Genomic DNA, 449098 nt, shown 5'->3' with positions numbered 1-449098 from the left:
CGCCGAGCCCGTGCCGGAAGTCGGTCTCGGCGGCGGCGACCCGGTGCTCGAAGCTGAGGACCTCGCCCAGCAGGTGGGTGGCCCGGATCTTGTGGTGGGTCGCGGGACGCATCCGGCCGTGCCGGGTGTCGTCGACGCGGGTCCACATCAGCCGGACCGGGCGGCGGCAGGCCTTGGAGACGCGGGCGGCCTCCAGGGCCGCGTCGAAGAAGAGCCGCCGGCCGAAGGAGCCGCCGGCCTGGACCACGTGCACCTTCACCTTGTCCAGGGGCAGGCCGAGGTCGGCGGCGATGGTCTCGCGGGCCACGATCGGGGACTTGAGCCCGGACCAGATCTCGGCGCGGTCGTCGCGGACGTCGGCGATGGCGGAGTTGGTCTCCATCGGGGCGTGGCTGACGAAGGCGAAGTCGAACTCGGCGTCCACGTACGGGGTCAGCAGCGGCGGCACCAGCAGCGGCGGGGTGGCGGCGCGCAGCTTGGCGCGGATCTGGGTGTCGGACAGCTGGTCGGCGAGGCCGGGCCCCCAGGTGACCTGGAGGGCGGACTTGGCGGTGATGGCCTGCCCGAAGGTCTCGGCGACGACGGCGACCCCCGTCGGGACGGTCACCACGTGCAGGACGCCGGGCATGGCCCGGACGGCGGCGAGGTTGGTGACGGTGCGGACGGTGCCGCCGAGGGTGGGCGGGCGGCGCACCACGCAGGGCTTGGCGCCGGGCACGTCGAGGTCGAGGGTGTACCGCTGGGCGCCGGTGACCATGGCGCGGGCGTCGACCCGGCTGGTGGGCCTGCCCACGAGCGTGTGCTTCGCCGTCTTCTTGGGGGTGGCGCCCAGCACGATCAGGCCGGGGTCGGCGGCGGCCGCGGCGAGGGAGCCGTAGTCGGCGGTGCGGCCGTCGGTGGCACGGACGGCGCCGTTCGCGGTGGTCAGTGACCCCGCGGAGAGGCCCCAGCGGCGGGCGGCGGCCGCGACGAGGCGGGCCCGGGCGGTGGCCGCGCACTGGCGGACCGGCCCGTAGAGGGAGCGGATCGAGTTGGAGGATCCGGTGAGCTGGTTGAAGAGCAGCTCGGGCCGCGCGTCGTCCAGCTCCACGCGTACGTCGGCGAGGGGCGCGTCGAGTTCCTCCGCGACCAGCATCGCCACCGCGGTGGTGAGGCCCTGGCCGACCTCCTCGCGCGGCAGCCGGAAGCGGATGGTTCCGTCCGCCTCCACGGCGAGCGCCAGCAGGGCGGAGGTGGGCGCCCCGGCCAGGATGAACAGGTCGCCGAGGTCGATCAGGTCGGCGATGGCGGGCAGGGACGGCACCACGGCGTGGGCGGGATGCGGGGCGAGCGCGTCGGCGCCGGCGCGGGTGACGAGGGCGAGGGTCGGCGCGGCCACGAGGTAGGTGAGGAAGGAACGGCGGCTCTGTCCGGCGGGGCGGCCCTGCCCGGCGGCGCCGTCCCGAGGCGTGACGTGGTCCTGGACCCGGGCGTCGTCCTGAGCCCCGGCGTTGTCCTGAGCCCCGGCGTCGTCCTGAGCCCCGGCCCGAACCGTGTCGTGCTCCCGCCCGGCGGCGTGGCTGTGCCGGCTCATGTTCGTTGTGTCCCCACGCTGCGCGGGCCCGCCCGCACGGACCTCCCCCGGTTCATTACCGGCACGTAGGGTAGCGACCCGGGGGTGCGCTGGGAAGCCCGGGCTCCGCATCGACTCGCGGCAGGGGGTCCTCCGTTCGGGGGTATCGCGTGGGCCGCGTTGATCCGGGACCGGTACGAGTGCCACCGCGGGCCGAAGTCGTACACCTCGGCCGTACGATCGAGCGGCGGCGGGCGGAGCGAAGGTTTCCGGCCGCCGCCACCACCGCCTTCCGGCTCCGACCGGCTGGTGCCGGTCCCGCCCAGCCGAAGGCCGTTGACCGGATTCGTTCGCACACGAAATGGGGCCCGGAAGGCCTGCGGCATATACCACAAGCAAGAACGTCGCGGATGTTGCCAAACGCCTTACACGCCGTCGCGCCCTGTGCAACAGTCGTTACCGGTCCTTCCTTCAGACTTGGCCGTGCCGCGCCTGTATCGGAGTTCTCATGCCGTCCCACCTGTTCGCGGACCGTTCCGCGCAGCCGCCAGAGCCGGGGTCGGTGGACGCGCTGATCTCCCAGACCCGGCGGCTGCGGGGAGAAGTTGACGCGGTCCGCCGCGACACCGTCGTGGACGACGACGACGCCCAGGGCCGCTGGCAGCGCGCACTGTGCGATCTCGCCGTCCACCACCTCGACGACCTCGGCGAGCACCTCGGCCAGCTCAAAGAGGGCCTGCCGTCGGTGCCCGAGACCGTCGAGCTCCCGCAGGCGGCCCCCGAGGCCGGGCCCGAGGCCCACACCCGCGTCGGCAGCGCCGAGTGGAACCTGCTGACGGACGAAGTCAGCTGGTCCGACGAGCTGTTCCAGATCTTCGGGCGCTCGCCCGAAGCGGGCGCGCTCCCCCTCGACGAACTGGGCTCCACCCTGTTCTCCGAGGACCAGCCGCTGCTCACCGCGTGGGTCACCGCCTGCCTGGTGGACGGCAAACCGATCGACGGCGAGTTCCGCATCGTCCGGGCCGACGGCCGCGTCCGGACGCTGCACATGAGGGGCGAGCCGGTACTCGACTCCGACGGCTGTACGGCCTCCATGTGGGCCGTGCTGCGCGATGTGAGTGAACTGCGCCGGAGCCAGCGTGCGGTGCGCGAGTCCCGTGACTCGCTGCAGCGCCAGCGGGAGATCGCGCAGACCGAGCACCGGCTGGCGGTCGAGCTGCAGGAAGCCGTGCTCCCCCCGTGGCGCGGCTCCCTGCGGTTCCCGCACAGCAACGCGGGCACGCTGGACGTGGCCGCCCACTATCTGCCGTCCGCGACCAGCGCGCTGATCGGCGGCGACTGGTACGACGCGCTCGAACTCCCCGACGGACGCTCGATGCTGACGGTCGGTGACCTGACCGGGCACGGGGTGACCGCCACCTCCGGGATGGCGATGATGCTGGGCGCCCTGCGCGGGATGGCCATGGCGGGGATCGAGCCCGGCCCGCTGATGGGCTGGCTCAACCAGCTTCTGGAAACCTCCGTGCAGCCGGCGCTCGGCTCTGCCGTGTGCTGCCGCTACGATCCCGCGCGCCGGGTGCTGTCCTGGGCGCAGGCGGGCCACCCGGCCCCGCTGCTGTTCCGCCGCGGGTCGGGCCGGGGCCTCCTGCCGCCGGAGGGCGTCCTGCTGGGCGCGACGTCCGGAGCCTCGTACGGGCAGGCCGAGGAACGGCTCGAAGTGGGCGACCTGCTGGTGCTGCACACGGACGGACTGACCCCGCGCAGCATCGAGTTCAGCCGGGCCGACGGGACCGAGCGGCTCCTGGCGCTCGCGCCGCGCTTCGCGGCGGCGCGGTCGGCGCAGGACTGCGTGCGGATCGTGATCGAGGAGTTCGGCGAGAGCGAGCGGGAGGACGACGCCTGCGTGCTCGTGGCCCGGGTGGGCGGATAGCGGGCACGCCGCCCGAACGGGTCTCACGGCCGTACGGGTTCCGGGCCGCACAGCTCCAGGACAGTACGGGTTCAGGGCCGCGCCGGAAGGCGCGGCCTTTCTCGTCTCCGTACAAGGATGCTGCGGCCATGCGGGGCGGACGGGCTGCGGGGGCCGGCGTACGACTACACCCCCGTGGCGCGCGGCGCCGGGCTGTCCGGGAGGGCCAGCTCGATCTCCTGCCGCAGGTCCTCGATGCGCGGGTAGCCCGAGTACTGGGCGGTGAGCCGGTACATCTCGCGCAGCCGGTCCCAGGTCCGGTGCGAGGAGGTCTCGTTCATCGAGACCAGGGCCAGGCGTGCGTAGCGGTCGGCCTGTTCGGGCTCGTCGGCGATGAAGCAGGCCGAGGCCATGGAGATGTAGTCGAAGATCTGCGAGCGCTGGTAGCCCTCGCCGCGCAGCCGCAGGGCCTCCCTGGCGTGGCGCGCGGCGATCGGCGCCGCCGCTGCGTCGTGGTCGGCGAGGGTGCGGTAGGCGAGGGCCTGCATGCCGTGCAGGTCGGCCTCGTCGAAGTGCTGCATCCAGCTCGGCGGCGGCACGTCGCCCTTGTCGGAGACGAACAGTTCCTCCGCCTCGCCCAGGGTGCGGCGCATGGCCTGGCCCTTGCCCATGGCGGCCTGCGCCCAGGCTTCGATGGTGTGGAGCATGGCGCGGGTGCGCGGCAGGGTCTGCTCGCCCGAGCCCGACTGGGCGAGCTTCATCAGGTCCAGGGCCTCGTTCGGCTTGCCCAGGTGGACCATCTGGCGGGCGGCGCGGGACAGCGCCTCGCCGGCGCGCGGCCGGTCGCCGCCCTCGCGGGCCGCGTGCGCGGCGATGACGAAGTACTTCTGCGCCGTGGGCTCCAGGCCCACGTCGTGGGACATCCAGCCCGCGAGCACGGCCAGGTTGGCAGCCACCCCCCAGAGCCGCCGCTGGAGGTGGTCGGGGTGGTGGTAGGCGAGCATCCCGCCCACCTCGTTGAGCTGCCCGACGACGGCCTTCCGCTGGAGACCGCCCCCTCTGGAGGCGTCCCAGGCACGGAACACCTCGACGGAGCGCTCCAGGGCCTCGATCTCCTGGGAGCCGATGGGGGCCGCCTCGTAGCGGTCGTATCCCGCGGGATCGGCCTGGAAGGCCCCCCCGAAGTGCCGCGCCTCCTTCGCGAGGGCGGGGTCGGTGTGCAGCCAGTCGTACATGGCGTTGCTGAGGGCGGAGCCGGCGGTGAGCACGGCGCCCGCGCCCATCAGACCGCGACGGTTGAGCATGAGGTCCATTCCCGTGAATTCGGTGAGGACCGCGGCTGTGCGTTCGGGCGCCCACGGCATCCCGTCGGGGTTCTCACGAGCCCCTTCCGGCTGCCGTCTGGAGGTGCGCCGCTGCCGTACGAACCCGAGGTCCTCGATGGTCACGACACGACCGAGCCGCTCGGTGAACAGTGCTGCCAGTACCGTGGGCACCGGTTCGCGCGGGGTCTCCCCCATGTCGATCCAGCGCCGCACCCGCGAGGTGTCGGTGGCCAGCTGGGGGTGGCCCATGGCCGCCGCCTGCCGATTGACCATCCTCGCGAGTTCGCCCTTCGACCAGCCGGCCAGGCCGAACAGGTCGTTCAAGCGGGTGTTTGGACCTTTGCTCACGTCAAGCCCCCAGGTTCTCGGCTGAGTTGACAGTAGCCCCCCGTCAGATGCCCAGCGACTATTCGCCAGGCTTCGCCAGGGCACGCCCGATGGTTCGCCACCTTGCGCCGGGTGTCAGGTAGGAATGCGCCTCCCCGACCCGGTCACCGGCGGAACTCCCCAGGGCGAAGCAGGGGATCCGGCGGGGCGGCGTACGCAACTCGTCGGCGCACGAAGGGATCCGTATCACCATGTACGCAGCAACGTCCTCCGTGTCCGCACCGGTCCGGCCGCACCGCACGCTCCCCGCGGGCGGCGGCCCCTACCTCGAACCCGGCCGCCCGTCGGCTGCGGTGCAGGGCACCGTCCGGGCGCGGCGCATGCCGGGCACCGGGTCCCAGCCCGTCAGTGGAAGAATCGACCTCTCGGGGCCGCAGGGGGCGCAACTGCGCACCGCTCTCGCCTCGGTGCAGCGGATCTGTCCGGAGTTCGCGCCGGTCCAGGTGCTGCGGCGCAGCGGACGGTCCGTCCTCCTGGTCGGGACCACCGGGCGGATGACCGCCGTCGCGAAGGTTTTACTGGACCACTCGCCGGAGTGGCGCGAGCGCTACCGGCACGAAATAGCGGCGTACCGGACGTTCGTCCGGCACCGCCCGCCGGTCCGGGTGCCGCGGCTGATCGCCGCCGACCCCGAGAACTGCACGCTGGTGGTGGAGCGGATGGCGGGCCGGGTCGCGGCCCTGCAGCGGCACCCGGTGGAGCCGCCGCCGCGGGTGGACCTGCGGGCGGCCCTCGGCGCGGTGTGCCGGGTCAACCAGTGGCGGCCGCCGGCCGAGCTGTTCGGAACCCCGATGAACTACGCGCGGCGGATCGCCCGCGACTACGAGTTGGGGCTGCTGACCGACCGGGACCTCGGCGACCTGCAGAAGCTGCTGCACAGTGTGAAGCTGTCGGGCACGGCGCTGCAGTTCAACCACGGTGACGCGCTGCTGTCGAACCTGCTGCTGTCCCCGGCCGGTCCGGTGCTGCTCGACTGGGAGCACGCCGGCTGGTACCTGCCGGGCTACGACCTGGCCACGCTGTGGGCGGTGCTGGGCGACGCCCCGGCCGCCCGTGCCCAGATCAGCCGGCTCGCCCAGTCGGCCGGTCCGGCCGCGCGGGACGCCTTCCTGGTCAATCTCATGCTGGTGCTGACCCGGGAGATCCGGATGTCCGAGACGGCGGTGCAGCGCTCGATGCTGGCGACCGCCCCGACCCAGCCGCTGCCGGCGGGCTCCCTGTCCTCCGGGGAGGAGCAGCGGCTGCTGCTCCGCCGCCTGCACGACGACGCCGGAATGGCGCGCAGGGCGGTCCGCGCGGCGGTCGGCACGCGCTGACCGCTCCCGCGCCCCATGTACGCGAAGTCCCGTGGCCCCCACCGCCACGGGACTTCGCTCGTTCGCGGGTGCGCAGGCACCGGGGGCGGGGCGCGGGCGCTGCGCCGCCCGCGCGGCGCGGTCTTGCCCCGAATGTCCCGACGGGCTCGGTTAGCGTGGGGAGACGATCGACGGGAGGCGCTGATGAAGTCCGGAGTGCGCAAGTGGGAGGCGGTGCGGGAGTTCGCCCTCGGCCTTCCGGAGGCCGTGGAGGATCATCCGTGGGGCCCCGAGGACCGCGTGATGAAGGTGAACAAGAAGATCTTCGTCTTCCTGGGGAACACCGACGGGCCGGGGCAGCCCGGCCTGTCCGTCAAGCTCAAGGACGAGGCGCTGCACGGGCACGCCATGGCCTCGCCCGGAGCGGAGCCCACCGGATACGGTCTGGGCCGCTCCGGCTGGGTGTCCGTCCCGCTGGCGGAGAAAGGGGCGCCCTCGGTGCAGGTGCTGTGCGAGTGGGTGGAGGAGAGCTACCGCACCGTGGCTCTCAAGCGGCACGTGAGGGAACTGGACGCCCGGATCCAGGCGGAGGGCTGAGGTCTCGGTCTTGTCCCCGGGCGCCGGATGCCTTGACATCACATGATCCCCCGAAGACCTTTTCTGACTCAGCATCAGACGTGCTGGAGCCGATCCCCGCCCTCCCCACACCGCTGGAGCCTGCCCATGTCCGCAAGCGCTTCACGCACCTCCCCCGGAACCCGCCCGTCGAGACGTACGGTCCTCGCCGGTACGGGCGCCGGGGTGCTCGCCGCCACCGTGCTCCCCTCCGCCCCGGCCCGGGCCGCCGGCGCCCAGGACGGCCCCCCGCTCGGCGAGTTCGACGTCGTCGTGGTCGGTTCCGGGGCTGCCGGGATGACCGCCGCGCTCACTGCCGCCAAGCGGGGGCTGAGCGTGCTGGTCGTCGAGAAGGCCCCCACCTTCGGCGGATCGGCCGCCCGTTCCGGGGCTGGCATATGGCTGCCGAACAATTCGGTGATCCTGGGCGCGGGAGTGCCGGACACCCCGCAGAAGGCGGCGACGTACCTCGCGGCCGTGGTCGGACCGGAGGTGCCGGCCGACCGCCAGGCCGCCTTCCTCGCCAACGGTCCGCGGATGCTGGACTTCGTGATGGCCAACAGCCCGCTCAAGTTCCGTTTCATGGAGGGGTACAGCGACTACTACCCCGATCTGCCGGGCGGGCTGCCGAACGGCCGGTCCATCGAGCCGGACCAGATCGACGGCAACGTCCTCGGCGCCGAACTGGCCCGCCTGAACCCGGCGTACATGCCCGTCCCCGCCGGGATGGTGGTCTTCAGCCAGGACTACAAGTGGCTGAACCTCGCGGCGGTGAGCGCCAGGGGGCTCGCGGTGTCCACCGAGTGCCTGGCGCGCGGCACGAAGGCGGCGCTGTGCGGGGAGAAGCCGCTGACGATGGGCCAGGCCCTGGCGGCCGGGCTGCGCGCCGGACTGCAGCGGGCGGGGGTGCCGGTGTGGCTGAACAGCCCGCTGGTCGACCTGGTCCAGGAGGGCGGTGCGGTCACCGGTGTGGTGGTGGAGAAGGAGGGCGTACGGGGGACCGTACGGGCCCGGCGCGGGGTGGTCGTCGGCTCGGGCGGCTTCGAGCACGACGCGGCGATGCGGGCGCAGTACCAGCAGCAGCCGATCGGCACCCAGTGGTCGGTGGGCGCGAAGGAGAACACCGGGGACGGGATCCGGGCGGGGCAGCGGGCGGGGGCCGCGCTGGCCCTGATGGACGACGCCTGGTGGGGGCCGTCGATCCCGCTGCCCGGGGAGCCGTACTTCTGCCTCGCCGAACGGACCCTGCCGGGCGGGCTGATCGTGAACGCGAACGGCGCGCGATTCGTCAACGAGGCGGCGCCGTACAGCGATGTCGTGCACGTGATGTACGAGAAGGACCGGGGCGCCACCGGTTCGCACATCCCGGCGTGGCTGATCGTGGATCAGAACTACCGCAACAAGTACCTGTTCAAGGACATCCTGCCGACGCTCGTCTTCCCCGATGCCTGGTACCAGGCGGGCGCGGCGAAGAAGGCGTGGACGTGGGACGCGCTGGCGGGCCAGATCGGGGTTCCGGCGGGCGCGCTGCGGGCGACGCTCAACCGGTTCAACGCACAGGCGTGGAGCGGGACCGACTCCGACTTCCACCGGGGCGACACGGCCTACGACCACTACTACACGGACCCGAACGTGCATCCGAACTCGTGCCTGGCTCCGATCTGGGCCCCGCCGTTCTACGCGTTCAAGATCGTGCCGGGGGACCTCGGGACGAAGGGCGGCATCGTGACGGACGCCCGGGCCCGCGCCCTGCGGGCGGACGGCTCGGTGATCCGGGGCCTGTACGCGGCGGGCAACGCGAGTGCGGCGGTGATGGGCCACAGCTACGCGGGGGCCGGGTCGACGATCGGGCCCGCGATGACGTTCGGCTACGTGGCGGCGAACGACATCGCGGACGTGTGACGGCCCGCGGAAGGGGTGAGCGCTAAGGAGACGGTCTAGCCCTGCTGGAAGAGCTCGGCGGGGAGCGGCTTCAGGAGCGCGTAGAGGTCATCGGTGATCGGGCGGTCCCAGCTGGCGATGGTCACCAGCACGTTGTCACTGCGGTCGAACTGGACGCAGGAGATGCGGGACTCCGACAGCTTGATCTTCCGGACGATGAGGAGGTTGTCGCCCTGCATGACGGGGCAGTCCTCGACGCCGGTGACCTCGACGTCCTCGTCGTTCTCCAGGGCGTCGAGGAGCTGGGCCACCTCGAAGGGGACCTCACCGTCGGAGAGGTCCCGGGCCGGGGAACCCTCGGGGAGGTTACCGATGATCATCGCGGGGCCGCGTCCGCCGAACAGGTCGTAGCGGAGGAAGACACCCTGGCAGCTGCCGTCGGGCGCGGGCAGCAGCCCGGCCCCGAGATTGCCCGGCCAGTCCCCCGGGTCCATGGCGAGGACGTCGAAGTCCGGGCCGGCGGGTGTGGCGGCGCGGTGGCGGCGGAGGAAGGACATGCCGCCATGGTACGTGGCCGCACGGGTTTTCCGGCCCGGGGGCCCGCATCCCGGCGCCGCCCGGGCCGGGCGCGCCGGACCGGCCGGTCAGACCGGGGGAACCAGGGTGAACCAGTGCGGGAGCAGGGTGGCGTCGCCACCGGTGACGCGCAGGGCGGTGGCGGGCAGCCGTCCCCAGAGGAAGAGGGCGAGGTCCGAGGCCGTCCCGGCGGTCTCGACGTCCGCCGGGGCGGTGGGGCCGGGCTCCGGGGCGGGGCCGCACTCCAGCAGGACCTCGTCCGCCGCGAAGACGACCGTCCAGGTTTCCGGTCCGTCGGTACTCCGGAAGCGGTACCGCTCGCCCGTACCGGACGGCGCCGCCTTCCACGAACGGCGTGCCGGGGCCATCACCTCGAAGGTCTGGGTGACGGCGTCCGCCGCGACGCCCGGGACGAGGGGGCCCGGGGCGCCCGTCGCGGATTGCGCGTCCCAGCGGTGGACGGCCAGCTCGATCAGCTGCATCCGCAGCCAGAAGCCCGAGGTCTGCTCGGCCGACCAGGTCCACACCGGGGTGTCCGGTCCCAGCTCGTCGAACAGCTGCGCCAGCTCCCTGGGAGCCGGCGGGTACGAGCCAATGCCATGGAAATCGGACGGCCATGTAATCTGATCATGACTATCTGAACAGGTTCAACAACACTGGGGGGCCGGTGTACCGTCACCGTGTCATGATCTCCGCCGCCGTCGTCGCGGCAGCCGTCGGTCTCGTCGTACCGAGCGCGGCCCATGCGGCCGAGCCGGCCGCGAACCACACGCAGGACGCGGGCGAGAAGCTCGCGACAGCCGTGGAGGAGGCGACGAAGACCGCCACCTTCAGCAGCCCGCCCGAGCGGTCCGTCCGTACGACCCCTGCCACTGCGTCGGCCGCCGAGGGCACGCCGGCCGCGGCCTCGGACCACTATGTCGGTCTGGTCACCACCGGATCGGGTGCGCGCACCATGGCCCTCTCCACCTGGGTCGCGAGCGAGAAGCTCGATGCGTTCACGGTGACCGTCGACTGGGGCGACGGTCACACGGCGAGTCCCGGGATCTCCCTCACGGACGAGTTCCTGCGCTTCAAGCACACGTACGCCAAGGTCGGTACCCACAAGATCACGGTGACGGCGACCGACACGCTGACCAAGACGACCGTCACCAACAGCGTGGACATCGTCGTGGCCGGCTCCGACTTCACCCCGCACGCGCCCACCCGGCTGCTGGACACCCGGGACGGCACCGGGACCTCGTCGTCCCAGCCCGTCGCCCCGTACGGAACGACCCGGGTGAAGGTCGGGGGCACCAGCGGCATCCCCGAGGGGGTGACCGCCGTGGCCCTCAACATCACCGCGACCGGCGCCGCCGCCGACGGGCATATCGCCGCTTACGCGTCCGGCACCGAGCAGCCGACGACGTCGAACGTCAACTTCACCGCAGGGCGGTCCGTTCCGAACCTGGCGATCGTGCCGGTCGGCGCGGACGGTTACGTCGAACTGGTCAACCGCAGCCCTGGCTCGGTGAACCTGATCGCGGACGTCACGGGCTACTTCGCCCGTTCCGCCTCCAGCGGCTACACCCCCATGGACCCGTTCCGTCTCGTCGACACCCGGGACGGCAAGGGCACCGCCAAGGGCCAGGTCGCCGGGCAGGGCTCCTTCGGCGTCCAGGTCGCGGGCCAGGGCGAGCTGCCGGCCGCGGGCATCACGGCCGTCGCCCTCAACGTCACGATCACCGCCCCCAAGGACTCCGGCCACCTGACCGTCTTCCCGAGCGGGCAGCAGGCTCCGATCACGTCGAACGTGAACTTCACCGCCGGCCAGACGGTCGCCAACTCGGTGATCGTGCCGGTGGGCCCGGACGGCAAGATCAACATACGCAACGGCTCCTGGAGCCCGACCGACGTGATCGTGGACGTGACCGGCTACTACAGCGCCGACGGCAAGGCCGCCTACCTGCCGCTCGCGCCGGAGCGCCTGCACGACTCCCGGAAGTTCTTCTGGCCTGTCGACGGCCAGGACTACCGGTACCAGACGCTGTTCGAGCCCAACGTCACGCTCGCGGGCGCGGTGATGAACGCCACCGTCACCAACACGGAGGGCAGCGGCCACCTCACGGTCGCCCCGGACCCGAACACCCGGGAGCAGTACGGCCAGAGCAAGGCCATCACGCCGACCCCGCCGAACTCCTCCAACCTGAACTGGACGAAGGGCGAGACCGTCTCGAACCTGGTCCAGGCGAGCGCCGGCAAGAACGACATCGTCGACTTCTGGAACCGTGGCTGGGAGCGCACCGACCTGATCATCGACCTGTTCGGCGTGTACGCCAAGAACTGACGGGCATCCCCTGAAGGCCTACGGTGCGTAGGCCTTCAGGGCGGCCGGCAGGCCCGGGACGTCGGTGCCGAGCTTGCGGCAGGCCGCGGACAGGGCCCAATCCGGGTCCTGTCCGGGGCGGCCGGAGCCGTCCGGGGCGGGCCTGCCCGCCGCCCGCCGCGCCGCCCGGAGCTCCTCCTCCGTGAGCCCGTCCTGCGTGGGCCCGTCTTCCTCGTCCTTCCCGTCCGGACCGCACGGCAGGGTGCCGCCCAGCCCGAGCAGGGTGTCGGTCGCCCGGGCCACCAGTCCGTCGGCCCCGCAAGCCCGGGCCGTCACCACGGCACGCGCCAGCAGGTCCACGTCCCGCAGTTCGGTGCCGAGCGCGGCCAGGGCGCGGGCCAGTTCGTAGCCCGCCGGTGACTCCGCGAGCAGCGCGACCGCCTCCTCCAGCAGCCCGGCCCGGTCCTCCGGTGCCGCGACCTCGGCCGCCACCCGCAGGGCCTGGCCGATGCCCGAAGGGGCGCCGAAAGCCCGGGCCCGCCGCACGGCGTCGCCGGCCAGGGCGCGCGCCCGGTGCGGATCGTCCGCCGCGACGGCCCGGGCCAGGTGCAGCTGCCACGGGCACCACGCCGGATTCTGTATGCCGCGCGGGGTCAGCCGCCGGTCGACCTCCTCCAGTGCGGCGACCGCCGCCCGTACCTGGCCGCGGGCGAGCAGCAGTTCGGCGTAGACGGTCTGGGAGTCGGGGAAGACCACGGCCGCCGGGAAGGGCCTGCCGTACTCGTGCTCCCGCCCCAGCTCCCAGGCCTCGTCGACCCGGCCCGCGCGAGCAGCGTCGTGAGGAGGATGGCTATGGCGTACCAGTGCACGGGGGTGCGCCGGCCCACGCGTTCGGCCAGCCGCAGCCCGGCCCGCGCCAGGTCCTCGGCCTCGGCGAGCCGCCCGCGCCGGTGGAGGACGTAGGCGCGCAGGCTGTACGCGAAGGAGAGGTGCGCCCCGCGCCAGCCCTGCCGTTCGAACTCGGCGGTGCCCGCTTCGAACAGCTGCTCCGCCCGTCCCGGCCGGTCGGCGTACATGTGGGCCATCGCGACCAGGACCGGGACCTCGAAGCCGCGGTCCTCGTGGGCCCAGCTGAAGGACCGCTCAAGCACCCGTCCCGCGTGGTGCAGCACCACGTCCACCGGCTCTCCCCGCAGGCAGGCGTCCCAGGCGCGCAGCCCGATGACGTACCGCTCGGTGAGGTCGCGGCCGGTCAGCCGGTCGGCGAGCCGGGCGAGGCGCCGCGAGCGGGCCGGGGAGTCGGTCTCCGCGGCGTTGAAGGCGTCCCACATGAACTGCTCGGACTGCAGGCGCAGCCGGGCGCGGACGTCCTGGGTGTACGGGATCTCCCGGGCGAGGGATTCCGAGGCCTCGGCGAGGCGGTCGCTGTGCGAGAGCACCTGGGCGAGCCGGATGACGATGCCCTGGCGCAGGGCCGGGTCGTCGAAGGGCTCGGCGAGGGCGGCCCGCAGGTGGTTGACGGTGTTGGCGGGCTCGGTGAGCAGGGAGGCGCAGCCGAGTTCGTACAGGACGGCCGCGCGCTCGTCGAAGTCCGGTGGTTCGCGCAGCGCGCGGGCGAGCTGGCGGCGGGCGGCCTCGGGTGCGCCGGCGCGGAGGTTCTCGCCGGCGGCCTCGCGGAGGATGCGCACCACCCAGGGGTCGTTCTCGGGGTGGGTCTCCAGCAGGTGCCGGGCGGCTGCGGAGGGTCCGAGTCCGGCGTCGACGACGGCTGCGGCGGCCTTGCCGTGGAGGGCGACGCGGAGTGCGTCGGGGATGGCGCGGTAGATGCCGGTGGCGATGAGCGGGTGGACGAACTCCAGCCCCGTGTCGGGCTCTTCCGTGGCGGCGGACAGGATGCGCGCGTCGCGCAGCCGCCCGGTGGCGTCCACGGCCTCCTCGTGGCCGAGGGCGGCGACCCGGGCGGCGAGGTCCTGCGGGATCGCGGTGCCGAGGACGGCGCAGGCCCAGGCGAAGCGGACGGTGGAGGGGCCGAGGCGTTCGAGGCGGGCGACGAGGCCGCTGCCGCGCTGGGCGGCGGCGAGGTCGCGCAGCAGCGGGGCGTTCGTCTCGACCGGGGACAGGCCCTTGTCGCGGACCTTGGCGGCGAGTTCGACGGCCTCGAAGGGGTTGCCGGTGGTGACGGCCCATGCCTCCTGGCAGAAGCCGTCGTCGGCGTGGTCGCCGAGCCATTCGCGGACCAGGGCGGCCACGGCGGCCGGGGTGAGCGGCGCGAGGGGCAGCGGGCGCTGTCCCGCCCGGCCCGGCAGCGTACGGAAGGCATCGGCTTCCGCGGGCAGTTCGTCGGGGCGGTAGGCGACGACGAGGAGCAGCGGGAGGTGTTCGGCGCGCGGGGCGAAGGCGGCGAGCCAGCCGAGGGACTCGGGGTCGGCCCAGTGGGCGTCGTCGAGGACGAGCGTGACGGGGGCGCGTTTGACGACGAGGTGGGTGAGGACCCAGTCGAGTCCGTCGCGCAGGCCCTGGGGGTCGGGCGGGGCGCCCTGTTCGGGGGCGCACAGTCCGAGGGCCGGTCCGACGATGGAGTACCAGCTCCCGAGGGCCGCGCGCAGTTCCTGCTCGGAGGTGCCGGCCAGCTGGGGCTGGATCAGCTGGCGGGCGACGTGGAAGGGCTGGCTCTGCTCCTGTTCCCCGCCGCGGGCGGCGAGGACGGTGCAGGAGCGGGCGTGGGCGCGGCGGCGCAGTTCGGCGAGCAGGGTGGTCTTGCCGAGGCCGGCCGGGCCGGAGAAGGCGAGCAGCGCGCCGCCGGCGTCGGGTCCGGGACCGGTGAGCTGGTCCAGGGCCTCGTCGACGGTGGCGAGTTCGGCCTCGCGTTCGACCATCGTGCGCCGCATGCGGGTCCGGCGGTCCGCCATGGCTGGTACCCCCCAGGCCTGTTCGGAGCATCAGCGTACGCCCGCGCACAGGGCGAGGGATCCCACAGTGAGGAAAGAATCCGATCTTCTTTTCCGGCGGCCTTTCAGGGGGCCCTTCGGGGGTCGTTCGGGGGTCGTTCCGGGCCGTGTCAGTCCCGTGCGGAACGTGCCGCGAGGTCCTCCAGGACGGCCACGGCCTCGGCGGCCCGGTCGGCGGCCACGAACAGGTGGTCGTGGTGGTAGCCGGCGATGACGTTGCAGCTCAGGCCGTGCCGGCCGAGTTCGGTGGCGAAGGCCGCGGTGAGGCCGACGGCCTCGAGCGCGGAGTGGATCCGCAGGGTGATCCAGCCGGCGGTGTAGTCGTAGGCGAGCCCGGCGGCGTCGGCGTCCTCCTGTCGCAGGACCAGGGTGAGCCCCTCCCGCTCCAGAACGGTGGCGACGGGCGCGGTCCCGGCGGGCACGGTGCCCCCGGGGACGGTACAGAAGACGTACCGCCCCTCGTTCAACTCGGGCCGCATACCGCTCAGGAGCTTGCGCAGATCGTTCTCTCCACTCATGCCACCACCCTACTCATCATCCCGTTATGACCGATTCGGGCACCGGTCCACCGGTCGGCGGGAGGCAGGATCGGATGGGCAGCCGCTTCCGCCGGGGGGCCGGGAGTGTGCAGGGGCGCTCCCCGCAGGGCGCCGAACGCCATGTGCCCCGGCCCTCCGACCCCCGCCACGTTCGGCGCCCGAGGAGACGCCCCGGAGCGCGCCCGGATCGGCCCGGCCGACCCGGCCCGGGCCCAGTGGGCGGCGGCAGCAGCGGGTGACGGCGGCTCCTCGGGCGGGAGCTGCCGCGCCCGGGCGGTCGTTTCGGTGCGCCGGGCCGTCTACGAGGCGTCACCCTTTCGGCGATGATCGCGGGTGACAGGGGCCGCGGGCGGCCAGGGCCCCGGGGGGGGCGAGGGCTGCGGGTGCCCGGGCCGGGGCGGCAAGGGCCGCGGGCGGCCACCGGGCCGGCGGCTCCGCGCCCGGTGGTGCCGCGCCCGGTGGTGCCGCGCGTACGGTCTCGGTCTACGTCAGGTCGAACTCCCCGCCCCGGGCGTTCAGTACGAACTTGTGCCACTCGTCCGGCGTGAAGATCAGCGAAGGGCTCTCGGGGCGCTCGCTGTTGCGCATCGCAATGAAGCCCTCCACGAAGGCGATCTGGACATCACCCGCTCCCCGGCTGCTCGACTGCCAGTCCGCCTCGGTGAGATCGAGGTCCGGCTTGCCCCAGCCAGCGAGGGGCTGCGAAGTCATGCTCTCGGCCACGTGCGTGCTCCTCCCGGTACGTCGTCCGGGGGCCACATTAACCACCGCAGCGCGTGGCGCACAGGCCACGGTGAGTCACCCTGGCCTGTCCCGTACCCCGGCCGGCCCCTCCGTCGCCGGCCGGGGCCGCCGTCAGGACGTGGGCTCCTCGGCCCCCACCAGCCACATCGCGAAGAACTGCGCGCCGCCGCCGTACGCGTGGCCGAGGGCCCTCCGGGCTCCCGGAACCTGGTGTTCCCCTGCCTGGCCGCGGACTTGGAGGGCCGCCTCCGCGAAGCGGATCATCCCGGAGGCGCCGATCGGGTTGGTGGACAGGACCCCGCCGGAAGGATTGACCGGAAGGTCCCCGTCGAGTTCCGTGACCCCCGCCTCGGTGAGCTTCCAGCCCTCGCCCTCCGCCGCGAACCCGAGGTTCTCCAGCCACATCGGCTCGTACCAGGAGAACGGCACGTACATCTCCACCGCGTCGATCTCCCGGCGCGGATCGGTGATCCCCGCCTGGCGGTAGACGTCGGCCGCGCAGTCCTTGCCGGCCTGCGGCGAGACGAAGTCCTTGCCCGCGAAGAGGGTGGGCTCGCTGCGCATCGCCCCGCCGTGCACCCAGGCGGGCTGTTTCGGCGCACGGGCCGCGCCCGCCCGGTCGGTGAGGATCATCGCGCAGGCGCCGTCCGAGGAGGGGCAGGTCTCGGAGTACCGGATCGGATCCCACAGCATCGGCGAGGCCTGGACCTTCTCCAGGGTGATGTCGTGCTCGTGGAGGTGCGCGTACGGGTTCTTCAGGGCGTTGCGCCGGTCCTTGTAGGCGACCAGCGAGCCCACCGTGTCGGGCGCGCCGGTGCGCCGCATGTACGCGCGCACGTGCGGGGCGAAGAACCCGCCCGCGCCCGCCAGCAGCGGCTGCTGGAAGGGGACGGGGAGGGAGAGCCCCCACATGGCGTTCGACTCGGACTGCTTCTCGAAGGCGAGGGTGAGGACGGTCCGGTGGACGCGCGCGGCGACGAGGTTGGAGGCGACCAGTGCGGTGGACCCGCCGACCGAACCGGCCGTGTGCACGCGCAGCATCGGCTTGCCGACCGCTCCGAGCGCGTCCGCCAGGTACAGCTCCGGCATCATCACCCCCTCGAAGAAGTCGGGGGCCTTGCCGATGACGACGGCGTCGATGTCCGCCCAGGTCAGCTCGGCGTCGGCGAGTGCGCGCGCCGCCGCCTCGCGGACCAGTCCGGCGATGGACACGTCGTGGCGGGCGGCCACGTGCTTGGTCTGGCCGATGCCGACGACGGCGACCGGCTCCTTGCCGGACCTGCCGGTTGTGCTCATGCTCGGTCCCCTTCCAGGACGGCGACCAGGTTCTGCTGGAGGCAGGGGCCGGAGGTGGCGTGGGCGACGGCCCGGTCGGACTCGCCGCGGTGGATGCGGGCGGCCGCCTCGCCGATGCGGATCAGGCCGGCGGCCATCATCGGGTTGGCGGCGAGCGCCCCGCCGGAGGGGTTGACGGCCACGCCGTCCCCGAGCCCGAGTGCCTTGCGGAGCACCACCTCCTGGGAGGAGAACGGCGCGTGCAGTTCCGCCGTGTCCACCGGCGCCTCGAAGACACCCGCGTGTTCGGCGGCGATCCGGGTGGACGGGGAATCGGTGAGGTCGCGCAGGCCGAGGCCGTGCGCCTCGATGCGGTGGTCGAGGCCGGTGATCCAGGCCGGGCGTGCGCACAGCTGCCGGGCCAGGTCGCCGGCCGCCAGGATCACGGCGGCCACGCCGTCTCCGACGGGAGGGCAGTCCCCGGTGCGCAGCGGCCGGACCTGGTAGTCGCCCTGGGGCACCGAACCGCTCAGCTGGGCGTGCGGGTTGGCCTCGGCGGCGGCCCGGCTGCGCGCTCCGATGGCGGCCAGGGCGGGCTCGTCGGTCTCGCCCGCGTCGATGAGGGCCTGGGCCTGGAGGGCGGCCAGGGCCACCGAGTCGGGCCAGAGGGGTGCCACGTAGTACGGGTCGAGCTGCCGGGTCAGGACGTCCCGTACCGAGCCGGGCGAGGACTTTCCGTACGAGTAGACGAGCGCGGTGTCGGCCTCGCCGGTCTGGATCTTGACCCAGGCTTCGTAGAGGGCCCAGGCACCGTCCATCTCCACGTGCGACTCGGAGATCGGCGGCCAGGCGCCGACCCCGTCGAGGGTCATGGTGAACGAGAAGGCACGGCCGGCCAGGTAGTCGCTGGAGCCGGAGCAGGTGAAGCCGATCTCCCCGGCCTTCAGGCCGGTCGCGGCCAGCACCTGGTGCAGGACCGGCATGACCATCTCGACTTCGCTGAGCTCGTCGGTGCGGCGCAGGTGGTCGCTCTGCGCGAAGGCGACCACCGCGACCTCACGGGCGTATCGGGCCATCAGATGAGCTCCTTGTACGCGTCGTAGTCCGCGTCCGGCTCGCCGGTGGGGCGGTAGTGGTCGGGGTGGCGGCCGCCCTCGGTCCACACGGGCTCGACCCGCAGGCCCATGCGCACCTGGTCGTACGGGATGCCGCCGATCCGGCCGTGGAGGGCGAGGCCGGCGCCGTCGAGGGCGATGTGGGCGTAGACGTACGGGACCTCGATGTCGAGGTTCTTGGCCTTGATGTTGACGATGCAGTACGTGGTGACCGTGCCCGCGGGGCCGACCTCCACCTGGTCGGTGGTGGCCACGCCGCAGGTGGGGCAGGCGCCGCGCGGAGGGACGTACACCTTGTGGCAGGAGGGGCACCGCTCGCCGACCGTCTTCTGCTCGGAGAGGGCGTTGATGTACGCGGTCTGGGCGCGGCCGGGGCTGTAGACGTAGTCGAGGCGGGCCTGCGCGACGATGCCGGTGACGGCGCCGGCGAAGTGCCCGTCGTGCGGGGCGGCCTCGCCGCCCGCCGGGCCCTCGTACGGTTCGAAGCAGGCGATGTCGGTGATGGCGCCGGTCCGCTCGGCGGCCCAGCGGACGCGCACCCGCATGCCGGTGTGCACGGCCTCGGGGCCGGGCGCGTCGAGGGCGTGCAGGAGGGCGGTGTCCGCGCCGTCGAGCTTGACCAGCACCCAGGCGAAGGGGGTGTCCAGGGGCTGGTGGGGGCGGGGCCGGCCGTTCCACGCCCAGGTGGTGACGGTGCCGGTGGCGGCGACCTCGACGAGCTCGCGGATCTCCTCGGCGGTGACGGGGTCGTACTCGACGGGCGGGACCATCACCTTCCCGTCGGCGGTCTTCACCCCGAGGACGACGCCTTCGCGCAGGCCGGTGAGGAAGGCGCTCTGGACGGGCCCGAGGGACCGGGTGAACGGAAACTCGACGACGAGGGGCGCGCGGAGCAGCTCCGGTGGGGAGGCAGCTGTCATGGTGGCTCTCCGATGTGTTGATTCCGAGTGTGGGTCTTCAGCCGGGCCGATCCCGCATCGCCGTCACGAACCCGGCCCCGCCGACGTTTGAGGCGCGGGGTGCGGGGCGGTGCCCCGGCTGCGGTGCCCGGCTACTCGCGCCGGTACAGCGCGGGCCGTTTCTCCGCGAAGGCCCGCGCCCCCTCCTTCGCGTCCGCCGTGTCGAAGATGGGCCACCCCCGCAGCAACTCCGAGGCCAGCCCCTCCGTCTCCGTCATCCCGGCCGTCTCGTAGACCGACGCCTTCACCGCCTCCACCGCCAGCGGCCCGCACGCGTTGATCCGCTCCGCGGTCTCCAGCGCCGCCTCCAGCGCCGTGCCGTCCGGCACCACACGCCCGACGAGCCCGATCCGCGCCGCCTCCTCCGCGGAGTACGGGCGCCCGGTCAGCAGCATCTCCAGGGCGTGCGTGCGCGGGATCTGACGCGGCAGCCGCACCGTGGAGCCGCCGATCGGGAACAGCCCCCGCTTGACCTCGAAGAGCCCGAAGGTGGCCCCTTCGCCCGCCACCCGGATGTCCGTGCCCTGCAGGATCTCCGTCCCGCCGGCCACGCAGTAGCCCTCCACCGCCGCGATCACCGGCTTGCGCGGCCGGTGGTGACGGAGCATCGCCTTCCAGTGCAGGTCGGGGTCGGCCTTGAGGCGGTCCCGGTACTGGTCGCCCGCCATCCCCTTCCCGGCCAGCGCCTTGAGGTCCATGCCGGCGCAGAAGTCCCCGCCGGCGCCGGTCAGGACCACGGAGCGGATCGTGTCGTCGGCGTCCGCCTCCAGCCAGCCGTCGTACAGCCCCACCAGCAGCGGCAGCGAGAGCGCGTTCTTCGCCTCGGGCCTGTTCATGGTGAGCACCAGCGTGGCGCCGTGCCGTTCCACGGTCAGGTGTTCTGTCCCACCCATTGCCGTCCTCCCGTCTCAAGACCTAGAACAGGTTGCAGTAGGGGCGGGTGCAGTTCAATAGTTTTCTGACACTCAGTCAGATTTCTTGGGCGGTGCCCTTCCCAGTTGCCGGCTCCGGCGCTCTAATGACCGCCGAGCAGACCAGCCACGGGGCCAGTCGTCGGGAACAATCGGGGTCAGGAGGAACGGTGGAGTACAACCTTGCCGACCTGTTCGAGTCGGTCGTGGACGTGGTCCCGGACCGTGAGGCCCTCGTCTACGTGGACCACCCCGGGACCGGCGCCGAGCGCCGCCTCACGTACGCGGAACTGGACGCGGCGGCGAACCGGATCGCGCACCACCTGCTGGACAGCGGCCTGAAGCCCGGCGAGCACCTGGGGCTGCACCTCTACAACGGGATCGAGTACCTGCAGACCGTGCTGGCCTGCCTGAAGGCCCGGCTGGTCCCGGTGAACGTCAACTACCGGTACGTGGAGGAGGAGCTGGTCTACCTCTACAACGACGCCGATCTCGCCGCGCTCGTCTTCGAGGGCGAGTTCACCGAGCGGGTCGCCGCCGCGCTGCCGCAGACGACGAAGCTCCGCCACCTGATCCGGGTCGGAGAGGTCCCCGTGGGAGCCCCGGAGCCCTCGGTCGCGCCGGTGGCGTACGCGGACGCCGAGGCGGCCGGCTCGCCCGGGCGGGGTTTCCCGTCGCGCAGCCCCGACGACCTGTTCATCATCTACACCGGCGGTACGACGGGCATGCCCAAGGGCGTCATGTGGCGGGCGGAGGACCTCTTCTTCGCCGGGCTCTTCGGCGGGGAGCCGTCGGGCGAGCCGGTGAAGCGGCCGGAGGAGCTGGCCGAACGGGTCGCGTCGAAGGGGGCCGGGCTCACCTTCTTCCCCGCTCCCCCGCTGATGCACGGCACGTCGACCCTGACCTCGTTCATCGCCTTCAACTACGGCCAGCGGGTGGTCATCCACCGCAAGTACGCGCCCGAAGAGGTGCTCCGTACGATCGAGAAGGAGAAGGTCTCCAGCGTGTCGCTGGTCGGGGACGCGATGCTCAGGCCGCTCATCGACGCCTTGAAGGGCCCGCTCCAGGGCACGGACCTGTCCTCGCTGTTCAGCGTGTCCTCGTCCGGGGCGATCATGTCGGAGACGGTGCGCGCCGAGTTCCAGCGGCTGGTGCCGAACGTGCTGCTCCTGAACAACTTCGGGTCGTCCGAGTCCGGCTCCAACGGCCGGGCTGCGGACGACTCCGGGCCGGAGAAGGGCTTCCGCCTGGTGGTCAACGACCGTACGCAGGTGGTGGACCCGGTGACGCACGAGCCGGTCGCGGTCGGCGTGCCGGGGCGGCTCGCGCAGCGCGGGCACGTACCGCTCGGCTACTACAACGACCCGGCCAAGACCGCCGAGACCTTCTTCCAGAAGGGCGCGGAGCGCTGGGTGCTGCTCGGCGACATGGCGACGGTCGACGAGCAGGGCATCGTCACGGTGCTCGGGCGGGGCTCGCAGTGCATCAACACGGGCGGCGAGAAGGTGTATCCGGAGGAGGTGGAACAGGCGCTGAAGTCCCACCCCGACGTGTACGACGCCCTGGTCGCCGGTGTCCCGGACCCGACGTGGGGCAGCCACGTGGCCGCGGTGGTCCAGGTCCGCGCCGGTTCCCCGGTGCCGACCCTGGACGAGATCCAGAGCCACTGCCGCACCCGCCTGGCGGGTTACAAGATCCCCCGCCAACTGGTCGTCGCACCCGCCATCCAGCGCTCCCCGAGCGGCAAGGCCGACTACCGCTGGGCGAAGGCGGTGGCGACGGAGGCGCACACGGCGAACTAGGGGTGCCGAGGCGGACCGGGTCCGGAGACCCCCGGCCCGCCTCACCCTCCCCCGCCGGCACGCAACCAGCCCCGCCGGCGTCTGAGACGGGGCGGCGCCGGTCAGGCACCCACGGACAGGAAGTGCTCCACCCGGGCCGCGAACCAGCCGCCGTCGTCCATCCACGGGAAGTGCCCGGCCCCGGACTGGACGTCGAGCGATCCCGCGGGGAACAACGCGGCGAGCCGGGCCGCCAGCGCCGGACGGGGGTTGCCGTCCAGTTCCCCGGCCAGCACCAGCACCTCGCCCGTGACCTGCCGCAGGCCTTCCCGGGTGGCGGGCGGGTCGAAGGCGCCGGGGCCCGCGTAGGCGTCGGCGGCCTTCTCGTTCTGCTGCCGTCCGTTCGCCGCCCAGTGCGCCCGGGCCCTCTCGTCCCAGCGCCCGTAGAAGAGCGGCGCGGCCAGGTCCCAGTCCGCCTCACCACGGCCGTCGCCCGCGAGGATGCGCTCGTAGGCCTCGATGGCCGTGTCGTACGGCTCGGTTCCGGCGCGCAGCCGTGCCCCCTCCAGCCGCTGCTCCGGGGTGACCGGGAGGTCCACAGCCCACGCGGTGGGGGTGACCAGGACGGTCCGGCGCAGCCGCTGCGGGTGCGCGGCCGCGTAGAGCTGGGCGAGGTTGCCGCCGGCCGAGTGCGCGAGGAGGTCCATGCGCTCCAGGCCGAGGTGGATCCGGAGCGCCTCGACGTCGGCGACCTGGTGGTCGACGCGGTACGTCGACTCGTCCGCCGGTATCGCGGAGTCGCCCGTACCGCGCAGGTCGAGCAGGATGAGACGGCGGCCGGCGGCCAGTCCGCCGAGGTCGCCCAGGTACTCGGAGGCCCGCATGGCGCCGCCCGGGAGGCAGATCAGCGGTTCGCCCTCGCCTTGCAGGTGATAGGCGAGTTCGGTTCCGTCGTAGGTGGTGAAGGTAGGCATGGGAGCCATCACAACAGACGATCACTCGTTCGAGTCATTGATTTAGCCTGCCCGGTCCTGGCAATCTACCGAATGATCGTTCGGTTCATTCAGGATGAGGTGACGACATGGCGGTGCAGGCGGATCTCCACGACGAAGGCGAGCGGCTGAGCCGCGACGAGCTGGCCGCCCTCCAGCTGACGCGGCTGCGCGCGACCCTGCACCGTGCGTACGAAGACGTGCCGTTCTACCGGCAGGCCTTCGACAAGGCGGGCGTCCATCCGGACGACTGCCGCTCGCTCGCCGATCTCGCCCTGTTCCCCTTCACCGCCAAGGCCGATCTGCGCGACCAATACCCCTTCGGTATGTTCGCCGTGCCCCGCTCCGAGGTGCGCCGCATCCACGCCTCCAGCGGCACCACCGGGCGCCCCACGGTCGTGGGGTACACCGACGGGGACCTCTCCACCTGGGCGGATGTCGTGGCCCGGTCCATACGTGCGGCGGGCGGCGGGCCCGGCCAGATCGTCCACATCGCCTATGGCTACGGGCTGTTCACCGGCGGCCTCGGCGCGCACTACGGTGCGGAGCGCCTCGGCTGTACGGTCGTGCCCGCCTCGGGCGGGATGACGGACCGTCAGGTACAGCTGATCGAGGACTTCCGGCCGGAGGTCATCATGGTGACCCCGTCCTACATGCTGACCCTGCTCGACGAGATGGAGCGCCAGGGCATCGATCCCCGTGCCACCTCGCTCCGCACCGGCATTTTCGGCGCGGAGCCGTGGACCGAGGAGATGCGCCGGGAGATCGAGGAGCGGCTCGGCATAGACGCGGTGGACATATACGGCCTGTCCGAGGTCATGGGCCCGGGTGTGGCGCAGGAGTTCGCCTCGCACAAGGACGGCCTGCACATCTGGGAGGACCACTTCTACCCGGAAGTGGTCGATCCACTGACGGGCGCGGTCCTGCCGGAGGGAGAGCAAGGCGAGCTGGTGTTCACCTCGCTCACCAAGGAGGCCATGCCCGTCATCCGTTATCGCACCCGGGATCTGACGCGGCTGCTGCCCGGCACGGCCCGGCCCGCGTTCCGCCGGATGGAGAAGATCACCGGCCGCAGCGACGACATGATCATCCTGCGTGGGGTGAACCTGTACCCGACCCAGATCGAGGAGATACTCCTGCGGACGGCCGGCCTGGCTCCGCACTTCCAGCTGCGGCTGACCCGGGAGGGACGCATGGACGCCCTGACGGTACGGGTGGAGGCGCGCCGGGAGACGGACGCGGCGGGGCGGGGGGCCGCGGCCGCCCAGGTGGTCCGGGCCGTCAAGGAGGGGATCGGGGTCTCCGTCCGGGTCGAGGTGGTCGACCCGGAGACCCTGGAGCGTTCGGTGGGGAAGATCAAGCGGCTGGTGGACCTCCGCAGTGCGGGGGAGGTCGCGGACACGCGTCCGGGCGGCTGAAACCACCCCTTCGGGCCCTATTCCGGGCGGCTCCCGGGAGCGGGATCGCTCTCGCGGGTAGTGCATGACCTGTGACCTCGATCTTCCGGCAGCTCTACGACCGGCTCCAGGGCTCCCACATCGGGCTGGCCTGGAGCCGGGGCCGGGAGATGGAGCTGATGCACCGGGCGATGGGCTTCGCGGCCCTCGGGTTCCTCACGCTGGTGCCGCTGCTGGTGGTCGTGGCGGCCGCCGCACCGGGCAGCGGTTCCGGGTTCGGCCGGTGGCTCGGCCAGGCCCTCGGGGTGGCGTCGTCCTCGCGGGCCCGGGTCGAGATGCTGTTCAGTGCCGCGGACCTGGCGCTGGAGCGGACCACCGCCTTCGGTCTGGCCGCGCTCGCCGTGTTCGGCCTGACCTTCGGTTCGGCCGTGCAGACCGGGTACGAGAAGGTCTGGGACCTGCCGACCGCCCGCTGGCACACCATGTGGCGGCACGTCGTCTGGCTCGCTCTGCTGGTCTGCTACCTCGCCCTGCTCGTCGAGATCCCCGCGCCCTCGAACGACGCCATCGGCACGATCCTCGGCACGGGGGGCGACCTCCTCGGCACCTGCCTGTTCTTCGTCGCCTCCCAGCGTCTGCTGCTCGGCGGCCGGGTCCGCTGGCGGGCCCTGGTGCCGGGAGCGGTGGCGACCAGCCTCGGCCTGCTGGGGCTGCGGCTCTTCTCGCAGTTGGTGTTCTCCCCGCTCATCGCGTCCAACGCGGTGACCTACGGCCCCTTCGGCACCCTGCTGGTCGTCCAGTCCTGGCTGGTCGGCGTCGGCTTCGTGGTCTACGGCGGCGCACTCGTCGGCCGCCTCGTCCACGAACACCTCACCCTCCGGCGCCTCCGCCACAGCGGACTCCTGCCCCCCGAGGCCTTCCCGCCCCACGCCCCGCACCCCCACTGGCCGCGCCCGCCCCACTGACCACGCCGGACGCACTGACCGCGCAGGCCGGGTCCCCGCTGACCCGCAGGGCCAGCCCTAGGAGGCGGAGGTGTCTCCGAAGCGGTCACGGAGTTCCCGCTTGAGGATCTTGCCGCTGGCGTTGCGCGGGAGGGCGTCCACGAAGAGCACCCGCTTCGGGGCCTTGAAGTGGGCCAGCCTCTCCCGTGCGTACGTCATCAGCTCCGCCTCGGTCACTTCCCCGCGCGGCACCACGACCGCCGTGACCGCCTCGATCCACCGCCCGTCCGGCAGCCCGACCACCGCCGCCTCCGCCACCCCCGGGTGGGCGTGGAACACGTCCTCCACCTGGCGGGAGGCGACCAGCACCCCGCCCGAGTTGATGACGTCCTTCACCCGGTCCACGACCGTGAAGTACCCCTGCGCATCGCGCACCGCGAGGTCGCCCGAGCGGAACCAGCCGTCCCGGAAGGCCTTCTCCGTGGCCACCGGGTCGTTCCAGTAGCCGAGGCACAGCTGCGGCGAGCGGTAGACCACCTCGCCCGCCGTTCCGTCCGGCACGTCCTTGCCGTCCTCGTCGACGACCTTCGCCTCGACGTGGCGTACCGGCCGCCCGCAGGAGTCCATCCGCCCCTCGTGCTCGTCCGGCCCGAGCACGGTGGCCAGCGGTCCGATCTCACTCTGGCCGAAGCAGTTGTAGAAGCCGAGCCCGGGCAGCCGCTCGCGCAGCCGTTCCAGGACCGGAACCGGCATGATCGAGGCCCCGTAATACGCCTTCCTCAGCGCGCCCAGCTCACGCGACGCGAACTCCGGGTGGTTGGCCAGGCCGATCCACACGGTGGGCGGGGCGAAGAGGCTGTCCGCCTCCCCCGCCTCCACCAGGTCGAAGACCTGCTCCGCGACCGGCGCGTCCAGGATGGTGTTGCGCGCCCCCACCGCGAGGTACGGCAGCAGGAAGACGTGCATCTGCGCCGAGTGGTACAGCGGGAGCGAGTGCACCGGCCGGTCCTCCTCGGCCAGGTCCAGCGCCTCGGGATGTTGACAGATCATCGGACCGCCTGCATGGGTGTGGGGGCACGGACGCACCGCCTGTCCCGCGGGCAACCACGCCCATCCGCAGGCTACTTGGGAGGCACCTTGCACTCGGCACCCGTCCGATACTCCGCCGCGTCGCCCTCACCGGCGCCCCGCTGCTCGCCGCGACGGCCGCGATGCCGCAGGCCTCGGCGGCGACCGGTAACCGGATACCGGCCGGCGGCGGTCTGTCCGCCGTCATCCGGTACACCGAGAACGGCATCCCCCACATCCCCGCCCGCGACTACGCCCAGCTCGGCTTCGGCACCGGCTGGGCTCAGGCGGCCGACCAGGTCTGTGTCCTCGCCGACGGGTTCGTTCCGGTGGTGCGCAGCAGCGCCTCAGTCGTCCTCCGGTTCCGCAGACCTCTCCTGCACTCACACGCGAGACCCGCACGGCGGCGCTCGGCGTTGGCGTGAGGCCAGCGCTACTCCCGCCGCCCCTACCCTGGCCACCCGGAGCACCGACCCGGCGTACCCAAGCCTCGGGGCGGTACTGCGGGCAGTTGGCTCAGCGCCACCGCTGGGTGGCGGAGCCGTTGCAGTCCCACTGGTTGGCGCGGGCGCCGTTGGCGGTGGAGTCCCCCCGGATCTCCAGGCACTTACCCGAGTTCCCGTTCATGAGAGTGCCCGAGGGGGTCCAGTTCCACTGCTGGGTGGCGGAGCCGTTGCAGTCCCACTGGTTGGCGGCAGCGCCGTTGGCGGTGGAGTCGCCCCGGATCTCCAGGCACTTACCCGAGTTCGCATTGCGGAGAGTGCCCCAGCCGTTCAGGTTGGAGCTGTACCACTTCTGGGTGGAACCTCCGTAGCAATCCCACTGGTTGGCGTCGGCGCCGTTGGCGGTGGAGTACGACCAGATCTCCAGGCACTTGCCCGAGTTCGCGTTCACCCACGTGAACGGCCCCGAATCCATCGCCGAGGCGCTGGCCGACGGTGCGGTCACACCGCCTACGAGCAGGACGATTCCGGCGGCCAGCACCATGGCTCCCTTGCGGACGTGAAAGTTCACGAATCTCCCTCAGTTGGTGGCGTACCGGAACCGCGCAGCCGGGCGGGCCGGTGGCCTATCGGGTGTCAGTACCTGACAAGTCTGTTCGCCGATCGGTGCGTCCGTCATTGGCATCCAGCGCAGAAAGACTTGTTCCTATGCGCACGGGCCAGGAGCAACCGGGGCCGATGTCAGCCGGCGTCCGGCGACACGCTCCTCCCGACGTGCGCGGCAGCGCCGTCCGGCGGTACTCGCCGGGCGGGATGCCGTAGGCGGCGCGGAACGAACGGCTGAACCGGTCCGGACCCGACAGGCCCCACCGCGCGCCGATGGCGTGTACGGGGACAGCCAACAGACTGGGGTCGGCGAGGTCCGCGTAGCAGCGCTCCAGGCGGCGCCGGCGAATCGCCGCCGACACTGTCTCGCCCCGGCTGCGAAAGAGCTGGTGCAGAAGCCGGACGGAGATGTGGTGGTGGGCCGCGATGGCAGCGGGGCAGAGCTGGGGGTCGGCCAAGTGGTCCTGGATGAAGAGGTCGATGCGGACGAGCAGCATTTGGTGCCGCGACTCCGGAGGGAGCCGGTCCTGTGCGCCGGTCCTGGCAGCGAGCATTCCCACGGCCAGGTCCAGGGTCACCATACCCAGCCGCTCGGCGTCCAGGGCATCCAATCCGGGCGCCTCCCGGGCCACCGAGGTCAGATGGTCGGCCAGGATCCGGCCCATCCCGGTTCCCCCCGGCACGGCACAGGCCAGCAGTCGGTTCATCCTGTCCTCGGGCACGGGGACCAGGGCCCGAGGCAGATGCAGGATGATCGCCCGTGGCCCACCGGTCCCCGGCTCGCTCACCGCCCGACCGCCATAGGGCCTTGAAGACGTCCAGAAGGCAAAGTCACCAGCGGACAGCCGGGCTTCGTTCCGAAGCTGCGACACCTCCATGGCCCCGCTCAGCACCAGAGTGAGCTCGTAGGTCTCCGGGTCCCCGCGGCGGACGAGCTCCGCAGTACGTTTCGACCGCAGCCCAGGGAAGGTTATCGTCGACAGCTGGAGCCGTCCCATGCCGAGGGAGCCGAAGCTCCCGGCAAAGTCCGAGGCCTCATCACTGGTGATCCGGGTCGGCGCCACACCCCGACCGACCACCTCGCACCACCAGGCGAAGCGCTGCTCCCGGGGCAGCTCCGCCGTGTCGAACTCCGTGAACGCCATCGGACCCCCCTCTGGAAGCGCACGGTTGCCTGCCCACCCTCGCCAGCTGGCTCCTGCGACACAACTCGCGACCGGCGAAATGGCCGGGCTGTCGCCGGAGATGGCTGAACTACCTGCCGCCATCCCTCTCCGTCCAGAGCCGCTGCCTCCTGGGGACATGTCCTGCCCGAGAGCGGTACTGCCGGATCGCGGTACGCACTCCGGACGTGACGCCTGCTCCCCACATCCGTTGAACAGGCCTCCAGCACACCGTTGCTCGGCTCCTCGCTCGCTCCTGCCGCGCCCAGACCGGCGGACCCCGCTTTGACCATCACGACCCAGGCTGTACGGCTCGGCACCCGCCCCAGCCCGATGGCGATGGCGATGGCGATGGCGATGGCGATGGCGATGGAACAGACCCACCGAGTCGCCCACGCGTTCCGTGCCCGACAATGGGGATTCGCCCTCGACATCCGCAAGATCACCTCCGAGGGAGACGCCCACCGCGGGCCCCTGTCTCGCGGTTCTTGCGGCCGGCTTTGGCGGCCCAGGGCTTTGTGGCCGCCGTGAAGTCGCGGTCCAGCAGATGCGGGGCCCGTGCGTCGCCCGGGTTGGGGATCGTGGTTCTCGGTCTTCGCCCGCGGACCACGCCGTTGAGACCGAGTGAGCGCATGGCGCGGTCGACGGCGCCGAAGCCGCCCTCGGGCAGGAGGGTGCGGCGGATGAGAGCCAGCATTTTGCGCCGGCCATAAGCCCTTTGGGAGCCAGCACACGCTCACCGGCCGTGTTGGTGGTCAACTCCAACGACAGCGCCTGGCCGGCCCATGCGGAGCGGCCGCTAACCGGCTACGAGCGGGTCTGGGGCAACCTCGCCACCCCGCGTTCCCTGCGCACGCGCGGCGCGCTCGAGGACGTCTCGGCGATGGCCGCGAAGGGCCGGCTGACCGTGTCCGACCTGCAGAAGCAGCAGTTCGCCAACCGGGTCCCGGCCGGTGACCTGGCGGCCGCGGACGCGGCGAAGGCCTGCGCCGCGCTGCCCGGCGGCACGGCCGCGGGCAGCGACGGGAGCGCGGTGGACGTCTCGGCTGCCTGCCCGGTCCTGGCGGGCTGGGACCGTACGACCGACAGCGCCAGCCGCGGCGCGCTCCTCTTCGACCGGTTCCGGCGCAGGCTGACGGCTTCGACCGCGGCCAGGACCTGTGGCTGGTGCCGTTCTCGGCGGCCGATCCCGTCCGCACCCCCCCCGTACGCTCAACCAGGCGGCGCCCGGCCTCGGGCGGGCGCTCGCGGACGCGGTGGCCGAGCTGAGGGCCGCCGGGATCGCACCGGACGCCCCGCTGGGCGAGCACCAGTTCGTGGTGCGGGGCGGGCAGAAGCTGCCGGTGGGCGGCGGTACGGAGGCCCTCGGCGTCTGGAACAAGATCGAGGCGCCGTGGAACGCGGCGGCCGGCGGCTACCCGGAGGTCACGCACGGCTCCAGCCGCATCCAGGCGGTCGGCTGGGACCGCGGCCACTGCCCGGTGGCGCGCACCCTGCTGACGTACGGCCAGTCCTCGAACCCCGGCTCGCCGTACTCCGCGGACCAGACCCGGCTGTTCTCCCAGGAGCGCTGGGTCACGGCGCGGTTCTGCGAGCGGGACATCCTCTCCTCGCCGCAGCTGAAGGTGGTCTGGGCGCGCGAGCGGCGGTGACCGTGGCCTCCTCCTGGCCGCCGGCCCTCAGGGGCTGACGGCCAGGAAGAGGTACGCGGCCAGCAGCACGATGTGCACACCGCCCTGGAGCAGGGTGGCGCGGCCGGGGGCGATGGTGAGGGCGCTGACCACGACGGTCAGGGCGAGCAGCACCATGTGGACCGGACCGAGGCCCAGCAAGAGCGGGCCGGAGAGCCAGATCGAGGCCAGGGCGATGGCCGGGATGGTCAGGCCGATGCTGGCGATGGCGGAACCGTAGGCCAGGTTGAGGCTGGTCTGGACGCGGCCGCGGCGGGCGGCGCGGACGGCGGCCAGGGTCTCGGGCAGCAGGACGAGCAGGGCGATGATCACGCCGACGACGGCGTTGGGCAGGCCGGCGTCGGCGACGCCCTTCTCGATGGTCGGGGAGACGGCCTTGGCGTCGCCGACCACCGCGACGAGCGCGACCAGCAGCAGGCCGAGGCTGATCAGTGCGGCGCGGGCGGTGGGCGGGGCGGCGTGGTCCTCGTTCCCGCCTTGGCCGCTCTGGCCGCCGGGCTCGCCGGCCGACCGCCCGGTCTCCACGGGCAGGAAGTAGTCGCGGTGGCGGACGGTCTGGACGGCGACGAACAGGCCGTACAGGGCCAGCGAGGCGACGGCGGCGAAGGTCAGCTGCGCGGTCGAGAACTCCGGGCCGGGCGTGCTCGTGGTGAACGTCGGCAGCACCAGGGTGAGGACGGCGAGGGTCGCGACGGTGGCGAGGGCCGCGCCGGAGCCCTCGGGATTGAAGACCGCGACCCGGTTGCGCAGGGCCCTGACGAAGAGGGACAGGCCGACGATGCCGTTGCAGGTGATCATGACGGCGGCGAAGACCGTGTCCCGGGCGAGCGAGGAGGTCTTGGCCCCGCCGTCGGCCATCAGAGTGACGATGAGGGCCACTTCGATGACGGTGACCGCGACGGCGAGCACGAGGGAGCCGAAGGGTTCCCCGACCCTGTGGGCGACGACCTCGGCGTGGTGGACGGCCGCCAGCACCGCGCCCGCGAGGCAGAGCGCGACCAGCACCACCCCGAGCGCGGGCAGGTCGCGTCCCCAGCTGAGGACGAGCGCGACGAGCGCCACCAGGGGGACCACGAGGGTCCAGTCGGTCAGGGCGGATCTGCGGGTAGCCGTACTCATATATGCAAACTTGCCAGAAATGCCCCTCAAGTGCGGTGTCGTCCGTGTCACGCGTGGCGCAAGTGTCGGACGTGGCGGGGCGTCAGGCGTGACGGGCGTCTGGTGCGGTGTCCCCAGACGCACCCCTCGCCCTGGACCGGGGAGGACCTGAACCGGCTGACCGCGTCGCGGTCCGGGCGGGCTGGTGCAGCCGCCGGAACGCCCGGACACCACCCGCGTGGTCCTGTGGGACGGCCGCGACCTGGACGGTTCGGTCGCCTACGACCTCCCCCTGGTCGAGGACTCCTCCGACTGCGACGTCCCGTGGAGCGTCATCGCCGCGGTGCTGCGGCAGCTGGCCGCCACCGGACCGGACCCGGCCGCCGCCACGTCCGTGGACGGCCTGGGCATCCCCGTCGTCGACGCCCGCCCCGCGACCCGGCGGTTCCTGGAGGAGCCCGCGTACGACCTCACCGACGCGCTCCGCGGCACCGTCTCCGTGATCGGGCACTACGGCAGCGATCCGGACCCCGAGCCCGGGCTGCTGCTCGCCGGTTTCCTGCTGGTCGGCCCCGCCGCGGTAGGGCTGTACGTCGACCGGACGGCCGGCGCCGCCCCGGCGGCCGGGCCGGCCGCGCGGATCGGCGACTGCGCGGCGATCTACGACTTCACCCACTGGTGACGCGGGATCAGCGGGACGGGCGGGACGGGCGGGACCGGCGGATCAGCCCGATCAGCCCAATCGGCCGGAACCCGCGCGATCACATGGCCCGGTCGTGGCCCTCCCAGTACGGGTCGCGCAGCCGCCGCTTGTAGAGCTTGCCGTTCGGATCGCGCGGCATCGTCTCGATGAAGTCGACGGTCTTGGGGCGCTTGTAGCCGGCGAGCTGGCGTTCGCAGTGGTGCAGGATCTCCGCGGCGAGCGTGTCGCCCGCGACGAAGCCCTCGGCCGGTTCGATGACCGCCTTGACCTCCTCGCCCCAGTCGGCGTGCGGGATGCCGAAGGCGGCGGCGTCCGCGACGGCCGGGTGGGTGAGCAGGGCCGACTCGATCTCGGCCGGGTAGATGTTCACCCCGCCGGAGATGATCATGTCGATCTTGCGGTCGCGGAGGAAGAGGTACCCCTCCTCGTCCATCAGGCCGAGGTCGCCGACGGTGAAGAAGTCGCCGATGCGGTTCTTCTTCGTCTTGCCCTCGTCCTTGTGGTAGCTGAAGCCGCCGGTGTTCATCTTGATGTAGACGGTGCCCAGTTCCCCGGCGGGCAGCCGGTTTCCGTCGTCGTCGAAGACGGCAAGCTCGCTGATCGGCCAGGCCTTGCCCACGGTTCCCGGCTTCTTGAGCCAGTCCTCGGCGGTCGCGAAGGCGCCGCCGCCCTCGCTCGCCGCGTAGTACTCCTCCACGCAGCCGCCCCACCAGTCGATCATCGCCCGTTTGACGTGGTCGGGGCAGGGCGCGGCGCCGTGGATGGCGTGCCGCATCGAGGAGACGTCGTACGCGTCCTTCGTCTCTTGCGGGAGCGCGAGCAGCCGGTGGAACTGCGTGGGGACCATGTGGGTGTGCGTGCAGGCGTGCCGGTCGATCAGGCGCAGCATGTCCTGCGGGGTCCACTTGTCCATCAGGACCAGCGGGTGCCCGATGTGCAGGGCGGCGCCCGCGAACTGGAGGACGGCCGTGTGGTAGAGCGGCGAACAGACCAGGTGGACGTTGCCGTCGAAGGGGCGGATGCCGAAGATGCCGAGGAAGCCCCCGAGGTACGTCTCCTCCGGCAGCTTGCCGGGCAGCGGGCGGCGGATCCCGCGCGGGCGGCCGGTGGTGCCGGAGGTGTAGTTCATGACCCAGCCGAGGGTGCGCTCCTCGGGGACCGTCCCGGGCTGCCCGGCGAGGAGGTCCCCGTACGGGCGGAAGCCCGCGACCGGTCCGACGGCGTAGCGGTGGCCCGCGGGGAGGGCGGCCTCGTCGGCCGCGGCGGTGGCGGCGTCGGCGAAGCGTTCGTGGGCTATGAGCACCTTGGCCCCGGAGTCGGAGACGATCCAGGCGATCTCGGGGCCGACGAGGTGGTGGTTGACGGGGACGAGGTAGAAGCCGGCCTGGGAGGCGGCGAGGTAGGCGGTGAGGAACTCGACGCCGTTGGGGAGGACGACGGCGAAGACGTCACCCTTCCGCAGGCCGGCCGCGCGCAGGCCGTGGACGAGGCGGTTGACGTCGGCGTGCAGCCGGCCGGCGGTCCACTCCTCGCCTTCGGGGGTGACGAGGACGGTGCGCTCGGGGTCGGCGGCCGCCTGGGCCCAGAAGCCGTTGGGGGGCTGGTCACTCATGCTGATCACACCTCTCAGGCCCGGCCGGCGATGCGGTTGATGCGGTCGATGGCGCGCTCGAAGCCGCTGGTGAGGTCGTCGAAGACGGCCTGGACACTGCGTTCGCTGTTCATCCGGCCGACGATCTGGCCGACGGGGGTGCCGAGCAGCGGCTGGACCTCGTACTTCTGGATCCGGGAGACGGCCTCGGCGACGAGCAGGCCCTGGAGGGGCATGGGGAGCGCGCCCGGACCCTCCGGGTCGTCCCAGGCGTCGGTCCACTCGGTGCGCAGCTGACGGGCGGGCTTGCCGGTGAGGGCGCGGGAGCGGACGGTGTCGCCGGAGCCCGCGGCGAGCAGCTTCTCGGTGAGGGCGCGCGAGTGGAGGTCGGCCTCGGTGGTGGTGAGCCAGAGCGAACCGAGCCAGGCGCCCTGGGCGCCGAGGGCGAGTCCGGCGGCGATCTGCTCGCCGCTGCCGATGCCGCCGGCGGCGAGGACCGGGAGCGGGGCGACGGCTTCGGCGATCTCGGGGACCAGGACCATGGTGGCGATGTCGCCGGTGTGGCCGCCGGCCTCGTAGCCCTGGGCGACGACGATGTCGATGCCGGCTTCCGCGTGGCGGCGGGCGTGCTTGGCGCTGCCGGCGAGGGCGGCGACGAGGACGCCGTGGCCGTGGGCGCGGGCGATGACGTCGGCGGGCGGGGAACCGAGGGCGTTCGCCAGGAGTTTGATGGGGTAGTCGAAGGCGACGTCGAGCTGGTTGCGGGCGACCTGCTCCATCCAGCCGGTGATCCGCCAGCCGGAGGCCTCGCCTTCGGCCAGCTCGGGCACGTGGTGCTTGGCGAGGGTGTCGCGGACGAAGGCGCGGTGCCCGGCCGGGATCATCGCCTCGATGTCGGCTTCACTGATGCCGTCGACGGCCTTCTTGGCGGGCATGACGACGTCGAGGCCGTAGGGCTTGTCGTCGGTGTGCGCCTGCATCCAGTCGAGGTCGCGTTTGAGGTCGTCGGGAGCGGTGTAGCGGACCGCACCGAGTACGCCGAAGCCACCCGCGCGGGTGATGGCCGCGGCGACCGCCGGGAAGGGCGTGAAGCCGAAGATGGCGTGCTCGACTCCCAGTTTCTTGCTCAGCTCCGTCTCCATGGGCGGCAGGATGCCGCAGCCCGGCATGCGAGGGAAGAGATTTTCTGATGCAGTGTCAGATTCTTTACGGGCCGGTCCGTGCGGAGGGTGCCCGACGGGCGGGCAGATACCCACTAGCGTGCGGATCGCCTGCGGCGCGCACAGCAGATCCGGGAGGCCCGGAGACCGTTCGCCTGCGGCACACTCGGCGGCTGCCGGATCCCGGCGGCCCGGTGGCACGGGGCGGGCACCGGGAGCGGCGGCCCGGCCGATGCGGGCGGGGGACGACGCGCAGTCGGCAGCGGACAGCGGGTGCGGGATGCGGATGAGGAGGGCCGGACATGGCAGCGGACACGGGGGCCGAAGCGGTGGCGGAGGCCGACAAGGAGCGGACGGGCGGCACGGAGCAGGGCGGCACGGGCGGCACCGGCCGCGGGCAACCGCACGAGCACGGGCCTGCGCACGGGCAGGGGCGCGACGGCGGGGACGCTGCGGAGGTTCCGCGCCGACAGGGCTGCGGCCGGGAGCGCGAGGGCGGGGGCGAGTCCGGGCGGGGGCTGACGCGGCGACGGCTCGGGGCGCGGCTGCTCGCGCTCGGCGGGGTGCTCGTCCTGCACGCCGCGCTACCCGGCGCCGCCGCGGGAGCCTCGGGCAACCCGGCTGAGCGACGCGCGCTCCAGGGCCTGCGGCTGCGGTACGGCTCCGCACGCCAGGCCGGCCTGCTGGAGAAACACCTCGAAGGGGTCGCGGACGAGGCCCGGCGCTTCCTCGGCCCCTCCCCCGAACACCCCTACTACGCCGGTGCGGTGGTCCTCGCGGGCCGGGGCCGCACCATCGCCCTGCACCGGGCCATGGGCGAGGCCGTGCGCTACGCGGACTACGACGGGCGGACCGACCGGGTCCGGGAGTTCCCGGCGGCCGAACGGATCGCGATGGCCGAGGACACCGTCTTCGATCTGGCCTCGCTGACCAAGCTGTTCACCTCCGTCCTGGCCGTGCAGCAGATGGAACGGGGGCACTTGGAGCTGGAGGCTCCGGTGCGCCGGTACCTGCCGGAGTTCACCGGGGGCGGCAAAGAGGTGATCACGGTCCGTCAACTGCTCACGCACACCTCAGGGCTGCGCTCCTGGGCACCGTTCTACAAGGAGTCCACGCGGGAGGGTCGCCTGAGGCTGCTGTGGTCGGTGAGGCCGCAGGAGACTCCCGGTACGGTCTACCGGTACTCCGACCTGAACCTGATCACCCTCCAGCTGCTCTTGGAACAGATCACCGGTCGCACTCTGGATGTCCTGCTCCGCGACGAGATCACTGCTCCGCTCGGGATGCACCGCACTCGTTACAACCCACCGCTCTCCTGGCGCCGGGTCACCGCCGCCACCGAGGTGCAGCGCCCGCCCTGGTCAGGCCTGGACCGCGGGCTGGTGTGGGGCGAGGTCCACGACGAGAACGCGTACGCGCTCGGCGGCGTCGCGGGCCACGCCGGCGTCTTCGGCACCGCCTGGGACCTGGCCGTCCTCGCCCGCACCCTCCTCGACGGCGGCGTCTACGCGGGCAGGCGGATCCTGCGCCCGTCCTCCGTCGAGCTGCTCTTCACGGACTACAACACCGCCTTCCCCGGCGACGACCACGGCCTCGGCTTCGAGCTCTACCAGCACTGGTACATGGGCGCCATGGCCACCCCGCACTCCGCCGGCCACACCGGCTTCACCGGCACCTCCCTGGTCCTCGACCCCTCCACCGACTCCTTCCTGATCCTGCTCGGCAACTCCGTCCACCCCGTACGCACCTGGCGGGCCGGCAGCGCGCCCCGCGTCGCCGCCGGCAACCGCTTCGCCCGTGCCGTCCCGGTCCGCCCCCGGCACGGCGGCGCGGCCTGGTTCTCCGGGATCGAGCCGGGCGCCTCCGGCACGCTCACCCTGCCGCCGCTCACCCCGGCCACGGCGGCCGCCCGGCTGCGCTGCGCCCTGTGGTGGGACACCGTGCCCGGCGAGGGCGCCCTGCACCTGGAGGCCTCCTCCGACGGGGAGCGCTGGGAACCGCTGCCCTTCAGCACCCTCCGGTCCACCGGCGGCGCGCCCGAGGAATGGCGCCGCGGCTCGGTGAGCGGCTGGTCCGGCCGCATCTGGCACCGCCTCGAAGCCCCCCTCACCGCCGCCGGGCCGGGCCGGGAGGTACGCCTGCGCTTCCGCCACACCGCGACCGGCCGCTATGTCGGCCGCGGGATCTACGTGGACGCCATCCGCGTGTCGGAACCGGCCCGCCTCCTCTTCTCGGAAGACCGCCCCGCCGACGCCGCCCGCCTCGAAGCCGCCGGCTGGACCCGCTCCTCGGACTAGACGATCAAGTCCAAGGGATCCCCGCGGACACGAGGGGGGAGTCCGTGGTCGGTGTGTGAAGAGCCGATCCCGACTCCCCCGCCGCCGCTGCGCACGTGAAGTTGCCGCTCAGGGAGCGACGGGCTTGTAGAGGAAGCCGGTCAGCGGTGCGAGGACCTTCCAGTCGAGCGTTTCGTAGAGCGGAGGCCAAGGCGCTGGTTAGCCTCCTCGGTGACGATCTGGTCGAAGACGCAGGGGGTACCTGTCAGACCGATGTGACCGCCCGCGGCGAGCTCCCCGTCGGCGGCCGGGATGTGCACGCTCATGACGTCGTCGGCGGTCTCGGCGGTGGCCGTGTAACCGTCAGGCGCGCGCACGACGGACGGCCGCAGGCCGACGGCCGCAGGAAGCCGGGATCGGTCGGCTCCCACTCGGGGGTCCACCGGACTCAGCGGCTCACAGCGGTTTCCCGGTCCATGCGGGTCAGCTTCTCGGGGTTGCGCACGGTGTAGATGCCGGTGATGACCCCGTCGTCGATCCGCATGGCCACGACCAGGTCGATCTCCCCGTCGATCCGTACGATCAGAGCCGGATGGCCGTTGATCAGCGCCGGCTCCAGCGTCGACACGGGTCCCCACGCCGCCACGCCGGCGGCCAGCAGCCGGGCGACCTTCTCGGCTCCCACCGTGGGCCGCGGCATGGCCTGCTTGATGCCTCCGCCGTCGCTCAGCGCGACGACGTCCGGGGCGAGGAGTTCGACCAGGCTCTGCAGGTCTCCCGTCTCGACCGCCCGCTGGAAGGCCCCGAGCGCGGCCCGGGTCTCGGCCGTGGAGACGACACCGCGCTGACGGCGCGCGGCCACGTGCGCCCGCGCCCGGTGGGCGATCTGGCGGACCGCGGCCGGGCTCTTGCCGACGGCCTCCGCGATCTCCTCGTACCCGAGGTCGAAGACGTCGCGCAGTACGAACACCACCCGCTCGGTCGGTGCGAGCGTCTCGAGGACCAGCATCATCGCCATCGAGATGCTGTCGGCCAGTTCGACGTCCTCGGCCACGTCCGGCGCGGTGAGCAGCGGCTCGGGCAGCCAGGGTCCGACGTACGACTCCTTGCGCCGGCCGAGCGTGCGCAGCCGGCCGAGAGCCTGCCGGGTGGTGATCCGGACCAGGTAGGCACGCTGCTCGCGCACCGTGTCGAGATCGACGGCCGCCCAGCGCAACCAGGTCTCCTGGAGGACGTCCTCCGCGTCCACCGCCGACCCGAGCATCTCGTAGGCGACGGTGAACAGCAGGTTGCGGTGGGTGACGAACGCCTCGGTGGCGGGATCGGGACGGCGATCGTCCTCACTCATGCCGTGTCTCCTGTTCCTTCGGTTTGTGCTTCTTCTGCTTCTTCTGCTTCTTGATGCTCTTTCTGTCTCTCGGCTCTCGACCGTGTCACCCACAAGACACCGGATCCCGCCGTCCTGTGACACCGCGCCGTCCGTGACGCGCGACACGCCGCAGGGGTGTCACAGGACCCGGCCCGCCGGCATCTCATGTCCGACCAGTCACCGAGGCAGGAGGCCGACATGAAGGTGGTAGTGGTGGGCGCCGGTTACGCGGGCATGCTCGCGGCGAACCGGATCGCCAGGAAGGTGAAGAGCGCCGAGATCACGGTGATCAACCCGCGCCCCGACTTCGTGGAGCGCGTACGGCTGCACCAGCAGATCGCGGGAACCGCCGCCGTCGCGACGCCCCTCGCGTCGATGCTGCGCGACGGGATCGCTTCGCGGGTCGGCACGGTCGACAAGATCGCAGACGGCGGCGTCGTCCTCGACGACGGCGCGAGCGTCGATTTCGACTACGCGTTCCTCGCCGTGGGCAGCACGGCGCGGCCGATGCCGGGCACCGTCCCGGTGGGCACGTGGGAGGGCGCCGAGCGGGCCCGCGTGGCACTCGCCGCCCTCCCTTCGGGGAGCACGGTCACGGTGATCGGGGGCGGCGCGACGGGCGTGGAGACGGCGGCGGAGGTGGCCGAGGCGAGGCCGGACCTCCAGGTGCGGATCGTCGGGCCGTCGGTCGGCCGGGACTTCTCCCACCGGGCGTTCCAGCGGGTCCGGTCCGGACTGGAACGGCTGAAGGTCGCCGTCGTGGACGACGGCGTCACGGGGGTCGACGACGGCGTGGTGCGCCTTCGGTGGGGAGGGGCTTTCGCCTCGGACCTGACCCTGTGGGCGATCGTGTCGGGCGTCCCCGACCTCGCGGCACGCAGCGGTCTCCAGGTCGATGCGGAGGGCCGTGCGCTCGTGGACGCGTACCTGCGCAGCGTCGACGACGAACGGATCTTCGCCGTGGGCGACTGCGCGGCCGTACCCGGAGCCCGTTTCGCCTGCGCCCTCGCCACGCCGCAGGCGGCTCACGCGGCCAACACGCTGGCGCGCCTGAGCGAGGGCCGCACGCCCGAGCCGTACTCCCTGCGTTACGTCGCGCGGGCCGTCACCCTCGGACGCAAGGACGCGGTCGGCCAGTTCACCCGCCCCGACGACTCCCTCCGGCAGGCCTACATCACCGGACGCACCGCCGCCGTGGTCAAGGAGATGGCCTCCCGCGGCGGGAAGTACGGCGCCCGCACGGGCACCGGCGCCTAGGGAGTCGTCACTTGCCCTGCTGCCGGGCCACCATCTCGGTGATCCAGGCCGGCGCGAACGGAGAGGTGCAGCCCGGGGAGGTCGGGTAGTCCTTGAGTACTTCCAGGCGCTCACCGATGGCGATGGCGCGGGCGCGGTACTCGGGGTGCTCGATCCCGATCTGGGCCAGGCAGTGGTTCATCGCCCACTGCAGGCGCTCCGGGGCGTCCTTCATCTGCGTCTCGATGACGTCGAGCAGTCCGGCGAGGTCGAGTCCCTCGGGCTTCTTCGCCACGCGTTCGGTGGTCAGCGCCCAGCCGGCGCCGGCGACCACCGGATCCGGATCGGCGGACCAGGCCACACGCAGCTCTTCGTGGTGCGGGTTCTTCTTCACCACGTAGTTCACGAGCCAGTCGTGCACCTTGGGTGTGCGGGCCCCGCGCAGCATCGCGTCCAGCTCGTCCCGCCCGAACGCCTTCGGGCGGCAGATCAGGATCGCCAGCAGTCTCGCCGCGGTGTCGTCCGTCTCCCAGAGCCGGCCCGCGAGTTCCTGCTGTGTCTTCAGCCGCTTCGCGAGCGCGCGCAGCTTGCCGAGGTTCACACCGTGGTCGTCACCGTGTTTCTCGTTCACGGCGCGCGCCTTCGGGTCCTCGAGCGCGGCCAGCTCGGCCATCACCTCGGCCACCGCCGTCCCGGTCTCCACCGTCCCGGCCATCTCAGCCTCCCGTCCGTCCCGTGCGGGATGCAGCCTACGACGGAAGACGGCCCCGGTCGTACACGCGCCGGCGCCGTGGCCGAGCGGACGACGCGGGGCGCGCGGTGGGCCGGGGCGAGCGGTCATCCGTACGCAGTCGGACGGGTCCGCTCGCCCCGGTGCGTCAGACGGCCTGGGTGCCGACCGGAGGCTGCGGTTCGCGGCGCATCGCCCACAGGGTCGGGCCGCCTCCGGGCAGCCGGACTTCCTCGCGCACGGTGAAGCCGAAGTGCTCGTAGAAGGGAAGGTTGTCCGCCTTGGAGGACTCCAGGTAGGCGGGCAGGCCCGCGGCATCGGCCTTGGCCAGGCCGGAGCGCAGCAGGGCGGCGCCCTGGCCCGTGCCCTGTGCGGCGGGGTCGGCGCCGATCACCGCGAGGTACCAGTGCGGTTCCTGCGGCGTGTGCTGGGCGGCCGCCTCGACGGCTGCCCCGAACAGCTCGGCCCGGTCGCCGAGGATGTGCCGCAGCTGCTGGATGGTTTCCGCGTCGGGAACGGCCTTGGCCTGCGCCTGCGGCGGCACCCAGAAGGCCGCCGCGGCCTCGGTGAACTCGCACACCGCGTTGGAGACGTACTGCCGGGTGAAGAGCGTCGTGAAGTAACTGTCCAGCGACGCCTCGCGCGAGGAGTCGTGGGGGAAGAACCAGCGCATCATCGGGTCGTCGTCGAAGGCCCGGGCCAGGGAGCGGCTGATCAGCGCTGCATCGTCGATCGCTGCCGTCTTCGGCGTGTTCGGTATCAGCATACGGACATTCTGCATCTGATGATCTTGAACGGTGCGGGCGGGGTCCGACGTGTCGGACACCCGGCACCCGGACACCCGAACACCCGGCACCCGGCACCCGCTAGTGACGGACCAGGCAGAAGGGATGGCCCGCCGGGTCCGCGAAGATCCGCCAGCCGCCGCCCCCGCCCGCACCCCCGTCGAGCAGCGTCGCTCCGGCCTCCAGCACCTGCTCCTGCGCGCGATCGAGGTCGGGGACGCCGAAGTCCAGGTGGAACTGCTGCGGCCGGGTGGGGTCCGGCCAGCGCGGGGGCTGGTGGTCCGCCGCGCGCTGGAATGCGAGGACCTGACCCGACGGCGCGTGGAGGGTCGCCCAGTCCTCGCCGACCGCCCAGCGCCGGTCCGGCTGGTTGACGTTTCCGCCCAGCAAGGTTCGGTAGAACTCGGCCAGCGCCTGCGGATCGGGACAGTCCAGGACCACGCACTGCAGTTCAGCGATCATGACCGGATCTTATCCACGGTGCGCGAGGGCCGCGTCGATCATCCGGCGGGCGACGGAGGCGAGTTCGGCCGGGTCCGGGGCCACACGGGAGCGGGCGAGGGCGCCGGCCAGCCGGTCGTAGAGGAGCCCGTCCGTCCAGGCGACGAGCAGCTCGGCGTCCTCCTCGGGCCGGTCGGCGCCGAGTGCGGCGAGGATGCCCGCGACCCGGGCCCGGGGCCCCTGCCCCGCCCGGAGGAAGTCCGCCTCCAGTGCCGGATTGCGGGCCGCCTCCAGGCTGAGTTCGAAGCGGGCCAGCTGGCGCTCGCGCCCCACCGTCAGCCAGTGGTGCAGCAGTCCGGCCAGCGCGGCGGCCGCGGCCTCCCGGTCCGGCACCGGGGGCGCGGACGGACTCTCGCCGTGGTTGCCGAGGTCCAGGTCGCCGAGGTCCAGGTCGGCCAGCCGCTGGTAGCAGGCGCCGATCAGGGCCGTCCTCGTACGGAAGTAGTACGAGGTGCTGCCCGCCGGCAGCCCTGCCGCGCCGTCGACAGCGCGGTGGGTCAGTCCGCGGAGGCCGGTGGCGGCCACGAGACCGATCGCGGTGTCGGCGATCAGCGTCCTGCGGTCCGTGAGGGGTGCGCTCTGACGGGGGGTGGCCATTCCTCCACTCTACAGCTGTAGAGTGATGGGACTGGACTCTACAGCTGTAGAGGACGGGGAAGAGCAAAGAGGAGGACTCGTCATGTCGGCACTTCAGCGCCACGCGGTCGTGGCAGGCGCGGGGATCGGCGGACTCACCGCGGCCGTGGCCCTGCACCGACGGGGCTGGCGGGTCACGGTGTGCGAGCGGGCGCCCGGGCCGACCGCCGCGGGCGCCGGGATCGTCCTCGCGCCCAACGCCCTGCGCGCCTTCGACACCATCGGCTTCGACATCACCCGCACGGTGGGCCGTGCCGTACCCGCCGCGATGGGCCTGCGCCGCGCGGGCGGCCGCTGGCTGAGCCGCGCCGACACCGGCGCGCTGGCCGCCCGTTACGGCGGACCGCCGCTCGCCGTGCACCGCTCGGCCCTCGCCGACGCCCTGGCCGGCGCGCTCCCCGAAGGCTCGGTCCGGTACGGCGTCACGGTCGGCCGGGTGGACGACCCGGACGGCTCCCCCGTGGTCCGCACCTCGGCCGGTGACCTCGCGGGCGCCGACCTCGTCCTGGCCGCCGACGGCATCAACAGCCCGCTGCGGCGCCAGTACTTCCCGGACCACCCGGGCCTCCGCTACAGCGGGGAGACCGCTTGGCGCACCGTCCTGCCCGCCACCGCGGGCCGCGCGGAGACGGCCACCGCCGAGACCTGGGGCCGCGGCGAGCGGTTCGGCGTCGTCCCGCTCGCCGACGGCCGGATCTACCTCTACGCCACCGCCGTCGTCCCCGAGGGACACCGCCCCGCGGACGTCCGCACCGAGCTCCTGCGCCGCTACGGCACCTGGCACGACCCGATCCCGGCCCTGCTGGAGCGGGTCGACCCGGCGGCCGTGCTCCAGCACGACCTGTACGACCTCGCGGCTCCGCTCCCCCGATTCCACCACGGGCGCCTCGCCTGGCTCGGAGACGCCGCCCACGCCATGACCCCCAACCTGGGCCAGGGCGGCTGCCAGGCCATCGAGGACGCCGTGGTGCTCGCCCATCTCCTTGACGGGGCCGGCGCCGTGGACGTTCCGGCCGCTCTCACCGCCTACAGCGCAGCCCGTTGCGCACGCACCGACGCCATCCGCGTCCGCGCCCGCCGTGCGGGCCGGATCGCCGCCCTCACCCACCCGCTCGCCGTGGCCGCCCGCGATCTCGCCGTCCGCGCCACCCCGGCCCGCGCCACGCACCGGGCGATGGATGCGCTGTTCGACGGATTCGCGCTCCCGGACGCAATGCGCACCGTGCCCGCGGGCGCTGGCACTCGTTGGTGAGGTTCGTTGACCGTTCAACACGAAGGCAGGCGGATCCTATGCCCACCGACATCGACTGGGACCACCCGACCGACCCCAGGCCGGGGAGCTGGCAGCTGGACCACCTCAGGGAGTACGTGGCTTCCGACGGCGCTGTGGGTCAGCGCTGGAAGGGCACCCAGACCCTCCTGCTCACCACCGTGGGCCGGGTCTCCGGCAACCCCGTGCGCACCCCGCTGATCTACGGCGAAGCAGATGGCCGCTACCTGCTCGTCGCCTCCAAGGGCGGCGACGAGCAGCACCCGCTCTGGTACCGGAACCTGACCGCACACCCCGAGGTCCGCATCCAGGTCGGCCCGAAGGTCATGCAGGGCACGGCCCGTACCGCCACTCCCGAGGAGCGCGCCGCGTACTGGCCGGTGATGGTCAAGAACTGGCCCGCGTACGACGAGTACCAGGCCAAGACGGACCGCGAGATCCCGATCGTGGTCATCGAGCCGCTCGCATAGAACCCGTGGGCGGGGCCCGTCGGACCACGCCCGTCCCCGGGCAGGGCCCTTCCCCGCCCGGGGCTCCGTCACCTCAGCCGCACGTCCGTGCCACCTTCTCCAGCTCGTCCCCCCACACGGCCACGTCCCGCGGGCCGATGTGCGGCGCGGCCAGCGACCGTACGCGGAAGGGGTTGTGCGGTGTCACCTCGTCCGCTTCGCGGATCATCAGGTCCTGCAGCGCCGGCGGGATGGAGCGGTCCTCGGTGAAGCGCAGGAACGTCCGCGGCACCCGCCCCCACTTCTCCGGCAGCCCCCGGGCGTCGGCTGCTCCGATCGCGGCGGACTCGTCCGGTTCCAGGGTGTTGAGCAGCGCGCGCACCTCGGCGTCCGGCAGGTCACTGCCCAGCGCCTCCTTCGCCGCGGAGAAGAAGGCGGGGTCGCCCGAGCGCCAGTTGACCCGGTTGACGCCGAGTTCCGGCGGGGTCTGGACGGCGGTGAGCCGGAACAGGGCGCTGGTGGCCGCCTCAGGGGCCGTCATCAGCTGCGTCACCGAGGCGTGCCGGGTCGGGCAGAAGGCGGACGCGTACACCAGGTGGGAGATCAGCTCGGGCACTTGGTTGGCGACCGCGTTCACCGTCACCCCGCCGAGGCTCTGGCCGACCAGGATCACGGGGCCGTTGCGGTGCACGGCGCGTACGACGCCGACGACGTGCGCCGCGAAGTCCGCCAGTGTCACCGCGGAGATCGGCGAGGGCTCGGTGCGCAGCCGTTCCGGGTCCTGGGGGGTCTGGTAGGAGAGCGGGAAGTACGCGCCCGTCCCGTGTCCGGGCAGGTCCACCGCGACCGCCCGGTGCCCGCGCATGCCGAGCTCGCGCAGGACGGGCGACCATCCGTAGGAGTTGCTCCCGGCGCCGTGGACGAGGACGAAGGTGGGCGCGCCGCGCCGTGGTGCGCCGGCGCCCAAGTCGTCTCTCATAGCGTTGCTGCCACTTAAGTTACTCATGAGTAGGATCTTAGGCGTGGGCGCTCCCGGGACCGGCTGATTTCGGCCATCCGCCCCGCCGGGCTCCGCAGCGGCGTCCGGCTAGTGCCCGAGCACCGCCATCGCCGCGTTGTGTCCGGGGACCCCGCTGACCCCGCCGCCCCGGACCGCCCCCGCGCCGCACAGCAGGACGTTGCGGTGGGCGGTCTCCACGCCCCACCGCCCGGCCCCGCCCGAGTCGGCGAAGGGCCAGGACAGGTCGCGGTGGAAGATGTGCCCGCCCGGCAGGCCCAGTTCGCGTTCCAGGTCCAGCGGGGTCTTCGCCTCGATGCACGGGCGGCCGTCCGCGTCGAAGGCGAGGCAGTCGGTCAGCGGCTCGGCCAGGTGCGTGTCGAGCTGCGCGAGGGTGGCGGTCAGCAGCACCTCGCGGGCCTGGTGGTTGTCGTGTCCGAACAGCCGGGCCGGGGTGTGCAGGCCGAAGAGGGTGAGCGTCTGGTAGCCCTGCTCCACCAGCTCCGGGCCGAGGATCGTCGGGTCGGTCAGGGAGTGGCAGTAGATCTCCGAGGGCGGTACGGACGGCAGTTCGCCGGAGGCGGCCTCCGCGTGGGCCCGCGCGAGCTCGGCGTACCCCTCGGCGATGTGGAAGGTGCCGCCGAAGGCCTCGCGCGGGTCCACGGCGGTGTCCCGCAGCCGGGGCAGCCGGCGCAGCAGCATGTTGACCTTGAGCTGGGCGCCCTCGGGCGCCTCCTGCGGCGGTGCCTCCCCGAGGAGTTCGGCCAGGGCCCGCGGCGAGGCGTTCACCAGCACCGTGCGGCCGACGACCCGGCCCTCCCCCCTGGCGGTACGGAACACCACCTCGGCCGGAGCGGTCCCGTCCGTGTCGATGCGCAGCACCTCGTGGCCGGTGGCGATCTCCGCCCCGGCGGCCCGCGCGGCGGCCGCGAGGGCGTCCGTCAGGGCGCCCATGCCGCCGACCGGGACGTCCCAGTCCCCGGTCCCGCCGCCGATGACGTGGTAGAGGAAGCAGCGGTTCTGCGCGAGCGAGGGATCGTGCGCGTCCGCGAAGGTGCCGATCAGCCCGTCCGTGAGGACCACCCCGCGGACCAGGTCGTCCGTGAAGTGCCGCTCCACCGCCTGCCCGAGCGGCTCCTCGAACAGCATCCGCCACGCGGCCTCGTCGTCGATCCGGGCCCGCAGCTCGGCCCGGGTGGGCAACGGCTCGGTCAGGGTGGGGAACACCTTCCGGGCGACCCGCCCGGTGGTGCCGTAGAAGGCGCGCCAGCTCTCGTACTCGCGGTCCGAGCCGGTCAGCCGGGCGAAGGAGCCCCGGGTGCGCTCCTCGCCGCCGCCGACGAGCAGTCCGCCGGGCCGGCCGTCGCGTTCGACGGGCGTGTACGAGGAGATCGTCCGCCGGCGCACCGCGAACCGCAGGTCCAGGTCGCGCACGATCTTCGCCGGGAGCAGCGAGACGAGGTACGAGTACCGCGAGAGGCGGGCGTCGACGCCCGCGAAGGGGCGGCTGGAGATCGCGGCCCCGCCCGTGTTCCCGAGCCGTTCCAGGACGAGGACCGATCGGCCCGCCCGTGCCAGGTACGCGGCGGCCACGAGGCCGTTGTGCCCGCCGCCCACGATCACGTCGTCGTACACGTCCCGCCCGAAGGTCGTCATGGCTCTTGGTAACACACCTGGCCGAGCCGCTCCAGACAGTGGGCTTCGTCGGCGTGGGCCAGCGCCGTGTCGGGATGCTCGTCGCCCAGGGACCGCTCGCGGATGCCGGAGAGTTCCCGGTAGATGGGCAGGGCTTCCTCCCAGCGGCCCAGCCGGCCGAGCCCGACGGCGAGTTCCCGGCGGCTGACCAGGGTGTCCGGGTGCTCGACGCCGAGCACCTCGGCCCGTACGGCGCCCACCTGCCGGGCCTCGGCCACCGCCTCCTCCCAGCGTTCCAGCCGGCCCAGGTTGACCCCGAGGACGTGCCGGGCGCGCAGGGTCTCGGGGTCGGTGGCCCCGTAGGCGCGGGTGCGGTCGCGGACCAGGGCCCGGAACAGGTCGAGGGCCTGCGCGCTGCTCCCGGTGCGGCCGAGCGCGATGCCGACCTCGTAGCGGGCGGCCAGGGTGTCGGGGTGGTCGCGGCCGAGCACCCGTTCCCGTACGGCGGCGACCTCGCGGAAGCCGGCCAGGGCCTCCTGCCAGCGCTCCAGGCGGCCGAGCGCGTACGCCGCCTCGTACCGGGTCAGCAGGGTGTCGGCGTGCTCGGGGCCCAGGACGGCGGCCCGGTCGGCGGCGACCGCGGCGGCCGTGGCGTGGGCGTCCGCGAACCGGCCCAGCGCACCCAAGGCGCAGGCCAGGTTGTGGCGGCAGCGCAGGGTGTCGGGGTGGAGCTGGCCCGTGGCCCGCTCGCGGGCGACGAGCACCGCGCGGTAGGTGTCGTGCGCCTCCTGGTGGCGTCCGAGGCGGCCCAGCTCGTACGCCGTCTCCTGGCGCGCGGCGAGGGTGTCGGCGTGGTCCGGGCCGAGCTCCCGCGCCCGCCCGTCGGCCACGGCCGCGTACACGGCGAGCGCCTCCTCGGGGCGGCCCGCGCGGCTGAGGGCGTAGGCGCGCGCGTGGCCCGCGGCGAGCGCCTCGGGGCCGGTCTCCCGGGGGCCGGGGCCGCGCGGGAGGCCGTACGCCGCGGTGAGCCGCGGGTCCTCGGCGGGCTCGGGGCGGACGATGGGCGCGACGGGGCCCACGGCGGGCCGCCAGCCGCTCGGACGGACGACGGGCTGCGCGCCGCTCGCGCGGGCGACGGGCTGTTCGCCGCCGGGGCGGACGGCCGTCCAGGAGCCGGTGAGCACGGCCCATTCGCCGCTCGCGGGGCGGGCGTCGATCCCGGCCTTGCGCCCGGCGGTCATCCCGCGGGCCCACGCCGGGAGCGGGGCCTGGGCGCCGGGCAGCCCGCCCGGTCCCAGCCGGGCCTCGACGAGCCGGCGGTGCACGTGGCGGGCGTCCCCGGGCGGTCCTCGGGGCGCTTGGCGAGCAGGTCCAGAACCACCCGCTCGAAGGAGACGGGCAGTTCGGGGCGGTGCTCGCGCAGCGGCACGGGCGGGGTGTCGCGGTGGCCGACCAGCACCGACCAGGAGTCGCCGAGGTCGAAGGGCGGGGCTCCGGTGGCGATCTCGTAGAGGACGCAGCCGAGGGAGTAGAGGTCGCTGCGGTGGTCGACCTCGCCGCCGGCGATCTGTTCGGGCGACATGTAGTGCGGGGTGCCCATGGCCATGCCGCCGCCGGTCAGCTTGGCGGTGAAGCCGATGTCGTGGGCGAGGCGGGCGATGCCGAAGTCGCAGATCTTCACGGTGCCGTCGGTGAGCCGCATGATGTTGGCCGGCTTCAGGTCGCGGTGCACGACGCCCTGGTCGTGGGTGTAGCCGAGGGCGGCGGCCATCTGCTCGGCGATGTCGACGACCACGTCCACGGGGAGCGGGCGGGTCTCGTTGTCCTCCAGGAGCTGGCTGAGGTTGCGGCCTTCGAGGAGCTCCATGACCAGGTAGAGGGGACCGCCCGCGGCGCTGTCGTCGCCGAAGTCGTGGACGACCGTGACACCGCGGTGCTGGAGGGAGGCGGCCACGCGCGCCTCGCGCCGGAACCGCTCGCGCAGCACCTGGGTGAAGTGGGCGTCCTGCTCGGCGCCGATCGGCTTGAGGCACTTCACCGCGACCTGCCGGCCCAGCGATTCGTCGCGGGCGCGCCACACCTCGCCCATGCCGCCGCGCCCGATCAGATCGAGCGACCGGTACCGGCCCTGGATCAGTCTGGACTCCGCCATGTCTTAAAGCCGCCCCCGTTGTCGTGCTACGCCCTCCCCGGCCGGTCCAGTATGGCCGCTGATGTACGCAGTGTGTACGGCGAGGGGCGGCTCCCGGGGCCCATGCGACGCATCGCTTTCAAGATGTGACCTGGAGGCAGCTTCCAGCGCAGACCTGCGGGAATGCTGCGCAACACGCGTCCGGTGAGGCGCAGGCGACGGGTGATGCTGCGCGGCGCCGGTGCGGGTCGCCCGTACAGCTGGTGGGCCCAGCCGGGGAGGGAACCGTACGCGAGGCCTGCGAGCGGGCGCCACAGCAGGTTTCGGCCAGGCACGAGGAGGGCAGGGACGGGCGGGCCGCGCAGGAAGTCGTCCACGGAGCGGGCGTCGGGGCCGGCGGCGAGCTCCGGGCGGATCCGCTCGAAGTAGGCGGCGAGCCCGGCGGTGTCGGCGGGGACGCCGGCCGGGTCGAGGCCGACGAGGCGGGCGTTGACGCGGTTCTCGTCGACGTAGCGGTCGGCCTGGGCGGCGGTGAGGCGGACCCCGGAACGGCGCAGGACGTGCAGGAAGCTGTCTATCTGCGCGCAGTGGATCCACAGGAGCAGCTCGGGGTCGTCGACGGGGAAGCGTTCGCCGGTGTCCGGATCGGTGGCGGAGAGTTTGCGGTGGATCGCGCGGACCCGGCCTCCGGCGCGCTCGGCGGCCTCGCTGGTGCCGTAGGTGAGGGTGCCGACGAAATCGGCGGTGCGCAGCAGCCGGCCCCAGGCGTCCCTGCGGAAGTCGGAATTCTCCATGACTCCGCGGACGGCGCGCGGGTGGAGCGCCTGGAGGTAGAGCGCCCGGACGCCGGCGATCCACATCATCGGGTCCCCGTGGCACTGCCAGGTGACGGACGCGGGGCCGTACAGCCCCGGATCGGCACCGGAGCCGGGTCCGGGCGCTGGTCCTGGCCCGTCCCCGGGTCCTGCCGCGGGTCCTGGTTCCGGTTCTGGTGCGGTCGCGGTGTTCCCCATCCCGTACCTCCCCGTCGCAGGCCCCGGCGGTCCCAGCCTACCGATCCGGGGCTGCCGTCAGCGATGCCTATGAACCGGGCCGACTGCCGTCAAGGTCCTGTCAGGAGGTGGCGCGCGGGACCCGGCGGCGGACACGGCTTCGGCGTCACCGCCGATCGGTCTCCGATCGGCGACCGCGGCCCCGCCGGGAGGACCCATGTGCCTCTTCCAGTACGCCGACGACCCCGAGCCCGGGGAACAGGGCCCGGCCGGCCCCCTCTACGTCCGTCCGGCCGGGAAAGGCGGAGGTGGTGCTCCGGATGATCCGCACCCCGCCGGGTGGACCCCGCCGCCGGATTCACCCGTCCGGACCTGCTGGCCGCGACGCGCGGCGCCAGCCGGCCGGCCGGCCGTGGATCCGGCTCTCCGAGTCCGCGGTCCGTCCCCTGTGACGAGGAGGCCTTCGTCACCACCTCCGTCTGCCGCACGGCGGACTGGCGTGCCTCCCCGCCTCGTGGGCCGCCCGCCGGTCGCGCCCACCGGGAGCGGTCGGCGCCACCGGGTGCGTACGGCCCCAGGGCGGAGGCGGCGGGGGCTCAGCGGCCGAAGACGCGGGTGGTGGCCCTGTCGGTGTTGTTCCTCCCGTTCCGGTCCGGGGTACGGGAGGTGACGGCGGCCTTCGCGGTGATCGCGGGCCGCCGGTCGGCCCGTACCGTGACGTGGAAGACGCGCTGCTGTCCGGCGCCCAGGGCCTCGACGCGCCAGGTCAGCGGGGTGGGAGTACGACGGTCGGCGCCGGGGGGCGCGTCCGTGACCGGCACCCCGCGCGGCAGGGTCAGGGTGACGGCCAGGTCCGCGGCGGCGAAGGGCCCCTTGTTGGTCACCGTGACGGCATAGGTGTACTCGGCGCCGCCGCGCACGGAGGCCGGAGCGCTCAGGCGGACCGCCAGGTCGGCCCGGGGCGGACCGGCCTCGAGCTCCAGCCGTCCGACGCGGTCGCCGCCGATCTCGGTGAACCACATGTTGGCGTCCGGGCCCGCGGTGATGCGGACGGGGAGGCTGCCGGGGGTGGGCAGCGGGTAGCGCGCGAAGTCCCCGTCGGGGGTGATCCGCCCGATCCCGTCGGTGAGCTGCTCGGTGAACCACAGGTTCCCGTCGGGACCGGCGGCGATCCCGTCCGGGCCGCTGTCCGCGGTCGGCAGGGGGTACTCGGTGATGACCCCCGCCGTGCTGATCTTCCCGATCCGGTTGCCGAAGAGCTCCGTGAACCACAGGTTCCCGTCGGGCCCGGCGGTGATGACGTCCGGGCCGCTGTCGGCGTTGGGCAGGGGGGACTCGGTGATCTCGCCCTTGGGGGTGATCTTCCCGATCCGGTTCCCGGTGATCTCGGTGAACCAGAGGTTCCCGTCCGGCCCGGTCACGATGGACTCCGGGCCGCTGCCGGAGTTGGGCAGGGGGTACTCGGTGATCTTCCCGCTGGGGGTGATCTTCCCGATCCGGTCACCGGGGTCCTCGGTGAACCAGAGGTTCCCGTCGGGCCCCGTGGCGATGGCGAAGGGTGTGCCGCTGCCGGCGGGCAGGTCGTACTCGGTGATGAGACCCGCCGTGGTGATGTTCCCGATCCGCCGGCTGCTGTCGGTGAACCACAGCTTGCCGTCGGGCCCGGCGGTGATCCCGATGGGGCTGTTGTTGTCGCCGGGCAGCTGGTACTCGGTCAGGTCCCCGGTGGGGGTGACCCGGGCGATCTTCCTGATGCCCTGCTCGGTGAACCAGAGGTTGCCGTCGGATCCCGTGGTGATGTCGGCGGGAAAGCTGCCGACCGTGGGGAGGGGGTACTCGGTGATGTCACCGACGTCGGCGCGGGCGGGGGCGGCCGAGGCCACGGGCAGGCTGATCAGACTGAGGAGCAGGACGGCGGCCAGCTGGAACGCCCAGCTCGGGCGGCGGCGTCGGGGCGTCCGGGGCGGGGACCCGCACGGGGTGCGTGGGGACAGCGACATCGGGAGGCAGACCTTTCGGCCGGAGGTCGGGGGCAGGCCCGCCATCGGGGCGAGACCTCGCCGGCGGGTCTGGGCACTGTCGGGCGGCGCTCGAGGTCGCGACAGCGGTGCGCTGCTGGATGCCCGGGGGCATGCGCACTGCGCAGCGTAGGACCCCGGGTGACGGCCTGTCAGGCGCCGGTGGGCCAACAGGCTGACGGCCGGACGAGTTGGACGAGGCGGCCGCGAGCCGGCCCGCGACGCAGGGCCCCGCACGGGGACCGTGCCGCCCGGGCCGGATGCCGTGGCCGACCTGGCCGGATGCATTGGCCGCCCCGGCCCGACGCCTCGGCCGACCTGGCCGGATGCCTTGAGCGGGCGGTCGCGGCCGTCCTCTAGAGTGCTTCCGTCCCCCATCCACGCGCCCGTGGCCCCGGCCCTGCGGCGCGCCCCCGAACCCGCCCACGGGCCCGACCGAGGAGCAACCGTGACCGACCTGGCGTCCACACCCCTGCAGCAGGAGATCGCCCGGGATCTCCAGGTGAGCGCGTGCTTCGACGCACAGCAGGAGATCGAACGCCGGGTGGCCTTCCTCGCCGGCCAGCTGACCTCCACGGGCCTGCGCTCCTTGGTGCTGGGCATCAGCGGCGGCGTGGACTCCACCACCGCCGGCCGGCTGTGCCAGCTCGCGGTCGAGCGCGTCCGTGCCACGGGGCAGGACGCAACGTTCTTCGCGATGCGGCTGCCGTACGGCACCCAGGCCGACGAGGCGGACGCGCAGCTGGCGCTTGAGTTCATCCGGCCCGACCGGGTCCTGACCGTCGACATCAAGTCCGCCAGCGACGCGGCGCTGGAGGCGGTGCTGGCCGGCGGCACGGTCTTCCGCGACGCGCACCACCAGGACTTCGTGCACGGCAACATCAAGGCCCGGCAGCGCATGATCGCCCAGTACGCGGTGGCGGGCGCGCACGAGGGTCTGGTGGTCGGCACCGACCACGCCGCCGAGGCGGTCTCCGGCTTCTTCACCAAGTTCGGCGACGGCGCGGCCGACGTGGTGCCGCTCACCGGCCTCACCAAGCGGCGCGTACGGGCCCTGTCCCAGGCCCTGGGCGCGCCCGCCGGCCTGACCGTGAAGACCCCGACGGCGGACCTGGAGACGCTGAAGCCGGGCCGGCCCGACGAGGAGGCGCTCGGTGTCACCTACGACGACATCGACGACCTCCTGGAGGGCAAGCCCGTCGGCGAGGCCGCCTTCGCGGCCATCACCCACCGCTACCGCCTGACCGAGCACAAGCGACAGCTCCCGATCGCCCCCTGAGCCGGCGCCGGGCCCCGGGGGTGGAGTGCCCCCGGGGCCACCGGCGTTCAGCTGTCGGAGCCGGCGAGGCCGCCGTCGAAGTCGCCGTCGCCTTCGCCTTCGCCGTTCAGGTCACTGTCGGGGATCCAGGAGCCGTGGATGCCGCCGGTGACCCGGCGCGGCAGGTGGACCGTGGCGATCCGCTCGAGGGCGGAGGCGTCCAGGACCAGGAGCTCGGAGGCGTTCTGCTTGAGGTCGGAGACGACGGTGAGCAGGTAGCCGTCATCCTCCCGGGTGGCCCCGGCGGCGGGGACGAACACGGCCTCGCTGGGCAGGCGGGCGTCGCCGGCCTCGTGGATGTGACGGGCGCCGGTGCTGCGGTCGTACTTGACGATGCCGTAACCGCCCCGGCCCTCCTGGTCGGGGAAGGAGACCGCGTACTGGTAGCGGTGCTCGGCGCCGAGGAACTCCTCGTTGAGCGTGGGGAATTCGATGGCGAGGTCGTCGATGATCTGCTCGTCCACGCGACCGGCGGCCAGGTCGACGACCCATCGGCGGCTGTAGGAGCGGGTGTTGGGCTCCGTGCCGCGGCCGGGAGCACCGACCCACCAGTTCCAGGAGAGTTCGAACCCCTCCCGGTCCACGGTCGGGCCCTCCAGCACGATCCGGCCCCGGGCGTCCTCGTAGGCGTTGGCGGCGTGCAGCATGCTGCCCGGCTCGATGGGGAACCAGCGGATCTGCGCCGCGCCTTGCGGGCCACGGGGCATGACGCCGATCCGCGCCGGCTGCGCGTCGTTCCAGCCGTACGGGATGCCGGAGTGCTCGGCGGGGTCGAAGGTGACGGTGCCCTCGTGGAAGACCACGTAGTGGCGGGTAACGGCGAAGTCGTGCTTGAGGGCGGCAGTCGCCCCCGGCACCTCGACGCTGTGGCTGATCTGTCCCTTGGCGTCGGCGACGTAGTACATGAGGTGGGGCGGGAACGGCGAGGAGCCGAAGAAGTGCAGTTCGCCGGTGACCGGGTCGGTCTTCGGGTGCGCGGTCATCGCGCTGCGCAGCTTGCCGCCGAAGTCGTGGGCGCCGACCGTGTCGAGGTCCCGGGTGAGTTCGAAGGGGAGGTTCGCCTCGCACAGGGCGAGGAGGCGTCCGGCGTGCTCGATGACGTGGGTGCCGGCGGTACTGGCCGTCAGGTCCGGGCCGCGGTCGGTCATGTAGGGCGCGCCGTCCAGGGCGGGGGTGTGCACCCAGCGGTTGCGGTACCACTCGGCGCGGCCTTCGCGCAGCCGGATGCCGTGGACCATGCCGCTGCCCTTGAACCAGTGGGTGGGGGTGACACCGGGCTTGGGGTTGTGGCTGTTGCGGATCAGCCGGCCGGTCAGCTCCGGGGGAAGGGATCCCTCGACGGTCAGCTCGGTGGCGGTGATCTCGTCGACGGCCGGGGTGTAGTGGCCGGTCAGGTAGGGCTTGTCGGCGGTCATGGCAGGAACCTCGCTTTGCGTGACGGTGTGGGTGCGGGTCTGGCTGCAGGTGCGGGTGTGTATACGTGTACGTGTGCGTGTCGGACGTGACGGGGCGAAGAGCGATGACCGGGGGTCAGTCGGCCTGCTCGGCACGGTTCTTGAGGGCGGCGAGCCAGGCGGTCAGGGAGTCGCGCAGGGCCTGGCCGAGCTCGGCGGGGGCGGCGTCGACGGGAGCGCCGCTCCAGGACTCCTCGGTGCGGACGGTCACCTGGCCGCCGGTCTGCTCGAAGGTCCACACGTGGATGCCCTCGATGCCGTTGGCCGGCCCGCCCCAGACGAGCCGCTCACCGGGGACGATCTCGCGGATGGTGGAGGTGATGTCCAGCCCGTGCGTCTTCCAGCTGAAGGAGTGGCCGGGCAGCAGCGGGCCGTCGAGCTCGGCCTGGTCGACGTGGGCGTTCCAGCTCGGCCAGGCGTCGATGTCGGCGTGCAGGGCCCAGACCCGCTCCAGCGGAGCGTCGATCACGGTGGACAGGCGGACGATGGCGGGAGCGGTCTCGTCGATGGTGAACATGGCTGCTCTTCCTCTCGGTTGATGAACCGGCGGTGACGCGTTCGGTCGGGTGGAACGGTTGGAACGGTTGGAACGGTTGGGTTCGGCGGGTCGGCCGGGTCCGTCGCCCCGGCTGGTCAGCGACGGCCGTCGGCGGCGGGCTGAGGGGCCGGGTTCGGGCTTGCTTCGGAGGGGCCGCTCTCCCTGCGCCGGGTGAGGAGCGGGGCGAGGGCGGCGGTGGCCAGGAGGACGGCGGCGGAGACGCCGAAGGCGATGCGGTAGCCGGCGGTGAGCGCCTCCAGCTGCGGTTGGTGCGCGGCAGCCTCGGCGGTGGCGGTACCCGCGAGAGTTGCCAGGACGGCCAGGCCGATCGCTCCGCCGACCTGCCGGGAGGTGTTCACCAATCCGCCGGCCAGCCCGGCGTCCTGGCGGGCTACGCCCTCCACGGACAGGGCGGTGAGCTGGACGAAGGCGATGCTCAGGCCCAGACCGATGAGGATGCCCGGGCCGAGGAGGTCGGCGACGTAACTGCCGTGGGCGCTGATCCGGGACAGCCAGAGCAGTCCAGCGGCCTCGGTCAGCAGGGCGGCCGTCACCGTCGCGGTGGGGCCGATGCGGCGGGAGATCCGCGGGGCGAGGGTGGAGCCGAGCATGTTGGCGGCGGCGAGCGGGAGTTGACCGAGGCCGGTGACCAGCGGGCTGGAGCCGAGGACCTGTTGCTGGTAGAGCGGCAGGAAGAAGAACAGAGCGATCCACACCGAGCCCAGCAGCGCCATGAGCGCGTTGCCGACGGTGACGCGACCGGCGCGGAACAGACGCGGCGGCAGCAGTGGATTCGGGTGGCGTCGCTCGACGAGGACGAACGCGGTCAGCAGCACGGCGGTGACGGCGAAGGCCCCGAGGACGGTGGTGTCCGTCCAGCCCGAGCGGCGGGCGGTGGTCAGGCCCCACACCAGGGCGGTCAGCGCGAGGGTGACGGCGGTGGTGCCGGGCAGATCAAACCGGCCGCTGCCGGTGACCGGGGCCGGCGGCACGCTGACCACGGCGCCCGCCAGGACCGGCAACGTGCCGATGGCGACGGCGAAGAAGATCCACTGCCAGCCCCAGGCCTGGGTGAGGGCGCCACCGAGCAGGACTCCGGCCGCGCCTCCCGCGCCGGATACCGCGCCCCACACACCGAGCGCCCTCCCCCGCCCGGGGCCGGGCGGGAACAGGTCCATCACCAGGGCCAGGGCCGCCGGGGCGATCGCCGCCGCGCCCAGGCCCTGCAGTGCGCGGGCGGCGATCAGGACCGGGGACGAGGTGGCCAGCCCGGCCGCCAGCGAGGCGGCCCCGAACACCGCGAGCCCCGCGAGCAGTACCCGGCGTCGGCCGAGGAGGTCGGCCGCCCTTCCGCCGGCGAGCAGCAGCGCGCCGAAGGCCAGGCCGTAGGCGTTGACCACCCAGGTCGTGCCGCCGTCCGACAGGCCGACGCCGTCGCGGATCTGCGGGAGGGCCACGTTCACGATCGAGGTGGCGAGCATGACGGTGAACTGCGCCCCCGCCAGAACTGCGAGCGCCGCTCCCGGGCTCCGGGTGGTGGCGGTGATCCTCACGAGATCCTCCTCGAGTCTCTTTGAGTGGTTAACCACTCACATTTGACGCCTGAGAAAAGGCGGGGGCATGTGCCCCGCCGACAGCCCCAGCCCGGCTCCGCGATGACGCCGGACTCAGTAGTGCGTGATGCCCGCGGACAGGGTCCGCATCCAGGGAGCATCCACGCCACCGGCCCCCATGGAGACGATGAGGTGGCACAGCATCCCGCGCGCGAAGAACTCCTGGACCTGCACCTCGGCGCCGCCGGAGGCGCCGCGGACGTACTCCACCAGGCGGGCGTAGCCCTGCTGGACCACCTCGCGCACGGCCGGCTCGGAGACGGCCGCGGCCTGGGCGTGCAGCTGGATCAGCATCAGGTCGTTGTCGCTGATCAGCAATGCGTACGCATCCCCCATGGCCTCCAGCACCACCTCGGCGGAGCTGCCCTTCGCCTCGGCCGCCGCCCGCTCCAGAGCGGCCCGGACCTGCACGAAGCAGTGCTCGACCACTGCGGTGAACAGCAGTTCCTTGCTGGGGAACAACCGGTAGACGTACGCCTGCGAGATGCCGGCCGCCTTCGCCACCTCGGTCGTGGTGGTGCCCCAGTAGCCGCGCGCCGCGAAGGCGCCGATGGCGGTGCGCAGCACCGTCTCGCGACGCTCTTCGGCGGTGGACAGCTTTCGGGGTCGTTCGCTCTTCATGTGAGTACTCAACCACTCACACTCTTGCGTGTCAACGACGGATCCGCCGGCTCCGGCGCCTTGCCGGGCCGAACGGTGGTCACTGCGGGCCAGCTGCGGCTGTAGACGAGGACCTTGGTGAGCGCCCACCAGGCCGAAGATCATGCCGACGCTGATCAGATGCGCCAGCAGGAACCTGAGCCAGGACGTCCAGGCGTCCACGACGACCGCGCGGCCGTAGAGCACAGGGATCGGCGCAACGACGGCTCCGCCGAAGCGGGGGGGCGAATTTCGCGTCGACCCAACGGATGGTGCTGCGGCCGTAGACGGCGGTCGAACCGAGGCAGACCGCCGGCGCTGCCCCCCGTTCACGATTCGATGATCGTTACCCTGGGCAATCCGCTGCCGCCGACGTCGAGGTCGCCGGATTCGCCTGTCACGTGCGAGGCCTGCATCCCGTTGACCGCCTTCTTCGAGACCTCGATGCGGTTGGAAACGGAGGCCCCCTTGCAGGGCCTCGCTGTCAAGATCACCTGGACCGTGGTTCGCATCGCGGCGGGGGTCGCGTGTGCGGCTCTCCTGGTGCACGAGCTGGTGACGTGGCGTGCTCAGCGAAACGAGTCCGGAGCGGGCGTGGAAGTTGACGTGCCGACGAACCGACTCTGACGCGCTCGCGCGGACGGAGGGCCGGGCCGGGCGTGGGGCGGCGCCGGGGCGCATCTTCGTCTGGTCAGCGAGATGATCCGAAGGAAACGGCCTGAGTCACTGTGCCCAAGACGCATGGTCGTCTGCCTGTCGCTGACCGCGTCGGAGGAAGTCCTGTTGGCACTTCCGTACACGCCTCGCGCGTGAGCTGGCCCGATGAGAGCTCGACGCGAAGACCGGGCCGGAGCACGGGACCGCGGAGGGCGTACACCCGACGCCAGCCGGACACGCACCGGCGGCGGCGCCTGGGGGTGCGCCTGCTCGCGTGACCGAGGCCTCGCCAGCGTCCGCGACACCCGCCCCCCGGGCGGGCCGCAGGTCCGCCGCCTGCGGCGCGGCCCGCGGGCGATACCGGCGGCGGCACGTCGAGGAGCGGTCCTTGAACTCACCACACGCCGGTCGGCCGGGACGTAGACGAGCCGGCGTCCCATGCCCCAGCCGTCAGATACGAGGACCGGCCCCAAGGCTGCGCCGGATGACGACAGATCCGGGCTCCGTACGCGGGACGGGCTGCTGAAGCGTCTCCTCGGCAGCCCGCTCCGCGGCTGTACGGCCACGGGCGGTACGTACGTCCCGGTCGTCGTCGAGGGGGTTCGGTCCGTGCCCGAGAGGGCGGCGCATGGTACTCACCTCCAAAGTCTCGCAGCCTGTCTGACGGCTTGTCGGGCGGGGGCGGCACCTTCTGCGCGTCCCCCGGACGGCTCCAAGGCCCCCTCCGACGCGTCGTGGCTGAGCCGGGATCCGGCTGGTCCGCGTCAGCTCCCGCCAGCACCGACACGTCGGAGCCGACGTGCGGTGACCGCGCCCTCGGGCCCAGGCGGACCGCTCCCGGCCCCCACGAATCGACCGCGCCGGATCAGCCCTCTAGCGGGGCCTCGGAGATCGGGTGCACTTCGACCGGGTCATTGCCGGGCGTCCCGCCCGGGCCGGGGCAAGCCGACGCCCGTGCGGCGATCTCCAGGGCCCGGTCCTCACTCTTGACGTCGACCACCCAGTACCCGGCCAGGACGTTCTGATCCGCCCGGGCCGGTCCGTCGGTCACCTGCGGGCGCCCATCGCTTCCGGCTCTCACCGTCTTGGCCAGTGAGGGGCCGCCGAGACCCTGACCGTCGACCCATTCACCAGCGGCATTGATGTCATCGTTGAGGGCGTTCATGTGGGCGAACATGGCCTCCATGTCGTCCTTGGAGTACGACGACATGATGGCGTCCCACTGGGCCGCAGGCACGTTCATCTGGATCATGTACTTCATGTTCCTCGCCTTCCCGGGCTGGCTGTGAATCCTTCAGGCTTACGAAAGGTAGACCGCCCGACAGCGCGAAACTCATCGCCGCACCCGGATCCGCGAACGGAGCGGTTGGTGGCGTTGGACGAGTCCACGGACGTCCACTGAACTCACGGGGTTCCATCGCAGGTCAACTCGGCTCGTCGGCCCTCCCGGCAGGGGCCCTTGCTTGGGTTGACCGCCACGCCCCGCGGGCTCGAGGCCCCCGCAATGAAGCTTTGATCGACGCCCTGCCCATTGATGTCTGCCCGGCCGATCGTGTTGGAGCCGGCGTTGGCCCAATAGATGTTGTGGGCGTCGACCGCAACGTTGGCGGGCCCGGAGGCGCCGACAATGAAGTTCTGGTTGATGTCTTGTCCGTCGAGCCCTGCCCGGCCGATCGTGTTGGTGGCGCTGTTGGCCCAGTAGATGTGGTGCGCGTCAACCGCCACGCCCCGCGGGCCCGAGACCCCCGCAATGAAGCTTTGATCGACGCCCTGCCCATTGATGTCTGCCCGGCCGATCGTGTTGGAGCCGGCGTTGGCCCAATAGATGTTGTGGGCATCGACCGCAACCCCAAAGGGGCCAACGGTCCCGACAATGAAGCTGTGATTGACGCCTTGTCCCTCGAGGCCTGCCCGGCCGATCGTGTTGGAGCCGCCGCTGGTCCAGTAGATGTAGCGCGCGTCAACCGCCACGCCCCTCGGGCCCGAGACCCCCGTGATGAAGCTTTGATCGACATCCCGCCCGTTGAGGCCTGCTCGCCCGATCGAGTTGGCGCCGTTGTTGGTCCAGTAGATCGAGGAAGGACCGGCTGCCATGCCAGCGGGATTCGAGGCACCCGTGACCAAATTTTGAGTGGCGTTCAGTCCGTTCACATCAGCGCGACCGATCGTTCCCGTCGTGAAATTGCTCCAATAGATGTGCCCTTTCACTCGCCCGAATCCGGTAAGCGCAAGGGTCTTGCGTACGGCAGGCTTTCCACTCCTGGCGGTAAGCACGGCTCGGTCGCCGACGACGCTGGTGGCGCTCGGTGTGTAGTCGACTCTGACGCTGCACGACCTCCCAGGGAGGAGGCTGGCTCGTGTGCAGGTATCAGCGGTCTTACTAAAGGCGGCCGAACCCGTCAGCGTCACGGTTGTCGGCGCAGTTGCCACGCCTCCGGTGTTGGTGAGGGTGAAGGTCTGGGACGTTCTCCGGCCGGGGGCGGTGTTTTCGAAGTCGTGGGAGCCTGTGCTCGTTGCCGGTGACCAGAGGAGCGACGGCAGGGGCTGCGCCGAGACGCTCTGCCCCGTTGCGGTCAACAGCATTGTCACGGATGCTGCAGCTGATGAGACGAGCACCGGAATTGACCGCTGCATAGCGTTGTTCTCCTCTCGTGGCGGCTCGCGGATCACAGAACTGATCCCCTCTTCCTCCGTTCCTCAGTTGCGCCCACCACCGCAATGACCCGAATGGAGGGTCCGCGCGATGCGTGAGGACGTCGCGACTTGATGCTGTTTCGGCCGGTGGCGCCGCCGACGGAACTGAAGCGTCCGCAGAGAGGGAGCCAGCGTCAGACAACTGACCGCGCCCCTGGCAGCGATCGCCTTCGTGGCTACCTCGGGCCGCGCCTGGCCACACCTCTCAGCCGCGTCTGCTCCCCGGGTGCGAGGGGGTCAACCTTGACCTCTGCGACGGCCAGGCCTTCCCCGAGCTTGCGCATCTGCCGGGCATCGGGCTGGGGGGCCGGGCGGAAGGAGGTCGGGGCGGCTGCAGGCGTCGGCGGCCTGGTGGAGGCGGTCCGTGCACGCGGCCGACAGCGGGGCGTCGCCGCGCGGCTGCCGGTCGATCGGCTTCAGCCTCGACGCACAGCACCAGGAGGTGGAGCCGCCGCGCATCCTGTGGACCACGAGCCATCCGTGCCCGGCGGGCCGCGAGGGGTCGGGGCATCCGGGAACCGTGTGCTGGTCCTGGCGGCCGGAGGACTCCCGGAGCGTGGCGCGGGGGGCGGTGCTGTCGTTCCTCTCTGTCGCGGCTGGATCGTTCCTCAGACGTGGTGAACCCCGGGTTCCGGGCGCCTCGCGCGGCCCCGGCGGCCCCTGCCGCCTTGGGTCATGGTCGCTTCATTCTGCTGCCCAGATGGAACGGGGCCGGTCTCGCCGGCCGCCTGCGAAAAGCCTCACCCTGCTTGGTCACGAGGAGGAGGACACCAATCACCGTCTGCGGCTTCAAGTAGGGCGAGGGGGCTTGCTTCCTCGTCCGCGAGTGGAACGGCACCGGCTTCCCCTCCGACCTCGCGCAGGCCGCCGAAGCGCGCCCGCCGATGAGCATCGCGTACGGACCGACCACGCTCACGTACACGGTCGTCATCGACGAGAGGGAGCGGCAAGCGCGGCTACGGCTGACGGCGACGGAGTCCGGGCTGAAGGTCACGGAGATGATCGTGGGCGCCTCCGAAGTCTCCGGCCGCAACCGCCTCGTACTGACCATGAGCTCCCGGACAGACCTGACCCCCCGCCGACACCGAAGCCCCACAGCCGGCCCTCACCGCGACATCCGCCGCCCCGCCCTCCTCGCGCCCAAGACCACCCCCTCCTGGGCATGGCCTGAACCACGGTATCGAGGAGAGCGCGGGCTTCGAGAGGGTCGCCACAGCAGTACCAGTGCACCCGGTTCGGGTGGCCCCGGACGACATCACTTCACGCCTGGCCCCCGGGTAACCGGACACCCAACTACCCATCGAGACCGGGCAGGTCGCACCTCCCGTGCGATGGATAGCATCACGTGGCACTGCCCTCCCCCCTCCCCCCATGTCTACGGAGTCCCCCCATGAACGGTGCCCCTGGCTTCCCCCTCTCCCGCCGCGGCCTCATACGCACCGGTATCGGCGCCTCGCTGGCCGCACTCGGGCTTGGCACCGGCGCGCAGACCGCTTCGGCTGATGTGACCGCGACCAAGCGGTTCGATCTCACGGAGCCGTCGTACGACCTGTTCCGGTCGAAGGACACGCACGGTGCGCGGGTCCAGCAGAGCTTCGCCTTCGACTGGGTGAACAAGTTCCTGTTCGTGGCGACCAAGCGGAGTGGAAGCGACGAGTCCGCCGGTGACCTGTGCATCAACAAGATGGACTTCGACGGGAACTACATCTCGTACATGCACCTCAACGGCTTCGGCCACGGCGTCGCCTTCGCCGCACTGCCGAGCGGTTCCGGCACCGAGTTGTGGATCGAGTGCGACGCGAACACCAGCGGGTACGGCACCGCGCTCGCCCCCATCCGTTACACCGCCAACACCACCCTGGACTCGCCGGCTGCCGCAGCCGCCTACCGGCCGATCTCAGGGGCCACGGAGTACACCTGCTCCGTCGACCCGGTCTACCGGCGCATGATCGTGCGCTACCACACCAGCGCCGGCAAGCGCATCGCCGTGTACCCCCTCTCCGCCTTCGAAACGCGCAGCTTCGGCTCGCCGCTGGTCGACTTCAAGCAGCCGGCGATCTCCGGCACTCCGCAGGGCTACACCCTCTACGGCTCTTACATGTACTACCTGACGGGAGACGCGTACCCCGGCAACGGCACCCCCACCGGCGACGGCAACTCCTACGTCACCAGCATCGACATCAACACGGGCACCGTGAAGCAGGGCCCCGTCCTTACCAAGGCCGGCTCCACCCTCCACCACCGCGAGCCCGAGGGCCTGGCGATCTACCGCACCGACGCCGGCGAGGCGCGCCTCTTCATCGGCTTCGCCACCGGCCTGGAGGGCGACCGGCGCTCCAGCATCTTCTACAAGAACGCGCTGGTCTGAACCAGCCCGCCCGGCGGCCGGTCATCGGCCGCCGGGCGCCGGGCGCCGGGCCCCAAACCCCGCTCCCCAGGGTCTGCTTGAACAGCCGGAAGGTGTGCTCCAGGTCGATCGCGGACGCCCAGCATCCACCCCTGACAACTCCTCACGAAATGATCTTCAAGGTGGTTGGATCACTTCGAGACTGACGGCCCGCCCCGAACCGTGTGCTCGGAGCCGGTGGAAGTAAATGCGTCGACAGAGCCCCTCGGTACCCGGCAAAGTGGCCGCCCGTGACGAGCAGTGAGCTGTGGACCCGTGCGACCGCCGACCGCTACGACGCCGAGGAGACCGAGACGTCCTCGGCAGCCGCCCTCGGACCGACTCTCGCCTTCCTCGCCGAGCTCGCCGGAGACGGCCGGGCACTGGAGTTCGCCATCGGGACGGGACGAGTGGGCGTCCCGCTCCGGGAACGCGGCGTGCCGGTAGTGGGCATCGAACTGTCCGAGCACATGGCGGCGGTGCTGCGGCGCAAGATCGACGAGGACACGCTCCCGGTAGCCATCGGGGACATGGCCACCACCGTCGTTCCCGGCGAGTTCACCCTGGTCTATCTCGTCTACAACACCATCACGAACCTGCTCACGCAGGAAGAGCAGGTCGAGTGCTTCCGCAACGCCGCACGTCATCTGGAGCCCGGCGGCCGATTCGTCATCGAGCTGGGCGTGCCGCCGCTGCGGTTCCTGCCGCCCGGCCAGGTCGCGGTGCCGTTCGACGTCTCTGAGCAGCATCTCGGCTTCGACACCTTCGACCTCGTCGAGCAGATTCTCGTCTCGCACCACTTCACCCGCGACGGCGACGACGGCCGCTACCGCCGCGACAACTCCCGGCACCGCTACGCCTGGCCGGCAGAGCTCGACCTGATGGCACGGATCGCTGGGCTCGAGTTGGAACGTCGCGTCGCGGACTGGGACGGGGCGCCGTTCACCCAGGACTCCGCGAAGCACATCTCCGTGTGGCGCAAGCCAACCTGAGGTCGGCCACCGGACGACTAACAGATCAGCCAGCTCCGGGCGCCATCGCCGCCCGCACGGAGGCGGTTCATACCGGGGGGGAGCCCCGACCTGGCCCTGTTCGGCCAGATCACGTTGGGCCTGAACCGCAGCGAACGCTGGAACGAGGCGCTTTCCTCGGCGCTGCTCGGCAACTGGGCCGCCCCGCTGTGCGACGGCACCGGCCTCGCCGGCCCGCGCTGGACCGCCTGCGCTCGGAGGCCCGGACGCTCCACACCCAGCTGGTGCCGTTGTGGAAGCGGCGCCCCGGCAGGTACAGGGTCCTCCCACTGGAGACGCCCGTCCGCAACGGCGCGACGCTGCGAGACCTGCTCGCCGACCGGCCCCTGCCCGACGACCCGGTGCTCGACCAGGTCCCCGGCGACCGCCGCCTGGCCGCCATCATGGCCGCATTGAACCCGGCCGACGGGGCTGTCGTTCTCGCCCGCGGCCACAGCGGCGTGGCAACCTGGGCCGACGCCGCCGCGCTGACCGGCAGTGAGCGTCCCCGAGAGGACGGCGAACGGGTGCGCCGCACGGTCCGCCGCGCCGTCGACGAACTCCGCCGCCGGGACGGACAGCGCACGGACGGACCCACCGGCACGTGGACCCCGGCCCAGGACGGCGGATTCCAGTGACAGAGTTTTCCGATCTCAGCCAGCGTCGAATGTCTCGGCGCCTTGGCCGCCACCGGGCTGATCACGCTCGGCGCACGGGCAGTCAGGGTGATCAGAGGACCGCGAGTTCCGCTGCCCACCCCTCTGGTGTGCTCAGCGGCGAACCCGGGGCATGCCCAGGCCGATCCAGGAGATGATCTCGCGCTGGATCTCGTTGTTGCCGCCGCCGAAGGTGAAGATGACGGCGCTGCGGTAGCCGCGTTCGAGTTCGCCGTGGAGGACCGCGCCGGCTGAGCCGTCCTTGAGGGAGCCGGCCGCGCCGACGATCTCCATGAGCCAGGCGTACGCGTCCCGGCGGGCTTCGGAGCCGTACACCTTGACCGCCGAGGCGTCCTGGGGGGTGAGGGTGCCGGCCTGGACGGCGTTCACCATCTGCCAGTTGAGCAGCTTCATCGCGTCGAGCCGGGCGTGGGTGCGTGCGAGGCGGCCGCGTACCCAGCCGAGGTCGATGACGCGGCGGCCGTCGGCGAGTTTGGTCGCGGCGGCCCAGCGCTGGACGTCGTGGAGGGCCCGGATGGCCATGGTGCCGTGCGCGGCCAGGGTCACGCGCTCGTGGTTGAGCTGGTTGGTGATCAGGCGCCAGCCCTTGTTCTCCGCGCCGACCCGGCGGCTCGCGGGGACGCGGATGTTCTCGTAGTAGCTGGCGGTGGTGTCGTGCGAGGCGAGGGTGTTGATCAGGGTGCAGGAGTAGCCGGGGTCCGAGGTCGGCACGAGGAGCATGGTGATGCCCTTGTGCGCGGGGGCGTCCGGGTCGGTGCGCACGGCGAGCCAGACCCAGTCGGCGGTGTCGCCGTTGGTGGTCCAGATCTTCTGGCCGTTGACGACGTACGTGCCGTTCTCCTCGTCGCCCTCGCGGACGGCCTTGCACTTGAGCGCCGCGAGGTCGGTGCCGGCGTCGGGCTCGCTGTAGCCGATGGCGAAGTCGATCTCCCCCGCGAGGATCTTCGGCAGGAAGTACGCCTTCTGCTCGTCGGTGCCGAACTGCATGATGGTCGGCCCGACGGTGTTGAGGGCCATCAGGGGCAGCGGTACGACGGCCTGCGCAGCCTCGTCGAAGAAGATGAACTGGTCCATCGGGGACATCCCGCGGCCGCCGTACTCATTCGGCCACCCGACCCCGAGCCAGCCGTCCGCCCCGAGGCGGCGGATCGTCTCTCGGTAGTACCGCTTCTGGGCGGCCGGGTCCTCGTAGCGGGCGTAGACGTCGTCGGGGACGAGCTCGGCGAAGTAGGCGCGCAGCTCGGTGCGCAACTGCTGTTGCTCAGGCGTGTATTCGAGGTGCACGGCCCCTCCGGGAGTCTCGCGGTCCAGCCGGTTCGCTGTGGCGGCGGTCAGAGTAGAACCAGTTTCAGAAATTCGGAAGGGCCGGGGACAGGTGCCAATCGTTCCAGGACCCGTGTGCCGGCGGGTTCGCGGCGCCGTTCATACTCTCGGCTATGACGATCCCACGGAGCAGAGCGGAATTCTTCGTCGAGCCCGAGCGGGACGGCCGTTTCAGCGGCCCCGCGACCGGCGACGAACGGCCCATGCTGGTCGCCTTCCTGGCAGACCACCGCGCGACCCTGGAACTGAAGTGCACAGGCCTGGCCGAGGAGTTGGCGCGGCGGTCCGTGGAACCGTCCACGCTCTCCCTGCTGGGGCTGGTCCGGCACCTCGCCGACGTGGAGCGCCGCTGGTTCAGGAAGGTCCTGGCCGGGCAGGACGCGCCGCCGCTGTACTCCTCCGCGACCGCACCGGACGGGGACTTCGACGGCGCCGAGGCCGACCCCGCGGCCGTCGAGGCGGCCTGGGAGGCCTGGCGCCACGAGGTGGCCTTCGCCGAACGCTTCGTCGCCGAGGCGCCCGACCTCGACGTCGAGGCCGTGGACGCGTGGCGCGGGAAGGTGTCCCTGCGCTGGGTCCTCATCCACATGGTCGAGGAGTACGCCCGGCACAACGGGCACGCCGACCTGCTCCGCGAGCGGATCGACGGAGCCATCGGCATCTGAGCCGCCGGCACCTCACCCCGGTCCGGCCTCGCCGGTGACCAGCGCGGCCGGGTCGATCCGCCCGTCGGCGAGCCGCGCCAGCGTGGCGCCGAACTCCGCCGGCGGGTAGGTGAGGCACATCCGGATGGTCACGTCCTTGTAGACGCCGACCACGGGGCGGATCACGTCCTCGGTCATCACCCCACCGATCTGCAGGATCTCGGCGCCGCGGGGGACGGTGTGCAGGAGCCGGTTCAGCATGCCGGGGACGCCCACGCAGTTGACCACCACCATGTGCCGCGCACGCGTCCCGGCCAGCTCCGTGCAGCGGGCCACCGGATCTTCCTCGGCCGGGTCGACCACCGCGTGCCCTTCCGCGGTCCACCGTTCGACGGCTCCGGCGGCCGTGCCGCACCCGTCCAGCCGGGTCCCGCCGAGCGTCTCGATGTACGCCACCAGGTCAGTCGTGCCGAACTCGGCTTCCTGCAAAGCCTGTTCACGCATCTCGGCGAGGTGTACCGGGGTGACCAGCCGCCACCCGGACCGGTCCGCGGCGGCCGGCGACAGCACCCCCGCACCGTGCCGGCCTGCCAGCACGGCTCCGGTGGGTGAGACCGCCGAGGCGACGGCCACGTCCGACTCCCGTCCCCGGTACGGGCCGAGCTGGAGCCGGGCCTCCTCCAGGGCGAACCAGTCGGTGGCGGCCGTGACGGTCTCCCCGCGCAACAGCCGCAACGGCACGGCACGTCTGCCGTACGACGGAACACGGTGCGCGGCGCACCTTCAACAGCCCCGCCGACGTGCTCCCACTCAGTGGGACGTCCGCCGCCGGCCGTCAGGTGTAGAGGTAGACGAGGTCGAAGCGGACGAGATCCCGGGCCTCGTCGATGTGGTACTCGCCCGAGGGGAGGGCGTCCGACTGCGGGCGGTTCACGTACGCGTCGAACTGCGGGCTGTGCTGCCAGACGGCGCCGGCGGGCAGGTACTTCTCCAGCGGGGCGGGCAGTGCGGACGCGGGTACGGCGGGCGCGAAGGCGTACTCGGCGTTGCGCACGATCGCGGCCGCGCCGCCGGCCGCGAGGCGGGCGACACCGACCAGGCGGATCCGGGAGTCCGGGCTCGGGATGGTCCGGTCCCCGGGGCTCTCGTCGATGTCGTAGCCCAGCCAGTGCGCCTCGGCCAGTTCGCCCACGTACGTCCCGAAGCGGGACTCCAGCGGCTTGAGGTCGGTGCGGACCCGGACCCGGGACGGGTCCGGCTGCGGCCACGCGGCGTACGCCGTGAGGCCGCCCGCGGCCAGCAGCGGGAGGCCGGCGATCAGCAGGAACCTGCGCCGATTCGTACGTCCCGGCTGCGCTTCCACGGCCGCCCCCGCCCCCGTTGCCCGTCAGTTCAGGGCGCTGATCATAGCCGTCGCCGTCGCCGTCATCGCCGTACGGGCGGCCGTCAGGTACGGCCGGGGGTCCGCCGGGGTGAGATGGGTGCGGATGGCCTCGGTCATGGCCACGTTCAGCGCGGTGCCGATGTTGACCTTGCGGATGCCGCCGGCGACGGCCGCCGCGAGCTCGGCGTCCGGCAGCCCGGAGGATCCGTGCAGGACGAGCGGCACGTCCACCGTCTTGGCGAGCCGGGCCAGCAGCACGTGGTCCAGGGCCGCGGTCCGGCTGGTCATCGCGTGGCTGCTGCCGATGGCGACGGCCAGCGCGTCGACCCCGGAGTCGGCGACGAACCGCCGTGCCTCGTCGGGGTCGGTACGGGCGCCGGGCGCGTGCGGATCCAGCGGGGCGGCGCCGTTCTTGCCGCCGACCTCGCCCAGCTCGGCCTCGATCCACAGCCCGTTGGCGTGCGCCCAGTCTGCGGCGGAGCCCGTCGCCTCCACGTTCTCCCCGTACGGGAGGTGCGCGGCGTCGTACATCACCGAGCTGTACCCGGCGTCGCAGGCCTGCCGGAGCAGTTCCGCGCTCTTGACGTGGTCCAGGTGCAGGCCGACGGGGACCCCGGCCGCCTCCGCACAGGCGACGGCCGCGCGGGAGATGGGCAGCAGCCGCCCGCCGCGGAACTTCACGGCGTTCTCGCTCAGTTGCAGGATGACCGGCAGCCCGGTGGCCTCGGCCCCGGCCACGACGGCTTCGGCGTGTTCCAGGGTGATGATGTTGAAGGCGGCGACGGCGCGGCCCGCGCGGGCCGCCTCCAGAACGAGGGGGCCCGCGGGTACGAGGCTCATCGGACCGCCTCCTCGCCGGTGGTGAGGATCACCGAGCGGGTGAGATGGCGCGGCGCGTCCGGATCCAGCTGCTGGTGGGCGGCGACGGCGAGGGCGAGGCGGTGCACGCGGACCAGCTCGGCGAGCGGGTCGAGCCGTCCGGCCACCCACTGGGCGCCGGTGGCCCGTACCTGCGCGGCGAGCCCGTCGGGGGCCTCGTCGAGCGACCAGGTGGCGGTGCCGGGTCCCGAGACGCTGATCGGCCCGTGCCGGTACTCCATCGCCGGGTAGGACTCCGCCCAGGACAGCGAGGCCTCCCGCATCTTCAGCGCGGCTTCGTTCGCCAGCCCGACGCTCCAGCCGCGGCCGAGGAAGGTGAACTGCCCCCGGCTCGCCAGCTCGGCGGGCAGCGGCTCGGTGAGGGCGGTACGGGCGTCGGCGACCACGGCAGGGGTGTGCAGCCCGGCGTGGGCGCGCAGCAGGGTGAGGGCGGTGGTCGCGAAGCGGGTCTGCACGACGGACTGTTCGTCGGCGAAGTCGAGGACGACGAGCTCATCCGCGAGGGTCATCACCGGGGTGGCGGGATCTCCGATGACCGCGGTCGTGGGCACGCCGGCGTCGCGGAGCGCCCCCAGCAGGTCCAGTACCTCGGTGGTGGTCCCGGACCGGGTCAGGGCGACGACCCGGTCGTAGCGGCGGTGGCGGGGGAACTCCGAGGCGGGGAAGGCGTCGGTCTCGCCCTGTCCGGCCTCCTCGCGCAGCACGGCGGCCGCCTGGGCCATGAAGTACGAGGTCCCGCACCCGACGATCGCGGTACGCTCCCCCGGCTGCGGCAGCACCGTCCGCTGGGCCGGGGCCAGTTCGGCGGCCCGTTCCCAGCATGCGGGCTGCGTGCCCAACTCGTACGCGACGTGACTCATACAGGCTCCCTCGTGCGACAGGCGGGTCTGAATGCGTGTTCCTGCAAGGTATCGGGCAGTTTCACGCAACTTCAAGCATCCACGGGGTGATCGACTGAGTTAGTGTCGCCGGGTGGGCCGGACGAGGCCGAGGGAACTCACCGGCGAGCACCGTGGAACGAATGTCGCAGAACACCGAAGGGGGCGGACGATGACGCGCAAGGAGCGCTGGCAGACACTGCTGGACCTGCTCGTGGAGCGGGGTGAGCTGGAGGTGGAACCGGCGGCGGAGGCCCTCGGCGTGTCGGCCGCGACCATTCGCCGCGACCTCGACCAGCTCGCCGAACAGCAGCTGCTGGTCCGCACCCGCGGCGGGGCGGTCCTGCACGGGGTCTCGTACGAACTCCCGCTGCGCTACCGGACCTCGCGCCGCGCCGCCGAGAAGCGCCGGATCAGCGAGGCGGTGGCGGCCCTGGTCGCCCCGGGCGAGGTGATCGGCCTGACGGGCGGCACCACGACCACCGAGGTGGCGCGGGCCCTGGCCGCCCGCCCGGACCTGGCCCAGGGCTCGCCGGCGCTCACCGTGGTGACGAACGCCCTCAACATCGCGGGCGAGCTCGTGATCCGGCCGCAGTTCAAGATCGTGCTGACGGGGGGCGTCGCCCGCCCCCAGTCGTACGAGCTCACGGGGCCCCTCGCCGAGCAGGTGCTGGGCCAACTCGCCGTGGACACCGCGGTGCTCGGCGTGGACGGCTTCGACCCGGCGGACGGCGCCGCGACCCGGCACGAGGACGAGGCCTCGGTCAACCGCCTGCTGTGCGAGCGGGCCCGCCGGGTGGTCGTCGCGGCCGACTCCAGCAAGCTGGGCGTGCGCGCCTTCGCCCGGATCTGTGCCACCTCCTCGGTGGACGTGCTGGTGACGGACACCGGCCTGGCGGCGGGGGTGGCCCGGGAGTTCGAGACGGCGGGCGTGCAGGTGCTACGGGTGTGAGCCGCGGCCACGAGCGTCCGGCGCGGCCGTCAGGCCCGGGCGGATCTCCGTCGGGTCCGGCTGGATCACCGCCCGCCCGGGTGGATCACCGTCCGGCCCGCCGCCTCCCTAGACTCCCCGGATGAACAGCCATCCCCTGAGCCTCACCGTCCTCGGCAGCGCCACTCCGTATCCGGGCCCGGACAACCCCTGTTCCGGCTATCTGGTGTCCGGCGGCGGTACGCGCGTCTGGATGGACGCCGGCACGGGAACGCTCGGACCGCTCCAGCGGTACGTCGGGCTGGGCGAGCTGGACGCGGTCTGGATCTCGCACCTGCACGCCGACCACAGCGCGGACCTCCTCACCGCGTACTACGGCCTGCTCTTCGCCGACGTCGAACGGGCTGCGCCGCTGCCGCTGTTCGGCCCGCCGGGCATCGCGGACCGGCTGGCCGGCTTCCTCACCAACGGCGCGGCGCGCAGCCCCGTGGAATCCGCCTTCGCCGTCCACGAACTGCACGACGGACACCGCACGCGGATCGGGGCGCTCACCCTCACGAGCAGCGCCGTCGCGCACGGGATGCCCGCCTTCGCGGTCCGCGTCGAGGCCGCCGGCCGCTCGCTGGTCTACTCCGGGGACACCGCGCCGTGCACCGCTCTGACGGCCCTCGCCGAGGGGTGCGACCTGCTGCTGTGCGAGGCGGAGAGCGCCCGCCGGCCGTCGCCCGACGAGGGCGAACACCTCCACCACACGCCCGAGGAGGCCGGTACGACGGCGGCCGCCGCACGCGCCGGCCGACTGGTCGTCACGCACGTCGGCCGCGGCCTCACCCCGGACGAGGCGGTGTCCCGCGCCTCGGCGCACTACGCCGGGCCGGTCGACCACGCGGCGCCGGGGACCGTCTTCACGCTGGCCTGAACCGGCCTGAACCGGCCTGAACCGGCCTGAGCCGCCTGACCCGCCTGAGTCGCCTGAGTCGCCTGCATCCGGCGTACGGCGTACCTCGCTCAGTGCGCCGGGAGGCGCTCCGACTCCCGGACCAGGGCGGCCAGCACGGGGGCGATCAGCGGATGGGTCTCGCCTCCCCGGCGGGTGGCGGCGAAGACACGGCGGGTTGCGGCCGGGCCGGTGACCGGGCGGACCTGGACCTCCTTGAGGTCCATGCCCCGCAGCGCCGAGCGCGGTACGAGGGCCACCCCGGCCCCGGCGCCGACCAGCGCCGTCACGGCGCGGAAGTCGTCGGAGGAGTGGACGAACCGGGGCTGGAAGCCCGCCAGTTCGCAGGCGAGCAGCGTCACGTCGTGGCACGGGTTGCCGGGGTACTGACCCACCCAGTCCGAGTCGGACAGGTCGGCCAGCGACACGGCGGGCGCGTCGGCCAGCGGGTGCCCCGAGGGCAGCACCGCGTCGAAGGGCTCCGCGTACAGCGGGAGGACCGACAGCCGGGCGTCGTCCGCTCCGGGCCCGCCCCGGTACTCGACCGCGAGGGCCACGTCCGCCTCGCCGTCCAGGAGCAGCGGCAGGCTCTGGTCGCCCTCCGCGTCCCGGACCCGCAGCCGGATGCCCGGCTGCTCCAGTGCGAGCCGGGCGATCGCCGGGGCCAGGACCTCCGCGATCCCCGTCGCGAAGGCGGCCACGGTGACCTCGCCCGCCGAGCCGCCCGCGTACGCGGCGAGTTCGGCCTCCGCACGCTCCAACTGCGCCAGCACCTCGTGGGCGTGGCCGAGGAGGATCTCACCGGCCGCGGTGAGCCGTACGCCCCGACCGCTGCGGGTGAGCAGCGCGTGGCCCGTCTCCTGTTCCAGCGCCGCGAGCTGCTGGGAGACGGCCGAGGGGGTGAGGTACAGGGCTGCGGCCGCGGCGGTCACCGTACGGTGGTCCGCCACGGCCCGCAGGATGCGCAGCCGGCGGGGGTCGATCACCCCTCCATTGTCGCAGGCCACGCGGGTCCCTCCGGCCGCTGAGGCCGCTCTCGCCGCCCCCACCGCCCTTGCCGCTCGGACCGCTCCGCCCCCTCAGGCCACTCAAGCCACTCAAAGACTCGGGCCCAGGCCAGTCGGTCAGGCCTTCTCGGCCGCCAGCGCCGCACGGGCGTCGATGAAGGCGGCCACCGCGCGCTCCACGTCGGCCGTCGAGTGGGCCGCCGAGAGCTGCACACGGATGCGCGCCGCGCCCATCGGCACCACCGGGTAGGAGAAGCCGATCACGTAGACCCCGCGCTCCAGGAGCAGCTCCGCCATCCGGGCCGCCTCCGCCGCGTCGCCGATCATCACGGGGGCGATGGCGTGGTCGCCGGGGAGGATCTCGAAGCCCGCCTCGGTCATCTTCGTGCGGAAGAGCGCGGTGTTGGCGGCGAGCTGCCCGCGCAGGTCGCCGGCCGACTCCAGCAGGTCGAGGACCTTGAGGGAGGCCGCGGCGATGACCGGGGCGAGGGAGTTGGAGAAGAGGTACGGGCGCGAGCGCTGGCGCAGCAGCTCCACGATCTCGGCGCGCGCCGCGACGTAACCGCCGGAGGCGCCGCCGAGGGCCTTGCCGAGGGTGCCGGTGATGATGTCGACGCGGTCCATGACCCCGTGCAGTTCCGGGGTGCCGCGGCCGCCGGGGCCGACGAAGCCGACGGCGTGCGAGTCGTCGACCATGACCATGGCGTCGTAGCGCTCCGCGAGGTCGCAGATCTCGGCGAGCGGGGCGACGTAGCCGTCCATGGAGAAGACGCCGTCGGTGACGATCAGCTTGCGCCGGGCGCCGCCCTCGGTGGCTTCCTTCAGGCGGGCTTCGAGCTCGGCCATGTCGCGGTTGGCGTAGCGGAAGCGCTTGGCCTTGCTCAGCCGGATGCCGTCGATGATCGAGGCGTGGTTGAGGGCGTCGGAGATGACCGCGTCCTCGGCGCCGAGGAGGGTCTCGAAGACTCCGCCGTTGGCGTCGAAGCAGGAGGAGTAGAGGATCGTGTCCTCCTGGCCGAGGAAGGCCGACAGCCGCGCCTCCAGCTCCTTGTGCACCTCCTGGGTGCCGCAGATGAAGCGGACGGAGGCCATGCCGTAGCCCCAGCGGTCCAGTGCGTCCTTCGCGGCGGCGACGACCTCGGGGTGGTCGGCCAGCCCCAGGTAGTTGTTGGCGCAGAAGTTGAGGACCTCTCCCGCCGTGCCGCCCGCGGTGACGGCGACGGCCGCGCTCTGCGGGGTGCCGATGACGCGCTCGGGCTTGTGCAGGCCGGCGGCGCGGATCTCGTCGAGGGTGGTGCGCAGGTCCTCGCGGACGGACTCGAACATGGGTGCGTTCTCCTTGTGCGGCGGAGTCGGACGAAGAGGAGGGGGGCCGGGCCCCGCGGAGGGGGGAGGGCGTGCGGGGCCCGGCCGGAGGGAGATGGTTCAGCGGGTCCGGTCCGGCGCTTACGCCGTCCAGTCCAGGATGATCTTGCCGCTGCGGGCGGTCGACGCCTCGTCGAAGGCGGCCTCGAAGTCGCGGTGCGAGTAGCGGCCGGTGATCACGGGGCTGAGGTCGAGCCCGCCCTCCAGCAGCACGGTCATCGCGTACCAGGTCTCGAACATCTCGCGGCCGTAGATGCCCTTGATGGTGATCATCGAGGTGACGACCTTCGCCCAGTCCACCGGGAACTCCTGCGCGGGCAGGCCCAGCATGGCGATCTTGCCGCCGTGCGTCATGTTGTCGATCATGTCGCGCATGGCCTCGGCGCGGCCGGACATCTCCAGGCCGACGTCGAAGCCCTCGCGCAGGCCGAGCTGCGTCTGCGCCTCGGCGATCGAGGACTCGGCGACGTTCACCGCGAGCGTGGCGCCCGCCTTGCGGGCGATCTCCAGCCGCTCGGGGCTGACGTCGGTGATGACGACGCTGCGGGCGCCGGCGTGCTTGGCCACGGCCGCCGCCATGATCCCGATCGGGCCGGCGCCGGTGATCAGCACGTCCTCGCCGACCAGCGGGAAGGACAGGGCCGTGTGCACGGCGTTGCCGAAGGGGTCGAAGATCGCGGCGACGTCCAGGTTCACGGTGGTGCGGTGCACCCAGACGTTCTGCGCGGGCAGGACCACGTACTCGGCGAAGGCGCCGTCCCGGCCGACGCCGAGCCCGATCGTGCTGCGGCACAGGTGACGACGGCCGGCCAGGCAGTTGCGGCACTTGCCGCACACCAGGTGGCCCTCGCCGCTGACCAGCGCGCCGATCTCGATGTCGCGGACGTCCGCGCCGAGCGCCGCGACCTCGCCGACGAACTCGTGGCCGAGGACGAGCGGGGTCTTGACCGCGCCCTGCGCCCAGCCGTCCCAGGCCCGGATGTGGAGGTCGGTTCCGCAGATGCCGGTGCGCAGCACCTTGATCAGCACATCGCCGGGGCCGTACTCGGGCTCGGGGACGTCCATGAGCCACAGCCCGGGCTCGGCCTTGTGCTTGACGAGTGCCTTCATGGGGTGGCTCCAGGCATGCGGAAGGGGGCGCCGCGGGCGTGCGGGCCCGGACGGCGTCGGTGACGGGCACCAATCTGCCGATCGGCGCGGTGATCAGTCCATCGAGACTTTCTTAAGCGGGTCGACAGCGCAGCTTCACGCCTATGCTCCTCCCTTGACGGGGCAGGGGCCCGCGCCGGTGGAGGGCACGGGGAAAAGGGGAGGTGAGGGGCGTGCCGAGTCTGCGCAGCAGGGCGCTGTCGGCGGCGCTGATCGCGGCGGGACGGCGAAGACGGTTCGCGAGCGCCGAGGCGGTACGGACCCGGGTGGCGGAGTCCGCCCGCCGGCCCGCCTCCCATCTGCCGCCGCGTTCGCTGGGCCGGGTCGCGGACATCTCGCGGACCTTCGTCGGAGCCTGGCCCGTGTACGACGTCTCCCCGCTCGGGAGGGAGCCCGCGGCGCAGGTGCTGTACGTGCACGGAGGCGGGTACATCAACGAACTGGTCCGCCCGCACTGGGCGCTGATCCGGACCCTGGTCACGCAGGCGCGGGCACGGGTCGTCGTACCGGCGTACATCCTCGCTCCGCGCGGTACCGCCGACCGGAACGTCCCGGTCGCCGCGGATCTGCTGAGCGGCCTGATCGCGGGCGGCGGTGGCGGCGGGACGGTGCTCATCGGGGACTCGGCGGGGGCCGGGCTGGCGCTGGCAGCGGCGCAGCGGCTGCGCGACCGCACCGGGGCGCAGCCCTCCAGGATCGTGCTGATCTCGCCCTGGCTGGACGTGACCATGAGCCATCCGGACCAGGCGGCCATCGAGGCGGCCGATCCGATGCTGGCCCGTCCGGGGCTGCGGGAGGCCGGCCGGCTGTACGCGGGGACCCTGGCCGCCGACGATCCCCGGGTGAGCCCGCTGCACGGGAGTTTCGCGGGGCTGGCGCCGCTGACGGTGTTCACCGGGACCCGGGACGTGCTGATCACGGACAGCAGGGAGCTGCTGCGCCGGGCCCGCGCGGACGGGGTCGAGGTGGAGTTCCACGAGGCGGCGGGGCTGCCGCACGCGTACCCGCTGCTGCCGGTGCCGGAGGGGCGGGCGGCGCGCGACCGGATCGTCGAGCTGATCAGGGCGACGGCGGAGCTGTGACCCGACGGCGGAGCCGTGGCCTGCCCACCCGTGACCGGGGAACAAGGGCGCGCTACGCCGTGCAGGTCATCAGGGAGCTGATCGGCCACGCCCGGTATCCCGTCCAGTACGCCTCGTCGCGTACGGCGTCGGCGGGCGGGGTCCGGTTCGGCTGCCAGCCGACGGTGGCGAAGCCCGCTTCGACGGCCGCTTCGGCGAGGTCGGCGTGGGCCCACTCGCGGAACTCGAAGGGCACCGGCGGCTCGGTCAGGAAGTGCGCCTTCAGCAGAGGTGCGTCGCCGTCCGGAATCCGGTCGAGGATGCGGACCCCGTACGGCGACCAGTCCACGCGAGGGAACGCCCCCGCGTTGGGCACGATGGCCAGCAGCCGCCCGCCGGCGCGCAGGTTGGCGCGGACGGACCGGAACATCGCGTGCAGGGACCTGCGGTCGGGCGCGTAGCTGAAGACGTACGCGGCGGTGGCGAGGTCGAAGGGGCCGAGGCGGGGAAGGCCTGCGGCGTCGGCGACGTGGTACTCGACGTCCGGCCGGTCCTTCGTGGCCTCGTGCTCGCGGGCCAGCCGGATCATCTCCTCCGAGACGTCCACGCCGACGGTCCGGCGGGCCCCGCCGCGGGCCAGCAGCCGGGTGTTGTAGCCGTATCCGCAGGCCAGGTCGAGGGCGTCGAGCCCGCGCACCCCGCCGAGCGCGTCGAGGGCTCCGTGCAGCGTGTAGGTGTCGGCCGCCGAGAAGGCCGCCGTGGTCTTGGACTCCGCGTAACGCTCGCCGATGGTGTCGTACTGGAACCGCATGCTCTGCCTTCCGGGGGCCTGCCGGGGGGTGGGACGCGTGCGTATCGTGCCCCGCGGCGCGACCGGGGGCAGCCCGTACACCCGTACGTCCCCCGGACGGGGGAGGCGGTCGGCCTATCGCGGGCGCTCTGGTCCCTCCTGGCCGGTCGGGATCAGCTCGCGGGCGCAGGCGCGCAGCCAGGCGTGCGCCGGGTCGGCGTCGTGGCGCGGGTGCCAGGCCATGCCGAAGGGCAGGGGCGGCAGGGCGAGCGGTATCTCGAAGGTCTCCAGCCCCAGCGCGGCGGCGAGCGGCTCGGCCTGGGTGGTCAGCAGTCCGACGAGGTCGCTCTCGCGCAGGACGAACAGGGAGGCGGGGAAGGTGCCCACGCTGCCCACCACGCGCCGGGACAGTCCCTGTTCGGCGAGGGCGGCGTCCACCGGGCCTTCGAGGCGGCCTCGCCGGGAGGCGGTCATGTGCTCGGCCGCGGCGAACCGGCGCACCGTGAGGCGGCCGCGGAGCAGCGGGTGCCCGCGGCGTACGACGCCCAGCATGCGCTCCTCGGACAGGTGCTCGACGCGCACTTCGGGGGAACGGGTGTCGACGACGCCGAGTTCCAGGTCGGCGACGCCTTCGCGCAGCGCGGGGACGTCCACGTGGCTCTCCGGGAGGAAGCGCAGCCGCACCCCCGGCGCCTCGCGGGCCACCCGGGTGAAGAGCGTGGCTCCGTAGACGGCGGTGAAGGCGTCGTTGGCCAGCACGGTGAAGGTGCGGGTGAGGGTGGGCAGGTCCACTTCCGCGCCGGTGAGGAAGAGGGCGCGGGCCCGTTCCACGACCGCGCGGACCTCGCCCTGCACGGCGAGCGCGTGCGGGGTGGGCACCATGACCCGGCCGGCCCGGACCAGGACGGGGTCTCCAAGGGCCTTGCGGATCCGGCCGAGGGTCCGGCTCATGGCGGGCTCGGACAGGTGCATGCGGGCCGCCGCCCGGGACACGCTCGCCTCCTCCAGGAGAACGTCCAGAGCGACGAGGAGATTCAGATCCAGCCCGGATTGCGTCACACGCATGGATGCCTTGCATAAGTTGCACTGGAAAGCAGGTCATCCCAACTCTACGGTGATCCGAGGGTGATGGCCGCTGCCGGCCCTCCTTTCCCCTCCTTCCTTTCCTTCCTTCCGCCGTACCGCCACCGACTCCGAGGAGGAGCCGTGCTCCGCCATGCCGTCGCGCAGGGTCCCGCCGTCCCCGTGCCCTCCCTCACCCGGCCCGCCCTGCTCGCCCTGTGCGCCTGCGTGCTGGTCGCCCAGGGGATGGTCGCCGCCGTCAACCTGCTGATCCCCCAGCTCGCCGCGTCCGACCTGCATCCGGATCCCGGCGAGCTGCTGTGGTCGGTGGACGCGTACGTCATCGTCTTCGCCGCGCTGCTGATCCCCGCCGGGGCGCTCGGCGACCGGTACGGCCGCAAGGGCGCCCTGCTCGCCGGACTCGGCCTGTTCGCCGCGGGCGGGGCGGCCAGCGCGCTCGCCCAGGCCCCGGCCGTGCTGATCGCCGGGCGCGGTGTGTGCGGGGCGGGCGCGGCCCTGATCATGCCCGCCACCATGTCCGTCCTGGTCCACCTGAGTCCGCCCGAGCGCCGCGGCCGCGCCCTGGCCACCTGGACGCTGTCCGCGGGCCTCGGGGGCCTGGCGGGCAATGTCGGCGGCGGCCTGGCCGGGGAGTACCTGACCTGGCGGGCCCTGTTCTGGGCCGTCGTGCCGCTCGCAGCGCTGCTCGCGCTCGCCGTCGCCCGTGCGGTCCCCCGTACTCCGTCGCAGCCCGCCGCCGCCGTCGACCCCTTCGGGGCGGCGCTGCTCGCGGGTGCGCTGCTCGCGGTGGTCTACGGGATCATCGAGGGGCCCGCGTACGGCTGGGCCTCGGTGCAGGTGCTGACCGCCTTCGGCGCGGGTGCGGGGCTGCTCGCCGCGTTCACCGGCCATGCGCTGCGCGCCGCCCGGCCCCTGCTCGACCCGCGCATCTTCGCCTCGCGCAAGTTGCGTGCCGGGACGCTCGGCATCGGGACCGGCTTCTTCGGACTCTTCGCGCTTTTCTTCGTCAACGCCCAGTACCTCCAGTACGCGAAGGGCTTCTCCCCCGCCGAGACGGGGTTCGCGATCGTCCCGCTGACCATCGGCATGGCCCTGGTGCCCAGGTTCGGCGCCCGGCTCCAGGAGCGCACCGGGCCGCGGCTGCCGGTCGGCGCCGGGCTCGGCCTGATCGGGGCGGGGCTGCTGCTGGTCTCCACCGCGGACGCGGGCACCCCGTACCCCGTGTACGCGCTCTACCTGCTGGTGCTGTCCGTGGGTACGGGCCTGTCCGCGCCCTCGCTGACGCTGACGGTGGTCGCCGAGCTGCCCTCCCACCAGGCCGGGCTCGGCTCCGGGCTGAACACCGCGGCCCGGGAGATCGGCGCCGCCCTCGGAGTGGCGGTGGTCGGCACCGTGCTGGCCTCGCGCTTCCACGGGAACCCGCAGGATCCGGCCCAGGTCGCCGCCTTCACGGACGCGATGGGGGCCGCGCTGCGCACGGTGGCCGTGGCGCTGCTGTGCGCGTCGGCCGCGGTGGTGGCCGGGTACCGGGCCGCGGGGCGGCGCGGGCGCGGCCGGGATGCAGGGGCCGCCGCCGAGGGCGCATCCTGACTGTGTGATCGCGAGAGCGGACAGCGGCGGCGCCGCGGCCCCTGATGCCATGACTCGGGCGCTCGCCCGGGCGACCGTGAGCGCCGTGGAGGCCGTGGGTGGATACGCGGGCGGGGTGTACATGCGCTCGCCCACCGCCGGCCTCCTGCTGCTGGCGGTGTTCATGGGACTGCCGATCCCGCTGTTCCGCCCGTGGTGGCGGATCCAGGTGAACCGCCCGTACCCGCCCGCCGAGGCCTATCGCACCGGGCAGGCCGTGCACCTGGCCGACGCGGAGTCGGCCGTGGGCCGCTTCCCGCAGCTCGTGGCCAGCCTGCCGTTCCCCTTCGCCTCGCTGTACGAACCGGTGACCGCCGGGACGCAGCGGTTCGGCGTGCTGCTGGTGCTGCGCCCGGCGACCCCCGGCATCCCGGTCGGGGCCGTCGACCGGGAACGGTTGCGGAAGGCCGCGGACCGGCTGGCCCAGGACCTCGCGGAGCTTGCGGCGGCCGGGGCGCCCGTGGCGTGGGAGGGCGATCCGGTCGCGGTGCCGACGCCGCCGCCCGACACCGGCTCCGCGGGTGCCCGCGCGGCCCTCGACCGGCTCGCGCTGGCGGTGCTCTCCCTGGACCGGCAGGGCAGGATCGGTTTCGTCAACAGGGCGGCCGAGGAACTGCTCGGCCTCGCCGGCCCGCAGCTGTACGGAAAGGTGCTGTGGGAGGCTCTGCCGTGGTTGGGGCACCACGCCTACGACGACCACTTCCGGGCCGTCTTCATGTCCGGCGAGCCGGCGCGCTTCCCGGCCCGTCGCGGCCGCCACCCGCCCGGGGAGTGGCTGTCGGTGGACCTGCACCCCGCCCCCGACGGCGTGACCCTGACGATCGGCAGCACCGAGAAGCCCGCCTACGCACCCGCGTCGGTGGTCCAGCCGGATGCGGGCCCGGCTTCGCCCGTCGACCAGGCCTCCGCGCTGTACCGGCCGGTGGCCCTCGCCATCGCGCTGTCGGAGGCGGTCACGGCCCGGCAGGTGTCTGCGGTGGTCACCGAGGAGCTGCTGCCGGCCTTCGGCGGCCGCCAGCTGGCGATCTACCTGCTCGACGAGCGGCACCTGTACCTCGCCTGGGAGACCGGTTTCCCGCGGGGGTTCCTCAACCGGTTCGACGGGGTCTCGCTCGATGTGCGGCTGCCGGGCGTGGAGACGCTGACCACGGGCCGGCCGATGTTCTTCGAGTCGATGGAGCATCTCGCCGCCGCCTATCCGGGCATTCCGCTGGACGCCCACGTCGGTGCCCGCGCCTTCCTGCCGCTGATCGCCTCCGGCCGGCCGGTCGGCTCGTGCATCCTGGGCTTCGACTCGCCCCGCGGCTTCAGCTCGGAGGAGCGTACGGTGCTCACGGCGCTGGCCGGCCTGATCGCACAGGCCCTGGCGCGGGCCCGGCGCTACGACAGCGAGGCGGCCCTCGCGCGCGGGCTCCAGTCGGCCCTGCTGCCGCACCGGCTGCCGGTGCGTGAGAACGTGGACACGGTCGGCCGTTATCTCGCGGGCACCGCAGGCATGGACGTCGGCGGCGACTGGTACGACGTCATCGAGACCGGTCGCGGCCTGCTGGCCCTCGTCATCGGGGACGTCCAGGGCCACGGGGTGGCGGCCGCGGCGACCATGGGTCAACTCCGCAGTGCTGTACGGGCCTTCGCGCTCAGCGGCAGTACGCCGGAGCAGGTGATGAGGGGCACCAACCAGCTGCTCATCGACCTGGATCCGGGCCAGTTCGCCAGCTGCTGCTACGTGTTGCTCGACCCGGCGTCCGGCGCCGTCCGGGCCGTCCGGGCCGGTCACCCCCAGCCGCTGCTGCGCCACCCCGACGGCCGGACCGAGGTGCTGGACCTGGCGGGCGGGGTGGTGCTCGGCATCGACCCGGAGGCCTCGTACCCGGTCACGGAACTGCGGCTGGAGACGGGCGCGGTGCTCGCCCTCTACACGGACGGGCTGGTGGAGACGCCGGGCATCGACATCGACGAGGGGGTCGAACGGCTGCGGGTGGCTCTGGCGGCGGCCCGGCCGTCCCCGCTGACCGAGACCGCCGACCGGCTGGTCGGCGAGGCGGACGGTTCGGCCGACCGGCCGGACGACATCGCCCTGTTGCTGGCGTCCCGCAGGGGCGAGGACGCGTAGGACCCTCAGCCGGCGTTCGTGGACGGGCCCGTGTACCGGCCCGTGCCGTCCGCCAGGATCAGCGCGGTGTTCACCAGGCCGACGTGGCTGAACGCCTGGGGGAAGTTGCCGAGTTGGCGTCCGGCGAGGGGGTCGTACTCCTCCGCGAGCAGTCCCACGTCGTTGCGTACGGCCAGCAGCCGCTCGAAGAGGTCGCGGGCCTCCTTCTCCCGCCCCGTCAGGTACAGGGCGTCGGCCAGCCAGAACGAGCAGGCCAGGAAGGCTCCTTCGTCGCCCGGCATTCCGTCGACGCAGGCGCCTTCGGTGGTGTAGCGGCGGACCAGTCCGCTGCGGCCGAGCTCCTCCCGGACCGCGTCGACCGTCCCGACGACGCGGGGGTCGTCGGGCGGCAGGAAGCCGACCCGCGGGATGAGCAGGGTGGACGCGTCGAGCTCGCTGGAGCCGTAGTACTGGGTGAAGGTGCCCCGCTCGGGGTCGTATCCGTGCTCGCACACGTCGCGGTGCACCTCGTCGCGCATGGTCCGCCAGCGCTCCACGTCGCCGGGCATCGAGGAGTCGCTCTCCAGGGCGCGCACGGCCCGGTCGGCGGCGACCCACGCCATCACCTTGGAGTGCACGAAGTGCCGGCGCGGTCCGCGGACCTCCCACAGGCCCTCGTCGGGCCGGCGCCAGTTGCGCTCCAGGAAGTCGAGGAGGGCGAGCTGGATCCGCCAGGCGTGCCGTTCGGAGGGGAGCCCGGAGGACCGGGCCAGGTACAGGGAGTCGATGACCTCGCCGTACACGTCGAGCTGGAGCTGGTCGACGGCGGCGTTGCCGACCCGGACCGGGGCGGAGGAGGCGTAGCCGCGCAGCCACGGCAGTTCGCTCTCGGGGATCCGGCGCTCGCCGGCGATCCCGTACATGATCTGGAGGTCGGCGGGGTCGCCCGCGACCGCGCGCAGCAGCCACTCCCGCCAGGCGCGGGCCTCGTCGAGGAAGCCGGTGGACAGGAGCGAGCCGAGGGTGAGGGTGGAGTCCCGGAGCCAGCAGTAGCGGTAGTCCCAGTTGCGGACGCCGCCGAGTTCCTCGGGGAGGGAGGTGGTGGAGGCGGCGACGATGCCGCCGGTCGGGGCGTAGGTGAGGGCCTTGAGGGTGATCAGGGAGCGGGTCACGGCCTCCTCGTAGGGGCCCTCGTAGCGGCACTGCGCGCTCCACTCGCGCCAGTCGGCAAGGCTCTGCTCCAGCGCCTCGAAGGGGTCGCAGGGCTCGGGGCGCGGCTCGTGGGAGGGGTGCCAGGTGAGGACGAAGGCGACGCGCCGGCCGGCGGTGACCGGGAACTGGGAGCGGGTGCTGTTGGCCTCGCCCCAGGTGCGGACCGGGGGGACGCTGCGGAACCAGGCGGAGTCGGGCCCGGCGACGGCGACCCGGTCGTCCTCGACCCGGCGCACCCAGGGGACGACGTTGCCGTAGTCGAAGCGCAGGCGCAGGGTGCTGTGCATCCGCACGGTGCCGCTGACGCCCTCGACGATGCGGACCACGTCGGGGGCCCCGTCGCGCTGCGGCATGAAGTCGATGACCTTGGCGGTGCCGGTGTCGGTCACCCAGTACGACTCCAGGACGAGCGAGCCGTCCACGTAGGCGCGGCGGGTGCACGGCTCTCCGTCGGCGGCGTCGACGGGGGCGATGCGCCAGTGGCCGTTCTCCTCGTCGCCGAGGAGTTTGGCGAAGCAGGCGGCCGAGTCGAAGCGGGGCAGGCACAGCCAGTCGATGGACCCGTCACGGCCGACCAGTCCGCTCGTCATGAGGTCGCCGATGAGTGCGTAGTCTTCGATGGGTTGTGTCATTTGTGCGCTCTTCCCGCGAATGCCCGGGGCCAATCAGCTCGGGCCCCGGACACACCCCCGTGCGCGCTACGTCAGGCTCTGGGGAGCGTTCTAGTCGCGTACGAGGAGCAGCACCGCGGCGAGGACCACGCCGAGGGCGACGGCGAGGGCGCCGTGCGCCAGGCGGTGGCCGCGCAGGACGGGCAGGAAGCGGTCGACGGCGTACCGGCCGGGGCCGGTGAGGGCGAGGGCCGCGGCGCCCGCGGTCAGCAGCAGTTCGTACTCGATGCCCTTGGGGGCGAAGAAGGCGCCGGTGCCGTGGACGGCGATCGCGTTGACGAGGGTGCCGACGATCGCGGCGCCGGCGATCGGGGTGAGCAGTCCGAGGGCGAGGCCGAGGCCGCCCAGGGTCTCGGTCAGCCCGGCGAGGACGGCCATGGCGTCACCGGCGGGGTAGCCGCTGGCGGTGAAGAACTGGCCGGTGCCGCTGATGCCGCCGCCTTCGAACCAGCCGAACAGCTTCTGGGTGCCGTGGGCGGCCATGGTGAGGCCGAGGACGAGGCGCAGGAGGAGCAGGCCGGTGTCATGACCCGGGGTGGAGAGGGCGGTGGGCTCGGGGCGTACGGCCGGCGCGGCGGCCTGCGGCTTCGTCGTGGTGACGGAGGGGCTGGTCATGGGGGGGTCCTTCCGGTCGGGCGGCCCGGTGGAGGTGGCAGGAAGTTGTTCAAATTCGAACCGCTGATCGTCGACCCTAACCATTGATTCAAATTGGAACAACCCGTGTAGGGTGGAGCCATGTCTGAACCGAGATGGCTGGACGACCGCGAAATGCGGGCCTGGAGCGGTTTCCTGGCCGCATCGGCCCTGGTGAACCGCCGTCTCGACCAACAGCTCAAGGACGAGGCCGGGCTCTCGCACCCCCAGTACGAGATCCTCGTACGGCTCGCCGCGGCGCCCGGGCGCGAGCTGCGGATGACCGAGCTCGCCAACGGCCTGATCAACTCCAAGAGCGGGCTCACCTACCAGGTCACCCAGATGGAGAAGGCCGGACTGGTCCGCCGCCGCAGCTGCCCCTCCGACGTCCGCGGCGTCTTCGCCGTCCTCACCGACGCCGGGAGCGCCAAGCTGGAAGAGGCGGCACCGGGGCACGTGGCGACGGTCAGGGAGATCCTCGTCGACGTCCTGACTCCCGGACAGCTCGACGCGCTCGCGGACGGACTGGGCGAGGTCGGCCGCAGGCTGCGCGAGCAGGGCGCCTGAGGGGATCCGGCCGCCGGCCGGATAGCGGGTGCAGGTTTCGGGGTATAGGGGCGGCATGGACGGAAAGGTCTGGCTCACCTTGCTCACGGTCGTCGCAGTGGGGCTCGCGATCGCCGCGGCCGTACTGCTCGTACGGGTCTTCAAGGCACGGCGGCTGCTGCTCGACGCGGGGATCCCGCTGCGCGACAAGGCTTTGTTCTGGGTCGCCGTGATCTACACCGTCTCGCCGGTGGACCTGATTCCGGACCCGGTGTACCTGGACGACATCGGCGTGCTGCTGCTGGCGCTGCGCTCGCTGCACGCGGCGGCCGGGGCCGCCCGCACGGCGAAGGAGCCGGACCCCGCCGTATGAGGCCGGGGCGGTACGGGTCGGCGCCGTACGGGCTCAGCGGTGCTGGTCGAAGAGGACCGGATTGCCGTCCGGGTCGAGGACGAGGAAGCTGCCCGGACCGGAGCCGGACCCGTCGGCCTCCGTCACGAACTCCACGTCGGCCGCCTTCAGCTCCCGCTGCAGTTCGCGGACGTCGGTGAACGCATCGAGCGGCTGCGCGTTCGCGTCCCAGCCCGGGTTGAAGGTCAGCATGTTCTTCTCGAACATGCCCTGGAAGAGCCCGATCACGTGGTCGCCGTTCTTGAGGATCAGCCAGTTCTGCGCGGGGTCCCCGCCGAAGGCGGTGAAGCCGAGCTTCTCGTAGAACGCCCTGGAGGCCTGGACGTCGCGCACGGCCAGACTCACGGAGAACGCACCCAGATCCATGCCCATCAGCCTGGACGGGCCCGGGTGGGGCCGGAACTCCGAGGGCGGGGCCCGGAGCCGGAGGTCAGCGGACGCCGCGGGTCCGGAACTGCACGCTGATGCGGGGCCCGACCGCCCGCACCGACTTGGGCACCGCGTGCTCCATGGTGCGCTGGCAGGAGCCGCCCATGACGACGAGGTCGCCGTGGCCCAGGGGCAGTCGCAGCAGGGTGGCTCCGCCGTCGCGGGGACGGAAGGCGAGGTCGCGCGGATCGCCGACGGAGACGATGGCGACCATGGTGTCCTCGGTCGAGGAGCGGCCGGTCCGGTCCCCGTGCCAGGCGACGCTGTCCCGTCCGTCGCGGTAGAGGCACAGACCGGCGGTGGTGAAGGGTTCTCCGAGCTCGTCGGCGTAGTGGCGGGTCAGCGCCTCGCGGGCCTCGGTGAGCGAGGGGTCCGGCAGGACCTCTCCCTCCCCGTAGAAGGCGAGCAGCCTGGGCACCTCCACCTCGCGCTCGTACATCTGCCGCCGCTCGGCGTGCCAGGGCACGTCGGCGGCCAGCCGCTCGAAGAGCGCGTCGGCGCCGCTCAGCCAGCCGGGCAGGTGGTCGACCCAGGCCCCGGCGCCGAGCCGGGTACGCCGCATGCCGTCCAGGGGGCCGAGCCGGATCTCGTCACCCTGGTCGAAGAGGGAGCCCTGAAGGCCCTGGACTGCGTGCATGACCCCAGCCTAACCCCACGAACCGAACGCATGCACGAATACAGGGGCGGGTCCGACCCCGGACGCGACCGCGCGGCTCATCGGCCGGCCGGGGGCTGGTGCAGGCCGAAGGGAGTGCCCTGGTCGTCGTGGCAGAGCTGGAAGCGGCCGAACCGGGCGACCGACTCCTCGCCGCTCCCCGGGTCGGTGTCGTCGACGGAGCCCCCGAGCGCGCGGACCCTTTCGAGCGCCGTCTCCATGTCGTCGACCGCGAAGAAGAGGTACGGCCTGGCGCCCGGGTCGTTGCCGTGCAGTCCGCCGGGGACGTTGGGCGTCCGGATCGCGAACCCGCCGCCCTCGGTCGGACCCGGCTCGAAGGTCCAGCCGAAGAGTCCGCCGAAGAAGGTACGGGCCTGCTCGCTGTCGCCCGCGCCCAGCTCGAAGAAGGAAAGCTCACCGGCCATCGCCGACTCCCGTCACCCGAGTCCGTCACGCATCACTCGTCACATGCGAGCTGTGCCCGGACCGTCCTCCCACCGTAGGTCCGGCCCCGCACCGCCGCACCCGCCCGTCCCGGCACGGGCGGACCGCAGCTCCGGCGCGCCCGCTCAACTGCCACCCGCGCGGACGACGTAGGGCCGGGAGAGGACGGTGACGGCGACGGAGACGGCGGCGACGAGGGCGATCGCCGCGCCGGGGGCGAGGAACTGGGCCAGGCCGCCGGCGAGCGCCGCGCCGAGGCCCTGCCAGGTCATCCGGCCGGCCGACTCGACTCCCTGGACCTGCCCGCGGACCCGGTCGGGGGTCAGGTCCAGCAGCTGCTCCTGGAGGGGCAGGGTCGCCGCGAACCCCGCACTGGCGAGGAACACCGCGGCCGCCACGACCGGGAGGGGCGGGTGCAAGGCGAACAGCAGGAAGGGGACGGCGAGCAGCAGCCGCAGGGCGAAGGCGTGGCGGCGGCGCCGGTGGGCGCTCAGCAGCCGGCCGACCGCCAGGTCCCCGAGGAGCATGCCGGCCGATCCGGCGGCCAGGAGGGTGCCGGCGTGGCCGGGGTCGTAGGAGATGAACAGCGCCTCGCAGCCGACGATCAGGCCGTTGGGGACCCACAGGTTCAGCAGCAGCGCCCGCCGGCCCGGGTGGGAGAACAGCTCGGCGTTCGTCGTCCAGGTCCGGCGCAGTCCGGGGCGACGGGTGAGCCGGATCGAGCGTTCCCGGACGGTGGCCGCCACCACGGCGAGTCCGAGGGCGGTCAGGGCGGCGGCCACGAGGAAGACCCCATGCGGGCTCAGGTACGACAGCAGGACGGCGCCGGCGGCGTAGCCGAGGATCGCCGTACCGCCCGAGGTGATGTTCATCAGCGAACGCGCGGGCGCGTAGGCGGTGTTCGGCACGATCTCGGCGAGCAGCCCCAGCCGGGTGCCGGTCCCCAGGGACTGGAAGAAGCCCAGCATCAGCAGCAGCCCGAAGCGGGCGGCCAGCGGCAGCCCCGGAACGGCCTGGGCGCAGACACCGGCCAGCGAGGCGAACTGGAGCGCGACGATGGTCCGGCGCGGCCGGTTGCCGTCCGCGACCGACATCAGCGTCAGCGCGCCGAGCACCGTCGCGAACGTGGCGCCGTACATGCTCACGGCCGTCAGGAAGGGGGAACGGGTCTGCTGGTCGACGAGGGTGGCGAGGGCGAAGCCCGACAGGGTGCTCGCGGCGACGGTCAGGGTGAAGCCGGCGTAGAGGCCGGCGAACTCCCGGTTGCGGAGCAGATCTCGGTAGCCGGTGGCGGGCGCGGGGGCCGGCTTGGAGGAAGGAGAGGAAGCAGGGGGCGGAGAGGAAGGAAGGGAAGAAGGCATGAAAAAAGCCTCCGGACACGTGCACGGGGCACGCACGCCGAAGGCCAACACGGGGATTCTAGCAGTCTTTTCCGTACCACTTCTTGGACGCTCCCGGCCCCCGACCAGGGCCCGGGGCGCAATCTTCCCCGCAGTCGCGTGTGATCAGAGACTCACGCACTTGGCCGCAGGCCCGCCGCACGGTAGCGTCACCGCGACATTTGCACATAGCGACGACGGCGAGACGGAAGCCCGGTGTGAATCCGGCATGGTCGCGCCACTGTGTGCTGCGGTGACATCCCTCCGGGGGAGGCGCCGTGGCGAGTCAGACCCGAGGACCGTCGTCCTGCACCACCGTATGGGACGCGTGTTCCCCGAGGAGGTTCCATCATGGCCGAGGCTGTCGCTTCCGCTGCCGTATCCACCCCCGCCGGCTCCCTGTCGGCTCCGCTGCCCGTGCGCGCGGTCCTGCCCTGGGCGCTCTTCGTCGGTCTCCTGATGCTCGTCGCCCTGTACTTCGTCGGTGCCGAGCAGGGCGCCACGGCCGTGTTCGCCGGCGAGGGCGTGCACGAGTGGGTCCACGACGGTCGTCATCTGCTCGGCTTCCCCTGCCACTGAGAGGCCACGCACATGTACGCCTCGACTGTCAGAGGTCTGTTGGTCCGCGGCATGCTCGCGGGCCTGATCGCCGGGCTGTTCGCCTTCGCCGTCGCCTACGTGGTGGGTGAGCCCCCGGTACGGGGTTCCATCGCCGTGGAAGAGGCCCAGGCCGCCCAGGGCGCGGCGGGCGCCCCGAGCGCTCACGCCGGGCACGGCGGCGACGCCGCACCGGCCGAAGCCGCCGAAGAGGAGGAACTGGTCAGCCGGCCGGTGCAGTCCACCTTCGGTCTGGCCACCGGCGTCCTGGTCTACGGGGTCGCGCTGGGCGGCATCGCCTCGCTCGCGTTCTCGTTCGCCCTCGGCCGCGTCGGCGGGTTCAGCCCGCGGGCCACGGCGGCGCTCACCGCCGCCGGTGCCTTCGCCACCGTCTACCTGGTGCCGTTCCTCAAGTACCCGGCCACCCCGCCGGCGGTGGGCAATCCGGACACCATCGGACAGCGCACCACGCTGTTCTTCCTGATGATCCTGCTGAGCGTGCTGCTCGGCGTCGGCGCGATCGTCCTCGGACGGCGGCTGGCACCGCGTCTGGGCAACTGGAACGCGACGCTGGCCGCGGGCGGTGCCTTCGTCGTCGCCGCCGCCCTGGCGTTCGTGTTCCTGCCGGACAACAGCGACGCGGTCCAGCCCGGTTTCCCCGCCGCCCTGCTGTGGGAGTTCCGGGTCGCCTCGCTGGCCGTGCAGTTGGTGCTGTGGGCGGTGTTCGCCATCGTCTTCGGCGTCCTGGCCCAGCGGCTCCTGGCCTCGCGCGCGGACGGCACGGAGGCCACGGCCCAGCAGACGGCGCCCGCCCTCGGCTGATCCCACCCGCCCTGCCTGCACCACGGGCCCCGTCACCCCCGGCCGGGGGTGACGGGGCCCGTGGCATCGCACCGCGGCCGTCCTACGATGTGCGCATGAGCGCAGGCACGGATCTGGCAGGTGCACAGGTTTCGCAGGAGCGGGGTGACCGGCTGGAGGTCGCCGCGTCCGTGCTGGCCCTGCTCGCGGACCGCACCCGCCTGGCGCTGATGGAGCGGCTCGCCCGCGGCGAGGCCGATGTCACCACCCTCACCGAGGCGTGCGGGGCGGCCCGGCCCTCGGTCAGCCAGCACCTCGCCAAGCTCCGCCTCGCCGGGCTGGTCACCACCCGCAAGGACGGCCGCCGGGTCGTCTACGCCGTACGCCACGGGCACCTGAGGCGACTGGTGGACGAGGCCCTGAACGCGGCCGACCACCAGCTCGGTTCCCTGCCCCCGCACGACTGAGCCGGCGACCGGCCGGACCGCCCCACGTTCGCCGGTTCAATACGTGCACAGGTGCGCACACGTTGGCTACGCTGACGTGGAGTCATCGACGCCGACCGGACGGGGCCGCCCGTGCTGTCCGTACTGCGCAACGGCACCTACCGCCGCCTCTTCACCGCCCAGGTCGTCGCCCTGGCCGGAACCGGTCTCGCCACCGTCGCACTGAGCCTGCTCGCCTACGACCTCGCGGGCGCCGACGCCTCGGCGGTCCTCGGCACCGCGCTCGCGATCAAGATGATCGCCTACGTCGGCATCGCCCCGCTGATCGGAGCGGTCGCCGGCCGGATCCCCCGCCGCACCCTCATGGCGGCGATGGACCTCACCCGCGCCGGTGTCGCCTCGGCCCTTCCGTTCGTCACCGAGGTCTGGCAGATCCACCTCCTGATCTTCCTGCTCCAGGCGGCGTCGGCCGCCTTCACACCGACGTTCCAGGCCACCGTCCCCGAGGTCCTTCCCGCCGAACGCGACTACACCCGGGCCCTGTCGATGACCCGGCTCGCCTACGACCTGGAGAGCCTCTTCAGCCCGGTCCTGGCCACGGCCCTGCTGACGCTGGTCTCCTACGACTGGCTGTTCGCCGGCACGGCCCTCGGCTTCCTCGCCTCCGCCACGCTCGTCGTCGCCACCGTGCTGCCCCGGCCCGCCCCCGCCGAACCGGCCGGCGGCCTCCGCACCCGGGCCTCCTTCGGCATCCGCCTCCTCCTGGCCACTCCCCGACTGCGCGCGCTGCTCGCCCTCGAACTCGCCGTCGCCGCCGCCGGCGCCCTCGTCTTCGTCGGCACCGTGGCCCTGGTCCGCGGCCACTTCGGCCGCCCGGCCGGGGCCGTCCCGCTCGCCCTCGGCGCGTACGGCGCCGGCTCCATGCTGGCCGCGCTGGTCCTGCCCCGGCTCCTGCAGCGCGCCGCCGACCGTACGGTGATGCTCCGCGCCGCTTTCGCCCTCCCGGCACTCCTGGCCGCCGCGGCGGCCGTCACCTCGACCACCCCGGGCTCCTGGTCCTGGCCCGCGCTCCTCGCGGTCTGGGCCGCGCTCGGCGCCGCCTGCTCCGCCGTCCTGACTCCGGGGGGCCGCCTCATCCGCCGCTCCACCGCGGACGCGGACCTGCCCGCCGCCTTCGCCGCCCGGTTCTCCCTCTCCCACGGCTGCTGGCTGCTCACCTACCCGCTGGCCGGGTGGCTCGGCGCGGGGGCGGGCCTGTCCCCGACCGCCCTGGTCCTGGCGGCCGTCGCCCTCGCCTCCACCACGGCCGCGGCCGTGATCTGGCCCGCCCGTGACCCGTACCGGCTGGAACACGTCCACCCGGACCTGCCCCCTGGCCACCCCCACCTCGCCGACGCCCGGCCGTCCGGCGGCGGCTGGCGCCACGACCACCACTACGTCATCGACCGGCACCACCACCGCTGGCCCTGACGGATCCGCGGGCGCGCCGAAAACCGCTGGTCGGTCGTCGCCGAGGGGGTTACGATCACCGCGATGACCACTCATTCCGCTCACAGATCGGGGGTCCCGTCCGCGCAAGGTGAGTGCTGATGCTCACTCAGACCGCGTATGGGGATTCCCGCCTTTCCCTCTGGCTGCGCGTACGCGAGTACGCCGTGCCGCCGTCCATGATCGAGACCGCGACCGCCCGTCGTTCCGTGGGGGACTGGGCCGGGGCCTGCGCCGCCGCAGGTGTCGATGTCGATCTCAATCTGCGTTCCGTGGCACGCTCGCACGGCCACGACCTCACGGCCCGGATCCGGGCCGATCTCCGCCATCTGGCGCCCGACCTGCTGCGCTGGCACATGCCGCGCATCGCTCCCGACGGACTGCTGCGCCCGGACCTGACCCTCTCTCTGGCCCGGTACGAGGTCGCGGAGCGGGACGGGCCGCGGTCGGGGCCACGTGCGGTCCACCTCGTCGCCCGGACCGCTCCGGCATGGGCGGACGCCGGTCAGCGGATCAGCCTCGCGCTGTGGGACGGATCCGGCGCCTGCGGTGATCCGCGCCCCCGCGCCCGTCCCGAACGGCGGTTCCGCCTCGACCTGCACCGCCACTTGTGGGACGCGCGCAGGACCGACGAGCTGAGGACCCGGTCCGGGGCCGAACGGCCGCCCGCCGACGGGTGCCCGGAGGACCCGGAGCTGCGGGGCCTGCTCCCACCGGGGCACCACTGCGCCGTGGACCGGTGGACCGACGAGGCGCTGATCCTGCTCCGCGCCGAGGGGCGGCCCCCCGGGGCCGTCACCGTACGGTTCGGAGCCCGGCGGCGACTGGTCCTGGACCTGGTCGCGGGCGGGAACGGGGGCCGGGACGGTGACCGCGACGGTGACCGCGGCGGTGACCGCGGCGGTGACCGGCACGACGGGCCCCTTGCCCTGCGGGCCTGGGCGGCGCCCGCCGACGGCAGCGCCTGCGCGCTGCCGGTCCTGCCCGACGCGGCGGTCCGGGTGCTGCCCGACCTGGACCTGCTCCGCGCCGGTGCGCTCGATGCCGAGCGGCTGCACCCCCTGGTCGCCGCCGCGCTCGTACCGGGTCATGCGCCGGCCGGTCCGTCCCGGATCCCGGACCGGGCGGGGCAACCGCGCCTCGTCGAGTGCCGGGGAGCCCGGCACCGGATCGGTCTGGTCGACGGGGTGCTGGCCCCGCTGGACCACGACCCGGCGGAGATCCGCCGGGAGGAACTGCTGGCCGCGCTGACCGGTACTCCGCTCCCCTGCCTGCAGGCCATCGACGCGGCGCACCGTCATCCGGACTGCCTGACGGGCGTGCGCGAACGCCTGGACCACGGTGACACCGCCGGTGCGCTGGCCGTCGTCGAGGGTCTGCTGGGCCCCGGCGCACTGCTGCGCGCCGGCGCCCTGCGGGACGCCCTGGAGGCGGCCGCCCTGCGGCGGATCACCTACGGGCTGTTCCGGGCCGGCTTGGCCGGCCCCGGACCCGGCCGCATCGACCGGGGGGCCCGCCGCCCCCGGCGGTACCGCCCGCACCCGCGCCAAGCCCTGCGCTGACCGGGGGACTTCCCTCCCCCGTGCCCGTTCCGCCTCACGAACCCACAAGGTGATCGAACATGCCCGCACCCACCCCGTTCACCGCGACCGGCTTCGCCGACGCCCTTTCCTCCCAGGCCCCTTCACCCGCCGACCCGGCCGGCGCCTCCCAGCTCGACATCGCCGGTGAGCTGCTGTCGCTGCTCCGCGACACCACCACCGAACCGCGCCCCGACTCACAACTGGAGGCGCTGACCCTGGCCGTGGCCGCCGACCTGCCCGTACTCCTGTGGGGCGAGCCGGGGATCGGGAAGACGGCGGCCCTGACCCAGCTCGCGGAGTCGCTGGACCTTCCGCTGACCACGGTCATCGCCAGCGTCCACGAACCGTCCGACTTCTCCGGGCTGCCCGTCCTGGGCGACGACCCCGCGGAACAGGGCGTCCCGATGGCCCCGCCGGACTGGGCCGTCCGGCTCGTACGGGCCGGACGGGGGCTGCTGTTCCTGGACGAGCTGTCCACCGCGCCTCCGGCCGTCCAGGCCGCCCTGCTGCGCCTCGTACTCGAACGGCGGATCGGCGCCCTGCAACTGCCGCCCGGGGTCCGGATCGTGGCGGCCGCCAACCCGCGGTCCTCGGCCGCCGACGGCTGGGAGCTGAGTCCGCCCCTGGCCAACCGGTTCGTCCATCTCCAGTGGACCCACGACCACGAGGTCGTGGTGCGCGGGCTGGGCGGGACGTGGCCCCGGGCGAGCCTGCCGCGCCTCGACGCGCAGGCGCTGCCGGCGGCCGTGGACCACGCCCGCCGCGCGGTGTGCGGGTTCCTCTCCGCCCGCCCCACGCTCGTACACCGGCTGCCCAGCAGCGAGACGCGGCGGGGCGGGCCCTGGCCGTCCCCGCGCAGCTGGGACATGACACTGAGTCTGATCGCCTTCGCGACCGCCGCCGGCTCCTCCAGGGAGGTGCTCTCCCTGCTGGTCCGGGGCACCGTGGGGGACGGTCCGGCGCTGGAGCTGCTGGCGGGTCTGGACCGGATGGACCTCCCCGACCCCGAGGATCTGCTCGCCGATCCGGCGGGTGCCGTCCTGCCCGAGCGGGGAGATCTGCGCCAGGCCGTGCTCGACGCGGTGGTGGCGGCCGTCCGCAAGCGCCCGGAGAAGTCCCGCTGGGACGCCGCGTGGGCGCTGCTGGTCCGGGCGCTGGAGACCGGAGCCCCGGACCTGCTGGTCGTCCCCGCGACCACGCTCGCCACGCTGCGTCAGGAGGACTGGGACGTTCCGGCATCGATCGAGCGGCTCGCCGGAGTGGTGACCCTGTCCCGACGGGCGGACCGGGCGGCGGACCGGGCCGCGGCGCGCACCGCAGTCCCCGTGCAGGCCGGCCGGTGAGCCCGGACGCACCGGGGGCGGCGGAGGCATCGGGGACACCGGGCCTCGCCCCCGCCCCCGCTCCCGGCCTCGCCCCCGTCCCCGGCCTCGCCCTCGACTTCGACAAGCTCTTCGCCGCCCGGCTGCAGGCCGCCCGGGTCCGGCCGTACCTGGCGACGGCCCTGTTCGCGCTGCACGCCGTGGAGTCGCGCCGGGTGCCGACGATGGCCGTCGACCGGCACTGGCGGTGCTACGTCTCTCCCTCCTTCGTGGACCGGACGCCGGTGGAGGAGCTCGCCGGGGTCTGGGTGCACGAGGTGTCGCACCTCCTGCGCGACCATCACGGGCGCGGTGACCGGTACGCACGGGCACACGGGCTGACCGGCCCGGGAGAGCGGCTGCGGATGAACATCGCCGCGGACTGCGAGATCAACGACGACGCCTTCGGAGACGGTCTGGTCGGGCTCGAGGACGCCGTGACGCCGCAGGCCCTGGGGCTGCCCGCCGGTCAGCTGATGGAGGACTACCTGCGCCAGTTCCGGCTGTCGGCGCATACGCAGGGCCTGGCCTGGCTGGACTGCGGCAGTGGCGCCGACGGCCTGGAGCGGGAGTGGGACCTGGGCCCGGACGGCGCTCACGGGCTCAGCGCGCAGGAGCGGGACGCGGTCCGGTTCCGGGTGGCCCAGGGCATCAACGGCCGTCCGGGGAGCGCCCCGAAGGGGTGGCAGCGGTGGGCGGACGAGGCGTTCCATCCGCCGCAGCCGTGGCGCGACCTGCTGGGGGCGGCCATCCGGTCGGCGACCTCCGGCTCGGGCGCGGGCGAGGACTACAGCTACGGCCGCCCCTCCCGGCGTTCGGCCGGGCTGCCCGGGGCCGTTCTGCCGAGCCTGCGGCGCAGGCCGCCCCGGGTCACGGTGGTCATCGACACCTCGGGGTCGGTCAGCGACGCCGAACTGGGCAGTGCGCTCCTGGAGGTCGCCGCGATCTCCCGCGCCGTGGGCGGCCGGCGCGACCTGGTCACCGTGGTGCCGTGCGACGCGGCGGCCCGGATCGTGCACCCGCTCTGCCGCGGCGAGGGCATTCCGCTGCTGGGCGGCGGGGGGACGAACCTGCGCGAGGGGTTCGCGAAGGCGCTCCGGACGGGTCCGCGGCCGGACGTGATCGTGGTCCTGACCGACGGCCAGACCCCCTGGCCGGCCACCCGGCCGCCGTGCCGGACGGTGGTGGGGCTCTTCCCCCGCGGGCGGTCGGCCCGGTGGGACGAGGAGGATCCCGACTACGTGCCGGACTCGCCGCCCGAGTGGGCCCGCGTGGTGACCATCGGGTCGTGAGGGCGGGCCGGTCCCCGTCGGTCCAGGAACGCCGTCGTGGTCGCCACGAACCGGTCGGCGTCGTCGAGCCACGGGTAGTGGCCCGCTCCGGGCTGTACGACGAGTGTGGCGTCGGGGAACAGCTCCGCGAACCGGGTCACCGTCCGGGGAGGGCTGTTCAGGTCGAACTCCCCGACGACGAGCAGTACGGGCGCCTCGAGGGCGGCGAGCGCCGCACGGGTGGTCTCCGGGTCGAAGGCGCCTTCGGCCGCGAAGAGGGCGACGGCCTCGCCGTTGGCCGGCCGGCCGGCCGCGTGGTGCCGCTGCGCCGCGGCGTCCCACCGGCCGCAGAAGAAGGGCGCGACGGCCTCCCGGTCGCTTCCGGTGCCGGCGCCTTCGGTGAGCGCCTCCAGGGCGGCGAAGGCCACCGGGAACCACGGCTCGTTCTTCCTGAGCAGCGCGAGTTCGCGTCGCGTCTCGGCGGTGACGGTGATGCCGACGGCCCGGACGCCGGGGCCGATCAGGGCGAGCCTGCGGATCTTCTCCGGGTACCGGGCCGCGTACTGCGCCGCGAGGTTCGCGCCGCCCGAGTGGGCCAGCAGGTCGATCCGGGAGAGTCCGAGGTGTGCGCGCAGGGCCTCGACGTCGTCGACCAGGCGGTCGCAGCGGTAGGAGGCGGTCTCCTCGGGAACCGCGGACCGGCCGGTGCCGCGAAGGTCCAGGGCGATGAGCCGGCGGTGCGCGGACAGGCCGCCGAGGTCGCCGAGGTAACGGGAGTCCGACGGGCCCCCGGGAAGACAGACGAGCGGCTCGCCGTCCCCGGTCACGCGGTAGGCGAGCCGGGTTCCGTCGGGCGCGGAGAAGGTGGGCATGACGCGGATGCTGCCAGCGATAACCGAGTTGTACAACCGGGTTATGACCACGGCGTGCGGGGGTATATAACCGAGTCATGACAGGGGAAGAGGAGACGCGCGGCAGCCCCGGAGCATTGACCGAGGACCAGGCCGGGCGGATGTTCGCCGGCATGAACGAGGTCATCCGCGCCGGCGAGGAGATGCGGAAGCTGCGCACCGAAATGATCCAGGTGCTGGCCGGGCTGGGCTGGACCCAGGACCGGATCGCCCGGCTCGCCGACATGAGCCAGCCCGCCGTGTCCAAGCAGGCGGCGAAGCACCGGACGGACGGGCCGCCCGCGCCGATGGCGCTCTCGCTCGACCAGCACGACGCGCCCTGGCTCGAAGGATGCCTGTGGGGCCTCGCCGAGGAGATCTCCGAGACCCTCGGCGACAGCGCCCGATGCTCCCGTCACGTCGACGCCGTCGCCCGGGGAAGGAAGCGCTTCACGCCCCGGAACGTCGACGAGCTGCGGCGCCTGGTCGAAGAGGACCTGATGCTGCACCGGGACGCGATGCCCGCCGGCTACCAGGAGGCGTACGACCGGATCAGCCGCGGCCTCGACGTCCCGCCGAAGGCCGCCGCCTCCTCCTCCACCGGCACGGCCACCGCGTCGGCCTCGGTGCGGCGCGCCCTCGCCCACCGGATCCAGCGCGACCACCTCGGCGCCGGCTCGAACGCGGCCTAGACCGGCTTGAGGGAGGCGGCGCCGAAGGAGACGTCGAAGCGGTCGCACCAGATGGCGAGGCTGCTGTAGTCGGCCAGGTTCACCTCGGCCGGAACGGCGTAGTTCTGGTCGCCCTTGTTCCCCTTGAGAGCACCGAGGCTGACGTGCTTGCCGTCGTCGAAGACCCGCCAGCCGGCGACGCCCTCGACGACCGGGGCGTCGGTCAGCCAGACCTTCAGGTCGGGGCCGTTGCTCGTGTCCAGGTCCTCCACGCGGAGGACGTGCGAGCCGTCGGCGAGGCGGAGGAGTTTGACGGTGCCGGTGGTGGCGTGCTCGTGGCTGATCAGGGTGCCCTGGGCCACCGTCCGCGGCGCGGCGGGCGGGCTCGCCGACGCGCTGGCGTTCGGGGCGGCCGAGACGGAGGGGAGGGCCTCGTCGACCGTGTCCTCCACCCACAGCTTCCAGGGCTCGAACCAGTACAGGCCGACGGCCAGCGCGGCCGCCGCGACCCCCGCGCCGCCGATCAACAGGGGCCTGCGCCGCCGCCCACGCTCAAGTACCACGCCCGGTCCTCCGTCATGCCGCTGTGCGGCGCCGCCCGTTGTGGTGGCGGCGCGCCGGCGGATGCGCCCGCCCGGTCCGATCATCAAACCATGCCCCGCCGGGCGGGCGGCGCCGGTCAGAGTTCCCAGGACCTCGGGCGTGCCTGAGCCTCCCACTCCGCACGGAGCAGGGAGAGGACGGCGACGTCGAGGCGGCGTCCCCGGTGCAGGCAGGCCGAGCGCCGCACTCCCTCCTGGACGAACCCCGCCTTGGCGAGGACGGTGAGCGCGGCCGTGTTGCCGGTGTGGGTGACGGCCTGGACGCGCTGCATGGGCAGTTCGCCGAAGGCGAGGTCGGTCAGCGCGTCCAGGGCATCGGAGCCGTGGCTCCGGCGCCGGTACCGCGGATCCATCATCAGGTGGACTTCCGCCGTGCCGTCGACCATGTCCTGGTCGACCAGGGCGATGTGGCCGATCGGCGTGCCGTCCGGGAGCAGCACGAGGAAGTCGTCCCGGTCGTGGTCGTCCCGGTCCCGCTCCAGGCGCTCACGGAGCGAGGTGAGGGAACGCGGCCAGAAGCCGATCTCGTAGGCGGCCACGGGGTCGGACCGCCAGGCGTGCATCAGCTCGGCGTCCTCGGCGTCGAGCGGCGCGAGAGCGACCGCCCTGCCGCGCCAGCACGGCACTCGTTCGGTCACCACGGGCGCGTCGTCCATCTCGTTCTCGGTCACGGGCGGATGCTACGGGCGGCCGGAAGGGGACGACGAGCGATTTACGCCGTCACCCACCCCGCCACCCACCCCGTCTCACCGTCCGGCAGGTCCCGCCTTCCACGGGCGGCACCAGGCCGGCATCCTGCATCCCCGTCAGGCGCACGTCCGGCTGGCCGCCTTCGACTTCGGGGCGCGGACCGACCGCGGCCGGGCCGCCGCCCTGCTGCTGCGCTGGAGCACCGCCGCCGAACGGCTGCCCCGGGGCGAGCCGGTGGGCGAGGAGCTCTCACCGCCCGGTTCCCGCGCCGCCGACACGGGCGCCGCGCTCGGCGCGGGGCCCGCCTCCCTCACCCTCGCCTTCGGCCTGGGCGCGGGCTTCTTCGACCGGGCCGCCATGGCCTCGGCACGCCCCGAGGCCCTCGCTCCCCTGCCTGCCTTCCCGACGACCAGCTCGACCCGGCCCGCAGCGGCGGCGACCTGTTCGCGCAATCGCCGCGGACGACCCGCTCGTCACCGTGCACGCCCTGCGGACGCTCCAGCGCCTCGCCCACGGCGAGGCCGTGGACCGCTGGACGATGGCCGGCTTCACCTCCGCCCCCGAGGGCGCCTCGGCCGGCGGCGCCCACCGCAACCTCGTGGGCCACCTCGACGGAACCGCCAACCCCGACCCGGCCGACCCGGCCCGGCTCGCGCGGATCGTCGTCTCGGACGGCGTCCCGGACGCCGGAATGCTCTTCCTCGCCTGGCAGTCGGACCCCCGCACGGGCTTCATCCCGGTCCGGTACCGCCTGGCCCGCGGTGACGCCCTCGCCCGCTCCGTCGTCCACGAGGCGTCATCCCTCTTCGCGGTCCCCGGTGGCGCCGCCCCGGGCACGTACGTCGGTCAGGCACTGCTGGAGGGCTGACGCACGCTTCCCCGGGCCACGAGAACTACGGGCGGGTGGCCGTCACCAGGTAGTAGTCCAGGATCTGCTGCTCCCAGGCGGCCAGGAAGTTCCGGGGCCAGGTGCCCGGCCTCCAGAGGCGGGCGAGCCAGCGGTCCCAGCCGGGCCAGACCTGCGGGCCGATCGAGGCGACCCGGACACCGGCGAATCCGGCCTCGTCGAGGGCGTCGGCGAGCCGGGAGACGGGCCGGGCGATGTCCAGGCCGCTGGCGAACGAGTCGAGGAGCCCGGCGAGCCGCTCCGCGTGCGAGGGCGCGCCGTCGACGGTGAAGAAGCTGGCGACCGCCAGCCGCCCGCCGGGGCGCAGGACCCGCGCCGCCTCCCGGGCGAACGCGGACAGGTCCGGGAAGTGCTGCGCCGCCTCGACGCTGAACAGGGAGTCGAACTCCGCGTCGCCGAGCGGCAGGCTCTCCGCCGCCCCGAGGACGAAGCGCAGCCGGTGCGGCTGCGCTTGGAGGCGCGCGGAGTTCGCCTCGCGGGCCCGCTGGAGCTGCTGGGGATGGATGTCCACCCCCGTCATCACCGAGGGCCCGTACTCCTCGAGGGCGAGGGCGCACCCGAGGCCGAGGCCACAGCCGATCTCCACGGCCCGGCGGCCCTCGGGGGCGGCCGCGTCGAGTACGTGCCGGTAGAGGTCCTGTTCGCTCCGGATCCGGTCGCCCTGCGACAGCGGCCGTTCGAGATCGACGGCCTGCCACAAGCCGAAGTTGATGAAGCCGCCGGCGAACACCGGCACTGCGCTGAGATCGGCCGGGCCGTACGTCTCCCACACCGCGGGGCGCACGACCGGAGCGGGCTGCTCCGCAGACTCACCCGACAACTCCCCACCACCCTCCTCGCATCGGGGCTTCCTGCCCCGAGGTCATCAGTGTGGCCCGGGAACCACCGTCACGACAGAGGACCCGCGCCCGGGTGGACCGTTCGCTGTTTGCCGAAATCATGGGGCATTCTGGATGGATGAACACCTCGCATGCCGGGACGCCGGCGCCGGCGGACCAGCCGGCGCCCGCGGCCCGTCTCGCCGCTTTCGCCGCGGCCCTGGCCGACGAAACCCGGGCCGCCATCTGCATGACGCTGCTGGAGGGGCGCGCCTGGACCGCGGGCGAGCTGGCCCGGATCACCGCGGTGGCGCCGTCCACCGTGAGCGGCCACCTGTCCCGACTGCTCGACGCCGGCATCTGCGTGACCGAACGCCAGGGCCGCCACAGCTACGTGCGCATCGCGGACGCCGCGACCGCCCGCCTCGTCGACGAGCTCGCCTCGTACGCGATTCCCGACCGGGACGCGGCGCACGCGGTCCCCGTGGTCGCCGCACCGGACCCGCTGGCGCGCGCCCGGACCTGCTACGACCACTTCGCCGGACGGTTCGGCATGGCGGTGACCGACGCGATGGAGCAGCGCGGGCTGCTGCGTACGGAGGGCGTCTTCGAGCTGACGGACGACGGCCGGGCCTGGTGCGCCGGGGCCGGCATCGGCCTCGCCCACGAAGGGCGCAGGCCGCTGGCGAGTTCCTGCCTGGACTGGACCGAGCGGCGCCGCCACCTGGGCGGCGTCACCGGCTCGCGGCTGTGCGCGCACGCGTTGCGCGAGGAATGGGTGGTACGCCCGCCCGGCGGCGGGCGGGCCCTGGACGTGACCCGGACCGGGGAACAGGCCTTCGGCGACCTGCTGGGAATCACGCCGCAGGCGTGGATCTGAGCCCTGAGGGCCGCCGTACCCCACCAGGATCCCCCATCAATATTTCGGTCGACAGCGAAATGTTGCGGTCGTAGGGTGGGTGCATGACGTTCCGCACGGGTCGCATCCCTCCCCACGTGCTCACGATCGGCGCCGTCTCCTTCACGGTGTTCGCCTGGGCCTCCGCCTTCGTCTCCATCCGCAGCGCGGGCGCCGCCTACTCCCCCGGGGCCCTGGCCCTCGGCAGGCTGCTCGCCGCCTCGCTCGTGCTCGGCGTCCTGCTCCTGGTCCGCCGCCAGGGGCTGCCGCCCCGCGAGGCCTGGCGCGGGATCCTGGTGTCCGGTCTGGTGTGGTTCGGCGGCTACACGGTCGCGCTGAACTGGGGTGAGCGTCTGGTCGACGCGGGGACGGCGTCCCTGCTGGTGAACACCGGGCCCATCCTCATGGCCCTCCTCGCGGCCCGCCTCCTCGGTGAGGCGCTGCCGCCGCGGCTGCTGGCGGGCATGGGCGTCTCCTTCGCCGGAGCGGTGGTCGTGGGTCTGTCCATGTCGTCCGGCGAGGGCGGGTCCACCTCGGTGCTCGGCGTCGTGCTCTGCCTGCTCGCGGCGGTGGCCTACGCGACCGGGGTCGTCGCGCAGAAGCCCGCCCTCTCCTACGGAACACCCCTGCAGATCACCGCCTTCAGCTGCCTGACGGGAACCGTGGCCTGCCTGCCCTTCGCGGGGCAACTGGCCGCGGAACTGCCGAACGCTCCGGTGTCGGCGACCCTGAACATGGTCTACCTGGGCGTCGTGCCCACCGCCCTGGCCTTCACCACCTGGACCTACGCCCTGGCGCGCATGCCCGCCGGCAAGCTGGGCGCGACGACCTACGCCGTCCCGGCCATCGTCGTCCTGCTGAGCTGGGCCCTCCTGGGCGAGGTCCCCGCATGGCTGACCCTGCTCGGCGGCGTGCTCTGCCTCGCCGGGGTCGCGGTGTCCCGGTACGGACCGCGCGCCCCGCGGACTCCCGGCCAGGACGGCCGGCTTCCCGCAGGCAGGCCGGAGCTGACCGGATCCCACGAAAGGAACTCCGCATGAGGATCCTCACGGTCGGTGCCGGCGCCGTCGGCGGCTTCTTCGGCGCCCGGCTCGCCGCGGCGGGCCAGGACGTCTCGTTCCTGGTCCGCCCGGCCCGGGCGAAGGCCCTCGCGGCACGCGGACTGCGCGTCGAAGGCCAGGGGGAGCGGCTCCGCCTGACGCCGAAGCTGGTGACGGCCGGGGCCCCGGGCGGCCCGTACGACGTGGTCCTGCTTTCCGTGAAGGCGACCGCCCTGCACGCTGCCCTGGCGGACGTCGAGCCCGCCGTGGGCCCGGACACCGCCGTCGTCCCCCTCCTCAACGGGGTCGCCCACCTCGACGCGCTCGTCGCGCGCCTCGGGGCCGCAGCCGCGCTCGGCGGGGTCGCGAAGGTGGTCACCACCCTGAGCGGGGACGGCGACATCCTCCGCATGGCTCCGCCCGCGGTCATCCTGACCGGTGAGATCGACGCCCGCCCCTCGGCCCGTGTGGACACGATCCGGAGCGTCCTGGCCGAGGCGGGCATCGACTCGCCGGAGACCGGGGACATCCTCGCCGCCATGTGGCACAAGTGGGTCTTCATCTCCACCCTGGTGGCCCTGACCTGCCTGATGCGCGGCACGGTCGGTGAGGTCAACGCCGTCCCGGGCGGCTCGGCCCTGGGCCGGTCCCTGCTCGCCGAGGCGGCGGCGGTGGCCGGGGCCGCCGGCCACCCTGTGCCGGAGGCCGAACTCGCCTTCACCACCTCGACCGTCACGGCCGCCGGCTCCCCCCTCACCCCGTCCCTTTACCGCGACCTCGTGGCCGGAGCGCCCACGGAGGCCGACCACGTCCTGACCGACCTCACCGTCCGCGCCCGCGCGTTGGGGGTGGCCACTCCGCTGCTGGACCTCGCCACCCTCCACCTGCGCGTCCACGAGCACCGCCTCGCCGCGGAACGCTCCTGAGGGCCAAGGGCGCCCTACCGGCCGGGGCGGGGTTCGGGCAGGATGACCCGGCGCACCGGAGGCCGCCCGCGGCGGTGGCCTCCGCCCGGCCCGACCGTGACCGGAGGTCCCCGTGACGTCGTACGACGCCCAGGCGCGGCGTGACGAGCTGTACCGCGACCCGTACCCGCTCTACGACCGCGCCCGCCGGGCCGAGGGGCTGACGTACGTGCCCGAGTTCGACGCCTGGCTGGTGGCGCGCGACCGGGACGTACGGGAGGTGCTGCTGCGCGCGGAGGACTTCTCCTCGGCCAACTCCCTGCTGCCGGACGTCGCGCTGTCGGAGGCGGCGCTCGGTGTCCTGCCCCGGGGGTTCGGCCCCCGGCCGACCGTCGTGTCCTCGGACGGAGCGGCCCACCGGCGGCACCGCGCGCCGCTGAACCGGGGGCTGTCCACCGGCCGGGTGGCGGCGCTGGTGCCGTACGCGCGCGCCTGTGCGCAGGAGCTGGTGGACGGCTTCGCGGCGGACGGGTCGGCGGAGCTGATGGAGGCGTACGCCCGGCGGCTGCCCGGGATGGTGGTCGGGCGGCTGATCGGGCTGGACCCGGCCAATGTGCCCGCGGCCGTGCACGGCGGATACCGGGCCGAGGAACTGCTGTTCCGGCCGCTGCCCCCGGAGGAGCAGGTGGCTGCCGCCGAGGACGTGGTGGCGCTGCAGCACCTGCTGGACGGGTACGTCCGCGACCGGCGCGCACGGCCCCGGGACGACATGTGCTCGGCCATGGTGGCCGCCCTCGCCCCCGGTGACGCCGAGCTCACCCTCGAACAGCGCCACGAACTGGTGACCAGCCTGCAGAACCTGCTGATCGCCGGATTCCTCACCACCAGCGCCCTCATCGGCACCACCCTGCTGCACCTGCTCGGTGACCGGCGGCAGTGGCGGATGCTCCGCGCCGATCCGTCGCTCGTCCCGGCGGCGGTGGAGGAGGCCGCCCGCCACGACACCGCCATTCAGGCCTTCCGGCGGACCACCACCGGGCCGGTGACCCTCGCCGGGACGAAACTTCCGGCGGGGGCCACCGTGCTGGTGGCCTTCGGTGCGGCCAACCGCGACGGAGAACGGTACGAGCGGCCCGACGTATTCGACGTCACACGGCCCGGGAACCGGCAGCACCTCGCCTTCGGGCACGGGCCGCACGGCTGCCCCGGTTCCCAGCTGGCGCGCGAGCAGCTGTGCCTGACGCTCGAACTCTTCACGCGCCGCCTGCCGGAGCTGCGGCTCGACGAGGACCGTCCGCGTCCGCGGATGCGGCCCACGCTGATCCACCGCTCGCCGCAGGACCTGTACGTCACCTGGTGACCGGGTGGCGCGGCGCCACGGCGCCATGGCGGACTCAGTCGTGCAGCAGCTCCGCGCGCAGGGCGCCCAGCGTGCGGGACAGCAGCCGGGAGACCTGCATCTGGGAGAGGCCGAGCTCCGCACCGATCTCCGCCTGCGTCAGCTCCTGGCCGAAGCGCAGCTGCAGGATGCGGGTGGAGCGTTCGTCCAGGTCGGCGAGCAGGGGCGCCAGGGCGTGCCGGTCCTCGACCGCCTCCAGGGCGGGGTCGGTGTCGCCCAGGGTCTCGGCGAGGCTGCGCGCGGCCAGTCCGGCCGCGGGCGCCTGCCCGCTGCCGGCGGTGGGCTGCTGGGGCGCGTCGAGGGACTGGGTGGAGTAACCGTTGGCCGCGACCAGGCCCTGGCGGACCTCGTCCTCGGTCAGGCCGAGGTGTGCGGCGAGTTCCGCCGGGGTGGGCGCGTGCTCCGACTCGGAGGTCAGCGCCTCCGTGGCCTTCGCCAGCTCCACGCGCAGCTCCTGCAGCCGGCGCGGCACCCGCACGGACCACGTGGTGTCCCGGAAGTGGCGCTTGATCTCGCCGGTGATGTACGGCATGGCGAGCGTGGCGAACTGCGTGTTGCGGTCGGGGTCGTAGCGGTCGATGGCCTTGATCAGGCCGATGATGCCGACCTGCACGACGTCCTCGTTCTCGGGGCCGCCCGGGCGGTCCCGGAAGGGGCGGGCGGCGAAGTGCACCAGTGAGATGTTCATCTCGATCAGCGTGTTGCGCACGTACTGGTACGCGCGGGTCCCCTCTTCGAGGCTCCGCAGCCGTTCGAAGAACACCCGGGTCAGCTGCCGGGCGTCGCCGGTCGGCAGGTCCCGCGGGCTGGGCACGTACGGCAGCCCGCTGAGGGCGGGGACGGACGCGACCCCGCCGGTGGAGGCAGGGGCCGTCGTCGGGGGCGTGGCCGGGGTCGTGGCCTCGGCTGTGGCCGTGGGGGTCATCGTCGTCGCTCCTTGGGCACAGGTGCTTGCGGCGCGTTGCGCGACTGCTCGGGTCATGCGGAAGTCCGCTTCCGCTCACCTGCACCCTGCCGGGGCCACGGACACACGTCAAGTTATACCGGAAAAACATTTCTGGATTTGATTTTCGCGAGTCGCCATTCCAAGATGTCCGCGTGGAGAACGAGCACGCCGGGTCCCGTCGGAACCACTGGACCTTCCTGACGAACCACGCCCGGGTCCTGATCGCGATCGCGCGCGACCCGGGCATCCGGCTGCGCGACCTCGCGGCGATCTGCGATCTCACCGAGCGCACCGTGCAGACGATCGTCACGGACCTGGAGGCGGACGGGTACCTCACCCGGACGCGGGACGGCCGGCGCAACCGCTACGCCATCGCCCCCGGCGCGCGTTTCCGCCACCCGGCCGAGGCCGGCCGGGAGATCGCCGGCCTGCTGGCCTACCTCGCCGGCCCGCTGAGCGCTCCGACGGCGCCTCCCGGTCAGGACAGAGCAGCGGGTGGGGCCTAGCGTGGCTGGTGGGGGGCAGTCACCCCGGGCACACGCCCACGGCAGGAGGGTCCGCCATGAGCACAGGCCACGAAACCGAAACCCCGCACGAGGACCGGGAGGCGGAAGCCTACGAGGTGGTCTTCGCGACCACGGACCAGCCCGGGGAGGACGTGGTCCGGATGACCCGCACCGACGCGGCGGGTCCCGGCGGCCACCCCGTCTACGAGGACGCCTCCGGCATCCTCCGGGCGGAGATCAGCAGCGGGGGCGAGGTCCGCGTACTGGCGACCGGAGGCGGCCAGGAGCCGGCCCGCGTACTGCGGGCCCGGGCGGTGGCCTGACACCCGCGCCGTGACGGACGGGGGCCCGGGCCGTCTAGCCGACCTGGATGCCGATCACGCACGTGTCGTCGTCGGTGTCGGACCGGCTCTCGACGAGGAGCCGGTCCAGCCGCCCGTCCAGATCCCCGGCGCCGGCGGCCGCCGCGGTCACCAGATGGCCGAGCGAGTCCTGGACCGAGGAGTCCCGCCGTTCCACCAGCCCGTCCGTGAACATCAGCAAGGTGTCGTCCGGTTCGAGCCGCACCTCCCGCTCGACGTACGTGACGTCGGGCAGCGCCCCCAGGAGCAGGCCCTCGATGAGCGGGAAGGCCTCGGCCTCACCCCCACGGACGAGTACGGGCGGCAGGTGCCCCGCGCGCGCCCAGCGCATCACCCTGGTGCTCGGGTCGAAGAGGCCGCAGACGGCGGTGGCCGTCACGTGCTTGGCCAGGTGGTGGGTGACCGTGTTGAGCCAGGACAGCAGCTGGGCGGGGCCCGCGCCCGTGACGGCGAGGCCGCGCAGGGCGTTGCGCAGCACGACCATGCCGGTGGCGGCCTCGATGCCGTGACCGGCGACGTCACCCACGGACAGCATGATCAGCCCGGAGGGCAGGACCACCGTGTCGTACCAGTCTCCGCCGACGAGCGACTCGGTCTCCGCCGGCCGGTAGCGGACGGCGACCCGCAGGCCCGGGGCCTCGATGGCGGGTGGCGTGGGGGGCATGATGGCGTGCTGGAGCTGGAGGGCCAGCCGGTTGCGTTCGGCGGACTCGGCCTCGGTGTGGGCGAGCTGGTCCCTGGTCGCGGCCAGCGCGACCTCGGTCCAGTGCTGGGCGGAGATGTCCTGGTAGGCGCCGCGCACGGCGTGCAGCCGCTGGTCCGCGTCGAGTACGGGCTCGGCGACGACCCGGATGTGGCGGGTGATCCCGTCGGACCTCTGGAGGCGGAAGTCGACGGAGGCGGGCCGGCGGTGGCGGAGCACCGCCCGCAGGAAGCGGTCGAGGGCGGCCGAGTCGTCCGGATGGGCGTGTCCGGGCAGTTCCCGCAGCCGTACGGGGGGTGCGGTGGCCGGGAGTCCGTGCAGGGCGTAGAGCTGCGCGTTCCAGGTGGTCTCCCCGGTGGCGAAGTTCTCCTCGAAACCGCCGATGCGGCCCAGGCGCTGGGCGTGCTGGAGGAGGTTGGCGAGCCGGGCCCTCTCGTCCTCGATCCGCCAGATCAGCAGGACGGCGGAGCCGTGACGGCTGACGCTGATGTCCGCGACCGTGGTCAGCGGGATCTGGTCGACGAGCGCGGTCAGGCTCATGCGTTCGGCCCTGAACGGCTCGCCCGTCGCGTGCACGCGCTCGATGATGTCGAACAGCCCGCTCTCGCCGGCGGCCATCGGATAGGCCTCCAGCAGCAGCGCACCGTTGACATCGCCGCGCGGCCGGCCCACCGGGTCGACGAACCGGCTGCCGGCGTGCCGGATCCGGAAGTCGCCGAGCCGGCCCTCGGCGTCGAGGACCGGAGTGAGCACCACGGCGGGGTCCTGCAGTCCCTCGGCGAGGTCGATGAGCTCCGCGACGTCCGGAAGCACCCCCTCGGTGGTCGTGACGTCGCGCGGGGGCGAGGCGTCCATGGTGCGGGCGCACAGCTCGGCGAGCGCCTCGACCTGGCGCTCGATCTGCGGCGGCTGCGGAGCCAGGGGCTGCGGCCAGCAGATTTCGAGGACGCCGTGGATCCGTCCGCCCGTCCCCGTCGGTACGGCCATCCGGCCGCCGTCGGGCCACTCGAGGTGCCCGATCGAGGGCAGTCCCTCGCGTTTGAGGCGCGGGAGGGTGACCAGTCGGCGCTCGCGCAGCGCGAGACGGGCGACGGTGGAGACGCCCGGCGGTACGTGACGCCAGCGGGCGGCCTCCCTGGGCGGGAAACCGGCGTGGCCGGCGAGGGCCAGCGACCCGTCGGGCACCGCGGTCCACACCGCGACGGCGACCGCTCCGAGAGGGCCCAGGGCGTTCGTCAGGAGCGACTCGGCCACCGCCTGGGTGTCGGCGTCGGCGGCCAGCATGCCGCTCTCGGCGGTACGCAGCCGGACCGACACCGTGGAGTGCCGCCCGGCCGGGTCGCCGGCCGTGCCGGTGCGCTCGACGAACGCGGCGGCGATCTCGCTGACGTGGTCGCGGGAGGCCTGGTTGACGATGTCGGCGGCGAGTTCGAGCGGGGACGTCCCGCTCTCGCGGCACAGCACGTCGAGCTGGCGTGCGGCCGCGGCCGGCGTGCAGTGGAACTGCCCGATCAGGATGCCCTTGGCCAGTTCTACCAGGGCCCGGCCGTCCGCGGCCGCCTGTGCCTCCAGGACCTCGCGGCGCAGGCGTTCGACGGTGGCGACGAGGCGTCCCATCGTGGTCGGTGCCTGGTGCGGGACGGTGCTCGCGGCCCGGTCGGCGACCGGCGCCGGCTGCGGGCGCGCGTCCTCGCGCCGCTGCGTGTCCCCGGTCATCGCGTGAGCCAGTACCGGACGCGGGCGATGAGGTCGTCGGCGTCCACCGGTTTGGTCACGTAGTCGCTGGCGCCCGCGGCGAGGCTCTTCTCCCGGTCGCCGGGCATCGCCTTGGCGGTGACCGCGATGATGGGCAGGCCCGCGTACGCCGGCATCCGGCGGATCTCGGCGGTGGCGGCGTAGCCGTCCAATTCGGGCATCATCACGTCCATCAGGATGAGGTCGACACCCGTGTGGTGCGTAAGGGCGTCGATGCCCTTGCGGCCGTCCTCGGCGTGGAGCACGCGCATGCCGTGCAGTTCCAGGACCCCGCTGAGGGCGAAGAGGTTGCGCGCGTCGTCGTCGACGACGAGGACGGTGCGTCCGGCCAGGTCGCCGTCGAGCACGTGGGCGGCCTGCCGGCGCTGCGTGTCGCCCTGGACGAGGGGGAGCACGTCCCCCGGCTGCTCGGCGGACAGGTGGAGGGCGATGCGCTCGCGCAACTCGTCCAGGCTGGACAGCAGTTCCACGTGGCGTGCCGCGGGCCGCTCCCGCACGGCCTCCTCCAGACCGGTCCTGACCCGGGGGTTGTTGTGGGCGAGCACGGGGAGCGAGGAGAGGGCCGGGTCTCCGTCGAGCGCGTCGAGGAAGCGCAGCGCTTCGCCGTCGGGCATGTCCAGTTCCAGGACGACGCAGTGGAAGGAGTCGGTCGCCAGGGCGGCGGCGGCCTCGCGCGAGCTGGTGGCGTTGACCACGTGGATGCCGCCGTGCTCCCCCGGCGTCTGATGGCCGGGGGTGAAGTCCCGGCCGGCGCTCTCGGCGACGAGGGAGAGCAGGCCGCCCGGCCGTTCCTCGATCACGAGCAGGCGGCGGGCCCGCCGCTGCGCCGGGAGCACGGGCGCGCCGCGACGGCCCGGAGCCGCCTGCCCGGACGCCTGCGCGGACGACGGCTCCGCGGGGGCGTCGGGACCGGGTGCGTCCTCGTAGTCCGCGCGGCTGACCGGCAGGTAGAGGGTGAAGGTGCTGCCCTGGCCGGGTGTGCTCTCCGCGGTGACGGCCCCGCCGAGGAGCTGGGCGATCTCACGGCTGATGGAGAGCCCGAGGCCGGTGCCTCCGTACTTGCGGCTGGTGGTGCCGTCGGCCTGCTGGAAGGCTCCGAAGACGGACTCCAGCTGCTGCGCGGGGATGCCGATGCCCGTGTCCCGTACCCGGAAGGCCAGCATGGGGCCGCGCCGGGGAAGCCCGGCGGGGACCTCGGAGGCCGTCGCCGGTTCGATCCGGAGCTCGACGCCGCCGCGCTCGGTGAACTTGACGGCGTTGGACAGCAGGTTGCGCAGGATCTGGCGCAGCCGCGAGTCGTCGGTGAGCAGGTCGTCGGGGGCGTCCGGGGCGGTGGTGACGGTGAAGTCGAGGCTCTTCTGCGTGGTCATCGGCCGGAAGGTGGCGTCGACGTACTCGAGCAGCTGGGGCAGGTCGACCCGCTCGGGGTTGATGTCCATCTTGCCGGCCTCGACCTTGGACAGGTCGAGGATGTCGTTGATCAGCTGGAGCAGGTCCGAGCCGGCCGAGTGGATGATGCCCGCGTACTCGACCTGCTTGGGGGTGAGGTTGCGGGCGGGGTTCTGGGCGAGCAACTGGGCGAGGATGAGCAGGCTGTTGAGCGGCGTGCGCAGCTCGTGGCTCATGTTGGCCAGGAAGTCGGACTTGTAGGTGGAGGCCAGCGACAACTGCTGTGCGCGGGTCTCCAGTTCCTGCCGGGCCTGCTCGATCTCCAGGTTCTTGGCCTCGATGTCGCTGTTCTGGCTGGCGAGGAGGGCGGCCTTCTCCTCCAGCTCGGCGTTGGAGCGCTGGAGTTCCTCCTGCTGGACCTGGAGTTCCTCCGAGCGGGCCTGGAGTTCGCCGGCCAGCCGCTGGGACTCGCCGAGGAGCTCGTCGGTCCGGGCGTTGGCGACGATCGTGTTGACGTTGGCGCCGATGGTCTCCATCAGCTGGGCCAGGAAGTCGCGGTGGACGGGGGTGAAGGCGCCGAAGGAGGCGAGTTCGATCACTCCGAGGACCTGGTCGTCCACCACGATCGGCAGGATGATCAGGCTGCCCGGAGCGGTGTGGCCGAGCCCGGAGGCGATGACGTAGCCACCGGGGACCTGGTCGGTGGCGATGATCCGGCGGCTGCGGGCCGCCTGGCCGACGAGGGACTCGCCGAGGGCGAACGCGACGCCCTCCTCGGCGGCCGCGGAACGGCCGTAGGAGCCGACGAGGGTGAGCACGGTGCCGCCGGCGCGGTCCTCGGCGAGGTAGAAGGCGCCGTACTGGGCGGCGACGAGGGGCGTCAGTTCGTCCATGACGAGTTCGGCGACGGCGGCGAGTCCCCGGTGGCCCTGCATCAGGCCGGAGATGCGGGCCAGGTTGGACTTGAGCCAGTCCTGCTCCTGGTTGGCCCGGGTGCTCTCGCGCAGCGAGCCGACCATGGAGTTGATGTTGTCCTTGAGTTCGGCGACCTCACCCGAGGCGTCGACCGTGATCGAGCGGGTCAGGTCGCCCTCGGCGACCGCGCTGGCGACCTCGGCGATGGCCCGGACCTGGCGGGTCAGGTTGCCGGCCAGTTCGTTGACGTTCTCCGTCAGGCGCTTCCAGGTCCCGGAGACGCCCTCGACCTCGGCCTGGCCGCCGAGCCGGCCCTCGCTGCCGACCTCGCGGGCGACCCGGGTGACCTCGGCGGCGAAGGCGGAGAGCTGGTCGACCATCGTGTTGATGGTCGTCTTCAGCTCCAGGATCTCCCCGCGGGCGTCCACGTCGATCTTCTTGGACAGATCGCCGTTGGCGACGGCCGTCGTGACGAGGGCGATGTTGCGGACCTGGCCGGTGAGGTTGTTCGCCATGGAGTTGACGTTGTCGGTGAGGTCCTTCCAGGTGCCCGCCACATGGGGAACGTGCGCCTGACCGCCGAGCCGGCCCTCGGTGCCCACCTCGCGGGCCACCCGCGTCACCTCGGCGGCGAACGCGGACAGGGTGTCGACCATCGTGTTGATGACCCCGGCCAGCGCGGCGACCTCGCCCTTCGCCTCGACCACGATCTTCTGCGAGAGGTCGCCGCGGGCGACGGCGGTGGCCACCTGGGCGATGGAGCGCACCTGACCGGTGAGGTTGGACGCCATGACGTTGACGTTGTCGGTCAGGTCCTTCCAGGTGCCGGAGACCCCCCGGACCGTGGCCTGGCCGCCCAGGTTGCCCTCGGTCCCGACGTCGCGGGCCACTCGCGTCACCTCGTCGGCGAACGCGGACAGCTGATCGACCATCGTGTTGATGGTCTCCTTCAGCTCCAGGATCTCCCCGCGCGCGTCCACCCGGATCTTCTGCGTCAGATCGCCCTGGGCCACGGCGGTGGTGACCTCGGCGATCGAGCGCACCTGGGCGGTCAGGTTGTCGGCCATGACGTTGACCGATTCCGTCAGGTCCTTCCACGTGCCGGAGACGCCCATGACGTCCGCCTGGCCGCCGAGCCGGCCCTCGGTGCCCACCTCGCGGGCCACCCGGGTGACCTCCCCGGCGAACCCGGAGAGCTGGTCGACCATCGTGTTGATGGTCTCCTTCAGCTCCAGGATCTCCCCGCGCGCCGTGACGTTGATCTTCTGCGAGAGGTCGCCCTTGGCCACGGCGGTCGCGACCTGGGCGATCGAGCGTACCTGCGCGGTGAGGTTTCCGGCCATGAAGTTGACCGAATCCGTGAGGTCCAGCCAGGCTCCCCCGACTCCCGGTACGTCGGCCTGGCCGCCCAGTGTCCCCTCGGTGCCCACCTCGCGGGCCACCCGTGTCACCTCGGAGGTGAACAGCGACAGCTGGTCGGCCATCCCGTTGAAGACGGTGGCGATCTCCCCGAGCAGCCCGTCCGCCGTATCGGGCAGCCGGGTGCGGAAGTCCCCGTCGCGTACGGCGGTCAGCCCGGCCAGCAGCTGGCGCAGCTCCGACTCGCCGATCCCGCCCTCGCCCGGAAGCGGTGGGACCCCGCTCAGTGAATCCGTGCCCGCCCGCTCGCCCATCCGTCAACCTCACTCTCGATAACAACCGCACCGGCACCCGGGACAGGACAGGCCCCTGGCATCGGGGCGCGCCGGAACGCCCGGCTCCGCCGGGATCCCCTACGCGCCCTGGCACCGGGTCGGGTGAAGGCTAACGCCACCGGAGGGACGGCGAGCCCCAGTCGATCACACCGGAGGCAGCACATCCGGCTCCGGGGCGCGCCGTCGGCGGCCGGCCCGTGCGGCCGCCGGCCCGCCGGCGCGGGTTCACGTCCCCAGGGCGTCCTCGACGCTCTCGTGCAGGGAGAGCACGGTATCGGCGCCGGTCACGGCGAACAGCCGTCGCAACTGCTCGCCGGGGGCGGCGATGCGCAGGGCCGTGAGGTGGTGCAGGCGCAGGAGCAGGTTCAGGAAGGAGGAGTCCCCGAAGGTGATGGCCCCGGCGTCCAGCACCACCAGCGGGTACCCGTCGGCGGCGGAGAGGAGAGCCTCCTCCAGAGGGGTCAGCGTGTCCTGGTCCAGCTCCCCGTGGGCCGTCACCACCCACCCGGCTGCTGCCGGGTAGCCGTCCCCGACCACACCATGCTGGTACGCGTCCCCTGTTCCGGTCATGTCCGCCTCCCCGGATCGCCACCTGTACGTCCTGCTCAAGGGAGTATGCCTGCTCGCTCGGCCGGCGTGGCCGCCCCCCGTCCACAGCGGCCCCCCTTCGGCCGCACGGCGCGACCCGCAGAAGAAAGCCATGCACCGAAGTGTGTAGAACCGCAAAGCCGGGGCAGAAGGGCCCCCGGCAGCCGTCAGTCAATCGGGAGGGAGCGGCCACCATGTCTCGCTCGTCCACCGCCATAGGCCCCATTCGTGCAACAGACGCGCAAGTCCCTGCTTGTGACCCTGGCACCGCGGGAGCGCCAACGCAGGACGAGGACCTGTTCCATGTGGAGAACGCCCGTGAGATGGCACCCGCCGACGCACGGGAACTGTCGCGGCTCTTCTTCGGGAGGCTGCGCACCCTGGAGGAGGGAACGCGCGAGTACCAGTACACGCGCAACACCCTGATCGAGATGAATCTCTCCCTCGTCCAGTTCGCCGCACGACGGTTCCGCTCCCGCGCGACCGGCGGCGGCATCGACATGGACGACATCATCCAGGTGGGGATCATCGGCCTCATCAAGGCCATCGACCGCTACGACCTGGAGCGCGAGGTCGAGTTCTCCACCCTCGCCCTCCCCTACATCACCGGTGAGATCAAGCGCTACTTCCGCGACACCACCTGGGCCGTGCACGTCCCCCGGCGCCTGCAGGAACTGCGCATGGAACTCGCCAAGGCCCAGGAGAACCTGACCGACGTCCTGGGCAGGGCGCCGACGGTCAAGGAGGTCGCCCAGCACCTGAAGCTGTCCGAGGACGAGGTCATCGACGGGCTGGTGGCCGCGAACGGCTACACCAGTGGTTCCCTCGACACCGCCGGCGCGGACGGCGACGCGCAGTCCACGACGGGCCCGGCGACCCGGCCGCTGGCGGAACGCCTCGGCGAGGTCGACCCCGCCATGGAGCTCTTCGAGGAGTTCCACACCCTCGCGCCGCTGCTGGAGCAACTGGACGAACGCGACCGGCGCATCCTGCAGATGCGCTTCGGCGATGAGAAGACCCAGGCCGAGATCGGCGCCGAGCTGGGCGTCTCGCAGATGCAGGTCTCCCGCATCCTGTCCCGGACCCTGGCCCGCCTGCGCGCCGGCATGCTCACGGGGTAGGCCCGGGCCATGACCTCCCTGCCGACGGGTGCGGGCGCGGGAACGGGCGCGACCACGCCGCTGACGGCCCTGCCCATGCAGGACCGTCCCGGCGCGCGCCTGAGCGGCAGCTGCGACCTCGACACCCGGCACGCCCTGTCGGCGGCGCTCGGCGTCGTGACCGGGATACCCGGCGCCGTCGTCCATCTCGATCTCTCCGCCGTGGCCTTTCTCGACACGGCCGCGGTCGCCGCCCTCGTGCAGGCGTCGGCCGCCCTCAAGGGGGAGGGGCGGCGCCTGCTGCTCCACGACCCGCCATACTCGCTGCGCAAGGTAGTGGAGATGTTCCCGGACGAATGCGCCGCGCTGGAGGTCGCAGCATGATCACTGTTCCTGCGCCCGCCGAGTCCGGGGCCTTCGTCCACCCCGCCCTCTTCTACCGGGACCTCGGCGAGTACCTCGCCGGGGTGGGCGGTTTCGTACGGGCCGCCCTGTCGGCCGACGAACCGGTCCTGGTCGCCGTGCCGGGCCCGCACCTGGACGCCCTGCGCGAGAGCCTCGGCACGAGCGGGACCGGCATCACCTGGACCGACATGACGGAGCTGGGCCGCAATCCCGGCCGCATCCTGGCCTCCCTGCAGGACTTCGCCGACCGGCACGCGGGGCGGGCGGCCCGGATCGTCGGCGAGCCGATCTGGCCCGGCCGCTCCCCCGCCGAGGTGCTGGAGGCCACCCGCCACGAGGCCCTCATCAACACGGCCTTCGCCGGCCGGCCGGCCACCATCCTGTGCCCGTACGACGTGCGGGGGCTGGCGCCCGCGGTGGTGACCGATGCCCGGCGCACGCACCCCACGCTGATCGAGGGGGGCCGGGACCTGGCGAGCCCGGCCTACACCGACGCCGCCGGGGTCTCCGCGGACTGTGATCTCCCCCTTCCCGAGCACGACGGCGAGGTGTCCCGGCTCGCGTACTCCCACGGCGGGCTGGCCGAGGTGCGCGAGCACGCCGAGAACTGGGCACGCGCCACGGCCCTGTCGCCGGCGCGGCGGGGCGACCTCGTCCTGGCCATCAGCGAGGCGGCGGCCAACTCCCTCTCCCACGGTGGCGGGAAGGGCACCCTCCGGCTGTGGGCCACCGCCGGCCCCGGAGCGGGAGTCGTCGCCGAGATCCACGACGGCGGCCGCCTCGCCGACCCGCTGGCCGGGCGCCGCCGCCCTTCCCTGGCGTCGGCCCGGGGAGGCCGCGGACTGTGGATGATCCACCAGCTCTGCGATCTGGTCGAGGTCCGCGCCACGGAGAGAGGTCTCACGCTGCGCCTCCACATGGCAACGCCCTGAGAGCGGCGGTCCCCTAGACTGTCCGGGCAGGTGCCGAGAGCAAAGACCAGCGTCGACGTGGGGGTGAAAGACCACAGTGGAGACCATCGGTCCGGAAACGGGCGATCCGGTGAGTGCCGCCACTCCCGTCGGGGGGCAGCGACGTCGGCTCGCCCTGACGGGCGTCCGCGGCTCCGTGGCCAAGGGCCGCGACTTCACGCGCCAGGCCCTGCGGGACTGGGGCTGGGACGGGACCGAGACCGCCGAGGACACCCTCCTCGTCGTGTCCGAGCTGCTGACCAACGCGTCGCTGCACGCGGGCGGCTGTCACGAGCTCGTGCTCAGGGGCGGGGAGGCCCTGCGCATCGAGGTGTACGACGGCACGACCACGCTGCCCTACCCCCACCCGGCCCCACAGCGCGGTCTCCCGGGGGGCCACGGTCTGCACATCGTGGAGCGTCTGTCCGATCGCTGGGGCGCGCGCACGCACGATCACGGGAAGGCCGTCTGGGCCGAGATCGAGGCCGCCCGGCTGGTGTCCGGCAGGCCCACGGGGCGCTGACCGCCGGTCGCACCCGACCGGACCGATCGCGCGCCTTCGCGCCCTGTGCCCGGGGCGTCGACCGGGCCGCCGCGGGCAAACGCGCGGCATGACCTCATCTCAGCTCACCACCCTGTCCCTGACCCCGGCACCCGGGCCCGCCTGGGTGCACCTGCTCGTCATCGCCTTCGCACTGATCGTCCTCGTCCACACCCTCGCCCGGCACCGGTAGCAGGTGCGGCACCGGTGGTTCCGGCGCCGGATACGCGGATCCGTGCTGGAGCCGCGTCCACGGGGTATCCGCGGAGCATGGAAACCTCTTCGGCTCGGCCGGGCGGCTCGCGGCGCCCGTGGTGGGGGCGGATCGCCGTCGGCCTGGCGGTGGTCGTGGTGCTGACCGTGCTCGTGGGGCGCTTCAGCCTGGTTCCGGGGTTCGGCGGCCTCTTCGGCGAGGACACACGGGACCGCTCCGGTCCCGCGCTCCTCAAGTCGATGCAGGACATGCACCGTTACGAGGCGGCCGTCGGCAACTTCCAGGTGGTCGTGGACCTGGAGAAGGACGCGGCACTGCTGCCCGACGCGATCCGTGGGACCCGCACCCTGTACGTGGGCGCCGGCACCGTCAGCGGCTACGTCGACCTGGGCGCGCTGGGCGAGCGGAACGTCACCGTGAACGGCGACCGCACGAAGGCCTCGATCCGGCTGCCGCACGCGGTGCTCGGCACGGCGGCCCTCGACCCGGAGCGTTCGTACGCGGTGTCGAAACAGCGGGGCCTGCTGGACCGGATCGGAGATCTGTTCTCCGACAACCCGGCCGGCGAACAGGCCGTGCAGAAGCTCGCCGCGCAGCACATCAACGAAGCGGCCCGCGACAGCGGCCTCGTCGAGCGCGCCGAGCAGAACACCACGTCGATGCTGGAGGGGTTGCTGCGTTCCCTGGGCTTCCGCGAGGTGACCGTCGCGTACGGCTGAATCGTGGGCCGGCCGCGGCGTGTTCCGCTCCGGGCCGGGTAGCCGCGCCCCAAGACGTCCTGACGGACGACCCGCACCACGAGGTGCGGGCTGCCGACGACACGGAGAGGGGTGCACATGTCGCACGTCGAGGAGTACGTCGAGGTCAACGTCCCCGTACGCACGGCCTACAACCAGTGGACGCAGTTCGAGGAGTTCCCCGCCTTCATGGAGGGGGTCGAACGCGTCGACCAGCGCACGGACACGCTCACCCACTGGGTGACGAACGTGAACGGTGTGCAGCGCGAGTTCGACGCACAGATCACCGAGCAGCTCCCGGACCGGCGCGTCGCGTGGATGACGGTCGACGGGGAGGCCCGCCAGGCCGGGCTGGTCGTCTTCCAGCCGATCGACGCGACCACCACCAAGATCGTCCTGCACATGAACTGGGTGCCCGACGGTCTGGCCGAGACGGCCGCCGACAAGCTCGGCTTCGTCAAGCGTCAGGTGATGGGCGATCTGAAGCGGTTCAAGCTGTTCATCGAGTCGCGCGGGGTCGCGACGGGCGCGTGGCGCGGCGAGGTCTGATCCCGGTCGGCGGGGCGGGCAGGGGCGCGGGCGGGGCGGTACGCGCCCGGTCTTCAAGGGGGTTACCCGCCTAAGGCGAACAAAATCCCCTGGCATCTCGGCCAAGTTGTCCGTACGCCCCTGAACGCCCCCCGCAGTGACGTTCCATCACCCCTGTACGGGGGCACCCGTGGTGCCGTTGGTTCGTCTACCGAGGAGAGCACAGATGACGAAGGTCCTCGTCCTGCACAGCGTCAGCCTGGTCAGGTCGGCACTGGCCGCCCTGCTGAGATCGGAAGGGCGCTTCGAGGTCACGTCGGCGGGCTGGCGGACCGCGGTGCGCCAGGCCGAGTCCTTACGACCAGACGTGACGGTCGTCGACCTCGACTGTCCGGGGACCACGGCCGTCCTGGCCGACGGGGGACGCGCGGACCGCCAGGTCCTCGCGTCCCCGTCCTCGGTCCTGGTCCTCGCGTCGACGGGCGCGCCCGGTTCGCTGCACCGGGCCTTCCGGGCCGAGGCCCTCGGCTACGTCGACAAGGACGGCTCGCCGGGACGGCTCGTACGGGCCGTCCGGAAGGTCGCCGCGGGGGAACGGTTCATAGACGCCTCGCTGGCCTCCGCCTTCATGGAGGCCGACCCCGTGCCCCTGAGCCCGCGGGAACTCAGCGTGCTGGCGCGGGCCGCGGAGGGCGATTCCATCGCCGAGATCGCCCGCACGCTGCATCTGGCGAGCGGGACGGTACGCAACTACCTGGCCGCGGCGACCCGCAAGACCGGCGCGCGCAATCTCATCGACGCGATCCGGATCTCCCGGCGGGCCGGCTGGGTCTGATCCACGGCCGCCGGGGACGGGCGCGGCAGGGCAGGGCGGCCCGGCGGCGGCAGCCGCGTCACCCGTCCGTCCCGTTCCACTTCCCCACCAGATCGCGGTACAGGGGCGACCTGTCCGGGAGTTCCGCGTGCGTTCCGCACACGGCTTGGGTCCCGTCGAGGACGAGGACCCGGTCGGCGCGGGCCGCGGACGAGACCCGGTGGGCCACGACGACGAGGGTGCCGGGACGGTCCGCGAGGGCCCGTTCGGCACGCTCCTCGGTACGCGGGTCCAGGTGGCAGGTGGCCTCGTCGAGCAGCAGCAGCGGGGCCGGCGAAAGGTAGGCGGCGGCGAGCGCGAGGTGCTGGCACTCCCCCCGGGACAGCCGCCGGGGGGACACCTCGGCGTCCAGCCCGCCCAGCCGCTCCACCAGCCCTTCCAGCCCCAGGACGTGGACGGCGCGCCGCACCCGGGCGTCCCCGGGCCCGGGGACGCCCGGGTGCGGGGACAGGTGGGTCAGGTTCTCCCGCACGGTGCCGGTGAACACGTAGGCCTGCTGTGGCAGCAGGGTCCGCCGCGGGTCCGGTCCCGTGGCGGCCGGATCCCGGCGGGCGGCCGCGCCGGCGACGAGGACCGCCCCGGCGTCGGGTGACAGCATCCCGGCGAGCAGTGCGGTGAGCGTCGACTTGCCGATGCCGCTCGGCCCGACCACGGCGAGGTGCTCCCCCGGCCGCACCACCAGGTCGAGGTCGTCGAGTACGGGAGCCGCGCCGGGGCCGTACGCGAAGGTGGCGCCCCGGAGCTCGGCCGCAGCCGCGGTGGCGGTGGCGGTCCGCCGGCCGACGGGCTCCTGCGGGTCCGCCGCGCGGTGGCCGCCCTGGCCCCCCGGCGGCGGATCGCAGAACCGTTCGAGGACCACCACCAGGCGGGTACCGGCGGAACCCAGCGCCGTCATCAGCGAGTTGAGGGCGGGCAGCAGCGCCTGCACGACGTACGTGAGGCCGCCGGCCAGCGTCCCGGCGGTGATCCCGTACCCGAGCAGCCAGGGGGTCGCGGCGAGCAGGGCGATCACCGGCAGCCGGCCGGCCGTGGCCAGGGCCAGGGTGCGCACGGCCGCCCAGCGCGCGAGCGTCCGCGCCAGCCGCTCCTGAGCGGCGATCAGCGGCTCCACCCGGGCCCGCGCCGCCTCCTGCCCGCCGCAGGCGACGATGTCCCGCAGGCCCTCTCCCAGGGCCCCCACCCGGTCCGCCAGCGCCTCGTCGGTGTCCAGGGACCGGCGTTGCGCGGCCGCCATGGGACGGAGCGTGGCCAGGAAGGCGGCCACGCCCAGCAGCAGCGGGGGCAGCACGACCAGCAGCAGCACCGGAGCCAGGGCCGCCATGCCCGCGAGGACGCCCACGGCGGTGAACACGAACGAACGCACCGTCAGGACCAGTCCCGCGAAGGAGTCCCGGGCCATTTCCGTCTGCTGGGTGAGCCGGGACACCGCGCCCGTGTCGGGAGCGCGCACGGGGTCGGCGACGGCCCGGTCCAGGGCCTGCCGCACCGCACGGCGCACCAGGCCGTCCCGCAGCGGCTCCACCAGGTCCGCGAGTCCGGCGAACACACCGCGCAGCGCGAACCCGCCGAGCAGGGCTCCGGCTCCGGCCGCGGCCAGCCAGGCGAGACCTGTGCCGGTGCGGCCGGCGAGGAAGCCGTCGTCGAGGGCGCGGGCCACGCCGTAGCCGCCGAGGAACGTGTGCGCGGACTCGACGAGCGACCATGCCGCGAGCCGTCCCACGGCGCGCTTGCGGCCGCGCAGGAACCGCCGGCCCTCGGGCGCCACCCGGCTCCAGGCCTCACCCTCGGTCACCGCGCCGCCTCCGTCGCGGCCTCTGTCGCCGTTTCCGTCGCCGTTTCCCCTTCCGCGCCGGCCGTCCCGTCGGCGGCGAACACCGCCCGGTAGGCGGGTTCGTGCCGCCACAGCTCGCCGTGGGTGCCCACCGCCCGCGTCCGCCCGTCCTCCAGCCACACGACGAGGTCGGCGCGGACGGCGGACGAGAGGCGGTGCGCGACCACGATCCGGGTGCCGGGCCGGATCCGGTGGGCGAGGGCCCGCTCGACCTCACGGGCCGTGACGGTGTCGAGGCTGGAGGTGGCGTCGTCCAGCACGAGGAGCCGGCCCGCGTGGCAGAACGCCCTGGCCAGCCCCAGGCGTTGGACCTCACCGCCGGACATCGGGGCGTCGGCGAGGCGCGTGCCGTACCCGTGGGGCAGGCGCCGTACGAACGGGTCGGCGCCCGCGGCGCGGGCCGCGACGCGGAGCGCTTCCGGGCCCGGGGCCGGACCGGCGCCGAACCCGATCGCGTCGCCGACCGTGTCCCCGAAGAGCACGGGCCGGTCGAAGGCGTGCCCGACCTCGCGGCGCAGCGCCCCCGCGGTCACCTCCCGCAGGGGAACCCCGTCGAGGAGCACCTCGCCCGCGTCGGGGTCGGTGAGCCGGCCGGCCACGGCCGCGAACAGCGTCTTGCCGGCGCCGGACCTGCCCACCACCGCGACCGTGGAGCCTCCGGGGACCACCAGGCTGATGTCGTGCAGGACCGTCGAACCTCCGCGCACGACCCGGACCCCGCGCAGTTCCAGGGTGCCGGGGCCGTCCGCCGGCAGTTCCGCCCGGCCGTGGTCGAGTGCGGGCAGCTCCAGGAGTGCGGCCGTGCGCCGGGCGGCGGCCCGGCCGCGGACCACCGCCGCCAGCCCGCCGGTCACGGCGCCGACACCGGCCGCGAGGCCGGCGTACCGCAGGGCGGCGAGGAGGTCCCCGACCCCGATGGCCCCGGCCGACAGGCGGATGCCGCCGACGGCGAGGACCGCGTACAGGAGCATCGGCATGAGGGCCGCGGAGCGGGCCGTCGTGCCGCCGAAGACCTGCCACATGCGCCTGCCCTCGCTGCCGAGTTCGGGCAACCGCGCGAGGATCCGCGCGCGTTCGCGGTCCGCGGTACCGGCTGCGGCGATCGTGCGCGCCCCCGCCAGTGCCTCGACGAGCCGGCCGGCGGTCGCGAGCTGGACCTGCTGGTAGCGGGCGATGCTGGTACGGGTGTCGCGGGTGAAGGCCCGCAGCAGGAGCACCAGCAGCGGAACGCCCGTGAGGAAGGCGAGCGCCGTCCACACGTCGATGAGGAGGAGTGCGACCACCGCGCCGACCGGCGGCAGCAGTGCCGCGAGGGCGTGTGCGACGGCGGCCGGGACCTTCCCGGCCTCGGTGGCGTGTGCGGTCAGCCGCGCTGCGGTCTCGCCGGGCGCGTGGCGGGCCGCGTGGTGCGGGGCCGTCCGCAGGAGCCCGGCGAGCCCGAGCCTGCGCAGCCGGGCGGTGGAACGGCCGTCCACCTCGCCGGTCAGCCGTGCGGCGACGGCATCCAGGGCCACTTCGGCCGCGATGACCGCGGCGCACCACAGCGTCCAGACGGGGCCCGACGGGTCTCGGCGGAGCAGCAGGTCGAGGGTGTGGCCGAGGACGGCGGGTTCGGCGAGTGCCGCCACGGCGGCCGCCACCGCGCATCCGAGGACGGCGGCGGTGCGCCCGCCACTGTGCCGGGCCGCTGCCACGAGCGCCCGGTCGGCGCTGCGGCCCACGGCCGGCTCCTGCGCCGTGTCGAGCGCCTCGTCAGGGGGGCTCATCGGCGAATGCCTCCAGGAATGGGGTGCGGGCCCGGGCGGCGAACCGCCCGGGCCCGAGGTGACCTGGGTCAGTTACAGGTCGTGAGGCTCAGGCTGCTGTCGCCGCAGAGGAGCAGGCTGGCCCGGCTGCCGCCACCGCCGCCGTGCATCGCCTCGGTGGTCTCTTCCTTCGGGGTCTCCATCGACTGCAGGTCAAGAAGCGTCATGTCAGGTTCCTCTTCTTCTCTGAGGTGGTGCGATGGGTCACGGCCCCGGGTGGGACCGGCTTGGGGGCCGCCGCGCGCTCGCGCAGCGGCGGGAGGAACGGCAGGTGCGCGCGCCCGCCGGGCGCGGCGCTGCCGAGGGCGAGGAGAGTGCCGGCCGTGCCCGTGGCGAGGTCCATGGACAGCCGCATCATCTGCTCGCCGGGGAAGGCCAGATGCCCCTGGTACGGCACGGCGTGCCGGGCCAGTGCGTCGATCTGGCGGGCGATGGCTCCGGCCCCGGTGCCCGGGCCCGGTGTGGTGGTCCGGGCCAGGTGGAGGATCATCCCGGCGGCGCCGCGCAGCAGCCCGGGCTGGGCGTAGAAGGTCGCCTGCGCCGCCCGTACGATCTCGCGCCGGGCCTGTTCGAACCGCTCGTCCGGGCCGTGCTCCAGCCAGTCGTCGAGCACCATGCCGATGCCGACACTGCCCTCGCCGAGGTACGGCATCGTCCGCCAGCCCTCGTTCACCTGGAGGGTGCCGAACGCGCTGGTGACGCAGCGGTCGAGGTCGCGGTGGAGCGCTTCGGCGGCCTGGATCAGCAGTTCCTTGTCGCCGGTGCGCTCGTAGAGCCGTACGAGGAGCAGGGCTGCGCCGGAGTGGCCGTACAGCAGTCCCGCTCGTCGGGGCCGCCGCTCGGGCCGGACGATCAGTTCGGCGCAGCGCAGGGCCGCGGTGTGCAGTTCGCTCTCGCCGCTCGCGGTGCCGAGCGCGTCCAGGGCGAGGCCGATGCCGGCCAGTCCGCTGTGCAGGTCGGGGCCCGCACTCTCCCACGGCTGGTGCAGCAGCAGGTCGACGAGGGCGAGGGCGCGGTCGTGGTGTCCGAGCCGGTGCAGCGTCCAGGCCGTGCCGGCCAGGCCGTCGTAGAAGCCGAGCGGTGTGCCGGAGACGGGTTCCTCGGTCCGGTCGAGCAGCCATTCCTCGGCCTCCGGCCAGGGTCCGGCGCCGGTCTCGGCGAGGGCGTGGAGCACGCCCGCGACCCCGTAGCCGAAGCCGACGCCTCCCCCGGCGGCCGCGAACTGGGCGATGTCGCCCGGGAGGAGCCGGTCCTCGCGCTCCGGGGTGGCGCTCGCGCGCAGCGCCGCGGTCATCGACGTACGGGCGGCCGGCCATGCGCCTGGCTCGACGGGCAGGTACGGCCCGGCCGGTGCGGGCGGGCGGCCGCCCGGTGCGTCCTGCGGGACGCCGGACAGGATCTCCTCGACGGCCTCGTCGAGGAACCGTCGCGGTACGGGGAACTGCTCGGCGGCGACGGCGGCCAGATGCACGGCCTTGGCCCGGTCCAGGACGAGCAGGCTGGTCAACGGGAGGAAAAGGGCGAGCCGCAGGCAGGCCAGGGCGTAGCGGTCGACGGAGAACCCGCGCCGCCCGGCCGGGGCGACGAAGGCGGGGTTGGCCACGGTCTGCCGCAGTCCCTCGTCGACGTGCGCTGCGGCTTCGAAGTCCAGGAGTGCGACGGTGGGTTCGCCGCTCTCGTCCTCCGCCACCATGATGTTGAAGAGGTGGAGGTCGTTGAAGACCACGCCGCGGGCGTGCACGGCGTCGACGGCCTCCGTGACCCGCCGGTGGATCGTGAGCGCCCACTCGGTGTACGAGGCGAGCTCCGCCGGGTCGGGATCCGCCTCGATCAGGGGGTGACGGCGGGCGAAGTAGGTGTTGAGCGGTTTGCCGGGGAGGTGTTGCAGCACGAGGAAGTGGTGGTCGCCGACCGTGAAGGTGCCACGGACCGCCGGGACGCAGTCCAGGCCCGCCAGCCGTTCCAGTGCGGCCTGTTCGCGGTGCAGCCGGGTCACGGCGTCGGCGCCGTCGGCGGCGAGGCCGGCGTACGGCCGGGCCTCCTTGAGGACCACGCTCTCGCCGGTGCGGCTGTCCTTGCCGACGTAGACGCCGCCGCCGTTGGAGAAGTGCAGTGCCCGCTCCACTGTGAAGGGGATGCCGGTCAAGGTGACCGCGGAACGCGCTTCGAGGTGCGGCTTCAGGAAGTCGGGCAGTTCGAGCCACTCGGGCGGCTGGAAGGCCGGCCCGCGCGGGTCCGGTACGAGCCGCCCGTCGGGGGCCTCGATCGCCGGGACCAGTTCGCCCTGCTCCGTGTAGCAGTGCCGCAGGGTGAAGCTGCCGTAGCGCAGGTGGACGGGTCCGGCGCCCCAGCGCAGATCGCTGAGGATGTACGGGCCTGCCGCCCCCGCCAGCGCGGCGTCGAGGTCCTCCGCGATCCGGCGGCACTGCTGCTCGTCGGACGGGTACACGGTGATGAACTTCCCGCTCGCCGCGCGGTCGGCGTACTTGGCGTTGCGCAGGTGCAGCAGGTACCGGCTCGGTATGAACTTGAAGGCGATGCGCCGGGCGGTGCAGTACTCGTACACCGTCGTCAGCAGCGACTCGGCGTTGTCGAGCGTGGCCGATACGTGGATCTTCCAGCCCTGCGAGGGCAGTTCGGCGTCGGCGGGACGCAGCGCGAGCCAGTCGCCGCTGCGGTGCGAGCGCCACCCCGCCGGGACGGGGGCGTCGGCCGCCGGGTAGTTCTGACCGCCCCGCCGGTACGGCGCGTCGTAGAACCAGCGGTCCGTGTCGCAGAAGGCTGCGTACCCCTTGTTCACACCTGCTCCCTCGGTCGGCGGCAGACCGAAGGTGTCACGCCCGGCGGATGCGGCGACAGTCACCGCTGTCACCGATGGGGTGTGCAGTACTCACGAGTCACGAGGAACGGGACACACGTCCTGGGTCACGGGTCACGGGTCACGGGTCACGGGTCACGGATCACGAGGCTTCCGGACTCTTGGGACGCCCGGGCCGACGGGGGCGGGTCCAGCGGTGCCACCAGTGCGTGCGGCGCGGGTGCACGGCCCGCCCCAGCCGCCGGCCGATCAGCAGGTACCCGAGGAGCGCTCCGGCCGTGTTGAGGATGACGTCGTCGATGTCGAAGACGCGTCCCGTGACGAGGGCGCCCTGAGTGAGCTCGACCAGTGTCATCAGGCAGACCGTCACGGCGGCGACCCGCAGCAGGCCCCGGGCCGGGGGCAGCAGGACGGGCAGGAGCACACCGAACGGCAGGCCCAGCAGCAGGTTCCCGCCCAGCTGGCGCACCGCCTCGATCGTCGAGGTCCCGTCCAGGTAGGCGCTGATCGAACGGCCGGGGCGGACGTTGCTGTGCACGAGGGCCGCCGAGGCGGCGGAGGGTTCCAGCGTCAGCCGGGCCAGGACCACGCTGAACAGGACGGTGCCGGCGAAGGCGGCCACCATGGCCAGCGCCCGGACTGCCGGGTGTGCCGGACCGCGCCTCCTCCCGGTCGCCGGGACGGCCGCTTCCTCCGACTGCTCACCGCGTCGCGCGTCACTCCGTGTCATACGAGCGCGTCTGCCCGGTGAACGGCCCGGTACGCGTGGACTGTTGACGGCCCGCCGGGGCCGGCCGGGGTTCCGTGGTCAGCCGGGCGGACTCGATCTCCGCCCAGACGACCTTGCCGGTGTCATGGGGGTAGGAGCCCCACCGGTCGGAGAGCCGCTGCACGATGTGCAGGCCGTGGCCGCCGGGGACGCCCGGCCGGGCCACGGCCCGCGGGCGTGGCAGCGCCCTCGCTCCGTCGAGCACGTCGATGCGCAGGGTCTCGCCGGCGGTCAGTACGAGCTCGTGGCAGCCGCTCGCGTGCAGGGCCGCGTTGGCGACCAGCTCGGACACGACGAGCACGGCGTCCTCGGCGCTCTCGCGGCGGTCCCACCCCCAGTCCCGCAGGGTCCGGCGGGTGAAGTCGCGGCCTTTGCCGACCGCGCCCCGGACGCTGCGGAGGGCGAGACGGCGGCACTGGCCCGGCACCGGCACCCCCGCACGCCGAGGATCGCCGGTGGCTGCTCCCGTCGTGTTCACTGTCGCCTCACCCCGACCGTTGACGTGCTCAGTTGCTGTGTTGGACGGAGCCCGGCGGCTCCGTCCGCGGACTGCCCCCGCCGGCCGCTTCCCGCGGCCGGCGCGGGGCCGGCGGGCTACCAGTAGTGGCGCCGGCCGCCGACCGCGTGCCCGACCGAACCCAGGATCCACAGCACCGCCCCCACCACGAGCAGGATGATCCCGATGGTCCACAGGATGGAAATTCCGGTCAGGAATCCCACGATCAGGAGAATAAGTCCGACGAGAATCATGATGCCCCTCGTTCTCACGTTGGGAATTCGGCGGAACGATCGGACCGCCGTGGCCTCTCGGATCGCGCCTACCCTCGAACCTCGTGTACGAACTGGACGGCGGGCATGAAAATGGGCCCGAACTCGTCGAGTTCGGGCCCATTCCGGCGCCGGGTCAGACGGGGCGGCGACCGAGGGGGCCACCGGCGGAGTAGTAGTACGTACCGAGTGCCTCGCGGTAGTCGACGTCACCGAGGTGCTTGTCCCGGTGGAATTCCGGAGCGTTCTTGATCTGCTCCTTGGTGCCGTTGACGTAGACCTTCTTCTCGGCCTCATCGATCCGGATCACGGTGCTCGCCGGGAGCAGGACCTCCTTGCCGAAGATCCACACACCGGTGTCGACGACGAGGTAGGCGTCGCCGACCTCGTACGAGTGCTTGTCGACCTTGCCGATGTCGCCGTCGATCGCCTCGACCTTGTACCCGGTCAGATCGGTACCGGCCAGGTGACCCGCGGTCGACCGGTAATTCCACACATGCTCGGTCACGCGAAAACAACTCCTCCGGCGGGCAGGGGACGGCGAGGATTTCCCTGCCGCTCCTCCCTCTTCGATGTCGTACGCAGCGGCAGTGTTGCCCCGCGCGGACTCGATTGCCCCGCTTTCGGCGCTTCATTCATCGGGCCGGGAGGCGAGGTCAGGACCTGCCCGTGCCCTTCTTCATCTTCTCCGAGGCCTTCGCCGTCATTTCCTCGGCCTTGCCGCTCATCCGATCGGCACTGCCCTCCGCCTGCATGCCCTTGTCGTCCACGGCACTGCCGGCGCTCTCCTTGATCTTGCCCTTGACCTGCTTGGCCTTGCCCTTTGCCTTGCTCATGACGGGGTTTTCCTTCCTTGGAGGGGGTGCTGCCCACCTTGCTTCGGCGGCAGCCACTCCGCAATTCGGGCCGGAATTCCTTGGTTCCTGCCGAGCCCGGCACTCCCGGCGCCTTCCCCGTCGAACGGTCCTCAAGCACGGGCGGCGGCGACCGCGTCGTCGCTCCCGCGCCGGGGCCGCCGCGAGGGGCCGCCCCACCTGGGCGCACGCGGTGTACGGCCGTGGGATGCTCAAGGAATGAAGGGCGATGCCGCGCCTGAGGGCGAGGGCGCCGGACCCGAGGTGCTGGCGCTCGCCAAGGTGGTGGCCAGGCTGCGATCGGAGGTCGCGAACCTGGAAGGCGTCGCCGCGACCACGGCTGTCGTGGAGCGGGCCAGGGGCGTCCTGATGGCCCAGGCGGGTGTATCCGCCGACACGGCCCACGCCATGCTGCTCGGCCGTGCCGCCGAGGGGGGCCGCACCCTGCTGGAGGAGTGCTGGATCGTCCTGGGGCGGATCCGCTCGCACCCACCGCCCGGAACCGCACCCTCCGACCCGCCCGCCGTCCCCGCCGCCCCCACCGCCGACGCGGGGGCGGAACCGGCCGCCTCGGCGTTCGGCTCCGGGCACCGTCTCGTCGGCGGCGCCGGTGAGGCCGCCCTGCGCCCGCCCCTGGCCCGGCTCGCCGACGGCCTGGCGGTGGCGCACGGCGGTGACGACGTCGCGGAGCTGCTGAGGACCGTGCTCGGCGCCGAAGCAGGCGTGGACGCGGTGATGATCTACACCCTGACCTCCGCCGGCAGCCTGGAGCTGACCGGTCGCGCCGGCATCGACGACGTGCTGGCCGAGCGGTGGCGCCGTATCCCCCCGCTCGCCGGGGTGGCCGCCCACGAGGCGGTCGCCGGGCACCGGGCCCTGTGGCTGGAGAATCCCGCGCAGGACGCCCGCCACTACCTGCTGGTCGCGGACGCGACGGACCGCTGGCGCTCCCGCGCCTGGATCCCCGTACCCGCCGACGGCTCCCCGGACACGGCCATCGGCTTCCTGCGGACGCGGCCGGGCCCCTTCGCTGCCGACATCCGGGCGCTGCTGCGGCGGGCGGCCCAGCTGTGCGCCGGTCCGCTGCGCGTGCCGGAGCGGCCCCGCGACGCCGCTGCCGAGCCGGCGGACGTCGACGTGGCCTCCGCGCAGCGGGTGCTGGACGCGCTGGCCGGACCGGCCATCCTGCTCACCCCCCTGCGCTCGGAGGCGGGCGAGGTGGAGGACTACCGCATCGACGCGGCGGCGCCCGAGTCGGTGGACGTCGCCGGCCGTCGTGGCAAGGAGCTGGTCGGCCGCCGGGTCCTGGAGACGTACCCGACGGTGGTGGGCACCGCGCTGTGGGACGGGTACCTGGAGACGCTCACGACGGGAACGACGTACGAGGGCGAGCCCTTCACCTACGAGGAGGTGGTCGCCGGCGTCCCGCAGCAGTCCGTCTACTCGGTCCGGGCCTCCAGGCTGGGCGACCGGCTGGTCGTGTCGTGGATCCGCCACGACACGAGCGAACGCGAGGCACGGCGGCTGGCCGACATGCAGCGGCTGGGCAACCTGGGCTGGGCCGGATGGAACCTGACGACGGACACCATCACCTGGTCCGATCAGGTCTACGCCATATTCGACCGCGACCCCCGCCACGGGCCGATGGCGCTGGAGGAGCTGCCGCGGCGTGTCCTCCCCGACGACCTGCCCAAGCTGGGCACCGCCGTCCGGCGGCTGCTGAGCAGGGGGGAGTCCGTCGACCAGCCGTTCCGGATCACGACCGCCGACGGCGTGCGTCACCTGCGGATCGTCGCCGAGGCCCAGACGGACGCGGACGGCACACCGGTGGAGGTGCACGGCTTCTTCCAGGACCTCAGCGCGCAGCGCGGCGCCGAGCTCGCACTGCGCGAGAGCGAGCGGGCCGTCCTCGTCCAGCGCGGCATGCTCCAGGCCGAACGGGCGCTCGCCGCGAGTCTCCAGGACGCCCTGCTGCCGATCCCCGACCAGTCCCTGGAACTGGCCGGCCTGTGCATCGACGTCGCCTACGTTCCCGCCGACCGGGGGGTCAACGTCGGCGGTGACTGGTACAGCGCCATCGAACTCCCCGACGGCAGTGCCCTGTTCGTCGTCGGGGACGTGGCCGGCCACGGTCTGGCCGCCGTCGGCACCATGGCACAGCTGCGGTTCACCACGAAGGGCATGACCGTCACCGGCTCGCCCCTGCCCGATGTGCTGCGCCGGCTCAACACCCTCCTGCTCCATACCGCTTCGGACCCGTCCACCACCGCCACCGCCACCATGGTCATGGGCCGCTACCAGCCCTGGGACCGGCGCCTGACCTGGGTACGGGCGGGCCACCTGCCGCCCTTGCTGGTCCGCGGCGACCGGGCGGGCCTCCTCGACCAGCCGCCGGGCAACCTCCTCGGCGCCAGCTTCGACTCCTCGTACGGGCAGGCCGTGATCGAGCTGATGCCCGGTGACCGCCTGCTGTTCTACACCGACGGACTCGTGGAGGAACCCGGCGAGGACATCGGCGTCGGACTCGACCGGCTCGCCGCGTCCACCCTGCGGCTGCTCCGGGAGGGCCGCGGCGAAACCCTCGCCCGGACGCTCGCCGCGCTGTGCCCGGGCAACCGCGACGACATCTGCGTGCTGGACATCCACGTCCCGGACGACCCGTGATCCGGCACACCGGGCGCGGCCGCGCCACGACACCGACCGCCGCTGCCCGCCCCCCGGTCTCAGGCTTGGACGGCAGCCGACGGGGTAGGCGCGACGTACCCCGAAAATTCCGGATGGGAGGAGCCATGGCAGCCTCAGCGGTTCATCCGACCGGGCGCGGAGAGGGAGTGTGTGGCTGATGGCCACGGCGAACGGAGAACGTTTCACCGTCGAGGCGCGGTCCCTCCAAGGGGCCACGGTCCTGGCCATGGCGGGGGAACTCGACCACGACACCGCCGAGCCCCTGCGGCAGGCCCTGGACACCACGTGGCCGGACGGCAGGCGACTGCTCGTCGACCTGACCCGTCTGGACTTCTGCGACTCGACGGGCTTGAACGTGCTGTTGCGCGGCCGGCTCGCGATCCAGGAGTCCGGGGGCACCCTCGAGCTGGTCGGCCTGCACCCACCGGTCGCCCGCATGTTCCACATCACGGGCGCGGACCGGCTCTTCCGGGTCCACACGGATCTGGAAGCCGCGCTCGCGACGTCCCAGCGCCCGTAGGGGAGGAGCACCCATGGACGAGGGGCGGTCACCGGAGCTGACCCGGCTCCTCGTGCTGCACGGGGCCGCGAACGCGGTCACCCGGTGCCGCGAGTTCGCACGTCAGGCCCTCTCGGAGTGGCGCTGGCCGCCGGGCGGCGTGGAAGAGGGCACCCCCGGCGCGGAGGCCACCGACGACGCCCTGCTCCTGGTCTCCGAAGTCGTGGCCAACGCATGCCTGCACGCGGGCGGGCCCACGTCCCTGGTCCTGCGCTGTACGAGCGAGCGGCTGCGGATCGAGGTGACGGACGGGAGCCCCGCCGCACCACGGGCCACGCGCCGGTCCGACCCTTCCCGGCCCGGAGGCCACGGGCTCCTCATCCTGGAACGGCTGGGCCGGAACTGGGGCTGGCATCCGCTGGACGGCGACGGCGACGGCAAGTGCGTGTGGGTGGAGATCGGCTCCCCGACGGGCGGGGTCACAGACCGAGGTCGAGGAGGGCCTTCTCTACGAGCTCGGTGGGCGCCGGGTGGATCCAGTACGGGGACCTGACGAGGGTGGACGCGTCGATGCCCAGGGTCATCGCCAGGACGAGGGGCTGGATGAGGGCGGGGGCCTGCGGGCCCATGAGGTGGGCGCCGAGCAGGCGGCCGGTCCCGCGTTCGGCGAGCACCTTGCAGAAGCCGGTGATGTCCTCCATCGCCCAGCCGTAGGCGACGTCCGCGTACCGGGCCTCGCCCACCAGGGGGTCCAGCCCCCGGTCGCGGCAGTCCTGCTCGGTGGCGCCGACCGAGGCGATCTGCGGCCGGGTGAAGACCGCCGCGGGGATCAGCTCGTGGTCGGCCGCGATCAGATCGTGGGGGTGGCGGAGGTTGTGGCCGACGACCTGCGCCTCGCGGTTGGCGACGTGCTTGAGCGGTACCGGAGTGCACACGTCGCCCAGCGCGAAGACGCCTTCCGCGGTGGTGCGCTGGTACGCGTCGACGACGATGCGGCCGTCGTCGTGGGTGGCGACACCGGCGGCGTCGAGGTTCAGCCGGTCGCCGTTGGGGACGCGGCCCACCGCGACCAGCAGCATGTCCGCCTCGACCGCCGAACCGTCGTCGAGGGTCAGCCGCAGGGCGCCCGGACGGCCGCCGACGGCGGTGAGCTCCCGGCCGAGCCTGAGGTCGTAGCGCGAACGGGCCAGTTCGGTGAACCGTGCCGCGACCGTCTCGTCCTGGGGGCCGAGGAGGCGTTCCTCCTTCTCGACGATGACCACGGAGCTGCCCGCCGCGGCGAACACCTCCGCCAGCTCCGCCGCGATGTAGCCCCCGCCGAGGACGGCCAGCCGGCGGGGCGGCGCGTCGATCCGCATGATCGTGTCGGAGGTCTCGTACGGAAGCGCGGAGCCGGCGACGGGCGGGGGCACGAGCGGGCGGCCGCCGGCCGCGATGACGATCTGCCGGGCACCGATATCGACGGGTCCGTCCGCGAGCTCGATGCGCAGCTCCCGGGGGCCGGTGAAGCGCGCCGTGCCCTCGTACACCGTGACGGAGTCCGCCTCACGGCGGCCCCGGCGGCCCTCCTCACGCTCGGCGTCCAGGCGCCCGAAGACCCGGTCGCGCATCTCCCGCCAGTGCACGCCGGACAGCTCCGCGTCCACGTCGTACGTGCCGGCTTCGCCGACGGTCCGGGCCACTTGGGCGGTGTGGGCGTACATCTTGCTCGGGATGCAGCCCGCGTTCAGACAGGTGCCGCCGAACCACCTCTCCTCGACGATGGCCACGTCCAGACCGGCGAACGATGCGTCGATGACGGCGTTGCCGGAGCCCGCACCGATGACGACAAGATCGTGCTGACGCATCACGCCAGGCTACGAGGCCGGTACCGGACCGGCGCGTGGGACGCGCCACCCGCCCGGCGCGTGTCGCCCGTCCGCCTGCCTGAGGGCAGGCGGGCCGGTTCACCAGGTCCAGCGGAAGCCCGCCGCGGCATTCTCCGGGGACGGCAGAAAACGGTGTACGGCGGAGGCGTCCTCGAAGCCGACCTGTTCCTCGAACAGCACCCGGCCACCGCTGTGGTCGTCCCCTACGGCCCACCAGAGCTTGCTCGGCGGCCGGCCGGGACACGTACCGGACCTACGCCGCCAGCTGCACCTGACGCGACGGCCGTGACACACGTCGTCTCCGCATGCCCGTCCAAGGTCGTCGCAGGTGTGGTCCCGCAGCACCTCACCTGCGACGGCCTGCAGGGCTTCGGGGGCCAACTGGGCCAACACGTGCAAAGCTCCTGTCCCGCCTGTCCGCGGCCCTGCGAAGGACGCGCGGCGCTGCGCCTCGGGCTTCCGCCGATCAGCGCCGGCGATCACCGCGCACCGAAGCAGCAGGGGTGTACCGAGGCTGCCCGTTGCAAGATCGGGTAGGCGGTCCCCAAGGGTTTCGTACGGGAAGGGTGATCGGGCTTGCTGGGTTTGACGGGGATCGACGTGGTGTACGCCTGCGCGGGGCTGGGGGCTTTGTGCGCGGCGGTGCTTCCGACCGCCCTGGCGAAGCGGCCCCTGTCCTTGCCCATGGTGTTCCTGGCGGCGGGTTTCCTGGTGTTCCTGCTGCCGCTCGACGCGCTCCCGGCACTCGATCCCGTCCGGCACCGGAGCTTGGTGGAGCACCTCACGGAGGTCTGTGTCGTGGTCGCGTTGATGGGCGCGGGACTGGCCATCAACAGGCCGCCGGGCCGGCGTGCCTGGTCGACGACGTGGCGGCTGCTGGGCTTGGCCATGCCCCTGACGATCCTGCTCACCGCGGCCGTGGCCGGGTGGCTGGTGGGCTGGCCGCCGGCCGTCGCGCTCATGGTGGCGGCTGCCCTCGCTCCTACGGACCCGGTACTGGCCGCAGAGGTACGCGTGGGCGAGCCGACCGACGATGAAGACGACGAGGACGAAGTCCGCTTCGCGCTGACCAGCGAGGCGGGGCTCAACGACGGTCTGGCCTTCCCGTTCGTCCTGGCGGCCATCGCGCTGACCACGGCCTCGGCTACGGGCTGGTCCACGGACGGGCTCTGGCACTGGGTGTGGAGCGACATCCTGGTGCGCAGCGTGGTGGGACTGGCGGTGGGGTTCGGCGTCGGGCGCCTCCTCGGCTGGATGTTCTTCCAGGCCTCCTGGAAGGCGCTGCGGCTCTCCGAACACCGCGAGGGCTTCGTCGCGCTCGCCGCGACCTTCACTGCCTACGGCCTGACCGAACTCCTCCACGGCTACGGTTTCCTCGCCGTGTTCGTCGCGGCCTGCACCATCCGGAACGCCGAACGCGCCCATCGGTACCACCGCGTCATGCACGCCTTCACCGATCAGGTCGAAAGGCTTCTCACCGCCGTCATCCTGTTCCTCGTCGGCGGTTTCATCGCCGACGGTGGTCTCGCTGCACTGACCTGGCGCGGAGCCGTCCTGGGACTGGTGCTGTTCCTGCTGATCCGCCCGGCCGTCGGCTGGGCCGTCCAGATGCGGGGCACTGCCAGGGGGAAAGAGCGAATGGCCATCGCGGTGTTCGGCATCCGGGGCATCGGCTCGTTCTTCTATCTTGCCTACGCATTGGGCGAAGCCGACTTCGCCGCGCCCGCGCGGGAGCTGTGGGCCGTGGTGACTTTCACCGTGTTGCTCTCGGTGCTCCTGCACGGCGTCGCGGCGACGCCCGTCACGGCCCGGCTCGACCGCTCGGCCCCGGATGGATGAAGAGAGCCGAGCAGTCGTTGATCGGGCGGGGATTCCGGGCCCTCGGGTGGCGCGGTGTCGGAGCCGGGCCGTCCTTGGTGGCACGGCCGGCAGCTTGTTGATGTGACCGATGAGGGCGTCCGTGCCCCTGCTGAGCGGCCTCGGGTCGGGAAGGGGCCGCACGTCCAAGGGCTCCGGCCCACCCGGCCGCAGCTGTCAGCTCTGGGCGCGGCCTGGGTCCGAGCGCGGGTAGAGCGGGGCGATGCTCGCCCAGTACCGGTCGAGGTGCGCGTCGGCTGTCTTCAGCGTTTGATCGCCTGTCAGGTCGAGGAAGGCGGCGTGCAGGCTGACCACACGCTCGTGACCCGCGCCGGCCCCGGCCGGGGCGGGTGCTGTCCGACGCCATGGGGCGCGGGCGGCGCTGGCGCCGTGTCCGCTGTTGCGCCGTGCACGGGTGAACCACCACCGCCCCGTGAGGGCGCCGGCGGTGACGGCTGCGGCGGCCAGGACGTGCAGACCGTGTTGCACGGCCATGGCTTCCTCCACGAAAGGAGCGTTGTCGGTAAGGGGTTTGCCGGGGGGCGGTGCCGGCCGGCTCGGGGAAGGTGGCCGGCACCGCGGCTGGTCAGCCCGGCCAGGTGCCCGTCAGGCGCCGTACGGCTACAGCCCCTGACCGGTCGACCGAGGCCTTGACCACGGCGAAGATCGCACCCTGGATGGCCGCGGCGAGCAGGATCTGCTTCCAGGTCCGGTCCTCGTCGGTGGCGTCGGGAGCATCGCCCTCGCCCTCAAGGGTCTTCCACGCCTGCTTGAAGGCGGCGCCTGCGATCACACCGCTGAGGGCGCCCAGGGCCAGCCCGACGGGCTTGTAGGCGATCTTGGATGCCTTCATCGGCGACGTCCCCGGCTGCGGCGGACCAGCAGGAGGACGACTACGGCGGCTCCGACCACCAGGAGCGGGGTGCGGTTGGCGCGTGCAGCCGTTGCTGCCTGACCGGCCTTCTCCAGGAGCGGGTCGGGCGTCCTGTCCGCCGCGTACTGGCCCGCCTTGGCCGCACTCTCGCGTACCTGCGCTGCGGCCTGCGCGGTCTTCTCCAGGAGCGGGTCGGGGGTCTTGTCCTTCAGCAGCCGGGCAGCCTCCCCCGCCTTCTCCCGGATCTGGTCGGAGACCAGGGCTGCCTTCTCGGCGGCCTGGTCCTTGACGGCGGCCGTCTTCTCCTTGGCCTGGGCCTTGATGTCGGCCTTCGCGGCGAGGGCCTCGACGGTCTGGCCGAGCTCATCGCGGGTGCGCTCGACCTGATCGCGCAGTTCGGCGGAGCCGGGGCTGGCAGGGGTGGGGGCGGGGGTGCCGATGTTGGTCCGGGCGTCGTCGTTCATCGGTGTGCCTTCTCCTTGATCTCGGCCAGGTCGGCCTTGACGCTGTCGATGGTCTGCTCGGGAGCCGGGGTACCGGCGTGGGCGATCTGCTTCTTTCCGGCCAGCGCAGTCCCGCCCGCCACCATCCCCAGGACCGCGGTGATGATCAGGGCGGACACCCACACCGGCAGAACCAGCGCGAGAGCGGCGATACAGGTCGCCGTCAGAGCCTGGAGTGAGAGGAGGCCGATGATTCCCGTGGCGCCGAAGAGGCCGCCGCCCTTCCCGTAGCGCTTGCCCTTCTGGGCCATCTCCGCCCGGGCCAGCTGCATCTCCTCGCGCACCAGCTCGGAAATCTGCTGCGAAGCGCGGGAAACCAGGACGCCCACCGAGTCGTCGGCGGCGTGGGGCTGCCGCTCTACCGTGCTCATGATGGGGACACCTTGCCTTTCTTCGATCTGCTGGAACGGGCGACACGTCGGTCAGGTGCTCTGCTCGGCGCTGCCCGTGGTGTCCTGGACGGGGCGTCGGCGTTGCGCTTGACCGGGTCGATGCCGTTCGCCGTTCAGGCACGAGCGGGGTCGCGTCGTGCTGACTGGTGGCGATCACAGGGCCGTTCGTACCTCAGAGCGAGCCGCTCTGGCGGGGCCTCCTCGTTGAGTTGTTCATGACGTCGTCACTGCGCGCCTACCCTGCAACCGCCCCGTCACCCGCGCGGCAACCAGCGTTGTACGAAGGCCGTGCCGTGTTGGACCGTGCCCCCGGTCGGCGGCCGCAAGCGAGGCCCGAGCGGCCATGCCGTGCGGGTCTCGCGGCGAGCGCTGTTCGCGCAGGGGTCAGTGCTCCATGCGGCGGCGGTCGCCGTCGCTCCGGGCACGGGTGTCGCGGGGCTCGACGTAGGGTTCCTCGTCCTCGGGCAGTCCGCCGGCGATCGCGCGCTGCCGGGCCGCGGCCCTTCGCGTTCGGCGCGGCCCAGTAGAGGATCGCGATCATGATCGTGACGAGGAGGACCAGCACCGGCCACTTCGCGATCGGCCACACGGTCGGGGCGGTGCCCCCGAGCCGCAGGGCGGTGCCCGTCTGCCGGGCGAGAGAGCCGGAGAAGACGACGATGAGCGCGCTGGCGCAGCCCAGGACGGCGTCGGTGATCACGTCCCGCGCCGAGCCGGGGCCAGTTTCTGCAGGTTGTCCAGGACCTGCGTGGTGGCGGACTCCCCCGCAATGCCCAGAGGGACACCGACGAGCTCGCCGACCCGGCCGCAGTCCTGACCGTCCTTGAACTCCTTCACGGTGCCGCGCAGCACGGCCTTCCCCTCGTGTCCGCGAGGGCACGCGAGATCCCGGGCCTTGCCGACAGGGGGGCCTGGCTACAGCCAGCCGTTGCGGCGGAAGGCACGGTAGAGGGCGCCCGCCGCGAGCACCATGAGACCGACGGCGAGCGGGTAGCCGTAGGTCCAGCCGAGTTCCGGCATGTGCTCGAAGTTCATGCCGTAGACGCCGGCGACCATCGTGGGGATCGCGAAGATCGCCGCCCACGCGGAGATGCGTCGCATGTCGTCGTTCTGCCAGGTGCCCACGCGGGCCTGCTGCGCGCCGAGGACGGAGTCCAGCAGTTCGTCCAGGGTCCGCACCTCGATGTCCGTGCGGTGCAGATGATCGGCGACGTCACGGACGTACGGGGCGATCTTCGGCTGGCGGTCCGCCTCACCCGGGCCGCCCAGGAGGCCTTGGACCACCGGAACGAGCGGCTGCACGGCATCACGGAACTCGCGTACTTCCCGCTTGAGGGAGTAGATGCTCTCGGTGTGGTCGACGCGGGAAGTCGAGAACACCTCGTCTTCGAGCCGGTTGAGCGTGGCGCGCACCCTTCGGGCGGCATCGCTGTACGCGTCGACGGCGACGTCCAGCACGGCGTGCAGCACGGCCCAGGGGCCATGGCACAGCATGTCCGGATCGACGTCCAGCCGACGGGCAGCCTCGGTGCAGGGATCGATCGTGCCGTGACTCACGGTGAGAACGCTGCGAGGTCCTACGAAGATCATGATGTCGCCGGTCTCCACCGCCGTTTCTTCTTCCACGTACCGGAGGGTCTTCAGCGCTACGGCCAGAACGTCGCTGAAGCGCTCGCGCTTCGGACGCTGCCGTCCATGGAGCGCGTCCTCGACGGCCAGCGGGTGCAGGCCCAGTTCCTCGGCCAGCTGGACCAGTTCGCCTTCCGAGGGGGCTGCCAGTCGGACCCAGGCGAACTCGCCCTCGCCCAAGCCCCGCAGCCGCTTGAGGGCGGACTGACAGGCGTCGTCCGGCAGCTCGCACTCCACGTGTTCCGACCGGCCCGAGCCCTGGTCGTATATGACACATTCCATCTCCCGCGCATGCTTCACCAGCCCGGTTTCATGCGCCCGCAGCCGGCTCTCGTCCTGCGTCCGCCGTGTGGCGGGAGACACCGGAGCAGGCTCGTGTGCCCGCGCAGACGCGGGTAAGGAGCAACCCCATGAAGGCGTCGAGTGAACTGGTGTCCGAGTCCGGAGTGCGGGAGCTGATCGGATGGCTGGTGCACGTCATCGAGGCGGGCGGCGCACTGATCATCTTCGCGGGCGCCGTCTGGGCCTTCGCCCGGTTCGCCACGACCGGCCTGCGCAGGCGCTCCCTCATCGGCGAGTTCAACAAGATCCGCCTCAGCCTGGGCCGCTTCCTCGTCCTGGGACTGGAATTCCAGCTGGCGGGCGACGTCCTGCGCACGGCCGTCGCCCCCAGCTTCACCGAGATCGGCCAGCTGGCGGCCATCGCCGCCATCCGCACCATCCTGAACTTCTTCCTCACCCGCGAGATCGCACAGGAGCGCGCCGAGATCGAAGCGGACCAGAAGGAGCCCGTGCAGCGGACCGTGGCCTCCTGACCATTCGGCTCCGCGCCACCGGTGTTTGATGCCGGTCGGCGGGGAACACGGGCTTGCGAGGTGATCGACTGTGCCCAGACGGGGCGAGCCTTCTGGCCGAACTCCGCTCGGGCCGCCAAGCCCTCACCCCGAAATCCTGACCGAAGACACGGGTTGGTCTGCTGCACGGCCTGGCCCCGGGGGCCAGCGGGCCGGACCCGCGCAGCGACAGCCGACCCGGCAAGTGCGTAGAACCGCAAAGCCTGGGCAGAAGGGGCGAACAGCCGTCAGTCAACTGGGAGGGAACGGTCGTCATGTCTCGCTCGGCCACCATGATGGGCCCCGTTCGGGCAGAGGAAGCGCACGTCACAGGTACCCCGGGAACGCCGACGGAGGAGCTGGAACAGGCCCGAGTGGACAACGCCCGTGAGATGGCGCCCAGGGACGCACGCGAGCTGTCGCGTGTCTTCTTCCGGAGACTGCGCACGCTGGAGGAGGGCACGCGCGAGTACCAGTACACGCGCAACACCCTGATCGAGATGAACCTCTCCCTCGTGCAGTTCGCCGCACGGCGCTTCCGCGCCCGCGTGCTCGGCGGGGGTCTGGACATGGACGACATCATCCAGGTGGGAACCATCGGCCTCATCAAGGCCATCGACCGCTACGAGCCCGAACGCGAGGTCGAGTTCTCCACCCTCGCCCTCCCGTACATCATCGGCGAGATAAAGCGCCACTTCCGCGACACCACCTGGGCCGTGCACGTCCCCCGCCGTCTCCAGGAACTGCGGAGCGAGCTCGCCAAAGCCCAGGAGGCCCTGACCGACGTCCTGGGCCGGGCCCCGACCGTCAAGGAGGTCGCCGGGCACCTCGAACTGACCGAGGAACAGGTCATAGACGGGCTCATCGCAGCGAACGGCTACACGAGCGGCTCCCTCGACACCACCGCCGGGGAGAGCGACGTACAGTCCTCGCCCAGCCGGACCACCCGACCGCTGGCGGAGCTCGTCGGCGATGTCGACCCCGCCATGGAGCTGTTCGAGGACTTCCACACCCTCGCGCCGCTGCTGCAACAGCTCGACGCCCGCGACCGGCTGATCTTGCAGATGCGCTTCGGCCAGGAGAAGACCCAGGCCGAGATCGGCGCCGAACTGGGCATCTCCCAGATGCAGGTCTCCCGCCTCCTGTCCCGAACTCTCGCCCGGCTTCGCGCCGGCATGCTCGCCGGGTAGGGGCGACCGATGACGTCCCTACGGGGGAACGCGGTGCCGCGGTCTGAGGCCGACCCACCGTTTCTGCGATCTGGTCGAGTTGCGCACCACCGGCAGCAGCTTCACGCTGCGGCTTCCCAGGGCAACACCCCGAGGCGGGGGGTCCCCTACACTGTCACGACCATGCTGAGGCTTCCCGCACCACCCACGGGCATCCGACCGACCCATGACGCCGGCAGCGACCGTGGCACGGGCGGGGGGCCGGGAGCAGAGGCCAGGGTGGAACGCGGGGGTGGGACCACAGTGCAGACCAAGGAACCGGAGGCGGGCGGTCCGATGAGCGTTGGCCTTCCCTCCGGGAGCCAGCGCCGTCGGCTCGCCCTCGCGGGCGTGCCGGGGCCCATTGCCAAGGGCCGCGCCTTCACGCGCCAAGCACTTCGGGACTGGGGCTGGGACCAGACCGAGACCTCCGAGGACACCCTCCTCCTCGTGTCCGAACTGCTGACCAACGCGGCACTTCATGCGGACGGCTGCCGCGAACTCGTCCTGACCGCCGACGAGACGGCCTTGCACATCGAGGTCCACGACGGCACGACGACCCTTCCCGTCCGCCACCCGGCACCGCAACGCGGCACCCCGGGCGGCCGCGGTCTGTACATAGTGGAGCGCCTGTCCGATCGCTGGGGCGCCCACACGTACGGGACCGGGAAGGCCGTGTGGGCCGAGATCGAGGCTTCCCGGCTGGAATACGGCATGACAGCGGGACGCTGACCACTCCGGTCCCGCGCTGGGCGAGTCGGTCCACACGCCGTGCCGTCCAGCGCGCCCTCGGCGACTTACGGGTCGCTGTGGACCCGTGTGGGATGCGACGCTTCTGGCTTGCGCCCGCTCCGAGCGCCGAACCCGCCGTACCGTCCCGTGCGTGAACGCGTGCCGGGGGGAATCGGAGGACCGCGAACCGGCGTTGTCGTAGACGTGGGTAACGCATCTGGGTACGGCCATGACGAGCACGGCCCGGCCGCTTTCGAGGCCGCCCGCGCACGCATTGCAGCCGACCGCGCCGGCACCCTCGCGCGGGCGGCCGCGCTGGGCCGCGACTTCGACGGGATCGTCGCGGCGAACGCCCTGGTCGCCGTTGACGACGAGCACGACCCCGAGGGGGCCAGCACCGCCTTCGAGCGGGCCCACGTGGCCGCCCTGATGGCGCGGGCGCGCGAGCACCTGGAAGAACTGGACCGGGCGCTGGAACGGCTCGAACGGCACGAGTACGGGCAGTGCGAAGGCTGCGGCAAGACGATTCCGCCCGAGCGCCTGGAGATCCGTCCGGCGGCGACCACCTGTATCCGCTGCGCCCGGTCCGACCCTCACCGGCTGCCGGGCCCCGCCTGACGCCGGGCCGTGTCAGCCGTGCCGGCCCGCCCCCTGCCCGGGTATGGAAGTGGGCCAGTGCACCCGTCCCGCCACCGCAAGTGCCAGATCGGGACGCCACCGCCGCCGGGGGGCGGGGCGGGGCTGCCGACTCCCTGGGGGGCATGGGCTGCGGCGACCCCTGAGGCTCGTCGCAGCCAAGCGTCGTCAGGGGCGAGCGTCAGCGGCCCCAGCGCAGCGCTGCCGTCTGCACCGGCGCGTCCCACAGCCGCAGCATTTCCTCGTCGGCCCGGCACAGCGTGACCGAGCACCCCGCCATGTCCAACGAGGTGACGTAGTTCCCCACAAGGGTCCGGGCCACCGGGACGCCCCGAGCCGCCAGCACCCGGGCCACCTCCGCGTGGAAGCCGTACAGCTCCAGCAGCGGCGTTGCGCCCATCCCGTTCACCAGGGCCAGTACCGGCCCGTCGGCCGCCGAGGTCGCGTTCGCCATGTCGTCCAGCACGGAGCCCACTGCGGCCTCCGCGATCTCCCCCGCCGACATCATCGGGCGCCGCTCCCGGCCCGGCTCGCCGTGGATCCCGATGCCCAGCTCCAGCTCGCCGTCCGGCAGGTCGAAGGTGGGGCTGCCCTTGGCGGGGGTGGTGCAGGCGCTCAGCGCCACGCCGAAGCTGCCCGAGGCCTCATTGACCCGCCGGGCGATGGCGGCGACCTGCTCCAGGGGAGCGCCCTCCTCCGCCGCCGCCCCGGCGATCTTCTCCACGAACAGCGTGGCCCCCGTCCCCCGGCGCCCGGCGGTGTAGAGGCTGTCGGTCACGGCGACGTCGTCGTTGACCAGCACCCGCTCGACCCGGATGCCGTCCTCCTCGGCGAGCTCGGCGGCCATGTCGAAGTTGAGTACGTCCCCGGTGTAATTCTTGACGACGAACAGCACCCCCTGGCCGGAGTCCACGGCCTTCGCCGCCCGCACCATCTGGTCGGGCACGGGGGAAGTGAACACCTCGCCCGGACAGGCGGCGGACAGCATTCCGTATCCGACGAAGCCGGCGTGCAAGGGCTCGTGTCCGGAGCCGCCGCCGGAGACGAGACCGACTCGCCCGCCCTGCCGAGCGTCCCGCCGTACGACGACCCGGGCCTCGACGTCCACGTCCAGGTCGGGGTGGGCCGCGGCCAGCCCTCGCAGGGCGTCCGCGACCACGGTCTGCGGACTGTTGATCAACATCTTCATCGTGTGCCTCCCGGTCGGAGCCGGCGATCCATACGAACAGTGTGCTGCCATGCCGCGGACATCCGCGAGAACTCGGGCGACCGCCTCGGGGAAGGATCGAGGAATCCGAAGCGGGAACCGGCCTCCGCGGGACGGGACCGTTCTCGCCTTTCCGGTACGGGCGAGCCGTCTTACGCTGAACCGGGGGGCTCGGGGCAGTCGAATGCCGGTCTTCGGGCCGGCGGGAAGCGGGCACCCATGAAGGAGCGCCTCAAAGCACATGGGCTGGTCGGCGAGCTGTCGGCCGAATTCGCCGGCACCATGATCCTCATCCTCTTCGGCTGTGGTGTCGTGGCCCAGGTGGTCGCAGGCGGAGCCCTGACGGACCCCGCGGGCGGCCTCGGAAACCACGACAGCATCGCCTGGGCCTGGGGTCTCGGCGTGACCCTGGGCGTCTACGTCGCGGCGAGGCTGAGCGGTGCTCACCTCAATCCCGCGGTGACCCTCGCCCTTGCCGCCTTCAAGGGCTTCCCGTGGAAGATGGTCGCCCCCTACGCGCTGGCCCAGCTGGCCGGAGCCTTCGTGGCGGCCCTGATCGTCCGCTGGAACTACACCGAGGCGCTGGCCAAGGCCGACCCCGGTCACACCATCAAGACGCAGGGCGTCTTCTCCACGCTCCCGGCCAACGGAAACACCAACCTGCCGGTGACCGAGTGGGGCGCACTGCGCGACCAGATCATCGGCACCGCCCTCCTGCTCATGCTGATCTTCGCCGTCACGGACCTGCTGGGCACGCCCCCGGGCGCCAACCTGGCCCCGTTCATCGTCGGCCTGATCGTCGTGGCGATCGGCATGGCCTGGGGCACCAACGCCGGGTACGCGATCAACCCGGCCCGTGACCTCGGCCCCCGTCTGGCCAGCTTCCTCACCGGGTACGGAGGGGCCTGGAGAGATCAGTACGGGCACCTCTACTTCTGGGTGCCGATCATCGGCCCGTTCATCGGCGGTGTGCTGGGTGCGGGTATCTACAAGCTCCTCATCGGCCGGTTCCTGCCGACCGCCGAACCCGAGCCTCCCGGACGCGTACCGGCCCCGGACGAGAGCTGACCGGATCTGCGGCGGGCGGGACACGGCACGGCCCTTTCCCGTCCGTCCCCGGACGACGGCCCCACACACGGCATCCCTAGAGGAGGCGGCACCCATGGCTGACTTCGTCGGCGCAGTGGACCAGGGGACCACGAGCACCCGTTTCATGATCTTCGATCACGCCGGCAACGAGGTGGCGCGGCACCAGCTGGAGCACTCGCAGATCCTCCCGCGCTCGGGGTGGGTCGAACACGACCCGGTGGAGATCTGGGAACGCACCAATTCGGTGATCCAGAACGCCCTCCGGCACGGCAACCTCGACGCCTCCGACCTGGCGGCCGTCGGCATCACCAACCAGCGGGAGACGACCGTCGTCTGGGACCCCCGCACCGGCCGCCCGTACTACAACGCCATCGTCTGGCAGGACACCCGTACCGACTCCATCGCCGCGGCACTGGAGCGCGGCGGCCAGGGCGACGTCATCCGCCGTAAAGCGGGGCTGCCACCGGCCACCTACTTCTCCGGCGGCAAGATCCAATGGATCCTGGAGAACGTCGACGGCGTACGCGAGGCCGCCGAGCAGGGTCACGCGCTGTTCGGCAACACCGACTGCTGGGTGCTGTGGAACCTCACCGGCGGACCCGACGGCGGCATCCACGCCACCGACGTCACCAACGCCAGCCGCACCATGCTCATGGACCTGGAGACCCTCGACTGGGACGACGAACTCCTCGGCTTCTTCGGCGTACCCCGGGCCATGCTGCCCACCATCAACCCGTCCTCCCACGCGGAGGCGTACGGACAGACCCGCACCTCCCGGCCGCTGCGCGAGGCCATCCCCATCACCGGTGTCCTCGGCGACCAGCAGGCGGCCACCGTCGGGCAGGTCTGCTACCAGCCCGGCGAGGCGAAGAACACGTACGGAACCGGCAACTTCCTGGTGCTCAACACCGGGACGGAGCTGGTCCGCTCGCAGCACGGCCTGCTGACCACCGTGGCGTATCAGTTCGGCGACAACCCCGCGATCTACGCCCTCGAAGGATCCATCGCGGTCACCGGTTCCGCGGTGCAATGGCTGCGTGACCAGCTGAAGATCATCGGTAACGCCGCCGAGAGCGAGCGCCTGGCCCGCACCGTCGAGGACAGCGGCGGCATCTACTTCGTGCCCGCCTTCTCCGGCCTGTTCGCCCCGTACTGGCGCTCCGACGCCCGCGGCGCGATCGTCGGTCTGGCCCGCTACCACGACAACGGACACCTGGCGCGGGCCACTCTGGAGGCCATCTGCTACCAGACCCGTGACGTGGTGGAAGCCATGGAGCAGGACTCCGGCGTCCACCTCGACGTGCTCAAGGTCGACGGCGGGGTCACGGCCAACGACCTGTGCATGCAGACCCAGGCCGACGTCCTCGGCGTACCGGTCAGCCGTCCCGTCGTCGCCGAGACGACCGCACTCGGCGCCGCCTACGCGGCCGGGCTCGCCACCGGCTTCTGGCGCGACACGGACGAACTGCGCACCCACTGGCAGGAGTCCAAGCGCTGGAACCCCGAGTGGTCGGAGGAACGGCGCACGGAAGGGTACGAGGGCTGGAAGCGGGCGGTGGAGCGCACGCTCGACTGGGCCAAGGTCGAATAGGTCCCGGCCGATCCGGCCACGCGTGCCCGCAGCACCGAGGAGGAGACATGGTCGATCCGGTGGCCCTCTCACCCCAAGCCCGGACGCAGTCCCTCGCCGACATGGGACGGGGCGAACTCGACGTCCTGGTCGTCGGAGGCGGCGTCGTCGGCAGCGGGGCCGCCCTGGACGCCGCCACCCGGGGCCTGAGCGTCGGGCTCGTCGAAGCCCGCGACTGGGCCTCGGGCACGTCCAGCCGCTCCAGCAAACTCATCCACGGCGGCCTGCGCTACCTGGAGATGCTCGACTTCCGCCTCGTCGCCGAAGCCCTCAAGGAACGGGGCCTCCTGCTCCGGTACCTCGCCCCCCACCTGGTGCGTCCGGTGCCGTTCCTCTACCCCCTGCAACACCGCGTCACAGAGCGCCCGTACGTCGGCAGCGGCGTACTGCTGTACGACGCGATGGCCCGGGCCTCCGGCACCTCCGGAGGCCTGCCCCACCACCGCCACCTGAGCAGGCGCCGGGCCCTGCTCGAGGCGCCCGCCCTGCGCTCCGACGCCCTGGTGGGCGCCATCCAGTACTGGGACGCCCAGGTCGACGACGCCCGGCACACGCTGTTCCTCGCCCGTACGGCCGCCTCGTACGGGGCACTGACCGCCAACCGCACCCGCGTCAGTCGCTTCCTGCGACAGGGCGAGCGGGTGGTCGGCGCCGTCGTCACGGACCTGGAGAGCGGCAACGAGACGGAGGTGCGGGCCAAGCAGGTCATCAACGCGACCGGGGTGTGGACGGACGACACCCAGGCCCTGGCCGGCACCCGCGGCCAGTTCCACGTCCGCGCCTCGAAGGGCGTCCACCTGCTCGTCCCCCGTGACCGCATCAACTCCCGCACCGGACTGATCCTGCGCACCGAGAAGAGCGTGCTGTTCGTCATCCCCTGGGGCCGCCACTGGATCATCGGGACCACCGACACCGACTGGACGCTCGACAAGGCCCACCCCGCCCTCAGCTCCAAGGACGTCACCTACCTGCTGGAACACGTCAACAGCGTCCTGTCCACGCCCCTGGTCCCCGAGGACGTCGAGGGCGTCTACGCCGGCCTGCGCCCCCTGCTGTCCGGCGAGGCCGCGGAGACCAGCAAGCTGTCGCGGGAGCACCTGGTCGCCCATCCGGTGCCCGGACTCGTCGTGGTGGCGGGCGGCAAGTACACCACGTACCGGGTGATGGCCAAGGACGCGGTCGACGAGGCGGTCCGGGGCCTGGACGAGAAGGTTCCCGACTGCGTCACGCACCGCGTCCCGCTGCTCGGCGCCGACGGCTACCCGGCGCTGTGGAACTCCCGGCGCCGACTCGCCGAGCACTCCGGACTCCATGTCGCCCGCATCGAGCACCTCCTGAACCGCTACGGCTCCCTGGCGCCCGAACTGCTCGCCCTGGTAGCCGCCGACCCCGCGCTCGGCGAGGCACTGCCGAGCTCCGACGACTACCTGAGGGTCGAAGCCGTGTACGCGGTAACCCACGAGGGAGCCCGCCACTTGGAGGATGTCCTCGCCCGGCGCACCCGGATCTCCATCGAGTCCTGGGACCGCGGGGTGGACGCGGCGCCGACCGTGGCCCAGCTGATGGCGCCCCACCTGGGATGGGACCGGGCACACCAGGACCGCGAGGTCGACCACTACCTCAAGCGCGTGGCCGCCGAGCGCGAGGCCCAGCAGCAGCCGGACGACCGGACCGCCGACGCGGTGCGGCTCGGCGCCCCCGACATCATCCCGGTGAACTGAACGGTCGCACGCGGGGCCCCGTCGTACGCCGCCGGCCCGTGGGCGGCGGCGCCTGGCGGGATGCTCGGTCACGGGGTGAAGAGGACCTTGACGGCGCCGTCCCACTTCTTCTGGAACATCTCGTACGCATCTGGTGCCTGCTCCAGGGACAGCCGGTGCGTGGCGAAGCCGTCGACGCCGAGGGGGTCCTCGTCGGTCAGCAGGGGCAGGAGGTCGCCGACCCAGCGGTGGGTGTGAGTGCAGGCCCTGGCCGCACATGAAGCAGGTGCCGCACGACACGTTGAAGGGGATGACCACCCGGTCTCCCGGCTTCACGGCGGTCACGTCCGGGCCGACCTCTTCGACGATACCCATCGGTTCGTGCCCCAGGATGTCGCCGGCGTCGAGGAAGGCGCCGAGGACCTCGTAAAGGTGGAGGTCAGAGCCGCACAGGCCGGTGGTGGTCACCTTGATGATGGCGTCATCCCGGTCTTGGATCTTCGGATCGGGCACGGTGTCGACGCGTACGTCGCGCTTGCCGTGCCAGGTGAGTGCCCTCATGAAGTCTCCTTGCCGGTACGTCGACCCGGGCGTCGCACACTGCGCTGCGTGCCCCGCACAGGGCGGCTGCCCTCAGGGGCGGGGGCGAACCTTCCCGAGGCACGGCAGCTGGGCCCTCTTCCCCGTGGAGAGGGGACGCCCGCACGGCCTGCCTCGACCTCTCCGGTCCGAGCCCCTGCCGCGCAGCAGGCTCATCGAGCCACGACGAACCCCCGGACTGTCCGGCCGGGGGTTCGTGGGCGCGACGCGCATCCCGCGGATCAGCCGCGGCGGGTCTTGCGCCAGCCGAAGGGACCGGGCAGGTCCACCGAGGTGGTACGGCGTCCGGTGCTACTGTGGGTGCGGCGAGGGCCGTGCTTGCCGCCGCCGGTGGTGATCGACCATGACTTGCGGTTGATGTTGAGCCGGACACCGGGCAGGATCCTGAAGCTCTTGCGGAAAGTCAGCGGCATGACGTCTCACTTCCTCGGTACGCGTAGGGACGGGCGGCCCGATCGTCGCTGTGCTCAGGCCAGTTGGCATACGTGTATCCGACGCCGCCCGTTCCATGCGCCCGCGGCCGACTCAGCTGCGCAGCGCGGAGTCCGCTCCAGCCGGTCGAAGACGCTCTCGCAGCCGGAGGACCGGTGCACCCCGGGCAGAGACGGTGACAGGGCGAGCGGGTCGGGCCGCCGTACGGCGAGCCGCCTGCATCCGGGGTGTGGCCGCTGGCATGGTGGCCGTGTGTTTCGCAGCAGCCCGAGGCGCGGGCCGGCTGAGCGCAGCCCCGGGTCCTCCTGCCCGGGGCTGCGCGGTGCCGGGCGCCGGTGGGGGCTGTGCCGGGTAGGCGGGGAGGCCCGTGCTCGTGGCCGGGGCCGGGCGGGCCTGTGGGCTCGGGGTGTGGTGCAGCCGTCGGCGAGGGCGCAGGCCGGGTGATGCGGGAAGAAGAGCACGCCGCCGTTCCCGACTCGCTAGGGCGCACTTGAGCGCGTCTACGAGCCCGGGGCGGCGGTCGGCTGCTCCGCCGAGGCGCCGTGCTCAGGAGCTTTGCGCCAGCGGGCTTCGCAGAACGAGTAGAGGCCGAACAACAGGAGGCCCACCGCCGCGGCGATCAGCAGTACGGGCCCGGCGGGTGTGGCGGCGAACGACCGCAGGGTCTCGTCCATGCCCTTGGCCCGGCCGGGATCGAACTGCACCGCGGCCAGCAGGACGAACAGCCCGGCCACCGCCGCGACCACGCCGGTCGCCACGCCGCCGACGATGCCGAGGCCCGCGACGACCCGCCGCGTCGTCGGGCTCATCTCGCCCGTCCGGAGATTCTCCTCGAACTTCCGCATCAGGCTCCGGACCACGATCACCACGCCCACGATGACCAGGACGGCTCCGACCACGCCGACCAAGACCCGCCCGCCCGGCCAGTTCAGCACCCTGGCGGTGTAATCCTTCGACGTCTCGTCACCGGGCCGGCCTCCGGCGGATCCCCCGACCAGCGCGGTCTGCACCACGCCGATGCAGATCACGGTGTAGAACAGCGCCAGCCCCAGAGAGCCCAGGCGCCGGGTCCACTTGTCTCCGCCCGTCACCGCCTGCCCGAACGCCGCCTCGGACAGCCGCCACAGCGCCATCGCCGCCAACCCCACCACCAGCGCCCACAGCAGCACCCGGCCGAACGGCTGCTCACCGATGGTCCGCACCGCACCGGACCGGTCGGCCTCCTTGCCACTGTCGCCGCCGAAACCCATCTGCACCGCCAGCAGCCCCACCAGCACGTAGATCACACCCCGGGCGCAGAGCCCGACCCTGGACAGGACCTCCATTGCGCGACTGTTGGACATGCGCCGCCCCTGGGACCTGGCCTGGGAGACACTGCCCTTTCTGATGGCCATACGTGGCACCTCCCGGGCCCCGCCCTTCCCGCCCTGCCGTGAGGTCGGCGGGGCGGCACGGGGCTGGTGGTCTATCCGGCGCTGCGGGTACCGGGCGGATCCTGGGGGTCGACGCCGGTGGAAGCGGAGGCGTCCTTCGTGCCGCTGGGGCGCTGGAAGCGCCCCCGGGGGCCGAGGTCGTGCATTCCCTTGCTGCCGGAGCCCTTGTCCTGGTCCTCACCGCGGCTGCCCATGCTCTTGGAGGGGGCGCCGTGGGGGTGACCTGCTGTCCTGTATACGGAGGACAGACCGCTCGAACACGCTCGCCCTACCGCTGGTGACAGCATTGTCTCACCACCGCAAGCGGAGTTCGCGACTTCTTCACGTTTCAGCCGGGCGACGACGCTCCCGGATCGGGGCGCCGGCGTCGTGAAGACTGGCGAGGGTCTGCCGGTAGGAGCCGATCAGGCTGGTCTCCAGGTAGCTGACACCCAGTTCCTGGCAGTGGCTGCGGACGATGGCCTGGGCCCGGCGCAGGTGCGGGCTCGGCATGCTCGGAAAGAGGTGGTGCTCGATCTGGTAGTTCAGGCCGCCGAGAGCGACGTCGATGAAGCGGCCGCCCCGCACGTCGCGGGAGGTCAGCACCTGGCGGCGCAGGAAGTCCGGGCGGTCGGTGCCCCGCAGGACCGGCATGCCTTTGTGGTTCGGGGCGAAGATCGAGCCGAGGTAGACGCCGAAGAGGCATTGGTGGACGACGAGAAACGCGATCGCCTTGCCGGGCGGCAACACCAGGAACAGCGCACCGAGGTAGGCCGTGAAGTGCGTGAAGAGAAGGACACCTTCCCACGCACGGTTCCTGAGGGAACGGTCGGCCAGCGACCGCACGCCGGACACGTGCAGATTGAAGCCCTCGAGCGTGAGCAGCGGGAAGAACAGGAGCGCTTGGTGACGGCCCAGGAGCTGCGGCAGTCCCGTGGCCGCACGGGCCTGGTCCTGGGTCCAGACGAGGATGTCCGGATCGAGGTCGGGGTCGAGGTCCTCGTGGTTGGGGTTGGCGTGGTGCCGAGTGTGCTTGTCCTGCCACCAGCCGTATCCCATGCCGATGCCGAGGTTTCCGGCGATGCGCCCGCTCAGTTCACTGGGCTTGCGGAGCCGGAAGACCTGACGGTGCGCGACGTCGTGCGCCAGAAGGGCCACCTGCCCGAACACGAGGGCGAGGAATCCGGCGGCCAGGAGCGTCCACCAGCTGTCTCCGATCAGGGCGAAAGCCGCCCAGCCGACGACGTAGAGGCCTGTGACGACGGCTATGCGGAGCGTGTAGTAGCCGGGGCGCCGGCCCATGAGGCCTGCCGACTGGATCTTCTTCGAGAGCCGGGCGAAGTCGCTTCCCAGCTCCGCACGCACGGGCGGGGGCCGCACCGTCTGCAAGGAGTTCATGATCAGAAGTCACTTTCCGTACGTTAGGGGCGGCGGCACATGCCTGTGGAGCTGTGTCTGCGCCGGAGTTGCCTATGTCGCGCCTACCCGGAATTGCGTATTGAAACGGCCGCTTCACCCAGGTTTCCCGCGGGCCCGCCGGGCGGGGATGCAGAGGCATGATCGCCGTGCTGAGCCGACGGCTGACGCGGTGGCGCACGACGGGCAACGCGTGCGAACGTCGGTTCAAACGGTGCGGGTGACGGTGACCAGGACGGTGACGGGTTTGGCTGCACCGTGCTGCGTCACGTAGGCGGTGACTGCGGTCCGCACGTCCTCGCGGACCTGTCGGGCGATGTCGACGACGTGACGGTCAGCGTGCAGGATGCATCGCACTTCCACGTGCCATCCGCCTTCCGGGGTGTGTTCGCAGCGGATGCCGGCCGCCTCGTGGTGCGAGGTGGTTCTTGCCGTCATGGCGCGGGAGGCTGCGAGAGCCAGCCGGTCGGCGAGCGCGGGCTGGAGTGCGGCGACACCGGGAGCGGCGAGGGCTGCCGCGGCTGCCGCCTGCTGGATGGCCTCACGTTGGGGGGCGGTCATCGATCGCTCAGCTCGAACCGCTCGCCACCCGGCACACGGGGCAGTTCCAGCACGGCATTGATTTCCAGGTCGACGGCTGTGACGGCGAGACCGAGGGTGTGCTCAGCTGCGGAGAGGACGGCTTGTCTCACCTTTTCGGCCCGTTCCCGCAGCGGCTTGTCGAGCGCGGCTGCCACCGTGATGGCGACGGAGTGGCCGCCCGGTACGGGGGTCAGGCGGCAGCTGGACGCGCGGGCGCCGAGGACGGTGTCGGCGGCCCGGCGCAAAACCTTCGCGGCGGCGCTCTCGGCGATGCGCAGATCGTGATCGGGATCGTCCAGCCAGAGCATGGTCCCCAGTCGTGCCTCGGCCCGGACCGCGTTGATGACCCGGTTGGCGAGGCTGAGGCTGTCGGGTTGCTCCTCGGCGCGCAGAGCACGGGTGGCCCGGTCCAGGGCTGTCAGCCCTTCGACAGCCTCTTCGCAGTAGGGGCAGCTGCTCCTGTGCGGGTCTGCCGCACCGGCGGCAGGGTCCCGGGCCTGTTCCCAGGCTCGGCCGAGGGGGCGTCCACAGGGCAGCAGCTCCGCCCCGGCCAGCAGCTCGGCGTCAGGGATCAGTGATGCCTCGGCCCTCGGGGCGGCCACGTTCTCGGGCCCGTCGTGGGAGGTGAGGTGCGGGTCGTCTAGCGCCATGGGCGCATCGCCTCCATCAGAGCGCGCCGTGCGCGAAAGAGTCTGCCGCGCACCGTTTGTTCGCTGGCGCCCACCACATGGGCGATCTCTTCGTAGTGCAGGCCGTGCAGCTCCCGCAGGACCCAGCACACGCGCAGCTCGGGGCGCAGTTCCATGAGCGCTCGCACCAGGGCGGCTGTCGCCGCGTCCGCCTCAGCCACTTGGGGCGGTGAGCTGTGCGCGTCCACGGCAGCGGGTTCGGGGACGACGTCCAGGGGCAGAGGGCGGGGCTTGTGACGCAGAGTGTTGAGGCAGCGGTTCGTGACGATGCGGTACATCCAGGTGCCGAACGAGGCGCCGTGGCGGAATTCCGGCAGCCGCCTCCAGGCGCTGAGGAAGGAGTCCTGGACGGCGTCCTCGGCGTCTGCCCGGTTGCCGAGCAGATGCTGGGCGAGGGCGAGCAGGCGGCTACCGTGCCGACGGACCAGCACGGCGAAGGCTTCTTCATCCCCTTCGGAAGCCCGTACCGCCAGGACACTGTCGTCCAGGTCGCCGGGAGTGTCCCGGTTTGCGGCGACGTCGGCGATCGGCTGCGGCGCCGGCCGCAGCGAGAGGTCGCCGTACGGGGGCGGGGGTTTCGTCCGATTGCGCATCCGCCGCTCGCTTTCTGCCGGAGACGGTCGTCGCGGCCTGCGTACGCACTCCTCGATGGTATGCGGTGTGTGTCACGCCAGCCGGGTGAGGAATGCCCCTGCGGCGTGTCTAAAGGATGAGGGCACCGCACCGGCGCCCGGACGGACACCCTGGGGAGGTCCTCATGTCGGACACCATCAACCCCACCGCGGGCGGGAGCGAGTCGCGCCCTGCCGGCAAGGCGCTCACGGGCCACACCGGCGCCGGGACGGCTCCCGAGACGCGGGGCCGGACGACCATCGCCGACAGCGTCGTCGAAAAGATCGTAGGAATGGCCACCCGCGAGGTGCCGGGCATCCACAGCCTCGGCTCCGGCATGGCCCGCACGCTCGGGGCCGTGACGGACAAGGTCCCCGGGGGACGTCCCAGCGTGTCCCGCGGCGTGAAGGTCGAGGTAGGCGAACGGCAGGCCGCCGTCGATCTCGCCGTGGTCGTGGAGTACGGCGTCGCCATCGTGGACATCGCCGCCGACGCCCGCACCAGCGTCATCACGGCTGTGGAACGCATGACCGGCCTGGAGGTCGTCGAGGTGAACATCACCGTCGCCGACGTCCACCTGCCCGACGAGGAGGACGACGAGGAGGGCGAGGGCCGCGTGCAGTGACCCCTCGCAGCCCACGGCATCCCCGCCGCCGGGCGAAGAAGCGATCGACGGAAATTCAGGTGAGTGAGATGAGCGCAGCAACCACGGGCCTGCTGGCCGGCATGGCCCTGGGCTTCGCCGCATTCTTCGGCGGCTTCTGGGCGTTCCTGCTCGTGGCGTTCCTGGGCCTGGTGGGCCTGGTGATCGGCCGCATGCTGCAGGGTGACCTGGAGCTCTCCGACTTCACACGCTCCCGGGACCGGCAGTGACCTCGCAGCCTGCCACTGATTCGCCCGGCGGAGCAGCCGCAGCCCGGCCGGTCCTGCCGGCTGCCGAACGTGGCGCCACGGTGATCCCGGAAAAGGTGGTGGCCCGTATTGCGGCCCGCGCCGCGCGGGAGGCCCTGGCCACGCACACGGACACGTCAGCCGCGCGGGCGAAGCTGGCCGCTCCGCACGCCTCGGTCACCGTCGGGAGCGGCACGGCCCGGCTGGGACTGACCTTGGACCTGCCCTACCCGATCGACCTCGCCCGTGCCTCCCGCCACGTGCAGCAGTACGTCAGCGAGCGGGTCGCCCATCTGACCGGGATGCGCGTCACCGAAGTCACCCTCGCCATCGAGCGCCTGGTTCCCTCCAACGGCCTGGAAGACCGACGCGTGCAGTGAACCGGTCCGCAGGCGCACCGGGAAGGAGAGCCGGTATGAAACGGGACCAAGCCCCCCCGGCCGAGACGGAGCGGCCCACCGCAACCGACGAGGTCACGTCCCTCACGGTGGGGCAGCTGGCAAAGCAGTCCTCGGCCGGCCCACGGCCGACCGTCAGGCGCCCGTGGTCCGCACGCCGGATACCCGCGGCGCTGACCGCCCTGCTCATCGGGGCTGCGGCCGGGACCCTCTTGTTCGACATCATCAGGGTCCATGCGGGCCGGACCGCCGCGGCCTGGCGCACGCGCCTGGCCGACGAACTGGCCACGCGCCCGCTGGATGACCCCTGGATACGGATCAGCGCGGTCGTCATCGGCCTCCTCGGCCTCTGGCTGATCGTCCTGGCACTCACCCCCGGCCTGCGTGACCAGTTGCCCCTCAGAACCCCCGACGCGCAGACCCACGCCGTGCTGGACCGTGACGCCGCGGCACTCCTTCTGCGGGATGCCGCCATGCACGTCCCCGGGGTCAGTGCTGCCAGGATCCGGATCTCCCGGAACCGCGTCGGGGCCCGGGCGGACGTGCGTTTCCGTGCCCCGGCCGACGTCAAGGCCGATCTCTTGGTCGCTCTGCGGGAGGAACTCACCCGGCTTGCCCTCGCCCGCCCTCCTCGGCTCGCCGTTCGGGTACGCCCACGCCGGAAGTGACTCGCCCCTGAAGGACCACGGCCGAGCGAGAGACAGGAAACGGTCCCATGAAGAGGAAGTCCGCGATCAACCGAGTCCTGCTGGCCCTGACAGGCATCGTCCTGCTCGGCTCCGGCATCCTGATTCTGGCGGGTGGCTTCGACCTGTACCGGCGCTGGCGGCTGACACCACCCGACGGCTGGCCCTTGACCACTCCCGACGGCGTCCTCCTCGACGCCGCCGATCGCACCCGCTGGACGGACGAAGGATGGTGGTGGCCCGTGGTCATTGCCGTCTTGACCATCGTCGTTCTGCTCGCCGTGTGGTGGCTGCTGGCGCAACTGCGCCGCACGCACCCCGGCCACATCCCCCTGGGCGGACTGCCCGCCGTGGACGGTGTGGAACTGCGCGAGCGCGCCCTCAGCAACGCCCTGGCCGCCGACGCCCGACAACAGCCCGGCGTCCAGAAGGCCCGGGCGAGGATGGACGGCTCGGCCAAGCATCCGGAAGCCCACCTCGACCTCACCCTTGCCTCCGACAGCGCACCCGGCCCCGTCCTCCGGGCGCTGGGCGACGGTCCGCTGGAACGCGCCCGCCAATCCACCGGCCAGACCCACCTCCCCGCGAAGGTGCAGCTGCGGGTGACTCCGCACAAAGCCCACCGCGCCGACTGAGTCTCCTGCGCCCGCGTACGAGCACCCGACCGGCGTAGCTCTGGAAAACGAGTGCCGGGCCCGGGAAACGGCTCCGCCCTCAAGCTGGAGGGGGAGCCGTTTCGGGTGGTGGGCTGATCAACGCGCCGTGTCAGGCACGGCGGTGCCTGTTGCGAGTGAGGAGGCGGTAGAGGGCGAGGAGGATGAGGGAGCCGACGATGGCGGCGATCCAGGTGGAGAGTTCGAAGAAGCCGTCGATGGAGTCGACGCCGAAGATGACCTTGCCGAGCCAGCCGCCGAGCAGGCCGCCCGCGATGCCGATGAGCATGGTGATGATGAGGCCGCCCGGGTCCTTGCCCGGCATGAGCGCCTTGGCAATGAGGCCCGCGAGCAGCCCGATGAGGATCCAAGCAATGATGCCCATGATGCCTTCCTACCTCGTCTTGTAAAGCCGGTGTCAGTTCAGCTTCTGCACTGTCCGAGCACTTTCAAACGTCCGAACGTGATCTTCCCGCCGAAACTGATTGGGGTGAGCGCGACGCTCCGATGACGATCGCCAAGGACCTCGCTGGAAGGCTGAATGGCGATAAGGAGTAGAGGTGGTACACCTGACCGCTCGCGCCCGGGTCACCGGCGGTCACTCAGGAATCAGGACGCCGCGGCCAGGAACACGAGGGCCGCCGCGACGTTCGACGGCAGGTCGATCACGCTGTCCAGCACCAACCGGTCATCCGACCACGGTACGAACTCCTCCCGTCGCCGCTCCACCGCCTCCCACGCCGGCTCATGGAAGCCCTCGATCCCCCGGGACCGGCCCTCAAGCCGCCTGCGATGCACGGCCGCATCCGAACACACCACCTCGATGAACACCACCGGCACGCCACATCGCCGCCTCGATCGGATCCGCCGACACGACCGGAGCGGCCAACTCCCGCCCCAGCGCCTCGGCGACCGAGCTCTTCCCCGCGCCGGGCAGCCCCGCCATCGCGATCAACATGAACGCACCCTCGCATGCCCAACCGCCCCTTCTCAGTGAGAGCCCGGTGGCCGGAAGGGCGAGGGGCGTCCCTCCTCCGGAAACCGCTCAACGACTCGGCCGCGGATACCTCGGGCGACAACCTCAACGCGGGGGTGCAGAACGGTGTCATCGACGCCCGCATCAGAGCGCAAGGGCCCTGGGCTCGCTGTGATGCATCCATTGGGGCGATCAGCCGACCGGTTCTGTCTGAGCCGCTCGCCTGGCGGGGGACTAATGGCTCGCGCGTTCCGAGCGCATCCGTCCGCCCGGTGAACGCCGAACAGGTGGCAGGCACCACTTCACGACACGGAGGACTGAAATGCACGCGGAGCCGGTTGCTGATCATCTCCTCAAGACCCCCCAGCGGAAAACCGCGCATACCTCCCCGCACCCAGCCGCTGCGGCAGTCGACGCCGACGTGACCGCTGCCGTGAACCGCGAACTCGACCTCGCTTGCGCCGAGTTCGTCGAGTGCGGCCGGTCACTGGACGTCATCTTCGCCACCGACATCGCGGAGCGGCTGGCCGCCTTCATCCTCGGCAGCGGCTCGCGCATCCGGCCTCGGTTCCTCTGGTGGGCCATGCGGGCCTGCGGCGGGGCGGACCCCCACGTGCCTGGGGCTCTCCGCGTCGCCGCCGCGCTCGAACTCATCCAGACCTGCGCCCTCATCCACGACGACGTCATGGACCAGTCGGCCGTGCGCCGCGGCAGGCTCTCCTTCCACGCGCAGATAGCGCTTCAGTACCCGGCGGCCACGCCCCCGCAGGCACCCGGACCGTCGCCGTTCGCACAGTCGGCCGCGGTCCTCGCCGGAGACCTGGCGCTCTGCTGGGCGGACGACCTGGTCGCCGGAGTCGACCTCGACCCACCCGTGCGTACGGACATCCTGCGGATCTGGCGGGCCATGCGGACGGAAATGGTTGCCGGACAGTACCTCGACCTGCACGGCCAGACGACCTCCTCCCGTTCGGCAGTCCAGGCCATCCGCACCATCTGTCTGAAGACGGCGCGCTACACCGTGGAACGGCCCCTGGCTCTGGGCGCGGCCCTGGCGGGTGCCGACGGCGCCACCATCCGCGCCCTGACCGCCGCCGGCCGCTGCGCCGGCATCGCCTTCCAACTGCGCGACGACCTCCTCGGTGTCTTCGGCGACCCCGAGGTGACCGGCAAGCCCTCGGGGGACGACATCCGCTCCGGCAAGGCGACGTACCTGCTGGCCCTGACCCATTCCCGAGCCCGTGCCACCGGCGCCACCACCGTCATCGACCTCCTCCAGGACTGCAGGGGGAGCGCCGACCTCTCCGCGCCCACCCTGTCCTCCGTCCGCGAAGCCCTGCAGTCCACCGGAGCTCCGGCGCAGGTCGAACGGCGCATCGAACGCCTGGTCCGCGCATCCGAGCACCACCTCGCCGCGGCGCGCATGCACGGCCCCGCCGCCCACCGCCTCGCCGAACTGCTCAGACAGATCGCGTCACCACCGCAGCAGGCCGCCACCACCACCGCCGCAACCGGCGACCCCGACGGAGGCGCCCGATGAGGACGATCACCGGGCCCACCGACCACGTGGTGGTCGTCGGCGCCGGACTCGCGGGTCTCGCCGCCACCCTCCACCTCCTCGGCGCGAACCGCCGCGTCACCCTCGTCGAACGCGACCCCCTCCCAGGCGGCCGGGCCGGCCTCATCGAGCGCGGCGGCCACCGCTTCGACACCGGCCCCACCGTGCTCACCATGCCGCACCTGCTGGAGGAGGCCTTCGACGCGGTCGGCCAGAGGATGTCCAACCGGCTGACCCTGCACCCCCTCCACCCCGCCTACCACGCCCGGTTCGCGGACGGCAGCAGCCTCGACGTCCACACGGGCGCCCAGGCCATGGAGGCGGAAATCGAACGCTTCGCCGGCGGCCGGGAAGCGGCCGGGTACCAGCATCTGCGCCGGTGGCTGCACGACCTCTACCAAGCGCAGATGGGCCGTTTCATCGAGGCCAACTTCGACTCGCCCCTCTCACTGCTGCACCCCGACCTGGCCCGGCTCGCCGCACTGGGCGGCTTCGGCCGCCTCCAGCCGAAGATCGGCCGATTCATCACGGACGAGCGGCTACAGCGGGTCTTCTCCTTCCAGGCCCTCTACGCGGGCGTCCCGCCGGCCCGCGCACTCGCCGCGTACGCCGTCATCGCCTACATGGACACCGTCGCCGGCGTCTACTTCCCCGAAGGCGGCATGCATGCCGTACCCGCCGCACTGTCCGCTGCCGCCGCCGACGCGGGCGCCACCCTCCTCCACGGGCAGACCGTCACCCGCCTGGAGCGCACCGGTGAGCGGATCACCGCCGTCGTCACCGACCGGCAGCGCATCCCCTGCGACGCGGTCGTCCTGACCCCGGACCTGCCCCTCGCGTACCGGCTGCTCGGCGGCCGCCCGCGCCGCCCGCTCGCCCTGCGCCACTCCCCGTCGGCCGTCGTCCTGCACACCGGCACCGACCGCACGTGGCCCGAACTGGCCCACCACACGATCTCCTTCGGCGCCGCCTGGAAGCAGACCTTCCGCGAGCTCACCCGCACCGGCCGCCTGATGAGCGATCCCTCGCTGCTCATCACCCGGCCCACCGCCACCGACCCGAGCCTCGCCCCGCCCGGTAAGCACACCCACTACGTGCTCGCACCCTGCCCCAACACCACGGTCGGCCCCTCGGCCGCCTCCTGGAAGGACCTGGGACCCCGCTACCGAGACAGCCTGGTGCGCGAGCTGGAGCGCCGCGGCCTGACCGGCTTCGAGGACGCCGTCGAGACCGAAATCCTCGTCACCCCCGCGGACTGGGCAGCCCAGGGCCACGCGGCCGGCACCCCCTTCTCCGTCGCCCACACCTTCCCCCAGACCGGCCCCTTCCGCCCCCGCAACCTCGTACGCGGCACCGCCAACGCCGTACTCGCCGGCTGCGGCACCACCCCGGGCGTCGGCGTCCCCACCGTCCTGATCTCCGGCCGCCTCGCCGCAGCCCGCATCACCGGTCTGCCCGGCGTCCGCCACCGGACCGCTGCACCCCCTCCCGCGGCGACGAAAGGCGACCCCGCATGACGCGACGCGAACTCGACGCCGCCGCCATCACCGACCCCGCCCTGCGTGCGGCCTTCGCACGCTGCCGCCGTCTCAACGCCCAACACGGCAAGACGTACTTCCTCGCCACCCGGCTGCTGCCCGCATCCCGCCGCCCCGCTGTGCACGCCCTCTACGGCTTCGCCCGGCTCGCCGACGACATCGTCGACGACCTGACCGCCCCCACCGCCCCCGGCGACCGTTCCAGGCGGCTCCAGGCCCTCTCGCACGACCTCCGCATCGCGATGGAGGGCAGCCCCGGTCGCCACCCCGTCGTCACCGCCGTGGCCCACACCGCGCGCCGCTACCGCATCCCCCACCGCCACTTCGACGACTTCCTCACCTCCATGCGCAGCGATCTCACCGTCACCGGCTACGGCACTCTGGACGCGCTGCGTGCCTACATGCACGGCTCCGCGGCCGTCATCGGCCTCCAGATGCTTCCCGTGCTGGGCCACACCACGACCCGGGACGAGGCGGCTCCGCACGCCGCCGCGCTGGGCGAGGCGTTCCAGCTCACCAACTTCATCCGCGATGTCGGCGAGGACCTCGACCGCGACCGCGTCTACCTGCCCGCCGATCTCCTCGCCTCCGAGGGCGTGGACCGAGGCCTGCTGCGCTGGAGCAGACGCACCGGTCGTCGCGACCCCCGCATCACCAGCGCCCTGCGCTCCGCCGCCGCCCTCACCCGGCGGTTCTACGCGGCGGCGGAACCGGGTCTGGACATGCTCGAACCCGTTTCCCGACCGTGCGTCCGGACCGCCTTCGTCCTGTACGGGGAGATCCTCGACGCCGTGGCCCGCGACGGGTACGCGAGCGTCCAGCGCCGCTCCTCGGTCTCCCCCGCCCGGCGGGCGGCCGTCGCGGCGGCCGGCCTGGCAAAGATCGCGGCAGTGCGCCTGACGGCCCGCGCCGCCCCCGTAGTCGAGGAGCCGTTGCGATGAGCCCGAGAGCCCCCCGCCGCCGTCGCCTCCCGATCAGCCTGCGGCGCGGCCCGGTGGCCTGGCACCGGCAGGAACCGACCTGGCGGGACGCATCACCCCGGCTCATCGACGCCGCCCTCAAACGGGCGGGAGCCCGGCCCACCGGCAACTGGTACGTCCTGGGCCCGAGCGCCGCCGTCCGCCCGGACGCCGGCTACGGGTGCACTGTCGAAGGCACGGAGATCGTGGCCTGGCGAGGCACCGGCGGCGCCCTCGTGGCCGGCCCTGGCGCCTGCCCGCACCTGGGCGCCCCGCTGGCCCAGGCCCCGGTCCGCTGCGGCGCCCTGGTCTGCCCCTGGCACGGACTCGCCCTCAACGGTGCCCCCTTCGCCGGGTGGACTCCGTACCCCGCCCACGACGACGGCGTCCTCGCCTGGGTACGTCTGGACGAACACGGGGGCGAGGAGCCCCTCGGCACCCCTGCCGTGCCACCCCGTCCGTCCGCTGCCGGCTCCTTGACCGCCGTCTACACCGGTACCGGCGTCTGCGAGCCCGAGGACATCGTCGCCAACCGCCTCGACCCCTGGCACGGCGCGTGGTTCCACCCGTACTCCTTCGTGGACCTCACCGTCCTCGACGATGGCGCCGAGAGCGACGTCCTCACCGTGAGCGTCTCCTTCAGGGTGGCTGGGCGTGTGGTCGTGCCGGTGACCGCGGCGTTCACCGCCCCCGGACCCCGAACCGTCGTCATGCGCATCACCGAGGGTGAAGGCGCGGGCTCCGTCGTCGAGACCCACGCCACCCCGTTGGGGACCGGCCGCGACGGCCGCCCCCGCACCCTGGTCACCGAAGCGGTCATCGCCTTCTCCCCCCGAACCGGCTTCGCGCTCGCCCGCACCGCGGCCCCCCTGCTGCGCCCCCTGATGCGGCGCGCGGCGGGCCGCCTGTGGCAGGACGACCTCGCCTACGCGGAGCGCCGCTGGGATCTGCGCAGCACCGGCCGCTTCCCCGGCTGAGGCGATCGGTACTCTGCCCCTGCCCTGCCCCTGCGCGTGCCGTGCCGGCCGTGCCGACCGGTCATCGCGCGGGGACCGGCGACCGTCCGAGACCCGCCAGCATCCGGCCCGCGGCGGAACGGCCGCGTTCCGGGACCGTCCACAGCGTCTCGCCCCGTACACCCCACCGCTCCAGCAGGGCGTTCGCCGCCAGGAACCCGCTGGTCGCTGCCCGTTCCATCAGCGCGACCGGCAGCCCCGTACGCACCAGGTCGCCGGCGACCACGACACGGGCGTCGCCCGTGCGCACACCGGGCCGCTCCCGGTAGCCGCCGACCGTGAACAGGGGGCAGTCCTCGCGCCACTCGTGCCGGAAGTCAACGATCTCGGCGCGCGCCGTCTCCGGGTACACCTCACGCAGCCGGCGCGCCAGCCGCTCCTCCACCTCCGGGCGCCCCTCCGCCGGATCGACGGCATAGGCGTGCAGTTCCACCACCGAACCGCCGGTCCGCAACGCCCAGCGGTGCGCCTCCCCCTCCCAGCGGTCCAGGACGCTCACGTTGTCGAGGCCGCCGAAGCCGCTGGTGCCGAGGAAGCCGTGCCGGTCGCCCGCCACCGCGCGCGACAGCCACAGCCGCGACACGAGGAACGCCGGCGCCGTCCGCAGCCCGGCGATCCGGGCCCGCCACGCCGGGTCCACCAACTCCGGTGAGGCGCCCACCACCCCCCGCAGCCCTCCGGTGTCCAGGGCCAGCACCACCCCGTCGTACCGTTCGCCCGTCGCTCCCGCGACCACCTCCACCCGCTCCTCGCCGACGGGTCCCACCTCCCGCACCGCCGTGCCCGTACGGATGTCCACGCCGAGGCCGCCCAGATACCTGGCCAGCGGGTCCCACAGGGCCTGCGGGAACGGTTCGCGCGGCACGTCGAAGAGCAGTCCCTCGCTGGAGCCGAGGAAGTAGATGTGGAACATCAGCACCAGTTCTGCCGCCGACAAAGTCGCCGGATCGGCGAAGAAGCTCCGCGAGAACACCTCGAACGCCAAGTGGTGCGCCGCCTCCGGGAAGCGGATCCCGGCCAGGAACTCTGTGGCGCTCACCCCGTCCAGCGACTCGTACACCTCAGGTACGCCGACGTCCAGAAGGGGCAGGGCGGCCCGCGGATTCATCCGCCCCAGATCCCGCCAGCCGAAGGACGGGCTCTGCGCGACGAAACCGAGGGCGCTGAGCGGTGGCGTGCGCGGCACGCGGGCGAAGCTGTCCTGCCCGCCGCTGCGATGCCGCAGCGGATAGTCCGCCAGCCCCGTCAGACCGTGCAGCCCCGGATCGGTACGGCGCAGCAGCGCCCGCAGGTTGTAGTACTGACGGAAGAACGCGTGGAAGCCCCGGCTCATCGTCACCTCCGAGCCGTCCGCCAGCCGCGTCCCCCACCCCGCCAGCCGGCCACCGAGCTGCGCGTCCCGCTCGTACAGGGTGACCCGCACACCACGCTCGGCGAGCACGGTCGCCGCCGACAGACCGGCGATGCCCCCGCCCACCACGGCCACCCGCGGACCGTCCCCCTCGACCCGATCCCGCCCGACCCGGCCGTCGACGCGCCGGGCCCGCCGGTCCCGGCCTGGGTACGCCGCGCTCACGCGCCGGCCCGCCCGACGAAGGTGTGGGTGATCCCCGTCTGCCACCCCGGCAGCGGCAGTACCCGTACGTCCGTGAAACCGGCACCGCGCATCCGCGCGGCGAACTCCGCCGCCGTGTCGAAGCAGAGCACGCTGCGCCACAGGTGCTCGTACAGCCCCGAATCCCCGCCCGCCCGACCGAGTGGCATGATCACCGCCCGGCACACCGCCGTCCACAGGGCCCGGTGCAACGGATTCCCGCTGAGCGCGTACTCGTGTACGGCGATCCGCGCGCCCGGAGCCATCGCGGCGCGCACGGCAGCCAGCGTGAGATCGGGATCGGGCACGTTGCGGAAGAGGTAGGCGGCGAAGACGGCGTCGAACGGCCCCTCGACACCGGCCTCGCCCAGCCGGTCGGCCGACGCCTCGACGAAACGGACCCCGGCGGGCCACTTCTTGACCGCGGCCCGCTCCAACATGCCCGCCGAGGCGTCCACCCCGGTGATGTCGGCCCGTCCCGCGGCCGAAAGCAGCGCGGCCGTCGAGGCGCCGGTACCGCAGCCCAGGTCCAGGACTCGGGCGCCGCGGCCCTCGTCCGGCAGACCCAGCCGACGGGCGGAGCGGCGCAGATGCCCGTGGTAGCCGGGACTCGCCGCGACCATCAGGTCGTAGCGGGCCGCGGCATGGTCGAAGGCAACCGACAGGGCGTCGTCGCGCAGCAGTGACATGACAGCCTTTCAGCGGTGGCCCGGCCCTGTGGCCGGGACGGATCGGGGAAGCAACGGCAGTTCCAGCAGCGACCGCACCATGGGAACGACGGGGGTGCGCAGACCGATGCCGAGGTCTTCCCAGGGGGACGTCGCACCATCCAGGAACCGCAGGACCTTCTCGGCAGGCACGGAGGAGAAGAGGTGGGCGAAGAAGGGCCCGCCGGCGACCCGCCCGGTGTCCAGCGCACGCAGCAGCACCGCATCCATCGCCCGGGCCCGGCGCCCGTGCACGGCCGGCACCCGGGCCGGGGAGCGCCCCGCCCGCACTGCCCCGGCGAGGTGACGGCTCTGGCGCTGGATCGCTGCGAAGGTGTAGCCCGTCGACGGCCGGGTTGCCCCGCCGGCGGCTCCGATGAAGAAGACCCGGCGCCCCGCGCGGCGGGGGAAGAGGCCGTCGCTCATCGGGATCACCCCCTGCTCACGTCCCTGCACCGTGTAGTCGCCGAGAGCGAGAACCGACCCGCAGTAATGGCGCAGGGCACGCTCATAGGCCGCCTCGCACAGGGCGGCGCGGGAGAACTCCGTGTACTCGACCAGTGCTTCGTACCGGCTGAGTGGGAGGACGTAACCGAAGGCGAGCCCACGGGACGGCTGGGGGAGACGGAAGTCCATCAGGGTCGCCGCGCCTGGATCGAAGGCCGGCTCGGCCGTGCGCACGAACCACCCCAGGAAGTGCTGGAGCAGCGTGGTCCGGGCGGCGGGTAGCTGCCGCGGAGGCCTTGAGTCGAACACCAATCCCGACCGGATCACAGACGGTGCCCCCGACGCGTCACGGCCGCGGACCAATGCCGCTCCGCCGGCGTCCTGCGCCGACTCCACCGTCGCCCGCCGCACGTCGACCCCGTACGCGTCGAGCCGCTCGACCATGGCCGCCTCGAACCGGTCAGACCTCAGCATCTTGTACCGCAGAGGACCCAGCGGTCGATCGATCACCGCGCCGTCCGGGGCGTAGACGCGCAGCTGGTTCCAACTCGCCGCCAGCAGCCCGTCGTACGGTCCCGCGTCCGCCTCCCAGTAGCACCAGGTCCGGGCCGGCGGACGCGGCGGCCCCGGCGGGGCCTCGACCACGACCACGCGCGGTGCCGGCCCGTTCCCGGGGAGCGGCTTCGCGAGCTCGACCGCCAGGGACAGCCCGGCGGCCCCCGCACCTACCACGGTCACATCAGCGTCCCAGCTCAACCCCGGCCTCCCGCCCTGCGCGCCAACCGTCTCGCTTCCGCTCCGGACAGCCCGACGGATGCAGTAAACCGCCAGTCGAGGCTCGGCTCCGAGCGACGCGGCGGCCACCCATGCAATGTGACGGATGCTGGTCTCACCACCGGCCCGCTCAGTGAGCGCTTCTCATGGCCTGGCCTGCTGTCCGTCTTGGGAAAGACGCGCGCATCGGTGCCGGCGCGTCTACCGTTGGCCGGCTCGACGAGCCAGGTCAGGCGGCAGCTGTCGTGCGCGCCAGTTCGCTCACCACGTCGGTCAGGCGCCCCCTGCGCAGATGCGCGGCGCGCTGCCGGGCGGCTCCGCCGCCGGAGCGGCGCACCCGGTCGAACAGCTCCTCCGCGAGGTCCAGGTCTCCGGTCGCAGCCAGCCCGGGCGCCGCGCGTTCCAGCAGCCGCTCCGCCAGCACCAGGGCCGGTACGTGCTCGCCCCGGGCGGGATCGAGGCCCTCGCCGGTCAGCCCGCGACGGGCTGCAAGAGCGTGGGCAGCGTGGAGGCGCGGGTCGCGAAGGTCCGGGGGTGGCTGTCCGTTGCCGATGTCCGGCAGCAGTGAGGTGGCCAGGCCTCGTACCAGGGCGGTGAGCAGCACGACCACGTCGAGGTCTGCGTTCACGTCGCAGACCCGGATCTCCAGTGTCGGTACGTGCTCGGAGGGTCGGGCGTGCCAGTAGATCATCCGGCGGTCCAGCAGGGTGCCGGTGTGGACCAGGTGGTCGGCGAGGCGTTCGTAGCCGGCTTCGTCGAGCACGGGTGCGGGACCGACGCCCGGCCACCGTGCGTACTCGACCGACCGGCGACTCGCCCAGCCGCTGTCCCCGCCCAGAGAGAAGGGCGAGTTGGCGGCGATCGCCTGGAGCGTCGGCAGCCAAGGCCGCATGTGGTTGGCCAGTGCGAGGGCCTGGGCGCGTCCGGTCACTCCGACGTGGATGTGGCAGCCACACACCATCCCGTCGTACCCACCCAGCAGAGCGGGCCACCGGGCGGCCATTCGCTCGTAACGCTCGCCCGGGGTCACGGTCAGCGGACGCCCCGGCGGGACGGCGGGAGTACCGGTGGCGACGAGCAGGCACCCCTCGCCGGCCGCCGCCTCCCCCATCACCTTCCGCAGCAGCGCAAGTTCAGCCCTCAGCGCGGCCAGACTCGGCGTGGGACGGGTGCACACCTCGACCTGTGCGCCGAAGAACTCCGCCTGCGCCTGCTCGCCGAGGACCGGGAGTGCGGCTTTCAGGACATGAGGGCCCCGCGCCACGGGAATGCCCGTACGCCGGTCCACGAGCAGGAATTCCTCTTCGACGCCCACCGTCATCGGGCGCTTCCCCCGCGGCAGGCCGAGCCGTGCTGGGTCGACGCCGCACACCGGGACGATCACCATGGGAGACATACGGAAGCCCCTTCGTCGAACGGGCCGGAGTAGGCCGCAGTCGGCTCACCCGCACTGCCTCGCGCCTACCCCTTCGACCGGCCGCCAGTCGGTCCAGCAGAGCCGAGAATCCGAAGCGGACCCCCCAGCAGCACCCTTGTATCACGGGTGCTCAGCGGCCATTGGCCTTCGTTTCACTGGTCGAGGAGGACCGGCAGATCCTGCCCGGACCGGTCGGCCTGCCGGAGCCCTGGGCGGGGAGCCGGGCGCTGCCGCCGTCGCGGCCTCCGGGCAGCCCCTCGTCGTTCCGGACGTTCGTGCCGACGACCGGCTCCTTCTGGCCGCCGGCCATGCCGCGGACGCGGATCCCCGATCTCGCTGGCGGCGCCAGCGGATTCGGCTGCGAGAAGGGCGGGGACCGCATGCCGGCGGCTGCCGACCTGCCCCGTGCCGGCAGCGGAACGGCTCCGCCCTCGGCGAGGGGGGAGCCGCTCCGTCTCGGGTGGGACTGGGTCGCTCAAGCGTGGCTGTGGTGGCGCTTGTTGCCGGTGACCAGTCGGTAAACGGCGAGGAGGATGACGGAGCCGATGATCGCGGCGATCCAGGTGGAGAGTTCGAAGAAGCCGTCGATGGAGTCGACGCCGAAGATGACCTTGCCGAGCCAGCCGCCGAGCAGGCCGCCCGCGATGCCGATGAGCATGGTGATGATGAGGCCGCCCGGGTCCTTGCCCGGCATCAGCGCCTTCGCGATGAAGCCCGCAAGCAGTCCGATCAAGATCCAAGCAATGATGCCCATGCGCTTCTCCTACCTCGGTGAATAGAGCCGGTGTGAACACTCGCCTTCACCGCGCCTGGGTTTCCAAACGTCCGGATCTTATGATCGCTTAGCGGCAGCGGGCTTTGACGGCTGGGCCGCGGTGTCGCGTTCGGACATGACGGGATCCTGGAGAGAACGCGGCGCGTGCCGGCGAAGGTGCGGGCGAAGGTGGCTCCGGTGTCGCCACACGTTCGGGCACGTTCCCTACGGCACCGACCGCGTGGGGACAGAACGGGTTTCTTGACCGTAGAGGGGGCAGGCGCTGTGCAGGTCCACCAGCGGAAGGAGGCTCAATGACCACACCGGTCCTCGATCAGCCCGTGCCGCGCAGCGGTCAGCCCAACACAGCCGCACGCGACGCCACCCGCGCCTTCCTCCACCGCGCCGCCCACGTCAGACCCCCTGCCCACCCCTCGAACGCTGACGGCGTCCTCCTGGTCGTCGCCGAGCTCGTCACCAACGCCCTCCGCCACACCGAGGGCCCCTGCGCCCTCCACCTGGAACTGCACGGAGATCACCTCGAGATCTGTGTCACCGACACCAGCCCCTGCCCGCCCCAGCCCCGGCCGCCCCACACGGACGGTAGCGGGGGCTGGGGATGGCTGCTGATCAACCGCCTCACCACCCACGTCCACATCGAACCCACCCCCGAGGGCGGCAAGACCATCTGCGCCCACTCCCCCTGGTAGACCCGGGGAGATCGCCCAAAGGCCGCGGGCCGCCGGTCACCATTGGGCCGACCGGTCAGTCCACGGCACGCGGGCGCCGAACACGAGCAGCGGAACCAGGTCGAGCAGGGCAGATCCCGCGGTCAGCGCTTGGCACTCGGGACGGCAAGGGGCTCGCCCGGAGCCCTCTTCTTGGCCTTCTCCATCTGTTCGCCGAGTTCGGTGAGGCGGTTGCGGCCCATGGCCTTGCGGACGTCGGGGAACCACTCCTTCTCTTCTTCCTCGACGTGGTGGCGGACGTTCTCCATCAGGACGCTCATCTTGGCGTCGAACCGCTCGTCGGCCGCGTCAAGGTCCTTGAGTTCGGAGAGCATCCACAGCACGACGTGATGTTCCTCGATGCTCTCCAGGACGTGGTCCTTGGTGTCGGGTGCCGCCTCCCGGGCGGCCGGGTAGAAGATCTTCTCCTCGATCCAGGTGTGCGTGGTCAGCTCGTCGATCACCTGGTCGGCGATCTTCCGCTTCTCCGCGTGAGCGTCGTCGCCGGCCTTCTCGAACTGCTTGAACAGCTTTTCGACCGTCTTGTGGTCTTCCTTGAGCAGCACGATCCCGTCCACCAGGTTCTCCTCAGCATCGACGTACCGGGCGGCGCTCTCAGCCGCCCTGACGGCGTGTACCCGGTGCGGCATCGCGCGGCTCGCCCCAGAGGTGGGTTTGATCCGGAAAGGCGACCCGCCTACGCCGTACGCGCCGGTCGGTGTCCGCACACCACCGGTGCCGGTGCCTATTGGGGCAGGCCGTCCGGGCACCCCTTCGGAGAGCGGTCGCCATTCGGCGGGTCCTGGTCCACGGGGAAGAGTGGCAGGGCTCCGGTCATCTCCAGGAGGCGCTGGAGCTGGTGGTTGGGGGCTGCCAGGCGGATGACGGTGCCGGTCTCCTGTGCCGCGCGTCGCGCGGTGAGGAGTGCGTTGAGCGCCGCGGAGTCGCAGAAGGTGATGTGACTGCAGTCGACCGCCACGGGCTTGGCCGGTGAGGCGTGGACGAGGGCTTCGGCCAGGGCGAACCGCAGGGAAGGGGCCGTCTCGATGTCGATCTCGCCCGAGGGCCTGACGGCGACGACGTGATGCAGGACTTCCACGGCGATGCCGTTGCCGCCGGCCTCCGGGGAAGGGCGTTCGGCCATGGTGGGTCACTCCTCGTTCATATGGGCGTGGCCCCCGAAACCCGTGGTCCGGTCGGTGGGTCGGGGCCAGGGGATCACATGCTGCGCTGGTCGTGGGAGTCCTGGCGGAGCTGGTCGGTGTGCCGGGTCAGAGCGTCGATGTGTCCGGCGAGTTCGGCGTCCTCCGACCGCAGATGGGCCCGGGTATCGATCAGGGGGCGGACGAGGCGGGCGGCGTCGTTGTCGGCGAGGGCCAGGTTCAGGTCGCCGACGGCGCCCTCGGCGCTGGCGGGAAGACCGGTCAGGGCGGTGACCTGGCCGGCGAGCCGGCGGAGGTCGGCCGCGTTGTCACGGGCCCAGGCGGTCACGGTGCGGTCGGCGGCGCGCGTGTCACGGGTGGCCTGGACCCGCTGCTCGCCGGTGCTTCCGGCGGTGCCGGGGCGCAGGCGCAGGTAGCGGCGTTCGGCGGCCTGGCGGCTTGCGACCCCGAGGGGCCCGGCAAGGTCGGCCCAGCTCGCGCCCTGCCCGCGGGCCGTCTCGATCAGCCCGCTCTCCCAGCCGGCGAGCTGCTCACGCACCTCGCGCAGCATCAGCAGAGCGGCCAGAGCCGGGTCCGGGCCCGGGCCCGAGTCCGAGTCCGGCGCGGGCGCCGCTTCGGCCGTCGGCGCTCCCGCGGGGCGTTGCTGCGCGTCCCTTACCGCTTGGTCGATGGTCTCCAGTGCCGCTGCGGCGGCGAGGAAGGAAACCTGGCCGGATGTGGGGGCGGCCTCATGCATGACACTCTCCGTCAGTCCGTCATCCTCCCGATGACTGCTTGCTTGTCATCGCTTCGATGACATGTTACAACGGGAGCACGTTGAAGCGCATGGGCAGTTTCTGCCTGAACCAACTGGAGGTGTTTCGCGATGTTGATGCGCACTGACCCGTTCCGCGAGATGGACCGGATCGTCCAGCAGCTGTCGGGTACGTCGGGCACGTGGTCGAAGCCGTCCGTGATGCCGATGGACGCCTACCGTCAGGGCGACGTGTACGTGATCGCCTTCGACCTCCCCGGAGTGAGCACCGAGGCGATCGACATCGACGTCGAGCGGAACATGCTGACGGTGAAGGCCGAGCGCCGGCCCACGGGGAAGTCCGACGGCGTGCAGATGGAGCTCTCCGAGCGGCCCCTCGGTGTCTTCTCCCGCCAGATCATGCTGGCCGACACCCTCGACACCGAGCGCATCGAAGCCGACTACGACGCGGGTGTCCTGACCCTGCGCATCCCGATCGCCGAGCGCGCCAAGCCCCGCAAGATCAGCATCGGCGGCGAGTCCGGCCGCAAGCAGATCTCCGGCTGACCAGCCCCGCACCAGCTGCGGAGGACGGGGAAACGCCCCCTCCGGCACCCCGCCCTCCGCCCCCCTCCCCGTCCCTTCACCCTCCCCGGAGGTGACGTGATGTCGATACGCAGGGAGGCGTTCCTGGCCCACGTCCAGGAACGCGGCGAGTACACGACCCTGCCGGAAGCCGAACGGGCGGCCCGCGTCGTCCTGGCCCTGCTCGGCGCGCACCTGGTCGGCACCGTGCGGGCCGAACTCGCCGCCCGGCTCCCCGAGACGTACGCCCTGATCCTCCTCAATCCCCTGCAGGCCGCCGAACCGCTCTCACCCGAACGCTTCGTCCGCGCGACCGCGGCCTGGATCGAAGGCGCCACCGAGAAGACCGCCCTGTGGGACATCGGCGCGGTCCTCTCCACCGTGGCCGCCGCCGCAGGTGACGTACTCGTGCGCGAGGTCCTGCTCCAGCTCCCGCCCGGCTACGACCTCCTCTTCGGCCACCCCCAGCCCACCTGACCAGCTCCGACGGCCGGAACTCGAACCTTCGAAGAGAAAGGCACCGCAGCACCATGTACGACCAGCCTCGACCGGACCGGCCCACCCCCGCCGTGACGTTCGACCAGATGCTGGAACGCGTCCGCTACGAGGGCGCCTACCCCACCCGCGAACGCGCGGAAGAAGCCGTCCACGACGTCCTCGCCGCGCTCGGCCGGCAGGTCACCCGCGACGAACGCGTCGACCTCGCCCAGTGCCTGCCCGTCGAAGCAGCCCTCACCCTGACCGCCCAGATCCCCGATATCGAGCAGCTCACCGGCTGGGGCTTCGTCAAGGACCTGGCCGCCCGAACCGGCGGCACCCCCGCCACCGCGCGCTGGGACACCTGCGCCGTACTCGCCACCGTCACCGCGCTCGCCGGACCCGACCTCCTCGCCCGCATCCTGGACCGCCTCCCGGGAGGCTACGCACTCCTCTTCGGCCAGGCAGAACTGCGGCAGCCCCAGGCCGCCGCCTGATTTCCGGAGATGGACTGGCGTTCGAAGACAGCGCGTCCCTCCCGGGAGCGAGGCGGCCAGCCGGATACGGGTCGCGTTCGAGGCCGATTAGCTCCGCATCGAACGCGCGAAAATCTATGGCGGCCACAGTAGACATTCACCTCTGTCGTGGTTATGGTTTCTCTCGTAGACGAGATCGAGCAAGGCCCGGAGAGACGAACCTGCCGGGCAGCAGTACACGCAGTTCGCAGGGCGGTGCGGTGGTGGAGTTCCGAAGCCAGGGTTGTTGTAGGACGGCGACGGAACTGACGACCGGACCGGGCGGCCCGCAGTGATCAGGGGCCGCCACCAGCAGTACCCAGCAGTGCAGTCAGAGAGCGGTACCTCGGTAAAGGCGTCGACTGCGGGCGCGCGTACCGGGAGGTTCGGCAGCGGGGTTCTAAGCCAGAGCAGACGCAGGATGGGCAACGGGGCTGGCTGCCGAAGAGTGGCGCTGGAGCAGGCCACGGAGTAGTTCGCATCACCAGCAGTGCGCAGTAGAGAAGTACCAGCAGTAAGCAGTCCCCGCTTGGCAAGTGATTGGTTCCATCAGAGGGAAGAACGGAGGAGTTGACCGCCATCAGGATCGCCCGGGCGGAAGTCTGAGCCCGGGTACCGCAGGACATCGATAGTGAGGTGGTCTCCGGTCAAGCAACCGCGATCCCCGCGCCCCCGGCCGAGTGCAGGTCAGGTCCGCGGAAACAGAAGGCCGGCGCAGTACGAGGGTCGGCAGATGGTGTAGCAGTTCCTTCGGGGCCCTGGTGCCGTACGGCACCAGGGCCCCTCCACGCGTTCCACAGACAGAGGTGCAAATGACAGCACACGACTCGTTCGACGACCGCCTCGACGACGACGATTACCCCGCCTACACCATGGGCCGGGCCGCCGCCATGCTCGGCACCACCCAGAGCTTCCTCCGCGCCATCGGCGAAGCACGCCTGATCACCCCGCTCCGCTCGGAGGGCGGACATCGCCGCTACTCCCGCTACCAACTGCGCATCGCCGCCCGCGCACGGGAGCTCGTCGACCAGGGAACCCCCATCGAGGCCGCTTGTCGCATCGTCATCCTCGAAGACCAGCTCGCGGAAGCCCAGCGCATCAACGCCGAGTACCGCCGCGTCAGCGAAACACCCCCTCCACCAGCCGCAGTGTGACGGCTACGCCTGCGAGGCAAGGGTGCGCGCAGACCTTCTCAGAGGTGTCGCGACCCTCTCGCGGCGCGGCTGGTCACCCCACGCCCGTGTAACCGGCGCACGATCGCGTTGCTCGTCCGAAACGATGGATCGGCCCGGATGGGCGACGCGCCTACGTCGTCCGCCGGCGGCGCCGAAGGAGCGTGCTCACCAGCCGATATAAACCCGTTCGGCGTCTGGTATGTCCGCGGATCGCGGGTAGGGGCCGCATATGACTGCTATCGAGACACTCGCGGCCGAAGGCCAGGCCTCACTCTTCCTCATGTTTGTCGGAGTGGTCCTGGTCGTCCTTCTGATCGGCGCATTCTGGTACGGAAGCCGACGCAGGCGCCGGGAGGCACCACCGGCCGAGCAGAACCCCGTCGCACAGCGCCGCGAGGACTCCTGGCAGACCCCGGAAGAGCATGCGCGCGACCAGAAGGACCAGAAGTATCCGCGCCCGTGAGCCCGACGGAGACCGGCTGATCCGACGACGCCGAACGGACGGCAAGAAGGTAGGGCACATCACCTATCGTGCGCCGACCGAGTTCCTGAGCGGCGAGCCGGTCCGGCGGGAGAGCGTTGAGGCCCCAGCGCGCCGCTCCATCCCCTCTGAGGAGCCCCGCTCGGCCAGCTGAGTTCCGGTGGGCCTCACCCGCCCCCCGCCGAGCCGGGCCTTCTTTCAAGAGGGGGGCGTTGCGGTGTGGTCAGGATGGTGGGGAGTGCGGCGAATCGTTTTGAGGCGGGCCTCCAGGAGGTGACCCCGCCCGCCGGCCACCTCGTCGACGATGTCGCGTTCCACCGCGGCGAAGGGCTGGTAGTAGGTGAAGTTGTAGGCCTCGATGATCTGGAACGTCCAGTGGCCCGGGATGACGTTGCGGCCCACGATCTCGCGCTCGACCCGGGCGGCCTGCTCCTCGTGCCCCGCCTCGCGCAGGAGCCGCGCCGCGTCGCCGAGCTCGAAGTCCGCGGTCCCGGTCAGCTGGTGGAACCCGTAGAGGTGACCACGGGCCCGCTCCGTGGTTTCCAGCGCCTTCGAAAGCGCACCCAGAGCGCGCACCGTCTTCTCGTCGACTCCGTCCGGCACCTGATGCGCCGGATCCATCTCGTGATTGCTGTCCATGGAAGATGTTCTGCCCGAAGGACGCTTCACCGGTTGGCGATTGGGCCAAGCAGCGTAAGAAGAATCTCCCCCGATGCATCGGCCCCGACACGGCTCCGTCGAAGCGCCGTCGCGGAATGCAGGCAAGATCTTCTGCCCAGCCACCAGGATAAGAAACAAATAAGGATCGCATGCATGTCCTGGGTACGGTCGGGCACACGGCACTTCGGAGGTTGATAACTATGGTTCCCCTGCTTCTCGTTCTTCTGCTGGCCCTGATCCTCTTCGGCGCGGGTTTCGCGGTGAAGATTCTTTGGTGGGTGGCTATCGCAGTCCTGATCCTGTGGCTGATCGGTTTCGTCGCCCGACCCAAGGGCGGCAGTGGCCGCTGGTATCGCTGGTAGCCGTACGACAAAGCGCAGTTCTGACACTGCATGGCGGTGGCCGGTCCCCCTTCCTGGGGGGGGACCGGCCACCGCCATGCCGTTGTCGACATGCCCTCGCGAACACGGAACGGATAAAGGTGGATATCAGGGGCATCCGGAGGGCAGCCGGGACGGTCGCCGTGACGCAGCAGGGAACCTGCTCACCTCCAATGATCGACGGCCGCCCCGGTCCCGCATTTCGATCCGGGTGCGTGAAGTCGTAAAGGCAGGGCAGGTGAAGTCCAGGCGGAACGCAGCACAACCGCCGAGCACGACGTACGGAACAAGGAGGATCGGCGGGAGATTCCATTCTCCCGCCGTCCCCCGTTGACCGGAGGAGTTGTTTTCGCGTGACTGAACATGTGTGGAGTTACAAGTCGACGTCGGGCCACCTGGCCGGTACCGATCTGACCGGCTACAAGGTCGAGGCGACCGACGGCAGCATCGGCAAGGTCGACAAGCACTCCGACGAGGTCGGTGACGCCTACCTGGTGGTCGACACCGGCGTATGGATCTTCGGCAAGGAGGTCCTGCTGCCGGCGAGCACCGTGGTCCGGGTCGACCCGGAGGACAAGAAGATCTTCGTCGACCGCACCAAGGAACAGATCAAGAACGCCCCCGAGTTCCACCGGGACAAGCACCTCGGCGACACCGGATACCGAGAAGAGCTGGGCACCTACTACGGCACCGGCGCCCCCTTCGGCGGCCGCCCCGCCTGATCCCGTTCCCGCACGACGACGCCGGTCCCGGCACCCTCTCCTGGGTGCCGGGACCGGCGTCGTCGTGGGAGTCAGCCGCCCTCGAATTCGAGGACCTCGGCCAATGCGGCTTGCTGCTCCTCCACATCGCCAGCGCTCCTGGCAATCACCGCGTACCGCCAGGAACGGCCGTCGGGCGGCACGTCCACGTAGAGGACCACGCCCTCGCCGCGATCCGGGTCGAACGCGAGGCGGGATGCGCGCAGCCGGGCAAGCGCCTCGTCGAACTCCATGGGAGTCCGTGTCCAGCCCTTCGCCACCGACCACGCCGGGTGTGCGTTGGCCGATCCCTCAGTCAGCCGGGTGACCATGGTGTGCGGTGTGGTGGTGGCCGTACGGCGGATGTTGCTCTCACTCGCGTACGCGACGCCGTCCGCGTCGACCAGCGCGTCGAGCCCGAACCCGGCGTAGCCGTGGTCGGCCAGGTCGCGGCCCAGGGCCGTCCCCCACGCCTCCAGCTCGCCGGCCACGTGCGCGCAGGACGGCGGCAGCGGAGAGGCGTATCCCGTGAAGGAGCCCTGAACCGTGCGCATCGCACCGCTGAAGAGCGCGCGTGTCCCGGAAGCGGTCACCTCCAGCTGGATACTGACCGACTCGGCCACGTCGAGGCACTCCTCCACCACCCACATGCCGTCGGGCCCACCAACCGTATCGAGCGCCAGGCTCGCGCCACCCCTCAGGTCGTCGCGGGACACGAAGCGCATCCCGTGCCCACCCGCCGAACGGTCGGGCTTCACCACGACACGCTCGTGGTCCCGCAGCAGCTCGCGCGCCACACCCTCGGCCTCCGGGCGCCGGCACATCCGCCCCACCGGCAGTCGCATGCCCAGTCGTCCGGCCGTCTCGCGGAACCCGGTCTTCGTGTTGAGCAGCATGGTCATCTCAAGAGCGGCCTCGGCGGCCTCGACCGTGGGGTACGGATGGACCGCGATGCCGATGTCCCGGGCGAACGCGATCGCCGACGCGTCCAGCGCCGTCGGCAGCAGCGCAGCACCCCGGTCAGCGGCGAGAGCCCGGAGGTGCCCGACGAGGCCGGCCTCGCGCACCGCCCGAGCCAGCGGAACGGCTCCGGCGGGGGGTACTTCGATGACCGCCACCGATTCCGGGGGCACTCCCGTCAAGTCGTACACGTACCGCAAGAACTCCCGGCTCAGCGGCACGGGAGTGACCAGTACGTCCCCCGGCCGAAGCAGCCACGCCTTCCGCGGCGCCTGCTGGGCCCACTGCGTCAGGATCTGCCCCTCGTTGAGATCCACCGCCAAGTCCGAGAGGAAGTTCGCGAACACAACGATCGGTCCCGTCTCAGTCACCGCTGCTCCTCTGCTCCTCTGCTCGCCTGCCGCACGGCCGTACGGGGAACCGCGTCCCCGCGGCACGTCCGGTCAGGACTCGCTGATGCTTCGCACCCCGCCCTACCGCACCGTGCGACTCGAGACGGTCCTCCTGCCGGCGAGTGGCGAGCGCACCGAGCGGGCCGAGCGGGCCGGTCCTCCACGAGGCTTCGCCACCTGGGACGTGGAGGCACGTCAGGGGAACGGTACCCACGCCTCGGGGCCGGCGCCCCTCCACTCCACGAACGGCTTTCCCGGCCTCGGTCACCCAGGTGTCGCAGGCGGCGTGAGGGAAGGCCGTTTCCGCCAGCGCAGAAGGGCCAAGCGCCAGTGCCACGCGGGACTACCGCAGGACCGGGCAGTTGGCGGCCTCGTACTCATCCGCGATGGTGAAGACGCTGGCGCATCTCGGACACTCCGCCTTGCCGAAAAGGTGGGAGATTCCCTCGGCGAGCCCGACTTCCCCATCCCGGATGGCCACCTCGTGCATCCACCGGCCGACACCCGAAAGCTCCTCGTCGGGCGCCGGCCGGAGGTCGCGCCGGTCCACGTCGCCCAGGTTCCAGTCGCGGATCGCCGAGTAGCGCCCGTAGTCGCCGATGGCAATCGTCACCTGCGTCGCGCAGTGAGGGCACGGCAGGTCGTAGAAGTCGTCCGTGAAGTCCCCCAGGACGTTGGCCCAGTGGTATTGCTCCCGGACCGCGAGCAGTGCGCGGAAAGTCACCACGTAGTCGGCCGGCCGGGCCTGCAGGTGCAGGTCCAGCAGGATGCCGAACTCGGCGATCGCATCGGCGCTGTCAGCCAGGAGCTCGTCACCGCCGTGGCGTCCTGCCGCGCGCTCCATGATTTCTCCGGCCAGGTGCCGTGCCTTCGTGCTCCCCGGTGCGAGACGCACCAGACGGGGCAGGGCGGCGATGCCGGCGGGCGACACCAGGTCGCGTTCCAGGATCAACCGGTGTCCCAACTCCGTCCATGCCTCGTCATCGTCCCCGTGCTCCAAACGATCCAGAAGCTCGGGAACTCGGTCCACGTCGGAATGCCAGTCGTACATCTGTGCCCAGTTCACCACCCGGGCATTGAACCGTCCTGCGAGCTCCGAGTCGAGCTGCGCTCACCCTCGCCGCCCCGCCCCTGCCGGCCGTCGCTCACGCCTCCCAAGCGGCGACCGACCATCACCCGGCCGCCGCCTCCGCACACGCCTTCACCCCCGCAGCGCTCGCCGTCGCCGAGGGGAACGGCGGGGAGTGCGGCGCGGTCCTCGGACGGCTCGCGCCACTGTACGTACGCCGCGACCTGGGTGGGCTGCGGTTCTGGACAGCGACGAGGGTCGCACGCGGGCTGGTGACCTCGATGAGGGCAGAGTCCGCACCGGCGTGCGCGGCGCACATGCGGTTCGTCATCATCCGGGCGGAGCCCACTGCTTCTGCACGCCCCCGCTCCGGGCTGTCGGGAAACGGCCGACACCAGTTACACGCCCATCCGCTGGCCGGCGGTGCCTTCCAGCGCCATGCCCTGGAAGCCGAGGGTGATCTTCCCGATCTGGGGGTGGTGGAAGGTCTTGGTGGCGTACTTGCGGCCGGTGACTTCGTAGCGCTCCCACAGCCCTGCGAAGTCGGGGCTCTTCAGGAGGAGCTCGCCGACGAGCTGGGTGAGGTCGGGCGCGTCGGGGTCCGTGCCGGCCAGAGCGCGCGGGCGGGCGACGCAGCCGCGGATCTGGTTGTCCCAGTCGGCGAAGACGTCGCGTGCGGCAGGGTGGAGGAAGAGGTAGCGGGCGAGGTTGCGCCGGCCGGCGGGCCAGTCCTCGATGCCCGCGTACAGGGCGAGGCCGCCAGGGTTCGACGCGAGGACGTCCATGCTGCGGCTGACGATGTAGGCGGGGTTCGGGCGCACGGTTTCCAGCAGCAGTTTCAGGTGCGGACGCACCGTACGGGTGGGGGCCGGGGCGGGCTGGGGTGCGTAGCGGGCGGTGCGGATGGCGAGGTCGCGCAGGTGCTGGTGTTCGGCGTCGTCGAGCTGGAGGGCGCGGGCGAGGGCGTCGGTCACGGCGGGGCCGGGACGGGTTCCTTGCCGCGTTCCATGCGGGTGTAGTAGTCGATGCTGACTCCGGCGAGGGTGGCCAGCTCCTCGCGGCGCAGGCCGGGGGTACGGCGGACGCCGGGGCCGGGGGTGAGGCCGGCGGACTGGGGGCTGGTCTGGGTGCGGCGGGCGCGCAGGAAGCGTGCCAGTTCGTCGCCGCTGCTGTGCTGCTCGGGTGCCATGGCGCGAGTGTCTCTCCGCCGCCGGTTCGGCATTCACGACGAGGGGGGCCCTGTCACACCCCCGCTGGCTACCCCCTGGCAAAGCTCGGCCTGCCTGGAGCAGGCGTGACGGGGCACGGTTGAACGTGTCGCTCCTGTTCGAGAGCGAAGCGCCCGGCCGTCCCCGCACCCGGCTGAGCGCGCCCCGTCTTTCAGCTGGCGGGCCCCATGGAGGCGGGCAACGGTGAAGGTGACGGACGGCGACACGGCCGGGCACGGGCCCGGCTCTCAGCCCTGCAGACCGGAAGGGAAAGACGATGGCGGACTGGAACGGCACGGATCTGGACAAGGTCGCCGCAGCTGAGGAGCTGGATCTCGCATCCGAACGGGCCAACGGCACCCTGCGCGATCCGGTGACGATGTGGGTGGTCCGCTCCGGCGGCCGGCTGTACGTCCGGTCGGTCAAAGGCCCCGACGGCCCCTGGTTCCGGGGGACGCAGTCGCTGCACCGGGGCCGTATCGAAGCCGGAGGAGTCCGGCAGGACGTCACCTTCCACCGGGCCGACCCCGGCGAGTACGCGGGGGTGGACGCCGCCTACCGGAAGAAGTACGGGCGCTACACGAGCATCGTCGAGCACGTTCTGACCGACCCGGCCCGCGCCTCCACCCTGCGCCTCGAACCGCGCTGACGCCGTCGGCCGCCCGAGGCACCGCGCCGGCCCTCTTGGCAGCTCACGGAGCTTCTGCACCAACGAAAGGCAAGATCTTCCATGCGTGCCACCTTCATGTACGGTCCCGGCGACGTCCGGATCGAGAACGTGCCGGACCCGGCCATCGTCGAGCCCAGGGACGCGATCGTCCGGATCACCCTGGCCAGTGTCTGCGGCTCCGACCTGCACCCCTACCACTCCATGGACAAGACCGACGAGGGCGTGCCCATGGGGCACGAGTTCCTGGGCGTCGTCGAGGAGACCGGCTCCGACGTCCGGGGGCTGAAGCGGGGCGACTTCGTGATCTCCCCGTTCGCATTCTCCGACAACACCTGTCCGATCTGCCGGGACGGCTTCCACACCGCCTGCCCGCACGGCGGCTGGTACGGCGCCGGCGGTGTCGGAGGAGCGCAGGCCGAGGCCATCCGGGTCCCGCAGGCCGACGGCATGTTCACCCACCCCGTCCTCAGCGAGATCGGCAAGGCACACGACAAGTCCGCGGCCCAGGTCGTACTCCGCTGGCTGATCCAGCGGAGCATCGTCACGATCCCCAAGTCGGTCAGCCCCGACCGCATGGCGCAGAACTTCGACGTCTTCGATTTCGAACTCACCGACGAGCAGATGGCGGAGATCGCCCATCTCGACACCGGCACGACGCTGTTCTTCGACCACCACGACCCCCAAATGGTCGCCGGGCTCAGCAAGCGCCGCCTGGACAGCTGAACGCCGCCCCGGAAGCCGTCCACCGTGATCGCACCCCACCACGCCGATCTGCCAAGCCGGCGCACCGTCCCGCGCGGGGCACTGCTGACAGGAGCCGCCGCCGTGACCGGACGCTTCAGCGGCGCCGTCTACCTCAACCTCATCGAAGCCCCCGCCGAGCCGGCACGCCGGGCCGGCCGAGTCCATATGAGCGATCCGACGGCTTCATCGCTGACGGGGACGGCCGGTGTGGGAGATGACGGCGCCGGGTAGCACGGGATCATGCCCGACATCCCCCTGGCCGAAGAGGCACTGCGAAGGGTGCTGAGCGTCGTCGACCAGACGGCGGAGCTGGCGACAGAGCTGGCCACCACCCTTCGGATCCGCCCGGATGACGCCGCGATCCGCACGGCGGCGACGCCGCTCGGCGTCGATGTACTGGCCTTCGGGCCTGCGGAGTTCGAAGCGGTGGCCCGTCATCTGGAACCGCTGGACCAGCTGATCGCGGCCGTCCCTCCGGACGCCGACGGCATGCGGTGGCGCTACCTGGACGAAGCGGTTCTGTTCCGTTGCGAGGCGGAAGTGAGCACGCCGTTCGACGAGTTCACCGCGCGCGTCGACATCAGCCGGGTGATCGGTCTGGGCAGCGGCTACCTTGCCGGCTGTACGGAGGTCCGGGCGCGCGACAAGACACGGAAGTCCTGCGCGAACAGGTGGCCGAAGTTGCATTCCGCGCTCCCGTACGGCGGCCCGTAGTTGTTCGCCAGATCGAAGTGCGTGACACCTCGGTCAAAGGCCCGGCGCAGCACCGCCCGCTGCGCCTCCAACGCTTGGCCGTCACCGAAGTTGTGCCACAGGCCCAGCGAGACGACAGGCAATTGCACACCGCTGTGTCCGGCCCGGCGGTAGGTCATGGAGGCGTAGCGGTCTTGCGCGGCATGGTAGTTCATGTCGCACATCCTGCCCGATTTCCATCAGAATCAGAACTGAATCAACGTATCTCAACATTGCGCGGCCCCGGGGCCTGAGTTCCCGGCGGTGATGGCAAGGCACCGCGGGGCCGGTGGCCCCGCAGCCGCTGCCGCTGCCGGTCGAGGCCGCACAGCACGGCCTCGACCGGCTCCTGGCCACCGCTGCGCTACTTGGTGACGGTGAATCCTTGCTCCGTGCCGTACTTGGCGCTTGTGGCCTGCCAGGCCTCCAGTCCCCGGGTCAGGGTCGTCGAGGAGACGTACGCCTTGCCGACGGTGTCGTTGAAGACGGAGTTCGCGTACACCTGGTACGGCAGGTACGACCAGCCCGCGGCGACGTCACGGGCCGCGTCGGCCAGGATCCGGTTGGCCTGCTGCCCCCCGAAGTAGGGGAACGGTGTGTCCAGGAAGGCCTGCGATTCCAGGTCGGCACGCGTGGCGGGGAAGGCGCCCTCGGAGGCGCGGGCCGTGGCCCCGGCTCCCGTGGTCGCGTACTCGATGAAGGCGTAGGCCAGCGCCTTGTTCTTCGACGCCTTCGGCACGGCGAGGGAGCTGCCCCCGTTCTCCGCACCCGTCTTGGCACCCCTGGTCCACTGCGGGAGGGGCGCCACGCGCCAGTCCCCCGACGCGGCGGGTGCACCCGAGACGAAGTTGGCGGGCATCCAGGCGCCTATGGACAGGGTGGCGATGCTGCCGTCCGACAGACCCTTGTACCACTCGTCGCTCCAGGAGGTGACCGGCGCGAGCAGTCGCTCGTCGATGAGCTTCTGCCAGGTACCCGCGTACTGAGCCGTTCCGGGGTCACCGAAGTCGATGCCGATCTCGGTGCCCTCCACCTTGTACGGGCGTCCGCCCGCCTGCCAGATCAGGCTGGTCGTGGCGCCGGCGTCCCCGGTGTCGTTCGTGATGTAGAGCTTCGGGTCCGCCTTGTGCAGGGCGCGCGCCGCTTCGACGCACTCGTCCCAGGTGGTGGGGACGGCGATGCCGTGCCGGTCGAATACCTTCTTGTTGTAGAACAGCGCCATGGGTCCGGAGTCCATGGGGAGGGCGTAGATCCCCTGGCCGTACTTGACCCCGTTCCAGGGACCGGTGGTGAAGGCCTGGTCGTGGGCGGATGCGCCGTAGCGGGAGAGCTCCTCCAGGGATTTGCCGATGGCGAACTGGCCGACGGCGTAGTACTCGACCTGAGCCACGTCCGGGGCTCCCGAGCCGGCGGCGATGGCGTTCTGCAGCGCGGTGTACTGCTTGTCGCCCGTGCCCGCGTTGACGAGCTCGATGTCCACCTTCGGATACTTCTTCTCGAAGTCGGCGGCCACCTTCTTCAGCGTGGGCTCCCATGCCCACACCGTCACCTTGCCTCCGGCTTCGAGTGCTGACGCCACGTCCTTCGCGGAACTGTCGGCCCCCGGGTCCGGCGAACCGCAGGCGGTGGCGCCGAGGGTCAGGGGGCACGTCGCGGCGACGGCGGCGAAGATCCGGCGGCGGCTGTTCGTTCTCATCGGTGGTGCTCCTGATTCGGTGTGCGGATGAAGTGGGTCGGGAGGGACCGGGCACGAAGCCGGGCGCGTCACTCCTTGACGCTGCCGGCGGCCAGGCCTGACTGCCAGTAGCGCTGGAGCAGGAGGAAGACGACGACGATCGGCACGATGGTGAGCAGGGATCCGGTGATGATGAGGTCGAACACGGGCTCGCCGCCCGCGGTCCTGGCCTGGGCACTCCACGCGTTGAGACCGAGGGTGAGCGGGTACCAGTCCGGATCCTTGATCATGATCAGCGGCAGGAAGTAGTTGTTCCATGTCGCGACCATGGAGAAGAGCAGCACCGTCACGGTTCCCGGCATCAGCAGCGGCAGGGCGATCCTGAAGAAGATGCGCAGCTCACCGGCACCGTCGATGCGGGCGGCTTCGAGCAGTTCGGAAGGTACCGCTTGCGCGGTGAACACCCACATCAGGTAGAGCCCGAAGGGCGAGACCAGGGAGGGGATGATCACTGCCCAGGGAGTGTTGGCCAGGCCCATGCCGCTGAACATCAGGAACGTGGGGACGGCGAGGGCCGTGCCGGGGACGGCCACCGCCCCGATGACGACGGCGAACACGGCTCGGCGGCCCGGGAACTCGTACACGGCCAGCGCGTATCCGCCGAGCACGGCGAGCAGCGTCGCACCGCCCGCACCGGCGGCGACGTACAGCAGTGTGTTCAGTGTCCAGCGGACGAAGGCGCCGTCGTCATAGGTCAGCGTGCGGGAGATGTTGTCCCAGAGCTGGAAGTCCTTGCCGAGCCACAGACCGAAGGAGTCGAGGAGGTCCTCCTGGTCCTTGGTCGCGTTGACGACCAGCCACACGAGAGGCAGGAGGGTGTACACGAGGACCAGTCCGGCCCCCAGGGTCAGCGGGATGCTGGGCTTGGGATCGAGCGGGGTGTGGGGCCGTCGGCGACGACGCGGCGGCGACGGACGGGGCGGTTCGGTGGCCGGGGGCCTCGGTGATCGGGCGGCGGCGCCGCTCGAGTCCGCGCCGGAGCGGACGGTGCGCTCCCTCGTGTCCGAGGAAACACCGGTGGGATCCGTGATCATGTGCTCAGCCCTTCCGCATACCGCGGAGCTGGACCGCGTAGGCGATGACCGCGGTGAAGACGCCCATCACGATGGCAATGGTCGCCGCGTAGTTGTGCTGCTGCCCGGAGAAGGCCAGCGAGTACGTGTAGAGGTTCGGGGTGTAGTCGGTCGTGATCGCGTTGGGAGCGAGGTTCTGCATGATGTTCGGCTCGTTGAACAGCTGGAAGCTGCCGTTGATCGAGAAGATCGTCGCGATGACCACCGCACTGCGGATGGCCGGCAGTTTGATCGCGGTGACGATGCGCCACTCCCCGGCGCCGTCGATGGCCGCCGCCTCGTAGAAGGAGCGCGGAACCACCTTCAGGGCGGCATAGAAGATCAAGGTGTTGTATCCGACGAACTCCCAGGTCACGAAGTTGCCTATGGAGGCGAGCACCAGTGAGGGCGAGAGCGGATCCGGCAGGGCCAGGCCGAACGCGTCGTTCAGGTTGCCCACCAGGCCGAACCTGGTGCCGTAGATGAACCCCCACATCAGGCTGGCCACCACGGCCGGTACGGCGTAGGGCAGGAACACGGCCACCCTGAAGAAGGCCTTGCCGTACAGCCGGCCGCTGTCGATGGCGAGCGCGACGAGCAGCGCGATCCCCAGCATGACCGGCACCTGGACGAGCAGAAACAGCCCGACCCGGGCCGACCCCTCCCAGAACCGCGCATCGGTCAGCGCTTGGAGGTAGCTGTCCGCGCCGACGAAGGAGGTGCCGCCGATGAGCCGGTCGCGCATCAGGCTGAGGTAGAACGCGTACCCGATGGGAGCCAGGAAGACGAGGGCGAACACCGCTGCGAACGGTCCGGCGAACCCCCAGCCGACGAGGGCGTTCCGACGTGCGCGCGAACGGGAACGGGGCGGGGGGACTGCTTTTGCCGGTGACGGCAGGAGCGTCATGGTGGGTCCTTGTGTCAGTGACCTACAGGTCCGCGACGGAGGGAAGCGATGACGGCCTCCGGGCCGGAATCGGCCTCATGGGGCAGGACCTGATGAGAAATGTTTACGTAACCATCGGTACGCGATGGTGGCACTCCCACCTGGGAGCGTCCAGCACCTTGCGCCCGCTGGCCGAAAAATGAGCCACCGGGCGGCAGTGTCCGCCCTGGCGTGGCGTTCTCACGAGCAGTCGGCCGCGGACCACCCCATCCAACCCGGGGCGTCACACGTGAGGTTGGGCGGAGGAGCGCCACCCGGGCCGGTTGTGACGATTCACGTCCGACTGCTTGACAGGCCCCGGCATGGCTCCCAGACTCGCAGCCAGCCCGCGCAATGTTTACGTAAACATAACGCGTGTGGAACATCGCCTGCACCGGGGCCGGCGCCGCCGTCGGTTCCGGAGCCGTGGGCGCACCGCCCGTCCACGGCTCTCCACCCGCCAGCCGTCACGAGGTACTCATGCGACGTCACCCCCCTTACCTGACAGCCCTGTTCGCCGTCGTGGCCGCGCTCTTCGCGAGCCTCCTCGGCGGTCTCGGCACCGCCGCAGCCTCCCCCTCCCCCGTCACCGTCATCAACGCCACGCAGTTCACCGATCCCGCCGGCCGGCCCGTCCACGCCCATGGCGGAGGGGCCATCAAGGTGGACGAGTACTACTACTGGTTCGGAGAGGACCGGAACCCCGACAACAGCTTCCGGTACGTCTCCGCCTACCGCTCCACCGACCTCAAGACGTGGGAGCTCCGCGGCCACGTCCTGTCCCAGGCCACCGACCCGGAGCTGGCCACCGCCAACATCGAGCGCCCCAAGGTGATGTACAACCGCGCCACCGGGCAGTTCGTCATGTGGATGCACAAGGAGGGCAGCGCCACCGACTACAGCGAGGCCCGTGCCGCGGTGGCCGTCTCCTCCACGGTCGACGGCGACTACTCCTGGCGCGGGAGCTTCCGGCCGCTGGGACACATGTCCCGGGACATCACCACCTTCGTGGACACCGACGGCACCGGCTACATGATCTCCGCCGCCAACGAGAACGCGGACCTGCACATCTACCGGCTCACCGCGGACTACACCGGCATCGAGACCCAGGTGCAGAAGTTGTGGGCCGGCCAGTCGCGCGAGGCTGCGGCCCTGTTCAAACGCGACGGCGTCTACTTCCTGGTGACGTCCGGCGCGACCGGCTGGTCCCCCAACCAGCAGAAGTACGGCACGGCAGCCAGCGTCACCGGCACCTGGAGCTCTCTGCGGGACCTGGGCGACGGCAGGACCTACGGCTCCCAGACGGCCTTCGTGCTGCCCGTGGAGGGCGCCGGTGCCACCACCTACCTGTACATGGGCGACCGCTGGGGCAACTCCATGGGCGGCACGGTCAACGATTCGCAGTACATCTGGCTCCCGTTGAAGTTCCCGAGCAGGACCACCCTCTCCATGGACTACTACCCCCAGATCATCATCTCCACGGAAGCCGGCACCGTGCGGGGCACCGGGGACTGCAACATCCTGACCCCCGCGCACAGCGGCAAGTGCGCGGATGCCGCCGACTGGTCGGTGGCCGAAGGCGCCGCGCTGATCCAGTGGGCCTGCACGGCGGGCAGCGTCAACCAGCAGGTGTGGTTCCGGGGCGTGGGAGACGGCACGGTGCGGATCATGCTCCGCCACAGCGGGAAGTGTCTCGCGGTCCGGGACGCGTCCTCCGATGACGGCGCCGCCGTCGTACAGGTCACCTGCGGCGACGCGCCCGGACAGAAGTGGAAGACGGCCCAGGCAGGCCCGACCGGCATGCGGCTCGTCGCCCAGCACAGCGGCAAGTGCCTCGACGTCGCGAACCACTCCTGGGCCGACGGCGCGCGGCTCGTCCAGTGGACGTGCAACGGCGGCGACAACCAGAAGTGGAGGCGCTCGGCCGTCTGACCTGCCCCGCCTCGCCCCCGGCACCGGTGCGGCCGTGTGAATCCACGGCGTGGGACACGGCCCCACACGGTCGCCGGGGCGGTCAGTCCTCGACCGGGCCGAGGTCGGGTGCGTCCCGGAAGGCCACCCTTCGTTCCCGGCCGGGTGCGTGCAGTTCGAGTACGACGACTTCGTTCGCACCCGCACGCAGCACCGGGCCGGGCACGTACAGCGAGCGCTGGGGGCCGCGAGACCAATACCGGCCGAGGGCGAAGCCGTTGACCCAGACACTGCCCTTCGTCCAGCCGTCGAGGTGGAGGAAGGCGGCGGTCCGGTCCGCGTCGAAGGTGCCACGGTAGAAGGCCGGCCCGGTCGGCGTGGACGACCCGGCGCCGAACGGAAGGTCCTCGAGCGAGGTGAGCGGCAGCGGACGGCTGGTCCATCCCTCGAGCGGGGACCCGTTCAGCAGAACGCCGCCGAGCAGCCCCTTGCGGTCGTGGATGCCCTGGCCATAGTTCACGCGCCCCTGGTTCTCGACGAGGACGGTCAGGACCGTGCCCGGCCGCGGGACCGTGAAGGTGAGGGAGTGCTCGTGGCCCTCCCGCTCCAGCACCCCCACGGGCTGGCCGTCGAGGAAGACCTGGGCGCGGTCGCGCACCTGCTCCAGTTCGAGCAGGGCGGGCCCGGCGTCCGGCAGGTCCGCCTCGTACAGCACGAAGCCGTAGTCCTGTCCGAGTTCCTCCATCGTCAGCGGACGGCGCGAGGCCACGGCGTCCCCGAGGGCCGGCGCGGCGTCCAGCAGACCGATGCTCTCGGTCAGCGCCACCGCCTCCAGGCTGAACTTCGCCGCGCGCGCGGGCGGGAACTCCGCCGGGACCGGAGCGTACTTGGCGATGACCTTGCGGAAGGCGGCGAACTTCTCGGTCGGGTCGCCGGCCTCGTCGAGGGGGGCGTCGTAGTCGTAGGAGGTGACGGTCGGCCGGTAGGTGTGCTTGTCGTTGGCGCCGTTCATGAAGCCGAAGTTCGTGCCGCCGTGGAACATGTAGAAGTTCACGGAGGCCCCCGTCGAGAGCAGCTCGTCGAGCTCCTGGGACGCCTGCTCCGCGCCGCGGACGACGTGGTTGCCGCCCCATCGGTCGAACCAGCCGATCCAGAACTCCGTGCAGAGCAGCGGTCCGGACGGCCGGGCGGCGCGCAGGGTGGCGAGGTGTGCCGCCGACCGGCTGCCGAAGTTGGCGGTGGCGAGCACTCCGGGCAGGGCCCCTCGTTCCAGGTCGGCCGGCTGGTCACAGGTGAAGAGCGGGACGTCGACGCCGTGGCGGTGCAGGGAGTCGGCGAGGTGTTCCAGGTAGGCGGTGTCCTCTCCGTACGCCCCGTACTCGTTCTCCACCTGTACGGCGAGCACCGGCCCGCCCCTGGTGGCAAGCCGGTCGTGCAGCGGGGGCAGGAGCCGGCTGAAGTAGCCGTCGACCGCGGCGAGGAACTGCGGGTCGCGGCTGCGCAACCGCATGGCGGGATCGGCCAGGAGCCACGAGGGCAGGCCGCCCCCTTCCCATTCGGCGCAGATGTAGGGGCCGGGCCGCAGGAGTACGTGCAGCCCCTCGGCGGCGGCGAGATCGAGGAACCGGGGCAGGTCGAGGCCGCCGTCCATGCGGAACTCGTCGGGCCGCGGCTGGTGGAGGTTCCACGGTACGTACGTCTCCACCGTGTTGAGCCCCATGAGACGGGCCTTGTGCAGCCGGTCGCGCCAGAGGTGGGGATGGACGCGGAAATAGTGCAGTCCGCCGGAGAGGATGCGGAAGGGATCGCCGTCGAGCCGGAATCCGTCGTCTTCGATCTGGAGAAGGGGCATGCGCGTGCTCCTCAACTGAGCAGGGATGCGCGGATCGCGCCGTGGGGCTGTCGCCCCTCTGAATGTTTACGTAAACATTCACGACATGGCAAGTCCCTCCGTCTGTCACGCTCGTGAATGTTCCCGCGGGCAGCAGCGGGGCCGGGCTGGGGCCGACGGGCGTGTGCCGGCCGGGATCAGGGCTGGGTGGCGCCCAGGAGCAGCTGTCCCACCGAATCCCTCAGGACGGAGCACGCCTCGGGGTCGAGGCCGTCGTCGGAGACGAAGTAGTCGATCTCCGAGAGCGCGATGAACCGGCTGAGACCCACGACGCCCCATTTGGTGTGGTCCGCGACCACGGCAACCTGAGTGGCGCAGTCGATCAGCGCGCGGTTGGTCTGGGCTTCCGCGAGGTTCGGAGTCGTCGCGCCGGCACGTTCGGACACGCCGTGGGCGCCGATGATGAGCAGGTCCACCTGGAGGGAGCGGATCGCCTGGTCCGCGAGAGGTCCGACGAGAGAGGCGGACTTGGTGGGAGTGCCGCCGGTCAGGAGCAGCGTGGGACCCGCGGAGCCGGGCTCGGCCCCCGTGGGCCGCAGCAGCTGGGCGACCGGCAGGGAGTTGGTCACCACCGTCAGACCCGGGACGTCCCGGAGCCGGGCGGCCACCGCGTAGGACGTCGTCCCGCCGGAGATGGCGACGACACTCCCCGGTTTCACGAGGGCGGAGGCCGCCTCGGCCACCGCCGACTTGGCCCGCGACTCCAGACCGGCTTTCGTTTCGAAGGGTGGTTCGTCTCCGGTGGTGACGGAGGCACTGATGGCGCCCCCGTGCACCTTGGACAGGGAACCGGTACGGGCGAGCACGTCGAGGTCGCGGCGAATGGTCATGTCCGAGACGCCCAGCCGTTCCACGAGATCGGCCACCCGCACGGCTCCGTCGCGGCGCACGATGTCGAGGATGAGAGCTCTCCGCTGGGGTGCGAGGCGTGCTGACTCGGTCACGATCTCGTCCCCGTTCCTCTGCGCGCCGTCCGTGTTGGCCGTCGTACTCACACGGCATTCCTCACAAACGAACAGTCTACGTCGCCGGGCTTCGACCTCACCGCGTTCTCATGCGATGCGCCGGGCGCCGGCGGCCGGGGAGACCGGGAACAGGTGCGGAGCCTGGTACCCGGCCGAGCCGAACGCAGTGGTGACAGCGTCGCCGATCGTCTCCACCCGGCCCTCCTCGGCCAGCACGATGACGGACCCGCCGAAACCGCCGCCTGTCATGCGCGCCCCGAGCGCTCCGTGCGCCAGGGCCGTGTCCACCACGAGGTCGCTCTCCGCACAGGAAATCCGGAAGTCGTCGCGCAGCGACGCGTGGCCGTCCGTGAGGATCGGACCCAACGCCGCCAGGTGACCGGCCCGAAGGTGCGAGACGGCCTCGGTGACCCGTGCGTTCTCCGTCACCACGTGCCGGACCAGGGGCATCAGGTGGGCGGGGAGGGCTCCGGCCGCCCGGGGCAGGTCCGCGGGAGTGAGGTCGCGCAGTGCCGCCAGCCCGAGCAGACGGGCGGCCTGCTCGCACCCGGCCCGCAAGGCCGCGTACGCGCCGTCCCCGAGGTCGTGCTTCACACGGGTGTCGACGACCAGCAGGCTCATCCCCTGTGCCTCCGGGGCGAACGGGACCTGCTCGTGGGTGCCGGTGCGGATGTCCAGGTGCAGGGCCGCACCCGCGGTGCAACAGGCGGAAGCCAACTGGTCCATGGCCCCGCACGGCACGCCGGCGAAGCCGTTCTCCGCACGCTGGCCGATCAGAGCGAGGGCGGGTGCGCTCAGATTCAACCCGTAGAGGTCGTTGTAGGCGAAGGCGACCGCGCACTCGAGCGCGGCGGAGGACGAAAGGCCCGCGCCGACGGGCACCGCGCTGTCGATGTGGAGGTCGGCGCCCCCGAACTGGTGCCCGGCCTCGCGCAGCGCCCAGACCACCCCCGCCGGATAGGCCCCCCACGTGGTGACGGCTCCGGGGGTGAGTTGGGCGACGAGGAGGTCGATGACCGGGCCGTCCCCCTGGGCGCTGTGCAGCCGCAACCGGCCGTCCTGTCGCCGCCGCGCCGCGACCAGGGTGTGCTGGGGGATGGCGATGGGCAGCGCGAAGCCGTCGTTGTAGTCGGTGTGCTCGCCGATCAGGTTGACCCGGCCGGGCGCTGCCCAGACCCCCTCCGGATGGGCGCCGTAGATGCGCCGGAAGGTCTGCTTCATACGGTCACCTCGCGTGCGAAGGCCCAGGCGTCAGCCACGATGGAATCCAGGTCGGTTCGGCGGGGCCGCCAGCCGAGGCGCTCGCGTGCGCGGGCCGCGGACGCGACCAGTACCGCGGGGTCGCCGGGACGGCGGGGGCGGACGATCTCCGGAATCGTACGGCCCGTGACCCGTCGTACGGAGTCGATCACCTCGCGGACCGTGAACCCTTCGCCGTTGCCCACATTACAGATCAGGTGCTCGCCGGGGCGGGCGGCATCCAGGGCCAGCAGGTGGGCCTCCGCGAGGTCGGCGACGTGGATGTAGTCGCGTACGCAGGTGCCGTCGCGCGTGGGGTAGTCGTCGCCGTGAACGTCGATGTGGGGGCGTTGCCCCAGGGCCACCTGGAGGATGAGCGGGATGAGGTGCGACTCGGGTTCGTGGCGCTCGCCGTGGCCCGCATGGGCTCCCGCGACGTTGAAGTACCGCAAGGACACGGCGGCCAGCCCGTGGGCGGCGGCCTCGCCGGTGATCAGGTGGTCGACGGCGAGTTTGGTCGCGCCGTAGGGGCTGGTGGGTGCGGTCCGGGTGTCCTCCGCGATGGGCACCTGCTCGGGGTCCCCGTACACGGCCGCGGTGGAGGAGAACACCAGGGTGCCCACGCCGGCCCGGCGCATGGCGGTGATCAGCTCCAAGGAGCCCGCCACGTTGTTGCGCCAGTACTTCTCCGGGTCGCGCACGGACTCGGCCACCTGTGAGGAGGCGGCGAAGTGCAGCACCCCGGCGTATTCGGCGTCCAGCAGCACGTCGGCCTGCAGCACCCCGCCCAAGACGAAGTCGGCGCCTTCCGGGACGGCTTCCACCACGCCGGTGGTCAGATCGTCCAGCACGGTGACCTCGTGTCCGGCCGCGAGGAGCCGGGCCGTGACCACGCTGCCGATGTAGCCTGCCCCACCGGTGACCAAATACCTGCTCATGACGCGGCCTCGCGGAGCCGCCGGGCCGCGTCTTCCGGGGCGATGTCGTTGACGAAGGAGTCCATGCCGGATTCGACCCCGGCGAGGAACTTGAGCTTGCCCGCCGACCGGCGGACCGTGAACAGCTCCAGGTGCAGCGCCAGTTCCTGCCCACCGGTCTTCGGTGCCTGGTGCCACGCGGAGATGTAGGGGGTCGGGGCGGTTTGCGCGGCCTCCCCTTCTTGACGGAACAGCCGGTCGAACCTGCGCAACAGGTCCAGGTACATCCCGGGGAACTCGGCGCGTTCGGCCTCCGTGAGGTGGGTGAGGTCGGGGACGCGGCGATGGGGATAGAGGTGCACCTCGTACGGCCAGCGGGCGGCATAGGGGACGAACGCCGTCCAGTGCTCCCCCGCCAGGACCACGCGCGACGTGGCGGCCCGGGCCTCGGCCAGCAGGTCTTCGAAGAGGTTCCCGCCGGTGACGGACCGGTGCTTGTCGGCGACGGCGATCATCTTGGCGGTCCGCGGTGGTACGAAGGGAAAGGCGTAGACCTGTCCGTGCGGGTGGGCGAGGGTGACGCCGATCTCCGCACCGCGGTTCTCGAAGCAGTACACCTGCTCGACTCCGGGAAGGGACGACAGCCGCTCGGTGCGGTCCGTCCAGGCGTCGAGTACGAGCCGGGCACGGTCCTCGGTCAGATCGGCGAAGCTCGCTCCGTGCTCGGGCGTGAAGCACACGACTTCGCAGCGTCCGACGCGCCCTGCCAGGGAGGGGAAGCGGTTCTCGAACACGGCCACGTCGTAGTCCGCCGCCGGGATCTCGCTGTGGCGCCCGTTCCCGGAGGGGCACAGGGGACACTCGTCGGTCGGCGGATGGTGGACGCGTCCCTGCCGGTGCGAGGCGATCGTGACCCAGTCGCCGGTCGCCAGGTCCAGGCGCAGCTCCGGGTGACTGTCGACGGGCTCCGGCGCACGCCGGTCGACCGTGTCGCGCTCGGCGCTCTCGTCGAGGTCGTAGTAGATCAGCTCGCGGCCGTCTGCGAGCTTCGTCGTGGTTCTCTTCACGGAAACGTGCCCGTCTCTCGGAGTGCGGTACGGCGCTATGGCGAGCCATACGTCGACAAGAGTAAACAGAAAACAACCAAAGTCAACGTGTGCTCCTGTCAGGTGTGCGACCGACGGCGGGCCCTTCGGGGCGAGCCCGTCGCGTTGCGTCGCCGCAGCAGGACGAATGCACCGCCGGCCAGGGCCGCGGCGGCGCCGACGGCGCCCCCTGCGACGCCGATCCGACCGGCGCTCCCGTGCGCGGTCGCGTCGGTCCGCACCTCGTGCGCCGTCGCTCCGGGAGCGGTGTCATCACCGGCAGGCGCTTCGCCGGTCCGGGCGGACGAGGAGGTGGAGGGCGAGCCCGTGGGGGCGGGGCTGGGCGACAGCGCCGGGGACTCCGAAGGGGAGGCGGCACCACCGGGTGCGGTCGGATGGACGTCCGGTCGGGAACCGGCGGCCGTGCTGGTGATGGCGATGTCGTCGAGGAAGAGGACCGCTTCGGATGCTCCGACCCGCTTCGACGGCCCCTTCTCGGGGCGCCAGTTGGGGCGGTAGGCGCCGATCCTGAAGTGCGGCGGATCGCCGCGGTGGTAGTTGTTGGCGCCCTGGTGCGAACCGACGGTGACGCCGTCCCGCGCGACGGCGATCGAACCGGGCCTGCCGGCGGAGGACCACGTGACGTCGAAGGTCCACCGGTTCCAATGACCCAGACGCGCAGCACCGAGCGGGATGACGGTCTCCTGTATCTCACCGCTGCTCATCCAGTGGACCTTCAGCTGCCAGTTGGCACCGTGGATCGAGAGTGCGACGACGGGTTTGATGCCCTCGCCGTCGTCCTGGGTGCTGAACCACTGGGCGACGATGGTGTCGAGATCCCGCTCCTGCCAGTCGCCGGGGAGGTAGTTGGCGAAGCTGAAGCGATGACTGCCCGCGTCAAGGCCCTTGATGACCAGCTCGGACTTGAACGAACGTCCGTCGTTGGGGATGTTCACGCGCGCGGCCTGTCCCGCCTCCCTCCGGGCGCGGGCCCGATGAGGACACGGCCGAAGCCGTTGATCGCCATGAACGGCAACTTCTGGGAGGGGGACTCGAAGTCGTACGACACGGAATCGGCGGCGGCCGCCGGGGAGCCGGCGGTGGGACCGACGACCAGCAGGACGGTGGTGCAGGCGATGAGGAGGCGGGCCGGTCGGCCGGCGGGTGACAGCGGTACGGCGCGGGGCACGGGCATGCGTCCTTGCGCGAAAAGGGATGGAGACTTCAGCCGGCGATACGGCGGCAGGCACGGAACGGAACGGAATGGGACGGGACGGAGAAGCCGATGAGGCCTCCGACGGAGACCGCCAGATCACAGCGGGGAATGGGCGACCGGGCCCGATACGGCAGGACAGACCACAGGCCCTTCACACGCACAGTCGGTGCGCGAAGACCGGCCTTCCGGTACTGCGCTCTCAGGCGCGCGCCGATGGCTCAAGCTGCCGCGACCCTACTGGGCAGGGAGGGGGGAGAACCAGGGGAGAACCCCGCCCGTTCGATAACGAACCCGCAACTACGGTGGCGCGAAGCTCAGTTGTTGGCTCAGGTCGGCGGCCTTAGCCCCTCTACGACCCTGTCGAAGACCGGCCTGCGCCGGTCTGCGCCGATCCCACACCGCGTCCGGCGCCGAGAAGTAGCCGACGTACTGCGTGCCGGCGCTGTCGCCGTTTCCCCCTCTCCTGTTGCTCGACCGTCACGGCGGACATAACGCAACGCCGTATATGCGGCCAAGATGTCTCGGAGCGAATGCATTGCACCGCTGCCGGCGCTCAAGAGGCGTGCAGCGTAATGCATTTCGGGGCAGTTCCTCGACCGCGACGATTGCTTGACACCCGTCTGATAGATGGCCGAAATTACGCCACTCCCTCAGATGAGCGCAGAAATGCCGCTTTGGTTCTGAACGATTTCGGGGCGCCGGCGCGCGTGGTTCCGGATACGGGCGAAGGCGGACGATGGACGGGGCCACGACGATGCCCACCGCCGCTCCCGGCGGCACACCAGGCGTGCGCGGGCGGGCGGGGCCGGCCGATGACCTCCGTACTGCTGGTCGAGGCCGACGCGCTGTCGCGCGGGGCCACATTGCTCGCCCTCCGGCGCTACTGGGTCTTGAGGCAGGCGCCGACGACTACGTCACGAAACCCTTGGACATACCGGTCCTCGTGGCACGGATACGGTGCGCGCTGCCGCGCCGCCGGTTGCCCGACGGGCGCGACATCGCCCTGACGTCGGCGACGGAATTCGGAGACCTGCGGATCGACCCGCAGGCCTGACGGTCCGGCGGTCCGGCCGCCCGCTCGACCTCACTCCCACCGAGCCCTGACGGGCGGTTTCAGCGGCAACGGCGCGCCGCTCGTCCCTCACGCCCCCTGGGTGTCCGCCAGGATCAGCCGGCCGACCTGCTCGCCGAGGACGGTGCGTGCCTGCTCGGCGAGTCCGTCGTCGGACACGAAGTAGTCGATCTCGGACAGGCCGGCGAACCGGCTCAGCCCGACAACGCCCCACTTGCTGTGATCGGCCACAACGGCCAGCCGGGTCGCGGCGGAGATCAGGGTGCGGTTGGTCTCCGCCTCCGCGAGGTTCGGAGTGGTCACCCCGGCTCGCTCGGAAACGCCGTGCGCGCCGACGATGACGAGGTCGACCTGCAGGGAGCGGATCGCCTGGTCCGCCAACGGCCCGACCAGAGAGGCGGACTTGGTGGGGGCCCCGCCCGTGACCAGCAGGGTCGGGGCCGCGGAACCGTCCTCCGTCCCGAACGACCGCAGCAGCTCCGCGACGGGCAGGGAATTGGTCACCACGGTCAGGCCGGCGATGTCGCGCAGACGGTGGGCGACGGCGTACGTCGTCGTCCCGCCCGAGATCGCCACGACGCTTCCGGGCTGCACCAGTTGGGCGGCCGCTTCGGCGACCGCGGCCTTGGCCGCCGACTTGAGGGTGGACTTGGTCTCGAACCCGGGCTCGTCGCCCGTGGTGCCGGAGGTACTCACCGCTCCGCCGTGCACCTTCTCGACCGCCCCGGCCCTCGCGAGCACGTCCAGGTCGCGGCGGATGGTCATGTCGGACACCCCGAGCTGTTCCACGAGCGCGGCAACGCGCACCGCTCCCTTGCGGCGCACAGTATCGAGGATCACTTCTCGCCGCTGGGCCGCCAGCGGTGCCGACTCCGTCACAGTCCCACCCAATGATCTCTAGCGAATTCCAGACAGAGATCAATTGTACACTGCATCCAATAAGGGCGGGCAAGGGGTACGCAGGACCTCATCCGCCGAACGTTCGTACCGAAGGACGGATTTGCCGGGTTGCGTATCCGACCGACCAGCCCTGGTGACCGCCCCCACTCTTTTGTCCGCGCAAGCATTTATGGCGAATAACGGCGGTGGGTGCCGAAAGGCTTCTCCCCGGTCCCCCTCGCCCTCCGTGTGATTGATCGCGTTTCAGGCCGGAGGGCCGTTTCGCCCGACGAGGCCCGCCCCTCACGGGGCGGGCCTCGTCGTACCGAGCGCACTACCGTCGTGCGCGCCGTGTCAGTGGGGCAGTCCGACGGCCCGTTCACCGCTGCGGCGCTGCTGGATGACGACGGCGCCGACGAGAAGGGCGCCCTGGGCGACGTTCTGCCAGAAGGTGTTGATGCCCTCGACGGTCAGTCCGTTCTCCAGCGCGCCGAGCAGCGCCACGGCCAGGAGCGTGCCGCCGATGCCGCCCTTGCCGCCCTTGAGCGCACAGCCACCGAGCGCCGCCGCCGTGATGGCCTTGAGTTCGAGGCCCTCACTTCCCGAGACGGGCTGCCCCGAGCCGGTCCGCGCGGTCAGCAGGATGCCGGCCACCGCCGCCACCACACCGATGAGCGCGTAGACGGCCACCAGGTACTTGTTGATGTTGATACCCGCCAGGCGCGCCGCGGTGTCGTTGCCGCCGATCGCGTAGATGTTGCGGCCGATGTCCGTGTACTTCAGCATGACGTGCACCGCCAGCGCCACGACCACCAGGATCCAGATCATCACCGGTACCCCGGCGATCTTCCCCCGGCCGAGGAACACGAAGAGGGGATCGTTGAGTACGTAGCCCTGCGCGCGGCCGTCGGAGACGAGCTGGGCCACGCCCTTGTAGGCGGCCAGGCCCGCGAGCGTCGCGATGGTGGGGTTGACCCGGCCGTAGACGATGGCGACGCCGTTGACCACGCCGACGAGGATGCCGATGCCGATCGCGGCGGCCATCCCGAGGTAGGGGTTGGATCCGCCGGACGTGAAGACCATGGCGCTCACGACGGACGCCAGACCGGCCTGGGAGCCGACGGATATGTCGAGGCCGCCGCAGATGATCACGACCGTCTGGACGATGGCGAGCAGTCCCGTGATCGTCACCGCCTCGCCGATGACCTGGATGTTGGCGAGGCTGAGGTAGTTGTCGTTGAGGAACCCGAACAGGGCCAGGACGAGGACGAGGGCGCCGATCAGGCTGAGGTTCTGCCCGCCGACCGAGGAGAGCAGGGCCCCTCCGGTCTTCCGCGCCGGAGCGGGGAGGTTCTCGGTGGTGGCCGGCGTCTGGGTGGTGGTCATCGAGCGTCTCCATCGGCGGAGTCGGTGTGCGGTCGGTCGGATGCGACGGGGGCGAGGTCGTCTGCCATGGCGAGGTTGAGGATGGCTTCCTCGGTGGCTTCCGACCGGTTGAGTTCGCCGGTGATGCGGCCGTTCTGCATCACGACGATCCGGTCGGCGAGGCCCAGGACCTCGGGTAGTTCGGAGGAGATCACCAGCAGGGCGACCCCCTCCCGCGCGAGGTCGGCGATGATGCGGTAGATCTCGGCCTTGGCGCCGATGTCGATGCCGCGCGTCGGCTCGTCGAGGATCAGGACCTTGGGCTTGCGCAGCAGCCAGCGGGCGAGCACGACCTTCTGCTGGTTGCCGCCGGACAGTTTGCGCACTTCGTGCTCGATCGAGGGGGTGCGCACCCGGAGCCTGTCGGAGAAGTCCTGCGCCACCGCCTTCTCCTGGCGGCTCTGGACGAAGCGCCAGCGGCGCAGCCGGTCCAGGCTCACCAGGGAGGTGTTGTCCCGGATGGAGCGGTGGAGGAACAGCGCCTGGGCCTTGCGTTCCTCGGGGGCGAGTCCGATGCTCGCGCGGATCGCGTCCCTGGGGCTGCGCAGACGCAGGGGGCGGCCGTTGACGGAGACGCGACCCGATCGGACGGGCCGGTCGCCGGCGAGGGCGAGGGCCAGCTCGGACCGTCCGGCCCCCATGAGTCCGGCCAGGGCGACCACCTCTCCGGCACGGACCTGGAGGTCGATGTCGCTGACGTCGTCCGTGGTGACACCTTCCAGCTGCAGGACCACCTCGTCGCGGGCGACGTCCTGCCGCACGAACAGGGAGGACGGGTCACGGCCCACCATCAGGCGGACGACCTCCCCCTCGTTGGTGTCGCGGGCTTCCAGCACGCCGGCGACCGCGCCGTCGCGCAGGACGGCGATGCGGTCGGCGAGGCGGAAGATCTCCTTCATGCGGCTCGGCGAGCCGCTGCTGAGGCAGACCCGCGAGGTCATCGCGGCGCACGCGCTGCCGGCGACGCTCCAGGCGCTCACCTTCCAGCGGAGCACCGTGCCGGACAACCCGGTGAGCCTCGGAGCCGCCACCTTCGCCCTCGAGGGCTTCCTCGACGACCGCGAGACCTTCGGCACCGTGGCGGCGGGGCGCCGCGCCGCCAGGGCGGCGAAAGCCCGGACGTCCTGAGGGCGGCCCGGCGTCCGGCCCCTCAGCCGGCCGGGGGCGCCGTACTCCCGCGCACCACCAGGACGGGCGCCACCGACGCCTGGCGCGGGTTGCCCGTCTCGCCGCCGATCTGCTCGAGGAGCAGTCTGACGCAGTGGCGGCCCACGGCGTCGAAGTCCTGCCGGACCGTGGTGAGGGGGGCGGGGAAGAACGCGGCCTCGGGAACGTCGTCGAATCCGGTCACGCTCACGTCCTGCGGCACGCGCCGCCCCGCCTCCTGCAGGGCGCGCATGACGCCGAGGGCCATCTGGTCGTTGGCGGCGAAGACCGCCGTCACCTCCGGGCGGCCGGCCAGTTCACGTCCGGCGCGGTAGCCCGAGGCCGCGGACCAGTCACCGTAGAGGAGCGGTGGTACGACGGTGCCCGCATCCTTGAGCGAGCGGTGCCAGGCCTCGGCCCGGCGGCGCGCCGCGTAGGAGTCGCGGGGCCCCGCGACGTGCCAGACCGTACGGTGGCCGAGGCCCAGCAGGTGCGCCACGACGCTGCGGGTGCCCTCGGCCTGGTCGATGTCGACGTTGGCGTAGCGGTGGCCGGTGTCCCCGTCGGCGAAGACCACGGGGACGGTGGACGGCAGCCGGAGTTCGGGGGTGTCCAGGATCTGCGACTCGATGAGGATGATCCCGTCCACCGACTGGACCATCAGCTGCTGGAACGCCTGGCGCACGGCGGCTCCGGTCTGGGCCCGGGCCCCCATGAAGTTCACGAACAGGTCCGCTTCGCGGGCGGCCTCGGAGATGGCGGCGAAGGTCCTGGCGTTGCCGTAGGCGCTGATGTCGAAGCTGATGACGCCCAGCGTGCCGAAGCGTCCGGTCACCAGCGCCCGGGCAGCCGTGTTGGGCCGGTACCCGAGCATCTTCATCGCGGCCAGCACCCGGTCGCGGGTGGCCGCGTCGACGTTGTCCCGGTTGTTGGCCACGCGGGAGACCGTCTGCGACGAGACCCCCGCCATCGCGGCGACATCGGCCATGGAGGGTGACTGGCGCAGCGGACGGGACCTCTGTGATCGTGCTCCGACCTCGCGCGGCATGTGAACCGGACCTCCGAACCCCTCTGCTCCGACCGAGTGCGTGGTGCACTCCGTACGGATGTTAGCGCTGCGCACCGACAGGGCGGGCGCGCACGCTACTCGCCGGTTCTCTCGACATGTCCACCCACCGCTTCGACACTCTCCCCACCCTCGTATGTTTACGTAAACATTCCGCTGCGCCCGGCGGATCCCGCTCGCGCGCCCGCATCGCCATCCGACAGGAGACCAACTGTGCTCGGTACCAGAAGAAGGCTCCCGGGCGTCGCCCGGCGCCGCATGCGCACCGCCCTCGCGACCTCGCTCGCGGCCGTCGCTGCACTGCTCGTCGGGGGTGCGGCGTCACCTCCGGCCGCAGCCGGCCCCGTCCCGCCGGCCGCGGTCCCCGTCCGCCTCGATCCCGGTTACCAGCAGGCACCGTTCGAGGGGTGGGGCACCGCACTCGCCTGGTTCGCCAACGTCACGGACGGCTGGCCCGACGCCCAGCGCAACCGGCTCGCCGACGCCCTCTACGGCGCCGAAGGACTCGGCCTCACCATCGCCCGCTACAACATCGGCGGCGGTGACAGCCCGGAGACCGAGCCCTACATGCGCCCCGGGGCAGCCGTACCCGGCCACTGGAACCGGCCCGGCCCCGAGACGCCCGACGGGTGGGACCCGGACGACCCCGATCACTGGGACCCGTACGCCGACGGCAACCAGCGCTGGTGGCTCAAGGCGGCCAAAGCCCGGGGCGCCGACACCTTCGAGGCGTTCTCGAACTCCCCGCCGTACTTCATGACCCACAGCGGACTCGTCTCAGGTGCGGTCGACCCCACGCACGACAACCTCCGCCCGGACCAGTACGAGCGCTTCGCCGCCTACCTGGCCGGGGCCCTGCAGCGCGTGCAGAACAGCACGGGCGTCACCTTGGCCTCCGTGTCGCCCGTCAACGAACCGGGCACCGCCTACTGGCGTGCGGGCGGACGCCAGGAAGGCTCCCACTGGGCCCCCGGTTCCCAGGCCCGCATGATCACGGCACTGCGCGCCGAGCTGGACCGCAGCGGGCTGCGCACGCCGATCGCGGCGATGGACGAGACGGACCCGGACATGTTCCGTGCCAACTGGGACGGTTACGGCAGCACGGTCCGCTCCGCCATCGGACGGCTCAACACCCACACCTACGGGACGAACGGGCGCAGCGGGGCACGGGACATCGCCAAAGGCGCGCACACGCCCCTGTGGATGTCGGAGGTGGACCTCGGCGGCACGGCCCCGCAGAGCTTCACCGACATGGGCCCGGCCCTCGACCTCTCCGAGCGCATCACCGACGACCTCACGCAGCTCGAACCGCGGGCCTGGGTGCTGTGGCAGGCCGTCGAGGACTACGAGAACATGACCCCGGCCCACGAGAACTCCAACTGGGGTCTGATCCAGACCGACTTCACCCCGGCCCACGCCGGGACGGAGCCGCTGCGCAAGAACAAGAAGTACTGGGCGATGGCCCAGTACAGCCGGTTCATCCGGCCCGGCTCCCGCGTCATCGGCACGGACGACGACCACACCCTGGCCGCGGTGCGTCCCGGTGGGCAGGGTGCGGTCGTGGTGCACACCAACCCCACGGGTTCGGCCCGGACGATCACCCTGGACCTCACCGGCTTCCGGAGCGTCTCCCCCGCACCGGTGCAGCGCTACACCACGGACGCGACCCGCAACGTCCACCGGGAAGCCGACGTCTCCACCACCGGCAAACGCCTTACCGTGACCCTCGCCCCGCACTCGGTCACGACCCTCGTCGTACCGGGCGCGTCCGGCGTCGACCCCGAGAAGGCGGCCCCCGCGGCCGGTCCCCGGCTCCTGGTCAACGACCACAGCGGTCTTGCCCTCACCGCCGCCTCGGCAGGAGAAGGCAGCGCACTCGTCCAGCACCCCCCGAACCGGCCCGACAGCACACAGCAGTGGACCCTCACCAGGTCGGCGCCCGGTGACTGGAGCAGCACGGCCTCGTACCGAGTGACGAACGCGGGCAACGGCCAGGCCCTCGCTGTCGCCGACGGCGAACTCACCCTGCTCCCCCCGGAACCGTCCGCACAGCAGCAGTGGATGCTGTCCGCCTCCGGAGACGGGCACCACACCTTGGTCAACAGCGCGACCGGCACTCTCCTCGACGTCACCGGCGCCTCCACCGCCGACGGTGCCCCGGTCGGCACCTACCGGCCCAACACGGGGCGCAACCAGTCCTGGACCTTACGCGCGGACCCGGCGGGCGGGTAGTCCCGACGGCGTGAGACGCGCTGCCGGTGGCGGACCCTGCGGCGGTCCGTCACCGGCAGCGCAAGGGGGGCCGCGGGCATGCGGCGTATCGACCTCGTGATGCCACCACGTCGGGAGAAGTGTTGCCCGGCATTCACGCGTCGGCCGCATTGATTGCGTAAACATGTGGCGTCTCGCCCAAGGGCGGTTCGCTCGCGCCCCCACCAGTGGAAGGACCACACACCCATGAAACGCAGGTCTCTGATCGCCGCGACGGCCGGCGCCGTCGCCCTCGGCTCCGCGACCTCGTCGCCGGCCGCGGCACAGCCGGACGTTCGCGGCGCCTGCCTTCGGGGGCTCGGCGACGGGCTGCGCCGCCACCGCCGTGCCGGCAGCGGCAACGGAGGGAAGGCCTGTAGCGGCCGCCCTGGCGATCAGGACCGCGGTCGCGGAGCTCCGCGCGCCCCGGGAGCGGACGAAGGCCGCGCAGCGCGTCGTCGCCCGTGGGCGGGGCGACGTCGCTCCCTTTGCTCAGGTACTCCAGCTCGCCCGTCGCAGGGTCTCGGCGATCTCCGAGGGGTCGGGGGCGGCGTCCGCGGGGTCGTCGGGCCACTGCTGGACGACGGCCGTGGCCCACTCGGCCCAGGTGGCGACGAGTCGGTAGTAGTCGGTGAGGAAGCGGCCGACGAGTACCGTCTGGGCGGCCCGTTCCTGGAACGGGCCCTGGCCGGCCAGATAGGCATGGGCGGCAGCCACGTTGCCCCGGTTCCGCTCCTCGGCCCAGGCCCGGGCGGCGTGGAGGGTGGCCAGGGTGTCGGCGCTGGTGCCGGAGTCGGCGAAGAACACCTTCAGCAGCTGTTCGGACTCCAGCACCAGCCCGGCGCTCGGTCGGGGCAGCCAGTCGGCCAGCGCGCACCGGCCCTCGGCCGTGATGGTGTAGACGGTCCGGGGCCGCCGCCCGACCGCCTCCTTCGTCGCCTCGGCCAGGCCGTGGCGGACCAGCTTCTTCGGCTCCTCGTAGAGCTTGCTCTGGGCTCGGGGCCATATGCGGCCCAGACTGCGGTCCATCTGCTGTGCGAGCTCGTAGGTGCTCCAGGGGCGGACCGAGAGCAGGCCGAGGATCGCGTAGGAGGTGGTGGTGAGCGCCGGGTCCATTGACATCGCCACCCTCGGGGTGTAATCCGGTAAATAGTCCCTTTGGGACTATTTTGGAAGTATAGGTGGTGGTGGCGATGGTCAGCACTCTTCAGGTCGCTCCGTCCAACGCCGAGCAGGCTCGCGCCTGGGACGGACAGGAAGGGGCGTACTGGGCGGAGCACGCCGACCGGTTCGACCGCGCGCTGCGCCCCTATCGCACAGGTCTCCTCGCCGCGGCCGACGTAGCCGCCGCCGACCATGTGCTGGACATCGGCTGCGGCACCGGCGAGACCACCCGCGACGTCGCGCGGCAGGCGAGCAGCGGCCTTGCACTGGGCACGGACCTGTCGGCCGCGATGCTGCGGGTCGCCCGGCAGCGAGCGGCGGACGAGGGGCTGCACAACGCCGACTTCGTGCAGGCGGACGCCCAGGTCCATGCCTTCTCCCCCACATCGTTCGACGTGGCCGTCAGCCGAACCGGGACGATGTTCTTCGCCGGCCCGGTCGCCGCGTTCCGCAACATCGGCGGAGCGCTGCGTCCAGGCGGACGCCTCGTGCAGCTGGTCTGGCAACCGCCGGCGGGCAACGAGTGGCTCCGCTCCTTCACCCGGGCCCTGGCCGCCGGACGATCGTTGCCCACGCCCCCGCCCGACGCGCCCGGGCCGTTCTCGCTGGCCGACCCCGCGCGCGTACGGACCGTTCTCGGCGCCGCCGGCTTCACGGACGTCCAGCTGGAGCCGCACAGCGAGGCGATGTGGTTCGGCCAGGACGCGGCCGACGCGGAGCGCTTCGTGCTCGGCCTGCACGGCTGGATGCTCGACGGTCTCGATGACGAAGGCCGGCATCGTGCTGTCGACGACCTGAGAACCACCCTCACCGCCCACGAGACCGACGACGGCGTTCTCTACGCCTCGGCAGCCTGGATCATCCGGGCGACCCGCCCGTGACGAACCCGGCGGGCCGGAACAAGGGGCGACCACGGGCCTGTTCGCCGGGCCGCTCGCCGGCCGCGAGCACGACACCGCATCCTGCTGCGGTCGACTGCACAGGAAGGGCCCTCGCCGTTGGCGAGCTGACATCGGAATCGAGACCGCTCGCCCCGGGGGGAGGTAGAGCGGCAGTGGCCCCCGACGGGTGAAGTCGTCCGCGGCAGCAGGCTCGTCGGCGAGATCGAGGGCACCTTCCCCGAGCTCACGCTCGAGGTGGGACGACGGCTGCGCCCCGACGACGACATCGTCGTCGTGGAATGGACCTGCGACTACGGAGACGACCACCTCTACCGCAACGTCACCATGGGCGAGCTCCGCGAAGGCCGGGCTGTCCGGGTCACCGGCCACGGGGGCGAACCCGCCGCCACTCCCCCGTGGCGCCGGCCGCTCACCGCCCGCCTCGGCATGCCGGGCGACGGGATCCGGAAGGACCACGACCACCTCGGTCACCCTTGACGCCCCGTCGGCGTCCCCGCCGCTCCCGTATGACGGAAGTCTTACGTCCGCGCGGGGGAGACCCCCCGTGGGCTCCACACTGCGTAGCGTCCGGAGCATGCGCGTACTCGTCACCGGAGGGGCCGGGTTCATCGGCTCCCACATCGTCACCGCCCTGAGGGACCGCGGGCACGAGCCCGTCGTCCTCGACGCCCTGCTGCCCGCCGCCCACCCCGGTACACCGCCCCTGCCCGACCCCGAGTTCGTGCACGCCGACGTACGGGACGCCGATGCGGTCCGGGCCGCGCTGCGCGGAGTGGACGCGGTGTGCCACCAGGCGGCGATGGTCGGCCTCGGGAAGGACTTCGCCGGCGCCCCCGAGTACGTCGGCTGCAACGACCTCGGAACGGCGGTCCTGCTGGCGGAAATGGCTGCCGCCGGGGTGCGGGAACTCGTCCTCGCCGGGTCGATGGTGGTCTACGGAGAGGGCCGGTACACGTGCGGGCAGCACGGAACGGTGCGCCCCGGACCGCGCCGGACCGACGACCTGACGGCGGGCCGGTTCGAGCTCCGCTGCCCCGACTGCGGGGCTGAGCTCGTGCCGGGTCTGGTCGGCGAGGACGCGCCGACGGATCCGCGGAACGTGTACGCCACGACGAAACTGGCGCAGGAGCACCTGGCGGCGTCCTGGGCCCGGTGCGTGGGGGGTCGTGCGGTGTCGCTGCGCTACCACAACGTGTACGGGCCGGGCATGCCGCGCGACACCCCGTATGCCGGCGTCGCGTCCTTCTTCCGCTCCTCCCTCGCCCGGGGCGAAGCCCCGCGCGTCTTCGAGGACGGCGCACAGCGTCGCGACTTCGTCCACGTCAGCGACGTGGCCGCGGCGAACGCGGTGGCGCTGGAGGCCGTCGGCACCCGGCCCGCGGGTGCCCTGACGGCGTACAACACGGGCAGCGGCGAACCGCACACGGTCGGCGAGATGGCCGCCGAGCTGTCCGCCGCGCACGGTGGACCGGACCCGGTGGTCACGGGCGAGTTCCGCCTCGGCGACGTACGGCACATCACCGCCGACTCCGCACGGCTGCGCGAGGAGCTGGGCTGGCGCCCTGTGGTCGGCTTCGCCGAAGGGATGGCCGAGTTCGCGCGGGCCGGGCAGCGCGCATCGGCTGGGGCTGTCGGCTGAGCTCGTGTGGGCGGTGCACCGTCCGCCTGACGTGCAGTGGGCGCGGATCGATCCGGTGCGGCCCAGGCGGGGCGGCCCGGAGCCGCCGGCGATGCCGTCGGCCGGTTCCGCAGCGGGCGGATCCCGAAGGCCTTGTCAGCGGACGACGTCGAAGACGTTCTTCTGCAGACCGTTGGCGTAGGCCTCGTGCTCGACGAGCTTCAGCTTCTGGGTGTCCTTGTCCGTGGCGCTGAAGAGCCGCTTGCCCGCACCGAGCAGGAGCGGGAAGACGATCAGGTGGTAGCGGTCGATCAAGCCGGCGTCCGAGAGGCTCTGGTTCAGGGCGGCGCTGCCGTGGACGATGATCGGGCCGCCCTCGGTCTGCTTCAGAGCGGCGACCTCGTCGAGCGTGCGCAGGATCGTGGTCTCGCCCCAGTTCGAGACCAGGTCGTCCTCCGTGAGGGTGGTGGAGACGACGTACTTCGGCATCACCTTGTAGCCGGCGAAGTCCGCCATCTCCGGCCACACCTGGCTGAACGCCTCGTAGCTGGTCCGGCCCATCAGCATCGCGGTGGCTTCCTTCTGCTCCCGGCCCTTGATGTCGAACGCCTCGGGGAGGAAATCGACGTCCTTGAAGGTCCATCCGGAGTTTCGGTAGCCGGGCTCGCCGCCAGGCCCCTCCACGACGCCGTCGAGGGAGATGAAGGCGGTGCTGATCAGGGTACGCATCTTGGTTCCTCGGTGTCTCGTGTCCGGTTCTCGGCGGATTCGCTCGGCGCGTGAACGGCCCCCGCACTCGCGGCTGCCGCACACCGGCCATGATCTCTGACTGTGGATCACGGAGGAACTCATCGGTCGTCGCCGATTCGATTCCGTGGTCCGTGCGACGCGGCCTACGCGGGGGCCGGGAGGGTCAGTTCGAAACGGCAGCCGCCGGGGACGTTGTGGACGTCGGCTTGGCCGGAGTGGGCCTCGACGATGCCCCGGACGATGGCCAGGCCGAGGCCCGCACCCGAGGGAGGCGTGCGCGCCTGGGAGCCGCGCCAGCCGGTGTCGAAGACGCGGGGCAGGTCCTCCTCGGGAATGCCGCCGCACGCATCGGTGACGGACAGCACCACCGCGTCCGCGCGGCGTTCGGCGGCGATCGCGACGGTGCCGTCGGCCGGGGTGTGGCGGATGGCGTTGACCAGCAGGTTGGACAGCACCCGGGTCATCTCCTTGCCGTCGACCTCCACCGGCAGCGGGGCGACGCTCCCGCCGACCAGGCGCACCCCGTGTTCGCGGGCGAGTGCGTCAGCGCCCGCCAGCGCATCGCCGACCAGGTCGTACAGGGACATGCGGGCGGGGCTGAGGGCGAGCGCCCCGGCATGGATCCGGGACAGCTCGAACAGGTCGGTGACCATGGAGTTGAGCCGCTCCACCTCCGCGCGCATCTGCTGATGGTACCGGGCCGGATCGGCCACGACACCGTCCTCCAGTGCTTCCGACATCGCGCGCAGCCCGGCCAGCGGGGTCCGCAGATCGTGCGAGATCCAGGCGACGAGCTCGCGCCGTGAGGTCTCCAGGGCCCGCTCGCGTTCGCGCGAGGCCAGGAGTCGCTCGCTGGTGAGGGCCAGTTCACGGCTCAGCGCGGCGAGTTCGGCGGGGGCCGGAACGGCGGGAGCCGTGAAGGAGCCGGCTTCCCCGAAGTCGCGTGCCGCACAGACGAGTTCCCGGCACCGCAGCACGACCTGGCGACCCAGCAGCAACGCCGTTCCCAGGGAGACGGCGGCGGCCATCGCGACGACCGTGGTCACCACGGCCAGGTCGTGGGAGGACAGGAACATGGCCCACGCCACCGTGAGCGTACCGGCGAGCATCGCGGACACCGCGACCGCCGCGACGACCCCGAGGGACACGGCGACGCTGCGCCGACGCAGTATCCGCAGCGCGACGGCACCGAGCAGCCCGGCGGCCGCCGCGCCGAGGAAGGCGTACAGGGCGATCAGCAGCAGGTCACGCATGGCCCTCCTCCGCCCGGGCCACGCCCGGCGCAGAACCGGGCGGACAGGGGCCCGCCTCGAAGCGGTATCCGGCGCCCCATACCGTCTTGATCAGCCGCGGGTCGGCCGGATCCTTCTCGATCTTGCTTTGCAACCTGCGGACGTGCACGGTCACGGTGGAGAGGTCCCCGAAGTCCCAGCCCCAGACCTCGCGCATCAGCCGCTCCCGGTCGCAGACCTGCCCCGGGTGCCGCAGGAAGTACACGAGTAGGTCGAACTCCCTCAGGGTGAGGGCCAGTTCCGATCCGTCCCGCGTCGCACGGCGGGCAGCGGGGTCCACCGCAAGGCCGGCCGCCACGAGCAACGGTTCGTCGACCGGGGCCGCCGAGGAGGCCCTGCGCAGGACCGACCGCACGCGCAGGACCAGCTCGCGCGGACTGAACGGCTTGGTCACGTAGTCGTCCGCACCGACCTCCAGGCCCAGGATCCGGTCGTCCTCGTCACCGCGCGCGGTGAGCATGACCACGGGGACAGCAGGCCTCCCGTTTCCGCTCGCACGCAGCCGACGGCAGACTTCCAGGCCGTCCATGCCGGGCAGCATCAGGTCGAGGAACGGTGGGCGGCCTGTTCCTGGATAGCGCCGAACAGCGGGCACTGCGCGAAGCCGTCGCCGACTTCGCCGGCCGCCGTGACCGGTCCGCCGACGGGCCATGGGCCGAGGAGTTGTGGGCCGAGGCCGGAAAGCTCGGCTACCTCGGCGTCAATCTCCCCGAGCAGTTCGGCGGCGGTGGCGCGGGGATCACCGTACTGTCGATCGTGCTGGAGGAACTCAGCGCGGCCGACTGCCCGCTGCTGATGCTCGCCGTGTCACCGGCCATCTGCGGCACCATCATCAGCCGGTTCGGTACCGCCGAGCAGAAGCGGCGGTGGCTGCCCGGTCTGGCCTACGGATCGGTCCGGATGGCGTTCGGGATCACCGAACCCGACGCGGGGTCCAACAGCCACCGGCTCACGACGACCGCGCGCCAGGACGGCACGGACTGGGTTCTGACCGGCCGCAAGGTGTTCGTCTCCGGCGTGGACACGGCCGATGCCACACTCGTCGTCGGCCGCGCGAGCGGAGGCGCCGACGGCAGGCTGAAGCCCTGTCTGTTCATCGTGGAACGTGACACGCCCGGGTTCGAATACCGGGAGGTTCCGATGGAACTCTCCGCCGTTGAGCGCCAGTTCCAGCTCTTCCTGGACGGCGTACGGCTGCCTGCCGAAGCCCTGGTCGGCAACGAGGTCGCGGGCCTGCCGCAGTTGTTCGCCGGCCTGAACCCCGAGCGGGTCATGATGGCCGCGTTCTCGGTCGGCATGGGCCGGCGCGCCCTGAACACGGCGGTGGAGTACGCCCGTACCCGCCAGGTCTGGTCGGTTCCCATCGGCGCCCACCAGGCCATCGCCCATCCGCTCGCCCAGATCCACATCGAACTGGAACTCGCGGGTCTGATGATGCGCAAGGCCGCCCATCTGTACGACCACGGGCACGACGTGGCCGCCGCAGAAGCGGCCAACATGGCCAAGTACGCCGCCGCCGAGGCCGCGGTCAGAGCCGTTGACCAGGCCGTCCAGACACTGGGCGGCAACGGGCTCACCGCCGAGTACGGCCTCGCCGCTCTGCTGCCCCTCTCCAGGGTGACCAGGATCGCGCCGGTCAGCCGCGAGATGATCCTCAACTTCGTGGCACACCACACCCTCGGCCTGCCGAAGTCGTACTGATCACTGCTGGACAAGGCGTGTCCGATGCCTCGGGCACGCCTTCGTCGTGTTCGAGCCCCGGCACCGGGGCACGGCTGCGGCCCGCCCCGGCCCGGTGGTTACCGGGAGCGGGACGGGCCGTGGCAGGGACCGGGTTCCGTCAGAGGTACGAGTTGGCCGGGTTGAAGCCGTCGCCCAGCACCGGAATGCACTTGTGCTGCTTGATGTCGAGGTTCGAACCGTCGAACGTGTCGCCGGTGGTGCGCTGCGGGTAGACCCAGGTGTCGCCGAGCGTGTAGCGCGCGTTCACAGCCAGGCGGAGCCGGGCGTCCGGCTTGGAGGCGCGGGAGCGGTGCATGCACCGTTCGGTGAAGATGATGTACTCGCCCGCGTTCATGGGCATGGTCTCAGTGGCCCCGGGTGCCAGCTCGAGGGCTCCGTGACTACGGCCAGCAGGCCGGCGCAGCGCTCGGTGCTCCATCACGCCGTCGTCGTCGGAGACGTCCGTCAGAGGGAGCCAGAGCGTCCAGCTCCACTGGCTGGAGGGGTTCATCGGGAAGCGCCGGCCGGTGGCCGCCGACTTCCTCGCCGTCGAAGTACCCGTACTCCTGGTGCCAGTCGATCGCCCCGTCGCCGGGGAACTTCTCGAAGGGCTTGCTGCGCCACAGGACCAGCGAGTCCGCGCCGGTCGCCTGCTCCAGCGACTTGATCAGCTCGGGTGCGGTCAGCAGTTCGCGCACCTTCTCGTTCACCAGGTGCCAGTCACGGACCGAGTACCGGTTGTACAGCGGGTGGACGGGCTGGTTGTCGAGCACGTCCTGGAAGAACTCGCGGAGCTCCCCGACGGTGTCCTCCGAGGCGAATCGCGGGAACGGGCCCACGAATCCGTTCTTCTCCAGCGCGTCACGGGGAGATACTTCGGTTGTCATCTTCATGTCCTTCACAAAGGGAATCAAACGTGAGGGTTGGTCAGGAAACGTCGGCGAGCTGTTGGGGCGGCGACGTCTTGACCCGCCGCTTGCGCTGCCACTTCTCGAGCAGGCTCAGGCCCGGACTCGTCATGACCGTGGTGATGACGGCCACGACGACCAGCTGTGCGAACACGGTCTTGGTGATCAGGCCGGCCTCCAAGCCGATGTTCAGGGCGACGAGTTGGACCAGGCCGCGCGTGTTCATCAGCACCCCGACCTGGGCGGCCTGCACCCAGTCCCGGTCGTGCCACAGCTGGGCGGCCGTGCAGGCGCCGAGCTTGCCCACCACCGACACGGCCAGGAAGATCAGCACTCCGGTCACCACGGCGACGGAGCCGAGCAGCTGGACGTCGGTCCGCAGACCGGTGTAGACGAAGTAGAAGGGCAGGAGCAACCCCACGGCGACGGGGCGCACGGTGTCCGTCCACCGTGACAGCGCCTCGCTCTTGGGGAAGGCCAGTCCGAGGGCGAAGGCCCCGATCACCACGTGGAGTCCGAGGAACTCGGTCGCCGCGCACGCCGCGAACAGCAGGGCGCTGACGAGCGTGAGGAAACCGGTGGTGCTGCCCTGCTCGTCGCCGGTCCGGGCCATGTACCACCGCAGGCCGGGGCGCACCACGCCGAACAGGACCGCGATCAAGGCCGCGAAGCCGAGGGCGGTGACGACGGGATCCACGTCGCCGGCGGCCGCGAAGGTGAGCATCAGGGCGATGCCCAGCCAGGCGATGACGTCGTCGATCGCACCGGCGCCGAGGGCGATCGTAGCCGTCCGGGAGCCGAGCAGCCCGCGCTCCTCGATGATGCGAGCCAGCACGGGCAGCGCCGTGATCGACACGACGATGCCGATGTAGAGGGCGCCCGAGGTGCTGCCGCCCTCGGGGACCATCTCCGGGCGGTTGCCGAAGAGCCAGACGGTGACGCCGACGCCGAGGAGGAAGGGTACGGAGATGCCCGCCAAGGAGACGGAAAGGCAACGTCGGAGCAGTCCGCTGCCCTTGGTCAGCGAGCTGCTGAACTCCAGTCCTACGAGGAACATGTAGAAGGCGATGCCCAGTTGGCCCAGGGCGTACATGACGGGGCGCGTCTCGCCCGGGAACATCCACTTCTGCGCGTCCGGCAGCAGCATGCCGAACAGGGACGGACCGAGCGCGATGCCCGTGATCATCTCCGCGATCACGGGCGGCTGGTTCAGCCGGACCATGACGGCGGTGAGCAGCCTGCACACGACGATCATCGTCACCGCGCACAGGAGGAACTTCGTGAGCAGCTCGGACGACATGCCGGTCAGCCCCCCATCGCGGCGATGAGGCTCTTGGGCCGCATGTCGGTCCAGTTCTGCTCGATGTAGTCGAGGCAGGCCTGGCGCGTGTCCGCGGCCTTGGCCACGTGCCATCCGTCGGGGATCTCGGCGAAGTGCGGCCACAGGGAGTGCTGGCCTTCGTCGTTGACCAGGACCACGTAGGTGCCGTCGGTGTCGTCGAACGGGTTGCTCATGACGTCTTCTCTTTCTGTGGAGCGGATGGTGAATGCACGTGTGTCAGGCCGACAGGCCGGTCAGGCCCGCGGCGGGCGCGTTGACGAGGACGGCCATGTTTCCGGCCGGGTGTCGGTTCTCGTGGACGAGTTGGTGTGCGTGGGCGATGTCCTGGAACTTGAGGGTGCTGCTCAAGCAGGGGTCGATCCGGCCCGAGCCGACGAGGTCGATGATCGCCTTCGTCTCCTGGACGTTCGCTGCGTGCGAACCCTGGAGCCGCTTCTGGAACATCCACAGGTAGCGGAGGTCCAGGTCGCCGTTGTAGCCGCTGGTGCCCGCGCAGGTCACGACCATTCCGGCGTGATCGCACAGGTAGACGGACGTCGGAAGGGTGTCCGCGCCCGGGTGTTCCAGGACGATGCGGGGCGGGCGGCGCTCCCCGAGCGCGTCCCAGAACGCGCGGCCGAAGGCGCGGGCCCCCGCCAGCCAGGTCGCGTACGCCTCGGTGTCGTCGGAATCCGGCAGCCGGCCCAGTGGGTGAAGTCGCTGCGGTTGGTGACGCCTTCGGCGCCGAGCTTGAGACAGTACTCCGCCTTGGCGTCGTCGGAGACCACGGCGATGGGCCGGCCGGCGAAGTGCTTGACGATCTGGATCGCCATGGAGCCCAGGCCGCCCGAACCGCCCCAGATCAGGACCGGATCGCCGGGGCGCACCACGTTCGGCGCCCAGCCGGACAGCTGGCGGTAGGAGGTAGATCCGCCGGCGAGGAAGCAGCCGGCCTCCTCCCAGGTCAGGTGTGCGGGTTTGAGGTGGCACTGGTACTCGTCGGCGACCGTGAACTGGGCGAAGGAGCCGTAGTTCAGCTCGTATCCCCAGGCGCGCTGCGAGCGTGAGGCGATGGGGTCGACGCCGAGGCGAATGTCGGGCGCGGACTCGTCCCAGCAGACGCCGCCGACGATGACGTGGTCGCCGACCTTGTACTGGCGGACTCCCTCGCCGACGGCCCAGATCACCCCGGAGCCCTCGGAGCCCGCGATGTGGAACTCGTCCGGATCGCCCTGCTTGCGCCGGGCGGCGATGACATCGGCCGGTGTGCCGAGTCCCGCCCACACGCCGTTGTAGTTGACCCCGGCGGCCATCATCATGATCACGACCTGGCCGCGGCCCGCCTTGGGGACGGGTACGGTCTCCACCTTCATGGCCTGCGAAGGCTGTCCGTACCGCTCGGGGCGGATGACAGCGGCGTACATGTGGCTGGGGACGTGCCCCAAGGGGGGAATCTCCCCGCGTTCGTCCAGCTCCTTCACCGTGTTCTCCTCGGTGGTCATGCGCGGGTCGGCCGCGGCCTCAGTTCGGCATTGAGGGGGGCGGCGATCTGCCGGAGAGCGTCGCGCCGCAGCATTTCGCGGTGCTCGCAGGGGACGGAGTGGACCGTGACGGTCCCGCCGACGTACGGCTTCCAGTCCTCGGCGGTGCCGGGGCGCTCCTCGCCGGCGGCGACGAAGAGGAGCATGTCCCCGTCGTAGGAGGCCGGCGTGTGCGCGCCCTGGAGCATCACGTTGTTCCGATGGGTCTCGACGAGAGTGGCCAGGGTGCGCTCCACCCAGGGACGATGCACCGTCGTGGACGTCGCCATGACGCCGTCCGCGGAGCCGTCCGGAGGGCCGGTGCGGTATCGGCGGCCGCAGGGGTTGACGCTGTCGTGGTCGGCGCCGGGCTCGGCGCCTTCACCTCGTTCGAGGAGGGTGAGTGCGGCGGCCGCCGTTTTGAACAGTGGCTGCTTGGAGGCCGGGGCCCCGTCGGTGACAGTGGCCTCGTTAGCGGCCCGGCCCGGTGTGGTGGCGTCAGGGCCGGAGCCGGCGGGCGTGTCCCAGTAGCCGTAGCGGAACGGGACGAAGAGCACGCCCGGGCGCGGGCCGGTGATGCGGAGCCGTCCCCGCAGCGCGCCGCGGGGTGTGCTGACCTCGGGCAGATCTCCTTCGGCGAGGTCGAGTGCGGCAGCGTCTTCCGCGAGACGGTCAAGATCACCGGCCTGAACGACCCCAGCGTCGACCTCCACGGCAAACTCACCGGCGAACTCGCCAGCCACTGACCGCCCCCGACGCTCCCACGGGGCGGCTCCCAGGCTGCGCCCAGCAGTGTGTGGGGAGAGATCACCGTGGTGGCCGCTGAACTCGAGGCGGACGCGCCACGCCGACCGCGTCTCATAGGACTGCGTCGTCCAGCTCATGCCTGTGGATGTCGTGTGGTCCTCGCGACGGCGCCACTGCTTCCCCGGGTTAATAACGGGTAAAACGATAGAAAGGGGAGAATCTTCGCGCGTTCCCGGACTCACCAGGAGGCTGGCGATGGATCCTTGGCTGATCTGGTTGATCGCCGCTCTAGTGCTGGGAGCGGCAGAGCTCGCCACCCTCACCGCGGCACTCGGGTTGCTCGGCGGCGCAGCTTTGGTCACAGCCCTGTTCGCCGCGGTCGGCCTGCCCCTGCCCTGGCAGTTCCTCGTGTTCGCGGTCGCGGCGACGGTCGGCCTGGTCTTCGTACGCCCCCTCGCTCTCCGCCGCCTGTCCTCGCGTCCCGAAGAGCGTTTCGGGGTGGACGCTCTGCTCGGCGCAGCCGCCTACGTCACTTCGGAGGTGTCGAAGCTGGGCGGCAGAGTCCGTATCGGCGGTGAGGAGTGGACGGCCCGCGCCTACGACGAGACGCTGGTGATCCCTCCCGGAACGACCGTCGACGTCATCGAGATCAAGGGCACCATCGCGCTGGTCTACCCCCGGGAGTGAACCATGGAAGTGTCCGCGTTCCTCATAGTCGGTCTGCTCGTGGCGGTGCTCGCGGTCTTCACCGTGGTCCGCGCCGTACGCATCGTCCCCCAGGCCCGCGCACGCAACGTCGAACGACTGGGCCGCTACCACCGCACTCTCAAGCCCGGACTCAACGTCGTCATCCCGTACATCGACCGCGTCTACCCGGTGATCGACCTGCGCGAGCAGGTCGTCTCCTTCAAACCACAGCCGGTCATCACGGAGGATAACCTGGTCGTCGAGATCGACACCGTTCTGTACTTCCAGGTCACCGACCCGCGCGCCGCCGCCTACGAGATCGCCAACTTCCTGCAGGCGGTGGAACAGCTGACGGTCACCACGCTGCGCAACGTGGTCGGGTCCATGGACCTCGAGAAGACTCTGACCTCGCGCGACACGATCAACAACCAGCTCCGAGGTGTCCTCGACGAGGCCACCGGCAAGTGGGGGCTCAGGGTCAACCGGGTGGAGATCAAAGCCATCGACCCGCCGCAGTCCATCAAGGACGCGATGGAGAAGCAGATGCGGGCCGAGCGGGACAAGCGGGCCGCCATCCTCGGGGCCGAGGGGCAGCGCCAGTCCCAGATCCTCACCGCGGAGGGCGACAAGCAGTCCGCCGTCCTGCGGGCCGAGGGCAACCGGACGGCCGAGATACTCAAGGCGGAGGGGCAGGCGCGGGCCATCGACGAGGTGTTCCAGGCCGTCCACCGCAACGACCCCGACCCCAAGCTCCTCGCCTACCAGTACCTCCAAGTGCTCCCCCAGCTCGCGCAGGGCCCGGGGAACACGTTCTGGGTGATACCCGGTGAAGTCACCTCTGCCCTCCAGAACGTCACCCGCGCCTTCTCCGAAGTGCTCCCCCAGTCCGCAGCGACCCGCGAGGCGTCCTCGGACGACTTGGCCGTGCAGGCCGCGAACGACGCGGCGAGGGCGGCGGAAGCCGCCGCCGAGGCGCTCGCCGATGCCGCCGAGGCGGACAGCGAAGCCGCCGGCGCGCTCGCGGCGCGACGCCAGTCCGCAGGACGCGGCACAGAGGCAGCATCAGAGCCCGGATCACTGGACTGACTCCCCGCTCGCGGATCACCTCTCACTGCGGACGCGCCCGGCTCCGGCGGAAGGGGTTCCGCAGTTTGCGTCGGCTCGGCCACGGGAGGGGATACGAGTCCCGGCTGCCCGGCACGCCGTCCTCGCCCGGACCCGGGGCCGCAGGGGTGTGCCTCCCGAACGGGGGTCCAGGCGCGCTTCTCACCCGCCTCAGCGGCCTCCCGGGGCGTCTGCTCGTCGGCTGAACGGCTGCGCGTGCCGACCGCCCACGGCCACCGGAATGACCCTCGTCATCTCGAAGACACGGGAGACCAGCAGGTGCGGCGGCGGAAACGGCGTACGCCGTAGACGGTCACTCTTCGCGGAGCACCCGGACGTTCGTGACCTCCGTGGCAACCGCGTCCGGCACGACCGTGCCCGCCTCGACCCCGGTCCGCAGGTAGCGCAGTACATCTGCGGTCAGGCGCTCTCCGGACAGGGCAGCCGGACCGGCACACCGCTTCGCCGAGCACGGCCCGCACCCTGGGGTCGGCGCCCCGTCCCTGCTTGCGCCCCGGAGGAGTGAACGGGGTGTGGCCGCTTTCGTGGTAGGCGGCCAACGCATCGAGTACCGGTGCCTTCGACTGGTCCATGACACGCGCCTCTTCCGTGACCCCGACGAAAACGGACATCCGGTGGGAAGGGCGACCAGCACGTGGCGCTTCGTTCCTGGCGGCCTGGTCAGGAGGCCGGGCCGAGATGCTGTTCCAGCCAGTCCGCGGCAGCGCGCCGGTAGAGCCGCCGGTTGTCCGCCCGAAGGAATTCGTGGCCCTCGTTGCGCAACGTCAGCTGCCGCGCGGGCACGCCGCGGTCGCGTGCCGCGCGGACGAACTGCTCCGACTCCGTCGGCGGCACGTTGGTGTCGTGCTCCCCGTGCACGGCCAGCACAGGGGCGCGCAGTTGATCGATGCGGCTCATCGGGGACAGGGCGCGCAGCAGCTCCCGGTCGTGTTCGGGATGGCCGTACTTGGCGGCCGCGGACCGGGCGATCCACGGCTCCGTACCGGCGAAGAACGTGGCGAAGTCCGACATCCCGCAGACCGCGACCCCGGCCCGGAAGAGGTCGGGATGCCACACGAGGGAGGCCATGGTGAGGTAGCCGCCGTACGAGCGGCCCATCACCCCGAGCCTCAGGGGGTCGGCGTACCCGAGCGAGACCACGTGTGCGGCGCAGTCGGCGACGTCGTCGATCGCCGCGAACCGGCCGGCGCCGAGGTCGGCGTCCACGAAGGACCGGCCCCGGCCGGACGAGCCGCGGACATCGGGAGCGAACACGTCCAGTCCTCTGCCGAGGAGCTCGTGGTAGAGCGGATTGAACACCGGCCGTTCCTGTTCCTCCGGTCCGCCGTGGAGGTGGATCACGCACGGGGCCGGCCGGCCGGGGTCCTGCCCCGGGGCACGGTAGTACCAGCCACCGAGTACGAGCCCGTCCCGGGCCTCGCAACGCAGGGGCACCGGGCGTACGGGAGGCCGCCCGGGCGGGACCGCGTCCTCGTCCCGCGCCGACCAGCCGGTGCGCGCGGCGACGAGGGCCTCGTCCAGTTCCCAGATGCCGGGCCTGCGCCGGGATCCCGAGAGGGCGGCGAACAGCCCGCCGCGTTCCAAGGGCGCGATCCGGGTCACCACCTCGTGGGGCAGGACGGGATGGTGTCGCGGTCCGATGTCGCCGTCCGTATGGCGGAGGTGGAGTCCCACGCTTTCCAACTCGGTCGCGCCGTGCGCGTTCCATGCCAGCACGGCCCACCGGCCGTGGTCGGGCACACTCAGCAGATCGAGGGCGGACTTCTCCCGCTCGGCGGCGACGGACAGCCCCCGGGACCTTCCCTCCGCATCCAGCCGCACCCTCAGCAGGGCCGCGAACTCCCGCTCCGCGTCGCTGCGCAGCCACAACGTCCGCGCATCGGCGGAGAACCGGCCGATCCAGGGGTCCCCGTCGGCGACGTGCAGCGCGAAGGTGGTGCGGCCCGCAGCGGTGTCGAGTACGAGGGCCTCCCGCCGGCCGCGCGGACCGCGCCGGACGAGCGCGAAGCGGCCGTCCGCACTCATGTCGCACACCCGCAGGGAGGCTGCTCCCTCCTCGCCGAACAGCAGAACGGGGCCGGTGGCTCCGTCGGGGTCCACCAGGTAGACGGCCAGGCCGCCGCTCCGGGCCGAGCCGAGCTCCGCGACCGGCACACCGCTCGCCGGAGAGCGGGCCGCTTCGAGCACGGACGGCGCGGGGCCCCGCCGGACCGGTGGTTGCGCGGCCCCTCCCTCGAGCAAGGTGGCCGGGCCGCCGCGTTCGGACCACGCCGAGCCCGGTGTCCTTCCGCCGGCCGGCGATGCCCCGTCCGGCGGCAGATGTCCTGGTCCAACGTGCTCCGAGCCCGCCGCGGAGGGCTGGGCGACCGTGATGGCAAGGGCCGTGCCGTCACGCGTCCAGCACCCGAGGTGAGCCGAACTCCCCGGATCCGCGCCCGCAAGTACCCGGCGTCCGGTGCCGTCCGGCCGCACCACCAGAACCCGAGTGTGCTCGCCACCCCCCGGCGCCGAGGTGTAGGCGATCCAGCGCCCGTCCGGCGACCAGGACACCTCGGTCACCGGGTCGGGATCGCCGTCCATCACGTGCACCTCCGTCCCCCGGGCGGGCCCGCTCCACAGCTGGGGGACCCCGGCCCGATCGCAGATGAACGCCACATGCAAGCCCGTCGGGTCCGCCGACGGGTACCAGCAACCGTGGGCGGCCAGGAGGGTCGGCGGGTCGACGCCGCGATGGCCCGGCATCCGGACCGGCGCGGGGGCCGGCGTCGGGCCCGGCACAGGGTCCGCCGGGGGCGCTCCGGCGACGGGGGGACCGGCCGTCCCGCGGGGCGTTTCGTGCACGTGCCTCAGAGGCTTCGTGTGCTCCAGGGGCATGGGCCGCCTCTCCCAGGCTTCGCTTGCAAGTGCCGACCGCTCAGTGGTTCGCTCAGTGGTTCGCTCAGTGGATACCGTGCGTCTGCAGCCAGATTTCCAACGACGCGACCTGCCACAGGGTGTTGGCCCCGCGTTTGGTGCGATGACGGTTGGGTGCCTCGAGCAGCTCGTGGACCAGGCGCTGGTCGAAGATGCCGCGTCGGCGTGCTTCCGGGGCCGTGAGGGCGTCGCGTACGCGAGCGAGCACGGGCTCGGCCATGTGGCGGACCGCCGGCACCGGGAAGTAGCCCTTCGGCCGGTCGACGACTTCAGGGGGCAGGATCTTGCGTCCGATGTCCTTGAGCACGGCCTTGCCTCCCTGTGCGAGCTTGAGCTGCGGAGGGCAGGCCGCGGCCAGTTCGACGAGTTCGTGATCCAGGAAAGGCACCCTCGCCTCCAGGCCCCAGGCCATCGTCATGTTGTCGACCCGCTTGACCGGGTCGTCGGGCATGAGCGCGTGGACGTCCATGCGGAGGGTCGCGTCGAGAGCGGTCGTGGCCCCCGGTGCGGCCATGTGCGCCCGGACGAACTCCGTCGAGGCGTCGTGGCCGGCGGTGAAGTCGGGGTGCAGCATGGCGGTGAGATCGGCGTGCGTCCGGTCGAAGTACGCGTCCGCGTATGCTTCGTCGGCATCCGGCCGGGCGGCCGAGGCGATCTGCGGGTACCAGTGGTAACCGGCGAACACCTCGTCCGCGCCCTGACCGCAGAGCACGACCTTGACCTCCTTGGAGACCTGTTCCGACAGCATGTGGAACGCGACGGCGTCGTGGCTGATCATCGGCTCGCTCATGGCGCCGATCGCGGCTTCCAGCGCTGAGGGGAGCCGATCGGACGGGATCATGAACTGATGGTGGTCGGTCGAGAACCGGCTCGCGATCAGGTCCGAATACCGGAACTCGTCTCCGTCCTCCCCGTTCTCCGCCTCGAAGCCCATGGCGAAGGTCGCGAGGGCCTCCTGCCCCGCCTCGGCGAGCAGCGCCACGATCAGGCTCGAGTCCAGCCCGCCCGAAAGGAGCACGCCCACAGGGACGTCCGCGACCGTGCGCCGCCGGACCGCCGTGCGCAGCGCGTCGTGCACCGCCTCCTGCCAGAGGGCCGGATCCTCGCCGAGCTCGGAGTGCCGGGTGTACGACGGCTGCCAGTAGCAGTGGTCACGGTGCGTCCCGTCCGGCTCCACGACGCGGACGGTGGCCGGCGGGAGCTTCTGTACGCCGGCCAGTACGGTGCGGGGCGCCGGGACCGTACCGTGCCAGCTCAAGTACTGGTGCAGTGCCACCGGGTCGAGGGACGTGTCGACTCCGCCGCCCTCCAGCAGGGCGGGCAGGGAGGAGGCGAAGCGGAGCCGGTCGCTGTCCTGGGTGACGTACAGGGGCTTGATTCCCAGCCGGTCACGGCCCAGCACGACACGGCCGGTGTGGTGCTCGACCACAGCGAAGGCGAACATGCCGATGAGATACTCGACGCACTCCCAGCCCCACTCGGCGTACGCCTTGACGACCACCTCGGTGTCGGAGCGGGAGAAGAAGCGATGCCCGAGCCCCTCCAGGCGGTCACGCAGCTCACGGTAGTTGTAGACGCAACCGTTGAAGACCGCGGTGAGACCCAGTTGCGCATCGGTCATGGGCTGGGCACCGCACTGGGAAAGATCGATGATCTTCAGGCGCCGATGCCCCAGCGCCACAGCACCCTGCGACCACGCCCCTCGGCCGTCCGGTCCCCGCGGCTCCAAGATATCGGTCATTCGTTCGATCGCAGCGAGGTCCGGCCGTCTACCGTCGAAGCGCATCTCCCCGCTCAACCCACACACGGGGCACCCACCACGTGCACGGCACCTCGGAGGCGCCACCCCCTCGCGCCCTCACTCTCCGTGGAACACCTGGTCACGTACGTCATCACTACACTCCTGTACCACTTCGGCCGACGATGGGCGGGCCGGCACGAACGGGCGATCGACATACGAGGCGCCTGCCCGTCCGAGCGCCCCTTAAGCGATCGCTCTTCCTCGACGCCCCACGGGCCGCACTGCCGATGCCCTGGTCGGCGCGGGCCGGAGGCGTCAGCCCTCGACGCACACATCGACAGGGCTGCTCCCTTGCGGGGTGCAGCCGGCCGCCACGACCTTCCGTCCCCCTCCGAACTGTGAGAGGAACAGGGTGTCGCCATCGAGGCGCAGCAGGGCCTGACGTCCGTACACCTCGGTCGTGCGGACCGACCCCGCCGTCGGCAGCTCCTCCGCCTCCAGCGCCTCCGCGCACGCCTTTCCTTCGTCCTGCTCCAACTGCCCGAGCGTCCCGGGTGCCAGCAGCCGGCAGGCCGCCTCGTGGTCCCCGGACGCCAGAGCCCGCTCGAACCGCTCCCCGGCGGCCCGTGCCCCGTCCGTCCGGGGCCGCGGACGCTCCGCACCCGCCGAGGATCGCACCGACGGCACCGACACACAAGACGGCGCGAACGGCCCTTGCCCCCGCCGGTCTCACCGGTAACCCCGCTCCGGACAGGAGGATCGGCTTCACACGACTTCTCCTCACGGAGGACACCACGGTTCCCTACCTATGCCCGCACGCGCTCCCGCATCCGTCCCGTTCCCCGCAGACCACTCGACCGGCCCCCGCCCTCACTGGAGAGGGCGGCCTACCTCACTACGCCATCACGGGCCGGCAGGGCCGCCGGAGGCGGCCGGCAGCCCCCGGCCGCGCCCCCGCGCCCGGTGTGGCCCCTGCGCCGGGAACGGGCCCACGCGCCTAGAGTGGACAGTCCCTGATAGCCGCCCGACCCGAGCGGCCCGTTGGAGCGTGGACGCGGTCGGGCTCAAGATCTCGGAGTGCACTCATGGGCCAGCCCCCGCCCGCCGGGGCCCGCCGGTCTCCCCCAGCAGCACCCTCTGCCGACGACGCCGATGCACTGTTCAGGCTGGAGGACCTGCGAACGGGGCCCGCCCCCGCAGGCCCGGCGCGACCGGGGCCGCTCATCGGACCCTCGTTCCGCGACTCCCCCGCCGCCCGCCGGCTGCTCTCCGTTCGGGAGATCCACGCCGAGCCCGCAGCCGCGGCTTCGCCACGCGGACGGCAGATCCTCGCGCGCTTCCCCGACGCCCGGGTCATCGACGTGGCCTCGCACTGGCGCATCCCGGAACTCCACGGCAACGAGGGCAACCTCGACCGCTGGGTCCGCATCAAGAGCGAGGTCCTCGTCCTGGGCGAGAAGAAGACGCTCGCCACGCGACCGAACGGAAGGTCGGCCGACTGGATCGCCCCCGGCCCGGCGAACGGCTGCGCGATGGCGTGCGCCTACTGCTACGTTCCGCGCCGCAAGGGCTACGCCAATCCGATCACCGTGTTCACCAACATCGAGCAGATCATCGCCCACCTCGGCCGGCACGTCGCGCGGCAGGGGCGCAAGCAGGAGCCGAACCAGTGCGATCCGACCGCCTGGGTGTACGACATCGGGGAGAACAACGACTGCTCCGTGGACGCCCTCATCAGCGAGAACACGGCGGACCTGGTGCGGGCGTTCTCGGGCTGGCCCACGGCCAAGGCCTCCTTCGCCACGAAGTTCGTCAACCCCGACCTGCTGCTGCTCGACCCGCGCGGCCGCACCCGGGTGCGCTTCTCGGTGATGCCGCCGCAGGACTCCCGGCTGCTGGACATCCGGACCAGCCCGGTGGAACAGCGCATCGCGGCGGCCGCGGACTTCCTGGAAGCCGGGTACGAGGTGCACTTCAACCTCTCACCCGTGGTCATCCGGCCCGGCTGGGAACAGGACTGGACGCAATTGCTCCGGCACATGGACGACGTGCTGCCCCGCGCCGTGAAGGATCAGGCCGCGGCCGAGGTCATCATGCTGACGCACAACAGGGACCTGCACGAACTGAACCTCGCCTGGCACCCGCGGGCCGAGGACATGCTGTGGCGTCCCGACCTCCAGCAGGCCAAACGCTCCGAGAACGGCAGCTGGAACGTCCGCTACCGCAACCGCGACAAGGCCGAAGCCGTCGACACCATGCGTCGCCTGGTGACGTTCCACGCCCCCTGGTTGCGGATCCGCTACGCCTTCTGACGGGCCCGGCTCCGCTTCGCTGCGGCTACCGCTTTCGAGAAAGGCTGGACTCCGCCGCCAGCTCTTCGAGGAACCGGACCAGCGTCCGGACACCGAGGCGAAGCGCTTGAATCTTCACCCTCTTCTCGGGCCCGTGCCACCGGTCCCCGGGTAGTCCCGTCCCGAAGAAGAGCACAGGCGCGGTGCAGGCGCGGGCGGTGCCCGTCCAGCCAGGCGCGCAGCCGGTCGGCCCCGGTCGGCCAGCTCAGAAGTTCAGCATGACGGCGTAGGCAAGGAAGAAGAGGGCGCAGACCAGGGCCAGCAAGCAGATCACCAGAAGGGGGCCCTTGGCCCAGCCGCGCGTGAGGGGGCGGTACGGGCCCGCGCCGGAGCCGGTGCTCGACTCGCCGGGCGGAGTCTCGCCCGGCGGTACGCCGCCGTACGGTCGGGACGTGTTCCGCGGGCCTGGGTCCGGGTCTGGAACGTGTGCGGACACGTCTGCCTCTTCCTCACCACCGGACGCCGGACCCGCCCTGTCGGCAGGTCGGCCGGACTGTCCGGCGGCTACCCGCCGCCTGGCGCCTCACTCCTCGCGGACCGTCCGGTCAGACCGGATCAGGCCGTCGGGACTCAGCGCCAGAGGGACCGCGCGGAACGTTCACATCCCCACCGGTCCACCCCGGTCGGGGCAGACCTCCCCGCCGCTACCACGGAGCGCGGGCGCAGATGGTCTTGCCGCCGTCGGGGGTGGGCTCGATGTGCACGGCGGTAGTGAGGTGGTTGATCAGTTGCCAGCCCCAGCCCCCGGTTCCGTCGGTATGGGGCGGGTGCGGCTTGGGCGGGTCGGGGTTGGTGTCGCTGACGCAGATGTCGATGTGATCAGCGTTCAGTTCGAGGTGAAGCATTGCGGGCCCCTGGGTGTGGCGAATGGCGTTGGCGACCAGCTCGCCGACGACCAGGAGCACGGCGTCGTCATTCCCGGGCTCGGAGGGCGGCCGTATGCGGGCCGCGTGGTGAAGGAAGACACGGGTGGCATCGCGTGCTGACACCGTGGGCTGCCCACTGCGGGGCAGGGACCGATCAAGGACGGGTATAGCCATACGTCCTCCTTCCGCCAGGGCTCTACAAGACACCTGCCCGGTCCGGGAAGGAGAAACCCGGCAAACGCCGCGCGCGGTAGTGCTCCCGTCGCGCCTGCGCTGACAAGGTCAGCGGCTGGCCGTCACGCGGTCGGCGGCGCCGTCAGGCCCGCTCCAACGGGGCACGTCCTCGACCGTGACGTCCAGGCGCAGCCGTTCACATCAGCTCGGGCGGCCATGGACGCCCCATGTCGACGGCGGCGCCGGCGCTCTGCTGGGTCAGGCGTCGGCTCCGGCACCGGCGGGTTCGCGGGCGGGGAGCGAACTGCTTCCCTCGCAACGGAGTGCCGCGCCGACGGGCCGGAGCTGGAACGGCTGGCCGAGCTCGCGCTCAGTGGTGAGGGCCCCGCGGGGCAGGACCCTGTTCCGGACGGCTTCCGCTACGTCGTCCACATCGACACCGAGCTGGTGGAGTTACTGGATCCGTACCTCACCACGGACCAGCGACAGCTGATCGACGCTGTTCTGGCCGCTGGTGCCTGAACGGGCCCGCCAACCCGGCCGCCAGTCGGCCGGTGCCGTACCGGCCCGACCGGGACCGGTACGGCACCGGCCGGCTATCCCGCCGTACCACTCAAGGTCCGCCCGTCCCGCGCCGCCCCCGCCACGTCATCCGCGTCAACGAGCCATGCGGTGCGCAGCCGCTCCCGAGCCGCGGCCAGCGCGGCGTCGATGTCACGCGTCCCGGTCGACACGCACAGCGTGTAGACCACGTCCTCCATCCGCTGCCGCCCCGGTTCGTGACGGCCTGCGGCCTGGAGCTCCGACGCCGTCTCGTACTCCTCCACCAGACGTGCCAGCACCGCGGGGTGAGACAACATCACGATCTCGCTCCTTCACACACGTCGCAGTCACAGGCGGCCAGCCGCCACCACGCGTCGTCTGCCCCGGCCCCGGCATCCCATGCGCCTTCCATGCGCCGCGGGCGTCGTGCATGCGCCTCCTCTTTGCGCCCGGGGCCAGGCACCTGCACCTGCACCGCACCTCGTACGCTGTCCCGCCGGAATGCCCGGGCGCGGCTCCGCGTCGACGGGCTTCGGGCCCCCGCGGCGGTTCGGCCGGTCAGACACGGACCGCCTCTTGGAAGGCCGTCGAGCCGACGAGCGAGAGCACCGCGAAACCTTCCCGCACCTCCCGGTCTCTCACCGGTAGGTCAGCGCTGACCAGCAGTTCCGTGCGCGGTGTTTCGCCTGGCGGCAGGATCGGTCGGCGGAAGGCCTGCCAGGGCTGCCGCCCGCCCGTTCGGCTGCGGGACGGGACCGAGCCATTCGCAGAACAGGACGGTGGCGTCGTCCTGGAGGTGGCCGTCGTGGTGTTCGAGAACGGCGTGGATGAGGCGGCGCAAGGTTTCGGGGACGGGCAGACCGGCTGCGTGGTGGCGGATGAGGAAGTCGGTGAACCGGGCCAGGCCGAATTCCTCGTCGCCGGCCCGGCGGGCTTCGGTGATGCCGTCCGTGTAGAACACCAGCCGGTCACCGGGCTCCAACTGGTCCCGGCACAGCCTCACGGGAAGGCCCAGACCGGTGCCCATGGGGTGGGCGGGCGGACAGTTCAGCAGAGTGCTCCAGCGGCCGCCGCGGATGATCACCGGCGGGTGATGGCCTCGGTTGACCCACGTCAAACCGCCGGTGCGGGTGTTGAGGTTGGCGAGGATGCCCGTGGCGTAGCGGGTCTGGCCGTACTGTTCGATCAAAACCTCCTCGATCCTCTCGCTCGTCTCCACCAGCCCGGCACCCTGGCGGCGCGCATTGCGGCAGGCGCCCATCGCCAGGTTGGCGGTCAGCCCGGCGGCCGTGTCGTGCCCCATGGCGTCGAACAGCGACAGGTGCACCACGTGCCCGGAGATCGCGTAGTCGTACGCGTCCCCACTGATCTTGTAGGCGGGCTCCATCGCCGCGGAGATCATCACGCGGCCGTCCGCGTACGTGGGAGGCGGCATCAGATGCCACTGCATCTCCGCCGCGACGTCGAGCGGCTTGACACGCGTCAGTCGGGCATGGGAGTCACTGCTGCGCCGCTTACTGTCGATGATCAGAGCGAGCAGGGCGGACAGCAGTTCCATGTCCTCCAACGCTCGCGGGTCGCCGTTGGCGGTGGTGATCCGCAGGACGCCCAGGCGTTCGGTACCGTCCAGCAGCGGCACCCACCAGTGGCTCCCCTCCCCGCCCGCCTCGGCGCCGACCAGGAGCTGCCCGTACTGGAAGGCACGCCCTGCCACGGTGCCCTCGATCTTCAGCTCCGTCTCCTCCCCCACCGCCCCCTGTCCGGCGTCCAGGCCCGCCCCGGTCAGCAGACGCAGCACGTCTCCCTGCAGATCCACGACGTAGATCAGTACCTGGGTGAAGCCGACCCCCGCCGCGTGCTCGGCCGTCTTGGCCGGCAGGAGCTCCAGCGGCATCAGGTGGCTGGCCGCCAGCAGGCCCCCCAGCATGCGCCGCCCCTGTGTGTCCCGGTCCCGGTCGTTCACCGCAGCACCCTCGATCCTCGGCTCGAGCCGGCACCCTGCCCCATGCCGGTGCACAGGTGCCCGTACTCCACTCTCCTCCTCCACGGCTCAGAGAGACAGGACAGCCGGGGCCATCGGGGGACATACCGCGGCGGGCCCGAACCTGTGCTGGGTTTCGGACCCGCCGCATCCGGAGTCACGTGGAAAGTGCAGGAGTGCTGAGCGCGGCCGGGTCTTCGCCTCCGGTGGGCACCGTGCCTGGCAAGCACGCTGCCCAAAGCCTCGCTCCGGGCCCACGCGCGTGCCCTACGCGGGAGGGCGCTGTGCACCGGGGTCCCTGCGCGCCTCGGCGGCGGTGTCCCGTCCTACCTGGCGCAGTTCGTCGGCGGTTTCCTGTCCTGCGTTCTGCGCGTGCTCGGTCGTGGTGGATACGGCCTCCTGAGCCGTGTCCTTCACCGATTCCACGGCCTCCGCGACGGGTTCCTTCAGCTCTTCCCGGACCTCCTGGGCGGCATGGAGGGCGGTCTGCTTGACGGGTTCCAGCAACTCGTCCGAGTGTTCCCGAAGTTGCTGTCCCGCCTGCTCCTCGACCTCGGTGGTCGGCAGGAGGGCGGCCGCGAGCATGCCGGCGCCGAAAGCCATCAGGCCGGCGGCCAGCGGGCTGCCCTGGGTCTGTCGCTTGATCTGGGCGGGGGCCTGCTGGACGCTCTCCTGTACGTTGCCACCGACTTCCTTGGCCGTATCCGTGAGGCTGTCCGCAGCGTGCTGCAGGCTCCCGGAGGTACCCTGCGCAGCATCATGTGCCGTGCCCATCACGCGCTCCTTCACTCCGCTCACCCGGTGGCGCATCGAGTCGACCTTGCGCTGGGCCACCTTGCTCGGGGTCATCCTGTCCGCCAGGATGTTGACGTTGCGCGCCAAGTGCGCGCGCCGGTACTCCACGTCCTTCGTCAGCTCGTCGGGTGTCGTGCCCATCGGGCATCCTCCTTCAAGGTCTCCACGGTCTGTTCCGGCTTGAGGTTGACGGTGCGCAGGCGCTTTCGGCCCGTCACGTACAGCACCCCGCCCACCACGGCCCACAGGACGGTGACGATCAGAGCGGCCCATGCCGGGTCCATCACGTTGGCAAGGGCGAAGACGAGGCTCAGGCTGCCGAACAGCAGCACCACGTGCCCCGCGTAACCGGCCCCGCCCAGCATGCCGACCGCTTTGCCGGCCTTCGCGGACTCCTGCTTGATCTCGGCCTTGGCCAGCTCGATCTCGTCGCGTACCAGCTGCGACAGATCCTGGCCGATCTCACCGATCAGATCACCGATGGACGGCTCGGAGGCGGCAGGCCGCGGGGGTGGAGCGGGCGCCGCCGGTCGTTCCTGGGAGGAAAGGGCCATGCTCAGATCCCTCCCCCGGGCTGCGACGGGCCGCCGTAGGGCGGGGAGCTCGCCGGCGGGTAGGCCGGCGGCGCCGGGGTGACGTGCGGCGGCTGCGATTGACCATGCGTGTCGAGCGGGTCCTCGTAACCGGCCGGGATGCCGCTCGGCCGGGGGCGGGGGCGCGCCACCGGTGCCGGGTCGCCCGACCCCGTGGGCGGCCTGTCGACCATGGCGGAGGCAGCGGCGCCGCGGTTCGCGGAGGAGCTGCCGGAGGCATCGGATGAAGCGGCCGCGCTGACGCCCTTGCCGGCTCGCGCGACGACGAAGCCTGCCAGCGCCGCGCCCGCGAGGAAGGCACCCGGGCGGCGGCGCGCGAAGCCCTGCAGGTCACCGATCAGCCCGTCGGGGCCCCGCTTCTCCACGTGGGCGGCCACCTGGTGGCCGCCGTCGGCTATCTGCCGGGCCACTTCCGCCATAGTCGAGTCGGGCTTGCCGTTCTCGCCCAGTTCCCGCAGCTCCTGCGAGAGGCGGCGCACGTTCTCCGCCAGCCGTTGGGTCTGGGTCTCGGCCTGACCGGTCAGCTGAGTACGGAGTTCTCCGACGAGGTCCCGGGCCTGCGTGGTGGCCTCGCCGACCACGTTGGCCGCCTGCTCCTTTGCCGTACCGCCCACTTCGGCGGCTTTGGCCCCGACCAGCGAGGCACCCTCACCGGCCTTGTCCTGAACAGTGTGTGCTACCGCCGTCGTCCTGCTCTCGTCGGGGCGGCTCGCATCCTGGAAGTCACTCAAGGCTCCTCCTGATGAATGGTGTTTTGACGTTGCAAGGGGGCGCCTGCCCTCCTTTCGACGCCTCACCCTCACGCAGCCCGCCGAAGTGACGCGTGAGGAAGGCGGCCGGTCACCGTCCTGGGTCGGGTCCCACGGGGACGGCGCGTAGAAGAGCCGTACTCCGCCGGCTGCACAGACTGTCAGCGCTGCCCTGGAGCACTGGTCAGCACGCAGCACAGGGGACAGGATGCGCACGGTGAGGGGGATGCCGAAGGCTGCCGCCCGAGCCGAACAGCCCACGGACCCGACGACGTCACCCCGCTCACGTCACTCCGCACGCCGGGCATCGAAGGTGACGTCATCCACCGCGCAGATGTTCGCGGACATGTTGCAACGCATCATCCGCAAGGCCGCTTCGGCCAGGTCGGCGTCGATGTGAGCGACCGCGTCGACCGCTACGGCGACATCGAAGTGCCGGATGTGGGCGTCCAGAGCCGAGTACATCACGCACTGTTCGGTCACCTGTCCGCAGAGGACCAGGCGCTCGGTCCCGAGCTGGCCCAACAGGTAGGACAGAGGGGTTTCGAAGAAGATCGAGTGCCGCGCCTTGACGACGAAGAGCGAGTTCTCGTCAGGCGCGACCGGCTCCACCAGGTCGCTGTGGCGACCGTCGAGGGCAGCTCGCAGGATCTCCCCGTGGTGCGAGCGCCACTCCCCGAAGTTGTCGTTCACGTAGATGACCGGCGAGTCGCTGGCCCGGGCGTGCTTCAACAACGTCGTGACCCCGTGGAGCGCCTCACGGACGGACGGGACCAGAGACTCGGCGTCTTCGTGTGCGTAGGTGTTGAGCATGTCGATCACGATGAGCGCTGTACGAGGCATGGGATCCGCCGCCTCTCGGCTCGTCACGCGGTCCGTTTGCTCATTCCAGTCTCCGTCATCCGGGGCGGCGTGGCCGATGGAACGTGATCGGGAGGTGCACCCACCTCGTCAGCGCGGCCGGCCCTCCGGTCCGCCCGGGATGCCCGCTGAGAACGTCGTGGTCCGCGCCGTCCCGCGCCCCCTCCCCACGCCCCCTTGGCCCGACCGCCCGCTCTGCGCTGCGACGTTTGAGAGCGCGAGACGCGTGAAGAAGCGACTTGACACTGGCCTTATCCCGCGAAGCAGGAGACGCATCATGGGCATCATTGCTTGGATCCTCATCGGTCTACTTGCCGGCCTCATCGCGAAGGCGCTGATGCCGGGCAAGGACCCGGGCGGCATCATCATCACCATGCTCATCGGTATCGCGGGCGGCCTGCTCGGCGGCTGGCTCGGCAAGGTCATCTTCGGCGTCGACTCCATCGACGGCTTCTTCGACCTCTCCACCTGGATCGCCGCCATCATCGGCTCCGTCATCCTCCTGGCCCTCTACCGCCTGGCGATCGGAAGCCGGCGCTCCCACCGGCACGCCTGAGCTGCGGTCCTCACGGTCCCCCGGCCGTGGCGATGCCTGTGGCCTCCGCCGCACCGAGCCGACGAAGTATTCGCGCGGCTCGCGACGCCGTGAGTCAGGCTTGCTCGAACCACAGGGCGCGCGTTCCGAACGGTGTTCTCCATCTGGATGCTGACCGACTCGGCCACCATACGAACTCCTCGACCTCCCACGTCCCGTGTGGGCCGCCGGCCGCGTCCAGCGCGAGGGCTGCGCCCTACGTCGTTCCGCGAGAGGAAGCGCAGACCGTGGCCCCCTGCGGAACGGTCGGGCTTGACCACCACCCGCTCGTGCAGGGCGGACGCGTCCTGGGCTGTGGGCAGGAGGGCCCTACCCGGTCGACCTATTCCTGTCCGCTCACTGCTGGTCCTCCCACGTCATCCGGCGTGTTGGCGCCTTCCGCAGCGCCGCTCCACGCGGCGGGTGCCAGACCGCGGATCTGATGGCTCGGGACGATGTCCGGTCCGCGGCGCGCCTCGCCGTCGGTGTCTGCGTCACGCGGATTTCGACCGAGCCGAACGTACGGAACCCCGTCAGGGCGCCATCTCGCAGCCAGGGCTACGCCCCATCGGCATCCGAACCGTCCGGCGAACGTGGCCGCTGCTCCTCGCGCGCCGCAACGGGACGCCGCGTTCCGGGACGACCTTCGCCGTGTGCACCCGAGCGCGCGGCCCGCCGGCGTGAGATGCGGGCAGATGCGGGTACGCGCACCATGACCTTGACGCCACACCCCCTGATCCGCCCGAGAAGGGCGACGACGGAGATCCCATGCCTCAGGAAGCGCCCCGGGTCCCCGACCCGGTGACACTCCACCCCCGCCCTCCCTTTCCCGACCAGGAGCAGGACCATCCCGGCTCCACGGAGCAGATGGAGCCACGACCCGACCACGGCGAGGACAACTACCAGGGTCACGACGTACTGCTCGACCGGGCGGCTGTCGTCACCGGCGGCGATTCCGGAATCGGCAGGGCCGTCTGTCTGGCATTCGCCCGCGAAGGCGCGGACGTGGTCTTCACCCACCTCCCCGAAGAGGCGGACGAGGCAGCGGAGACGGCGCGTCTGATCCGCGCGGCGGGTCGCAAGGCCGTACCGGTCGCGTGTGACATCCGGGACGAGGAGCAGTGCGCGGCTCTGATCGACCGGGCCGTTGACGAACTCGGGCGTGTCGACCTCCTCGTGAACAACGCCGCCTACCAGATGTCGCAGCCCGACGGGATCGAGGCGATCACCACGGAGCAGTTCGACCGGGTGATGAAGACCAACCTGTACGGGATGTTCTGGCTGACCCGTAAGGCCCTGGCGCACATGCCGCGCGGCGGGTCGGTCATCAACACCACCTCCGTCCAGGGCTACCAGCCCAGCCCCCACCTGCTCGACTACGCGATGACGAAGTCGGCGATCATCTCCTTCACCCACGGGCTGGCGCAGATGGTCGCCGAGCGCGGCATCCGCGTCAACGGAGTCGCGCCTGGACCCGTGTGGACGCCACTGATCCCCGCGACGATGCCCGACGCGACGAAGTTCGGCGAACAGTCACCCTTGGGCCGACCTGCCCAGCCCGCCGAGATGGCGCCCGCATACGTGTTCTTGGCCTCGCCCCAGGCGAGCTACATCACCGGGGAGATCGTCAACGCCACCGGCGGCACACCTCTGCCCTGACCCGGTCTGCCCCGAACTTGGAGGGGCGGGGCAGACGGCGGGCCGGCACCGGATGCCGCCAAAGCACAGCGTCGGCGGTCAGCGAGGGTACCCACGTGCCGGGTATGCGCAGCGCGCGGGAGGGCAGACGGACCACATGGCCGTTTTCGTCGGCACCTCCGGATGGCAGTATCGGGACTGGTCGGGCGTCCTCTACCCGTCGGACCGGCCCCAACGGCTCTGGCTGGAGGAGTACACACGGCATTTCCCCACCGTGGAGCTCAACAACGCCTTCTATCGGCTGCCATCGCCAGAGACCTTTACGCAGTGGCGCGCACGGACTCCGCCCGGCTTCGTCATGGCCGTCAAGGCGAGTCGTTTCCTGACGCACGTCAAACGCCTCGCTGACCCGGCGGAACCGGTCCGGCGGCTCATGGAGCACGCTGCGCCCCTGGGCGACCGGCTCGGTCCGGTCCTGCTCCAGCTCCCGCCCACGCTGCGCGCCGACCCTGCCGCACTCGACGCCTGCCTCGCGTCCTTTCCCACCGGCACTCGCATCGCCGTCGAACCACGGCACGAATCGTGGTGGACGGCGGAGGTACGCTCCGTGCTCGTCGGCCGCGGCGCGGCCCTGTGCTGGGCCGACCGCCGGTCGCGGCCCGTGACACCACTGTGGCGAACGACCGACTGGGGCTACGTACGTTTCCACGAAGGCCGTTCCCAGCCCGCGGCCCGCTACGGTCGGACGGCCCTGCGCAGCTGGGCTAGCCGGATCGCGGACACCTGGCCCCGGGACGCGGACGTCTTCGCCTACTTCAACAATGACGCCGGCGGAGCAGCCGTTGCAGACGCACGGTCCTTCGGTCGTTTGACGGCTGGACCGGAGGTCATGTGATTGCTTTCCGCCGGGCGCCGTCAGCGTGGTGGCCACGTTCAACAACTGGCGCTGCGCATACGCGCGTCCTCAGGCGCGGCCCGGACCCGACGGCAGTGCGCAGGTTCAGCATGGCCTGGATGTGCCCGTTCCCCAGGGGCAGATCCAGACGTCCTCCCAGGCCGGAGGGATCGCCAGCGCTCGCAGCCGGGCACGCTCCAGCCCATCGGCACGTCTACCCGCCGGATCCGTCCGCACTCCCCAGCCCTGCACGCCGTGGGGTGTCGCGGAGTTCGTCGGCGCGACCGCCGGCGCCCAGCAGACCGGTTGCCTCGAGGGCCTGCGTGCGCTCCAGGCGCGGCAGCTCGGTGCGGGCGACGTGAGCGACGACGGCCGGGAGACAGGCCCGCACCGGTTGGACGGCACGAAGCCATGCCGGCATGTAGACGGATGTTGCGCGTCGTTCTGCGGCGGCGGCCAGCCGATCGGCAACCTGGGCCGCCGGGTACACCTTGCGTGCGGGCGGCGGCATGTGGGCGCGCAGTTCGCGCAGGACGGCGTGGCGGTCGGCGTCCCGGATCATGTCGGTGTCGGTCCAGTTGATGTAGGCGATGCCGACTGCACACCTCGGTGGGCGAGTTCCGCGCGCAGGGCGTGGGCGAAGGACTCGACGCCGGCTTTGGAGGCGCAGTAGGCGCTCATGAGGGGGGACGTCCCCATGGCCGCCAAGGAGGCGACCTGCAGGCAGTAGCCGTGGGTGTCGAGTAGGTCGGGCAGGAAGCAGCGCGCTGTCGCCGCACTGCCGATCAGGTTGACCTCGATGACACGGCGCCAGACCTTCGGATCAGAGGCGGCGAACGGACCTCCTTCGGCGACGCCGGCATTGCCCACCACCACCGACGCCGGTCCGAGGCGGGTGCGGACCTGTCGGGCCGCGTCGGCCATGGCCGCATCGTCGGTTACGTCGACCTCCCAGCAGGCCGATTCGTTGTGCAGAGAGGCGGCCAGCTCCTGCAGGCGCTCTCCTTCCAGGCCCAGCAGGGCCAGCCGCGCACCCCGATCGTCGAACGCCCGGGCCAGGGCCGCTCCCACCCCCCGCGCCGCCCCCGTCACCACCACGGTGCGGCCCCGCAGGGGCCGCCTGTGCGTCCGCATGCCCACGTGGCGCCTCCGCCCATCCGCAGCCCTGTCGCCTGGTTCTCCTGCTTCCAGGATGCTCCTGCTGAGCAGTCGCCCGCAGACCGAGGCTCTACGGCTTGGCGCAAGCGCGCGTAATCGGCCGCCCGCTGGACAGAAGCGGGCTTGAGGAGGCGACGTGGGCGACGTGGGCGACGTGGGCGATCCATCATGCGATGAGCTGTACGCGCGACTGCGGCGGGAGTGCGGCCGCCGGGCGGACGGTCTGTGGGCCGTCAGCCGCGCCCTGCACGCGGATCCCGAGCTCGCCTACGAGGAGCACCGTGCGGCCCGGCTGCTCGCCGACGAACTCCGGGGGGCGGGGTTCGCCGTCGAGCCGGGGGCCGCCGGACTCGACACGGCTTTCGTGGCCCGCGCGGGGAGGGGGCGGGGGCGATGCGTGGCGCTGCTGCTCGAGTACGACGCATTGCCTGACCTGGGACACGCATGCGGGCACAACCTGATCGCCGCGGCCGGACTGGGGGCCGCACTGGCGTTGCGCAGCGTCCTGGAGGAGGAGTTCGAGGGCACGGTGCTCGCCGTGGGGACACCGGCGGAGGAGCGGGGCGGGGGCAAGGTCGCCCTGGCCGAAGCCGGCGTGTTCGACGGTGTGGACGCTGCGTTGATGTTCCATCCCGGCGTGCACGACTGGTCATGGGCGCCGCTGACCGCGCAGACCCAGGTCCGAGTGGGCTTTCACGGCCGGGCAGCGCATCCGACGGGCGATCCCACCCGCGGGATCGATGCCCTGGCCGCCCTCATCCAGCTGTTCAACACTGCGGCCGTGATGAGCAGGCGACCGCCGTCCGGCTCACACGTCCAGGGGATCGTCACCGACGGAGGCAGCGCGACCAACATCGTGCCGGCCTTCGCCGAAGGCATGTTCGGCCTGCGCGCGGCCACGAGCCACCGCCCTCGATGCGCTGGTGGCTGAAGTCGGCGGCTGGGCCGAAGGGGTGGCGGCCGCGACCGGCACCACGGTGGAGGCGACCCGCCTGGGCAAGGGCTACGCCCACTTCCGGGACAATGACGTCCTCTCGGACCGGTTCGGCCTGCACATCGCACGCCCGGGCATCCGACTCACCCAGCCCATCGGCGGGGTGTTCCTGGGCTCGTCCGACATCGGCGACGTCAGTAGCCGGGTCCCCGCCATCCATCCGTTCGTCGCGATTTCGGGCGACGAGACCTCGGACCACACCCCCGCCTTCGCGCGGGCCGCGGCCTCGGAACGGGGGCGCGAGGTGATGCTGGCGGCCGCCGAAGCCCTGGCCTGCACGGCGGCCGACGTCCTCACCGACGCCGGAATCACCGCCCGGGCATGGGCCCGCCAGCGGGAGAAGGCGATGGCAGGCCTCTGATTCCCGGCCGCGGCGCCTCGTGCCGTCCCCGGCCGGTCGTACGTAGGCGGGTGGCGCTCCGGGACGAGCCGGCTCGCCGCACCCGCCCCGCACGGGCGCCAGACGCTCACGACGCCCCGTCCGTCTCCCGGTCGGACTGCGGCCATACGTACGGCAGATCGTCCGGTACACCGGGGAAGCGCTCCCGGTAGAAGGCCGGGTCCTTGCGTACCAGCGCGGACTGATGGCTTCGATGGAAGTCCGGTGCGCCCAGCCACGGCGGCAGGTCCCCGCCGGCGGCCAACTCCTCCTGCGTCCGCGGGGCTCCCCCCGGCCGCCACCCTTCGAAGTCCTGGACCAGGGTGACGGCGCAGGTATCTGCACGCCCCTCGGCAGTCCACACCCCGCAGATCTCCAGCCCGTACCGGACGAGAGCCTCCTCGTACCCCGCCCACATCCGCACCGCGGGGTGCCTGCGCCATCCGTAACCCGGAACGACCAGGCCACGCAGCACCTGCAGGGCCTCGACCCGCTGCTTGCCGAGCCTCCGCACGTCCAGCACGGCTGCCGAGGCGTCGAACGACGGAAACGGGAGGAACGTCTGCACAAGCTCTCCCTCCGAGGGGTCGGCCTCTCGCCGGGCCACACTCTCACGTCGGCGGGTCGGAGGTACGGATCCGGCCCGGCGGCCTAACGGGCCGGCACGTATCCGGGCGGACGAGCGGATGGGGCCCGCCCATGTGCGGCAACGAACGAACGACACGGCCTGGCCCGGCGACGGGGGCGCCGGGTCCGAACCGTGTGAGATGCGGCGTGGTGGGGGTACGCGCACCATGACGACCGCGGGAGCCGCCCAGCCAGGGCCGGTTCGTCCCCCTTCCTTGCTCGGGTCCTGCCGCGCGCGGGAGCCGCGCCCATACCGTTCCGGTAGCGGAAGGAGTCCCGTGGCCGTCCGTCATCAGCCCGACGAGGCGCTCCGTGCCTGACGCGGTGGTGATCGGCCACGACTGCGCGCGCCGCTGCGCCACGGCGTTCTGCTCGGCCGCTCGGGGCGAGCTCCCGCGCCGTGCGCTGCGACGCCTGCCGTGCTGGAAGGCGCTGATCAGGAGAACCACCACGGCCACACACCGGGGAAGGTGAGGAGCGGCGAGACTGGCCTTCGGCCGCGAAAATCTAGGTGTCAATCATGGCGGGCCCACCCGCGATAGGCAGGCCTACCGGCCGGCAAAAGCGTCGTCCTGCGCCACGGCCGCGCAGATCAGCCCCACGCTGACCACCGGATGCGCCTACGCTTGAAGAGGTCAGGACGCGGCACCACTGACTTTGCACACATGACCTCGGGTGCTCCGCACAGCGCGGAGGCAGGGGACCCCTCCCCCTTTCCGGAAGACAGGCAGGCCACATCATGGCTAAGCAGCCGAAGTCATCCCAACCCCGGCACGGCGAACGGCCGAGCCCGCACAAGGGGACCGAGCAGCACGGTTGGTCTCCCGACGTCGACGAGACCCGCCAGCAGGACAATCCGAGCGCCCATCGTTCTTTCCACCCAGAGCAGTACGCCCCCGCCAAGGGCCCCGGCCGCAAGGTCTCCAAGGAGGAAGCCGGAAACCCGCACGGCAGACCCACGAAGAGCGTGAGCAGTCGCGGCGAGGACCGGAGCAAGGCGGGCAGCGACGAGGACGGCATGCACGACACGGGCCCCAAGGGCCGCTCGCAACGCCCCAGCGGCACCAAGGACGCATCCGCCTACACCGGCGTCGACCCGCAGGATCCGCCCGGAACCCGCAGCGCCGGGTGACTCCCGGGCCGTTCGCGCAGCCCGTTCGGTCCGCCCGTACTACGGCCCTCGGTCAGGTGTCCCGGCCGGCAGTCTTCGCGTTCTCGGCGGCCCGACGCTGCGCACCGCTGCTCGGAGGCAGTGCGTCGCCGGCCTCGCCTTCGTGCGTGTCGGGAAGCACCGCTTCCTCCGCTTCCTCGCGGGCCTCCGGGTCGCCGCTTTCGCCGGGAGCCTGGGACGGAGGGGTAGGGGCCGGGTCGTGCTTCCTGTTCTCGGTCATCGCGCACTCCGTTCATCGCTCTTCACATCGGTATGCCCCGCGTCTGCCCAGTTCGGCACCCTCATCACATCGGCCGCAGCCAAGGGCCCGGCCCGAGCCGCCGGGGCGCCTCACGGCTTGATCGTCATCTCCGCACACCGAGTGACGACGGAGGCGAGCTCCTGCCCGTCGGCGTGCAGCCGGCGCTGTGTGCGAGCGCCGTTCCCCCGTTCGTACAGATGCGCGACGCCTTCCCGGACCCGCTCGTCATCGCCGTGGTCCTTCAATGCCTCGCGCACATGCTGGTACAGGGCCTCGACTGCGTCCTCGGCAGACGTCTCGCGCATGGTTTCGGGGTGCAGCAGGGGTCCGTCCAGGCCGGAGCGGCCGGCCCGCCAGGAGGCCAGTCGCAGCAGGCTCGTACCGATCCTGGCCGGAGGCTGCCCGTCCTGCCAGGCGCGGGCCGCGGTCTCGACCAGGCCGCGGATGAGCGCGGCGAGCAGGACGGGCGTGGAGGAGTCCAGGCACACGTCGGCGACCCGGACCTCCACGGTGGGGTAGGTGGCCGACAGGCGGGCGTCGAAGTAGATCATGCCCTCGTCGCGCAGGACTCCGGTGTCGATCATCGCCTGGACCTGCTCGTGGTAGCGGTCGGCGGAGCCGAAGATGTCGACCGGGCCGGCGGACGGCCACCGGTTCCACACCCGGCTGCGATAGCTGCCGTACCCGCTGTCCTCGCCCTGCCAGAAGGGCGAGTTCGCGCTCATCGACGTCAGGACGGCCAGCCAGGGTCTGATGCGGTCCAGGACGGCGACGCCCTCCTCGTCCGACGCGACCGACACGTGGACGTGGCACCCACAGGTCAGCTGTTCCTGCGCGGTCAGTCCGAACTGCTCGCCCAGCCACCGGTAGCGTCGTCCGACGTTCAGCGACGGCTTGACGGGCAGCGGGGATGTCGCGACCGCCGCCACCACGGCTCCGGCACTCGCCGCGTGGTGGGCCGCCTCGCGGCGGATGCGGACGATCTCCTCCTGGAGCTCGCCCATCTCGGTGACCGGTTTCGTGGCGAACTCCAGCTGCTCCTTCTGCAGTTCCTTCTCGAACTCATGATCCCGTCGACCGCTCGTGCCGGGGCGCTGCCAGGCAGAGCGCTCCGCGGCCGCCAGCACCGCCCCCGACACAGCGAGCGGGGCACCACTGTCCGCGTCCACGAGCAGCAGCTCTTCTTCCACGCCTACGCTTCGCATCTCGCCGCCTGTGGATCGAACCGTCAGATGCCCCGCACCTGCCCTGCCTCCCCTCGTCCATTCCGCCGCCCCGCGCGTTTGCCACTCGTCAGCCGGGCAGACGGCCTCAAGGAGGTGATGCATCGTGCCGAGGTGGCTCAGTGCACCGGGAAGAGCGAAGTCGGCGGCCGCTCATGCCGCCACGTACGTGTGGCACGGCGTGCGGAAGCCGGGCACTGAGCGGGACGACCTGCTTCTGCAGGCGAAGACGGTGGTGGCGGCCATGGTCGCGTGGACGCTGGCCCGCTACTTCCTGCCGCCCGCCGTAGCGACGTTCGCGCCGTTCACGGCGATGGTGGCCTTGCAGGCGACCGTGTACCGCTCGCTGCGCGACTGCGCCCAGTACGCGCTGGCGATGTCGGTCGGCGCGACGCTGGCCGCCTCGCTGGCGGCCACCGCGGGCATCCACGGCTGGACCTTCGGTCTCCTCACCCTGGCCGCACTCTGGCTCGGCCGCGTCCGGAGCCTGGGCCAGCAGGGCACCCAGGTCGCCATCGTGGGGTTCTTCGCGTTCTCCTCCGGACAGGGCCGGATCGACTACATCGGAGACCTGGCCGCGTCGGTGGCCATGGGGGCCGTCTGCGGGCTCGCCGCCCACGTCGTCCTGGCTCCCGCCCGCCACGCCCGCCATCGGCAGACCGACGCCGCCGGTCTCTATGCGGAGATGAGCGAACGGATCAACGGGTTGGCCGACACCTTCGAGGCGACCACTCCCGACGCCGCCAGGGTGCAGCAGTGGCGCCAGGACTGGCGCCGCCTCTCCCACGACTGCGACGCCGTGCACCGGAGCGTCGAGACGGAAGAGGAGAACAGCCGCCTCAATCCCCGCCGCAGCTTCGAAGGCGCCGCCCAGGCCCTCCCCCGGACCCGCGAGTCGATCACCATCGCCCAGCACTCACTGGACCACCTGCGCTCCATCACGCGCACTCTGGACTACGCCATCGACAGCGGGGAGATCGAAAACCTGCCGGCGTCCTTCCGCAGCGGTTTCGCCTCCGTGCTGAGGACCTCGGCCGGCGCGATGGAGGAGATAGGACAGACGTCCCGAACCGACGACGGCTGCCTGGTCGACATGATCGAGGATGCGACATCCCAACTGGACCGGGTCCAGAACCACTCCCTGACCCACCCGGAAAGCCGGTCGGCGACCCCGACGCTCCAGGGCACCCTCCTCACCGACGCCGCGCGCCTCCTGGCCGAGCTCCGCTCGGGCCGGCACTCCCTCAGCCCGGCCTGAACCCCAACCCGCAACGGGCGCGGACCGCACCCCGATACGCGCGGCGGGCCAGCACCCGTCAGGGCCGCGGGGTGACAGAGCCCGGCCGCGGTGACTACGGTCCTCGGCCGGGCTCTGGGTGCGTGGGACAGCGCTCTTCTCGGGGCCCTCTGGGCACCGGTCGAGACACCAACGGCGATGGTTCCGACCCCTCGGAGCGTTCGCGTGCCGCAGCTTCACACTGACACAAATGATCACCCTACGCACCACCTCAAGCACGGAACGTGTGGAGTGTAGTCCAGAAACCCCTCATCGAGCCGTGTGCGGCGCTCGGGGGAGCCTGGATTGCTTGCCGCCCAGTTCGGGCACAGGATGCCGCGTGACACGAAATCCTCCGCCGACCCACACCCCGGACGGACATTACGTCCTCATCGACGGCAGGCGATGGCGGGCTACCGACCCGGACCTCCCCGACGACGTCGCAGCGCGCCTTCGCTCCCACCTCATGTCGGCCCGGCGTGCCGTCGGTGCTGCCCTGCGCAGCCACGACGAGCAGGCGGAGCGCGAAGCCAGACGTCGCGTCCACACCGCCAAAGTGGCCCTCGGCGAGCGCGGAGCTCCCTGGTGGGAGCAGGACGACGCCCAACGGCGGGCACGCTGGCTGGAGGGCCTTGCGGCGCTCGACAGGGACGGTGAACAGCTCTGATCGAGCAGAAGACCGAGACAAAGGTCGAGCAGGCCAAGGGCGACGCGCGAGAGGCCAAGGAAAAGGTCAAGGACACGTTCAAGCACTGACCGCAGCGTGCGCGGGCCGGGTCCGCAACCGCGGTGCCGGCCCCGCTGTGTGCCCCGGTGCGCCGGGGACCGGCGGGCGGCCATCGGCTGGGGGCAGCGGCAACAGGAACCGCCCCCGCCGACACCGGCGGCCGACGCGCCGTCAGAGCCCGGTCCGCACTCTGCCCGCGCTGCTGCTGTGCGAGGTTCAAGAGCAGCTCGCCGGCCAGGAGGCGAGCAGACGCCGTCTGCCGACCAACAGCTGTTGAACCATCGCCTGGTGGCCGTTCTGCTCGAAGGCGGTGCGGACGCCGCCGAGCGCGATTTCGAAGGCTGCGTCGCGGAAGGTGGGCTCTGGGATGAGGCAGCGTTCCAGCGCTACCCCGCAGGCTGGCACCAGGATGAACTCAGGGATCTTCTGGGAGCGCGGGCGGAGCCCGCGTGCGAGCGCGGACCCTACCCGCGCGTAAGGGACGTGAGCCGAACCATGGTGAGCCAACCGAGTTGTCGAAGGGCTGTCGCCTAGATATCCGTCACTGTCCGTAGTAAGTCTTGTCCCGGCGTGACACTCGCCGTGACGGGTGCCTGCGCGTCCACCCGTGTGAACTGACACAGAGGAACCGCCCATGGCGACGTCGACCGAGCCTGTCACGCCGATTCCGGTACGGGGCCGCTCCTGGGGGAGCGTGCTGGTCTCCTGGCTGACCACCACCGACCACAAGAAGATCGGGCACTTGTACCTGATCGCGTCGTTCGGGTTCTTCGTGATCGGCGGCGTGATGGCGCTGCTTCTGAGGGCCGAGCTGGCCCGGCCCGGCATGCAGATCGTCTCCAACGAGCAGTACAACCAGACCTTCACGCTGCACGGCACGATCATGCTGCTGTTCTTCGCGACGCCGACCTTCGCGGGTTTCGCCAACGCCATCATGCCGCTGCAGATCGGTGCGCCGGACGTAGCGTTCCCCCGGCTGAACATGCTGTCGTTCTGGCTGTTCCTGTTCGGCGGGCTGATCGTGGTGTCGAGCCTGTTCACCACGCAGGGTGCGGCCGACTTCGGCTGGACTGCCTACACGCCGCTCAGTGGCGGGGAGCGGACCCCTTACGTCGGCGGCGACATGTGGATCATGGGGCTGGCGCTTTCCGGTTTCGGCACGATCCTCGGTTCGGTCAACTTCGTCACGACGATCATCTGCATGCGGATGCCGGGCATGACGATGTTCCGGATGCCGATCTTCACCTGGAACATCCTGCTGACCGCGGTCCTGGTGCTCTTCGCCTTTCCCGTTCTCGCCGCGGCGCTGCTGGTATTGGAGGCCGACCGGCGCTTCAACGCGCGGGTCTTCGACCCGGAAAACGGCGGCGCCCTGCTGTGGCAGCACCTGTTCTGGTTCTTCGGGCACCCGGAGGTCTACATCATCGCGCTGCCGTTCTTCGGCATCGTCACCGAGATCTTCCCCGTGTTCTCCCGCAAGCCCCTGTTCGGTTACCTCGGCCTGATCGGCGCGACCGTCGCGATCGCCGGCCTGTCGCTGACGGTCTGGGCGCACCACATGTTCGCCACCGGGGCAGTGTTGCTGCCGTTCTTCTCCTTCGTGACGTTCCTGATCGCGGTGCCGACGGGGGTGAAATTCTTCAACTGGATCGGCACCATGTGGAAGGGTTCCATCTCGTTCGAGACACCCATGCTGTGGGCCGTTGGATTCCTCGTCACGTTCCTCTTCGGCGGCCTCACCGGCATCATCCTGGCCTCCCCACCGATGGACTTCCATGTCACCGACTCCTACTTCGTGGTGGCCCACTTCCACTACGTGGTCTTCGGGACGGTCGTCTTCGCGATGTTCGCCGGCTTCTACTTCTGGTGGCCGAAGATGACCGGCACCATGCTCGACGAACGCCTTGGAAAGATCCACTTCTGGTCCCTGTTCATCGGCTTCCACATGACCTTCCTGGTCCAGCACTGGCTCGGCGCCGAAGGCATGCCCCGCCGTTACGCGGACTATCTTGCCGCCGACGGATTCACCGCACTGAACACCCTGTCCTCGATCGGAGCCTTCGTACTCGGCCTCTCCACGCTGCCGTTCTTCTACAACGTGTGGAAGACGGCCAAGTTCGCGCCCCGCGTCGAGGTCGACGACCCGTGGGGCTACGGCCGCTCCCTCGAATGGGCCACCTCCTGTCCCCCGCCACGGCACAACTTCTTCACCCTGCCCCGCGTGCGCTCCGAATCACCGGCCTTCGACCTCCACCATCCCGAGATCGCCGCCCTCGATTACACCGGCGACCACAAACGCGACGTCATCGACCAGGACAAGGCCTCTGCTCCCCGCGGGTCTCTGCGCGGCAAGGGCCCGGAGCAGCCCGAGTAGGCCCGGGCCGGCGATGACCGAGCGCTCGAAGGAAACGGCCGCCGGACTCGCGCGGATCGAGGGGTACCTGATGAGTCAGGCAGCCCTTCGAGAAGCCAAGGACCAGGGTGAAGCCTTCGCCCACGATCTGACCTGGCTGGGCCCCGGCGAGCAGCGCGAGATCAGTCACCGGTTCGCCCAGCACCACTTGCGCCTGCGTAGGGAGATGCTCACCGCGACCGTGGCACGGGCCGAGGAACTCAGAACGGAATACGCACACCGCTACACCCACCTGCGCCGCCGCGTCATCGGCCTGGCACTGGGCGCGTTCGCGGTCTGCACGCTCACCCTGGCCATCCTGTTCCGTCCATGACCATCTCGAGAACCGGCATCACCGGTTCTCGCCAGGCAGCGTCGGAGCGGGCCGAGTCGGCAGCGACGGCTTCCTCGTCGGCATGAACCCAAGGGTCACACGATGTCCGCCGCCGATCCGGCGCCCCTCCAGGCGGGCTCGCCCGGGCGCCGGAGGACGCGTCAGGCCGGCCACGGTCTGATGGCTGGCGAACGCGCTGGGCGTCGGAAGGACCCTGCCCGAAGGTGCCTGACAAGTGGGGCACGCATGGGCCCATCCGTGCCCGTCCGATCGATCCCGACGCGAGCGACCCGTACACCCGCTGCCGCATCATCACGATGAACGGCATCAAGGTGGAGGCGATCCTCTTCGGCCACAATCTGGCCCGCACCTGTGTGGACCCGGAGGTCAAGCGGCAGCTGGCCCGTACCCGGTACATCGAGGCGCGGCAGCAGAACGTCGTCAACCGGCTCCTGCCCGGTGGCTCCTCGGTGCTGGAGACGACGATCGCGTACGAGCAGGTGGCGGTGGATCTGACGTCGTGGGTGGCACTTCTACACCTGCGGATCTCATACGACCTCGGCGCCGGCTACGTGCGCGAGGCGCACGAGCGGCAGCACCAGGAGATGTTCGGACGGGACTACCGCGTGGAGACGGAGGGGCCGCACCCCGACCCGTCGCAGCGCGCATGAACCGGCCCCGCAGCCACAGCCGGCCCGCGCCCCGGCGCCAGCCGGTGCCGGCCGGTGCCGGATGACGCCGGATGACGCCGGATGACGCCGGATGACGCCGGATGACGCATACCCTCTCCAGGAGGATGACGTGAAGCAGGTAGGGGACCCCGCGGCCGGTGAGGACGTGGTGGCTCTCCTCATCCGCCAGCACGGTTAGATCCACAACCTGTTCGACGAAGTACGTCTGAGCGAGGGCGACGCCCGCGCGGATGCCTTCAACCGTCTGGTGCGGCTCCTGGCCGTCCACGAGACGGCGGAGGAGGAAGTTCGTGCACCCCCACGCCCGCACCGCGTTCGAAGGCGGGCGACGACTTGTACCGGCCGACGCGGAGGCAACGCGCGCCTCGCTTACGGCCCTGCCAGAGCAGCGGTACCCCACAAGCCCGCTCCTTGACGCAGCAGTGTGAGGATGTGCTGGAGTTCGGGCCGGTGCTGTCCGGGGAGGAACACCAAGACAACGCGGCCGGTCGCGACCGCCGTATCCGTCCATTCGGCCGGTACGAGGCCGGGAGCGGGTTGGTAGAACTCTGCTCCGTCGTAGGTCACGAACACGGCGCCATCCTTGACGATGGCCGACCAACCCGGGGTCGGCCGCAGCAGGTCCTCGACGATGGCGGTGAAGGGCGTGAGTCCCATAGCCGTGAGTAGCTCGTGCACGGCCCGGTCGTCGTGGTTGTCGTCTTGCGTGAACACCAGGAGCGACAGATCGCCCGCCGGTGTCCCGCGGAACCCGATGGCCTTGAACGCCCACGACGGTTCCTGGTGCATACGCCGGCCTCTATCGTTTGTTGCGGTTCGGTTGGCCCGTCCGATGACCTCGTGGCGCACCACCTGCTCGTGGACGGCGTCGGCGTCCACGTGCTCAGCGTAGAAGTGTTCGGCGGCCGTTCCGGCTCCGCAGCGCCGCATTGCCTTGGCGAGGCGCCTGGAGCCGGGCGAGGAGGTGACCTCGGCCCAGGCGAAGTGTCCGATGAGTGCACCGCGCAGGGCCCGGTGGAGCCCGAAGAGCGAATTCAGGTTCACAGTGGCGAGGAGAGGGGCGGGAGCCTGGCCGAAGTAGCGGCCGTACGTGGGATCGAGGCCGAGGTCGACCATGAGGTCCGCGAAGAGCTGTGCGTGCATGTCGGCGGTTCGGCCCGCGCCGAACTCGTCCTATGCGATGGCCACCATCGCCGCTTTGGCGCGACCGAGGAGCCGGGGAATGACCCGGGCGTGCGGGTCCGCTCCCTTCAGGTGGTAGAGGGAGCGCAGCGCGGCGTATTCGCGCAGCTGCCACAACTCGCCGGATTTCTCGAGGTGGAGATCCTCGCCCCACGGGTCGGCCTCCAGTACCGCCCGGGGCGCGTACACCGGCGCGGTAGGGGAGAGCAGGGCCTCGACGACGGTGCCGGAGAGCTTCCCGCGCCCGTCCACCAGACGGGGCGCGCACGCGGTCGCCTTTGTGGTGGTGCGGGGAGGGTCATGACGGCTTCCTGTCCTCGGACGGCCGGGCGGCTCGTTCACGGGGGCGGTGGCTGGTGTCGCACCACGGGTGGGTACGGCTGCGGCGGCAGGTGCGGAGCGCGGTCATGAACCGGTCGGAGCGGACGCAGGTCCCGCCCGTCATCGAAGACGATCTCGACCGGACCTTCCACCAGAACCGGGCCTTCCGGGTCCACCGTCACCCTGCGCGCCGACGCCCGGCTCGGTGCCGGCTGGTCGGGGCTGTCAGAGGGACTGGGCACGAATGACCACCAGCTCTTCGAGTTCCCCGGCTTCGGTGGTCAGGCCCTGCTGCTGAAGCCAGGCCCGGCGCGACCGCAGAACGGGCCCCCACGGTACGCATGCCCTTGCGGTGACCTCGGTGACCAGACCCCTAGCGGTCAGCCGATCGACGGTCTCCTGGGCTCCGCACATGCCGGAGTGCACCATGAGCAGGACACCGCCGGGATGCAGCAGGGCGGGAGCACTCGTGCAGATCCGGTCGATGACCGCGCGGCCGTCGGGACCGGCGTCCCAGGCACGCTCCGGCCCCCGCACGGGGAGTCCTGATCCCGGGGCCGGGACGTAGGGCGGATTGGAGATGACGAGGTCGAACCGGCTGCCGATGACGGCCGCCGCGAAGTCGCCGTGGACGACGCGCACGGGCAGGCGCCGACGGACGGCGTTCAGCCGTGCGGTAACCACGGCGCGCCAGGAGACGTCCACCGCGGTGACGCCCGCTCCCCGGCGTGCGGCTTGGATGGCCAGCGCACCGGTGCCCGTTCCGATTTCCAGAACGTCGGCTCCGGGACCCAGAGGTTCTTGAGCGAGGGCCTGTGCCAGGAGACGGGTGTCGCCCTGCGGCTGATAGACACCCGGAAGGGCGATCAGCCCGGCGGGCAGCGTGCCCCACGTCAAAGCCGTACTGGCCACGGGGTACCTCCGTGCTTGGTGTGACCCGCTCGCGGCCGTCCGCCGCTTCGCGCCACTGCCCCCTACGGAGCAACTCATCCGACGCTCGGGCGATCATCTCCAGACGCACCCTGGGGTGGCTCTTTGTCCGAGCCGGACATCGGCCGGACGCCTACGGGCGGGCGTCCCCGCCATCCGGATCATTCTCCGGGGTTTCCCACGATTGCGCGCGCCGCTGCGCCGCTGGGTCTGCTGCCCTGGCCGGGCGGGCGGGGGCCTTACGCCGGGCGCTGCGGCGGCTGCCGTACCAGAAGGCGCCGATCAGAGGAATCACCAGGACCACGCCGACGAAGAGGAGAAAGGTCTAAACCCGGCCTTCGGCCGCCGCAAGATTTTCCAGGGCGATCATGCCGGGCGTCTACCCAGCCTGAATTCGTTCACGGGGTCGAGGAGTGCCGTGCCAGCTCTACACCGTAAGAGAGCGGCGGCTCAAAGCGCTATGCGTGAGCACTGTCCGCAGGGAACCGCACCTCGGCCGAGGCCCGTGGACCGCGCGCCGGACACCGAGCGAGCCTCGGGCCCCTGGGGGGCCGAGGCTCGCTACACCCGCCGAGGTCCTCCGAGCGGGTATGTGTGCGGGTCGGGTCAGGCTGCGGCGGGGAAGCGCTCCCAGACGCGGTGGGCTGCGATTAGTTCCAGGAGCTGGGGCAGTGCCCGTGCACCGTCTGTCACGATGACGCCCGGCTCGCCGTCGGAGATGCCCGCAGCCTCGAAGAGGGCCTCGGCGCCGCCCCAGCCGGCGACGGCCTTGCCGTGCCGGTAGGCCTCGGCGAGCAGCGCCATGACGCGTGGGTCGCTGGCGGCGGGCCTGGGGTCTCCGGCCTTGGCGTCGCGGGCACCGTAGGCGTCGGCGCCTGCGTCCGGCACGCCCGCGAACACCAGCGCGTCGAACTCGACCGAGCGCGCGGTGGCGAAGGTGCGCTGGACGGTGACCGGGTCGCCGCCGGCACCCAGTACTCCGCCGGCCGGGGCGATGACCAGCGGCACCATGCCGGCATCCAGGACGGCCTCGCGGATCTCGCGCAGGCCCGCCATGTCGATGGCCTGATCGGTGACGATGCCGACGACGCGTCCGTCCAGCGGCCAGGTACGGCCGACCTGGGACAGGGCGGGGCTCGGGCGGACGTCCGCGAGGGGTTCGGTGGCGGCCGGCACCGGCAGCCCGAGCCCCACCGCCACCTGCGCGCACAGCTCGGGGTCGATGTTGGCGAGTACGGCCAAGGTGCGTTCCTTGACGGCCTGTTCGTAGCACTTGCCGAGTTCGAAGGTGTACGCGGCGATGATGTGTTCGCGCTCGACCGGGCTCATGCTGAGCCAGAACAGGCGGGGCTGGGAGAAGTGGTCGCTGTAGGAGGCGGGTGCTTCGCGGACCTTGCGTCCGGCAGGGACCTCCACCGGTACCTCGATGAACGCGCCGGTGTCGGCGCCGGCGAAGAAGGGGCAGCCGCCGTCGAGGCTGTTGGGCTTGTAGGGGGCCACGCCCCGGTGCACGGCCGTCTGGTGGAAGCCGTCACGGAGCATGTCGTTGACGGGCGCGTGGGTGCGGTTGATCGGAATCTGCGGGAAGTTGGGACCGCCGAGCCGGGTGAGCTGGGTGTCCAGGTAGGAGAACATCCGCCCGGCCAGCAGCGGGTCGTCGGTCGCGTCGATACCTGGGACCAGATGACCGGTGTGGAAGGCGACCTGCTCGACCTCGGCGAAGAAGTTCGACGGATTCGCGTTCAGCGTCAGCAGCCCGACCGGCTTCACCGGCGCGAGCTCCTCCGGCACGATCTTCGTGGAGTCGAGGAGGTCGATGCCCTCGAACATCTGGTCATCGGAGTCGGGGAAGGTCTGGATGCCCAGCTCCCACTGGGGGAACGCCCCGGACTCGATGGCGTCGAAGAGGTCCCGGCGGTGGAAGTCGGGATCCACGCCCGCCAGGATCTGCGCCTCTTCCCAGACGAGCGAGTGCACGCCGAGTTTGGGCTTCCAGTGGAACTTCACCAGCGTCCTCACGCCCTGCGCGTTGACCAGGCGGAAAGTGTGCACGCCGAACCCCTCCATCATCCGGTAGGAGCGCGGGATGCCCCGGTCGGACATGTTCCACAGGGTGTGATGGGTCGCCTCCGTGTGGAGGGACACGAAGTCCCAGAACGTGTCGTGCGCGGACTGCGCCTGCGGGATCTCCCGGTCCGGATGCGGCTTGCCGGCGTGGATGATGTCGGGGAACTTGATCGCGTCCTGGATGAAGAACACCGGGATGTTGTTCCCGACCAGGTCGAACACACCTTCCTCGGTGTAGAACTTCGTCGCGAAGCCGCGAGTGTCACGCACCGTGTCCGCCGACCCGCGTGAGCCCAGCACCGTGGAGAAACGGACGAACACCGGCGTCTCGACGTCCCTGGCGAGGAACGCGGCCTTGCTGACCGCTTGCGCCGTGCCGTAGGACTGGAAGACGCCGTGCGCGGCCGAGCCGCGGGCGTGGACCACTCGCTCCGGGATCCGCTCGTGGTCGAAGTGCATGAGCTTCTCGCGCAGGTGGTGATCCTGCAACAGCACCGGCCCCCGCGGGCCCGCCTTCAGCGAGTGATCCGTATCGGGCAGGCGCGTGCCCTGCGCGGTGGTCAGGTACGCACCGCTCTGCGCCATCCTGGCCTGCTCCGCACCAGTGGGCTGGCCGGTCGGGCTGACGGTCTCCGGGCCGCTCTGGTCCGCCTTCGGCGGCAGAGGCCCGACCGGATCGACAGGCTCGACGAGCTGAGGAGAGACCAAGGCCGGCTTGCCGGGGATGCCGTCTTCAGGGCCCCCTGCCGGACCGGCGTGCATGACGCCGGCGATTTTGTCGGCGACGGCCTTCACCGGATTCTTCTCGGACATCACATCTCCAGATACGGGGGCGGGCCCTCGGGCCCTACACCTGTGACCCGCAGCCAGGTCCCCTGAAACCTGGACTAGCCTGTCCGGTCGAGGGCCACCCGCACAGGACCGGCAGGCGGATCTGCGAAGCTCCGCCGCGCCCTTGCCCCGCCCCCACGCCTGGGCCGGGTTCTCCCTCGGCCTGGGGGTCTTCCAGCCGTTCGACGGGATCGTCGACCACAAACTGCTGCGCCAGCACCAGATCCGCTACGGCGTTGATGTCACCCCGTACGACTGGGCCTGGAACGTCGCCGCCCTGATCCTGCTCCTGATCGGCGCGGCACTGGCCGTCCGCGCTGCGCGCCACGCGAGGGCGGGATCAGCATCGTGATGCCCGGGCACGTCCATCCCGGCCCAACCACGGGCCCCGGCCCCGCCGAGGTGGTCACGGCGGTGACCGCCCTGCTGGGGGTCGCCGTCTACCTGGTGGCCGCTCATCGTCTTCGACAGCGCGGGGACCTGTGGCCCCGATGGCGCGACGCCCCGTTCTCCGCCGGCCGCGCTGTTGCCGCCTCGGCGGCGACAGGCCGCTGCCGGGCGGTTCGTACACCGCCCACATGGTTCAGCACCTGATCGTCGGGATGGCGGCCCCGCTTCTGCTCGTCTGTCCCACCCCCTCACCCTCGCCGGGGCGGTGTTGCACGAGGCGCCCGAGCTGCCGTCCGCCGTGTGGAATCGAATCGGTCGGGCAGGGGCCTGACATGAGGCCCCGCTCCCGTCGGTACCGAACCGAGTCGGACTCAAGCCCCCCGGAGGGCCGCGTCGCGGTGGCGACGGGCGCTGCCCGGGGGATCGAACACCGCTCGGCCCGCGTGTACGCCCCGCCGTGGCTGCGCGGCGCGCATGCGGCCCGCGCCTGCCCGCCCCCCTTGGTCGTGCACCCCTCCCGACGGGTTCTCGCGGCGCGCGGGCGCGACCCCTGCCGCCCACCGGCTTGCTCGGCCCGGGCGGCGCGACCGCCGACACCACGGCAGGCCCAGAGCCGAACCATCACCCGTACTTTCGTTCCGGGGAGAAACCATGGCCGTACGACACCAACTGATCCACGCCACGCCACTCCAGGTGTGGGCCGTGCTCGCCGACGGCTCGCGCTACGCGGACTGGGTGGTGGGCACCAGCGAATCGCGCGTCGTCAGCGGCCTGTGGCCCGAACTTGGATCCGCTCTCGAGTACACGGTCCGGATCGGACCGTGGACGGCCGCAGGCACCACCGCCGTACGGCTGGCCGGTGGGCCGACGGAGCTGGAACTGGAAGTCGACAGCGGGCCCCTCGGCACGGCCCGGGTGGCGATCGAGGTCCGCCCCTGGGGCGAGGAGTCCCTGGTCATCGTGGACGAGCACCCCCTGCGAGGCATCGGGGGCACTCTCCACAACGCCGCGGTCGACGCTCTGCTCCAGCTGCGCCACCGCAGCATGCTCGCGCGGCTCGCGAACGTGGTCGAGGAGTCCGCCGGGTCGGGCGACCGCGCACAGGCCTAGAAGTGTCAAGGTGACGACGCAATACGCCCCGTTCCAGTCGTTCCCGCGCGTATCACGTACAGGAACCAACAGCGAGCACCGTACAGAGCAGTGTGGCCGCACCGTAGGCCGACGGCCGAGTCGTCTGGCCGCCGTTCCTCGAGGCTCGGCGCTGTGCGGCCGGGTGCATCCAGTGGGCCGTTTTCCGAAGAGCAATGGGGACAGTCACGGGTGTGATGTGTTGTCCCACGAAGGTGCAGGACCTTGCGGAGGCTGAGGTGGCGCGTGATCGGATCGGACCGGCCGAGGTGCTCGCGGCGGCGGAAGACGCCGCGCCGGTGGACTCCCTCGACATCGTCGCGCGCAACCTGCGGAACCGGTTCGGTGCGGTACGTGTCCTTCCTGGTCGGAGAGGTACCCGCGACGCGCTCCACCGTTCCACCGCTGTCGACGAGTTCAGTATGTGCCCCCGTCGGCGGCGTGCCGCTCCCTTTGGCCGCCACGCTCAGATCAGGGGGCGAAGAGAACCTTGACGGCGCCGTCCTGCTTCTTCTGGAACATCTCGTACGCGTCCGGCGCCTGTTCGAGGGGCAACCGGTGCGTGGCGAAGTCCTCGACGCCGAGGGGGTCCCCGTCGGTGAGCAGGGGGAGGATGTCGTCGACCCAGCGCCAGACGTTGGCCTGGCCCATGCGCAGCGTGAGCTGCTTGTCGAACATGGTCAGCAGGGGCAGCGGATCGGCCGCACCTCCGTACACCCCGGACACCGAAACGGTGCCGCCGCGGCGGACGAGGTCGATGGCGGTCTGGAGCGCGGACAGCCGGTCGATTCCTGCACGCTTCATCATGGCCGCAGCCAGCGAGTCCGGCAGGAGGGTGGTCACGCCCTGCGCGGCGGCGGCGATACGGCTGCCGTGGGCCTCCATGCCGACGGCGTCGATGACGGCGTCCGGGCCCCGCCCTGCCGTGAGCTCTCGGACGGCGTCCGCCAGGTCCTCGCCGCACTCCTCCATGTCCAGGGTGTGCATGCCGCGCCGACGGGCCCGCGCCAGGCGCTCGGGAACGAGGTCAATGCCGATGACGGTACCGGCGCCGCGGTGAGCGGCGATGCGGCAGCTCATGTCCCCGATGGGCCCCAGGCCCAGGACGGCGACACTGCCGCCCGGCGGGATGGACGCGTAGTCGACGGCCTGCCAGGCCGTGGGCAGGACGTCCGACAGGTACACGAACCGATCGTCGGGCGGCCCGTCCGGAACACGGATCGGCAGGGAGTTTCCGAAGGGGACGCGCAGGTACTGGGCCTGCCCGCCCGGGACCTGACCGTAGAGCTTCGTGTAGCCGAAGAGCGACGCGCCTGTGCCGTGCTCGTGGACCTGCGTCGTCTCGCACTGGGACTGCAGGCCCCGGTCACACATGAAGCACGACCCGCACGAGATGTTGAAGGGGATCACGACCCGGTCCCCCGGCTTCACAGCGGTGACCTCCTGCCCCACCTCCTGGACCATGCCCATGGGCTCGTGGCCCAGGATGTCGCCGACATCGAGAAAGGCCCCGAGAACCTCGTAGAGGTGCAGGTCCGAGCCACACAGGCCGGTCGTCGTGATCTTGACGATGATGTCGTCGCGGTCGCGGAGCGTGGGATCGGGCACGGTGTCCACGCGTACGTCCCGCTTGCCGTGCCATGTAAGTGCCCTCATGCCGCCTCCTTGCAGACTGTGCCGCTGCGCTTCCGTCTCTGTCGTCCCTCACCGTGCGCCTGCCCCCGACCGTTCCGACGAACCGGTTCGGACCGGTTGAGACCGGTTCGTCCCGACTCCGCTCCGGCCCGCCCGGAGGAACCCCGCGGACGACCGGCGGCAGCGACAGCGCTTCAGCCGGGTGTGCGTGGGCAGCCGCCGGACATGAACCGACTTCCCGAAACCGGACGCTCCTACTGGATGGAAACGGCCGCCCTGCCGTCCTTCGCCCCCCTTTCGGGAGGTGCGGAGGCGGATGCGGCGGTGATGGGCGGCGGCATCGTCGGTCTCAGCACGGCGTGGGAACTGGCCCGGGCCGGTCTCAGGGTCATCGTGCTGGAAGCGGACCGGCTCGCGGGAGGCGTCACGGGCCATACGACGGGAAAGCTCACCGCGCTGCACACCGCCGTGTACGACACGCTCCGGTCCGAGCACGGAGAGGACGCCGCCCGCCAGTACGCGACGTCCCAGAGCGCCGCGCTGCGGCACGTCATCGAGGTGGCCGAGGAACTCGGCATCGACTGCGAGCTGGAGAGGCGCCCGGCCCTCACCTACTGCGAGCAGCCCGAGGGCGTCGAGGCGCTGCGCGCGGAGGCCGTAGCGGCCCGGTCGGCCGGCCTCAACGCTTCGTTCGTCACCGGAACGGGCCTGCCCTACCCGGTCGCCGGCGCCGTCAGGGTGGAGGACCAAGCCCAGTTCCATCCGCTCAAGTACCTGCGCGGTCTCGCCGATGAGATCGTCGCACTCGGCGGCCGGATCCACGAGGGCACCCGCGTCACGGAACTCGACGAGGGGAATCCGTGCCGCTTGACCACCGACTCGGGGGCCATCGTTACCGCCGGACACGTCGTGGTGGCCACCCATCACCCCGTGTTCGACCACGCTCTGCTCGCCGCGCGGCTGACCCAGCACCGCGACCTGGTCATCGCGGGCCCCCTGCCGGCCCATCTCGACCCCCAAGGGATGTACATCACGGAAGAGGGCGGCAAGCGGTCCGTCCGGACCTCGCCGCTCGCGGACGGGAGCCGACTGCTGATCGTCACCGGCGAGGCGTTCACCCCCGGCGAGGGCGAAGACACCAACGCCGGGTACGCCCGTCTCCGGGCCTGGACCGAGCAGCATTTCCCCGACGTCACCCTCACCCACCGGTGGGCGGCTCAGGACAACAGCGCCACGGACACCCTGCCCCTCATCGGCGCAATGCCCGGAGGGGGCGAGAACGTCTACGTCGCCGCCGGCTTCGCCGGCTGGGGCATGACGGGCGGGGTCCTGGCCGGGACGGTCATCGCGTCCCTCGTCAGCGGCGAAGAGGAGCCGTGGAACGGCCTGTACGACCCCGGCCGCTTCGGTTCCGCTCTCCGGTCGGCGCCCACGCTCCTCAAGGCGCAGTGGGACGCTGGGAAGCACTTCGTCAAGGACCGCCTGGACACGCTCGGCGACGGCACCAACGGCCCCGTCCGAAACCTGCCGCCGGGCGAAGGAACCGTGGTCGGTGCCGGTGGGAAGCCGTGCGCCGTACACCGTGACGACCGGGGCGGGCTGCACTCCGTGTCCGCCGTCTGCACGCACCTCGGGTGCCTCGTCGCCTTCAACAACGCCGAACGGACGTGGGAATGCCCTTGCCACGGCTCCCGCTTCGGCATCGACGGCGAGATCCTCCAAGGACCGGCACTCCGCCCGCTGGAACGCCGGGATCCCGGAGAGCTCTGATCGGTTCCTCCGGCCGTGACCGGCCCGAGTGGAGCGGCCCTCATCTTTTGCACCACGTGTCGGTGGCGGGGACGTACCGCACCAGTCCGCGCGTCTCGAAGTCCCGCAGCCACCCCTCCATGGGCCAGTTCCCCCAGCGGGCCTTGTACAGGGCTCCGTTGCGGAGGATGTCGTCGATGTGCTGGACGGGAGGGCGCTGGGTGGGGTGGTGCTGGTGGTAGGCGGGGGCGCCGCCCACCCACCACAGGTCCACGCCCTGCCGGCCCGCGGCGGAGGCGAAGTCCGTGTCCTCGGCACCGTATCCGGTGTAGTCCTCGCAGAAGCCGCCGATGCGGTCCCAGGTCCCGGCCGTGAGGGCGAAGGACAAAGACCAGAACAACCGGGGGTCTCCCCCGTGAACGACCCGGCCGTCCGCGGGTGCGGGGCGCGCCGGGTGCGGCGGAGCCATGCCGGCCAGGTCGTCGAGCCGGTACCCGCCCGCGGGCGGCGGCGGCAGGTAGGCGACCGTGCCACAGAGCAGGGCGCCGTCCTGGGCGGCCCGGACGTAGCCGTCCAGGAGGGAGGCACCGGGGACGCAGTCAACGTCGAGGAAGACCAGCAGGTCCGCGCCGGCCCCGAGGGCTCGCGCGGCCCCCGCGTTGCGGGCGGCGGCCAGCGGGAGGTGCCCGTCCGTCCGGGGGAGGGTGACGACGTCCGCAATCGGGTTCCTGTCGACGACGAGGTGCCGGATGTCGGGGTCGGACATGGAGACGATCACGTAGTGGTCCGGGGGGCGGGTGCTGCGTGCAAGACCGTCCTGCTGCAGGAGCAGATGAGGGTGCCGGCCCGCCGCCAGGGTGATCACCGCGGTACGCATGCGGACCGTCCGGGCGGGCGCAGGGCCAGATCGCTGAGCAGCCGTGCCGCTCTCTGGGCTCCGTCGCCGGGAGACCAGCGTTCCCAGCGGGCTTCCCGGGCGGCTGCTTCGACCAGGAGTCCGGTCCAGGCGTGCGGGGGCGGCCAGCTGTCCCGTACGGTGGCCAGGCCTGCCGCTCGCAGGGCCCGGCCGGTGGCGTGCTGCTCCCCATGGGGCCGGTCCTGGGGGATGACGATGGCAGGGACGCGGGCTGCCGCGCACTCGGCGACGGCGTTCTGACCCGCGTGCGTGATGATCACGTCTGCCCGGCACAGCACCGGCCACGGGTCGTCGATCCAATCGGCCCGGGGGCCGCCGAGGAAGGTCCACGACCAGTCAGGGGTGGCGCGGACCGCCTCTGCGAGCTGGCGATCGGTGACGTCCGCCCCTCCGGCTCCCAGCATCACCACCACTTCCTTCCGGGAGGACGGCCCGCCGCTGACGCACAGGGGACGCGGGCGGCCGTCGTAGCGGGAGATGCCGCCGGTGTGCAGGGCCTTGGCGTGCCAACGCGCGGGCCAGTCCGGCTCGGGCAGGGATTGCGGCCAGGGGGCGATGAGGGCGTCCGCAAGGTCGTAGGCGAGGCGGTGGGCCTCGTCCCCGCGGTCTCCGCGCATGGCGACGACGACGGGGGTGCCCATGAGACGGGCCAGGGTGGCGGCCTCGACCGACACGTCGCTGACGAACAGGGCCGGGCGCTCCTGCCTGATCCACTCGGCGATCGTTCCCATGCGTTCGCGGTGCTCCGGGTGGTGAAGGGGAACCCAGTGCAGGCGCCCGCGAGCCGTGGGGTCCACGGGGGCGTGGTCGCCGTCCGGGGGGAGCGACACCCAGCCACCCGTCCACGCCTGCGGCTTGGGCAGGGAGGACAGGATGGTCACCGGGCCCTGCACGTGCGCGGCGATGCAGCGGGCGCGGTGCAGGTGGCCACGGCCCTGGTGGTGGACGTAGTAGCCGATCACCGCGCCACCTCCTCGTACAGGTCGGTGTAGGCGTCGGCGGTGCGGTCGAGGGAACAGAACTCCTCCGCCCGGTGGCGGGCGGCACCGCGGTCGAGTTCCATGGCGCGCGGGATGAGCTCCGCCAGCGCCTCCACGTCCCCCGACGGGGCCAGCACGCCGCAGTCCGGTGTGAGGATCTCCGACAGGGCGCCCCGGTCGAACCCGCACACCGGTGTGCCGCAGGCCAGCGCCTCGGCGACCACCAGTCCGTACGGTTCGTCCCAGCTGGGCGTCACCAGAGCGGCGCTCGCGGAACCCAGCAGCTCGGCCAGCCCACGGCGGTCCAGGTGACCGACGTAGCGAACGTCCTCTCCCAGCAGGGGCTCGATCCGGTCGTCGAAGTACGCACGGTCGCAGATCGGCCCCGCGATCCGCAGCGCCATTCCGGCCGCGCGAGCGGCTTCGATGGCCAGATGGGGCCCCTTCTCGGTGACCAGGCGGCCGGACCACACGAGGTCGCCGCCACCGGGTCCCGGCTTCCAGAAGTTCATGTCGATGCCGTTGCGCACGACGCGGGCGCAGGGCACGGTCGCCTGCCAGGCACCGGCGGTGAACCGGCTGACAGCCGTGAACGTGACCGGGCAGCTGTCCTGGGCCTTGATTGCCGACTCCAGCCACGGGGTGGGCGGCGTGTGGAGCGTGGTCACCACGGGAACGCGCAGCGCCGACGCCATCGCGACGGGGAGGTAGTGCAGGCTGTTGTTGTGCACGACGTCGAAGCGGTGTTCGCCGTCCCGCGCCAGGTCCAGCATGAGCCCCAGGTAGGCGTGGTGCTCTTCCATCCACATGACACTGGGCATGCTCACATCGGTGCGGGCCGCATCGCTCAACGTGGAGCGACGCACCGGAAGTTCACGCGCTCCCAGTGCCGGGTCGGAACCGGGTGCGGCGAAGAGTTCCACGTCGTGCCCGCGCCGGTGGAGGGCACGTGCCAGCCACCACGTATGGGCTTCCAGCCCTCCGGCGAACGGCTCGCTGATCGGAAAGCGTGCGGATGCGATGAGGGCCACGCGCAAGCTGCTCATCGCAGCGTGCTCATGTACAGGGCACGGTGTGCGGCAGCGAGTTCGTCTCTCTCCTGCGTCCGGTGCTGCGCGGTCGCCCGTGGCGCCGGCCGTTCCTCGTACGCCGTCCGCACCGCCGCGCGCAGCGATTCCTCGTCCAGGCCCCCTCGCTGCGTGTGCCCGTAGGTCAGGCAGGGGCGCTGCTGGGCGTAGAAGCCACAGTCGGGGGCCGCGACCGCGGTGCCCAGGTCGTGGCACGCTTCCAGCCACCCGGAGTGGGTGCCGAAGAGGTAGGGCAGCACCGACAGGTCCAGGGACGCGAGGTAGTCCCAGAGCTGTTCGTCGTCGAAGTAGTCATGGACGGCGAGTGTGAGGCGCCCTCGGTCCGCAAGTTCCTCCAGCGCCCGGATGAGGTGTGGAGCGTGGGCCGCGGAGGTGGGTTCCGCCACCTCCCGGTGGACGTTGACCTGGAGCTCGGCGTCCTTGAGTTCGGCCACCGCGTCCGCGAGGACCCGTACCACCGGGAGGACGGACATGTTGGGGCGCAGGCTCTTGGCGTGCACGCCGACCCGGAACCGGTCACGGACCGGCCGGGGGCGGGCGAGGCGTGCCAGTTCGACCACGTGTGGATGGGGCAGCACCGTCGCTGTCCGGTTCCAACGACTGCGGATGCTCCGGGCTGCGCCGGGAGTCAGGGTGACCAGGTGGTCGGCTGCGGGAACGACCACATCGAGGGCGGCGTCGTGGGCGGCCGGATCGGGCTGATGGGGATTACGGAGGTCGTGCACCGTATAGACGAGAGGTTTCCCGTGCAGGCGGAGAGCGTCCACGAGCGCGGAAAGCTGAGCCGGGCTCTGGGCGTCGAAGCCGAAGTGCAGGTGGAAGACATCGAAGTCCTCGTGGTGGGCACTCACCCAGTCCGGGTCGAGCATGACCGGCGGCCACCAGCGCTGCGACGTACTGGCGGCTCCGTTCGGGCGGGGGTCCAGCAGACGGCTGACACCGTCGGGCTCCGGTGCGGAGCAGTGCCGCACGTACACGTGACCGGCGGGTACGGAGGCGACGCGGATGTCGCGAGCGCGGCCGGTGTGCAGCGGCTGCTGTTCGGTCACGGTGTGTTCCTTCGGTGACGGAGGCGACGGAGGCGACGGAGGCAACGGAGGCAACGGAGGCAACGGACCGCAGCAAACTTTGCCGGCCCGTCCCAGTCTGTGGGGCACTGCCCCGGCCTACCTGCGGGCGGGGTGCGTCGTCGGGCGACGAAGGCTCGATGAAAGTCCGTCCCGCAGGGGCGCGCGGGCGAAGCAGCCGTGGGGTCAGCCGTCGGCCAGGCGAGTGAGGAACCGCTCCGCGAAGTGGGCCGCCGCCCACCGCGCTCCGTGTGCTTCGACATCCGTGCTGCGCAGCACGTCGAGGACCGTCGCTCCCTGGATCAGGACCAGGCACGCCCGATCCGTCTGGGGAATGCGGGTCAGGAACCGGCGTACCCGCCTGTCGGCCGCGCCGCCGTCCGGCTCGGTCCGTGCGACCTTGCCGTCGGGTCCCAGTGCGCACAGCGACGCCATGAGCGCACCCGCCGGTCGGTCCCGGGCGTGGCCGGCGAACAGCAGGACGGTCGTGTTGCGGGAGAGGAAGTGCTCGACCGCGCTCGCGTCCCTCAGCTCAATGACGGCCATGCGTTCCATGATCGGGGTCTCCGCCCCGCCAACGCTGCCGACAGGCCGGCATCAGCCGTACCGGGCGCAACGGCGTCCGCCGCAGTGGTCACACTTCTCAAAGCACGCGGATGCTCGTCACCTCGGGGTCGACCGCGTCCGGCACGACGGTCAGGCCTTCAGGCCTCCGTGCGGCCGCCTCCGGATTGGAGGCCGTGCCAGTCGAGGCAGAGGACGGTGGCGTCGTCTTTGGGCGGCCGGCCGTCGTAGGCGCCGGTCACCGCGCCTACCAGGGTGCGTACGACCTCGCGCGGATGCTCGGCTGCGGTTTTGCGCAGGAGGGCGGGCAGATCGACTGTTTCAGCGTCGCGTTCCTGCATGCCGTCGGTGTGGAGCACGAGGCGGTCCCCGGGGAGCAGGTCGAGCGCCTGCACTTGGTATGCGCCCTGCACGGCGATGCCGAAGGGCAGGTCCACGGCCAGGCGCAGAACGTCGACCGCGCCGTCGCGCAGTCGTAGCGGCCAGGGGTGGCCGGCATTGACGACCTGGGCGCTGGTGCCGTCCAGGGCGATGCGCAGCAGCTGGCCGGTGGCGAAGGTCCGTCGGCCGTGGTCGAGGAGTGCCTGATGGATCTGGCGGGCCTGCTCGGCCAGGTCCGTTCCGGCGCGGCGGGCGCCGCGGGAGGCATTGACCAGAAGGGTGGCCATGAGCGAGGCATCGACGTCGTGGCCCATGGCGTCGGTGACGGACAGGTGCAGGATGTCGTTGTCGAGGCTGTAGTCGTACGTGTCACCGGCGATGTCGGAGGCCGGGACCAGAGCACCGGCAAGGGTGAACTGGGGAGCCTCGCAGGAGGGGGCCGAGGGCAGGAGCTGGCGCTGGATCTCCGCTGACAGGCTGACCGAGGTGGTGCGGTTGCCCCAGTGGTAGAGGTCGGTGAAGCGTCGGTCGGTGACGATGACGTACGCCAGCGCGTGCGCGGCCTCTTCGACCTGTTCCAGCACATCCCTTGTGACCTGGACGAGGAACAGCTCCAGGACGCCGATGGTGTCACCGCGGTTGGTGACAGGAGCAAGCACCCGCTGCCCCTGCTCGCCATACCGTCCCAGCACCGGCTTCTGGCTGCGCAGGACCTCGTCGTATGCACTGCTGCCGGCGAGGGGGATCTGCTCGGCGCGCTCCTCCTGGTGGGCGGCCGTCGTGTCGTGGACGCGCAGGAGACGTCGGCCGACGACGTCGACGAACAGGAACGATACGTACCGCGCACCGAACCGGTCGCGCAGATTACGCGCCACGACGTCGAGGGAGTCCACCGGCGCGGCCGCCTCCGCCGCCGCCAGCACCTCAGCCAGTCCGATCCGCTCACGCGCCACATCAGCCTCCACAGGGTTAAGACTCTCTTTCCCGCGTAACGACGGAATCACAACCGCGCTCAGCCTGTCCGGTACGACAGACCTGACCGCGGTGGGTGTCGGGGGCAGTGCAGGTCGTCCTGCTAAGCCGTGCGGGGCGCTCAGCCCGCCGGCGTAGCACCGGCGCCTTCGGGCAGGCGCCCCGGTGGGGCACGGCACGCACCTCGGGGTGGTGCTCGCCAGGCGCCTCCCGACTGGCAGGTCCGGCCAGCGCGCCTCAGGTTCGGCGCGGTGCCCGTGTGAAGGGAGTGTGGCTCGTGGCTTACGGCATCGTGTGGGACGAAGCCGCCGTGTGCGGGGCCGTTCGGCATATCGCGGATGATCCGGAGGGCCTGCGGCTGCTGCTGTACGCGGTCGATTGCCTTGCTGCCCGGCCCCGCCCGCGGGGCGCAGCCTTGCACGGCCGGGGGCTGTGTCGCATCCACGTCGGCCGCTACCGCGTCCTGTACGCGATCACCACTGCTCCGGTGGCGGTCGTCATCCGGCACGTCGGCCGCCTCGGGTGACCCTGAGGGGGTGCTGCGATGAGGCGCATCGCGACGATCGGCATCTACGGCTTCACGGCCGGAGCCTTCCTCAAGGAGCTCGCCGGCGGGGGCGTGGGGCTGCTGCTCGACCTCCGCCAGCGCCGCGGCGTTCGGGGTCCTGACTATTCCTGGGCGAACTCGGCGCGGCTCCAGCGCGCGCTCGCCGCAGCGGAGATCGGCTACCGGCACGTGAAGGAGCTGGCGCCGACGACGGAACTGCGTCAGCTCCAGTACCGGGAGGACGACCGCCAGGGCGTGGGCAAGCGCAACCGCATCGTGCTGGCGCCCGAGTACGTCGAGCGCTACACCCGTGAGATCCTCGACCCGTTCGACCTCGGTGCGCTCGTGGCCGAGCTTCCGAGCGGCTCGGTGACCGCCCTGTTCTGCGTCGAGCGCGATCCGGAGGCATGCCACCGCTCCCTCGTGGCCGAGCGCCTGCGCGCCGAGCACGGACTGCACGTCACGAACATCCGCCCGGGCTGATCCGTGCCCGTCACCGGCATCCGTGCGCCTACGGCCGTGAAGCCGTCCGTGCACGTCTCCTCCTGCTCACCGGCGTCCAGCGGCATCCAGAAGATCCGGAGCTGCGCGTGCCTTCGTGTGCCCTCCGGGCTGGCGAAGGACAGCTCATGGACGACCAGCCGCGGCTCGTCCGCGGGCAGGGCCTGCCCAGTGCGTCGTGGGTCAGGTTTCCCTCGACCTCCGGAACCAGGACACCCGGGACGTCGGTGTAGCGAAGGGTCACGGTGTTTGATCCCCCGCTTCTCCCTCAGGTGGTGCAGGGCGGCGAGGGCGCCTTTGGAAAGGCGGGTGGGGCTGCTCACAGCGGACTCACCTCGGCGCTGGTCAGGCCCTGGGACTCAGGGCGGAAGGGTGCTGTCACCGTGGTCCTGGCGAGCGAGAAGGCGTGCTCCTCCCGCCGCCCGGCCGCTGGTGACTAATGGTTTGACCGGTGCGGCGAAGAGAGCGCGGGCGGCGAGGAAGGATTCCGGCAGGCCGGAGGGTCAGGTGTGGAGGCGGCTGTTGATGCCGTCGTGGCTGTCGGCCTGTTCGTCGTCGAACCAGTAGTCGCCGACCGCAAGGTAGCGGAAGGAATGGGCGCTGTCGGCGGGGAGAGCGACGGTTGCGGCGCGGGTTCCGTCCCCGCGGGGTGCCAGGGGGTGCGCGTTCGGGTTCCAGTTGTTGAAGTCTCCGACGACGCTGACGGCTCCGTCCGGCGTGTTCTCGGGGAGGATGAAGGTGACCTGGGTGCGGCCCTTGAGCTGCTTGCGTTCGAGCACGGAAAGACTCCAGCCACGAAGAACGGGGATCGGCCCGGGCATCCTCACGCCAGCGCGCGTGTAGCGGGGCGGGACAGCGCCGTAAGCCGGGCGGAGGTCACCCGGGTGGCCGCGAACCGGCCGCCGCCAGGCTCATGGCGCGGGGTCGCCGCGGGCATCCCGGGCACCGGCGCCGAGGCTGTCGCACGGCCCTGACCCGGCGAGGCTGCGATCGGCGGCCCGCCATGGTATTGAGCCTCAAGTGCCGGGCTGAAGTGATCCGCAAGGCCGACATATTCTCCGTCCTATTTGTCTATTTAAAACAGCTACATGGGTAGATGCGGGTCACCACTCCTTCCCTGGAGGTCATCATGGCGTCAACCCACCGCGCACCCATCGAAGAGCACCCCGACCTGATGGAGCTGCGCGCCCGACACGACCGCGCGGCAGCCACACCCCGCGCTCAGATGGTCGAGGCGCTCGCCCTTCTCACCGGCCTCTACCTCGCCGCGTCGCCCTGGATAGTCGGCTTCCACGGTTTCACTACCCTCGCCGTCAACAACCTCATCACCGGTATCGCCTACATGCTCCTCCTCGGCGGCCTCGGCAACTCCTACGAGCGCACCCACTCCATGGCCTGGGCCGCTGCCGCCATCGGCATCTGGACCTGCATCGCCCCCTGGGTCGTCGCCGGCGACGTCGCCCACACCCACTCGATCACCAGCAACCTCATCACCGGCGTCATCGCCACCCTCCTCGCCCTCGCCGCAGCCTCCGCCGCCCGCGACCACGACACCACCCGTCACGGCCCCGGCACACGCCGCCCCATGCCCGGAGCTCACTGAGAACCACCTTTCTCGACTGCGTGGCCACGGAACATATCGACCGGCAGCGGTATGGACAGCGGCGCGGGGAGCGGCACCCGGCGGGCCGCTGCTCCTGGTCCCACGGCGCTGCCGACTGCGGCGCGGCTGGGACCGGGTCGTTCAGCGTAATGATCGGGGTGCCGGTCGCTGGGCACCGGTGACCGATCCGACCGCCCCCACGGGCAGCCACGTCGGGCAATTGCGGTCGGCGAACACCGCATCCGCCCGCCACCTGCGCCCGGACGACGGCCAGGCCCCCGCCGAACCACCGCGCGCCGTCACCTTCCGGCCGGCTTTCGATCCGGCCCGCCGGGCAAGCCCGTGCGAGGTTTGCCAGTCAGGCCGGACTCGGGACCAGCCGAAACAAGGACAAGAAGCCATTCGTCGCCGCGGGTCCCGACGGTAAGGCCGGCTGCGCGCAGCGGGGCCGAAGGCGCGCGGCAATCCCGAAAGGTCTGCGAGCGGTTACCTCTGCGCCGCGGGCGCGTACCTCGTAGTGGTGCGGATGACCGCCACGCCATGACGGCTCAACTGTTCCGGCAGGCCCCGTCTTCTCGGCGGTCCGACGCTGCGACATCGTTGCCCGGCATTTGCCCGGCATCAGTGCTCTCCGGCCTCGCCATCGTGCGTGTCGGACAGCACCGCTCGTCAAGAAGAACCAGCCGATCCTCTATGCGCAGTTGAGGTCCCTCCCCGTGGACCAAGACGGCGGTGAAGTTCTACGACCGCACGCGTACCCACGGTCGGTTGCCGGCTGGTGCGGGTCCTGACCGTCACGACTTCGGCGTCAACTTCCCGCACGCCGCGCAGACAGCACGGATCGGAGGTGGCCCGGGTGCTGGCCGCGCGGGGTGTGCGGGTGGCCCGGGCACTCGTGGGGAATCACGTCACGTCGCTGGACATGGCGGCTGTTCGGTGACGCTGTGCGACGACGAGGAACTGCTCCGACTGTGGGACGCGCCCGTCCAGACCGCCGCGCTGCGGTGGGGCCGCTGACCGTATGGTGTCGGTGGGACTGGCCAGACCGATGCAAGGCGAGGAGATCGGGTGCGCGACGCAGACTTCTTCCGGCGCTGGATGGCGGCCGCCGCGGCCGCGGTCGAGCGGGAGGCGGACCGGCTGACGGAGCTCGACTCCCCCATCGGGGACGCCGACCACGGGAGCAATCTGCTCCGCGGTTTCACGGCGGTGCTCCCGGCTCTGGAGGCGGAGGCCCCCGAGGCGCCGGGCGCGGTGCTGCAGCTGGCGGGAAGGACGCTCATCTCGACGGTCGGCGGCGCGTCGGGGCCCCTGTACGGGACGCTGCTGCGGCGCACCGGCAAGGCGCTCGGGGAGGCGGCCGAGGTCTCCGACACGGAGTTGCGCGAGGCCCTGCACGCGGGGGTGGCCGCGGTGGCGCAGCTGGGCGGAGCGGCGCCGGGTGACAAGACGATGCTGGACGCGCTGGTGCCGGCGGTGACCGCGCTGAGCACGTCGTACGGGGCGGCCGCGGACGCGGCGGAGAACGGGGCGCTGGCGACGGTCCCGCTGCAGGCGCGCAAGGGCCGGGCCAGCTATCTGGGCGAGCGGAGCATCGGGCACCAGGATCCGGGCGCGACCTCGTCGGCGTTGCTGTTCAGGGCGCTGGCGGACGTGGCGGAGCCGGCGGAGGGCGCGCGGTGACGGCCCCGGACCCGGGACCGGCCATGGTGGGCATCGTGCTCGTATCGCACAGTGTGGCGGTCGCGGAGTCGGTGGCCGAGCTGGCGCGCGGCCTGGCCGCGGGCGGCGCCCTGGCCCCGGTGGCCGCTGCGGGCGGATCCGCCAGCGGCGGGCTCGGCACGAGCGCGGAGCGGATCGTCGCGGCCGCGCGGGAGGTGGACCGGGGCGCCGGGGTCGCGCTGCTGGTGGACCTGGGCAGCTCGGTGCTGACGGTGAAGGCCCTCCTCGTGGAGGACGAACTCCCGCCGGACTCCCGCCTGGTGGACGCGCCCTTCGTGGAGGGGGCGGTGGCAGCCGTGGTGGCCGCCTCCAGCGGCCTCCCCCTGCCGGCAGTGGCCTCGGCCGCCGCCGAGGCCTACACCTACCGCAAGACCTGACCCTGGCCCCGGGGCCACCCCGGGGCCAGGGCCCGGACCGCCGGACCGCCTACGGGCGGCCGCGGAGGGTTTCGATCTCGCGGCGTTCGCGCTTCGTCGGACGGCCCGCGCCGCGGTCGCGGATGCCGACCACGGCGGCCTCGACGGGGGTCGGCGGCGGCGGGCTCTTGTCGATCAGGCACTCCGCGGCGACGGGGGCGCCCACCCGCTTCGACACGGGCCGCTTCACCACCACGATCCGTTCGCGCCCCGCGTGGAAGAGCCGTACCTCGTCACCCGCGCGCACCGCCTGCGCCGGCTTCGCACGCTCCCCGTTGACCTTCACATGGCCCGCCCGGCAGGCGGTCGCCGCGATCGAGCGGGTCTTGGTCAGACGCACGGACCAGATCCACGCGTCGACCCGCACCGTGCCCGATTCCGTTCCCGTTCCCGTTACCTCATCTGCCATGCCCCGACTCTAGCGAGGCGGGCAGGGCAGGGCGGAACGACTTTTGGCAGATACACCAAGAGGCATGGCATCTGCCATAGAGATCTGCCCAACAGAATTGCAAACGCGCCATACGTGCGCCTACCTTGTCGCACATGCAGTCCTACACCATCGGACAGGCGGCGCGTCTGCTGGGCGTCAGCCCGGACACCGCGCGCCGCTGGGCCGACGCAGGCCGGGTCGTGACCCATCGCGACGAAGGCGGCCGACGCCTGATCAACGGCCGTGACCTGGCGGCCTTCTCCGTCGAGGTGGGCCAGGGCGCACACACCGAGGACGGGGAGCCGTACACCTCGGCACGCAACGCCTTCCCCGGCATCGTCACCGCCGTCAAGCTCGGCGACGTGGCCGCCCAGGTCGAGATCCAGGCAGGTCCCCACCGCCTGGTCTCGCTGCTCACCCGTGAGGCCGTCGAGGAGCTCGGACTGGAGGTCGGCATGCAGGCCACCGCCCGCGTGAAGTCCACCAGCGTGCACATCGACCGCACCTGACCCGGACGACACGACGGAACCCGGACGGCCCCGCCCACCGGACCCGCGCTCCCCGCCGTCCGCCGCGGTCCCCGCACCACCCGCTCAGCACCGCCGAACGTCCCCACCCGCTCCGCCCGTCACCGGCGCGGGTCACCACCGCGCGGAACCGGCACCCTGCCGGCCGCCGACCCGACCGAGGAGCCTCTGCTCATGTTCCCGCCCCTGACCCGCCGCCGTGCCGCGGCCGCCGCGCTGACCGCCGCCCTGCTCGTGCCGCTGGCCGCCTGTGGCAAGGGGGACGACAAGCCCGCCGCCGGCTCCACGCCCGGCTCCGCCTCGGCCTCCGCCCAGCCCAAGGCCGCGAACCTCACCGTCCTCGCCGCCTCCTCCCTCACCGACGTCTTCAAGACCGCGGGCGCCGAGTACGAGAAGACCCACCCCGGCACGAAGATCACCTTCTCCTTCGCCGGTTCGCAGGAGCTCGCCGCGCAGGTCAAGCAGGGTGCCCCGGCCGACGCGCTGGTGACCGCCGACACCAAGACCATGGACGGGCTGAAGGCCGATACCGGCGACGCCACGGTCATCGCCAAGAACCGCCTGGTCATCGCGACCGGCAAGGGCAACCCGTTCAAGATCGACGAGCTCAAGGACCTCGCCGACACCAAGCTCAAGGTCGTGCTCGCCGCGCCCGAGGTCCCGGTCGGCCGCTACAGCAAGCAGGTCCTCGACGCCCAGAAGATCGAGGTGAAGCCGGTCTCCCAGGAGCCCAACGTCCGTGCCGTGCTGAGCAAGGTCGAGCTGGGCGAGGCCGATGCCGGTCTCGTCTACAAGACCGACTCCGCCAAGTCCGGCGGCAAGGTCGTCACGGTGGACATCCCGGACGAGCAGAACGCGGTTGCCTCCTACCCGGCCGCCACGCTGAAGCAGTCCAAGAACGCCGGGGCCGCAGCCGCGTTCGTGGCCTGGCTGAGCACCCCCGAGGCCCAGAAGATCCTGCAGGACGCGGGCTTCCAGAAGGTCTGAACGCCGTCGGCGCCGTCGGCATGACGAGGGGCTGCCTGGTCCGGGGGGACGGGCAGCCCCTCCCGGCGTACCCGCGCAAGTACGCCCGTACGAAAGCCGCTTCGGATGCCGGTACGGATGCCGGTACGGATGCCCGTACGACGGCAGGCGCGAGCGCCCGTACGGCGACCACGGCCAGGGTCAGGGCCACCCCTCCGCACGGACCGGCCGACCGCGGCATACCCTTCCCCCGCCGTCCCTCTCCCCCAGCCAGGAACGCCCATGAGCAGACTCCGTACCCGCACCCGGCCCCCACTGGCCCTCGTACTCCCCGCACTGCTCGCCGTCGCGTTCCTGCTGATGCCGCTCATCGGCATCCTCGTCCGCACCCAGTGGGGCGAGCTCGGCACCCATCTCGGCAGCCCCGGCGTCGTCGAGGCGCTGAAGCTCTCGCTCCTGGTGTCCCTGTGGGCCCTCGGCCTCTCCCTGCTCCTCGGCGTGCCCCTCGCCTGGCTGCTGGCCCGCGTCCCGTTCAGGGGCAAGGCGCTGGTCCGGTCGCTCGTGCTGCTCCCGATGGTGCTGCCGCCGACCGTCGGCGGTGTGGCCCTGCTCCTCGGCTTCGGCCGGCGCGGGCTGCTCGGGCCCTGGCTGGAGGACACCTTCGGGATCACCCTGCCGTTCCACACGTCGGGGGCGGTCGTGGCGGCCACCTTCGTCGCCATCCCGTTCCTGGTCATCAGCCTGGAGGGCGCCCTCGGCGGCCTCAAGCAGAGCTACGAGGAGACCGCCGCCTCGCTCGGCGCCTCACCGGTCCGCGTGTTCTTCACGGTGACCCTGCCCATGGTGGCCCCCGGCCTGATCGCCGGAGCCGCGCTCACCTGGGCCCGCGCGCTGGGCGAGTTCGGCGCGACCATCACCTTCGCGGGGAACCTGCCCGGCACCACCCAGACCCTGCCGCTGCAGGTGTACCTGCTGCTCCAGGACCAGCCCGAGGCCGCCACCTCCGTCTCGCTGCTGCTCCTGGCCATCGCCATGGGCGTGCTGATCGCCCTGCGCGGCCGCTGGACGGGCCCGCCGGTCACCGCCCGCGAGGCCGTCGCCGCGCCGCCGGTCCCGGACGAGGCGCCCGCCGCCGCGCCCGACATCGGCACCGGCACCGGCACCCGCACCCGCACCCGCACCCGCACCGAACCCGCCGCACCGCCGGAGTCCGCGCCGCACGAGGCCGGCCACTGGCCGCTGCACGCCACCGTCACCGGCTTCAACCAGCTCACCCTCGCCGCCGAACCGGGCACCACCATCGCCGTCGTCGGCGAGAACGGCGCCGGCAAGACCACCCTGCTGCGGGCCCTGCTCGGCCTGACCCCCCGGGCCCACGCCGAGCTCCGGCTCGGCGACGCCGACGTCACCGCACTGCCCCCGCACAAGCGGCAGGTGGCCTGGGTCCCACAGGACGGCGCGCTGTTCCCGCACCTGAGCGCCCTGGCGAACACCGCGTACGGGCTGCGCGCCCGCGGGGTGCCGCGCGCCGGCGCCCGCCGCGAGGCGCAGGCCTGGCTGGACCGGCTCGGCGTCGGGCACCTCGCCCAGCGCAAGCCGGCCCAGCTGTCCGGCGGCCAGGCCCAGCGGGTGGCCCTGGCCCGCGCGCTGGCCGCCCGCCCGCGGCTGCTGCTGCTCGACGAGCCGCTGGCCGCCCTCGACCAGACCACGCGGGCCCGTGTCCGGCACACCCTGCGCACGCACCTCGCCGGCTTCGGCGGGGTCTGCCTGATCGTCACGCACGATCCCGTCGAGGCGGTGTCGCTGGCCGACCGGGTCCTCGTACTGGCCGACGGCCGCACCCTCCAGGACGCGCCGCCCGCCGAGGTGAGCCGGCACCCGCGCTCCCCGTGGGTGGCCCGCATGCTCGGGCGCAACGCCTGGCCGGGCATCGCGTCGGCGGACGGGCTGGCCCTCGCCGAGGGCGGACGGCTCGTCGTCGCGGAGGCGCTGCCCGAGGGGGCACAGGCGCTGGCGATCATCGCCCCGGAGGCGGTGTCGGTGCACCGGGAGCGCCCGGGCGGCAGCCCCCGCAACGTCTGGCCGGGCACCGTACGGGAGATCACCGCGGTCGGCAGCCGGCTGCGCGTGCTGATCGCCTCGGGCGGTGCGCCCGACCTGGTCGCGGAGATCACCCCGGAGGCGGCGTCCGAGCTGGCCATCGTCGACGGCGCCGAGGTATGGACGAGCGTGAAGGCCACCGAGGTCACCCTCGTCCGCCTCTGACGGCCTGACGGCCTGACGGCCCGCCAGCCCGTCGGCCTGGGAGCCCTCCGCCCCCTCGGTGAATCGTCTGGACGCGTCAGCGGGCTGACGCGTCTTCACCTCCGTGGTCCCGGACGGCACGGTCGAGGGCCGGCACCCCCGCTCGGGCCCGACGGCTCCCCTCACGGCCTGGTGGGTGGTCCGGGTCGTCGCGGCGCTCACCGGCCGTACGGGGCCCGTACGCCGCGGCCTGACACCGGAGCCGGGCGGTGGGTCGGCGGGGCGGCCCGGCCTCAGCTTCCCCGCTCCGGGCCGGCCAGGGCGAACTCGCACCACACGCACTTCCCGCCGCCCCGGGGCTCCACGCCCCACTCGTCCGCCAGCCGCTCCACCAGCATCAGCCCGCGCCCCGACACGGCCCAGTCCCCCGCCTCCCGCCGCCTCGGCAGGGCGCTGCTGGTGTCCTCGACCTCGATGCGGATCCGGCCCTGCGCCGTGAGCCGCATGCTGACGTCGCCGCCGCCGTCGGTGTGGACCAGGGCGTTGGTCATCAGCTCGTCCGCCGCCAGTTCGATCTCGTCGGCCCGGTCCCGCGCTCCCCACGCGGCCACCGCCGCCCGGATCAGGTGCCTGGCCAGCCCCGGGGCCTCGGGGTCCCCCGGTTCGAGGCGCTGGCGCAGCGGACCGCCGCCGCGCGCGCCGGGCGTGCCGCGGCGGCGCAGGACGAGCAGGGCCATGTCGTCGCCCCCGCCGGAGTCCCCGACCAGGTCGCACAGCACGTCGGCGAGCTCCTCCACGTCCACCGGGCCGCTGTGGACCGCGGCCATGAGCTCCCGCATGCCGGTGTCGTGGTCCGCGCCGGGGCGTTCGATCAGGCCGTCCGTGCACAGCACCAGGGTGTCGCCCGGGTGCAGCTCGAGGCTGGTGACGGGGTAGCCGGTGCCGGTTCCGGGCTGGTCGCGGGGCGGCAGTCCGAGCGGCAGACCGCCCGCCACCTGGATCCGGTGGCAGCTGCCGTCGCCGCGCCGCACGACCGGGTCGAGGTGGCCGGCGCGGACCATCCGGAGCATCCCGGTGGTGAGGTCCAGCTCGGCGTACGTGCACGTGGCGAACCGTTCCGTCTCCAGCTCGCGCAGGAAGGCGGAGGCCCGCGCCATCGCCGCCGCCGGGGTGTGCCCCTCGACGACGTACGCGCGCATCACGATGCGCAGCTGCCCCATGACGGCGGCCGCGTCCGTGTCGTGCCCCTCGACGTCGCCGATCATCACCCCGACCCGGCCGTCGCCGAGCGGGATCACGTCGTACCAGTCGCCGCCGATGTCCCGTCCCATCCGGGCGGACCGGTAGCGCACGGCGATCCGCGCGCCCGGCACCTCCGGGATCCGGCGGGGCAGCATGGCCCGCTGGAGCCCTTCGGCCAGGTCGTGCTCCTGCTCGAAGAGCATGGCGCGCTGGAGGCCCTGCGCGACGCCGCTGCCGAGCGCCATCAGCAGGTTCCGCTCCTCGGCGGTGAAGTCCCCGTCCCGCGTGTAGAGCAGCCCGAGCGCCCCGATGGGCCGCCCCTGGGCGATCAGCGGCAGGTAGACCCCGCTGCGGACGGACAGCGGCTCGATGTACGGCCACAGCTGCGGGTAGCGGCGCTGGAACTCCTCGCGCGAGACGAGGAAGACCGGCTGCATGGTCCGTACGGCCTCGCTCATCGGGAACCGCGCGTCGATCCGCGTGTACTCGATCTCCGGTACGTACGAGCCGAGCTGCCCCTCCGCGACCAGGTGGATGCGGCCGCCGTCGACGATGCCCAGCATCACGCTGACCGCGCCGAGGTGCCCGAGGGCCTGGGGGTCCTTGAGGACGTCGGTCACGTCGTTGACGGTGCGGGCGTGGGCGAGGATGGCGGTGGTCCGCTCGACGACGCCCGTCATCCGGCGCCGTCCCTCGGCCTGCTCCCCGGCCGCCCCGGGCTCGCCCGGGTCGTGGGCGGCGTCGCGCAGGATCCCGATGACGCGGTACGGGCGGCCGTCCGGGTTCCGCAGGATGTGGCCCTGGATGTGGGTCCAGGTCGGCGTTCCGTCGCGGAGGCGGGTGCGTACGTAGGCCCCGTAGTGGCTCCGGCCCTCCTTGATCGCCTGCGCGACCCGGGCGTCGAGGCGGGCCGCCTCTGCGGGGGCCAGGCGCCGGCGCAGCCCCCCGGCGGTCCCGTCGTACTCGTCCGGGCGCAGGTCGAGGACCTCGAGGGCGGTGGGATCCAGGTGCATCCGCCCACTGTCGAGGTCCCAGTCGAATGTGCCCATGCGGTTGAGCGCGAGGCTCGTATCGGGCCGCGCGGGCCAGTCGACCTCGGGGTTCTTTCCCCTGCGGGCCATGCAGCCAGGGTCTCACTCTCCCCCGCCCGTGTCCCCGTGGGGCGGCCGGTCCCCCAGCGCCGTGGCCTCGGCCACCGGCTCCGCGCTGCTGCTGGGCGCCGACGCGGGCACCGCCCCGGCCGGACCCGCACCGGCTGGGCCGAAGAGGCACCGCCCTGCGGAAGGTGCTCGAAAATTCTCTGGTCCAGGGTCTGTTGGCCGTCTAGCGTGACCCGCTATGCCCACCAACGAACAAATCATCGAGCAGGCCCTCGACCGGATCGCCGCAGGTTACGTCTTCCCCGAAAAGGCCGTCGCCATCGAGGCGGCGATCCGCAGCCGTCTCGCAGCGGGCGCGTACGAAGGCCTGGACGGGCCGGCCCTCTGCGAGACGGTGACGGCGCACCTCCAGGAGGTGTGCCCGGACAGGCACCTGCGCCTGCTCTGGTCAGAGGAGCCGCAGTCGCTGCACCCGGTCGACGCGGACGGGGGGCAGGCCGCGTTCCTCAAACTGCTGAGGGAGCACAACCAGGGCGTCCGTCGCGTCGAGCACCTCGAAGGCAACATCGGGCTCATCGAGGTCGGGCGCATCGCCACCGCCGTCGAGGGCGCGAGCGTGATCGGCGCGGCCATGCAGCTGGTCGCGGGCAGTTCCGCACTCGTACTGGACCTGCGCGGCTGCCTCGGCGGCGCGCCGGAAGGGGCCGCGATGTGGTGCAGCTACTTCTTCGGCGACGACCAGGTGCACCTGAACGACATCTACGACCGGACCACCGGCACGACCCGTCAGTACTGGACGGTCGCCCACCTGCCCGCGCCGCGCTACACGAACCGGCCGGTGTACGTGCTGACGAGCGAGATCACGTTCTCGGGGGGCGAGGACGTGGCGTACACCCTGCAGGCGCAGGGCCGGGCCGTCGTCGTCGGGGCGACGACACGGGGCGGCGCCCATCCCACGGCCCGCCACGCGGTCGCCGAGCACGTGCTCGTGACCGTGCCGGCGGCCCGGACCGTCAACACGGTCACCGGCACCAACTGGGAGGGAGTGGGCGTCGTTCCCGACGTTCAGGTCCCGGCGGACCAGGCGCTCGACACCGCGCTCAAGGCCGCACTGCGGCAGGTGGAGGCGGGGGCGAAGCCGGGCGGCCCGGCGCGCTGACGCCGGCTCCCCTCACCCGGGCGGGCCCGGCGTGCCGGCGTCGTGCACCAACAGGGCGATCTGGACCCGGTTGTTGAGGTCCAGCCGGGTCAGGATCCGTGACACGTGCGTCTTCACCGTGGGCAGCGCCAGGTGGAGTTCCCGCGCGATCTCCGCGTTGGACAGGCCCCGCCCGACCCCCAGGGCCACCTCCCGCTCGCGTTCGGCCAGCAGGGCCAGCCGAGTGCGGGCGGCGGCCGCCCGGACGTCCTGGCCGGAGCCGCCCGCCACCTGGTCGATCAGACGGCGCGTGACGGCCGGGGAGAGCACCGGATCCCCGGCGGCCACCGTCCGGATGGCCGTCACGATCTCCTGCGGCGGCGTGTCCTTGAGGAGGAACCCGGCCGCGCCGGCGCGCAGCGCCCGCAGGACGTGCGCGTCGGTGTGGAAGGTGGTCAGGACCAGGACTTCCGGTGCCCCCGGCCGTGCCCGGAGCGCCTCGGTCGCGGCCAGCCCGTCGACACGGGGCATCCGGATGTCCATCAGCACCAGGTCGGGTCCCTGCGCGGCGACCAGCCCGGGCACCTCCGCCCCGTCGGCGGCCTCGGCGACCAGCTCTATGTCGGGGGCCCCGCCCAGCATCAGACGCAGCCCGGCCCGGACGATCGCGTCGTCGTCGACCAGCAGTACGCGGATCACCCGCGGCTCCTCCCTCGTCTCCCCCGTCCTTCGGTCATCAGCTCTGCCAGGGTAGCCAGGCGTACACCCGGAACCCGCCGTCGGCGGGGACGGCCGTCAGCTCCCCGCCCGCCAGCCGGGCGCGTTCCGCCAGGCCGATCAGCCCCTGCCCGCCGCCCTCGCCCGTCGTCCCGACGACCGCCGCGGCCGGGGCCGGATCCGGCCCGGGCGGCCGGGCGTTGCGGACCTCCACCGTCAGCCCCTCCCCCGGGCCCCCGGTCACCCGTACGTCGACGGCCGCGCCGGGCGCGTGCTTGCGTACGTTGGTCAGCGCCTCCTGGACGATCCGGTACGCCGTACGCCCCACCAAGGGCGCCGGCGCGGCCTCCTCGGGCGGCCCGGCCAGGTCGATCCGTCCTCCCGCGGCCCGCGCCTCGGCCACCAGCCGGGCCAGGTCCGCCAGTTCCGGCTGCGGCCGCTCTCCCTCCGCGGGCGCCGACCCGGATCCCGCCCGCAGTACGCCGATCACCTCGCGCAGATCGTGCAGGGCCAGGTGGGCGCTCTCCCGCATCACCCCGGCGGCCCGTTCGATCTCGGCCCGCGGGGCACCGGAGTTGAACTCCAGGGCGCCCGCGTGCACGCTCAGCAGCGTCAGCCGGTGGCCGAGCACGTCGTGCATCTCGCGGGCGATCTCCTCCCGGGCCTCCATCCGCGCCCGCTCCGCGCGTGACTCCGCGTCCGCCTCGGCCAGTTCGGCCCGCTCGCGCAGGGAGGCGATCAGCTGCTGCCGGGACCGCCGGAACAGCCCCCAGCCGATGGCCCCGGCGATCAGGGCGAAGTACGTCACCGCCGAACCCGCCCGCTCCTCGGCCATGTCCGGCAGCTGCCACAGGAACACGGGCAGCGGGGCGAAGGCCAGCGCCGCCACCCACGCCGTGCTCTTCCACGGCCGGGTCGCGGCCACCGTGAACACCGCGACCATCGTCGGGCCGGTCAGATAGTGCGCCTGACTGCCGGCCAGGAGCAGGACCACGGCGAGCTGGACCGGCCAGCGCCGCCGCAGCAGGACCGCCGCGCAGCCCAGCCCGCCGACCACCTGGTCGGCGGCCCGCCACCCCGGACCGAGGTCCTCCGCGACCGGGATGAACTGCGAGCTGACCGCCGCGAAGCAGGCGGCGAAGAGGAAGAGCCCCAGGTCGACGGCCCAGTCCCGGCGGGTTCGGTGGATGCGGCGCATGTCCCCGGAATCTACGCGGGCGGGCCCGTGACGGGACCCGCCGGCCCCGGATCGGATACTTAAGTACGAACCCTGAGCGCCCAAAGACCGATCCGGTGGACGGCGCCCGGCTCCTACCGTCGGAGCATGACCTCCTCCACCCCGAAATCCCCGCTGGCCGCCGTCACGGGGCTGCTCTCCTTCGTCCTCGTCGTCGGCGGCGCGAGCGGTCTCCTGCACGAGTGGCTCGGCTGGATCCACTTCATGGGCTTCGTCCGTTTCCTCGCCCCCGACGGCTACGAGATCTACAGCTACGTCGTCATGGTCGTCCTCGGCCTCGCGGTGGGCGCGGCGGGCGACACCCCGACCCGGCGCGGCCGCGCCTGATCCGGCACGCCGTTACGCCATCCGTGTCTTCCGTGTCTTCGCCGGCCTGCACCGGCGTACGTAGTACGCCCAGGTGAGGGCGGCCAGCAGAGGTCCCCACAGGACGAACAGCCCGCTCGTCACCCTGGCCGCCAGCGCCCAGCCGGGGCCCACGAATGCGGGGTCCTCTCCCCCGGACAGGCCGAAGGTGGTCAGCAGCCAGTCCACGGTCAGTGCGAGCGCCCCGGCCGTGACCAGGGACGCCGGTACGAGCACCACCGCGGGGCGCAGCCGGCGCCCGCCCACCAGGGGCAACCGGTGCGGGAGCACCTCGCCCCAGCCGCGCACCAGCCCGAAGCAGAGCAGTGCGGCCACTTCGGAGAGCGTGCTGAGGCCGAAGATGTAGGGCACGGTCACCCAGCGCGACAGCGCGTCCCAGTCGTCCGCCCGCAAGCCCATCGTGTGGCCGAAGGCGAAGGGCAGCCGCCACAGGCAGACGGGCAGCATGAGCAGCGGTATCGCGCGGGCGACCCGGTCGGCCCAGCGGGGCACGGGTCGTTCCGTCGTGGTGTACGTCGTCATGCCCCCAGCCTCGCCGCGGGGCGGGTAGAGGACGTCGGACCAGGGAGTGCACCGCCTCCCCCGCGCGGGGGAAGCGGTGCACTCGCGGCTGCTGCTGGAGGCTGGTACCGGGCTACTCGGACTGGTCGCCCGTGACCTCCGGCTCCGGCTCTGCGGGCGGCGGCGCAACCGGTGTTTCGGGCTGCACCGGGGCCGCTGACTCGGGCTGCTCCGTAAACGTGTCCGGCGTCGTCTCAGGAGTCGTCTCCGGCGTTGTCTCAGGAGTCGTCTCGGGCGTTGTCTCGGGCGTGGTCTCAGGAGCCGTCTCGGGCGCCGTCTCCGGCGTCGTCTCAGCCGACGCCGTCGTGTGCGTTTCGGTCGGCGTCGCGGTCTTGGGCGTCTCCGTCTCCGTGGGCGTCGCCGAGGTCTCCGTCTCGGTCGGCGTCGCCGACGTCTCCGTCTCGGTAGGCGTCGGCGTGGTCTCCGTCTCGGTGGGCGTGGGCGTCGTCTTCGTGTCCGTCGGCGTCGGGGTGGTCTTCGTGTCCGTCGGCGTCGGGGTGGTCTTCGTGTCCGTCGGCGTGGGCGTCGTCTTCGTGTCCGTCGGCGTCGGCGTCGTCTTCGTGTCCGTCGGCGTCGGCTTGGTGTGCGTCCCGGTCGGCGTCGGCTTGGTGTGCGTCCCCGTCGGCGTCGGCTTGGTGTGCGTCCCCGTCGGCGTCGGCTTGGTGTGCGTCCCCGTCGGCGTCGGCTTGGTGTGCGTCCCCGTCGGCTTCGTCGGGATGATCGTCGGCGTGTGGATCGGCGGCGGAGGCACCGGCCGGTCGGGCCTGCCGTGGTGGCTGCCCTTGTCGCGCTCGTACCAGCTCCGGTTGTGCTGGTCATAGATCACGATCTTGTGGACCACGACGGGTGCCGGTGCGATGACCACCACCTTCTGCGGCTGGTACGAGGGCCACGTCTGCCCGAAGCGCTTGGGGTCGGCCTTGAGCGCCACCGGCGGACCGAGCGGGTTCCCGCAGGCGCAGCGCACCCTCGGCACTCCTCGGTCGTCCACCAGCACGGCCGTCCCGGCCTGCAGCACGGCTTGGTAGGCGGTGAGCTTGCCGTTCTGGTAGCCGTGGTTCGTGACCCGGGTGTCCATCCGCAGCTGCACCGAAGTGAGCGAGCGGAGGAATGCGGGGACGGCCTGCGGCTGGATGCCTTGGGCCGAGGCGAAGGCGGCGTTCTTGGCGGGGTCCGCGGACAGCGACCTGATCAGCGCCTCCACGTCGCAGCTGGCGGTGTTCTTCGTGCCCCCGTAGACGCCCGGTGCGGAGCCGCTGATGCTCCTGGTGCCCGTGGTGGTGCCCGCAGGGGAGCTGGCGCGGGCGCTGGGGCTGCTGGGGGGCTTGGGGCCCGTGGGGGACGCCGTCGGGCTCTCCGGCGGTATGTCCTCGGTCGTTGCGACCGACTCGGTGAACGGGTCGGGACCCGAGGCGGCGGCCGGCTGGAGGAAGACCTCCCCACCGGCGTTGTCGGTACCGCTGGGCCGGGTGAGGACGACGGCCAGGGCCACGACCGCCACGACCGCGACGAGCGCCGTGACGAGCCGCGGCACGGATCGCCACCACGGCCCCTTGGCAGGGCCACCGGGCCCGCCGGGGGATCCCGACGCGGGCGGTGCGGACGGAGGCGGGGGCGGCGGCGGCCCTTGCTGCCCGCCCGAGAGCGGGCCCGAAGGCGGCCCGCTGGGGCGCTCTGACGAGGGCGGCCGGCCGGAGGGTTGCGTGGTCACGGGCTCTTCTTCCCAGTAGGAGGGAGTTCCCTGCGGACCATTGTGTGCGCCATCCGGGTGGTGCCCGCAAGCCGAGGGTGCCACGGTGGCAGGGTGAGCCGGAAACCGAGATCACCATCGTCCGGGGGCTCCGCGAGGGCATGGCGCGACGCCCTCGTCGCCGTCGTCGCGGGATTCGCCGTGATGACCGCGGTCGCCGCCGCAGGGCTCGCGTGCGCGGGCGCGGGCGATCTGCCGGGCGGCGCGTTCCCCCGTGTGGTCGCCGCGGTCGTCGTGATGGCGGCCGGTGGTGCGCTGGAGGTGTCGGGCGGGGCCGGAGTCCTGGCGGGGGCGGATGCGAGCCTGTCGGCGCTCCCGCTCTCGGTGAGTCTGGCCGGCGCCCTCACCGCGGGCTCCTGCTTCCTGCACCCCCTGCACAACCGGGCGGTGGCCCGGCCCCGCGAACTCGTCGGCCGGGCCATCCCGTTGGTCTTCCTGTGGCTCCTCGCCCTGACCGGGGCCGCGCTCTTCGCCCGGCAGACCTTCGGCATCTCCACCGGCGACTCCCCGGTCGGAGTGATCGGTGAACTCCTCGACTCCGCGCCGACGGTGGGCTTCCGTGCCGACCTGCCGGCCACGCTCCTCTTCGGACTGCTGTGGATCCTGGGCCTGTTGCTGATCGCCCTGCTGGTCTCGCGCCGTGCACCGCTCCCCGCCCGGCTGGTCCGCTACCACGCGGCACTGCGCCCGTCCGCCTTCGCCACGATGCTGCTGCTCCTGGCCTACGTCGCCCTCGGTGTCGTGGTCGGCCTGGTGGTGGCCGCCACCCAGGGCCATGCCGCCCGGACCTTCGCCGTGATCCTGCTCGCGCTGCCGAACCTCGCCTGGATCGCGTTCACCCTGGGCTTCGGCGGCGCCTGGGAGGGCCGGGTCGAGGGCCCGTTCGGGCTGCCGATGCCCCCGCTCCTGGACGATGTCCTGCGCGGCTCCGAGCTGTCCACGGTGGACGTGGCCTCGCTCGCGGAGCGCGACTCCCGGGCGTGGTGGCTGGTGGCCGTGGCCGCCGTCCTGCTGCTCGGCACCGGAGTGCTGGCGGCCGTCCGCTCCCCCGCCCACGTCCGCCCCTGGCAGCACGCGCTCCACCTGGGCGTGGCCCTGGCCCTGGCGACCCTGGTGGTCTGTCTGCTCGCGAGCGTGCAGGCGCAGTTCGGCCTCTCCCTGCTGGGCATCGGCGAGGTGGACGGGCTCGGCGGCAAGGTCGTGCTGAATCCCGCCCTGTGGCGCACGGTCGGCCTCGCCCTCCTCTGGGGTGCGGTGGCGGGCTTCCTGGGTGCCCTCCTGGCCCGCCCCCTGCACCGCCGCGGCCGCGTCGGGGAAGGCGCCACGACCCCGGTGCCCTGACGACCACCGCCCCGCCCGCCACTCCCCCTCAGCCGGTCAGCCGCTTCCGGGACCGCGCTCAGTCGGCTTCCGGATCGCGCGTGTCCACGATCCGGGTGGTGTCGTGCTCCGCGTCGGGTTCGGGCCGGTCCGCCGCCTCCCCGTCGGCCGGTGGCCTGTCCGGTGGTACGCCGGCCCCGGCGCCCGCCCGTGTCGGTGTGGGCGCGGGTGGGGCCGGCGGCTGCGGCGGACCGGGCGAGGCCCCCGGTGCCGCCACGACCGCGAAGGTCGTCAGGCGGCTCGCGTCGCCGTACAGCCACTTCCCCGCCGTCACGTCGTAGACCCACACGGACTCCCCGTCCACGACCACCCCGGCCCGCAGCCCCCGTACGGTCCGCCGGAAGGAATCGGCGTCCGTCCTCCCCGAGGCGAGCTCGTCCACGGCACGCCGGTAGCGATCCAGGGCCTCGGCTGCGCGCGTGAGCAGTGGTCGCGCGTCCTCCGTACGGGCGAGCGGCCGGTCGGCCGTCGGCGGAGGCTGCGGCACCGACACCAGGAGCCGGCCGTCCACCCAGGCGGACCAGCCGTTGGCGCACAGGACCTCGCCCCAGTCTCCGCGCCGGGACAGCAGCTGTACCGGGAGGAAGCCGTCGAGCGGCACGGTGGGGCGGGAGACGTCGGGGCTCTCCCAGGCGGGAAGACCCTCCTGGGGGACGATGTGGGTGGGCCGGAAGTCCTCGCCCGGACCGGGGCTGGTCATGGGCGGCTACTTCCTCATGACCGCGGGCTCGGTGCGGCGCAGCATCCGGGCCACCAGCACGGTGAACAGCACGGACAGGACGAGCAGCATCCCGACTTCGAGGAGCCACAGGCTCGCCTTGTGATCGAACAGCGGGTCCTGGGTGATCTTGAGGGGCACGATCGCGCCGAGGTCGGTGGTGGTACCCATCGCGCCCATGGCCCACCGGGCCGGCACGAACCAGGCCAGCTGTTCGAGGACGGGGACGCCGGCGAGTTTCAGCAGGGCGCCGCAGAAGGCGGACTGGACGATGGTGAGGAGGACCAGCAGCGGCATGGTGGCCTCCTCCTTGGTCACCAGGGCGGAGATCATCAGGCCGAGCAGCATCGAGGTGAACGACAGCAGGGCGACGGCGAGGGCGATCTCGATCAGCGGCGGCAGGAAGATCCCCTTGCCGCCGGGGGCGTTGGTGTCGACCCCGGCGAGGCCTACCACGGTGAGGACCACGGCCTGGGCGATGGTGAGCACACCCAGGACCACCACCTTGGACATCAGGTAGGCCGACCGGGACAGGCCGACGGCGCGCTCGCGCTGGTAGATGACGCGTTCCTTGACCAGTTCGCGCACCGCGTTGGCGGCGCCGGTCAGGACTCCGCCCAGGACCAGGATGAACAGCGCGTTCAGGCCCGTCTCGGCCGTGAGGGCGCTGCCGGCCAGCGCGCGGGCCAGGCCGCCCATGACGAACGGCAGCCCGACGATGATGGCCAGGAAGGTGCGGTCGGCGCCGAGCACGGCGGTGTACCGGCGGATCAGGGTGGAGAGCTGGGAGCCCCAGCTCTGGGCCTTGGGCGGCGGCTGCGGCACGACGCCGGCGGCCCGTGCAGCCTCCCCCGCGGGCGGGGGCGGGGACCTTCGGGCGGAGACGTCGACGTAGCGGCTCTGCAGCGGTGAGGCCCGGTACTGCCCGGCCCAGTCGCGGTTCTGCTCGTTCTCGAACGCCTCGTAGGCCTCGGGCCACTGCTCGAAGCCGAAGAATCCGAGGGCCTCCTCCGGAGGGCCGTAGTAGGCGGTGCGTCCGCCGGGCGCGAGGATCAGGAGGCGGTCGCAGACTTCGAGGTTGAGCACGCTGTGGGTGACGACGATGACCGTGCGGCCGTCGTCCGCGAGGCCGCGCAGCATGTGCATCACCGAGCGGTCCATGCCGGGGTCGAGGCCGGAGGTGGGCTCGTCCAAGAAGAGCAGGGAGGGCTTGGTGAGCAGCTCCAGGGCGACGGACACGCGTTTGCGCTGGCCGCCGGAGAGGCTGTGGATGGGCTGGTCGGCACGCTGCTGGAGGCCTAGTTCGCCGATCACCTCCTCCACCCGGGCCTGGCGTTCGGCCTTGGCGGTGTCCTGCGGGAAGCGCAGTTCGGCGGCGTAGCCGAGGGCGCGCCGCACGGTGAGCTGGGAGTGCAGGATGTCGTCCTGGGGGACGAGCCCGATGCGGCGGCGCAGTTCGGCGTAGTCGCGGTAGAGGTCGCGTCCGTCGTAGAGGACGGTGCCCTGGTCGGCGGGGCGCAGCCCGGTGAGCGCGCCGAGCAGGGTGGACTTGCCGGCGCCGCTGGGGCCGACGACGGCGAGCAGGCACTTGGCTCCCACGGGGAAGGAGACCCGGTCGAGGAGGATCTTGCGGCCCTTGTCGACGGCGACGGTGAGGTCCTGGACGTCGAGCGAGACCTCGCCCGTGTCCACGAACTCCTGCAGCTGGTCGCCGACGAGGCAGAACGCCGAGTGTCCGATGCCGACGATGTCGCCCTGGGCGAGGGGGGCGGCCCGGCGGTCGAGGCGGGCGCCGTTGAGGTAGGTGCCGTTGTGGCTGCCGAGGTCGGCGATCTCGTAGGTGCCGTCGGCGAGGGCACGGAGTTCGGCGTGGCGGCGGGAGACGGTGAGGTCGTCGATGACGAGGTCGCTCCCGGGGTCGCGGCCGATGCTCACGGCGGTACGGGCGAGGAGCGGACGTACGGTCGTCGGCTGCTGGAAGGTACGGGACAGCGACGCGACCCGGGACGGCCGGCCGGCGGCGGCGTCCGGCGCGGCGGAGGAAGGCGGTGGCGGAGGGGGAGCCGGAGGGGGCGGCGGCGCACCGACGAGGACGGCGCGCGGGCCGTCCTCCGCGTCGCCGAAGCACAGCCGGCTCCCGACGCCGACGGTCCGTTCGTGGACGCGCCGTCCGTCGGCCCAGGTCCCGTTGGTGCTGTGTTCGTCCTCCACCGTCCAGTGGTCGCCCTCCGGGCGCAGGACCGCATGGTGCCAGGAGACGCGGGCGTCCTCCAGGCAGATGTCGCAGAGGGGGTCCCGGCCCACGTGGTAGGTCCGGCCCGGGCTCATCGCGATCGAGCCCGTGTCGGTCACCAGGACGAGCTCGGGTGCGGTCGGCACACCGGGGCGCTGGACCATGAGCAGATTTTCCCATGAACCCGCCCGCCCGGCAGCGGTCCGACATCGCCGCAGGTCAGAGGCCTCTTATGGGTAATGACAACGGTCCCCGTTGCAGCCTTTGCCCATCTCGCCGGGGTGCGCTTCACTTCACGCGACGGATCCGAACACACGGGTGCCGCGATGAGACGGGGGACGCCATGAGTGGGCACGGCCACGCGCACGACGACCACGGGCACGGAAACGGGCACGGGCACGGGCACGGACACGCGGGACACAGCCACGGCGTGTCCGCCGACGCCGACCGCCGCTGGCTGGCGATCGCGCTCGCCCTGATCGGCGGGTTCATGGCCATCGAGGTCGTCGTCGGCGTCATGGCCAACTCCCTGGCCCTGATCTCCGACGCGGCACACATGCTGACCGACGCCGTCTCGATCGTGCTGGCGCTGATCGCCATGCGGCTGGCCGCGCGGCCCGCCCGCGGCGGCTTCACGTACGGCCTCAAGCGGGCGGAGATACTCTCCGCCCAGGCGAACGGCCTGACGCTGATCCTGCTGGGGCTCTGGCTGGCGTACGAGGCCGTGCGCCGGCTGATGGATCCGCCGCCGGTGGAAGGCGGCCTGGTGGTGGTGACGGCGCTCGCCGGCATCGCCGTCAACGTGGCCGCGGCCTGGTGCATCTCCCGGGCCAACCGTTCCGCGCTCGTCGTCGAAGGCGCCTACCAGCACATCCTGAACGACCTCTTCGCCTTCATCGGGACCGCCGTCGCCGGCGTGATCGTGCTGACCACCGGATTCCGGCAGGCGGACGCGATCGCCACGCTGGTCGTGGTGGTGCTGATGCTCAAGGCGGGCTACGGGCTGATCCGCGAGTCCGGCCGGATACTCCTGGAGGCTGCTCCCGCCCATGTGGACCCGGACGCGGTCGGCGACCACCTCGTCGGGCACCCGCCCGTCACCGAGGTGCACGACCTGCACATCTGGACCATCACCTCGGGGCAGGCGGCGCTCTCCGCGCACGTGCTGGTGGAGCCGGAGGGCGACTGCCACGCCGTACGCCGGGACCTGGAGGGGCTGCTGGCCAAGGAGTACGGGATCACGCACACCACCCTCCAGGTGGACCACGCGCAGGATTCCCTCCTCACGGTCGGCCGCGCGGGCGAGGGCCCGGCCGGCGCCCACTGCGCGGACGCGCACGGGCCGGTCCACCGGCAGGGCCCGCACGACCACTGACCCGCGCGCGCCTGACCGCGCGCCCCCGGCTCCGGAGCACTGACCCGCGCCCGTACGGGGCATGGATGGATCCATGACGCACAAGCGCAGTGCCGGACTGCTCCTGTTCCGGCGGACCGGCGGCCCGCCGGAACAGGGCCCGCCCGGGGTCGAGGTCCTGCTCGGGCACATGGGCGGCCCGCTCTGGGCCGGGCGGGAGGCCGGCGGCTGGGCCATCCCGAAGGGCGAGTACGGGCCGGAGGAGACACCGCGGAACGCGGCCCGCCGGGAGTTCACCGAGGAGATCGGGCTGCCCCCGCCGGAGGGCGAGTACCTGCCGCTGGGCGAGGTGCGGCTGACCAGCGGGAAGCTGGTGACCATCTGGGCGGTGGAGGCGGACCTCGACCCGGAGCTGATGGTGCCCGGGACCTTCACCATGGAGTGGCCCCCGCACTCCGGGAACGAACAGGAGTTCCCGGAGCTGGACCGGGTGGCATGGTTTGCTCCGCCACTGGCTGAAAAAATGCTGATTAAGTCTCAAGTCCCTTTCCTGGAGCGGCTGTTGGGGCTCCTTGGGGGCCTTGAGAGCTGACTCGTACTTGCGCTTGCCAACACTCCCACCTGCATGGACATTGCACATATGACGAACGTCGTGCTGGTGGGAACCCTGGACACCAAGGGTGTGGAGTACGGCTGGCTGCGCGAGAGGCTGCTGCGCGCCGGCGTCGAAGTGGTACTGGTCGATACAGGAATCATGGGCGAACCCCGGGTGCCCGCCGATGTGCCGCGTGACGCGGTCGCCCGGGCGGCGGGAACGGAACTGTCCGAACTGCGCGCGACCGCCGACCGGGGCGCGGCCGTGACCACGATGGCCCGCGGCGCGGAGGCGACGCTCTTACGCCTGCACGCCGAGGGCCGGCTGCACGGGGTGCTCGCGATCGGCGGCAGCGGCGGCACCTCCATCGCCACCCGGGCGATGCGCGCCCTGCCGCTGGGCGTACCGAAACTGATGGTCTCGTCCATGGCGTCCGGGGACGTCAGCCCGTACGTGGGTTCCTCGGACATCACGATGATGTACAGCGTGGTGGACATCGCCGGGATCAACAGCGTCTCCGGACCGGTCCTGGCGAACGCCGTCGAGGCGATCACCGCAATGGCCGGGGCCTACGCCCGCGCCTCCCTGGAGCGCCGCCCGCCCCGGCTGGGAGCGGGCGCCCGCCCGCTGATCGCGGCGAGCATGGCGGGCGTGACCACGGCCGGTGTGGACGCGGCCCGCGAGCGGCTGACGGACCTGGGCTACGAGGTGCTGGTCTTCCACGTCAGCGGCACCGGCGGCCGCACCCTGGAGACGCTGGCCGGCCAGGGGATCTTCGCGGGCGTCCTCGACCTCACCCTCAGCGAGCTGGCGGACGACCTGTGCGGGGGCACCCTCACCGCGGGCCCGGACCGGCTCAGCGCGGCCGGGCGGGCCGGGATCCCGCAGGTGGTGAGCCTGGGGGCGCTGGACATGGTGAAGTTCGGCCCGCTGGACAGCCTGCCCCAGCGGGTCCTGGACCGGGGGGTCCACGTCCACAACCCGTCCATCACCGTGATCCGGACGAACGAGGCGGAATGCACGGAACTCGGCCGCCGGGTCGCCGCCAAACTCCGCGCCGCGACCGGCCCCACGGCCGTCTGCGTCCCGCTCCGCGGACTGTCCACGCTCGGATCGCCGGGCGGCCCGTACCATGACCCCGGCGCGGACCGGGCTCTGTTCTCGGCGCTGCGCGAGGGCTTGCGGGGCAGCGCCGCCCGGCTCTACGACTACGACACGCACATCAACGACCCGGCCTTCGGACGGGCGGCCGCCGACCGGCTGCACGACATGATCGGCGCGATGGCGGCCGCGGCCTGAGGGCCGCAGCCTGAGACACCCCGCACGGCTGGGAACCGCCGTGCCGGAAACCGTGTCCCAGGGGGTGGCCGGTCACCGACCGGGCACCGGGACGGTGCGGCACGGCACGGCGGACAGCCGGACAGGGGGCGGGAACGATGAAGGACACGCGGGCGGCATGGTCGGTCCCCGGTTACACGGAGGTCCGGGAACTCGGCGCGGGCGGCAGCGGCCGCGTGGTGCTCGCCGTCCACGACGCCACGGGCACGGCGGTCGCGGTGAAGTACCTCAGCGACCGGCTGCGCCAGGACCCCGCGTTCGTCGGGGAGTTCCGGGCCGAGGCCCGCCTCCTGGGCGGGCTCGGAACCCCGTACGTGGTGAGGCTGTACGAGTACGTGGAGTCGCCCGGCGGCGCGGCCATCGTGATGGAGCTCGTCGACGGCATCTCCCTGCGCGCGCTGCTCAAGCAGTCCGGGCAGGCGGACGCCGAGGCCGCGCTGGTGGTCCTCAAGGGATCGCTGCTCGGGCTCGCGGCGGCGCACCGGGCCGGCGTGGTCCACCGGGACTACAAGCCGGAGAACGTGCTGGTCGCGGCGGACGGCTCGTCGAAGCTGGTGGACTTCGGGATCGCGGCGAACCGCGGCACCACGCCCGGCGTGGCCGGAACCCCGGCCTACATGGCCCCCGAGCAGTGGCAGGGCCGGCCGGCCTCGCCCGCGGCCGACGTGTACGCGGCGACGGCGACCTTCTTCGAGTGCCTGACCGGGCGCAAGCCGTACGACGGGGAGAACTTCGCGGAGCTCGCCGTCCAGCACATAGAGGCGCCCGTACCGGAGACCGAGGCCCCGGAGCCCGTCCGGCCGCTAATCCGGCGGGGCCTCGCCAAGCAGCCCGAACAGCGCCCGGAGAACGCCGAGGCGTTCGTCGCGGAGCTGGAGGGCGTGGCGCTGGCCGCGTACGGGCCCGAGTGGGAGGAGCGCGGGCAGCGCAAACTGGCGGCGCTGGCCGCGCTGCTGCCGCTGCTGTTCCCCTCGGCGGGCGCCCCGGCGGCGGGCACCACGGCGGTGGCCACGACCACCCTGAGCAGCGGCTCGGGCTGGGCGCCCGGCCGCAGCGGCTGGCTCGCGGCGGGGATCGCGCTGGTCCTGGGCGCGGTGGTGGTGCTGACCACGGACGCGATCGGCGCGGCCCCGGGCGGGGCCTCGGCGTTGAGCGCCTTCGCCACGACGAGTGCGGCCCCGCCCGGATGGGCCTCCCCGGCCCCGAGCCCGACGGTCTCCGCTTCCGCTTCGCCGACCCCGAGCCCCTCGGCGTCGGCGAGTCCTTCGCCGTCCGCGTCCGCGTCGCCCTCGGCGTCGCCCTCGCCCTCGCCCTCGTACTCGTACTCGCCGAGCCCCACCCCGAAGCCGACGGTGAGCTGGTCGCCGACGCCGACGCCGACCCTGGTGGTCACGAAGGTCGACGTGTCGCTCAAGACGGGCGTGTACCGAGGTGACGCGACGGTCTCGGTCGCCGCCCAGGGCACCGGGCCGGTCACGGTGGTGCTGGAGTGGTTCCTCGGCGGCGCGCAGGGCTCCTACTCCGTCCCCGACGGCACGGAGTCCTTCACGGTCCAGGCCGGTTCGCCGGTCACCGTGGTCAAGTCCCACACCTTCACACGCGACCGCGGCTGCTACGGAGGCGTCCGGGTGACCACCAAGCCGGCCGCCGGGAACAAGTCCGCGTCGGCCTCGCAGTACCTCCTGCGCTGCCAGGACGTGCCCCGATGACCGATCCCCGCGCCCCCGAGGGCGACGACTACAGCGCCACCGTCCTCGGGAGCCACTGGTTCTCCGGTCCCCCGGTGGCCCCGGAGGCCCCGGTGGCCCCGGAGGTGGCCCCCGACCGGGTCGAGGGGTCCGTGCTCCGGTTCGGGCCCGGGGTGACCGCGGCCATGCCCGCGCCGTTCCCCCTGGTGGTGGCCGCCGTTGCCGCCCCCCGGCGCCGCCGGCTCGCCGGTCTGCGGCGGTACGCCCTCGCCGCGGTCGTGCTGGCCGCCGTCCTCGCGTACCTCGGGTGGCAGCGGTTCGGGCCCGCCATCGAGGTCCGGGACGTGGCCGTGACCACCGATCCCCAGGGCCCGCCCTGTGACGCGACGGCCGACGTGGTGGCCGTCGTCGGGACCAACGGGCGCCCGGGGACCCTCACCTACCGCTGGGTCCGCAGCGACGGCACGCGGTCGGAGGAGCTGACGGAACGGGTGCCTCGCGGGCAGCGGGAGGCCCGGCTGCACCTGCTGTGGACCTTCCAGGGCACGGGGAACTACCCCGCGCGGGCCGAGCTGCAGCTGTTGTCCCCGGGACAGCGTTCGGCCGCGGTGGACTTCACGTACCGCTGCTCCCCGTAGCGGGCAGCCGGATGACGGCGAGCCCGCCGTCGAGGTCCACGCGGGAACGCGGCGGCGCGCCGTCCTCCTCGTCGTCACGCAGGACGAGGGCGCTCTGCCGTTCCTTGAGCCCGTTCTGCTTGCCCGGCGAGAAGCTGGCGTGCAGCTGCTCGAAGCCGGTGGCGGAGATCTGCCCCTGACGGCCGTTCCAGCGCCAGGGCAGCAGCCCCGCGCGGCCCGCGCGTTCCAGTGCCAGGTCGAGGAAGGCCATGGCGGTGAGCAGCACAGCCAGCCCCGGAAGGGTCATGAAGCTGACGAAGCCCATGGCCCGACGGTAGCCGACCCGGTGGTTCGGCCGTTCGGCCGAGGGGACCGTAGCCGTCCGGCCGAGGCGCGGGCGCCCTGTCCCCTGGCGGGCCGTTCCGCGTTCCCTCCCCCGCCGCAACCGGGGGACGGAAGTCCATGGGGCGTGGCGCAGGTCAGAAGCGGGCGTGCGCCGTGATGTCCGCCTCGAACTCGCCCGTCATCGCCGGGGTCACCGTCGGCCGGCACTGCCGGACCGCCGCCAGGTGGTCCTCCGTGGTCGCACCCAGTTGAGCGGCCGCCGCGCCCCGCACGCCCACCGCCTCCAGGTCCCGTTCGAAGGACACCTGCGCCGCGATGCGCGCCGCGTGCTCGATGTCGGCCGGCGTGAACAGCTCGGTCGCCGCGACCAGGGCCGCCACGTCGACGTCCGCGCGCCCCGCCGTGTAGCGGGACCAGATCGCGGCGCGGGCCCCGGCGTCCGGGGTGCCGATCGGGATCAGGTAGTCGAAGCGGCCGGGCCGCAGGAAGGCCGGGTCGAGGGAGCGGATGGAGTTGGTGGCGCAGACCAGCAGGCGTTCGTCGCCCTCCCGGAAGCCCGGTATCAGCTTGAGCAGCTCGTTCGTCACGCCGTGGATCCCGCCGGGCTGCGCGGGCTCGGTGCGCACCGGTGCGATCTCCTCCACCTCGTCGATGAAGACGAGTACGCGCTCCAGCTCGGCGATCCGGGCGAAGGCGTCGCGCAGCGCGGCGGCCAGGTTGCCCTCGTCGGCGAGGCGGGAGGGCAGCAGTTCCACGAAGGGCCAGCCGAGCCGGGAGGCGATGGCCCGGGCGAAGGTGGTCTTGCCGGTGCCGGGCGGGCCGAAGAGGGTGATCGCGCGCGGCGGCCGCACCCCGTGCGAGGCGGCCCGTTCGGGCTCGGCGAGGGGCAGCACCACGCGCCGCTCGATGAGGTCCTTCTCCTTCTCCATGCCGGCGACCTTCGCCCACAGGTCGTTGGGGAGGAAGCGGCCGCCGAGGTCGTCGAGGAGGCCGGCCGCCGGCCCGTGCAGGGGCTCGGTCTTCTCGAAGTAGGCGACGGCGGGCTGCCGGGTGTAGCCGGCGTTGAGCAGGCCCTCGCCGAGCAGGTCCTCCTCGGGCAGGACGTAGGCGATGCGGCCGACGCGCGCGGCGATGAGGCGTCGCTCCAGTTCGACGAGCAGGGCGCTGGCCAGGCCGCGGCCGCGCCAGCCGGCGGCGATCGCGATCCGCATGACCCAGGCCCGCTCCCCGGTGACGCAGGCGAGTGCCGCGCCGATCGGGACGCCCTGGTGGACGGCGACCACGCAGGGCTGCCGGCCGGTCAGCGCGCTGATGCACTCGGCGAGCGAGAAGACGGACTCCTGGCCGAGTTCGGCCGTGGTGTCGATCAGGTGGACCACCGCTGCGAGATCGCTCTCGCGGTAGTCGTGGATGAGCCAGTTCACCGGGTACCGCCCCTCGTTCGTGCTCCTGCGGCGAGGCTAGGGGCGGCAGTACCGACCGATCACGCTCCGTCGTGCACAACAGGCGGTCCGGAAACCGTCCGTGTCGTCCATAGACTGGTGCCTTCCGCCCGAACGCCAGACCGAGGACCCCATCGCCTTCATGCTTTGCCACATATCCGCGGCCCGACGCGGGCGTCTCGTATGACTCGTCCCGTTCCTGGGGACCCTGGCGCTCGGTCTGTGGGGGCTCTCCCGGCAGGACAGCGTGTGGCGGGACGAGGCGGCGACCTGGCAGGTGGCGGGCTGGCCCTCGGGCTGCTGCCGGTTGTCCAGTTCTACCTGCAGGAGGGTCGGCCGTACGCGCTGGTCGCGGCCGGAGCCGGACTGTCGACGCTGCTGCTGGTCCCGCTCCTGGAGAGCGGGCCCGGGCGGCGGGCCTGGCACATGCCGATCGGCCCGGGGATCTTCCTCGCCATCGGCGGGCTCGGCGCGCGGGCGGACCGGCCCGACCGCAAGGGCCTCTCGGCGGCAGCGGTGGGTCTGCCGCTGCTGGCGGTGCCGCAGCTCGGGCTGATCGGGCTGTCGCTGGTCCAGCCGCTGTTCCCGGACCGGTACGTGCTCTTCTCCATGCTGGGTCTGGCCCTGCTGATCGGCGCCGCCCTGGGCGCGGCCGTACGGGCGTGCGCGCCCCGGTTCCCGGCGGCGGCGGGCCTGCTCGTGCCGGGTGTGGTCGGGGTGGTGGAGGACCGGCAGGTGCGGGGCCGCCGGGTGACGGTCGACGAGCGCCCCGGGTAACTTCGCGGGCCCGTCGCTCCGGGTTTCACATCGGGTCCACCGGATTCACAGGGGATTCATACGGAACACCGGGCTCCGGACATAGGTTCGGCGGGCAGGGTGGAGTCATGATCCACCGCATGCTCCCCCGGCCGGCCCGGCGCATCCGTGCGCGGCGGGCAGCACGGATCCTGCTCGCGCTGACCGCGATGGCAGCGCTGCTCGGCGTGGACGTGCCCGACGCCACGGCCGGAGCGCCGCCCGGGATCACCGCGCAGGCGGTGCCCGGCGCCACGGCGGACCGGGTGGGCGCGCTCTTCGCGGACGGGCTCGACGGCGGGCACTTCTGCACCGCGTCCGTGGTGCGCAGCGACGACCACGACGTGATCGCCACCGCCGCGCACTGCCTGGAGAGCCCGTACACCACCGTCTTCGCGCCGGGCTACCGGGACGGCGAGGCCCCGTACGGTCTCTGGAAGCTCACCGGGGTGTACCTCGCCCCGGGCTGGACGGACCGGCAGAACCCGGACGACGACATCGCCTTCGCGACGGTGGCCCCGGTGGACGGCGGACGGAACGGGTCCGTCGAGGACCTCGTGGGCGGCTTCCCGGTCGCCGCCGAGCAGCCGGACGACGCCGCGGTGACGGTCATCGGGTACCCGCGGACCCTGGAGGCCCCGCTGCGCTGCGCCAACACCACCGAGCTGTTCTCCGAGACCCAGCGGCGGATCGGCTGCCCGGACCTCAGCGGCGGCACCAGTGGCAGCCCCTGGCTGGTGGACGGCGCGCTGGCCGGGGTGCTCGGCGGCCACGAGGGCGGCGGGACCGTACCGGAGGTCTCGTACAGCGCGGTGATGGGCGACCAGGCGGTGGAGCTGTACCGGGAGGCGGCCGACGCCGGGTAGACGGCCTGGGCCTGACAGGGTCTAGCGGACGGCCGGGATGCGTTCCGCCTCGGGCGCGGAGGGCTGCGCGGGCAGCCGTTCGACGAGCGGGGGCCGGGCCGGGGTGGCCGAGCGGATGTCCTGCATGCCGCGCCGCAGCCTGTCGCGCAGGAAACGGCCCAGCGGGCGTTCGACGAACCGGTGGATGAGCCAGGCGAGCAGCACCATGAAGGCGGTGACGCCGACGGCCAGGGGCACGGGCGCGACCTCGTGGCGGAAGTGGTGGATGAAGGTCAGCCCGGCCAGCATGTGGATCAGGTAGAGCGGGTACGTGATCGCTCCGGCGTGCGGGAGCCAGCGCCACCGGATGCCGTCGAGGGCGCCGAGGGCTATCGCCGCCATGACGGTGAAGCCGAGCAGAATGATCACGTGGGCGGGCCAGGAGGGCGTCTGCTGGGTGACGCCCCGGCCCAGGCTGGCGATCATGCGGGCGTGCACGTGGTGCTGCGCCAGGAGGAACTGGACGCCGATGACGGCCCACAGGACGGCGTTCGGCCCGAAGCGCCGCATCAGGTAGAAGGCGATTCCGGCGATGAAGTACGGGGAGGCGGACGACGCCGCGAAGAAGGACAGCACGCCGCTGTCGACGGTGGGGGCCACGACGCCCGCGAGGGTCCAGGCCCCGCAGAAGAGGACGCAGTTGCGGTAGGTCACGCCGCGCATGACGACGACGGCGAACAGGACGTAGAACTTGAGCTCGACGAAGAGGGTCCAGTACGCGTCGTCGAGGTGGGGGACCCCGATGCCGCCCTGCAGCATCGACAGGTTCACCACGACGTCACTGACATCCTTGATCTTCCTCACCTCGGGCCAGTTGAACAGCACGAGGGAGGTGAAGGCCACGGCCGCCCAGTAGGCGGGGAACAGCCGGGAGACCCGGGACACCGCGAAGTCGCCCACCGTCCGGCCCCAGGTGCTCATGCAGATGACGAACCCGCTGACCAGGAAGAAGATCTCGACGCCGAGCCAGCCGTAGACGGCCAAGCCGTGGGCGGCGGGGAAGACGCCCCCGGTCGGTTCGCCCCAGGCGCTGTCGAGGGCCACGTAGTGGTAGAAGAGCACGGAGAGTGCGGCGAGGGCCCGGACGCCGTCGAGGGCCGCCAGGCGTCCGCCGGCGGCTCCGGTGCGCGCACCACCGTCACGTATGCCACCGGTCCGCGGGCCGCCGCTCGGCTGCGGCCCTCCGGCTGAAGTGCGCACGCCCATTCCTCGACCGTCCCCCGTTGAACGTACGACTGTCCGATGACCGCCGTCGGATCAGCGGAACCTAACAGCGCACCCCGGCCGCCGCCAGGTGAGCCCGGCCACACCCGACCGGTTTGCCGGACGCGCCCTATTCCCGGATCTCCACGGGCGCCGCGAACCAGGTGGGCTCGTCCCGCAGGGCCCGGTGGATCCGGTCCAGGGCGAAGGACTCCAGCGGCGGCAGCGCGTCGACCTCGAACCAGGCCACTTCGAGGGACTCGTGATCGTTGGCCCGCGCCTCGCCGCCGGTCGCGCGGCAGCGGAAGGTGATGTCCTGGAACTGGCAGATGTCGCCGTTGGGGTAGGTGATCTGCTCCAGCATCTGGACGAGCACCACCCGCTCGGGGACGCAGCGCACCGCCGTCTCCTCGTACACCTCGCGCACGGCGGTCTCGGCGGGCTGTTCCCCCGGTTCGGCGATTCCGCCGACCACGGACCACCGCCCGGTGTCGGAGCGCCGGCCGAGCAGCACCCGGCCCCGGTCGTCGAGGACGATGGCCGTGACCCCGGGCAGCAGGAGCAGCTGGTGCCCGGCGGTGGCTCGGATCGCACGGATGAAATCGGGTGTGGTCATCCCCCGACCCTACGAGGCCGGGGCGCCGGCCCCCGCCTCAGACCGCCCGGCGCGCGCGGATCCGCCGGGTCAGGATCCACCCGAAGCCGCCCGCGGCCAAGAGGAGCAGCCCGTACTCGCCCAGCGGGCCGACGACGGTGGCCGGGGTGCGGGTGGAGCGGAGCGGGATCTCGGCGACCAGCGCGTCCGCGGTGAACATCCTGGTCTCCGCCGTGATCCTGCCGTCGGGGCGGATGACGGCGCTGACTCCGCTGGTGACGGGGACGAGGACGGTCCGGCTGTGCTCGACGGCGCGGACCCGGTCCATGGCCAGCTGCTGGTAGGTCATCTGGGTCCGGCCGAAAGTGGCGTTGTTGCTGGGTACGGCGATCACCTGGGCGCCGTCCCGGACGGTGGAGCGGACGGCGTCGTCGAAGGCGGCCTCGAAGCAGGTGACCATGCCGACGCCGCTGCCGGCCATGTCGAAGACGCCGGGGTCCTTGCCGGGGCCGAAGTCCCTGCGCACCCGGTCCACGTCGGAGCTGAAGAGCCGGACGAAGGAGCGCATCGGGATGCGCTCGCCGAAGGGCTGGATCTTGCGCTTGTCGTAGGTCGCGGTGGGGCCGGCGACGGGGTCCCAGAGGATCATCGTGTTGCGCAGCGGGCCGGTCTCCGGGGACACGACGGCGCCGATCGCGACGGGCACGCCGATGGCCTTGACCGCCTGGTCGATGACGGCGTGGGCGTCGGGCTCGGCGTACGGGTCGAGGTCGGAGGAGTTCTCCGGCCAGACGACGAAGTCGGGCTTCGGGACGCGGCCGGCCTTGACGTCCTCGGCGAGCTGGACGGTGCGCTTGGCGTGGTTGTCGAGGACGGCGCGGCGCTGGGAGTTGAAGTCGAGGCCGAGGCGCGGCACGTTGCCCTGGATGACGGCGGCCACGACGGTGCCGTCCTCGGCCGCGTCGGAGACCAGCGGACGGGCGGCGAGGCCGGCGCCGATCGGGGCGGCGATGGTGAGCGCGGCCAGCGCGGCGGTGGCGCGGCCGGGGTGGTGGCGGGCGATGCGCAGGGCTTCGTAGAGGCCGAATCCGCAGAGGGCCACGCCGAAGGAGAGCAGGGGTGTGCCGCCGAGCGCGGCGAGCGGGGTGAAGACGCCGTCGGCCTGTCCGAAGGCGAGCTTGCCCCAGGGGAACCCGCCGAAGGGCGCCCGGGCGCGCAGGGCCTCGCCCGCGACCCAGACGGCGGCGGCGAACAGCGGCCAGGCCGGGAGCCGGCTGACGAGGGCGATGCCGAGGCCGGTGAGGCCGATCAGGAGGGCTTCGAGGCTGACCAGCGCCAGCCAGGGCACCGGGCCGACCTCCTCGCCGGTCCAGACGAGGAGCGGCAGCAGGAAACCGAGGCCGGCGAGGAAACCGAGGCCGAATCCGGCCCGGGCGCGGCGGCCGTGGAGGCAGCCGGCGAGCAGGGCGATGCCGAAGGGGGCCAGCCACCACAGGGGGCGGGGCGGGAAGCTGAGGTAGAGCAGCACGCCGGAGAGGACGGCGAGGACGGCGCGCACCAGCCGGGCTCCCTTCCGCGGCGCGGGGGCGGAGGGCGCGGCGGAGGCGTTGCCGGGGGCCGAGGCGTGGGGCGGCGCGGCCTCGGCCGGGGCTCCGTCGGCGGGCTGCGAGGACTCGTTCCCGGCCGCGCGGGTGACACTGCTGCTCATCTGGCGGAGTGTACGTCCCCACGCCTCGGACAGGGGTAAGCGCCCGGGCCGGTCGCGACCACTACCCAAGTAATCCCAAATGGGACAAGTCACTCATATCTCGTATTCAAGTCACCTCGTTACATACGCCTCTTGAGGGTGTGTCAGTCGCAAACGCGCGGGGCATAATCGGGCCCGGTCGTCTCCGGAAGCGGTGGAGCCATCGGGACACCGACTCACCCCCTCGGCGGAATTCCGCACCGGACCGATCCTCAAGGCGTTGCAGATGTCCCTGGCCAGCCGCAGCCGCCTCGCGGCCCTGCTCACCGCGCTCACGATCGGCGCCGCCGGGGTCACGACCTGGGCCTACGGATACGGGAACGCGCAGGAGCCGGCGGCCCCCGAGACGGCCTTCCGCCCGAGTGTGACCGAAGGCACGGTCCTCCACGTCGTCGCACACCCCGACGACGACCTCTTCTTCATGAACCCCGACCTGAGCCGCTCCATATCGACGGGCGTGAAGGTCGCCACCGTGTACCTGACCTCCGGCGAGTCCGACGGCAGGAACGAGGCCCACAGCCCGCACCTGGAGGACCCGGAACGCCCCGCCGACCACGCCGCCTACGCGGAGGCCCGGCAGAACGGGATACGGGCCGCCTACGCGCAGATGGCCACCGGCAACCGCGCCAGCGCCTGGCAGCGCAAGTCCATACCCACCGCCGGCGGCGGGAGCGCCGAGGTGGACGTCCTCGTCGCCCGGCCCGAGGTCAACCTCATATGGATGCAGCTGCGCGAGGCCCGCAGCATCTCCGGCGACAACCCGGACAGCCTGCGCGGCCTGTGGGACGGCAAGGTTTCCGCCCTGGGCGCCCAGCTCACCTCCGGGACGCCGGTCAAGCCCTGGTTCTCGTACACCAAGGAACAGGCCGTGGAGGCCATCGCGGACGTCTTCGCGCGGTACCGGCCGACGACGATACGGACGCAGGACCCGACGCCCGGCCGGGCTCAGGGCGGCGCCTTCCTCGACCACCAGGACCACATGTACGGGGCCCGCTTCGTACAGGCGGCGGCCGAACGCTACGCGAAGTCCGCCGACCGGCCGCACTTCTCGGTCCAGAACTACGTGAGCTACCCCAACAGCTCCCTGCCCCCGACGCTCGACCCGCAGGCGGCCGAGGAGAAGCTCGGCTACCTCAAGACGTACGCGTGGACGGACCACCAGGACTGGTGCGGCAGCACCGCCGGATGCGGCGACCGCAAGACCGCGACCCGGCCCACCGGCGCCGGCTGGAGCCAGACCATCCGCTACAGCCGGGGCGACGGCACCTCCTGGATGACCGAGGGCGCCTCCGGCCGGCTGTGGGCCTTCGCCGTCCTGGACGGCCGGATGGCGTACTGGACGCGCAGCGGCCCCAAGGCCCCCTGGCAGGGGCCCGACTTCCTCCCCGGCTCCGGGATCGACGCGGGCGCGACGTCCGTCCGGCTGCCCGACGGCAGGATCGCGGTCTTCGGCACCCGCACCACGCTGGGCACCGCACCCCAGGAGTACGGACGCGACCTCGTGTACGCCGTCCAGGCCGCGCCCGGCGGCGCCTTCGGACCGTGGCAGTCGCTGGGCACCCCGGACACCGGCGACATATCCGGCACCTCGGCGATCAGCGCACCGGCCGTCGCCGTCGACGGCGACGGCCGGATGACCGTGTACGTACGCGACTCGCGGCGCACCCTGCGCGCCCGCGCACAGGACGCCCCGGACGACGCCTTCGGCGCGTGGCAGGCCCTGGGCGGCGCCGGTCTGCAGGGCGACCCGGTCACCGCGACCGACGCGGCGGGGCGGCGCCACGTGTACGCGGCCACGGCCGGGTCCGTGCTGGCCTGGGTCCGGCCGACGCCGGACGCCCCCTTCGGCGGCCCCTTCCCGACCGGGCTGCCGGCGACCACCGGACCCCTGTCGGCGAGCCCGCAGGGCGACGGCGTCCGCCTCTACTTCCGCCGCCCCGGCACGGGCACCGTCGGGACGAGCCTGGCCACCGCGGGCGGGACCGCGCCGGTGTTCTCCCCGGTCACCGAGGCCGGCGGCGAGGGCGGCTACGGCGCCGTCGGCGTGACGGGCGGGCTGCTCACCGGCCGCGCGGGCGCGGGCACGATCGGCGTGTCGGGCCCGGGCGACGCGCCCTCCTGGTACGAGTCCCAGATGCTCTACACGGGTGCGCCGGCGGCCGTGGCCGAGCCGGACGGCACGGCCCTCGCCGCGGCCCTCGGCCTGGACGCCGGCCTGCACGTCACGACGGCTCCCCCGACCGGATCCGAACCGCCCGGCAGCCGCCCGCCCTCTTCCCCGTGGCACCGGGCGGTCCAGCCCTCGACGGTCGTGCAGGCCGGGCGCTAGGTCCCGCCTTCAGCTCCGGGTGGCAGGGGCGGCCGGAGCGGGCGACGATGGCGGGCACCACGTCGGGACCCGGACGGGGCCGGCCCCCGACCGGCTGACCCGACTGGCCGGCTGACCGGCTGACCGGCTGACCGCTGGTGATCGGAGCTCCCATGGCCGCTTGCTCCACCGCGCGCGGGAGCGCGGGACCGGGGAGGTTCCGCGCCGTGGCCTGCGCCGCCGTGCTGGTGGCCCTCGCCACCGGGTGCCGGAACGACGCGGCGCCGGCCTGGGGGTATCCGGAGCTCGGGGCGACCGTGCGGTCGCTGTCCCGGGCCCTCGAAGAAGGCTGTGCCGGTCAGGCCCCCTCGAGCTGCTCCGACGACCTCGACCGGCTCGACGTCCTGGCGGAGCGCGCCTTCGCCGAGGTCCTCGACCACCGGCTCCTCGACGACGCGTACGTCACGGCCGGGAACGAGGTGCGCCGCACGAGGCAGCTCCGCCTCGCCGCCGCGGCACAGGCCCGGTCCCGCCGTGATCCGCACCACCCGCCCCTCGCCCGGGCAATAGCGGCCGAAGAGCTCGCCTACCGGCACCTGCTGGCCGAGCTCGAGCGGGTCCGCACCGCTCCGCCGCAGCGTGAGGGGACGGACCCCGTCTGAGACACCCCTTACGGGCGCGTGGGCGGCGTGGGCAGGGCCGTGCCGTCGAGCGCCACGAGGGCCAGGACGGCGATCGAGCCCGTCCACGCGAGGGGAGCCACCGAGGCGGCCCTGCCCTCCTTGTCCACCTTCTCCGGCAGCTCGCCGAGCGAGTTCCGCTTGGCGAGGATCCAGTCGAGGACCGGCCCGGCCTTCGCCGTGTCGCCCGTGGCGGCCCAGGCGAGCGCGAAGAGCGCCGTACTGGGCGTCCAGGCGTTCGCACCCCAGGGCGCCGTGGAGTCGTTTCCGGGGGTCAGCCCGCCGTTGGGCAGGAGCAGGGCCCGGTACGTGGCGTCCAGCGCGCCGGGCAGGCCGGCGGGGGCCGTGTTGAAGGGGGGCGCCATGAACGTCACCGCGCTGTCGCGTCCGTGCCGGCCGTCCACGGTGCGCTGGTATCCCAGGGGTGCGAACCGCGCGGAGATCCCCGAGGAGAGCCGCCGCGCGGCCCGCGCCCAGCGCGCCGCGTCGTCCGGCCGGTTCGCCTCCCGGGCGAGGTCCGCGGAGGCGTTGAGCCCGGCGAGCAGCGGCGCGGCCGTGCCGATGTTCGTGGTGGTCGTCATCAGCTCCCAGTAGTCGGGGGAGGCCGGGGGCAGACCGTCCGCCCGCAGGGAGACCGCCGCGCGGTCGGCGGCCTTGCGGATCATCGGATAGAGGATGGCCAGCCGGGCGCGGCGGGTGGCCGCCGGGGCCGTCCGGTACCACTGCCAGGTGGCCCAGGGGACCCAGCCGTTGGCGTCGAGCTGCCACCACCTGCCGTCGGGCGGGCCGGTGGCGTCGAGCTTCGTCCGCGCATCCCAGGTGCCGTCCTTGCGCTGGGTCGCGGCGCTGTAGCGCAGGATCCGGTAGGCCTCGGCGTCATGGCCGGTGTGCGCGAACGCGGCGGAGGCGAAGCTGGAGTCGCGCGGCCAGGAGTAGTTCCAGCCGGGGCTCCACGCCGCGGCCACGGCGCCGTTGGGCTGGAGCAGGGCGCGCATGGCCAGGAGGGCCCGCCCGGCCGCGGCGCGCTGCGCGGGCGTCCTGCCCGGGACCCGGCCGGAGGCCAGCCAGGCGCGGCTCTGCGCGATCTGCCGCACCGCCGGCGGATGGTCGGCGGCGACCACGGCCGACTCCTTCCCGCCGGCGGGAAGGTACTTCCACCGGCCCGACGCCAGCCGCAGGACGTTGCTCCCCTCGACGTACCGCGCGCCCTCGGCGACGGACCGCGGAACGCCTTCGGCGGCGGTCGTGTTGGAGAGGAGTCCGACGGTGGGGGCGACGAGCGTCGACAGGGGCGCGTAACTGCCCGTGGGGCACAGGGGCACGGCGAAGCCCGCGAAGGCCGCCGTGGCGACCGCCCAGCAGCCGAGGACACCGGGCATCGCCACTCCCTCCGCCGGCCCCGGATCCGCGCGGACCCGGCTTCCCCATCCTGGGAGAAGCGGGCGGAGGCTGCCACGGAACGCCCGCCGCCCGGGTGAGCGAGGGGTTCCGGGAAATTCCCAGGAGCCGCGCCGCTCCGTACCCGTCCTGGCGCACCCGGGATGCAGGGGGCGGCGGGCCGTGCACAGGATGGGTGTTCGCGGGCCCGCTGCGAAGAGGTGGTGAATGAGCACGGCTGCGATAGAGGACGAGGACCTCCGGGCTGCTGGACCCGCGGCGGGCGGGGGAACGGGCCGCAGACCCGTCCTGCGCAGGCTCCTCCCGGCGGCCGGGGCGACGCTCGTCGCGGCGGCCGGGGCCCTGATCGCCGTCGGATGCTTCCTCGGTCTCTACGTGCGGCCCACGTCCGACGACTGGTGCGCCGCGTGGAAGGCCCGCGATCTGGGGGTCCTCGGCATCACGTCCGACTTCTACCGGACCCAGAACGGCAGGATCGCCAACGCCTTCCTGAGCGGTGTCGTCTACGGCGACGGACTGGCCGGGACCAAGATCCTTCCGACGGTCATCGCCGTCTGCTTCACCGCCGGGCTGGTCCTGCTGGGGCGTGAGCTCGTCCGGTTCCTCGGCGGCGGGCCCCGGGTGCTGGTCCTGACCGCCTGCGCCCTGGTCGTCCAGGCGTTGGTCTACTTCGCGGGCACCCGCAGCTACCAGGTACTGCTGTGGGCCCCGGCCACGATCTCGCACACCGTGCCGAGCGTCATCGGTGTGTGGGCGATCCTGCTGGCCCTGTGGACCGTCCGCCGCCCCCGGGCCCCCGCCCGCGTGGCCGGCTTCGTCACGGCGTTCCTCGTCGCCTTCGCACTCGGCACCCTGAGCGAGCCGTTCGCGCTCGTCAGCGGGCTGCTCGCCGGCCTGGCCGGGCTGCTCTGCCTGCCCCGGCTCGGCCTGGCGCGGGACTGGCATCCGTTCACCTGGTGCCTGCTGTGGTGCTCCGGCCTCGTCTGCGGTCTGGTCGTGCTCTACACCTCCCCCGGCGCCCGGTGGCGGCGGGCCCAGCAGCCGGACGAGGAGTCCCTGCTCTCCGCGGGCGAACTCCGGGGCACCTTCGCGGACTGGCTGCGCATGTGGGACTCCGTCACCGGCCAGTGGGCGTACCTCGGAGCCGCGGCCGTCGGCGTCCTCCTGGGCCTGGCGTGCTGCCTGCGCGGGCGGGCGCCCGGGAAGCGGGAGTCCCGGCGGACGGTCCCGCGCCGGGCGCTGACCGCCGCGCTGCTGCTGCCCGTGCCCGTGGTGGTGCTGGGGTCGTTCGCGGTGGTGGTGGGCCTGCGCAGCGGCTACGGCCCGAGCGGGTGGACGTACGCCCGTACGTGGACGAACTTCCTCGTGCCGATGGAACTCGCGCTCTGCGGCTACGGCGCACTGCTGGGAGCCCGGGGCGGCCGGTGGCTCGCGGGCCGCCGCTCCGCCGACGCGGCCCTCGCGACCGCCGCCGTGGCGGCGGGCTGCCTGGCCCTGGCCTCGGTGACCGCGCTCGTCCCGAACGTCCGGGAACTCACCACCGGCACGGTCGCCCGCTCCGTGGCCTGGGACGCCCAGAACTCCCGCATCCGCTCCGAAGCCGCGCGGGGCGGCAAGGACGTGGGCTACCGTCCCCTCTACATCGGAGCCCTCGCCGAGCCGTTCTTCACGGGAGACTACGAGCGGGACTGGGTCGCCTCGTGCGTGTCGAACTGGTACGGCGTGGACCGCATCCACCGCCGCTGACGGGACCGGTCCCGCTCAGCGGGCGAGGGCTCGCAGGTGGGTGCGGATGACGCGGACGGCGTCCTCCGCGTCGTCGACGGTGACCGTGAAGAGCTTCCCGTCGCCGAGCCGGAGTTCCAAGCCCTCGCCGCGGCGGACGATCACCGCGGTGCCCTTCTCGGGGCGCCAGCGGTAGCCCCAGCCGCCCCACTGCTGCGGGGTGATCCGCGGGAGGAACTCGGCGGAGGTCACCTCCGTGAGCCGGATCGTGCGGCGCGGCAGGCCGATGTGGCCGCAGCGCACGATCAGGGCCTCGGAGTCGATGGTGACGGCGACGTGTACGAAGGCGAGCGTGCCGTAGAGGATGAGCAGCCCGGCGGCCAGGCAGCCGGCCACGGCCATGAGGAGCGGGACGAAGCCCGAGGTCCAGGCGTTGTCGACGGCGAGCTCGATTCCGAGCGCCAGACAGGCCGCACCGGCCGCTGCGAGCAGCCACTGCGCGCGGTTGGAGGCCCGGCCCGTCCAGAACGGACCCGGGGGGTGAGCCGTCATGTGTAGCAGCGTACTCACGTTGCGCTGGTACGCCACCGCCCTGGCCCAGTCGGATCAGCACGTCGGATCAGCGCGTCGGATCAGCGCGCCGCGCCGTCCCCTCCGCCGGGCAGCAGGCCGACGAGCGCGTCGCGCAGGGCGGGCCGGCCGGCGGTCATGAAACGGTGCAGGGTCCGGGAGCCGAAGGCGACGCGCTGAGCGCTGCGGCGGCGCTCGGCGTCGTACGCGCGCAGGGCGCCGGGCAGCCCGGCCGGTCCGCCGGCGGCGGCGGCGGCGCCGAGGGTGGTGACGGCGCGGGTCAGCGCCTCGGCGTCGAGCAGGGCGGTGCAGGCGCCCTGGCCGAGGTTGGGTGTCATGGCGTGGGCGGCGTCGCCGACGAGGGCGATCCGGCCGTCGGCGACGAAGGTGGGGAGCGCCGGGAAGAGGTGGCGCATCTCGTACCGGATCCAGGTGGCGGGGTCGGTCTCGGCCAGGACGCGCGGGACGGGGTCGTGCCAGTCGGCGAAGGCGTCCCGTACGTCACGGGCGGTGGCGGCCTCGGGGACGGTGGCGTACCAGTTGGTGCGGCCGGGCTCGACGGGGGTCATGCCGAAGAAGCGGCCGTCGCCCCAGGTCTCACCGTACAGTCCCGTCTCGAATCCGGCGATGCCGATCCAGGCGACCGTGCCGATCGGGCGGGGGCGGCTGCGGCGGCCGAAGTACGCCGTGCGGACCGCGCTGTTGATGCCGTCGGCGCCGACGACGAGGCGGTCCGGGTCCGCGGTGAGTGCGGCCGGGTCGGTGAGGCGGTGTCCGTACGCGATCCGCACGCCGCCGAGCCGGTCGAGCTCGGCGAGCAGTGCGTCGATCAAGTAGGGCCGGGATATGAGCAGTTCCGGCCTGCCCGCCTTGCGTTCGATCCGTTCGAGCGGGAGGGCGGCCAGCACCGTGCCGTCGGGGCGGCGGATCCGGGCGTCGCGGTACGGGACCCCGCGCGCCCGCAGCGCGTCGCCGAGGCCGAGCCGGTCGAGCGCGGCCTGGGCGGTGGGGTGGATCCCGAAGGCGGTGCCGTAGCGGTCGAGTTCCGTCCGGCGCTCCAGGACGGTCACCGTCCAGCCCGCGCGGCGCAGGCCGATGGCGGTGGCGAGACCGCCGACCCCGGCCCCGACCACGACGGCCGTACCCACGCCCCGCCCCCGCCCCCGCCCGGCCCCTGCCTCGGTCCGGGTCCTGGCCTCGGTCTCGCTGCTCATGGCGCGTCCCTTCACCTACGTCCGGCCGACTACCACATCCGTGGTACTACATCTGTGGTACCACGGATGTAGTTAGGATGGCAACGTGAATCAGGACCGGAGGGACCGGCTGCGTGACGCGGCCGTCGCCGTGCTGGCCGAAGCGGGCGGGCGCGGGCTGACGCACCGGGCCGTCGACGCGGCCGCCGCCGTCCCCACGGGCACGGCCAAGAACTACTTCCCTACCCGGGACGCCCTGCTGCGGGGCGTCGCGGAACGCTGTGTGGAGCAGTACCGGGCGCTGGCCGCGTCCCTGGCCGGAGCCGGGCCGGGGCCCTCCGACGCCCGGCAGCTCGCGGCACTGCTCGCCGGGCTGCTGCGGGATGTCGCCGGGCCGGGCCGGCCGCGCGTCCTCGCGTACCTGGAGCTCCAGACCGAGGGGACGCGCCGGCCGTGGCTGGCCGCGCTGCTGGACCCGATCGCCGCGGCGGACTTCGCCGCGCACGCGCACCTGCTGCGCGCGGCCGGGTTGCCGGCCGGGCCGGAGCAGGCCCGCGCCCTCACCCTCGCGCTGCACGGCGCCATCCCCCACCTGCTGTCCGGTGCTCCCGCCACCCTGGCGGCGGCCGGCCTGGACGACCTCGACCGTTTCGCCCGCGGCCTGCTGGCCGCCGTATGCCCCGCGGAGATGCCGTGACCACTCGCCTCGACCGCGCCGTGGGGGCCGTCCTGGGATCGGCGGCGGGCGACGCGCTCGGCGCGCCGTACGAGTTCGGCCCGGCGGGACAACTGACCGCGCGCGGGGAGGAGATGTGCGGGGGCGGCGGCTGGGATCCGGGCGAGGCGACCGACGACACCCAGATGGCCGTGCTGGTCGGCGAGTCCCTGCTGGAGCGGGGCGGTCTCGAACTCCCGGACGTCTTCGCCCGGTTCCAGCGGTGGGCGGCCGGGCAGCCCAAGGACATCGGCCTCCAGACGGAGGACGTGCTGACGAACGGCGAGCCGTGGGACCTCGCCGCCGCCCTGCACTTCCAGGTCAACACCCGGGCGGCGGGCAACGGTTCCCTCATGCGGGCCGCCACCTCGGCGGTGTACTTCGCCGCCGCCGGGCGGGATCGGACCATGGACGCCGCGCGCCGGATCGCGGCGCTGACGCACGGCGACCGGGCCGCCTGGGAGGGAACGGCGGTCCTGCACGAGCTCGTCCGCGTCGCCCTGGACGGAGGCGATCCGCTCGCCGCCCTCCCGGGGACGCTCGCCGCGGTGCACCCGGACCACCGCGAGCGGTACGGCCGCGTACTCGCCCCCGACTGGCATCCCGGGATGGCCACCGAGTTCAACGGGGCGGTGTGGCCCTGCCTGGGCTCCGCGGTGTGGGCGCTGCGCACCACCACCGGGTTCGCCGACGCCGTACGGGCCGCGGTGGACCTCGGCGGCGACACCGACACGGTGGCCGCCGTGACGGGGGCCCTGGCCGGGGCCCGGTACGGACAGGGGGCGGTCCCGGAGGCCTGGACGGCCTCGCTGCACGTGCCGCTGCCCGGGTTCGGAGACCGGGTCCTGGACGCGGACGGCTTGCGGGCGCTGGCTCAGCGGCTCGAGGCGGCCGGCCGACTGGTCGCCGCCGGCTCCCGCTGAAGCTCCAGGCGCCGCCCCCGGAAGGCCGCGCGCAGCCGCCGGTCGTGCGTGACCAGGACCAGGGTTCCGCCGAAGTGGGCCAGGGCCGCCTCCAGTTCCTCCACCACGGCCGGGGCCAGGTGGTTCGTCGGCTCGTCCAGGAGCAGCAGGTCGAGCGGGCGGGCCACCAGCCGGGCCAGCTCCAGCTTGCGGCGCTGGCCGGCCGAGAGGAGGCGGACCGGCCGGACGAGGTCGTCCGGGGTGAGCAGGCCGTGCCGGGCGACCTGGTCGGCGTACGCCTCGCCGAACACCGTTACGGCTGACCGGGGTTCGCGGGCCCACTGGTCGTCCTGCCGGAGCAGTCCCACGCGCGGGGGTGTCCGTACGAGGCCCTGGGCGGGCTCCAGTTCACCGGCAAGCAGGTGCAACAGGGTGGATTTTCCGGTCCCGTTGGGTCCGGTCAGCAGGAGCCGCTCCCCCGGGGCGAGGGTGAGCGAGACGGGTTCGAGCCGTCCCGGCACGGCCGCGCCGGCCATCTCCACCGCACCGGCGGCGCCTTCGGTGAACCGGCCGGTGAAGACGAGCGGCCGCGGGGGCGGCGGGACGGGGTTCTCGGTCAGCCGGTGCAGCCGTTCGCGGGCGGTGCGGATGCGGCCGGCGGCGCCGTGGGTCCGGGAGCGGTCCCGGAAGGCACCGGCTCCGCTGAAGCCGCGGGGCAGCTTGCGCGGGATGGCGGCGAACCGCCCGATGTTGGTGTCGGCGAGCCGCTCGGCGCCGGCGACCTCCTCGCGCCACTCCTCGTACTCCCTTGCCCAGCGGGCGCGTTCGGCGGCGCGGGCGGTCAGGAACCCGGCGTAGCCGTTGCCGTAGCGGCGGACCGTCCGGCGGTCCTGGTCCACCTCCAGGATGGTGGTCGTGACGCGGTCGAGGAAGAGCCGGTCATGGGTGACGGCGACGACGGTTCCCGGGTGGGCGCGCAGGCGCTCCTCCAGCCAGCCGACCGCCTCGTCATCGAGGTCGTTGGTCGGTTCGTCGAGCAGCAGCAGCTCCGGCTCGGCGGCGAGGGCCGCCGCGAGCGCGAGCCGGGAGCGCTGACCGCCGGAGAGGGTGCCGAGCCGGCGGTCCGGGTCGAGCGCGTGGCGTTCGCCGAGGTGGCGCAGGGTGGTCGCGACGCGGCGTTCGGCGTCGCGGCCGCCGCGGGCCTCGTAGGCGGCGAGGAGGTCCCCGTACGCGGCGAGTTCCTCGGACCCGGCCCGGTGCAGGCGGGATTCGGCGGCGCGGATCCGGCGTTCGAGTGCGCGCAGGTCGGCGAGGGCGAGGTCGACCGCGTCGCCGACGCGGGCGGAAGGCGGGAGGCCGAGGGTCTGCGCGAGGTGTCCGAGGCCGCCGGGGGCGGTGACGGTGACCTCGCCGCGGTCTGGCCGCTCCCGTCCCGCGAGGAGGCGGAGCAGGGTGGACTTGCCGGAGCCGTTGTCGCCGACGACGCCGACCCGCTCGCCGGGACGGACCGTACAGCTCACGCGGTCCAGGACGACACGGGTGTCGTAGCTCTTGGTGACCTCGGACAGGACGATCTGGGTGGAGGCGAGTGGAGCACGCAAGGGCGATCCCTTCGGATTGAAACGAACCGTATCGTCTCGTTACACGGACAACCGTAAACGACGTCCGGACCTTACGCAAGACGATTCGTCTCGCCGCCTCTCGTCAGTCGGCGGCCGTCAGCCGACGGGCGCGCCCTGGCCCGCCAGGAGCCGGCCCTCCGCGTATCCGAGCGCGGCGGCCGGCAGGGACCCCTCGCGCCCGCTGCGCAGTACGGTCAGTGCGCCCGTGCGGGGCAGAGCGGGCTCGGGCCGGGAGCCGAGGCGGCGCAGCGCCTGGACGGCGACGGCCTCGGCGGAGCCGTGGTAGACCAGCTCGGCTCCCCCCGTCCGCGCGGCGAGGGCGGCCCTGATGGCGCCCTCGACCAGCTCGTAGTGCGTGCAGCCGAGCACCACGTCGGTGACGTCGGCCGGGGTCAGCGCGGCAGCCGCGGCCACGGCGTCCACCACGGCGGCGTCGTCGGCGGCCTCCACGGCGTCGGCGAGCCCGGGGCAGGGCACCTCGGTGACGCGGGCCCCGTCGGCGAAGTCGCGGATCAGCCCGCGCTGGTAGGCGCTGCCGGTGGTGGCGGGGGTGGCCCAGATCGCGACGCGGCCGCCGGCGGCCGCGGCGGGCTTGATCGCCGGTACCGTCCCGATGACCGGGATGGCGGGCTCCAGCTCGGCACGCAGGGTGTCCAAGGCGTGCACGGTGGCGGTGTTGCAGGCCACGATCAGCGCGTCCGGGCGGAGCTCGGCGGCGGCCCGCGCGACGGCGAGCGCCCGTTCGGTGAGGTCGGCGGGGGTCCGCGGACCCCAGGGCATCCCGTCGGGGTCCGAGGACAGGACCAGGTCCGCGTCCGGCCGCAGCCGACGCACCGCCGCGGCCGCCGCGAGGAGGCCGATTCCGGAGTCCATGAGCGCGATCTTCACCGGGCCACCTTAGTCGACCCCCACCCCGCCCGGGCCTCCACCACCAACTCCCCGCCCCCGACCACCACGCCCATGGGGCCACCCGACGCCCCCGCCCACGTACCCACAGGGCCCAACCGACACCCTCGACCTCCGCCCCCATGGGGCCATCCGACACCCTCGGCCGCCGCAGACACAGGACCCCCCACCGCCCCCGGCCGCCGCAGACACAGGACCCCACGGGCCACACGTCACGCCCCACGGGCCACGGGGCACGGGGCACGGGGCACGGGGCACCCCACGCCCATGCGCCACGTGCCGCACGACACGCCCCACGCGCCACGGGCGCCGGGCACGCCCCACGCCCCACACCCCCGGCACGCGCCACACGCCACACGCCACGGGCCGCGCACGGGCCCGCGGGCCCGCACGCCACAGGCCACGTCACGCCCGACGCCCCCGGGCACGCGCCACACGCCACGGCCCACGTGCCACGCACCGCGCCCCACACGTCACGCCCCACGCCCCCGGGCACGCCACCGGGCGGGCACGCCCCACGGAGCCACGGGCCACGCGCCGGCCGGCCCGGTCGCAGGCCCTGCCCGCCCGCCCGCCCGCCCGGCGAGGGCCGCCGCACCCGACGCGGGCGGATGCGCGACACGCCCGCCGGGGCCCGGCACACTGCCGCCATGGGCCTCTTCACCGCCGCCTGCGCGGCCTACGCCTCCCTCGCCGCATGGCTCTGGCTCACCCTCGCCCAGGGCATGTTCTGGCGGACCGACGTCCGCCTCCCCCCGCGCACCGCCCCCACCCACTGGCCGTCCGTCGCGATCGTCGTCCCCGCACGCGACGAGGCCGAGGTACTGCCCCTGAGCCTGCCTTCGCTCCTCGCCCAGGACTATCCCGGCGAGGCCGAGGTGATCCTCGTCGACGACGGCAGTGCGGACGGCACCGGCGGCCTCGCGCTCCGGCTCGCGGCCGGCCAGCCGGGGCTCCCGCTCGCCGTCGTCTCCCCCGGCGACCCCGCCCCCGGCTGGACCGGCAAGCTCTGGGCACTGCGCCACGGCATCTCGCTGGCCCGCACCGCGCACGCCACCGAGCCCGACTTCCTCCTCCTCACCGACGCCGACATCGCGCACGAGCCCGACAGCCTGCGCGAACTCGTCGCCGCCGCGACCTCGGCCGACCTCGACCTCGTCTCGCAGATGGCCCGCCTGCGCGTGGCCGGCTTCTGGGAACGGCTCGTCGTACCGGCCTTCGTGTACTTCTTCGCCCAGTTGTACCCCTTCCGCCGGATCAACCGGCACTCCGCCCGGACCGCGGCGGCCGCCGGCGGCTGCGTGCTGCTGCGCACCGAGGCCGCCGTGCGCGCCGGGATCCCCGACTCCATCCGCCAGGCGGTCATCGACGACGTCTCCCTCGCCCGCGCGGTCCAGCGCTCCGGCGGCCGGATCTGGCTCGGACTGGCCGAGCGGGTCGACAGCGTGCGCCCGTACCCGGCGCTCGCCGACCTGTGGCGGATGGTCTCGCGCAGCGCCTACGCGCAACTGCGCCACCAGCCCCTCCTGCTGGCCGGGACGGTCGCCGGGCTGGTGCTCGTCTACCTCGTGCCCCCGGCCGCCCTCCTGACGGGGCTCGCGACCGGACACCCCGCGGTCGCCTGGGCCGGGGGGCTCGCCTGGCTCCTGATGGCCGGCACGTACCTGCCGATGCTGCGCTACTACGGGCAGCCCGCCGTGCTCGCGCCACTGCTTCCGCTCACGGCCCTTCTGTACCTCCTGATGACCGTCGACTCGGCCGTTCAGCACTACCGGGGTCGCGGTGCGTCATGGAAGGGCCGTACCTATGCCCGTCCCAGCGACGCCTGAAACGACGAACTGTCGGCCGAAACCGAGTCATCCGAGGTCACCGCGTTGTGACGCTGCGTCAGCACGAAGTCGGTGCAACACCCAACCGGTGAGTACGAGTAGGAACAAGGTGGGGTGGAAGTGGCGAATCGTGCACGTGAACGTCAAGTGAAAGGTGAGGCCCTGACCTGCGAAGATGCAGGTCAGGGCGGTGTTGACGGCACCTCGCTATGGACCCGGTGAAGTCGTGGGCTTAACTTAGGTCCCATGACCTCCCCCCGCTCCACTTATGGCGGCGGTTACTACTCCGCGCCCTCCTTCCCGGACACCCCCATCTACGACTCCCTCGTCGCCGAACGCGGCACCCCGCAGATCGCCCCGATCCGCGTTCCGGCCGCCTACGAGTCTCCGAGTGCCGGATATTCGAGCGGCGGGTACCTGCCGGCCCTGGCGTCGGCGCTGCCCGCGCTGCCGCCGGCCGCCCCTCAGCAACAGCAGGCCCCGGCCTACGGCTACCCGTACCAGCAGCAGGCCGCCCCGCAGCCGATGCCGCTGCAGCACGCGCCCGCCCCGTACATCCCGCAGCAGCAGCCGGTTCCGGCGCGTACCGGATACGTGCCCCAGCCCCAGCCGCAACAGCCCCGCCCGGCCGCCATGGCCACCGGGTACGAGGCGATGCGCCCGGCCGCGCCGCGTCCGATGCAGGTGCCCGCACCGGTGCCGGCCGCCTCGTACGAGGACCCGTACGGCCGCCAGTACCAGGGGCGTGGTTACTGACCGGGCCGCCGACAGGCGCCGGGACAGCGGAGGGGGCTGGCAGTATTCCCCCATGTCGAACTTGCACGTCCAGGCGCTCCACGTCCATCCCGTCAAGTCGCTAGCGGGGACCGCTCCCGACGAGGCGACCGTGGAGCCCTGGGGTCTGTCCGGAGACCGGCGGTGGGCGCTGGTCGACACCGGGGGCACGGTCATCACCCAACGCCGCCATCCGCAGCTGGCCTTGGCGGCGGCCCGTCCGATGGCCGGCGGCCGGATCGCGGTGACCGCGCCGGGCATGGCGGAGCTGGTCGTGGAGGTGCCCGAGCCGGGTCCGCTGGAGCCGGTCGTCCTGTTCGGGAAGAAGGTCGAGACCGTGGTCGCGGCGAGCGCCGCGGCCGACTGGTTCAGCGCGTACCTGCATGAGCCGGTGCGGCTGATACATCTGGACGATCCGTCCGTACGCCGTCCCGTGGATCCGGACTACGCACTGCCCGGCGAGACGGTGAGCCTGGCCGACGGCTATCCGCTGCTGATCACCACCCTCGCCTCGCTGGACGCGCTCAACTCTCTGATCGCGCAGGGGGACCATCCCGAGGAGGGTCCGCTGCCCATGAACCGTTTCCGCCCCAATGTGGTGGTATCCGGTGCCGAGGCGTGGGCGGAGGACGGCTGGCGGCGCGTCGCGATCGGCGACGCCGTCTTCCGCGGGGCACGGGAATGCGGCCGGTGCGTCGTCACCACCACCGACCAGGCGACGGCGGAGCGGGGCAAGGAACCGCTGAAGACGCTGGGGAAGTACCGGCGGATCGGCAAGTCGCTGGCGTTCGGGCGGCTCCTGGTGCCGGTGCGGCTGGGCACGGTGCGCGTCGGCGACGAGGTTCGCGTCCTGGAATGACGTAAATGATGTGAATGGCGCGAATGACGCCTCCTGCCCCGGACGACGCGGGTGACTCGCACGGCACGGATGACACGGACGCCCCGGCACTGACCAGCCGACCCGGAATAACACCTTCGGGGGGCTCCGCATCCTCGCTGGAACCAACAGGCACGACCACGCCGTTGGATCAGTCAGGACACATGGGCAGAGGGAGACTGGCACAAGTTGGGGGAGCCGGACCGTGCGGACAGCAATGGGTGTGTGGCGTTGGCGGCGCAATCCGCTGCGCCGGCCGACCGATCTCTTCGAGGCGTGGGTGGCGTTCGCCGCGCTGGTGTGCGTGCTCGTGGTGGCTCCGGCCATCGGATGGGTCGCAGGCCTGCGGGTGGACGGCACACTGCAGCAGGCGGCGCAGGAGCAGCGGCAGGAGCGTCATCTCGTTCCGGCCGTGGTGGTCCGGCCGGCGCCGGCGGCGGCGGACGTGCCCGCCGACGCGTCGGCGCAGCGGACCGCCCCGCACCGTACGCAGATCGTGGCCTCGTGGACCGCGCCGGACGGCAGCAGCCACGAGGGCACCGTGCCGGCCGCGGAGGAACCGCCGCGCGCCGGCGACCGGTTCCGGATATGGACCGATGCGCACGGCCGGCTGGTCGGGCAGCCGCTCGACCCGTCCGCGGCCGCCTTCCACGCGGGGATGGCCGGCCTGGCCGCGGCGATCGGGGTGGCCGCGCTGGGCGAGACGGTCCGGCGCCTGGTCGTACGACGGCTCGTGCATCGGCGGTACATACGTCTGGACCGAGCCTGGGCGGCCGCCGGACCGGACTGGGGTCGAGCGGGCGCGGGCAGTTGACCTGGCACCTCTTCGGCTCCGCGCGCGCTACGGTGGGGCGGCCGGATCGGTCGCTCCAGCAGCTTCGGTGGCCCCAGCCGTTCCCACGGCTCTGAACCACACGAATCGGCTGCGGCGCATCCGGTGACTTCAGTGATTCCGGTGGCTTCAGACTTCAGTGGCTTCGGTCGCATCGGCAGCGCGAGTACGAGGGTGGGGGCACGACAGCACCATGGTTCAGGGCACGGTCCAGGTGACGCACGGCGGGTCTTCGCGCTGGCGGCGCCGCTCCGGTGAATATCCGACGCTGGCCGCCGCGCTCGCCGCCGCGGGAGACGGGGACGTGCTGACCGTCGCCCCCGGCACCTACCGGGAGAACCTGGTGCTGCACCACGCCGTCACCCTGCGCGGGCCCGAGGCCGGGCTGGGGTCGGTGCGCATCGCCCCGCTCGACGGGGTCGCCCTGACCGTGCGCGCCTCGGCCGTGGTCCAGGACCTGTACCTGGAGGGCCAGGACCGGGCGGCGCCCGCGCTGCTGGTGGAGGACGGCTGCCCCGAGCTCACCGATCTGCGGGTCAGCACCCACTCGGCCGCCGGCATCGAGGTACGCGGCCCCGGGGCCAGGCCCCTCGTACGGCGGTGCACGGTGGAGAACCCGGCCGGTGTCGGGATCGCCGTACTGGACGGCGGCGGCGGGGTGTTCGAAGAGTGCGAGGTCGTGGCCGCCGGGCAGACCGGCATCTCGGTGCGCGGCGGCGGCCGGCCCCGGCTGGAGCGCTGCCGCGTCCACCACGCCACGGGCGCGGGCATCGCGGTCACCGGCGAGGGCTCGGGCCTGGAGGCGCTGGGCTGCGAGGTGTACGAGGTCAAGGGCACCGGGGTGCAGATCGCGGCGCGCGCGACGGCCCGGCTCACCGACTGCGCGGTGCACCGCACCTCGGCCGACGGGGTCACCCTCGACACCGACGCGGTCCTCACCCTGGCCGGCTGCGACATCCACGACATCCCGGAGAACGCCGTCGACCTCCGGTCCCGTTCGGTGCTCACGCTCAGCCGCACCACGGTCCGCCGCTTCGGCCGCAACGGGCTGTCCGTGTGGGACCCGGGCACCCGGGTGGACGCCGAGGCCTGCGAGATCCACGACAGCACCGGCGACTATCCGGCGGTGTGGATCAGCGACGGCGCCACCGTCGCCCTCGATTCCTGCCGGGTGCACGACGTGCCGGACGCGCTGTTCGTGCTGGACCGGGGCTCGCGCGTCGACGTGGTCGACAGCGACCTGTCCCAGGTGCGCAACACCGCCGTCTCGGTGAGCGACGGGGCGACCGCGCAGCTCGACGACTGCCGGATCCGCGAGGCGGCCACCGGGGCCTGGTTCCGCGACCACGGCAGCGGCGGCACGCTCGCCAACTGCACCATCGACGCCGTGCAGACCGGCGTGATCGTCACCAAGGGCGCCGACCCCGCTCTGGAGCGGTGCACGGTCACCTCCCCCGCCGAGGCCGGGTTCTACGTGTCGGCGGGCGGCCGCGGCACCTTCACCGCCTGCCGGGTGACGGGCAGTTCCAGTTTCGGCTTCCACGTCATAGACGGCGCCCGCACCACGCTGACCCGCTGCCACACCGAGCGCTGTGCCCGCGGGGGCTACGAGTTCGCGGAGGACGGGCCGCTCGCCGAGGAGTGCACGAGCGACGAGTCCGGCCCGCGCCTGGCGGCCCAGTCGGCCTCGGGCGGCGGATTCGCGGGGGCGCAGGCGGGGATCCGTACGGTCACGGCGGCGCAGAGCTCCGTGCCGCAGCCGGCCCAGGCGCCCGCAGCTGTACCGCGGCCCTCGGCGGAGCGGCCGGAGGGCGGCGCGGCGGGGGGCGTGCGGGGTTCCGGCGAGGTGCTGGGCCAGCTCGACGCCCTGGTGGGCCTGGACAGCGTCAAGCGCGAGGTACGCGCGCTCACCGACATGATCGAAGTGGGCCGGCGGCGGCAGCAGGCGGGTCTCAAGGCGGCCTCGGTGCGCCGGCACCTGGTCTTCACCGGCTCCCCCGGCACGGGCAAGACCACGGTCGCCCGGCTGTACGGGGAGATCCTCGCGTCCCTGGGGGTACTTGAGCGCGGTCACCTGGTCGAGGTGTCCCGTGTGGACCTGGTCGGCGAGCACATCGGCTCCACGGCCATCCGCACGCAGGAGGCCTTCGAGCGGGCCCGCGGCGGGGTGCTGTTCATCGACGAGGCGTACGCGCTGGCCCCGGAGGACTCGGGCCGGGACTTCGGGCGCGAGGCGATCGACACGCTGGTGAAGCTGATGGAGGACCACCGGGACGCGGTGGTGGTGATCGTCGCCGGGTACACGGCGGAGATGAACCGCTTCCTGACCGTCAACCCCGGTGTGGCCTCGCGGTTCTCCCGGACCATCACCTTCGGCGACTACGGGCCCGGGGAACTGCTGCGGATCGTGGAGCAACAGGCGGAGGAGCACGAGTACCGGCTCGGGGAGGGCACCTCCGAGGCCCTGCTGACGTACTTCACGGAACTCCCCAGGGGTCCGGCCTTCGGCAACGGCCGCACCGCGCGCCAGACCTTCGAGTCGATGGTGGAGCGGCACGCGGGCCGGGTGGCCCAGCTGTCGGAGCCCAGTACGGACGAGCTCACCCTGCTGTTCCCGGCGGATCTCCCGGCCCTGCCGGCCCTGCCCGCTCCTTGCTGACGCGGGATTGTTGGGCGGGCACTCCCCCTGCTACCGCTGGGCGGGGCCCCCAGCCCCGTGCGGCCTCGTCCAGCCGGGCGAGCAGCGCGCCGCGTTCGGCGGCGAAGGCCGGATCGGCCTGGTAGTCGGAGTGGCCCAGGATCGGCGCGGGCAGCGGGTGGCGGGCGCTGCGTCCGTAGGCGATCGGATCGGCGAGCGGGCCGCGGTCCACCTCCTGCCCCGCGCCGGGAAGCGCCGGGCCGCCGATGGGGTCGGTGGGCCGCCAGAGGTTGCGCCAGCAGTCGACCTCCTGGTGCAGGGCGGCGAGCGGCCCGGGACCGAAGTAGGCGGGGAACCAGCGGCCGTAGAGGCGGCCGAGCGGGGATCCGTACGTGAGCAGGGCGACCCGGCGGCGGGCGGGCGGCGGGAGCTGCCAGACGGCCGCCGCGGCGAGCACGCTGCCCTGGGAGTGGCCGGAGATCACCAGGCGGCCGCCGGTGCGGCCGGTCCAGCCGGCCATCCGCCAGGTCAGGTCGGGGACGGCGCGCTCGGCGTAGCAGGGCGGCGCGAAGGGGTGGGCCGCGCGCGGCCAGAAGGTGCCGACGTCCCACAGGATGCCGATGGTCCGGCGGGCGGAGGGGTCCCGGTAGGCGCGGCGGCCCCAGGTGACGAAGACGGCGATGCCGAGGCCGATGAGCCAGGACCCGGTGTCCTGGGCGGCGCGGGCGGCGCCTTCCAGCAACGGCTGGGTCCCGCGGGCCGCTTCGCCCGGGACCTGTCCGCTGAGCCAGGCTCCGGCGAGGGCGCCCGCGCCGAGCACCAGGGTGACCCCGGAGACGGCCGCCACGAACCAGGGCGCGGAGTCGGTGAGCGCCGCCGCGGTCCGCGCCCCGGCGATCCGGCGGCTGCGGGCCCCGTCCGGCGCCTCCCCCGGGTACTCGGATGCCACGGACCCGGCGAGCCGGGCCCGCGAGCGGGCTCCGCGCACCGCGAACCAGACGGCGAGCAGGGCCAGCACGAGGAGCATCGGCGGTAACACGGCGGCCTGCCAGGACAGCAGCACGGGCGGCCCGGGCAGCGGGGTGCCGGCCATCCCGGGGGTGCCGCCTCCGTCCAGCCAGTCGGCGACGCGCTGGGCGACCCCGCCGGACATCATCCCGCCGAGCGCGCAGCCGAGCATGGCGACGGCGGGCCCGCCGAGGCCGTGCAGGGCGGGCGCCGGATCGGGGGCCCGTCGGTGCAGGGACCGGGCGACGGCGGCGAGGACGAGCACGCAGCAGCCCTGCCCCAGCATCAGCACGCCGAAGGCGAAGTCCCCCGGGAGCCGTCCTGTGGAGGCCCAGCCGGGTCGCGACCAGCAGGCGTGGAGGAGGACGGCGGCGAGCAGGGCGAGGGCGGCGCCGGGCAGCAGGGTGACGGCGGCCCGGTCGAGCCGGTGGTCGGCCCGGACTTCGGAGCGGCCGCGCCGGCAGACGACCCAGGCCACGGTGACGGCACCGGCGGCGAGCAGTGCCTGAAGGGTCCAGCCGAGGGCTTCGAGGGCGGGGGCACCGGCCCGCCGGTCGTAGCGGGCGGTGGGCACGGCGACGGCCACCGCCACGGTGAGCAGCCCGGCGGCGGTGTGTGCGGCGCGCAGCCGGGCCACGATCCGGCGGCCGTACCAGAATCCCGGGCGGCCGAGGGCGGGCGCCGTGTCGGAGGCGGCGTCCGGGTCGGCGGCGGCGTCCGGGTCGGCGGCGGCGTCCGGGTCGGCGGAGCCGGCGGGCGGCGGCTGGGACTCGTAGGCGCTCCAGGTGCGGTTCGACAGGAACCAGAGCAGCCCGGTCAGCGCGGCGGGGACCAGTGCTCCGAGGGCGAGGCGGCGCCCCGGCTGGGCCCACCAGCCGCCTCCGGGGGCGAGGAAGCCGAGCCAGGAGCGGGAGCGGGTGCAGGTGCGGGAGCCCGCGCACTGCCAGGCGAGCAGGTCGAGCGCGACCTCGCAGGCGGCCGCGATCAGCAGCACGGTCAGGCTGAGCGCGAGGATCCGTACGAGGACCCCGTACGTGCGCACCGCGCGCGGGGCGGGGTCGGCGGCTGGCGTGGCGGGCCGGGCCCAGTGGGCGAGGTTGGCCACCATGAAGGGCAGGAGCAGCAGCCACAGGGCGCGGGCGCCGTTGCCGGAGGTCAGCCGGGACCAGCAGTAGGCCTCGGGGACGGGCCGCCCGGCGTACCGCTCGGGGTGCGCTTCGGCGTCGGCGTCCTCGGTGCGGCGGAAGACGGCGGCGGTGGAGTCCCCGGTGACGCGGACGGTGCGCGGGTCGCCGAGCAGCTCGCCGGGGGCGGCGCCGGCGACTCCGTGGACGAGGAGTTCGAGGGCGAGGGGATGGTCGGGCGTGGGACGGTCCGGCACAGCGGCCTCCGCTCGCGGGGCGGGATCGGCGCGACTCCAGCATCCCGCGCGCCGCCTCCCGTGCCCAGGCCCCGCGCCGCGCGAATCCCCCGCGCGGGGTGAAAGCACCGAGACCGGAACCGGTACGGGAACCGGGCCGGGAACCGGGCCGGGAACCGGGCCGCGAATCCGTGCGAGATCGCAGCGGACATCTCGGGGCCGCCCGGCTATGGTGACGGCCACGCAGACCCGAACCTCGTCCCAGGGGGTACCGCCATGGCTCGCCGACTCCGTCCGGTGGGGCTGGACTTCATCGATGACGCGCCGGTCCGGCTGGTCTTCACCACCGAGGCGGCGGCGCCGCCCGAGGCCGTGTACCAGGCGCTCGCCGAGGAAGTGGCGGGCTGGCCGGGCTGGTTCAAGGCGGTGACCCTGGCCCGGCCCACGCACGGCGGCGCGGGCCGCGAGGTCAGGTTGATGGGCGGGGTGCGCTTCCAGGAGACGATCATGGCGGCGGATCCCGAGCAGCGCTACGCGTACCGGGTCGACACGACCAACGCCCCCGGAGTACGGGCCCTGCTGGAGGAGTGGCGGCTGACCCCGGCCGGCTCCGGCACGCACGTCCGCTGGACCTTCGCCGCGGACGGCTCGGCTCCGTTCCGCCTCGGCCTGACGGCCGCCCGCCCGGGCCTGGGCCACTCCTTCCGCACGGCGGTCCGCACGCTGGACGGGCGGCTCACCGCCCGGCGCGCGGCGGATCAGTAGCCGGATCGGCCGCCGTGCCGGTCGCGCGGTGCACTTCGGCCAGCTCTCCGTAGCCGCCGGCACCCCAGACCGCCCTGCGGAACTCCTGCAGGGTCATCGCCGGCCCGGTGCCGAAGTGGACCACCGCACACCGTGCGCAGCACCAGCCGCGGGACCACACCTCCTCGGCGGCGTCGCGGCCGGCCGCGATCCGGACCCGGAACGCCCGTTGGACCCGCACGGTCGACACGATCAGCAGGACCGGCCCCAGCAGGGCGAACGCCGAGATCCAGGCCAGGAACAGGAGCTCACCCTCGGGCTCGGGCGGGGTGGCCCACGTCGCGCCGCCCCAGAGCGTCATCGACCCGTGGTCGCTTCTGCCGCGGGCGCGTCGGCGAACCAGTTCCCGCCCTGCGCGCCGCCGATGAACGTACCGATGGACACCAGGACCAGCAGCACGCCCAGCGCCGTCCGCCCCGCGGTCACCGGCGGCGGCGGGGCGACGGCCAGCGCCTCGGCCAGCCTCGGGACGACCTCGAGGGAGCCGGCGCTCCGGTCGCCGCCGGCGTCCTCCTGGTACCTGGTGTTCCCGCTCACGCAGATGGCGGGGACGGCCCGCACCTCGTCGGAGCGGCGGCAGCTCGGACACTCCAGCTGCGTCGCCCGGGACTCGGCCCGGGGCCGGTCCGGGGCCGGTCCGGCCGGTCAACCGGCCGTGGCCGCCCGCCCGCACCGGTCTGGGCCCGTGTACGCGCGTCCCGTTCCGGTCTGTTGTACTCGATGCCGGCCATGGCTCCCCCGAAGCTCCGCCGTGCTCAAAAGTCCGCACATCGTAGCCAGCCGACTCGGCTGCGCCCAGGGCGTTTTCATCCCCGGACCGTCGCAGTCGCGCCACCCACCGGTCGGGCCGGTCGGGCCTGGCGGGGCGGGCCGCAGGCTCCGGCAACGGGCGGTCAGGCCGACGGCTCGCGCCAGATCCCGGTCGTCAGCAGGGTGTCGATGGTCTTCGTGTACGGGGCGATGTCGAGCCGCTGCGCCGCCAGCCACTCGTCGGAGTAGTACTTGTCCAGGTAGCGGTCGCCCGGGTCGCACAGCAGGGTGACGACGCTGCCGGTACGGCCCTCCGCCACCATCTCCGAGATGATCTTCAGGGCGCTCCACAGGCCGGTGCCGGTCGAACCGCCCGCCTTGCGCCCTATGGCCGTCTCCAGCGCGCGGCAGGCGGCGACGCTCGCCGCGTCCGGGACCTTCATCATGCGGTCTATGGCGCCGGGCACGAAGCTCGGTTCCATCCGCGGCCGGCCGATGCCCTCGATGCGCGAGCCGCAATCGCTGCTCGCGTCCGGGTCGTTGTTGGTCCAGCCGTCGAAGAAGCAGGAGTTCTCCGGGTCCGGGACGCAGATGCGGGTGTCGTGCTGCATGTAGTGCACGTAGCGCGCGATGGTTGCCGACGTGCCGCCGGTACCGGCGGTCGCCACGATCCAGGCGGGCTCGGGGAAACGTTCCAGCTTCAGCTGCTGGTACATCGATTCCGCGATGTTGTTGTTGCCGCGCCAGTCGGTGGCCCGCTCGGCGTACGTGAACTGGTCCATGTAGTGCCCGCCCGTACGGGCGGCGAGCTCCGCCGACGCCTCGTACATCTTCATCGGGTCGTCCACGAAGTGGCATTCGCCGCCGTGGAATTCGATGAGCCGGCACTTCTCCGGGCTGGTCGTGCGCGGCATGACGGCGATGAAGGGCACGCCGATCAGCTTGGCGAAGTACGCCTCGGAGACGGCGGTGGAGCCGGACGAGGCCTCGATCACCGGGCGGCCGGGGCGCACCCAGCCGTTGCAGAGCGCGTACAGGAAGAGCGAGCGCGCGAGGCGGTGCTTGAGGGAGCCCGTCGGGTGGGTGGACTCGTCCTTGAGGTAGAGGTCGATGCCCCACGCCTCGGGGAGCGGGAAGCGCAGGAGGTGGGTGTCCGCGGAGCGGTTGGCATCGGCCTGGACCTTCCGGACGGCCTCCTTCAGCCAGGCGCGGTAGTCCGCGTCGCTGCGGTCGACGTCGACGGTGGTGGCCGTCGTACCGGTGCTGCTGGTGGTGCCGGTGGTACTCATGCGCCGCGCTCCTTCATGGGTGTAATTCGCCCCCTCCTTTCGCAATGTACCTCGCTCACCTGCACAAACGTTCGCTTTGGGTTTCCATGCACATCGCTTTCGATCGCGTTCGGTTGCACTGCGCGGCACCGTGGGTGACCCTGGTGGAGCATTACCGAGGGTGCAGCACCCGTAACACTCATGTCGGGGAGTCGCAGCCGTGATCACACATTCCCGCAGGCACTGCGTCGTCGAACTGCAGGCCATGCCGTCGCGGATCGGCCAAATCCGCAGAATCGTTTCTGCACAACTGCGCCACTGGCAGCTCGACCCGCTCATCGACCGGGCTGCGCTCGGCGTGACGGAACTGCTCACGAACGTCCACCGCCACGCGCAGCCGGACAAGACCTGCACCGTCGAGATCGAACTCCGCCTCGGGCGCCTCACCGTCTCGGTGATCGACAGCGATCCGCGGCTTCCGGTGCTCCACGAGGCGCAGGCCGGCTCGCTGGAGACCTGCGGACGGGGCCTCGCCCTCGTGGCGGCGCTCAGCGAGTCCTGGGGCGCACGGCAGCAGTCCGACGGGCCGGGCAAGGTGGTGTGGTTCTCGCTCACGGCGGCTCCCGCCCAGGCGGCGCCCCCGCAGCCGGTGCGGATCGAGACCAGGCCCGTACGAGAACCCGCGCGGACGGTGCTGGTCTCCGTCGACCCGGGGGCCGTCGGGGCGGGCGTGCCGGTGGCCTCGCCGGTGGCGTCGCCCGTGGCATCGCCGGTCGGCGCCGGGCCCGGGTAGCCCCACCCTGCCCCGGCCCCGCCCCGCCCGCCGAGGCCCCGCGCCCGGAAGGATCCGGAAGCGACGGCCTAGGCCAAGGCTCCCAGCGGGTCGTCGAGCACGGGCTGCCAGGCCAGTTCGGCCGCGCCGACCAGGCTGTTGTGGTCCAGGGTGCACGGCAGGATCGGCACGCCTCCGCTGCGCCCCCACAGGCTGCGGTCGGCGACCACCGCGCGCAGCCGTTCCGGGTCGGCGTGCAGCAGTTCCCGGTGCAGGCCGCCCAGGATGATCCGGTCCGGGTTCAGGATGTTCACCAGGCCGGCGAGGCCGAGCCCGAGCCGGTCGATCAGCTCCTCCGTGGCGGCCCGTACCGCCGGCTCCGCGGGTTCGTCGCGCAGCAGGTCGCGGGCCTGCTGGAGCAGCGAGACCTCGGGGCCGGGGCTGCGGCCCGCCGCGGTGAGGAAGGCCAGCGGGTCCGCCTCCACGTCAAGGCAGCCGCGGCCGCCGCAGTGGCAGGCCCGCCCCTCGGGGTTCACGGTGAGGTGACCGACCTCCAGGGCCAGGCCCGAACTGCCGCTGTGCAGGCGGCCGTCCAGCACCAGCGCCCCGCCGACCCCGCGGTGTCCGGTCGCCACGCACAGCAGGTGCTGCGCGCTGCGCCCCGCGCCGTGCCGGTGCTCCGCCAGTGCCGCGAGGTTGACGTCGTTCCCGGTCAGGGCCGGGCCGTCGATCCCCGCCGCCTTCACGCACTCCGCGAAGACGGCCCGTACGGGAGAACCGGCCGGCCAGGCCAGGTGCAGCGGGTTCAGCGCGGTGCCCTCCGGCTCGGCGACCGCCGAGGGGACGGCCAGCCCCGCGCCGACGCAGCGGCGGCCGCTGTCCGCGAGCAGTTCGGCGCCCGCCTCCACGACCGCGCCGAGCACCTGGGCCGGGTCGGCGGAGACGGTGACCTTGCCGGGGGCGGTGGCCACGATGCGGCCGCCGAGGCCGACCAGGGCCGCCCGGAAGCCGTCCGAGTGCACCTGGGCCGCGAGGGCCACCGGGCCGTCCTCGGCCACGGAGAGGCGGTGCGAGGGGCGGCCCTGGGCGCCGCCGGCCCCGCCGGGGCGGGAGTCGACGCGGATCAGCCCGAGCGCCTCCAGCTCGGCGGCGACGGCTCCGGCGGTGGCACGGGTGACCCCGAGCTCGGCCGTCAGGACCGCGCGGGTCGGGGCGCGGCCGGTGTGCACGAGCTCCAGCGCCGGCCCGAGCGCACCGCGACCGCGTTCCAGCCTGGTCCGCGTGGCGGTCGTGGACGCGGCTGGCGTGGTCACGTCCCCCACCCGCGGCGGGGCCCCGTTGCCGTTCATGACATCGATCCTCGCATGATCGGAGGGTGCCGGACGCCGCCGCTCAGCCCAGCCCGCCGACCCGGAGTGTGATGTTCAGCCGCCCGGTCAGCCCGAGGGGCTGCGGGCCCGTGCCCGGCAGGACCTTCGGCACTCCGTGGTAGGCCAGTCGGCTCGCGCCCCCGAAGACGAAGAGATCCCCGCTGCACAGCTCCACGTCCCGGTACGGACGCCCGCGCGAGGTGGTGTTCCCGAAGCGGAAGACACAGGTGTCGCCGAGGCTGAGCGAGACCACCGGGGCCGCGGACTTCTCCTCGGCGTCGCGGTGCATGCCCATGCGGGAGTCGCCGCCGTAGAAGTTGATCAGCGCGATGTCGTACGCCGCCGCGGGGTCCGGCAGGTCCGTCGCGCTCCCCGGGCCCCCGTACGCGGCGGCCACCGCCTCCCGCCCCAGCTCGGCGAGCCACCCCGGCATCGGCTTGACCGGCGCCCCGTCCCCGTCGACGACGGTGCGGGCGTACCCGTACGGATACCAGTGCAGCCCGAGGCACACCTGCCGGGCGGTCATCACCCCGCCGCCCGGGGTCCGTACGGTGCGCAGGCCGGCCGGCGGACGGGCCCACGCGCGGCAGGCCGCGAGCAACTCGGCCTGCCGCTCGGCCCCGAGCCAGTCGGGCACGTGCACGGCGCCGGGAGCGATCACGGTCCGCTCGCGCGGGAAGAGTTCCCCATCCATGTCCCCCATTGTCGCGGGCGGGCTGATAAGACTCCCGGTATGGAGATCACCGAACTTGTGAAGACGCTCGCACGAGAAGGCGAGCTGCTCGCCGACGTGGCCGAACAGGCCGGTACGGACGCCCCGGTCCCCACCTGTCCGGGCTGGCACGTCACCGATCTGCTGCGCCACACCGGGTCGGTGCACCGCTGGGCGGCCGGGTACGTCGCGGAGCGGCGGCTGGAGCCGGTCGGCTTCCCGGACGCCCCGGAACTGGCCGACGGCGAACTGCTGGCGTGGTTCCGGCAGGGCCACGCGGACCTGGTGCGCACCCTGGCCGAGGCCCCGGCCGACGTGCAGTGCTGGACCTTCCTCCCGACGGCCCCGCCGTCACCGCTGGCGTTCTGGGCGCGGCGGCAGGCCCACGAGACGACCGTGCACCGGATGGACGCGGAGGCCGCGCGGGGTGTGGCGTTCTCCCCGCTGGAACCGGAGTTCGCGGAGGACGGGGTGGACGAGCTGCTGACCGGCTTCCACGCGCGGCCGCGCAGCCGGGTGCGTACGCCGGAGCCCCGGGTGGTACGGGTCCGGGCCGCCGACACGGGCGCGGTGTGGACCGTGCGGCTGTCGCCGGAGCCGGCCCGGACGGTACGGGGTGACACGGGCGAGGCGGCCGACTGCGAACTGACCGGGGAGGCGGCCTGGCTCTACGCGGCCCTGTGGAACCGGCTCCCGCTGGCGGGTCCGGGAGTGACGGGCGACCTGGCGCTGGCCCGGCTGTGGAGCGAGACGGCCGGGATCTGAACCGGGCGGCGGGAGCGGCGCGGCGTAGGCCTCCTTGTGACGGGCAGTGCGCACTGTGACACTGCACGCATGGAGCAACGCACTCAGGCGGACCGTGACGCGATCACGATCGAGATCGCCTACGCCTTCGTCAGCGCCTGCTTCGCGGCCGCCCTCACCTTCGGCGCGGTGTACGGGCCCGCACTGGCGTTCTCGCTGCCCCCCGCAGCCGGCCGCGCCCTGGCGGTGGCCGGAAAAATCGTGGCGGGCGCGGTGTTCCTCCTCCGGATCACCCACATCCTGTGGCGCTTCGCCCGCCGCCCGGAGAACGACGGCCGCTGAACCGCTAGGCCGCCGGGCCCACCGCGGCCCACCAGGCGACCAGCCGGTCGGCCATCGCATCGGTCCGGTGGCCGACGGGGTCCAGACCGAAGTGGTCCTCCAGTTCGTACCAGAGGAACTCACCGATCTCCGCCCGGGTGGCGCCGCGGTGGAGGCGCTGGAACAAGGGGACGAGCATGCAGTCGTATTCGTCCTGCGACAGATCGGCGACGCCGATCGGATCCCACTCGTTGAGCAGGTACCGCAAGTTGTCGAACAGCACCGCCGACGGAGTCCAGGTAGGCATCGGGCCAGACTGCCACCCGACGACGAGCTCCGCCGCCGAATATCTCCGGGCGGCCTGACCGCCGCTCCATGATCTCCGCCGGCTCTAGCCGCCGGTCGTGCCGTCGAGCATCTCGCGCAGGATGTCCAGGTGGCCGTTGTGGCGGGCTGTCTCCTCGGTGAGGTGGAGGAGGATCCAGCGCAGGTCGACGTGGAGGCGCTCGCGGACGGCTCGCTTGGCCCGGACGTCCAGGCCGTTCCCGGCGACCAGTTCGCGGTAGCGGGCGCTCTGTTCGGCGTATTCGTCGAGCAGCTGCGTGAGCGGGAAGTCGACGGCGATACGCATCTCGCGGTCGGGGTCCTCCTCGGTCCAGGGGCCCCGGTCTTCCTCGCCGAGGAAGACCACCTGGAACCAGTAGTACTCGACCCAGCGGAGGTGGTTGATCACTCCGCTCATGGTCATCAGCGGTGAGCCCGGCAGGAGCGCCTTGCGGGCGTTCTCTGCGGAGACGCCGTCGCACTTGGCGCGGGCGGTGTCACGTGTGTAGTCGAGAAACGTGGTGAGCTGGGTGCGCTCGTCCCACGCGGGCGGCGTGTCGTCGATTCTTGTCATCGCCCGAAGCGTCCCCGAACACCGGGACCGATGTCCAGGTATGTGGCGACGGGCTCAACCTGCTCCACCCAGCTCCATGTCCGGCGGGTCGCTCAAGCGATTCAGCGCCGGCGGGCCGGCCGGCATGATCCGCCGGATGGGCCTAGCCGAGGGTGGCCGCGTAGGTGGTCTGGGCGCGGTACTTCCATGTCGGGCCCGCGTTCCAGGGGTTGGGCATGACCGTGCTGGTCGCGTACGCGTAGCCCGCGCCGCGGTCGAAGGCCGTGCTCAGGGTGGCGCGCATCGCCCCGGCGTCCGGGACGTCGTGGACCAGGTGCCAGAACGCCGTGCCGCTCGAGTCGAGTTCGGCGCCGGAACGGTAGCCGGAGAGGGGGTCGAAGACGTTGCCGCCGAGCCAGCCGGAGCCGGTGTACGCGGCGTACGTGTCCTCGAACGTGACGAAGATGTCCGCGGTGCGGCGGGCCGGCTCCAGGTAGCAGTCGGCTATGGCGGTGCCGGGGTTGTTGACGACGAGGTCGGGGGCGGCCGGGTCGGCTGCGTTCATCGTGTCCTGGACGTAGCGGCGCAGTTCCGCGTAGTGGTCGCGGGTGGCGTTGGCCGGGCCGCAGTCGCGGCTGACCACGTCGAAGAAGATGCCGTCGACGTGGAGGCGGCCGTCGGGGGTCTTGAGGTAGTTGTCGACGGAGGCCTTGACGTCGGCGATGTCGCGGCTGCCGTGGTCGGTGTGGACGTAGCCGAGCACCTTGGTCTTCTCGCCGGTGGAGGTGGTGCGTTTGCGCAGCGCGTCGGCGCGGGCCCGCCAGGGGGCGTCGAACGGGGAGTCGCCGTTGCCCGGGTTCAGGACGACCACGGAGGCGGCCGGACCGGTGGCGGTGAGGTCGGTCAGCATGCGGTCGTTCGCCCAGACGTACGCGGGGACGCCGATCTCCAGACCCCGCACGCCGGGCATCCGGGGCATGGGGGGCGGGGTGGGCGTCGGGGCGGCGGCTGCGGGCGCGTCGCGCGCCGACGCGGTGACGGCCGGTGCCGGCGCGGCCAGTAAGAGGACGGCCAGGGCGGCGTACAAGGCCTTTACGGCGCGAGGCATGAACGTTCCTCCGGCGGCGGCAGGGGGGCGACCCGAGGAACACTAGACGGGCGGCCCATCGTTCAAGGCTGAACCGCCCGCATTGGTATGAGGAACAGAAGAGCGAGCCATCGCCTCATCATGTGAATCTCCGGCAGAGACCCCCCGCTGCCGGCCCTCCCGTCATACGGCGGGCAGGCCTACGCCGTGCGCCAGTTGGGCGGCGGCGTGCGCGAAGAAGGCGGCGCGGTCCTCGACGACGCGGTTGAACTGGCCGAACAGTTCGAAGGAGACGAGCCCGACCAGTTGCGCCCAGGCGGCGACCAGGGCGGCCGTGACCTGCGGGGGCAGGCCGTCGGCGAAGTCGGCGGTCATCCGGTCGGCCTCGGGACGCAGGGCCGGCGGCAGCGGCGGGAGGGCGAGACCGCGGCCCTCGTAGGCGGCGCGGAGGATGCCGATGAAGGAGTTGCCGACCCGGGAGGCGGGGCCGATGGTGTCCACGGGGGCGCTGTAGCCGGGCACCGGCGAACCGTAGATGAGGGCGTACTCGTGCGGGTGCTCCAAGGCCCAGGCGCGGACGGCCTCGCAGACCGCGATCCAGCGGGTGCGGGGCGGGGACCCGGCGGCGAGGGCGCGGGCGTCGGCCTCCTCGGCGGCGGCGCCGATGCTGTCGTACGCATCGATGATCAGCGCGGTGAGCAGCTCGTCGCGGCTGGGGAAGTAGCGGTAGAGGGCGGAGGAGACCATGCCCAGCTCGCGGGCCACGGCGCGCAGGGAGAGTTTTGCGGCGCCCTCGGCCGCGAGCATGCGGCGCGCCTCGTCCTTGATGGCGGCGGTGACCTCGATGCGGGCTCGTTCCCTGGCCCCTCGCACGGTGTTCATGCGGGTCAGTGTGCCACGCATCTGGAGCACCGCCCAGAAAGCGGACTCCTGCTCCATTTCGAGAGCACTGCTCTTGCTTTGGTGCATCGATCCGTGCACACTGCTCTCAAGCGAGAGCAGTGCTCTCTCAGTGGAAAACGGCCCCGGAGGTCACCATGAACGCGAAGCCCAACCCGTACTACGTCCAGGCCGGCCCGCTCGCCACCCGCTTCAACTCGTTCTTCGGCAAGCTGGCCCGCTTCGGCATCAGCCTGGCCGGCAGTGCGGAGATGTCGGTGCGCGGGCGCAAGTCCGGCAAGATGCAGCGGATCCCGGTCAACCCGCACACGTACGAGGGCGCCCAGTACCTGGTCTCGGCCCGCGGCCACTCCCAGTGGGTCCGCAACATGCGGGTCGCGGGCGGAGGCGAGCTGCGCGTGGGGCGCAAGGTGCGGACGTTCACCGCCACCGAGCTGACCGACCCGGTCCAGCAGGCCGCCGTCCTGCGCACCTACCTGGAGAAGTGGGGCTGGGAGGTCGACCGGTTCTTCCAGGGCGTCTCTGCGAAGTCCTCCGACGCGGAGATCCAGGCAGCCGCCGCCGACCACCCGGTCTTCCGGATCACGGTGTCGAACTGACCCCGCGGACTCGCCTCGGCGACCGTCACGACACCCGCGACGGCCGCGAGACCGCTCAGCCGAACGGCCTGCGCAGCCGCTCGACCAGCCGTTCCCACAGGTGGTGCCGCCACAGCCAGAGCGGCAGCCCCCGGTGCGGCACGAAGGACCACAGGTCGTCGTCGGCCTCGTTGCCGCAGGGGCAGCGGCGCAGCAGGTCCAGACAGCGCCGGTCCACCGTGCGGTGGAGCCGCGCCACATGGGCCAGGGCCACCACTCCCTGCCGGCGGACCTCCCGGTCCGCCGACTCCAGCGCCCTGGCGACCACGGGCAGCACGGCCGCGGGGTCGGGGTGGTTGAGGGCCAGCGCGATCACCGCCACACCGACGGACCGCTCGCCTCTTTCGAAGGCGGCGAGGACCTGCTCGGGCCGCTCCACCTCGTTCAGGTTCAGACCGCCCCACCAGTCCGGGCCGCCCGCACCCCCAGCGCTCTGAGCACCACCCGCGCCCACGCCCGCGCCCCGGCCCACCGCCCCCTTCCTAGGCCGTCTCTTTCGGATCTCGCCTGACCCGCGCCGCTCCCCCAGCTACCACTGGGAGGTACCCCCAGGCACCGCACCTCGCCGCGTTGTCGGGGCACCCAAGTACGTCCAGTACTCGGGCGCCCCTCCGCCTTGCGATGCACGGCACCAGACGACGCGGGCTTGACCGACAAGATCCAAAAGAGACGACTTAGCCCTGCCCGCCCCTCCGGGCCGCCGCCGCCTGCCTGGCGTCCAGCATGTGCAGCGCCTTGCGGGCCAGCGGGACCGTACGCACCAGGTCGGCCAGGGTCGTCGAGCCCCGCGTGATGCGGGCGAAGGCCCGCCACGCCGGACGGAAGCCGGTGAGCGCCGCGTGCAGCATCCGCGGCCGGGCCTCGAAGACGGTCAGCATCCGCTTGCCGACGCCCATCTCGACGCCCAGCCCGGCCTTCACCGCGAAGGCGTAGTTGAGGGCCTGTCGGCGCGCGTCCACAGCGTCCTGCGCCTCGGAGATCTTCACCGCCCACTCCCCCGCCAGCCGCCCCGAACGCAGCGCGAAGGAGATGCCCTCCCGGGTCCACGGCTCCAGCAGTCCGGCCGCGTCGCCCGCCACCAGGACCCGGCCGCGCGAGAGCGGCGAATCGGGCTTGCGGCAGCGGGTCAGGTGCCCGGAGGAGACGGCCGGTTCGAAGCCGGCGAGACCGAGCCGGGCGATGAAGTCGTCCAGGTAGCGCTTGGTCGCGGCGCCCTCGCCCTTGGCCGAGATGACCCCGACGGTGAGGTTCTCGCCCTTGGGGAAGACCCAGCCGTAACTGCCGGGCAGCGGGCCCCAGTCGATCAGCACCCGTCCCTTCCAGTCCTCCGCGACCGTCGCGGGTACGGGGATCTCCGCCTCCAGGCCGAGGTCCACCTGGTCCATCTCGACGCCGACGTGCGCGCCGATCCGGCTCGCGCTGCCGTCCGCGCCGACCACCGCGCGGGCCAGGACGGTCTCCCCGTCGGCGAGCACCACGGCGACGGTGCGCCGGTCGGGCACGGCCGTGCCGTGCTGTTCGACGCGGGCCACGGCCGTGCCCGTACGGACGGTGGCGCCGGCCTTCTCGGCGGCGGCGACCAGGCCGGCGTCGAACTCCGCCCGGTTGATGAGCCCGAACAGCATCTGCTTCGAGCGCCGGGTGCGGGTCAGCTTCCCGTCCATCGAAAAGGTGACCGCGTGGATGCGGTCCTTGAAGGGCAGTACGAAGCCCGGGGGCAGGGCGTCGCGCGAAGGGCCGATGATGCCGCCGCCGCAGGTCTTGTAGCGCGGCAGTTCGGCCTTCTCCAGCAGCAGGACGCGCCGGCCGGCCGTCGCCGCCGCGTACGCCGCAGAGGATCCGGCCGGTCCGGCCCCGACCACGACCACGTCCCACACTTCGCCGGTCCCGCCGCTCCCCCCGGTCTCCTCGTCGGCCGCCTCGTCGGCCGCCTCGTCGGCCGCCGCCCGGACGGCCTGCCCCACGTCCACGCCTGCGTCTGCGCCCTCGCCCGGGCCCGGGCCTGCGTCTGCGCCCACGCCCGCGTCCTCGCCTGCGCCCGCCCCTGCGTCGCGTACGTCGTCGTCGCTGCTCACGATGTGTTGCCGCTCCTGATCACCCGGTTGCTCCGATGCCGGGGAAATCCTACGGCGAGACGACGCCCCGCCCCGCTGTGCGAGGATCGGGACTGTCTATTTCGCCGTACCCGGCATACGCACACCCCGCGGATGCGGGCGGCGTACACGGAGAACAACGTCGCACCCAAAAGGAGCGTGCCCATGTCCCAGAATCCGATCGCCGAGACCATCGCCTCGCTGATGCCCCGCGCCAAGCGGGAGCTGACCGAGCTGGTGGCCTTCCAGTCGGTGGCGGACTGGGCGCAGTTCCCCAAGAGCGAGAGCGAGGCCGCCGCGAACTGGGTGGCCGACGCCCTGCGCGTCGAGGGTTTCCAGGACGTGGCGCTGCTCGACACCCCGGACGGCACCCAGTCCGTGTACGGCTTCCTGCCCGGCCCCGAGGGCGCGCCGACCGTTCTGCTGTACGCGCACTACGACGTCCAGCCGCCGCTGGACGACGCGGCCTGGATCTCCCCCGCCTTCGAGCTGACCGAGCGCGACGGCCGCTGGTACGGGCGCGGTTCGGCCGACTGCAAGGGCGGGTTCATCATGCACCTGCTGGCGCTGCGCGCGCTGAAGGCCAACGGCGGTGTCCCGGTGGCCGTGAAGATGATCGTCGAGGGCTCCGAGGAGCAGGGCACCGGTGGCCTCCAGCAGTACGCCGAGGCGCACCCGGAGCTGCTGACCGCCGACACCATCGTCATCGGTGACGCGGGCAACTTCCGCCTCGGCCTCCCGACGGTGACGGCCACGCTGCGCGGCATGTGCCTGCTCAAGGTGAAGATCGACACGCTGGGCGGCAACCTGCACTCCGGCATGTTCGGCGGCGCCGCCCCGGACGCGCTGGCCGCGCTGATCCGCGTACTCGACTCGCTGCGCGCCGCGGACGGTTCGACGACGGTGGACGGGCTCGCCTCGGACGAGGTGTGGGACGGCCTGCAGTACCCGGAGGCGGACTTCCGTGCCGACGCGAAGGTCCTCGACGGGGTCGAGCTGATCGGCGAGGGCACGGTCGCGGACCGGCTGTGGGCCCGCCCGGCCGTGACGGTGCTCGGCATCGACTGCCCGCCGGTGGTCGGCGCGACGCCCTCGGTGCACGCGAGCGCCGGCGCGCTGATCAGCCTGCGCGTGCCGCCGGGCGTGGACACCGCCGAGGCCGTCAAGCTGCTGCAGGCCCACCTGGAGGCGCACACTCCGTGGAAGGCGCGCCTCGAACTCGAGGTGGTCGGCCAGGGCCAGCCGTTCCAGGCGGACACCGACAGCCCGGCGTACGCGTCGATGCGGTCGGCGCTGGAGGCCGCGTACCCGGGCCAGGAGATGCAGATCAGCGGCATGGGCGGGTCGATCCCGCTGTGCAACACGCTGACGTCCCTGTACCCGCAGGCGGAGATGCTGCTGATCGGGCTGAGCGAGCCCGAGGCGCAGATCCACGCGGTCAACGAGAGCGTGTCGCCGCAGGAGCTGGAGCGCCTGTCGGTGGCGGAGGCCCTCTTCCTCGTCAACTACGCGGAGTCCAAGCGCGCCTGACCCCCGTACGGGGTGCGTGTACGCCCAGGGCGCAGTGCGCCCTGGGCGTACTCCGCTCCCGGCGAAGTCGCCTGTGCGAGCGGGCCGGCCGTACCTACGGTCGACGCATGGATCTTGTAGAAGTGCTTCCGGACCGGCTCCACATGCTCCGCTTCCCCATCGGCCAGGCGTACCTCTGGCAGGACGGTGAAGCCCTCACCCTGGTCGACGCAGGCAACAGCGAGTCCGTCGCGGAGATCGAGGGGGCGATACGTTCCCTCGGGTTGCTGCCCGAGCGGCTGGAGCGGATCGTCCTCACCCACTGCCACGGCGACCACATCGGAGCGGCCGGTGAGCTCGCCGCCCGCTGGGGCGCGCAGGTGCTCGCGCACCGCCTGGACGCGCCGGTGATCCGGGGAGAGCGGCCCGTTCCCGAACCGGTGCTGCTCGACTGGGAGATCCCGCTGTACGCGCACGCCCTGACCGCCGTCCCCGAGGCCCCGCCCACCCCGGTCGACCGGGAGCTGGAGGACGGGGACGCGCTGGGCTTCGGGGACGGGGCCTACGTCGTCCACGCGCCGGGCCACACGGACGGCAGCATCGGGATCCACCTCCCGCGCCACGGCGTGCTGTTCGCCGGCGACTGCATCGCCGCCGTCGGCCCGCTGATGCTGGGCGTCTTCAACGTGGACCGGGGCCGGGCGATCGACTCCTTCCACCGCCTGGCGGGGCTCTCCCCGTCGATCGCCTGCTTCGGCCACGGCGATCCCCTGACGGCGGACACGGCGGCCGCGCTGGTCAAGGTGGCCGCCGGAACCCCCGCCTGACGGCTCGCCTTCCCGTCCTCGGGCGACCGCCCGTCGCCGGGCTCAGCCGACCGGGGTGCCCGCCTCCAGGTAGAGGGGGCGGCCGCGTTCGCGGGCGCGCAGGGCCCAGCGCAGGCGTTCGTGACGGTGCGGCGGGAGGAGGCTCGCGGCCTCGGCCTCCGTGACGAAGCGCCAGGCTCGCAGTTCCGGGCCCGGAAGGCGGAGCCGGGCCGTCGCCTCCGGGGAGAGGCGGCCGCCGTCGAAGAGCAGGCGCAGTCCCCCGTAGCCGGGGGGCTGCGGGGGCTCCCAGTCGACCACGAGCAGGCCGGGCGCCCGGTCCAGTACGAGGCCCAGTTCCTCCGCGACCTCCCGTACGCCCCCGCACGCGGGTGCCTCGCCCGCTTCGACGACGCCGCCCGGGAACTCCCAGCCGGCCTTGTACGTCGGATCCACCAGGAGCACCCGGTCCTGCTCGTCGAAGAGCAGCACCCCGGCCGCCACCGTCTCCCGCGTGGGCTCCGGGGTCTGCACGATGTCGCAGACCGGGGCCGTCTCGGAGCGGACGGCCTCGGCGATGCGCTGCGCCGTCTCGCGCGGGGTCAGGCTGCTGTTGTCGATGACGTGCGCGTCACCCGTGAGCCAGCCGAGGGCCTGCTGGTAGACGGGAATGTGGTCGTAGGCCCACTGGCGGACCCGGAGGGCGACCTCGTCCGGCTCCCCCGGCTCCTCGCGGGTCGCGATCCGCTCACGCAGGATCGTTTCCGCGGGGGCCAGCAGCACGTGCCGCACCGCTATCCGGCGCGCCGCGAGCCCGCCGAAGATCTCGTCCCGGTACTCCTGGCACAGCAGCGTCATCGGTACGACGAGCACCCCGCCCAGCTCCGCGAGCATCGCCGCCGCCGTGTCCACCACCAGCCGCCGCCAGCTCGGCAGGTCCTGGTAGTCGGTGACCTCCGCCAGCCGTTTGGCCGGCAGCAGCACGCGCAGCGCGTCGCCGATGAACTCCGGGTCGAACAGGGTGCTGTCCGGCAGGATTCCGGCCAGTTCGCGGGCCGTGCTGGTCTTTCCGGCACTGAATGTGCCGTTGATCCAGACAATCACGTCTACCCCTCTCCCCATGGCTCGTCCGGAGCCCCCAGTGGCTTGCCCGCACCAGCCTGCCACGGAAACCTCACTATCGGCCGAGTGCTTATCCTCAAGGTCACAGCCCTGCCCGAGACTCCGGAGGATTCACGACCGTGCCCCACAACCGCCGCCCGTCCGATCCCCGCTACGGCAACCGGCCGACCATGAAGGACGTGGCGGCCCAGGCGGGCGTCGGCCTGAAGACGGTGTCACGGGTGGTCAACGGAGAACCGGGCGTCACCCCCGAGACAGAGAAGCGGGTCCAAGAGGCCATCGACGCCCTGGGGTTCCGCCGCAACGACAGCGCGCGCGTCCTGCGCAAGGGCCGTACCGCCACCGTCGGCCTGATCCTGGAGGACCTCGCCGACCCCTTCTACGGCCCGCTGAACCGGGCCGTGGAAGAGGTGGCCCGCTCGCACGGGGCCCTCCTCATCAACGGCTCCAGCGCCGAGGACCCGGACCGCGAGCGGGAGTTGGCGCTCGCGCTGTGCGCCCGCCGGGTGGACGGCCTCATCGTGATCCCGGCCGGGGACGACCACCGCTACCTGGAGCCGGAGATGCGGGCCGGTGTGGCCACGGTGTTCGTGGACCGGCCGGCCGGGCGGATCGACGCGGACGTCGTGCTCTCGGACAGCTTCGGCGGCGCCCGCGGCGGAGTGGCCCACCTGATCGCGGGCGGCCACCGCCGGATCGGCTTCATCGGCGACCACCCCCGCATCCACACGGCGGCGGAGCGCCTGCGCGGCTACCGCGCCGCCATGGCCGACGCGGGCCTGCCGGTGGCCGAAGCCTGGGTCTCCCTCGGCTCCACCGAACCCGGCCGGGTGGCGGCGGCGACGAGGTCGATGCTCACGGGCCGGGACCCGGTCACCGCCGTCTTCGCGGGCAACAACCGCGTGACGGTCACGGTGGTACGGGTCCTCGCGGCCCAGGAGCACCCGGTGGCCCTGGTCGGCTTCGACGACTTCGAACTGGCCGACCTGCTCCGCCCCGGCGTCACGGTGGTCGCCCAGGACCCGGCGACCCTCGGCCGAGTGGCCACGGACCGCCTCTTCCAGCGCCTGTCGGGCGCCGCCCTCCCGACGACCCGCACCGAACTCCCGACCCGCCTGATCCCCCGCGGCTCGGGCGAACTCCCGCCGTTCAGCGGATGAGCGTCCGCAGGACGGGAACGGTGGTGCGGATCCCGTACGCGTACGACGAGTACGGCCGGGAGACGAGGGTTCCGCCGCACGACTCCCCGCGGCTGGGCCCCTGGCGCACCCGAAACGGCCCGGCCCCGGTGGACCGGGGCCGGGCCGCTCACGCCGGCAGGGTCAGGCGGTCGCCGTCAGGGTGGCTGAGCGGCGGGGGATGGCGAAGGCGTCCAGTTCCGCGCGGGTCAGGCCGGTCAGGGCGGTGACCTCCTCGGCTCCCACCGCGCCGCAGTCGAGGCCGCGGACCAGGTAGCCGGCCAGGGCCTTCGCCGTGGCGGGCTCGTCCATCACGTCGCCCTCGATCTTGGCCACGTACGCCTTGAGGCGGGCCGCCGCGGTCTCCAGGCCCTCCCGGTAGAAGGTGAAGACGGCCGCGTAGCGGGTCGGCAGGTGGCCGGGGTGCATGTCCCAGCCCTGGTAGTAGGCGCGGGCCAGGGCGCGGCGGGTGAGGCCGTAGTGCAGCTTCCAGGCCTCGTGGACCTTCTCGGTGGTGCCGATGGGCAGGACGTTCGTCGAACCGTCGGAGACGCGTACGCCGGTGCCGGCGGCCGCGACCTGCATGATCGCCTTGGCGTGGTCGGCGGCGGGGTGGTCGCTGGCCTGGTAGGCGGCCGAGACGCCGACGCAGGCGCTGTAGTCGAAGGTGCCGTAGTGCAGGCCGGTGGCGCGGCCCTGGGAGGCCTCGATCATGCGGGCCACGGTGGCGGTGCCGTCGGAGGCCAGGATCGACTGGCTGGTCTCGATCTGGATCTCGAAGCCGATCCGGCCCCGGCGCAGACCGCGGGAGGTCTCGAAGGCCTCCAGCAGCTTGACGAAGGCGGTGACCTGCTCGGCGTACGTGACCTTGGGGAGGGTCAGGACCAGGTTGTCCGGCAGGCCGCCGTGCGCGAGCAGGCCGGAGAGGAAGACGTCGGTGGTGCGGATGCCGCGGTCGCGGACGTTGGACTCCATGCACTTCATGCGGATGCCCATGTAGGGGGCGTTGGTGCCGTTGGAGTACGCCTCGGAGATCAGGCGGGCCGCGCGGGCCGCTGCCTGGTCCTCCTCCTCGTCGGAGCGGACGCCGAAGCCGTCCTCGAAGTCGACGCGGAGGTCCTCGATGGGCTCGCGCCGCAGCTTGGCGCGCACGCGGTCGTAGACCGGTACGGCCAGCTCGTCGGAGATGCCGAGCACCTTGGCGAAGGTGGCGGCGTCCGGGGCGTGCTCGTCGAGCGCGGCGAGGGCCTGGTCGCCCCACGAGCGGATGGTGTCCGCGGCGAAGACGTCACCGGGTACGTAGACCGTGTGGATGGGCTGACGGGTGCCGGGGTCGCCCGGGTAGTGGCGCGCGAGCTCCGCGTCCACCGGCGCGAGGGAGGCGCTGATGCCCTCGCTGACCGCGCCTGCGAGGCTCGTCGCCACCTTCTCCTGCTGACCCATCGTGCACTCTCCTCTTTTCCGCTTTACGGAAGCTTAGATCCGCATAGCAGAATTTAGTCACGGGGTTCCGCTCCGTCAATGGTCCCTCCGACGCGTGGGACGAACGACTCGGGGCCGTGCGGTGAGAAACACCACACGGCCCCGGAGAAGTGAAGCTACGAGCAGAAGCGCAGGTCAGCCCTTGCGCGCCTTGATCTCGTCGGTCAGCTGCGGGACGACCGCGAAGAGGTCGCCGACCACGCCGTAGTCGACGAGGTCGAAGATCGGGGCCTCGGCGTCCTTGTTGATGGCGACGATGGTCTTCGAGGTCTGCATGCCGGCCCGGTGCTGGATCGCGCCCGAGATGCCGGAGGCGATGTAGAGCTGCGGGGAGACCGACTTGCCGGTCTGGCCGACCTGGTTGGAGTGCGGGTACCAGCCGGCGTCGACGGCGGCACGCGAGGCGCCGACGGCCGCACCGAGGGAGTCCGCGAGGTCCTCGATGATGTGGAAGTTCTCGGCACCGTTGACGCCACGGCCGCCGGAGACCACGATCGCGGCCTCGGTCAGCTCGGGGCGGCCGGTCGACTCGCGCGGGGTGCGGCCGGTGACCTTGGTGCCGGTGGCCAGGGCGCCGAAGGTGACGGCGAGCGCCTCGACGGTGCCGGCGGCCGGGGCGGCCTCGACCGGGGCCGAGTTCGGCTTCACGGTGATGACCGGGGTGCCCTTGGAGACGCGGGACTTGGTGGTGAACGACGCGGCGAAGGCGGACTGCGTCGCGACCGGGCCCTCGTCACCCGCCTCCAGGTCGATGGCGTCGGTGATGATGCCGGAGCCGATGCGGACGGCCAGGCGCGCGGCGATCTCCTTGCCCTCGGCGGAGGACGGGACGAGCACGGCGGCCGGGGAGACGGCGTCGTACGCGGCCTGGAGCGCGTCCACCTTCGGTACGACGAGGTACTCGGTGAACTCGGGGGCGTCGGCGGTGAGGACCTTCACCGCGCCGTGCTCGGCGAGCACCGCGGCGGTGGCGTCGGCACCGGCGCCCAGGGCGACGGCGACGGGCTCGCCGATGCGGCGGGCCAGCGTCAGCAGCTCGAGGGTGGGCTTGCGGACGGCGCCGTCCACGTGGTCGACGTAGACGAGAACTTCAGCCATGGGACTGCTCTCCTGCGATTGCGAAGTGTCTGGGGGCTATGGAGGGGGTGGCCGAAGCTCTTAGATGAACTTCTGGCCGGCCAGGAACTCGGCCAGCTGCTTGCCGCCCTCGCCCTCGTCCTTGACGATCGTGCCGGCGGTACGGGCCGGGCGCTGCGCCGCGGCGTCGACCTTGGTCCAGGAGCCTTCCAGACCGACCTCGTCGGCCTCGATCTCCAGCTCCTCCAGGTCCCAGGACTGAACCGGCTTCTTCTTGGCGGCCATGATGCCCTTGAAGGACGGGTAGCGGGCCTCGCCCGACTGGTCCGTCACCGAGACGAGCGCCGGGAGGGAGGCCTCCAGCTGCTCGCTCGCGGTGTCGCCGTCACGGCGGCCGGTCACGGTGCCGTCCTCGACCTTGACCTCGGAGAGCAGGGTGACCTGCGGGACGCCCAGGCGCTCGGCCAGGATCGCCGGCAGCACGCCCATGGTGCCGTCGGTCGACGCCATGCCCGTGATGACCAGGTCGTAGCCGGCCTTCTCGATGGCCTTGGCGAGCACCAGCGAGGTGCCCATGACGTCGGAGCCGTGCAGGTCGTCGTCCTCGACGTGGATGGCCTTGTCGGCGCCCATCGAGAGCGCCTTGCGCAGCGCGTCCTTGGCGTCCTCGGGGCCCACCGTCAGAACGGTGATCTCGGCGTCGTCGGCCTCTTCGGCGATCTGCAGCGCCTGCTCGACGGCGTACTCGTCGAGCTCCGACAGCAGGCCGTCGACGTCGTCACGGTTGACGGTCAAGTCCTCGGTGAACTGCCGGTCGCCAGTGGCGTCGGGCACGTACTTCACACAGACAACGATCCTCAGGCTCACGCCGGCTCTCCTACCGCATCGTCTTTTCTGGTACCGCCTTATGCAGGCAGCATAGGCGCCTCGTCGGGCGGATCCCGGTCGGGGCGGCCCGCGCTCCGAAGGGAATGTTACTCGTCAGTACACAGTGGGTACCGCCAAGTCGCAAGGCTGGTGAACTGTGATCTGCCCAACGCCGCCCGACCCTCCCAAGCAGGGACGATTCAGTCGCGCAACGCGTTGAAGCGCCCCTGGTGGTACAGCAGCGGGCGGCCTTCGCCGGCCGGATCCCCGGCGACCGCCTCAGCGATGATCACACGATGTTCGCCGGCGGGCACCCGTGCCACCACCCGGCACACCAGCCAGGCCAGTACGCCGTCGAGCACCGGGACCCCGTGCGGCCCCGGATTCCAGCCGGTGGCCGGCCCGAAGCGGTCGGCTCCGCTGCGGGCGAACAGCGCGGCCAGCTCCCGTTGGTGCTCGCCGAGTATGTGGACGCCGAGGTACTCGCTGTCGCGCACCCCCGGCCAGCTGGAGGCCCCCGTGCCGATCGTGAAGGACAGCAGCGGCGGGTCGGCGGAGACCGAGTTGAGCGAGGTCGCCGTGAAGCCCACCGGCCGCGCGCCGTCCTGGGCGGTGATCACGGCGACTCCGGCGGCGTGCTGCCGGAAGACCGAACGCAGGAGGTCGGGCGAGCCGGGGCGGCCGTCGCCGGAACGGGGAGGACGGGGGCTACGGGGCGACGGAGCGGTGTGCACCGTCGGGACCGTCGGAGCAGTCATCAGGGTTCTGCCTTCTGCCGCGGGACACGCGGGCGCTGTCGGAGATCGGGGGCCGGGGGCGTTCAGCTGTCCCGACAGCGCGCGCTCGCGTATCGGACGAGGTCCACGTGGACCCGTCCGTAGAGCAGGAGTTCATACCGCATACCGCCAGCCTGGCGATCTCCCGCGGACCCAGTCAAGCGGGATCGGGCAGATGTCAGGCGCGTCACGCTGCGTGCGGGCGCGCGCACCGGTGCGCCCGGTGCCCCGGCCCCTGGGCCGCAACCGCGCCCGGCCGCCGGGCCGCGCCGGGAACCGCCCGTCATACGGCGGCCCCCAGCGCGGCGATCACGTCCACCTTGCGCGGCAGTCCGGCCGCCCGCCGGACGATCCGGCCCGCCGAGTCCAGGACGAGCACGGTCGGCGTCTTCTCGATCCCGAGGGCGCGCACGAGCCCGAGCCGTTCCTCGGCGTCGATCTCGATGTGCGCGACCCCTTCGACCATCGCCGCCACCTCGGCGAGGATCCGCCGCGTGGCCCGGCAGGGCTGGCAGAAGGCGCTGGAGAACTGCACCAGGCTGGCCCACTCCCCCGGCTCCGCGCCCAGTTCCGCGGCGCCCAGCCGGACCGGACCGCCGTCCGCCCCGGGCCCGGGTCCCCCGGCTCGTACGCCACCGGGCCGGCCGGCCCGCCCGTCTTCGCGCCCGCCTTCGCGCCCGTCTTGGCGGCCTTCCCGCCCTTCCTGCCCGAGCACCCGCGCTCCCCTCGCCGCCTTCGTCCGCGTACGCCATGCTCGTACGCTCGTACGTGGATCGGAGCATCCTGCAGACGTACGACATTCCCGGCGTGACGAGAATCTCCCCGGGCACGGGCCTCTGGGCTGGCCAGCAGGCCTCGTATGGGGCACCATCCCCATGGTCGCGTACCTACGCTTCCGTAACTTCCGGCCGGGAGCACCTCCCCAGGCAGAAAGCGGGGTCTCCCCACCATGGCTGAGCTCGTCTATCCTCCGGTGATCGGCGCCGCGCACGGACTCTTCCGTGCCCTCGACATCCGCATCGACATGAAGGGCACCGAGAACATCCCCCGCAAGGGCGGTGCGGTCCTGGTGTCGAACCACATCGGATACCTCGACTTCATCTTCGCCGGCCTGACGGCGCGGCCGCAGAAGCGCCTGGTGCGCTTCATGGCGAAGGAGTCGGTGTTCCGGCACAAGGTGTCCGGTCCGCTGATGCGCGCGATGAAGCACATCCCCGTCGACCGCAAGCAGGGTGAGGACGCGTACCAGCACGCCCTGGACTCGCTGCGGTCGGGCGAGATCATCGGGGTCTTCCCGGAGGCCACGATCTCCCAGTCGTTCACCCTCAAGAGCTTCAAGTCGGGTGCGGCCCGGATGGCACAGGAGGCCGGCGTCCCGCTGATCCCCGTGGCGCTGTGGGGCACCCAGCGGCTGTGGACCAAGGGCCGCCCGAAGAACCTCAAGCGCAGCCACATCCCGGTGACGATGCGCGTGGGCGAGCCGATCGAGGCCCCCGCCGACCAGTACGCCGGGGCCATCACGCGCCGGCTGCGCGAGCGCGTGCAGGAGCTCCTGGACGCCGCCCAGCGCGCCTACCCGGCCAAGCCCAGCGGCCCCGAGGACTCCTGGTGGCTGCCGGCCCACCTGGGCGGCACCGCGCCGACCCCGGCCCAGGTCCGCGAAGCGGGCTGACGCCCGGGCGCACGCCCCGTACGGCGACGGCATCCAGGACCACGGCCAGGTCCCGGAGGCCGTCGCCGCCGCCGTGCCGCCTCCGGTCAGCCCAGATCCTCCAGCTGCCGCTCCACCCTCGCCAGGGCCCCGGCGAAGCGCCCGGGATCGGCGTCGGCGAGTCGGCGCAGGACGCCGACGCGTTCCCGCATGGTGCTGTGGGCCTCCCCTCGTCGGCCCAGCAGGACGAGTTGGCGGGTGAGCACGCCGAGCAGCTGTTCCAAGTGCTGGGCGTAGAAGGCGAAGTCCCCGGCGGCCTGCGCCCGGCGGATGTCGGCGGCCTCCCGCAGTGGTGCCAGCGACTCCTCGTGCCGCTCCAGCTCATGGAGCGCCACACCCAGGTTCTGTAAGGCCCCGGCCAGCTCGACGTCGTCCGGGACCGAGTCGCCGTGGATGAGGCCGCGGCAGGCTTCCATCGCCTCCTGAGCCGCTACGAGACGCTCTGCGGCGCCGAGGAGCTCCCGGCCCGCGAGATTGGCCAGGGCGTAGGTCAGCCGCCGCTGGAGCCTGCCGTACGTCTCCGGCTCGCCCCTGTGGCGTGCTGCCAGCTCCTGGAAGAGGGCGGCGCACGTCCTGCTGCACTCCAGGGCCCGCACGTGGTCACCCTTGAACTCGTACATGATCCCGGCCCAGTCCAGACAAGCGGCCAGCCGCTCCACATACGGGTCACCCTGCCCGGCCAGTTCCTCGTGGAGCCTGATGGACGCCTCGATCCGGGTGACGGCGGCCGCGTACGCACCGATCGTGTAGAGGCGGTGGGCGAGATCGCTGTGGACGTCCGCCAGCGCCGCCGCGTCCCCGCCCGCACGCCGTAATCGGAACGGGGCGACGTGCCGGGCGATCTCCGCGGCGCCTGCGTCGAGTTCCGGGTTCCGGAACGGCAGGCCCGACTCGATGGCGTCCAGCAGCTCCGGCGGCAGGGACCGGATCCGTACGAGCGCCGAGAGCGCGGCGGACCCGGCCCGGTGCACCAGCGTGGGCTGAGCGGTGAGCAGCGGTACGAGCTGCCGTTCGGCTACGTGGTCCCAGCGCTGGGCCGTCTCGATCAGGGTGATCAGCGCGCGCCTGGGCCAGGACAGGCCCTCGGCCGACTCGTCGGGGAAGGCGAACAGCCGCTGAGGAGCCTGCGTGGTCCATGCCGTGCTCAGCACGGAGCGCATCGGGCCGTTCGGCAGCATCAGGGCGATGAAGTCCTCGCCGAGCCGGTCCGGGTACAGCGGTTCCAGTACGGTGTCCTGCTCGCGTGCCGGGTAGGCGACGCCGTGGTCGTCGAGGGCCAGGCCCGGATCGCCGGGGTTGACGTCGAGGCGCGTGAGCACCTCGTGCGCCTGCGGCCACGGCAGGGCGCCGGTGAGCGTGGCCGCGTACACGGTCCGGGCGAACGTGGCGGGCGGGATGGACGCCTGGCCGGCGGCCCGCAGCTGCTCCCAGTACGTCTGCTCGCGCAGGAGCAGGTACGTGGAGATCTCGGCCGGGCTGCGCGGCGGATCCTGGCCCCGGCGCAGGGCGTCCACCTCGGCCAGCGCCGCCATGTGCACCGCCAGTACGGTGGCGAACCCGTCGCCGCTCAGCTCGGGCGGTGTGCGGGGCGGGGCCGTGACGCCCAGTGCCGCGCCGAAGTGGTCGCGGGCCGCCTCGAACAGGGTGGCGCGGTCGATCTCCTCGGTCAGGGCGGGCAGTTCGCGTTCCTCGACCTGCGCGCCGAGATCCCACAGGTGCTTGGACGGCGTGCTCCACCAGCCGGTGGCCGCGCGGGCGATGAACAGCATCCGCAGCGCGCGGTCCCCCTGCCCCGTGCAGTCGGTCATGAAGTCGGTCAGGTCCCGGCCGGGCCAGCGATCGGCGTAGTCGACGATCAGCAGGAGTCCTCCGGAATCGCCGTCCGCCTCCGGCAGGGGGGACCGGGTGTGCGAGCGGGTCATGCGGTCACTCCCGTGCCGCACCTGGAACACGGTCCAGCCCGCGTCCTGGGACTCCCGCGCGAACTCCTCGGCCACGCGCGACTTTCCCTGCCCGCCCGGCCCGTGGAGCAGCAGCGCCGAGGAGGCGGCCTTGGCGCCGCACCACTCCCGCAGGTCCCCGAGCAGCGCGGCCCGACCCACGAACTCCGGCTGCGGGTACCGGGGGTTGAGCAGCTGACTCGGGTGCTCGCGCAGCTTCTCCCGGTCGATGTCGAGGGGCGCCCGGGTGGCGGGTCCCATGTGGTAGAGCGGCGGCTGATCGAAGTTCTGCACGAGGGAGCTGCCGACCCGCTCGACGACCGTCATGTTGCCGTGCACCGTGACCTGCTGTCCCGGCCGGGCCAGCCAGCCGCGCCGAGGGGTCACCGCTCCTCGATCACTGACTCGCCCGCGCCGTCGATCTGGACGTGGTTCCCCTCGATGCGGGAACCGGGCGTCGGCGGGGGAACCGGCGCGGTCCGCCGGTTCCGGCCGAGTCGCCTCAGCGTCACCCGCGAGCGGCCCCGCACCCGTCGGACCGAGACCTTCGACCCGCCGACGTACTCGGCACCGGGCGCGGGCGGCGCAGTGGTGCGGTGTGCCATGACCAGGGAGAACACCTGGCCCGCCAGTCCGAGCAGGGTGACCGGCAGGCCGATGCTGCTCGCCAGTTTGTCCGCCTGGTCGAGCCCGACCGTGACGAAGTACGCGATGAGGCCCGCAGCGGTGAGCACCCAGACCACACCGCAGATCCAAGCCAGTCTCTGCCAAGTCATACGGTCAGCATGGCCGTCACCGCCCGGCGGTGAAACCCGTTCAGTGGGGATTGTCGGCGTGGGTCAGGGTCTCCCAGGCCTCGAAGTGGTTCTCGGTGCCCGCCGGGCGCCGCCCCTCGGTGAGCCTGCGGGTGTTCTCCATCGCGACGCCGAGCCGGGTGTGCAGGGCGTTGTAGCCGACCTCGGTCGCCGGGCCGATGCCCTTGGTCAGGCTGCCGCCGCAGAGCCAGGAGGGGACCGCCGCGCCGAGTTCGTACGTGGCGTGGAAGCCCAGCGCGTGCCGGAACCGGTCCTTGAACTGCGGGTAGAGGTCGCGGCCCTGGATGCGTGAGGTTTCGGCGACGTGCATGGCCGCGGCGATCCCCATGCCGGTGTGGCCGAAGTCCCGGCAGGTCTCCTGCGCGAGGCCGTCGACGAAGGTGCTCTGGCCGTGCCAGTAGTCGATCAGCTCGCCGCGGGTGTCGATGGACGAGCGCGGCGGGTACGCGGGCTGCGCGCCGTCGGTGGCCAGGTAGAAGTAGGCGGGGACGCGGCCGAGGTAGATGCCCATCGCCTTGTCGTAGGTCGCGCGGTCGTCGAGGTGGACCGCGATCCCGACGGCCGCGTCCATCATGATCAGTTCCCAGTTGCCGTTGCTGTTCGGCCGCCCGTTGATCACCTCGGGCAGGTAGACGTCCCGCAGCATCGTCGCGAAGCGCCCCTGGTTCGGCCAGCCGCCCGTGTACGTGTGCTTGACGATCTCGGCGGCGCGCGGCCAGGTGGAGCCCGCCCAGCCGCTCTGCAGCGGTGCGTTGCTGTTGGTGTGGTCCTTGATCTTCGCGGACCACGCGTCCATCAACTCGATGGACTTGCGGGCGTACTTGGCGTCCCGGGTCACGTACCAGGCGAGCGCGTGGCTGTAGGCGGCGATGGCGTCCTCGCGCTCGTCGGTGCAGCCGATGTTCGGGTTCGAGTACGAGCCGCACTCGACGACCTCGCGCGGCTTGGGCGTGCGCGACAGCGAGCCGTACTTGCTCGCCAGCATCTGGTCGTAGGCGGCCTTCCACGGCTGCCGGCCGGCCTGCACCTGCGTGCGTACGAAGTCCAGTTGCGCGCGGCTGTTGAGGACTCCGGGGTGGGCGAACTGCGCGGGTGCGGCCGCGGTTCGGGGCGTTCCGGCGACTGCGGCGTGGAGGGGGACGAGCGTTGCGGCCAGGCCGAGAGCGAGGGCGGCCAGCGAGGCGGGAACTCCGTAACGCATGAAGCGCCTTCCGGTCGGAGGTGGGGGATTCCGGGATTCCGGGGGTCTCCGTGGGGGGATTCCGCAACCGAATCTACTCATGCCCATGCCAATCTGACAACGATGTCAGACAGGAAACCTTCCTATTAACCGAACGTCAAAGAGCGGTCGGCAGCTTCGTCCACAACTCCGGCCGGTCAGCGGACTCCCGGAGGGCGCCCAGCGCGGCCGGGTGCGGGGCGGCGTACAGCTCGGGATGGTCGATCTCGCCGAGCTCCGGCCGCACGGGAAAGGCCAGTTGCTCGCGGTCGAGGCTGAACTGTGCGTCCACCCCCGGCTTGTTGCCGCGGGGGTCCAGGCGGGACCAGCGGGCACTGCCGGGCAACCGGACGGCCACCAGGCCGTGGACGACCGGGTTCGACCCGTCGTCGTCGGTCAGCCGTTGATAGCAGAGGGCCGCCGGGATGCCCTGCGCGCGCAGCAGGGCCACGAGGGCGTGGGACTTCGCGTAGCAGATGCCGTTGCGCGTGGCGAGGACGTCGGAGGCCCGCCAGGAGACCCGCAGGTCCCCGGAATCGGCCGAGTGCGGGATCGTGTCGCGGACGAACTCGAAAACCGCCTTGGCGTATGAGTATGCGTCGCCGGTGGCAGACCAGAAGGCGTCGGCGGTTTCCTGAACGAGGGGGTGCCAATGATCGATGGCCTCGTCCGACGCCAGATAGGCGTAAATATCGCGGTTCTGCTGGATCAGCTGCATGCCCCGGAGCATAGATATGCCCTCGACCGTAAATCAATAGATTTACAGTCGAGGGCATATCTATGCATGCACTGGCGCTAGCGCGCCATCTCTTCCTTCAGGGCCTGCAGGAAGCCGTCCACGTCCTCTTCCTGGGTGTCGAAGCCGCACATCCAGCGGACGTCGCCCGCGGCCTCGTCCCAGAAGTAGAAGCGGTAACGCTTCTGCAGTCGCCGCGACACCTCGTGCGGCAGCCGCGCGAACACCGCGTTCGCCTGCACCGGGTAGAGGATCTCCACCCCGTCCGTCTCGCGCACGCCCGCGGCCAGCCGCTGCGCCATCGCATTGGCGTGCCGGGCGTTGCGCAGCCACAGGTCCTTGGCGAGCAGCGCCTCCAGCTGCACCGACACGAACCGCATCTTGGACGCGAGCTGCATCGACATCTTGCGGATGTGCTTCATCTGCCGGACCGCGTCCGGGTTCAGCACCACCACGGCTTCGCCGAACATCATGCCGTTCTTGGTGCCGCCGTACGACAGCACGTCGACGCCGACGGTGTTCGTGAACGTGCGCATCGGCACGTCGAGCGAGGCCGCGGCGTTGGCTATGCGGGCACCGTCGAGGTGCACCTTCATGCCCAGGCCGTGCGCGTGCTCGCAGATGGCGCGGATCTCGTCCGGCGTGTAGACCGTGCCGAGTTCGGTGTTCTGCGTGATGGAGACGACCTGCGGCATCGCCCGGTGCTCGTCCTCGAAGCCCCAGGCCTCCTGGTCGATCAGCTCGGGGGTGAGCTTGCCGTCCGGAGTGGGGACGGCGAGCAGCTTGATGCCCGCCATCCGCTCCGGCGCGCCGCCCTCGTCCACGTTGATGTGGGCGGTCTTGGCGCAGATCACGGCGCCCCACCGGTCCGTCATGGCCTGCAGGGCGACGACGTTGGCGCCCGTGCCGTTGAAGACCGGGAAGGCCTCCGCGTACGGACCGAAGTGGCTGCGGAAGATCTTCTGCAGGTGTTCGGTGTACTCGTCCTCGCCGTACGAGACCTGGTGGCCGCCGTTCGCCAGGGCGACGGCGGCGAGCACCTCGGGGTGCACCCCCGCGTAGTTGTCGCTCGCGAAACCGCGCACCGCCGGATCGTGGTGGCGCCGGGCATCGGTCTTCCCGGCATCGGTTCTCACGGTTGCGGAGTGAGCCACAGACGCTGTCCGTTCACATCGGTGGCGGGCCGCTCCCAGACGCCGGCGATGGCCTCGGCCAGCTCCTTCACGTCGGTGAAGCCCGCGAACTTCGCATTGGGACGCTCGGCGCGCATCGCGTCGTGCACCAGTGCCTTGATGACCAGGATCGCAGCTGCCGCGCCCGGGCCCTCGTCACCCCCCACCTTGCGGAAGGAGTCCGCCATCGCCAGGGTCCAGGCCTCGGCCGCCGCCTTGCCCGCGTTGTACGCGGCGTTGTTGGCGACCGGCTTGTGCGCGCCGGACTGGCTGACCAGGACGTAACGGCCGCGGTCGCTGCGCAGCAGTCCGTCGTGGAAGGCCAGCGAGGTGTGCTGGACGGTGCGGATGAGGAGCTTCTCCAGGAAGTCCCAGTCCGCGAGGTCGACGTCGGTGAAGGTCTTGCTGCCGCGCCAGCCGCCCACGAGGTGGACCAGCCCGTCGATCCGGCCGAATTCCTTCTCGGTCTGCTCGGCCCAGGCCTGGGTGGCGGCCAGGTCGAGCAGGTCCACGGTGTCACCGGTGATGGTGGCGCCGCCGTGGGCGTAGCGTGCCGCGTCCACGGCCTCCGCGAGCCGCGCCGCGTTGGCGTCGGACGCGACGACCACGGCTCCCGCCTCGGCGAGGCGGAGCAGGGTGGCACGGCCGGCGGGGCCGCCGGCCCCGGCCACCGCCACCACCGCTCCGTGCAGCTTTCCGTTGCCGTTCCCGGAGCCGTTCATCTGTCCAGCCTCCTGTGGGCGAGCGCTCACGCGGCGACTCGCTCGGCCTGCTCTGCATTCAGGGCGGTGATGCCCTTCGTGGAGGCGATCACTCCCTTGAGCTTCTTGGCGAGCGCCTCAAAGAACATGCTGAGCGGAAACTCGTCCGGAAGCACGTCGTCCACGAGCTTGCGCGGCGGCTGCGTCATGTCGAGGGCGTCGGGGCCCTTGGCCCACTTGGAACCCGGGTGCGGGGCGAGGTACGTCGAGACCAGCTCGTAGGCCTTGAACCAGTGCACCAGCTTCGGGCGGTCGATGCCGGCCCGGTACAGGTCTTCGATCTCGGCGCACAGCTGGTTGGTGACCTGCGGGGCGCGCATCCAGTCGATCTTCAGCTTGTTGTCCGTCCAGCGCACGACGTCGTGCTTGTGGAGGTACGCGAAGAGCAGCTGGCCGCCGAGGCCGTCGTAGTTGCGGGTGCGGTCGCCGGAGACCGGGAAGCGGAACATCCGGTCGAAGAGGACGGCGTACTGCACGTCACGGCCGTGCTCGTTGCCCTCGGACTCCAGCTTCACGGCCTCCTTGAAGGCGGTGAGGTCGCAGCGCAGCTCCTCCAGGCCGTACATCCAGAACGGCTGGCGCTGCTTGATCATGAAGGGGTCGAACGGCAGGTCGCCGTGGCTGTGGGTGCGGTCGTGGACCATGTCCCACAGGACGAAGGCCTTCTCGCAGCGCTCCTGGTCGGTGACCATGGCGGCGATGTCGGCGGGCAGCTCGACGCCGAGGATGTCGACGGCGGCCGAGGTGACCTTGCGGAAGCGCGCGGCCTCGCGGTCACAGAAGATGCCGCCCCAGGTGAAGCGCTCGGGGGCCTCGCGCACGGCGATGGTCTCCGGGAAGAGCACGGCGGAGTGGGTGTCGTAGCCCGCGGTGAAGTCCTCGAAGGTGATGCCGAGGAAGAGCGGGTTGTCGTACCGGGTGCGCTCGAGCTCGGCGAGCCACTCGGGCCACACCATCTTGAGGACGACGGCCTCCAGATTGCGGTCCGGGTTGCCGTTCTGCGTGTACATCGGGAAGACGACGAGGTGCTGGAGCCCGTCCGCACGCTCGGCGGCCGGGTGGAAGGCCAGCAGCGAGTCGAGGAAGTCCGGCACCTGGAAGTCGTCCGCGGCCCACTTGCGCAGGTCGGCGATGAGCGCCTCGTGGTACGCGGTGGCGTGCGGGAGCAGCGGGGAGAGCGTCTCGACGGCGCGGATCACGCGGCCGACCGCGGCCTCGGCGGTGTGCCGGGCGGGGGCGCCCTCGGCGTCGAAGTCGATGGAGCCGTCCTTGGCCTGCCACGGCCGGATCTCCTCCACGGCGGCCTTGAGCTCGGGCCACGCCGGGTGGTCGACCACCCGCGTTTCGGCGGTTATCACGGCGCCGCCGGTACCCGGCACAAGAGTTTCCGTCATGTCACTTCCTCCACAGGAGAACCTCACGTCAAGGCAGCGTATGCGCGCGAGGCTCTTCCGTTCAAGAGGTGGCTCGGGAAATTATCCTGTGATACCCCCCGCTTCACCGGAAGTCTTCCCGTTCATCAGGGTGGAACCGACCACTCCGCCCAGTTGCGCCAAGGCTTCCCGGCCTGTGGCCGGTTCTGGCCGGACCGGGGCGGGCGGGGCCGGGGGTAGGCGGCGGAGTCGGACATCACATGCCGCGGAAGTGCGGGATGACCTTCTCCCCCCACTGCCTCAGGGTCTCCAGGCAGGCCTCCTGCTCCACCGTGCCCATCTGGATCAGGCACATGATCTCGTCGGCCCCCGCCTCCCTGAGCCGTTCCACGTACGCGATGGCGTCGTCGGCGCTCCCGTAGGCGTGGTCGGCGTTGAAGGTGGCCGTCGAGGCCGGACGGACCGGGATGTCCTGCTCGTGCAGCCGGGCCACCACCTGCTCGGCGGCCCTGCGCATCTCCGCCGCCTCGTCGGCGCCGGCGACGACGGCTTCGTCCGGGACCCCCGCCCCGCCGTACCAGTGACCGATCGACTGGGCGAAGAACCGCTGGCCGCGGACGCCGATCCGGCGCGCCTCCTCCCGGTCGTCGAGCACGATGGTCGGGCACAGCACGGAGAAGTGGTCGTTGACCACGGTGGACACGAACCGGCCGCCGTCCCGCCCGGCGATCGCGGCGTCGTAGACGGAGCGCATCTGTGCGATCGACTCGGGTCCGGCGAAGCCCATCACCAGCGCCCCGATCCCCAGCTCGGCCGCCTGAACCAGCGTCTCGCCGCGGCTGCACGCCAGGAACAGCGGCGGATGCGGGGTCTGCCGCGGCCGCGGCAGGATCGGGTGCGGGTCTATGTCGATCAGGTCGCCGTGGTACTCCAGCTCCTCCTCCTGCCAGGCCCTGCCGATGATCCGCAGCGCCTCCTCCACCTCCGCCGCGGTGCGCTCCCGGTCCACCCCGCACAGCGAGGTCTCCTGCTCGGTGCCGCCGCGCCCGGCTCCGAGGTCGAGCCGCCCGCCCGAGAGCAGGTCGAGCATGGCGGCCCGCTCGGCGACCCGCACCGGATGGTTGAAGTTGAAGGGCATGCACACGACGCCGTGCCCGATGCGTATGGTGTTCGTCCTGGCCGCGACCCAGGTCAGGAAGATCTCGGGGGCACTCATATGGGCGTACCACTTCAGGGAGTGGTGCTCCACGGCCCAGATCCGGTCGAATCCCATGCGCTCGGCGAGCACGGCCTGCTCGACGCAGTCGCGGATGACCTGGTGCTCCCGTTCCACCGTCGGGTCGGCAAGCTGTGCTTCGAAGATCACGGAGAATTTCACTGTGCCCCCAGGGTTGCGTCGCGTGCCCGGTCTCACTTCAATTAGTAATATGACTAGTAGTCAGGAAGCGAAGAAGCAAGAGCTTCCGCCGACCGCGTGGGCCGTGCTCGGCCTGCTCTCCTTCCCCGGTGAGCGGACCGGCTACGAGCTGAAGAAGTGGGCGGACTCCTCGCTGCGCTTCTTCTACTGGTCACCGGCCATCAGCCAGATCTACGCGGAGCTGCGCCGTCTGGAGGAACTCGGTTACGCCGCCTCCGCACGCTCGGGCCCCGAGGAGGCGCGGGCCAAACGGCGGTACGCCATCACCGACGCGGGCCGCGCGGCCCTGTCCGGCTGGGCCGCCGACACCGCCGAGGCGGGACCGCCGGTGCTCAAGCACGGTCTGCTGCTGCGGATCTGGCTCGGCCACCTGGCCGAGCCGGAGCGGCTGCGCGCGATGGTCGACGAGCACATGGAGCGCACCCGGGGCGAGCTGGCCGCCGTACGGGAGGCCATGGAGCAGGCGGACGGCGTACCGGAATGGGCCTTCCCCGCCCTCGCGCTGCGCTGGAGCGAACGCCAGCACCTGGCCGAGCTGGAGCTGGCTGAGGCCCTGCTCGCCGACCTGGCGGCGCTCCCGGAGGCCGGAGCGGCCGGCAGCGCGCGGACCGGCTCGGAGACCGGATCCGAGGCGGGCCCGGAGGCCGGCGACGAAGGCCGTCAAGCCGACGGGGACGCGCCCACCCCCGGGTGACGCGGCGGGCCCGGCGCCGGCCGCCGCGGGGCGCACAACCCTGGCGGGAAGCGGCCTGAGCGCCCTTCCGGGTCGGTGCACGGGCGGTCCCTTCGCACCCTCGGCGCACTAGCATGCGTCCTCATCGCGCGCGGCCGGTCGGGACACCGCGACCGCGCGGGGAGCCGCCGTCGACGGAAGCGAGAGAACCTTGACTTTCCTCACCATCGGTCACCGCGGGGTCATGGGTGTCGAACCGGAGAACACCTTGCGGTCGTTCGTTCGAGCGGAACGTTCCGGCATGGACGTCGTCGCCCTGGATCTCCGGCTGAGCAAGGACGGCGCCCTCGTCGCCCTGCACGACCCCGAGGTGGACCGGACCACCGACGGCTCGGGGGCCGTCGCCGATCTGACCCTGGCCGAGCTGCGCGAGCTCGACGCCGGTCAGGGCGAGCGGGTGCCGGTCCTCGAGGAGGTCCTGGACGCGGTCCGGGTGCCGCTCCAGGTGTCCGTACGGGACCGGGCCGCGGCCGGCGTGCTGGCGGAGCTGATCCTGCGCCGCGACCTGACCGGCCGGGTGGAGGTGGCCTCCGCCGACGGGGCGTTGCTCGCCGAGGTGGCCCGGCTGGTGCCCGGCGTACGGACCACCCTGTACGCGGCCCCCGGGGACGGCGCCGGGGGCATCGTGGACCGGGCGCTGGCCGCGGGCGCCACGACGATCGCGGTGGACATCCACCTGCTCTCCCTGGAGACGGTGGAGTCGGCGCACGCGGCCGGCCTGCGGGTGACCGCCCTGGCGGTCAACACCCTGGACCAGCTGCGGCTGGCGCGGGCGCTCGGGCTGAACGGCGCGGCCACGGACCTCCCGGAGATCCGCAGCACGGGCCGGTTCACCGCCTGACGGCCTTGCGGACCCGACCGTCCTGACGAGGGGTCAGAGCGTCTTGACGAGCAGCTCGAAAGCGAGGTCGTCCCGGAGCGGGACGCCGAAGCGCTCGTCGCCGTAGGGGAAGGGGCTCAGCTCACCGGTGCGCAGGTAGCCGCGGCGCACGTAGTAGGCGATGAGCTCCTCCCGCACGTTCACCACCGTCATCCGCATTTCCTTCGCACCCCACGTCTCGCGGGCGCGGCGCTCGGCCTCGGCCAGGATCTCCTTGCCGAGGCCGGCTCCCTGGAGCCCGGGGCGGACGGCGAACATGCCAAAGTAGACGTGGTCCCCGCGGTGTTCGAGCTGGCAGCAGGCGACGAGTTCACCCGCGCGCTCGACGACGAGCAGGACGCTGTCGGGGCTTTCGATGACGGCGCGCACCCCGTCCGGGTCCGTGCGCTGCCCGTCCAGGTAGTCGGCCTCGGTGGTCCAGCCGGCACGGCTGGCGTCCCCGCGGTACGCGGACTCGACGAGCACCACCAATTCCGGTACGTCCGCCTCCACGGCGCTGCGGAAACTGAGGGCGGCTGACTGGGCGGTCGACATCGGGCGCTCCGTTCGGTGCGGTGGCATATGACATGCCTGGTGCGGCAGGGAGAGCGTATCCCGGGGCCGCGTGAGCGCCGTGGGAGAGGGGCATCTCTCCCCGTGACGCGTGACGCGTGACGCGTGATGCCGACGAACCGGGGGTTCCGCCGTGCACGGTTCAGCCACGTCCCTCTCCGACCCGGTGTCCGTTTCCGTGTCCGCCTGGCTGCTGGTGCTGCTGTGCGCGGTGAGCGGTGGGTACTGCCTGCGGCGGGTGCGCACGTCGGGCGGAGCGGCGGCCGCGGAGGCGGTGATGGGGTTCGGCATGGCGCTGATGGCCGTTCCCCTCGCCCGCGCCGACGGGTGGCGGGCTCCCGTGCTGGGCGTGGTCTTCTGCGGCGCGGCCCTGCACGCCCTGTGGCTGCTGCGGGGCGGGGCGCACCACACCCACCACCTGGTGGGCTCCCTGACGATGGTCTACATGAGCCTGACGGCAGCGGTCTCCGGGAACGGTCACGGACATGGGCACGGCCAGGGCGCCGGCCTGCCACTGCTGACCGGGGCGCTGCTCCTCTACTACGCCGGGTACGTGGTCCTCGGGGGCACCCGGCTGCTCACCGCGGGAGGCCCCGCCGGGCAGCCGGTCGCCGCGGGCCCGGGCGGACCGGCCGAGCTGATCCGCGCCTGCCGACTGGCCATGGGAATGGGGATGTTGGCGATGCTGCTCGCGATGTGACGGCGCCGACGGACGTGTCCTGCGTCACCAAAGCCCCGAGGCCGTACCCGCAGGTAGTCCCGCGCTCATAGGCTGGCGACCATGATGGTCACCGCCGCTCTCCTGATGCTCGGCGCCCTGACCGCGGTGCTCGCCCCCCGCCTGCTGGCCCGGGCCCGATGGCCCGAGCGCGAGCCGGTCGTGGCGCTGTGGGCGTGGCAGTGCGCGGTCGGTGCCGTGCTCCTGTGCTTCGGACTGTCGATGCTGCTGAGTGCGGCGGCCGCCTGGCAGGCGGTCCGGGGCCGGCTCTTCGCCGCCGCCCCGCACGGGGTGGTCGACGCCTACGCCCTGGGCGCGTCCGGCGGGCCCTGGGCCGCGGCCACCGCGCTGGCGCTGGCGGGCGGTGCGCTGTGGACCGGGGCGATGCTGACCGGTGAGGTGCTGCGGGCCCGGGCCCGGCGGCGCGCGCAGGGCAGCGAACTGCTCGTACGGGCCCCGCTGCTTCCGGGCGAAGATCCCTCGGGCGCGCGGCTCGTCGTACTGGAGGGTCCGCGGCCGGACGCCTGGTGGCTGCCGGGAGCGGTCCCTCAGCTGGTGGTGACCACGGCGGCACTGGGCCGGCTGAAGGGCAGCCAGCTGGACGCCGTACTGGCGCACGAGCAGGGGCACGCGGCGGCCCGGCACGACTGGCTGCTGCACTGTTCGCGGGCGCTGGCCCGGGGATTCCCGCAGGTGCCGGTCTTCGCGGCCTTCGAGGCGGAGATGCACCGGCTGGTGGAGATGGCCGCCGACGACGTGGCCTCGCGGCGGTTCGGACGGCTGACGATCGCGCTGGCGCTGGTCGGGCTCAATGAGGACCGGGGGGTGTTCGCGGCCTCCACCCAGCAGGCGCACGTCCCGCAGCGGGTGCGGAGGCTGCTCGCGGCCGCGCCCCGGCTGTCGCCGGGCCGCAGGCTGCGCCTGACCGCGCTGGCCACGCTGGTCCCGGCGGTACCGCTGGTGGTGGCTTTCGTGCCGGGGCTGAGCGCGCTGGCGTAGTGCCCCCTCGTGGCGCGCCCGCGGCGCGGCCCGGCGACCCGCGCGCCGGTGCGAGGATCGCCCCATGCGGAACAACCCCCTTCGGTGGGCGGGCGTCCTCGCCGCTCTGCTCGTGTCGGTCCTGACGGCGCTGGTGGTGGCGGGGTGGCGGCCGCTCCTCTCCTGCGACCTCCGGGTCGCCGGGGACCTGCACGCCCACGCCGTCGCCCACCCCGGGGTCACGCAGGCCATGCGGGTGCTGTCCGACTGGGTGTGGGATCCGTGGACCATGCGGACGCTGGCCGCCGTCGCGTGCGTCCTGCTGTGGTGGCGCGGCGACCGGGAGCGGGCGCTTCGGGTGGCGCTGGCCACCCTGGTGGCCACAGTGGTGCAGCAGGGACTGAAGGCACTGGTGGGCCGGGAGCGCCCGGTGTGGCCCGATCCGGTGGACTCGGCGCAGTACGCGGCCTACCCGTCCGGGCACGCCATGACGGCGACGGTGGTGTGCGGGCTGCTCCTGTGGCTGCTCCCCCGGCCGCTGTCGCAGCCCCTCCCCCGGCCTCTCCCCCCTACGCTCCCGGCGTGGGCGCCGGCCGCCGCCTGGGTGGTGGCCGCGGTCTCGGTGCTCGGGGTCGGCTTCACCCGTGTCTACCTCGGGGTCCACTGGCTGTCCGACGTGGTGGCGGGCTGGCTGCTGGGCGTGGCCGTGGTGGCGCTCGCGACGTCCGGATCGGGCCGTCGGCGCGGGTCCGGCACTGCGGACCGGTGAGGGGTGTGGGGTGCCTGCTCTGGGCGATCCCCCGTTTCACCCAGAGCAGGCGACCCCGTGCGCTGAGTATATTGGCTCTGAGCCAGTCAACGCAGGAGTAAGCATGGTCCCGCGCAGCGCATCGGTCAATGAAGAATTGCGCAGACGTTCCCGGGAGCGCCTGCTCCAGTCCACGGTCGAGCTCGTCGCCTCGCGCGGCTACGAGGCCACGACCCTCGGCGACATCGCCGACCGGGCCGGCGCCGCCCGCGGCCTGGTCTCGTACTACTTCCCGGGCAAACGGCAGTTGCTGCAGTCGGCGGTACACCGGCTGCTGCACCTGACGCTGGACGCCGCGCTGGAGCGGGAGCCCCGCACCGACGACGGGCGCGAGCGGCTCGCGCGCGCCATCGACGCGATCCTCGGGCTGGCGCGGGACGAGCCGCTGCTGATGCGGAACCACATGGCGGGCATCCTCACGGCCGAGGGCTTCGTGCGGTGTCCGGAGCAGCAGCGGCTGGCGGAACTGCTGCGGGACACCGTCGCCCGGTACGGCTCGGCGGACGTGGACGCGGACTATCCGCTGCTGCGTGCCCTCCTGATGGGTGCGGTCGTGGCGATCCTGCTGCCGGGCGCCCCGATGCCGGAGGCCCGGCTGCGGGCCGAGCTGTTCCAGCGCTACGGACTGGACTGGGAGCTCGGCGTTCCGCCGGACGGCGGGCCGCCCGGCGGAACGTTTCCCTCACACCCTTAGCGCCATGGACGTCAGTGGTACTCGGGCTGGCTCTGCACGTTGAGCCGGTCCATCCACACCCACTTGGCGCTCTCGGTGCGCCAGTCGTCGATCCGCAGCACGTCGAGGCCCTTGGCGATGTCGTTCGAGTAGATGTGCCCGTTGTAGTAGTACGCCGACCAGGACCCGCCCAGTCCGAGCCGGTCCGTCGTCAGCGGTCCGCGCTCGAAGTACGCGATCTCCCTGGGCCGCGCGGAGTCGGTGAACTCCCATACGGACACGCCGCCCTGGTACCAGGCCTGCACCATGATGTCGCGGCCGCCGCCGACCGGGACCAGCGAGCCGTTGTGGGCCACGCAGTTCTCGGTGTCGGCCTGGTGGCGCGGGATCTTGAAGTAGCTGCGGAAGACGAGCTTGCGCTGGTCCCCGCGGCCGGTGATGTCGTAGACCCCGTCGGCGCCCCGGTCGGGGCCGGTGGCCCCGTTGCAGGTGGCACCGGAACCGCCGCCGAGCTCGTCGGTGAACACCACCTTGTCCGCCCGCTCGTTGAAGGTGGCCGAGTGCCAGAACGCGAAGTTCACGTTGTCCTGCACCCGGTCGATGACCTTCGGCTGCTCGGGCTTGCTGATGTCGAAGAGGATGCCGTCGCCCATGCAGGCACCGGCGGCCAGCTTCTTCGAGGGCAGCACGGTGATGTCGTGGCAGCCGGTGGTCTTGGAGACGCCGGGGTTGGTGGGCTGGCCCGGGTTGCCGCCGTCCGGGAAGAGGATCGGGAAGGCGACGACGGCGGCCTTCGCCGGCGCCTTCTTCGGGACCTTCACCACGGAGATGCCGTCGTGCGGCGGCTTGCAGTCGGGGAAGGCCTCGTTCGGGGAGTACGAGGCGACGTAGAGGTAGATGTCCCGGTCGCCCGGCACCAGGGTGTGGGTGTGGGAACCGCATGCGGTCTCGACGGACTTGATGTACCTGGGGTTCTTCTTGTCCTTGATGTCGAAGATCTTGATGCCCTCCCACGAGGACTTCTCCGTCGCGGGCTGCGAGACGCTGTTGCAGGAGTCGTCGCTGCGCGAGGAGTCGGTGGAGAGGAAGAGCAGGTCCCCGTGGACGGAGACGTCGTTCTGGCCGCCGGGGCAGAGCACCTGGGAGACGGTCTTCGGTGCCTTCGGATCGGCGATGTCGTAGATCGTGAAGCCGCTGTAGCTGCCCGCGTAGGCGTACCTGCCCTGGAAGGCCAGGTCGGAATTGATGTTCGCGGGATCGGTGCCGGGGATGTTGGCCAGGTGCCTGATGTTGCGGCTGTGCACGATCTCGTCCTGGCCGGGGATCTCGCCCGGGGCCAGTTCCCTGCCCTCGACGGAGCTCGCGCTCTGCTGGTTGCCGCTGCCGCTGCCGGGTGTCAAGTCGCCCGGGTCGGGGGTGGCCGACGCCGGTCCGGCTGCCAGGAGCGTGGTGAGGAGGCCGGCCGCCGCGACGGCCACCCCCACCCTCCTGTTCCGCACTCGCCTGGTGTGTAGCGAGGTCACTGTGCCCTCCGATGGGGGAGCCCGATCGGTTCCGCCCGCAAGGGAACGGAACCAGGACCCCGGCAGTATCTTCCTTTCCATGGACATGGCAAAAGCCCTCCGGGGCCGCGAGGCGCAGACAGCGCTGCTCCGCCGCACCGCCGCGGCCATCGCCACCGCCGGCCTCCTGCTGACGCTCACCGGCTGCCAGGGTGAGGACGAGGGGGCGGACCGGGCCGGAGAGGGACGGCCCGTGGTCGTCGCCCCGGGCCGGCCCGGCGAGAAGGCGCGCACCCTCACCCCCGAACAGGCCGCGAAGGCGAAGCCCGACGACAGCCCGAACGCCGCCGACCGCGCCTACGTGCAGCGCATGATCGAACACCACCGGCAGGCGCTGACCATGAGCGCGCTGGCCCCGGAGCGGGCCGCGGCGGACGGGGTCAAGCGGCTGGCGGAACGGATCTCGGCCGCCCAGCAGCCCGAAATCGGGGCGATGGAGAAGTGGCTGACCCTCCACCCGGCCCCGTCGGGGGGCTCCGGCGGGCCCGGCCACGACCACGCCGCGATGCCGGGCATGGCGACGGAGGAGCAGCTCGAGGAGCTGACCGGGGCCCGCGGCGCCGATTTCGACCGGCTCTTCCTGAAGCTGATGACCGCCCACCACGAGGGCGCCCTGAAGATGGCCGGCGAGGCGCTGGGCGCGGGCAACAACGTGGCGGTCGAGGAGATGGCCACCGAGGTGGTGGCCACGCAGAGCGCCGAGATCCACCGGATGCGCGCGATGGGCTGACGGCGGAGGGTGCCGGTGTCATGCTGGGACCACCTGCGGGAGGAGCTCCGCCGTGCTTCGTGTCGCCGTCGTCGGATCGGGCCCCAGCGGGGTGTACGCGGCCCAGACGCTGGTCCAGCAGCGCGAGGTGCCCGGGATGCGGGTCGACGTACTGGACCGGCTGCCCGCCCCGTACGGGCTCGTGCGGTACGGGGTCGCCCCGGACCACGAGAAGATCAAGTCGCTGCAGGGCAGCCTGCGCACCGTGCTGGAGGACGAGCGGATCCGATTCCTCGGGAACGTCCAGGTCGGCGGGCCGGAGCTGTCCACGGCGCGGCTCCTGGAGCTGTACCACGCGGTGGTGTACTGCGTGGGCGCGGCGCGGGACCGGCTGCTGGGGATCCCCGGCGAGGAGCTCGCCGGGGTGCACTCCGCGACGGCCTTCGTGTCCTGGTACAGCGGCCACCCCGACGCCCTCGGCGAGGTCTTCGACCTGCCGGGGGTGGAGTCGGCGGTGGTCGTCGGGGCGGGCAACGTCGCGGTGGACGTGACCCGGATCCTGGCCCGTGGCACGGCGGAACTGGCGCCGACGGACATGCCGCAGCCGGCGCTCGGCGCGCTCGCGGACAGCGGGGTGCGCAGGGTGGCGATGGTGGCCCGGCGCGGGCCCTCGCAGGGCAAGTTCACCACCAAGGAACTGCGCGAACTGGGCACCCTGCCGGGGGTGGACACGCTCGCGGACCGCGCCGAGCTGGCGCTCGACCCCATGTACGCCGATCCGGGCGCGGCCGCCGCGCTGCCGGCGGTGGCGCGGCGGAACCTGGAGGTGCTGCGCGGCTGGGCGGAGGCGGATCCCGGCGCGCAGCCGCGCCGCATCGCCCTGCGGTTCTACCTGCGTCCGGTGGAGATCCTCGGCGGGCCCGACGGGCGGGTCACGGGCATGCGCTTCGAGCGGACCGCCCCGGACGGGCGCGGCGGGGTGACCGGGACGGGGGTCCACGAGGACATCGAGGCGCAGTTGGTGCTGCGTTCGGTGGGGTACAAGGGCGTCCCGCTGGCCGGGCTGCCGTTCGATCCCGAGAGGGGGACGGTCCCGCACGCGGCGGGCCGGGTGATCCGTGCGGGCCGGGCCTCGGTCGGCGAGTACGTGGCGGGCTGGATCAAGCGCGGCCCGACCGGGGTGATCGGCACGAACCGACCGTGCGCCAAGGAGACCGCGTCCTCACTGCTCCAGGACGCGGCGGTGCTGGCCCGGCGCGAGCTGACCGGGGACCCGCTGGACGCCCTGCGGGCAGCGGGCCTGCACCCGGTGGAGTGGCCGGGCTGGCAGGCCATCGAAACGGCCGAGGCCGATCTGGGCCGTTCCCTGGGCCGCCGCTCCGTCAAGATCCCGGACTGGCCCGGGCTGTTGGGCGCCGCGGGGCTGGCGTAGGGGATGTCGCGCATTAGAGTGCTGCGGTGATGCGCGGAAGAAATCTGGTACTTGCGGTGACCGTGGCGGCCTGCGCCGTGCTGTCGGGGTGTTCGGACGAGGGCCCCGGCCGGGCCGCACCCGCACCGGGCCCCACCGTGACGAGCACGGCCGCTCCCCCGGACGCGGCGGCCCTCGCCGAGCGGTACCGGCAGGCGGGCGGAGACGCCGACGTGTACGGCATCGAGCAGGTGCCCGGGCCGGACGGGGCATCGCCCCTGATCGTCGTCCGCACCCACAACCCGGACACGGACGACGCCCGGTTCAAGCGGCAGGCGGCGTCCGTCACCGCGTACCTGACGCTCAGCGAGGGCGTCACGCTGCCCCACGGCTACCGCATGGACGTCTTCGGCCCGGACGGCGAGCTGCTCCACCGCTGGGACGCATCGGCCTAGGCGAGGCGCGCCGCCTCGGCCTCGGCCGCCGTGAGGACGCTGTCGAGGAGGCCGGGGTAGAGGGCCTCCAGGTCGTCGCGGCGCAGGGCGTTCAGCTTGGTGGTGCCGCGGTAGGTCTGGCGTACGACTCCGCTCTCCCGCAGCACGCGGAAGTGGTGGGTGGTCGTGGACTTGGTGACCGGCAGGTCGAAGTACGAGCAGGCCAGGTCCGCGGCCGAGGCGGCCAGATCCCGGACGATGGACAGCCGGACCGGGTCGGAGAGCGCGTGCAGTACGCCCTCCAGCCGGATCTCGGCCGCTTCGGGGTGGGCGAGGGTGCGGCCGGCGTCCCGTTCCGTCATGTCCCTGCTCCACTCACTCGGTTTGCTGCGGGCCCCCATCGTACGAGAGCCGTCGAAGGAGTCGGGGGTCCCGTGGAGATCGACGGAACCGGGAGGTGCGGCTCCGGGGCCGGCCGGGGCGCCGGAGCCGCACCGGTCACCAGGAGCGGTGGTACTGCTCGGGCGTACGGATCTCCGCGCCCAGCTCGGCGGCCGCGCGGCGGGCCCAGTACGGGTCGCGCAGCAGCTCCCGGGCGAGCAGGACCGCGTCGGCCTCCCCGTTGGCGAGGATCTTCTCGGCCTGCTCCGGTTCGGTGATCAGGCCGACGGCGGCCACGGGGAGGGTGGTCTCCTCCTTGACCCGGGCGGCGAAGGGCACCTGGTAGCCCGGGCCGACGGGGATCGACACCCCGGGGGCGAGGCCGCCGGTGGAGACGTCGAGGAGGTCCACGCCGTGCTCTTGGAGCAGCCGGGCCAGGAGCACCGTCTCGTCGGCGGTCCAGCCGTCCTCCTCCAGCCAGTCGGTGGCGGAGATCCGGAAGAGCAGCGGGAGCTCCTCGGGCCACACCGCCCGTACGGCGTCCACGACTTCGAGGGCGAAGCGGGTCCGGTTCTCGAAGGAACCGCCGTAGGAGTCGGTGCGCCTGTTGCTGTGCGGGGAGAGGAACTCCCCGATGAGGTAGCCGTGTGCGCCGTGGATCTCGACGACCTCGTAGCCCGCCGCGAGCGCGCGCTCGGTGGCGGCCGCGAACTGGCGGGTGATCCCGGCGATCTCGTCGACCGTCAGCTCGTGCGGTACGTGGCCGCCCTCGGCGAAGGGGACGGCGCTCGGGGCGACGGGCTGCCAGCCGTGCGCCTCGGGTCCGACCGGGCCGCCGCCCTTCCAGGTGCGGTCGGTCGAGGCCTTGCGGCCGGCATGGGCGATCTGGATGCCGGGGACGGTCCCCTGGGCCTTGAGGAAGGAGGTGATCCGGCGCAGCGCCTCGACCTGGGTGTCGTTCCAGATGCCGAGGTCGTAGGGGGTGATCCGGCCTTCCGGGGAGACGGCGGTGGCCTCCTGGATGATCAGGCCGGTGCCGCCGACGGCGCGGGCGGCGTAGTGCGCGAAGTGCCAGTCGTGCGCCACGCCCGCGTTCGGGCCGAACGCCTCGGCGCTGTACTGGCACATCGCCGCCATCCACACGCGGTTCGGGACCGTGACCGAGCGAAGGGTGTAGGGGGTGAACAGGGCGGCGAAGGCAGCGGGGTCCGCGGGGGCAGCACTCATCAGGGCTCCAGATGTCACCGGGCGCGCCGGGGATCGGCGGCTAAGTTCGAGACTCACCGTACTACGAATTTCCTCGTACTACGAGACCTCTCGTACAAGTGCGTCGAGCTCCGCGCGCAGCGCCCCCGCCAGGGCGTCCAGGTCGGGGACGGCCCCCGCGTCGGCGACCAGGCCGTAGTGGACGGTTCCCTTGTACGTGGACACCGCGACGGCCAGTGACTGACCCCGGGCCAGCGGGGCGAGCGGGTAGACCTCGCGGACCCGGCTGCCGCCGAGGGTGAAGGTGAGTCCGGGCAGCGGGACGCTGGTCACCAGGATGTCGAAGAGCAGCCGGGCGGCCTGGGCGACGAGGGGGCCTCCGAGCCGGTGGCCCAGCGGGTGGACGTGGTCGGCGAGCAGGGCGACGGCCCCGGCGCCCCGGGCGGGTCCGGCGTCCTTGTTGCGGTCCATCGCCGCCCGGATCCGGTCCAGGCGCAGCAGCGGGTCGCGCTCGGCCAGCGGCAGCCGCAGCAGGTAGCCGGAGAGCCGGTTCCCGCCGCCGGACCCGGCTCTGCCCCGGCGGGACACGGGGATCAGCGCACGGGGGCCCGGTCCGGTCGGCGCGGGATCGCCCCGCTCCTCCAGCCAGCGCCGCAGCGCCCCCGCGACCACGCAGATGAGCACGTCGTTGACGGTGCCACCGGCGGCTTTGCGGACCAGGTTGACCTCGTCCAGGTCGAGGGCGAGACCCGCGACGGCCCGGGTCCCCTTGCCGGCCGGGTCCGCGGTGAGGGCCGCGGGCACGCCCAGCGGCAGCCCGGAGCGGGCCACGGCGGCGCCGATCTCCAGGGCCTGACCGACGTCCTGGACCCGGGCGGCCAGGGTCCCGGGGAGCCGGCGCAGGACGGAGCCGGCCCGCTGCTCGGGGACCGGGCGCGCGGAGGTCCGCAGGGCCGGCCCCTCGTCGAAGAGCGCGGCCGCCAGGGCCAGCGCGCCGAGGCCGTCGGCGAGGGCGTGGTGGAACTTGAAGAGCACCGCGAAGGACTCCGGGTCCGGCCCGGCCAGCACGTGGGCCTCCCAGGGCGGCAGTTCCCGGTCCAGCGGCCGGGCCATCAGCGGGCCGGCGGCGGCCTGCGGGTCCGCCTCGTCGGTACGGACGAGGAAGACGTGCCGCGCCGGGTCGAAACCGGGGTCCGGCGACCAGGCGGCCGCGCCGACCGGCAGCAGCACGTCGCGGATCCGGCGGCGCAGGCCCGGAACGGAGGCGCAGCGGGCGGCGAGCAGTGCGGCGGCGCGCTCGGCGGTCCCGGACGCGGTCCCGGACGCGGCCCCGGAGGTGGCTCCGGACGCGGTCCCGGGTCCGGCGGCGGGCCCGGCGCCGGGTCCGCCGGCGCGGAAGACGGCGAGGGCGCCGAGGTGCATGGGGTGGGCGGCGGATTCGATCCGCCAGAAGGCGAGGTCGAGCGGCGACAAGTGCTCGGTGGCCACGAAGGTCCTCTCGCGTACGACGGCAGAAGTGCTGTGGCCTGAAGTCAATCCATTCCGAACGCCTACGTTCAAGTAGCAACGATTTACGGAGGGTAAATGATCGGTATCGATCGGCTGCTCAGCAGCCCGGTGCCGTCCGCCGGGCCGCTGTCAGAGGGTGGGTGCAGACTGGCCGGAAAGACGCTTCACGAGGAACGCCCCGCAAGGACGACGAGGTCCGGAGGTACCGGCCATGCCCGATGTACTGCTGCTCGTGGGAACCCGGAAGGGACTCTTCATCGGCCGTCGCCGAGGGGACGGACCGTGGGAGTTCGACGGGCCGCATTTCAACGCCCAGGCCGTCTACGCGGTCGCCGTCGACCGGCGGGGGCCGGCCCCCCGGCTGCTGGTCGGCGGCGACAGCACGCACTGGGGGCCGTCCGTCTTCAGCTCGGACGACCTGGGCGCCACCTGGCACGAGCCCGCCGCGGCGGCCGTGAAGTTCCCCCAGGACACGGGAGCCTCCCTGGAGCGGGTCTGGCAGCTGCAGCCGGCCGGGCCCGAGGCCCCCGACGTGGTGTACGCGGGGACGGAGCCGGCCGCGCTGTTCCGCTCGACGGACCGCGGCGAGTCCTTCGAGCTGGTCCGCCCGCTGTGGGAGCACCCGAGCCGCGGCAAGTGGGTCCCGGGCGGCGGCGGTGAGGGTCTGCACACGGTGATCACCGATCCCGGCGACCGGGACGCGGTGACCGTGGCCGTCTCCACCGCCGGGGTGTTCCGGACCAAGGACGGCGGAGCCAGCTGGGAACCGTCCAACGAGGGGGTCTCGGCGGTGTTCCTGCCGGATCCCCACCCCGAGTTCGGCCAGTGCGTGCACAAGATCGCCCAGGACGCCGGGGACACGGACCGGCTGTACCTGCAGAACCACTGGGGCGTCTACCGCAGCGACGACGCGGGGTCCCGGTGGACCGACATCGGCGGCGGGCTCCCCTCCGACTTCGGCTTCGCGGTGGCCGCCCATCCGCACCGGCCGGACACCGCCTACGTCTTCCCGCTCAACGCCGACTCCGACCGCGTCCCGGCCGGGCACCGGTGCCGGGTCTTCCGCACCCGGGACGCGGGCGCCAGCTGGGAGCCGCTCTCGGAGGGGCTGCCCTCCGGGGACCACTACGGCACGGTCCTGCGGGACGCGCTGTGCACGGACGACGCGGACCCCGCGGGCATCTACTTCGGCAACCGCAACGGCGAGCTGTACGCCAGCCACGACGACGGCGAGAGCTGGCAGCTGCTGGCCGAGCACCTGCCGGACGTACTGTGCGTGCGGGCGGCGACCATCGGCGGGTGACGGTGAACCCGCATCGTTCGTGCGTCGTACGGTGAGGGCATGTCCGAGACCACGCACGGCATCACCACGGGGGCGGTGGCGCGTCACCTGGGCGTGTCCCCGACCACCCTGCGGTCCTGGGACCAGCGGTACGGCATCGGTCCCGCCGCGCACGAGGGCGGGCGGCACCGCCGCTGGACCCCCGCGGACATCGCCATGCTGGAGGAGATGTGCCGGCTCACCGCCTCCGGGGTGCCGCCCGCCGAGGCCGCGCGGGCTGCGCGGGGCGGGCGCTCCGGCGCGCTCGCGGACCGCCGACCCGGGGCGGACCGTCCGGTGGGACGGCCCGGGCCACCCCGGCCGCCGGGGCCGGCCGACGGGCCCTCGCACCCCGGCGACGAGCGGGACGTCCGGAACGATCGGGGCGATCGGGGCGAGCGGGGCGAGCGGGGCGAGCGGGGCGAGCGGGGCGAGCGGGACGTGCTCCGGGAGAGCCGGGGGCTGGCCCGCGCCGCCGTACGCCTCGACGGCCCGGCCCTGGACGCGCTGCTCGGCGACCTGATGGCGGGCCACGGGCTGGTCACCGTCTGGGAGGAGGTGATGGTGCCGACCCTGCACGCGGTGGGGCGCAAGTGGCAGTCCTCCGGCGACCGTTACGTCGAGGTGGAGCACCTGCTGTCCTGGCACGTCTCCACCGCCCTCCGGCGGGTGGCGCCCGCCGCCGCGCAACGCCGGACCGCCACTCCCCCGGTGCTGCTGGCCTGCGTCCCCGCCGAGCAGCACACCCTGCCCCTGGAGGCGCTGACGGCGGGGCTCGGCGAACGCGGCCTGCCGGCCCGGATGTTCGGCGCGGCCGTCCCCGCCGAGGCGCTGGACGCCGCCGTACGGCGCACGGGACCGGCCGCCGTCGTCCTCTGGTCCCAGGCCCGCTCCACCGCCGACCACGCGCTCGCCCGGCACGTCGCCGCGAGCATCTTCGGGGTCAAGGGGGCGCGGACGCACCCCGTGATGCTGCTCGCCGGCCCGGGCTGGGCTGGCCGCGCCCCCGGACCCGGCGCGCTGCGCCCCGGTGGGCTGCGGGAGGCGCTCGACCTCATCTCCCGGCTCTACGGAGCCCCCTAGGGCCCGGCGCAGCCGCTGGAGTCCGCGCCGGGCATGGCTCTTGACCGTGCCCAGGGGCAGACCGGTACGGCGGGCGATCTGGACCTGGGTCAGGTCGGCGTAGAAGGCGAGGGCCAGTACCTCGCGCTGGACACGCGGAAGGCGCGCGAGCTCACGGGTGACGCGGAGACGGTCGAGGACGCGCTCGCACCCGTCGGGCGCCGCGGCGTCCGGTGACAGGGCCGCCCCGGCCGCGACGGCCAGGTCGAGCCGGCGCGTCCGGGCGGTGAGCGCGTCGGCGACCTTCCGGCGGGTGATGCCGACCAGCCAGGCGGGGACGGGCCCGCGTGCGGGGTTGTACCCGGCGCGGCCGCACCACGCCGCGAGGAACACCTGCTGGGTGACGTCCTCGGCCTCCCTGACGTCGCCCAGCGTGCGGGCGGCCAGGTGGTGCACGAGGCTGCCCCAGCGCCGGTGGGCCAGGGCGAAGCACTCCGCGTCGCCCCGCCCGATCCCGCGGCCGATCTCCTCGTCCGGGAGCGCGTCCTGGAACGCGCCCGGGGCCCCGGCCCGGAGCACGTCGGTCGTGCCGGGTGCTGCGCTCATGACGACTCCGCCTCCTCGCCGCTGCCGGGAGCTCGGCCGCTCCCGCCCCCTCAGGCTCCGGCGCGGCCACGAGGCGCTTCAACTCGCATCGTTCGTGCGTCGTCCTGCGCGCCGACGCGGCCCGCGGGCAGGCTCAGTCACGGCCCCGGGCGTGGCGGAAGCGGGCCAGGCCGTCGGCGAGAGCGACGATCGGGTCGGGGTAGTCGCAGGCGTCCCGTTCCGGGCCGGTGAGCTTCCACGGCTCGTGGATCGTCCCGGCGGGCAGGCCTGCGAGCTCGGGGACCCAGCGGCGGACGTAGGCCCCGTGGGGGTCGTACCTCCGGCCCTGGAGGACGGGATTGAGGACCCGGTTGGGCCGCGTGTCGGTCCCCGTCCCGGCCACCCACTGCCAGTTGAGCTGGTTGTTCGCGACGTCGCCGTCCACGAGGAGGTCCAGGAAGTGGCGGGCGCCCTCGCGCCAGTCGACGTACAGCGTCTTCGTGAGGAAGGAGGCGGCGATCAGGCGTCCCCGGTTGTGCATCCAGCCCTCGTGGGCGAGTTGCCGCATGGCGGCGTCCACCACCGGGTAGCCGGTGCGCCCCTCGCGCCAGGCGCGGAGGTCCGCCTCCGCCTCGGCGCCCCGCCGCCAGTGGTCCTGCCGGGGCCGGTAGTCGGCGACGGCCGTCTCCGGCCGGGCGGCGAGCACCTGGTAGTGGAAGTCCCGCCAGCACAGCTGCCGTACGAAGGCGGTCGCACCCGAGCCGCCGCGGGCCCGCGCCCGGTGGACGGCCTCGGTGGCCGATACGGCGCCGAAGTGGAGGTACGCGGACAGGTGGGAGGTGGCATCGCCGGCGAGGTCGTCGTGGCGCTCCTCGTAGGTGTCGGCGAACCGGGACAGCCAGGCACCGAGCCGACGGCGGCCCTCCCGCTCCCCGCCCGTGGGGAGGCCCTCCGACACGTCCGCCGCGGAGGGCCGCCCGGGCAGTTCCTCGGAGCGCATCCCGCGGACCACCCGGACGGCCCGGGGGGCGGCGAGCGGCGTGCGCGGCTGCTCGGCGGCCCACCGCCTGAAGTACGGGGTGAAGACGGCGAAGTGGTCGGATCCCTGCGGGGTGACGGCGCCGGGCGGCACGGCGGTGGTCACCCCGTCGTGCACGTAGAGGCGGCGGCCGTCGGACTCCAGGGCGCGCCGCAGCCGTGCCTCGCGGTCGCGGGCGAAGCGGGAGCAGCCGGCCGCCATGTGCACCTCGTCCGCATCGGCCTGCCGCGCCACGGCGTGGACCTCGGCTACGGGGTCCCCGGTGCGCAGGACGAGCCGCCCGCCGCGGTCGCGCAGGCCCGCGTCGAGGTCGGCCAGGCAGTCGGCGAGGAAGGCCAGCCGGTTGGGCGCGGCGAACCCCGCCCGGTCGACGGCGGGATCCCGGACGAACAGCGGCACGACGTCGTGCGCCGCCGCCAGGGCGGCGCGCAGGGGCGGGTGGTCGTGAAGGCGGAGGTCGGAGGTGAAAAGGACGACGGAGTTCATGGCGCCACTCCCGGCGATCGGCCACCCGGCGGGCGCGCGCGGCGGCGGCGGGTGGGCTGCGTGCGGACTTGCCGCCCTCACTTCTGTCCGCCGCCGCCTCCCGGATGCACCATCGGCCCCGCCGTGCTCCCGGCCGCCTCCTCGGTGGGTTCCTCCGCCGTCCTCTCGGCCGTTCGTGCGATGTTTCGCGCCATGCCGCCGAAGACGATGGCGTGGAACGGCGCCACGCTCCACCAGTACAGCTGTCCCGCCAGGCCGCGCGGGTGGAAGAGGGCCCGCTGGCGGTAGAGCGTGCCGCCCGCGGCATCGCGGTCGACGCGCATTTCCAGCCAGGCGAGTCCGGGGAGCCGCATCTCCGCGCGCAGCCGCAGGAGGCGTCCCCGCTCGATCTCCTCGACCCGCCAGAAGTCGAGCGTGTCACCGACCCGGAGTCGTTCGGCGTCGCGCCGGCCCCGGCGCAGCCCCACCCCGCCGACGAGCCGGTCGAGCTGGCCCCGTACCGCCCAGGCCAGCGGGAAGGAGTACCAGCCGTTCTTGCCGCCCACCCCCTCGATGACCCGCCACAGCTGCTGCGGGGTCGCCGGGACGGCCTGCTCGCGCTCGTCGGTGTAGAGGCTGCCGCCCGCCCAGTCGGGGTCGGTGGGCAGCGGGTCGCTCGGGGCGCCGGGCAGCGAGGCGTTGGACCAGCGGGTCGTGACGCGGGCCTCCTTGACCCGTTCCAGGGCGAGCGCGAGCGCGCGGTCGAAGGGGACGGGCGTCCCCGGCCCGTCGGGCACGTACTGCCGGATGTCGTGTTCCGCGCAGACGACCTCGTACTTCAGTGATTCGGCGAGCGGGCGCGCGAGGGCGGCGGGCACGGGCGTGACCAGGCCGATCCAGTGGCTGGACAGGCGCGGGGTGAGCATGGGGACGGGCAGGATGAGCCGCCGGGGCAGTCCGGCGACCTCCGCGTAGCGGAGCATCATGTCCCGGTAGGTGAGGAGGTCGGGACCGCCGATGTCGAAGACCCGGCTGACGTCGCGCGGCATCCGCGCGCTGCCGACGAGGTAGCGCAGCACGTCCCGTACGGCGATGGGCTGGACGCGGGTGCCGACCCAGCTCGGCGTCACCATCACGGGGAGCCGTTCGGTGAGGTAGCGGAGCATCTCGAACGAGGCCGATCCGGAGCCGATGACGACGGCCGCGCGCAGTACGGTCGTGGGCACCCCGGAGCCGAGCAGGATCCGGCCCACCTCGGCCCGGGAGCGCAGGTGCGGGGAGAGTTCGCCTTCGGGCACGTCGCGCGGGGTGAGGCCGCCGAGGTAGACGATGCGGCCTACGCCGGCGGCGCGGGCCTCGGCGGCGAAGGTGGTGGCCGCGAGCCGGTCGGTCTCCTCGAACTCGCGCCCGGCTTCCAGGGAGTGCACCAGGTAGTAGGCCACGTCTACGTCCCGCAGGGCGGGACGCAGGCTCGCCGCGTCGGTGACGTCGCCGCGGACCACCTCGGCCCGTCCGGCCCACGGGTGGTCCCTGAGGTGGGCGGGGGTGCGGGCCAGGCAGCGCACGCGGTGGCCGGCGTCGAGCAGCTCGGGGACGAGCCGGCCGCCGATGTAGCCGCCCGCGCCGGTGACCAGGCAGTGCAGTCCGGTGGCCGGGGCCGGGGTCGCGGGCGGGGTCGGGTTCCGGGGATGCGTGCTCACGGGCTGTGCTCCGTTCGTTCCGTACCGGGAGCGCGGCCGGCGGACGCCGGACGCTCCCGTTCGCCCATCCTTCCCCTTTCACCGCGGGAACGGATGCGGACACGACCGGAGACGGGCCCTAGGGCAGTCGCCAGTCGACCTGCTGGGTCCCCTGGCGCGCCAGCAGGTCGTTGGCCCGGCTGAACGGGCGCGAGCCGAAGAAGCCGCGGTCCGCCGACATCGGCGAGGGGTGCGCCGACTCGAGCGCCGGCAGGTCCCCGAGCAGTGGCCGCAGGTTGCGCGCGTCGCGGCCCCACAGGATCGACACCAACGGCTTGCCCCGCGCGACGAGTGCCCGGATCGCCTGCTCGGTCACCTCTTCCCAGCCCTTGCCGCGGTGCGCGGCCGGCTTGCCGGGGGCCGTGGTCAGGGCCCGGTTGAGCAGCAGCACCCCCTGCCGGGTCCACGGGGTGAGGTCCCCGTTGGACGGCCTCGCCAGTCCGAGGTCGGAGTTCATCTCGCGGAAGATGTTCTCCAGACTGCCCGGCAGCCTGCGCACCTCCGGCGCGACGGCGAAGCTCAGGCCGATGGCCATCCCCGGTGTGGGGTAGGGGTCCTGTCCGACGATCAGGACGCGGACGTCGTCGAACGGCTGCTGGAAGGCGCGCAGTACGTTCGCGCCGGCCGGCAGGTACGTCCGGCCCGCGGCGATCTCGCCGCGCAGGAAGTTCCCCATGGCGGCGATCTGTCCGGACACAGGTTCCAGAGCCTTCGCCCAGCCTGCTTCAACGAGTTCATTCAAGGGTCGTGGTGCCACGCCGTGTCACTCTACTGGTCCAACCGGGTGGCCGGGCGCCTACCGTCGGTGAGTTGACGGTATCTGCTCTTCATCGGATAAATGCGGACAGATGCCGCCGGAGAAGGCCCTGCCCGAACACCTTGTTCCGATAAGCCAGTAGCATGCGGCGCCATGAGCTCCCCCACTGGGCCCGCAAATGGCCTGCCCGTACGAATGCCGCGACCCCGCCAGACCGGACGGCACCGCCGGCCCGAGCCCGCGGCGGCGCCCGAGGGCGCGCCCGCGCTGGTGCTCGCCGTGCCCGGTGCCCCCTCGTCCGCCTCGCGAGGGCTCGCGGAAGAGATCATCAGCATCGGCCGCTCCGAGCTGCCGGGCCTCGACGCCCGCATCGGCTTCCTCGACGGTGACGACGCCTCCGAGTTCCCGTCCCTTTCCGGCGTGCTGACCGCCGTCGCGACCGAGCGTGCCGCGCGCGCGGAGTTCGCCCGCGCCGCCGGCCACGAGGTGCCCGCGCCGACCGGCCCGGACGCCGTGGTCGTGCCCCTGCTGGCCGGTCCGGACGGAGACCTGCTCCGCCGGGTCCGCCAGGCGCTGATGGACTCCTCGGCCGCCGCCGAGCTGGCCGACGTGCTCGGCCCGCACCCGCTGCTCGCCGAGGGCCTGCACGTGCGGCTGTCCGAGGCGGGCCTGGCCCGCGCCGACCGCGCCCGGCTCTTCACCGTGACCACCGCCGCCGACGGCATCGTCCTGGCCACCACCGGTGGCGAGGAGGCCGTGCAGGCCGCCGGCATCACGGGCATGCTGCTCGCCGCCCGGCTCGCCGTGCCCGTCAAGGCGGCCGCGCTGGACCAGGAGGGCTCGGTGGCCGCCGTCGCCGAGCAGCTGCGCGGCGAGGGCTCCACGCAGCTCGCGCTCGCCCCGTACCTGATCGGCCCGGAGGCGGCCGAGGGGCTGCTGGACACCGCCTGCAAGGAGGCCGACTGCGCCACCGCCGAGGTGCTCGGGGCCTACCCGGCGCTCGGCAAGCTGGCCGTCGCCCAGTACTCCGCGGCCCTCGGGATCAGCCAGGGCGCCGCTGCCCACTGAACCGCCCGTCCGTGACGGAGAAGGCCCCCGCCGGCCCTGGTTTCCAGGGCTCGCCAGGGGCCTTCTCCGTGGCCGCGTACGGATGCCCGGGGCGCGAGTCCCGTACGCGCGCCCGTGCGCACGCCCCGTACGTCCGTACGCGGGTCAGCCGAGGACCACGCAGGTGGCCGCGGGCACGGCCACCGAGCCGGCCCGGTGCGGCCGCCCGGTCAGCGGGTCCACGTCGAACCAGGTGACGTCGCCCGAGCGCTCGTTGGCCGCGTAGAGCCGGCGCCCCGGGGCGTCGACGGCGAGATCGCGCGGCCACTCGCCGCCGCAGTCCACGGCCCCGGTGAGCCGCGGCTCCTCGGGGCCGTCGGCGAGGGAGAGCGTGGCGATGGAGTCGGCGCCCCGGACCGCCACCCAGACGAACCGCCCGTCGGGCGAGACGACGATCGCCGAGGGGTAGGCCCGTACGGCCCCTGCGACGCCCGTGGAAGCGACCGGAACCTCACGGACCGGTTCCAGTTGCCCGGACGCCCCGTTCCAGCGGCAGACGGTCAGCTGCGGCTCCAGCTCGTGCAGGACGTAGACTGCGGCACCCTCCGGATGGAAGGCCAGGTGGCGGGGGCCGGACCCGGCGCGCAACGCCGTCTCCGAGTGCACCCCCAGCGCGCCGGTGGCCGGGTCCGGCGCGCAGACCCGCACCGAGTCGGTGCCGAGGTCCACGCTGAGCACCCAGCGGCCGGTCGGGTCGGGCAGCACCTGATGGGCGTGCGGGCGCTCCTGGCGGTCGGGGTCGGGGCCGCGGCCCTCGTGCGGGAGGACGTGGGCGGGCCCTGCCGGACTGCCGTCGGCGGCGAGCGGGAGGCTGCTGACGCTGCCGGAGGTGTAGTTGGCGGTGAGCAGCCGGCCCGCGCTCACGCTGAGGTGGGTCGGGCCGGAGCCGCCGACGCGGACGGCCGCGCCGAGCGGGACGAGGCCGTCGGCGGTCGGCCGGAAGGCGCTCACCGCGCCCCCTTCGGTCTCGTTCACCGCGTAGAGCACGCCGGTGTCCCGGGCGAGGGTGAGGTACGAGGGGTCCTCCGAGGCGGCGACCGAGAGCGTGGTCAGCGCTCCGGTCACCGGATCCACGGCCGCGGTGGTGACACCGCGACCGCCCCCCGAGGTGAACGAGCCGATGTAGGCCCGGTGTTCGCCGCCATGGTCCGTACTGTCAGCGCCGCCCACGCGAGGCCCCTCTCACCGCTCTCGGATCCGTTCGGAGCCGACGGTAACAGAAGGTCTAGACCAAATCTCGTCCTTGGGCCCGTTCCTGCGCGCCGGGGTGGTGGACGTACGCCGTACTGCTCGGGCTGTCCTCGTAGGTGCGGTGGAAGACCGGGGTGGCCGAGCCGGAGATCGGCGGCACGATCCAGGACCAGTCCGCGCCCACCTCGCGCCCCTTGCGCTCCTCCCGCTCCATGTGGGAAAGGAACCGCCGGGACTCGGAGTGGTGGTCGGCGATGGCGACGCCGGCGCGGTCGAAGGAGTGCAGGACCGCCCGGTTGAGCTCGACGAGCGCGCGGTCCTTCCAGAGCGAACGGTCGCTGGAGGTGTCCAGGCCGAGGCGGCGGGCGACGGCCGGCAGGAGGTTGTACCGGTCGGTGTCGGCGAGGTTGCGCGCGCCGATCTCGGTGCCCATGTACCAGCCGTTGAAGGGCGCGGCCGGGTAGTGGATGCCGCCGATCTCCAGGCACATGTTGGAGATGGCGGGCACGGCGTGCCAGCGCAGCCCCCAGTCCGCCCAGCCGTCGCCGTCGGGGTGGCCGATCGGCACCTCCAGGACGGCGTCCGCGGGGGTGTCGAACCAGCGGGGTTTGTCGTCGACGCCCTGGACCACCAGCGGGAGGAGGTCGAAGGGGCTGCCGGAGCCGCCCGGCCAGCCGAGCTGGAGCAGGGCCTCGGTGAGCGGGGCGTTGCGGGCGTCACCGACGGTGACGGAGGGGTGGTCGCCGTAGCCGGCGTACCTGATGAGCTGCTCGCTCCAGATCACCGGGCCGGGACGGCCCGGGGCGTCCGGGGCGAAGACCGTGATGGTGGGTCTGATCCTGCCGCCGTTGGTCGCCTCGCGCAGGTGGTCGAAGCACTCCGCGGCGATGTCGTCGGCGTCGGTGAGCCCGCGACGGTCGCGGACCCGCAGCGAGTTCCAGTAGAGCCTGCCTATGCAGCGGTTGCTGTTGCGCCAGGCCACGCGCGCCCCGTGGGCCAGTTCCTCGGGGGTGTGCATGTAGGTGCCGGTCCCGGCCAGTTCGGCCCTGACGGCGGCGAGCCGGGCGCGCGGATCGCCTGCGCCCTTGGTCTCCCGGTGGAAGAGTCGGATGAACTCCTCGGCCGCGTCCCACACCTGAGCGGTGGTGGAGCGTTGTTGAAGAATTTCCATTCCGGGCGATTACCCCCTGTCCGACCAGATCCACCCTGTACGTGCCGGATGAATGTGCAATGAACAATTACCCGTTGTACATGCCGCAGGTCAGCGGTGGGCGGCAGGAGCGGCCGGAACACTCCTCTGAGTGATCTTCGGCGATCGGCCTGCGGGCAGGGGGCGTAGGGGCGTACGATCCGGCGCAGGCGCGGGAGTTGGCCGTGCGTGCGCCGGGCCGCCCGCGCACGCGGGCGGGTCTAGCGGCAGGGGCGGCTCATGTAGAGCGCCTGCTCGCCGGCTGCGGGCGTACCGCCGTACAGCGCAGTGTCGAGGCCGCAGAAGCCGAATCCCATGCGCCGGTAGGCGTGCACGGCCGGGGTGTTGACCGAACTGACCTCCAACCACAGGTGCTCCGCGCCGCGTTCGCGGGCGTACTCCGCCGCGCACTCCATGAGGGCGCGGCCGATGCCGCGGCCGCGGCGGCCGGGCGCGACCTCGATGTCCTCGATCGTGAGGCGCCGGTTCCACGCGGCGTAGCCGACGGCCGCGAAGCCGCACACCTCGCCGGCGTCCAGGGCCACGTAGGTGCGCGCGTCGGCATCCTGGCCCGCCCCGCCGCCGAAGCCCTGCTCGTCGTGCTCCTCGGGCGGGAACACCTTGTGCACGGGCGGGTCCACCGGGACCTCGCGGACCCGGAAGCCGAAGCCGTCGTCGGAGGCGGTCACCTCGAAGACCGTGGCGGTGGTGAAGGAACCGTCCAGGGCCTCGATGGCACCCGCGTCCTCGGGGCGGGCGAGGCGGTAGACGATTCCGTCGGCGGAGCCGTGTGCGGTGGTCATGAGATCCACCGTACGCAAAAAATCCCCCGGCCGAATTCGCTGCCGAGGGATGCGAGAGAGTATATTTGCTGGTTCGTGACTTCGCGGGAATGAAGCCACAAGAACCTTACGAGGACACTGTATCGCGGTGGGAGTGCAATTGTCAACCGAGGAATTCCGTAAAGAGCAGCAATTCGTCACCGGTCTCTATCGGCGCCTCGACGACCTGCGCGACCAGGCCGAACATGCGGTCGAAGGGGCATTGCGCGACGTCGGAAGCGGGTTTCAGGCGCGCCTGGAGCGCGATGTCATGGTGGCCGAGCAGTCCGGCCTGCTTTCCGCGCTGAATGCGGGCGAGAACGGCCTCTGTTTCGGCCGTCTGGAGTTCTCCGACGGCCGTGACCACCACATCGGCCGGATCGGAATCCGCGCGGACGACGCGGAACGCACCCCGCTGGTCCTGGACTGGCGCGCGGAGGTGGCCCGGCCCTTCTACCTCGCCACCGGCCACACCCCCATGGGGCTGCGCCGTCGGCGGCACATCAGCAGCCGGGGGCGCGAGGTCACCGCCCTGCACGACGAGATCCTCGACCTGACCGACGCGGAGCGCACCGGGCACGAGGGCGCCGACGCGGACGCCGTGCTGCTCGCAGCGCTCGACGCCGCCCGGACCGGCCGCATGCACGACATCGTGCGCACCATCCAGGCCGAGCAGGACCGGATCATCCGCTCCCCGCACCGCGGGGTGCTGGTCGTGGAGGGCGGTCCGGGCACCGGGAAGACCGCGGTCGCGCTGCACCGCGCCGCGTACCTCCTGTACGCCCACCGGGAACTGCTCGCCAAGCGCGGGGTGCTGATCGTCGGACCGGGACCGGCCTTCCTCGGCTACATCGGCGAGGTGCTCCCGGCCCTCGGCGAGACGGGCGTCCTGCTCGCCACCCCCGGCGAGCTCTTCCCCGGCGTGCACGCCACCGGCGCCGACCGCCCCGGCGCCGCCGCGGTGAAGGGCCGGGCAGCGATGGCGGAGGTCCTCGCGCGGGTCGTGGCGGACCGGCAGGGCCTGCCGGAGAACGTGCCGGCGGGCACCGGGGAGGAGTACGACACGGTCCCCGAGCCCGCGCTGGAGATCGACCACGACGACTACGGGACCCTGCTGCTGGACCGCACGATGGCCTACGAGGCGCGGGACCGGGCCCGGGCCACGGGGCTGCCGCACAACCAGGCGCGCCCGGCCTTCGCCTTCCGGATCATCGACGCGCTCACCGCGCAGCTCGCCGACCGGCTGGGCGCCGATCCGTACGGCGGGCCGAACCTGCTCGGCTCGGACGACGTCGCCCAGCTCGGCAAGGAGATCGCGACGAGTCCCGCCGTGCACGCGGCGATCGACTCGCTGTGGCCCTCCCTCACCCCCGAGCAGCTGGTCGCCGGCTTCCTGGCGGATCCCACGCACCTGTCCGCGCACGAGGCCGGGCTGATCCGGCGCGCGCCCTCGGCGCGGCCGGAGTGGACGCCGGCCGACGTACCGCTCCTGGACGAGGCCGCCGAGCTGCTCGGGGAGGACGACAGCGCCCGGCGCGCCGCGGAGGAACGGGAGCGGCAGAAGCGCGTCGCGTACGCACAGGGGGTCCTGGACCTCTCCGAGGGCTCGCAGTCGTACGAGTTCGAGGACGAGGAGAACGAGTTCCTCGCGGCCCACGACATCATCGACGCCGAGCGGATGGCCGAGCGCCAGGAGGAGGCCGACCACCGCAGCGCCGCCGAGCGGGCCGCGGCCGACCGCACCTGGGCCTTCGGGCACGTGATCGTGGACGAGGCGCAGGAGCTGTCGGAGATGGCGTGGCGGCTGCTGATGCGGCGCTGCCCCACCCGGTCGATGACGCTGGTCGGCGATCCCGCGCAGACCGCCGACGAGGCGGGCTGCGGCTCCTGGGAGCGGATCCTCTCCCCGTACGTGGGCGAGCGCTGGGAGCTGGTCCGGCTCGGGGTCAACTACCGCACGCCGGCCGAGATCATGGAGGTGGCGGCGGCCGTGCTGCGGAAGCGCGATCCCGGCTTCGAACCGCCGCGTTCGGTACGGGCGACCGGGGTGCGGCCGTGGGTGCGCGAAGCCGGGGACCCGGCGCGGGCGGTGGCGGAGGCCGTGGAGCGGGAACGGCCGGCGGAGGGGCGGCTCGCGGTGATCGCGCCGCGGCCGCGGCACGCGGCGCTGGCCGCCGTGCTGCCGGGGGTACGGGAGGGCGCGGAGCCGGATCTGACCCGGGAGGTCGTGCTGCTGGATCCGCGCCAGGCCAAGGGGCTGGAGTTCGACACGGTGATCGTGGTGGAGCCGGCCGACTTCGAGCCGAGCGACCTGTACGTGGCGCTGACCCGGGCCACCCAGGCCCTCGGGGTGGTGCACTCTGCCGGCCGGCTGCCGGCCGGCCTGGCGGAGTCCGCGGAGGGACTGGTCAGGCGCTGACGACGAACGGCGCCCGCGGGTCGGTGCCCAGCGGGGCGGCGAGCTCGACCAGCGCCCGCTCCAGGCCCTGGAGGTGGGCCAGCGCGGGCCCGGAGCCGGCGGTGTGCGCCGCGGTGTCGCGCGCCGTGGCGGGCCGGCTCGCGCCCCGCTCCTCGGCGGTCAGCGCCTCCACCGCCGCCTCGACGCGCCAGCAGGCCGCGGCGAGGCGGGCGTCGTGGCTCGCGTCCGGGTCGGCGGCCACAGCCACCAGCCCGCGCACCTCGCGGGCGCAGTCGTCCAGCAGCGCGATGACCTGGCCGGCGCGGGCCTTGCGCGCACGGAACGGGCTGAGCGGGTGGACGAGCGGCGCGAGCGCCATCCGGACCCGGGCCAGCAGGGTCTCCAGCTCGGCGGCGTGGGGCGCCGGATCGGCCGTCTCGGAGCCGGCGAGGCGGGCGGCAGCCTGGGCCGTGGCCGCGTGCACGCAGTGCAGGGCGCGCTGGATCCAGGCGTCGTTCGTGGCGTGGGTGGTGACCGGCAGTACGAGGACCACGGCCAGCGCGGCGCACACCGCGCCCACGGCCGTCTCCTCCAGGCGCAGCACGAGCAGGCCGGGGTCCAGCACGCCGAGGAGGCCGTAGAGCAGCCCCGCCATGAGCGTGACGGCCAGGATCATCCAGCTGTAGGAGACCGCGGCCGTGTAGAAGATCGCGAACACGCAGCCGGCGACCAGGACGGCGGTGGGCGCGGGCGCGCCGTTCAGCGGGATGGCGATCAGCACGCCCGCGGCCACGCCGATGACGGTGCCGAGCACCCGGCGGAAGCCCCGGACCAGCGTCTCGCCGCGCGAGGCGGTGTTGACGAAGATCCACCAGGCGGTGCCGACGGCCCAGTACCAGCGGTCCTCGGAGAGCACCTGGCCGATGGCGAGGGCGACGGCGCAGGCGGCGGTGGCCTGGAAGGCCTGGCGGGTGGTGGGCCGGGCAAGGCCCCGTCCGGGCAGCGGCGCGGGGGCGGCGGGCGGCGGGGTGCGCCGCTCGATGGGCCAGAGCAGGAACCGTACGGCGCCGGCGGCGACCAGGGCCAGGCCCACGGCGGCGAACAGCTCCGGGAGCTGGGCGGGGACGGCGTGCAGGAACTGCGTGATGAAGAAGTTCATGAACGCGAAGATCCCGAGCGCGTGTCCGCGCGGGCCCCAGCGGCGGGCGTAGACCCCGCAGAAGACGACGAGGACGAAGGCCGCGTCGCGCGCGGGGGTCAGCCCGTGGAGGGCGGTGGCGAGGGCGAGGACCGGGAATCCGGCGGCCGGCAGCAGCGCGGTGGTGACGGCCTGGCGGCGCACGGTCGCGTCGGTGACGGTGAAGAGGGCGAGGAGCGCCGCCAGTCCCCCGGTGATGGAGGCGCTCAGGGAGAGACCGCACAGCTCGGCGAGGGCGACGGCGCCGGCGACGCCGATCACCGCGCGGGCCGCGTTCCTGAGTCTCAGACGCCCCGGATCCGGAGCCACGAACATCCTCTTCACGGCGGTGTGCCGCCCCCCTCGTGTGGTGCGCGCCGGCCCGGCGCCGCCCGGGGGTGGTGGGCGGTGGACGGGCACGGCGAAGGCGCCGCGCTCCGGAACCGGCCTCGTTGCCGTCCGGCGCTGCGCGGCGCCGTAAGTACATGGATACGCCACAGATAAGCATCCGCAGGGGCAATGGCTCAAGCGGGCCCCTGGCTACTGGACCATTGGCACAGATACCGGCGGGGATCTCCAGCCATCAGGAGACCAACGGACCGGCTTTCCCGCGCGGCGGGGAGCCGGCCGCGCTCACTGCGCCGGGCCGCCTTCCGTCGGCACGCACAGGACGGGCACCGGCGACAGGTGCAGGAGCTTGTGCGGGGTGGAGCCGAGGAGGGCGCCGCGGATCGGGCTGTCGCCCCAGCTGCCGACGATGATGACGCGGGCGTGGTGGCGCTCGGCGGCGTCCAGCAGGGCCTGGGCCGGCTTCTCGTCCACCACCTCGACCGTCGAGGGCACTCCGGCGGCGTCGGCCTCCTCGACGGCGCGGGCGAGTGCGCTGCGGCCCACCTGGCGGACGGCCTCCCGGTGGGCGCGGTACTCCTCGCCGGTGGCGCCCGGGGCGGCCGCGCCGTAGACGAGGACGAGCGGCTCGCCGAAGGCGGTGGCCACCTCCAGCGCCACGTGCAGGGCCCGTTCGGCGCCGGGCGACTCGTCGTATCCGAGAACCACGGACATCGGGACTCCTCAGCGCTTCCCGGCGTGGACGAGGGCCGGGTCGACCACGCCCCGCCGCTCCTGCCAGAACCTGCCGTCCCGTACCCGCCAGAAGCACATGACGAGCACGCCGACGACGGCGATGGCGATCCCGATGACCAGCGGCGGGCCGAGTCCGAACCAGGAGACGCCGCTCGCCGAGTTCTCCGGGTCGGACATGTCGCCGATCGACTCCACCAGCAGCCAGATCAGCAGACCGGCGCCGACCACCGGGCCGACCCCGATGAGCAGGAGGTTGTGCACGCTCTCGCGCAGGTGGCGGCGGTAGTAGACGGCGCAGGCCAGGCCGGTGAGCGCGTAGTAGAAGGCGATCAGCAGGGAGAGCGCGGTGAGGGAGTCAAGGAGCGCGTTCTCGCTGATCTGGTTGACGACGAGGTACCAGCCGATGGCGATGCCGGCCACCCACCAGGTGCTCACGTCCGGGGTCCGGAACCTCGGGTGGATGTGTGCGAGGGGCGGGGGCAGCGCGTGCCGGCGGGCCATGGACAGGGCGGTGCGGGAGGCCGGGATGATCGTGGTCTGCGTGGAGGCGAGCGCGGAGGTGCAGACGGCGAGGAGCACCACCCAGTCCCAGCCGCCCATCACCTCGTGGGCGAGCACGGCGAAGATGGCCTCCTCCTCGGCCGCGTTCTCGGCGAGGAACGTGGTGCCCGCGTAGCCGACGACCGCGAAGCACACGGACAGGTAGGTGACCAGGAGGATGACCGTCGACCAGATTCCGGCCTTGCCGGGCGCGGTTGCGGAGTTCTCGACCTCCTCGGTGAGGTTGACCGCGGACTCCCAGCCCCAGTACATGAACACGCCGAGCAGCAGTCCGCCGGTGAGGGCGGCGCCGCCCGCACCGAAGGGATTGAGCCAGGAGAGGGACGGCTCGATCTCCTCGAGGGTGCTGGTTCCGGCGTAGATGCGGTAGATGGCGACCACCGCGAAGGCCAGCAGGAAGAAGACCTGGGCGAGGATGAGGATGTCCTGGAGGTGGGCCGAGAGCTCGGTGCCGATGACGCAGATGGCGGTCATGGCCAGGATCACGACGACGGTGAGGGACTGCCGGATCCAGGCGTTGGCGGCCCAGTCGTCGAGTCCGAAGGCCAGCAGGCCGAAGTTGACGGCGACGTCCGCGAGCGAGCCGATGACCAGCACGCCCGTCATGGCGATGGCCCAGCCACCGAGCCAGCCCGCCCAGGGACCCATGGCCCGGGTGACCCACGAGAAGGTCGTCCCGCAGTCCTGGTCCACCTTGTTCAGGTAGTAGAAGGCGGCGGCGATGAGCAGCATCGGCACGAAGGAGGCCAGCATCACGCCCGGCGCGTAGATCCCGACCAGGGCCACGATCGGCCCGAGTACGGCGGCCAGGGAGTAGGCGGGCGAGGTGGAGTTCAGGCCGATGACGAGCGCGTCGAGGAAGCCGATCGCGTTGGCCTTGAGCCCCGCTTCCCCGTCGCCCGGCTCGTGCACGACATCCGTACCGTCCTGACCCATGTACGAATGGTTACGCACCGGGCATCGGCGCGCGAGGCGGGACGGACCGGTCAGGGACGGACGTTCCACCCTGCGATCACCGGGAGTCCGTGTTCGGTGGAGAGCTCGCTGACCGTGCCGGTGCGCAGCAGGAACAGCCGGCCGTCCGCGGGCTCCAGGCCCAGGTAGCGGGCGGTGAGGACGCGCAGGAAGTGGCCGTGGGCGACGAGCACCACGTTGCCGCCGTCCGCGCGGAGCACGGGGGCGACCCGGGCGAGGGCGCGGTCCGCGCGGGCGCCCACCTGGGCGGCGCTCTCGCCGGGGTGCGCCGGGTCGCCGGGCGGGACGCCGTCGCTCCACAGGGACCAGTCCGGGGTGGTGCGCCGGATCTCCTGGGTGGTGATGCCCTCGTAGCCGCCGTAGTCCCACTCGTACAGGTCGGGGTCGGTGACCGCGCCGGTGAGTCCGGCGAGTTCGGCCGTGGCGACGGCCCGGTGCAGCGGGCTCGTCACCACCAGGGCCGGGTGGCGGTTCTGGAAGTAGGGGGCCAGCGAGATGGCCTCCTCGACCCCCCGCGCGTTCAGCGGGACGTCGGTGCGTCCGGTGTGCCGTCCGTCGGCGCTCCAGGATGTCTCTCCGTGCCTCACCAGCAACAGGTCGCTCACCCTTCGGACCCTATGCCTTCCGGCATGTCGGCGCCGGGGGATCCGGGCGGGCGTGTCACTGTCGGGCGTCATGGAGGAGAGCGGGGAGAGCGGGGGCTCGGCGGGTGTGCGGCGGGGCCGGCCGCGGATGCCCGCGCTGCTGATCGTACTGACGGTGGTGACGGGGCTGATCGAGGCGGTGAGCCTGCTCGCGCTCGGTCCGGTTTTCACGGCGATGCAGACCGGCAACGTGCTGTTCCTGTCCTTCGGCGCCGCGCGGGCGGGCGACCTGCCGGCGCTGGCGCCGGCGGTCTCGCTGGCCGCCTTCGCCGTCGGCGCGGTCTGCGGGGCCCACCTGGAGTCGGTGACGGAGGGGCGCGGGTGGCGCTGGTTCGTGATCGGCCTGCTCTCCGAATCCGGGCTGGTCCTCCTCGCCGCGGCCCTCGGATGGGGCCTGGCGCCGCGCTACGGGGCTCCGACCGCCCGGCACATGACGGTGACGGCGGTCCTGGCGCTGGCGATGGGGATGCGCAACGCCACGATCATGCGGGCGAACGTGCCCGGCGTGCCGACGACACTGGTCACCCGGTCCATGACCGCCTTCCTGGGGGGCTCCGCCATGGGCCAGGGGAACGTGTTCGGATCGGGGAGGAGCCGCTGGGAGCTGCGCGGCCTGACCGTGCTCGCGATGTTCGCCGGCGGTTTCCTCGGAGCGCTGCTGGTGCGGGCCGGGTGGGCGGTGGGGTGGCTGCTGCTGCCGGCCGCCGTGACGGTGCTGTTGGTGGGCCTGGCCTACCTGGGGCAGCCCTGGCTGCGCACCGGGCCCGGTCCTGGCCGGGAACGATCGCGTTGAACTGGGCCATTGGTACAGTCGCGGCATGGCGGTGGACGAGCTCGACACCCGAATCCTGCGTCTGCTGATCGAGCAGCCGCGCACCAGCGTCCGCGAGTACGCCCGGATCCTCGGCGTCGCGCGCGGGACCCTGCAGGCGCGGCTGGACCGGCTGGAGCGCACGGGCGTCATCACGGGGACCGGGCCGGTGCTCTCCCCCGCCGCGCTGGGCCACCCGGTGCTGGCCTTCGTCCACATCGAGGTCACCCAGGGGCACCTGGACGACGTGGGTGATGCGCTGGCCGCCGTACCGGAGATCATCGAGGCCTTCTCGATCACCGGCGGCGGGGACCTGCTGACCCGCGTGGCGGCCCGTGACAACGCGCACCTGGAGGACGTGATCCAGCGGCTCATCCAGCTCCCGGGCGTGGTCCGTACGCGGACGGAGGTGGCCTTGCGCGAACGGGTCCCGCACCGGCTGCTGCCGCTGGTCGAAGCCGTGGGGAGGAACGCCCGCAAGACCTGACAGGATGACTGAGGCAGAACAGAACCGGCAGGACGGGCATAGCGGATGATTTCCGTCATATTCGATCTCGACGGCACCCTCGTGGACAGCGAGCCGAACTACTACGAATCTGGGCGCCGCACCTTGGAGCGGCACGGCGTCCCCGATTTCACGTGGGAGCAGCACTCCCGGTTCATCGGCATCGGCACCCTGGAGACGCTGGAGATCCTCAAGGACCGGTACGGCATCGAGGCGCCGGTCGAGCAGCTGCTCGCCGAGCAGAACGCGGCCTACCTGGACCTGGCCCGCACCCGGACCGAGGTGTTCCCGCAGATGCGGAAGTTCGTCGAGCGGCTGTACGCCGAAGGGGTGCCGATGGCGGTCGCCTCCGGTTCCTCGCGCGAGGCGATCGACGCCGTCCTGGCGGGCACCGGGCTGGACGCGGTGCTGACCACGGTGGTCTCCGCCGAGGAGGTCGCGCACGGCAAGCCCGCTCCCGACGTGTTCCTGGAGGCGGCGCGCCGGCTGGGCGCGCGGCCCGCCGACTGCGTGGTCGTCGAGGACGCGACGCCGGGGGCGCAGGCCGCCCACGCCGCGGGCATGGGCTGCATGGTGATCCCGTTCGCGGCGGAGATCGCGGACGACCCGGCCTTCGCCACGGCCGGACTCCTCTTCCCGCGCGGGCAGCCGGAGTTCACCGCGGACGCGGCGCACGACTGGCTGACGGCACGCCGGACGGCCTGACAGCCCGACGGCCCGACGGCCCAGCAGCCCGGGCCGGGCGAAGGCGCGCGAACGGCGCGGTCCGGACCCTGGTGCCCTGCGGGGGCTGCTGTCACCATGCCTGCGTGACCGCGACCCTGCCCCCGGGCACCCGGAACGGCGGACCCCGCCGGTGGCCCCTGCTCGGGAACCTGCCCGCCTTCGCCCGCGATCCCCTGGCCTTCTTCGAGTCCCTGCGCGACGACTACGGCGACTGGGTGCCCTGGGCCCTCGGCCCGCAGCGCAACGTGCTGGTCTCCCGGCCCGAGCACGCCGCCGAACTGCTCGGCGCCGTCGAATCCACCTTCAACCCGATGGAACTGGGCTGGGCCTTCCACCAGTTGCTGGGCGACGGGGTGGTCGTCGCCACCGGGGACGACTGGCGGCGCAAGCGGGCGCTGGTCCAGCCCTCCGTGCGGCCGCGGCAGGTGCGCTCGTACGCCGCCACGATGGTGGAGTGCGCGGACGCGCTGGCCGGCGGCTGGCGCGAGGGCGAACGGATCGACGTGCACCGGGAGATGGCCGGGCTCACCCAGCGGATCGCGGTGCGCACGCTGTTCGGGAGCGACGCGGCCGGCCGGGAGGCGCCCATCAGCGCGGCGATGGCCACCGCGCAGCGGGAGCTGGGGGCGGAGTTCCGGGGGCTGACGCTGTTCCTGCCGCCGTGGGTGCGCACTCCCGGGCGGCGCCGGATGCGGGAGGCGGTGGCGGTCCTCGACCGGGAGATCGCGCACGTCATACGGGAGCACGAGACGGCCTCGGCGGCCGGCGCGGAACGGGACGACCTGCTGAGCCGGCTGCTCGCGGCCCGCGACGAGGACGGTGGCCCGCTCTCCCGCAAGGAGCTGCGGGACGAGTCGATCACCCTCTACATCGGCGGCCACGAGACCACTTCGACCACCTTGACCTGGGCCTGGCAGCTGCTGTCGGGCGCCCCCGACGCGCGGGCCCGGCTGACGGAGGAGCTCGGCCGGGTGCTCGGCGGGCGCCTGCCGACGTACGACGACTACGCGCGGCTGCCCTGGACCCGGCAAGTGGTCAAGGAGGCGCTGCGGATCTATCCGCCGATCTGGCTCATCTCGGCGATGGCCACGGAGGGCGCGAGCATCGGCGGGCGGACGGTGCCCGCGGGGACGGCGGTGTGGACCAGCCCCTGGTCGATGCACCGGGACGAGCGGTGGTTCCCGGACCCGGAGGCGTTCCGCCCCGAGCGGTGGGACGCGGACGCCCCCCATCCGGCGCCCGAACACGCCTGGTTCCCCTTCGGCGGGGGCCCGCGGGCCTGCCTGGGGGCACGGTTCGCACTGGTGGAGGCCGCGCTCGTACTGGCCGTGCTGGGGCAGCGGTTCCACCTGGACAGCGGGAGCGGGCGGGCCGGGGTGTTCCCGGGCCTCACCCTGCAGCCCGTCGGACCGGTCATGGCGACGCTGCGCCGAACCGGCCCCGGCCCGGGCGAGGCGAGGGGGTGACTCCGGAACTGGCCGCGCGCGGGCGGTCGGCGCCGTAGGCCCGGCCGGCGGGGAAGATCCCGCGACCCTCGCCAGTTAGTAGAACCGTGAACAATGCGACGCGGGACGTGGACACGGTGGACGTGGTGGTCGTCGGCGCCGGGCAGGCGGGCCTGTCCAGCGCCTACCACCTGGCGCGGGCGGGGCTCGACCACGTGGTCCTGGACCACGCGCCGCGGCCGGGCGGGGCCTGGCAGTACCGCTGGCCCTCGCTCACCTACGGCAGGGTCCACGGGATGCACGCCCTCCCCGGCATGGAGCTGACCGGCGCCGACCCGCTGCGGCCCTCGTCCGAGGTGATCGGGGAGTACTTCGCCTCCTACGAGGACCGCTTCGACCTGCGCGTACGGCGTCCCGTGGACGTCTCGGCCGTGCGCGAGGGGGACGACGGCCGGCTGCGCGTCGAGACCTCGGTGGGCGTCTGGTCGGCCCGGGCCGTGATCAACGCCACGGGAACCTGGGACCGGCCGTTCTGGCCGCGCTACCCGGGCCAGGAGACCTTCCGCGGCCGCCAGTTGCACACGGCGAACTACCCCGGGCCGCAGGACTTCGCCGGGGCACGGGTGATCGTCGTGGGCGGCGGCACGTCGGCGGTCCAGCACCTGCTGGAGATCGCCGAGGTGGCGGCGGAGACCACCTGGGTGACCCGGCGGCCCCCGGTTTTCCGCGACGGCGGCTTCGGCGAGGCCGAGGGCCGGGCCGCGGTGGCCCTGGTGGACGAGCGGGTCCGCCGGGGGCTGCCGCCGCAGAGCGTGGTCAGCGTGACGGGGCTCCCGCTGAACGAGGCCGTCCGGGCCGGTCTGGCCTCGGGGGTCCTGGACCGCCGGCCCGTCTTCGACCGGATCACCGCCACGGGCGCCGTCTGGGCGGACGGGAGCCGCGTGGGGGCGGACGTCATCCTGTGGGCCACCGGATTCCGCGCGGCCGTCGACCACCTGGCCCCGCTGCGCCTGCGCGAGCCGGGCGGCGGCATCCGGGTCGAGGGGACCGGGGCCGTGCGCGACGAGCGGGTCCACCTGGTCGGCTACGGCCCGTCGGCGTCGACCATCGGCGCCAACCGCGCGGGCGGCGCCGCGGTCCGCGAGATCCGCCGGCTGCTGACCCGCGAACCGGTCGGTTCGCCCGCGGCCTGACCCGGCCTCCGGGCCTCAGCCGGCCGGGGCGGGATCGATGGGGAACTCCCGGTCCGGGGTGTCCGCCGCGACGGCCTCCGGGGTCGCGTACACGTAGCCCGTACCGTTGCGCACGCGCAGGACGGGCTCCGTCCAGTTCTCGGTGTGGTCCGGGACGAAGACACGAGTGGTGTGCCGCTCCGCGTCGTGGACCAGGAGCGAGACGATGGCGTAGAGCTGGGCTCCCGCTCGACATCCCGGCTGCAGCCGAGCCCCATCGCCGCGGCGTCGCGCGGCGCCGCCTTCGAGAGCAACTCGCCCAGTCGTTCCACGTACCGGTGCTCACCGACCAGAGCGGTCAGGTCGGCCTGGTCGAACCACCAGTGGAGCAGGTCGACCCCGAGGGGGGAACGGGCCAGCCACTGCTGCCACTCCGCCACGCTGCGGCCCCACCGTTCGGCCACCCGCTCGTGCGCTGCCCGCTCCGCGGCCGCGGTGGCCTCGGCGGCCGCGTCCACCGGCGGCGGAGGGCCCGGCGCCTCGTCGGGGGACCCGCTCTCCGGCGCCCCCGCCCCGGCCTCGGCTCCGGCTTTCGCCTTCCCTGTCGCTTTCCATGGCCACTTCACGGCTCGCCGCCTCGGTGCACGCGTCCGGCAGGCGGCCGATCGTAGGGCCGACCCCGGGTCCGGTGTCCCTCATTTCCCGGCGGCGCGCCCCTGACCTGCATGGGAGCCTGCGTGGGAGCTCGCGTGGGCGCGGATCCGGTTGAACTCCGCCACGTGCTTCTTGTGCTCGTCGTACGTGGCCGAGAAGCGGGTGTCCCCCGGCTTCACGGTGACGAAGTACAGCCAGTCGCCGGGCGTCGGCGCGACCGCGGCCGCCATGGCCTCCAGCCCCGGGCTGTCGATCGGGGTGGGCGGCAGGCCCTGACGTTCGTACGTGTTGAAGGGGCTGTCGATGCGGGTCTCGCTCAGCTTGGTGTCCACGCTGCTGCGGTTCAGCGCATAGTTGATGGTGGAGTCCATCTGCAGCGGCATCGACTTCGCCAGCCGGTTGTGCACCACGCGTGCGACCTTGCCCATGTCGGCGCGGTTCTCGGCCTCCGCCTCGATGATGCTGGCCATCGTGGCCGTCTGGTACGGGGTCATCCCATGGGCCTTGCCGCCGTCGGCCACCGCCTTGGTGGCGAGCTTCTCGTTCGCCGTGCGCACCATGTACGCGAGGAGCGCGGCCGGCGTGGTCTTCGAGGTCACCGGGTACGTCGCCGGGAAGAGGTACCCCTCCGGGTTGCCCTTGGCCTCCGCGGGCAGTGCCAGTCCGGCGGTGGTCACCGCCGACTTCGCGGATCCGGGCCGGAGCTTCAGTTCACGGTCGACCGCGGCGTACACCTGCGACGCGCGCCAGCCCTCGGGGATCACCAACTGGCGTGGTTTCTCCGGCTCGTCCCCGCCCCGCAGTATCGGGATCAGGACGGCCGCACCGATGGCGAGCAGCACGCCGAGGAAGAGAGCCAGTCGGCCCCGGCGGGTGAGCCGGGATCGGCGCCGCGGCGGCCGGTACTCATGACTCATGCGGGAACGCTAACCCGCAAACTGCCACTTTTCCGACATCCAGCCCGTGGGCCGGTCATACAGTCACACGTTCACCGGAGTCAGCTGGGCTTCCCCGGGCGGCTCGGGCGCCAGCGCGGCGTCCCGGTCCCGGCGGACCAGCGCCGCGTACCGGCCGTCCGCCTTCAGCAGCTCCTCGTGGGTACCGCGCTCGGCGATGCGGCCCGCGTCCAGCACCACGATCTGGTCGGCGTCGCGGACGGTGGAGAGCCGGTGGGCGATGGTGATGGTGGTGCGGCCGGCCGAGAGGTTGTCGATGGCCCGCTGGACGGCGTGCTCGGTACGGGTGTCCAGGGCACTGGTGGCCTCGTCGAGGATCAGCACCGGCGGGTCCCGCAGGATGGTGCGGGCGATGGCCAGCCGCTGCTTCTCGCCTCCGGAGAACCGGTATCCGCGCTCGCCGACCAGGGTGTCGTACCCGTCGGGCAGGGACGCGATGTGGTCGTGGATCTGCGCCGCGCGGGCCGCCTCGGTGATCTCCTCGTCGGTGGCGTCCGGCTTGGCGAAGCGCAGGTTGTCCGCGACCGAGGCGTGGAAGAGGTAGGTCTCCTGGGAGACCACCCCGATGGAACGGGCCAGCGAGTCGAAGTCGAGGTCGCGCACGTCCACCCCGTCGAGGGCGACCCGTCCGCCGGTCACGTCGTAGAGCCGGGGCACCAGGTAGCTGAGCGTGCTCTTGCCGGAGCCGGTCGGGCCGACCACGGCGAGGGAGCCGCCGGCCGGGACCGTGATGTCGATCCCCGTGAGGGTCGGTCCGCTCTTGGCGTCGTACGCGAAGTGCACGTCCTCCAGCGTGACCTCGCCCTTGGCCCGGTCGAGGCGCACCGGGTCGGCGCGCTCGGTGATGTCCACCGGCAGGTCGAGGTACTCGAAGATGCGGGCGAACAGGGCGAGCGAGGTCTGTATCTGCACACCGGTCGACAGCAGGCTCACGGCGGGCCGGAACAGGCCCTGCTGGAGGGTGACGAAGGCGACGAGGGTGCCGACGGAGAGCGAGGGGGCGCCCGTCTGGAGGGCCAGGCCGGCGGCCCAGTAGATGAGGGCGGGCATCGCGGCCATGACGATGCCGATCGTGGACATCCGCCAGCGGCCGGCCATGCTCGAACGCACTTCGAGTCCGACGAGCTTCTCGGACTCCTCGGCGAAGGCGGAGGTCAGCGACTCGGAGCGGCCCATGGTGCGGCCCAGCAGGATGCCGCTCACCGAAAGCGACTCGGTGACCGTCGCGGCCATGGCGGCCATCTGCTTCTGCCGCTGCGTGGTGATCCGCTTGCGCTCGCGACCGACCCTGCGGCTGATCCACACGAAGACGGGGAGGAGGAGCAGCGAGACGAGGGTGAGCCGCCAGTCGAGCGCGAGCATCGCGACGACGGAGGCTATGACGGCCGTCAGGTTCGAGACGAGCGAGGTCGCGGTGGAGGTGACGGTGGCCTGCATGCCGCCGATGTCATTGGCGATGCGGGACTGCACCTCACCGGTGCGCGTACGGGTGAAGAAGGCCAGCGGCATCCGCTGGAGCTGCGCGTAGACGGCGGTGCGCAGGTCGTGCATGACGCGCTGGCCGACGGTGGTGGAGATCAGCGTCTGGAGCACGCCGAAGACGCTGGTGACGACGGCGGTGAGGATCATGCCGAGCGCGAGCAGGCTGAGCAGCCCGGTGCGGCCCTGCGGGATCGCGACGTCGAGGATCTCCCGGAGCAGGAACGGCGAGGCGACGCCGACCAGCGAGGAGGCTCCGACGAGCAGGCCGACGACGGCGAGGCGGCCGCGGTAGGGCCGGAAGAGCGCCACGATGCGGCGCAGCTCCCGCGGCTGCTCCGCCGGGGCGGGGCGGGCGGGGTCAAGGGGGTCTTTCGATGGGATCCACTTCGGTTCGTCGTGCGGCATGGGCACCCTCTCGGGGTCAGGGGTCAGGGTCAAGGTCTTCGCGGAGTCCCCTCGGCAAGGCCAGGACCATTGGAGCATAGGTCATTGTTACCTATGCTCACAATGAACGGCATCCTGATATTGTTCCCGCATGAGCTCCGCCTCCGACAGCGACCGCCTCCTCGCCGAACAGCTCCTGCGCCTGACGCGCAGGCTCCACCGGATCCAGAAGCGCCACATGGTGCCGCTCGGGATCACTCCCGCCCAGAGTCGGCTGCTGCGCCTCGTCTCGCACTACGAGGGCGAGCAGCCGCCCCGGATGGCGGACCTCGCCGCGCGCCTGGAAGTCGTCCCGCGCGCCGTGACCACCCTCGTGGACGGCCTGGAGGCGGCCGAGTGCGTGCGCCGCGCGCCCGACCCCGCCAACCGGCGCGTCATCCGGATCGAGCTCACCGACACCGGCCGCGCCACGCTGCGCCGTCTGCGCAACGCGCGAACGGACGCGGCAGAGGAGATCCTGGCTCCATTGACCGCCGACCAGCGCGAGGTGCTCGGCGGTCTGCTGAACGCCCTGTCGGACGCCCCGGCGGAGCGCATCTGCTGACTAGGCCACACGTGGGCCGCCGTGAGGCGAGGGGTCGCACATGCCGCTGCTGGAACCGAAGCCGGGGGCCCTGCGCCCGCGCGGCGTCAGCGGCCCCTCCCCCGACCGGGTCGCCGTGCACCGGGCCGCCGGCACCCCGGAGCCGCTGCGCGGAGAGCTGACCGAGCTGCTGGGCGCCGAGAAGGTGCTGTGGAAGGTGTCCGACCTGGTTCGCTACGCCTCCGACGCCTCCCCCTACCGGTTCGTGCCCCAGGTCGTCGTGATCGCCGAGGACATCGACGACGTCTCCGCGGTGCTCTCGTACGCCCACGGCCGCGGGCGCGAGGTCGTCTTCCGCGCCGCCGGGACCTCGCTCAACGGCCAGGCCCAGGGCGAGGACATCCTGGTCGACGTACGGCGCCACTGGGCCGGCATCGAGGTGCTGGAGGAGGGCCGGCGGGCCCGGATCCGGCCCGGCACCACCGTGATGCGGGCCAATGCCGCCCTCGCCCGGCACGGCCGGATCCTCGGCCCCGACCCGGCCAGCGCCCTGGCCTGCACCCTCGGCGGGGTCGTCGCCAACAACGCCTCCGGCATGACCGCGGGCACCACGCGGAACTCGTACCGCACGCTCTCCTCCCTCACCTTCGTGCTGCCCGGCGGCACCGTCGTGGACACCGCCGACCCGCTGGCGGACGAGGAGCTGGCGCGTGCCGAACCGGCCCTGTGCCACGGGCTGATGGAGATCAAGAAGGAGATCGAGGCCGACCCGGCGCTGGTCGCCCGGATCCGCGCCAAGTACGAGATCAAGAACACCACGGGCTACCGCCTCGACGCCTATCTCGACGGCAACACCCCCGTCGAGATCCTGCGGGGGCTGATGGTCGGCTCGGAGGGCACCCTCGGCTTCATCTCCGAGGTCGTCTTCGACACCCTCCCCCTCGACCGCGAGGTCTGTTCGGCCCTGCTGTTCTTCCCCTCGCTTCCCGCGGCGGCCGCGGCCGTGCCCGTCTTCACCGAGGCGGGCGCCGTCGCCGTGGAGCTGATGGACGGCAACACCCTGCGCGCCTCGGTCAGCGTCGCGGGCGTTCCCGCCGACTGGGCGGACCTGCCCCGGGAGACGACCGCCCTGCTCGTGGAGTTCCGGGCCCCCGACGCGGCCGGCCGGGACGCCTGCGCACGCCGGGCCGCGCGGGCCCTCGAAGGACTCGACCTGATCGCCCCGGTGGCCTCGGTCACCAATGCCTTCACCAGCGACCCGAAGACCGTGGGCGGTTACTGGACTGCCCGCAAGGCCTTCGTCACCGCCGTCGGCGGAGCCCGCGCCCCCGGCACCACCCTGATCACCGAGGACTTCGCGGTCCCGCCCTCCCGGCTGGCCGAAGCCTGCGAGGCGCTCCTCGAACTCCAGGCGCGGCACGGCTTCGACGCGGCCGTCGCCGGGCACGCCGCCCACGGCAACCTGCACTTCCTGCTCGCCTTCGACGCCGCGGACCCGGCCGACGTCGAGCGCTACGGGGCCTTCATGGAGGCCTTCTGCCGGCTCACCGTGGAGCGCTTCGACGGCTCCCTGAAAGCCGAGCACTCCACCGGCCGCAACATGGCCCCCTTCCTCGAACTGGAATGGGGTCCCAGGGCAACCGGGCTGATGTGGCGCACCAAGCGGGTCGTCGACCCGGACGGGGTGCTCGCGCCGCGCATCCTCCTCGACCGCGACCCGCGGGCCCATCTGCGCGGCCTGAAGACCATCCCGCAGGTGGAGGCGGTGGCCGACCCCTGCATCGAGTGCGGCTTCTGCGAACCGACCTGCCCCAGCGGGGACCTGACGACCACTCCGCGCCAGCGGATCGTGCTGCGCCGCGAGATGATGCGCCAGCAGCCCGGCTCCCCCGTGCTGGACGGGCTGCTCGCCGCCTACGGCTACGACGCGGTGGACACCTGCGCGGGCGATTCCACCTGCAGGCTGGCCTGCCCGGTCGGCATCGACACCGGGGCGCTGATGAAGGACTTCCGCCACCGCCGGCACAGCGCGCGCGAGGAGGCCGCCGCCGCGCTGGCCGCGCGGCGGTTCCGGACGGTCGAGGCCGCCGCCCGGCTGACGGTGGCCGCGGCCGAGCGCATCACCCATCGGGTGGGGGACCGGCTGCTCGAGGCGGTCACGGGGGCCGCGCGCAGGGCCGTACGACCGGACCTGCTGCCGGAGTGGCTGCCGCAGATCCCCGGCGCGGCCGCGCGGAGCCTGCCCGCGACCCGGCGGGCGGGCGCCTCGGCGGTGTACTACCCGGCTTGCGTCAACCGGATCTTCGGCGGACCCGAAGGCCGTCAGGGCCCCTCCCTGCCGGAGGCCGTGGTGGCCGTGTCGGAACGCGCCGGCAAGCCGGTCTGGATCCCCGGCGACGTGAAGGGAACCTGCTGCGCGACCATCTGGCACTCCAAGGGCTACGACGCCGGCAACCGGGAGATGGCCAACCGGATCGTCGAGGCGGCCTGGGGGTGGACGGCCGGCGGACGGCTGCCGCTGGTCGTCGACGCCTCCTCGTGCACCCTGGGCATCGCGCACGAGGTGGTCCCGTACCTGACGGAGGACAACCGGGCGCTGCACGCTGAGCTGCGGATCGTCGACTCGATCGTGTGGGCCGCGGAGGAGCTGCTGCCGCACTTGGAGGTGCGGCGCACGGTGGGCTCGGCCGTGCTCCATCCCACCTGCTCGATGCGGCACTTGGGCGACGAGGCGCAGCTGCGGGCGGTGGCCGGGGCCTGCGCCGAGGAGGTGGTGGTCCCGGACGACGCGGGCTGCTGCGCCTTCGCGGGCGACCGGGGCATGCTGCACCCGGAGCTGACGGCCTCGGCCACGGCGCGCGAGGCGGCGGCGGTGACGGCGCGGGCCTTCGACGCGCACCTGTCGGCGAGCCGGATGTGCGAGGTGGGCATGGACCGGGCAACGGGGCGGAGCTACTACTCGGCCCTGCTCGAACTGGAGCACGCCACCCGCCCCTGAGCGCCGGGGCGCGCAACCCCCGTGACCAGGCCCCACCTCGCCCTCCGCCGCCGTAAACCTGCTGGCCGCCGCAGCCTCACCACGGAAAATCGATTGCTCGGTACCGGTCCGGAAGGCGAACCTTGCTCGGTTTGAACCACTCGACCAGTCATGGGGCGTCATGCAGATCAGCGATCTTCCGTATCCGGATCCAGGGGTACCCGACGCTCGTTCCGGCCCCCGGTTCTTGCTGTGGCTGGGGCGCGGTCAGCTCGGCGGACAGCTCAAGAGCCTGAGCTGGGGCATCCTCCACTTCTCCGGCGTCGCCGGGCTGCCGTACGCGGTGGGGCTGGGCGTCACCGCGGTCGTCGACCGCGAGCCGGACCGGCTGCTGCGCGTCGCCGCCCTGCTGCTGGTCATCGGCGTCGCCATCTCCGTCGGCGACGCCATGCTCCACCGCACGGCCGTCACCAACTGGATCACCGCCGCGGCGCGCGTGCAGCAGCTCCTCGCCCGCAAGACGGCCGAGCTGGGCTCCGCCCTCACCCGCCGGGTCGCCGCGGGTGAAGTGGTGGCGGTGTCGACCGGTGACGTGGAGAAGATCGGATGGTTCGTCGAGGCGGTCTCGCGCTTCCTCGCGGCCGTCTTCTCCGTCGTCCTCGTCTGCATCGGCCTGCTGTTCTACGCCCCCGAACTCGGTGTGGTCGTGGCCATCGGCGTCCCGCTGGTCGCCCTGGCCTCGCTGCCGCTGCTGCCGCGCGCCACCAAGCGCGCCGACATCCAGCGGGAGAAGGCGGGCAAGGCCACCGAGCTGGCCTCCGACACCGTCGCCGGCCTGCGCGTACTGCGCGGCATCGGCGGTGAGGAGCTGTTCCTCGGCCGTTACCGCGAGGCCTCGCAGGAGGTCCGCAGGGCCGCGGTGCGCAGTGCCCGGATGTGGGCGCTGATCTCCGCGATCCAGGTGGTGCTCCCGGGCGCGCTGATGATCACCGTGGTCTGGTACGGCGCCACGCTCGTCACCGACGGGACCATCGCGGTGGGTGAGCTCGTCGCCGCGTTCAGCGCGGTGGCCACGCTGCTCTACCCGCTCCGGCACTTCGAGGAGATCGCCATGGCCTACTCCTTCTCGCGCCCCTCCGCCAAGCGTGCTGCCCGGGTCCTGTCGCTGACCCGTACGGACGCAGCCGAGCGTCCCGCGCGCACCGGGCCGGTGGAATCGCCGGCCGCGGGCGGGGACCTGTACGACCCGCAGACCGGACTGCTGGCCCCGGCGGGCCGGTTCACCGCCGTCGTGTGCGGCGACCCGGACCTGGCGGGACGGCTCGCCGAACGCCTCGGCGGCCACCCCATGGACGGGGAGGCGGGGGCGGACGCGGGGACCGACGCTGACACGGGCACGCCGTCCGTGCTCCTCGGCGGAGTCGCGCTGGACGACCTGGAACTGGACACCGCGCGCACCCTGGTCCTCGTACAGGACAAGGATCCGGTGCTCCTGTCCGGGACCCTGCGCGAGCTGTTCGACGTACCGGCCTCCGGCGCGGTCGAGTCCGGCGCGGCGCTGGCGGCCGCCCAGTGCGCGGACGTGCTGGACGCGCTGCTGCAGTCGGCCCCGGACGGGGTCGAGGACCCGATGGACGCCCGGATCACCGAGCGCGGCCGGTCGCTGTCGGGCGGCCAGCGCCAGCGTCTGGCGCTGGCGCGGTCCCTGGTCACCGACCCGGAGGTGCTGGTGCTCGACGAGCCGACCTCGGCGGTCGACTCGCACACCGAGGCACGGATCGCGGAGGGGATCGCCGCCCTGCGTGCCGGGCGGACCACGGTGGTGCTGGCGTCCTCACCGCTGCTGCTGGACCGCGCGGACCGAGTCGTGCTGATCGAGGGGGGCACGGTCGCGGCGGTCGGTACCCACCGCGAGCTGCTGCACGGTGAGCCGCGCTACCGGGCGGTCGTCACCCGCGAGACCGACGAGGAGCAGCGGCTCGCCGGGCTGGAACTGACAGAGCTGGCAGAAGTACTCACAGAGATCGAGGAATCCGCATGATCGGCGTGGCGCCACCGGAGCACGATCCGGCGGCCCCCGAATCGGCCGCGACCCTGCCCGTGGGCTCGTCGGCGACCGTACGGGGCTATGTGCGCGACCTGTTCCGGCGCCACCGGCGGGCCTTCGTGGCCCTGGTGAGCGTCAACGCGGCCGCGGTGATCGCCTCCATGGTCGGCCCGTACCTGCTGGGCCGGATCGTGGACGATCTCTCGGCGGGGGCGCGCGAGCTGCATCTGGAGCGCGTGGCGCTGCTGTTCGCGCTGGCGCTTGCCGTGCAGACGTTCTTCGTCCGGCAGGTCCGGTTGCGCGGGGCGATGCTGGGCGAGGAGATGCTGGCCGATCTGCGCGAGGACTTCCTCGTGCGGTCGGTGGGGCTGCCGCCCGGCGTGCTGGAGCGGGCCGGTACCGGTGACCTGCTGTCGCGGATCACCACCGACATCGACCGGCTGGCGAACGCCATGCGCGAGGCCGTGCCGCAACTGGCGATCGGCGTCGTGTGGGCGGGTCTTCTGTTCGGGGCACTCGCGGCGACCGCGCCGCCGCTGGCGCTGGCCGCGCTGGTGGCACTGCCGGTGCTGGTGGTCGGCTGCCGCTGGTACTTCCGGCGCGCGCCGTCGGCGTACCGCTCGGAGGCGGCCGGCTACGCGGCGGTCTCGGCCGTGCTCACCGAGACGGTGGACGCGGGCCGCACGGTCGAGGCGCACCGCCTCGGGCCGGAGCGGATCGCGCTGTCGGAGCGGCGGATCTCGCAGTGGGTCGCGTGGGAGCGGTACACGCTGTTCCTGCGGACGGTCCTCTTCCCCGTCATCAACGTCACCTTCGTGACGATCCTCGGCTCGGTGCTGCTGATCGGCGGCTACTGCGTGCTGCAGGGCTGGATGTCGGTCGGGCAGCTGACCACGGGTGCGCTGCTGGCGCAGATGCTGGTCGATCCGATCGGTCTGATCCTGCGCTGGTACGACGAGCTGCAGGTCGCCCAGGTCTCGCTGGGCCGGCTGGTGGGCGTGCGGGAGATCGAGCCGGACGCGGGAGACGCGAAGGTGGCGCCCGAGGGCCGGGACGTGCGGGCCGAGGAGGTCCACTTCGGCTACCGGGAGGGCGTGGACGTCCTGCACCAGGTGTCGATGTCCGTGCCGCCGGGCACCCGGATGGCGCTCGTCGGGCCCTCGGGCGCGGGCAAGTCCACTCTGGGACGGCTGCTCGCGGGCATCTACGCGCCCCGGACCGGCGAGGTCACCCTCGGCGGGGCACGGCTGTCGCGGATGCCTGCGGAGCGGGTGCGCGAGCACGTGGCGCTGGTCAACCAGGAGCACCACGTGTTCGTGGGCTCGCTGCGCGACAACCTCCGCCTCGCCCGGACGGGCGCCGACGACGCCGAGTTGTGGGCGGCGCTGGGCGCGGTCGACGCGGACGGCTGGGCGCGGGCCATGGAGGCCGGCCTGGACACCGAGGTCGGTTCCGGTGGCACGGCACTGACCCCGGCGCAGGCGCAGCAGATCGCGCTGGCCCGGCTGGTGCTGGCGGACCCGCACACGCTCGTGCTGGACGAGGCCACCTCACTGCTGGATCCGCGTGCGGCGCGGCACTTGGAGCGTTCGCTCGCCCGGGTGCTGGACGGGCGCACGGTCATCGCCATCGCCCACCGGCTGCACACCGCGCACGACGCGGACGTGATCGCGGTGGTCGAGGGCGGCCGGATCAGCGAACTGGGCTCGCACGACGAGCTGGTCGCGGCCGACGGGGCGTACGCGGCGCTGTGGCGGTCCTGGCACGGGTGACCCCGGCCGGCGGTTCGGCGGGCGGCTCGGCTGCCCTGCTGCCCTGCTGCCCGTCACCTGCCGCACGGATCCACGTGGCCGGCCCCCTGCGGGCCGGCCTCGCGGCGGCCGGTCATCACGAGGTTGCCGTCCGGGGTGCGCCGCGCGAGGTGGCCGGTGCGGAGGTGGCCGTCGGCGGTGAAGGAGCGTGCGTTCTGCTCGGACGCCCGGTAGTAGCCCCGCGGGGTGTGCGGGCCCCGGACGAGCAGCTCGCCGCACTCCCCGTCGGGCACGTCCTTGCCGTCGGCGTCGACGAGGCGGATCTCGTCGCCGGGCGAGAGCGGACGGCCCTGCGTGGTGAATACGGTCTCGTCCGGATCGTCGGGCCGAGTGAGGGCGAGCGGCCCCTCGGCCATGGCGAAGACCTGCTGCGGGCGACAGCCCAGTCCGGGCCCCATCCGTTCGGCGGTCGCCCGGTCCAGGGGCGCGCCGCCGATCTGCACGAGACGCAGACTGCTCACGTCGGCCCGGACCGCGGGCAGTGCGTCGAGCCAGAGCCGGGCGACGGCGGCCACCAGCGAGGTGACCGTGACCCGCTCCCGCTCGATGACCTGAAGGCATTGCGCCGGTCCCGGATCCTCGACCAGGACGACGGTGCCGCCGGCGGAGAGGGTGCCGACGATGCCGGGGCAGCCGAAGGCGAAGTTGGACTCGGCGGGCAGCGCGGCGAGGTACACGTCGTCCTCGGTGAGCGAGACCAGTTCGGCGGCGGTCTGCGCCTGGTGGAGGTAGTCGTTGTGGGTCCGCGGAACGATCTTGGGCTCCTGGCCGGCACCGCCGGACAGCAGGAGGAACGCCACCTGGTCGGCCCTCTGCGCGAGCTGCCGGTCGGGCGGGGAATCGATGGAGCCCAGCGGGAAGTAGTGGCAGCCCGACGGGTCGGTCGTGAAGCCGCCGTACGGGGACGAGGTGCCCGGAGCCTCGAAGGGGAACACCCGCCGCAGGAAGGGCCCTCGGGCCGCGATGTCCGCGGCCATCGTCGTGTGGTCGAAGCCCTGGTAGACCGAGGGACCGACGTAGCCGACGGCCTGGGTGGTCCACGCGACGGGGGACACCTCGGACGCGCGGTGCGAGACCGGGCACAGCACGGGGACCATACCGGCGCGCATCAGCGCGAAGACGGTGATGACGAACTCGGGCACGTTCGGCAGCTGGACCAGGACCCGCTGCCCCGGCCGCAGGCCGCGCAGACGGAAGCCGGCGGCCATGCGGTCCACGCGCCGGTTCAGGTTCGCGTACGTGATGCGGGTGGCACCGTGCACGAGAGCGGTCCGCGGTCCGTACCGCAGGGCCCAGCCGCGCAGCAGGCTGTCCAGCGTATGGCCGCGCCAGTGCCCGGCCATCCAGTAGCGGTCGACGAACTCCTCGGGCCAGGGCGTGCAGCCCTCGAGCATGCGTGTCATTCGCTTCCTTCCCCGCCGTCCCGACCCTGGCAACCCAATCCGCCAACATCCCTGCGCACAATGCGCTTTCCGGACCACGGACGCTGAATTCGATCAGCAGAACGACCAAGGCGCGCCGCTGACCAGGAGAAACGGTCCGGCCTGACGGGGTGGAAGCTGGACGGGCCGGCGGCCTGGCGGCCTAGGAGCCGAGCAGCGGCAGGGCGGCGAAGGCGTGGTCCTGCCAGATCAGGCGGGACGCCTCCTCCGGGTAGGCGGCGAGGGCCGGCCGGGTGCCGAAGAGCCGCACGAGGCGCTGCCCGGTGTCGTACGCCGGCCAGCCGGGGTCGCCGTGGGCCGCGAACGCAGTCCACGCGCCCCGCATGCGCGCGGACAGCTCCTCCGCCTCCGGGAACGGGCTCTCGCCGATCAGCACGGCGGGCTGGCCGCGCTCCAGGTTGCCGAAGACCAGGGGCACGTCGAGACCGTGGCAGGCGCCGAGGGCGCCGCCCATGCCCGGGGCGGACCAGGTCAGCTCGTAGACGTGGGCGCGGCCGCCGGCGGCGGCCTGGGCCTGGGCGAGGTGGAGGGACGGCATGCGGAACAGCCAGTCGGAGCCGACCAGCTCGTACAGCTCATCCGGGCCCGCGGCCGGGAATGCCTCGCGGTAGCGGTGTGCGGCGTCCTGACCGGGGCCGAAGACGTGCAGGGCGGTCTGCGCCTGCTCCGCAGTGACCTGGCCGAGCAGTCCGTCGAGCGCGGTGAGCAGCCGCGTTTCGTCGCGGGTGTGGCCGACGAGGAGTTGGATGTCCCGGCCGGCGCCGTCGGCCAGGGCCTGCCACGGGGTGACAGGGAGGGTTTCGCCGTCGACGACCGGCGAGAAGGGGATCGCCCGGTGCGCGGCGGGGCCCCAGCGATCCGCCCAGCGGTCCATCTTGGCGGCGACCGCGTCCCCGGCGGCGGAGAGCCGGGCGGGATCCACCCCGGACAGGTCCGCCAGAGTGGGCCCCAGCCCCAGCTCGGCGGCGCAGGCGGCGGCGATGTCGGCGGCGAGCTCCGGCGAGAAGAAGGTGCCCTGCACGCTCTGCGCGACGGCCCGGCCGAAGAGACCGGCGGCCCGGGGCACCGCCAGCAGAGCGGCGACCGATCCGGCGCCCGCCGACTGGCCGAAGACGGTGACGCGGCCCGGGTCACCGCCGAAGGCACGGATGTTGTCGCGCACCCACTCCAGGGCGGCGACCTGGTCCAGCAGACCCCGGTTGGCGGGCGCTCCCTCGATCTGCCCGAACCCCTCCAGGCCCACACGGTAGTTGAACGTCACGACCACGACACCGCCGTCACGCGCCAGGCGGCCGCCGTCGTACTCGGGAAGGCCCGACATGCCGATCGAGTACGCGCCGCCCTGGATCCACACCATCACCGGCAGCCCCGCGCCCGGCCCCGGCTCGGGCGACCAGACGTTGACCGTGAGCCAGTCGTCGCCGGCCGCGTCCCGGGCCAGCGCGTCCATGCCGAAGTGACCGCCCTGCGGGGGCGGCGGGCCGTACGACACCGCGGGCCGCACCCCGTCCCACCCCCGTACGGGCCTCGGTGCGGCGAAACGCAGCGGGCCGACCGGCGGCTCGGCGAACGGGATGCCGCGGAAGACCGCCACACCCTCCTCGCGGGTCCCGCGGAGCGCCCCGGCGGTCACGCGGACTTCCGGCTGGGGCCCGGAGGCCCCGGACGCGACAACGGTCATCACAGCTCCCTCACTGGCGGTCCGGACGTTCCGGATCATCCCGCTGCCGCATGCTGCGCGCCAGCGATTTAGGGAGCTGCCGGCGCGAGCCGGAAGGCGGATCTATATGAACCCGAGGGCCGAGGCGCCGCCGAAGCCGCCCAGCAGGACGAAGACCGGCATGAGGACCTTGAGCTCCACCCAGCTGCCGGCGCGGAAGCGCATCATCTTCGGCGGGCCGAGCGGGTACCAGCGCTTGCCGGCGATCGGGATGGGCCACAGGACCGGGCAGCCGGAGACGGTCAGCGCGTCGCCGATGTCGTGGACCAGGGCGCCGAGCACGATCGGCAGGCCCAGCCAGAGGTACTCCTGGCCCGGGCCGGTGAACAGCCAGCCCGCGCCGTTGCCGGGCTGGTCGAGCACTCCGGCCAGGATCCACGCGCTGGTCGCACCGAGCAGCCAGACCAGGACGTCGCTGGACATCCGGGCGGCCCGCCACAGCAGGCCTTCGACCGCCAGCACCAGGTGCACGAAGAGCAGGGCGAGCACGCCCCAGCGGTCGGCGGTGACGGCGAGCACGGAGGCTCCGCCGCCTATCAGGACGGCCCAGAGCCACGTGTGCGTCAGCGTGCGGTGTCCGCCGGTGCGGCGGGCGTCCTTCTTGGAGCGGGTGGACTTGTAGACGGCGTAGGAGATCTTGTCGACCACCTCGCACAGGCCCCTGGAGAGCGGGCCGAAGGCGCGCGAGATCGTCGCCGACTTGTGGTCGAGGTCCGGGGCCAGAGCCGCCCCGGCGCAGATCAGCGCGCCGACGACGAGGACGGGCCACGGCATGGGGTGTCCGGCTGCCGCGGTCGCCGCGCCCACCCCCAGCCAGGCCGCTGCACCGGACAGTGAGTGCGCCGGACCCATCATGGTCGTTTCCCGCCCCGCTGGTGTTGTGGTCGGGCCCCGTCGACTGGTTCGTTCGGGCCCCATCGACGGCACAGCGTACCGTCGATGATCTTCCTTCCGTCCGCCGGTTCCCTGATCCGGGGGGAAGCCAGGCAAGATGGGGGGTGTGACCCTCATTGATCAGCTCCCGCCCAACGCCGACCCCGACGCCCTCTTCGAGGCTTTCTCCTCGTGGGCGGAGGACCAGGGCATCACCCTGTACCCGGCTCAGGAGGAGGCGCTGATCGAGGTCGTCTCCGGGGCGAACGTGGTCCTGTCCACGCCGACCGGTTCCGGCAAGAGCCTCGTCGCGGCCGGCGCGCACTTCACGGCCCTGGCCCAGGACAAGGTCACCTTCTACACCGCTCCGATCAAGGCGCTGGTGTCGGAGAAGTTCTTCGACCTGTGCAAGCTCTTCGGCACCGAGAACGTCGGCATGCTGACCGGCGACGCCTCCGTGAACGCGGACGCCCCGGTGATCTGCTGCACCGCCGAGGTGCTGGCCTCCATCGCCCTGCGCGACGGGAAGCACGCCGACATCGGCCAGGTAGTGATGGACGAGTTCCACTTCTATGCCGAGCCGGACCGCGGCTGGGCCTGGCAGATCCCGCTGCTGGAACTGCCGCAGGCGCAGTTCGTCCTGATGTCGGCGACCCTCGGCGACATGAAGCGGTTCGAGGAGGACCTCACCCGGCGCACGGGCCGGCCCACCTCGGTGGTCCGCTCCGCGACCCGGCCCGTCCCGCTGTCCTACGAGTACGTCACCACGCCGATCACCGACACGATCACCGAGCTGCTGGAGACCCGGCAGGCTCCGGTCTACATCGTGCACTTCACCCAGGCCCAGGCGGTCGAGCGGGCGCAGTCGCTCATGAGCATCAACATGTGCACCCGCGAGGAGAAGGACAAGATCCAGGACCTGATCGGCAACTTCCGCTTCACCACCAAGTTCGGCCAGAACCTCTCCCGCTACGTCCGGCACGGGATCGGCGTGCACCACGCCGGCATGCTGCCCAAGTACCGCCGCCTGGTGGAGAAGCTCGCCCAGGCCGGTCTGTTGAAGGTCATCTGCGGTACGGACACCCTCGGGGTCGGTGTCAACGTCCCGATCCGTACGGTGCTGTTCACCGCGCTCACCAAGTACGACGGCAACCGGGTCCGGACGCTGCGCGCCCGCGAGTTCCACCAGATCGCCGGCCGCGCCGGCCGGGCCGGCTTCGACACGGCGGGCTACGTGGTCGCGCAGGCGCCGGAGCACGTCATCGAGAACGAGAAGGCCCTCGCGAAGGCGGGCGACGACCCGAAGAAGCGCCGCAAGGTGGTGCGCAAGAAGGCCCCGGAGGGCTTCGTCGCCTGGTCGGACACCACCTTCGAGAAGCTCATCGCCGCCGACCCGGAGCCGCTGACCTCGCGCTTCAAGGTCACCAACATCATGCTGCTGTCGGTCATTGCCCGGCCGGGCGATGCCTTCAAGGCGATGCGCCACCTCCTCGAGGACAACCACGAGCCCCGCAAGGCCCAGCTGCGGCACATCCGCCGGGCCATCGCGATCTACCGCTCGCTGCTGGACGGCGGTGTGGTCGAGAAGCTCGACACCCCGGACGCCGAGGGCCGCACCATCCGGCTCACCGTCGACCTCCAGCAGGACTTCGCGCTCAACCAGCCGCTGTCCACCTTCGCGCTGGCCTCCTTCGACCTGCTCGACCCGGAGTCGCCCTCCTACGCGCTGGACATGGTGTCGGTCGTGGAGTCCACGCTGGACGACCCGCGCCAGATCCTGGCCGCCCAGCAGAACAAGGAACGGGGCATCCAGGTCGGCCAGATGAAGGCCGACGGCATCGAGTACGAGGAGCGGATGGAGCGTCTCCAGGACGTCACCTATCCCAAGCCGCTCGAAGAGCTGCTCTTCCACGCCTACGACGTGTACGCCAAGAGCCACCCGTGGGTGCGCGACCACCCCGTCTCCCCGAAGTCGATCATCCGCGACATGTACGAACGCGCGATGACCTTCACCGAGTTCACCTCCTTCTACGAGCTGGCCCGCACCGAGGGCATCGTGCTGCGCTACCTGGCGAGCGCGTTCAAGGCGCTCGACCACACCATCCCCGACGACCTCAAGTCCGAGGACCTCCAGGACCTGATCGAATGGCTCGGCGAACTGGTCCGCCAGGTCGACTCCAGCCTGCTCGACGAGTGGGAGCAGCTGGCGAACCCTGAGGTGGAGACGGCGGAGCAGGCCCAGGAGAAGGCCGACCAGGTCAAGCCGGTCACCGCGAACCCGCGCGCCTTCCGCGTCCTGGTCCGCAACGCGATGTTCCGCCGGGTGGAGCTGGCCGCCCTCGACCACGTCAACGTGCTGGGCGAGCTGGACGCCGAGTCCGGCTGGGACGCCGACGCCTGGGGCGAGGCCATGGACGGGTACTGGGACGAGTACGACGACCTGGGCACCGGCCCCGACGCGCGCGGCCCCAAGCTGCTCCAGATCGAGGAGGACGCCGCGCACGGCCTGTGGCGCGTCCGCCAGACCTTCGCCGACCCCAACGGGGACCATGGCTGGGGCATCAGCGCCGAGGTCGACCTCGCGGCCTCCGACGAGGAGGGCCGGGCTGTCATCCGGGTCACCTCGGTCGGCGAGCTCGGCGCCCTCTGACCCGCTCCGGCATCCCGCCGGCCAGCCCGGACCCGACAGTGGAGATCCTCTGATGACGAACCCCGCCGAGAGACTGGTCGATCTGCTCGATCTGGAGCAGATCGAGGTCAACATCTTCCGCGGTGCCAGCCCGCAGGAGTCCCTCCAGCGCGTCTTCGGCGGCCAGGTCGCCGGCCAGGCACTGGTGGCGGCGGGCCGCACCGTCGAGAGCGACCGCCCGGTCCACTCGCTGCACGCGTACTTCCTGCGCCCCGGCATCCCCGGGGTGCCGATCGTGTACCAGGTGGAGCGGGTGCGCGACGGGCGGTCCTTCACCACGCGCCGGGTCACCGCGGTCCAGCAGGGCAAAACGATCTTCAATCTCACCGCCTCCTTCCATCATCCGGAGGAGGGCAGCATCGAGCACCAGCTGCCTCCTCACCATGCCCCCCACCCCGACACGCTCCCCAAGGTCGCGGACGAGATCCGCGAGCACCTCGGGGCGCTGCCGGAGGCGCTGGAGCGGATGGCCCGCCGCCAGCCCTTCGACATCCGGTACGTGAACCGGCTCCGCTGGACTCCGGAGGAGCTCAAGGGCGCCGACCCCCGCAGCGCGGTGTGGATGCGGGCGGTCGGCCCGCTGGGCGACGACCCGCTCGTGCACACCTGCGCCCTGACCTACGCCAGTGACATGACCCTCCTCGATGCCGTGCGCATCCCCGTGGAGCCCCTGTGGGGCATGCGCGGTTTCGACATGGCCTCGCTCGACCACGCCATGTGGTTCCACCGGCCGTTCCGGACGGACGAGTGGTTCCTGTACGACCAGGAGTCACCCATCGCACACGGCGGGCGCGGTCTTGCCCGGGGCCGGATCTACGACGTGGAGGGCAGGCTGCTGGTCTCCGTGGTCCAGGAGGGCCTCTTCCGTCCGTACCCCGCCAAGCCGTCCGACCCTGCCCGGCCGTCCGAGCCCGCCCCGAAGAACTGAGCACGCCCATGGCCGCCTCCGCCCTCCCCTGCCCCTGCGGGCTGCCCGCCGCGTACCCGGAGTGCTGCGGCCGCTTCCACTCCGGTGCCCAGCAGGCGCCCACCGCCGAGCGGCTGATGCGTTCCCGCTTCAGCGCCTTCGCCGTCGGCGACACCGCCTACCTGCTGCGCTCCTGGCATCCCTCGACCCGTCCCGCTCATCTCGACCTGGACCCCGGGCAGCGCTGGGAGCGGCTGGAGATCCTCGCCACCGAGCGCGGCGGGATGTTCGAGACGGAGGGCTCGGTGGAGTTCCGCGCCCACTACCGTGAGGGCCGGCACACCGGCTCGCTGCACGAGCACAGCAGCTTCTCCCGCGAGGCCGGGGCCTGGGTCTACGTCGGCCCCCTCTCCCCCGTCGACTTCGACTGATCCCGCGCGCCCGTCAGGGCGAAGTCCAGGCTGGTGCGGTACCAGTGGATCTCTTCCGGCGGCCCGGCCTCCAACAGCCGCAGCGCCACCGCCGCGGACGCCGGGACCTGCGGATGCCCGTACGGCGGGGATGGTGCGAGCGCGGCCAGGACGATCCGCTCCGCCGGGTCGGGCACGGCCTCCCGCAGCTCGGCCTCCGGGAGCACGGAGGCCAGTACGGCGGCGCGCTCCCAGGGGTCGGCGGTCCGTCTCAGCAGCAGCCCGACGTGCCGCCCGCGCCACCGGCGCGGGCGCAGATCCGCCCCGGCCGCCATAAGCTCCCGGTCGGCCGGGGGTGCGACCCCGCTCAGCATCCCGGGCTCCTGCGCCGCGAACGTGCGCAGTTCTGCGGCCAGATAGAGCCACACCACGGCCCGGTACCGGTTGATCCGGTAGCCGACGGGAGTGAGGTGCCCACAGCGCGCGAGGCGGGTGAAGCGGCTCGGGCCGACTCCCAGCACCTCGGCCGCGGCCCCCGCTCCGGCCACGGCCTCGACCCGCTCGCGCAGCGCGTCCGGTCCGCCCGCGGCCGTCCTGGCCCGGTCCAGCTCCGCCCGTGGGTAGCGCGCGGCGCCGCCCGTCGCCGGGCGCCCCGCCCGCACGATCCCCAGTTGGACGGCCCTGGCGAACTCGCTGCGGCTCAGCCCCAGTTCCCCGGCGGCCTGCACGCCGCCCACCAGCACATCCACGCCGCCGCCGTCTTCGACCGCTGCGGTCTTCTCCGCGCGCTCGGTCATCTCGGCGTCCCGCAGCACGGTCCCCATCTGCATCATCACGGTCCTCCCCCACGAGCAGTGATTACTCTGTGTGAAGACCGTAACTCAGTGCAAGGACATCCTGCGCGGCCTGTGGACAACTCTCCGGAAGCGGCCCCCGCCCCACCGGAGTCGGCCACCGGGCTCAGCCGCGGGCTCCGTCGGCGGACTCAAGTCTCCAGTCAGCCGCCGGTGATGCGCCGCTCCGCGACGCCCAGGTGCTCGCCCACCCGGTTGACCAGCAGCGTCATCTCGTACGCGACCTGGCCGATGTCCGCCTCGGCCGCGCTCAGCACGCACAGGCTGCTGCCCGCGCCCGCCGCCATGACGAAGAGGACCCCCTCGTCGTACTCGACCATCGTCTGCCGGACCTCGCCGGCCCTGAAGTGCCGCCCGGACCCCTTCGCCAGGCTCTGCAGACCGGCCGCGACGGCCGCCAGGTGCTCGGCGTCCTCCCGCGCCAGTCCCGCGCTCGCCCCCGTCACCAGGCCGTCGTTGGACAGCACCACCGCATGCCGCACCTGCTGGACCCTGCGCGTCAGGTCGTCCAGCAGCCAGTCCAGTTGCTTGTCCAGTGCCATTCCCAGCCCCTCCCCGTTGATACGGCCTCCCCGGCCGCGCCCCACCCCGCGTACTCGTGCCGCAAGCCTTCCCCACCAGCGCCTTTCGGGCAAGGAGGATGCCCCCATGGCGAAGAAGATGACTCAAGAGGAATGGCGGGCATTCGTCTCCCACTCCACCCGCACCGGAAAGCTGTCCACCGTCCGGGAGGACGGCAGCCCGCACATCGCTCCCGTCTGGTTCGTACTCGACGGCGATTCCTTCGTGTTCAACACCGGCAAGGACACCGTCAAGGGCCGCAACCTGGCCCGCGACGGCCGGGCCGCGCTCTGCGTGGACGACGACCGGCCGCCGTTCTCGTACGTCGTGCTCCAGGGCCGCGCCGAGATCAGCGGATACGCCCACGACGCGGACGAATTGCTCACCTGGGCGACCCGGATCGGCGCCCGCTACATGGGCGAGGAGCGCGCGGAGTCCTTCGGCCGTCGCAATGCCGTCCCGAGCGAACTCCTCGTCCGGGTCCCGATCGACAAGGTGATCGCCCTCGCCGCGATCGCGGACTGACCGATCCGGGCGCGGCCGCAGGCCGGTTCACACGGAATCGGCCTGCGGCTCGACCGAGTCCAGCAGCCGGGCGGTGTGCACCCGCCCGGCGTACTCGACCAGCCTGATCAGCACTTCCTTCCCCGAGTCCTTGTCCCGCGCGTCACACAGCACCACCGGCGTCCCCTGGTCCAGGTCCAGCGCCCGCGACACGTCGTGCGCCCCGTACCGCCGCGCGTCCGTGAAGCAGTTGACGGCCACCACGAAGGGGATGCGCCGGTGCTCGAAGTAGTCCACCGCCGGGAAGCAGTCCTCCAGCCGCCGCGTGTCGGCGAGCACCACCGCGCCGAGCGCACCCTGCGACAACTCGTCCCACAGGAACCAGAACCGGTCCTGCCCCGGGGTGCCGAACAGGTACAGGGCCAGCCCGGACCGGATGGTGATCCGCCCGAAGTCCATCGCCACGGTCGTCGTCGTCTTCTGGTCCACGCCGCCCGTGTCGTCGACCAGTTCGCCCGCCTCGCTCAGCAACTCCTCCGTCCGCAGCGGACGGATCTCGCTCACCGCTCCCACCAGCGTGGTCTTGCCGACCCCGAAGCCGCCCGCCACCAGGATCTTCAGTGCGAGCGAGGCGAGTTCGGCGTCCTCCTCGGGGCCGGGATCCAGATCCGCGTCCACGTCCGCATCGGCGTCCGGGCCCGGGCCGGCAGGTGCGTTGTCATGCTGTCCCATCAAAGCGCTCGCAATCCCTCGATGACTTCCCGCAGAATCCGCTCGTCCGGCAGCTGTGCGGGCGGTACCGGCCGGCTGACCTTGACGTGCCCGCCCTCCAGCAGGTCCCCGAGCAGGACCCGCACCACGCCCACCGGCAGGTCGGCGTCGGCGGCGAGTTCCGCCACCGACTGGGTCTCGGACCGGCAGAGTCCGAGCAGCGCCCGGTGTTCGGGGCCGAGCAGCGACTCGGCCGCCTCGTTTGCGCCCTCCGGGTCCACCACGACCAGCGCGATCAGGTCGAAGCGCACCCCGTGGGGTCCCGGCTTCGTACGCCCGCCGGTCATGGCGTACGGACGGACGAGCGGGCCCGCGTCGGCGTCGTACCACTGGCCGTTCATGTGCCGGACCGCCGCCCTCAGCCGGCGGCCGGCGGCCGCGCCGCGAACCGGGGCGGCGTGTAGAGGTGCTCGCCGACCCGCTTCACCAGGCGGGCCATCTCGTAGGCGATCAGGCCGATGTCGGCGCTGGCGGCGCTGAGCACGGCGAGACAGGAGCCGTCTCCGGCGGCTGCGACGAAGAGGAAGCCGTCGTCCATCTCAACCATCGTCTGGCGCACGCCTCCGGCGTGGAAGTGCCGGCCCGCGCCCTTGGCCAGGCTGTGGAAGCCGGAGGCCACCGCCGCCAGGTGCTCGGCGTCCTCCCGGCTGAGCGCGCTGGAGGCGCCGACCGCCAGCCCGTCGTTGGAGAGGACCACGGCGTGCCGGACCTCTCGGACCCGGCGCACCATGTCGTCCAGCAGCCAGTCCAGTTCGCCCGACCTGCGGACGCCGTCGAGGTCGATCCTCTGGTGTTCGATCATCACAGTTCTCCTTCGCTGCCTGCGTGGGGGGAGTTCTCCTGGGCGCCGCGGACCCAGCCGGCCCGGTAGGCCGCCATCCGGTCCCGGGCCTGTTCCGGGCTGCGGCCCGGCGGGTCCTCGGGGACGCGGGCACCGGCGGGGGCCGTGGGGGCCGGGGCCTCCCGGAGCTGCGGGACGAGGCTGGCCTGGCGCACCCGGCGCGGCAGTTCCGTCACCGATGCCGAGGGGGCCGACGCCGCCTGGGTACGGGCGACCGCGCCGCCGGGGACGCGCGGCCGCAGCGGCGCCACCGGGGCCGGGCGCTGCGCCTCGGGTGCTGGGGTCCCATCCGGAACCTGAGCCGGGGCAGGCCCCGGCGCCGGGATGCCGCGCGGGTCCTCCCGTACCGCCGAGCCGCGCGCGTCCTCCCGTACGACGGTCATGGTGTGCGGCGGCTCCGCCTGCGCCACCGCCTCCGGTGGCGGTGCCGCGGCCGGGCGCCCGGGGCCCGGGGCGGGGGCGGTGGCGGTGGCGGGGGCGCCGACCGTGAGGGCGCCTTGGAGCATGGAGTTCGGCAGGAGCACCACCGCGGTGGTGCCGCCGTACGGCGACGTGCGCAGGTGCACCTTCACTCCGTGGCGGGCCGCGAGGCGGCTGACCACGAAGAGCCCGAGCCGGTCGCTGTCGAAGAGGTCGAGCGCCTCGGACTGCTCGATGCGCCGGTTGGCGTCGCCGAGGGTTTCGCGGCCCATGCCGAGCCCGCGGTCCTCGACCTCCAGGACGTAGCCGGCGCCGACGGGTTCGCCGCTGACCCGGACCTTGGTGTGGGGCGGGGAGAACTGTGCGGCGTTCTCGATGAGTTCGGCGAGCAGGTGGGTGAGGTCGGCGACGGCGCCGCCGACGACGGCGGCCTCGGCGAGCTGGCGGACCTCGATGCGCGGGTACTCCTCGATCTCGGAGACCGCGGCCCGTACGACGTTGGTGAGGGGGACCGGCATCCGCCAGGCCCGGCCCGGGGCCGCGCCCGACAGGATGATCAGGCTTTCCGCGTGCCGTCGCATCCGGGTGGTGAGGTGGTCGAGACGGAAGAGGTCGCCGAGCTCGTTCGGGTCGTCGGCGCGCCGCTCCATCGAGTCGAGCAGGGTGAGCTGCTTGTGCACGAGGACCTGGCTGCGGCGGGCGAGGTTGACGAAGACGCCGGAGATGCCGCTGGCGAGTTCCGCCCGTTCGACGGCGGCGCTGAGCGCGGCCCGGTGGACGGTGCCGAGCGCCTCGCCGACCTGGGTGATCTCGTCGTCGGCGGGCGGTCCGGGCGGGGTCTCGGCGGTGACGTCGATGTCCTCGCCGGCGCGCAGCCGTTCCATCGCCTGCGGGAGTTTGCGGTGGGCGATCTCCAGGGCCGTGTTGCGCAGCGAGACCAGCTCGACGACCAGCGCGCGTCCGATCCGTACGGAGATGACGAGCGAGGCGGCGACGGCCGCCAGGCCCAGCAGTACGGCGGCGCCGGCCGGGCTCAGCGCCCCTTCGGCGAGCGGGTCGGCCCGGTCGGTGGCCGCGGCGTGCGCGGCCTCCTCGATCTCCAGCATCGAGGCGCCGATGCCGGTGTGGGCGGCCTCCCAGCCGGCGGGGGCTCCGCGGCTGTCCTTGGAGGTGCCTACGGCCAGCGCCCGGTCCTCGGCGCCGGTGAGCTCGGCGTAGGCGGCGCTCTTGGCGACGGACTGCCAGGCGGCCTGCTGGGCGGCGGGGAGGTCGCGGGCCGCGGAGTCGGTGAGCGCACGGCGCGCCTCGATGGCGCCGGTCAGCTGCCGAAGCGTTTCGGCGCTGCGCGGGCCCGGTACGGCGAGCAGGGCGTCCTCGCGCGACAGGAGCTCCCCGGCGCGGGCGAACTCGAGCAGGACGCGGGCATCGGGGCCGAGTTCGGCGTCCTCGCCGCCGGTCAGGGCGCCGCCGACGGCGAGGGCTGAGTCGACCACGCGGGTGTAGATCTCGTAGGCCGCCTCGGGGGTGGCGCGGCGGTCGGTGATGTCCTTGCGGGCCGATCCCAGGGCCTCGGCGGCGGCGACGAACGTGCCGAGGCGGACCACGATGTCGGAGCGGTAGTCGCCGGAGTCGGCGACGGTGTGGCGGTCGCCGAGCCGCAGCCTCCGGACGGCGCTGTCGGTGCGGCGGGCCTGCTGGTCCAGGGTGCCGGGGTCGGCGGCGGGGTCGGCGAGGAGGCGGACGGCGGCCCGCCGCTCGGCCTGGAGTTCGGTGACGGCGGCGGCGACGGGGGTGCGTATCTCGGCGTCGGCCTGGTGGATGCGGCTGAGGCGGGCGACGTCCTGGGCGGTGGTGACGGTGGCGAAGGCCCAGAGGGCGAGGAGCGAGACGACCGGGACCATCAGCAGCGAGACGATCTTCGCGCGGACGGTGGCGGGGCGCAGGCGCAGGCGGGGTCCGCGTTCGCGCGGGGCGGCTTGAGTGCCCGGCAGGGGCTGGTGGACCTGGTGTTCCGCCGTTTCCTCGGCCGGCGGTCCGGCGTGGGCCCGGCGGCCGCGTGCCGGGGGCGCGGGCAGCCGCGGCGCCGCTGCTTCCGGTTTTCTGCGGGGTGTTCGCATGGGCTCCTCGTTCCGGGCGGTGCCTACGGGTGCGGTGGCGGGGGCGGGGTTTCGGTGCGGGCCGGCGGACCGGCGGTGGGTCGGGGCCGCTGCGGTGGGTCGGGGGCGGCGGCTCCGGACGGGAGAGTGCAGGGGGCCGGCTCAGTGCGCGGTCACGGAGTGCTCCCCGAGGTGCTGGGCGGCCGAAGCGGAAGCGGCCCGCTCGTCGGCCGTCGGGGAGAGTGCGACGAAGGCCGCGGTGATGAACAGGTAGGAGCCCAGGCCGACGGCGAGCGGGAAGATGAACTGCATGGCCGTGGCGCCGGGCAGGGCCGCGTCCGAGGGGCTGACGCTGACCGCGACGGCCATCATCCCGGTGTAGTGCATGCTGCTGACCGCGGCGCCCATGACGAGCGAGGCGACGGCGACGGCCACCGGCGACTTGATGTTGAGCGCGGCCCACAGGGCCGCGGTGGCCGCGACCACGGCGATGGCGACGGAGAGGCCCACGGTGAGCGGGTCGTAGGAGACCTCTCCGTGCAGGCGCAGGGCCGCCATGCCCAGGTAGTGCATGCTGGCGACGCCCAGCCCGGTGGTGAGGCCGCCCAGGACGAGCGACCGGCCGCGGTCCTTGCCGTAACCGACGGCGAAGACCCCGGCGCCGACGACCAGCATGGCGACGAGCAGGCTGAGGATGGTGAGGGGCACGTTGTAGTGGATCTCGGTGCCGTTGACCTCGAAGCCGAGCATCGCGACGAAGTGCATCGTCCAGATGCCGGTGCCGATGGCGGAGGCCGCGGTGAGGAGCCAGTTGCGGCGGGAGGCGCCCGTCGCGGCGAGCGCGCGGACGGTGCAGCGCAGCCCGAGGGCAGCGCCGATCGACGCCATCACGTATGACAGCGCGGGTGTCAGCCACCCGTAGGCGGCGTGGTCCAGATGTCCCAGGTGTCCCATGGCCAACGGACGCTAGTCCGGGTGAGAGCGCGAACTGGGGGCGCATTTCGAAAGACGCTGGAACTGCTGGAATATGACAGAGCTACGTTCATCTTCGATCACACCACGTGCCACCTTGCGCACGGTCCGCAGGCACACGGGCGTCGCCGGTGCGGGATCATGGGCGCATGAGCGAAGACCACACACACGTGCAGGAGTTCTTCGGGCCGCGCGCCGCCGACTGGGACCGCAAGTTCCCCGGCGACGGGCCCGCCTTCGCCACCGCCGTGGCCGAGTTCGGGCTGCGGCGCGGGGACCTCGTGCTCGACGCGGGCTGCGGCACCGGCCGCGCCCTGACCGCGCTGCGGGCCGCCGTGGGACCCGCCGGAACGGTGCTCGGCGTCGACCTCACCCCGCAGATGCTGGCCGCCGCACAGCGGGCCGGGCGGGGCGCCGAGGGCGCCCTGCTGCTCGCCGACGTGGCCCGGCTGCCGCTGGGCGACGGGGTGCTGGACGCGGTGTTCGCCGCCGGGCTCATCGCCCACCTGCCGGACCCGGGGGCGAATCTGCGCGAGCTCGCCCGGGTGGTCCGCCCCGGCGGCCGGCTCGCACTCTTTCACCCGATCGGGCGAGCTGCCCTCGCCGCGCGCCACGGCCGCGAGCTGACTTCCGGGGACATGCGGGCCGAGCACAACCTCGGCCCGCTGCTGTCGGGTTCGGGCTGGAAGATGATCTCGTACGCCGACGAGGACGCCCGCTTCCTCGTGCTGGCCGTACGCCATCCGTGACATGCGTTCGTACGTCGGCACCGCGCCCGGGATCCGCGGACGCCCCCGGGATCACGCCGGAGGCTGTGCCTCCGCTCCGGCGGGCCGGCGGGGATGCGGAACGGGGCAGCCGCCCGAGCCGGGCACCGGGAACGTGCCGAGCTCGCCCACGTCGTAGCCGTCGGGGTAGCCCTTGATCTCCGGGTTCTGGCGGGCGTAGTGCGGGTCCCGGCGCGGGGGCAGCAGCCGGACCGCGCGGCCGCGCAGCCGCAGGGCGCCACGGACCAGCCGCCGGACCCGGGGGCGCGGGGCCTCGTACCGGAAGGCTCCGAGCAGCGGCTCGTCGAGGAGGGCGAGGCTCGCGCGGCGCACGGCGGGGGCGAGCGGCGTCGGGTACCAGGAGGCCATCAGGTCGAGCGTGGAGTCGGCGACCTTGCGGCCGCCCTCGTCCCAGCCGAAGTGGGCCTCCTCGTAGGCGTTCAGGGTGTCCTCGAACGCCTCGTAGGAGTCCGGGATGTCCGTGATGCCCATGTGGCGGCCGAGGGTGGCGTAGTAGTTCGCGCAGGCCCGGCGCTCGTGGTGGGTCAGCGGGCGCCAGCCGTAGGCGTCGAGCCAGCGCGCCGGGATCACCACGAAGGTGCAGAGGACGTAGCGCATGTCCCCGTTGGAGATGTCGTAGCTGCGGTGCATCTGGTTGACGCGGCGGATCGCGGTGCGCGCGATGTCGCTCTCGAAGCCGTGCTCGACGACCGCGTCGAGGAGCAGCGCCGTGTCGTCGTAGCGCTTCTGGCTCCGGTCGGTGAACTCGGCGGTCTCGGCCAGCAGACCGCCGATACTGGGCACGGCATATGTCCGGAAGAGGGCGAGTTCCAGGGCCCGGGTGAAGTCCCAGGGGAACTCGTAGGTGGCGGTGAGCCGGTAGATGGCGAGGAAGTCCTTGTCGGGGTCGAGACGGAGGATTTCCCTCAGCCGGTCGTAACGCTGCACCGGGTGTCCCTTTCTGTGGCGGGTTCCCAACTCTACGTGCAGGTAGCAGCCTTGGAAATCGTCGCCCGCCAGCTCTCGACGCACGGGTTACCCGCTGGTTAAGGTGCGCCGACGAAAGAGCTACCAGGAGGCCAGGTGTCCGACGACGAGGGTGGCGGCTCCCTGTATGTGCTGACCGCCGTACTGCTGACGCCCGCGCAGTTCCCCAGCATCCTGGGCGACGACTTCCCCGAGGCCTGCTCCCTGCTCGGCGTGGCGCCCAATGGGGACGGATACGGGCTGGTCCTCGGCCAGGACGAGGAGGGCGCGCGCTGGACGGTCGTCGTGGACGACGTCTCGCTCGTGGCCACGGCCATCGCGTCCTGGGACTGCGGGATGGAGTACGACCTGTCCCCCGACGAGCGGTCGATCGTGGTCTCGCTGGCGGGCTGGCCGCTGGAGCTGTCGGTGGCGGCGGCCGGGATCCCCGAGCCGCACGATCCGGAGCAGGGCGCGGACGGCACGGGGCGGGTTCCGCTGGCGCCGCCCTCCGCGGAGGCCTGGGGACCGGTGCAGCGACGGATGGGCGCGGACCAGATCGCGCGGGAGTGGTCGGACTGGCGCGAACGCGTGGCCACGGACGGCGGGGCGGCCGCCGCCGCGCACCCCGGGCTCGCACGGGCGCTGGAAGAGGCCCTGGCGTACACGCGGACCCCGCCGCCGCCCGGCCGGGTGCGGTCCTCGTTCGCCGGCGAGGGGGCGCGGACCCTGCGGGTGGACGGGCCGGGCTGGTCGCTGGTGGGGCGGACCGGTGATGCGGCCTTCGTCCTGCTGGACGAGGAGCCGAGCGAGGTGCTCGCGGTCCCCGAGGAGGGGGATCCCGGCCTGCCGGAGCTGCTGACGGCGCTCGACCGGGTCGCGGTCCGCCCGGCATGACGCGGTCAGTCCGGCGGGACGCGGTCAGCCCGGCGGGACGCGGTCGACCCGGCCCGCCCGGCCTGGCGCGGCCCGGACGTCCACGTGGTGGGACCGGACGGCCCCGATCGCACTCCCGACCTCCGGCTCAACGCGTACGTGGGCGAGTTCGGGCCACGGCGTGAACCGCGGCGGCCGGAGGGGTGGCGGCCTTGATCCACGGCCCTTACCGAGCAGTTCGCCGGCGTCGGGCGAGCCGGCGCGACCAGCAGCAACAACCCATGATCGAAAAGAACCGGCCAGGCGGGCTAAAAATCGCTCTGGATCCCCTTCCTCCGGAATGATCGAATCGGCCAGTCACGCGGCTCAAAGGGTGTGGACCTCACCCCTTCAGCCCATTCCACGACGGAGGCCGCTCTTGAATTCCATGTCATACCTGGACCTGCACCGGGAAGTCTCGCAGGACATCGATGCGGAGATCGAAACCGCTCTGGAGCGGCTCGGTCCGCTTGCGGGCACCACACGGAACACAGTGGCCAAGCTCTTGGAGCAAAGGAAACTGAGACATCCCCTCTCGGTGCTGCCTCTGCTCACGCACGCCATAGAGACGGGAAATCCCGGGCCGGCCGTTCCGCTGTCCGCCGTGCACCTGCTGTGGTGGACCTCGGCCTGCTACCTCGACGACCTGGCCGACGCCGACGGCGCGTCCATCTCCGGCGAGCTCACCGACAACGAGGCTCTGCTCGCCTCCGTCATCACCGGTAACGCGCTGCCTATTCAGATCATCCTGTCGCAGGAGCTTCCGGAAGCGGCTCGCAGCGCGCTGGTAACGGAACTCCTGCACGGGTGGATCATTGGTGTCGACGGACAGATCGACGACATGCGCGGGGACATCTGCAGCGCCTCGCGGAAATCGGTGATCGAGACGTATCGCGGCAAATCTGGCGCGCCTTTCGGAATGATCACGGCAATGGCCGCGATCTTTTCGGGAACGACCACCGAGAAGGTGGAGCTGTGGCGTGAATTCGGCTACGTCTTCGGCATCCTGTGGCAGATTTTCAACGACCAGGAAGACATCCTCTCCGGTCGGGACGAGGACCTGCTCAACGGCACGGTGACGTATCTCCTCGCCTCCGTGATCGAGGACGCCTCTCCCGCTTCCCGCGAGCACATGCTGGGGCTGTGCACCGCCGCCGGACGCTCGATTCCGGCCAGGGCGGAACTCGCCAGCCTCCTGCGGACACCCACCGCGCTCGACCGCTACAAGGCGGAGATCGACGGTTTCCGCGTCGAGGCGTACCGCATCCTGGACGAACTGGGCGGCGACGAGACCTACTTGCAGGTGCTCCGGCACCTCGTGGACCACGCGTCGCAGATGCTGCTCGAAGCGGACCTCGCGCCGGCCGCCGCGAGCGACGCCGCCTGATCCAGCCGCCAGGGCGGGCCGCCCCGAAACGCCCGCCCCGCGGCCGCACCTGCCGGGCTCCGCACCGCATCCGGAGCCCGGCCTCTCCGCCAGGTGACCGGGCAGGACCGTACGGCCTGGGCCGCCACCCGGGCCGGTTACGTCCGTGCCGGGTGTGCCCGGGCCGGTTACGTCCGTGCCGGGTGTGCCCGGGCCGCTGACGTCGTCAGCGGCCGATCTGCTTCCTGGATATGCCCCGCACCCGACGCCGCTGGGAGGAGTCCAGCAGGAAGTAGGCCGCAGCCGGCACACCGATCAGGACCAGCAGCCCGGCCCAGAACCCCACCGTCCAGAACAACACGATGGCTGCCACGACTCCGGCAACCGCGACTTTTCCGCTCGTGGACATCTGCGGACACCTCCTCCTGGGGTCGACCACTACTCCCCTCAACGTGCCGCCGCGACCGCGCGTTCCCCGACGCACGAACGGTCTTCGAAGTCGGCCGGTTCGCGGCCCCGCCCCCGCCGCCGGGCCGCCGCGGTGGGGTACTCTCGGCCGCCCTGCCCCCGGTAGTCAACTTTGAGGAATGCGTGCGCTCCGAGAACTCCGGCCTCCTCCACCGCTCCGCCGTCTTCCTCCCCGGCGAGCCGGCCCGCACCGGCCGGATCGCCCTCTGGCCGGTGGACGGGGAGTTCCTCGACGCCGCCCGCGCCAGTGCCGAGTCCGGCGCCGGCAGCGTCGAAGAAGTCACCGTCGTCACCTCCGACCTGCGCCGGACCCCCGTGACCGCGCTCGTGCTGCCCGTGGCCGAGGCCCTGCCCCTGCTCACCCGCGCCCGTGCCGCCGCGGCGGCAGCCGAGGCCGAGGCCGACAGTGGCGGCTCCGGCGACACCGGCCCCTCCGGCGCGGCGTTCTGGGGCGCCGCCGCACTGCTGGCCCTGCGGTTCGCCGCGCACGGACGGCTCCTGCCCGGGCTGAGCCCCGCCGGCCACGACGCCTGGCGGATCGGCTCGCTGGAGGCCGCCGACCTCGACGAGGTCCGGGAACTGGCCGCCGCCATGCCGCCCGGCGCCCACTGCCTCCCACTGGACGCGGACGGGCCGCCCCGCCTGCCCACCCCGGAGCCGCTGCTGCGCGCCTTCCTCGACGCCGTCGCCGACACCCTGCCCCGCTCCCCCGCCGCGGCCGAGGCCGCCGGCGGCCCCGCCTTCGCCGCCCGGCCGCCGCGGCTCCACCCCGAGCTGCGCGACTGGGCCGCAGAGGTGGCCGCCGGCCACGACGCCGGAGTACGGATCTCCCTGCGGATCGAGCTCGACCGGCCCCTCGACCAGGGCAGCGGCCGAACGTCTGGCCAAGGCCCCGGCCACAACCACGACCGAGCCCCCGACGAAGCCCCGGGCATGGCCCCCGCCGCCGACGCTCCCTCCTTCCGCGCCGTCCTCCAGATGCACAGCCTGGGCGACTCCGCCCTGGTCGCCGATGCCGCCGACGTCTGGGCCGGTTCCGGAGCCGCCGCGGCCGCCTTCCCACCCGGCGCCCGGCTGGACGCCCTCCGCGCCCTGCGCCGCGCCGCCCGGCTGTGGCCCCCGCTCGCCCCGCTGCTGGGTGCGGCCGTCCCGGACTCCGTCGAGCTGGCCGACGAGGAGGTCACGGAGCTGCTCGGCGAAGCCGCCGCCGCGCTCGCCGCCGACGGGGTCCAGGTGCACTGGCCGCGCGGGCTCGCCCGCAGCCTGAGCACCCGCGCCGTCGTGGGCTCCCCCGACACCGCGGGGCCCGGCCTCCCCTCCGGCCTGCTCTCCCCCGGCGCCCTGCTCTCCTTCAGCTGGCGCCACGCCCTCGGCGGCCAGGACGACCTCACCCGCGCCGAGCTCGACCGCCTGGCCGAGGCGAAGCGGCCCCTGGTCCGGCTGCGCGACCAGTGGGTCCTGATCGACCCGGCCGAGGCCCGCCGGGCCCGCGCCCGCGAGGACCTCGACGTGGCGGCCGCGGACGCGCTGGCCGCCGTACTCACCGGGTCGGCGGAGATCGGCGGCAAGCGGGTCGACGTAGAGGCCACCGGTGCGATGGAGCGACTGCGTGCGCAGCTCGCTACCGACCCGCGGGCCGCCGATCCGCAGGCGCCCGACGACCTCGCCGCACCGCCCGAGCTGCGGGCCACCCTGCGCGACTACCAGCTGCGCGGCCTGCGCTGGCTGGCCCGAATGACCTCGCTCGGCCTCGGCGCCTGCCTCGCCGACGACATGGGCCTCGGCAAGACCGTCACCCTCATCGCACTCCACCTGCACCGCAACCGGCAGGACGACGACGCCACCGCCGGGCCCACTCTCGTGGTGTGCCCGGCCTCGCTGCTGGGCAACTGGCAGCGGGAGATCGAGAGGTTCGCGCCCGGCACCCCCGTACGCCGCTTCCACGGTCCCGGCCGCAGCCTCGCGGGCCTCACCGGTTCCGCCGGTTCCGCCGGTTCCGCCGGTTCCGCCGGGGGCTTCGTGCTCACCACGTACGGCACGATGCGCCTGGACGCGCCCGAACTCGCCGCCACCGACTGGGGCATGGTCGTGGCCGACGAGGCCCAGCACGTCAAGAACCCGCATTCCTCGACCGCCAAGGCCCTGCGCACCATCCCGGCGCGGGCTCGCGTGGCCCTGACCGGCACCCCCGTCGAGAACAACCTCTCCGAGCTGTGGGCCGTCCTCGACTGGACCACGCCCGGGCTCCTCGGCCGCCTCGGCGCCTTCCGCTCCCGCTACGCCGAACCCGTCGAGAGCGGCCGCGACCCACAGGCGGCGGCCCGGCTGTCCGCGCTCGTCCGGCCGTTCCTGCTGCGCCGCAAGAAGTCCGACCCCGGCATCGCGCCCGAGCTGCCGCCCAAGACCGAGACCGACCACACCGTCGCCCTCAGCCGCGAACAGACCGCGCTCTACGAGGCCGTCGTACGCGAGACCCTCGCCGCGATCTCGGAGGCGGACGGGATGGAGCGGCGCGGTCTGGTGGTCAAACTGCTGACCTCCCTCAAACAGATCTGCAACCACCCGGCCCACTTCCTGGGCGAGCACGGCTCGGGGGAACACGGGGACCGGGGAACCGCCGGCGGCGCCCGCTCCGGCAAGCTGGAGCTCCTCGACGAACTCCTCGACACGATCCTGGCCGAGGGCGGTTCGGCCCTCGTCTTCACCCAGTACGTGGCGATGGCCAGGATCCTGGAGAAGCACCTCGCCGGGCGCGGGATCGCCTCGCAGCTGCTGCACGGGGGGACTCCGGTGCCGCGCCGGGAGGAGCTCGTCGACCGTTTCCAGGCGGGCGAGGTCCCCGTCTTCCTGCTGTCCCTGAAGGCGGCCGGCACGGGGCTGAACCTCACCCGGGCCGGCCACGTCATCCACTTCGACCGCTGGTGGAACCCGGCCGTCGAGGAACAGGCCACCGACCGCGCCTACCGCATCGGCCAGACCCAGCCCGTACAAGTCCACCGGATCATCGCCGAAGGCACCGTAGAGGACCGCATCGCCCGGCTCCTGGAACGCAAACGCGCGCTGGCCGACTCCGTCCTCGCGGGCGGCGAGGGCGCGCTGACCGAACTGACCGATGCCGAACTGGCCGAACTCGTGGCGCTCCGCGCGCACCACCGGGAGTGAGCGATGAGCACCCACGACCCACACCACAAGCACGAGAAGCATGCGAAGCGCGGGCAGCGCGGGCAGCACGGGCAGCACGGGCAGTACGGGCAGTACGGGCAGTACGGGCAGTACGGGCAGCGCGGGCAGCGCGGGCAGTACGAGAAGACGTTCCCGGCGCTGCCGCCCTCCCCCGGCCGCGCCTTCGCCCGCACCTGGTGGGGCCACGCCTGGCTGCGCGCCCTGGAGGACAGCGCGCTGGACGGGGAGCAGGTCAGACAGGGCCGCCGGTACGCGCGCTCGGGTGCGGTGGGCGCGGTCTCGGTACGCCCCGGCGGGCTCACCGCGGTGGTGCGCGACCGGGACGGCACGGCGCACCGGACGGACGTACTGGTGCAGGAGTTCACGGAAGCGGAATGGGACCGGCTGCTGGATCTGGCGGCCGCGGAGTCGGGGTACATCGCGGCGCTGCTGGACCGGGAGGTGCCGCCGGAACTGGCCGAGGACGCGGCGGCCGCCGGGGTGGAACTGCTGCCCGGCATCGGGGACCTCGACCCGCGCTGCGACTGCGGCGAGTGGGACCACTGCCCGCACACGGCCGCGCTCTGCTACCAGGTGGCCCGGCTTCTGGACCAGGACCCCTTCGTGCTGCTGCTCCTGCGCGGGCGCGGCGAGCGCGACCTGGTCGGCGAACTGGAGGAGCGCAGCACGGCGGGCGCGCAGGCCCCGCGGGTGCGGCCCGCCGACGCGGGTGTCCCGGCGGAGCAGGCGTACGCGGCGCAGCGCCAGCTGCCTCCGCTGCCACCGCCGCCGCGGCTGCCGGACGCGCCGGGGCAGCCGCCGACGCTGGACACCGAGGGCGAGGGGGAACCGGAACTCGACGTCGACGCGGTGGAGTTCTTGGCGCAGGCGGCCGCGACCGAGGCGTTCCGGCTGCTGGCGCAGGCGCTGGCTCCGGGCCACGCCGACCGCACCGCGCCGGCCCCGCTCACGGTTGCCGAAGACGCCGTACGACTCACGGCCGAGGCCGATGACTTCCGGGTCCGCTCCCGCCTGGCCGCGGCTACCGGACGCAGCCGGGCGGACATGGAACTGGCCGTACGCGCCTGGGGCTTCGGTGCGGCTCCTGGCCTGGCGGCGCTGGAGGACGACTGGACGCCGGACCGGACAACGCTGGCCCGCGCCCGGGCGGCCCTGGCCGCGGCCTGGGCGGACGAGGGGGCTCCGGTGCTCCGCCGGGTCCGCGCCCGCTGGACGGAGGCGGGCACCGGTCGCCAGCTCCGGCTGGGCCGGGAGGGACGCTGGTGGCCGTACCACCGCGAGGGGGACCGGTGGATCCCGGCGGGCCCGTCGGCACCGGACCCGGCCTCGGCACTGGAGGCTGGCCCGCCGGGTGAGGGTTTCAGCGCGAACCAGCCGACGTAGCGCGGAGGCAGTGGCCGAGGTACGGCTTGCCGGGGGCCCGTGCCGGGACGACGATGGAGCGCACCGGGCACCGCAGCAGGCGGGAGGGTGAGATGGGCGATCCGTCGGTGGCGCTGCCGGGCGGGGCCGATCCGGCCGCGCGCACGCGCGAACTGCGGCGGGCTCATGCCGCGTTCACGCGGGACGGCCGGGTCGATGCGCCGGTCCGGGCGGTCATCGCGCGGTCCTGGCGGCGGTGCGCGCGGGCCCGGCTCAGTCCGGAATGCGCACCCCGGGTGGAACTTGCGGAGGCGGAGCTGAGGTCGTACCGCGAGGAGCACCCGCTGGCACGGGCGATGCCGCTGTTCCGGGACCTCGTCGGGGCGTTCGCCGCGCACGGGGCGCATCTGCTGGCAGTGTGCGACGCGCGGGGCAGCCTGCTGTGGGTGGAGGGCGAACCGGGCACACTGCGGCGGGCGGAGCGGCTCGGTTTCGTGCCCGGTGCGCGCTGGGCGGAGACGGCGATGGGCACCAACGCGCCCGGCACGGCGGTCGCGGTCGGCGAGCCGGTGCAGGTCTTCGGGGCCGAGCACTTCAGCCGCCGGGTGCACCCGTGGACCTGTGCGGCGGCCCCGGTGCGCGATCCGCGGACGGGCAGCGTGCTGGGCGCGGTGGACATCACCGGCGGCGACGGCCTCGCCCACCCCCACTCCCTTGCCTTCGTGCAGGCGGTCGCCCGGGCGGCGGAGGCCCAGCTGACGCTGCTCGCCCCGGGCCCGCCGGCCGCCGGGGACACCCTGACGGCCCTCGGCCAGGACCAGGCGTTGATGGTCTCGGGCGGGCGCAGGGTACGGCTCGGCCGGCGGCACAGCGAGATCATGGCCCTGCTCGCGCACCATCCCGAGGGCTTGTCGGGCGAGGAGCTGGCGATCGCCCTGTACGAGGACGAGTCGGTGTCACCGGTGACATTGCGCGCCGAGATCTCCCGGCTGCGCGCGCTGCTCGGCCCCGCGGCGCCGCTCTCGCGCCCCTACCGCGCGGCCGGTCCGCTGGCCGCCGATTTCACCGCGCTGACCCGGCAGTTGGCTGCCGGAGCGGTCTCCGCGGCGCTCCACCACTACCCCGGGCCGCTGCTGCCCGCCTCCACGGCGCCCGGCATCGTGCGGCTGCGCCGTCGGATCGAGGACCAGGCGCGGGCCGCCGTGATCGCCCGGGCCGATGCCGGGCTGCTGACCGACTGGGTGTGCAGCCCGTGGGGCGCGGACGACCCGGAGGCGTGGCGGGCGCTGGCGGCGGCGCTGCCCCCCGCGGACCGGTCGGCCGCACTGGCCCGCGTACACGCCCTGGACCGTGAGCTCGGTGCGGGGTGAGATGACGGCATGGCGGCGGCACGGCGTCGCGGCCGGCGCGCAACGTACCCGCAACCTGCCCGCTCCTAGCCTCCACCCGAGCGCCGTCCGACGGTGGGCGGTGCCCGGCAAAGGGGAGGACACCATGGCCCGTTACGCTGCGCCCGGTACCGAGGGGGCGCTCATGTCGTACGCGTCCCGCTACGGACACTTCATCGGCGGCGAGTACGTCGAGCCCGCCCTCGGCCGCTACTTCGACAACCCCTCCCCCGTCAACGGGCAGCCCTTCACCGAGGTCGCGCGGGGCAGCGCCGAGGACGTGGAGCGGGCGCTGGACGCGGCCCACGCGGCGGCGCCCGCCTGGGGGCGCACGTCCATCACCGAGCGGTCGACGATCCTGCTGCGGATCGCGGACCGGATGGAGCAGAACCTGGAATCCCTCGCCCTCGCCGAGAGCTGGGAGAACGGCAAGCCGATCCGCGAGACGCTGGCCGCCGACACCCCTCTCGCGATCGACCAGTTCCGCTACTTCGCGGGGGCGCTGCGCGCGCAGGAGGGGGCGCTCAGCCAGATCGACGAGGACACGGTCGCCTACCACTTCCACGAGCCGCTGGGTGTGGTCGGCCAGATCATCCCGTGGAACTTCCCGATCCTGATGGCGGTGTGGAAGCTGGCCCCGGCGCTGGCGGCCGGGAACACCGTCGTACTGAAGCCGGCCGAGCAGACCCCTGCCTCGGTCCACTACTGGCTGAGCCTGGTGGCCGACCTGCTGCCGGCGGGCGTGGTGAACATCGTCAACGGCTTCGGCGAGGAGGCCGGCAAGCCGCTGGCCTCGAGCCCGCGCGTGGCGAAGATCGCGTTCACCGGGGAGACCGCGACGGGGCGGCTGATCATGCAGTACGCGGCGGAGCACCTGAAGCCGGTCACCCTGGAACTCGGCGGCAAGAGCCCGAACCTCTTCTTCGACGACATCTGGTCGACGGACGACGACCTGCGCGACAAGGCCCTGGAGGGCTTCGCCATGTTCGCGCTCAATCAGGGCGAGGTGTGCACGAGCCCGTCGCGGGCCCTGATCGAGCGGGGCCGGTACGGGGACTTCCTCGACGCGGCCGTGGCCCGCACCGAACTGATCGTGCCGGGACACCCGTTGGACACGGACACGATGATCGGCGCGCAGGCCTCCGAGGAGCAGCTGAAGAAGGTCCTGTCGTACGTGGAGATCGGCCAGCAGGAGGGCGCGAAGATCCTCACGGGCGGCAGCCGCATCGACCACGGAGGCGAACTGGCCGGCGGCTACTACGTCCAGCCGACCATCTTCGAGGGCGACAACCGCATGCGGATCTTCCAGGAGGAGATCTTCGGCCCGGTGGTGTCGGTGACCTCCTTCCAGGACTTCGACGACGCCGTGCGGATCGCCAACGACACGGCGTACGGGCTGGGCGCGGGCGTCTGGACCCGCGACATCAACACGGCCTACCGCGCGGGCCGCGCGATCCAGGCGGGCAGGGTCTGGACGAACTGCTACCACGCCTACCCGGCCCACGCGGCCTTCGGCGGCTACAAGCAGTCCGGCATCGGACGCGAAACCCACAAGATGATGCTGGAGCACTACCAGCAGACGAAGAACGTTTTTTGTAGCTACTCCCCCAAAAAACTGGGCTTCTTCTAGAGAGACGACGTCCGCTGCATGGAACGGGTGTTGTCCCATCCACTCCCACCCACTCCCGGGCGCACAAAGTAGTCATACAGCGACCTTGAGTGACCTCTAAGGCATTTCGGAGGCCACTCCCGGACCAGTCACGGACCAAGGCGTCGAGCGAAGGGCACAACGACGGCGAGGCGATGTCGAGCGCGTGATCGGTCAGGGCGGCGAAGGCGCTATGTCAGCATTCTGCAAGCTGGCATCACCAGCAGTGGCACCGGGGGTGCCGATCGCGGCCGGCGCATCGGCCGCGGCGGCGCCTCGTGGCCTTGACGCCTCGCCGTTCTCATAGCCCGCCGGATGGACATCCGCCCCTGCCGGGTCGACGATGGGGATAGGGCGATCACGCAGGCGCTGAGTCAGAGCGCGGGGCTGATATGTCGACGATCCTCATCCATGTCGGAGACCTCGAGGCAAAGGGTTTTCCCGAGGACTTGTGCGTCGATGACGGCCAGGATCCTGAATGGTTCAACCATCCACGTGCCACTGAGCTGATACCGAACGACGCGCTTGCGCCACACACCGGTCTGATGGACGACGCCACCCATGCCGCGGACTTGCGGTCGACCGGGCGGGGCCTCTTCGGCGCTCTCCTGCCCTCCCCTCTCCGTGAGGTCTGGCAGGCCGAGATCGACCTCCGAGGATCGCGCGTGGTGCTGGACTTCGAGCCGAGCGCCCTTCGCCCGTTGCCGTGGGAACTGCTCTGCACCCCCGCGCCCCAGGAACGCTATCTCTTCGATGACGAGACGCACCCCTGTGTCCGGGCGCACATCCCCTTTGCCCTGGAGACTGAGCCGCTGACCGGGCCGGTGCGGCTCCTCGTCGTCGTGGGCGACCCCTACGACCAGACACTGAACTCGGACAGAGAGCTCGAAGCCATCTACACCGGGCTGAGCACCGTCCCCTGCTGCTGGCAGGTACACGTGCTGCGGGCGCCCGGCAAGGAGAAGACCCGCGATGTCCTCACGGAATTCGACCCGCACGTCCTTCACTTCATTGGGCACGGCAGGCGGGTCGAGGCGGAGCCGACACTGGAAATCATGGCACCGGGCAAGCCTTGGTACCTCAGCGCCGGTTTCATCGAGGGAGCGCTCGACGTACCGCTGCGGCTCGCGGTGCTCAACGCGTGCCGGACGATGGACGAGGATCCCCAGGCGCTGGTCCGGGAACTCGGTGATGCCTTGTTCTCGCGCAAGACGCAGGCCGTGGTGGCCATGCAGGGCAACATCGCATCAGCCCCGGCGGTGCGGTTCAGCAAGGAGTTCTACGGGCAGTTGGCCGCGGGCAGGGCGCTCGACGAGGCCATGGCCCACGCGCGCAACCGCCTGCACTGGGTGGAAGACAGCCATCCCCGCGACTGGGCCATGCCCGTGCTCACTGTTCAGGCCGACCCGGCGGTGGCGCTCAAGTGGCCCGAACCCCTCGACCACACGAGGGTGACGAGGACGCGAGGACCGGAGTTCGAAGGGCCCCGCTGGCTGGTCGGGCGAGGGGACGAGCACAGCAGGATGATGCGCCGGCTGAACAGGACTCTCGAAACGGGCACAGCCGATCTCCTGGCCGTCACGGGCGGCAAGGAGGTCGGGAAGTCGGAGCTAACCCGCTCCTGCCTCCTGACGAGCTCGTGGTGTGGTGTTCCCGTCATCTACGTGAACCTGGCGAACAGGGGGAACCTCGACCTGCGGAAGCTGCTCGGCCACATCAAGGACGCAGTGCCCACGTGGCTCGGAGCAGACGTCAAGAGCGACGTCGAACTGTTCGGCAACATGCTCCAGAGCAGGGAAGACCTCTTCCGGTCACTGCGCGAGGGGAACCCGACGGGTGTCACACCCGACGAGGCGCTGCCTCCCCTCGACGATCGTCCGCACGACGTCCTCGCCTACGAGAACGGACTCCTCATCGACTTCAAGGCCTTCCTGCGGATGGTCACCCGGGATCCGCTGGTCGCCGGGAAACCGCTCCTGCTGGTCCTGGACCATGTCCTCCAGGCCGAAAGACACGGCCACGTCGTGGAACGCCTGTTGAAGCCTGCTGCTGAAGGGGACTTCGACCCCGTCCGTATCGTGGCCGTCGACAGCGGGCTCGACGCGGAGCTCGGGCTGCAGCTGGTCGATCTGGTCATGAAGGTCAGGCCGTTCGACCGGACCGAGGCGGAGCTTCTCGTCCGCGAGTACTGCGCCCGCAGGCGGGACGTCTACCGGGGGCAGCAGCCCGATGACGAATCCTGGGCGATCTTCACACGGAGCATGCGGGACGAGGCGCTCAGACGGGAGCAGAACGGCGATGAGTCCTTCAGCCCCAAGGAGCTCATGCTGTGGGAGCAGATGGCGTACACGCTTCTGCAGGTGACGTCATGACCACCCTGGACGAGGCGGCGAAGCGCCTCGCGGCGGGCGAGAACCTCGCCGACGTCACCCTGTCCTTGATGCCCGAGCCCCTGCGGGGGACGCTGATGCGGTGCGCCCTGGTCGAGGGATTCGACGAGGCGCAGTACGAGGCGGTGCTGCGCGACGGCGTCGGCCCGACTCTCGCCGAGCTGGCTCTCCAGCCGTGCGTCGAGCCGCAGCCCGGTGGCGACGGCGCCCTCCAGGTGGGGAGCGGAATCCGGGAAGCGGCCTGGCGGGCCTGGTGGCTCGACGGCGGGGCGGTGCCCGACTCCGTCCCGGTGCCCCGGGCACTGCGTTCCGCCGAGGCACGCATCGCGGAGTACTGCGAGGGCCTGGGCCGGATCGAGGCGGCCCTGCAGGCCCTGGTTGTCTGCGATCCGGACCGGGCAGCCGCCCGCTTCGACCAGTGGTACCGGGAGCGGGACGAGCGCTTCGATTTCCCCGGCTGCCAGGACCTGCTCGATGCCCTCAACGAGTCCTGGGCGTGGATGTTCGGTCCGCGTCTGGCCGAACTGCGCAGTGACCGTGACCGGTACCTCCGGTCACGGATGCTCTGGTACGACGCGTTGCTCAGGTCGGGCCGCTACCTGTCCCGACCCGAACTGGAGTCCAGACTCGACGGGCTGCTGGCGGGTACGCCCACCCGCGCGCTGCGGTTGCACGCCGTCGGCGGCATGGGCAAGTCGCTGATGCTCCAATGGTTCCTCGCCCGCCGCTGCGTCGCCGCACCAGCCAGGGTGCCGTGCGCGCTGGTGGACCTCGACGCCGTCGACGCCGTGAACGTCGTACGGCATCCGTGGCTGCTGGTGCTGGAGCTGGCCCACCAGCTCAACGAGCAGATGCCGGGAGCCCCGTTCCAGGAACTGCTACGCCGCCACGGGGCGTACCGCTCGGTCCTGTTCAGGGATGCCCCGGCACTGGCCCGCTCGGGCGCCGCCGCGCTCGACACCGCCGGGACCAAGTCCGACGCCCGCGACGTCCGCGACCGGTTCCTCAGCGTGCTGAGCGAGGACCATTCCGGCACGCCGCTGCTGATCGTGCTGGATGCCTTCGAAGTCGCGGTGCTGCGGCCCCTGGGCGGCGCCGCCGAACTGGTCGACGTCCTCGCCGACGTGTACGCGGCATCGGACCAGGTGCGACTGGTCCTCTCCGGGCGCCTCACGGGCGCCGAGAGGCAACTGGGACGGCTGGGCGAACGCTTGCCGGAGCAGTGCATGGGCTGGCTGGAGATCCCGCCGTTCACCGAGGACGAGGCCAGGAACTACCTGTCCGGGAAGCGTGGCATCGGCCGTCAGGAGCTGGTGGAGATCATCGTGCGCAGGTCACAGGGGGTCCCCTGGCAGCTGGCGCTCTACGCCGATGTGGCGGACTACTCGCCGGACATGTCGGTGGAGAGCGTCGAGAGCCTCGACCCCATGCTCGCCTGGTGCATGGACCGCATCATCGGCAGGATCGAGGACGACGCCCTGCGGTGGCTGGTTCGGTACGGGGTGCTGGCGCGACGATTGAGCCGGGACTTCGCCGAACGCGTCGTCCTCCCCCGCATGGTCGCGGCGATGCGGGGAAGCAAGGACGACCGCCCCGAGGACGATCCTGGGCCCTCCGGATCGGCACACGCCTTCCGGACCGGGGTGCACCCCCCAGAGGGGCCGGCGGAGTTCGCGCGGCTCTGGGAGAGCCTCAAGCAGTACTCGGTGGAGGTCTCGTCCTGGGTGAGCGCCGCCCCGACCGACCCTGACACCCTCGTCTTCCACCCGTGCGTGGCGGAGCCGATGCGCCGCCTGCTCTCCGTGCAGCCCGTCTACCGGCTTCTGCACGAGGACGCCGCGCGCTACTACGAGGAGTCGGCCCGGCTCCATCCGACGGCATGGGCCACCTGGACCAGGGCAGCGATCTACCACCGCATCCAGGCCGACGGCAGCCGGGCGGCGCCCGCCTGGCGCGAGGCCGTGGCAACGGCACGGGGCGCCGGCCGCTTCGAGGACGTGGCTGAGATCGCGGGGGAAATCCTCGGACCGGAGTACGTCGACGAGGAGGGGGTCCCCCTGAACCTCGCCGGGGGCGTTCCCGCACTCGACCCGCGGTTGCAGGCCGAGGCCCATGTGGAACTGGCGTGGGCCCTCGTCCACCGAGCCCGCAGCGAGGGCCTCTCGGGGGGACACCAGCTCTGGAGCGGAGCCGAGCGCAGCCTGGGCACTGTGGAGCGGATCACGGCGCAGTCCGACGTGGACCTTCCCCACGTGCGCTGGAACGCCGCGCGCGCTGCCCTGCTCCTCGCCCGTGGCCGGCCGGAGAGGGCCAGGAAGGTTCTCGGGCCGACCGTGCAGACCCCCGAGATGTCCGCGGATTACGGCTTCGCACTGGAGGTGTACGCGGAGGCCCTCGGTGCCCTCGACCGGCCGGACGAGGCGTCGGCGGTGCTCCACCAGGCCCTAGTCCTCGCGCAGATGACGGGAGACCAGCCGGGCTCGGCGCATCTGGCCCACCTGCTGGCCCGGGACGCGGCGACCCGCCTGGCGTACGACGATGCCCTGCGATGGGTACGCGCGGCTCCCGGCGAGAGCGGTCCGGCCGCCGAGCGAGCCGCGCTGCGCCTCACGGAAGCCGAGCTGGCCTTGCACCTGGGGCTGCCGGCCACGGCCGCACGGCTGGCCGAGACGTCCTCCGGCGATGCGGAGGCACGGCCCCTGGCCCTGGGCGTCAAGGCCCTGCTCGCACTCGGTCGGCCGCGCCGGGCCCGCGCTCTGTGCGAACGCGCCCTGAGCACACCCGTCAGCCTGCCGCCGGAGCAGGAGGCCGCGGTGTTCGCCCTGCGCGGGCGGGCCGACATCGAACTCATGCAGGTGGAGCGGGGCATGAGCGACCTGGTGACGGCACGTGAGCGGTATGCCCGCCTCCAGGACTACGAAAGCGGCGCCGCATGCGCGCTTCACGCTGCCAGGGCCCAGCTCGAGGTGGTCGGCAATCACTGGGAGGCGGCGCAGTTCCTTGACGAGGCGATGCGGCTGAACCACGACGAGAGCAACGCGATCGCAAGCCGGTGCAGGTTGCTGAAGGCGGACCTCATGGCCCGGCACGGGGATTCGGCCGGAGCCACGGGGGTCTGCGGGGATGCCCTGAGACGGCTGGAGGAATCCGGTGCGGATCCCCTGCTCGTCGTCGAGGCGGCCGGGCACGGGCTGGCCCTTCGGGACGACCCGTCGGGGCGGTTCGGCAAGGCCCTGCTCCATGCGGTGCGCCGGGTGACGCCGGCCACCGCCCGGCTCACCATGCTGCGCGCGCTCGAGCACTGCCCAGGGCCACTCGATGTCGGGCCGGACCTGCTCGCGCTCGTCCTTCCCGACGGAGACCCGCCCGCGGCGGAGGATCCGGCAGACGCCGGCTGGCTGACCGCACGGGCCGCCACCGCCTACCGCCTCGCAGGCCGACTCGCCGACGCACGCGCCTGTGCCACGCGCGCGACCGAAGTCCTCACCCGCGAAGACAGCTTCGCCTGGTGGTGGCTGATCCGATTCATGGACCTGACCGGGCCCGCCGGCCGGGAGGAACCCGAGCCGCCCGGTCTCCAAGGCTATGACGAGTATCCGCTGCTTCAGGCGGCCCACCTCATCACTGTCGCCCGGCGCTGGGCGGGCCGCGTCCCGGTTGAGCGCACTGCCGAGCGGCTCCACCTGGCGGACGCCCTGCTCTCACCGGGACCGGCGAATCGCTGGCAGGCGCTGTCCCACGACACGTGGTCCGGGCTGCTGGCCGAGACGGGGGAGCGCACCGAGGCTGAGACACACGTGCACGCTGCCCGCGCCGTCCTCGCCGAGCTCGGCGACGAGCGCGAGGTGCCTCCACCGCAGGCCCCCGCCCCCGACGAACTCGGCTTCGCGCTCACCCCGGACGGGGCTGTGCTCGTCCACAACGGCGGCCGGGAGCTGGGTCGCCTGCACCCGTCAACGCTGCTCGCGCGGGCGCTGCGCGAGAGGACAGAGCAGATGTCTTTGGGCCCCCTCGTCGACGCGATCCTCGCCGACGACCCCCTGGTGCCCGACGCATCCACGATGGAACCCCTCCTGGACCCGGGCCGGACGGAGCCGGTGGACCTCTGCCTGACCGTCGCCCCGCCCGAACTCGCTCAGGTCCCCTGGGAACTCGCGGTGACCGCACACGGCATGCTGGCCACGGACGACCGGGTCCGTTGCATCTACCGGATGCCCCGTACCTGGCGGGCCGGGACGGTCCGCACCGGTGTCCTCCAAGAGGCCCTGCAGCTGCTGGAGGCGGAACCCGGCCCGGTCGACGGGCTTATGGGCCCGCAGACCACTCGTGCGCTGTTCCACGTGCAGCGTTCCCTGGGGCTGGAAGCGGACGGAGTCGCCGACCCGGTCACGTGGGGAAGCCTGCGCGCGGAGCTGTGGCAGCACCGGCACCGTCCCCACGTCCTGGTCCTGCGGCGCGGAGCCGCCCGGCAGCTGGAGTCACAGCGCGGGCACCAGATGGGCGGGGCCGACCTGGGGATCACGTACACCAGGGAGGGCTGGGACGTAACGGTCGTGGACGACCCGAACTGGGCTCAGCTCGACCGTCTCGTGGCGGGTGTACGAGTACCAGACGTGATCCATGTGAGTGCCACTATGGAAGGGCTGGGCACCGTCCCGTACATCGATTTCGGGGCGTCCACCTACTCCAGGGAGTCCGACTGGGTGAGCGAGGACTCGGACACCATCACCGTGACCGACCTGGACCGCTTCGTCTCCAGGATGTCGGCCGGACGTCCCGGACCGCTGGTCATCCTGGACATCGCCCGGCCGGCCCGGCCCAGTGAGCTGGTCCGGCAACTGTTGCTCCGCAACGACTTCGCGCACCAGCTCGCCACGCTGGGCAGCACCGCTGTAGTGCTCGCCACGGGGCTCACCCCGGCGGGCGACTCCCGGCAGAACATCGAGCTCGTCACGAAGCTCAGGATCGGCTGGACACCGGCCGAGGTCGCCCGGGGCCTGCAACGGCTGGCAGCCGGGGACCGGCTCGAGGGCCTGCCATACGCGGCGACCGCGCTGATGAGTTCACTGCGGCCTTACGAAATGCTGCCCATCGGAATCTGACCCGTCAGCTCCCCGGCAGCCACTGGGCGAGTCGCGTGCGCACGTCCGCGTCCCGGAAGAAGTCGGTGTGCGCCACACCGCTCCCCGAGGGGATCACGAGGGGATCGCTCACGACGTAGGCGCCCGCACGATGGACGCCTTCGGTTGGCACCACAAGGTCATTGCCCGTGCCGAACAGATGGTCGACCAGCCGGTTCAGCGCCCTGATGGCGAGTCCGGCCCCGTCGGCCGGCCCGAAGTCGGACGTGATGGCGCGCACCGTCCCCGCCGCCGGCACGGCGGCCTCGTTCAGCTCGCCCAGCGCGGACGAGGCGGGGTCCATCGCGGCCAGCCCCTCCAGTCCGCCCAGCGCTCCCGTGGCGCAATGCTTGGCAACCTCGAGGACCACCTCGAGCGTGCTGCTCACCATCTCGTCCGGGAGCAGGCCGAGCAGATTGGTGAACACATCGAGCAAACGGCCCAGCCGCTGCTCGTCGGCGAGGACGGTGCCCGCGTTGGGGGTTGCGACGTGGATGAGGGTCCGTACGCAGGGAGCCGGTCGGCGGACGTCCCTTGCGAGGGCTTCCCTGCCGAGCTGGCGGGCCACCAGGCCCCCACGCGAATGGGTGACGAAATCGAAGGTCAGCGGCCGGTCGGCAGGTAGGTGCTCGAGGAGCCAACGGGCGTTGTCGGCCGGATCCAGATGGACCGTCGGGTGGTCGAAGACGAGGACCCGATCCCGGTATCTCTCGTGGAGGTCGCGCAACAGCTGCCCGTCCGCGGCGATGCCGTGAAACCCCGAGTGGCACCGGCTGAAGGTGCCGTGCACGAACACAAGGAACGGGCGGTCGGCGAGCTCGGCCAGCCGGTCCGCGGTCACCGTCTCGCCGGCCGTCGGGGTGAGGAAGCTGCCGGGACCGGTCAGCCGCAACCCGTACGGACGGAACCGCTTCTCCCATCGGCCCACCGCGAACTCCGCCACCCGCCCTGCCACCCTCTGGATGGGAAAGCGCAGGACGTGCAGGACCTTTCGGACGCCGAACCCGACCAGTCCGCGGTCCTGCGCCCCGCCCGGGAGGCCGAACTGTTCCATCGAAACCCGGAAGGTCTGGACGGCCCCAGCCCGGTCCGTGCCGCCTCCGCCGACCGCGGTGTCGGACACCACCCAGCGCACCACTCCGGTCGCGTCGACCTCCAGGACGACCTGCCCTTCGTCCTCTCCCGGTGCGGGCACCTGGAGCACCACCCCGGGGGCGGCGGCGTCTGCACGGTCGTGTCCGCCGGGGCGGGCTGGGACGGTGAGTTCGCTGAGCGGCAGCGTCAGAACCGGGCGCATCCCGGCTTCTTGGATGGCGGTCCCCAGCAAGCCTGCCGCTTCGGCAGGCACCCTGTCGGTCGCCAGCTGCTCCGCGAAGGCCACCGGCTCGGCCGCCCGTACGGGAGCACCGGCGCCAGCCCACCTCCGTACCTCGCCCACGCGTCCGCTCACGTCCGAAGACCGCAGGACGACACCGTACGGAAGGTCCATCCGTCCGTCCCGTTCGAGCTCAGACACCTTGCGCTCCTTCCCGGTCCCACACGATGGTCAGCCGGGGATGACCGAAGAACAGGTAGGCAAGGGGGGTCGAAAGACCCGCGCCTGCCGCGCCCCCGGTGGCCGCGCGCTGTTGCCGTACGTACTCTGCGGGTGCGGCGCCGCCTTTGAGCGCGGCCCGGTAGAAACCCTCGGCGAACTCCCTGGCGACCTCGTCGTCGACGTTCCACAGCGGTGCGACGACCGCCCCGACCCCGAGGCTGAGGAAGGCGGGCACCATGCCTGCGTTCGAGCCGAGCACGCTCCGGCCCTGCCCCAGCTGGCAGGCGTTGAGGAAGACCAGACGCACGGGGCTGGTCTCGACCCCGCGCACCGAGTACCGGCTCAGATATCTGCCGTCGGTCATGTTGATGCCGTCCTCCGAGTCGGCGGCGTCGAACTTCCCGTGCACGGCGAAGTGCAGGATGTCGTGGCCCGCCCCCGCCCTCAGACTGCCCAGTACCGGCTCGACCAGTGCGTCCACGGCCTCCGCCCGGTACTCCGCGACCAGGTGTTCCGCCTCGGCCGTCGCGTGCCGGAGTTCGTTGCTGTGGTAGTCGCCGCTCACCACGGCCATCGCCCGGGCCGTGAGCCGTGCAGGAGGAGCCGCCGTGCGCTGCTGGTCCCCGTACGTCCACCGGCCCACAACGGCCTGCGCACCCAGGTAGCCGGGAATGCCGGCGCCCCACGGCCGGGGCACCACTGCGAGCTCCCAGGGCACGTACGGATCCCAGGTGGCGATCAGCACCGTCGGCGGGTTCGTCACCCGGGCGGCGGCCCGGAGGGCTGCCCACACCTCGTCCGGCATCGCCTCTCTCACTTCCAGGCCGATGCCGTGTAGGTGGGTGCCGAGGTCAACGGCCTCCTTGTGGTCCTGAACACCACGCATGACATTGCGCGCCCACTCCGCCTCACCGCCCAGCCTGGTGACGGGGGGCTTCCCTGGCGGCCGTACTTCCGGATGCGGGGAGCGGTAGAGCCAGCACAGCTGTGTGCCGCCGGCGTCGTTCGCCGGAGCCACGACGATCTCCAGGTCGGGCCGGGTGCCCGGATCGTCGTCGGGCAGCGCCCAGGTGACGCCGGCCGGCTCTTCCGGGACCTGCGCGGGAGGGACGTCCTCGGGGCCCTCCCCCACCCGTACGGTCCGATGGGCCACTCCGATCACCCGCCCGCCGACAGAGAACACCGCGGTGATGACCCGCTCCCCCGCGTAGGCGCCGTCGTCCATCGCCCGCATTCGCCGCAGCTGGTAGGGGTACGGGTCGTCCGGGCCGGCCGTCATCGCAAAGCTGAGTGGCTCGCTGCCCATCACCTCGAACCCGGGTGCCAGGATCTCCACGCCCAGCAGGAACACCCCCCTGGAGACGGTAAGCGGGGCGGGCTGGAACACCTCGGGCGACGGAGTCGGAGCCAGCCCCACCCGGAGTTCAAAGACCTCCGCCGGAGCAACGCGTCTGGGCGCGTCCAGGCGGGCGTAGGCCTCCCTGGTCTCGTCGGAAGGTCCGGGAGGCGGCTGGGCCGGCCAGCCGAGAGGTGATGGGGGCAGCGGGACCGGCTCGCCGCCGCGGTTCGGCCCCCCGCGCAGTTCCCGGTCCCGTGTCGTCAGCAAGGACGTGAGGTTCTCGTACGGGCCGCGCCCCAGCGGGGGCGGCCAGGTCAAGGGTGGTCGGCCCAGGTGCGGTGCCACGCTCACCAGTTGCCGCAGGGCACTGAGCTGCCCACTCGCATCCTCGGCGTCGAGGCGCTGGTAGACGGCGGCGAGCACGGCACCTGGTGACACGAGGGTGACCAAGGCACCCAGCCAGTTGGCCCGTTCGGGGACCGGCGGAGGCAGCACCGGCAGCGCGGTCAGCGCCACCCCGGGCAGCTCTTGGACGACCCGGCCCAACCGTTCCGCGGCCCTCGCCAGTGTGACATCGTCCTGTTCCGCCGCTGCGACCAGTGTGGTGACCAGCCGGGTGAGCAGGCCCCGGGCCTCGGCTGGGGGAAGCGTGGCCAGTGCCGACAACTCGGGCGGGAAACCGGTGCTCGCCAGCAGCGTGTCCGCCACGGCAGCCGACAGCTCCGCCACGCCTGCGGCGACCGGAACCGGAGGATCCGCACGCGCCGGCTCCTGCGACGGAACAGCCCGCGCCAAGGACCGCTCTGCCGCCTCCTGGTGCGGTGACGTGTCGTCCGCGGCCCATCCGGCCAGTACGGAGCGGACCTCCGGGACGGGAAGGCCCCCGGCTGCCGCGATCAAGCCGTCGGTCCGATGGGGTTCCGATCCGAGCAGAAGGAGAACAAGCTGACCCACGTCCTCGACGGCTGTCGCGTCCAGGGGCAGCAGGGCGGCCGCAGTGAGGGCCTCTGTCCGCAGGCGGTGGTCCCGGCCCTGCGTGGCCATGTCCAGAAGCGGCTCGACGTCGCTCGCGGTGACGCATCGGTCCGACCCTGCAGACATGACTGCCTCCGGATTGCGATCAACAATCGGAGTGCACCGTAGCCGAATCGAAGGACGGGATCACCGACCGCCGGCTGCGATTCGCGGCGGTCCCGGGCAACCTCGCCGATGCCTGGCGTGTCAGCCGGTCAAGATCCGGACCATTCCCGGACCACGATGCCCACTGCGAGCCCCACAACGGTCGTTTCCACAGGTCAAACAGGTCGCGCTGCCTGCACCACCAGCAGACGAAGAACATGCTGGTCAGCTACTCCCCGAGGAAGCTCGGCTTCTTCTAGGCCCACGAGAAGCGGCGCCTGAGGCGAGGCGCGGTGGTACCCCATGTGGGTCTTGGCGCTGTCGACGCGAGTATCGGCTACGCGGCACTGGCGGCGGCAGGCGGCGGCGCATGCGTCGCCGGCTGCCGCCGCCGGACCAACGCGCTCCCCACGCCTGTCGATCTCGACCGCACCCGGTGAAGGAGAGCCGCAGACCGCTTTCTAGGCTGACCCCATGTCCGACGAGTCACCTCTCATCCGTAGCCTGCGGGCCGCTGTCGCCGCCGCTCCCGAAGACGTGCCGCTGCGGCTGCACTTCACCGAACTGCTCCTCGCGGAGGGGAGGCACGACGAGGCCGTCACGCAAGCCGCGGTCGCGCTGCAGCACGCGCCGGGCGACGAAGCCGTACGGGACCTGATGGTCCGTGCCATGCAACTGCCCACGGTCGGCACGCGACCCCCCGCCTTCGACTGGGCCGCCGCCGAGCAGGAAGTCGCCGGCGTCGTCGGCCCCCGCTTCGCCGCCGACCCCACCGATCCCACTGACCCCGCAGACGCGGGCGACGCCACCGAGGCCCCCCTGACCGCCGACGGCAGCGGCGACCCGGCCGATGCGTCCGCCTGGGACATCGACGCCCCCGGAGACGTGAGCCTCGCCGACGTCGGCGGCATGCAGCAGGTCAAGGACCGGCTCGAAGCCGCCTTCCTCGCCCCGATGCGCAACCCCGAACTCCGCAAGCTGTACGGCAAGTCGCTGCGCGGCGGCCTGCTCCTCTACGGCCCGCCCGGCTGCGGCAAGACGTTCATCGCGCGGGCCGTCGCCGGCGAACTCGGTGCCGGCTTCATGTCGATCTCGCTCTCCGACATCCTCGACATGTACATCGGCACCTCGGAGAGGAACGTCCACGACATCTTCGAGGCCGCCCGCCGCCAGGCGCCCTGCGTGGTCTTCCTCGACGAGCTGGACGCGCTCGGCGCCAAGCGCTCGCGCATGCACCACAGCGGTCTGCGCAACGTCGTCAACCAGCTCCTCACCGAGCTCGACGGCATCAACGCCGCACAGAACGAAGGCGTCTTCGTGCTCGCCGCGACCAACGTCCCCTGGGACGTGGACCTCGCCCTGCGCCGCCCCGGCCGCCTGGACCGCACCCTGCTCGTGCTGCCGCCCGACGCCCCGGCCCGGGAGTCGATCCTCCGCTACCACCTGCGCGAGCGCCCCATCGAATCCGTCGATCTCGGCAAGATCGTCAAGGTCACCGAGGACTTCTCGGGCGCCGATCTCGCCCATCTCTGCGAGAGCGCGGCCGAGTACGCACTCCTGGACTCCGCCCGTTCCGGCACCATCCGCATGATCGGCACCAAGGACCTCCTGAACGCGGCCAAGCAGATCAAGCTGTCCAGCGAATCCTGGTTCGCCTCCGCCCGCAACGTCGCCATGTTCGCCAACGACGGCGGCATCTACGACGACCTGGTCACCTACCTGAAGAAGAAGCGCAAGCTGTGACGACACACCCACAGGTCCAACGGGCGCGGATGCTCTACGAGATGATGCGCCCGGAGGAGGCGCGCGAAGCGGTCGGCCGCCGTCTCGCCGAGGACCCCGACGACCACCAGGCGTGGAGCCTGCTCGGCCAGTGCCAGCTGACCCTGGGCCGGTACTCCGAGGCCTTCGCCGCCGCGCTGGAGTCCCTGCGGCTCGAACCGGGCTTCCTCGACGCGCACTTCGTCCGCGGCTACGCCCTGCGCCACCTGGGCCGGCTCGAGGAGGCCGAGGCGGCGCAGCGCTTGGCGATCCGCATCGATCCGTATGCCTGGGGCCCCCGACGGCAGCTCGCCGAGCTGCTGTTGGAACTGGCCCCGGACCGCCCGGAGGAGGCGCTCGAGCACGCCGAGGTCGCGGTGCGGGAGGGACCGGAGGAGACCTACACGTGGGCGACCATGCACAAGGTCGCCACGTTCCACGAGCGGACAGAGCTGGCCGACGAGGCCATCCGGCAGATCCTCCGCGTCGACCCCACGCACACCCTCGCCGTCACCGTGTCCACCGAGCGCGAGGCCGCCAAGGCCGGCACCTCCGCCGCCCGGGCCGCCGAACTGTACGCGGGTGGGCTCGCGGCCGCACCGCACTCCGACGCGCTCCGCAAGGACCTCGACAGTGCCGTCTACCGGATGCTGCGCGGCACCCGATGGCTCGCCCTGCTCTGTCTGGTCATGGCCGCCGTCACCGTCGACGTGTTCCCCGTCGGGGGCGAGGCGAAGGAGCTGCCCGTCCATCTCGGCACCCGGCTGTGGGCGCTCACCCTGATGGCCGTGGTGTGGGGCTTCGGCGCCTGGCGCCGCTACCGGCGGCTGCGGACCGGGGCACAGCTCACCGTGTTCGCGCTCGTGCGCCGCTCGTTCTGGCCCAGGGTCGTGCTCGGCCAGGCCACCTGGGCCACCCTGTGCGCGCTGCTGCTCGTCGCTCTTCCGTGGAGCGGGCGCACCGTCCCTCAGGTCCTGTTCTGGCTGGCACTCGTACCGAACCTGCTCAGCATCACCCACGACCGGGACAAGGTCTGAGGAGCCGGGCCCTGCAACGGGCCGACGCCCTCTTCGACCTGGGGCGCCACGAGCAGGCCGCCGCACTCGCCGCCCAGCACCTCGCCGGCGACCCCGACGACGCCGACGCACTCGTGCTGCTCGCCCGCTGCCGGCACAGCCTCGGCGACGAACAGCAGGCGCTTACCACCGTCGAACACGCCCTGCGCGTCGCACCCGAGTCGGTGAGCGCCTGGCTGACGCGCACCCACATCCTGCTCGCCCTGAAGGAGTACGAGCAGGCCGAGGGATCCGCCCGGCGCGCCGTCGAACTCGCCCCGCAGCACTGGGCGAGCCACTACACCCTCGGCATGGTCCTCGATCGCGGCGCCCGCAGGAAACGCAAGCGGGCCGCATACGAGTCGGCCCGCAGGGCCGTCGCCCTCGCCCCCGAGGAGAGCGACGCGCACGTCCTCGTCGGCCTGACCGCCCACCACACCGGCAACCACCGCGTCGCCCAGCAGTCCTACGAGACGGCACTGCGCCTCAACCCGGACAACAGCACGGCCCACAACAACCTCTCGCTGCTCCATCTGCGCCGCCGCTGGCTCCGTCCCGGCTCGTGGACCCGGGCCGCCGAGGGCTTCGTCCAGGCCGCCGCCCTCGACCTGGAAGACCGCCACGCCCGCCACAACCTGGAGAACATGGCCTGGGGAACGCTCATGGGCTCCCGCTGGGTGGCCTTCGCCGGAACCGTCGCGGTGGCGTTGGGCTCTGCCCACCTGCGTGCAGGCGCCGCCGGCACTGACGCCCTCGTCACCTGCCTGGTGTGCGCGGCCGTGCTCGTCGGCAGCTGGGGAGGCTGGCTGCTGTGGCAGGCCCGGCGGGTCCCGCCCCACCTGCGCCGCCCCCTCCTCCTGGTGGCGCGCGGCTGCCGGCCGGTCCTCGGGATGGCGCTCCCCATCGCGCTGCTCATCGTCCACGCGGCCTCGGCGCTGGTGCTGTGGCGCAGCGCCCTGTTCTCCGCCCTCGCGATTCCGCTGGTCTTCTTCGCGCTCGTCATGTCCGTGGCCGGCCGCACCGCCCTCCAGCAGCGCGCGCCGAAGCAGTAGGAGGCAACCCCGTGGACGCCTTCGGCGACACCGCTTCCACCCATTTCCCACATCTGACCAGCTGTTCCGGGCCGCACACGGGCCAGATTATGGATCAGTCCGTAGTGCTGGCGTCCGCGCTCCGTCGGCTCCACTCCTGCATCGACTCCTCGATGAGGCGGTTGGTTGAAGGTGGATGCCCTCCGCCGGCCGCATCGCCGCGTAGTACATGCAGCTGTCACCCTGCGCCGCAGGGCACGGGTCCGCGCCCTGGCCGCCGACCGCCGCACTCTGGCAATCGCCGACGGCGAGGGCATCTCCGTCGTGGAAATGAACGACGGGTGAAAGGGCCGAGTCGCTGCGGCGGAGTCGTCCACGCATGCCCGCCGCCAGCGGACCCGGCGCTGCTGGTCGCCGTGTACGACCGGACGAGCCATTGGCCGCAGTCGAGCCGTGCCCCCCTTCGTCGCGGCGAGAACCGGGCCGGTCGTCCAGGGCGTCAGGCGGGTGTGTGGGCGGTTTTGCTCGTCGTGGTGCCGTCTTCGTCCTGGGCCTCCGACGCAGAAGGCTGTTGCGGAGCGGGCGGGGTGCGGATCAGCAACGCGACCAGCACGGCCAGGGCGCCGAGCACGGCGCCGATGCCGAGTCCCCACCGGATGCCCGTGGCGAGGGCGCCGGTGGCGTCGGCGCCCTCGGCTGCTGCCGTGGCGGCTTGTCCCGACATGACACTGATGACCAGGGCGGTGCCGGCGGCGGCCGCGACCTGTTGGAGCGAGCCCAGGATGGCGGAGCCGTGGGGGTAGAGGTGCGGCGGCAGTACGGACAGCCCGGAGGTGAAGACGGGGGTGAAGACGAACGCCATGCCCGCACTCAGGGCCACGTGAAGGGCGAGCACGAGCCACGGCGAGGTCTGTTCGCCCGTGAGGGCGAACAGCGCGAGGCAAAGCGCTGTGAGTACGGCTCCGGGTACGACCAGGCGTGGTGCGCCGAGTCGGTCGTAGAGCTTGCCGACCTGTGGTCCGAGCAGGCCCATGGTCAGGCCGCCGGGGATGAGGAGCAGCCCGGTCTGCAGTGAGGTCAGGCCGCACACCTCCTGCAGATAGATCGGCAGCAGGATGAACGCACCCATGAGCGCCATGAAGGACAGGCACATCAGGCCGAGTGCCACGGAGAAATGACGAAACGTCAGGGCGCGCAGGTCCAGCAGCGGTGCGGACGAGCGCTGCAGTGCCAGCTGTCGCCATACGAACAGCCCTACCAGCACGGCGCCGACCAGGGTCGTGACCTCCGGGGGCACGGGGGCCTGGGCCGCGTTCTCGGCACCGAGCCCGCTCAGGCCGTAGACCAGGGCGCCGAAGCCCGCTGCCGCCAGGGGGACGGACATCCAGTCGATGGGGGCGGCCTGCGGCTCGCCGATGTTGACCAGCTTGCGCCGACCGAATATGGCCATGGCTCCGGCGATGGGAAGCACGGCCAAGAACAGCAGGCGCCATGACCCCAGCTGCAGCAGCACACCGGAGACGGCGGGGCCGAGGGCGGGTGCGACGGAGATGACGAGGGTGATGTTGCCCATGACACGGCCGCGGTCGTGCGGGGGCACGAGGGTCATCAGCGTCGTCATGAGCAGCGGCATCATGACGGCGGTGCCGCTGGCCTGGATGACGCGGGCGGCCAGCAGTACGGGGAAGGTGGGCGCGGCCGCGGCCAGAGCCGTGCCGGCGAGGAACAGTGCCATGGCGAGGCCGAAGGCGGTCCGAGTCGTCACGCGCTGGAGGAACCACCCCGTCACCGGGATGACGACGGCCATGGTGAGCATGAAGGCCGTGGACAGCCACCCTGCGGCTGCCGCGGTGACCTCGAAATCGCGCATGAGCCGCGGGATCGCGTTGACCATGATCGTCTCGTTGAGGAGGACGACGAACGTGGACAGCACGAGAATCCGCAGCACGGCAGTGACGCGGGCGGGCGAGAGGGTGGGCGTTGCGTGTGGCGCGGGCATGGTGCCTTCCGTCATGTGAGTGTCCTCCGCACGTGAGCAGGTCACACTGACAGACCGCGGGGCCGGGAAGAACTCATCGGTGTTCCCCGATCCTGTCGGTGCAGCCGCCCAAGCTCAAACCATTTTGCCGACCCGGAGCGGCCAGGACATGGCTTCTGGAGCAGGCCGGCGCCGAGCTCCAGGACGGCTGGCAGCAAGCGCACCCTTCCTTCCGGGCGCCTGGACCGGGGTCTTCCGCCGTGCTGCCGCCCCCATGCGGCCCCCGCTGCAGCACTCGCAGCCAAGTGCCACGAGGCCGCCCTCGAAGGCCGCTGGAAGATCTGCATGCGCTTCTTCGCAGGCCCGAAGCTTTTGATCACCGCCGAGCTCGGCGATCTGCCGCTGCCCGAACGCGCCGGTGACACACGCTTCCACGGCGGCGCCCCGTACGCGTCGACGCCTCCCCCACCGGGCCCGCGCCGGAGCGGTCCCGTTCGTCTTCGAGTCCGTGGTCGACCTCTCCGGCCACGGATAACTGCAGCCGCCGATCCGACCTCGCGAGTGGTGTCGTTCACGGCGGAGGCAACACCCTGCTGTCCGCGGCCGAGCGAGCCGCTGATCGCCGAGGCGACGACGGCGCCGCAGAGCGGCTTGTCCGTTCAGCAGTCCACCGCTGCGCTTCCAGACTGGTCGCCACCAACCGCTGAAAGCTTCATCGGGGCCGAGTCGCACGGGGGTAGGCGGTACAGCCGGTGGCGTACGCCGTCTTCGACGCGCAGCGACGAGAAGTTCGGCACCTGGTTCTGCGCCGGGCGGGGAACCAGGCTCATCCGTCGTTCAGTCGCAGCAGTCGCAGCAGCACTTGCACGGATTGCAGCAGCCACCGCCACCGCAGCAGCCGTCACCCGAGCCACCGCCGGAACCACCAGAGCCACCAGAGCCACTGGACCCGTGACCGCCGCCCGAACCGCCGGAGGAGCCACCCGAGTTGCCGCCGCCCTGGCCGCCGAACCAACCGTCACTCCCGGAACCGTCCCTGCCGGAACCATCCCGGCTCGAGCCGCCGTTGCGGTTGCCGTCACCGAACTGCACGGGCTCTCCGTCATCCTGGCCGGCGTCTTCGTTGCAGCGGCAGCATGTGGAGCACAACCTGCAATCGCCGCACGACCGGCCCCACTCGCGACACCGCCGACACTGCCCCTCCGACGGCCGGCCCGACGCCATCACCCCGCCCTCCGGCGCCGCGCCCGCAAGCTCCCCTACGCCGCAGGCCGTGCCCGTGCCGGTCCCCGAGGGCGTTTCCGTCTCCGCACGGCGTCCCAGCCAGGGGAGCATGCGCAGGCCACGCACCTGGCGGCGGTGCTGAGGGTGACGGTGCCGAGGGTCGAAGACTCGATCGACGGCTCGCTCCAGCTCGCCGCCCAGGAGCGCCCGCGCCAGCCTTCCGTCGACGAACACGACGTCGGACAGGGCGAGTCGGATTCCACGGACGGCGTCGTCGCAGAGCCGGCGCACCTCGGCGCGGTCCGCGCCGGTCACGGCGATCGGGTTCCACGCGCCGGACGCCTCGTCCGCGTCCAGGTCCTCCACCGCGTCCAGCAGATGCGCCAGCCGACCGAACAGACGGCCGGCTTCCGCCAGCGGTTCGGCGTTGCCCGGGCGGTCCGTGAGCACTGCGGTGTACGCGAAGGCGGCTGCGGTCGCCGTTTCCGCGGGCTCCGTGACCGTCAGCAGCGAGCCGCCGGGGCCGGTCGACCGCTCGACGTCCGGCTGGCGCTCGACCGCCCCGAGCAGCAGCGCGGTGTCGAAGCCGAGCCGTGCGCCGCCTGCGACGCCCGCACGGTCCCAGTTGTCTGCGATCCGGCGTGCCGCCAGCGCCACCGGGCGGCGCCCCACCAGGCCGTCGCCATCGGCCGCATGGTCACGCATCTTCGCTGCGGCCAGCACCAGCGACACCGTCGCCGCCAGCCGCGCACCCTCACCCTGCGCCACGTCCGCCGACCGCATCCCGCGCAGCGGGCACGGACCGGCACCCCGCCGCCAGTCCCCGGTACGCTCCGACTGGGCTTCGGTCAGCACCGAGACGATCAGGCCATCGTAGTTGGTGGCCACCCTCGCGAACTGCCCGTACTCGCTGCGCAAAGCCAGGCACAGCCCGCACAGATGCGCCATCCACTCGGTACGCAAGCCCTCGCCCAGGCGATGACGGCATGGCCTGATGATTCCGAACACCGATGTTCTCCCCCGTAGGAACAGCTGCCCGGACGCATCCGGTCGGACGGCTCACGGACGCAAGACTGCACGTGAGGCACGACCCGGCGTGACGTCAACCGCATGTGACATCAACGCGCGGCCGACATCCTAGATGGTCCCTTCGGAGGGGTGTCTGCGGAGTCGAGCACGACAGCGTCCGAGGTCGCAGCGGCGCCCCTGTCGCAGCCCCGTCGTGACGAAGATCCGGACCGTTCCCGGACCGCGCCCTGCGTAGCCAACGCGGACTCGGGGCAGGCGCCGTCGCCATGCCCGGGCGGTCATTTGTCGGGCTGATCCACGACGCGGTCGACAGAGGTGCTCCGCCATGACGCCGGACTGTCGACCGAGCGAATCAAGACGTCTCGCAGTGTGCCGGCGGCCGTCTGTGCCTCGTCTCGTTCGGGCGATTTCTGCGTGGCCCCGTGCGCGTGGGGTCGCGTTCATCGGCTGTGCGAAAGATCATCACGTGTGGCCGCTGGATTCGGTGTGCTCCCGGAATCGGCATTCTCGGTAGCGTGACCCTCTGCTGCATGGGGTGTCCATGTGTCCGGCTGGTCCGTGCGGGGCTTTCGACAAAGAGTGATGAGGCTGCGATGAGTGAACCGACGAAGCCCGAGGTCGACGTTCCGGAGGGTGACGCTCCTACCGAGCTGACCATCCGGGACCTGGTCGTCGGGGACGGGGCTGAGGTGAAGCCGGGCATGGTGGTCAGGGTCCACTATGTCGGGGTGACCTTCGAGTCCGGGAAGGAGTTCGATGCCTCCTGGGACCGGGGCCAGCCGTTCAAGTTCGCCCTGGGCAGTGGAAAGGTCATCAAGGGCTGGGACCGGGGGGTGAGGGGGATGAAGGTCGGCGGTCGGCGCGAGATCATCGTTCCCCCGCGTCTCGGCTACGGCAATCAGTCGCCCTCGCCGTTGATCCCGGCGGGCTCGACCCTGGTCTTCGTGGTGGACCTGCTCGACTCGTATTCCAGCACGGCCGGGTGGAGCAGCGCCCAGTGACCCTGGCCGCTCCTCCCTTGTGACGTGCTGCCTTGTCTCCCGGGGTTCGGTGCCGCCGTGCTCCTCGCCGCCGCTCCTGTTTCCGCCTCCGCAGCGTTCGAACGGTTCCGCTGCGACTCGTTGACCGCCGAAGGCGACAAGGCGACCGACTTCCTCCATGGCCCGGCTCGACGAGGAACCGGTCCATCCAGACCGAGCCCTTCGTGTGCATGAGCCACGTGCTGGAGGTCTGCAGACAACCCCCGCCCGTCTCCCGGCTCCCGTCCGCCGACGTAGCCGGTCTGCATTCCGGCCACCTTGCAGCCAGCTCGGTGAGCGTCACGCAGCAAGATCCGGACCATTTCCGGACCAGTACGCTCCGAGAAGCCTCAGACAAGGCAAAGAGGACCGCGACGCTCTGCCCGGCCGTCGTTCACACTCGGCCGGGTCCACGCCAGAGTGAAGCCAGAACGAGATGCCGGCATGCCGCAGCCACCTGTGTCGGGTTGGGAACGCCAGCTGGATCCACCTCTTGGCTGACCTCCGGGGCGGACCACCGAACCCCGTTCAGCGGGTTCTCGGCGAAGTAGCCCTTCTCGACCGCGATTTCCCGTCGAGGCCGTCTCCTCCGGGCGGGGGGCTCGGGGCACTGCCGGATACGGGCCCGATCCGTCCGCAGGCGCCGACGCAGGCACCGTTCCGCTGCCGTCCGCCAGGACCGGTGCCCGCGGCGCCGCGGCCCCATCCGCCAACTACCGAAGCCCGCCCGGTGGTCCGGGGCGGGGTGGTCCGGGCATTGGGTACGCTCTCGGTTGACTTCGGGGCGCCGGCAGGTGCTGAATCGCCGCAATCAGAGATGGATCCCATGGGCAGCGCACCTTCCGCCGACTTCTTCCAGCCGCTCAAGGCGGACGACCCGGCCGTCGTGGGCGGCTATCGCCTCGCGGCCGTGCTGGGTGCGGGCGGCATGGGCAAGGTCTACCTCTCCTACACGCCGGGCGGTCGGCCCATCGCCATCAAGGTGATCCGGCCCGAGTTCAGCGAGGACCCCGAGTTCCGGCGGCGCTTCCAACAGGAGGTGCGGGCCGCGGAGCGGGTCCAGGGGCTCTACACCGCACCGGTCATCGACTCGGACACCGAGGGCCCCCAGCCCTGGCTGGCCACGGCCTACGTACCCGGCCCCTCGCTCGCCCACGCCGTCGCCCGGCACGGCGCGCTGCCGGTGCGCAGCGTGCTGCTGTTGACCGTCGGAGTCGCCGAGGCGCTGCACGTCATCCACGGCGCGGGCATCGTCCACCGGGACCTGAAGCCCGCCAACGTGCTGCTCGCCTCCGACGGCCCGCGCGTCATCGACTTCGGCATCGCCCGGGCCGCCGACTCCACCGCTCTGACCAGTACCGGCGTCAGCGTCGGCACGCCGGCGTTCATGGCGCCCGAACAGGCTGCGGCCGGTACGGTCACCCCGGCCACTGACGTCTTCGCCCTCGGGCAGATCGCGGCCTTCACCGCGATCGGGGCCTCCGTCTTCGGCGACGGGCCTTCGCACGCGGTGCTCTACCGGATCGTGCACGAGGACCCCGACCTCAGTGCCCTGCCCGAGGAGTTGCGGCCGGTGGTGACCCGCTGCCTCAGCCGCGATCCGGCCGACCGCCCGACCCTGACCGAGGTCATCGAGCTGTGCAACGCGGCCTCGGAGACCCCGCTGCGCCAGGGCGAGGACTGGTTGCCGCAGGCCGTCGCCGGTTCCATCACCGAGCGGCTGCGGCTGCCCGCGCCGGCGCCCACCCCGCCGCCGCAGCCGCCGACGGACGCGCCGACTCCGGCGCCGACTCCGACCGAGGTCTCGCCGCAGTCACCGGCCCCGGGCGCGCCTGCGGCACCCGCCGCCGCGCCCGGGTACACGCCGACCGGTGTGGCCGCCGCGCCGACGCAGACAGCTCCGGCGCCGGGGGCTCCGGGGTCCGTGCCACCGGGTTACCCGACGCCGCCCCCGTACGCGGAGCCTTCGTACCCACAGCCGCAGCACAGCCAGCCGCAGTACAACCAACCGCAGTACAACCAACCCCACTACACGCAGCCCTCGTACGCCCCGGGCCACAGCACGCCGCCGCCGTTCCACACCCAGGGCTTCGTTCCCGGTCCGCCGGCTCCGCCGCGCCCCAAGCGGACGGGGCTGATCGTCTTCGGGGCGGTAGCGGCGGCGGTCATCGGGCTCGCGGTCATCGGCTCCCTGCTGCCGGACGGCTCCGGCAAGGACGGGGGCGGGGGCGACAAGGCGTCGGGCGGCGGCAGCGCCTCGCAGAAGCGGCCCGACCCGCAGCCGGTCTCGTACCAGGGCATCGACGTGCCCCAGAACCACCAGCTGATGTTCGCCGACAATCCGCCGCGCCCGGCCGAGGAGCCGACCGGCGCCGGGGTGCTCTACGGGCACGGCGACCTCTTCTACTACCGGGACACCCTGTTCGGGGACGAGAAGTTCGGTACCACGAACGGCAAGCTCGTCCTGCTGAACAACTCCGAGAAGGGCTCCCTGGAGACCTGCCGCGCCGTGACCCGCTTCACCGAGAAGATCGGCCTCGACCAGCTCACGGACGGGTCACAGGTCTGCATGCTGAGCAAGGCCGGCCACATCACGCTGGCGACCTTCCGCGGCAGGTCGGGCGGAAAGAACGAGACCGCCTTCATCACCGTCGACCTGACGGTCTGGCGCAATGCCGAGGCCGCGGCGAAGAACTGAGGGACCGTTGCGAAAGTAGATCCTGGTCGTCGATGATCCGGCGCCCGGAGCCGTTGTCGTCGAAGGGGCATGAGGACTGCGGCGCCGGGCGCGGAGGGGGCGTGTGGCCACCGATCCGGCCGGCCGTGCTGATGGCGGCTCTCCACGAACGGCTCTGACCGGCCGATGGATTTCCGGTGCCCGCTCACCAGTCACGGCCGGCGATCAGCTCCTCTGCATCCGCGTCCGTGAAGCCGTATGCCGACGCGACAAGCCAGAACTCATCAGCGATCCACTCACGCGCAACCGTTTCGATCCCACTCCCGGCGGCCGCGAACTCCGCGTCCAGAAGGTTGAACTCCTCCGTCGCGGCCTGGGTGAGCGCATACAGGGCTTCAAGATCCGACGGCTGGTCAGCCTCGATCCGCTCGCACAGCCGCAGCAGGATCGCCCTCCCCCTGTCGACGACGTGATCGGGGAAGTACGAGTCCCCGTACATGGGCCGCAGAAACGCGTGCCCTGCTACCTGCTGGTTTGTGATCGGCATGGCGCTTCCTCATCCCTGCCTGAGAACTGACGCGCCGATCATGCACGACACCACTGACAACGCCGAGGCCCATGTGTGCCAGACCTCTTGCGACCCGCCTCGTCGGCACGGCCCCGCGCGCTCCAGCATCCTCTCGTCACGGTCCTGGCCTTCGGTGATCTCCACCAGGACCGACAGGATCCACGATCCGTCGATGTGCGGGACGAGCAGGTCAATCACCTCTTCGACGCGCCCTGTTCTGGTGAGCAGCTCGGCGAAGTCGCGGCATTCCGCCCGTCGGCGCCCACGGCAAGGGGCCTCTCGTACGGATGAGTTCTGCCGGCCCGTCGCTCGTGCCCTCGACGACGTTGCGCAGCCCATGTCCTTGCAGGGGCGGTCGAACTCGTCGACGATGCTTTCAAGCCCCTGCCTTCCGGATCTCACCGGGCCCGGCTCGGGCAGAGGAGAACAGGGGAGACAGTGACAACGAACAGCAATCGGAAGAAGCGCCCGATGGTCGCGGCAGCAATCGTCCCGCTCTTCGTGCTCGCCGGGATGCTACTGGGTCCCGCGGCAACCGCCTCGGCGGCCGCTCCGGCCGCCGCCCGGCAGGCTCCTGCCGCCGCGGCGCTGCCGCAGGGCGCTCTCCTCGCCGGCGCCGGCGTGGCAACCGGTCTCCAGGCACCGACGTCGTCCCAGGTCCGGGCCACCAGCGGGAACAAGAAGGGCAAGAAGAAGAGCAAGAAGAAGAGCGGCCTGTTCAAGAAACTCTTGATCGTCGTGGTCGTGGTCATCGTGCTGCTCGTCGTCCTGTACGGGGTCCGCCGGGCTCTGCGCCGCAGGTCCGCCTAGGAAACGGCACCGGGCCGGTGTGTCAGCGCCCGGCCCGCCCGAACGGCCCGGACCCTGGCCCTCCCCGGCCCCTGGCACTCCGACCGTCCTGTGCGCGTCGCGGGTCCGCCGGGGCGGCGCTACGGAAGCGCGAGCGCCCTGTCGATCCGTGCGCGGACCTCCTCGTCCTGCAGGAACGACCGGTAGTCGCCGTATTCGGAGTGCCGGCGGTCCGCGGCCCGCAGTGCCGTGAGTGCTTCCCTGACCGGTGGGGCGAGGTGTCCATGCCGGGCGAGCGTGTCGAGGGCGTAGGTGAGCGTCCAGTGCCACTGCCCGTCGGCGGCGTACGCCAGCACCGTCGCCTCCGCCTGCGCCGGTTCGAGCGGCGGTGGTTCCCACGGCTGCGGGTACGGCGTGAGCTCACCGGGCAGCAGCGGGTTCTCGCCCCACGCGCGGAGGACTGCCCGGAGGTCCCCGACCAGCCACCCCGCGCGGGAGACCTCGTCCCGAAGGGCTTCTCGTACCGCGGGCAGTAGCACTCCGGTGTGCGCGCGCAGGGGCCGGAGGACGTCGGCGACGTCCGGCTGCCGCGGGTCTCTCGGGACAAAGCCGCGGCCCTGCATGTCCCGGTAGGGCGCGACGAGCCGCTCGACGAGATCGGGCAGGGCTCGAACGTCCCCGATCCGGGTCAGGGCCCACCGCGCGTGGTCACCGACGGTGCCGTCGAAGGACTCCGATTCGCCGGGGTCGTCGAGGAGGGCGGCGAGCCGGTCGGCGTACGGGGCCGCCCTGTGACCGAGCACCGCCAGCAGGTGCGCGGCCTTGTAGCGCACGTCGTCGTCCGGGTCGGCCAGCAGCCCGGCCGCCAGCGGCAGTACGGCCGCTGCCGCGGAGGGCCGGGCCGACAGCAGGCGCCACGCCTCGTCCATCGCGCACCGGCGCAGCTCCGCATCGCCGATCCGGATCCCGGTCTCGGCGAGCACGGCCACGAACGAGGCCGCCTCCGTCGTGTCGGGCTCCAGCAGTTCCACGACCCAGGCCGCGACATCGTTGCGCTCGTACGGTATTTCGCAGTCCAGGGTGTACCAGACCTGCCCGAACTCCGGGGCGAGTACGGGATCGGCGAGGATCTCCAACAGCATGGGGCGGGCACGCAGCACCGCCTGCGGGTCCAGAGGTGCTGCGGCGATCACGGCCGCCACCCGCAGCACCGGGTTCTCGCCGTGGAGGGCGCTGTCCAGCACAGCCCGTACCTCGGCGTGCGTGGCGGCCGTGGCGGCCGTGGCGCCCGTGGCGTCCGTCGACTCCGTGGGGTCCACGGGGGCCGCGGCCGCGGCCCGGCCCAGTGCCAGCGACAGGGCCACCCGCACCGAGAGGTCCGTCTCCTCGTGCCACCGCTCCAGCAGGGGGCCCGTCCGGTCTGCGATCAGCTGGAGGGCGGCCCTCCGCACCACGGGATCCCCGTCGTCGAACAGCCTCCGCAGACGGGGCCACTGCCGCCACCGGGCCGCCGCCCGTGCGGAGTCGGCCTCACCGCCGCAAGCCAGGTGCGCCAGCAGATCGACCAGGACCGGCCGTGCGGCCGTTTCCGGGTCCAGGGCGAGATCCACCAGGAACGGCAGCGCGGCCGTGCCTACGTCGGTGCCCCGCCCCAGAGTCTGCCCCGGGGCCAGCAGGAGGTCCTGCAGGTCTCCGTACGCCCGCTCCACCGCCTCCGGACGGGTGGTGGCGTCCGCCCGGGCGATCCGGCGCAGCACCTTCGGCACATCGGTGGCCGGGTGGTCCGGCCCCACCGCCTCCAGCGCCCGCCAGTCCACCGCGTCCAGCGCCTCCCACATCTCCCCCGCCTCACTCCCCACTGGCCCTCCCCGTCCGGGGCATCCTGCCACCGCGTGAGAAGGGGCGGCGCGGCAATTCCTAGGCCGGCGGCTCGTCGACAGGGGTGGGCAGCCGCCGGAGTTCGAGCAGAGCCACCGCGATCTTCACTCCGGTGGAAATCGTCAGGGCCTGGAGGAACGGCATACCCATCAGCCACAGGGCGACCGTCATGACCGTGAGCACCAAGAACGCCGGCAGCAGGTTGGTCCGCCTGAGCGCGGTCCACAGGTGTCCGGCTCGACTCCGACGCTGATCCACCGTACCGATCGGGCGGCCGGCGACGCCCTCCTCATTGGCCTGCGGCATTGCCTGCTGCCCCTTCCTCGTGGTCGCCCCCGGAACCGAGCCTCGGGTGCGCCCCGGCGGACTGCCACTGCTGCGACCCGCCCCGCCGCCGTCCGACGTACAGGTTCACCTCACCGGCCCCAGATGTACGACGCCTCGCCCGGTTGAAGATCTTTCGGGTTCCTCTCCCCCGACTCCGTCCAAAGGCGGCTGCGTTTGCCTCACATGTTGCGACCAGCCCAGTGGGGTGTGGACGGTGCATGCGGTACTTGGACGACCGTGCCCGAGCCGGGCGGCGACCGCGGTGACGACCCGGGCACTGGCCAGGTGGGTGAGGGCCACGCGGGGCGGGATGCCCAGCACCTGTTGGGGGTCGTAGGGCTGGAGGAGCCGGGGTGGACTAATGGTGTGCCGGCGGAGATGGTGGCCACCCCGGTGGGGCGCGCAGTCACCTCGGCCGGCGTGCGTTGGGCCGGGCCCGGCCCAACGCCGGGCACCGGGCCGTGGCGGCGTTCGGGCGGCACGGCCTGCTCGCGGGTGTGATCACCCAGAACGGCGACGGTCTGCAGCAGGCCGCCGGCAGCGAGGGCGTGGTGGGACTCCACCGCAGCCTGGAACGGGTCGTCCGCCTCTCCTGCGGCTCCATCGGCTCGCGCGGCGGCTGGAGGCGGCGAACGCCGGATTCGAGCCGTCGCCGCCGGACTGACCTGAACCCGGACGGTGACACCGACCGACGGGCAGGTCGGGGACTTCCGTGTGGTGCCCTGCGCGCAGTGCGGCGGCGTCCTCGAACCCGACGTGGTGTTCTTCGGCGAATCCATTCCGCCGCAGCGGGTCGAGCACTGCCGCGGCCTGGTCGACGAGGCGGCCTCGCTCCTGGTCCTGGGCTCCTCGCTGAAGGTGATGCCGGGGCTGCGGTTCGTGCGACAGGCGGCCCGGGGGCCGCAAACCCCGTACTGAGCGTCGAACACGACCCGCCCCGCGGCGACCAGCACGCCCTCACCCGGGTCGCGCTCCCCTGGGGCCGACCCTCACCGATGTGTCCGACCGGCTCGGCATCCCGGTCGACGGCCCGGTCGACGGCCCGGTCGACGGCCCGGTCGACGGCCCGGCGGACCGGCCGGAACGAGCCGGGCCGGGCCGGGCCGCCGGCGGCGGGGGCGGCGGCGGCGGCGGCGGCGGCGGCGGCGGCTCAGGCTGCCGTCGGGTCCGCAGCGATCGGGTGCACTTCGACCGGGTCGCTGCCGGGCTTCCCGCCCCGTCCGGGGCAGGCCGACGCCCGTGCGGCGATCTCCAGGGCCCGTTCCTCGCTCGTGACGTCGACGACCCCGTACCCGGCCAGGATGTTCTGATCCGCCCGGGCCGGCCCGTCGGTCACCTGGGGCCTGCCGTCGCTCCCGGCCCGCACCGTCTTGACCAGCGCGGGGCCGCCGCAGCCCTGCCGTCCACCCCTTCCCCGGCGAAGGTGAGTTCGTTGTTGAGGGCGTCCATGTTCCCCACCCTTCCGGGGCGACCGCTCCGCTCTGCGTGCTGGCGAAGAGGCAGACCGGCGGCCGCCGCAAAACTCATCGGCGGCGGCGGATCCGGATCGGACCGCGGGCCGTGCCCGGACCGACGGGACGCCCGCCCTGGGTGATGTCCACCTCACCGGCCTCGACCAGCCGCCGGGCCGCGCGCCTCGCCGGTTCCATGAGCGCGCGCCACCCGTCGTCCTTCCCTGAGTACGCCGCTCGCGCGGCATCCGAGGGGCAGATCGTCGCGGTCGGCCCGCGACGCTCCAGCAGCTCCAGGATGACGCGCTCCAAGCGCTGCTCCGTATGCCGTTCGCTGTCGCCCACTCCGCCAGTGTCGCCCCGGTCGTGGCGGGCCGCCCCTGAGCTCG

At 72.4% G+C, this 449098-nt stretch carries 406 protein-coding genes and 24 pseudogenes (1 of these 430 cut by a window edge); 189 read left to right on the top strand and 241 right to left on the bottom strand.

The features are described from left to right. Positions 1 to 1573: the 5' portion of a molybdopterin cofactor-binding domain-containing protein gene (locus RIU97_RS36835; RefSeq protein WP_404961816.1), read on the bottom strand. It extends 794 nt beyond the left edge of the window; only the first 1573 of its 2367 coding nucleotides appear in the window; its start codon is at positions 1571 to 1573; its stop codon lies off the left edge, out of view. Between the two features lie 487 nt (positions 1574 to 2060). Between RIU97_RS36835 and RIU97_RS36830 the strand changes: the two genes are divergently transcribed. Continuing rightward, positions 2061 to 3482, top strand: a complete 1422-nt coding sequence (locus RIU97_RS36830) for a PP2C family protein-serine/threonine phosphatase (RefSeq protein ID WP_404961815.1) — start codon at positions 2061 to 2063, stop codon at positions 3480 to 3482. Between the two features lie 164 nt (positions 3483 to 3646). On the opposite strand, the gene RIU97_RS36825 is transcribed toward RIU97_RS36830, so the two are convergent. Further along, the gene (locus RIU97_RS36825; protein ID WP_404961814.1) at positions 3647 to 5134 is read right to left on the bottom strand and encodes a hypothetical protein; all 1488 of its coding nucleotides are present in this window, start codon (positions 5132 to 5134) and stop codon (positions 3647 to 3649) included. A 230-nt stretch (positions 5135 to 5364) separates the two neighbouring features. On the opposite strand from RIU97_RS36825, the gene RIU97_RS36820 reads away from it, so the two are divergent. From RIU97_RS36820 to kstD, 3 genes are all read left to right on the top strand, one after another. Beyond that, on the top strand, positions 5365 to 6489 hold the full coding sequence (locus tag RIU97_RS36820) for an aminoglycoside phosphotransferase family protein (protein WP_404961813.1): 1125 nt from the start codon (positions 5365 to 5367) through the stop codon (positions 6487 to 6489). 183 nt (positions 6490 to 6672) lie between these two features. Continuing rightward, positions 6673 to 7065, top strand: a complete 393-nt coding sequence (locus RIU97_RS36815; RefSeq protein WP_404961812.1) for an MmcQ/YjbR family DNA-binding protein — start codon at positions 6673 to 6675, stop codon at positions 7063 to 7065. A gap of 126 nt (positions 7066 to 7191) precedes the next feature. Continuing rightward, the gene (kstD, locus tag RIU97_RS36810; protein WP_404961811.1) at positions 7192 to 8985 is read left to right on the top strand and encodes a 3-oxosteroid 1-dehydrogenase; all 1794 of its coding nucleotides are present in this window, start codon (positions 7192 to 7194) and stop codon (positions 8983 to 8985) included. Positions 8986 to 9020: 35 nt separating this feature from the next. On the opposite strand, the gene RIU97_RS36805 is transcribed toward kstD, so the two are convergent. Further along, positions 9021 to 9521, bottom strand: a complete 501-nt coding sequence (locus RIU97_RS36805; RefSeq protein WP_365473909.1) for a hypothetical protein — start codon at positions 9519 to 9521, stop codon at positions 9021 to 9023. An 87-nt stretch (positions 9522 to 9608) separates the two neighbouring features. After that, positions 9609 to 10097: a maleylpyruvate isomerase N-terminal domain-containing protein gene (locus RIU97_RS36800; RefSeq protein WP_404963066.1), complete on the bottom strand. Its 489-nt coding sequence runs from the start codon at positions 10095 to 10097 to the stop codon at positions 9609 to 9611. A 128-nt stretch (positions 10098 to 10225) separates the two neighbouring features. Between RIU97_RS36800 and RIU97_RS36795 the strand changes: the two genes are divergently transcribed. Beyond that, complete coding sequence (locus RIU97_RS36795) at positions 10226 to 11866, top strand: PKD domain-containing protein (RefSeq protein WP_404961810.1); 1641 nt, start codon at positions 10226 to 10228, stop codon at positions 11864 to 11866. Positions 11867 to 11884: 18 nt separating this feature from the next. Here RIU97_RS36795 and RIU97_RS36790 read toward each other — a convergent pair. The 7 genes and pseudogenes from RIU97_RS36790 to RIU97_RS36760 form a co-directional block, all read right to left on the bottom strand. Continuing rightward, positions 11885 to 14754: pseudogene (locus RIU97_RS36790) on the bottom strand (ATP-binding protein). 149 nt (positions 14755 to 14903) lie between these two features. Next, entirely contained in the window at positions 14904 to 15311 is a 408-nt protein-coding gene (locus RIU97_RS36785) for an ACT domain-containing protein (protein ID WP_404961809.1), read from the bottom strand. 504 nt (positions 15312 to 15815) lie between these two features. Continuing rightward, the gene (locus tag RIU97_RS36780) at positions 15816 to 16043 is read right to left on the bottom strand and encodes a DUF397 domain-containing protein (RefSeq protein WP_374778183.1); all 228 of its coding nucleotides are present in this window, start codon (positions 16041 to 16043) and stop codon (positions 15816 to 15818) included. A gap of 144 nt (positions 16044 to 16187) precedes the next feature. Beyond that, on the bottom strand, positions 16188 to 17372 hold the full coding sequence (locus RIU97_RS36775; protein ID WP_404961808.1) for a thiolase domain-containing protein: 1185 nt from the start codon (positions 17370 to 17372) through the stop codon (positions 16188 to 16190). Continuing rightward, positions 17369 to 18427, bottom strand: a complete 1059-nt coding sequence (locus tag RIU97_RS36770; RefSeq protein ID WP_404961807.1) for a thiolase domain-containing protein — start codon at positions 18425 to 18427, stop codon at positions 17369 to 17371. The genes RIU97_RS36775 and RIU97_RS36770 overlap by 4 nt, the downstream gene beginning before the upstream one ends. Continuing rightward, positions 18427 to 19386, bottom strand: a complete 960-nt coding sequence (locus tag RIU97_RS36765; RefSeq protein ID WP_404961806.1) for a Zn-ribbon domain-containing OB-fold protein — start codon at positions 19384 to 19386, stop codon at positions 18427 to 18429. Before RIU97_RS36765 ends, RIU97_RS36770 begins: the two co-directional genes overlap by 1 nt. Positions 19387 to 19517: 131 nt before the next feature. Further along, positions 19518 to 20318 (bottom strand): crotonase/enoyl-CoA hydratase family protein, encoded by an 801-nt coding sequence (locus RIU97_RS36760; protein WP_404961805.1) that lies wholly within the window; start codon positions 20316 to 20318, stop codon positions 19518 to 19520. 188 nt (positions 20319 to 20506) lie between these two features. On the opposite strand from RIU97_RS36760, the gene RIU97_RS36755 reads away from it, so the two are divergent. Continuing rightward, the gene (locus RIU97_RS36755) at positions 20507 to 22138 is read left to right on the top strand and encodes an acyl-CoA synthetase (protein ID WP_404961804.1); all 1632 of its coding nucleotides are present in this window, start codon (positions 20507 to 20509) and stop codon (positions 22136 to 22138) included. 101 nt (positions 22139 to 22239) lie between these two features. Here RIU97_RS36755 and RIU97_RS36750 read toward each other — a convergent pair whose 3' ends face one another. After that, entirely contained in the window at positions 22240 to 23091 is an 852-nt protein-coding gene (locus RIU97_RS36750; protein WP_404961803.1) for an alpha/beta fold hydrolase, read from the bottom strand. A gap of 107 nt (positions 23092 to 23198) precedes the next feature. On the opposite strand from RIU97_RS36750, the gene paaK reads away from it, so the two are divergent. Together paaK and RIU97_RS36740 are read left to right on the top strand one after the other, a co-directional pair. Then, on the top strand, positions 23199 to 24527 hold the full coding sequence (gene paaK / locus RIU97_RS36745; protein WP_404961802.1) for a phenylacetate--CoA ligase PaaK: 1329 nt from the start codon (positions 23199 to 23201) through the stop codon (positions 24525 to 24527). A 71-nt stretch (positions 24528 to 24598) separates the two neighbouring features. Continuing rightward, positions 24599 to 25471, top strand: a complete 873-nt coding sequence (locus tag RIU97_RS36740; RefSeq protein WP_404961801.1) for a YhjD/YihY/BrkB family envelope integrity protein — start codon at positions 24599 to 24601, stop codon at positions 25469 to 25471. Between the two features lie 57 nt (positions 25472 to 25528). On the opposite strand, the pseudogene RIU97_RS36735 reads toward RIU97_RS36740, so the two are convergent. Next, positions 25529 to 26479, bottom strand: a pseudogene (locus RIU97_RS36735) (AMP-binding protein); the annotation flags it as partial. A 128-nt stretch (positions 26480 to 26607) separates the two neighbouring features. Between RIU97_RS36735 and RIU97_RS36730 the strand changes: the two are divergent. Next, positions 26608 to 26850 (top strand): annotated as a pseudogene (locus tag RIU97_RS36730) (penicillin acylase family protein); the annotation flags it as partial. 184 nt (positions 26851 to 27034) lie between these two features. Here RIU97_RS36730 and RIU97_RS36725 read toward each other — a convergent pair. After that, the gene (locus RIU97_RS36725; protein WP_404961800.1) at positions 27035 to 27532 is read right to left on the bottom strand and encodes an RICIN domain-containing protein; all 498 of its coding nucleotides are present in this window, start codon (positions 27530 to 27532) and stop codon (positions 27035 to 27037) included. A gap of 55 nt (positions 27533 to 27587) precedes the next feature. Beyond that, the gene (locus RIU97_RS36720; RefSeq protein WP_404961799.1) at positions 27588 to 28712 is read right to left on the bottom strand and encodes a helix-turn-helix domain-containing protein; all 1125 of its coding nucleotides are present in this window, start codon (positions 28710 to 28712) and stop codon (positions 27588 to 27590) included. Between the two features lie 658 nt (positions 28713 to 29370). Here RIU97_RS36720 and RIU97_RS36715 point away from each other — a divergent pair. Continuing rightward, positions 29371 to 30382, top strand: a pseudogene (locus tag RIU97_RS36715) (penicillin acylase family protein); the annotation flags it as partial. A 27-nt stretch (positions 30383 to 30409) separates the two neighbouring features. Here RIU97_RS36715 and RIU97_RS36710 read toward each other — a convergent pair. Continuing rightward, a complete protein-coding gene (locus tag RIU97_RS36710) occupies positions 30410 to 31540 on the bottom strand; it encodes a calcium:proton antiporter (RefSeq protein ID WP_404961798.1) in 1131 nt (376 codons plus the stop codon). A gap of 184 nt (positions 31541 to 31724) precedes the next feature. Between RIU97_RS36710 and RIU97_RS36705 the strand changes: the two genes are divergently transcribed. After that, positions 31725 to 32201 carry a hypothetical protein gene (locus RIU97_RS36705; protein WP_404961797.1) on the top strand — a complete coding sequence of 159 codons (477 nt, stop codon included), beginning with the start codon at positions 31725 to 31727 and terminating at the stop codon, positions 32199 to 32201. Positions 32202 to 32280: 79 nt separating this feature from the next. On the opposite strand, the gene RIU97_RS36700 is transcribed toward RIU97_RS36705, so the two are convergent. Both RIU97_RS36700 and RIU97_RS36695 read right to left on the bottom strand, forming a co-directional pair. After that, on the bottom strand, positions 32281 to 33834 hold the full coding sequence (locus RIU97_RS36700; RefSeq protein ID WP_404961796.1) for an acyl-CoA synthetase: 1554 nt from the start codon (positions 33832 to 33834) through the stop codon (positions 32281 to 32283). A gap of 14 nt (positions 33835 to 33848) precedes the next feature. Beyond that, a complete protein-coding gene (locus RIU97_RS36695) occupies positions 33849 to 34955 on the bottom strand; it encodes an NAD(P)H-dependent flavin oxidoreductase (RefSeq protein ID WP_404961795.1) in 1107 nt (368 codons plus the stop codon). A 320-nt stretch (positions 34956 to 35275) separates the two neighbouring features. Between RIU97_RS36695 and RIU97_RS36690 the strand changes: the two genes are divergently transcribed. Further along, positions 35276 to 37270 carry a serine hydrolase gene (locus tag RIU97_RS36690; RefSeq protein ID WP_404961794.1) on the top strand — a complete coding sequence of 665 codons (1995 nt, stop codon included), beginning with the start codon at positions 35276 to 35278 and terminating at the stop codon, positions 37268 to 37270. Positions 37271 to 37410: 140 nt separating this feature from the next. On the opposite strand, the gene RIU97_RS36685 is transcribed toward RIU97_RS36690, so the two are convergent. Continuing rightward, positions 37411 to 37680, bottom strand: a complete 270-nt coding sequence (locus tag RIU97_RS36685) for a hypothetical protein (protein WP_404961793.1) — start codon at positions 37678 to 37680, stop codon at positions 37411 to 37413. A gap of 17 nt (positions 37681 to 37697) precedes the next feature. Further along, positions 37698 to 38597, bottom strand: coding sequence for an RNA polymerase sigma-70 factor (locus tag RIU97_RS36680; protein WP_404961792.1), 900 nt, complete (start codon positions 38595 to 38597; stop codon positions 37698 to 37700). A gap of 219 nt (positions 38598 to 38816) precedes the next feature. Here RIU97_RS36680 and RIU97_RS36675 point away from each other — a divergent pair, with 219 nt between their 5' ends. Next, positions 38817 to 39875, top strand: coding sequence for an NAD(P)/FAD-dependent oxidoreductase (locus RIU97_RS36675; protein WP_404961791.1), 1059 nt, complete (start codon positions 38817 to 38819; stop codon positions 39873 to 39875). A gap of 7 nt (positions 39876 to 39882) precedes the next feature. On the opposite strand, the gene RIU97_RS36670 is transcribed toward RIU97_RS36675, so the two are convergent. The 4 genes from RIU97_RS36670 to RIU97_RS36655 form a co-directional block, all read right to left on the bottom strand. Then, positions 39883 to 40569, bottom strand: a complete 687-nt coding sequence (locus tag RIU97_RS36670) for a DNA alkylation repair protein (protein ID WP_404961790.1) — start codon at positions 40567 to 40569, stop codon at positions 39883 to 39885. A 163-nt stretch (positions 40570 to 40732) separates the two neighbouring features. Then, entirely contained in the window at positions 40733 to 41350 is a 618-nt protein-coding gene (locus tag RIU97_RS36665; protein WP_404961789.1) for a GNAT family N-acetyltransferase, read from the bottom strand. 100 nt (positions 41351 to 41450) lie between these two features. Then, the gene (locus RIU97_RS36660) at positions 41451 to 41831 is read right to left on the bottom strand and encodes a VOC family protein (protein WP_404961788.1); all 381 of its coding nucleotides are present in this window, start codon (positions 41829 to 41831) and stop codon (positions 41451 to 41453) included. Positions 41832 to 41840: 9 nt separating this feature from the next. Then, positions 41841 to 42467: a TetR/AcrR family transcriptional regulator gene (locus RIU97_RS36655; RefSeq protein WP_404961787.1), complete on the bottom strand. Its 627-nt coding sequence runs from the start codon at positions 42465 to 42467 to the stop codon at positions 41841 to 41843. 82 nt (positions 42468 to 42549) lie between these two features. Between RIU97_RS36655 and RIU97_RS36650 the strand changes: the two genes are divergently transcribed. Beyond that, positions 42550 to 43758 carry an FAD-dependent monooxygenase gene (locus tag RIU97_RS36650; RefSeq protein ID WP_404961786.1) on the top strand — a complete coding sequence of 403 codons (1209 nt, stop codon included), beginning with the start codon at positions 42550 to 42552 and terminating at the stop codon, positions 43756 to 43758. 38 nt (positions 43759 to 43796) lie between these two features. Next, complete coding sequence (locus RIU97_RS36645) at positions 43797 to 44246, top strand: nitroreductase family deazaflavin-dependent oxidoreductase (protein WP_404961785.1); 450 nt, start codon at positions 43797 to 43799, stop codon at positions 44244 to 44246. Between the two features lie 73 nt (positions 44247 to 44319). Here RIU97_RS36645 and RIU97_RS36640 read toward each other — a convergent pair whose 3' ends face one another. From RIU97_RS36640 to RIU97_RS36620, 5 genes and pseudogenes are all read right to left on the bottom strand, one after another. After that, a complete protein-coding gene (locus RIU97_RS36640) occupies positions 44320 to 45204 on the bottom strand; it encodes an alpha/beta fold hydrolase (protein WP_404961784.1) in 885 nt (294 codons plus the stop codon). 108 nt (positions 45205 to 45312) lie between these two features. Next, entirely contained in the window at positions 45313 to 46878 is a 1566-nt protein-coding gene (locus RIU97_RS36635) for a phytoene desaturase family protein (RefSeq protein WP_404961783.1), read from the bottom strand. Further along, positions 46875 to 49009 (bottom strand): annotated as a pseudogene (locus tag RIU97_RS36630) (protein kinase domain-containing protein). The gene RIU97_RS36635 and the pseudogene RIU97_RS36630 overlap by 4 nt, the downstream one beginning before the upstream one ends. A 26-nt stretch (positions 49010 to 49035) precedes the next feature. After that, positions 49036 to 50001: an oxygenase MpaB family protein gene (locus RIU97_RS36625; RefSeq protein WP_404961782.1), complete on the bottom strand. Its 966-nt coding sequence runs from the start codon at positions 49999 to 50001 to the stop codon at positions 49036 to 49038. Positions 50002 to 50576: 575 nt separating this feature from the next. Continuing rightward, complete coding sequence (locus RIU97_RS36620) at positions 50577 to 51980, bottom strand: hypothetical protein (protein ID WP_404961781.1); 1404 nt, start codon at positions 51978 to 51980, stop codon at positions 50577 to 50579. A gap of 466 nt (positions 51981 to 52446) precedes the next feature. Between RIU97_RS36620 and nadE the strand changes: the two genes are divergently transcribed. Next, entirely contained in the window at positions 52447 to 53277 is an 831-nt protein-coding gene (nadE, locus tag RIU97_RS36615; protein ID WP_404961780.1) for an ammonia-dependent NAD(+) synthetase, read from the top strand. 47 nt (positions 53278 to 53324) lie between these two features. Here the strand turns inward: nadE and RIU97_RS36610 are convergent, their stop codons facing one another. The 8 genes and pseudogenes from RIU97_RS36610 to RIU97_RS36575 all read right to left on the bottom strand — a co-directional run. Then, positions 53325 to 54731, bottom strand: coding sequence for a carotenoid oxygenase family protein (locus RIU97_RS36610; RefSeq protein ID WP_404961779.1), 1407 nt, complete (start codon positions 54729 to 54731; stop codon positions 53325 to 53327). A gap of 115 nt (positions 54732 to 54846) precedes the next feature. Further along, positions 54847 to 55287: an SRPBCC family protein gene (locus RIU97_RS36605; RefSeq protein ID WP_404961778.1), complete on the bottom strand. Its 441-nt coding sequence runs from the start codon at positions 55285 to 55287 to the stop codon at positions 54847 to 54849. A 116-nt stretch (positions 55288 to 55403) separates the two neighbouring features. Then, complete coding sequence (locus RIU97_RS36600; protein WP_404961777.1) at positions 55404 to 56861, bottom strand: MFS transporter; 1458 nt, start codon at positions 56859 to 56861, stop codon at positions 55404 to 55406. A gap of 114 nt (positions 56862 to 56975) precedes the next feature. Next, positions 56976 to 57542, bottom strand: coding sequence for a TetR/AcrR family transcriptional regulator (locus RIU97_RS36595; protein WP_404961776.1), 567 nt, complete (start codon positions 57540 to 57542; stop codon positions 56976 to 56978). A gap of 347 nt (positions 57543 to 57889) precedes the next feature. Beyond that, positions 57890 to 58072 (bottom strand): hypothetical protein, encoded by a 183-nt coding sequence (locus RIU97_RS36590; RefSeq protein WP_404961775.1) that lies wholly within the window; start codon positions 58070 to 58072, stop codon positions 57890 to 57892. Positions 58073 to 59082: 1010 nt separating this feature from the next. Further along, complete coding sequence (locus RIU97_RS36585) at positions 59083 to 59469, bottom strand: YciI family protein (protein ID WP_404961774.1); 387 nt, start codon at positions 59467 to 59469, stop codon at positions 59083 to 59085. A 152-nt stretch (positions 59470 to 59621) separates the two neighbouring features. Then, positions 59622 to 60425, bottom strand: a complete 804-nt coding sequence (locus RIU97_RS36580) for a hypothetical protein (protein WP_404963126.1) — start codon at positions 60423 to 60425, stop codon at positions 59622 to 59624. Positions 60426 to 60488: 63 nt separating this feature from the next. Continuing rightward, a pseudogene (locus tag RIU97_RS36575) lies at positions 60489 to 60800 on the bottom strand (hypothetical protein); the annotation flags it as partial. Positions 60801 to 62301: 1501 nt separating this feature from the next. Here RIU97_RS36575 and RIU97_RS36570 point away from each other — a divergent pair. The 3 genes from RIU97_RS36570 (at position 62302) to RIU97_RS36560 (ending at position 64945) form a co-directional block, all read left to right on the top strand. Beyond that, positions 62302 to 63279 (top strand): teichoic acid biosynthesis protein C, encoded by a 978-nt coding sequence (locus RIU97_RS36570; protein WP_404961773.1) that lies wholly within the window; start codon positions 62302 to 62304, stop codon positions 63277 to 63279. Positions 63280 to 63548: 269 nt separating this feature from the next. After that, a complete protein-coding gene (locus tag RIU97_RS36565; RefSeq protein WP_404961772.1) occupies positions 63549 to 64289 on the top strand; it encodes a class I SAM-dependent DNA methyltransferase in 741 nt (246 codons plus the stop codon). 263 nt (positions 64290 to 64552) lie between these two features. After that, entirely contained in the window at positions 64553 to 64945 is a 393-nt protein-coding gene (locus RIU97_RS36560; RefSeq protein WP_404961771.1) for a hypothetical protein, read from the top strand. 132 nt (positions 64946 to 65077) lie between these two features. Here RIU97_RS36560 and RIU97_RS36555 read toward each other — a convergent pair whose 3' ends face one another. Then, positions 65078 to 66268 (bottom strand): acyl-CoA dehydrogenase family protein, encoded by a 1191-nt coding sequence (locus RIU97_RS36555; RefSeq protein WP_404961770.1) that lies wholly within the window; start codon positions 66266 to 66268, stop codon positions 65078 to 65080. A 152-nt stretch (positions 66269 to 66420) separates the two neighbouring features. On the opposite strand from RIU97_RS36555, the gene RIU97_RS36550 reads away from it, so the two are divergent. Further along, complete coding sequence (locus tag RIU97_RS36550; RefSeq protein WP_404961769.1) at positions 66421 to 66972, top strand: DinB family protein; 552 nt, start codon at positions 66421 to 66423, stop codon at positions 66970 to 66972. A gap of 12 nt (positions 66973 to 66984) precedes the next feature. Here RIU97_RS36550 and RIU97_RS36545 read toward each other — a convergent pair whose 3' ends face one another. From RIU97_RS36545 to RIU97_RS36530, 4 genes are all read right to left on the bottom strand, one after another. After that, positions 66985 to 67692: a hypothetical protein gene (locus tag RIU97_RS36545; RefSeq protein WP_404961768.1), complete on the bottom strand. Its 708-nt coding sequence runs from the start codon at positions 67690 to 67692 to the stop codon at positions 66985 to 66987. A 94-nt stretch (positions 67693 to 67786) separates the two neighbouring features. Continuing rightward, positions 67787 to 68314, bottom strand: coding sequence for a hypothetical protein (locus RIU97_RS36540; protein ID WP_404961767.1), 528 nt, complete (start codon positions 68312 to 68314; stop codon positions 67787 to 67789). 24 nt (positions 68315 to 68338) lie between these two features. Beyond that, on the bottom strand, positions 68339 to 69175 hold the full coding sequence (locus tag RIU97_RS36535) for a class II fructose-bisphosphate aldolase (RefSeq protein ID WP_404961766.1): 837 nt from the start codon (positions 69173 to 69175) through the stop codon (positions 68339 to 68341). Next, positions 69172 to 70074 (bottom strand): SIS domain-containing protein, encoded by a 903-nt coding sequence (locus tag RIU97_RS36530; RefSeq protein WP_404961765.1) that lies wholly within the window; start codon positions 70072 to 70074, stop codon positions 69172 to 69174. The genes RIU97_RS36535 and RIU97_RS36530 overlap by 4 nt, the downstream gene beginning before the upstream one ends. A 190-nt stretch (positions 70075 to 70264) precedes the next feature. Between RIU97_RS36530 and RIU97_RS36525 the strand changes: the two genes are divergently transcribed. Together RIU97_RS36525 and RIU97_RS36520 are read left to right on the top strand one after the other, a co-directional pair. Next, positions 70265 to 71044, top strand: a complete 780-nt coding sequence (locus RIU97_RS36525) for a DeoR/GlpR family DNA-binding transcription regulator (RefSeq protein ID WP_404961764.1) — start codon at positions 70265 to 70267, stop codon at positions 71042 to 71044. 121 nt (positions 71045 to 71165) lie between these two features. Next, on the top strand, positions 71166 to 71942 hold the full coding sequence (locus RIU97_RS36520) for an MBL fold metallo-hydrolase (RefSeq protein WP_404961763.1): 777 nt from the start codon (positions 71166 to 71168) through the stop codon (positions 71940 to 71942). A gap of 89 nt (positions 71943 to 72031) precedes the next feature. Here RIU97_RS36520 and RIU97_RS36515 read toward each other — a convergent pair whose 3' ends face one another. From RIU97_RS36515 to tdh, 3 genes are all read right to left on the bottom strand, one after another. Further along, positions 72032 to 72946, bottom strand: coding sequence for a LysR substrate-binding domain-containing protein (locus RIU97_RS36515; protein WP_327418036.1), 915 nt, complete (start codon positions 72944 to 72946; stop codon positions 72032 to 72034). A 138-nt stretch (positions 72947 to 73084) separates the two neighbouring features. Next, a complete protein-coding gene (locus RIU97_RS36510) occupies positions 73085 to 74293 on the bottom strand; it encodes a glycine C-acetyltransferase (protein WP_404961762.1) in 1209 nt (402 codons plus the stop codon). Positions 74294 to 74413: 120 nt separating this feature from the next. Continuing rightward, positions 74414 to 75442, bottom strand: a complete 1029-nt coding sequence (gene tdh / locus RIU97_RS36505) for an L-threonine 3-dehydrogenase (protein WP_404961761.1) — start codon at positions 75440 to 75442, stop codon at positions 74414 to 74416. Positions 75443 to 75654: 212 nt separating this feature from the next. Here tdh and RIU97_RS36500 point away from each other — a divergent pair, with 212 nt between their 5' ends. Further along, on the top strand, positions 75655 to 76563 hold the full coding sequence (locus RIU97_RS36500) for an alpha/beta hydrolase fold domain-containing protein (protein ID WP_404961760.1): 909 nt from the start codon (positions 75655 to 75657) through the stop codon (positions 76561 to 76563). Positions 76564 to 76615: 52 nt separating this feature from the next. Here the strand turns inward: RIU97_RS36500 and RIU97_RS36495 are convergent, their stop codons facing one another. Beyond that, the gene (locus tag RIU97_RS36495) at positions 76616 to 77353 is read right to left on the bottom strand and encodes a class I SAM-dependent methyltransferase (protein ID WP_404961759.1); all 738 of its coding nucleotides are present in this window, start codon (positions 77351 to 77353) and stop codon (positions 76616 to 76618) included. Positions 77354 to 77467: 114 nt separating this feature from the next. Then, positions 77468 to 78397 (bottom strand): LysR family transcriptional regulator, encoded by a 930-nt coding sequence (locus RIU97_RS36490; protein ID WP_404961758.1) that lies wholly within the window; start codon positions 78395 to 78397, stop codon positions 77468 to 77470. Positions 78398 to 78538: 141 nt separating this feature from the next. Between RIU97_RS36490 and RIU97_RS36485 the strand changes: the two genes are divergently transcribed. Together RIU97_RS36485 and RIU97_RS36480 are read left to right on the top strand one after the other, a co-directional pair. Further along, on the top strand, positions 78539 to 80005 hold the full coding sequence (locus RIU97_RS36485) for an MFS transporter (RefSeq protein ID WP_404961757.1): 1467 nt from the start codon (positions 78539 to 78541) through the stop codon (positions 80003 to 80005). 49 nt (positions 80006 to 80054) lie between these two features. After that, positions 80055 to 82157, top strand: coding sequence for a SpoIIE family protein phosphatase (locus tag RIU97_RS36480; protein ID WP_404963065.1), 2103 nt, complete (start codon positions 80055 to 80057; stop codon positions 82155 to 82157). A gap of 5 nt (positions 82158 to 82162) precedes the next feature. On the opposite strand, the gene RIU97_RS36475 is transcribed toward RIU97_RS36480, so the two are convergent. Next, positions 82163 to 83980 carry a glycoside hydrolase family 15 protein gene (locus RIU97_RS36475; RefSeq protein WP_404961756.1) on the bottom strand — a complete coding sequence of 606 codons (1818 nt, stop codon included), beginning with the start codon at positions 83978 to 83980 and terminating at the stop codon, positions 82163 to 82165. Between the two features lie 90 nt (positions 83981 to 84070). Further along, positions 84071 to 84634 (bottom strand): DoxX family protein, encoded by a 564-nt coding sequence (locus RIU97_RS36470; protein ID WP_404961755.1) that lies wholly within the window; start codon positions 84632 to 84634, stop codon positions 84071 to 84073. Positions 84635 to 84754: 120 nt separating this feature from the next. Between RIU97_RS36470 and RIU97_RS36465 the strand changes: the two genes are divergently transcribed. Both RIU97_RS36465 and RIU97_RS36460 read left to right on the top strand, forming a co-directional pair. Beyond that, complete coding sequence (locus tag RIU97_RS36465) at positions 84755 to 85219, top strand: MarR family transcriptional regulator (RefSeq protein WP_319721274.1); 465 nt, start codon at positions 84755 to 84757, stop codon at positions 85217 to 85219. A 55-nt stretch (positions 85220 to 85274) separates the two neighbouring features. Further along, on the top strand, positions 85275 to 85571 hold the full coding sequence (locus tag RIU97_RS36460; RefSeq protein WP_404961754.1) for a YkvA family protein: 297 nt from the start codon (positions 85275 to 85277) through the stop codon (positions 85569 to 85571). A gap of 33 nt (positions 85572 to 85604) precedes the next feature. Here the strand turns inward: RIU97_RS36460 and RIU97_RS36455 are convergent, their stop codons facing one another. The 4 genes from RIU97_RS36455 to RIU97_RS36440 all read right to left on the bottom strand — a co-directional run bounded on the left by RIU97_RS36455 (position 85605) and on the right by RIU97_RS36440 (position 88499). Further along, positions 85605 to 85976: a VOC family protein gene (locus tag RIU97_RS36455; RefSeq protein ID WP_404961753.1), complete on the bottom strand. Its 372-nt coding sequence runs from the start codon at positions 85974 to 85976 to the stop codon at positions 85605 to 85607. A gap of 64 nt (positions 85977 to 86040) precedes the next feature. Beyond that, a complete protein-coding gene (locus tag RIU97_RS36450; protein WP_404961752.1) occupies positions 86041 to 86676 on the bottom strand; it encodes an alpha-ketoglutarate-dependent dioxygenase AlkB in 636 nt (211 codons plus the stop codon). Between the two features lie 77 nt (positions 86677 to 86753). Further along, on the bottom strand, positions 86754 to 87119 hold the full coding sequence (locus tag RIU97_RS36445; protein WP_404961751.1) for a VOC family protein: 366 nt from the start codon (positions 87117 to 87119) through the stop codon (positions 86754 to 86756). Positions 87120 to 87263: 144 nt separating this feature from the next. Beyond that, on the bottom strand, positions 87264 to 88499 hold the full coding sequence (locus tag RIU97_RS36440) for an MFS transporter (protein ID WP_404961750.1): 1236 nt from the start codon (positions 88497 to 88499) through the stop codon (positions 87264 to 87266). Between the two features lie 369 nt (positions 88500 to 88868). Between RIU97_RS36440 and RIU97_RS36435 the strand changes: the two genes are divergently transcribed. From RIU97_RS36435 to RIU97_RS36405, 7 genes are all read left to right on the top strand, one after another. Next, positions 88869 to 89096, top strand: coding sequence for a CbtB-domain containing protein (locus RIU97_RS36435; protein WP_030708804.1), 228 nt, complete (start codon positions 88869 to 88871; stop codon positions 89094 to 89096). Positions 89097 to 89108: 12 nt separating this feature from the next. After that, entirely contained in the window at positions 89109 to 89936 is an 828-nt protein-coding gene (locus RIU97_RS36430) for a CbtA family protein (protein WP_404961749.1), read from the top strand. A 95-nt stretch (positions 89937 to 90031) separates the two neighbouring features. Next, positions 90032 to 90382 carry a metalloregulator ArsR/SmtB family transcription factor gene (locus RIU97_RS36425; RefSeq protein WP_319721281.1) on the top strand — a complete coding sequence of 117 codons (351 nt, stop codon included), beginning with the start codon at positions 90032 to 90034 and terminating at the stop codon, positions 90380 to 90382. Between the two features lie 111 nt (positions 90383 to 90493). Continuing rightward, positions 90494 to 91831 (top strand): MFS transporter, encoded by a 1338-nt coding sequence (locus RIU97_RS36420; protein ID WP_404961748.1) that lies wholly within the window; start codon positions 90494 to 90496, stop codon positions 91829 to 91831. A gap of 119 nt (positions 91832 to 91950) precedes the next feature. Beyond that, positions 91951 to 93411, top strand: a complete 1461-nt coding sequence (locus tag RIU97_RS36415) for a hypothetical protein (RefSeq protein ID WP_404961747.1) — start codon at positions 91951 to 91953, stop codon at positions 93409 to 93411. Between the two features lie 59 nt (positions 93412 to 93470). Further along, entirely contained in the window at positions 93471 to 94775 is a 1305-nt protein-coding gene (locus RIU97_RS36410; RefSeq protein WP_404961746.1) for an AAA family ATPase, read from the top strand. Between the two features lie 122 nt (positions 94776 to 94897). Continuing rightward, the gene (locus tag RIU97_RS36405; RefSeq protein ID WP_404963064.1) at positions 94898 to 96085 is read left to right on the top strand and encodes a DUF2201 family putative metallopeptidase; all 1188 of its coding nucleotides are present in this window, start codon (positions 94898 to 94900) and stop codon (positions 96083 to 96085) included. On the opposite strand, the gene RIU97_RS36400 is transcribed toward RIU97_RS36405, so the two are convergent. Next, positions 96031 to 96936 carry an alpha/beta fold hydrolase gene (locus RIU97_RS36400; protein ID WP_404961745.1) on the bottom strand — a complete coding sequence of 302 codons (906 nt, stop codon included), beginning with the start codon at positions 96934 to 96936 and terminating at the stop codon, positions 96031 to 96033. The two genes, RIU97_RS36405 and RIU97_RS36400, sit on opposite strands and share 55 nt — an antisense overlap. Positions 96937 to 97013: 77 nt before the next feature. Here RIU97_RS36400 and RIU97_RS36395 point away from each other — a divergent pair, with 77 nt between their 5' ends. After that, positions 97014 to 97646 carry a sigma-70 family RNA polymerase sigma factor gene (locus RIU97_RS36395; RefSeq protein WP_404961744.1) on the top strand — a complete coding sequence of 211 codons (633 nt, stop codon included), beginning with the start codon at positions 97014 to 97016 and terminating at the stop codon, positions 97644 to 97646. On the opposite strand, the gene RIU97_RS36390 is transcribed toward RIU97_RS36395, so the two are convergent. Both RIU97_RS36390 and RIU97_RS36385 read right to left on the bottom strand, forming a co-directional pair. Beyond that, on the bottom strand, positions 97643 to 98188 hold the full coding sequence (locus RIU97_RS36390; protein ID WP_404961743.1) for a DM13 domain-containing protein: 546 nt from the start codon (positions 98186 to 98188) through the stop codon (positions 97643 to 97645). The genes RIU97_RS36395 and RIU97_RS36390 overlap by 4 nt on opposite strands. A gap of 116 nt (positions 98189 to 98304) precedes the next feature. Next, positions 98305 to 98898, bottom strand: coding sequence for a GNAT family N-acetyltransferase (locus tag RIU97_RS36385; protein ID WP_404961742.1), 594 nt, complete (start codon positions 98896 to 98898; stop codon positions 98305 to 98307). On the opposite strand from RIU97_RS36385, the pseudogene RIU97_RS36380 reads away from it, so the two are divergent. Next, positions 98789 to 99286, top strand: a pseudogene (locus RIU97_RS36380) (Dyp-type peroxidase domain-containing protein); the annotation flags it as partial. The gene RIU97_RS36385 and the pseudogene RIU97_RS36380 overlap by 110 nt on opposite strands. A 109-nt stretch (positions 99287 to 99395) precedes the next feature. Beyond that, a complete protein-coding gene (locus RIU97_RS36375) occupies positions 99396 to 99785 on the top strand; it encodes a hypothetical protein (protein ID WP_404961741.1) in 390 nt (129 codons plus the stop codon). A 25-nt stretch (positions 99786 to 99810) separates the two neighbouring features. On the opposite strand, the gene RIU97_RS36370 is transcribed toward RIU97_RS36375, so the two are convergent. Further along, the gene (locus RIU97_RS36370; RefSeq protein ID WP_404961740.1) at positions 99811 to 100644 is read right to left on the bottom strand and encodes a class I SAM-dependent methyltransferase; all 834 of its coding nucleotides are present in this window, start codon (positions 100642 to 100644) and stop codon (positions 99811 to 99813) included. A 137-nt stretch (positions 100645 to 100781) separates the two neighbouring features. Between RIU97_RS36370 and RIU97_RS36365 the strand changes: the two genes are divergently transcribed. The 4 genes from RIU97_RS36365 to RIU97_RS36350 all read left to right on the top strand — a co-directional run bounded on the left by RIU97_RS36365 (position 100782) and on the right by RIU97_RS36350 (position 104845). Beyond that, the gene (locus RIU97_RS36365) at positions 100782 to 101522 is read left to right on the top strand and encodes an ArsR/SmtB family transcription factor (RefSeq protein ID WP_404961739.1); all 741 of its coding nucleotides are present in this window, start codon (positions 100782 to 100784) and stop codon (positions 101520 to 101522) included. An 83-nt stretch (positions 101523 to 101605) separates the two neighbouring features. After that, positions 101606 to 102580 carry a DMT family transporter gene (locus tag RIU97_RS36360; protein ID WP_404961738.1) on the top strand — a complete coding sequence of 325 codons (975 nt, stop codon included), beginning with the start codon at positions 101606 to 101608 and terminating at the stop codon, positions 102578 to 102580. Further along, a complete protein-coding gene (locus RIU97_RS36355) occupies positions 102577 to 103506 on the top strand; it encodes a 2-dehydropantoate 2-reductase (protein WP_404961737.1) in 930 nt (309 codons plus the stop codon). Before RIU97_RS36360 ends, RIU97_RS36355 begins: the two co-directional genes overlap by 4 nt. A 112-nt stretch (positions 103507 to 103618) precedes the next feature. After that, entirely contained in the window at positions 103619 to 104845 is a 1227-nt protein-coding gene (locus RIU97_RS36350; RefSeq protein WP_404961736.1) for a cytochrome P450, read from the top strand. A gap of 34 nt (positions 104846 to 104879) precedes the next feature. Here RIU97_RS36350 and RIU97_RS36345 read toward each other — a convergent pair whose 3' ends face one another. Beyond that, a complete protein-coding gene (locus RIU97_RS36345) occupies positions 104880 to 105809 on the bottom strand; it encodes a SigB/SigF/SigG family RNA polymerase sigma factor (RefSeq protein ID WP_404961735.1) in 930 nt (309 codons plus the stop codon). A 173-nt stretch (positions 105810 to 105982) separates the two neighbouring features. Here RIU97_RS36345 and RIU97_RS36340 point away from each other — a divergent pair, with 173 nt between their 5' ends. Together RIU97_RS36340 and RIU97_RS36335 are read left to right on the top strand one after the other, a co-directional pair. Then, on the top strand, positions 105983 to 106336 hold the full coding sequence (locus tag RIU97_RS36340) for a helix-turn-helix transcriptional regulator (RefSeq protein ID WP_404961734.1): 354 nt from the start codon (positions 105983 to 105985) through the stop codon (positions 106334 to 106336). Positions 106337 to 106392: 56 nt separating this feature from the next. Beyond that, positions 106393 to 106659, top strand: coding sequence for a DUF6296 family protein (locus RIU97_RS36335; protein WP_404961733.1), 267 nt, complete (start codon positions 106393 to 106395; stop codon positions 106657 to 106659). A 34-nt stretch (positions 106660 to 106693) separates the two neighbouring features. Here the strand turns inward: RIU97_RS36335 and RIU97_RS36330 are convergent, their stop codons facing one another. The 3 genes from RIU97_RS36330 to RIU97_RS36320 all read right to left on the bottom strand — a co-directional run bounded on the left by RIU97_RS36330 (position 106694) and on the right by RIU97_RS36320 (position 113724). Next, on the bottom strand, positions 106694 to 109117 hold the full coding sequence (locus RIU97_RS36330) for a SpoIIE family protein phosphatase (protein WP_404961732.1): 2424 nt from the start codon (positions 109115 to 109117) through the stop codon (positions 106694 to 106696). Then, positions 109114 to 113133: a HAMP domain-containing protein gene (locus RIU97_RS36325; RefSeq protein WP_404961731.1), complete on the bottom strand. Its 4020-nt coding sequence runs from the start codon at positions 113131 to 113133 to the stop codon at positions 109114 to 109116. The genes RIU97_RS36330 and RIU97_RS36325 overlap by 4 nt, the downstream gene beginning before the upstream one ends. A 246-nt stretch (positions 113134 to 113379) precedes the next feature. Beyond that, positions 113380 to 113724, bottom strand: a complete 345-nt coding sequence (locus RIU97_RS36320; protein ID WP_404961730.1) for an STAS domain-containing protein — start codon at positions 113722 to 113724, stop codon at positions 113380 to 113382. Between the two features lie 212 nt (positions 113725 to 113936). On the opposite strand from RIU97_RS36320, the gene RIU97_RS36315 reads away from it, so the two are divergent. The 8 genes from RIU97_RS36315 to RIU97_RS36280 all read left to right on the top strand — a co-directional run bounded on the left by RIU97_RS36315 (position 113937) and on the right by RIU97_RS36280 (position 119052). Beyond that, positions 113937 to 114863, top strand: a complete 927-nt coding sequence (locus RIU97_RS36315) for a SigB/SigF/SigG family RNA polymerase sigma factor (RefSeq protein ID WP_404961729.1) — start codon at positions 113937 to 113939, stop codon at positions 114861 to 114863. 9 nt (positions 114864 to 114872) lie between these two features. Beyond that, complete coding sequence (locus tag RIU97_RS36310) at positions 114873 to 115226, top strand: STAS domain-containing protein (RefSeq protein WP_404961728.1); 354 nt, start codon at positions 114873 to 114875, stop codon at positions 115224 to 115226. Continuing rightward, entirely contained in the window at positions 115223 to 116179 is a 957-nt protein-coding gene (locus tag RIU97_RS36305; RefSeq protein WP_404961727.1) for an anti-sigma factor RsbA family regulatory protein, read from the top strand. The genes RIU97_RS36310 and RIU97_RS36305 overlap by 4 nt, the downstream gene beginning before the upstream one ends. Before the next feature lie 76 nt (positions 116180 to 116255). Continuing rightward, positions 116256 to 116720 carry an ATP-binding protein gene (locus tag RIU97_RS36300; protein ID WP_404961726.1) on the top strand — a complete coding sequence of 155 codons (465 nt, stop codon included), beginning with the start codon at positions 116256 to 116258 and terminating at the stop codon, positions 116718 to 116720. A gap of 88 nt (positions 116721 to 116808) precedes the next feature. Then, positions 116809 to 116931: a hypothetical protein gene (locus RIU97_RS36295; RefSeq protein ID WP_404961725.1), complete on the top strand. Its 123-nt coding sequence runs from the start codon at positions 116809 to 116811 to the stop codon at positions 116929 to 116931. Between the two features lie 77 nt (positions 116932 to 117008). Then, complete coding sequence (locus RIU97_RS36290; RefSeq protein ID WP_404961724.1) at positions 117009 to 117671, top strand: DUF4230 domain-containing protein; 663 nt, start codon at positions 117009 to 117011, stop codon at positions 117669 to 117671. Between the two features lie 117 nt (positions 117672 to 117788). After that, positions 117789 to 118238: an SRPBCC family protein gene (locus tag RIU97_RS36285; protein ID WP_404961723.1), complete on the top strand. Its 450-nt coding sequence runs from the start codon at positions 117789 to 117791 to the stop codon at positions 118236 to 118238. 205 nt (positions 118239 to 118443) lie between these two features. Further along, entirely contained in the window at positions 118444 to 119052 is a 609-nt protein-coding gene (locus RIU97_RS36280; RefSeq protein ID WP_404961722.1) for a LuxR C-terminal-related transcriptional regulator, read from the top strand. Positions 119053 to 119110: 58 nt separating this feature from the next. On the opposite strand, the gene RIU97_RS36275 is transcribed toward RIU97_RS36280, so the two are convergent. From RIU97_RS36275 to RIU97_RS36235, 9 genes are all read right to left on the bottom strand, one after another. Further along, entirely contained in the window at positions 119111 to 120883 is a 1773-nt protein-coding gene (locus RIU97_RS36275) for an ATP-binding cassette domain-containing protein (protein ID WP_404961721.1), read from the bottom strand. Next, a complete protein-coding gene (locus RIU97_RS36270) occupies positions 120880 to 122688 on the bottom strand; it encodes an ABC transporter ATP-binding protein (RefSeq protein ID WP_404961720.1) in 1809 nt (602 codons plus the stop codon). The genes RIU97_RS36275 and RIU97_RS36270 overlap by 4 nt, the downstream gene beginning before the upstream one ends. 68 nt (positions 122689 to 122756) lie before the next feature. Continuing rightward, a complete protein-coding gene (locus tag RIU97_RS36265; RefSeq protein WP_401249506.1) occupies positions 122757 to 122894 on the bottom strand; it encodes a SapB/AmfS family lanthipeptide in 138 nt (45 codons plus the stop codon). After that, the gene (lanKC, locus tag RIU97_RS36260; RefSeq protein WP_404963063.1) at positions 122891 to 125527 is read right to left on the bottom strand and encodes a class III lanthionine synthetase LanKC; all 2637 of its coding nucleotides are present in this window, start codon (positions 125525 to 125527) and stop codon (positions 122891 to 122893) included. Before lanKC ends, RIU97_RS36265 begins: the two co-directional genes overlap by 4 nt. A gap of 160 nt (positions 125528 to 125687) precedes the next feature. After that, complete coding sequence (locus tag RIU97_RS36255; RefSeq protein ID WP_404961719.1) at positions 125688 to 126275, bottom strand: VanZ family protein; 588 nt, start codon at positions 126273 to 126275, stop codon at positions 125688 to 125690. Further along, positions 126262 to 126792 (bottom strand): ATP-binding protein, encoded by a 531-nt coding sequence (locus RIU97_RS36250; protein WP_404961718.1) that lies wholly within the window; start codon positions 126790 to 126792, stop codon positions 126262 to 126264. Before RIU97_RS36250 ends, RIU97_RS36255 begins: the two co-directional genes overlap by 14 nt. Positions 126793 to 126908: 116 nt before the next feature. Further along, positions 126909 to 127064, bottom strand: coding sequence for a DUF6131 family protein (locus tag RIU97_RS36245; RefSeq protein WP_404961717.1), 156 nt, complete (start codon positions 127062 to 127064; stop codon positions 126909 to 126911). Positions 127065 to 127218: 154 nt separating this feature from the next. Further along, complete coding sequence (locus RIU97_RS36240; RefSeq protein ID WP_404961716.1) at positions 127219 to 127590, bottom strand: PRC-barrel domain-containing protein; 372 nt, start codon at positions 127588 to 127590, stop codon at positions 127219 to 127221. A 148-nt stretch (positions 127591 to 127738) separates the two neighbouring features. Continuing rightward, positions 127739 to 127918: a CsbD family protein gene (locus tag RIU97_RS36235; protein WP_404961715.1), complete on the bottom strand. Its 180-nt coding sequence runs from the start codon at positions 127916 to 127918 to the stop codon at positions 127739 to 127741. Positions 127919 to 128155: 237 nt separating this feature from the next. Between RIU97_RS36235 and RIU97_RS36230 the strand changes: the two genes are divergently transcribed. The 3 genes from RIU97_RS36230 (at position 128156) to RIU97_RS36220 (ending at position 131673) form a co-directional block, all read left to right on the top strand. Beyond that, positions 128156 to 130600, top strand: coding sequence for a SpoIIE family protein phosphatase (locus RIU97_RS36230; RefSeq protein ID WP_404961714.1), 2445 nt, complete (start codon positions 128156 to 128158; stop codon positions 130598 to 130600). 178 nt (positions 130601 to 130778) lie between these two features. After that, positions 130779 to 131141, top strand: a complete 363-nt coding sequence (locus RIU97_RS36225; protein ID WP_404961713.1) for an STAS domain-containing protein — start codon at positions 130779 to 130781, stop codon at positions 131139 to 131141. Positions 131142 to 131154: 13 nt separating this feature from the next. Beyond that, positions 131155 to 131673 carry an ATP-binding protein gene (locus RIU97_RS36220; RefSeq protein WP_404961712.1) on the top strand — a complete coding sequence of 173 codons (519 nt, stop codon included), beginning with the start codon at positions 131155 to 131157 and terminating at the stop codon, positions 131671 to 131673. Here the strand turns inward: RIU97_RS36220 and RIU97_RS36215 are convergent. Next, on the bottom strand, positions 131600 to 132967 hold the full coding sequence (locus RIU97_RS36215) for a mycothione reductase (protein WP_404961711.1): 1368 nt from the start codon (positions 132965 to 132967) through the stop codon (positions 131600 to 131602). The two genes, RIU97_RS36220 and RIU97_RS36215, sit on opposite strands and share 74 nt — an antisense overlap. 606 nt (positions 132968 to 133573) lie before the next feature. Here RIU97_RS36215 and RIU97_RS36210 point away from each other — a divergent pair. Beyond that, positions 133574 to 134827: a cation:proton antiporter gene (locus RIU97_RS36210; RefSeq protein ID WP_404963062.1), complete on the top strand. Its 1254-nt coding sequence runs from the start codon at positions 133574 to 133576 to the stop codon at positions 134825 to 134827. A gap of 195 nt (positions 134828 to 135022) precedes the next feature. On the opposite strand, the gene RIU97_RS36205 is transcribed toward RIU97_RS36210, so the two are convergent. The 6 genes and pseudogenes from RIU97_RS36205 to RIU97_RS36180 all read right to left on the bottom strand — a co-directional run bounded on the left by RIU97_RS36205 (position 135023) and on the right by RIU97_RS36180 (position 138525). Beyond that, positions 135023 to 135340: a hypothetical protein gene (locus tag RIU97_RS36205; RefSeq protein WP_404961710.1), complete on the bottom strand. Its 318-nt coding sequence runs from the start codon at positions 135338 to 135340 to the stop codon at positions 135023 to 135025. A 91-nt stretch (positions 135341 to 135431) separates the two neighbouring features. Beyond that, positions 135432 to 135698: a DUF4235 domain-containing protein gene (locus RIU97_RS36200; protein ID WP_404961709.1), complete on the bottom strand. Its 267-nt coding sequence runs from the start codon at positions 135696 to 135698 to the stop codon at positions 135432 to 135434. Continuing rightward, entirely contained in the window at positions 135695 to 136183 is a 489-nt protein-coding gene (locus RIU97_RS36195; protein WP_404961708.1) for a DUF3618 domain-containing protein, read from the bottom strand. Before RIU97_RS36195 ends, RIU97_RS36200 begins: the two co-directional genes overlap by 4 nt. Beyond that, positions 136180 to 136593: a phage holin family protein gene (locus tag RIU97_RS36190; protein WP_404961707.1), complete on the bottom strand. Its 414-nt coding sequence runs from the start codon at positions 136591 to 136593 to the stop codon at positions 136180 to 136182. Before RIU97_RS36190 ends, RIU97_RS36195 begins: the two co-directional genes overlap by 4 nt. Before the next feature lie 405 nt (positions 136594 to 136998). Beyond that, positions 136999 to 137484: pseudogene (locus RIU97_RS36185) on the bottom strand (hypothetical protein); the annotation flags it as partial. 45 nt (positions 137485 to 137529) lie between these two features. Next, positions 137530 to 138525 carry a magnesium and cobalt transport protein CorA gene (locus tag RIU97_RS36180; protein WP_404961706.1) on the bottom strand — a complete coding sequence of 332 codons (996 nt, stop codon included), beginning with the start codon at positions 138523 to 138525 and terminating at the stop codon, positions 137530 to 137532. 128 nt (positions 138526 to 138653) lie between these two features. Here RIU97_RS36180 and RIU97_RS36175 point away from each other — a divergent pair, with 128 nt between their 5' ends. The 4 genes from RIU97_RS36175 to RIU97_RS36160 all read left to right on the top strand — a co-directional run bounded on the left by RIU97_RS36175 (position 138654) and on the right by RIU97_RS36160 (position 141634). After that, positions 138654 to 139058: a DUF1622 domain-containing protein gene (locus RIU97_RS36175; protein ID WP_404961705.1), complete on the top strand. Its 405-nt coding sequence runs from the start codon at positions 138654 to 138656 to the stop codon at positions 139056 to 139058. Positions 139059 to 139351: 293 nt separating this feature from the next. Continuing rightward, positions 139352 to 140266 (top strand): SigB/SigF/SigG family RNA polymerase sigma factor, encoded by a 915-nt coding sequence (locus RIU97_RS36170; protein ID WP_404961704.1) that lies wholly within the window; start codon positions 139352 to 139354, stop codon positions 140264 to 140266. A 315-nt stretch (positions 140267 to 140581) separates the two neighbouring features. Then, a complete protein-coding gene (locus RIU97_RS36165) occupies positions 140582 to 141016 on the top strand; it encodes an ATP-binding protein (protein ID WP_404961703.1) in 435 nt (144 codons plus the stop codon). Positions 141017 to 141220: 204 nt separating this feature from the next. Then, the gene (locus tag RIU97_RS36160) at positions 141221 to 141634 is read left to right on the top strand and encodes a TraR/DksA family transcriptional regulator (RefSeq protein ID WP_404961702.1); all 414 of its coding nucleotides are present in this window, start codon (positions 141221 to 141223) and stop codon (positions 141632 to 141634) included. Between the two features lie 199 nt (positions 141635 to 141833). Here the strand turns inward: RIU97_RS36160 and dhaK are convergent, their stop codons facing one another. Then, complete coding sequence (gene dhaK, locus RIU97_RS36155) at positions 141834 to 142841, bottom strand: dihydroxyacetone kinase subunit DhaK (protein WP_404961701.1); 1008 nt, start codon at positions 142839 to 142841, stop codon at positions 141834 to 141836. 237 nt (positions 142842 to 143078) lie between these two features. Between dhaK and RIU97_RS36150 the strand changes: the two genes are divergently transcribed. The 3 genes from RIU97_RS36150 to RIU97_RS36140 all read left to right on the top strand — a co-directional run bounded on the left by RIU97_RS36150 (position 143079) and on the right by RIU97_RS36140 (position 147299). Beyond that, positions 143079 to 143927, top strand: a complete 849-nt coding sequence (locus tag RIU97_RS36150) for an MIP/aquaporin family protein (RefSeq protein WP_404961700.1) — start codon at positions 143079 to 143081, stop codon at positions 143925 to 143927. 94 nt (positions 143928 to 144021) lie between these two features. Next, entirely contained in the window at positions 144022 to 145539 is a 1518-nt protein-coding gene (gene glpK, locus RIU97_RS36145; protein WP_404961699.1) for a glycerol kinase GlpK, read from the top strand. Positions 145540 to 145586: 47 nt separating this feature from the next. After that, complete coding sequence (locus tag RIU97_RS36140) at positions 145587 to 147299, top strand: glycerol-3-phosphate dehydrogenase/oxidase (protein WP_404961698.1); 1713 nt, start codon at positions 145587 to 145589, stop codon at positions 147297 to 147299. A 234-nt stretch (positions 147300 to 147533) separates the two neighbouring features. Here RIU97_RS36140 and RIU97_RS36135 read toward each other — a convergent pair. The 8 genes and pseudogenes from RIU97_RS36135 to RIU97_RS36100 form a co-directional block, all read right to left on the bottom strand. After that, positions 147534 to 147839, bottom strand: a pseudogene (locus RIU97_RS36135) (alcohol dehydrogenase catalytic domain-containing protein); the annotation flags it as partial. Between the two features lie 260 nt (positions 147840 to 148099). Continuing rightward, positions 148100 to 148291 carry a DUF4236 domain-containing protein gene (locus RIU97_RS36130; protein ID WP_052876879.1) on the bottom strand — a complete coding sequence of 64 codons (192 nt, stop codon included), beginning with the start codon at positions 148289 to 148291 and terminating at the stop codon, positions 148100 to 148102. Between the two features lie 519 nt (positions 148292 to 148810). Beyond that, positions 148811 to 149653: a DUF1206 domain-containing protein gene (locus RIU97_RS36125; RefSeq protein ID WP_404961697.1), complete on the bottom strand. Its 843-nt coding sequence runs from the start codon at positions 149651 to 149653 to the stop codon at positions 148811 to 148813. 122 nt (positions 149654 to 149775) lie between these two features. Then, positions 149776 to 149937: a hypothetical protein gene (locus tag RIU97_RS36120; protein ID WP_404961696.1), complete on the bottom strand. Its 162-nt coding sequence runs from the start codon at positions 149935 to 149937 to the stop codon at positions 149776 to 149778. A gap of 127 nt (positions 149938 to 150064) precedes the next feature. Beyond that, complete coding sequence (locus RIU97_RS36115; RefSeq protein WP_404961695.1) at positions 150065 to 151120, bottom strand: fatty acid desaturase family protein; 1056 nt, start codon at positions 151118 to 151120, stop codon at positions 150065 to 150067. Between the two features lie 225 nt (positions 151121 to 151345). Continuing rightward, positions 151346 to 151699, bottom strand: coding sequence for a hypothetical protein (locus RIU97_RS36110; RefSeq protein ID WP_404961694.1), 354 nt, complete (start codon positions 151697 to 151699; stop codon positions 151346 to 151348). After that, positions 151696 to 152370 (bottom strand): hypothetical protein, encoded by a 675-nt coding sequence (locus RIU97_RS36105; protein WP_404961693.1) that lies wholly within the window; start codon positions 152368 to 152370, stop codon positions 151696 to 151698. Before RIU97_RS36105 ends, RIU97_RS36110 begins: the two co-directional genes overlap by 4 nt. Continuing rightward, entirely contained in the window at positions 152361 to 153002 is a 642-nt protein-coding gene (locus RIU97_RS36100; RefSeq protein WP_404961692.1) for an RNA polymerase sigma factor, read from the bottom strand. Before RIU97_RS36100 ends, RIU97_RS36105 begins: the two co-directional genes overlap by 10 nt. Before the next feature lie 164 nt (positions 153003 to 153166). Here RIU97_RS36100 and RIU97_RS36095 point away from each other — a divergent pair, with 164 nt between their 5' ends. From RIU97_RS36095 to RIU97_RS36075, 5 genes are all read left to right on the top strand, one after another. Next, a complete protein-coding gene (locus tag RIU97_RS36095; RefSeq protein WP_404961691.1) occupies positions 153167 to 153646 on the top strand; it encodes an Asp23/Gls24 family envelope stress response protein in 480 nt (159 codons plus the stop codon). Positions 153647 to 153714: 68 nt separating this feature from the next. Next, positions 153715 to 153894 carry a hypothetical protein gene (locus tag RIU97_RS36090; protein WP_030722688.1) on the top strand — a complete coding sequence of 60 codons (180 nt, stop codon included), beginning with the start codon at positions 153715 to 153717 and terminating at the stop codon, positions 153892 to 153894. Beyond that, complete coding sequence (locus RIU97_RS36085) at positions 153891 to 154292, top strand: Asp23/Gls24 family envelope stress response protein (protein WP_404961690.1); 402 nt, start codon at positions 153891 to 153893, stop codon at positions 154290 to 154292. The genes RIU97_RS36090 and RIU97_RS36085 overlap by 4 nt, the downstream gene beginning before the upstream one ends. 35 nt (positions 154293 to 154327) lie before the next feature. Then, positions 154328 to 154978, top strand: coding sequence for a DUF6286 domain-containing protein (locus RIU97_RS36080; RefSeq protein ID WP_404961689.1), 651 nt, complete (start codon positions 154328 to 154330; stop codon positions 154976 to 154978). A 47-nt stretch (positions 154979 to 155025) separates the two neighbouring features. Then, positions 155026 to 155631 (top strand): alkaline shock response membrane anchor protein AmaP, encoded by a 606-nt coding sequence (locus RIU97_RS36075; RefSeq protein WP_404961688.1) that lies wholly within the window; start codon positions 155026 to 155028, stop codon positions 155629 to 155631. A gap of 130 nt (positions 155632 to 155761) precedes the next feature. Here the strand turns inward: RIU97_RS36075 and RIU97_RS36070 are convergent, their stop codons facing one another. The 3 genes from RIU97_RS36070 to RIU97_RS36060 form a co-directional block, all read right to left on the bottom strand. Next, positions 155762 to 156034, bottom strand: coding sequence for a GlsB/YeaQ/YmgE family stress response membrane protein (locus RIU97_RS36070; RefSeq protein WP_404961687.1), 273 nt, complete (start codon positions 156032 to 156034; stop codon positions 155762 to 155764). A 224-nt stretch (positions 156035 to 156258) separates the two neighbouring features. Then, positions 156259 to 156489: a hypothetical protein gene (locus RIU97_RS36065; RefSeq protein ID WP_404963125.1), complete on the bottom strand. Its 231-nt coding sequence runs from the start codon at positions 156487 to 156489 to the stop codon at positions 156259 to 156261. Continuing rightward, entirely contained in the window at positions 156428 to 156595 is a 168-nt protein-coding gene (locus RIU97_RS36060) for a hypothetical protein (protein ID WP_404963061.1), read from the bottom strand. The genes RIU97_RS36065 and RIU97_RS36060 overlap by 62 nt, the downstream gene beginning before the upstream one ends. 451 nt (positions 156596 to 157046) lie before the next feature. On the opposite strand from RIU97_RS36060, the gene RIU97_RS36055 reads away from it, so the two are divergent. The 4 genes from RIU97_RS36055 to RIU97_RS36040 are packed head-to-tail and all read left to right on the top strand — an operon-like array spanning position 157047 to position 161657. Continuing rightward, positions 157047 to 158165: a polyprenyl synthetase family protein gene (locus tag RIU97_RS36055; protein ID WP_404961686.1), complete on the top strand. Its 1119-nt coding sequence runs from the start codon at positions 157047 to 157049 to the stop codon at positions 158163 to 158165. Beyond that, positions 158162 to 159700, top strand: a complete 1539-nt coding sequence (crtI, locus tag RIU97_RS36050) for a phytoene desaturase family protein (RefSeq protein ID WP_404961685.1) — start codon at positions 158162 to 158164, stop codon at positions 159698 to 159700. Before RIU97_RS36055 ends, crtI begins: the two co-directional genes overlap by 4 nt. Beyond that, a complete protein-coding gene (locus RIU97_RS36045; RefSeq protein ID WP_404961684.1) occupies positions 159697 to 160662 on the top strand; it encodes a phytoene/squalene synthase family protein in 966 nt (321 codons plus the stop codon). Before crtI ends, RIU97_RS36045 begins: the two co-directional genes overlap by 4 nt. Next, positions 160659 to 161657 (top strand): DUF5914 domain-containing protein, encoded by a 999-nt coding sequence (locus RIU97_RS36040; protein ID WP_404961683.1) that lies wholly within the window; start codon positions 160659 to 160661, stop codon positions 161655 to 161657. Before RIU97_RS36045 ends, RIU97_RS36040 begins: the two co-directional genes overlap by 4 nt. Positions 161658 to 161718: 61 nt before the next feature. Here RIU97_RS36040 and RIU97_RS36035 read toward each other — a convergent pair whose 3' ends face one another. From RIU97_RS36035 to RIU97_RS36010, 6 genes are all read right to left on the bottom strand, one after another. Further along, entirely contained in the window at positions 161719 to 163272 is a 1554-nt protein-coding gene (locus tag RIU97_RS36035; RefSeq protein WP_404961682.1) for an FAD-dependent oxidoreductase, read from the bottom strand. Further along, complete coding sequence (locus tag RIU97_RS36030) at positions 163269 to 163979, bottom strand: class I SAM-dependent methyltransferase (protein ID WP_404961681.1); 711 nt, start codon at positions 163977 to 163979, stop codon at positions 163269 to 163271. Before RIU97_RS36030 ends, RIU97_RS36035 begins: the two co-directional genes overlap by 4 nt. A 9-nt stretch (positions 163980 to 163988) precedes the next feature. Further along, positions 163989 to 165182 (bottom strand): lycopene cyclase family protein, encoded by a 1194-nt coding sequence (locus tag RIU97_RS36025; RefSeq protein WP_404961680.1) that lies wholly within the window; start codon positions 165180 to 165182, stop codon positions 163989 to 163991. 265 nt (positions 165183 to 165447) lie between these two features. Next, positions 165448 to 166614, bottom strand: a complete 1167-nt coding sequence (locus RIU97_RS36020; protein WP_404961679.1) for a glutamate--cysteine ligase — start codon at positions 166612 to 166614, stop codon at positions 165448 to 165450. 151 nt (positions 166615 to 166765) lie between these two features. Then, positions 166766 to 166945 (bottom strand): hypothetical protein, encoded by a 180-nt coding sequence (locus RIU97_RS36015; protein ID WP_404961678.1) that lies wholly within the window; start codon positions 166943 to 166945, stop codon positions 166766 to 166768. 165 nt (positions 166946 to 167110) lie between these two features. After that, on the bottom strand, positions 167111 to 167389 hold the full coding sequence (locus RIU97_RS36010) for a GlsB/YeaQ/YmgE family stress response membrane protein (RefSeq protein ID WP_404961677.1): 279 nt from the start codon (positions 167387 to 167389) through the stop codon (positions 167111 to 167113). A gap of 314 nt (positions 167390 to 167703) precedes the next feature. Here RIU97_RS36010 and RIU97_RS36005 point away from each other — a divergent pair, with 314 nt between their 5' ends. Continuing rightward, on the top strand, positions 167704 to 168099 hold the full coding sequence (locus RIU97_RS36005; protein WP_404961676.1) for an ATP-binding protein: 396 nt from the start codon (positions 167704 to 167706) through the stop codon (positions 168097 to 168099). Between the two features lie 122 nt (positions 168100 to 168221). Here the strand turns inward: RIU97_RS36005 and RIU97_RS36000 are convergent, their stop codons facing one another. From RIU97_RS36000 to RIU97_RS35990, 3 genes are all read right to left on the bottom strand, one after another. After that, positions 168222 to 168695 carry a hemerythrin domain-containing protein gene (locus tag RIU97_RS36000; protein ID WP_404961675.1) on the bottom strand — a complete coding sequence of 158 codons (474 nt, stop codon included), beginning with the start codon at positions 168693 to 168695 and terminating at the stop codon, positions 168222 to 168224. Between the two features lie 167 nt (positions 168696 to 168862). Further along, on the bottom strand, positions 168863 to 169261 hold the full coding sequence (locus RIU97_RS35995; protein WP_404961674.1) for an STAS domain-containing protein: 399 nt from the start codon (positions 169259 to 169261) through the stop codon (positions 168863 to 168865). 74 nt (positions 169262 to 169335) lie between these two features. Then, positions 169336 to 170016, bottom strand: coding sequence for an HSP18 transcriptional regulator (locus tag RIU97_RS35990; protein WP_404961673.1), 681 nt, complete (start codon positions 170014 to 170016; stop codon positions 169336 to 169338). 129 nt (positions 170017 to 170145) lie between these two features. Here RIU97_RS35990 and RIU97_RS35985 point away from each other — a divergent pair, with 129 nt between their 5' ends. From RIU97_RS35985 to RIU97_RS35965, 5 genes are all read left to right on the top strand, one after another. After that, positions 170146 to 170580, top strand: coding sequence for an Hsp20/alpha crystallin family protein (locus RIU97_RS35985; protein WP_404958372.1), 435 nt, complete (start codon positions 170146 to 170148; stop codon positions 170578 to 170580). A 99-nt stretch (positions 170581 to 170679) separates the two neighbouring features. After that, positions 170680 to 171075, top strand: coding sequence for a DUF2267 domain-containing protein (locus RIU97_RS35980; protein ID WP_404958374.1), 396 nt, complete (start codon positions 170680 to 170682; stop codon positions 171073 to 171075). A gap of 53 nt (positions 171076 to 171128) precedes the next feature. Then, on the top strand, positions 171129 to 171572 hold the full coding sequence (locus RIU97_RS35975) for a DUF2267 domain-containing protein (RefSeq protein WP_404961672.1): 444 nt from the start codon (positions 171129 to 171131) through the stop codon (positions 171570 to 171572). A gap of 830 nt (positions 171573 to 172402) precedes the next feature. Then, positions 172403 to 172744, top strand: a complete 342-nt coding sequence (locus RIU97_RS35970) for a MerR family transcriptional regulator (protein WP_404961671.1) — start codon at positions 172403 to 172405, stop codon at positions 172742 to 172744. A gap of 250 nt (positions 172745 to 172994) precedes the next feature. Then, positions 172995 to 173228, top strand: a complete 234-nt coding sequence (locus RIU97_RS35965; RefSeq protein WP_404961670.1) for a DUF6479 family protein — start codon at positions 172995 to 172997, stop codon at positions 173226 to 173228. 216 nt (positions 173229 to 173444) lie between these two features. On the opposite strand, the gene RIU97_RS35960 is transcribed toward RIU97_RS35965, so the two are convergent. Further along, entirely contained in the window at positions 173445 to 173885 is a 441-nt protein-coding gene (locus RIU97_RS35960; protein WP_404961669.1) for a hypothetical protein, read from the bottom strand. 221 nt (positions 173886 to 174106) lie between these two features. On the opposite strand from RIU97_RS35960, the gene RIU97_RS35955 reads away from it, so the two are divergent. Both RIU97_RS35955 and RIU97_RS35950 read left to right on the top strand, forming a co-directional pair. Continuing rightward, positions 174107 to 174268, top strand: coding sequence for a hypothetical protein (locus RIU97_RS35955; RefSeq protein WP_031140725.1), 162 nt, complete (start codon positions 174107 to 174109; stop codon positions 174266 to 174268). 371 nt (positions 174269 to 174639) lie between these two features. Then, on the top strand, positions 174640 to 175008 hold the full coding sequence (locus tag RIU97_RS35950) for a PRC-barrel domain-containing protein (RefSeq protein ID WP_119097214.1): 369 nt from the start codon (positions 174640 to 174642) through the stop codon (positions 175006 to 175008). A gap of 71 nt (positions 175009 to 175079) precedes the next feature. Here the strand turns inward: RIU97_RS35950 and RIU97_RS35945 are convergent, their stop codons facing one another. From RIU97_RS35945 to RIU97_RS35935, 3 genes and pseudogenes are all read right to left on the bottom strand, one after another. Continuing rightward, on the bottom strand, positions 175080 to 176357 hold the full coding sequence (locus tag RIU97_RS35945) for a peptide ligase PGM1-related protein (RefSeq protein WP_404961668.1): 1278 nt from the start codon (positions 176355 to 176357) through the stop codon (positions 175080 to 175082). Between the two features lie 364 nt (positions 176358 to 176721). Then, a complete protein-coding gene (locus tag RIU97_RS35940) occupies positions 176722 to 177447 on the bottom strand; it encodes a hypothetical protein (protein ID WP_404961667.1) in 726 nt (241 codons plus the stop codon). A 401-nt stretch (positions 177448 to 177848) separates the two neighbouring features. Beyond that, positions 177849 to 178636: pseudogene (locus RIU97_RS35935) on the bottom strand (helix-turn-helix transcriptional regulator); the annotation flags it as partial. 296 nt (positions 178637 to 178932) lie between these two features. Between RIU97_RS35935 and RIU97_RS35930 the strand changes: the two are divergent. From RIU97_RS35930 to RIU97_RS35915, 4 genes are all read left to right on the top strand, one after another. Then, on the top strand, positions 178933 to 179304 hold the full coding sequence (locus tag RIU97_RS35930; RefSeq protein ID WP_404961666.1) for a DUF2255 family protein: 372 nt from the start codon (positions 178933 to 178935) through the stop codon (positions 179302 to 179304). Positions 179305 to 179385: 81 nt separating this feature from the next. Then, a complete protein-coding gene (locus RIU97_RS35925) occupies positions 179386 to 180048 on the top strand; it encodes an aldo/keto reductase (protein ID WP_404961665.1) in 663 nt (220 codons plus the stop codon). 102 nt (positions 180049 to 180150) lie between these two features. Further along, positions 180151 to 180300: a hypothetical protein gene (locus tag RIU97_RS35920; RefSeq protein ID WP_404961664.1), complete on the top strand. Its 150-nt coding sequence runs from the start codon at positions 180151 to 180153 to the stop codon at positions 180298 to 180300. A 9-nt stretch (positions 180301 to 180309) separates the two neighbouring features. Next, positions 180310 to 180783 (top strand): hypothetical protein, encoded by a 474-nt coding sequence (locus tag RIU97_RS35915; protein ID WP_404961663.1) that lies wholly within the window; start codon positions 180310 to 180312, stop codon positions 180781 to 180783. On the opposite strand, the pseudogene RIU97_RS35910 reads toward RIU97_RS35915, so the two are convergent. The 4 genes and pseudogenes from RIU97_RS35910 to RIU97_RS35895 all read right to left on the bottom strand — a co-directional run. Further along, a pseudogene (locus RIU97_RS35910) lies at positions 180723 to 180986 on the bottom strand (aldo/keto reductase); the annotation flags it as partial. The gene RIU97_RS35915 and the pseudogene RIU97_RS35910 overlap by 61 nt on opposite strands. A 179-nt stretch (positions 180987 to 181165) precedes the next feature. Beyond that, positions 181166 to 182497 carry an ABC transporter substrate-binding protein gene (locus tag RIU97_RS35905; protein WP_404961662.1) on the bottom strand — a complete coding sequence of 444 codons (1332 nt, stop codon included), beginning with the start codon at positions 182495 to 182497 and terminating at the stop codon, positions 181166 to 181168. 68 nt (positions 182498 to 182565) lie between these two features. After that, positions 182566 to 183570 (bottom strand): carbohydrate ABC transporter permease, encoded by a 1005-nt coding sequence (locus RIU97_RS35900; protein ID WP_404961661.1) that lies wholly within the window; start codon positions 183568 to 183570, stop codon positions 182566 to 182568. A 4-nt stretch (positions 183571 to 183574) separates the two neighbouring features. Next, positions 183575 to 184495, bottom strand: coding sequence for a carbohydrate ABC transporter permease (locus RIU97_RS35895; RefSeq protein ID WP_404961660.1), 921 nt, complete (start codon positions 184493 to 184495; stop codon positions 183575 to 183577). Positions 184496 to 184993: 498 nt separating this feature from the next. On the opposite strand from RIU97_RS35895, the gene RIU97_RS35890 reads away from it, so the two are divergent. Further along, the gene (locus tag RIU97_RS35890) at positions 184994 to 186445 is read left to right on the top strand and encodes an RICIN domain-containing protein (RefSeq protein WP_404961659.1); all 1452 of its coding nucleotides are present in this window, start codon (positions 184994 to 184996) and stop codon (positions 186443 to 186445) included. A gap of 82 nt (positions 186446 to 186527) precedes the next feature. Here RIU97_RS35890 and RIU97_RS35885 read toward each other — a convergent pair whose 3' ends face one another. The 7 genes from RIU97_RS35885 to RIU97_RS35855 all read right to left on the bottom strand — a co-directional run bounded on the left by RIU97_RS35885 (position 186528) and on the right by RIU97_RS35855 (position 193716). Continuing rightward, entirely contained in the window at positions 186528 to 188276 is a 1749-nt protein-coding gene (locus RIU97_RS35885; protein WP_404961658.1) for a beta-galactosidase, read from the bottom strand. Between the two features lie 176 nt (positions 188277 to 188452). Continuing rightward, positions 188453 to 189259, bottom strand: coding sequence for a DeoR/GlpR family DNA-binding transcription regulator (locus tag RIU97_RS35880; protein WP_404963060.1), 807 nt, complete (start codon positions 189257 to 189259; stop codon positions 188453 to 188455). A 108-nt stretch (positions 189260 to 189367) separates the two neighbouring features. Then, a complete protein-coding gene (galK, locus tag RIU97_RS35875; protein ID WP_404961657.1) occupies positions 189368 to 190501 on the bottom strand; it encodes a galactokinase in 1134 nt (377 codons plus the stop codon). Beyond that, positions 190498 to 191457, bottom strand: coding sequence for a UDP-glucose 4-epimerase GalE (gene galE / locus RIU97_RS35870; RefSeq protein ID WP_404961656.1), 960 nt, complete (start codon positions 191455 to 191457; stop codon positions 190498 to 190500). The genes galK and galE overlap by 4 nt, the downstream gene beginning before the upstream one ends. After that, positions 191454 to 192503: a galactose-1-phosphate uridylyltransferase gene (gene galT / locus RIU97_RS35865; RefSeq protein WP_404961655.1), complete on the bottom strand. Its 1050-nt coding sequence runs from the start codon at positions 192501 to 192503 to the stop codon at positions 191454 to 191456. Before galT ends, galE begins: the two co-directional genes overlap by 4 nt. Before the next feature lie 98 nt (positions 192504 to 192601). Further along, entirely contained in the window at positions 192602 to 193477 is an 876-nt protein-coding gene (locus RIU97_RS35860) for a heparin lyase I family protein (protein WP_404961654.1), read from the bottom strand. Then, positions 193474 to 193716, bottom strand: coding sequence for a hypothetical protein (locus tag RIU97_RS35855; RefSeq protein WP_404961653.1), 243 nt, complete (start codon positions 193714 to 193716; stop codon positions 193474 to 193476). The genes RIU97_RS35860 and RIU97_RS35855 overlap by 4 nt, the downstream gene beginning before the upstream one ends. Before the next feature lie 901 nt (positions 193717 to 194617). Here RIU97_RS35855 and RIU97_RS35850 point away from each other — a divergent pair. After that, a pseudogene (locus tag RIU97_RS35850) lies at positions 194618 to 194704 on the top strand (DNA-binding response regulator); the annotation flags it as partial. Between the two features lie 174 nt (positions 194705 to 194878). On the opposite strand, the gene RIU97_RS35845 reads toward RIU97_RS35850, so the two are convergent. From RIU97_RS35845 to RIU97_RS35835, 3 genes are all read right to left on the bottom strand, one after another. Then, positions 194879 to 195688, bottom strand: coding sequence for a DeoR/GlpR family DNA-binding transcription regulator (locus RIU97_RS35845; protein WP_404961652.1), 810 nt, complete (start codon positions 195686 to 195688; stop codon positions 194879 to 194881). A gap of 354 nt (positions 195689 to 196042) precedes the next feature. Continuing rightward, complete coding sequence (locus RIU97_RS35840) at positions 196043 to 197074, bottom strand: ABC transporter permease (protein ID WP_404961651.1); 1032 nt, start codon at positions 197072 to 197074, stop codon at positions 196043 to 196045. Then, on the bottom strand, positions 197071 to 198012 hold the full coding sequence (locus RIU97_RS35835) for a sugar ABC transporter ATP-binding protein (RefSeq protein WP_404961650.1): 942 nt from the start codon (positions 198010 to 198012) through the stop codon (positions 197071 to 197073). Before RIU97_RS35835 ends, RIU97_RS35840 begins: the two co-directional genes overlap by 4 nt. On the opposite strand from RIU97_RS35835, the gene RIU97_RS35830 reads away from it, so the two are divergent. Further along, positions 198011 to 198241, top strand: a complete 231-nt coding sequence (locus tag RIU97_RS35830; RefSeq protein WP_404961649.1) for a hypothetical protein — start codon at positions 198011 to 198013, stop codon at positions 198239 to 198241. The genes RIU97_RS35835 and RIU97_RS35830 overlap by 2 nt on opposite strands. Positions 198242 to 198263: 22 nt before the next feature. Here the strand turns inward: RIU97_RS35830 and RIU97_RS35825 are convergent, their stop codons facing one another. Further along, on the bottom strand, positions 198264 to 199247 hold the full coding sequence (locus RIU97_RS35825; protein WP_404961648.1) for a LacI family DNA-binding transcriptional regulator: 984 nt from the start codon (positions 199245 to 199247) through the stop codon (positions 198264 to 198266). A gap of 291 nt (positions 199248 to 199538) precedes the next feature. Here RIU97_RS35825 and RIU97_RS35820 point away from each other — a divergent pair, with 291 nt between their 5' ends. After that, the gene (locus tag RIU97_RS35820; RefSeq protein WP_404961647.1) at positions 199539 to 201557 is read left to right on the top strand and encodes a glycoside hydrolase; all 2019 of its coding nucleotides are present in this window, start codon (positions 199539 to 199541) and stop codon (positions 201555 to 201557) included. 510 nt (positions 201558 to 202067) lie between these two features. On the opposite strand, the gene RIU97_RS35815 is transcribed toward RIU97_RS35820, so the two are convergent. Next, positions 202068 to 202697, bottom strand: coding sequence for a helix-turn-helix transcriptional regulator (locus tag RIU97_RS35815; protein ID WP_404963059.1), 630 nt, complete (start codon positions 202695 to 202697; stop codon positions 202068 to 202070). A 71-nt stretch (positions 202698 to 202768) separates the two neighbouring features. On the opposite strand from RIU97_RS35815, the gene RIU97_RS35810 reads away from it, so the two are divergent. The 3 genes from RIU97_RS35810 to RIU97_RS35800 all read left to right on the top strand — a co-directional run bounded on the left by RIU97_RS35810 (position 202769) and on the right by RIU97_RS35800 (position 205280). Beyond that, complete coding sequence (locus RIU97_RS35810) at positions 202769 to 203620, top strand: class I SAM-dependent methyltransferase (protein ID WP_404961646.1); 852 nt, start codon at positions 202769 to 202771, stop codon at positions 203618 to 203620. A gap of 255 nt (positions 203621 to 203875) precedes the next feature. After that, entirely contained in the window at positions 203876 to 204118 is a 243-nt protein-coding gene (locus RIU97_RS35805; protein ID WP_404961645.1) for a hypothetical protein, read from the top strand. Positions 204119 to 204215: 97 nt separating this feature from the next. Continuing rightward, positions 204216 to 205280 (top strand): NAD-dependent epimerase/dehydratase family protein, encoded by a 1065-nt coding sequence (locus tag RIU97_RS35800; RefSeq protein WP_404961644.1) that lies wholly within the window; start codon positions 204216 to 204218, stop codon positions 205278 to 205280. Positions 205281 to 205415: 135 nt separating this feature from the next. Here the strand turns inward: RIU97_RS35800 and RIU97_RS35795 are convergent, their stop codons facing one another. From RIU97_RS35795 to RIU97_RS35785, 3 genes are all read right to left on the bottom strand, one after another. Continuing rightward, on the bottom strand, positions 205416 to 205988 hold the full coding sequence (locus RIU97_RS35795) for a dihydrofolate reductase family protein (RefSeq protein WP_404961643.1): 573 nt from the start codon (positions 205986 to 205988) through the stop codon (positions 205416 to 205418). Positions 205989 to 206152: 164 nt separating this feature from the next. After that, positions 206153 to 207262 (bottom strand): sensor histidine kinase, encoded by a 1110-nt coding sequence (locus RIU97_RS35790; RefSeq protein WP_404961642.1) that lies wholly within the window; start codon positions 207260 to 207262, stop codon positions 206153 to 206155. Next, complete coding sequence (locus RIU97_RS35785) at positions 207255 to 207953, bottom strand: winged helix-turn-helix domain-containing protein (RefSeq protein WP_404961641.1); 699 nt, start codon at positions 207951 to 207953, stop codon at positions 207255 to 207257. The genes RIU97_RS35790 and RIU97_RS35785 overlap by 8 nt, the downstream gene beginning before the upstream one ends. Here RIU97_RS35785 and RIU97_RS35780 point away from each other — a divergent pair. Beyond that, positions 207857 to 209002 (top strand): acyl-CoA dehydrogenase family protein, encoded by a 1146-nt coding sequence (locus RIU97_RS35780; protein WP_404961640.1) that lies wholly within the window; start codon positions 207857 to 207859, stop codon positions 209000 to 209002. The genes RIU97_RS35785 and RIU97_RS35780 overlap by 97 nt on opposite strands. Before the next feature lie 139 nt (positions 209003 to 209141). On the opposite strand, the gene RIU97_RS35775 is transcribed toward RIU97_RS35780, so the two are convergent. From RIU97_RS35775 to RIU97_RS35745, 7 genes and pseudogenes are all read right to left on the bottom strand, one after another. Next, entirely contained in the window at positions 209142 to 209384 is a 243-nt protein-coding gene (locus RIU97_RS35775) for a hypothetical protein (protein ID WP_404961639.1), read from the bottom strand. Between the two features lie 40 nt (positions 209385 to 209424). Continuing rightward, positions 209425 to 209910: a hypothetical protein gene (locus tag RIU97_RS35770; RefSeq protein WP_404961638.1), complete on the bottom strand. Its 486-nt coding sequence runs from the start codon at positions 209908 to 209910 to the stop codon at positions 209425 to 209427. Between the two features lie 40 nt (positions 209911 to 209950). Beyond that, on the bottom strand, positions 209951 to 211231 hold the full coding sequence (locus RIU97_RS35765; RefSeq protein WP_404961637.1) for a cation:proton antiporter: 1281 nt from the start codon (positions 211229 to 211231) through the stop codon (positions 209951 to 209953). A 5-nt stretch (positions 211232 to 211236) separates the two neighbouring features. Beyond that, complete coding sequence (locus tag RIU97_RS35760; RefSeq protein ID WP_404961636.1) at positions 211237 to 211446, bottom strand: MbtH family protein; 210 nt, start codon at positions 211444 to 211446, stop codon at positions 211237 to 211239. Positions 211447 to 211489: 43 nt separating this feature from the next. Beyond that, a pseudogene (gene ccrA, locus RIU97_RS35755) lies at positions 211490 to 212754 on the bottom strand (crotonyl-CoA carboxylase/reductase). Next, on the bottom strand, positions 212751 to 213029 hold the full coding sequence (locus RIU97_RS35750; RefSeq protein ID WP_404961635.1) for a hypothetical protein: 279 nt from the start codon (positions 213027 to 213029) through the stop codon (positions 212751 to 212753). The pseudogene ccrA and the gene RIU97_RS35750 overlap by 4 nt, the downstream one beginning before the upstream one ends. Next, positions 212981 to 213437: pseudogene (locus tag RIU97_RS35745) on the bottom strand (molybdopterin dinucleotide binding domain-containing protein); the annotation flags it as partial. The gene RIU97_RS35750 and the pseudogene RIU97_RS35745, both read right to left, overlap by 49 nt. Before the next feature lie 337 nt (positions 213438 to 213774). Here RIU97_RS35745 and RIU97_RS35740 point away from each other — a divergent pair. Then, a complete protein-coding gene (locus tag RIU97_RS35740) occupies positions 213775 to 214206 on the top strand; it encodes an NfeD family protein (RefSeq protein WP_404961634.1) in 432 nt (143 codons plus the stop codon). 3 nt (positions 214207 to 214209) lie between these two features. Next, positions 214210 to 215292: an SPFH domain-containing protein gene (locus tag RIU97_RS35735; protein WP_404961633.1), complete on the top strand. Its 1083-nt coding sequence runs from the start codon at positions 214210 to 214212 to the stop codon at positions 215290 to 215292. Positions 215293 to 215756: 464 nt separating this feature from the next. Here the strand turns inward: RIU97_RS35735 and RIU97_RS35730 are convergent. The 4 genes and pseudogenes from RIU97_RS35730 to RIU97_RS35715 all read right to left on the bottom strand — a co-directional run. Next, positions 215757 to 215903: pseudogene (locus tag RIU97_RS35730) on the bottom strand (ornithine decarboxylase); the annotation flags it as partial. 88 nt (positions 215904 to 215991) lie between these two features. Continuing rightward, on the bottom strand, positions 215992 to 218205 hold the full coding sequence (locus RIU97_RS35725) for a S9 family peptidase (protein WP_404961632.1): 2214 nt from the start codon (positions 218203 to 218205) through the stop codon (positions 215992 to 215994). Positions 218206 to 218269: 64 nt separating this feature from the next. Further along, the gene (locus RIU97_RS35720) at positions 218270 to 220051 is read right to left on the bottom strand and encodes an N-acetylglutaminylglutamine amidotransferase (RefSeq protein WP_404961631.1); all 1782 of its coding nucleotides are present in this window, start codon (positions 220049 to 220051) and stop codon (positions 218270 to 218272) included. A gap of 249 nt (positions 220052 to 220300) precedes the next feature. Then, positions 220301 to 220672, bottom strand: coding sequence for a hypothetical protein (locus tag RIU97_RS35715; protein WP_404961630.1), 372 nt, complete (start codon positions 220670 to 220672; stop codon positions 220301 to 220303). Between the two features lie 398 nt (positions 220673 to 221070). On the opposite strand from RIU97_RS35715, the gene RIU97_RS35710 reads away from it, so the two are divergent. Then, the gene (locus RIU97_RS35710; RefSeq protein ID WP_404961629.1) at positions 221071 to 222297 is read left to right on the top strand and encodes a spore photoproduct lyase family protein; all 1227 of its coding nucleotides are present in this window, start codon (positions 221071 to 221073) and stop codon (positions 222295 to 222297) included. Between the two features lie 244 nt (positions 222298 to 222541). Here the strand turns inward: RIU97_RS35710 and RIU97_RS35705 are convergent, their stop codons facing one another. Beyond that, positions 222542 to 222772 carry a DUF6480 family protein gene (locus RIU97_RS35705; RefSeq protein ID WP_404961628.1) on the bottom strand — a complete coding sequence of 77 codons (231 nt, stop codon included), beginning with the start codon at positions 222770 to 222772 and terminating at the stop codon, positions 222542 to 222544. Positions 222773 to 222980: 208 nt separating this feature from the next. Continuing rightward, positions 222981 to 223376 (bottom strand): ATP-binding protein, encoded by a 396-nt coding sequence (locus RIU97_RS35700; protein ID WP_404961627.1) that lies wholly within the window; start codon positions 223374 to 223376, stop codon positions 222981 to 222983. A gap of 216 nt (positions 223377 to 223592) precedes the next feature. On the opposite strand from RIU97_RS35700, the gene RIU97_RS35695 reads away from it, so the two are divergent. Beyond that, positions 223593 to 223898: a hypothetical protein gene (locus RIU97_RS35695; protein WP_404961626.1), complete on the top strand. Its 306-nt coding sequence runs from the start codon at positions 223593 to 223595 to the stop codon at positions 223896 to 223898. Positions 223899 to 223972: 74 nt separating this feature from the next. Here RIU97_RS35695 and RIU97_RS35690 read toward each other — a convergent pair whose 3' ends face one another. The 6 genes from RIU97_RS35690 to RIU97_RS35665 all read right to left on the bottom strand — a co-directional run bounded on the left by RIU97_RS35690 (position 223973) and on the right by RIU97_RS35665 (position 228880). Further along, positions 223973 to 224236 (bottom strand): DUF5133 domain-containing protein, encoded by a 264-nt coding sequence (locus tag RIU97_RS35690; protein WP_404961625.1) that lies wholly within the window; start codon positions 224234 to 224236, stop codon positions 223973 to 223975. Between the two features lie 332 nt (positions 224237 to 224568). Then, positions 224569 to 225846: a PP2C family protein-serine/threonine phosphatase gene (locus RIU97_RS35685; RefSeq protein WP_404961624.1), complete on the bottom strand. Its 1278-nt coding sequence runs from the start codon at positions 225844 to 225846 to the stop codon at positions 224569 to 224571. Positions 225847 to 226167: 321 nt separating this feature from the next. Beyond that, positions 226168 to 226836: a DUF3618 domain-containing protein gene (locus RIU97_RS35680; RefSeq protein WP_404961623.1), complete on the bottom strand. Its 669-nt coding sequence runs from the start codon at positions 226834 to 226836 to the stop codon at positions 226168 to 226170. Next, the gene (locus RIU97_RS35675) at positions 226812 to 227249 is read right to left on the bottom strand and encodes a phage holin family protein (protein ID WP_404961622.1); all 438 of its coding nucleotides are present in this window, start codon (positions 227247 to 227249) and stop codon (positions 226812 to 226814) included. Before RIU97_RS35675 ends, RIU97_RS35680 begins: the two co-directional genes overlap by 25 nt. A 2-nt stretch (positions 227250 to 227251) precedes the next feature. After that, a complete protein-coding gene (locus tag RIU97_RS35670; RefSeq protein WP_404961621.1) occupies positions 227252 to 228019 on the bottom strand; it encodes a hypothetical protein in 768 nt (255 codons plus the stop codon). A 306-nt stretch (positions 228020 to 228325) separates the two neighbouring features. Further along, positions 228326 to 228880: an isochorismatase family cysteine hydrolase gene (locus RIU97_RS35665; RefSeq protein ID WP_404961620.1), complete on the bottom strand. Its 555-nt coding sequence runs from the start codon at positions 228878 to 228880 to the stop codon at positions 228326 to 228328. A gap of 295 nt (positions 228881 to 229175) precedes the next feature. On the opposite strand from RIU97_RS35665, the gene RIU97_RS35660 reads away from it, so the two are divergent. The 3 genes from RIU97_RS35660 to RIU97_RS35650 all read left to right on the top strand — a co-directional run bounded on the left by RIU97_RS35660 (position 229176) and on the right by RIU97_RS35650 (position 232005). Further along, the gene (locus RIU97_RS35660) at positions 229176 to 229454 is read left to right on the top strand and encodes a GlsB/YeaQ/YmgE family stress response membrane protein (RefSeq protein WP_404961619.1); all 279 of its coding nucleotides are present in this window, start codon (positions 229176 to 229178) and stop codon (positions 229452 to 229454) included. 786 nt (positions 229455 to 230240) lie between these two features. Next, a complete protein-coding gene (locus RIU97_RS35655) occupies positions 230241 to 231131 on the top strand; it encodes an SDR family oxidoreductase (protein WP_404961618.1) in 891 nt (296 codons plus the stop codon). 136 nt (positions 231132 to 231267) lie between these two features. Continuing rightward, positions 231268 to 232005, top strand: a complete 738-nt coding sequence (locus tag RIU97_RS35650) for a DUF72 domain-containing protein (RefSeq protein ID WP_404961617.1) — start codon at positions 231268 to 231270, stop codon at positions 232003 to 232005. Between the two features lie 105 nt (positions 232006 to 232110). Here the strand turns inward: RIU97_RS35650 and RIU97_RS35645 are convergent, their stop codons facing one another. Next, complete coding sequence (locus RIU97_RS35645) at positions 232111 to 232242, bottom strand: hypothetical protein (protein WP_404963058.1); 132 nt, start codon at positions 232240 to 232242, stop codon at positions 232111 to 232113. Continuing rightward, positions 232220 to 233139, bottom strand: a pseudogene (locus RIU97_RS35640) (SDR family oxidoreductase). Before RIU97_RS35640 ends, RIU97_RS35645 begins: the two are co-directional and overlap by 23 nt. Positions 233140 to 233308: 169 nt before the next feature. Here RIU97_RS35640 and RIU97_RS35635 point away from each other — a divergent pair. Next, positions 233309 to 234518: pseudogene (locus tag RIU97_RS35635) on the top strand (amidohydrolase). A gap of 106 nt (positions 234519 to 234624) precedes the next feature. Here the strand turns inward: RIU97_RS35635 and RIU97_RS35630 are convergent. Further along, a complete protein-coding gene (locus RIU97_RS35630) occupies positions 234625 to 235104 on the bottom strand; it encodes an MSMEG_6728 family protein (protein WP_404961616.1) in 480 nt (159 codons plus the stop codon). Between the two features lie 798 nt (positions 235105 to 235902). Here RIU97_RS35630 and RIU97_RS35625 point away from each other — a divergent pair. Beyond that, positions 235903 to 236295: a hypothetical protein gene (locus RIU97_RS35625; protein WP_404961615.1), complete on the top strand. Its 393-nt coding sequence runs from the start codon at positions 235903 to 235905 to the stop codon at positions 236293 to 236295. Positions 236296 to 236347: 52 nt separating this feature from the next. On the opposite strand, the gene RIU97_RS35620 is transcribed toward RIU97_RS35625, so the two are convergent. Then, positions 236348 to 236554: a hypothetical protein gene (locus RIU97_RS35620; protein ID WP_404961614.1), complete on the bottom strand. Its 207-nt coding sequence runs from the start codon at positions 236552 to 236554 to the stop codon at positions 236348 to 236350. A gap of 110 nt (positions 236555 to 236664) precedes the next feature. Next, positions 236665 to 237780: a glutamate--cysteine ligase gene (locus RIU97_RS35615; RefSeq protein WP_404961613.1), complete on the bottom strand. Its 1116-nt coding sequence runs from the start codon at positions 237778 to 237780 to the stop codon at positions 236665 to 236667. 124 nt (positions 237781 to 237904) lie between these two features. Here RIU97_RS35615 and RIU97_RS35610 point away from each other — a divergent pair, with 124 nt between their 5' ends. The 5 genes from RIU97_RS35610 to RIU97_RS35590 all read left to right on the top strand — a co-directional run bounded on the left by RIU97_RS35610 (position 237905) and on the right by RIU97_RS35590 (position 243198). After that, positions 237905 to 239056 (top strand): FUSC family protein, encoded by a 1152-nt coding sequence (locus tag RIU97_RS35610; RefSeq protein ID WP_404961612.1) that lies wholly within the window; start codon positions 237905 to 237907, stop codon positions 239054 to 239056. A 484-nt stretch (positions 239057 to 239540) separates the two neighbouring features. Further along, on the top strand, positions 239541 to 239741 hold the full coding sequence (locus RIU97_RS35605) for a hypothetical protein (RefSeq protein ID WP_404961611.1): 201 nt from the start codon (positions 239541 to 239543) through the stop codon (positions 239739 to 239741). 694 nt (positions 239742 to 240435) lie between these two features. Next, a complete protein-coding gene (gene ctaD / locus RIU97_RS35600; RefSeq protein ID WP_404961610.1) occupies positions 240436 to 242175 on the top strand; it encodes a cytochrome c oxidase subunit I in 1740 nt (579 codons plus the stop codon). A gap of 13 nt (positions 242176 to 242188) precedes the next feature. Next, entirely contained in the window at positions 242189 to 242527 is a 339-nt protein-coding gene (locus tag RIU97_RS35595; RefSeq protein ID WP_404961609.1) for a hypothetical protein, read from the top strand. 224 nt (positions 242528 to 242751) lie between these two features. Next, complete coding sequence (locus RIU97_RS35590; RefSeq protein WP_404961608.1) at positions 242752 to 243198, top strand: hypothetical protein; 447 nt, start codon at positions 242752 to 242754, stop codon at positions 243196 to 243198. Positions 243199 to 244047: 849 nt separating this feature from the next. On the opposite strand, the pseudogene RIU97_RS35585 reads toward RIU97_RS35590, so the two are convergent. The 5 genes and pseudogenes from RIU97_RS35585 to RIU97_RS35565 all read right to left on the bottom strand — a co-directional run. After that, positions 244048 to 244656, bottom strand: a pseudogene (locus RIU97_RS35585) (iron-containing redox enzyme family protein); the annotation flags it as partial. Between the two features lie 43 nt (positions 244657 to 244699). Then, positions 244700 to 244810, bottom strand: a complete 111-nt coding sequence (locus tag RIU97_RS35580) for a hypothetical protein (protein ID WP_404963057.1) — start codon at positions 244808 to 244810, stop codon at positions 244700 to 244702. A 137-nt stretch (positions 244811 to 244947) separates the two neighbouring features. Beyond that, positions 244948 to 245634 carry a HemK2/MTQ2 family protein methyltransferase gene (locus tag RIU97_RS35575; RefSeq protein WP_404961607.1) on the bottom strand — a complete coding sequence of 229 codons (687 nt, stop codon included), beginning with the start codon at positions 245632 to 245634 and terminating at the stop codon, positions 244948 to 244950. 151 nt (positions 245635 to 245785) lie between these two features. Continuing rightward, positions 245786 to 245959, bottom strand: a pseudogene (locus RIU97_RS35570) (DUF6479 family protein); the annotation flags it as partial. 299 nt (positions 245960 to 246258) lie between these two features. Next, the gene (locus RIU97_RS35565; RefSeq protein WP_404961606.1) at positions 246259 to 248532 is read right to left on the bottom strand and encodes a catalase; all 2274 of its coding nucleotides are present in this window, start codon (positions 248530 to 248532) and stop codon (positions 246259 to 246261) included. Positions 248533 to 248674: 142 nt separating this feature from the next. On the opposite strand from RIU97_RS35565, the gene RIU97_RS35560 reads away from it, so the two are divergent. From RIU97_RS35560 to RIU97_RS35550, 3 genes and pseudogenes are all read left to right on the top strand, one after another. Next, positions 248675 to 248902 (top strand): DUF2243 domain-containing protein, encoded by a 228-nt coding sequence (locus tag RIU97_RS35560; RefSeq protein WP_404961605.1) that lies wholly within the window; start codon positions 248675 to 248677, stop codon positions 248900 to 248902. Positions 248903 to 249591: 689 nt separating this feature from the next. Further along, entirely contained in the window at positions 249592 to 250050 is a 459-nt protein-coding gene (locus RIU97_RS35555) for an SRPBCC family protein (RefSeq protein ID WP_404961604.1), read from the top strand. 257 nt (positions 250051 to 250307) lie between these two features. Continuing rightward, positions 250308 to 250446, top strand: a pseudogene (locus tag RIU97_RS35550) (serine/threonine-protein phosphatase); the annotation flags it as partial. Between the two features lie 93 nt (positions 250447 to 250539). Here RIU97_RS35550 and RIU97_RS35545 read toward each other — a convergent pair. Next, the gene (locus RIU97_RS35545; RefSeq protein ID WP_404961603.1) at positions 250540 to 251724 is read right to left on the bottom strand and encodes a zinc-dependent alcohol dehydrogenase; all 1185 of its coding nucleotides are present in this window, start codon (positions 251722 to 251724) and stop codon (positions 250540 to 250542) included. Between the two features lie 204 nt (positions 251725 to 251928). Here RIU97_RS35545 and RIU97_RS35540 point away from each other — a divergent pair, with 204 nt between their 5' ends. Further along, positions 251929 to 253473, top strand: a complete 1545-nt coding sequence (locus RIU97_RS35540; RefSeq protein ID WP_404963056.1) for an FAD-dependent oxidoreductase — start codon at positions 251929 to 251931, stop codon at positions 253471 to 253473. A 40-nt stretch (positions 253474 to 253513) separates the two neighbouring features. Here the strand turns inward: RIU97_RS35540 and RIU97_RS35535 are convergent, their stop codons facing one another. From RIU97_RS35535 to RIU97_RS35510, 6 genes are all read right to left on the bottom strand, one after another. Then, positions 253514 to 254329 (bottom strand): glycosyltransferase family 2 protein, encoded by an 816-nt coding sequence (locus RIU97_RS35535; protein WP_404961602.1) that lies wholly within the window; start codon positions 254327 to 254329, stop codon positions 253514 to 253516. Next, complete coding sequence (locus tag RIU97_RS35530) at positions 254314 to 255330, bottom strand: glycosyltransferase (protein WP_404961601.1); 1017 nt, start codon at positions 255328 to 255330, stop codon at positions 254314 to 254316. The genes RIU97_RS35535 and RIU97_RS35530 overlap by 16 nt, the downstream gene beginning before the upstream one ends. Next, on the bottom strand, positions 255327 to 256394 hold the full coding sequence (locus RIU97_RS35525) for a glycosyltransferase (protein WP_404961600.1): 1068 nt from the start codon (positions 256392 to 256394) through the stop codon (positions 255327 to 255329). Before RIU97_RS35525 ends, RIU97_RS35530 begins: the two co-directional genes overlap by 4 nt. Further along, positions 256391 to 257485, bottom strand: coding sequence for a glycosyltransferase family 1 protein (locus tag RIU97_RS35520; protein ID WP_404961599.1), 1095 nt, complete (start codon positions 257483 to 257485; stop codon positions 256391 to 256393). The genes RIU97_RS35525 and RIU97_RS35520 overlap by 4 nt, the downstream gene beginning before the upstream one ends. Before the next feature lie 204 nt (positions 257486 to 257689). Then, on the bottom strand, positions 257690 to 258049 hold the full coding sequence (locus RIU97_RS35515) for a hypothetical protein (RefSeq protein ID WP_404961598.1): 360 nt from the start codon (positions 258047 to 258049) through the stop codon (positions 257690 to 257692). Between the two features lie 158 nt (positions 258050 to 258207). Further along, complete coding sequence (locus RIU97_RS35510; protein WP_404961597.1) at positions 258208 to 259401, bottom strand: PP2C family protein-serine/threonine phosphatase; 1194 nt, start codon at positions 259399 to 259401, stop codon at positions 258208 to 258210. Between the two features lie 296 nt (positions 259402 to 259697). Between RIU97_RS35510 and RIU97_RS35505 the strand changes: the two genes are divergently transcribed. Next, entirely contained in the window at positions 259698 to 259946 is a 249-nt protein-coding gene (locus tag RIU97_RS35505) for a type II toxin-antitoxin system RelE/ParE family toxin (protein WP_404961596.1), read from the top strand. A gap of 18 nt (positions 259947 to 259964) precedes the next feature. Continuing rightward, entirely contained in the window at positions 259965 to 260450 is a 486-nt protein-coding gene (locus RIU97_RS35500) for a DUF488 domain-containing protein (RefSeq protein WP_404961595.1), read from the top strand. Between the two features lie 521 nt (positions 260451 to 260971). Here RIU97_RS35500 and RIU97_RS35495 read toward each other — a convergent pair. After that, positions 260972 to 261247, bottom strand: a complete 276-nt coding sequence (locus RIU97_RS35495; protein WP_404961594.1) for an isoamylase early set domain-containing protein — start codon at positions 261245 to 261247, stop codon at positions 260972 to 260974. A 350-nt stretch (positions 261248 to 261597) separates the two neighbouring features. Between RIU97_RS35495 and RIU97_RS35490 the strand changes: the two genes are divergently transcribed. The 4 genes and pseudogenes from RIU97_RS35490 to RIU97_RS35475 all read left to right on the top strand — a co-directional run bounded on the left by RIU97_RS35490 (position 261598) and on the right by RIU97_RS35475 (position 264170). Then, the gene (locus RIU97_RS35490) at positions 261598 to 262071 is read left to right on the top strand and encodes an SPW repeat protein (RefSeq protein WP_404961593.1); all 474 of its coding nucleotides are present in this window, start codon (positions 261598 to 261600) and stop codon (positions 262069 to 262071) included. 841 nt (positions 262072 to 262912) lie between these two features. Continuing rightward, positions 262913 to 263088 (top strand): annotated as a pseudogene (locus tag RIU97_RS35485) (dihydroxyacetone kinase subunit DhaK); the annotation flags it as partial. Positions 263089 to 263139: 51 nt separating this feature from the next. Then, positions 263140 to 263754: a dihydroxyacetone kinase subunit DhaL gene (gene dhaL / locus RIU97_RS35480; protein WP_404961592.1), complete on the top strand. Its 615-nt coding sequence runs from the start codon at positions 263140 to 263142 to the stop codon at positions 263752 to 263754. Positions 263755 to 263777: 23 nt separating this feature from the next. Continuing rightward, positions 263778 to 264170: a PTS-dependent dihydroxyacetone kinase phosphotransferase subunit DhaM gene (locus tag RIU97_RS35475; RefSeq protein WP_404963055.1), complete on the top strand. Its 393-nt coding sequence runs from the start codon at positions 263778 to 263780 to the stop codon at positions 264168 to 264170. A gap of 49 nt (positions 264171 to 264219) precedes the next feature. On the opposite strand, the gene RIU97_RS35470 is transcribed toward RIU97_RS35475, so the two are convergent. Beyond that, on the bottom strand, positions 264220 to 264618 hold the full coding sequence (locus tag RIU97_RS35470; protein ID WP_327417978.1) for an RNA-binding S4 domain-containing protein: 399 nt from the start codon (positions 264616 to 264618) through the stop codon (positions 264220 to 264222). A 134-nt stretch (positions 264619 to 264752) separates the two neighbouring features. Between RIU97_RS35470 and RIU97_RS35465 the strand changes: the two genes are divergently transcribed. From RIU97_RS35465 to RIU97_RS35455, 3 genes are all read left to right on the top strand, one after another. Beyond that, positions 264753 to 265148, top strand: a complete 396-nt coding sequence (locus RIU97_RS35465; protein WP_326593088.1) for a helix-turn-helix transcriptional regulator — start codon at positions 264753 to 264755, stop codon at positions 265146 to 265148. 192 nt (positions 265149 to 265340) lie between these two features. Further along, the gene (gene modA, locus RIU97_RS35460; RefSeq protein ID WP_404961591.1) at positions 265341 to 266153 is read left to right on the top strand and encodes a molybdate ABC transporter substrate-binding protein; all 813 of its coding nucleotides are present in this window, start codon (positions 265341 to 265343) and stop codon (positions 266151 to 266153) included. A 261-nt stretch (positions 266154 to 266414) separates the two neighbouring features. Beyond that, on the top strand, positions 266415 to 268397 hold the full coding sequence (locus RIU97_RS35455; RefSeq protein ID WP_404961590.1) for an ABC transporter permease: 1983 nt from the start codon (positions 266415 to 266417) through the stop codon (positions 268395 to 268397). Between the two features lie 272 nt (positions 268398 to 268669). Here RIU97_RS35455 and RIU97_RS35450 read toward each other — a convergent pair whose 3' ends face one another. Next, on the bottom strand, positions 268670 to 270739 hold the full coding sequence (locus RIU97_RS35450; RefSeq protein WP_404961589.1) for a SpoIIE family protein phosphatase: 2070 nt from the start codon (positions 270737 to 270739) through the stop codon (positions 268670 to 268672). 217 nt (positions 270740 to 270956) lie between these two features. Here RIU97_RS35450 and RIU97_RS35445 point away from each other — a divergent pair, with 217 nt between their 5' ends. After that, positions 270957 to 271877 carry a S41 family peptidase gene (locus RIU97_RS35445; protein ID WP_404961588.1) on the top strand — a complete coding sequence of 307 codons (921 nt, stop codon included), beginning with the start codon at positions 270957 to 270959 and terminating at the stop codon, positions 271875 to 271877. 12 nt (positions 271878 to 271889) lie between these two features. On the opposite strand, the gene RIU97_RS35440 is transcribed toward RIU97_RS35445, so the two are convergent. Together RIU97_RS35440 and RIU97_RS35435 are read right to left on the bottom strand one after the other, a co-directional pair. Beyond that, a complete protein-coding gene (locus RIU97_RS35440; protein ID WP_404961587.1) occupies positions 271890 to 272555 on the bottom strand; it encodes a response regulator in 666 nt (221 codons plus the stop codon). A 37-nt stretch (positions 272556 to 272592) separates the two neighbouring features. Beyond that, the gene (locus RIU97_RS35435; RefSeq protein WP_404961586.1) at positions 272593 to 273771 is read right to left on the bottom strand and encodes a sensor histidine kinase; all 1179 of its coding nucleotides are present in this window, start codon (positions 273769 to 273771) and stop codon (positions 272593 to 272595) included. Positions 273772 to 273897: 126 nt separating this feature from the next. Between RIU97_RS35435 and RIU97_RS35430 the strand changes: the two genes are divergently transcribed. Then, entirely contained in the window at positions 273898 to 274137 is a 240-nt protein-coding gene (locus tag RIU97_RS35430) for a hypothetical protein (protein ID WP_404961585.1), read from the top strand. A gap of 12 nt (positions 274138 to 274149) precedes the next feature. Here RIU97_RS35430 and RIU97_RS35425 read toward each other — a convergent pair whose 3' ends face one another. Together RIU97_RS35425 and RIU97_RS35420 are read right to left on the bottom strand one after the other, a co-directional pair. Continuing rightward, positions 274150 to 274698: a hypothetical protein gene (locus RIU97_RS35425; RefSeq protein WP_404961584.1), complete on the bottom strand. Its 549-nt coding sequence runs from the start codon at positions 274696 to 274698 to the stop codon at positions 274150 to 274152. Between the two features lie 505 nt (positions 274699 to 275203). After that, a pseudogene (locus RIU97_RS35420) lies at positions 275204 to 276448 on the bottom strand (DUF6777 domain-containing protein); the annotation flags it as partial. Between the two features lie 93 nt (positions 276449 to 276541). Here RIU97_RS35420 and RIU97_RS35415 point away from each other — a divergent pair. Further along, positions 276542 to 277828 (top strand): streptophobe family protein, encoded by a 1287-nt coding sequence (locus tag RIU97_RS35415; RefSeq protein WP_404961583.1) that lies wholly within the window; start codon positions 276542 to 276544, stop codon positions 277826 to 277828. A 58-nt stretch (positions 277829 to 277886) separates the two neighbouring features. Here RIU97_RS35415 and RIU97_RS35410 read toward each other — a convergent pair whose 3' ends face one another. Together RIU97_RS35410 and RIU97_RS35405 are read right to left on the bottom strand one after the other, a co-directional pair. Beyond that, positions 277887 to 278567: a hypothetical protein gene (locus RIU97_RS35410; RefSeq protein WP_404961582.1), complete on the bottom strand. Its 681-nt coding sequence runs from the start codon at positions 278565 to 278567 to the stop codon at positions 277887 to 277889. Positions 278568 to 278573: 6 nt separating this feature from the next. Then, positions 278574 to 280982: an FHA domain-containing protein gene (locus RIU97_RS35405; protein WP_404961581.1), complete on the bottom strand. Its 2409-nt coding sequence runs from the start codon at positions 280980 to 280982 to the stop codon at positions 278574 to 278576. A 179-nt stretch (positions 280983 to 281161) separates the two neighbouring features. On the opposite strand from RIU97_RS35405, the gene RIU97_RS35400 reads away from it, so the two are divergent. The 5 genes from RIU97_RS35400 to RIU97_RS35380 all read left to right on the top strand — a co-directional run bounded on the left by RIU97_RS35400 (position 281162) and on the right by RIU97_RS35380 (position 286431). Continuing rightward, positions 281162 to 282193 (top strand): cation diffusion facilitator family transporter, encoded by a 1032-nt coding sequence (locus RIU97_RS35400; RefSeq protein WP_404961580.1) that lies wholly within the window; start codon positions 281162 to 281164, stop codon positions 282191 to 282193. 73 nt (positions 282194 to 282266) lie between these two features. Further along, positions 282267 to 282764 (top strand): NUDIX domain-containing protein, encoded by a 498-nt coding sequence (locus RIU97_RS35395; RefSeq protein WP_404961579.1) that lies wholly within the window; start codon positions 282267 to 282269, stop codon positions 282762 to 282764. Between the two features lie 48 nt (positions 282765 to 282812). Continuing rightward, positions 282813 to 284066, top strand: a complete 1254-nt coding sequence (locus RIU97_RS35390) for a Tm-1-like ATP-binding domain-containing protein (RefSeq protein WP_404961578.1) — start codon at positions 282813 to 282815, stop codon at positions 284064 to 284066. Between the two features lie 137 nt (positions 284067 to 284203). Beyond that, positions 284204 to 285814 (top strand): serine/threonine-protein kinase, encoded by a 1611-nt coding sequence (locus tag RIU97_RS35385; protein ID WP_404961577.1) that lies wholly within the window; start codon positions 284204 to 284206, stop codon positions 285812 to 285814. Continuing rightward, positions 285811 to 286431: a hypothetical protein gene (locus tag RIU97_RS35380; protein ID WP_404961576.1), complete on the top strand. Its 621-nt coding sequence runs from the start codon at positions 285811 to 285813 to the stop codon at positions 286429 to 286431. The genes RIU97_RS35385 and RIU97_RS35380 overlap by 4 nt, the downstream gene beginning before the upstream one ends. Here RIU97_RS35380 and RIU97_RS35375 read toward each other — a convergent pair. Beyond that, positions 286409 to 286735: a DUF6191 domain-containing protein gene (locus RIU97_RS35375; protein ID WP_404961575.1), complete on the bottom strand. Its 327-nt coding sequence runs from the start codon at positions 286733 to 286735 to the stop codon at positions 286409 to 286411. The genes RIU97_RS35380 and RIU97_RS35375 overlap by 23 nt on opposite strands. 154 nt (positions 286736 to 286889) lie before the next feature. Next, on the bottom strand, positions 286890 to 288179 hold the full coding sequence (locus tag RIU97_RS35370; protein ID WP_404961574.1) for an ATP-binding protein: 1290 nt from the start codon (positions 288177 to 288179) through the stop codon (positions 286890 to 286892). A gap of 267 nt (positions 288180 to 288446) precedes the next feature. Between RIU97_RS35370 and RIU97_RS35365 the strand changes: the two genes are divergently transcribed. Together RIU97_RS35365 and RIU97_RS35360 are read left to right on the top strand one after the other, a co-directional pair. After that, on the top strand, positions 288447 to 288974 hold the full coding sequence (locus tag RIU97_RS35365; RefSeq protein WP_404961573.1) for a hypothetical protein: 528 nt from the start codon (positions 288447 to 288449) through the stop codon (positions 288972 to 288974). A gap of 107 nt (positions 288975 to 289081) precedes the next feature. Beyond that, on the top strand, positions 289082 to 289858 hold the full coding sequence (locus RIU97_RS35360) for a trypsin-like serine peptidase (RefSeq protein ID WP_404961572.1): 777 nt from the start codon (positions 289082 to 289084) through the stop codon (positions 289856 to 289858). Between the two features lie 21 nt (positions 289859 to 289879). On the opposite strand, the gene RIU97_RS35355 is transcribed toward RIU97_RS35360, so the two are convergent. The 3 genes from RIU97_RS35355 to lnt all read right to left on the bottom strand — a co-directional run bounded on the left by RIU97_RS35355 (position 289880) and on the right by lnt (position 293403). Next, the gene (locus tag RIU97_RS35355) at positions 289880 to 291097 is read right to left on the bottom strand and encodes an acyltransferase family protein (RefSeq protein WP_404961571.1); all 1218 of its coding nucleotides are present in this window, start codon (positions 291095 to 291097) and stop codon (positions 289880 to 289882) included. Positions 291098 to 291230: 133 nt separating this feature from the next. Beyond that, the gene (locus RIU97_RS35350; RefSeq protein WP_404961570.1) at positions 291231 to 291716 is read right to left on the bottom strand and encodes an NUDIX hydrolase; all 486 of its coding nucleotides are present in this window, start codon (positions 291714 to 291716) and stop codon (positions 291231 to 291233) included. A gap of 37 nt (positions 291717 to 291753) precedes the next feature. Then, on the bottom strand, positions 291754 to 293403 hold the full coding sequence (lnt, locus tag RIU97_RS35345) for an apolipoprotein N-acyltransferase (RefSeq protein ID WP_404961569.1): 1650 nt from the start codon (positions 293401 to 293403) through the stop codon (positions 291754 to 291756). A gap of 265 nt (positions 293404 to 293668) precedes the next feature. On the opposite strand from lnt, the gene RIU97_RS35340 reads away from it, so the two are divergent. Together RIU97_RS35340 and RIU97_RS35335 are read left to right on the top strand one after the other, a co-directional pair. Then, positions 293669 to 295771 (top strand): PIG-L family deacetylase, encoded by a 2103-nt coding sequence (locus tag RIU97_RS35340; RefSeq protein ID WP_404961568.1) that lies wholly within the window; start codon positions 293669 to 293671, stop codon positions 295769 to 295771. Positions 295772 to 295923: 152 nt separating this feature from the next. Continuing rightward, positions 295924 to 296412 (top strand): hypothetical protein, encoded by a 489-nt coding sequence (locus tag RIU97_RS35335; RefSeq protein WP_404961567.1) that lies wholly within the window; start codon positions 295924 to 295926, stop codon positions 296410 to 296412. 8 nt (positions 296413 to 296420) lie between these two features. On the opposite strand, the gene RIU97_RS35330 is transcribed toward RIU97_RS35335, so the two are convergent. Further along, entirely contained in the window at positions 296421 to 297809 is a 1389-nt protein-coding gene (locus RIU97_RS35330) for a hypothetical protein (protein WP_404961566.1), read from the bottom strand. A gap of 226 nt (positions 297810 to 298035) precedes the next feature. Here RIU97_RS35330 and RIU97_RS35325 point away from each other — a divergent pair, with 226 nt between their 5' ends. Beyond that, positions 298036 to 299574, top strand: a complete 1539-nt coding sequence (locus tag RIU97_RS35325) for a hypothetical protein (protein WP_404961565.1) — start codon at positions 298036 to 298038, stop codon at positions 299572 to 299574. 15 nt (positions 299575 to 299589) lie between these two features. Here RIU97_RS35325 and RIU97_RS35320 read toward each other — a convergent pair whose 3' ends face one another. Beyond that, the gene (locus RIU97_RS35320; RefSeq protein ID WP_404961564.1) at positions 299590 to 300105 is read right to left on the bottom strand and encodes a hypothetical protein; all 516 of its coding nucleotides are present in this window, start codon (positions 300103 to 300105) and stop codon (positions 299590 to 299592) included. 80 nt (positions 300106 to 300185) lie between these two features. Further along, positions 300186 to 301256 carry an FAD-dependent oxidoreductase gene (locus RIU97_RS35315; RefSeq protein WP_404963054.1) on the bottom strand — a complete coding sequence of 357 codons (1071 nt, stop codon included), beginning with the start codon at positions 301254 to 301256 and terminating at the stop codon, positions 300186 to 300188. A gap of 166 nt (positions 301257 to 301422) precedes the next feature. Between RIU97_RS35315 and RIU97_RS35310 the strand changes: the two genes are divergently transcribed. Both RIU97_RS35310 and RIU97_RS35305 read left to right on the top strand, forming a co-directional pair. Further along, positions 301423 to 302013 carry a TetR/AcrR family transcriptional regulator gene (locus tag RIU97_RS35310; RefSeq protein WP_404961563.1) on the top strand — a complete coding sequence of 197 codons (591 nt, stop codon included), beginning with the start codon at positions 301423 to 301425 and terminating at the stop codon, positions 302011 to 302013. Beyond that, positions 301992 to 302954: an ADP-ribosylglycohydrolase family protein gene (locus RIU97_RS35305; protein WP_404961562.1), complete on the top strand. Its 963-nt coding sequence runs from the start codon at positions 301992 to 301994 to the stop codon at positions 302952 to 302954. The genes RIU97_RS35310 and RIU97_RS35305 overlap by 22 nt, the downstream gene beginning before the upstream one ends. Here RIU97_RS35305 and RIU97_RS35300 read toward each other — a convergent pair. Then, positions 302906 to 304534 carry an ABC-F family ATP-binding cassette domain-containing protein gene (locus RIU97_RS35300; protein WP_404961561.1) on the bottom strand — a complete coding sequence of 543 codons (1629 nt, stop codon included), beginning with the start codon at positions 304532 to 304534 and terminating at the stop codon, positions 302906 to 302908. The two genes, RIU97_RS35305 and RIU97_RS35300, sit on opposite strands and share 49 nt — an antisense overlap. 117 nt (positions 304535 to 304651) lie before the next feature. Further along, positions 304652 to 305443, bottom strand: a complete 792-nt coding sequence (locus RIU97_RS35295; protein ID WP_404961560.1) for a glutamate racemase — start codon at positions 305441 to 305443, stop codon at positions 304652 to 304654. Positions 305444 to 306111: 668 nt separating this feature from the next. Here RIU97_RS35295 and RIU97_RS35290 point away from each other — a divergent pair. The 5 genes from RIU97_RS35290 to RIU97_RS35270 all read left to right on the top strand — a co-directional run bounded on the left by RIU97_RS35290 (position 306112) and on the right by RIU97_RS35270 (position 312432). Beyond that, positions 306112 to 307290: a glycosyltransferase gene (locus tag RIU97_RS35290; RefSeq protein ID WP_404961559.1), complete on the top strand. Its 1179-nt coding sequence runs from the start codon at positions 306112 to 306114 to the stop codon at positions 307288 to 307290. A 246-nt stretch (positions 307291 to 307536) separates the two neighbouring features. Next, complete coding sequence (locus RIU97_RS35285) at positions 307537 to 308046, top strand: DUF6643 family protein (protein WP_361755388.1); 510 nt, start codon at positions 307537 to 307539, stop codon at positions 308044 to 308046. Positions 308047 to 308098: 52 nt separating this feature from the next. Beyond that, positions 308099 to 308923 carry an MOSC domain-containing protein gene (locus RIU97_RS35280; RefSeq protein ID WP_404961558.1) on the top strand — a complete coding sequence of 275 codons (825 nt, stop codon included), beginning with the start codon at positions 308099 to 308101 and terminating at the stop codon, positions 308921 to 308923. 223 nt (positions 308924 to 309146) lie between these two features. After that, complete coding sequence (locus RIU97_RS35275; RefSeq protein ID WP_404961557.1) at positions 309147 to 309755, top strand: hypothetical protein; 609 nt, start codon at positions 309147 to 309149, stop codon at positions 309753 to 309755. A 211-nt stretch (positions 309756 to 309966) separates the two neighbouring features. After that, entirely contained in the window at positions 309967 to 312432 is a 2466-nt protein-coding gene (locus tag RIU97_RS35270) for a right-handed parallel beta-helix repeat-containing protein (RefSeq protein ID WP_404961556.1), read from the top strand. Here RIU97_RS35270 and RIU97_RS35265 read toward each other — a convergent pair. Then, positions 312374 to 314800 carry a hypothetical protein gene (locus RIU97_RS35265; protein ID WP_404961555.1) on the bottom strand — a complete coding sequence of 809 codons (2427 nt, stop codon included), beginning with the start codon at positions 314798 to 314800 and terminating at the stop codon, positions 312374 to 312376. The genes RIU97_RS35270 and RIU97_RS35265 overlap by 59 nt on opposite strands. A 255-nt stretch (positions 314801 to 315055) precedes the next feature. Between RIU97_RS35265 and RIU97_RS35260 the strand changes: the two genes are divergently transcribed. Continuing rightward, positions 315056 to 315544 (top strand): SRPBCC family protein, encoded by a 489-nt coding sequence (locus tag RIU97_RS35260; protein WP_404961554.1) that lies wholly within the window; start codon positions 315056 to 315058, stop codon positions 315542 to 315544. Here the strand turns inward: RIU97_RS35260 and RIU97_RS35255 are convergent. From RIU97_RS35255 to RIU97_RS35245, 3 genes are all read right to left on the bottom strand, one after another. Next, a complete protein-coding gene (locus RIU97_RS35255; RefSeq protein WP_404961553.1) occupies positions 315516 to 315884 on the bottom strand; it encodes a hypothetical protein in 369 nt (122 codons plus the stop codon). The two genes, RIU97_RS35260 and RIU97_RS35255, sit on opposite strands and share 29 nt — an antisense overlap. Further along, a complete protein-coding gene (locus RIU97_RS35250; protein ID WP_404961552.1) occupies positions 315881 to 316120 on the bottom strand; it encodes a hypothetical protein in 240 nt (79 codons plus the stop codon). The genes RIU97_RS35255 and RIU97_RS35250 overlap by 4 nt, the downstream gene beginning before the upstream one ends. A 356-nt stretch (positions 316121 to 316476) precedes the next feature. Next, a complete protein-coding gene (locus RIU97_RS35245) occupies positions 316477 to 317622 on the bottom strand; it encodes a PLP-dependent cysteine synthase family protein (RefSeq protein WP_404961551.1) in 1146 nt (381 codons plus the stop codon). Positions 317623 to 317821: 199 nt separating this feature from the next. Here RIU97_RS35245 and RIU97_RS35240 point away from each other — a divergent pair, with 199 nt between their 5' ends. Further along, positions 317822 to 318394, top strand: a complete 573-nt coding sequence (locus RIU97_RS35240) for an ATP-binding protein (protein ID WP_404961550.1) — start codon at positions 317822 to 317824, stop codon at positions 318392 to 318394. A gap of 68 nt (positions 318395 to 318462) precedes the next feature. Here RIU97_RS35240 and RIU97_RS35235 read toward each other — a convergent pair whose 3' ends face one another. Then, positions 318463 to 319722: an ROK family protein gene (locus RIU97_RS35235; RefSeq protein ID WP_404961549.1), complete on the bottom strand. Its 1260-nt coding sequence runs from the start codon at positions 319720 to 319722 to the stop codon at positions 318463 to 318465. 43 nt (positions 319723 to 319765) lie between these two features. Next, entirely contained in the window at positions 319766 to 320437 is a 672-nt protein-coding gene (locus RIU97_RS35230; RefSeq protein ID WP_404961548.1) for an alpha-ketoglutarate-dependent dioxygenase AlkB family protein, read from the bottom strand. Between the two features lie 39 nt (positions 320438 to 320476). Here RIU97_RS35230 and RIU97_RS35225 point away from each other — a divergent pair, with 39 nt between their 5' ends. Further along, positions 320477 to 321220, top strand: a complete 744-nt coding sequence (locus RIU97_RS35225; protein ID WP_404961547.1) for a maleylpyruvate isomerase family mycothiol-dependent enzyme — start codon at positions 320477 to 320479, stop codon at positions 321218 to 321220. Positions 321221 to 321289: 69 nt separating this feature from the next. After that, on the top strand, positions 321290 to 321541 hold the full coding sequence (locus RIU97_RS35220) for a DUF6332 family protein (RefSeq protein WP_404961546.1): 252 nt from the start codon (positions 321290 to 321292) through the stop codon (positions 321539 to 321541). A gap of 4 nt (positions 321542 to 321545) precedes the next feature. On the opposite strand, the gene RIU97_RS35215 is transcribed toward RIU97_RS35220, so the two are convergent. From RIU97_RS35215 to RIU97_RS35200, 4 genes are all read right to left on the bottom strand, one after another. Next, positions 321546 to 321827 (bottom strand): hypothetical protein, encoded by a 282-nt coding sequence (locus RIU97_RS35215; RefSeq protein ID WP_404961545.1) that lies wholly within the window; start codon positions 321825 to 321827, stop codon positions 321546 to 321548. A gap of 84 nt (positions 321828 to 321911) precedes the next feature. Continuing rightward, positions 321912 to 322418 (bottom strand): DinB family protein, encoded by a 507-nt coding sequence (locus RIU97_RS35210; protein WP_404961544.1) that lies wholly within the window; start codon positions 322416 to 322418, stop codon positions 321912 to 321914. A gap of 142 nt (positions 322419 to 322560) precedes the next feature. Then, on the bottom strand, positions 322561 to 323505 hold the full coding sequence (locus tag RIU97_RS35205; protein WP_404961543.1) for a spherulation-specific family 4 protein: 945 nt from the start codon (positions 323503 to 323505) through the stop codon (positions 322561 to 322563). Positions 323506 to 323667: 162 nt separating this feature from the next. Beyond that, positions 323668 to 324366: a TetR/AcrR family transcriptional regulator gene (locus RIU97_RS35200; protein ID WP_404961542.1), complete on the bottom strand. Its 699-nt coding sequence runs from the start codon at positions 324364 to 324366 to the stop codon at positions 323668 to 323670. A gap of 155 nt (positions 324367 to 324521) precedes the next feature. Here RIU97_RS35200 and RIU97_RS35195 point away from each other — a divergent pair, with 155 nt between their 5' ends. Then, entirely contained in the window at positions 324522 to 324983 is a 462-nt protein-coding gene (locus tag RIU97_RS35195; protein ID WP_404961541.1) for a nitroreductase/quinone reductase family protein, read from the top strand. Positions 324984 to 325038: 55 nt separating this feature from the next. Here the strand turns inward: RIU97_RS35195 and RIU97_RS35190 are convergent, their stop codons facing one another. Beyond that, positions 325039 to 325494, bottom strand: a complete 456-nt coding sequence (locus tag RIU97_RS35190; protein ID WP_404961540.1) for a hypothetical protein — start codon at positions 325492 to 325494, stop codon at positions 325039 to 325041. A gap of 202 nt (positions 325495 to 325696) precedes the next feature. After that, on the bottom strand, positions 325697 to 326899 hold the full coding sequence (locus tag RIU97_RS35185; RefSeq protein WP_404963053.1) for a geranylgeranyl reductase family protein: 1203 nt from the start codon (positions 326897 to 326899) through the stop codon (positions 325697 to 325699). 381 nt (positions 326900 to 327280) lie between these two features. Here RIU97_RS35185 and RIU97_RS35180 point away from each other — a divergent pair, with 381 nt between their 5' ends. After that, positions 327281 to 328645 (top strand): dipeptidase, encoded by a 1365-nt coding sequence (locus tag RIU97_RS35180; RefSeq protein ID WP_404961539.1) that lies wholly within the window; start codon positions 327281 to 327283, stop codon positions 328643 to 328645. A gap of 107 nt (positions 328646 to 328752) precedes the next feature. After that, on the top strand, positions 328753 to 329451 hold the full coding sequence (locus RIU97_RS35175; RefSeq protein ID WP_404961538.1) for an MBL fold metallo-hydrolase: 699 nt from the start codon (positions 328753 to 328755) through the stop codon (positions 329449 to 329451). 42 nt (positions 329452 to 329493) lie between these two features. Here the strand turns inward: RIU97_RS35175 and RIU97_RS35170 are convergent, their stop codons facing one another. Then, positions 329494 to 330549: an NUDIX domain-containing protein gene (locus tag RIU97_RS35170; protein ID WP_404961537.1), complete on the bottom strand. Its 1056-nt coding sequence runs from the start codon at positions 330547 to 330549 to the stop codon at positions 329494 to 329496. 170 nt (positions 330550 to 330719) lie between these two features. On the opposite strand from RIU97_RS35170, the gene RIU97_RS35165 reads away from it, so the two are divergent. Further along, on the top strand, positions 330720 to 331709 hold the full coding sequence (locus tag RIU97_RS35165) for a LacI family DNA-binding transcriptional regulator (protein ID WP_404963052.1): 990 nt from the start codon (positions 330720 to 330722) through the stop codon (positions 331707 to 331709). A gap of 162 nt (positions 331710 to 331871) precedes the next feature. On the opposite strand, the gene RIU97_RS35160 is transcribed toward RIU97_RS35165, so the two are convergent. From RIU97_RS35160 to RIU97_RS35140, 5 genes are all read right to left on the bottom strand, one after another. Then, positions 331872 to 333170, bottom strand: a complete 1299-nt coding sequence (locus RIU97_RS35160; protein ID WP_404961536.1) for a DUF6986 family protein — start codon at positions 333168 to 333170, stop codon at positions 331872 to 331874. Between the two features lie 174 nt (positions 333171 to 333344). Continuing rightward, positions 333345 to 334307, bottom strand: a complete 963-nt coding sequence (locus RIU97_RS35155; RefSeq protein ID WP_376108129.1) for an electron transfer flavoprotein subunit alpha/FixB family protein — start codon at positions 334305 to 334307, stop codon at positions 333345 to 333347. Between the two features lie 60 nt (positions 334308 to 334367). Next, complete coding sequence (locus RIU97_RS35150) at positions 334368 to 335153, bottom strand: electron transfer flavoprotein subunit beta/FixA family protein (RefSeq protein ID WP_404961535.1); 786 nt, start codon at positions 335151 to 335153, stop codon at positions 334368 to 334370. Between the two features lie 200 nt (positions 335154 to 335353). Next, positions 335354 to 335911, bottom strand: coding sequence for a flavin reductase family protein (locus RIU97_RS35145; RefSeq protein ID WP_404961534.1), 558 nt, complete (start codon positions 335909 to 335911; stop codon positions 335354 to 335356). Positions 335912 to 336212: 301 nt separating this feature from the next. Next, positions 336213 to 336512 carry a thioredoxin family protein gene (locus tag RIU97_RS35140; RefSeq protein WP_404963051.1) on the bottom strand — a complete coding sequence of 100 codons (300 nt, stop codon included), beginning with the start codon at positions 336510 to 336512 and terminating at the stop codon, positions 336213 to 336215. Between the two features lie 366 nt (positions 336513 to 336878). On the opposite strand from RIU97_RS35140, the gene RIU97_RS35135 reads away from it, so the two are divergent. Beyond that, the gene (locus RIU97_RS35135) at positions 336879 to 337601 is read left to right on the top strand and encodes a lysophospholipid acyltransferase family protein (protein ID WP_404961533.1); all 723 of its coding nucleotides are present in this window, start codon (positions 336879 to 336881) and stop codon (positions 337599 to 337601) included. Positions 337602 to 337687: 86 nt separating this feature from the next. Here the strand turns inward: RIU97_RS35135 and RIU97_RS35130 are convergent, their stop codons facing one another. The 8 genes from RIU97_RS35130 to RIU97_RS35095 all read right to left on the bottom strand — a co-directional run bounded on the left by RIU97_RS35130 (position 337688) and on the right by RIU97_RS35095 (position 347034). Then, positions 337688 to 339967 carry a tetratricopeptide repeat protein gene (locus tag RIU97_RS35130; protein WP_404961532.1) on the bottom strand — a complete coding sequence of 760 codons (2280 nt, stop codon included), beginning with the start codon at positions 339965 to 339967 and terminating at the stop codon, positions 337688 to 337690. Then, positions 339964 to 340356, bottom strand: a complete 393-nt coding sequence (locus RIU97_RS35125) for a hypothetical protein (RefSeq protein WP_404961531.1) — start codon at positions 340354 to 340356, stop codon at positions 339964 to 339966. The genes RIU97_RS35130 and RIU97_RS35125 overlap by 4 nt, the downstream gene beginning before the upstream one ends. Positions 340357 to 340396: 40 nt before the next feature. Further along, positions 340397 to 341596 carry an alginate lyase family protein gene (locus RIU97_RS35120; RefSeq protein ID WP_404961530.1) on the bottom strand — a complete coding sequence of 400 codons (1200 nt, stop codon included), beginning with the start codon at positions 341594 to 341596 and terminating at the stop codon, positions 340397 to 340399. A 136-nt stretch (positions 341597 to 341732) separates the two neighbouring features. Next, on the bottom strand, positions 341733 to 342332 hold the full coding sequence (locus RIU97_RS35115; RefSeq protein WP_404961529.1) for a transglutaminase family protein: 600 nt from the start codon (positions 342330 to 342332) through the stop codon (positions 341733 to 341735). A 77-nt stretch (positions 342333 to 342409) separates the two neighbouring features. Next, positions 342410 to 343504 (bottom strand): threonine aldolase family protein, encoded by a 1095-nt coding sequence (locus tag RIU97_RS35110; RefSeq protein WP_376616905.1) that lies wholly within the window; start codon positions 343502 to 343504, stop codon positions 342410 to 342412. Then, positions 343483 to 344244: an SDR family NAD(P)-dependent oxidoreductase gene (locus tag RIU97_RS35105; protein WP_404961528.1), complete on the bottom strand. Its 762-nt coding sequence runs from the start codon at positions 344242 to 344244 to the stop codon at positions 343483 to 343485. Before RIU97_RS35105 ends, RIU97_RS35110 begins: the two co-directional genes overlap by 22 nt. A gap of 26 nt (positions 344245 to 344270) precedes the next feature. Next, on the bottom strand, positions 344271 to 345677 hold the full coding sequence (locus RIU97_RS35100) for a DUF6421 family protein (RefSeq protein WP_404961527.1): 1407 nt from the start codon (positions 345675 to 345677) through the stop codon (positions 344271 to 344273). 235 nt (positions 345678 to 345912) lie between these two features. Continuing rightward, on the bottom strand, positions 345913 to 347034 hold the full coding sequence (locus RIU97_RS35095) for an LLM class flavin-dependent oxidoreductase (RefSeq protein WP_404961526.1): 1122 nt from the start codon (positions 347032 to 347034) through the stop codon (positions 345913 to 345915). A 49-nt stretch (positions 347035 to 347083) separates the two neighbouring features. Between RIU97_RS35095 and RIU97_RS35090 the strand changes: the two genes are divergently transcribed. Further along, the gene (locus RIU97_RS35090; RefSeq protein ID WP_404961525.1) at positions 347084 to 347767 is read left to right on the top strand and encodes a PadR family transcriptional regulator; all 684 of its coding nucleotides are present in this window, start codon (positions 347084 to 347086) and stop codon (positions 347765 to 347767) included. Between the two features lie 190 nt (positions 347768 to 347957). Beyond that, positions 347958 to 348647 (top strand): glycerophosphodiester phosphodiesterase, encoded by a 690-nt coding sequence (locus RIU97_RS35085; protein WP_404961524.1) that lies wholly within the window; start codon positions 347958 to 347960, stop codon positions 348645 to 348647. Between the two features lie 33 nt (positions 348648 to 348680). Here the strand turns inward: RIU97_RS35085 and RIU97_RS35080 are convergent, their stop codons facing one another. Further along, positions 348681 to 349220 (bottom strand): GNAT family N-acetyltransferase, encoded by a 540-nt coding sequence (locus RIU97_RS35080; protein ID WP_404961523.1) that lies wholly within the window; start codon positions 349218 to 349220, stop codon positions 348681 to 348683. A 151-nt stretch (positions 349221 to 349371) separates the two neighbouring features. Between RIU97_RS35080 and RIU97_RS35075 the strand changes: the two genes are divergently transcribed. The 4 genes from RIU97_RS35075 (at position 349372) to RIU97_RS35060 (ending at position 352436) form a co-directional block, all read left to right on the top strand. After that, complete coding sequence (locus RIU97_RS35075) at positions 349372 to 349938, top strand: DUF5134 domain-containing protein (RefSeq protein WP_404961522.1); 567 nt, start codon at positions 349372 to 349374, stop codon at positions 349936 to 349938. An 81-nt stretch (positions 349939 to 350019) separates the two neighbouring features. Beyond that, the gene (locus tag RIU97_RS35070; protein WP_404961521.1) at positions 350020 to 350955 is read left to right on the top strand and encodes a M56 family metallopeptidase; all 936 of its coding nucleotides are present in this window, start codon (positions 350020 to 350022) and stop codon (positions 350953 to 350955) included. Between the two features lie 64 nt (positions 350956 to 351019). Next, on the top strand, positions 351020 to 351703 hold the full coding sequence (locus RIU97_RS35065) for a phosphatase PAP2 family protein (RefSeq protein WP_404961520.1): 684 nt from the start codon (positions 351020 to 351022) through the stop codon (positions 351701 to 351703). Between the two features lie 103 nt (positions 351704 to 351806). After that, on the top strand, positions 351807 to 352436 hold the full coding sequence (locus RIU97_RS35060; protein ID WP_404961519.1) for a TetR/AcrR family transcriptional regulator: 630 nt from the start codon (positions 351807 to 351809) through the stop codon (positions 352434 to 352436). An 11-nt stretch (positions 352437 to 352447) separates the two neighbouring features. Here the strand turns inward: RIU97_RS35060 and RIU97_RS35055 are convergent, their stop codons facing one another. Continuing rightward, positions 352448 to 353938, bottom strand: coding sequence for an LVIVD repeat-containing protein (locus RIU97_RS35055; protein WP_404961518.1), 1491 nt, complete (start codon positions 353936 to 353938; stop codon positions 352448 to 352450). A 79-nt stretch (positions 353939 to 354017) separates the two neighbouring features. Between RIU97_RS35055 and RIU97_RS35050 the strand changes: the two genes are divergently transcribed. Genes RIU97_RS35050 through RIU97_RS35040 form a run of 3 tightly spaced genes read left to right on the top strand, consistent with a single transcriptional unit; the run spans position 354018 to position 356552 of the window. Further along, positions 354018 to 354707: a DUF305 domain-containing protein gene (locus tag RIU97_RS35050; RefSeq protein WP_404961517.1), complete on the top strand. Its 690-nt coding sequence runs from the start codon at positions 354018 to 354020 to the stop codon at positions 354705 to 354707. A 52-nt stretch (positions 354708 to 354759) separates the two neighbouring features. Next, positions 354760 to 356118, top strand: coding sequence for an FAD-dependent oxidoreductase (locus tag RIU97_RS35045; protein ID WP_404961516.1), 1359 nt, complete (start codon positions 354760 to 354762; stop codon positions 356116 to 356118). A gap of 29 nt (positions 356119 to 356147) precedes the next feature. After that, entirely contained in the window at positions 356148 to 356552 is a 405-nt protein-coding gene (locus tag RIU97_RS35040) for a hypothetical protein (RefSeq protein ID WP_404961515.1), read from the top strand. On the opposite strand, the gene RIU97_RS35035 is transcribed toward RIU97_RS35040, so the two are convergent. The 3 genes from RIU97_RS35035 to RIU97_RS35025 all read right to left on the bottom strand — a co-directional run bounded on the left by RIU97_RS35035 (position 356549) and on the right by RIU97_RS35025 (position 359606). Then, positions 356549 to 356893 (bottom strand): ArsR/SmtB family transcription factor, encoded by a 345-nt coding sequence (locus RIU97_RS35035; RefSeq protein WP_404961514.1) that lies wholly within the window; start codon positions 356891 to 356893, stop codon positions 356549 to 356551. The genes RIU97_RS35040 and RIU97_RS35035 overlap by 4 nt on opposite strands. 136 nt (positions 356894 to 357029) lie before the next feature. Continuing rightward, the gene (locus tag RIU97_RS35030) at positions 357030 to 358139 is read right to left on the bottom strand and encodes an NADH:flavin oxidoreductase/NADH oxidase (RefSeq protein ID WP_404961513.1); all 1110 of its coding nucleotides are present in this window, start codon (positions 358137 to 358139) and stop codon (positions 357030 to 357032) included. A gap of 78 nt (positions 358140 to 358217) precedes the next feature. Next, a complete protein-coding gene (locus RIU97_RS35025; protein ID WP_404961512.1) occupies positions 358218 to 359606 on the bottom strand; it encodes a wax ester/triacylglycerol synthase family O-acyltransferase in 1389 nt (462 codons plus the stop codon). Positions 359607 to 359838: 232 nt separating this feature from the next. Between RIU97_RS35025 and RIU97_RS35020 the strand changes: the two genes are divergently transcribed. Both RIU97_RS35020 and RIU97_RS35015 read left to right on the top strand, forming a co-directional pair. Further along, on the top strand, positions 359839 to 360930 hold the full coding sequence (locus tag RIU97_RS35020; protein ID WP_404961511.1) for a WD40/YVTN/BNR-like repeat-containing protein: 1092 nt from the start codon (positions 359839 to 359841) through the stop codon (positions 360928 to 360930). Positions 360931 to 360969: 39 nt separating this feature from the next. Continuing rightward, the gene (locus RIU97_RS35015; protein WP_404961510.1) at positions 360970 to 362031 is read left to right on the top strand and encodes a MerR family transcriptional regulator; all 1062 of its coding nucleotides are present in this window, start codon (positions 360970 to 360972) and stop codon (positions 362029 to 362031) included. Here RIU97_RS35015 and RIU97_RS35010 read toward each other — a convergent pair. The 4 genes and pseudogenes from RIU97_RS35010 to RIU97_RS34995 all read right to left on the bottom strand — a co-directional run. Continuing rightward, positions 362026 to 362616 (bottom strand): annotated as a pseudogene (locus RIU97_RS35010) (sigma-70 family RNA polymerase sigma factor); the annotation flags it as partial. The gene RIU97_RS35015 and the pseudogene RIU97_RS35010 sit on opposite strands and share 6 nt — an antisense overlap. A 133-nt stretch (positions 362617 to 362749) precedes the next feature. Then, the gene (locus RIU97_RS35005; RefSeq protein WP_404961509.1) at positions 362750 to 364120 is read right to left on the bottom strand and encodes a cryptochrome/photolyase family protein; all 1371 of its coding nucleotides are present in this window, start codon (positions 364118 to 364120) and stop codon (positions 362750 to 362752) included. Positions 364121 to 364197: 77 nt separating this feature from the next. Continuing rightward, the gene (locus RIU97_RS35000; protein WP_404961507.1) at positions 364198 to 365799 is read right to left on the bottom strand and encodes an SDR family oxidoreductase; all 1602 of its coding nucleotides are present in this window, start codon (positions 365797 to 365799) and stop codon (positions 364198 to 364200) included. Positions 365800 to 365917: 118 nt separating this feature from the next. Further along, the gene (locus tag RIU97_RS34995; RefSeq protein WP_404961506.1) at positions 365918 to 366595 is read right to left on the bottom strand and encodes a uracil-DNA glycosylase; all 678 of its coding nucleotides are present in this window, start codon (positions 366593 to 366595) and stop codon (positions 365918 to 365920) included. A 153-nt stretch (positions 366596 to 366748) separates the two neighbouring features. Between RIU97_RS34995 and RIU97_RS34990 the strand changes: the two genes are divergently transcribed. After that, positions 366749 to 367663, top strand: coding sequence for a sirohydrochlorin chelatase (locus RIU97_RS34990; RefSeq protein ID WP_404961505.1), 915 nt, complete (start codon positions 366749 to 366751; stop codon positions 367661 to 367663). Between the two features lie 144 nt (positions 367664 to 367807). Here RIU97_RS34990 and RIU97_RS34985 read toward each other — a convergent pair whose 3' ends face one another. From RIU97_RS34985 to RIU97_RS34975, 3 genes are all read right to left on the bottom strand, one after another. Then, positions 367808 to 368872: a lactonase family protein gene (locus RIU97_RS34985; RefSeq protein ID WP_404961504.1), complete on the bottom strand. Its 1065-nt coding sequence runs from the start codon at positions 368870 to 368872 to the stop codon at positions 367808 to 367810. 55 nt (positions 368873 to 368927) lie between these two features. Then, positions 368928 to 370064, bottom strand: coding sequence for a nitric oxide synthase oxygenase (locus tag RIU97_RS34980; RefSeq protein WP_404961503.1), 1137 nt, complete (start codon positions 370062 to 370064; stop codon positions 368928 to 368930). 239 nt (positions 370065 to 370303) lie between these two features. Further along, on the bottom strand, positions 370304 to 370885 hold the full coding sequence (locus RIU97_RS34975; RefSeq protein WP_404961502.1) for a GNAT family N-acetyltransferase: 582 nt from the start codon (positions 370883 to 370885) through the stop codon (positions 370304 to 370306). A 139-nt stretch (positions 370886 to 371024) separates the two neighbouring features. On the opposite strand from RIU97_RS34975, the gene RIU97_RS34970 reads away from it, so the two are divergent. Next, positions 371025 to 373322: a HelD family protein gene (locus tag RIU97_RS34970; protein WP_404961501.1), complete on the top strand. Its 2298-nt coding sequence runs from the start codon at positions 371025 to 371027 to the stop codon at positions 373320 to 373322. Here RIU97_RS34970 and RIU97_RS34965 read toward each other — a convergent pair. From RIU97_RS34965 to RIU97_RS34950, 4 genes are all read right to left on the bottom strand, one after another. Continuing rightward, on the bottom strand, positions 373312 to 374814 hold the full coding sequence (locus RIU97_RS34965; RefSeq protein WP_404963050.1) for an FUSC family protein: 1503 nt from the start codon (positions 374812 to 374814) through the stop codon (positions 373312 to 373314). The genes RIU97_RS34970 and RIU97_RS34965 overlap by 11 nt on opposite strands. A 297-nt stretch (positions 374815 to 375111) precedes the next feature. Next, positions 375112 to 375540, bottom strand: coding sequence for a universal stress protein (locus RIU97_RS34960; protein ID WP_319724259.1), 429 nt, complete (start codon positions 375538 to 375540; stop codon positions 375112 to 375114). Positions 375541 to 375549: 9 nt separating this feature from the next. Continuing rightward, a complete protein-coding gene (locus RIU97_RS34955; RefSeq protein WP_404961500.1) occupies positions 375550 to 377058 on the bottom strand; it encodes an APC family permease in 1509 nt (502 codons plus the stop codon). A 50-nt stretch (positions 377059 to 377108) separates the two neighbouring features. Beyond that, on the bottom strand, positions 377109 to 377702 hold the full coding sequence (locus RIU97_RS34950; protein ID WP_404961499.1) for a histidine phosphatase family protein: 594 nt from the start codon (positions 377700 to 377702) through the stop codon (positions 377109 to 377111). Positions 377703 to 377754: 52 nt separating this feature from the next. On the opposite strand from RIU97_RS34950, the gene RIU97_RS34945 reads away from it, so the two are divergent. The 5 genes from RIU97_RS34945 to RIU97_RS34925 all read left to right on the top strand — a co-directional run bounded on the left by RIU97_RS34945 (position 377755) and on the right by RIU97_RS34925 (position 382421). Beyond that, positions 377755 to 378534: a YoaK family protein gene (locus RIU97_RS34945; protein ID WP_404961498.1), complete on the top strand. Its 780-nt coding sequence runs from the start codon at positions 377755 to 377757 to the stop codon at positions 378532 to 378534. Between the two features lie 25 nt (positions 378535 to 378559). After that, positions 378560 to 379039 (top strand): Lrp/AsnC family transcriptional regulator, encoded by a 480-nt coding sequence (locus tag RIU97_RS34940; protein WP_350991130.1) that lies wholly within the window; start codon positions 378560 to 378562, stop codon positions 379037 to 379039. Positions 379040 to 379084: 45 nt separating this feature from the next. Beyond that, a complete protein-coding gene (locus RIU97_RS34935; RefSeq protein WP_404961497.1) occupies positions 379085 to 379762 on the top strand; it encodes an HAD family hydrolase in 678 nt (225 codons plus the stop codon). 104 nt (positions 379763 to 379866) lie between these two features. Beyond that, positions 379867 to 381249 (top strand): cytochrome P450, encoded by a 1383-nt coding sequence (locus RIU97_RS34930; protein WP_404961496.1) that lies wholly within the window; start codon positions 379867 to 379869, stop codon positions 381247 to 381249. A gap of 86 nt (positions 381250 to 381335) precedes the next feature. Next, on the top strand, positions 381336 to 382421 hold the full coding sequence (locus RIU97_RS34925; RefSeq protein WP_404961495.1) for an FAD-dependent oxidoreductase: 1086 nt from the start codon (positions 381336 to 381338) through the stop codon (positions 382419 to 382421). 674 nt (positions 382422 to 383095) lie between these two features. Here the strand turns inward: RIU97_RS34925 and mltG are convergent. Next, the gene (gene mltG / locus RIU97_RS34920) at positions 383096 to 383971 is read right to left on the bottom strand and encodes an endolytic transglycosylase MltG (RefSeq protein WP_404961494.1); all 876 of its coding nucleotides are present in this window, start codon (positions 383969 to 383971) and stop codon (positions 383096 to 383098) included. Positions 383972 to 384034: 63 nt separating this feature from the next. Next, positions 384035 to 385897, bottom strand: a complete 1863-nt coding sequence (locus tag RIU97_RS34915) for an ABC transporter ATP-binding protein (protein ID WP_404961493.1) — start codon at positions 385895 to 385897, stop codon at positions 384035 to 384037. A 130-nt stretch (positions 385898 to 386027) separates the two neighbouring features. Between RIU97_RS34915 and RIU97_RS34910 the strand changes: the two genes are divergently transcribed. The 4 genes from RIU97_RS34910 to RIU97_RS34895 all read left to right on the top strand — a co-directional run bounded on the left by RIU97_RS34910 (position 386028) and on the right by RIU97_RS34895 (position 393255). Next, the gene (locus RIU97_RS34910; RefSeq protein WP_404961492.1) at positions 386028 to 386480 is read left to right on the top strand and encodes a MarR family winged helix-turn-helix transcriptional regulator; all 453 of its coding nucleotides are present in this window, start codon (positions 386028 to 386030) and stop codon (positions 386478 to 386480) included. Between the two features lie 40 nt (positions 386481 to 386520). Next, the gene (locus tag RIU97_RS34905; protein ID WP_404961491.1) at positions 386521 to 389457 is read left to right on the top strand and encodes an FAD-binding and (Fe-S)-binding domain-containing protein; all 2937 of its coding nucleotides are present in this window, start codon (positions 386521 to 386523) and stop codon (positions 389455 to 389457) included. A 160-nt stretch (positions 389458 to 389617) separates the two neighbouring features. Beyond that, positions 389618 to 391477 (top strand): ABC transporter ATP-binding protein, encoded by a 1860-nt coding sequence (locus RIU97_RS34900; protein ID WP_404961490.1) that lies wholly within the window; start codon positions 389618 to 389620, stop codon positions 391475 to 391477. Further along, positions 391474 to 393255, top strand: a complete 1782-nt coding sequence (locus tag RIU97_RS34895; protein WP_404961489.1) for an ABC transporter ATP-binding protein — start codon at positions 391474 to 391476, stop codon at positions 393253 to 393255. Before RIU97_RS34900 ends, RIU97_RS34895 begins: the two co-directional genes overlap by 4 nt. 53 nt (positions 393256 to 393308) lie before the next feature. On the opposite strand, the gene RIU97_RS34890 is transcribed toward RIU97_RS34895, so the two are convergent. From RIU97_RS34890 to RIU97_RS34880, 3 genes are all read right to left on the bottom strand, one after another. Beyond that, positions 393309 to 394697 carry a (2,3-dihydroxybenzoyl)adenylate synthase gene (locus RIU97_RS34890; RefSeq protein ID WP_404961488.1) on the bottom strand — a complete coding sequence of 463 codons (1389 nt, stop codon included), beginning with the start codon at positions 394695 to 394697 and terminating at the stop codon, positions 393309 to 393311. A gap of 181 nt (positions 394698 to 394878) precedes the next feature. Next, on the bottom strand, positions 394879 to 396417 hold the full coding sequence (locus tag RIU97_RS34885; protein WP_404961487.1) for a carboxylesterase/lipase family protein: 1539 nt from the start codon (positions 396415 to 396417) through the stop codon (positions 394879 to 394881). A gap of 102 nt (positions 396418 to 396519) precedes the next feature. Then, positions 396520 to 397311 carry a metal-dependent hydrolase gene (locus RIU97_RS34880; RefSeq protein WP_404961486.1) on the bottom strand — a complete coding sequence of 264 codons (792 nt, stop codon included), beginning with the start codon at positions 397309 to 397311 and terminating at the stop codon, positions 396520 to 396522. Between the two features lie 145 nt (positions 397312 to 397456). Between RIU97_RS34880 and RIU97_RS34875 the strand changes: the two genes are divergently transcribed. From RIU97_RS34875 to RIU97_RS34865, 3 genes are read left to right on the top strand one after another with little or no spacing between them, the layout of a single operon-like run. After that, a complete protein-coding gene (locus RIU97_RS34875) occupies positions 397457 to 399979 on the top strand; it encodes a DEAD/DEAH box helicase (protein WP_404961485.1) in 2523 nt (840 codons plus the stop codon). A gap of 52 nt (positions 399980 to 400031) precedes the next feature. Beyond that, entirely contained in the window at positions 400032 to 400946 is a 915-nt protein-coding gene (locus RIU97_RS34870) for an acyl-CoA thioesterase (protein WP_404961484.1), read from the top strand. Positions 400947 to 400954: 8 nt separating this feature from the next. Further along, positions 400955 to 401356 (top strand): YchJ family protein, encoded by a 402-nt coding sequence (locus RIU97_RS34865; protein WP_404961483.1) that lies wholly within the window; start codon positions 400955 to 400957, stop codon positions 401354 to 401356. Here RIU97_RS34865 and RIU97_RS34860 read toward each other — a convergent pair. Both RIU97_RS34860 and RIU97_RS34855 read right to left on the bottom strand, forming a co-directional pair. After that, positions 401320 to 402168 carry a DUF6397 family protein gene (locus RIU97_RS34860; RefSeq protein ID WP_404961482.1) on the bottom strand — a complete coding sequence of 283 codons (849 nt, stop codon included), beginning with the start codon at positions 402166 to 402168 and terminating at the stop codon, positions 401320 to 401322. The two genes, RIU97_RS34865 and RIU97_RS34860, sit on opposite strands and share 37 nt — an antisense overlap. A 164-nt stretch (positions 402169 to 402332) precedes the next feature. After that, positions 402333 to 402731, bottom strand: coding sequence for a roadblock/LC7 domain-containing protein (locus tag RIU97_RS34855; RefSeq protein ID WP_030384197.1), 399 nt, complete (start codon positions 402729 to 402731; stop codon positions 402333 to 402335). 106 nt (positions 402732 to 402837) lie between these two features. Between RIU97_RS34855 and RIU97_RS34850 the strand changes: the two genes are divergently transcribed. Further along, positions 402838 to 403275 (top strand): PPOX class F420-dependent oxidoreductase, encoded by a 438-nt coding sequence (locus tag RIU97_RS34850; protein WP_404961481.1) that lies wholly within the window; start codon positions 402838 to 402840, stop codon positions 403273 to 403275. A 27-nt stretch (positions 403276 to 403302) separates the two neighbouring features. Here the strand turns inward: RIU97_RS34850 and RIU97_RS34845 are convergent, their stop codons facing one another. From RIU97_RS34845 to RIU97_RS34825, 5 genes are all read right to left on the bottom strand, one after another. After that, positions 403303 to 403986, bottom strand: a complete 684-nt coding sequence (locus tag RIU97_RS34845; protein WP_404961480.1) for a GTP-binding protein — start codon at positions 403984 to 403986, stop codon at positions 403303 to 403305. Beyond that, positions 403986 to 404366, bottom strand: a complete 381-nt coding sequence (locus tag RIU97_RS34840) for a DUF742 domain-containing protein (protein ID WP_404961479.1) — start codon at positions 404364 to 404366, stop codon at positions 403986 to 403988. Before RIU97_RS34840 ends, RIU97_RS34845 begins: the two co-directional genes overlap by 1 nt. Before the next feature lie 17 nt (positions 404367 to 404383). After that, on the bottom strand, positions 404384 to 404827 hold the full coding sequence (locus RIU97_RS34835; protein ID WP_404961478.1) for a roadblock/LC7 domain-containing protein: 444 nt from the start codon (positions 404825 to 404827) through the stop codon (positions 404384 to 404386). Then, the gene (locus RIU97_RS34830; protein WP_404961477.1) at positions 404827 to 407403 is read right to left on the bottom strand and encodes a nitrate- and nitrite sensing domain-containing protein; all 2577 of its coding nucleotides are present in this window, start codon (positions 407401 to 407403) and stop codon (positions 404827 to 404829) included. The genes RIU97_RS34835 and RIU97_RS34830 overlap by 1 nt, the downstream gene beginning before the upstream one ends. Before the next feature lie 141 nt (positions 407404 to 407544). Continuing rightward, complete coding sequence (locus RIU97_RS34825) at positions 407545 to 408327, bottom strand: MHYT domain-containing protein (protein WP_404963049.1); 783 nt, start codon at positions 408325 to 408327, stop codon at positions 407545 to 407547. 176 nt (positions 408328 to 408503) lie between these two features. Between RIU97_RS34825 and RIU97_RS34820 the strand changes: the two genes are divergently transcribed. Further along, complete coding sequence (locus RIU97_RS34820) at positions 408504 to 409103, top strand: class I SAM-dependent methyltransferase (RefSeq protein ID WP_404961476.1); 600 nt, start codon at positions 408504 to 408506, stop codon at positions 409101 to 409103. Positions 409104 to 409154: 51 nt separating this feature from the next. Here the strand turns inward: RIU97_RS34820 and RIU97_RS34815 are convergent, their stop codons facing one another. Then, a complete protein-coding gene (locus RIU97_RS34815; protein ID WP_404961475.1) occupies positions 409155 to 410069 on the bottom strand; it encodes an oxygenase MpaB family protein in 915 nt (304 codons plus the stop codon). A 135-nt stretch (positions 410070 to 410204) separates the two neighbouring features. Between RIU97_RS34815 and RIU97_RS34810 the strand changes: the two genes are divergently transcribed. Both RIU97_RS34810 and RIU97_RS34805 read left to right on the top strand, forming a co-directional pair. After that, positions 410205 to 410984: a hypothetical protein gene (locus RIU97_RS34810; RefSeq protein ID WP_404961474.1), complete on the top strand. Its 780-nt coding sequence runs from the start codon at positions 410205 to 410207 to the stop codon at positions 410982 to 410984. 406 nt (positions 410985 to 411390) lie between these two features. Then, positions 411391 to 412389, top strand: coding sequence for a polyprenyl synthetase family protein (locus RIU97_RS34805; protein WP_404961473.1), 999 nt, complete (start codon positions 411391 to 411393; stop codon positions 412387 to 412389). 205 nt (positions 412390 to 412594) lie between these two features. Here RIU97_RS34805 and RIU97_RS34800 read toward each other — a convergent pair whose 3' ends face one another. Further along, the gene (locus RIU97_RS34800) at positions 412595 to 412777 is read right to left on the bottom strand and encodes a hypothetical protein (protein WP_319721643.1); all 183 of its coding nucleotides are present in this window, start codon (positions 412775 to 412777) and stop codon (positions 412595 to 412597) included. Between the two features lie 182 nt (positions 412778 to 412959). Here RIU97_RS34800 and RIU97_RS34795 point away from each other — a divergent pair, with 182 nt between their 5' ends. From RIU97_RS34795 to RIU97_RS34770, 6 genes are all read left to right on the top strand, one after another. Next, a complete protein-coding gene (locus RIU97_RS34795) occupies positions 412960 to 415998 on the top strand; it encodes a DEAD/DEAH box helicase (RefSeq protein WP_404961472.1) in 3039 nt (1012 codons plus the stop codon). A gap of 3 nt (positions 415999 to 416001) precedes the next feature. Further along, positions 416002 to 417402 (top strand): SWF or SNF family helicase, encoded by a 1401-nt coding sequence (locus RIU97_RS34790; protein WP_404961471.1) that lies wholly within the window; start codon positions 416002 to 416004, stop codon positions 417400 to 417402. A 92-nt stretch (positions 417403 to 417494) separates the two neighbouring features. Then, the gene (locus RIU97_RS34785; RefSeq protein WP_404961470.1) at positions 417495 to 418751 is read left to right on the top strand and encodes a GAF domain-containing protein; all 1257 of its coding nucleotides are present in this window, start codon (positions 417495 to 417497) and stop codon (positions 418749 to 418751) included. Positions 418752 to 418875: 124 nt separating this feature from the next. Then, the gene (locus tag RIU97_RS34780; protein ID WP_404961469.1) at positions 418876 to 420399 is read left to right on the top strand and encodes an aldehyde dehydrogenase family protein; all 1524 of its coding nucleotides are present in this window, start codon (positions 418876 to 418878) and stop codon (positions 420397 to 420399) included. 563 nt (positions 420400 to 420962) lie between these two features. Continuing rightward, complete coding sequence (locus RIU97_RS34775) at positions 420963 to 422789, top strand: CHAT domain-containing protein (protein WP_404961468.1); 1827 nt, start codon at positions 420963 to 420965, stop codon at positions 422787 to 422789. Continuing rightward, positions 422786 to 427909: a peptidoglycan-binding protein gene (locus RIU97_RS34770; protein ID WP_404961467.1), complete on the top strand. Its 5124-nt coding sequence runs from the start codon at positions 422786 to 422788 to the stop codon at positions 427907 to 427909. The genes RIU97_RS34775 and RIU97_RS34770 overlap by 4 nt, the downstream gene beginning before the upstream one ends. A 4-nt stretch (positions 427910 to 427913) precedes the next feature. On the opposite strand, the gene RIU97_RS34765 is transcribed toward RIU97_RS34770, so the two are convergent. Both RIU97_RS34765 and RIU97_RS34760 read right to left on the bottom strand, forming a co-directional pair. Further along, positions 427914 to 429443 carry an esterase/lipase family protein gene (locus RIU97_RS34765; RefSeq protein WP_404961466.1) on the bottom strand — a complete coding sequence of 510 codons (1530 nt, stop codon included), beginning with the start codon at positions 429441 to 429443 and terminating at the stop codon, positions 427914 to 427916. Then, complete coding sequence (locus RIU97_RS34760) at positions 429436 to 431904, bottom strand: CHAT domain-containing protein (RefSeq protein WP_404961465.1); 2469 nt, start codon at positions 431902 to 431904, stop codon at positions 429436 to 429438. Before RIU97_RS34760 ends, RIU97_RS34765 begins: the two co-directional genes overlap by 8 nt. Before the next feature lie 492 nt (positions 431905 to 432396). On the opposite strand from RIU97_RS34760, the gene RIU97_RS34755 reads away from it, so the two are divergent. From RIU97_RS34755 to RIU97_RS34745, 3 genes are read left to right on the top strand one after another with little or no spacing between them, the layout of a single operon-like run. Then, positions 432397 to 433665, top strand: a complete 1269-nt coding sequence (locus tag RIU97_RS34755) for an AAA family ATPase (protein ID WP_404961464.1) — start codon at positions 432397 to 432399, stop codon at positions 433663 to 433665. After that, positions 433662 to 434720, top strand: a complete 1059-nt coding sequence (locus RIU97_RS34750) for a tetratricopeptide repeat protein (RefSeq protein WP_404961463.1) — start codon at positions 433662 to 433664, stop codon at positions 434718 to 434720. Before RIU97_RS34755 ends, RIU97_RS34750 begins: the two co-directional genes overlap by 4 nt. Continuing rightward, on the top strand, positions 434663 to 435790 hold the full coding sequence (locus RIU97_RS34745; RefSeq protein WP_404963048.1) for a tetratricopeptide repeat protein: 1128 nt from the start codon (positions 434663 to 434665) through the stop codon (positions 435788 to 435790). Before RIU97_RS34750 ends, RIU97_RS34745 begins: the two co-directional genes overlap by 58 nt. A gap of 478 nt (positions 435791 to 436268) precedes the next feature. Here RIU97_RS34745 and RIU97_RS34740 read toward each other — a convergent pair whose 3' ends face one another. After that, positions 436269 to 437783, bottom strand: a complete 1515-nt coding sequence (locus RIU97_RS34740) for a DHA2 family efflux MFS transporter permease subunit (protein WP_404961462.1) — start codon at positions 437781 to 437783, stop codon at positions 436269 to 436271. An 801-nt stretch (positions 437784 to 438584) separates the two neighbouring features. Next, positions 438585 to 439979, bottom strand: coding sequence for a DUF5685 family protein (locus RIU97_RS34735; RefSeq protein ID WP_404961461.1), 1395 nt, complete (start codon positions 439977 to 439979; stop codon positions 438585 to 438587). A gap of 614 nt (positions 439980 to 440593) precedes the next feature. On the opposite strand from RIU97_RS34735, the gene RIU97_RS34730 reads away from it, so the two are divergent. Both RIU97_RS34730 and RIU97_RS34725 read left to right on the top strand, forming a co-directional pair. Then, entirely contained in the window at positions 440594 to 441001 is a 408-nt protein-coding gene (locus RIU97_RS34730) for an FKBP-type peptidyl-prolyl cis-trans isomerase (RefSeq protein ID WP_404961460.1), read from the top strand. A gap of 844 nt (positions 441002 to 441845) precedes the next feature. Continuing rightward, the gene (locus tag RIU97_RS34725) at positions 441846 to 443717 is read left to right on the top strand and encodes a serine/threonine-protein kinase (protein WP_404961459.1); all 1872 of its coding nucleotides are present in this window, start codon (positions 441846 to 441848) and stop codon (positions 443715 to 443717) included. Positions 443718 to 443901: 184 nt separating this feature from the next. Here the strand turns inward: RIU97_RS34725 and RIU97_RS34720 are convergent, their stop codons facing one another. Continuing rightward, on the bottom strand, positions 443902 to 444243 hold the full coding sequence (locus RIU97_RS34720; protein ID WP_404961458.1) for a DUF5713 family protein: 342 nt from the start codon (positions 444241 to 444243) through the stop codon (positions 443902 to 443904). Positions 444244 to 444735: 492 nt separating this feature from the next. Between RIU97_RS34720 and RIU97_RS34715 the strand changes: the two genes are divergently transcribed. Beyond that, positions 444736 to 445074, top strand: coding sequence for a hypothetical protein (locus RIU97_RS34715; protein WP_404961457.1), 339 nt, complete (start codon positions 444736 to 444738; stop codon positions 445072 to 445074). A 119-nt stretch (positions 445075 to 445193) separates the two neighbouring features. Here the strand turns inward: RIU97_RS34715 and RIU97_RS34710 are convergent, their stop codons facing one another. Both RIU97_RS34710 and RIU97_RS34705 read right to left on the bottom strand, forming a co-directional pair. Continuing rightward, on the bottom strand, positions 445194 to 446912 hold the full coding sequence (locus RIU97_RS34710; RefSeq protein WP_404961456.1) for a HEAT repeat domain-containing protein: 1719 nt from the start codon (positions 446910 to 446912) through the stop codon (positions 445194 to 445196). 58 nt (positions 446913 to 446970) lie between these two features. Continuing rightward, positions 446971 to 447237, bottom strand: a complete 267-nt coding sequence (locus RIU97_RS34705) for a hypothetical protein (protein WP_404961455.1) — start codon at positions 447235 to 447237, stop codon at positions 446971 to 446973. Between the two features lie 419 nt (positions 447238 to 447656). Here RIU97_RS34705 and RIU97_RS34700 point away from each other — a divergent pair. After that, positions 447657 to 448279: pseudogene (locus RIU97_RS34700) on the top strand (Sir2 family NAD-dependent protein deacetylase); the annotation flags it as partial. A 129-nt stretch (positions 448280 to 448408) separates the two neighbouring features. Here RIU97_RS34700 and RIU97_RS34695 read toward each other — a convergent pair. Next, on the bottom strand, positions 448409 to 448594 hold the full coding sequence (locus RIU97_RS34695; RefSeq protein WP_404963124.1) for a hypothetical protein: 186 nt from the start codon (positions 448592 to 448594) through the stop codon (positions 448409 to 448411). Between the two features lie 187 nt (positions 448595 to 448781). Next, positions 448782 to 449054 carry a DUF3253 domain-containing protein gene (locus RIU97_RS34690; protein WP_404961454.1) on the bottom strand — a complete coding sequence of 91 codons (273 nt, stop codon included), beginning with the start codon at positions 449052 to 449054 and terminating at the stop codon, positions 448782 to 448784. Positions 449055 to 449098 lie beyond the last annotated feature (44 nt).

It is taken from the genome of Streptomyces sp. 147326, assembly GCF_045000215.1.
GTDB lineage: Bacteria > Actinomycetota > Actinomycetes > Streptomycetales > Streptomycetaceae > Streptomyces.
This window is presented reverse-complemented; position numbering and strand designations above follow the sequence as displayed.

Bases quoted from the DNA above. Each gene is read 5' to 3' on its own strand.
- RIU97_RS36830 (WP_404961815.1), top strand. From the start codon at position 2,061: ATGCCGTCCCACCTGTTCGCGGACCGTTCCGCGCAGCCGCCAGAGCCG.
- RIU97_RS36820 (WP_404961813.1), top strand. From the start codon at position 5,365: ATGTACGCAGCAACGTCCTCCGTGTCCGCACCGGTCCGGCCGCACCGC.
- RIU97_RS36815 (WP_404961812.1), top strand. From the start codon at position 6,673: ATGAAGTCCGGAGTGCGCAAGTGGGAGGCGGTGCGGGAGTTCGCCCTC.
- kstD (WP_404961811.1), top strand. From the start codon at position 7,192: ATGTCCGCAAGCGCTTCACGCACCTCCCCCGGAACCCGCCCGTCGAGA.
- RIU97_RS36805 (WP_365473909.1), bottom strand. From the start codon at position 9,521: ATGTCCTTCCTCCGCCGCCACCGCGCCGCCACACCCGCCGGCCCGGAC.
- RIU97_RS36795 (WP_404961810.1), top strand. From the start codon at position 10,226: ATGATCTCCGCCGCCGTCGTCGCGGCAGCCGTCGGTCTCGTCGTACCG.
- RIU97_RS36785 (WP_404961809.1), bottom strand. From the start codon at position 15,311: ATGAGTGGAGAGAACGATCTGCGCAAGCTCCTGAGCGGTATGCGGCCC.
- RIU97_RS36780 (WP_374778183.1), bottom strand. From the start codon at position 16,043: ATGACTTCGCAGCCCCTCGCTGGCTGGGGCAAGCCGGACCTCGATCTC.
- RIU97_RS36775 (WP_404961808.1), bottom strand. From the start codon at position 17,372: ATGAGCACAACCGGCAGGTCCGGCAAGGAGCCGGTCGCCGTCGTCGGC.
- RIU97_RS36770 (WP_404961807.1), bottom strand. From the start codon at position 18,427: ATGGCCCGATACGCCCGTGAGGTCGCGGTGGTCGCCTTCGCGCAGAGC.
- RIU97_RS36765 (WP_404961806.1), bottom strand. From the start codon at position 19,386: ATGACAGCTGCCTCCCCACCGGAGCTGCTCCGCGCGCCCCTCGTCGTC.
- RIU97_RS36760 (WP_404961805.1), bottom strand. From the start codon at position 20,318: ATGGGTGGGACAGAACACCTGACCGTGGAACGGCACGGCGCCACGCTG.
- RIU97_RS36750 (WP_404961803.1), bottom strand. From the start codon at position 23,091: ATGCCTACCTTCACCACCTACGACGGAACCGAACTCGCCTATCACCTG.
- paaK (WP_404961802.1), top strand. From the start codon at position 23,199: ATGGCGGTGCAGGCGGATCTCCACGACGAAGGCGAGCGGCTGAGCCGC.
- RIU97_RS36720 (WP_404961799.1), bottom strand. From the start codon at position 28,712: ATGGCGTTCACGGAGTTCGACACGGCGGAGCTGCCCCGGGAGCAGCGC.
- RIU97_RS36710 (WP_404961798.1), bottom strand. From the start codon at position 31,540: ATGAGTACGGCTACCCGCAGATCCGCCCTGACCGACTGGACCCTCGTG.
- RIU97_RS36700 (WP_404961796.1), bottom strand. From the start codon at position 33,834: ATGAGTGACCAGCCCCCCAACGGCTTCTGGGCCCAGGCGGCCGCCGAC.
- RIU97_RS36695 (WP_404961795.1), bottom strand. From the start codon at position 34,955: ATGGAGACGGAGCTGAGCAAGAAACTGGGAGTCGAGCACGCCATCTTC.
- RIU97_RS36690 (WP_404961794.1), top strand. From the start codon at position 35,276: ATGGCAGCGGACACGGGGGCCGAAGCGGTGGCGGAGGCCGACAAGGAG.
- RIU97_RS36680 (WP_404961792.1), bottom strand. From the start codon at position 38,597: ATGAGTGAGGACGATCGCCGTCCCGATCCCGCCACCGAGGCGTTCGTC.
- RIU97_RS36675 (WP_404961791.1), top strand. From the start codon at position 38,817: ATGAAGGTGGTAGTGGTGGGCGCCGGTTACGCGGGCATGCTCGCGGCG.
- RIU97_RS36670 (WP_404961790.1), bottom strand. From the start codon at position 40,569: ATGGCCGGGACGGTGGAGACCGGGACGGCGGTGGCCGAGGTGATGGCC.
- RIU97_RS36665 (WP_404961789.1), bottom strand. From the start codon at position 41,350: ATGCTGATACCGAACACGCCGAAGACGGCAGCGATCGACGATGCAGCG.
- RIU97_RS36660 (WP_404961788.1), bottom strand. From the start codon at position 41,831: ATGATCGCTGAACTGCAGTGCGTGGTCCTGGACTGTCCCGATCCGCAG.
- RIU97_RS36655 (WP_404961787.1), bottom strand. From the start codon at position 42,467: ATGGCCACCCCCCGTCAGAGCGCACCCCTCACGGACCGCAGGACGCTG.
- RIU97_RS36650 (WP_404961786.1), top strand. From the start codon at position 42,550: ATGTCGGCACTTCAGCGCCACGCGGTCGTGGCAGGCGCGGGGATCGGC.
- RIU97_RS36645 (WP_404961785.1), top strand. From the start codon at position 43,797: ATGCCCACCGACATCGACTGGGACCACCCGACCGACCCCAGGCCGGGG.
- RIU97_RS36640 (WP_404961784.1), bottom strand. From the start codon at position 45,204: ATGAGAGACGACTTGGGCGCCGGCGCACCACGGCGCGGCGCGCCCACC.
- RIU97_RS36635 (WP_404961783.1), bottom strand. From the start codon at position 46,878: ATGACGACCTTCGGGCGGGACGTGTACGACGACGTGATCGTGGGCGGC.
- RIU97_RS36625 (WP_404961782.1), bottom strand. From the start codon at position 50,001: ATGGGGAACACCGCGACCGCACCAGAACCGGAACCAGGACCCGCGGCA.
- RIU97_RS36620 (WP_404961781.1), bottom strand. From the start codon at position 51,980: ATGTCGCTGTCCCCACGCACCCCGTGCGGGTCCCCGCCCCGGACGCCC.
- RIU97_RS36610 (WP_404961779.1), bottom strand. From the start codon at position 54,731: ATGACCGCCGACAAGCCCTACCTGACCGGCCACTACACCCCGGCCGTC.
- RIU97_RS36605 (WP_404961778.1), bottom strand. From the start codon at position 55,287: ATGTTCACCATCGACGAGACCGCTCCCGCCATCGTCCGCCTGTCCACC.
- RIU97_RS36595 (WP_404961776.1), bottom strand. From the start codon at position 57,542: ATGAAGAGCGAACGACCCCGAAAGCTGTCCACCGCCGAAGAGCGTCGC.
- RIU97_RS36590 (WP_404961775.1), bottom strand. From the start codon at position 58,072: ATGCGAACCACGGTCCAGGTGATCTTGACAGCGAGGCCCTGCAAGGGG.
- RIU97_RS36585 (WP_404961774.1), bottom strand. From the start codon at position 59,469: ATGATCCAGATGAACGTGCCTGCGGCCCAGTGGGACGCCATCATGTCG.
- RIU97_RS36570 (WP_404961773.1), top strand. From the start codon at position 62,302: ATGAACGGTGCCCCTGGCTTCCCCCTCTCCCGCCGCGGCCTCATACGC.
- RIU97_RS36550 (WP_404961769.1), top strand. From the start codon at position 66,421: ATGACGATCCCACGGAGCAGAGCGGAATTCTTCGTCGAGCCCGAGCGG.
- RIU97_RS36535 (WP_404961766.1), bottom strand. From the start codon at position 69,175: ATGAGCCTCGTACCCGCGGGCCCCCTCGTTCTGGAGGCGGCCCGCGCG.
- RIU97_RS36530 (WP_404961765.1), bottom strand. From the start codon at position 70,074: ATGAGTCACGTCGCGTACGAGTTGGGCACGCAGCCCGCATGCTGGGAA.
- RIU97_RS36525 (WP_404961764.1), top strand. From the start codon at position 70,265: ATGACGCGCAAGGAGCGCTGGCAGACACTGCTGGACCTGCTCGTGGAG.
- RIU97_RS36520 (WP_404961763.1), top strand. From the start codon at position 71,166: ATGAACAGCCATCCCCTGAGCCTCACCGTCCTCGGCAGCGCCACTCCG.
- RIU97_RS36510 (WP_404961762.1), bottom strand. From the start codon at position 74,293: ATGTTCGAGTCCGTCCGCGAGGACCTGCGCACCACCCTCGACGAGATC.
- tdh (WP_404961761.1), bottom strand. From the start codon at position 75,442: ATGAAGGCACTCGTCAAGCACAAGGCCGAGCCCGGGCTGTGGCTCATG.
- RIU97_RS36495 (WP_404961759.1), bottom strand. From the start codon at position 77,353: ATGCGGTTCCAGTACGACACCATCGGCGAGCGTTACGCGGAGTCCAAG.
- RIU97_RS36490 (WP_404961758.1), bottom strand. From the start codon at position 78,397: ATGCGTGTGACGCAATCCGGGCTGGATCTGAATCTCCTCGTCGCTCTG.
- RIU97_RS36480 (WP_404963065.1), top strand. From the start codon at position 80,055: ATGACTCGGGCGCTCGCCCGGGCGACCGTGAGCGCCGTGGAGGCCGTG.
- RIU97_RS36475 (WP_404961756.1), bottom strand. From the start codon at position 83,980: ATGACACAACCCATCGAAGACTACGCACTCATCGGCGACCTCATGACG.
- RIU97_RS36470 (WP_404961755.1), bottom strand. From the start codon at position 84,634: ATGACCAGCCCCTCCGTCACCACGACGAAGCCGCAGGCCGCCGCGCCG.
- RIU97_RS36465 (WP_319721274.1), top strand. From the start codon at position 84,755: ATGTCTGAACCGAGATGGCTGGACGACCGCGAAATGCGGGCCTGGAGC.
- RIU97_RS36460 (WP_404961754.1), top strand. From the start codon at position 85,275: ATGGACGGAAAGGTCTGGCTCACCTTGCTCACGGTCGTCGCAGTGGGG.
- RIU97_RS36455 (WP_404961753.1), bottom strand. From the start codon at position 85,976: ATGGATCTGGGTGCGTTCTCCGTGAGTCTGGCCGTGCGCGACGTCCAG.
- RIU97_RS36450 (WP_404961752.1), bottom strand. From the start codon at position 86,676: ATGCACGCAGTCCAGGGCCTTCAGGGCTCCCTCTTCGACCAGGGTGAC.
- RIU97_RS36445 (WP_404961751.1), bottom strand. From the start codon at position 87,119: ATGGCCGGTGAGCTTTCCTTCTTCGAGCTGGGCGCGGGCGACAGCGAG.
- RIU97_RS36440 (WP_404961750.1), bottom strand. From the start codon at position 88,499: ATGCCTTCTTCCCTTCCTTCCTCTCCGCCCCCTGCTTCCTCTCCTTCC.
- RIU97_RS36435 (WP_030708804.1), top strand. From the start codon at position 88,869: ATGGCCGAGGCTGTCGCTTCCGCTGCCGTATCCACCCCCGCCGGCTCC.
- RIU97_RS36430 (WP_404961749.1), top strand. From the start codon at position 89,109: ATGTACGCCTCGACTGTCAGAGGTCTGTTGGTCCGCGGCATGCTCGCG.
- RIU97_RS36425 (WP_319721281.1), top strand. From the start codon at position 90,032: ATGAGCGCAGGCACGGATCTGGCAGGTGCACAGGTTTCGCAGGAGCGG.
- RIU97_RS36415 (WP_404961747.1), top strand. From the start codon at position 91,951: ATGCTCACTCAGACCGCGTATGGGGATTCCCGCCTTTCCCTCTGGCTG.
- RIU97_RS36410 (WP_404961746.1), top strand. From the start codon at position 93,471: ATGCCCGCACCCACCCCGTTCACCGCGACCGGCTTCGCCGACGCCCTT.
- RIU97_RS36400 (WP_404961745.1), bottom strand. From the start codon at position 96,936: ATGCCCACCTTCTCCGCGCCCGACGGAACCCGGCTCGCCTACCGCGTG.
- RIU97_RS36395 (WP_404961744.1), top strand. From the start codon at position 97,014: ATGACAGGGGAAGAGGAGACGCGCGGCAGCCCCGGAGCATTGACCGAG.
- RIU97_RS36365 (WP_404961739.1), top strand. From the start codon at position 100,782: ATGAACACCTCGCATGCCGGGACGCCGGCGCCGGCGGACCAGCCGGCG.
- RIU97_RS36360 (WP_404961738.1), top strand. From the start codon at position 101,606: ATGACGTTCCGCACGGGTCGCATCCCTCCCCACGTGCTCACGATCGGC.
- RIU97_RS36355 (WP_404961737.1), top strand. From the start codon at position 102,577: ATGAGGATCCTCACGGTCGGTGCCGGCGCCGTCGGCGGCTTCTTCGGC.
- RIU97_RS36345 (WP_404961735.1), bottom strand. From the start codon at position 105,809: ATGACCCCCACGGCCACAGCCGAGGCCACGACCCCGGCCACGCCCCCG.
- RIU97_RS36335 (WP_404961733.1), top strand. From the start codon at position 106,393: ATGAGCACAGGCCACGAAACCGAAACCCCGCACGAGGACCGGGAGGCG.
- RIU97_RS36330 (WP_404961732.1), bottom strand. From the start codon at position 109,117: ATGACCGGGGACACGCAGCGGCGCGAGGACGCGCGCCCGCAGCCGGCG.
- RIU97_RS36325 (WP_404961731.1), bottom strand. From the start codon at position 113,133: ATGGGCGAGCGGGCGGGCACGGATTCACTGAGCGGGGTCCCACCGCTT.
- RIU97_RS36320 (WP_404961730.1), bottom strand. From the start codon at position 113,724: ATGACCGGAACAGGGGACGCGTACCAGCATGGTGTGGTCGGGGACGGC.
- RIU97_RS36315 (WP_404961729.1), top strand. From the start codon at position 113,937: ATGTCTCGCTCGTCCACCGCCATAGGCCCCATTCGTGCAACAGACGCG.
- RIU97_RS36310 (WP_404961728.1), top strand. From the start codon at position 114,873: ATGACCTCCCTGCCGACGGGTGCGGGCGCGGGAACGGGCGCGACCACG.
- RIU97_RS36305 (WP_404961727.1), top strand. From the start codon at position 115,223: ATGATCACTGTTCCTGCGCCCGCCGAGTCCGGGGCCTTCGTCCACCCC.
- RIU97_RS36295 (WP_404961725.1), top strand. From the start codon at position 116,809: ATGACCTCATCTCAGCTCACCACCCTGTCCCTGACCCCGGCACCCGGG.
- RIU97_RS36290 (WP_404961724.1), top strand. From the start codon at position 117,009: ATGGAAACCTCTTCGGCTCGGCCGGGCGGCTCGCGGCGCCCGTGGTGG.
- RIU97_RS36285 (WP_404961723.1), top strand. From the start codon at position 117,789: ATGTCGCACGTCGAGGAGTACGTCGAGGTCAACGTCCCCGTACGCACG.
- RIU97_RS36280 (WP_404961722.1), top strand. From the start codon at position 118,444: ATGACGAAGGTCCTCGTCCTGCACAGCGTCAGCCTGGTCAGGTCGGCA.
- RIU97_RS36270 (WP_404961720.1), bottom strand. From the start codon at position 122,688: ATGAGCCCCCCTGACGAGGCGCTCGACACGGCGCAGGAGCCGGCCGTG.
- RIU97_RS36265 (WP_401249506.1), bottom strand. From the start codon at position 122,894: ATGACGCTTCTTGACCTGCAGTCGATGGAGACCCCGAAGGAAGAGACC.
- RIU97_RS36255 (WP_404961719.1), bottom strand. From the start codon at position 126,275: ATGACACGGAGTGACGCGCGACGCGGTGAGCAGTCGGAGGAAGCGGCC.
- RIU97_RS36245 (WP_404961717.1), bottom strand. From the start codon at position 127,064: ATGATTCTCGTCGGACTTATTCTCCTGATCGTGGGATTCCTGACCGGA.
- RIU97_RS36235 (WP_404961715.1), bottom strand. From the start codon at position 127,918: ATGAGCAAGGCAAAGGGCAAGGCCAAGCAGGTCAAGGGCAAGATCAAG.
- RIU97_RS36230 (WP_404961714.1), top strand. From the start codon at position 128,156: ATGAAGGGCGATGCCGCGCCTGAGGGCGAGGGCGCCGGACCCGAGGTG.
- RIU97_RS36225 (WP_404961713.1), top strand. From the start codon at position 130,779: ATGGCCACGGCGAACGGAGAACGTTTCACCGTCGAGGCGCGGTCCCTC.
- RIU97_RS36220 (WP_404961712.1), top strand. From the start codon at position 131,155: ATGGACGAGGGGCGGTCACCGGAGCTGACCCGGCTCCTCGTGCTGCAC.
- RIU97_RS36215 (WP_404961711.1), bottom strand. From the start codon at position 132,967: ATGCGTCAGCACGATCTTGTCGTCATCGGTGCGGGCTCCGGCAACGCC.
- RIU97_RS36205 (WP_404961710.1), bottom strand. From the start codon at position 135,340: ATGGCCGTGCAACACGGTCTGCACGTCCTGGCCGCCGCAGCCGTCACC.
- RIU97_RS36200 (WP_404961709.1), bottom strand. From the start codon at position 135,698: ATGAAGGCATCCAAGATCGCCTACAAGCCCGTCGGGCTGGCCCTGGGC.
- RIU97_RS36195 (WP_404961708.1), bottom strand. From the start codon at position 136,183: ATGAACGACGACGCCCGGACCAACATCGGCACCCCCGCCCCCACCCCT.
- RIU97_RS36190 (WP_404961707.1), bottom strand. From the start codon at position 136,593: ATGAGCACGGTAGAGCGGCAGCCCCACGCCGCCGACGACTCGGTGGGC.
- RIU97_RS36180 (WP_404961706.1), bottom strand. From the start codon at position 138,525: ATGGAATGTGTCATATACGACCAGGGCTCGGGCCGGTCGGAACACGTG.
- RIU97_RS36175 (WP_404961705.1), top strand. From the start codon at position 138,654: ATGAAGGCGTCGAGTGAACTGGTGTCCGAGTCCGGAGTGCGGGAGCTG.
- RIU97_RS36170 (WP_404961704.1), top strand. From the start codon at position 139,352: ATGTCTCGCTCGGCCACCATGATGGGCCCCGTTCGGGCAGAGGAAGCG.
- RIU97_RS36165 (WP_404961703.1), top strand. From the start codon at position 140,582: ATGAGCGTTGGCCTTCCCTCCGGGAGCCAGCGCCGTCGGCTCGCCCTC.
- dhaK (WP_404961701.1), bottom strand. From the start codon at position 142,841: ATGAAGATGTTGATCAACAGTCCGCAGACCGTGGTCGCGGACGCCCTG.
- RIU97_RS36150 (WP_404961700.1), top strand. From the start codon at position 143,079: ATGAAGGAGCGCCTCAAAGCACATGGGCTGGTCGGCGAGCTGTCGGCC.
- glpK (WP_404961699.1), top strand. From the start codon at position 144,022: ATGGCTGACTTCGTCGGCGCAGTGGACCAGGGGACCACGAGCACCCGT.
- RIU97_RS36140 (WP_404961698.1), top strand. From the start codon at position 145,587: ATGGTCGATCCGGTGGCCCTCTCACCCCAAGCCCGGACGCAGTCCCTC.
- RIU97_RS36130 (WP_052876879.1), bottom strand. From the start codon at position 148,291: ATGCCGCTGACTTTCCGCAAGAGCTTCAGGATCCTGCCCGGTGTCCGG.
- RIU97_RS36125 (WP_404961697.1), bottom strand. From the start codon at position 149,653: ATGTCCAACAGTCGCGCAATGGAGGTCCTGTCCAGGGTCGGGCTCTGC.
- RIU97_RS36120 (WP_404961696.1), bottom strand. From the start codon at position 149,937: ATGGGCAGCCGCGGTGAGGACCAGGACAAGGGCTCCGGCAGCAAGGGA.
- RIU97_RS36115 (WP_404961695.1), bottom strand. From the start codon at position 151,120: ATGAACTCCTTGCAGACGGTGCGGCCCCCGCCCGTGCGTGCGGAGCTG.
- RIU97_RS36110 (WP_404961694.1), bottom strand. From the start codon at position 151,699: ATGACCGCCCCCCAACGTGAGGCCATCCAGCAGGCGGCAGCCGCGGCA.
- RIU97_RS36105 (WP_404961693.1), bottom strand. From the start codon at position 152,370: ATGGCGCTAGACGACCCGCACCTCACCTCCCACGACGGGCCCGAGAAC.
- RIU97_RS36100 (WP_404961692.1), bottom strand. From the start codon at position 153,002: ATGCGCAATCGGACGAAACCCCCGCCCCCGTACGGCGACCTCTCGCTG.
- RIU97_RS36095 (WP_404961691.1), top strand. From the start codon at position 153,167: ATGTCGGACACCATCAACCCCACCGCGGGCGGGAGCGAGTCGCGCCCT.
- RIU97_RS36090 (WP_030722688.1), top strand. From the start codon at position 153,715: ATGAGCGCAGCAACCACGGGCCTGCTGGCCGGCATGGCCCTGGGCTTC.
- RIU97_RS36080 (WP_404961689.1), top strand. From the start codon at position 154,328: ATGAAACGGGACCAAGCCCCCCCGGCCGAGACGGAGCGGCCCACCGCA.
- RIU97_RS36075 (WP_404961688.1), top strand. From the start codon at position 155,026: ATGAAGAGGAAGTCCGCGATCAACCGAGTCCTGCTGGCCCTGACAGGC.
- RIU97_RS36070 (WP_404961687.1), bottom strand. From the start codon at position 156,034: ATGGGCATCATTGCTTGGATCCTCATCGGGCTGCTCGCGGGCCTCATT.
- RIU97_RS36060 (WP_404963061.1), bottom strand. From the start codon at position 156,595: ATGGCGGGGCTGCCCGGCGCGGGGAAGAGCTCGGTCGCCGAGGCGCTG.
- crtI (WP_404961685.1), top strand. From the start codon at position 158,162: ATGAGGACGATCACCGGGCCCACCGACCACGTGGTGGTCGTCGGCGCC.
- RIU97_RS36045 (WP_404961684.1), top strand. From the start codon at position 159,697: ATGACGCGACGCGAACTCGACGCCGCCGCCATCACCGACCCCGCCCTG.
- RIU97_RS36040 (WP_404961683.1), top strand. From the start codon at position 160,659: ATGAGCCCGAGAGCCCCCCGCCGCCGTCGCCTCCCGATCAGCCTGCGG.
- RIU97_RS36030 (WP_404961681.1), bottom strand. From the start codon at position 163,979: ATGTCACTGCTGCGCGACGACGCCCTGTCGGTTGCCTTCGACCATGCC.
- RIU97_RS36020 (WP_404961679.1), bottom strand. From the start codon at position 166,614: ATGTCTCCCATGGTGATCGTCCCGGTGTGCGGCGTCGACCCAGCACGG.
- RIU97_RS36015 (WP_404961678.1), bottom strand. From the start codon at position 166,945: ATGGCCGGCGGCCAGAAGGAGCCGGTCGTCGGCACGAACGTCCGGAAC.
- RIU97_RS36010 (WP_404961677.1), bottom strand. From the start codon at position 167,389: ATGGGCATCATTGCTTGGATCTTGATCGGACTGCTTGCGGGCTTCATC.
- RIU97_RS36005 (WP_404961676.1), top strand. From the start codon at position 167,704: ATGACCACACCGGTCCTCGATCAGCCCGTGCCGCGCAGCGGTCAGCCC.
- RIU97_RS35995 (WP_404961674.1), bottom strand. From the start codon at position 169,261: ATGGCCGAACGCCCTTCCCCGGAGGCCGGCGGCAACGGCATCGCCGTG.
- RIU97_RS35990 (WP_404961673.1), bottom strand. From the start codon at position 170,016: ATGCATGAGGCCGCCCCCACATCCGGCCAGGTTTCCTTCCTCGCCGCC.
- RIU97_RS35985 (WP_404958372.1), top strand. From the start codon at position 170,146: ATGTTGATGCGCACTGACCCGTTCCGCGAGATGGACCGGATCGTCCAG.
- RIU97_RS35980 (WP_404958374.1), top strand. From the start codon at position 170,680: ATGTCGATACGCAGGGAGGCGTTCCTGGCCCACGTCCAGGAACGCGGC.
- RIU97_RS35975 (WP_404961672.1), top strand. From the start codon at position 171,129: ATGTACGACCAGCCTCGACCGGACCGGCCCACCCCCGCCGTGACGTTC.
- RIU97_RS35970 (WP_404961671.1), top strand. From the start codon at position 172,403: ATGACAGCACACGACTCGTTCGACGACCGCCTCGACGACGACGATTAC.
- RIU97_RS35965 (WP_404961670.1), top strand. From the start codon at position 172,995: ATGACTGCTATCGAGACACTCGCGGCCGAAGGCCAGGCCTCACTCTTC.
- RIU97_RS35960 (WP_404961669.1), bottom strand. From the start codon at position 173,885: ATGGACAGCAATCACGAGATGGATCCGGCGCATCAGGTGCCGGACGGA.
- RIU97_RS35955 (WP_031140725.1), top strand. From the start codon at position 174,107: ATGGTTCCCCTGCTTCTCGTTCTTCTGCTGGCCCTGATCCTCTTCGGC.
- RIU97_RS35930 (WP_404961666.1), top strand. From the start codon at position 178,933: ATGGCGGACTGGAACGGCACGGATCTGGACAAGGTCGCCGCAGCTGAG.
- RIU97_RS35925 (WP_404961665.1), top strand. From the start codon at position 179,386: ATGCGTGCCACCTTCATGTACGGTCCCGGCGACGTCCGGATCGAGAAC.
- RIU97_RS35915 (WP_404961663.1), top strand. From the start codon at position 180,310: ATGCCCGACATCCCCCTGGCCGAAGAGGCACTGCGAAGGGTGCTGAGC.
- RIU97_RS35905 (WP_404961662.1), bottom strand. From the start codon at position 182,497: ATGAGAACGAACAGCCGCCGCCGGATCTTCGCCGCCGTCGCCGCGACG.
- RIU97_RS35900 (WP_404961661.1), bottom strand. From the start codon at position 183,570: ATGATCACGGATCCCACCGGTGTTTCCTCGGACACGAGGGAGCGCACC.
- RIU97_RS35895 (WP_404961660.1), bottom strand. From the start codon at position 184,495: ATGACGCTCCTGCCGTCACCGGCAAAAGCAGTCCCCCCGCCCCGTTCC.
- RIU97_RS35890 (WP_404961659.1), top strand. From the start codon at position 184,994: ATGCGACGTCACCCCCCTTACCTGACAGCCCTGTTCGCCGTCGTGGCC.
- RIU97_RS35885 (WP_404961658.1), bottom strand. From the start codon at position 188,276: ATGCCCCTTCTCCAGATCGAAGACGACGGATTCCGGCTCGACGGCGAT.
- galK (WP_404961657.1), bottom strand. From the start codon at position 190,501: ATGAAGCAGACCTTCCGGCGCATCTACGGCGCCCATCCGGAGGGGGTC.
- galE (WP_404961656.1), bottom strand. From the start codon at position 191,457: ATGAGCAGGTATTTGGTCACCGGTGGGGCAGGCTACATCGGCAGCGTG.
- RIU97_RS35855 (WP_404961653.1), bottom strand. From the start codon at position 193,716: ATGCCCGTGCCCCGCGCCGTACCGCTGTCACCCGCCGGCCGACCGGCC.
- RIU97_RS35840 (WP_404961651.1), bottom strand. From the start codon at position 197,074: ATGACCACCACCCAGACGCCGGCCACCACCGAGAACCTCCCCGCTCCG.
- RIU97_RS35830 (WP_404961649.1), top strand. From the start codon at position 198,011: ATGCGGCTCGGCGAGCCGCTGCTGAGGCAGACCCGCGAGGTCATCGCG.
- RIU97_RS35835 (WP_404961650.1), bottom strand. From the start codon at position 198,012: ATGAAGGAGATCTTCCGCCTCGCCGACCGCATCGCCGTCCTGCGCGAC.
- RIU97_RS35825 (WP_404961648.1), bottom strand. From the start codon at position 199,247: ATGGCCGATGTCGCCGCGATGGCGGGGGTCTCGTCGCAGACGGTCTCC.
- RIU97_RS35815 (WP_404963059.1), bottom strand. From the start codon at position 202,697: ATGTCAATGGACCCGGCGCTCACCACCACCTCCTACGCGATCCTCGGC.
- RIU97_RS35810 (WP_404961646.1), top strand. From the start codon at position 202,769: ATGGTCAGCACTCTTCAGGTCGCTCCGTCCAACGCCGAGCAGGCTCGC.
- RIU97_RS35800 (WP_404961644.1), top strand. From the start codon at position 204,216: ATGCGCGTACTCGTCACCGGAGGGGCCGGGTTCATCGGCTCCCACATC.
- RIU97_RS35795 (WP_404961643.1), bottom strand. From the start codon at position 205,988: ATGCGTACCCTGATCAGCACCGCCTTCATCTCCCTCGACGGCGTCGTG.
- RIU97_RS35790 (WP_404961642.1), bottom strand. From the start codon at position 207,262: ATGCGTGACCTGCTGCTGATCGCCCTGTACGCCTTCCTCGGCGCGGCG.
- RIU97_RS35785 (WP_404961641.1), bottom strand. From the start codon at position 207,953: ATGGCCCGTCGGCGGACCGGTCACGGCGGCCGGCGAAGTCGGCGACGG.
- RIU97_RS35775 (WP_404961639.1), bottom strand. From the start codon at position 209,384: ATGCCCATGAACGCGGGCGAGTACATCATCTTCACCGAACGGTGCATG.
- RIU97_RS35770 (WP_404961638.1), bottom strand. From the start codon at position 209,910: ATGACAACCGAAGTATCTCCCCGTGACGCGCTGGAGAAGAACGGATTC.
- RIU97_RS35765 (WP_404961637.1), bottom strand. From the start codon at position 211,231: ATGTCGTCCGAGCTGCTCACGAAGTTCCTCCTGTGCGCGGTGACGATG.
- RIU97_RS35760 (WP_404961636.1), bottom strand. From the start codon at position 211,446: ATGAGCAACCCGTTCGACGACACCGACGGCACCTACGTGGTCCTGGTC.
- RIU97_RS35740 (WP_404961634.1), top strand. From the start codon at position 213,775: ATGGATCCTTGGCTGATCTGGTTGATCGCCGCTCTAGTGCTGGGAGCG.
- RIU97_RS35735 (WP_404961633.1), top strand. From the start codon at position 214,210: ATGGAAGTGTCCGCGTTCCTCATAGTCGGTCTGCTCGTGGCGGTGCTC.
- RIU97_RS35725 (WP_404961632.1), bottom strand. From the start codon at position 218,205: ATGCCCCTGGAGCACACGAAGCCTCTGAGGCACGTGCACGAAACGCCC.
- RIU97_RS35710 (WP_404961629.1), top strand. From the start codon at position 221,071: ATGGGCCAGCCCCCGCCCGCCGGGGCCCGCCGGTCTCCCCCAGCAGCA.
- RIU97_RS35700 (WP_404961627.1), bottom strand. From the start codon at position 223,376: ATGGCTATACCCGTCCTTGATCGGTCCCTGCCCCGCAGTGGGCAGCCC.
- RIU97_RS35695 (WP_404961626.1), top strand. From the start codon at position 223,593: ATGGACGCCCCATGTCGACGGCGGCGCCGGCGCTCTGCTGGGTCAGGC.
- RIU97_RS35690 (WP_404961625.1), bottom strand. From the start codon at position 224,236: ATGTTGTCTCACCCCGCGGTGCTGGCACGTCTGGTGGAGGAGTACGAG.
- RIU97_RS35685 (WP_404961624.1), bottom strand. From the start codon at position 225,846: ATGCTGGGGGGCCTGCTGGCGGCCAGCCACCTGATGCCGCTGGAGCTC.
- RIU97_RS35680 (WP_404961623.1), bottom strand. From the start codon at position 226,836: ATGGGCACGACACCCGACGAGCTGACGAAGGACGTGGAGTACCGGCGC.
- RIU97_RS35675 (WP_404961622.1), bottom strand. From the start codon at position 227,249: ATGGCCCTTTCCTCCCAGGAACGACCGGCGGCGCCCGCTCCACCCCCG.
- RIU97_RS35665 (WP_404961620.1), bottom strand. From the start codon at position 228,880: ATGCCTCGTACAGCGCTCATCGTGATCGACATGCTCAACACCTACGCA.
- RIU97_RS35660 (WP_404961619.1), top strand. From the start codon at position 229,176: ATGGGCATCATTGCTTGGATCCTCATCGGTCTACTTGCCGGCCTCATC.
- RIU97_RS35655 (WP_404961618.1), top strand. From the start codon at position 230,241: ATGCCTCAGGAAGCGCCCCGGGTCCCCGACCCGGTGACACTCCACCCC.
- RIU97_RS35650 (WP_404961617.1), top strand. From the start codon at position 231,268: ATGGCCGTTTTCGTCGGCACCTCCGGATGGCAGTATCGGGACTGGTCG.
- RIU97_RS35625 (WP_404961615.1), top strand. From the start codon at position 235,903: ATGGCTAAGCAGCCGAAGTCATCCCAACCCCGGCACGGCGAACGGCCG.
- RIU97_RS35620 (WP_404961614.1), bottom strand. From the start codon at position 236,554: ATGACCGAGAACAGGAAGCACGACCCGGCCCCTACCCCTCCGTCCCAG.
- RIU97_RS35615 (WP_404961613.1), bottom strand. From the start codon at position 237,780: ATGCGAAGCGTAGGCGTGGAAGAAGAGCTGCTGCTCGTGGACGCGGAC.
- RIU97_RS35605 (WP_404961611.1), top strand. From the start codon at position 239,541: ATGTCGGCCCGGCGTGCCGTCGGTGCTGCCCTGCGCAGCCACGACGAG.
- ctaD (WP_404961610.1), top strand. From the start codon at position 240,436: ATGGCGACGTCGACCGAGCCTGTCACGCCGATTCCGGTACGGGGCCGC.
- RIU97_RS35595 (WP_404961609.1), top strand. From the start codon at position 242,189: ATGACCGAGCGCTCGAAGGAAACGGCCGCCGGACTCGCGCGGATCGAG.
- RIU97_RS35580 (WP_404963057.1), bottom strand. From the start codon at position 244,810: ATGACCGCGCTCCGCACCTGCCGCCGCAGCCGTACCCACCCGTGGTGC.
- RIU97_RS35565 (WP_404961606.1), bottom strand. From the start codon at position 248,532: ATGTCCGAGAAGAATCCGGTGAAGGCCGTCGCCGACAAAATCGCCGGC.
- RIU97_RS35555 (WP_404961604.1), top strand. From the start codon at position 249,592: ATGGCCGTACGACACCAACTGATCCACGCCACGCCACTCCAGGTGTGG.
- RIU97_RS35545 (WP_404961603.1), bottom strand. From the start codon at position 251,724: ATGAGGGCACTTACATGGCACGGCAAGCGGGACGTACGCGTGGACACC.
- RIU97_RS35540 (WP_404963056.1), top strand. From the start codon at position 251,929: ATGAACCGACTTCCCGAAACCGGACGCTCCTACTGGATGGAAACGGCC.
- RIU97_RS35535 (WP_404961602.1), bottom strand. From the start codon at position 254,329: ATGCGTACCGCGGTGATCACCCTGGCGGCGGGCCGGCACCCTCATCTG.
- RIU97_RS35525 (WP_404961600.1), bottom strand. From the start codon at position 256,394: ATGAGCAGCTTGCGCGTGGCCCTCATCGCATCCGCACGCTTTCCGATC.
- RIU97_RS35515 (WP_404961598.1), bottom strand. From the start codon at position 258,049: ATGGCCGTCATTGAGCTGAGGGACGCGAGCGCGGTCGAGCACTTCCTC.
- RIU97_RS35500 (WP_404961595.1), top strand. From the start codon at position 259,965: ATGAGGCGCATCGCGACGATCGGCATCTACGGCTTCACGGCCGGAGCC.
- RIU97_RS35490 (WP_404961593.1), top strand. From the start codon at position 261,598: ATGGCGTCAACCCACCGCGCACCCATCGAAGAGCACCCCGACCTGATG.
- RIU97_RS35475 (WP_404963055.1), top strand. From the start codon at position 263,778: ATGGTGGGCATCGTGCTCGTATCGCACAGTGTGGCGGTCGCGGAGTCG.
- RIU97_RS35470 (WP_327417978.1), bottom strand. From the start codon at position 264,618: ATGGCAGATGAGGTAACGGGAACGGGAACGGAATCGGGCACGGTGCGG.
- RIU97_RS35465 (WP_326593088.1), top strand. From the start codon at position 264,753: ATGCAGTCCTACACCATCGGACAGGCGGCGCGTCTGCTGGGCGTCAGC.
- modA (WP_404961591.1), top strand. From the start codon at position 265,341: ATGTTCCCGCCCCTGACCCGCCGCCGTGCCGCGGCCGCCGCGCTGACC.
- RIU97_RS35455 (WP_404961590.1), top strand. From the start codon at position 266,415: ATGAGCAGACTCCGTACCCGCACCCGGCCCCCACTGGCCCTCGTACTC.
- RIU97_RS35450 (WP_404961589.1), bottom strand. From the start codon at position 270,739: ATGGCCCGCAGGGGAAAGAACCCCGAGGTCGACTGGCCCGCGCGGCCC.
- RIU97_RS35445 (WP_404961588.1), top strand. From the start codon at position 270,957: ATGCCCACCAACGAACAAATCATCGAGCAGGCCCTCGACCGGATCGCC.
- RIU97_RS35435 (WP_404961586.1), bottom strand. From the start codon at position 273,771: ATGCGCCGCATCCACCGAACCCGCCGGGACTGGGCCGTCGACCTGGGG.
- RIU97_RS35430 (WP_404961585.1), top strand. From the start codon at position 273,898: ATGACCTCCTCCACCCCGAAATCCCCGCTGGCCGCCGTCACGGGGCTG.
- RIU97_RS35425 (WP_404961584.1), bottom strand. From the start codon at position 274,698: ATGACGACGTACACCACGACGGAACGACCCGTGCCCCGCTGGGCCGAC.
- RIU97_RS35410 (WP_404961582.1), bottom strand. From the start codon at position 278,567: ATGACCAGCCCCGGTCCGGGCGAGGACTTCCGGCCCACCCACATCGTC.
- RIU97_RS35405 (WP_404961581.1), bottom strand. From the start codon at position 280,982: ATGGTCCAGCGCCCCGGTGTGCCGACCGCACCCGAGCTCGTCCTGGTG.
- RIU97_RS35400 (WP_404961580.1), top strand. From the start codon at position 281,162: ATGAGTGGGCACGGCCACGCGCACGACGACCACGGGCACGGAAACGGG.
- RIU97_RS35395 (WP_404961579.1), top strand. From the start codon at position 282,267: ATGACGCACAAGCGCAGTGCCGGACTGCTCCTGTTCCGGCGGACCGGC.
- RIU97_RS35390 (WP_404961578.1), top strand. From the start codon at position 282,813: ATGACGAACGTCGTGCTGGTGGGAACCCTGGACACCAAGGGTGTGGAG.
- RIU97_RS35385 (WP_404961577.1), top strand. From the start codon at position 284,204: ATGAAGGACACGCGGGCGGCATGGTCGGTCCCCGGTTACACGGAGGTC.
- RIU97_RS35380 (WP_404961576.1), top strand. From the start codon at position 285,811: ATGACCGATCCCCGCGCCCCCGAGGGCGACGACTACAGCGCCACCGTC.
- RIU97_RS35375 (WP_404961575.1), bottom strand. From the start codon at position 286,735: ATGGGCTTCGTCAGCTTCATGACCCTTCCGGGGCTGGCTGTGCTGCTC.
- RIU97_RS35360 (WP_404961572.1), top strand. From the start codon at position 289,082: ATGATCCACCGCATGCTCCCCCGGCCGGCCCGGCGCATCCGTGCGCGG.
- RIU97_RS35350 (WP_404961570.1), bottom strand. From the start codon at position 291,716: ATGACCACACCCGATTTCATCCGTGCGATCCGAGCCACCGCCGGGCAC.
- lnt (WP_404961569.1), bottom strand. From the start codon at position 293,403: ATGAGCAGCAGTGTCACCCGCGCGGCCGGGAACGAGTCCTCGCAGCCC.
- RIU97_RS35340 (WP_404961568.1), top strand. From the start codon at position 293,669: ATGTCCCTGGCCAGCCGCAGCCGCCTCGCGGCCCTGCTCACCGCGCTC.
- RIU97_RS35335 (WP_404961567.1), top strand. From the start codon at position 295,924: ATGGCCGCTTGCTCCACCGCGCGCGGGAGCGCGGGACCGGGGAGGTTC.
- RIU97_RS35330 (WP_404961566.1), bottom strand. From the start codon at position 297,809: ATGCCCGGTGTCCTCGGCTGCTGGGCGGTCGCCACGGCGGCCTTCGCG.
- RIU97_RS35325 (WP_404961565.1), top strand. From the start codon at position 298,036: ATGAGCACGGCTGCGATAGAGGACGAGGACCTCCGGGCTGCTGGACCC.
- RIU97_RS35320 (WP_404961564.1), bottom strand. From the start codon at position 300,105: ATGACGGCTCACCCCCCGGGTCCGTTCTGGACGGGCCGGGCCTCCAAC.
- RIU97_RS35305 (WP_404961562.1), top strand. From the start codon at position 301,992: ATGCCCCGCGGAGATGCCGTGACCACTCGCCTCGACCGCGCCGTGGGG.
- RIU97_RS35290 (WP_404961559.1), top strand. From the start codon at position 306,112: ATGGGCCTCTTCACCGCCGCCTGCGCGGCCTACGCCTCCCTCGCCGCA.
- RIU97_RS35285 (WP_361755388.1), top strand. From the start codon at position 307,537: ATGACCTCCCCCCGCTCCACTTATGGCGGCGGTTACTACTCCGCGCCC.
- RIU97_RS35280 (WP_404961558.1), top strand. From the start codon at position 308,099: ATGTCGAACTTGCACGTCCAGGCGCTCCACGTCCATCCCGTCAAGTCG.
- RIU97_RS35270 (WP_404961556.1), top strand. From the start codon at position 309,967: ATGGTTCAGGGCACGGTCCAGGTGACGCACGGCGGGTCTTCGCGCTGG.
- RIU97_RS35260 (WP_404961554.1), top strand. From the start codon at position 315,056: ATGGCTCGCCGACTCCGTCCGGTGGGGCTGGACTTCATCGATGACGCG.
- RIU97_RS35255 (WP_404961553.1), bottom strand. From the start codon at position 315,884: ATGACGCTCTGGGGCGGCGCGACGTGGGCCACCCCGCCCGAGCCCGAG.
- RIU97_RS35245 (WP_404961551.1), bottom strand. From the start codon at position 317,622: ATGAGTACCACCGGCACCACCAGCAGCACCGGTACGACGGCCACCACC.
- RIU97_RS35235 (WP_404961549.1), bottom strand. From the start codon at position 319,722: ATGAACGGCAACGGGGCCCCGCCGCGGGTGGGGGACGTGACCACGCCA.
- RIU97_RS35230 (WP_404961548.1), bottom strand. From the start codon at position 320,437: ATGGATGGGGAACTCTTCCCGCGCGAGCGGACCGTGATCGCTCCCGGC.
- RIU97_RS35225 (WP_404961547.1), top strand. From the start codon at position 320,477: ATGGAGATCACCGAACTTGTGAAGACGCTCGCACGAGAAGGCGAGCTG.
- RIU97_RS35220 (WP_404961546.1), top strand. From the start codon at position 321,290: ATGGAGCAACGCACTCAGGCGGACCGTGACGCGATCACGATCGAGATC.
- RIU97_RS35215 (WP_404961545.1), bottom strand. From the start codon at position 321,827: ATGCCTACCTGGACTCCGTCGGCGGTGCTGTTCGACAACTTGCGGTAC.
- RIU97_RS35210 (WP_404961544.1), bottom strand. From the start codon at position 322,418: ATGACAAGAATCGACGACACGCCGCCCGCGTGGGACGAGCGCACCCAG.
- RIU97_RS35205 (WP_404961543.1), bottom strand. From the start codon at position 323,505: ATGCCTCGCGCCGTAAAGGCCTTGTACGCCGCCCTGGCCGTCCTCTTA.
- RIU97_RS35200 (WP_404961542.1), bottom strand. From the start codon at position 324,366: ATGAACACCGTGCGAGGGGCCAGGGAACGAGCCCGCATCGAGGTCACC.
- RIU97_RS35195 (WP_404961541.1), top strand. From the start codon at position 324,522: ATGAACGCGAAGCCCAACCCGTACTACGTCCAGGCCGGCCCGCTCGCC.
- RIU97_RS35180 (WP_404961539.1), top strand. From the start codon at position 327,281: ATGTCCCAGAATCCGATCGCCGAGACCATCGCCTCGCTGATGCCCCGC.
- RIU97_RS35175 (WP_404961538.1), top strand. From the start codon at position 328,753: ATGGATCTTGTAGAAGTGCTTCCGGACCGGCTCCACATGCTCCGCTTC.
- RIU97_RS35170 (WP_404961537.1), bottom strand. From the start codon at position 330,549: ATGGGGAGAGGGGTAGACGTGATTGTCTGGATCAACGGCACATTCAGT.
- RIU97_RS35165 (WP_404963052.1), top strand. From the start codon at position 330,720: ATGAAGGACGTGGCGGCCCAGGCGGGCGTCGGCCTGAAGACGGTGTCA.
- RIU97_RS35160 (WP_404961536.1), bottom strand. From the start codon at position 333,170: ATGGGTCAGCAGGAGAAGGTGGCGACGAGCCTCGCAGGCGCGGTCAGC.
- RIU97_RS35155 (WP_376108129.1), bottom strand. From the start codon at position 334,307: ATGGCTGAAGTTCTCGTCTACGTCGACCACGTGGACGGCGCCGTCCGC.
- RIU97_RS35145 (WP_404961534.1), bottom strand. From the start codon at position 335,911: ATGACTGCTCCGACGGTCCCGACGGTGCACACCGCTCCGTCGCCCCGT.
- RIU97_RS35135 (WP_404961533.1), top strand. From the start codon at position 336,879: ATGGCTGAGCTCGTCTATCCTCCGGTGATCGGCGCCGCGCACGGACTC.
- RIU97_RS35125 (WP_404961531.1), bottom strand. From the start codon at position 340,356: ATGACTTGGCAGAGACTGGCTTGGATCTGCGGTGTGGTCTGGGTGCTC.
- RIU97_RS35120 (WP_404961530.1), bottom strand. From the start codon at position 341,596: ATGCGTTACGGAGTTCCCGCCTCGCTGGCCGCCCTCGCTCTCGGCCTG.
- RIU97_RS35115 (WP_404961529.1), bottom strand. From the start codon at position 342,332: ATGCAGCTGATCCAGCAGAACCGCGATATTTACGCCTATCTGGCGTCG.
- RIU97_RS35105 (WP_404961528.1), bottom strand. From the start codon at position 344,244: ATGAACGGCTCCGGGAACGGCAACGGAAAGCTGCACGGAGCGGTGGTG.
- RIU97_RS35100 (WP_404961527.1), bottom strand. From the start codon at position 345,677: ATGACGGAAACTCTTGTGCCGGGTACCGGCGGCGCCGTGATAACCGCC.
- RIU97_RS35090 (WP_404961525.1), top strand. From the start codon at position 347,084: ATGACTAGTAGTCAGGAAGCGAAGAAGCAAGAGCTTCCGCCGACCGCG.
- RIU97_RS35080 (WP_404961523.1), bottom strand. From the start codon at position 349,220: ATGTCGACCGCCCAGTCAGCCGCCCTCAGTTTCCGCAGCGCCGTGGAG.
- RIU97_RS35070 (WP_404961521.1), top strand. From the start codon at position 350,020: ATGATGGTCACCGCCGCTCTCCTGATGCTCGGCGCCCTGACCGCGGTG.
- RIU97_RS35065 (WP_404961520.1), top strand. From the start codon at position 351,020: ATGCGGAACAACCCCCTTCGGTGGGCGGGCGTCCTCGCCGCTCTGCTC.
- RIU97_RS35060 (WP_404961519.1), top strand. From the start codon at position 351,807: ATGGTCCCGCGCAGCGCATCGGTCAATGAAGAATTGCGCAGACGTTCC.
- RIU97_RS35050 (WP_404961517.1), top strand. From the start codon at position 354,018: ATGGACATGGCAAAAGCCCTCCGGGGCCGCGAGGCGCAGACAGCGCTG.
- RIU97_RS35040 (WP_404961515.1), top strand. From the start codon at position 356,148: ATGCGCGGAAGAAATCTGGTACTTGCGGTGACCGTGGCGGCCTGCGCC.
- RIU97_RS35035 (WP_404961514.1), bottom strand. From the start codon at position 356,893: ATGACGGAACGGGACGCCGGCCGCACCCTCGCCCACCCCGAAGCGGCC.
- RIU97_RS35030 (WP_404961513.1), bottom strand. From the start codon at position 358,139: ATGAGTGCTGCCCCCGCGGACCCCGCTGCCTTCGCCGCCCTGTTCACC.
- RIU97_RS35020 (WP_404961511.1), top strand. From the start codon at position 359,839: ATGCCCGATGTACTGCTGCTCGTGGGAACCCGGAAGGGACTCTTCATC.
- RIU97_RS35015 (WP_404961510.1), top strand. From the start codon at position 360,970: ATGTCCGAGACCACGCACGGCATCACCACGGGGGCGGTGGCGCGTCAC.
- RIU97_RS35005 (WP_404961509.1), bottom strand. From the start codon at position 364,120: ATGAACTCCGTCGTCCTTTTCACCTCCGACCTCCGCCTTCACGACCAC.
- RIU97_RS34990 (WP_404961505.1), top strand. From the start codon at position 366,749: ATGAGCTCCCCCACTGGGCCCGCAAATGGCCTGCCCGTACGAATGCCG.
- RIU97_RS34980 (WP_404961503.1), bottom strand. From the start codon at position 370,064: ATGGAAATTCTTCAACAACGCTCCACCACCGCTCAGGTGTGGGACGCG.
- RIU97_RS34975 (WP_404961502.1), bottom strand. From the start codon at position 370,885: ATGACCACCGCACACGGCTCCGCCGACGGAATCGTCTACCGCCTCGCC.
- RIU97_RS34965 (WP_404963050.1), bottom strand. From the start codon at position 374,814: ATGTTCGTGGCTCCGGATCCGGGGCGTCTGAGACTCAGGAACGCGGCC.
- RIU97_RS34960 (WP_319724259.1), bottom strand. From the start codon at position 375,540: ATGTCCGTGGTTCTCGGATACGACGAGTCGCCCGGCGCCGAACGGGCC.
- RIU97_RS34955 (WP_404961500.1), bottom strand. From the start codon at position 377,058: ATGGGTCAGGACGGTACGGATGTCGTGCACGAGCCGGGCGACGGGGAA.
- RIU97_RS34940 (WP_350991130.1), top strand. From the start codon at position 378,560: ATGGCGGTGGACGAGCTCGACACCCGAATCCTGCGTCTGCTGATCGAG.
- RIU97_RS34935 (WP_404961497.1), top strand. From the start codon at position 379,085: ATGATTTCCGTCATATTCGATCTCGACGGCACCCTCGTGGACAGCGAG.
- mltG (WP_404961494.1), bottom strand. From the start codon at position 383,971: ATGAGTCATGAGTACCGGCCGCCGCGGCGCCGATCCCGGCTCACCCGC.
- RIU97_RS34915 (WP_404961493.1), bottom strand. From the start codon at position 385,897: ATGCCGCACGACGAACCGAAGTGGATCCCATCGAAAGACCCCCTTGAC.
- RIU97_RS34910 (WP_404961492.1), top strand. From the start codon at position 386,028: ATGAGCTCCGCCTCCGACAGCGACCGCCTCCTCGCCGAACAGCTCCTG.
- RIU97_RS34905 (WP_404961491.1), top strand. From the start codon at position 386,521: ATGCCGCTGCTGGAACCGAAGCCGGGGGCCCTGCGCCCGCGCGGCGTC.
- RIU97_RS34900 (WP_404961490.1), top strand. From the start codon at position 389,618: ATGCAGATCAGCGATCTTCCGTATCCGGATCCAGGGGTACCCGACGCT.
- RIU97_RS34895 (WP_404961489.1), top strand. From the start codon at position 391,474: ATGATCGGCGTGGCGCCACCGGAGCACGATCCGGCGGCCCCCGAATCG.
- RIU97_RS34890 (WP_404961488.1), bottom strand. From the start codon at position 394,697: ATGACACGCATGCTCGAGGGCTGCACGCCCTGGCCCGAGGAGTTCGTC.
- RIU97_RS34885 (WP_404961487.1), bottom strand. From the start codon at position 396,417: ATGACCGTTGTCGCGTCCGGGGCCTCCGGGCCCCAGCCGGAAGTCCGC.
- RIU97_RS34880 (WP_404961486.1), bottom strand. From the start codon at position 397,311: ATGATGGGTCCGGCGCACTCACTGTCCGGTGCAGCGGCCTGGCTGGGG.
- RIU97_RS34870 (WP_404961484.1), top strand. From the start codon at position 400,032: ATGACGAACCCCGCCGAGAGACTGGTCGATCTGCTCGATCTGGAGCAG.
- RIU97_RS34865 (WP_404961483.1), top strand. From the start codon at position 400,955: ATGGCCGCCTCCGCCCTCCCCTGCCCCTGCGGGCTGCCCGCCGCGTAC.
- RIU97_RS34860 (WP_404961482.1), bottom strand. From the start codon at position 402,168: ATGATGCAGATGGGGACCGTGCTGCGGGACGCCGAGATGACCGAGCGC.
- RIU97_RS34855 (WP_030384197.1), bottom strand. From the start codon at position 402,731: ATGGCACTGGACAAGCAACTGGACTGGCTGCTGGACGACCTGACGCGC.
- RIU97_RS34850 (WP_404961481.1), top strand. From the start codon at position 402,838: ATGGCGAAGAAGATGACTCAAGAGGAATGGCGGGCATTCGTCTCCCAC.
- RIU97_RS34845 (WP_404961480.1), bottom strand. From the start codon at position 403,986: ATGGGACAGCATGACAACGCACCTGCCGGCCCGGGCCCGGACGCCGAT.
- RIU97_RS34840 (WP_404961479.1), bottom strand. From the start codon at position 404,366: ATGAACGGCCAGTGGTACGACGCCGACGCGGGCCCGCTCGTCCGTCCG.
- RIU97_RS34835 (WP_404961478.1), bottom strand. From the start codon at position 404,827: ATGATCGAACACCAGAGGATCGACCTCGACGGCGTCCGCAGGTCGGGC.
- RIU97_RS34830 (WP_404961477.1), bottom strand. From the start codon at position 407,403: ATGCGAACACCCCGCAGAAAACCGGAAGCAGCGGCGCCGCGGCTGCCC.
- RIU97_RS34820 (WP_404961476.1), top strand. From the start codon at position 408,504: ATGAGCGAAGACCACACACACGTGCAGGAGTTCTTCGGGCCGCGCGCC.
- RIU97_RS34805 (WP_404961473.1), top strand. From the start codon at position 411,391: ATGTCATACCTGGACCTGCACCGGGAAGTCTCGCAGGACATCGATGCG.
- RIU97_RS34800 (WP_319721643.1), bottom strand. From the start codon at position 412,777: ATGTCCACGAGCGGAAAAGTCGCGGTTGCCGGAGTCGTGGCAGCCATC.
- RIU97_RS34790 (WP_404961471.1), top strand. From the start codon at position 416,002: ATGAGCACCCACGACCCACACCACAAGCACGAGAAGCATGCGAAGCGC.
- RIU97_RS34785 (WP_404961470.1), top strand. From the start codon at position 417,495: ATGGGCGATCCGTCGGTGGCGCTGCCGGGCGGGGCCGATCCGGCCGCG.
- RIU97_RS34780 (WP_404961469.1), top strand. From the start codon at position 418,876: ATGGCCCGTTACGCTGCGCCCGGTACCGAGGGGGCGCTCATGTCGTAC.
- RIU97_RS34775 (WP_404961468.1), top strand. From the start codon at position 420,963: ATGGACGACGCCACCCATGCCGCGGACTTGCGGTCGACCGGGCGGGGC.
- RIU97_RS34770 (WP_404961467.1), top strand. From the start codon at position 422,786: ATGACCACCCTGGACGAGGCGGCGAAGCGCCTCGCGGCGGGCGAGAAC.
- RIU97_RS34760 (WP_404961465.1), bottom strand. From the start codon at position 431,904: ATGTCTGCAGGGTCGGACCGATGCGTCACCGCGAGCGACGTCGAGCCG.
- RIU97_RS34755 (WP_404961464.1), top strand. From the start codon at position 432,397: ATGTCCGACGAGTCACCTCTCATCCGTAGCCTGCGGGCCGCTGTCGCC.
- RIU97_RS34740 (WP_404961462.1), bottom strand. From the start codon at position 437,783: ATGACGGAAGGCACCATGCCCGCGCCACACGCAACGCCCACCCTCTCG.
- RIU97_RS34730 (WP_404961460.1), top strand. From the start codon at position 440,594: ATGAGTGAACCGACGAAGCCCGAGGTCGACGTTCCGGAGGGTGACGCT.
- RIU97_RS34725 (WP_404961459.1), top strand. From the start codon at position 441,846: ATGGGCAGCGCACCTTCCGCCGACTTCTTCCAGCCGCTCAAGGCGGAC.
- RIU97_RS34720 (WP_404961458.1), bottom strand. From the start codon at position 444,243: ATGCCGATCACAAACCAGCAGGTAGCAGGGCACGCGTTTCTGCGGCCC.
- RIU97_RS34715 (WP_404961457.1), top strand. From the start codon at position 444,736: ATGGTCGCGGCAGCAATCGTCCCGCTCTTCGTGCTCGCCGGGATGCTA.
- RIU97_RS34705 (WP_404961455.1), bottom strand. From the start codon at position 447,237: ATGCCGCAGGCCAATGAGGAGGGCGTCGCCGGCCGCCCGATCGGTACG.